We start from the raw sequence: 454,133 nt of genomic DNA, 5'->3' as shown, positions 1-454,133 counted from the left end.
TCCGGGACCTGGACATCACCTCGACCGACGCCCAGTGGGTGCAGGAGGCGTACACCCTGGTCTTCGCCGCGTTGCTGCTGGTCGCCGGCCGCTTCGCCGACCGGTCCGGGCGGCGGCGGATGTTCGTCGCCGGCGTGGGCGTCTTCGTGGTGGCCAGCGTGCTGGCGGCGCTCGCCGGCTCCGGCGAGGCGCTGATCGGCGCCCGGGTGCTGCAGGGCATCGGTGGCGCGATGATGCTGCCCACCTCGCTCTCCCTGCTCAACGCCAACTTCACCGGCCGGGAGCGGGGCATCGCGTTCGCCGTCTGGGGCTCGACCATCGGCGGCGCGGCGGCGCTCGGCCCGTTGCTCGGCGGTTGGCTCACCACCACGTACTCCTGGCGGTGGGCGTTCGGCATCAACGTCCCGGTCAGCCTGGCCGTGATCGGGGCGACCCTGCTGCTGGTCGCCGAGTCCCGGGACGACCGCGCCGAACGCGGGGTCGACCTGCTCGGCGCGCTGCTCTCCGTGGTCGGCATGACCGGCGTGGTCTTCGCGCTCATCGAGGGACGCACCTACGGCTGGTGGGAGCGGGAACGGCCGTTCAGCCTCTTCGGCCTCGACTGGACCGCCTCGATCTCCCCGGTGCCGGTGGCCGCGCTGGCCGGGCTGACCGCACTCGGGGTCTTCCTGGCCCAGCAGGTCCGCCGCAACCGCACCGGGCGACCCGCGCTGCTCGACCTGTCGCTGTTCGGCATCGGCTCGTTCCGCAACGGCATCCTGGCCGCGGCGATCGTCAGCCTGGGCGAGTTCGGCCTGCTCTTCGCGCTGCCGCTGTGGTTCCAGAACGTGCTCGGCTACAGCGCCTTCCGCACCGGCCTGGCGCTGCTGCCACTCGCCGTGGGCAGCTTCCTGGCCAGCGGCATCGGTGCGCCGCTGACCCAGCGGTGGGGCGCGGCCCGGGTGGTCCAGTTGGGCGTCGCGGCCGAGCTGGTCGGCGTCGCCGGACTGGGCTTCGTGGTGGCCCCGGACACCCGCTGGTGGGCGCCGCTGGCGTTCCTCTTCGTCTACGGCATCGGCGTCGGTCTCGCCACCGCCCAGCTCACCGGCGTCTCGCTGGCCGAGGTGCCGGTCCGGCGCAGCGGGCAGGGCTCCGGACTGCAGAGCACCGCCCGGCAGGTCGGTTCGGCGCTCGGCATCGCCGTGCTCGGCACCGTGCTCTTCGCCGGCCTCGGCGGCCTCCTCGGCGACCGGCTGGCCGACCAGCCCGGCCTCGACCCGGCCGGTCGGGACCAGGTGGTGAGCGCGGTGAAGGAGAGCGCCGGCGCGGCGATCGGCGGGCTGGCGGCGGATCCGCGTACCGCGCCGATCGCCGAGGAGGCGAAGGCGGCCTTCTCCGACGCCACCCGGTACGCCGCCTTCACCGCGGCCGGGTTCCTGCTGGTCGGCCTGCTCACCTGCCTGCGCCTGCCGAGCGTGCGCGCCGGGGTGACCGGGGACGCCCCGCCGGCCGGGGCGGAGCCGGCGCGGGTCTGAGGCCGGGGCGTGCCTGCTGATCCGGGTCGGCAGGCACGCCGTTCTCCGGGCGGTCCGGCGCCCCGCCCGCAGCCGTCGGGCGGCTGCCCGGCACCGCACCGCAGCCCGGCACCGCGGGCGCGCGGACGGCGGATGTGTACCGGGCGCGGCCGAGGGTGCGGTCAGCCGCCCAGGGCGACCGCGAGCGCGGCGGCCACGAAGACGAGCTGGAGCGCCGTCCGGGTGGCCAGCGGGGTGACCGGTCGGCCGGCGAGCGTCAGCCGGCGGCGGGCGGCCGAGACGTTGGCCGGGAACATGGCGAGCATCAACAGCGCCAGGCCGGCCGCGGCCCAGCGCGCGGTCGCCGGCGGCAGCAGGGCGACCGCGCCGCCGAGTTCCAGCACGCCGGTGAGCGTGACCAGCAGGTCCGGCCGGGGCAGCGCCGGCGGAACCTTGGCGATCAGGTCCGCCCGCCGGGACGCGAAGTGGGCCGTGCCGGTCAGCACGAGCATCAGCGCCAGGCCGACCCGCAGCGCGGGATGCCAGCCGTCTAGCGCGTCCACGCCGAGCAGGCCGGCGATCCGGGCCACGGCGGTGCCGGTGAGGAGTGCGATCAGGGGTGCCACGGCTCATCCCTCCGTCGAGAGCAATCTTGTCAGCGACAAGATTGCTGGCATGGATGCCATCTTGTCAATGACAAGTTAGGGTGGGGGTCATGACGTCCTCCGGCTCCTACCACCACGGGGACCTGCGCCGGGCGCTGCTGGCCGCCGCCGTGGACGCGATCGCCGAGTCCGGGCCGGCCGCGCTGAGCCTGCGCGACCTCGCCCGCCGGGCCGGCGTCTCGCACGCGGCGCCCGCGCATCACTTCGGTGACAAGGCGGGGCTGCTCACCGCGCTCGCCATCCAGGGCTTCGACAAACTCGGCGAGGCGCTGCGGGGGGCGGGCGACGACTTCCGGGAGAGCGGCGTCGCGTACGTCGTCTTCGCGGTCCGGCACCGCGCGCACTTCGAGGTGATGTTCCGTCCGGACCTCTACCGGGCCGACGACCCGGAGCTGGTGGCGGCCCGGCAGCGGACCGGGGAGCTGCTGCGCGGCGGGGTGGCCCGGCACACCGGCCGGGAACCCGACACGGACGCGCTGGCCGCCTGGTCGATCGCGCACGGCTTCGCCGAGCTGTGGCTGGCCGGCGCCCTCCCGTCCCGGGTGGGCGCCGACCCCGAGCCGGCCGCTCGTGCGGTGGTCGGCCGGCTCTTCTCCTGAGCGGTCACCAGCTGGTCGGCAGCGGCATCCCCTCGGTGTAGCCGGCGGTGCTCTGCACGCCGACCAGCGCCCGCTCGTGGAACTCCTCCAGGCTGCGTGCGCCCGCGTAGGTGAACGCGCTGCGTACCCCGGAAATGATCTCGTCGATCAGGTCCTCGACGCCCGGGCGGTTCGGGTCCAGGTACATCCGGGCCGAGGAGATGCCCTCCTCGAAGATGGCCTTGCGGGCCCGGTCGAAGGCGCTGTCCTCGGCGGTCCGGGCGCTCACCGCCCGCGACGAGGCCATGCCGAAGCTCTCCTTGTAGCGCCGGCCGTCGGCGTCGGTGTAGAGGTCGCCGGGGGACTCGTAGGTGCCGGCGAACCAGGAGCCGATCATCACGTTCGAGGCGCCCGCGGCCAGCGCCAGCGCCACGTCCCGCGGGTGCCGTACGCCGCCGTCGGCCCAGACGTGCCGGCCCAGCGAGCGGGCCGCCGCGGCGCAGTCGAGCACCGCGGAGAACTGCGGTCGGCCCACGCCGGTCATCATCCGGGTGGTGCACATGGCGCCCGGCCCGACGCCGACCTTCACGATGTCCGCGCCGGCCTCGACCAGGTCGCGTACGCCGTCCGCGGTGACCACGTTGCCGGCCGCGACGGGCACCCCCGGGTCGAGCTTGCGTACCGCCCGCAGCGCCTGGAGCATCCGCTCCTGGTGGCCGTGCGCGGTGTCCACCACCAGCGTGTCCACCCCCGCCTCCAGCAGCGCGGCGGCCTTGCCGGTGACGTCGCCGTTGATGCCCACCGCCGCGGCGATGCGCAGCCGGCCCCGGTCGTCCACCGCCGGCCGGTAGAGCGTGGCGCGCAGCGCGCCCTGCCGGGTCAGCACGCCGACCAGGCGGCCCTCGCCGTCCACCACCGGCGCGAGCCGCCGCCGGCCCGCCGACAGCCGGTCGAATCCGGTACGCGGGTCCGCGTCCGCCGGCACGGTGTGCAGCTCGGTGGACATCACGTGCCGCAGCTGGGCGAAGCGGTCCACCCCGACGGTGTCCGCCTCGGTCACCACGCCCATCGGCCGCCCGTCCGCGTCGACCACGACGACCGCGCCGTGGGAGCGCTTGGGCAGCAGGTGGATCGCGTCGCCGACGGTGTCGGTCGGACCGAGCGTGATCGCGGTGTCGTGCACCAGGTGCCGCTGCTTGACCCAACCGACGACGTTGGCCACGACCTCGATCGGGATGTCCTGCGGGATCACCGCCACGGCGCCGCGCCGGGCCACCGTCTCGGCCATCCGCCGGCCGGCCACCGCGGTCATGTTCGCCACCACCAGCGGGATGGTGGTGCCGGTGCCGTCGCCGGAGGACAGGTCGACGTCGAGTCGGGAGCCCACCTCCGAGCGGTTGGGCGCCATGAAGACGTCGTTGTAGGTCAGGTCGTGCGCGGGGACCGCGCCATGAAGGAACCGCACCCGAACATCATTCCCGCCCGGGCGCGCTCCCGCCCCCGGTGGTGGCAAGGACCACCCGGCCCCGTGCTGTTAAGAAGGGCCCCTTCTCTACCGCAGGCGTTAAGAAGGGGCCCTTCCTTACACCTCAGGCGATGGTGCAGATCGCCGCGCCGGCGGTGATCACCGCGCCCACCTCGGCGGCCAGCCCGCTCACCGTGCCGGCCTTGTGCGCGTGCAGCGGCTGCTCCATCTTCATCGCCTCCAGCACCACGACCAGGTCGCCCTCGGCGACCGTGTCGCCGTCGGCCACGGCGATCTTGACGATGGTGCCCTGCATGGGGGAGGTGAGCGTGTCACCGCTGACCGCGGCGCCCGCCTTGCCCCCGCCACCCCGGCGGGCCGGCTTCTTCGCGGCGGGCGCGGCGGTCGCCGTAGCCGCGCCGAGCCCGGCGGGGAGGACGACCTCCAGCCGCTTGCCGCCCACCTCGACCACGACGGTCTCGCGCTCGGCCGGAGCCTCGGCGGCGCCGGCGGCGGCGGTGAAGGCCGGGACGGTGTTGTCGAACTCGGTCTCGATCCACCGGGTGTGCACGGTGAACGGCTCGGCGGTGAACGCCTCGTCGCGGACCACCAGGCGGTGGAAGGGCAGCGCGGTGGCCATGCCCTCGACCACCATCTCGTCGAGCGCCCGGCGGGCCCGCTCCAGCGCCTCGGTGCGCGTCTCACCGACGATGATCACCTTGGCCAGCAGCGAGTCGAAGTTGCCACCGATCACGTCGCCGGCCGAGATGCCGGTGTCGACCCGGACCCCCGGGCCGGACGGCAACCGCAGCGCGGTGACGGTGCCCGGGGCGGGCAGGAAGTTGCGGCCCGGGTCCTCGCCGTTGATCCGGAACTCGATGGCGTGGCCGCGCGGCGTCGGGTCCTCGGTGATGCGCAGCTTCTCGCCGTCGGCGATGCGGAACTGCTCGCGTACCAGGTCGATGCCGGCGGTCTCCTCGGTCACCGGGTGCTCCACCTGGAGCCGGGTGTTGACCTCCAGGAAGGAGATGGTGCCGTCCGCGCCGACCAGGTATTCGACGGTGCCGGCGCCGTGGTAGCCGGCCTCCCGGCAGATCGCCTTCGCGCTGTCGTGGATCTGCGCGCGCTGGGCGTCGGTGAGGAAGGGCGCGGGCGCCTCCTCGACCAGCTTCTGGTGGCGGCGCTGGAGCGAGCAGTCGCGGGTGCCCACCACGATCACGTTGCCGTGCTGGTCGGCCAGCACCTGCGCCTCGACGTGGCGCGGCTGGTCCAGGTAGCGCTCGACGAAGCACTCGCCCCGGCCGAACGCGGCGACCGCCTCGCGGGTGGCCGACTCGAACAGGTGCGGGATCTCCTCCATGGTGCGGGCGACCTTGAGGCCGCGCCCGCCGCCGCCGAAGGCCGCCTTGATGGCGACCGGCAGCCCGTGGTCGACGGCGAACGCCATCACCTCGTCGGCGTTGCCCACCGGGTCCGGGGTGCCGGGCACCAGCGGCGCGCCGGCGCGCTGCGCGATGTGCCGGGCGGTCACCTTGTCGCCCAGGTCGCGGATCGCCTGCGGGGTGGGGCCGATCCAGGTCAGCCCGGCGTCGAGGACGGCCTGGGCGAAGTCGGCGTTCTCGGAGAGGAAGCCGTAGCCGGGGTGCACGGCGTCGGCGCCGGCGCGGGCGGCCACGTCGATGAGCTTGTCGATGCGCAGGTAGCTGTCCGCCGCGGTGTCGCCGCCGAGCGCGTACGCCTCGTCGGCGAGCGTGGCGTGCAGGGCGTCCCGGTCGGAGTCCGCGTAGACGGCGACGCTCGCCAGGCCGGCGTCGCGGCAGGCGCGGATGACGCGGACGGCGATCTCGCCGCGGTTGGCGATGAGAACCTTGCGCACCTTGGGGGCTCCTCCCGGGAGGTCGATGCCGGGAGTGTATCGGCCGGCATGCTGGCCCTAACGATCGCTCAGTGTGGGATGTGGCACTGTAGTCAAACTTGGCTATTACGCTTGTCCAGTGTCGGCGACGCGGATGATGATTCTGGGCCTGGTCAGGTGGATGCAGCCGGTGCACGGCTACGACGTGCGCCGCGAGCTGCTGAGTTGGAGCGCGGACAAGTGGGCGAACGTCCAGCCCGGTTCGATCTACCACGCGTTGCGCAAGCTCACCGACGAGGGGCTGCTGCGGACCGTGTCGGTCGAGCAGGTGGGCGCCCGTCCGGCCCGCACCACGTACGAGGTGACGGCGAAGGGCGAGGACGAGTTCGAGACGTTGCTGCGGGCCCAGTGGTGGCAGGTCCAGGAGTCGCCGGACCCGTTCGTGGCGGCGTTCTCGTTCCTGCCGGCGATGCCGCGCGACGAGGCCGCGGCGGCGTTGCGCAACCGCGCCAACCTGCTCCGCGCCGGCGTCGAGTCGATGCGCGCCTCGTTGGACTCCGACTGGGTACGCAACCGCAAGCCGGTGCACGTCGGATGGATGTTCGAGCTGTGGCTGGCCCGGGCCGAGGCGGAGACGGCCTGGTGCGAGCGGATCGCGGAGCGGATCGAGTCCGGTGTGTCCTACCTCCCCGCGGGGATGGAGCAGGCGGAGGGTTGGTCGGGCTGGACGGACGGGGACAAGAAATAATCAACGTTGACTAGAAGAGTTATATCGCGTTAGCCTCGGCAGGAGCCGCGGGGGGAGTCGTGCGTCCTCCCCGCGGACGATCGGCGGCCGGTCACGTCCGGCCCGGACGACCAGGAGCAGAAATGATCGAGACCAGGGGGCTGCGGAAGTCGTTCCGCTCCCGCGCGGGTCGCGAGACGAAGACCGTGGACGCGGTCCGTGGCGTCAACCTCGACGTCGCCGAGGGGGAGATCTTCGGCTTCCTCGGGCCCAACGGCGCCGGCAAGACCACCACGCTCCGGATGCTCGCCACCCTCATCGAGCCGGACGGCGGCGAGGCCACCGTCGCGGGGGCCGACCTGCGCAAGGACCCGGCCGGGGTGCGCCGGCGGATCGGCTACGTGCCCCAGGGCGGCAGCACCTGGGACGAGTCCACCGCCCGCGAGGAACTGGTGCTCCAGGCCCGCCTCTACGGCATCTCCAAGGCCGACGCCCAGCGGCGCGCCACCCGCGCGCTGGACGCGTTCCAGCTCACCGAGTACGCCGACCGCAAGTGCAAGACCTACTCCGGCGGCCAGCGCCGGCGGGTCGAGATCGCGCTCGGCATCATCCACGAGCCGAAGATCGTCTTCCTGGACGAGCCGACCACCGGCCTCGACCCGCAGAGCCGCGCCCACATGTGGGACGAGATCCGGCGGCTGCGCACCGAGGGGATGACCGTCTTCATCACCACGCACTACCTCGACGAGGCCGACGCGCTCTGCGACCGGATCGCGATCATGGATCACGGCGAGGTGGTCGCGGAGGGCACCCCGGCCGAGCTGAAGCGCGAGATCTCCGGCGAGGTGGTGATCGTCGGCCTGGACGCCGCGACCACCCCGCACGCCGCCCAACTGCTCGACACCGAGGCGTACGTGACCAAGCTGGAGACCGCCGACGAGGGCGGCCTGCGTCTCTACGTCGACGAGGGCGCCGTCGCCATCCCGCAGGTGCTGCGCCGCCTCGACCACGCCGGGGTGGAGCTGCGCTCGATCGAGCTGCACCGACCCAGCCTCGACGACGTCTTCCTCACCAAGACCGGCCGCTCGCTGCGCGAGTCCTGACCCCCGGAGAGACTGTCATGAAACTCGCCCGCGACACCTGGCTGATCTTCCAGCGCCAGGCGCAACTGCTGCTGCGCAACCCGGTCTGGGTCTTCGTCGGCGTCTTCCAGCCGGTGATGTACCTGCTGCTCTTCGCCCCGCTGCTCAAGCCGGCCCTGAACGCGCCCACACAGGCCGCCGCGTACAAGATCTTCGTACCCGGTCTGCTCGTGCTGCTGGCCATCTTCGGCGGCCTCTTCCAGGGCTTCGGCCTGATCGCCGAGCTGCGCGCCGGGGTGATCGAACGCTCCCGGGTCACCCCGGTCAGCCGACTCGCCCTGCTGCTCGGCCGCTCGCTGCGCGACGTGGTCTCGCTGATCGCGCAGGCCGTCATCATCACCCTCCTGGCGCTCCTGTTCGACCTGCGCGTCTTCATCGGCTACCTGCTGCTGGCCTACCTGATGCTCGCCCTCATCGCGCTGATGACCTCGGCCGTCTCCTACGGCGTCGCGCTCAAGGTCAAGAGCGAGGACGCGCTCGCCCCGCTGATGAACACGGTCGCCCAGCCGGTCCTGCTGCTCTCCGGCATCCTGCTGCCGCTCACCTTCGCCCCCGGCTGGCTCCAGGGCGTGGCCAAGTGGAACCCGTTCTCCTGGGCTGTCGACGGCACCCGCGCCCTCTTCGGCGGCGACCTGGGCAACGACAAGGTCTGGCAGGGGCTGTTGATCACCACGGTGCTCGCCGTGGCCGGCGTGGTCTGGGCCGCCCGCCAGTTCGCCCGCAGCGTGAGATGAAAGGAAGGGCCCCCTATTAACGCATTCGGTAGAGGAAGGGCCCCCTCTTAACACCCGGGGAGAGCTGCCTCTCACTCAGGGCGGGGTGCCGGTCGGGCGCGCGTAGCGTCGGGCCGGTGCCTCGCCTCACCCGTGACCGGACCACCTGGCTGACCTACGCTCAGCTGGGCCTCTGGGGCTTCTTCCTCTACGGGTTCGGCCCCGTCGTACCGCTGCTCCGCGACGAACAGGGCACCAGCGCCGCCGTCGCCGGCCTGCACAGCACCGGCATCGCGGTCGGCGCGCTCGCCGGCGGCGCGCTGTTCGCCCCGGTCGCCCGCCGCTACGGCCGGGGCCCGGCCATCTGGCTCGGCATCGCCGGCGTGGCCGCCGGCGTCACCGCGCTCGGCCTGCTCCACCCGCTGCCCGCCACCATCGCCGCCGTGGCGGTCGTCGCCACCTTCGGCATGATGGTGATCAGCGGCGTCAACGTGGTGCTCACCGCCCGGCACGGGCCAGCCGCGCCCGCAGCGCTCACCGAGGCCAACGCCGCCTGCGCCGGCATGGGCATCCTGGCGCCGCTGACCATCGGCGTCACGGTGGACGCCGGCCTCGGCTGGCGACCGGTGATGGCCGTCGAGGTCGGGCTGATCACGCTGGTCGCGCTCGCCGCGTTGACCTTCCGGGTACGCCTGCCGCACGCCGCCCCCGCTACCGCGGCTGCCGCCGCCCCCGCTACCGCGGCTGCCGCCGCCCCCGCTACCGCGGCTGCCGCCGCCCCCGCTACCGCGGCTGCCGCCGCCCCCGCTACCGCGGCTGCCGCCGCCCCCGCTACCGCGGCTGCCGCCGCCCCCGCTACCGCGGCTGCCGCCGCCCCCGCTACCGCGGCTGCCGCCGCCCCCGTTGGCGCCGCCCCCGTTGCTGCCGCGCCCGTTGGCGTCGCTCCCGCGCCCGTTGCCGCCGCTGTCGCTCCCGCTGCCGTGGCTCCCGCCGCTGTCGCTTCCGGGCCAAGCGAAATCTCGCTGAGTTCTGGTCCGGGCGGAACCGCGCGTCGCCAAGTTCCCGACGCCGGGACGCGGGTGACGTCGGCGCGGTTGCCGCGGGCGTACTGGATCGCCTGGGTTCTGATGTCGGTCACCGGCTCGATTGAGGTCTGCCTGTCGCTCTGGACCGCCGACGTGCTCCGCGACCACGCCGGACTGAGTGCCGGCGGCGCGTCGGCGGGTGTCGCGGCGATCGTCTGCGGCATGTTCGTCGGCCGGGCCGCCGGTGGCCGGGCCGCGCTGCGCTGGCCACCGGTGCCGCTGCTGCTCGGCGCCCTCACCGTCTCACTCGCCGGGTTCACTCTGTTCTGGGCCAGCCCGATCGGCTGGCTGGCGGTCACCGGCCTGGTCGTGCTCGGGCTGGGCAACGCCCTCCACTACCCGCTGGCGATCTCCATCGCGCTCGCGGCCGCCGGCACGGCCACCGATCGGGCGGCGGGCTGGTCGTCGTACTCGATGGGGGTTGGTTTCGGGATCGCGCCGGTCGTGCTCGGCTGGGTGGCCGACGGCGTCGGCCCGCACCTGGCCTTCCTGCTGCTGCCCGCGTTCATCGCGGTGGCCGTGCTGCTGACCGTGCGGCTGGGCCGGGCCCTTGCTCCCGGTGTGGCGCCCGCTTGATCGACTCCACTTCGCCGAGGTGGCGGTGTCCGGCGTGCCTCGATACCGCCACTTCGGCGAACTGGTTCAGCGCACCCGGGCGAGCGTGACCCCGTCGGCGATCGGGAGCATGACGGCCTCCACCCGGACGTCGGCCAGGACCTCGTCGTTGAACGCGGCGATCGCCCGATCGTCCGCGTTGCGCGGGGCGAGCACCCGACCGGCCCGGAGCGTGTTGTCCACCGCGATCACCGCGCCGGGACGCATCCGGGGCACCAGCTCGTCCCAGTAGACCGGGTAGCCGACCTTGTCCGCGTCGATGAACGCGAAGTCGAGGTGACGCTCCCGGGGCAGCTCGCGCAGCCCGTCCGCGGCCGGCCCGATGCGCAGCTCGATCCGGTCCTGTACCCCGGCGCGGGCCCAGTAACGCCGGGCCACGTCGGTGTACTCCGCCGAGATGTCGAAGCAGGTCAGTCGACCACCGTCGGCCAGCCCCCGGGCGATCGCGAGTGAGGAGAGACCGGTGAACGTCCCCACCTCCACCGCCTGCCGCACCCCGAGCAACCGGGTCAGGAAGGTCAGGAACGCCGCCTGCTCCGGAGCGACCTGCATGTCCGCCTCGGCCGGAAGGGCCGCCCGGGTCTCCTCGGCCAGGTCGCGGACCACCTCGTCGGGGGCGGACCCGTGGGCCACCAGATAGGCGTGCAGTTCCGGGGTCAGCGGTAGCGGCTTCGTGCTCATGCCCGGACGTTAGCCGAGATGCTCGATCTCCTGGCCCCCCGGCGCGACCTTCGTCCACAGATCGACGATGCGAAGGTCCAACTCGGCGAGGAGCCGACGCAACAGGGGCAGGGACAGACCCACCACCGTGCCCGGGTCGCCCTCGATGCCGGTCAGGAACGCTCCGCCCAACCCGTCGATCGTGAACGCGCCGGCCACCGCCAGCGGCTCGCCCGTCGCCACGTACGCGGCGATCTCCTCGTCGCTGATGTCCGCGAAGTGCACCGTGGTCGAGGCGACCGCCTCCGCGCGCGACTCGTGCACCACGTCGATCAGGCAGTGCCCGGTGTGCAGCACGCCACTGCGCCCACGCATCCGCCGCCACCGCCGAGTGGCGTCCGCCGCGTCCGCCGGCTTGCCGAGAATCTCCCCGTCGAACGCGAGCACCGAGTCGCAGCCGAGCACCAGCGTGCGCTCCTCCGCGGTGGACCGCAGGCGACCGAGTACGGCCTGGGCCTTCAGCCGGGCCAGCTCGAGACACAGGTCCTCGGCCCGCTCGCTGACCACCAGCGACTCATCGACACCACTGACCAGCACGTCGGGTTCGATCCCGGCGGCCTGGAGCAGCTTGCGGCGGGCGGGACTCTGCGAGGCGAGCACGAGACGCAACGGCACGGAGTTCAGCACCCCGCCGACGCTACCGGCTGATTCTCGGTGGCGGGTCGTCGGCACGTCGACGACGACGCCAGACGAGGTAGGCGCCGCCCGCCGCCAGCAGGGCGCCCAGGGTCGCGAGCCCTCGGGCGGTGCCGTTGTCGCCACGGGCGTCGTCGGGTGCGGCGGCGGTCGGGGCCGGGGCGGTGACGCCGGTCGACTCGAAGCCGAGCGGAGGGACGTCGGCGGTGAGCGCGGCGACCAGATCGATCACCCCGTAGCCGTACTGGTCGTCGCGGCCAGGTGGTCCCTTGTCGACGGCGGTCGCGGTCAGTCGGTGCGCGACCTCTGCGGCGGGGAGGTTGGGGTATTTGGAGCGGATGAGCGCGGCGGCGCCAGCCACGATCGCGGTGGCACTGGAGGTCCCTGTGCCCTTCGAATACTTGCCGCCATAACTCGTGCTGTAGATGTCTACCGCAGGTGCCACAACATCGATCTCCGGTCCACTGACTGAAACAGAGGCGTGTGCGCCGGTGCGATCGACTCCTCCAACTGCAATCACACCCTCCTCGGCAGCCGGATATCCGACAAAGGCGTCCTCGGGCCTATTCCCGGCTGCCGCGACGACGATGATATTCGCTAGCAAGGCCTGCTTTATCGATCTTACTAGCTCCGGGGTGGATGAGCCGCTGCTGGATATGCTGATGACATCCGCATGCTGGGCGATGGCGATATCTATTCCTCTTGCTAAATCCTCTGGTTGGCCGTTGTTGTCTGCGCCAGATGATTTAATGGGTAAAATTCGAGCAGCAGGGGCAATTCCCCTAGCGCCCTTGTTGCCTGCCTGGCCGTGTGCGGCAATCAAGCCAGCCATTCCAGTTCCATGGCTATTCTCGTCGCTCCAGCCGTCCCCGGGATCTCCTGGAATAGCTGAAACGCCTCGCAGTAGGTTAGTGCGCAGATCCGGATGTGGGTCGACGCCCGTGTCTAGTACTGCGACTACGACCCCTGCGCCTGTGCTTACGGCATTTGCCTCACCCGAATCAAGGTAGTCAAGATGCCACTGGTCTGCGCGGATGTGCGTCGCGGGGTCGATCGGTCCTCCGGGCGCGGCCTGCTTGCCGGGTGCAGCGCTACCGAACAGAAGTAGGGCTGCTGTGAGGAGCGATGTCACACTCAACGGTCGAAGCCGATTGCCGGACCGGGGTCTATTGGTCCCTCTTCGTCGGGCGGGAGCATTACTGGCTTGACGCCCTGGCTTGTCGCCCAAGGGTGATCTGGGTCCCAACCCTTCTTGGTTTCAGGGCTAATCTCAGTTCGACTTTTTGGGTCACGGACCGGTGCTCCCGAAGGAGACCCACCGGCCGGGAAAAGGCCCTGCCCGGGAAGTTGCGCCAAGCGCCCAGCGCCCGGCCTCGAGCCCGCGCCTCCAGTAGGTGAGGTCCCTGCGCCGCCTCCACCGATCACGCCGCCAATAGGGTTCACTCGGCGTGGACCGCTTGGGACTGAGGGACTCATTCCGGCGCTTGGCGAGGCCCCGATAAAGCCGTTCGGTAACGCTGAGCGGGGGAGATTATTTGCCGGTGGGCTAGCGGGCCCACCTCGCTCGTGGGGAGGGCTGGGCGGTATGGGCGGATTTACGCGATTCGGCCAGATGCGCCCACCGCCTGTGATTGGTGGGGCGGGTGGCTGTACGCCCACTCCGGGTACCGCCGAGGTGCCTGGAGTGGTTGGCGCAGTGGGGCCAGGCGCGGGTTGTGCAATTACTGAGCCAGTTCCGCCAAGGATAGGTCCGATGCTGCTCCTGGTATTTGGAGGCGACTCAGGCCTAGGCAAGGTAGTCCCAGACTTGCCGTGAGTGGGGACGGCAAGCGTAACCGGGATAATTGGTGGAATAGCCGGAACCATCTGGTCATACGCGTCGGGATCATTGAGCTGACGTCCAGGCCTGACAGGGGCTGGTGGGCGCTGGAGCATGACCTGGGCCTGCTGGAGTTCTCCGCTCAATCCCGTCATCAACCCGCGTGCCCTGACGTTCAACCGCTCCAGGTCGTCGTCCGTCACCGGGGGCCGCTCCGGAAGCCGGCTGCCCGCCACCGCCTTCGGGTCGGCGACCGTCGTCTCGTACGCCTGCTTCTGTCGCAGCTTGGTCGCGTACTCGTCGAAGAGCGGTCGCAGTTCGGTGCGGGCGCTGCCGATGGCGCGCGCGGCGGCGGCCAGCGCGTCGTAGTTCGCGGCGGCGGCGTCGTGGGTGTGCTGTACGCGTTCGATGAGCTGGTCGAGTTCGGCGACGTACGCCCGCGCGGCCGCGTTGGTCTCGGGCGGCCACGCCTCGGCGAGCCCTCGCCGGTATTCGCGCAACCGGCTCAGGTGCGCCAGGGCCAGGTCGCAGACCTTCCGCCAGCCGGCGACCTGCTTCCACTGGCCGGTGGTGTCCTGGTCCTGCAGGCACGCCCACATGCTGGAGACGTCCATCAGCTGCCAGTCGGTGAGCCCGGCGGTGCGTCCGCCGCCCCGTTCGATCACGGCAGGACCACCTGCTGCCCCTGATCGGGTGCGGTGGGGTCGGCCAGGGGCGGCGTCGGACGGGTGACGGCGGTGGACGGGGTGGTGAGCGCCCGTTCGACGTCGGCGACCCGGGCCGAGGAGAACGCGTCCGCGTCGCCGTAGTGGGCGGCGATCCGGCCGGCGGCGTCGGCCAGCCGGCCGGTGGCGGGGGCCAGGTCCCACACCGCGCTCACGGCGGCCTTCTGGGTCTCGTGGTGGGCCTGCATGAACTGCACCAGCTCGACGAAGGCGTCGGCCGGGTTGGGCACCGGGGCCTTCATGTCGTCGGCGATGTACGACAGGTGGGGGGAGTAGTTGCGCGTGACCTCGTCCTGCAGGCGGTCGGCGAACTCGCGCATCTGTCGGATGTCGGCCTCGATGCCGCCGTAGTCGCGCAGCCAGCCGGCTGGCCGGTCGTCCTCCGGGATCATCGGACCTCCCTGCCCGTCACCGCACGGTTTCCCTGAGTGAGGTTAATGGCTCCGCGCGGATCCCGGCAGTCCCGGTACGGGTCCCGTACGCGGGGAAGGTTTCAGCGGGGGAGACCTGAGGCGCGCCACGCGCCGGGACCGGCGATCGGGCTCGCGCCGGCCGGGCGGGCGCTGCGGGACCAGTGCGAGACGGCGGCCGGCGCGGCGGCCGCGACCGGCCGGGTGCGCACGACGATCGCGCCGACCAGAGCGGCCAGCTCCTCGGCGGTGGGCACGCCACGGACGATCCGGAACATCGGCTCTTCGGCAGACATGGGCCCAGGGTACGCGTCCGGAACTCGACCTTCGTCGCACAGTGGCGTGCCGGCGGTGTGTGCGTCGGGGCGGCCGGGTACGGTTTCAGCGATGTCGAACGCGCTCCCCCAACTCGTCGCCGACCGGTACAGGCTGCTGTCACCGCTCGGCCAGGGTGGCATGGGCCGCGTCTGGAAGGCGCGGGACGAGGTGCTGCACCGGGACGTGGCCATCAAGGAACTGGTCCCGCCGCCCGGCCTCACCCCGGAGGAGCGCCGCGAGATGCGGGAACGCTCACTGCGTGAGGCGCGGGCCATCGCCCGGCTCAACAACGTCAACGTGGTCCGCATCTTCGACGTGCTGCGCACCGACGGCGACCCGTGGATCGTCATGGAATACGTCGCGTCGAAGTCGTTGCAGGACACCATCGCCGAGGACGGCCCGGTCTCGGTGGCCAAGGCGGTCGAGATCGGGCTGGGCGTGCTCGGCGCGCTGAAGGCCGCGCACAAGGCCGGGATCATGCACCGCGACGTCAAGCCGGGCAACGTGCTGCTCGGCGAGGACGGTCGGGTGGTGCTGACCGACTTCGGCCTGGCCACCATTCCCGGCGACCCGAACGTGACCCGCACCGGCATGGTGCTGGGCTCGCCCGCGTACATCTCGCCCGAGCGCGCCCGCGACGGCACCGCCGGTCCCGAGGCCGACCTCTGGTCGCTCGGCGCCACGCTCTACGCCGCCGTCGAGGGCAAGTCGCCCTACGCTCGCCCGTCGGCGATCGCCACGCTGGCCGCGCTCGCCACCGAGCCGCTGCCGCCGACGCGCAACGCCGGGCCGCTCAAGCCCGTCCTCCAGGGCCTGCTGCGCAAGGACCCGGACGAGCGGATCACCGCCGAGGTGGCGGAGCGCATGCTGCGCAAGGCCGCCGGTCGGCGGGCCAAGGGCATTTCACTGCTGGACGGCGTACGCCGGCCGGGGCCGAACGGTCCCCGCCTGCCGCGACCGCCGCTGGTGCCCGCGCCGCGCCCGGCCGACGAGGCCGAACGCGCGGACAGTTCGGCCGCCGGCGCGGTCGCCGCCACCGGGGGCGCGGCGGCAGCCGCCGCCGACCCGACGGCGAAGGTGCCGGCGCCCACCTCGGACGCCGGCCCGACCGCGAAGGTGACCCCGCCGGCCGCCGAGCCGACGACGAAGCTCGACCCCACCCCGCCGGTCGACGAGACCCGGGTGGACGACGCCGACCCGGCGCTGGACGAGACCCGCCTCGACGGTGAGCCCGTTCCCGCCGCCCCGGCGCAGCGCCCGGCCCCGCCGGTCAGCCCCGCGCCACTGAGCGCAGCGCCGGTCAGCCCCGCCTCGTCGACCGGGCGGGCCACCGTGCTGCCCGGGACGAAGACGGCGCCGAACCGGCGCAACCTGCTCATCGGCGCGCTGGTGCTGGTGCTGCTGGTCGGCTTGGCGGTGGCGCTGCCGCTGCTCAACAACGGCGACGACTCCGGCGACGGCGGTCAACCGACGGCCGGCAGCTCGGTGGGGTCGGCGGCCCCGCCCGCGCCGAGCGCCAGCGCCGCCCCGCCCAGCGCGAGCGCCTCGCCGAGCAGCCCGTCGACCAGTCCGTCCCCGTCGGCCAGCCCGTCCGCGTCGGGTTTCGTGCTGCCGACGGGCTGGCGCTACTACAAGGGCTCCAACGGCTTCCAGGTCCCGATCCCGAACGGCTGGCAGGCCCGGCCCGGCAACAACCAGGTCGTGCTCTACGAGACCGGCGGTGCCCGCCGGGTGCTGTTCATGCAGTGGACGGACCGGCCGGAGAAGGACGCGCTCGCCGACTGGCGGGAGCAGGAGCCGTACCGGCGCTCGCGCGTCAACAACTACCAGCTGGTCGACATCGTCCCCTGCAAGGGCTACTACCGCACCTGCGCCGACTGGGACTGGCTGGAGACGCGTGACAACGGCACCCGCTTCCACGTGCGCAACCGGGGCGTGGCGACGGCCAGCAACCGGGGCTACGCGTTGCGCTGGGAGGTGCCGGCGAAGGACTGGGAGGCCAACCTCGCCGCCTTCGACGTCATCACCAAGGGCTTCAAGCCCGACCGCGTCAACTGACCCGGGAATCCTGCCGTCACGAAACGTGTTCGCATGGCTTTCCGTCCTCGGGGGTATGGACACCTCTGACGACGGAAGGAGGTGCGACATGGGTTACCGACGCAGGGACACCGGCACCCGGCTGGCACTGTGGATGCTCGTCGCGCTCGGGGACGTCGTGCTGCTCCTGGTCAGCGCCGGCCTGTCCGCGCCGGTCGCGATCCTCGGCGTGCTGACGCTCACCCTCGCGGGGGTGGCGGCGTGGCGCTGGACCCGCCGCACGGCGGTGCCCGTGCCGGCCACCGCACGCCGCCGGGCCTGACCGGGCGACGACGACCCCGACGGTACGACGTCACCGGGACCGCCCCGTGGCGAGGCGGTCCCGGTGACGACGGGCGTGGGTCAGGTGTTGTTGGCCAGGGCGATCAGCCGGCTCCGGTCACCGTTCCAGTAGTTGCGGTCGACGTTGCCGCTGATCCCGGAGACGCTGCCGGTGCTGGTGTACTGCCAGAAGCTCCACACCGGCGCGCCGGCCGGCAGGGTTCCCGGCGAGCTGGCCCAGCGGGCGAGCCACAGCGGGTGGTTGGCCCACGGGCCGGTCCAGCTTCCGGTGCACTGGTTCCACCAGCTCGTCGTGGTGTAGATGACCGCGTACCGGCCGGTGCGGGACCGGTAGGTGTTGAGGAAGTCCTGGATCCAGTTGCGCATGCCGGTGGTGCTCAGGCCGTAGCAGTAGCCGCCGCTGTAGGGGTTGCCCTCGATGTCCAGCGCGGCCGGCAGGGTGCGGCTGTCGGCGGACCACGCGCCGCCGTTGCTGGCCAGGTAGTTGGCCTGGGTCGAGCCGGCGGAGATGTTGGGCCGGGCGAAGTGGTACGCCCCCCGGATCACGCCCGCGTTGTAGGCGTTGACGTAGTTCGAGTTGAAGTTCGGGTCCTTGTAGCTCGTGCCCTCGGTGGCCTTGATGAAGGCGAACTGGATGCCCGCGTTGCGCACGCTGGTCCAGTTGATGCTGCCCTGGTAGCGGGAGACGTCGATCCCGGGCGTGGTCGCGGCGGCGGCCGGTCCGGCGGTCGCCACGAGGGCCGCGGCCGCGGTGGCGGCGACGGTCAGGCCGGCGGCGAACAGCCGGCGTACGGAGAACCTGGTGTGGGCCATGGATGCCTCCAGAGGACGTCTACTGATTGACGCTCATCTTTGGAGGTTAGTGCCCTAGATCGCAATAGGGTGCAAGGAAATTTTCATCGACGGTTGTCGTGATCCCAGGTGGTGGGGTGGTTCCGGATCAGCGGAGGGTGCCTGGGTCCATCGCCCAGCGGAACGGCTCGGTGACGCTCAGCGTCTCACCCGCCTTGGCCACGGCGTCCTCGACGTAGTGACCCCCGTCGAGCCGGTGCAGCCGCAGCGAGCGGCTTTCGTCGTCCTGCTCGACCAGCAGACAGAACGGGATCCGGGCGATCGCGTAGAGCTGCATCTTGACCAGCCGGTCTCTATGAGACGCGGCCGGTCGAACGACACGGCTCGGGGCGGTAGGCTCCCCGCCCATGCCCCTGATCGACGGCCTGACCACGCTCTGGGACACGCTGACCAGCGCCCAGCCGGACCCACCACCGCTGCTGGTGGTGCTCACCGCCGTCGTGGCGGTCGCGGTGGTGGCCGCCCGGGTGCCCTGGCGGATCGCCCGCAACGCGGTGACGATCGCGCACGAGGGCGGCCACGCGCTGATGGCGCTGCTCACCCGCCGCAAGCTGCACGGCATCCGGCTGCACTCGGACACGTCCGGGTTGACGCTCTCCGCCGGTCGTCCCGACGGGCCGGGCATGATCCTCACGCTGCTCGCCGGCTACGTCGCCCCGTCGCTGCTCGGCCTCGGCGGCGCGTGGCTGCTCGCGGGCAACCGGATCACGCTGCTGCTCTGGCTGGCGGTGGCGCTGCTGCTGGCCATGCTGGTGCTCATCCGCAACCTGTTCGGCGCGCTGTCGCTGCTGGTCACCGGCGGCATCGTGCTCGCCGTCTCCTGGTACACCCCGCCCGAGGTGCAGGCCGCCTTCGCCTGGACCTCGATCTGGTTCCTGCTCGTCGGCGGCGTGCGACCGGTGTTCGAGCTGCGACGTCAACGCAGCCGGGGCCGGATGCCCCAGTCGGACGCCGACCAGCTCGCCCGGCTGACGCCGTTCCCGCCGCTGTTCTGGGTGGGATTCTTCCTGCTGGTGGCGCTCGGCGCGCTGGCCGCCGGCACGCTGCTGCTGACCGGTCCGCTCCTCGCCGACGTCGGCCTCACCGGCTGACCCGTTCCGACCTGACCCGGCACGTCCCGGCCCGACCCAGCCCGGGCCGGCCTGGCACGGCGGGGCGGCGATCGCGGCCCGGCCCGACCGCGCCGGGCAGCGGCCCCCGCCGGGACGGGGCAGAATCGGACGGATGCGATACGTGATCATCGGGGCGGGCGCGGTCGGCGGCACCATCGGCGTACTCCTCGCCGACTCCGGCCGGGACGTGACGCTGGTGGCGCGCGGCGCGCACCTGGACGCGGTGCGGGAGCGGGGCCTGACGCTGCGGACGCCGGAGCGGACGGTGACCGGCCGGCTGCCGGCGGTGGCCGGCCCGGACGGCGCGCCGCTGCCGGCCGACACCGTGCTGGTCCTGACGGTCAAGTCGCAGGACACCCAGGCGGCGCTGACCGCGTGGGCGGACGCCCCGGTCGAGGGCGGCGGAACGGCCGCCGAGCGGCTGCCGGTGCTTCTCGCCCAGAACGGCGTGGCGAACGAGCCGGCCGCGTTACGCCTCTTCGCCCGGGTGCACCCGGTCTGCGTCTGGCTGCCCGCCACCCACCTGGAGCCGGGCGTGGTCGTCGCCAACGGGCACCCCCATCCCGGCATGCTGCACCTCGGCCGCTACCCGAGCGGCGCCGACGACACCAGCCGGGCGATCGCCGCCGACCTGACCGCCGCCGGCTTCGTCGCCCCGGTCCGCGGCGACGTGATGCGCTGGAAGTACGGCAAGCTGCTGGTCAACCTCGGCAACGGCCTCCAGGCGTTGCTCGGCCGGGACATGCCGGAGTCGCTGTCGACGCGGGTGCGCGCCGAGGGCGAGGCGGCGTTGGCCGCCGCCGGCATCCCGCACACCAGCCGCGACGAGGAGGCCGCCGAACGTGGCGACCTGGTGGCCTACCGGCCGGTCGACGGGGAGGACCGCGCCGGCGGCTCCACCTGGCAGAGCCTGGCCCGGGGCGCCGGCTCGGCCGAGACCGACCACATCAACGGGGAGATCGTGCTGCTCGGGCGGTTGCACGGGGTGCCCACCCCGGTCAACGCGGCCGTGCAGGTAGCGGTCCGCCGGGCGGTCCGCGAGCGGATCCCGGCCGGCGGCTTCCCGGTGGCCGAGCTGGAGAAATTGGTCGGCTGAGCGGGCAACCGCACCCGGTGCGCCAGGCGTCTCTCCTGCGACCGTCACGGGGGAGGTAGCAGGTGCCGGACGTCGACGGGTTCGACGAGTTCTACCGGGGGAGCCGGCAACGGCTGCTCGGTTTCGTCTACGTGCTCACCGGCAACCTCGCCGAGGCGCAGGACGCCGTGCAGGAGGCGTACATCCGGGCCTGGCAGCGGTGGTCGACGGTGCGCGGGTACGACGACCCGGAGGCCTGGCTGCGGGTGGTGGCCAGCCGGATCGCGGTGAGCCGGTGGCGCAGCCTGCGCAGCCGGGCCCGGGCCTACCTGCGACACGGTGCCGAGGAGAGCGTGCCCGGCCCGAACACCGACACGCTCGAGGTGGTGGCGGCCCTGCGGCGTCTGCCGGAGGAGCAACGCGTCGCCATCGCGCTCTACTACCTGGTCGGCATGCCGGTCGCCGAGGTGGCCCGGGAGACCGAGGCCCCGGTGGGCACGGTCAAGGCCCGGCTGTCCCGGGGGCGTGCCGCCCTGGCCGAACTGCTCACGGTCGTGGATCTGGAGGAGCCCGCCGATGCGTGACGACGACCCGGCGTTCATCGACCTGATGCAGCGGGAGCTGCACACCGTCCGCTGGCCGGAGCCGGCCGAGCTGCGGGCCCGCGCCCGCCGCCGCAGCCGCCGCACGGTGGCCGCCGCGGCCGCGGCGGTGCTGGCGCTCACCTCCGGGGCCGCGTTCGTGGCGGCCGACCGTGGCACCCCACCGGTGCCGGCCGCGGCCAGCCCGTCGGCGACCGCCTGGCGCGCCACCGACGTGCCCGCCGACGCGCTGCTGCAACCGTCGGACCTGCGTCCGGCCGTCACCACGCCGTGGAGCGAGGCGTACCTCGGCGAGGAGATCCGGCTGGACCGGATGCTGGAGGTCTGCCGGCAGGACCAGGGCCTGGGGACCGGGTGGACGAGGTCCCGCTACTCGCGGTCGGTGAGCCTCGTGCGGGAGCGGCGCGGCACCGGTGGGCAACCGGAGGGGCAGGTGCTGGCCTCGCAGGACCTCCACCGGCTCGCGCCGGAGGACGGGGAGCGGCTGTTCGACGGGCTGCCCGCGCTGCTCGCGCCCTGCCGCACGTGGCGGGCCACCGGCCCGGTCGAGTGGCGGAACCGGACGGTGCAGGCGGAGGTCGTCCACTCCTGGCAGGAAGTCGACCGGGGCTTCGCCGGTGACGAGTCGGTGATCCTGCGGCACACCGTCGAGCGGGCCCGGCGCCTCGACACCGGGGCGCCGATCGGTGACCCGAGCGGGCCGAGGGAGCAGGCGGTGGTGCGGGTCGGCGACCTCGTCACCGTGCTCTCGACCAGGGTGGACGGCAGCGAGGCGGAGCTGCGCGAACTCGCCCGGGTCGCGGTCCGGCGGATGTGCGTCGCCGCCCACCCCGGCTGCTGACACGTCGGCGCCCCCGCCGCTCTCCCGGCGGGGGCGCCGACGGCGTGGTCACAGCGGGATGTTGCCGTGCTTCTTCGGCGGCAGCGTCTCGCGCTTGGTGCGCAGCACCCGCAGCGCCCGGACGATCTGGGTACGCGTCTCGTGCGGCGGGATCACCCCGTCCACGTATCCGCGCTCGGCGGCGATGTACGGGTTGGCCAGCGTGTCCTCGTACTCGGCGATCTTCTCCGCCCGGACCGCGGCCGGGTCCTCGGCGTTGGCCAGCTCGGAGCGGTAGAGGATGTTCACCGCGCCCTGTGCGCCCATCACCGCGATCTGCGCGGTCGGCCAGGCGAAGTTCAGGTCCGCGCCCAGGTGCTTGGAGCCCATCACGTCGTACGCGCCGCCGTACGCCTTGCGGGTGATCACGGTGACCTTGGGGACGGTCGCCTCGGCGTACGCGTAGATGAGCTTCGCGCCCCGGCGGATGATGCCGTCCCACTCCTGACCGGTGCCGGGCAGGAAGCCGGGCACGTCCACGAACGTCAGCACCGGGACGTTGAACGCGTCGCAGGTGCGGACGAACCGGGCGGCCTTCTCGGACGCGGCGATGTCCAGCGTGCCGGCGAACTGCATCGGCTGGTTGGCGACCACGCCGACCGGGCGGCCCTCGACCCGGCCGAAGCCGACCACCATGTTCTGCGCGTAGAGCGGCTGCACCTCCAGGAACTCGCCGTCGTCGAGCACGTGCTCGATGACCCGGTGCATGTCGTACGGCTGGTTGGCCGAGTCCGGGATCAGCGTGTCCAGCTCCCGGTCCTCGTCGGTGATCGCCAGCTCGGCCGGCGCGTCGAACACCACCGGCTCGTCCAGGTTGTTCGACGGCAGGTACGACAGCAGCGCCTTGACGTACTCGATCGCGTCCTCCTCGTCCGTGCCGAGGTAGTGCGCGTTGCCGCTGCGGGCGTTGTGGGTGCGGGCGCCGCCCAGCTCCTCCATGCCGACGTCCTCGCCGGTGACCGTCTTGATCACGTCGGGGCCGGTGATGAACATGTGCGAGGTCTGGTCGACCATCACGGTGAAGTCGGTGACCGCCGGGGAGTAGACCGCCCCGCCCGCGCACGGGCCCATGATGAGTGAGATCTGCGGGATGACGCCGCTGGCCCGCACGTTGCGGAAGAAGATCTCGCCGTAGAGGCCGAGCGAGGCGACGCCCTCCTGGATCCGCGCGCCGCCGGAGTCGTTGATCCCGACCACCGGGCAGCCGATCTTCATGGCCAGGTCCATCAGCTTGACGATCTTCTCGCCGAAGACCTCGCCCAGCGAGCCGCCGAAGACGGTGAAGTCCTGCGCGAAGACGCAGATCTGCCGGCCGTCCACGGTGCCGTAGCCGGTCACCACCCCGTCCCCGTACGGGCGGGTCTTCTCCAGCCCGAAGTTGGTGGAGCGGTGGCGGGCGAACTCGTCCAGCTCGACGAAGGAGCCCTCGTCGAGGAGCATCTCGATCCGCTCCCGGGCGGTCTTCTTGCCCCGCGCGTGCTGCTTCTCGACCGCGCGTGCCGACCCGGCGTGCACCGCCTCGTCGAGCCGTCGCTCCAGGTCCGCCAGCTTGCCGGCGGTCGTGTGGATGTTGATCCCGGTCTCGGTAGTCACCCGTGGAATATAACGATGGTTCAGGTGCGTGAGGTTGTGCAGTGCGCCTCACCCCGGGCCGTAGGCTGGCGGGATGCCCGGCTCGCCGTACACCGACCTGGACCGACCGCCGCTGTCGGCGGCCCGGCTGCGCCGCGCGCTGGTCGCGCCGCACGGGCCGTGGCGCCGGCTGGAGTTGCTGGCGGAGACCGGCTCGACCAACGCCGACGTGGTGACGGCGGCGCGGGCCGGCGAGCCGGAGGGCCTGGTGGTGGTCGCCGAGCGGCAGACCGCCGGCCGGGGCCGGCGCGGCCGGGTCTGGCAGTCGCCGCCGCGTGCCGGCATCGCGGCCAGCGTCCTGCTCCGGCCGGGCGAGGCGGTCGCCGAGCGCGGCTGGGCGCCCGTGCCGGCCACCGGGTACGGCTGGCTGCCGTTGCTGGCCGGCGTCGCGCTGGTCGAGGCGGTACGCCGGCTGGCCGAGGTGGACGCCCGGCTGAAGTGGCCGAACGACCTGCTGGTCGACGGCGCGAAGTGCGCCGGCGTGCTGGCCGAGGCGGTACCCGGCGACGCCGCCCAACCGCCGGCGATCGTGGTCGGGGTCGGCCTGAACGTGACGCTGCGCGCCGACGAGCTGCCGGAGAACCCGACCGGCCTGCCGGCCACCTCGCTCCGGCTCGCCGGCGCCACCGCCACCGACCGGGACCCGCTGGTGCGGGCGCTGCTGCGCGCGCTCGCCGACTGGTACGAGCGCTGGCGCGACGCCGGTGGTGACGCGGTGGCCAGCGGGCTGCGCGACGCGTACCTGGGCGGGTGCGCCACGGTGGGCCGCCAGGTGCGGGTCTTGCTGCCGGACGGCCGCGAGGTGCACGGCACGGCGACCGGCGTGGACCCGGACGGGCAGCTCCTGGTGGACGCGGCCGGTGAGACGCTCCGTCTCGCCGCCGGCGACGTGCTCCACCTGAGGTGAAAGGAAGGGCCCCCTATTAACGCCTCCGGTAGAGGAAGGGCCCCCTCTTAACAACCACGCGGCAGCCGCCCGCGCGGCCGATGCCGCCGGGGTGCACCGGCCGGTTACGGTCAGCGCGTCCGGTTCTGCGAGGAGGTTCGAAGTGGCGTTCCCCGAAGACGTGCTCACCGAGGACGAGCACGTCGTGCTGCACCTGCACCCGCACTGGAAGGCCCTGATCCGGCCGATCCTGGTGCTGGTGCTCACCGTCGCGGCGGTGGTCGCGGGCTGGGTCCTGCTGCCCGACGGCGACGGCGGCACCATCGCGCTCTACGCCATCGCCGGGCTCGGCCTGGTGCTGGCGTTGTGGTGGGGGCTCTGGCCGTTCCTGGTCTGGCGCACCACGCACTACCTCTTCACCAACGAGCGGGTGCTGCTCCAGGAGGGGGTGTTCTCGCGCAACCGGCGGGACCTGCCGCTGACCCGGATCAACGACCACGCCATGCACCAGAAGTTCGTCGAGCGGATGCTCGGCTGCGGCACGCTCACCATCGAGTCGGCCGGCGAGCGGGGCCAGTCGGTGCTCGCCGACGTACCGCACGTGGACAGGGTGCAGACGAAGCTCTACGAGCTGGTCGAGGCCCAGCACGACAAGCACAGCCTGGGTGACGGCGAGATGCGCGAGATCCTGGCCGACATGGCCGAGGGCAAGCCGCTGCGCGACCCGTCCTGACGTACGCCGCCGCCCCCGTCCGGGTGGGCGGGGGCGGCGAGGTCGGTGGGTCAGCGGCGGGCGCGCCGCGGTTGGAGCTCGGCGGCGAGTTCCGCGTCCAGGTCCGCGCCGAGGGCGCCGCCCAGGCCGGCGTCGGCGGGTGCGGTACGCCCCTGGGGCGGGGAGTAGTCGGCCACCGCCCGCCCTCCGGCGCCCAGTGGCGGTTCCTCCTCCTCCAGCTCGCTGACGGACTCGGCCAGCTCGGCCACCGGGTCCATCTCGGCGACGTTGTCCCACTCGTCGCGTGGCACCGAGTGCCAGGTCTCCTCGGCGTGCTTCGGCACCGGCTGGAAGACGAACGTGCGGTAGGACCAGAAACGGAAGAGCGTGGCCAGCAGGACACCGATCGTCTTCGCCACGTTGAGCGCCAGCAGGCCGTGGACGCCGAGGCCGTACTTGGCCAGGGCCAGCACACCGAGTTCGATGAGCAGGCCGGCGCCGTTGAACAGGAAGAACAGGGCGTATTCGCGCCGTAGCGCCGATTTCGGTCGATCGCGGTACGTCCAGTGACGATTCATCAGATACGACGTGATGGTCGCGACGATCGTCGCGATCACTGTCGCCTTCAGCTGGCCGTCGCGAAAAACCGTGAGTGCCAACGCATTGAACACCGCGTAATTGATGACGGTGTTGATGCCGCCGACGATGCCGAATTTGAGCGCCTCGTGGATGAACTTCTGCCAGCGCTCGGGCAGCAGACGGACTCCAGGCATGCGGAACACCTTAGGGCAGTGGGCAGGGCCGGCTGGGCCCGGCGGGTCGGGATGGGCGGTGGGTCACGCCCCGGACTCTCGGTCGTGGCTCGTTGCCGGAACGGGGGGAGTTCCCGCCTCGACGAAGACGAACCGTCGGTAGGACCAGAACCGGAACAGTGTGCCCAGGCCGGTGCCGACGATGAAGCTTGCGATGTTGTCGGCCAGCGGGGTCTGGAACACCCCCGGCCAGATCGCCCCCAGGCCGTAGCGGCTGATCGCCAGGCAGGCCACCGCGATGCCGAGGCCCACGCCGTTGAAGAAGAAGAACAGCGCGTACTCGCGGGCGGGGTTGGACCGTTGGCGGTGCCGCCAGGTCCAGAACCGGTTGCCGAGGAAGGCAATGGTCGCGGCGATGACGGTGGAGATCGTCTTGGCCGCCAGGGGCGGCATGCCCCGACCGCTCGCCAGATAGTTGAAGAGGGCGAAGTCCACCAGGAAGGCGAAGCCGCCGACGGTGGCGAACTTGCTCAACTCGTGGATCAGGTGGCCGAAACGGTGGAGGAGAGCCCCGATCGGACCCCGACGGGTCTGCGGGGCACCCGGTTGGTCCCCGGTCATCGTCGCGGCCACCCGCCGAGAGTACCGGTTGCACGGTAGGGGGACCGACCGCAACGGCGAGTCGGCCGGGGCAACTTGGACGCCGGCGTTCCGCTCGGTCCTCCCCGCCGGCGAGCCGCCGCCCTTTTCGGTGGTCCGTGAGCAGAGCGTAACCGGCTGTACGAATGTGTGGAGCACATCACGGAATCGCCTTTCGTGACATCCCCGTGTGCATCCGCGGATCGGACGTCGTGACCGGACGGGTGGCGGACCGGGCCGGCGAAGGTTCACCGCAGGATTTGCGTGAAACTGCGCGCGAAAGCGGGTATCAGATCGCGATGCCGCAGCGTGGCCGTACCTTGTGCAGTTCTTCACAACCAGTCCCACTGACTGGCGAGGCAGCCCGGTTTACGCTGAGCCCAATCCCAGGTTTCCACGACGGCGGCGCACTCGCCCGCCAGAGCTCGTGCATCCCATAGATCGGTCAGCGTCGACCACAAGGAGATGTGACATGGTTGCTCCGGCTACTATTCGGGGTATCGATCAGGCCCCGACGTCCCACCCCAAACTGCTCTCCTGGGTACGTGAGGTCGCGGAACTGACCACCCCCGACCGCGTGGTCTGGGTGGACGGGTCCGACGAGGAGTGGCGTCGCCTCACCGACGAACTCGTCGACAACGGCACCCTGGTCCGGCTGAATCCCGAGAAGAAGCCGAACTCGTTCTACGCGCGGACGGACCCGACGGACGTCGCCCGGGTCGAGGAGCGCACCTTCATCTGCTCCGTCGACGAGGCGGACGCCGGCCCCACCAACAACTGGATGGCGCCGGCCGAGATGAAGCGGACGATGACGGACCTCTACCGCGGCAGCATGCGCGGTCGCACCATGTACGTCATCCCGTTCTGCATGGGGCCGGTCGAGGCCGAGAACCCCATGTTCGGCGTCGAGATCACCGACAGCCCGTACGTGGTCGCCTCGATGCGGATCATGACCCGGATGGGGTCGTCGGTCCTGGAGGCGATGGGCGACGACGCCGACTTCGTGCACGCGCTGCACTCGATCGGCGCGCCGCTGGCGCCCGGCCAGCAGGACGTGGCCTGGCCGTGCAACGAGACCAAGTACATCTCGCACTTCCCGGAGACCCGGGAGATCTGGTCCTACGGCTCCGGCTACGGCGGCAACTCGCTGCTCGGCAAGAAGTGCTACTCCCTGCGTATCGCCAGCGTGATGGGGCGGGACGAGGGCTGGCTCGCCGAGCACATGCTCATCCTCAAGATCACCTCGCCCGAGGGCAAGGTCTACCACATCGCCGGCGCGTTCCCGTCGGCCTGCGGCAAGACCAACCTCGCCATGCTGGAGCCGACCATCCCGGGTTGGAAGGTCGAGACCATCGGCGACGACATCGCCTGGATGCGCTTCGGCCCGGACGGCCGCCTCTACGCGGTCAACCCGGAGTACGGCCTGTTCGGCGTCGCGCCCGGCACCGACTGGAAGACCAACGCCAACGCCATGCGCACGCTGGACCGCGGCAACTCCATCTTCACCAACGTCGCGCTCACCGACGACGGCGACATCTGGTGGGAGGGCATGGGTGAGCCGCCGGCCCACCTGATCGACTGGAAGGGCAACGACTGGACGCCGGAGAGCGACAACCTCTCCTCGCACGCGAACAGCCGGTTCTGCACCCCGATCACCCAGTGCCCGATTCTGGCCGAGGACTACTACGACCCGAACGGCGTGCCGATCGACGCGATCCTGTTCGGCGGCCGGCGGCGGGACACCGTCCCGCTGGTGACCGAGGCACGCGACTGGGTGCACGGCGTCTACATGGGCGCGACGCTCTCCTCGGAGACCACCGCCGCCGCGTCCGGCGCGGTCGGCGTGGTGCGGCGCGACCCGATGGCCATGCTGCCGTTCATCGGCTACCACGCCGGTGACTACTTCCGGCACTGGATCGAGATGGGCAAGGGCGCCGACGGCGACGAGGCCAAGCTGCCCAAGATCTACTACGTCAACTGGTTCCGCAAGGACGCCGAGGGCAGCTTCCTCTGGCCGGGCTTCGGCGAGAACTCCCGGGTGCTCAAGTGGGTCATCGAGCGCCTGGAGGGCACGGCCGACGCGGTGGAGACCCCGATCGGCATGGTCCCGGCGCAGGACGCGCTGGACGTCGAGGGCCTCGACATGACGCCCGAGGACGTCCGGATCGCCCTGAAGGTGGACCCGGAGGAGTGGCGCAACGAGCTGCCACTGGTCACCGAGTGGTTCGAGAAGTTCGGGGACAAGCTCCCCGGCGTGCTCTGGGCCGAGCTGGACGCGCTGCGCGCCCGGCTGGACGCGGAGCCGCAGAAGTAACAGGTGTGCCGGTTGCCCGCGCCGGGCAACATCGGATGCCATGAGGACGGCCGTCGAACCTGTCGAGGTCCGGCGGCCGTCCGCCGTCCGGGCGCTGACCACGCTGCTCGCCGTGACCGCGGCGGCCACCGTCGCGGTCGAGCTGCTCAACTACTGGTACGCCCCGGAGCAGGAGTTCGGCCTCGCGGTCCGCACGGGCTGGGCGATGCTCCGGTCGTTGGGCTTCGTGCTGCTGATCGGGCAGGTGAACAAGGGCCGGGTGGGTGCCCGGCCGTTCGGGCTGATCCTCGCAGTGACCACGATCTTCGCGGTCGGGCGGCTGATCGTGCCCCGGGAAGGGGTGCCCGCGCTGCCCGGCCTGGTCGGGTTCGCCGCGCTCGGCGCGCTCTGTGTCGCCGTGGTGGTGCTGCTCTACCGCTCCGACGCGGTCCGCGCCCACCTGGTCCGGCACCGCAGGGGCCTGGTCGTCGAGGGCGGCACCATCTCCTGGCGGGAGGTGGTGCCGAAGCGCCCGCAGGCGAACGGCTGGCTGCTCACCGCCCGGGTCGCCGCGTTCACCTACAGCCCGCTGATGCTGGTGCCGGCGCTGGTGGCGACCGGGTCCGTGCTGGACGGGCGGATCGCCGCCGTACCCGCCCTGTTCCTCTGGTTCGGCGCCGGCATCGCGGTCAGCTACGCGGTGCTGTTCTGCACCGCGTTCCTGCTGCGCGGCCGCGGCTGGGCGCGCCGGGCGCTGGTCGTCGTCACGCTCGGCGTGCTCGCGCTCGACCTGCCGCTCTGCTGGTGGCTGCTCGGCGTCGACGGCCTGATCCGCGACGGCGCCCCCTTGCTGACCGCCGCCGCCCTCACCCTCTACTCCCTCCACCGCACCACCCCCACCCCCTGATCCACGTCCTGCCCGCCCGCCTCGTGCGGGGGAGCGCGTCGATCATGAGGTTGGCGGCGGTCGGGGAGATCGAACGTGCCGCCAACTTCATGATCGACGAAGTGGGGGTGGCGCGGTGCGGGGGCGGGGGGAGGGGTGCCGGGGGAGGATGTGGGGGTGGTGGGCGCGGTGTGGGACGTCGTGGTGGTGGGGGCGGGGCCGGCCGGGGCGGCGGCGGCGCTCGCGGCACGGCGGGCGGGCGCGGCCCGGGTCCTGCTGCTCGACCGGTACGACTTCCCACGCGACAAGGCGTGCGGGGACGGCATCGCCGCGCACGCGTTGGACGTGCTCGCCGAGCTGGGCGTGACCGGCGCCGTCGACGGATACCCGCCGCTGCCCGCGCTGCGCCTGGTCGGGCCCGGTGGCGGCACGGTGGCCCGGGCGCTGCCCCGGCCCGCGTACACGGTGCCGCGGAAGGTGTTCGATGCGCGCCTGGTCCGGGCGGCGGTCGAGGCCGGGGTGGAGCTGCGGCGGCACACCGTCCGCGCGGTGGAGGTGGGCGCCGACCGGGTGGTGCTCGACGGGGACCTGGCCGGTCGGACGGTGGTCGGGGCCGACGGCGCCGGGTCGGTGCTGCGCCGGGCGCTCGGGCACCCGGTGAACCCGGACCGGCACCTCGCGCTCGCCATCCGGGGCTACGCGCCCGCGCCGCCCGGCCCGCCCGAGCAGCTCATCGTCACGTCGGCGGAACGCTGGCCCGCGTACGCCTGGGCCTTTCCGATCGGGGACGGGCGCGCGAACGTCGGGTACGGGGAGGTGTTGCGCGGTGAGCCGTTGACCCGTGCCCACCTGGTGGACCGGATGGCCGCGCTGCTGCCCGGCACCGACCCCGCCACGGTGACCGACCTGCGCGCGCACCACCTGCCGCTCTCCACCCACCGGCCGGCGCCCGGGCGGGGCCGGGTGCTGCTGGCCGGCGACGCGCTGTCGTTGATCAACCCGTTCACCGGTGAGGGGATCTTCTACGCGCTGCGCTCCGGCGCCCTGGCCGGGGCGGCGGCGGCCGGCGCGCCCGCCGACGCGGCCCGTCGGTACGCCGCCGCGCTGCGCGCCCGGCTCGGCGTGCACCTGCGGCACAGTTCGGCGGCGGCCTGGCTGGCCCGGCGCCGGTGGGTGGTCGACGCGGTGATCGGGGCCGCCGGTCGGGACGAGCGGGTCTACCGGACGGTGGTGGAGCTGGGGCTCGGCGACGGGCGCCTGGACGCCCGCACGCTCGCCGCCGTCGCGGCCGGGGTGCCGCGCCCGCGTGGGGCCGGGAACGACCGGCCGTCCCGCGATGCGCCACCGCGGCACTGATCTTTCCGCGGGGTCGCTACCCTGCAAGGTGATGACTCTGCGGAAACTTCTCTACTCCGTGTACGAGCGCCGGCTCACGGCGAAGCTCGCGGGCAGGCCCGTGCCCGCACACGTCGGCGTGATGTGCGACGGCAACCGCAGATGGGCCCGGGAGATGGGCTTCGTCGACCCGAACGACGGCCACCGGATGGGCGCCGAGCGGATCAAGGAGCTGCTCCGCTGGTGCGACGCCGCCGGCGTCGGGCACGTCACGCTCTGGCTGCTCTCCACCGACAACCTCTCCCGGCCGGCCGCCGAGCTGGACCCGTTGCTCCAGATCATCGAGGACCTCACCACCGAGCTGGCCGAGGAGGGCAACCCCTGGCGGCTGCGCATGGTCGGCGCGCTCGACGTGCTGCCCGCGCCGCACGCGGCGGCGCTGAAGGCGGCCGAGGAACGCACCCGGGACCGCGACGGCGGGGCCCAGGTCAACATCGCCGTCGGGTACGGCGGGCGGCGCGAGATCGCCGACGCGGTGCGGTCGCTGCTGCTGGAGCACGCGGCGAACGGCGGCACGATCGAGGAGCTGGCCTCGTCGATCGACGTCGACCACATCTCCGAGCACCTCTACACCAAGGGGCTGCCGGACCCGGATCTGATCATCCGGACCAGCGGGGAGCAGCGACTGTCCGGCTTCATGCTCTGGCAGAGCGCGCACTCGGAGTTCTATTTCTGCGAGCTGAACTGGCCGGACTTCCGCAAGGTCGACTTCCTCCGGGCCCTGCGCTCCTACGCCACCCGCCAGCGCCGCTACGGCGTCTGACCCGCCCTTCTCCCGTCGATCGTGCACATTCGGCCCCGACAATGCGGGTTTTGTCCGTTATGCCGGGGCGGCAAGTGCACGATCGACGAGGAGGGGCGGTCGAGTCAGGTGAGGTGGGGGAGGGCGGCCTCGAGGAAGTCGCCGAGGGCGGCGGGGGAGTCCAGGGTGAGGTCGGCGGCGTCGGCCACCTCGTGACCCGTCTCCGGGTTGGCGACGGCCACGCACACGCCGAGGAAGTCCGGGTCGGTGGCGGCGCGGGCGCGCAGCGCGGCGAACGCCTTGATGTCGGAGACGTCGTCGCCGAAGTACCAGGCGCCACCGGCGTCCCGCACGGCCTCGCCGATGACCATGCCCTTGTCCCGGTCGACCGGGGGCTTCAGCTCCAGCACCATCCGACCGGCCTGGCAGCGCAGGCCGAGCCGCTCGGCCTGGCTCCGGCCCCACTCCTGCACCAGGTCGCCGAGCTGCGGGGCGGTGCGCCAGTGCAGCGCGACGGAGAGCCGCTTGAACTCCACCAGTGCGCCGGGCGGCAGCTCGGCTCGGGCCTGCTCGGCCAGCTCGGCCATGGTCGGCACCCAGGGCAGCGCGGCCGGCTCGGTGACCGTCTCGCCGCCGGAGTGGCTGTGCTCCAGGCCGTAGAGCCCGTAGAGGTCCACGCCGTCGAGGCCGCCCAGGTGGTCGCGGAGGAACTCGACCGGTCGCGCGGAGACGATGGCGATCCGGCGTACGCGGGGGGCCAGCGCCTCCAGCGCGGTGAGCACCTTCGGCGCGGGGCGGACCGCGGTGGGATCGTCGTCGACCGGCGCCAACGTGCCGTCGAAGTCGAAGAAGAGCACCACGTCGCGCACGCGGGCGGCGGTCGCACGCCAGGCGTGCTCCGCGTCCAACGGGGTCTTCGGCTGCTGGTTGCCCAGATTCAACGGCGGCACGCGCGACAGCGTACCCCGCGCCGGGCGGCGTATTCGTGGCTGAGATGTGACGTCGGGACGACGTGGGAGGTCAGCGTTCGGCGGCTCCCCGTCCCCGGCGCCCGAACGGCACCACGGCCGCGTCCTGTCCGTGGCTGAGCAGGTAGCCCTCCACGAAACCGGTGTTCCGGTCGCCGGTGTGCGCCTCGATCTCGTTGAGCCGCGCCACCAGGAACTCGGTGAGCGCGCTGACCCGGTCGTTGAGCCGATCGTGCAGCTCGGCCACGACGGCGAGGATCACCGCGGTGCCGGCCGTGGTGAGCGCGAGAAGATTGGCGACCAGGGGAAGCTGTCCGCCGTTCAGTACGCCGACCACCACGTTGCCGGTCACGCACGATGTCACCGACACCACCGCGACCACGACTGCCAACCATTTCAGGGTCATGGACAGACCCCTCCTTCTGTCCCGCAGGGCTGGGTTCGGCTGTGTCCCGTCCCCCCGCCGACGACGAGCCCCTAGCAGTACAAACGTGGACGCTAGCCGGTCCGATCCGTCCCCGCGGCGAAACGATCGGGTCTGACCTTCCGTTCTTTCGCCATTTGAGGAACTACCCGGCCTGTTTACCTCTATTTCGGACAACGGCCGGGAGAGTCGGGCGATATGCGAGGTAACGAATGGTTTCTCGAATGTGGAACTTCTCCGCGTCGGAGACGTTCGGGTCGACCAGTCGGCGCAGCAGTGCCTCGACGTCCGGGTCCATCGGGGGTGGGGTGGGGTCGGCGCGAGGGCCGGCGGCCCGGTCCCAGCCGAGCGCGACGAACGCGGCCGCCGGGTCGAGCCCGAGGCCCTCGCAGAAGGCGACCACCCGCTCCGCCTCGGGGTCGCTGGCCCAGTCGCCGCGCACCCAGCGGTTGATGGTCTGGCGGGAGACGCCAGTGCGCCGGGAGACCTCGGTGCCGCTCCACGCCCGCATCGCGCGGGCGTCGTCCAGCGCGCGGCGGACGAAGGTGGCGAAGGCGATCTTCCGTGCGTTGGCCGTCTCGGTCACCCCGTGACGGTACGGCCAGTCGGCCGCGTCGGGCCGGCTCGGCACGCTGCTGTCACGCCGACGTGACGCTGTCGCGGGTTTCCCGGTAAACGATCCAGAGCTGCTCCTGAGGGGTGTCACCCGGGCAGAATAGATGGACACGAGTACGGCGGCAAACGGACGAAAAGCTGATACTGTCACGCTCATGAGACAACTTACGGTGTGTCACGTGCTTGAGACGACGAGTGCTCACATGCGTCACTCCGCGGGTGCCGAGGGGGTCTCGTGACCGAGCTCGCGACCCGCGCCCAGGCGTTCGGCCTGATCGCGGACGGGGTCTCCGCCGGGCTGAGCGCGCCGTGGCGCGTCTACCTCGCCCGGGGCTGTCGCTACCTCTCGCTCAGCGTCGGTGACCGCGAGGAGTGGGACGCCTGGCGTACCCACCTCGGCTGCCCCGAGCTGAGCGTGCGCGTCTACGACTCCGGCGGCGAGATCCGCCGGGCGTCCGTCGCCGAGGTCATCCTCGACGGCTGCCGGATCAGCGTCGAACTGGTCGAGGAGGTCAGCACCGCCGACCTGGAGCGGCTGCTGGTGGTCGACCCGCTGCCCGGGGCGGACGAGCGATGAGCCGGGGCGCCACGCCGTCGCGGACGGCGGAGGTGACCCGGTGAGCCCCTTTCTCGCCGTGGTCCTCGTTCTGGTGCTCGGCTCCACCTGCTACGCCGCCGGCCGGTTGCACGGTCAGCTCAGCTACCGGATCGGCTACCGGTTCGGCTACCGGCAAGGCTACTTCGACGGCGACCGGGGCGCCTGGAACCGCCGGCGCCGGGACGCGCAGGCCGCCATCGCCTCGGCGCTCGCCGGCCCCGCGCCGACCGTGGTGACGTCGGTCGGGCGCGCGGCCACCCCGTTCGCGGGCACCGCCGTCCCCACCGCGGTCACCGGGCGCACCGGCTCCGCCCCGGCCGTACGGGTCACCGCGACCGCCCAGCTCGGCGGCGTGGCGGCCCGGCCCGGCACCACGTACACCGGGTCCTCGTTCGGCGCCGCCGGCGCGGGGCCGAGGGCCGGAACCCTGGTGCGACGGCAGGGCTGAGGCGACGGAGCTCCGGCCGGGGTGCGCGCAGGGGGCATGCATCCCGGCCGGTTCCGGGCACGTTCACCTCCCCGACGGGCGTGATCCACGTCCACCCCTAGCCGCGCGGCCCCGGTGCGATTAGCGTCTAGGCATGGCACGGGGTTTTCCCGGGCCAGCCGGACAGCCCGGACCTGCGACGACTCGCGCACGGGGCCCGCATCCGACCCCGTGCCCGCCGGGCGCCGGAAGAGGCGGAACTCGGGTGGCCGGGTGCCCATCCGCGGAGCAGGCCTGTGACCACTCGCCGTACCCCCGCCGGTGCCGACCAGACCCCGGCCGCGACCGCCCCGACCCGCCGGACCACCCGCGGCCGCCGCAGCGCCGCCGCGGCGGTCCCCGCCGCCGAGGAGCCCCGACCAGCCGGCCCGGCCTTCGTCCTGGACACCTCGGTCCTCCTCTCCGACCCGGCGGCGTTCCACCGCTTCGCCGAGCACGAGGTGGTGCTGCCGCTGGTGGTCATCTCCGAGCTGGAGGGCAAGCGGCACCATCCGGAGCTGGGCTGGTTCGCCCGCCAGTCGCTGCGCATGCTGGACGAGCTGCGCGTGCGACACGGCCGGCTGGACCGGCCGGTGCCCGCCAACGACCAGGGCGGCACGCTCCGGGTGGAGCTCAACCACACCGACGACGGGGTGCTGCCGCCCGGGTTCCGTAACGAGTCGAACGACGCGCGGATCCTCTCGGTGGCGCTCAACCTCGCCGCCGAGGGGCGCGAGGTGACCCTGGTCAGCAAGGACATGCCGCTGCGGGTCAAGGCGGCCTCGGTCGGCCTGCACGCCGACGAGTACCGGCACGGCCAGGCCAGCGACCCCACCTGGACCGGGATGGCCGAGCTGGAACTCTCCGAAGAGGAGATCGGTCGGCTGTACGCGGGCGAGGCGCTCGATGTCGACGCCGCCGCCGGCCTGCCCTGCCACACCGGCCTGGTGCTGCAGTCCGGGCGAGGCTCGGCGCTCGGCCGGGTGTTGCCGGACAAGACCGTGCGGCTGGTCCGCGGCGACCGCGAGGCGTTCGGCGTGCACGGGCGATCGGCGGAGCAGCGGGTGGCGCTCGACCTGCTGCTGGACGAGTCGATCGGGATCGTGTCGCTGGGTGGGCGGGCCGGCACCGGCAAGTCCGCGCTGGCGCTCTGCGCGGGCCTGGAGGCGGTGATGGAGCGTCGCCGGCACAAGAAGGTGATCGTGTTCCGCCCGCTGTACGCGGTCGGTGGCCAGGAACTCGGCTACCTGCCCGGCTCGGAGTCGGAGAAGATGTCGCCCTGGGCCCAGGCCGTCTTCGACACGCTGGGCGCGGTGGTGCACGAGCACGTGCTGGAGGAGGTCACCTCGCGCGGGCTGTTGGAGGTGCTGCCGTTGACCCACATCCGCGGCCGGAGCCTGCACGACGCCTTCGTCATCGTGGACGAGGCGCAGTCCCTGGAACGGGGCGTGCTGCTCACCGTGCTGTCCCGGATCGGCCAGGGTTCCCGGGTGGTGCTCACCCACGACGTGGCGCAGCGGGACAACCTCCGGGTCGGTCGGCACGACGGGGTGACCGCGGTGATCGAGGCGCTGAAGGGGCATCCCCTCTTCGCGCACGTCACCCTCAGCCGATCGGAGCGTTCTCCGATCGCCGCGATGGTCACCGATCTGCTGGAGGACATCCCGGGCTGACCCGCTGGTACGCCCGCTTTTGCCCATATTTTCGATGTGGCGCAGATCACATTTGCCGTCCGTGGTTTCCCACCGGCCTCACCCTGCGCAATGGTGTTCATCGAGCGCCACCGACAACTCCGGTGCCGAACACGGCCCGGAGCCCCATACGCACCGGCAGCATCGTCGAGCCTTCTCCGCCACGACGGCGGGAGCCACGGGACGCCGGCGCGTCGGCCTCGACCGTCGGGTCGGGGCGCTCACGGCACCCGCACCCGGCCGCACCCGGCCGCGCGGCGTGCCGTGTCCCTGCCCCCGACGAAGGGAAACTTCGTGAGTCGGCTGTGGAGCCGGTTCGGCGCCCGTACGGCCGCTGTCGCGCTGCTCTCCGTGGGCGTCGCCGGTGGTTTCTACCTGGGCGAGGATCGCCAGACCCAGCAGCAGGGCCTGACCGCGCAGGTCGGGCTCGAGGTCGACCGGACGGAGTACGCCTACCAGCGCGACCGGCAGGCCGAGCACCGTGTGACGACCTCCCGGCAGCGGGCCGCCGAGTACCAGGCCAAGCTGCGGGCCGCCGCGGCGGCGAAGGAAGCCGCCGAGCGGGCCAAGCAGGCCGAGGCGGCCGCCGCCAACCGCAAGAAGGAGCGGGACGCGGCCGAGGCCGAGGCCAAGGCCAAGGCCAAGCCGTACGACGGCCCCATCCCGGCCTCGTGCGAGGAGTTCAGCGGCAACCGCAAGATCGGTTGCGCCATCATGCTCGACGAGGGCTTCGGCATCGACCAGTTCCCCTGTCTGGACAAGCTCTGGACCAAGGAGAGCGGCTGGAACCACAAGGCGTACAACGCGGGCTCCGGCGCGTACGGGATCCCGCAGGCCCTGCCGGGCAGCAAGATGGGCTCGGTGGCGGACGACTGGAAGACCAACCCGGCCACCCAGATCAAGTGGGGCCTCGGCTACATCGAGGGCCGGTACGACAACCCGTGCGGCGCCTGGCAGAAGTCGCAGAGTTCGGGCTGGTACTGACCGATCGACCGACGGCGGAACGGGCGGGAGTCCGCCCGTTCCGCCGCCGTCGTTCCGCCGCTCGAGTGGCGGACGGCCGCGTTTGCTGATAGCTCTTGACAGGTGACCTGGCACGACGGCCCTCGCGGCGGCGACCCCCACCGGTTCGGCACCGATGCGTTCTACGCGGCGCTCGGCCGGGCCTTCGTCGCCATGTGCGCGGTGGTGCCGGTGCTATTCCTCGTCGAGGCGCTCGACGTGGGCCTGCGCCTCGACCTCGACGTCACCGCGGGCATCATCCCGCACCGGATCCAGGGCCTGGACGGCGTCTTCTTCTCGCCGTTCCTGCACGCCGGCTGGAACCACCTCTACAGCAACAGCATCCCGCTGATCCTGCTCGGCACGTTCGTGCTGGCCGCCGGCACCCGGCGGTTCCTCTGGTCCACCATGGTGATCATCCTGGTCAGCGGCCTGGGCGTGTGGTTCACCGGTTCACCCAACTCGGTCGTGGTCGGCGCGAGCGGCGTGATCTTCGGCTACCTCGGCATCCTGCTCACCCGCGGTGTGGTGGAGCGGAGCTGGTGGAACTTCGCCGTGGTGCTGCTGGTCGGCCTGCTCTACGGCTGGCAGCTGCTGGGCATCCTCCCCACCGACGAGCGGATCTCCTGGCAGGGGCACCTGTTCGGGCTGCTCGGCGGCGTGGTCGCCGCGATCCTGTTCCGCCGCCGCGTCGAGACCGGCACGCCGGACCGGCTCGGGTCACCCCCGGTCACGCTGCCCTGACGACGCGTCGAACCGTCCGCGGGACGTGCTTGCCCGCGCCCGTCCGCCCGCCTACCGTCGGCATCAGCACCGGTTGATCCCTGGCGGAAAGTGACGGTACGCCATGCGCGAGGTCGATGTCGCCGTGATCGGGGCCGGCCCCGCCGGGCTCTTCGCCGCCTACTACGCCGGGTTCCGCGGGCTCTCGGTGGCCGTGATCGACGCGCTGCCCGAACCGGGCGGACAGGTCACCGCCATGTACCCGGAGAAGCTGATCCTCGACGTCGCCGGCTTTCCCGCGATCAAGGGGCGGGAGCTGGTCGCGAACCTGGTCGCCCAGGCCGCGCCGTTCCACCCCGACTACCTGCTCGGCGTACGCGCGGAGAAGCTCTCGTACCTGGACGGGCGGCCGGTCCTCGGGCTGGCCGGCGGTGAGCAGCTGCGCTGCGGCGCGGTGGTGGTCACCGGTGGTCTGGGCAGCTTCACACCCCGGCCGTTGCCGGTCGCGGACAGCTTCACCGGCGGCGGGATCGTCTACTTCGTGCCCCAGCCGACCGAGCTGACCGACCGGCACGTGCTCATCGTGGGCGGCGGCGACTCGGCCTTCGACTGGGCGGCCACGCTCGCCCCGCTGGCCCGCTCGGTGACACTGGTGCACCGGCGGGACCGCTTCCGCGCGCACGCCGCCACCGTCGAGCGGGTCCGCGCGCTGCCGGTGCGGGTCGTGGTCAACGCCGAGGTGAGCCGGCTCTACGGGGAGGACCACGTCACCGGCGCCGAGCTGACCGTGCGCGGGGGCGCGGCGGAGACGCTGCCGGTGGACACGGTGGTGGCCGCGCTCGGCTTCACCGCCGACCTGGGCCCGCTCGCCGAGTGGGGGCTGAGGCTCGACCGGCGGCACATCCAGGTGGGCAGCGCCATGGCCACCAACCTGCCCCGGGTCTTCGCGGCCGGGGACATCACCGAATACCCGGGCAAGGTCCGGCTGATCGCCACCGGCTTCGGCGAGGCGGCCACCGCCGTGAACAACGCGGCCGTCGCCATCGACCCGACCGCGCACCTCTTCCCCGGCCACTCCTCCGACGGCACCTGACGCCGGATCCTCATCGTCGTGTGGCCGCGCCGAGACCATCGGTGACCACGATGGACGGATGACGCCCCCGGACCGGAGCACGCCCGACGGCGACCGCGTCGCGCTGGCCTGGCTGGGCCAGCCGGTGACCGTGCTCGCCCTGATCGTGCTGGTGCTCAACGACCACGTGCTCAAGGCGGCCCGGCCGGGCCCGGTGACCGGCAAGCTGAGCGACGTCGCCGGGCTGGTGCTCGCGCCGCCGCTCGTCGCCGTGCTGGTCACGCTCGTCGTACCCCGGCTCGGGGCCCGGACCGCCGCCGGCCTCGCGCTGGGGTCGGTCGGGATCGGCTTCGCCGTGGTCAAGACCAGCGGGTACGCCGCGACGGCCGCCTCGCAGCTGTGGAGCGCGGTGAGCGGGCCGTCAGTGGTCCGGGCGGACCGGACCGACCTGCTCGCCCTGCCGGCGCTCGCGATGGCCGTCTGGGGGTGGCGGCGGGCTCGCCGCGACCCGGTCGGGCGGCGGGGCGCCCGACTGGTCCGGGTGCTCGTGCTGTTGCCGGCGGCGACGCTCGCGGTGGCGGCGACCAGCATGATCGGGCACCGCGACGCGGTCGATGCGGCAGTGGTCGACGGCCGGCTGGTCGCCGGCATCGGGAAGAGCCAGGACGCCGGGGCCGACCCACCGTGGCAGTGGCGGATCAGCGACGACGCCGGTGCGACGTGGCGCGACCCCGCTCCCGCCGAGGAGGAGACCCTGCGCGCCGGGTCGGAGCGCACGGACCGGCGGGCCTGCCTGCCCGCCGCCGCGCAACGGTGCTACCGGTGGCTGCCGGGGCGGATCCGGGTGGAGGAGAGCGACGACGCGGGCCGGACCTGGCGGTTGTCCTGGCAGGTCACCGAGGACCAGCGGGAGCTGCTGCGGGCGCGCTACCCGGAGGCCGGGCCGGCCGGCGAGCGGATCGCCGGTCAGGACCTCGCCGTGCTCGGCGTCCCGGGCGGGCGGCACGTGGTGCTGGTCGCGAACGGCCGGGACGGTTTCGCGCTGCGTGACCCGGACGGTGAGTGGCGCCGGATCGGGTTCGCCGACGACCGGGAGGAGGGGCCTCCGCCGCTGGGCGTGATCTCCCCCGGGGACCGGCACCACGACCCGCTCCGGGCGGCGCTGCTGGCCCTGGCGCTCGGAGGCCTGGTGCTCGTCGTCGCCGGTGCACGGGCCGCCCGCACGTCCGGCTACGGCGTCGTGCTGCCGCTCGTCCAGGTCGTGGTCCTGTTCCACGCCGCGGTGTTCCTGCTCGTGGTCTGGAACGTCGACGACCTCATCCTGTTCCCGCTCGCCGCCGGTTGTGCCCTGCTGCTGTTCGGCGGCGGGCTGCTCGCGCTGATCCCGCCGGCCGCGCGGGGGGTGCCCGGCCGGTGGACCGGCGAGGCGATGCTGGCGGCCACGCTCACCGTGGTGCTGGCGGGCGTGCCGCTGACCGGGTGGCTCTACGGCCGGCCGGTCCACGCCTCGACGGCGCTGGCGCTTGCCGGGTCGGCCCTCGTGCCGGGGCTGCTGCTCGGTTGGCGGGCGGCCCGGCTGGTCGCGCCGTGGCGACCGCCGGTCGCCCCGCCCTGGCCGCCGCTTCCGCCCGATCCGCCGTACCCGTTGCCCCCGCCGGCCGGCGGGCCGGGGCATATGCCGACGGACTGATCCGGGTCAGGGCAGGCCGACCAGGTCGGCCATCAGGCCGATCTGGTGGTCGAAGTACTCGTCGCGGTGCGGCAGGGCCCGGTTGATCCGGCCGAACAGCTCGAAGCTGATCAGCCCGAAGAGCTGGGTCCAGCCGGCCATGCCGCGGGCCAGCAGCGCGGGCGGCAGGTCCATCCCGAGCAGCGCGACCAGTTCGGCGACGTCGGCGCGCAACGGTTCGGGCAGGTCCTCGGCGGGCGGCGCGAGCCGGCCGGAGGCCACCCCGTCGCGCAGGATGCCGACCAGTGTCGTCGGGGGCCGCTGGGCCGGCGCGACCGTGTCGTCCGGAGCCGCGTAGCCGGGCACCGGGCTGCCGTAGAGCAGGGCGTACTCGGCGGGGTGGGCCAGCGCCCAGGTGCGGGCGGCCCGGCAGGCGGCCAGCCAGCGTCCGCGCAGGTCGGCCGGGTCGGCGGCGGCGTCGGCCGTCTCGACCGCGTCGCCCAACGCGGCGTACGCCTCCAGGATCAGCGCGGTGAGCAGGTCGTCCCGGCTGGGGAAGTAGCGGTAGATCGCCGAGGAGACCATGCCGAGGTCCCGCGCGACGGCGCGCAGGGAGAGGTTCGCGCCGTCGGTGGCCAGGTGGCGGCGGGCGACGGCCTTGATCTCATCGATCATCCCGGCGCGGACCCGGGCGCGGAGCGAGGGAGCGACCATGGCTCCCACTGTGTCACGGATGAGAGCGCCAATCAAAAGCGAGAGCGCTGCTCTTGACGGAGTCGCCGATCCGCGTCATGCTCTTCTTCGAGAGCGCTGCTCTCGATTCGGATAACTGCTTCAGAAGAGGTGGACCTGCCATGGCCCTGCACGTGATCGTCGGCGCCGGACCCGTCGGCACCGCCACCGCCCGGCTCCTCGTCGACCAGGGCGAGCGGGTGCGGGTGGTCACCCGGCGCGGCACCGGCCCGGAGCACCCGGCGGTCGAGCGGGTGGCCGCCGACGCCGCCGACACCGACCGGCTGACCGCGCTGACCGAGGGCGCGGCGGCGCTCCACAACTGCGCCAACCCGGCGTACCACCGCTGGCCGCTCGACTGGCCGCCGCTGGCCGCCGCGCTGCTCACCACCGCCGAGCGCACCGGCGCGGTGCTCGCCACCGTCGGCAACCTCTACGGGTACGGCCCGGTCGACGCGCCCATGACCGAGTCGACGCCACCGGCCGCCACCGGGGTCAAGGGCCGGGTCCGCAACCGGATGTGGGCCGACGCCCTGGCCGCCCACCGCGCCGGTCGGGCCCGGGTCACCGAGGTACGCGGCTCCGACTACATCGGCGTCGGCGGCACCTCGCTGGCCATGATGGTGCTGCCCCGGGTGCTCGCCGGGCGACGGGTGTTCCTCCCCGTCGACTGGGACGCCCCGCACACCTGGACGTACGTTCCCGACGTCGCCCGTACCCTGGTCGCCGCCGCGACCGACCCGCGGGCCTGGGGTCGGGCCTGGCACGTGCCCAGCGCGCCGGCGGTGTCGATGCGGGACCTGGCCGACCGCACGGCCGCCCGGGCCGGCGCGCCGGCGCCGAAGCTGACCCGGATGCCCTACCCGGTGCTCTGGCTGGCCGGCGTGGCCAACCCGTTCGCCAGGGAGCTGCGGGAGACCGCGCACCAGTTCGCCCGGCCGTTCGTGCTGGACTCCACCGCCGCCACCGCCACGCTCGGCATCGAGGCGACCCCGCTGGACCGGGTCGTCGACGAGATCGTCGACACCCTGCACGCCCCGACCCCGCGTTAGGCGCGGCGGGGCGGGGAGAGGGCGGCGACCAGGACGGCCACCAACGTCAGCGCCGCACCGAGCAGCGTGTTCAACCCGGGGTGCGAGGCGGCGGTCGGCAACACCACGTCCAGCAGCACCGCGCCCACGATCTGCCCGGCGATGGTGGCCAGGCCGAGCAGCAGCACCCCGGTGAACCGCACGAGGGCGGCGGCCAGCGCGATGAAGACGATGCCGATCGGGCCGCCGACGTAGAGCCACGGCTCGCTCGGGAAACCGCCCGCCGGCCGGCCCCGCACCGCCACGTCCACCGCGAACGTGGCGAGAAGCGCCACCGTGCCGACCGCGAAGTTGACGAGCGTGGCGGTCATGGCGCTGTCCGCCGCCGCGCGGACCCGGCCGTTCACCGCCTGCTGCCAGGCGATGCCGATCCCGGCGGCCAGCGGCAGCAGGGCCAGTGCCAACGCGCCGGGGTCGCCCAGGCGGTCGCCCACCGCCAGCAGCACGGCCAGCACGGTGAGCACCGCGCCGACCAGCCGGTTCGGGGTGACCGCCTGGCGGCCGGTCGGCCCGATGCCGGCCCGGTCGACCAGCAGGCTGCTACCGGACTGCCCGGCCACCACGGCGACGGTGAACACGGCCACGCCGAGCGCGCCGATGGTCAGTCCCTGCGTCGCCACCAGGAACGCGCCGCACACCCCGCCCAGGCACTGCCAGGGGCGCAGGGCGCCGGTACGCAGCGCGCCGCGCAGGGCGGCCAACCCCCGCCGCCCCCCGGGCGTGACCGGGACCAGCACCAGCAGGATCAGCAGACCCAGGCCGAACGAGACCACCGCGGCGGCGATCCCGTCGGCCAGGCGTACGCCCAACTCGCCGTTGATCCGGGACTGCACGGCCACCAGGACGCCGGAGCCGGTCGCCAGACCGACCCCCGCGATCCGCCGACCGGTCGACAGCGTCGGCGGCGCCGCCGTCCCGGTCGCGCTCACTCCTGCTCGGCCAGCGGGCGCCCGTCGAAGTCGACGGACGAGTAGAGGGCGAGCTTCTCCAGGCGGTGGTAGGAGTCGATGACCCGGATCGTGCCGCTCTTGGAGCGCATCACGATCGACTGGGTGTACGCCCCACCGGCCCGGTAGCGCACGCCGCGCAGCAGGTCGCCGGAGGTGACCCCGGTGGCCACGAAGAAGCAGTTGTCGCCGGTCACCAGGTCGTCGGTGAACAGCACCCGGTCCAGGTCGTGCCCGGCGGCCAGCGCCTTCTCCCGCTCCTGGTCGTCCTTCGGCCAGAGCTTGGCCTGCATCATGCCGCCCATGCACTTCAGCGCGCAGGCCGCGGTGATGCCCTCGGGGGTGCCGCCGATGCCCATCAGGACGTCGATGTCCGACTCACCGCGGGCGGCGGCGATCGCGCCGGCGATGTCCCCGTCGGAGATGAACCGGATGCCGGCGCCGGTGCGCCGGATCTGCTTCACCAGGTCGTCGTGGCGCGACCGGTCCAGCACGCAGACCGTCACCTCGGCGGTGTCGGTGCCCTTGACCTTGGCGATCCGGCGGATGTTCTCGACCACCCCGGCGTCGATGTCGACCACGTCGGCGTACATCGGGCCGACCGCGAGCTTCTCCATGTAGAAGACCGCGCTCGGGTCGAACATCGCGCCGCGCTCGGCCACCGCGAGCACGGCCAGCGCGTTCGGCATGCCCTTGCTCATCAGGGTGGTGCCGTCGATCGGGTCGACCGCCACATCCACCTCGGGACCGGTCCCGTCGCCGACCTCCTCGCCGTTGAAGAGCATCGGGGCGTTGTCCTTCTCGCCCTCACCGATCACCACGACACCGCGCATCGGGATCGAGTTGATCAGCTTGCGCATGGCGTCGACGGCCGCGCCGTCGCCGCCCTCCTTGTCGCCCCGGCCGACCCAGCGCCCGGCGGCCATGGCCGCGGCCTCGGTGACCCGGACCAGATCGAGGGCGAGGTTGCGGTCGAGATCCTGGGGTGTCCGCGTCCTGGTGGTTGTCATGGCGGCTTCCTCCTCGCGACGTTGCGGGGTGGACCGGCGGGAGTGCGGCCGTCGCCGCCGCCGGTTTTGTCGCTGATCCTCACACGATCTCAGGTTCGCCGCCCCGGCGGGGCGGAGGAGGCCAGGATCACGCTCCCCGGACGGCTGCGACAATGGTCGGGTGGAGCCCGCGCAGCCTGCCGACCGTCCGCCGACCGACGCGACCCCGCCCGAGGGGCAGCCGCCGGTCCGACCGGGTGCCGGCCCGACCCCGCCGCAGGGGCAGCCGGCGCTGGTCGAAACGCCCACCGACCGGGGCGAGCCGGCCCTGGTCGACCTGGCGGGGGACGACGCCGGCCGGGCCGAGACCGTCGCCGGGGACCGGCCCGCGCCGCCCGCCCGCAAGGAGAAGGCCCGCTCGGAGCGGTCACCGAAGGACATGGTGCTGTCCCTGCTCGTGCTGCTGGTGCCGATCGCGCTGCTGATCGCGTTCTACCGGGGCTTCCTCGGCGGCGACTCGCCGGTCACCGTCGACCCGGCGCCGGCGCTGGAGCAGGCCCGGGCGGCGAACGTGTTCCCGGTGAGCCAGCCGACCGGGCTGGGCGACGACTGGCGTACGGTCAACGCCCGCTTCCGGACCGAGGCGGACGGCGCGACGCTACGGATCGGATACGTGACCCCCGAGGGCCGGGGCGCGCAGCTGGTGGAGAGCAACGTGCCGGCGGAGAAGCTGCTGCCGGCCGAGCTGAGCGAGGGCCGGCCGCAGGGCCCCGCGGACCTGCCCGACGGGCTGAGCTGGCAGCGGTACACCGCCCGCGGCAACGAGCAGGCCCTGGTCCTGCTGGAGCCGAACCGCACGGTCATCGTGGTCGGCGACGCGGGGGAGACGGAGCTGCGCAAGCTCGCCACCTCGCTGCGCTGACACGCACGGCCGGGTGACGCGGGATTGCGCAACGCCACTTCAGGGAACAGACGGGACATCGAGCCCGGACGACCCACCTGGAGAGGTTGACGTGAAGATACGACGCTTCAGCGCCACCGCGTTCGCCGCGGCGCTGCTCATTCCCGGCCTGGCGGCCTGCAACAGCAACGGCACCGGAACCTCCGACGCCTCCGCGACCCCGAGCGCCTCCGGCAGCGTCGCCCCCAGCGCCAGCGGGTCCAGTAGCGCGGCCAAGCAGGCCCTGCTCGACTCCACCAACGCGATCCGCGAGGGGAACTTCCGGTTCACCATGACGGGCGCCGGTTCCACCGCCGAAGGGCAGGTGCACGAGCCCAGTCAGAGCGCCGAGATGCGGATGACGATCGGTGACCCGTCCTCGGACCTGATGATGAAGCTGGACCTCATCCACGCCAAGCCGGACAGCTGGGTCAAGCTCGACCTGGGCGGCACGGCGGCCGCCAAGATCCCCGGCGTGAAGAACCTCAACCTCGGCAAGTACCAGCACCTCGACCAGAACCGGATCAAGGGCAACCGGGCACTGGGCTTCGACTTCGAGAAGGTGGACCCGGCCGGCAGTGCCGTGCTCACCCAGGGCGTCACCGACGTCCGGCAGACCGGCGAGGGCGCGTACGAGGGCACCGTCGACGTGTCGAAGGCCGCCGAGGCGGGCTCGCTCGACCCGGCCGTGATCACCGCACTCGGTGCGCAGGCCCAGTCGGTGCCGTTCACCGCCAAGGTCGACCCGCAGGGCCGGCTCAGTGAGATGGTGCTCAAGATCCCGGCCGCCGGCCAGAGCGCCGCGCAGGATCTGAAGATCACCTACACCGACTACGGCAACGCCGCCGCGGCCCAGAAGCCGCCGGCCGACCAGGTCGTCGAGGCGCCGCCGGAGTTCTACAACCTGTTCAGCTGACCGGCGCTCGCTGTCCCGGGAGGTGGGCCCGCCTCCCGGGACCGCTCGGCCCTCCCGGCGGAGGGCCGAGCGGCGCGCGCAGGCGGGCCCACGGTCACTCCTCGGTCTTCTGCCGGGCGGTGTCGATGCGGGCGCGAGCGCCGTCCAGCCACCGCTGGCAGACGCCGGCGAGCTGCTCGCCCCGTTCCCAGAGCGCCAGCGACTCCTCCAGCGAGGTGCCGCCCGCCTCCAGCCGCTCCACCACCGAGGCCAGCTCGGCGCGGGCCTGCTCGTAGCTGAGCTGCTCGTCCTTGGTCTTCTCAGTCATCCGTACCATTTCCTCAACCGTCGACGGTGGCGGTCAGCTCGCCCTCGGCGAGGCGTACCCGCAGTGGATCGCCCTTGGCCACCTCGGACGCCGCGCGGACCACGTGGCCGTCGCCGCGCTGCACGATGGCGTAACCGCGGTCGAGCGTGGCCGCGGGGGAGAGCGCGCGCAGCCGAGCGAGAGTGTGGCGCAGGTCGTCGGCGGCGCCGCTCAACCGGTGGTCCAGGCACCGGCCGGCGCGGTCCCGCAGCGCGGTCACGTCGACGGCCCGCTGGTCGACCATCACCTGCGGTCGGGCCAGCACCGGACGGGAGCGGAACAGGTCGAGCCGGTGCTGCTCGCGGTCGACCAGATTGCGCACCGCCCGCTCCAGGCGCGACCGGGCCTGCCCGATGAGGCGGACCTCCTCGGTCAGGTCGGGCACGATCCGTTTCGCCGCGTCGGTGGGGGTGGAGGCGCGCACGTCGGCCACGTAGTCCAGCAGCGGCGCGTCGGTCTCGTGGCCGATCGCGCTGACCACCGGGGTGCGGCAGGCGAAGACCGCCCGGCACAGCGCCTCGTCGGAGAAGGGCAGCAGATCCTCGATGCTCCCACCGCCCCGGGCGATGACGATCACGTCGACCGTCGGGTCGGCGTCGAGCGCCTTGAGCGCGCCGACGATGTCGGGCACGGCGCTCGGCCCCTGCACCGCCACGTTGACCGTGCGGAACTCGACCGCCGGCCAGCGGCGCCGGGCGTTGGTCAGCACGTCGCGCTCGGCCGCCGAGGCCCGCCCGGTGATCAGACCGACCCGACCGGGCAGGAACGGAGGGCGCCGCTTGCGCGACCGGTCGAACAACCCCTCCGCGGCGAGCAGCTTCTTGAGCTTCTCCAGCCGGGCCAGCAGCTCACCCAGGCCGACCTGGCGGATCTCGTCGGCGCGCAGGCTGAGCGTGCCCCGCGCGGCATAGAACTCGGGCTTGGCGTGCAGCACGACCCGGGCGCCCTCACGCAGCTCCGGAGCGCCCGCGTCGAGCACGTCCCGGTTGGTGGTGACGGTCAGGCTGAGATCGGCCGAGGGGTCACGCAGGGTGAGGAAGACGGTGGTGGCGCCGGGACGGCGGCTGATCTGCGCCACCTGACCGTCGACCCACACCCAGCCGAGCCGGGCGATCCAGGCGCCGACCTTCTGGCTGACCACCCGGACCGGCCACGGCTCCTCGGACGTGCTCCGCTCCGGGGGCGCGCCCCGCTCCTGGGGAGTGCCCCGCTCCTGGGCGGTGCTCCGCTCCTGGGGGGTGCTCCGCCCCTGGGGGGTGCTCCGCCCCGCCTCACCCGCGCTCACCCGCCCACCCTACGGCCCGGGACCGACATCGCCGGCGAGCCCCGACCCTGCTCCGGTCGCGCTCCGGCCGGCCGGAGGCGGCCACGTACCATGGGCGGGTGACTGACGCTGAGACGACTCCCCGGACCGGCAAGCGCGTGCTCCTGGCCAACCCCCGCGGCTACTGCGCGGGTGTGGACCGGGCGGTGCAGACCGTCGAGGAGGCGCTGAAGCTCTACGGCGCGCCGATCTACGTCCGCAAGCAGATCGTGCACAACAAGCACGTGGTGCGGACGTTGGAGGCCAAGGGCGCGATCTTCGTGGAGGAGAACGAGGAGGTGCCGGAGGGCGCCACCGTCATCTTCTCCGCCCACGGCGTGGCCCCCGAGGTGTACGAGCAGGCCAAGGAGCGCTCGCTCCGGGCGATCGACGCCACCTGCCCGCTGGTCACCAAGGTGCACCACGAGGCCCGACGGTTCGCCCAGCAGGACTACGACATCCTGCTGATCGGCCACGAGGGGCACGAGGAGGTCATCGGCACCGCCGGTGAGGCCCCCGCCCACATCCAGCTGGTCGACGGCCCGGACGGGGTCGACAAGGTCACCGTGCGCGACCCGGAGAAGGTGGTCTGGCTCTCCCAGACCACGCTGTCGGTCGACGAGACGCTGGAGACCGTGGCCCGGCTCAAGCAACGGCTGCCGCTGCTCCAGTCGCCCCCCAGCGACGACATCTGCTACGCGACCTCCAACCGTCAGCACGTGGTGAAGGAGATCGCCCCGGAGTGCGACGTGGTGATCGTGGTCGGCTCGCGCAACTCGTCGAACTCGGTCCGGCTGGTCGAGGTGGCGCTGGACGCCGGCGCCCGCGCCGGTCACCTGGTCGACTTCGCCGACGAGATCGACGACGCCTGGCTGGAGGGGGCCCGCACCGTGGGTGTGACCTCCGGCGCGAGCGTGCCCGACGAGTTGGTCCAGCAGGTGCTCGCGCGCCTGGCCGAGCGCGGCTTCGCCGACGTCGAGGAGGTCACCACCGCCGACGAGCGGCTGACCTTCTCGCTGCCGCAGGAGCTCAAGCGCGACATGAAGGCCGCCGCGGCACGCGGCTGACCGGGAACGGATCGGCCGCCCGCCGCGTCCAACCGACCATGAAGACTCCTCGGACGGTGCTCGTCGCCCTCCTCGCCGGTGTCGCGCTGACCGCCTGCGCCGGACCCGGCGACGAGCCCGCCAGCCCCAGCCCGACGGGAGCCGCCCCGGTGACCAGCCAGCCCGATCCCGTGCCCAGCGTGACGCCCAGCCGCCCGAACCCGACCTGGAAGGGCGGCCCGTCCACGCCACCCGGCGTCGGTGGCACCACCATCACCGGCACGATCCGGGCCGGTGTGGAGCCGAACTGCCTCCTGCTCGACGACCACCTCCTGGTCGGCGGTCCGCGCGACCTGCTCAAGGCCGGTGCCAAGGTGGAGGTCACCGGCCGGCCCGAGCCGGGCATGATGACCACCTGCCAGCAGGGCACCCCGTTCGTGGTCGAGTCCGCCCGCCCGGCCTGACCCCGTCTCGCGGAAAAGGCGGAAGCCCGCCTCCCTCGTCGGGAGGCGGGCTTCCGTGTTACGACAGGTGACTCAGTTCACCGCGTTGATCTCCACCGAGCCACGGCCGACGACCGCGCCCTCGACGGTGGTGACGGCCATGTCACCGAAGAGCTCCCGACCGGCGGCCGGGGTGCTCAGCGCGGTCACCGAACCGGTCAGGGTCGCGGTGCCGCCGTTGGGCAGGAACAGCGGCGTGGACGGCGCGGAGAGCGAACCCAGCGCCGGGGACGCGAACGAGTCCCGGTAGTCGTACGCCGTGCCGCCCGCGGCGACCGCGTAGCCCTCGATGACCACCCGGTACGTGGCGGCGACCGGGTTGTTCAGCGTGACCGCCTCCTCCGAGTCGCCGTCGGCCGACCGGCCCACCTCGGTGGCGCCGCGGAAGATGTACAGGTCCAGGTCGGCGCCCAGGTCGGAGGTGTTGCCGATCCGGGCGGAGAACGAGGTGGTCCCGGCCGGGATGTCCACCGTGTACTCCTGCGTGGCGCCCTCGGTGATGGTCGGCCGCTCGGCGCGGACGCTGGACAGCGGCCCACCGACGCCGGTCACCCGGACCGGGCCGAACGTGTTGGTCAGGCTCCAGCTCACCGGGGTCGGCGTGCCGGCGGTGACCGCCGGCAGCTGGACCACGGCCGGCTCGACCTTCACGCCCTGCACCCGCGCCTGCAGCTGGAACGGGTTGTCCAGCGCCGGCGACGTGCGCCGCGACTCCACCTCGATCTCCCAGACACCCGGGATCGGGTTCTGGTAGTCCCGCTCCTGCGGCTTGCAGGCGGCGGCGTCGGAGAAGTTGGTGTAGCAGGCGGTGCTCGCGGTGCTCTCGACCGGCACGCCGTACGGGTTGATGGCGATGAACCGGGTCTGCGAGCCGGTCGCGATGCCGGACAGGTTGACCTGGAGCGCGCCCGCACCCTGCGGAACCGTGACGAAGTACGAGGTGAAGCTGTTCCGCTCGACCGAGCCCTCGGCCGAGAAGGAGTAGGCCGGAGCGCTCACCGCGTTGGAGGCGACCACGACGGTGGCGACCTCGAAGTCGACCACCGAGGTGGCCGGGTCGTCGACGGTCAGGATCGCGCCGTGCGCGCCGGTGGTCATCGGCTTGGCCTTCACCTGGACGGTGACGGTCTTGTTCAGCGGCAGCCACACCTCGGAGCGGACGGAGAAGGTGCCGTCGTTGCCGCGGAGGCCGAGCAGGTGCTTGACGCTCTTGTTCGGGCCGCTGGTCCGGGTCAGCTTGACGTCGTAGGTGCGGCTCTTCTTGACCGTCTGGCCACCCCGGTCGGCGGCGCACCGGTTGTAGATGCCGGTGCCCACGTTCGGGTTCGGCACGAACGTGCCGGAGTCCCGGTCGTAGCGGGTCAGGTTCGGCGACAGCTCGGTGCAGACCGCGGCCTCAGAGGTGTACGTGCGGGTCTGCACGCCGGCGGCCAGCAGGTTCCACGCGCCCGGCACGTTGAACATGCCGTAGCCCTGGGCGTACGTCGGGACGTCCGCGATCGGCTTGGCCGAGGTGTAGACGGCCCGGCGCAGAGCGGCCGGGGTGACGCCCGCGCCGGTCGCCTTGGCGGCCGACAGCAGCAGCGCGGCGGCGCCGGTGGCCTGCGGGGAGGCCATCGAGGTGCCGTTCAGCATCTGGTAGCCCGGGGGCAGCGGGTAGCCCGCCTCCGGCACCGGGTTGCCCGCCTGCCAGGTCGGCGCGGTGGAGATGGCCGAACCGGGAGCGGAGATGTTCGGCTTGAAGCCGCCGTCCTCGCGCGGGCCGCGGGAGGAGAAGTTGAACAGCGCGTTCTCCTTGCGGACCACCGAGCCGTAGTTGGCCAGCCAGGTGTCCTTGCTGATGTTCGCCGCGACGCTGACCACGTCGGTGGCGACCGACGGGTCGCCGACCGTGTTCAGGCCCGGGCCGGAGTTGCCGGCCGAGATGAACAGCTGCACGCCGTACGTGTTGATCAGGTCGTTGTAGAGGACGGCCCGGGCGTTGGAGCCGTCGTTCAGCGCCGGCAGGCCACCGATCGACATGTTCACCACGTCGACCTTGCGGTTGACCACGAGGTCCACCATGCCGGTGGTGAGCGCCGCCGCGGTGCAGCCGCCACCCCAGGAGCAGGCGCGGGCGGAGACCAGCTTGGCACCGGGCGCGGCGCCGTCGAAGGCGCTGTTGCCCAGCATGTCGTTGGCGGCGGTGATGCCGGCGACGTGGGTGCCGTGGGTGCTCTCGATGATGCCGATGTTGACGTAGTCGACCAGGCCGGGGCCGCCGACCGGGGTGGTGTCGACGTTGCGCCGGAACTCGACCACGAACGGGATCTGCTCCCGGACGGCGGTGGCCGGGTTGTCCGTGCCGAAGTGGCCGACCTGGAACTTCTCCTTGTACGGCCGCATCACCTCGTCGTCGGTGAAGTCGCGGTTCTGGTTGACGTCCACCCGGATGTCGCCGTTGGCCGGGTTGTAGAGGATGCCCCAGGAGTCGGTGGTGTCGCCGTCGCGGTTGACGTCACCGGCCGGGTCGCTGCCCGCGGTGATGGACTCGCGGAAGGTGTTGAACCGGTAGGTGCCGGCCGGCGCGGTCCAGGTCAGGGCCGAGGCGCCGGTGCCCGTGGTGAAGGTGGGGCCGCTCACCTCGGTGATCATCGCGCGCCAGGTGGCGTCCTCGAGCGGATCGGTCGCGGTGACCCAGTCGACGATCTTGCGCTCGCCGGTGGTGGTCTTCTGCAGCGCCGGCTGGTCGAGGTCCACACCGGAGTCCATGATGCCGATGGTGACGCCGCGGCCGTCCCACGTCGGGTGCGCGGCCTTGAAGGCCTCCGCGCCGGTCTCGTTGGTCGGCATGTACGGGTTGACCGCGCCGGTGTCCCCGCCGGGGCCGGCCAGCGTCTCACCCTGCTCGGCGGCCTTGGCGCCGTTCGGGGCGGCCTCCGGTGCCGGGTCGGGGAGCTTGATGGTCTCGTCGAGGTCGACGGCGGCGACGCCGGGCAGCGTGGCGGCCTTGAGCGCCTTCGCGGTCGGCACCTTGGCCAGCACGTAGCCGACCTGGTCGTACCGCTGGCTGACGGTGGCGCCGAGACCCTTGAGCCCGTCGACGACCTTCTTGGCCGAGCCCTTCCGGGCCGCGATGATCATCGTGACGGTCGGCGCGTTCTTCGCCTCGGCCGCGTCGAGCAGCTTGGCGTCGTGGGCGCCCAGGGCCTTCGCCGCGGTCGGCTGCGAGGGCTGGGGGGCGGGGGCCGCGCTCGCGGTCGCGGCGCCACCCCCGACGGTCATGGCGCCGGCCGCGAGGACCGAGGCGAAGAGCGCGGCGGAGGGGCGCCGGCTCCGATTGCGGGGTTGACTCACGTTCTCTTCCTCCAGAGAACAGGGCCCTTCAGAAGACAGGGCACGTGTGACGCAGATCCTTCGTGCCGTGACGAGATGTGTCACTACCCGGGATCGGTTTGTGACCACTCCGTGACACGGATCGGCCGTCGTCGTCACGTGCGCCGTGTTAAACGTCGATGTCTGCTGACCGTTCGGCCGATGTGGACGGCCGGCCCAGCAACTCGGGCGCCTGCGGCTGACGGGGGGCCAGCTCGACCTGCGCCGGCGTGGGCAGCTCGTCGTCGGAGACGCCCAGCTCGGCGAGCTTGCGGGCGCTGACCAGCACCCGGGCCTCCAGGGAGCCGACCGCGCGGTTGTAGGCCGTCACCGCGCCGCTCAGCGAACTGCCCAGCTTGCCGACGTGGTCGCCCAGGGTGGACAGCCGCCCGTAGAGCTCGCGGGCCAGCGAGTGGACGGTCGCCGCGTTGCGCGCCAGCGCCTCCTGCCGCCAGGAGTAGGCCACCGTGCGCAGCAGCGCCACCAGCGTGGCCGGCGTGGCCAGCACCACGTTGCGGGCGAACGCGTGCTCCAGCAGCGTCGGGTCGCGTTGCAACGCCACGTCGAGGAACGGGTCGGCCGGCACGAACAGCACCACGAACTCGGGGGTCTGGTCGAAGGCCGACCAGTAGGACTTGGCGGCGAGACCGTCGACGTGCGCCCGCAGGTGCCGGGCGTGCGCGTCGAGGTGGGTGTCGCGCCCGCGCTCGTCGCGCGCCTCCATCGCGGTCAGGTAGGCGTCGAACGGCGCCTTCGCGTCGACCACCACGGTGCGCCCGCCGTGCAGGCGCACCACCAGGTCGGGGCGGACCCCCTGCTGGTCGGTGGCGGCGGTGACCTGCTCGCTGAAGTCGCAGTGCTCCAGCAGGCCGGCCGCCTCGACGATCCGCCGGAGCTGGTGCTCGCCCCACCGGCCACGCACCTGCGGCGCGCGCAGCGCGGCGACCAGCTGCTTGGTCTCGGTGCGCAGCTCGCCGGAGACCGCGCTCATCGAGCGCACCTGCTCACGCAGCTCGGCGTAGGCGTCGACCCGGTCGCGCTCCAGCTCGGCGACGCGTTGCTCGTAGCGGCGGAGCGTGTCGTGCAGCGGCGCCACCGCGCGCGCCACCGCCTCCTGTGACTGCGCGGTCGCCTCGTAGCTGAGCGCCCGCATGGACTGCTCCAGCCGCCCTTCGCCGGCCTGGGCGGCGGCCAGCGTCGCCTCCAGGCGGGCGACGTCGGCCGCGGCCCGCCCGCGGGCCGCCAGCCAGCCCACCGCGCCGCCCGCGGCGAGGCAGAGCACCACCACGGCCAGCGTCGAGAAGCTCATGGCAGAAAGCTTGCCAAACGGGTACGACGTGCGCGCGCTGGGTACGTTCGAGGTCATGGAAGTTGCCCTGTGGGTGTTCCTGATCGTGATGCTCGGAGGTGCGCTGGTGTTCTGGCGGTGGGGGAGCAGGTCCCGGCGGGCCGACGAGATGGCGGACGCCCGCGCCGAGGCGCAGCGCTGGTACGAGCGGCTGGGCGGTCAGCTGATGAACCTGCACGGCGACGCCCCGGCGGTCCGGCAGGCGCTCGCCGACGCCGGTGAGCGGTACAACGCGGCCGGCTCGCAGCTGGAGCAGGCGCGCACCCCGCACCAGTTCGCGCTGGCCCGGGAGACCGCGCTGGAGGGGCTGGCGTACATCCGGGCGGCGCGGACGGCGATGGGCATCGACCCGGGCCCGGAGCTGCCGCCGCTGGCCGCCGCCCGCGGCGCCGGCATGCTCACCAAGGAGCGCGAGGTCGACGTGCAGGGCCAGACGTTCCGCGCCGGCCCGCAGCCGGGGAACCGGACGCCCTACTACTACCCCGGCGGCCACATGCAGGGCCGGCCGGTGCCGGCCGGCTGGTACTCGACGCCGTGGTGGAAGACCGCGCTCGGAGCGGGCGCCGGCGTGCTCGGCGGCATGCTGATCGCGGACGCGCTCTTCTCGCCCGCGTTCGCCGACCCCGGGTACGACGCCGGCTACCAGGAAGGCTTCGGCGACGGTCAGGACTTCGGCGACCAGGGCGGCGACATGGGCGGTGGGGATATGGGCGGCGGTGGTGACTACGCCGGAGGCGACTTCGGCGGTGGCGGGGACTTCGGCGGTGGCGACTTCGGCGGCGGAGATTTCGGCGGCGGCGACTGGTAGCGCGTGCCGCGCGCCGAGCGCGTGGTTAAAAAGGGCCCCCTCTTATGCACGAGGCGTTAAGAGGGGGCCCTTCCTTACACCTCAGCCGGTGTTGCGCATGCCGGCGGCGATGCCGTTGACAGTGGTCAGCAGCGCCCGCTCCAGCGCCGTGCCGTCGTTCGGCGCCCGTCGGCCGCCCGGCGCGGTCGCCACCGCCCGGCCGGCGGCGCCGGACTCGCGGTACTGCCGCAGCAGCGCCACCTGGAGGTGGTGCAGCGGCTCCAGGTACGTGTCCCGCACGGCGAGCGTGCGCTGGAGCACCGGCGAGTTCTCCAGCAGGGCCGGCGAGGCGGTGACCGCCAGAACCTCCCGCTTGGTCAGCTCGTACTCCTGCTCGATCGTCGAGAAGATCGGGTGCAGCTTCTTCGGGACCAGCGTCTCGACGTAGCGGCGGGCGATGCTCAGGTCGGTCTTGGTCAACATCATCTCGACGTTCGACAGGAACGTGCGGAAGAAGTGCCAGTTCCGGTTCATCTCGGCGAGCACGTCGGCCAGGCCCGCCTCCCGCGCGGCGGCCAGCCCGGACCCCACGCCGAACCAGCCCGGCACGATCTGCCGGGTCTGGGTCCAGCCGAACACCCACGGAATGGCCCGCAGGCCGGACAGGCCGGCGCCGGTGTTCGGGCGCTTCGCCGGCCGGGAGCCGATGTTCAGCGCGCCGAGCAGCTCGGTCGGGGTCGACGCCCAGAAGTACGCCGGCAGGTCCGGGTCCTCGACCAGGGACCGGTAGGACCCGAAGGCGGCCCCGGACACCACGTCCATCGCCGCGTCCCAGCGCTCCAGCATCTCGGCCGGCTGCCGGGGTGCGGTGTGCAGCAGCGTCGCCTGAAGCACGGCGGCCACGGTCAGCTCCAGGTTCTCCCGGGCCAGCGCCGGCAGCGTGTACTTGTCGGAGATGACCTCGCCCTGCTCGGTCACCTTGATCGCGCCGTCCAGCGTGCCGTAGGGCTGGGCCAGGATCGCGTCGTGGGTGGGGCCGCCGCCCCGGCCGACGGTGCCGCCCCGGCCGTGGAACAAGCGCAGGTGCACGCCGTGCCGGGCGGCCACGTCCCGCAGCGCCCGCTGGGCCCGGTGGATGGACCACTGGCTGGTGGTGATGCCGGCCTCCTTGTTGGAGTCGGAGTAGCCCAGCATCACCTCCTGGACGTCACCGCGCGCCGCGACCAGCGCCCGGTAGGCCGGCAGCGACAGCAGCTCGTCGAGCAGCTCGCCGCCGGAGTTCAGCTCGGCCGGCGTCTCCAGCAGCGGCACGATGCCGATCCGGGCCCGCCCGCTGTGCACGTCGACCAGGCCGGCCTCGCGGGCCAGCACCACGGCGGCGAGCACGTCGTCCACGCCCAGGGTCATCGAGATGATGTAGGACTCGATGACCTCGGGGCCGAACCGGTCCTGCGCCTCGCGGATCGCGGAGAACACGTCGAACGTCTTGCGCGCCGCCTCGGTGAGCGGGCTGTCCTGGGTGGAGAGCGGCCGGCGGCCGGTCAGCTCGTCGGCGAGCAGCTTGGTGCGCTCCAGCCGGGTCAGCGACGGATAGTCGGAGACCTCGCCGACCGCCTCGTAGAGCTGGGCCAGCACCTCGTGGTGCTTCTCCGCGTGCTCCCGGATGTCCATGGTCGCCAGGTGCAGCCCGAACGCGGAGACGGTACGGATGGTCGAGGCGAGCCGGCCCACGGCGGTGAGCTGCCCGGAGTTGCGGGCCAGCGACGCGCGCAGCAGCTCCAGGTCGGCGATCAGCTCGGTCGAGCCCTGGTAGTCGCGGCCCGGCACGTGCGGGGTGCCGGCGCGCAGCCGCTCCCGGGTGTTGGCCAGCTTCGCCTTCACGCAGCGCGCCTTGAGCCGGTAGGGCTCCTCGGCGTTGACCCGGCGGAACCGGGGCGCGACCTCGGGCAGCGCGTCCAGGTCCTTGGCCAGGCTGGCGGAGAGGTCGAGCGAGACCGCGCGCAGCCGGCGGGAGACGCTGACCTCGCTGATCAGCTCGTCCATCGCCTTCTCGGTGGCCTCGATGCCGTGCTCGTGCTGGATCCGCAGCACCTCGCGGGTGACCGTCGGGGTGACGAACGGGTTGCCGTCGCGGTCGCCGCCGATCCAGGTGCCGAACGTCAGCGGGCGGGCGGTCGGCGAGGTCTCCACGCCGAGCGTGCGCAGCGTGTCGGCGAGGTCGTCGAGGACCTGCGGCGCGGCCTCGGCGTGCAGGTCGCGCAGGTAGTAGATGGCGTTGCGGGCCTCGTCGGTCGGGTCCGGCCGGTCGAGCCGCAGCTCGTCGGTCTGCCACATCAGGTCGAGCAGCTCGGCGAGGCGGCGGTTGGCCGGGCCCTCGTCGCTGGCGCCGTAGAGGATCGCGTTGGCGGTCTCGGTGTCCAGCTCGTCGGCGACCGCGCGCAGCTTGGACAGGATGGACCGGCGGGCCGCCTCGGTGGGGTGGGCGGTGAAGACCGGGCGTACGGCGAGCCGGCGGGCCGCCGCGGCGATCTCCTCGGCCGGCACGCCGCGCTCGGCGATCATCTTGGCGGCCTGGTCCAGCCAGCCGCCGTGGGTGGCGCGCCGGCGACGCAGGTCGCGGGCGCGGTGCACCTGCTCGGTGATGTTGGCCAGGTGGAAGTAGGTGGAGAAGGCGCGGGCCAGCTTCGTGCCGGTGGTGACGTCGAGCCCGGCGAGGCGCTGGGCCGCGGCCGGCGCGTCGGAGCGGACCTGGGCGCGGATCTCCTCGACCAGGTCGAGCAGCGGCCGGCCCTCCTGACGGGCCAGGGTCTGCCCGAGCAGCGTGCCGAGGCGGCGGATGTCGGCCCGGAGAGCGGCGTCGGGGCCGTCGTGGTCGTGCTGGTCGGTCACGGTTGCGCTCCTTACGCGAGGACGAAGGACAGCGCTGTCCGACTCCCCTGGATGGTATCCGCGTGGGCCCCGACGGCAGGAGGGGGACGGCGTGATGATCTGCACTCTGGGACGGGCCGGCAGGTCAGCGCTCGGCCGCGGCGTGCCGTCCCGAACCGGTCCGCGCGGCGCGTCGGCGGGCCCGGAACATCGTGGCGGTGAGCAGACCGGCCAGGCCGGCGACCACCCAGACCAGCAGCCCGGTCAGTGCCCAGCCGCCGCCCCGCCAGTCGAAGTAGATCGCCGACTTGAGCAGGTCGGTGGCGAGCCCGGGGACGTTCCAGCGGTGCATCCCGCGCAGGAACGGCGGCAGGAACTCGGGCGCGTAGATGCCCCCGGAGCCGGGGTTGCCGAGCACCACCAGCAGCAGGATCACGATGCCGGTGCCGAGCAGCCCGAGCCACGCCTGCACGGCCGACGCGACCATCCCGGCGGCGAACGCGGCGAGCGCGCCCACCACCGCGATCGTGCCCACGTCGTGCGGGAAGACGTCCAGCACGGGCCCGACCAGCACCGCCCCGATGACGCCGAGCAGGACGGAGTGGACGGCGAGCGTGGCGATCCGCAACCCGGCCCGGCGCAGGCTGCCCGGGCTGGTGCCGAGCGAGATGCCCAGCGCCGTGGAGGCCAGGTAGCCGCCGAGGACCACGCCGACCGCCAGGTAGAACGGGACCAGGCCGCGCGGGTCGCCGCCGGAGACCGGCACCTCGTCGGTGACCGCCAGCGGCACGCCGGCCTGCCGGGCCGCCTCGGTGAACACCTCGGTGACGAGTTCGGTGGCGGCGGGCGCGCCGGCGCTGGCCGTGGCCAGGGTCAGGCCGCCGCCCGGGGCGGAGCCGAGCACGGCGTACACCGAGCGGTCGTTGAGGCCGTCGTCGGCACGTTCCCGGCTGTCGTACCCGACGGGTTTGACGATGTCGGTGCGGGCGCGGACGGCCGACATCACGGCCTGCGCCTGCTGGTCGGTCGTCACCACGGCGACCGGCACGTCCTTCGGGTCCGGCTTGTGCAACGCGCCGACGTAGGCGGCGATGAACGCGCTGGCCAGCGCCAGGGTGCCGAGGACCAGCGCCGCCGTGCGGGGCAGCCAGTCCCGGGTACGCAGCTCCGCCTCGTCGTCCACGGGCTCAGCCTATTGCCGGCATATGCCCGGCTCGTGGCGTTTCGCCGGGCGGAAATCGCTGGTGCCGGCCGATAGCGTTCGGATCATGACGCCGCCGCGCTATCCCACCAAGCCGAAGCCGGGCGACCGGGTCGCCGTCGTCTCACCCTCCGCCGGCCTGCCGGGCCTCTTCCCGCACGTGTACGAGCTGGGCCTGCGCCGGCTCCGCGACGAGCTGGGGCTGGAGCCGGTGGAATATCCGACCACCCGGCGGATGGGCGCCGACCCCCGGGACCGGGCCCGGGACCTGACCGCCGCGTTCGCGGACCCGACGATCACCGCGGTGCTCGCCACCATCGGCGGGGACGACCTGATCACGGTCACCCCGTTCCTCGACGACGAGGTGATCCGGGCCAACCCGAAGCCCTACTTCGGCTACTCCGACAACACCAACGTGCTCAACCACCTGCACAGGCTGGGAATCGTCGCCTACCACGGCGGCTCGGTGCTGGTGCACCTCGGCCGGCCGGGCAGCCCGCACCCGCTGACGCTCGACTCGCTGCGCGCCGCGCTGTTCACCTCCGGCTGGTACGACCTGGCCCCGGCCGCCGACTGGGGCGACGAGACGCTCGACTGGGGCGACCCGCGGACGTTGACCGAGGAGCCGCCGATGCTCCCGGGCGAGGGCTGGCGCTGGCACGGGCCGGATCGGGTCGTGACGGGCCGGACCTGGGGCGGCAACCTGGAGATCGTGCACTGGTTGGCCGCCGCCGACCGGATCCCGTCCGCCGCCGAGCTGGCCGGCTCGGTGCTGCTCGTGGAGACCTCGGAGGAGATGCCGCCGGCCGAGGAGGTCTTCCGGATGGTGCGGAACCTGGGCGAGCGCGGGCTGCTCGCCGGCTGCCCGGCGATCGTGGTCGGCCGCGCCAAGGCGTGGAACTTCGACCGCCGACTGTCGGTCCCGGAGCGGATGGCCTGGGCCGAGGAGCAGCGGGCGGCGATCCTGCGGGCGGTCGGGCCGTACGCCGACGACCCGGTGGTGGTCTTCGACGTCGACCTGGGTCACACCGACCCGCAACTGATCGTGCCGTACGGCGGGGAGATCCGGGTGGACGCGGTCGAACGCCGCATCGCGGTCCGCTACTGACGCCGGCCCCGCTCCGGCCGGGTCAGTCGTCGAGGACGGCGAAGGCGCGGACCGGGAAGGTGCCCATGCCGGCCACCCTCGGCGGGGCGGCGGTGAACCGGAATCCGGTCGGCGGCAGCGCGCCCAGGCCGGTCAGGTGCTCCACGATCGGGATGCCGGCGGCCAGCAGGGCGCTGTGCGCCGGTCGTTCGCCGGCCGCCGCCGGGGTCATGTCGTCGATGTTGATCGAGTCGATGCCGACCAGCGCCGCGCCGGCCTCGACCAGCCAGTCGGCGCCGTCGGCGGTCAGGTAGGGCGCCAGCGGGCCGGCGTACGCGTCGGTGCCGAAGTGCGCGTCCCAGCCGGTGTCCAGCAGCACCGCCCGCCCGGTGACCTCGTAGGGGGCGAGGAGCAGCCGGTCCACCGCCCGGGTGCCGGCCGGGACGCGCACCACCAGGCCGGGCAGGTCGGCCAGCCGGTCCAGCGGGATCCCGGTCAGGTCGGGCCCGTCGGCCCAGCGGTGCGACGGCGTGTCGACGTAGGTGCCGGTGTTGGCGATCATGTCGATCCGCGCGACGTGGAACTCGACGCCCGGCGCGTACCGCTCCCGGGACGCCTCCCGGGTCAGCCAGTCGGTGATCCGCGGCCCCGGCCAGCCGGGCAGCGTGACCAGGCCGTCGGTGATCTCGTGGCTCAGCTCGACCAGGCGTCGCCCGCCGGGGGCCGCGGCGGCGACGCCACGTCCGCCCTTGTGCGGCTCCTCCACCACGGTCCGGTTGCTGATCCGCACCTCGCCGACCATGAGCAGCCCGAGGTGCCGCACGAGCAGCGCCGCCAACTCGTCGTCGGTGATCCCCGGGCCCGGCACGTCCAGCCGGAACCCCTCGGTACGCAGCCCACCGCCGTTGGCGAAGCGGACCTCGGCGTCGAAGACCGCCCGGTATTCCCCCGTCATGCCTCCACCGCACCATGTCGAGGCGCCCCGGTCAAGATCATGGGGGAGGTGCCGCAGGGGGGAGTGCGGCACCTCCGCGGCACGCCGTGAACCGGCGGCGCAGGACCGGCTTCGGGTGTCGGGCCTCCCCGAACAGGCCCGCGTACCCCTGGCCGGGTCGCCATCTCCCCATGGCGACCCGGGCCGGGCTGACGGGATCCATCCTCGCCGGACCCGACCGGGCGGTTCTTGAAGAATCTTGCTCGGATCGTCGAGCGAACGTTCAGGCGGCGTCCAGGTCGGCCTCGCCGGCGGCGAAGAGCCGGCGCAGCCGGGCCGGCGGGTGCCCCACCTGCTCCCGGACCACCCGGGTCAGGTGCGCCTGGTCCGCGAAGCCGTACGTGGCGGCGACCTCGCCCAGCGGCGGGCCGTCGCCGTCGGCCAGCACGTCCAGCAGGGAGCGGACCCGCAGCCGGTTCCGGTATGCGGTGAGGCTCTGCCCGGTGACCCGCTGGAACACCCGGCTCAGGTGGTGCGGTGAGCAGCCCACCTGGGCGGCGACGTCGGTCAGTCCGAGCCGGGAGTCCGAGGCGGCCAGCACCTCGCGCGCCCGGTCGGCCAGCCGGCGGTGCGCGGCGAGCGTGGCCGGTCGGCGTCGGACCGCCCGTTCGATCTCGGCTCCCGGCTCGCCCGCGCCGACCGGGCTGGCCGCCAGCAGCCGGCCCAGGAAGCGGTGCACCCGCTCGGTGAACTCGAACCGGTCCAGCCCGGCCGCCGCGCGGGCCACCAGCATCCGGTGCTCCAGGTCGAGCCGCTCGTCGACGCTGCCGTCCCAGCCGCGCCGGCCCAGCCACCGGTCGGTGTCCGGCCGTTCGCCGAGCAGTTCCGGGGACAGCTCCAGACAGGTGTAGACGTCGCCGTCACCCAGCGGGTGCGCGGCGTACATCTCGTCGCCGGGGCGGGTGAGCAGGACCGAGGTGGCGTCCACCACGCTGAGCTGGCCGTTGAGCCGGCGCAGGGAGACCCCCGAGCGGCCGAGGAAGACCCGGTGCCCCAGGTCCCGCGCGGGCCCGTGCCAGCCGGGGTCCTCGACCACGCACCGCACCTGGTAGAGCAGCATGCCGGGGGCGACCCCGAGGACCCGCCAGCGGCCCGGCGTGGTTCGGGTCCGGGGATCACTACCGACCTGTTCCGGCATTGCCCCTCCCCTTCCGGCCTACGCGGTGCCACCGGAGATTGTCCCCGGCGCGGGATAGTCTCGACAGGTGCACCCCCCGTCCGGCTGGACGCGGGGTCCTCGTCGTGTCGAGCCGCTGGAAGTGATCACTGATGCTCACCGGACTCTTCTCCGCCGCCCTGGCCGACCCCGGGCTGGCCCGGGCGCGTGACCTGGCGCGCTCCGGTGCCGCCCGGGTCGACGGCCTCGACCTCACCGCCCCCGCCGCGCTGCGCCCGTTCGCGGTGGCCGCCGTCGCCGCCGACGAGCCGGCCGGCGGCGCGGGCCGGCCGGTGCTCGCGGTCACCGCCACCACCCGCGAGGCCGACGACCTGGCCTCCGCGCTGGGCAGCCTGCTGCCGCCGGAGCAGGTGGCGGTCTTTCCGTCCTGGGAGACGCTGCCGCACGAGCGGCTCTCGCCCCGCTCCGACACGGTCGGGCGGCGGCTCGCGGTGCTGCGCCGGCTGGCCCACCCCGCCTCGGCCGACGCGCACGGGCGCACCGGGCCGCTGCGGGTGGTCGTGGCACCGGTGCGGTCGCTGCTCCAGCCGCAGCTCAAGGGCCTCGGCGACCTCGAACCGGTGCAGCTCGCCGCGGGCGACGAGGCCGACCTGGAGGAGGTCGCGCGCCGGCTCACCGACATGGCGTACGCCCGGGTCGACCTGGTCACCAAGCGCGGCGAGTTCGCGGTGCGCGGCGGGATCCTGGACGTCTTCCCGCCCACCGACGAGCACCCGTCCCGGGTCGAGTTCTGGGGCGACGAGGTGGAGGAGATCCGCACCTTCGCCGTCGCCGACCAGCGCACCATCGAGGGGGTCGCGCAGCTGTGGGCGCCGCCGTGCCGGGAGCTGCTGCTCACCCCGTCGGTCCGGAAGCGGGCCGCCGCGCTCGCCACCGAGCATCCCGAGCTGGCCGAGATCCTGGACAAGCTGGCCGAGGGCATCCCGGTCGAGGGGATGGAGTCGCTGGCCCCGGCCCTGATCGGCGCCGACGCGCTGGAGTTGCTGGTCGACTGCATGCCGGCCGGCACCCACCTGCTGCTCTGCGACCCGGAGCGGATCCGCACCCGGGCGCACGACCTGGTCCGTACCTCGGAGGAGTTCCTCCAGGCCAGCTGGGCCGCGGCCGCCGTCGGCGGCCAGGCCCCGGTCGACCTCGGCGCCGCCGCCTTCAAGACCCTGGCCGAGGTACGCACGGCGGCCCGCGCCCTGGGCCAGCCCTGGTGGACGCTCGCCCCGTTCGGTCTGATCGAGGCCGACGCGGCGCCGGCCCGGCAGCCCTGGGAGGACGCGCCGACGGAGGTCGACGTCACCCCGGACGACGCCATCGCGGTGACCCTGGCCGCCCAGCCCGCCCCGCTCTACCACGGCGAGACCGCCCGGGTGGTCGACGACCTGAAGCGCTGGGCCGGTGAGGGCTGGTCGATCGCGCTGGTCTTCGAGGGCCACGGCCCCGCCCAGCGGGCCGTCGAGGTGCTCCGCGACGCCGGCCTCGGCGCCCGGCTCACCGAGGAGGTGCCCGCCGCGCCCGCCCCGGGCGAGGTGCTCGTCTCCTGCGGCTGCCTGACCGCCGGGTTCGTCGACGAGGCGTCGAAGTTCGTGCTGCTGACCGGCGACGACGTCACCGGCGGCCGGGGCACCTCCACCCGCGACATGCGCAAGATGCCCAGCCGGCGACGCAACACCATCGACCCGCTGGAGCTGAAGGCCGGCGACTTCGTGGTGCACGAGCAGCACGGCATCGGCCGCTACGTCGAGCTGGTGCAGCGCACGGTCAACGGCGCCAGCCGCGAATACCTGGTCATCGAGTACGCGGCGAGCAAGCGCGGCCAGCCCGGCGACCGCCTCTTCGTCCCCACCGACCAGCTCGACCAGCTCTCCCGCTACGTCGGCGGCGAGCAGCCCACGCTGCACAAGATGGGCGGCTCGGACTGGCAGAAGTCCAAGGCCCGGGCGCGCAAGGCGGTCCGCGAGATCGCCGCCCAGCTGATCCAGCTCTACGCCGCGCGCAAGGCGTCCAAGGGGCACAACTTCGGTCCGGACACCCCCTGGCAGCGGGAGCTGGAGGACGCGTTCCCCTGGCAGGAGACGCCGGACCAGATGGCCGCCATCGAGGAGGTCAAGCGGGACATGGAGCAGACCGTCCCGATGGACCGGCTGATCTGCGGCGACGTGGGCTACGGCAAGACCGAGATCGCGGTCCGGGCGGCGTTCAAGGCGGTGCAGGACGGCAAGCAGGTGGCGGTGCTGGTGCCCACCACCCTGCTGGTGCAGCAGCACTACAACACGTTCGCCGAGCGGATGAGCCAGTTCCCGGTCAACATCCGGCAGCTCTCCCGGTTCCAGACCCCGAAGGAGTCCGAGCGGACGCTGGAGATGGTCGCCGACGGCAGCGTCGACATCGTCATCGGCACCCACCGGCTGCTCCAGGCGGCCACCCGGTTCAAGCAGCTCGGGCTGGTCATCATCGACGAGGAGCAGCGCTTCGGCGTCGAGCACAAGGAGCACCTGAAGACGCTGCGCGCCTCGGTCGACGTGCTCGCCATGTCGGCCACCCCGATCCCCCGGACGCTGGAGATGGCGATCACCGGCATCCGGGAGATGTCCACCATCGCCACCCCGCCGGAGGAGCGGCACCCGGTGCTGACGTTCGTCGGGGCGTACGACGACCGGCAGGTGGCCGCCTCCATCCACCGTGAGCTGCTGCGCGACGGGCAGGTCTTCTACCTGCACAACCGGGTCGAGTCGATCGACCGGGCGGCCCGCCGGCTCCGCGAGCTGGTGCCCGAGGCCCGGGTGGCGGTGGCGCACGGCCAGATGGGCGAGGAGGCGCTGGAGAAGGTGATGGTCGGCTTCTGGGAGAAGGAGTTCGACGTCCTCGTCTGCACCACGATCGTCGAGTCCGGCATCGACATCCCCAACGCCAACACGCTGATCGTCGAGCGCGCCGACCTGCTCGGCCTGGCCCAGCTGCACCAGATCCGGGGCCGGGTCGGCCGGGGCCGGGAGCGGGCCTACGCCTACTTCCTCTACCCGGCGGACAAGCCGCTGACGGAGAACGCGCACGAGCGGCTGGCCACCATCGCGCAGCACACCGAGCTGGGCGCCGGCATGTACGTGGCGATGAAGGACCTGGAGATCCGGGGCGCCGGCAACCTGCTCGGCGGCGAGCAGTCCGGCCACATCGAGGGCGTCGGCTTCGACCTGTACGTCCGGATGGTCGGCGAGGCCGTGTCCGCCTTCAAGGGCGAGAGCACGGAGGAGGAGACCGAGGTCAAGGTCGACCTGCCGATCGACGCGCACCTGCCGCACGACTACGTGGCGGTGGAGCGCCTGCGGCTGGAGATGTACCGCAAACTCGCCGAGGCGCGCGACTCCGAGCGGCTGCGCGAGGTGGTCGCCGAGATGACCGACCGCTACGGCGAGCCGCCCGCGCCGGTGCAGAACCTGGTGGCGGTGGCGCGGTTCCGGCTGCTGGCCCGCCGCTACGGCCTCACCGACGTGTCGATGCAGGGCAAGCACATCCGGTTCGGTCCGCTGCCGCTGCCCGACTCGAAGCAGATGCGGCTCAAGCGCTACCACCCGGACTCGGTCTACAAGCAGGCGCTCGACCAGGTCAGCGTGCCGCGACCGAGCACCCGCCGGATCGGCGGCGAGCCGCTGCGCGACCAGGCGCTGCTGGAGTGGTGCGGTCAGCTCCTCTCCGACGTCCTGGGCGAGCCCGAGGAGCTGGCCGGTTCTGCCAGCCCCGCAGTGGCGAGCGGCCGGTGACACAGCGAGCCCGAGGAGCTGGCCGGTTCTGCCAGCCCCGCAGTGGCGAGCGGCCGGTGACACAGCGAGCCGGCGGCGGCGCAGCCGGCCGGGGCGGGGGCGCGGTGAGGTGGGCGGCGTCACAGCCGGGTACGGGGCGTGAGAGAGTGACCGTCATGCGTGCTCGCCGTCTCCTCGCCGCCACCAGCGTCGCGGCCCTCGCCGCGCTCTCCCTCGCCGCCTGTGGCCGGTCCGCCCCGGACGTCGCCGCCTACGTCGGTGACCGGACCTACTCCGTCGACCGGGTGGACACGATCCACGACGAGGCCCAGACCGCGTACGCGGCCTCGGTGCGCGACGCCGCAGCGCAGCAGGGCGCGACCCCGTCGCCGGAGCAGCTCAAGCTGAACGTGGACCGCCAGGACGTCCTCAACCTGCTGATCGGCATCGACCTGGGCAAGCGGGTCGCCGAGGAGAAGAAGATCCCGGTGCAGGACCAGCTCACCGCCGAGCAGCTCGGCAAGGAGCTGGGCGTGCCCAACACCGAGTACGCGACGCTCGCCGCCGAGTGGTACGACCTCTACCTGGCCCTGGAGCGCGGCCTGCCGCCGGCGGAGCTGAGCGACGGGTCGCGGACCGACCTGTACGACGCGCTGGTCAAGGCCGGGGTGGCCCCGGCCGGGTGGTCGGCCGAGGAGCAGCGCAAGCAGTTCGCCGAGGCCGCCTTCACCCGGCAGGTCGGTGCGGTGAGCGTGGCGCTGCGGGACGAGGTGCGCAAGCTCGACGTGACCGTCAACCCGCGCTTCCCGACGTTGGAGATCCCGGCGCTGCTCCAGACGCAGGGCGGGTTCCGCCAGTACGACCTGCCGTACGTGGACGGCGCGGACCAGGTGACCGACGTCTCCACCCCGGAGCCGGAGTCGACCGGGCCGGAGTCGGTCGAGCCGAACGCGTCGGTGGCGCCCTGAGCATGACGGCACGCATCGTCCTGCTGGTCACCTCGCCCCGGCTGCCCGCCGGCCTGCTGACCTCGGCCGCCTGGGACGCCGTACGCTCCGCGCCGGTCTTCGCTGGCGCGGAGAGCGAGCTGACCCGGGTGGTCCGGATGGCCGGCGCCGAGGTGAGCGTGCTGACCGAGGGCGCGACGCAGGCGCTCCTGGACGCGGTGTCGGCGCACGGTGGCGCGGTGTGGCTGGCCGGCCCGGCCGGTGACGAGTCGCTCGCCCGCGAGCTGGGGTTGCGGCTGGCCCGCGAGCCGGGCCTGGCCGAGTTGGAGTTGATGTACGGCTCGTGGGACCCGCCCGGCGCCCGGCTGCTCGACGCGGTCGAGGTGATGGACCGGCTGGCCTCGCCCGGCGGCGACCCGTGGAAGCGGGCGCAGACCCACCGCAGCCTGGCCGGGTTCCTGCTCGAGGAGTGCTACGAGGCGTACGACGCGATCAGCGCCGACGACACCGACGCGCTGCGTGAGGAACTGGGCGACGTGCTGCTCCAGGTGCTGCTGCACGCCCGGCTGGCCGAGAACCTGCCGGAGGGCGAGAGCTGGACCGTCGACGACGTGGCCGGTGGCCTGGTCGACAAGATGGTGCGGCGCAACCCGCACGTGTTCTCCGGCGAGCGGGCCGGCTCGATCGAGGAGATCGAGGCGAACTGGGAGCGGATCAAGCGGGCCGAGAAGACCCGCGACTCGGTGCTGGACGGCATCGCGTTGAGCCAGCCCGCGCTGGCCCTGGCCGCGAAGATCCTGGACCGGGCCGGCCGGGTCGGGCTGGCCGTGCCGCCGCCGCTGGCCGAGTCCCAGGTGGACGCGGAGGCACGCCTCGGCGCGAGCCTGCTGTCCACGGTCGCCGCCGCCCGGCAGGCCGGAATCGACCCGGAGGCGGCGCTCCGGCGCGCCACCCTGGCCTACGCCGAAGCCGTCCGAGCCGCCGAACACCCCACCCCCACCAACCCTCCCGCCTGACCCCCACCCCCGCGATCTTGCACTTGCGGCTCTCCCGACGTCGCAAACACCCCATTCGCCGGGGCGCGAAGTGCAAGATCGCCGAGGCTGTCCGCCCAGCCCGGCCCCATCGACCAAGCCCCGCCGGGAAGCGGGACTCGCGGCCCACATCGCAGGAAAGGCGGTAGATCTTGGAACGAAAGTGCCCTTGTGGGGGCCGTTTCCTACCAAGATCTACCGCGCTCGGCCGGGGCGGGGGGCCAGATTCGGTGACCGAGGAGCTTGTGTCGGGAGGGGCGCCGGGGGAGTCGCGAAGTCCTTGATCAATGCGACGGCGGGGGCAGTGGGAGGGCGGGGCCCGGCGGCGCGGTCGGTAGGGTTTCGGTATGGAAGCGTTCGTGCCGCTGGCGGAGCGGATCGTCGAGGCGTTGCTGGAGAGCCGGCCCGGGCTGGCCACCGCCGCCGGAGACCACCGCTACGACGACCGCCTGCCCGACCTCTCCGCCGACGCGCTCGCCGCCGACCAGGCGATGCTGAAGGACGCGGCCGACGCGCTCTCCGAGATCGACCCGGACACGCTCGACGTCGAGGAGAGCGTCGACCACGCGCTGCTCAGCAGCCTGGTCGACCGCGGGCTGTTCGAGGCGACCGAGATCCGCGGCCACGAGTGGGACCCGCTGCGCCACAATCCCGGCCCGCTGCTGCACGCGTTGCTGGCCCGCCCCTACGCCCCGGTCGAGGAGCGCCTCACCCACCTGGCGGGGCGCCTCGCCGCCGTACCGGACGCCCTGGCCACCGCGCGCGCGACGCTGCGCGACATGCCGCGGATCCACGCCGAGACGGCGGTCGGGCAGTTCACCGGCACGGCGGCCCTGGTCCGCGACGAGGTGCCCGCGCTGCTCGCCCAGGCGCCGGCGCTGCGCGACCGGGTCGGCCCGGCCGCCACGGCGGCGATCGCCGCGCTGGACGAGTTCGTGGCCTGGCTGCGTCTCGGCCTGGCCGCCGACGCCGGTCCCGGGCGTGACCCCCGGCTGGGTCGGCGACGCTGGGAGGCGCGGCTCTGGCACACGCTCGACACCGAGCTGGGCGCCGCCGAGGTCCAGCGCCGCGCCTGGGCCAACCTCGACCGGGTCACCGAGGAGATCCGGGCGGCGGCCGTCGAGCTGGTCGGCGGTCCGGCCGACGACGAGACGGTACGCCGGGCGCTGGACCTGCTGGCCGCCGAGCACCCGGACGACGCCACCATCGTCGACCTCGCCTCCGTCACGCTCGACGAGGCGAGTGACTTCGTCCGCCGGCACGACCTGGTGAGCCTGGTCGACGACCCGTGCGTGATCCAGGAGATGCCGGAGTTCGCCCGGGGGGTGGCGGTGGCCTACTGCGACTCGCCCGGCCCGCTGGAGACGGCCGACGTGCCGACGTTCTACTGCATCGCGCCCACCCCGGCGGACTGGCCGGCGCAGCGGGTCGAGTCGTTCTACCGGGAGTACAACGACCACATGATCCGCAATCTGACCGTGCACGAGGCGATGCCGGGTCACTTCCTCCAGCTCGCCCACGCGCGGCGCCACGCCGGGCCGACCCGGGTGCGCGCGCTCACCGAGTCGGGTGTGTTCATCGAGGGGTGGGCGGTCTACACCGAGGAGCTGATGGCCGGGCTCGGCTTCGGTGGGCTGCCGGTGCGCCTGCAACAGCTCAAGATGCAGCTCCGGATGACCATCAACGCGCTGCTCGACCAGCTCGTGCACTGCGACGACCTGCCCGAGTCGGAGGCGATGGCGCTGATGACCGGGCGCGGCTTCCAGGAGGAGGGCGAGGCGGCCGGCAAGTGGCGGCGCGCGTTGCTCACCTCCACCCAGCTCTCCACCTACTTCGTCGGCTACAGCGAGATGGCCGACATCGCCGCCGCGCGACCCGCCGACGTGCCGGTCCGGGAGTGGCACGACGCGATGCTGGCGCACGACTGCCCGCCCCCGCGTCACCTGCGTACGCTGCTGGGGCTCTGACGGGTCAACCGCGCGCGACCACCGCGTCGATCAGCCAGCGGGACAGGGAGTACGCCGGCGGCAGCTCGGCCGGTAACGCGTCCACCGGGAACCAGCGGGCCTCGGTCAGCTCCGCCCGGTCGACCACCGGCTCCGCGGCCGGATCGGTCACGGTGGCGATGAAACCGGCGAGCAGCGTGCCCGGCCCGGACAGCGCCCACGGCTGGCTGTCCACGTACGCGGGGCGGTCCAGCGTCAGGCCGACCTCCTCGGCGACCTCGCGGTGCACCGCCGCCTCCAGCGACTCGCCCGCCTCGACGAAGCCGGCGACGAGCGCCCACAGCTCCGTCGGCCCGTGGGCGTGCCGGACCAGCAGCAGCTCGCCCGGGCGGGTGATCGCGGTCAGCACCGCGACGGAGAGCGGCAGGTAGCCGGTCAGCCCGCACGTCGGGCAGCGCCGCGCGGTCTCGCCCGGCACGTCGGCCAGCTCGGCCCGGCAGGCCCCGCACCACCGGTGCGTACGCCGCCAGGTGACCACGGCGAGCGCGCGCCCCGCCAGGTCCGCCGCGGCGGCGGGTAGTTCGGCCGCGAGGCCGCGCCAGCTCCGCCACCGGCCGGGCAGGGAGTCCGGGTCGCTGACCTCGGTCGCCCAGGCCGGCACCCCGTCCAGCGTGCCGACCGCCACCCAGCCGGTCCGGGCGGGCAGTTCGCCGATCCGCGGCAGTCGACCGTCGGCGCCGGTCAGCAGCTTCCGTCCGGCCACCGCGAGGGCCAGGTCGTCCGGTTCCGGCGGCCGCGCGTGGTCGGCGACGGGACGGAAGCCCGGTGCGTCGGCGGCGCGGGACGTGGGGCTTCCGGTGCCGCCGGGGTTCACGACGTGGTGGTGCGGCGGTCGACCACGCCGGCGCCGGCCGGCACCGCGAACGCGGCGGCCTCGACCGTCTCGGTGTAGCGGCTCAGCGTCACCTCGGCCGGCTTGCCGTCGAGCCGGCCGGTGAAGCTGCCCAGCACCCCCTCGTTGGTCACGCAGGCGGTGAAGCGTTCCCCGGCGTTCGTGACGTCGACGCAGGTGGCGTGGTGCCCGGCCAGCGTGGTGTCGCTCTGCGTGATGACCGCCTCGGGCCGCAGCGCGGCGTCGGTGAGCAGCCGGATCACCGCCGGCGGGGTGACCAGGCCCTGCTTGCGGGCCTCGTCGTAGACGATCACGGACGGCTTGCCGGCGGTGAGCAACGGCGGGGACACGGTGCAGGAGGTGCGGGTGGCGGTGCTCGCGCACCGGGTCACCGCCTCCTGGGTCACCGTGATCTTGCCGCCGGGCCAGGTGTAGGTGGAGCGGAGCGGCTCCTCGGTCTGGGCGATCGAGGCGGTCCGCCCGCCGTCGAGCTGGTATTCCGCGGCCCAGGTCTGCTCCAGCGCCCGGTCCATCCGCGCGGCGAGGTCGTTGACCAGATCGGCCCGCCCGAGGGCGACCCCCGCGTCGTCCAGGGCCTGGCATCCGGTGACCGAGAGCGACACGATGACCGAGGCGGCGAGCACACGGAGAGTCGTCGAGGCGGCAGGCATGATGCCCAGCCTTGTCGATCGACGCAACCTCTCGCAAACCCGTTGCCGGTTGACGCCCGGTAATCCGGGAATGTCCGTCTCAGCTCGCGCCGTGGGGTCCGCCCCGAGCGGCGTACGGGAGGGCGGGGACCGATACGCTGCGTTCAACACCTGCCTCAGCCGCACCGTCGCGGCCCATACCGGACCGGAACCACACAAACGAGGAGCGACTCAGTGGCAACCATCGAGGGAATCGTCGCCCGGGAGATCCTGGACTCGCGGGGCAACCCGACGGTCGAGGTCGAGGTCGGGCTCGACGACGGCACGATCGCCCGCGCCGCGGTGCCGTCCGGCGCCTCCACCGGCGCCTTCGAGGCGGTCGAGCTGCGCGACGGTGACAAGGACCGCTACCTGGGCAAGGGCGTCGAGAAGGCCGTCGCCAACATCGAGGACCGGATCGTCGACCAGCTCATCGGCTACGAGGCCAGTGAGCAGCGGCTGATCGACCAGAAGATGATCGACATCGACGGCTCGGACAACAAGGGCGAGCTGGGCGCCAACGCCATCCTCGGCGTCTCCCTGGCCGTGGCGAAGGCCGCCGCCGGCAGCGCCGAGCTGAGCCTCTTCCGCTACCTGGGCGGCCCGAACGCGCACCTGCTCCCGGTGCCGATGATGAACATCCTCAACGGTGGCGCGCACGCCGACTCGAACGTCGACATCCAGGAGTTCATGATCGCGCCGATCGGCGCGCCGACGTTCCGGGACGCGCTGCGCTCCGGCGCCGAGGTCTACCACGCGCTGAAGACGGTGCTGAAGAAGAAGGACCTGTCGACCGGGCTCGGTGACGAGGGCGGCTTCGCCCCGAACCTGCCCACCAACGCCGCCGCGCTGGACCTGATCGCCGAGGCGGTCGAGAAGGCCGGCTACCGGCTCGGCACCGACATCGTCTTCGCGCTCGACGTGGCCGCCACCGAGTTCTTCGACAACGGCAGCTACACGTTCGAGGGCAGCGCCAAGAGCGCCGAGGAGATGAGCAACTACTACACCAAGCTGGCCGGCGACTACCCGATCGTGTCCATCGAGGACCCGCTGGCCGAGGACGACTGGAGCGGCTGGGCCACCCTGACCGCCGCGCTGGGCGACCGGATCCAGATCGTCGGCGACGACCTGTTCGTGACCAACCCGCAGCGCATCGCCCGGGGCATCGCCGAGCAGGCCGCCAACGCGGTGCTGGTCAAGGTCAACCAGATCGGCTCGCTCACCGAGACGCTGGACGCCGTGGACCTGGCCCACCGGGCCGGCTTCCGGTGCATGATGAGCCACCGTTCCGGCGAGACCGAGGACACCACCATCGCCGACCTGGCGGTCGCCACCGGCTGCGGGCAGATCAAGACCGGCGCGCCGGCCCGCTCCGACCGGGTGGCCAAGTACAACCAGCTGCTCCGGATCGAGGAGGAGCTGGCCGACGCGGCGCGGTACGCCGGCGCCGGCGCGTTCCCGCGTTACCGTTCGGCCTGAGGCCGACGCTCCGGGGGAGGGGTGTGACGATGCAGCAGCGCCGCACACCGGGTGGCCAGCGCCCCGCCCGTCGGCCGGGTCAGGCCGGCCGGGCGGGCGGTGCCCGGGTCCGGTCCACGGCCCGTGACGGCGGCGTCCGCGCCGAGCAGCGGGCCGCCGGCCGGTCACCCGGCACGTCCCGCGCCACCGACGGCGTACGCTCCGCGAGCCGCCCGGCCGCGGCCCGGCGTACCGCGGCCGGTGGCGCGGTCAAGCGGCTCACCGCACCCCAACCCCGGCGCTTCACCGGGCGCGCCACCGTGCTGTTCGCCGTGCTGATCGCGCTCGCTTTGGCATACACCTATCCGGTCCGGGTCTATCTGGACCAGCAGGCCGACATCGAGCGGATGGAAGCCGCGCAGGCCGCGCAGCGGGCCGAGATCGAGCGGCTCACCGCCGAGGCGGCCAAGTGGAAGGACCCGGAGTACGTCAAGACGCAGGCCCGGGAGCGCTTCTTCATGGGCAAGCCCGGCGAGACGCTGCTGGTGGTGCTCTCCGACCCGGACGGCGCCGCCAAGGACGCCGGCAAGGGCGCGAAGGCGGGGGCGCCGAAGCCGCCCGACCCCTGGTACGACACCCTGTGGTCGAGCCTGCAGGCGGCCAACGCCGAGCGCCCCGACAAGTGAGCACCACACGAGAGGTCCTGTTGTGAGCGTCGAACCACCGCTGGAGCCGGCGGCGGACTCCGTACCCCTGCCGGAACGTCAGCCGGCCACCGAGGCCGACCTGGCCGCGGTGGCCGCGCAGCTCGGCCGCCCGCCCCGCGGCACCCGGGCGGTGGCCCACCGCTGCCCGTGCGGCCTGCCCGACGTGGTCGAGACGACGCCCCGGCTGGCCGACGGCACGCCCTTCCCGACGCTGTTCTACCTGACCTGCCCGCGGGCCACGGCGGCGTGCAGCCGGCTGGAGTCGGCCGGGCTGATGAAGGAGATGGCCGACCGGTTGGCCGAGGACCCGGAGCTGGCCGCGCGGTACCGGGCCGCGCACGAGGACTACCTGGCCCGCCGGGAGGCGATCGGTGAGGTGCCGGAGATCGCCGGCATCTCGGCCGGCGGCATGCCGGGACGGGTGAAGTGCCTGCACGTGCACCTGGGCCACGCGCTCGGCGCCGGCCCGGGGGTGAACCCGTTCGGCGACGAGACGCTGGCGCTGGTGGAGAAGTGGTGGGCCGCCGGCCCCTGCGTGGACGTGCCCACGGCGGAGTGAGGTGAGCACCGTCGACGAGGTCGTGGTCCGCCGGGCCCGCACCGGTGACGTACGCGGGATCCGCCGGCTGGTCGACACCTACACCGACGACCGGCGGCTGCTCAGCAAGGCCACCGTGACGCTCTACGAGGACGTGCAGGAGTTCCGGGTGGCGGTCACCGGAGACGGCACGGTGGTCGGGTGCGGCGCGCTGCACGTGATGTGGGAGGACCTGGCGGAGATCCGCACGGTGGCGGTCGACCCGTCCTGCCGGGGTCACCGGATCGGGCACCGGATCGTCGGCGAGCTGATCGACGCGGCGCGGGAGATCGGGGTCGCGCGGATCTTCGTGCTCACGTTCGAGACCGGCTTCTTCGGCAGCTTCGGGTTCCGCGAGATCGACGGCGCGCCGGTCCCGCAGCCGGTCTACGAGCAGTTGCTCCGCTCCTACGACGAGGGCGTGGCGGAGTTTCTCGACCTGGAGCGGGTCAAGCCCAACACCCTGGGCAACAGCCGCATGCTCCTCCGCCTCTGACCGGGGCCGGGCTGCCGTAGGGTGGCAGCCGTGAGCGCGCGCGTGGCTGCCATCGACTGTGGGACCAACTCGATCCGACTGCTGGTCGCGGACCTGCCGGATCCGTCCGCGGGGGAGTCGGCGCCGCTGGTGGACGTGAGCCGGCGGATGGAGATCGTCCGGCTGGGGCAGGGGGTCGACCGCACCGGCCGGCTCGCGCCGGAGGCGATCGAGCGGACCCGGGTGGCGCTGGCCGACTACGCGGCCGAGATCGAGAAGCTCGGCGCCGACCGGGTGCGGATGTGCGCCACCTCGGCCTCACGCGACGCCTCCAACGCCGGCGACTTCCGCGACATGGTGGAGCGCACCCTCGGCGTGCCGCCGGAGGTGGTGACCGGCGACGAGGAGGCCCGGCTGTCGTTCACCGGCGCGGTCCGTGGCCTGCCCGCCGACGCCGAACCGCCGTACCTGGTGGTCGACATCGGCGGCGGCTCGACCGAGTTCGTCGTCGGCACCCGCACCGAGGGTGTGCGCGGCGCGATCTCGGTGGACATCGGCTGCGTCCGGATGACCGAACGGCACCTGCACGGCGACCCGCCGACCCCGGCGCAGATCGCCGCCGCCGAGGCGGACGTCGCGGCGGCGGTGGACCGGGCGCTGGCCGCCGTGCCCGGCCGGGAGGCCGCCACGCTGGTCGGGCTCGCCGGCTCGGTCACCACAGTGGTGGCCCTGGCCGAAGGGCTCCGGGAGTACGACCCGGGCCGGATCCACCACGCCCGCGTCCCCTACGAGCGGGTGGCCTCGGTGACCGCCTACCTGCTCGGCGCGACCCGGGAACAGCGGCTGGCCGAGCCGGTGATGCATCCCGGCCGGGCCGACGTGATCGGCGCCGGCGCGCTGGTGCTCCGCGTGATCATGGAGCGGGCCGGGATGCCCTCCGTCGTCGCCTCCGAGCACGACATCCTCGACGGCATCGCCTGGAGCCTCGCCTAACTCCCACCCCGCCGCATCGACCGTTGCCGGCGGGGTGTCTTGTTGACGGTATTCCGTAATGCGCACTAGTGTGCGGAGCGTGGATACGACGCAGCTCCTCAAGGGTGTCCTCGACCTCGCGGTGCTCGCCGTGCTCAAGGACGAGGACGGGTACGGCTACGACATCCTGCGCCGGCTGCGCGAGGCGGGCCTGACCGAGGTCGGCGACGCCTCGGTCTACGGCACGCTGCGTCGGCTCTTCGCGGCCGGCCTGCTGACCACGTACGTGGTGCCGAGCGAGTCCGGACCGCACCGCAAGTACTACTCGTTGAACGCCTCGGGGCGGGACCAGCTCACCCGCTCCGGCAAGACCTGGCGCTCGTTCGCCACCACCATGGACGCACTGCTCGACGATCGGGGGATGGCGGCATGACCGTCACTGGGCAGGAGATCACGGACTACGTCGACCGGGTGCGGGCCGCGCTCGCCGACCTGCCGCCGGTTCGGCGGGACGAGTTGACCGAGGACCTCGCGGAGCACCTGGCCGAGGTCGCCGCCGAGGGCGAGGGCGCCCTGGTCGACCGGCTGGGCCCGCCGGAGGCGTACGCGGCCGAGCTGCGGAGCGCGGCCGGAGCGGAGCCCGGACGGCGTCCCGCGCGGCTGCGCCGGCTGGCCGCCGCGCGGGACCGGGCGACCACCCAGGTGCGCCTGCTCGACCGTCAACTCGGTCCCCTGGTCGGGCACGCCCGGGTGGTGGACTTCCTCCGCTCGCTGCGCCCGGCCTGGTGGCTGCTGCGGGGTTGGCTGGCCGCGCTGCTCATCGGCGAGATGACGGGGAGTGACCGGGCCGGTCTGCTGCCCCGGATCGAGGGCAGTACGCTGGGCGGCCTCGTGCTGCTCGCCGGCGCGATGCTCGCGTCGTTGTGGCTCGGCCGCCGATCCGGCGAGTTCACCGGGTGGCCCCGACGGCTGCACCTGGTCGGCACCGCCGTGCTCGCCGTCTTCGCCCTCGTCGTGTTCACCGACGTGCAGGAGCGGGCCGGCGTCGACCCGGACGCCGACTACCAGCAGGTCTCGGTGGACCGGCGGTACGACCGGATCGAGGACGTCTTCGTCTACGACCAGCAGGGGCGCCTGATCCGCGACGCGCAGCTCTTCGACCAGAACGGCGTGCCGATCCGGCTCGGCTGGCCGAACTGCCTGGACTCGTCCGGCGCCGTGCCGGCGCCGCGCAACGCCTACCCGTACTGCCCGGAACTGGCACCGTTCGGGCCGCCGGAAGCGCCGTCACCCGCCCCGCCCGCGCCGACCGAGAGCGCCACGCCCGCGCCGACCGAGAGCGCCACGCCCGCGCCGACGCCGACGCGCTGAGTCCGGCCGCGCCGGTCGGTCCGGTCCCGGCACCCACGATCCACGCCTGTCGAGCTGAGTCGCTGACGACATCAGCTCGACAGGCGTCTCGACGCACGCACGCCGCCGCGGAAGGTGCTCCCGCCCGGCGGGTCGACAGGAGGTGAATGCCACTGTTCTTCCGTCTTCCCCGGGCCGGTGACCGCGTGGCACGCTACCGGCACGTAACACCCAACTGTGCGACCAGCCAACGATGACTGACCGCTAGGAGGACGGGCCCATGGGCGAGATGGTGAGCTTCACCGGCAACGGGGGGACGAGCGAGGGGTATCTCGCGATACCCTCCGGCGGTGCGGCGAGCCCGGCGGTCATCGTCATCCAGGACTGGTGGGGTCTGGTGCCCCACGTGCGGGCCGTGGTCGACCGCTTCGCCGACGCCGGTTTCGTCGCCCTCGCGCCCGACTTCCGGCACGGCGGCCCGGCCAGCAAGCCGACCGAGCCGCGGCAGATGCTGAACAGCACCCAGATGGACGAGGCGGCGAGCGACATCGCGGCCGCCGCCGAATACCTGGCGAGCCGGCCCGAGGTCGCCGGCAAGGTGGGCTGCGCCGGCTTCTGCGCGGGCGCCAGCCTGGCCCTGTGGTCCGGCACCTTCTCCGAGCGCATCGTCGCGACCGCCGGCTTCTACCCCCGCCTGCCCTGGGAGGGCATGGCCACCGACTGGGCCGGCTACGCGGGGAAGGCCTCCCTCATCCACTGCTCCGAGGCCGACGGCCTCTCCGCCGCCGACGGGGTGCAGAGCGTACGCCGGTCCATCGAGGCCGCCGGGGGGACCTGCCAGACGTTCGACTACCCGGGCACCGCGCACGCGTTCTTCAACGAGGACCGGCCGGAGCACTTCGACCAGCGGGCCGCCGCCACCGCCTGGGCCCGCACCCTGGAACTGTTCCGGGCGAAGCTTGGCTGAGTCGCGTACCCCCGGCGAGGTGGTCGCCCGCGCCGCGCGGGCGACCGACCTGACCGACCTCGACGGCGCGGTCAGCGACTGCTTCGCCTGCCCCCGCCTGGTGACGTGGCGGGAGGAGGTGGCCCGGGTCAAGCGGGCCGCGTTCCGCGAACAGGACTACTGGGGACGGCCCGTGCCCGGCTTCGGCCCACCGGACGCGCGCATCGCGATCCTCGGCCTGGCGCCGGCCGCGCACGGCGGCAACCGCACCGGGCGGATCTTCACCGGGGACCGGTCGGGGGACGTGCTCTTCGCCGCGCTGCACCGGGCCGGGCTGGCCAACCAACCGACCAGTGTGTCCGCCGACGACGGCCTCGCGCTCCGTGACACCCGCATCTTCGCCGCCGTGCGGTGCGCCCCACCGGACAACAAGCCCACCCCGGCCGAGCGGGACACGTGCGCGCCGTGGCTGCACCGGGAGGTCGAACTGGTACGCCCCACCGTGCGCGTGGTGGTCGCGCTGGGCGCGTTCGCCTGGGCCGCGTGGTGGCCGGTGCTGCGGCACGTGTACAGGCAGCGCCCGCCCACACCGCGCCCGGCGTTCGGCCATGGGGCACACTGGTCCGGCGAGTCGGTGCCGACGTTGCTCGGCTGCTATCACGTCAGCCAGCAGAACACGTTCACCGGCCGGCTCACGCCGGCGATGCTCGACGACGTGTTCACCCGGGCGAAGCACCTGGCCGGGGTGGACTGAGGAACACCTGAGGCGGTGGGATGGACTTCGGCGTACTGCGCCGGTGGTGGCCGGTCGCGGCGGTGACGGCGCTGCTCGCGGTCGCCGCGCTCGCCGCCGGGCACTCGGCCATCGGCGCCAGCCGGATCCCGCCCGCCACCGACACCATCCCGTACGTGCCGGAGTACCCCTCGGAGACGCCCTCGTTCCCGGTCGAGCCCCGGCAGGCCGGCGAGCAGACCTCCGGCGGGATACCGGACTGGCTGGTCACCGTCGCCATGGCGCTGCTCGCCGCGGTCGTGCTGGCCGTCGTCGGATACGTGCTCTGGACGGTCGTCGGCGGCGCGCTGCGGCGGACCACCCGCGCGGTGCCCGCGCAACGGGCCCGGCGTACCGCCGCGGGCACCGCCCGCGAGGTGATGGCGGCCCTGGACGCCGGACTGGTCGAACTGGACGACCGGTCCACCGACCCGCGCACCGCCGTGATCGCCTGCTGGGTCCGCCTGGAGGAGGCGGCCGAGGAGGCCGGCGTGCCGCGGCGCACCGGGGACACCCCCACCGACCTGGTCGGTCGGCTGCTGCGCGGTGACCCGGCGGCGGGCATCCCGGCCATCGCCAGCGCCGACGTGCTGGACGGTTTCGCGCACGTCTACCGGGAGGCCCGCTATGCCACCCACCCGGTCGACGAGCGCACCCGGGACCAGGCCCGGGCCGCGTTGCGCCGCCTGCGCGGCGAGCTGACCAGCGTGGTGGCCGGGGAGGTCCCGGCATGAGCACCAGCATCGACGACCTGCTCGCGTTCGGCGACGAACCCGCCGGGGAGGCCGAGCGACCCTCGGGCGGCCGGGCGCGCTGGCTGCTGCGGACCGCCGCGGTGACCGCCGCCGTCGTGGCGGTGGTCATGGTCGCGTTGAGCGCCGTCGGCCTGCGGGTGCCGATCTGGATCATCGTCGCGGGGGTGCTCGCCGTGCTCGCCGTGCGCCGGGTCACCGCCGCGCTCTCGCCCCCGCCCCCGCCCCGCGCCGGCGTCCGGACCGCCGTCGGGGAGGAACCGGGCACCTGGAACTGGTCCTCGCGGGACGCGTTGCGTACCGCGATCAACGGGTGGGAGCGTCCGTTGGACTGGTGCGGCGGCAACCGCGAGCGGTTCACCGAGCGGGTACTGCCCCGCCTGGGCGAGCTGGCCGACGAGCGGCTGCGCCAGCGGCACGGGGTGACCCGCGAGTCCGACCCGGCGCGGGCCCGCGCGCTGCTGGGCGAGCAGCTCTGGACGTTCCTCGGCACCCCCGCCCGCCGCCCACCGTCGCCGCGCGACCTCGCGGCGATCGTCGCCGAACTGGAGAAGATCTGATGAACGACGTGGACCGGAGCATGCCCCCCGCCGAGGTGGGCCGGCTCGCCCGGGCCGTCCTGGACGCCGTCGGCACCGTCGTGGTGGGCAAGCGCGAGGCGCTGGAACTGGTCCTGGCCGGCATCCTCGCCGGCGGTCACGTGCTGCTGGAGGACCTGCCCGGCCTGGGCAAGACCCTCACCGCGCGGTCCTTCGCGCAGGCGCTCGGGCTGGACTTCCGCCGGCTCCAGTTCACTCCGGACCTGCTGCCCGCCGACGTCACCGGCTCCTTCCTCTACGACCAGCGCACCGGTGACTTCTCCTTCCGCGCCGGGCCGGTCTTCACCAACCTGCTGCTCGCCGACGAGATCAACCGGACGCCGCCGAAGACCCAGTCGGCGCTGCTGGAGGCGATGCAGGAGAAGCAGGTGTCGGTGGAGGGCGTGACCTACCGGCTGGACGAGCCGTTCCACGTGCTGGCCACCGCCAACCCGATCGAGTACGAGGGCACCTACCCGCTGCCCGAGGCGCAGCTCGACCGGTTCCTGCTGCGGGTCTCGTTCGGCTACCCGAACCACGACGAGGAGTGGGAGGTGCTGCGCCGGCGGGTCGCCCGCCGCCGCGAGGAGGCCGAGATCACCCCGGTGGTGGACGCCGGCACGCTGCGCGCCATGCAGGCCGCGCTGGAGGACGTGGTCGTCGAGGACTCGGTCGGCCGGTACATCGTGGCGCTCACCTCGGCCACCCGGGACCACCCGTCGGTGCTGGTCGGCGCGTCCCCGCGCGGATCGCTGGCGCTGCTGCTGCTGTCCCGGGTGCGGGCGGTGCTGGCGAACCGGGACTACGTGGTGCCGGAGGACGTGAAGGCGGTGGCGGCGCCCGCGCTGGCGCACCGGATCACGCTGCGGCCGGAGATGTGGCTGCGCCGGGTCGATCCGTCCTTCGTGGTCGGTGAGGTGCTGGAGTCGACGCCGGCCCCGGCCAGCGGCGCGCTGCCCAGCTACGCCGCCGGGCGCTGATGGACGCCCGGGCCGAGCCGGCGAGCGGTTGGGCGCCCACCTGGGCGCTCGGCCGGGCCGTGCTGCTCACCGGCGTCCTGCTCGTCGCCGGTGTGCTGCTCGGCCGGATCGACCTGGTGGTGCTGGCCACGCCGTTCGCGCTGGGCACCGCGTACGCGCTGCGCCGCCGCCCGGCCGCGCAGCCGGAGCTGGAGCTGGGCGTCGGGGACACCCACCTGGTCGAGGGCGGGCCGATGGCCGCCACCGTGTCGGTCACCAATCCCGACCTGGTCGGCTACGACATCGCGGTGGTGCGTACCCGGATGTCCCGGTGGCTGCGGGTGGAGCAGGTCGGCTTCGGCGGCGCCGGGCTGGACGTGCGCGACTCCGGCGGCGCGGGCCGTCCGTTCGTCACCTCGGTGCCCCGGGGCAGCGCGGTCGACCTGGAACTGACCGGCACCGCGCTGCGCTGGGGTCGGCACCCGATCGGCCCGGCCGGGGTGCGGGTCGCCGCCGCCGACGGGCTGCTGGTGTCCCGCGCGGTGATCACCGACCCGATCCGGGCCCGGGTCTATCCGCGGACCGAGCCGTTCGACGCGGTCGAGGCGATGCCCCGGGCCGCCGGGCTGGTCGGCGGGCACCGGTCGCGGCGCCCGGGGGAGGGCGGCGAGTTGGCCGGCGTACGGGTCTTCGCGCCCGGTGACCGGCTGCGCCGGGTCGACTGGCGGGTGTCCCTGCGCGCCCGTCAGCTGCACGTCGCGGCCACCCTCTCCGACCGGGACGCCGAAGTGGTGGTGCTGCTGGACGTGCTGGCCGAGGCGGGCCGTTCCGGTGGGGTGGGCGGCGCGGCGTCGGTGCTCGACACCACGGTCCGGGCCGCGGCCGCGATCGCCGAGCACTACCTGCACCGGGGCGACCGGGTGGCGCTGCTGGAGTACGGCCCGACGGCCCGGCGGCTGCGCCCGGCGACCGGTCGGCGGCAGTACCTGACCGCGCTGGAGTGGCTGCTCGACGTGCACGCCGAGTCGTCCCCGCACGAGCCGTACGACCAGGTCTTCGGCCCGCAGGTGCTCTCCTCGGACGCGCTGGTGGTGGTGCTCACCCCGCTGCTCGACGAGCGGTCGGCCCAGATGCTCGCCCGGCTGGCCCGGGGCGGGCGGTTCGTGGTGGCGGTGGACACGCTGCCGACCGAGCTGCCGGTGCCCAAGGAGCGTGGGTGGGCCGAGGTGGCGTACCGGCTGTGGCGGCTGGACCGGGACACGATGATCGGCCAGCTCCGCGAGCACGGGGTGCCGGTGGTGCGGTGGGCCGGCGCCGGCAGCCTGGACGAGGTACTGCGGGACGTGGCCCGGCTGGCCACCGCACCGAGGGCAGGTTTCTCATGACCGACGCGCTGGTCGAGCGGGTGCGGGCGGTGCGGTACGCCGCCGCCCGGGTCAGCCCGCTGCCGCTGCTGGTGCGTGGCGGCATCTTCCTCGTCGTGCTGGCCGGCTTCCTGCTCGCGTACCCGGTGCAGGCCCTGACCCCGCGGTCGCTGCTGGCGCTGACCATCGCCGCGGTGCTGCCGGCGGTCGGGCCGAGGCGGGTCTGGCCGACGTTCACCGCGCTGGTGACGGTCGCCGGCTGGCTGCTGGCCACGCTCGGCTTCGACCGGCCGCCGGCGCTGTGGCGGTTGCTGGCGGTCGCCACGCTGCTCTACCTGGCGCACACGCTCTGTGCGCTCGCCGCGCTGCTGCCCTACGACGGGTTGATCGACCCGGACCTGGTGCTGCGGTGGCTGGCCCGGGCCGGCGGCGTGGTGCTGGCCAGCGCCGTGGTCGGCATCGTGCTGGCCTGGCTCGGCGGGGTCGGCGGGTCCGCGGGCTCGCAGGTGGCGACGGTGGTGGGGCTGCTGGTCGCGGTGGGGCTGAGCGCGCTGCTGGGGTGGCTGCTGCGTCGCAGATGACGGGACACCCCGGGACGTTGCGCAGGTCACACGGGTTGTGCTCCGTCACAGATGGGGGTCTCGCGCGGGATTACCGGAGCCCCCCGGGGAAAGATAGATGACGTGAATCCGAAGCGGATCCTTGTCGTGGGTGCCGGGCACGTGGGCCTGTACGCCGCTCTGCGCCTGTCCAAGAAGCTGAGCTCCCGTGAGGCCGAGGTCGTCGTCGTCGACCCCCAGCCGCACATGACGTACCAGCCGTTCCTCCCGGAGGCTTCGGCGGGCAACATCTCCCCGCGGCACGCCGTGGTGCCGTTGCGGCGGGAGTTGCGCAAGTGCACCGTGGTGGCCGGCACGGTCACCCGGATCGACCACGACCGGATGACCGCCGTGGTGCAGCCGATCAGCGGCCCGGCCCGGGAGATCCCGTACGACCACGTGGTGGTCGCCCCCGGCTCGGTGTCCCGCACCCTGCCGATCCCCGGCCTGCACGAGAACGGCATCGGGTTCAAGACCATCGGTGAGGCCATCTTCCTGCGCAACCACGTGCTGGACCGGCTCGACGTGGCGGCCGCCACGACCGACCCGGCGGTCCGCAGCCGCGCGTTGACGTTCACCTTCGTGGGCGGTGGCTACGCCGGCATCGAGGCGCTCGCCGAGATGGAGGACATGGCCCGCGACGCGCTGCGCTACTACCCGGAGCTGAAGCCCGAGGAGATGCGCTGGGTGCTGGTCGAGGCCACCAACCGGGTGCTGCCCGAGGTCGACCGGGACATGGGCGCCTACACGGTGCAGCAGCTGCTGAAGCGCAACATGGACATCCGGCTGGACACCCGGCTGGAGTCGTGCGTCGACGGCATCGTGAAGCTCTCCGACGGCGACAGCTTCCCGTCCGACACCATCGTCTGGACGGCCGGCGTGAAGCCGTCGCCGATGCTGGACGCGACCGACTTCCCGCGCGACGAGCGGCGCCGGATCACCTGCCGGCCGACGCTGCAGGTGGTGGACGGCGACCGGGTGGTCGAGGGCGCGTGGAGCGCCGGCGACTGCGCCGCGGTGCCGGACCTGACCAAGGAGCCGGGCAACTTCTGCTCGCCGAGCGCGCAGCACGCGGTGCGGCAGGCCGCCCGGATGGCCGACAACATCGCGAACGTGATCCGCGGGCGCGAGCCGGTCGACTACAAGCACAAGCACGCCGGCAGCGTGGCCAGCCTCGGCCTGCACAAGGGCGTGGCGCAGGTCTACGGCGTGAAGATGACCGGTTGGCCGGCGTGGTTCATGCACCGGACGTACCACATGTCGCGGATCCCCTCGTTCAACCGCAAGGTCCGCGTGGTGGTCGACTGGTCGCTGGCGTTCTTCCTCAAGCGTGAGGTGGTCGCGCTGGGCCAGCTGCACGACCCGCGTGAGGAGTTCGCCGAGGCGTCCGCCCCGCCGGTCGGCGCGGCGCGCGTCTGATCGAACGGAAAGGGCCCTTCCCGTACGGGAGGGGCCCTTCGCCGTGTCCGGGGTCAGAACCGCCAGGTCCACGCGTCGGCGATCCGGGTGCCGGGGCCGAAGAGCTGCTCCAGGGTGCGGCGCAGCAGTTCCGCGTGCGGCGCGTCGTCGGTCACCGCGACGCAGGTCGCGCCCCAGGACTCGACGTCCCGGGCGGCCTGCCGGCGTTGCCGGTCACCGACCGCCGGAGCCACGCCGCGCCGGGCCACCTCGGCCAGCAGGGCCGAGGTGGGCCGCTGCCAGGTGCCCATGGTGGCCGTGCCGCCCTCGCCGTACGGGCCGATGAAGAAGCCCTCCGGCATGCCGAAGGCGACGTCGGCGGCGGTGGCCCAGCGCATCGGCCACGGGTCCTTCGGGGTGGCCGTGGGCACCGGCACCAGCACCCCGCCGGGGCGGACGCACTGCCGCCAGTGGCCGCCGGTGACGAACTCGGGCAGCGCCGGCCGGTCGACCGTGGGCAAGGGGGTGGGGAAGACGCTGAGCAGGGCGGCGCCGACCGCGACCGGGACCAGTCGGCGGGCGGGGCCGGAGTCGTGTCGGGCCCGGTGCACGGCGAGCGTGAGCAGGGTGCCGACCAGCGGCAGCACCACCAGCGCGAAGCGCATCGGCAGCGCGCCGTCCACCACCGGCAGGCCGGCCAGCAGCGCGTACGGGCCGGGCACGCCGGTTCGCTCCCCGCCGACCACGACCTCCGGGCCGAGCGCGAGCGCGGCCGCCACCAGCCCCGCGGCCACCACGGCGACCACCAGCGCGCGGCGGCCCATCCAGACCGCGCAGCCGATGGTGACCAGCAGCAGCGGCCAGCCCAGGAACGTGGTGAACTCCGCCGGCCCGGTGGTCAGCCGGGCCGCCTCCGGGCTGCCGAACACCGTCAGCGCGGAGAGCCGGGTCCAGCCGGTGAGGTCGGCGGAGAAGTAGGCCGCGGGGAACATCCCGTCCGCGACGCCCTGCGGCCCGGCGAACTGCACCCAGAGCGGGTACGCCAGCACCACCAGCGCCAGCCCGCCGGCGCAGAGCAGACCGCCGGCGAAGGTGGGCAGCGCCCGCCGGAGCAGGTCCCGGTCGGCCATCCCGTACGCCACGGCCATGACCGCCAGGGTGAGCGCGGTGAGGAAGAGCACCTCCTCGCCGACGAAGACCTGGACGGTGGCCACGACGGCCAGCCCGACCGCGGAGGAGGCCGCCCGCCGCCGGTCCGGCCCGTCCGGGCGCCCGGCCGGATCGGCGGCGCGCAGCAGCCGGACCACCAGCCAGACCAGCACCGGGACCAGCCACTGCGCGGTCATGTGCAGGTGGCCGTTGCTCTGCGAGACCATGCCCGGGCCGAAGCCGCAGACGGCGGCGCCGAGCGCGGCGGCGAGCGGGCCGGCCCGCAGCGTGCGGGTGAGCAGCAGGTGCCAGGCGAACGCGGTGCCGGCCATGTTCCCGGCGACCAGCAGGGCGAACGTGACCGGCGCGCCGAACGCCGCGGTGACCGGGGCGAGCAGCACACCGAGCGCGACGACCGAGGTGTTGGCCATCAGGTTCACCCCGTCCGGCGCGTTCAACCGGTCGGTGACCAGGCTGAACTCGCCGCGCAGGGCGCGCGCGTCGAGCGCCAGGAACCACTCGTACAGGGTCTGGTCGGCCGGGTTGAGGGCGAGCATCCGGGTGCCGGGCGACGGCCACAGGCCGTGGGTGAGCCAGCCGGCGAGCGCCACGAACAGGAACCCGACGACCAGGTCCGCCCGGCGCCGCCGGACGGCGGCCCGTAGCCGGGTCGCCCGGCCCGCGCCGGCCGGCGCGGGGTGGACCGCCTGGTCACGGTCGGGCCCGGGGGCCGTGCGGGCGGCGCTGCTCACGGCGTCGACCATATCGGCCGGGCCCGCCGGGGTACGCCGGGCGGCGGCGCAGCCGCTACGGTGAGATCTGCACCCGCGCGTGTCGGCGCGCCGGTGTCACCCGCCCGGGTGGTGGAACGGCAGACACGGCCGCCTTAAAAGCGGCTGCCGCAAGGCGTGCGGGTTCGACCCCCGCCCCGGGCACGAACTCTCAGCTTTCCCACAGCTTGGCGCGACGTGCCGTGTTGTCGGCCCGTCTACCCTGGAGACGCACGTCTACGTGCGATCGACCTCTGAGGGAGGCCTGAGAAGTGAAGACCTCGAACCCGGTGCTCGCCCGGCTCGGCCAGGCGGCCGAGCGTGAGCGGGCGGCCGGGTACGCCCAGCCCGGGCCGTACGGTCAGCCCGGATACCCCCAGCAGTACCCGCCGCAGCAGCCCTACCCGGGCGGCTACGGCCAGCCGGTGGCCCCGCCCGCCGTGACCCCGATGACCCTCGACGACGTCGTCGTCAAGACGGTCCTCATGCTCGCCCTCCTCGGGGCCTCGGCCGCCGCGGCCTGGGTGCTCGTGCCGGACGCGCTGGTCGGCGTGGCCTGGATCGGCGCGGCCGTGGTCGGCCTGGTGCTCGGTCTGATCATCTCGTTCTCCCGGATGGCCAACCCGGCGCTCGTGGTGGCGTACTCGATCATCGAGGGCGTCTTCGTCGGCATGGTCAGCAAGGCCTTCGAGACGCTCTACGACGGCATCGTGCTCCAGGCCGTGGTCGCCACCTTCGGCGTCTTCTTCCTGATGGCGATGATCTACAAGGCGCGGATCATCCGGGCCACCCCGAAGTTCGCCCGGATCATGGTGGCGGTGATCGCCGGCCTGTTCGGCGTGATGCTGGTCAACCTGGTGCTGTCGCTGTTCGGCGTCAACACGCACCTGCGCGACGGCAGCCCGCTGGCCATCGGCTTCAGCCTGGTCTGCATCGTGGTGGCGTCGCTGAGCTTCGTGCTCAACTTCGCCGACATCGAGGAGGGGGTCCGGATGGGCCTCCCGCAGCGCTACGCGTGGACCGCCGCGTTCGGCATCGTGGTCGGCCTGGTCTGGCTCTACATCGAGATCCTGCGGCTGCTCAGCTACTTCCAGGGCGACGACTGACCGTCCCGCCCGTCCCGCGACGCCCGCCTGCCGCTCCCGCGGCGGCGGGCGTCGCCGTTTTCCCGTCCCCACCGGCCCGCCCGGGGCAGAGTGGGATCCGGGTACGTCGGCGGGAGGAGGCCACGGTGCGCAGTGCCAACCCGGTGCTCGACCGGCTGGACGACGTCGGTCGCACCGAGCGGCAGGTGCTCGGCGTCGAGGCCGGCGACGCGATGACCGTGGCCGACGTGGTCGCCCGGACGGTGGGCCTGCTGCTGCTCACCGGGGTCACCGCGGCGGTGGCCTGGTTCGTGGTGCCGCAGGCCGCGTGGATCTCGGCGGCGCTGGCCGGCAGCGCCCTGGCCAGCCTCGCCCTGGTGCTGGTCATCTCGCTCAAGCAGATCACCAACCCGCCGCTCATCGTCGGGTACGCGGTGCTCCAGGGACTGCTGCTCGGAGTGGCGAGCCGGGCGTTCGAGCTGGTCTACCCGGGCATCGTGGCGCAGGCCGTGGTCGGTACCTTCGGCGTCTTCCTCGGCATGGCCCTGCTCTACCGGGCCCGGCTGATCCGGGCCACCCCACGGCTGGCCCGGCTGGTCATCGGCACGCTCGTCGGGATCGTGGCGCTCGGCCTGGTCAACCTGCTCGCGTACCTGTTCACCGGGCGGCAGGGGGTGGCGGTCTACAGCCTCAGCGGCCAGGTGGGCTGGTTGCCGTACGTCTTCTCCGTGGTGGCGATCATCGCCGGTGCGCTCGGCTTCGTCCTCGACTTCGACCTGGTGGAACGGTCCGTCCGCAACCGGCTGCCCCGCCGCTACGCCTGGTACTGCGCGTTCGGGCTGCTGGTCGGCCTGATCTTCCTGTACTGGCAGATCCTCCGCCTGCTCAGCTACGTGCGCCGCTGACCGTAAACTGTGCGGCGATGAGCGCAGCGGAACTGGACCGGGCGGTGACCCTGCTGGTCCGACAGGTCGGGCACTGGCAGCAGCCGCGCTGGTCGGCGCCGGCCGAGGGGGGCAACGTGTCCCGGGCCGACCTGGTGCACAAGCTGGTCCAGGAGATCGCCAACCTGGCCGCCGACACCGCCGGCGAGCCGCGCCGCGACGTGCCCCGGCTGCCCAGCGACCTGGCCCTGCCCGACCAGCTCCGGGTGGTCGCCGCCGACCTGGCCCTGGCCGGCCCACCGGAGCCCGTGCTGGCCGACGCCGCCGCCGCGGTGACCCGCACCCGCGCCACACTCTGATCGCCGTTGCGGGTGACCCGGCGCGCTTGCCGGACGGTCGCGGGTCAGTGCCTTTCGAGCTGATATCAGAAACGAATCAGCGCGGGCTGCGCCCTTGGCGGGAACACGCTTTGCGCCGCGGTGGGCGCACGCTTCGCGAGGTGGGCGCACGACTCTCGCGCGGTGGGCGCACCCGTCGCGCCCCGGCGGGAACACGCGTCGCGCCGCGGTGGGCGTACGAGTCGCGCGCGGTGGACCGCGCGACGTCGGGACCGCGGTCGAACCGAGTCGTTTCCGATATCAGCTCGAAAGGCACCGAGAAGCGGTAGCGCCGCCTCCCGCGCCGGCTCTGCACCGGCCCCGGTCATCCCCGCAGCCAGCGGCGGACCTTGCGCCGTCGGGCCCGGTCCCGCGCCCGGATCACCGCCGGCCGGTCGTGCCCGGCGGCCTCGGCCTGCCGGGCGTGCAGGAGGCCGTAGGTGAAGGTGTTCTCGCCCTCGGCGTACGCCTGGAGGGCCTGCCGCCGCAGCACCTCCCGGGTCACCACCGAGTCCTGGTGCGTGCCGAGCAGGTCCTGGAGCGCCTTGAGCCGCTTGACCAGCCGGGCGGCCGGCCTGCCCACGGCGGGCTCGCGGACCTCGACCGCGTACCGGGCCGCCTTGTACTTCTTGCGCGCCTCGTGCAGCGCGAGGTCCCCGGCCGGCCCGGCGACGGCCGACGCCGCGTCCAGCCGGTCGTCGGCGCGGCGCAGGGCGCGGCGGATCCGACGGTCCACCCAGCGGCGGTCGACCTCGGCGGCCGGGGCCTCGACCAGCTGGTCCAGCCGGGCCAGCAGCTCGGGGTAACGGTCGGAGTCCAGGGCCGTCCGCAGCGCGGTGGTCGACCGGGCCAGGTCGGCGGCGAAGCGCTCGCCGACGCGCGCGGCGACCGGGCCGAGCACCAGCTCGTCCGGCAGCTCGTGCACCGCCGTGTCGAGCCGGGCGGCCATCACCTGGACGTCGCGTACCCGGCCCAGCTCACCGCCGAGCCAGCGCAGCTCGGCGCGGACCGCCTCGCTCTCCCGCCGGTCCCAGAGGCCGCGGAACGTGCGCAGCGTGGCCCGCAACCGGCGGACCGCCACCCGCATGTCGTGGACCGCGTCCTCGTCGCCCTGGTACGCCGCCGCGTGGTTGCCGACCAACGCGTCCCGCTGCTCCCGGGCGTACCCGAGGACCGGTCCGGCCGCGCCCTCGGGCGCGCGGTCGTCGAAGCGGGCGAGCCGCGCGGCGACGGCGCGGTGGGACTTGCTGACCGGCACCTCCCGGGCGCCGGCCGCGCGCAACCGTTCCGCCACCGCGTCGAGCAGCCCGTCGTCGCCGTCGACCAGCTCGACCTCGATCTCGTGCCAGGTCTGCGTGGTGCCGTCCACCAGGTCCTCGGACCGGACGTCGTCCTCGGCCACCTCGGCCAGCACCCGACCGTCCGCGTCCCGCAGCCGCCGCTCCCGACGGTGGTTCACGACCCGGGCGGCCGGGGCGACCGGCCGGCCCCGGGACGCGCCCCGGATCAGCGCGACCAGCTCGGCGGGCGGCCCGGCGTCGGACTCCCCGGCCGGGAACTGGTGTTCGACGCGGGCGCCGCCGACCGCGCCCACCTTGAGGTGCCAGCCGGCGTCGTGCCCGCCGGTACGCCGTCGCAGCGCGTGCCCGCTGCGCAGCAGCCGCAGGTCGTCGGTGTCCCAGTAGACCGCGTCCAGATCCGAGACGGTGGCGTCGGACATGGTCACGACGCCACCGCACCCGGTCAGGTCGGGCAGCCGGAAACCCTCGTCGCCGGAGTACTTGCGCTCGCGTTCCACGACGGTCGCCATGCGGCCTCCCGTACCCGGCCCGCCATCCGGCGAACCGGACTCAGCCCAGTCGTTCGAGCACCATCGCCATGCCCTGGCCGCCGCCGACGCACATGGTCTCCAGACCGATGGTCTTGTCGTGCCACTCCAGCGCGTTGAGCAGGGTGCCGGTGATCCGGGCGCCGGTCATGCCGAACGGGTGACCGACGGCGATCGCGCCGCCCATCACGTTCAGCTTCTCCTCCGGGATGCCCAGCTGCCGGTACGAGGGGATCACCTGGGCGGCGAACGCCTCGTTGATCTCGACCAGGTCGACGTCGTCGATGGTCATGCCGGCCCGGCGGAGCGCCTGCTTCGACGCCTCGACCGGGCCCAGGCCCATGATCTCCGGGGAGAGCGCGGTGACACCGGTGGAGACGATCCGGGCCAGCGGGGTGAGCCCCAGCTCGGACGCCCGCTCCGCGCTCATGATCACCACGGCGGCGGCGCCGTCGTTCAGCGGGCAGCAGTTGCCCGCCGTGATCCGGCCGTCCGGGCGGAACACCGGCTTCAGGCCGGACACGGCCTCCAGGGTCACCCCGGGACGCGGACCGTCGTCGGTGCCGACCACGGTGCCGTCCGGCGTGGTGACCGGGGTGATCTCCCGGGCCCAGAAGCCGTCCGCGATCGCCTTCTCCGCCAGATTCTGGCTACGGACGCCGAACGCGTCCATGTCCTCGCGGGTCACGTCGTACACCTGGGCCAGGTTTTCCGCGGTCTGACCCATGGTGAGGTAGATGTCCGGCAGCTGGCCGGCCTCCCGCGGGTCGGTCCACACCTCGGCGCCGGCCTGGGTGCGGGCCTGCGACCGCTCGCGCGCCTCGGCGAAGCGCGGGTTCTCCCAGCCGCCGCCGACCAGCGCCTGCGCCTCCGGCGGCAGGGTGTCGGAGTTGCCCCGGGCGTACCGGGAGACCATCTCCACACCGGCGGAGACGAACACGTCGCCCTCGCCGGCCCGGATCGCGTGCATCGCCATCCGGGTGGTCTGCAGCGACGAGGCGCAGTAGCGGGTCAGCGTGGCGCCGGGCAGGCCGTCCAGGCCCAGCAGGGTGGACACCACCCGGGCCATGTTGAAGCCCTGCTCGCCGCCGGGCAGGCCGCACCCCAGGTAGAGGTCGTCGATGGTGGTGGGATCGAGCCCCGGGACCTTGTCGAGGGCGGCCTGGACGATGGTGGCGGCGAGATCGTCCGGGCGGACCTCCCGCAGGGAACCCTTGAACGCGCGGCCGATGGGGGACCGGGCGGTGGCGACGATGACGGCGTCGCGGGGCGACTCAATCGGCATGAACCAACGTTAACCCGCGGGTAACTTGCCGTGGAAGCCGCGCGGCGGGCGGGAAATGTCACCCCGCCGGCGGGCGGCGGTGATGTCGGAACGCGACCGCCGCGGCGGCCTCGACCGCCGGGAGCAGCGCGTGCGCCCAGACCCGGTAGCCGTCGGCGGACGGGTGGAAGCCGTCGTGGCAGAGCGTGCCGGCATCGGCCCGGAACACCGGGCCGGTCTCGGTGCCCAGGTCGACCACGGTGCCGCCGGCGTCCAGCACGGCGGACGTCTGGGCGCGGGCCATCCGTCGACCGGACCAGGCGAGCACCTGGCGCAGCGGGGCGGCGACGGCGCGGACCGCGCCGAGGTCGGGACAGGTGCCCACCACGACCTCGACGTGCGCCTCCCGCAGCCGGCGCACCGCCGAGCCGAGGTAGGCCGCCGCGTCGGCCGGGCGGGCCAGCGCGGTCGCGTCGTTCGCGCCGATCAGGACCACCGCCACGTCGGGGCGCTCACCGAGCAGGGCCCGGGCCACCTGGGTGGCCAGGTCGGTGGCGCGGGACCCGGAGACCCCGACGCTGGACAGGTGCACCCGGCGGCCGGTCGGCCCCTCGGCGAGCAGGTGGGCGAGCTGACCGCCGATGGTCTCCTCGAACCGGTCGACCCCCACGCCGAGCGCCGACGAGTCGCCGAGCAGCACCAGGCGCAGCGGTGGCGCGTCGGCCCGGCCGACCGTGGCGCGCAGCACCAACCCCAGCTCGGGCTGGGCGTACTCGCGGGTGCGGGCGGCGATCGCCTGGCCGGCGAGGACCGCCGCGCCGCCGACCGTGCCGGCCAGCAGCGACAGGGCCGCGGCCCGGCCCCACCGGGCCGCCGTCTGATCCGGTCCGCTCATGCCCTCACCTCCCGGTGTCCGACGTGGCGCTCGCTCATGCCGTTCCCTCCAGCGTGGCCGTGTCGGCGGCGGTGCCGGTCGAGGGCACCGCGCCGACGCCGAAGAAGGCCCGCCGCCGCAGCTGCGCCCACCGCCCCGCGGGCCCGCGGTCGCGACCCCGCAGCTGGGCGCCGCTGACCTCGGTGCCGGCGTGCCGGGCCGCCTCGTGGGCCGCCTCCGGGAGCGACCGTACGCCTTCCGCGCCGGCGAGCGAAGGGCGGCGTTCGGGGACGGCCCCGAGCGCGGACAGCACGGTCGGCAGCAGCGCCGCCGCCGCGACCGCGTAGCCCTCGGCGGAGGGGTGGAACCGGTCCCACGCGAACATCCGGCCGGGCTCGGCGGCGAACCGTGGCCCCAACAGGTCACCGAGGGAGACCGTCCGGCCGCCCGCCTCGACCACCGCCACCGTCTGGGCGGCGGCGAGCTGGCGGCTCCAGCGCCGGGCCAGCCACCGCAGCGGCGGCTGGATCGGCCGGATCGTGCCCAGGTCGGGGCAGGTGCCCACGACGACCTCGCAGCCGGCGGCGCGCAACGTGCGGACCGCGTCGACCAGGTAGCGCACGGCCAGCGCCGGCGGCGTGCGGTTGGTGACGTCGTTGCCGCCGACCAGCACCACGGCCACGTCCGGCTCGACCTCCAGCGCGGACTCCACCTGCGGCTTCAGCCCGGCCGACAGGGCGCCCACCACGGCGAACCGGTGCAGCCGGACCGGGCGGTGCAGTCGCCGGGACAGCCCGGTGGCCAGCAGCGAGCCGGGCGTCTCCCGGCGGCGGTGCACGCCGTAGCCGGCGGCCGACGAGTCGCCGAGGACGACCATGGTGACCGGCGGGCCGGGGAGCTTCGCGCCGTAGACGCCGTCGCAGCGGGGCGGCGGGGCCTCGGCCATCGGGATGGTGCGGCGGGCCTGCCGGGCCTGGCCGAGCAGCACCCCGCCGGTGGCGGCCGTGGCCGCCACCGTGGCGCCCGTGCCGATCGCCGCGAGGCGGGCGATCTGCCGGGCGCGCTGCCAGCGGACCGGCGCGACGGAACCAGCGTCCCCCATGAGCCGACAGTATCGCGCCGGTACGACCCCCGCTTCCCGTGATCGGGAGGCTGGGCGGGTGCCCGTCTGGGTATTCCCTGGGGAGCGGACGCGGGCTTGCCCCCGGGTCGCACCCTGGTCGGACGGAGAGGGGCGGAGACATGGGGAAGACGTTGAAGCGGAGCGCCGCGTTCGCCGCGCTGGCCCGGGCACTGGCGGCCGGCGCGCGCGGCGGGCCGTCACTGGGCGCCCGGCTGGCGGCGCTGCCGCGGATGGTCCGGGCGACCGCCCGGGGCGAGTACGACGGCGGTGTCCGCCTGGCCCTGATGGCCGGTGCGGCGGCGTACGTGGTCTCCCCGATCGACCTGCTGCCGGAGATCCCGCTGGCGATCTTCGGGCTGGCCGACGACGCGGTGATGGTCACCTGGCTGGCCGGCAGCGTGCTCGCCGAGACCGAACGGTTCCTGGAGTGGGAGGCACGTCGCAGCTCCGTCGTCCCCGGGCACGTGGTGCCCTGACGGCACGTACGCTGGGCGGCGAACTGACGGCTGACCGGCCGCCTCACGACGGCGGCGCAACGAAGGGCACAACGAGGTGCAGTACTACGACAACGTCGTCGAGCTGATCGGCAACACCCCGCTGGTACGCCTGCGCAACGTCACCGAGGGCATCCAGGCGACCGTGCTGGCGAAGGTGGAATACGTCAACCCGGGCGGATCGGTCAAGGACCGGATCGCGCTGCGCATGGTCGAGGACGCCGAGAAGGCCGGCATCCTCGGGCCGGGCGGCACGATCGTGGAGCCGACCAGCGGCAACACGGGTGTCGGGCTGGCCCTGGTGGCCCAGCTCCGGGGCTACCGGTGCGTGTTCGTCTGCCCGGACAAGGTCAGCCAGGACAAGCAGGACGTGCTGCGGGCGTACGGCGCCGAGGTGGTGGTCTGCCCGACCGCCGTCGCGCCGGAGGACCCGCGCTCCTACTACAACGTCTCCGACCGGCTGGCCCGGGAGATCCCCGGCGCGTGGAAGCCCAACCAGTACAGCAACCCGGCCAACCCGCGCTCGCACTACGAGACCACCGGGCCGGAGCTGTGGCGGCAGACCGAGGGGAAGATCACCCACTTCGTGGCCGGTGTCGGCACCGGCGGCACGATCTCCGGCATCGGCCGCTACCTCAAGGAGGCGTCCGAGGGGCGGGTCCGGGTGATCGGCGCGGACCCGGAGGGCTCGGTCTACTCCGGCGGCACCGGTCGGCCCTACCTGGTCGAGGGCGTCGGCGAGGACTTCTGGCCGGAGACGTACGACCGCTCGATCGCGGACGAGATCGTCGAGGTGTCGGACAAGGAGTCCTTCGAGATGACCCGCCGGCTGGCCCGCGAGGAGGGGCTGCTGGTCGGGGGCTCCTGCGGCATGGCCGTGGTGGGCGCGCTGGAGGTGGCCCGCAAGGCCGGCCCGGACGACGTGGTCGTGGTGCTGCTGCCGGACGGCGGCCGCGGCTACCTGTCCAAGATCTTCAACGACGGGTGGATGGCCCGGTACGGCTTCCTGGACGACTCGGGCACCGAGCCGACCGTGGCCGACGCGCTCGCCGGCAAGCCGGGCGGCCTGCCCGAGCTGGTGCACGTCCACCCGACCGAGACGGTCCGCGACGCCATCGACTACATGCGCGAGTACGGCGTCTCCCAGCTTCCGGTGCTCAAGGCCGAGCCGCCGGTGGTGACCGGCGAGGTGGCCGGCTCGATCGCCGAGCGGGACCTGCTCGACGCGCTCTTCACCGGCCAGGCCCATCTGCACGACACGATCGAGCGGCACATGGGCGAGCCGCTGCCGATGATCGGCGGCGGGCAGCCGGTCAGCGAGGCGGTGGGGCTGCTGGAGAAGGCCGACGCGGCGCTGGTGCTGGTCGACGGCAAGCCGAAGGGCGTGCTCACCCGGCAGGACCTGCTCGCCCACCTCGGCGCCCGCTGAGCGGTAAGGAAGGGCCCCTTCTTAACGCCTGGCGTAGAGGAAGGGGCCCTTCTTAACATGCCTCACCGGCTGCCCAGCTCGGTCGGGACCGCCACCACGTCCACGTACGCCCCCTTGCGCAGCAGGGTGACCGACAGCCGGACACCGATGGCCGGACCGAGCATCAGTCGTTGCAGGCTCTGCCCGTCCTGCACCGGCCGCCCGCCCGCCGACACGATCACGTCACCGAGGTAGATCCCGGCGACCCCGGCCGGGCTGCCGGGCACCACCTCCACCACCCGCAGCCCGCGCCGCTGGCCGGTACGCGCGGTCACCTCCGGCGGCAGCGGCACCGGCGCGCCGGCCACCCCCAGCCAGGCCCGGCGCACCCGCCCCGCGTCGGTCAGGTCGGCGACGATCTGCCGGGTGGTGGGGTTGACCGGCACCGCCAGCCCCAGCCCGTATCCGGCGACCGCGGTGTTGACCCCGACGACGCGACCGGCGGAGTCGGCGAGCGCCCCGCCCGAATTGCCGGGGTTGAGCGCGGCGTCGGTCTGGATGACGTCCTCGATCAGCCGGACCAGCCGCCCGTCTCGCGCGGGCAGCGACCGGCCCAGCCCGGAGACCACCCCGGCGGTGACCGAGCCGGCGAGCCCCATCGGGTTGCCGACCGCGACCACCAGTTGGCCGATGCGCAGCCGGTCGGCGTCGCCCAGTTCGACCGGCGGCACGCCCGACTCGTCGGCGCGCAGCACGGCCAGGTCCGACAGCGGGTCGGCGCCGACCACCCGGAACCGGGTCTCGGTGCCGTCGCCGAACGCGGCCATGCCACCGTTCGCGCCCTGCACGACGTGCGCGCTGGTCAGCAGCAGCCCGTCCGGCCCGATGACGACGGCCGAGCCGGCGCCCGCGCCGCGCGCGGTCCGCACCGACAGGGCCGCCACCGCGGGCAGCACCCGCGCCGCCACACCGGTCACCACCCGGGAGTACGCGTCGAGCGCGGCGTCCTCCGCCCGCCCGGTGTCCTCGGTCTCCTCCATGTCGCCACCAACGCCTCACCCGTCGGCGCCCATGCCCGACTCCGCTGACAGCGAACGGGCGCGGTGTTAACAGGGGGCCCTTCCTCTACCGAATGCGTTAAGAAGGGGCCCTTCCTTACACCTCACGCGCGTAGCGCACCTGGTCCACCAGCGCGGGCCCGATGCGGTCGACGCGGCTCGCGCCGGTGGCCCGCCAGCCGCCACGTTCGTAGAACCGGCGCGCGGAGGCGTTGTCGCGCAGCACCCACAACACGGCCCGGGTCCACGAGCGGTCCCGCATCGCGTCCAGCGCGTCCACCATCAGCGCCCGCCCGGTGCCCCGGCCCCGCTCGTCCGGCTCGAGGTGGATCGCGTTGAGCAGTCCGGTCGCCGGGTCGCCCTCGTCGTCCGGCCCGAGGTAGCTGAAGCCCACCAGTCGTCCGTCCCGCTCGGCCACGGTCATCCGGTGGTCCGCGCCCTCCCAGGTCAGCCGCTCGACCCAGTAGCGCCCCATCGCCTCCGGTGTCGGTTCGGCGAGCGCATCGGGCGGCAGGATCGACGAGTACGCCGCCACCCGGGAGCGCTGGTGCAGGGCGCCGACCGCCATCAGGTCGGCCTCGGTCGCGGAACGTAGGGAGAGTGTCACCCGGGCGACGGTACCCGCCGGGGCGGCATCTGCACCGTCTGGAGATCCTCGGCGATCACCAGATCACCGGTGAAGTGCTCGCGCGCCTCGTCGTGGAAGCGGCGCGGGTCGGCGTACCGCTGGGAGAAGTGGGTGAGCACGAGTGTGCGTACCCCCGACTCGGCCGCCACCCGCGCGGCCTGGCCGGCGGTGAGGTGGCCGACCTCGGCGGCCAACGCGGCCTCCGACTCCAGGAACGTCGACTCGATCACCAGCAGGTCGGCGTGCTCAGCCAGCGCGTACACCCCGTCGCAGAGCCCGGTGTCCATCACGAACGCGAACCGCTGCCCCGGTCGGGTGACGCTCACCTCGTCCCGGCTGACGCGGCGTCCGTCGAGGTCCAGGTGGCCGTCGCGGAGCAGCCGCCCCACCGCCGGACCGACGATGCCGTACGCGGCCAGCCGCTCCGGCAGCATCCGGCAGCCGTCCGGCTCGACCAGGCGGTAGCCGTACGTCTCGACGGGGTGCCGCAGCCGGCGGGCCTCCAGCGTGCCGATGCCCAGCGTGATCCTCTGGCCGTCGGTGTCGATCGGCTCCACGGCCAGCTCGGCCGTCTCGTAGAAGCTCGACGCGTGGCGCAGCCGGGCGAAGTAGTCCGCGCCGCCGGCCGGGAAGTGCACGGCCACCGGGTGCGGCACGCGGTCCAGCGAGAGCCGCTGGATCATGCCGGGCAGCCCCAGGCAGTGGTCGCCGTGGAAGTGGGTGACGCAGATCCGGGTCAGGTCGGTGGCGGTCACCCCGGTGTGCAGCATCTGGCGTTGGCTGCCCTCGCCCGGGTCGAAGAGGATCACCTCGTCGTCCCAGCGCAGCAGGTAGCCGTTGTGGTTGCGCTGCCGGGTCGGCGCCTGGCTGGCCGTCCCGAGCACCACCAGCTCCCGCATGGACAAGGTCTTCCCCCAGACATGAAGCGACCCCCGGGGCTTCCGCGCTCGCGCGCGGGCCGGCTGGACTGGGCCGGCACCCCGGGGGTCGGGTGGCTGTCGTGGTTTCGCCGCACCGCTGCCACACGGTCTCGACGATCATGCTGTGCCCGCCTCGCGGCGGACGGTTTCACTGTCGAGGACAGCGGCTAGCGGACAGCCACCTCACGAGTCCGATTGCTATACAAGTCTGGACCACCTCCTTTCCCGTGTACCGCCACGCTATCCACTTCCCGGCGGCCACGGCAACGAATTTCGATCACAGGGCGGACGAGAGCCCGGGACCGTCCTCGGTCGGGACGTGGGTTCGCGCCGCCTTTCGAGCTGATAGCACGAACGACTCACGGCCGGACGTGATGTCGGGACGGCCCCCGGCCCCCGGCCCCCGGCCCCCGGCCCCCGGCCCCCGGCCCCCGGCCCCCCCGGGCCCCCGGCCCCGGTGCCCGGCCTCGGCGCCCGGCCCCCGGCCGCATGCCGCCGCTTGCGACGGCGGGTGAGTCATTTCTGATATCAGCTCGAAAGGCCCGTGACCGGCTCTACCGTCAGCGCCCGCCAGCGTCCGCCAGCGTCCGCCAGCGCCCGCCAGCGCCCGCCAGCGCCCGTCAGCGCCCGCCAGCGCCCGTCAGCGCCCGTCACCGAGCGTGAGCCTCGCCCTCCGCCCGGGCCGGCCGGCCCTCGGGCGGAGGGCCGGCCGGGTGACGGTCACTCCACGCCGATCGGGCCCTCCCGGGGGCCCTCCTCGTGCGCCGGCTGCACCGCCAGCGACGGGAAGTCGGCCAGGTCGCCCTCCGGCTCGGCGTCCCACTCGGGGAATACCAGCGGGCTCTGCAGATAGAGGCAGAGCAGTTGGGCGAGATGGTGCAGGCCGTCGAGGTGGGTGCGCTCGTGCCCGTGGGTGGCGTCCACGCCGAAGCCGAGCAGCGCCACCCGGGCGTGCGCCCCGGCCTCGACCGCCGAGGCGGCGTCCGAGCGGTAGTAGTCGAACACGTCCCGGACCAGGTCGACGCCGTGCTCCTTGGCGATCGAGGCCAGGTTGCGGGTGAGGTGGTAGTCGAACGGGCCGACCCCGTCGCCCATCGCCAGCGTGGCCGCGTTCTCCCGGGACTGCTGGCCGGGCGCGACCACCGCCGCGTCCACCGAGACGATCTCCGCCACGTCCGGGTCCAGCCCGTGGCTGGCGCCGTGGCCGATCTCCTCGGTGACGGTGACCAGCAGGTGCGCGGTGACCGCCGGGGTGACTCCGGCGTCGACCATCGCCTTGAACGCGGTCAGCACCGCGGCCACCCCGGCCTTGTCGTCCAGGTGCCGGGACTTGACGTATCCGCTCGGGGTGATCGTGGGGTTGGGCAGCAGCGCGACGAAGTCGCCGGCGTCGACGCCGAGCGCGCGGAGGCCGGCCTCGTCGTGCACCGGCTCGTCGACCCGGACCTCGACCAGCTCCCAGCCGACCCCCTGGAGGTCGACCGCCTCGTTGTAGCGGTGCCCGCTGGCCTTGAGCGGCAGCACCTGGCCGGTGATCACCCGGTCCAGGTCGTCGGTGAAGATCCGCACGTGGGCGCCCTCGGCGAAGCGGGCGCTGTGCGTGCCGATCGGGTTGATCTCCAGCCGGCCGTTCTCCTTCAGCCGCTTCACCATGCCGCCGATGGTGTCGGTGTGCACCACGACCGCGCGGTCGGCGCCGGTCGACCGGGGGCCGGGCAGGCAGGCGCTCAGCGCTCCGCGCCGGGTCAGCGTGGAGCTGATCCCGAGCGCGGAGAGCCGCTCGCCCACGTACTGCTGGATGTGGTCGGTACGCCCGGACGGGCTGGGGATCTCCAGCAGTTCCACCAGCACCTGGCGCAGGTATTCGAGGTCGAGCTTGAGCGGTTGGGGTTTCCGTGCGGTCATGCCCCTGAGCCTGCCGCACCGGCCGGCGACCAGAGTCGCTGCGGTGCCCGCGTGCCCGGGAAGAGCAGGTCGACGAAGCGTTCGGCGGTCGGCTGCGGCTCGTGGTTGGCCAGCCCCGGCCGCTCGTTGGCCTCGATGAACACGTGTTCCGGCGCGTCCGGGGCGGGGACCAGCAGGTCCAGCCCGGTGACCGGGATGTCCAGCGCCCGGCTGGCGGTCACGCACGCCTCGGCGATCGCCGGGTGCAGCTCGGCGGTCACGTCGTGGATGGTGCCGCCGGTGTGCAGGTTGGCGGTCCGCCGGACCGCCAGCACCTGCCCCTCCGGCAGCACGTCGTGCATCTGGTAGCCGGCCTCGGCCACCACCTCACGGGTCATGTCGTCGATCGGGATCCGGGACTCGCCGCCGGTGGCGGCGGCCCGGCGACGGCTCTGCCGCTCGATCAGCTCGGTGACGTCGTGCACCCCGTCGCCGGTGATCTGCGCCGGGCGCCGGACCGCGGCGGCGACCACCTCGTGGTCGATCACCACCACCCGCAGGTCCTCGCCCGCGCGCAGCTCCTCGATCAGCACGTCCGGGCAGAACCGGCGGGCCAGCTCGACCGCGGCGGTCAACGCCTCCGCCGTCCGCACGCCGACGGTGATCCCGTTGCCCTGCTCGCCCCGCGCCGGCTTGACCACCACCGGGCCGACGTCGGCCAGGAACGCGAGGTCGTCGGGCTCGCCGGTGGCGGTGCGACCGCGCGGCACGGACAGCCCCGCCTCGGTCAGGATGCGCCGGGTCACCCGCTTGTCGTCGCAGCGGCTCATCGCCACCGCCGAGGTCAGCTCCGACAGCGACTCGCGGGTGTGGATGGTCCGGCCACCGGTGGTCAGCTTCAGCTCACCCCAGTGCGGGTCGGTGACCTCCACCCGGATCCCGCGCCGCATCGCCTCGTCCGCGACGATCTTCGCGTACGGGTTGAGCTCGTCGTAACCCTCGGGCATGGCGGGCAGGAACAGGCGCTCGTTGATCGGGTTCTTCCGCTTGACGCAGAGCGTGCCGGTGCGGTGGAAGCCGAGCCGCTCGTAGAGCCGGATCGCGCCCGAGTTCTCGGCCAGCACGGACAGGTCCACGTACGCCCGGCCGCGCGTGTCGAGCTGGTCGGCGAGCGCGGTGAGCAGCGCCTGGCCGGTGCCGGGCGGCGCGGTGTTGAAGTCGACGGTCAGGCACCAGAGGCTGGCCCCGTTCTCCGGGTCGTCGAAGACCGCGACGTGGTCCACGCCGGTGATGGTGCCGACCACCTCGCCGGTGGCGTCCTCGGCCACCAGGTGCAGGAACCGGTCGGTGCCGGCGTTGTCCACCAGCACCTCGACCGGGGCGGTGACCATGCCGTTGCGGGCGTAGATCCGGTTCACCGCGTCCGCGTCGTCCGCGTCGCGCAGCGGCCGGATGGTGAGCCCGGGGATCTCGCCGCCCTCGGTGGCGGCCGGGCGGCGCTCGCCCAGCGGCAGCCGGTAGGTCAGCGACGGGTCGATGAACAGCTCGTCCGGCAGCCGGGAGACCAGCACGTGCGGGTCGCGCAGGTAGATGCAGATGTCCCGGGCGCCGACCGCCTCGGAGCGCAGCACGTCGGCCACGTGCACCTGGTCGGCGAACGTCTGCCCGAAGACCAGCCGGCCCCAGCCGCAGTCGAGCACGACACCGGAGGCGTCGGCGGACCCGGTCTCCGGCTGTCGCGGCTCCGGCGTGCCCGGTGCGACCGGGTCACCGCCCGGCCCGGTCCGTTCCCGGCGGCGCCCGAGCACCCGTTCCCGGTCGGTGCGGGCCGTGCCGGTGGCGAGGGTGTCCGTCACGGTCAGTCGATTCCGTGGCTCTGGAGCCACATTTCCAGGAGTCCCAGTTGCCACAGCTTGTTTCCGTTCAACGGGGTCAGTTCGGCGTTCGGGTCGGCGAGCAGCGCGTCGACGTAGTCGCCGCGGAACAGGTCACGCCGGCGCGCCTCGGGCGCGGTGAGCGCGTCGCGCACCCGGTCGAGGAGCTTGCCCTCCAGGTGGGTGAGGCCGGGCACCGGGAAGTAGCCCTTGGGCCGGTCGATCACCTCGTGCGGCAGGACCCGGCGGCCGATCTCCTTGAGTACGCCCTTGCCGCCCTGGGCCAGCTTCAGCTCGGGCGGGCAGCTCGCGGCCAGCTCCACGAACTCGTGGTCGAGGAACGGCACCCGGGCCTCCAGGCCGTGCGCCATGGTCATGTTGTCGACCCGCTTCACCGGGTCGTCGGTCAGCATGACCTGGGTGTCGATCCGCAGGCCGGCGTCGACCGCGGTCTCCGCGCCGGCCCGGCCCAGGTGGGCGGCCACGAACTCGCGCGCCGGATCACCGTCGGCCAGCCAGTCCGGATTGAGCACCCGGGCCAGCCCGGCCGCGTCCCGGTCGAAGAACGCCTTCGCGTACGTGTCGAGCGCCTGCTCCCGGTCCACCCCGGCCAGCGGCGGGTACCAGTGGTAGCCGCCCAGGATCTCGTCCGCGCCCTGGCCCGACTGGACCACCTTGACGTGCTTCGCGACCTCCTGGCTGAGCAGCCAGAACGCCACGCAGTCGTGGCTGACCATGGGCTCGCTCATGGACGCGACGGCGGCCTCCAGCGGCGGCAGCAGGTCGCCGGTGGGCACCCGGATCTGGTGGTGGTCGGTGCCGAACGTCTTGGCCACCAGGTCGGAGTAGACGAACTCGTCGCCCTCCCGGCCGCCGACCGCGTCGAAGCCGATGGAGAACGTGGCCAGGCCGGACCGGGCCTGGCCCTCACCGGCGAGCAGCGCGACCACCAGGCTGGAGTCGAGGCCGCCGGAGAGCAGCACGCCCACCGGCACGTCGGCCACCATCCGGCGACGGACGGCGGTGGTCAGCGAGTCGAGCAGCGCGTCCTGCCAGTCCCGTTCGGACCAGCCGGCCCGCTCGGCGGCGCGCCCGAAGGTCGGGTCCCAGTAGACCCGCTCCCGGGTGGTGCCGTCCGCCTCGTACACCCGGACCGTGGCCGGGGGCAGCTTGGTGACGCCGGCGAGGATGGTCCGCGGCGGCGGCACGATGCTGTGGAAGCTCAGGTAGTGGGCGAGCGCCACCCGGTCGATGGTGGTGTCCACGCCGCCGCCGGCCAGCAGCGCCGGCAGGGTCGAGGCGAAGCGCACCACGCCGGGGCTCTCGGCCAGGTAGAGCGGCTTGATGCCGAGCCGGTCGCGGGCCAGCACCAGGCGGCCGGTGTCCCGCTCGCTGATCGCGACCGCGAACATGCCGACCAGGTGGTCGACGAAGTCGAGCCCCCACTCGGCGTACGCCTTGACCACGACCTCGCTGTCACCGGCGGAGAAGAAGCGGTGGCCTTTGGCCTGCAACTCCGCGCGCAACTCGCGGTAGTTGTAGATGCAGCCGTTGAAGACCCCGGTGAGCCCGGCGGCGGCGTCGACGATCGGTTGGCCGCTCGCCGCGGAAAGGTCGATGATCTTCAGGCGCCGGTGTCCCAGCGCGGTCGGGCCCTGCGACCAGACGCCGCTGTCGTCGGGCCCTCGGTCACTCATCGTGGCCGCCATCCGCTCCACGGCCGAGACGTCGGCACGTGAACCGTCACGGCGGAACTCTCCCGCAAGTCCGCACATGCGAGCCAATGCTGCCAGAGGTTGTTGCAGTTCGCCTGTTGAGACGATGACGAACGTGTGACAGGTTGCTACGATGCGCGGTTACCGAGTGTGGCTGTGAAGGAACGCGTCGGTTCCTGCCCGCTCGGTGTCCGATGCCCGAGATGAGCCGGGCCCGCGATGTGACGAACACCGCAGACCCGGCATCGGGCGTCAGCCGGCGGTACGGGCCACGCCGACCGGGCAGCTCAGCCCGTTCGGGCCGTGGTTGCAGTAGCCGTTCGGGTTCTTCGTCGGGGCCAGGTACTGCTGGTGGTAGTCCTCGGCGAAGTAGTAGTCGCCGAGCGGGGCGATCTCCGTGGTGATCTCGCCCTTGCCGGCCCGCGCCACGATCGGCGCGAACGCGTCCCGGGACGCCTCGGCGGCGGCGCGCTGCTCGTCCGTCGTGGTGTAGATGGCGGACCGGTACTGGGTGCCCACGTCGTTGCCCTGGCGCATGCCCTGGGTCGGGTCGTGGTTCTCCCAGAAGACCTTGAGCAGGTCCTCGTAGGCGATCTTCGACGGGTCGTAGACCACCTGGACCACCTCGGCGTGCCCGGTCATGCCGGAGCACACCTCCTCGTACGTCGGGTTGGTGGTGTAACCACCCGCGTAGCCGGCGGACGTGGTGATCACGCCGGGGAGGGTCCAGAACAGCCGCTCGGCACCCCAGAAGCAGCCCATGCCGAAGACGGCTACCTGCGCGCCCTCGGGGAACGGGCCCTTCAGCGTCGACGGCAGCACCTCGTGCCGGTCGGCGATCGGCATGGCGATCGGGCGGCCCGGCAGTGCCTGGTCAGGAGAGATCATCTCGGCCTTCATGCGGCGAAGGAACACGGTGGAACTCCTCTCGTACTCTCCCCGGGTGCAACACGGCCGGGCCCCGCTTCCTTACCCGTCCCGCCCACGCTCAGGCCCGGGTCGCGATCGGTAGGGAACGGGGTCACGCTCGGTGCGGAACGGTGGGGGGTTGGGGCTCGTCTGAGCGGTATGAGCAGATGGAACGCCTGCCGGAGCGCGGCGCTGATCCTGGCGGTGGCCGTGCTGGCCGGGTGCGCCCGGTCCGCTCCGGAAAGCCCCGTTCCGGCGCCGGCCACCCCGGCCGGGACGGCCGACACCGTGGTCACCGTCACCGTGTCGGTCGGCGGGGCGGACGATCGCATCGCGGTGACGGTGACCAACGGCAGCCAGATGCCCGTGTACGCCGACGACCTGCGGACCGACTGCTCGCCGGTCCTGCTGGAACGCCGCGCGGGCGACACCTGGACGGCGTACGACAACTGCGGCGTCGAGCGGGCGGGCAGCGTCGTCACCTGGGCGCCCGGGGAGCGACGCGAGTTCCGGCTCGACCCGGCCGGCGGCGACGGCGTCGTGCCGCCCGCACCGGCCGGCGTCTACCGGGTCACCCTCGGTTTCCGGCGGTCACCCGCCCCGGAGGGGACCGTCGCCGAGCGGGTCCACTCGGCGCCGTTCCGGATCGGTTGACCGCCGGACGTCCCCGCCGCACGGGTGCGCGGTGGGTGGCCGGCGACCCGACCACCCACCCCCTGGCGGAACTCAGAAGCAGCCCGAGTCGAGGGTGCTGCCGAACTCGACGTACCGCGCGTTGACGTGCGCGGAGGTGGTGTTCCCCCCGGACAGCGCGTAGTTGGTGCCGACCCAGGTCTGCCTGCACTTGGCGTTGGTGCGGACGGTGAAGTAGTCGCCGTACCGGCCGTCGGTGCGGTTGTGGGTGCCGGAGGCGGTCAGGATCACGGTCCCGAAGGCGATCGGGTCTCCCGGGGTGTCGTCGACTCCCACGTAACCCTGCGCCGCTGCGCCACCACCGCCCGCCGCGCCGCCTGCGGCGATGGAGATCCCCAGGTCGCCGAAGACGTTGCCGCTCAACACGGGGTAGCCGAAGCAGAGCCCGGCGTTCCAGATGTGCGGCTGCTCGACCAGCGTCAGGTCGGAGGTGCGGAAGGACGCCGCCCGGACGTGTCCCTGGGTGATCCCGCCGGTCGGTGCGGAGTGCCAGTACCAGGTGACCCGGGAGCCGTGCAGCGCCCCGCGCATCCGGAAGCCGGCCGCGGTCCAGGAGGTGGAGCGTTCGATGAAGTCGAAGTTGCCGGTTCCGCCCCGACAGTCCGGGTTGCTGAAGTTGGACGCACTGATCGTGCGCACCGTCTGCGGCACCGACGCGCTCGACTCCGCCCAGCTGAAGATGCGGAACGACGTGGTGCTCTCGATCGCCCCGAAGTACATGGTGGTCGAGTTCTGGGCACCCTCGACGGGGGTGAAGACCCGCTGCCCGACCGAGCCGACGTGGGTGAGGGTGTTGGTGGTGGCCGTGGTGCAGGCGGACATCTGCGCGAGGTTGAACCGTCTGATCTGCGAACCGATCCAGGAACCGGCCCGCTGGTTCTGGGTGGTCAGGTAGAGCGCGTTGGCGCTCACCCCGATGTGCGGGTAGTCCGGGAGCACGTCGTCGGCGGCCCCGCCCGGGTCGATGTAATAGGTGCACAACGGTGCGCTGGCCGGATTGTCGCGAACGAAGATGCGCACTCCGCCGTTGTTCAGAGCGGCGTTCGTGTAGAGCAGGATGCTGAAGATCCGGTCGGTGTTGTGGGCCCGCACGACGTCCTGGTCGCAACACGCGTTGGGCGCGTCGGCCGGTCCGGCCGGCAGGCCGACGCCGGTCCAGGTGCTGCCGTCGTTGGTGGAGTACGAGGCGTAGGTGTTGCCGGTGTAGAAGACCGAGGAGCCGTCGTTGGCCGCGGCGGTCTCGCCCAGCGTGCTGCTCACCTGCGAGGCCCGCGTGTTGGCGTTGTTGCGTCGGATCAACAGCGCCTGGGCGCTGAACTCGCCGCCCGCCTCGGTCTGGCGGACCGGCTTCGCGCGCTCGGCCGCGTCGACCTCACCGCCGGCCGGCCGGGGTTGCGCGGCGGCGATCCGTTCGCGCTGCTCGCGGTGGCGCCGGTCGAGATCCGCCATCTGCTGCGGGGTCGCCGTCGACTGCTTCAGGGCCCCTTCCGGGCGGACGGTCGTCGCCGCCGTCCGGGCGGCCCGCCCGGCGTCCTCGGTGGACGGGCCGGCGTACGCGGCGGGCGACAGTGGCGCCAGCGCCGCAACGCTGGTCAGCGCGACCGCTGCCACCGCCATTCTTCGTGACATCTGCTCTCCCTGCTCCAGATGCCGGCCGGGACCGGTCGTCCCTCACTCGGCAGAACGCACTCTGCCATTTGATCGCCATTCCGCATTTGCTCAGTCATCAGATGGACAACGAATACGATTTGTTTTCCGCGACAATTTCTCGGAACTGGGGCTCACAATTCTCGCGGCTGGTTCCGAGCGGCGAATGTGCGGTGAATGCGAATGGCGTCCGGTGGTTGTGTCACGTGGCGGGCAGCGCGGCGGCCACCCGGTCGGCGTACCCCTGGGCCTCGTCGTCGTCGGCGTAGCGGGTGCGCGGCCAGAAGAAGCCGCGCAGGCCGTCCCCCTTCGTCCGGGGCACCACGTGGGTGTGCAGGTGCGGGACGGACTGGGACACCTTGTTGTTCATCGCCACGAACGTCCCACCGGCCCCGAGACCCGTCTCCACCGCCACCGCGATGCGCCGCACGAAGCGGAAGTAGCCGGGCAGCGCGTCGGCGGGCAGGTCCGCCAGCGCGACCAGATGAGGGCGGGGCACCACCAGCACGTGCCCCTTGAACACCGGCCGGGTGTCCAGGAAGGCGACTCCGTCCGGCTCGTCGGCGACCCGGAACGCGGGCACCCCGCCTGTCACGATCCCGCAGAACACGCACCCGTCCATCCGGGCAGGGTAGTGCCCGGCCGGCCGCACGGGACGGTGCCGCCCCGCTCCGCCGTTCCAGGGAAAGCGGGGCGGGTCACCGCGGCGGGGACATTCCCGACCGGGGCGGGCCTCAGGGACTAGCCTTCCTGGAATGAGTCACGGCTTCGAGACGCTCGCCATCCACGCCGGTCAGGACCCCGAGGCCCGCACCGGTGCGGTGATCCCGCCGATCTACCAGACCAGCACCTACGCCCAGGACGCCGTCGGCGCACCGCGCGAGGGCTACGAGTACAGCCGCTCCGGCAACCCCACCCGGGACGCGCTGCAGGAGTGCCTGGCCGCGCTGGAGGGCGGCCCGGTGGGGCTCGCCTTCGCCAGCGGCCTGGCCGCCGAGGACACCCTGCTGCGCACCGTGTGCAAGCCGGGCGACCACGTGGTCATCCCGGACGACGCGTACGGCGGCACCTACCGGCTCTTCGCCAAGGTGGCCGAGCGGTGGGGTCTGGCGTACACCCCGGCCAGGGTCTCCGACCCGGACGCGGTCCGCGCCGCGATCCGCCCCGGCACCACGAAGATCGTCTGGGTGGAGACGCCCACCAACCCGCTGCTCGGCATCGCCGACATCGCCGCCCTGGCCGCCGTGGCGCACGACGCCGGCGCGCTGCTGGTGGTCGACAACACGTTCGCCTCGCCGTACCTGCAGCAGCCGATCGCGTTCGGCGCGGACGTGGTGGTGCACTCCACCACCAAGTACGTCGGCGGACACTCCGACGTGGTCGGTGGCGCGCTGGTCGCCGCGGACCGCACCCTCGGCGAGGAACTGCGCTACCACCAGAACGCGATGGGCGCCGTCAACGGTCCGTTCGACGCGTGGCTCACCCTGCGCGGCATCAAGACCCTCGGGGTACGGATGGACCGGCACTGCGACAACGCCGAGCGGATCGCGGCCTACCTGGACGGGCACGCGAAGGTCGGCCAGGTGATCTACCCGGGCCTGCCGTCGCACCCGGGGCACGAGGTGGCGGCCAAGCAGATGCGCCGGTTCGGCGGCATGATCTCGTTCCGCGCGGCGGGCGGCGAGGAGCACGCGGTGGAGATCTGCAACTCCACCCGGCTGTTCGTGCTCGCCGAGTCGCTCGGCGGCGTGGAGTCCCTGATCGAGCACCCGGGCCGGATGACACACGCGAGCGCTGCCGGCTCGCCGCTTGAAGTTCCCGGCGATCTCGTGCGACTGTCTGTCGGCATCGAGACGGTCGACGACCTGCTCGCCGATCTGGAGCAGGCGCTGGGCTGACCGCTGGACGGGGAGGGTGGCAGTGCCGGACATCTTGCCGACGACCTGGGTCGGGGCGACCGCGAAGCAGATCGCCCGTGCGGTCCGCCGTGGTGACGTCTCCGCCACGCAGGTGGTGGCCGACCACCTCGACCACGCCGCCCGAGTCGACGCCGAGCTGGCCGCGTTCCGCACGGTACGCGGCGGCGAGGCGATCACCGAGGCGGAGAAGGTCGACGAGCAGGAGGAACTGGCCGACCTGCCGCTGGCCGGGGTGCCGGTCGCGGTCAAGGAGAACACGCCGGTCGCCGGGCTGCCCACCTGGAACGGGTCGGCCGCGATGCGTACCGAGGTGGCGGAGGCCGACCACGAGGTGGTCCGCCGGCTGCGGGGCGCGGGCGCGGTGATCCTCGGCGTGACCCGGATGCCGGAGCTGGGCCTGTGGGCCCTCACCGACGACGACACCGGCGTGACCCGTAACCCGTGGGACCTGTCGCGTACCCCCGGCGGCTCCTCCGGCGGCGCGGCCGCCGCGGTGGCCGCCGGGCTGGTGCCGATGGCCCACGGCAACGACGGTCTCGGCTCGATCCGCATCCCGGCGGCCTGCTGCGGCCTGGTCGGTCTCAAGCCCGGCCGGGGTGTGGTGCCCTGCCAGCTCGGCGCGGACGACTGGTTCGGCCTCACCGAGCACGGCATGCTGACCGGGACGGTCGCCGACGCGGTGGTCGGTTTCTCGGTGCTGGCCGGCCGCCGGCCGGACCGGCTGGTCCCGCCGCCGCGGCTGCGGGTGGGCGTGTCGCTGCGCTCCCCGGTGCGCGGCGTCTCGCCGGACGCGCCGAACCGGGACGCGGTCGCCGCGGCCGGCCGGCTGCTGGCCGCCGCCGGGCACGACACCGTTCCCGCCGACCCGGTCTACCCGACCCGGCTCGGCCTCCAGGGCATCGCCACCTGGTTCGCGGCCGCCGCGGCGGACGTGCGGGCCGCCGGGGTGGCGCCGCGCCAGCTCCAGCGGCGCAGCCGCCGGCACGTCGCGCTGGGGGAGTGGGCGCAGCGCCGGGGGTACGTCCGGGAGTCCGACCGGACGGCCTGGCGCGAGCGGTCGGTGCAGTTCTTCGCCGACCACTCGGTCGACCTGCTGCTCACCCCGGCGCTGGCCGGGCCGCCGCCGCAGGCCGCCGGCTGGTCCGGCCGCTCCTGGCTGGCGAACATGTCGACGAACATCCGGTACGCCCCGTACGCCGCGCCGTGGAACATCGCCGGCCTGCCGTCGATCGTGGTGCCGGTCGGCCGCCGCCCGGACGGGTTGCCGGTCGGCGTGCAGTTCGTCGGCCCGCCCGGCTCGGAGCTGCTGCTGCTCGGCGTGGCCGGGCAGTTCGAGATGCAGGCGCCGTGGACGCGGCACGCTCCCGGCTATCCCCGGGTCGGTACGGGGTCGCCGGCCACCGCATGATCGTCTAACGTGTGCGCACCCCTGTCGCGCACACCCTTCCGGACGGTCCCCGATGCACTGCCAGACCTGCGGGGACGTCGCGTCCCCGGTCGACCCCGACTGCCAGCGTTGCGGTACGCCGTTCGGTCAGCCGCCGGTGCTGCCCGGCGTGCCCACGTACCCGGTCCGTGGCCTCGGCACCGCCGCGGCGGTCGCGGTCGGCGCGGCCACCGTGCTCTACCTGCCGGGCGCGCTGTTCCCGCTGGTCGGCGCGCGGATGGCCCGCACGGCGGCCGAGCAGGGTGACCGGGACCTGCTGCTGGGCGCGGCGGTCGCCGAACTGCTGCTCGGGCTGCCCTACCTGCTGGCCCTCCTGACCGCGGCGGTGCTGGTCATCATCTGGACCTGGCGGGCGCGGAAGAACACCGACGCGTTCGCGGGCGCCCTGCCGAGCCTCGGCCCGGGCTGGGCGATCGCCGGCTGGCTGGTGCCGTTCGCCAACTTCGTGGTCCCGGCCCGGGTGGTCGCGAACATCGCCCGGGACAGCCTGCTCCGGCGCACCACGCCGGCCCTGGTCGGCGTCTGGTGGGCCGCCTGGCTCGTCTTCTCGGTCGGCGACCGTTTGGTCAGCCGCGGCGACGACCAGCGGTACTCGCGGCTGACCGAGTGGCCGCAGAACGACGTGGAGTACGGCAGCTACGTCCGCTACTACCAGGACGCGCTCGGCGGCCGGCTGCTGCTGTCGGTGGCCTGCCTGGTCGCCGGCATCTCGTTCGTCGTGCTGGTCCGCCGGATCTCGGCCGCCCAGCAGGACCGCCTCGCCCGTGCCGTGCCCGCCTGGCCGGGCCACCCCGGCTGGCCCGCGCCCGGCACGGCCGCGCCCGCGCCGGCCGCGCCCGCGCCGGCCGCGCCCGCGGGTCCCGCACCGGTGGCCGGTCCCGGGTCCGCTTCCGCCGCGCCCGCGCCGGCGGCCGCCGGACCGGACGCGCCGTCGGTGACGTCGCCGCCGCCTCCGGCCGGGGCGGGTGGCACGATCGGGGCATGACGGAACTGGTCGGTCTCGCCGACGTACAGGCCGCGCGGGAGCTGCTCGCCGGCGTCACCCGCACCACGCCGCTGGAGCCGTCCCGTCCGCTCAGCGCCGCGCTCGGCGGGCCGGTCTGGCTCAAGTGCGAGAACATGCAGCGCGCCGGCTCGTACAAGGTGCGGGGCGCGTACGTGCGGATCTCCCGGCTCTCCGCCGACGAGCGGGCCCGGGGCGTGGTGGCGGCCAGCGCCGGCAACCACGCCCAGGGGGTGGCGCTCGCCGCCGGTCTGGTCGGCACGCACGCCACCGTCTTCATGCCGGTGAACGCGCCGCTGCCGAAGGTCGCCGCGACCAAGGGGTACGGCGCGCAGATCGAGCTGGTCGGCAACACGGTGGACGAGTCGCTGATCGCGGCCCAGACCTTCGCCGAGCGGACCGGTGCGGTGTTCATCCACCCGTTCGACCACCCGGACGTCATCGCCGGTCAGGGCACGGTGGCGCTGGAACTGCTCGAACAGTGCCCGGACGTGCGCACCATCGTGACCGGGGTGGGCGGTGGCGGGCTGGTGTCGGGCATGGCGGTGGCGGCCAAGGCGCTGCGTCCCGACGTACGGGTGATCGGGGTGCAGGCGGCGAGCGCCGCCGCCTTCCCGCCCTCGCTGCGGGCCGGCGAACCGGTCCGGCTGCCCTCGTTCGCGACGATCGCCGACGGGATCGCCGTCGGGCGGCCCGGTGAGCTGACGTTCACCCACGTCCGCAAGCTCGTCGACGACGTGGTCACGGTCTCCGAGGAGGACATCTCCCGCGCGCTGCTGATGCTGCTGGAGCGCGGCAAGCAGGTGGTGGAGCCGGCCGGGGCGGTCGGCGTGGCGGCGCTCCTGGCCGGCGCGGTGGAGGTGACCCCGCCGGTGGTCGCGGTCCTCTCCGGCGGCAACATCGATCCGCTGCTGATGCTGCGGGTGATCGAGCACGGCCTGGCCGCGGCCGGCCGCTTCCTGCGGATCACCGTGCGGTGCGTGGACCGGCCCGGTCAGCTCGCCTCGCTGCTCGGCGAGATCGCCGAGCACCGGGCCAACGTGGTGGACGTGGTGCACCAGCGGGCCAACCCGCACCTGCGGCTGGGCGAGGTGGAGGTGGCGCTGTCCGTGGAGACCCGGGGGGTGGAGCACTCGGACACGCTGATCAGCGCGTTGCGGGCCAGCGGCTATCAGGTGGTCTTCGCCGGCGAGGGGTGAACCGCGAACGCCCCGGCCGGATGATCCGGTCGGGGCGAACGGGTGGGTGTGGCTCGGGGCCCGAGGAGCCTGTCAGCCTCGGTCGGGTCGGGACCCGAGCCGTCCGGCGCGGGTCCGGAGGGCGGTCAGCCCGAGTAGGGCTCGAAGGACACGACGGTCACCTTGATGTCGGCGCCGCTGGGGGCCGTGTAGGTGCAGGTCTGGCCCGCCTTGCCGCCGAGGATCGCCTTGCCGAGCGCGGACTCGGGGCTGTAGACGGTGAGGTCGGTGGTGGAGGCGATCTCCCGGGAGCCGAGCAGGAACGTCTCGGTGTCGTCGGCGTCGTCGTCGAAGTAGATGGTGACGACCATGCCGGGCGAGACCACGTCGGCGGCCGGAGCCTCACCGACCTTGGCGGTGCGCAGCAGCTCCTTGAGATAGAGGATGCGCCCCTCGGCCTTGCCCTGCTCCTCGCGGGCGGCGTGGTAGCCACCGTTCTCCCGCAGGTCGCCCTCCTCGCGCCGGGCGTTGATCTCGGCGGCGATGACCGGCCGGTTGGCGATCATCTCGTCGAGCTCGGCCTGCAGGCGGTCGTAAGCGTCCTGGGACAGCCAGGTGGCGGGCGCCTCGTTTCCGTTGGTGGACACAGGCGATCTCCTCGGTTGGTGCGGACTGGCTGACAGGTGAACTACCAAGTTACCAGTGCGGTGCCGGTCGAGGTGTGGTCGATCACCCCGGGTGCCGGTCGCGGGACCCGGGGTACGCGTGTTCCGGCAGCTCGCCGGTGCTCCGGCTCAGCCGGTCGGTCGGCAGCGCAGCACCTCGCCGATGAACGGCCGGGCGCTGGTGGGCACCTCCTGTCGGGCTCGGACGTGCCGCTGGCCGGACTCGGCGGTCACGGTGGCCTCGACGTGGCCCACCTCGGCGCCGTCGTGCGAGCGGGCCCGCAGCAGGCAGGTCGCCGAGCCGCCGGGTGGCACGGTGACCCGGAAGTCGACCACCACGCGGGAGTCGGTGATCCCGGTGTAGCTGATCATCTCGCCCTGGTACTCGGGGTCGCCGTACTGGCTGTAGAGCTTCGCGGCGGCCAGCCCGAGGACGGCCAGCAGGACGGTCACCGTCAGGGCGAGCAGGAGCGGTCGGCGGCGTCCCGGCTCCCGGCGTCGGCCGTACCGGCCGGGCGGGAAGACCGGCGTACCCGGTGTGACTGTGGCGTGCGTCTCGCTCACCGGCGGGTATCTCCTGGCGTTGTTGTCGGCGGCATCGGCAAGAATGGCTAGGTCCATCTTCCCAGCCCGGCGCTGAGTCAAGGATGGCAGGTCGGCCTCGACCGGCCAGGGTGGTCCCGGCCACTCCGGCAGCGGTCCCGACGTGCCAGCACGGGGGCTTTCGCGGGCGCGGGGGGAGATTCCGGCAGGTCAGCCGGTCGGCCCTGGGCGGGTCGTCCGGCCGGCACAGACGAGGAGCGCCGAAGGTGGCAGAACAGCTGCGTCTCATGGCGGTGCACGCCCATCCCGACGACGAGTCGAGCAAGGGCGCCGCCACCATGGCGAAATACGTCGCCGAGGGGGTGGATGTCCTGGTCGTCACCTGCACCGGTGGCGAGCGGGGCAGCGTGCTGAACCCCAAGATGGACCGCCCCGACGTGTGGGCCAACATCGGCGACATCCGTCGCGCCGAGATGGACGCCGCCCGCGCCGTCCTCGGCGTCGAGCAGGCCTGGCTCGGCTTCGTCGACTCCGGTCTGCCCGAGGGCGACCCGCTGCCGCCGCTGCCCGAGGGCTGCTTCGCGCTGCAGGAGGTGGAGGTCGCCGCCGCGCCGCTGGTGCGGCTGATGCGCCAGTTCCGCCCGCACGTGGTCACCACGTACGACGAGGAGGGCGGCTACCCGCACCCGGACCACATCATGACCCACAAGGTCACCGTGGCGGCGTTCGAGGCGGCCGGCGACCCGGAGCGCCACCCGGAGCTGGGCGAGCCGTGGCAGCCGCTGAAGCTCTACTACGACGTGGGCTTCTCCCGGGCCAAGATCATGGGCCTGCACGAGGCGATGCTCGCCGCGGGCCTGGAGTCGCCCTACGGCGAGTGGATGAAGCGCTGGGAGGAGCGCCCCGACAAGGGGGAGCGCATCACCACCCGGGTCGACTGCGCCGCCTACTTCCCGGTCCGCGACGACGCGCTGCGCGCCCACGCCACCCAGATCGACCCGGACGGGTTCTGGTTCCAGGTGCCGATGGATCTCCAGCAGCGCGCCTGGCCGACGGAGGACTTCCAGCTCGCCCGCTCGCTGGTGGACAGCCCGCTCCCCGAGTCCGACCTCTTCGCCGGGGTGCGCGAGACGTGCCGTGCCCACTGACATCGGCGCGGGCTACCCTGGTCGTCAGCCGCACATCGGAGGAACACCATGCTGACCACCGCCCAGGTGCTCGCGGAGAACAACTTCGGTGACACCCGCACGGGTGGTCTGGCCGGCCCGATGGGCCTCTTCCTCATCGTCGCGCTGGCCACCGTCACCGTCCTGCTCATCCGCAACATGAACGCCCGCCTGCGCCGCCTGCCCGACCGCTTCCCGCGGCAGGGCGAGCCGGGCCGGGTCGACTCGGCAGTCGTCGATCCGACAGACGGGGCCGTCGAGCAGGATTCACCGACGAGTGCTCCCAACGGCCCCCAGCAGCGCCGAAACAGCTGAACACCGCATGAATCACGCCCGAGCCGGTGGTCGCCCCCTGTTGCGGCCACCGGCTTTGGCTTAGCCTTCCGCCGGGGGGACCGTCAGGCCCCGGACCCTGCGCGGAAGGGGGGCGCCGATGTCGAGGGCAGCAACGGGCCCCGACCGTGTCCCGGTCGCACCCGCCGACGGGGCGGGTCCGTGACCTCCGAACCGGCCGACCGGCCACCCGATCGGCTCGGCCTGCGGGGCACCCCGGTGAGCGTCGTGCTGCTGACCGTCGCGGTCGCGGTCACCGCGCTGCTGGCCGCGGTGCTCGGCCTCGCCGTACCGGCACACCTGCCGGTGGACGACCCCCTGCCCGGGCCGGCCCGGTTCGGCCTCGCCACCGTCGCGTTCGCTGTGGCCCAGCTCGCCCGGCTCCGGTTCCGGGCCCCGTCGGGCATGGTCAGCATCACCTGGGGCGAGGCCGCGCTCCTCGTCTGCCTCTGGCTGGTCCCCGCCGGCTGGCTGCCGGCCGCCGCGCTGCTCGGCGCCGGTGCCGCCTGGACCACGATGTCAGTGGTCGCGGACCGCCGACCGGTGCTGGAGCTGGTGCGCATCGCCACCTCGCTCACCGCCGCCACGGCGCTGGCCGCGGCGGTCGCGAGCGCCCTCGGCCGGCCGCTGCTCGCCGCGCCCACCCCCGAACTGGCCCTCGCGCTGAGCGCGGGCGCGGTGACCTACCTGCTCACCACCGCCTGGCTGGGCGCCGCCACGCTCGCGCTGCGGCACGGCATCCCGATCGGGCCGCCGCTGCTCGCCGCGCTCCGCGGCAAGCTGCTCATGTTCATCGGCAACGTCGCGGTCGGCCTGGTGGTGGTCGCGATGCTGGAAATCGACCCGCGCTGGCTGCTGCTCCTGCCGCCCCCGCTGTGGTTGTTGCAGCAGACCTACCGGCACCGGCTCCGGGCCGACGAGGAGCGCCGGACCTGGCGGGCCTTCGCCGAGGCCACCGCCGCCCTCAACCAGCTCGACGAACGCGGCGTGGCGACCGCCGCCGTGACCGGCGCCCTCACCCTGTTCGGGGCCGAGCTGGTCGAGGTCGACGTGGCCCGCGGCGACGGGCGCTGGCGCCGGTACCGGGCCGACCTCGGTGGGCAGGTGCGGGACCGGGAGGTGGAGCCCTCGGCGGATCGCGGCTCCGGCGAACACGAGCTGGTCCGGCGGCTCGCCGTCGGCCCCGCCGAGGTGGGCCGGCTGCGGGTGCGCTTCGCCCGGTCGGCCCCGCCCACCGCCCGGGAACAGGACGGCGTGGCCGCCTTCTCCGACGCCCTGGCCGCCGCCCTGCACGACGCCGCGACCCACCGTGAGCTGCGGCTGGTCACCGCCCGCTCGTCGTACGACGCGGTGCACGACCAGCTCACCGGCCTGCTCAACCGGGCCGCGCTGCTCACCCGCGGCGACCAGGCGCTGCGGCAGCGGGCCCACGACCACCCGGTGGCCCTGCTGCTGCTGGACGTGAACCAGTTCAAGGAGGTCAACGACACGCTCGGCCACTCGGCGGGCGACCAGCTGCTGCGGCTCACCGCCAACCGGCTGGCCGCTTTGACCCGCCCGGGGGATCTGCTCGGGCGGCTCGGCGGCGACGAGTTCGCCCTGCTGCTCACCTCGGTCCCGGTGGTCGAGGACCGGACGGCCCCGCTGGCGTACGCGGTGCGCCAGGCCCGGGAGGTCGCCGAGCGGCTCGCCGCGCCGACCGAGGTGGCCGGGGTGCGGATGTCGATCGAGGTGGCGGTCGGCGTGGTGGTGGCCGACGCCGGCGTCGCCGACCTGACCGAGCTGTTGCGGCGCGCCGACATCGCCATGTACCAGGCGAAGGAGGGTGGCGGCAGCGTCGCCGCGTACGACAGCTCCCGCGACGCGGCGAGCACCGACCACCTGGCGTTGCTCGCGGAGCTGCGGGAGGCGCTGGCCACCGACGACCAGCTGGTGCTGGCGCTGCAACCGGCGGTGGACCTGGCCACCGGCGGGCCGACCGGGGTGGAGGCGTTGATCCGGTGGCGGCACCCGCGCCGGGGCTGGCTCGGCCCGGCCGACTTCATCCGCCCGGTGGAGAACAGCGAGCAGCTCGGCAGCTTCACCCGCTACGTGTTGGACAAGGCGCTGGAGGTGGCCGCCGGCTGGGCGCGGGAGGGGCTGGACGTCCCGATCTCGGTGAACCTGTCCGCCCGCAGCCTGCTCGACCCTCGGCTGCCCGCCGAGATCGAGGAGGCGCTGCGGCGGCACCAGGTGCCGCCGCACCGGCTGGTCCTGGAGATCACCGAGACCGTCGTGATGAGCGAGCTGGAGATCATCGACGAGGTGCTGGCGACACTGCGGGCGATGGGCGTGCAGCTCGCGGTCGACGACTTCGGCACCGGTTTCTCCTCGTTGACGTTCCTCACCCGGATCCCGGTGGACGAGCTGAAGGTGGACCGGTCCTTCGTCATCCGGATGGCCGACTCGCCGGAGGCGGCGGCGATCGTCCGGACCACGGTCGGGCTCGCCCACGAGCTGGGGCTGCGGGTGGTGGCCGAGGGGGTGGAGACCGCCGAGCAGCGCACCGCGCTGGTCGAACTGGGATGCACCGCCGCGCAGGGCTACCACTTCTTCAAGCCGATGCCGGCGGACAAGATCGGGGCGGTGCTGGGGTCGCTGCGCGACACCGCGCGGGGCAACGTCTTCCCGCTGCGCGCCGACGGCGCCTCCTGAGCGGTCCGCGCCGCCGGGCGGGCCCGACGGCGCGGGGGCGCGCTCAGCCTCGGGGCAGCACGTCGTCGAGGACGGCGGGCAGCGTGGCCCAGTCGGCCGAGGCGATGCTGGCGTGGGCGCGGGCCAGTTGGGCGACCCGGGCCGCCGCCGCGTCGGCGTCGCCGCTGCCGACCGCCGGCGGGACGTTCTGCGCGTCGGTCATCACCAGCAGGTAGTGGTTCGCGGCGTACCAGGCGGTGTCGATGCCGCCGGTGACGTACGCCGCCGCGTCGCCGTCGAAGAGCACGAACCACTGGCGCAGGGCCGGGTCCGCGTACCGGGTCCGGGGGTCGCCGGCCTGGGCCCGGTGCACCGCCGGGAACGCCCGGGCGCTGCCCAGCGTGCCGGCCGCCGCCAGACCGTTCAGGTGGCGGGCGTACTCGACGTCGGTCCAGAGCGTGTCGGTCGGGTTGCCCTCCTCGACGGTGCCGGGGATCAGCTCCACGATCACCCTGCCGGCGAGCTGCGCGCGGGTGGGCCAGGCGTCGGCGCGGGCGGCGGCGTCCAGGCCGGGGTGGTCGCCGAGCAGGTCGGCCGGGCGGAACACCCGGTCGCCGAGCCGCGCGGCGAGCACCGCGTCGAGCTGGGCCGGCCCCTGGCCGGTACGGCCGCTGAAGCCGGTCTTGAGCTCCAGCTTGAGGATGAGCGGGCCGGCGTCGGGGTGGGCGCCCAGCCAGAGGCGGATGTCGTCCAGGCAGTGCTCCAGGTTCTTGTTGCGGGTGCCGGTGTAGAGCTGGGCGGCGCTGGTGGCGGCGACGCAGTTGTTGTCGTTGCCCAGCGGGTTGCTGTGGCTGACCCGCCACTGCCGGGTCAGCACGTCGGGCCAGACGTCCAGCTCGATCAGCCCGGGCCGGGCGTCGAGCGCCTGGGCCAGGTAGGTGTAGGTGCCGCGCTCGTACGTGTTGTGGATTCCGACGCCGGTGGTGGCGGACCACCGGGTCTGCGGCGGGACCTCGGCGGACGCGGTGCCGGGGGCCAGCAGGGATCCGGTGAGGGCGGCGAGGGCGAGCAGGGCGGGGGGTCTGCGCATGGACCGTCTCCTTCGGACGTGCCGGCGGTGGACGACGCCGGCCATGCGCCGATTCAAATAGACAAAGGTGAATAGCGGAAGGACGGCTCGTGGCTCCGACCGGTCCGGGGGCGGCGGTCCGGCGCGGCGGATAGGGTCGGGTGGTGAACCGACTCGCCGAGGCCACCTCGCCCTACCTGCTCCAGCACGCCGACAACCCGGTCGACTGGTGGCCCTGGTGCGACGAGGCGTTCGCCGAGGCGAAGCGCCGCGACGTGCCGGTACTGATCTCGGTCGGCTACGCGGCCTGCCACTGGTGCCACGTGATGGCCCACGAGTCGTTCGAGAACGAGGCCGTGGCCCGGCTCATGAACGACGACTTCGTCTGCGTCAAGGTCGACCGGGAGGAGCGCCCCGACGTCGACGCCGTCTACATGACCGCCACCCAGGCCATGACCGGCCAGGGCGGCTGGCCGATGACGGTGTTCGCCACCCCGGACGGCACCCCGTTCTTCTGCGGCACCTACTTCCCCCGGGCCAACTTCGTCCGGCTGCTCGGCTCGGTGGCCGCAGCCTGGCGGGACCAGCGCGAGGCGGTGCTGCGGCAGGGCGCCGCCGTGGTCGAGGCGATCGGCGGCGCCCAGGCCGTCGGGGGCGTGACCGCCCCGCTCACCGCCGAGCTGCTCGACGGCGCCGCCGGCCAGCTCGCCCAGGAGTACGACGAGACGAACGGCGGTTTCGGCGGCGCGCCGAAGTTCCCGCCGCACATGAACCTGCTCTTCCTGCTCCGGCACCACCGCCGTACCGGGTCTGCGCGGAGCCTGGAGATCGTCCGGCACACCTGCGAGGCCATGGCCCGGGGCGGCCTCAACGACCAGCTGGCCGGGGGCTTCGCCCGCTACTCGGTGGACGGCCACTGGACCGTGCCGCACTTCGAGAAGATGCTCTACGACAACGCGCTGCTGCTGCGTGTCTACACCCAGCTCTGGCGGCTGACCGGCGACCGGCTGGCCCGCCGGGTCGCCCGGGACACCGCCCGCTTCCTCGCCGACGAGCTGCACCGACCCGGTGAGGGCTTCGCCTCCGCGCTGGACGCGGACACCGAGGGCGTCGAGGGACTCACCTACGTCTGGACGCCGGCGCAGCTGGTCGAGGTGCTGGGGGAGTCCGACGGTCGGTTCGCCGCCGACCTCTTCGAGGTCACCGCCGACGGCACGTTCGAGCACGGCGCCAGCGTCCTGCGCCTGGCCCGCGACGTCGACGACGCCGACCCGGCGGTCCGGGCCCGCTGGCAGGACGTGGTGGGCCGGCTGCTGGCCGCCCGCGACACCCGGCCCCAGCCGGCCCGCGACGACAAGGTGGTGGCCGCCTGGAACGGGCTGGCGATCACCGCGCTCGCCGAGTTCCAGCAGGTCGCCGCGCTCTACGCGTCCCGGGAGGACGAGGACGCGAACCTGATGGAGGGTGTGGTCATCGTCGCCGACGGGGCCATGCGCGACGCCGCCGAGCACCTGGCCGCCGTGCACCTGGTCGACGGCCGCCTGCGCCGGGTCTCCCGGGACAAGGTCGTCGGCGAGCCGGCCGGGGTGCTGGAGGACTACGGCTGCGTCGCGGAGGCGTTCTGCGCGCTGCACCAGCTCACCGGCGAGGGACGCTGGCTGACGTTGGCCGGGCAGCTGCTCGACGTGGCACTGGCCCGGTTCGCGTCCGCCGACGGCGGCTTCTACGACACCGCCGACGACGCCGAGCGCCTGGTCACCCGGCCCGCCGACCCGACCGACAACGCCACCCCGTCCGGCCGTTCGGCGGTCGTCGCGGCGCTGGTCGCGTACGCGGCGCTGACCGGGGAGACCCGCTACCGGGAAGCGGCCGAGGTGACCCTGTCCACGGTCGCGCCGATCGTCGACCGGCACGCCCGGTTCACCGGCTACGCCGCCACGGTCGGCGAGGCGCTGCTCTCCGGGCCGTACGAGATCGCGGTGGTGACCGACGACCCGGAGGGCGACCCGCTGGTGGCCGCCGCCCGCCGGCACGCCCCGCCCGGCGCGGTGGTGGTGGCCGGCGCCCCGGACCAGCCGGGTGTGCCGCTGCTGGCGGATCGTCCGCTGGTCGACGGGCAGCCCACCGCGTACGTCTGCCGGGGGTTCGTCTGCCAGCGGCCGGTGACCTCGGTCGAGGACCTGGTCGCCCAACTCGGCTGAGCCGTCACGGCCAGAGCTGCTCCCGCGCCCAGCCGGCTGCGCCCCGGCGGTAGCGCAGCCGGACGTGCCGGCGCTCCCGGTCGGCCTGCCAGAACTCGACCGTCTCCGGGGCCACCACGTAGACGGTGTGCGTGTCGGCGACCAGGTCGGGATCGGCGGCGAGGCGGGCGCGGACCTCGGCCAGTTCCCGGTCCAGCTCCGCCCGGTCGGTGAGGACGGCGCTCTGCCGGCCGGCCAGGGTGGCGATCCGGGAGCCCTCCGGCCGGGCCAGGAAGTCCTGCCGGGACACGGCCGGGTCGGCCGGCCGGGCGGTGCCGCGCACCCGGACCTGGCGCCCCTGCTCCCGCCAGTGGAAGCTGAGCGCGGTGCGCGGGTTCCGCGCGAGCTGGCGTCCCTTCGCGCTGGCCGAGCTGCTGGCGAAGTGCCAGCCCGCGGAGTCGAGATCCTTGAGGATGAGCACCCGGGCGTCGGGCGCGCCGTCGGCGTCGACCGTCGAGACGGTCATCGCGTGCGGCTCGTCGACCCCGGCGTCGACCGCGGCGGCGAGCCAGTCGGCGAAGAGGGCGGTGGGTTCGGCCGGCACGTCGGACGGGTCGAAGGACGGCATGTCGTGGGCCAGTACGGGCAGCGCGCGGAGCATCCGGCGAGTCGTCATGCGGATCATGGTGCCCCGCCCCGGAGCCGGTCGCCGTCCCGTTTCCCGGCCGTGGGACGGGGACGGGCCCAGCGGCCGGGGGTGTCGCCGGCCCGGTTAGGCTGGCGGCGCTATGGACTCCCGGACCGGACTCCCCGTCGTGGGCATGGTGGGTGGCGGCCAGTTGGCCCGGATGACCCACCAGGCCGCCATCGCCCTCGGTCAGTCGCTGCGCGTGCTGGCGCTCGCTCCCGACGACGGCGCGGCGCTGGTCGCCGCCGACGTCCAGTACGGCGACCACACCGACCTGACCGCCCTGCGCACGTTCGCCAAGGGGTGCGACGTGGTCACGTTCGACCACGAGCACGTGCCCAACGACCACATCCGCGCGCTGACCGACGAGGGCGTCAAGCTGTTCCCGCCGGCCGAGGCGCTGGTGCACGCGCAGGACAAGCGGGTGATGCGGGAGCGCCTCGGCGAGCTGGGCGCGCCCAACCCGGCCTGGCGTCCGGTGGAGTCGCCGGCGGACCTGGTGACCTTCGGCCGGGAGACCGGGTGGCCGGTGGTGCTCAAGGCCGCCCGGGGCGGCTACGACGGGCGCGGCGTCTGGATGGTGGACGACGCCGACCGGGCCGCCGAGCTGGCCGCGACACTGCTCGCCGGCGGCACCCCGCTGCTGGTCGAGGAGCGGGTGGCGCTGCGACGGGAGCTGGCCGTGCAGGTCGCCCGGTCGCCCTTCGGCCAGGTGGCCGCGTACCCGGTGGTGGAGACGGTGCAGCGCGACGGCATCTGCGTCGAGGTGCTGGCGCCCGCGCCCGACCTGCCGGAGGAGCGGGCGGTCGCGGCGCAGCAGCTCGCCATCGACCTGGCCACCGCGCTCGGCGTGGTCGGGCTGCTCGCGGTGGAGCTGTTCGACACGCCCACCGGTCTGGTCGTCAACGAGCTGGCCATGCGCCCGCACAACTCGGGGCACTGGACCATCGAGGGCGCCCGGACCTCGCAGTTCGAGCAGCACCTGCGGGCGGTGCTCGACTATCCGATGGGGGACACCTCGCTCGCCGCGCCGGTCGTGGTGATGGCGAACGTGCTCGGCGGGGAGCCGGGCGGGATGTCGATCGACGAGCGGCTGCACCACCTGTTCGCCGCCGAGCCCGGCGCCAAGGTCCACCTCTACGGCAAGCAGGTCCGTCCGGGCCGCAAGATCGGTCACGTCACGGTGCTCGGCACCGACCTGGCCGACGTACGGGCCCGGGCCGCGCGGGCCGCCCGCTGGCTCCAGGAAGGGACCCAATGAGCACCGTCGGGCTGATCATGGGCAGCGACTCGGACTGGCCGACCATGCGGGCCGCCGCCGAGGCGCTGGACGAGTTCGGCGTGCCGCACGAGGTGGGAGTGGTCTCGGCGCACCGCACCCCGCTCAAGATGATCGAGTACGGCCGGTCCGCCGCCGGTCGCGGCGTCCGCGTGATCATCGCGGGCGCGGGTGGGGCGGCGCACCTGCCCGGCATGGTCGCCTCGGTCACCCCGCTGCCGGTGATCGGGGTGCCGGTGCCGCTCAAGCACCTGGACGGGATGGACTCGCTGCTGTCCATCGTGCAGATGCCGGCCGGCGTGCCGGTCGCCACGGTGTCGATCGGCAACGCCCGCAACGCCGGCCTGCTCGCCGTCCGGATCCTGGGCGCCTCCGACCCGGCGTTGCGGGACCGGATGGCCGCCTACCAGGCGAGCCTGGAGGACCTGGTCGCCGAGAAGGAAGCCGCGCTGCGCGCCTCGCTGGCGTGACCGTTCGTCACCCCGCGTGCTCACCCCGGGCGGTCACCGATCGTGGCCGACCGGCGTGGCGCGTGTGCGTGCCCTCCGCTGCCGCGCCCGGACCTACCGCATGCCGCGCAGCGCTGTCTGCAGGCGCTCCTGGGCCCGCCGGCGACGCTCGTTGCTCGCGCCCAGCACCAGCAGGACGATGCCGACCGGGATCAGCACCAGCCACGGGCCGAGGCTGAACAACGCGTGCACCGCGGCGATCGCGGTGACCGTCGCGCCCACGATCACCGGTGCCTGCTGCCGGCTCGTCGAACCGAAGATCAGCACCGCCACGGCGCCGAGCAGCAGCAGCACCTGACGCAGCATGCTGGAGTCGGTCGCGATCACGATCGCCAGCGTCGGCAGGAACGCGGTCACCAGGGCCGGCCCGTACGCCACCCAGCTCGACAGGTCGGGCCGGTGACGCAGTTGCAGCACCCCGACCAGCAACGCGAGTGCCGCGAACGGCAGCGTGTACGCCTCCGGGAGCGCCACGTCGGCCACCCGCATCAGGATCCACCAGGCGCTGATCTCGCAGGCCACCACCGCCCAGAACAGCAGGTTGCGCTCCATCGGACGGCGGCCCGGACGGCTGGCCGCCACCCCGAGCACCGCGCCCCACGCGGCCAGCAGCGCGGCGATGTGCCGGGGCGAGTCGTACGCCAGCGCCAGCGCGATGAGGGCCGCCCCGTAGCCGCTCCACTCGACGGTGGCCGCCTCCCGGTACGCCTCCGGCCGGCGCAACCGGGGCAGCGTGGCGGCGAAGACCTGCAACGCGGCGCCGACCGCGAGCACCCCGAAGGCGGACCAGACCGCGGCGAGCCCCACCACCAGCCCGAGCGTGAGCGCGAAGAGCTGGGCCATCAGCGAGCCGAACAACCAGCCGAGGATGCGGGCCCGCTGGGTGGTGCCGAACAGCGCGGCCACGATGCCCACGCCGACGGCGCCGCCCAGCGTGAACAGGGTCAGGTCGCGGGTGGCGAGGCTGCCGCAGAGCCCCGCGCCCCCGGCGGCGAGCCCGATCGCGAAGACCAGCACCCGGGCGACCCGGATCGACCGGGCCGGCTCCACCAACGGCGGTGGTGGGGTCAGCGCCAGCCCGAGCATGGAGATGGTGAAGACGGCCAGCGCGGCCAGCGTGGTGACCGGCCAGCCCCGGCCCAGCGCCACCGGCGTGATCAGCAGGGTGAGGGCGGCGCCGGGCAGGACCACCGGCACCGCCCGGGACCGGCGACCGCCGCTGAACCCGGTCGCGGCCAGCGCCGCCGTGGCGGTGAGCAGCAGCGCGGTGAGCACATGGGTGGGGTCCACGGCGTCCGGCGGCGGGGTGAGCAGCTCCGGCGGCGGTCCCTGCCACACCCGGCCCAGCGCCGCGAACGGCGAGAACAACGCCACCACCAGCGACGGCGCCAGCGTGGCCAGGGCCAGCGCGGTGGGCAGCGCCGCCGCGGCGAGCGCCCCGGCCGCCGGGCTGACCCGCCAGCGCAGCTCCGTGCGGTCGCCCGGGTCCCGGCGCAGCGCCCCGTCGAACAGCACGGACCAGCGGCGCACCGGGCGGGCCGAGCCGACCGGCGGGACGGTGGCCGCCCGGACCAGTTCGGCGAGCACGCCGAGCAGCGCCGCGGCGGCGGCGAACACACCGGCGGGCAGGCGGACGAGCAGAGCGGCCGCCGCGGTCACGGTGGCCGCGCCGACCACGGCGACGCTGGCGTACGGAAGGTACTGCGGCACCTGCCGGCGTACCGCCGCGACCACGGCCAGGCCGATGCTGGCGGCGGCCAGGGCGGAGGTGAGGACCACCTGCGGCGGGCGGCCGAACTCGGCGGACAGGGCGGCCACCGCGCCGGGAAGGGCCAGCAGCGCCGCCCCGGCGCCCGCACCGCCCACCTGCACCAGATGCGGCGGCATACCCTCGGCGCGGATGTCCTCCACCAGCGTCGGCGCGAGCGTGCGAGCCAGCGCGGCCACCGTCACCCCGATCAACGCGATGCTGCCCAGCGCCAGCGCGGTGGTCCAGGGGCGGACCAGCCCGGCGCCGGCCGCGTGCAACGCCACCACGCCGGCCACGGTGGCCCGGGACAGCGCGGCCCGCGGATCCGCCGCGGCCGCGGCGGCCATCCCGAAGACGGTGGCCACCATGGCGCCCACCAGCACCGGCGACCACCAGGGCAGGTCGAACGCGGCCGGCGCGCCCACCGTGGCGAGCACCGCGGCCGCGCCCGACACGTCGTACTTCCGGGGCGGTGGCAGGAGGATGGCGGCGGTGACCGCGAGCAGCGCCAGCGCGACCGGCGCCTGCCAGGTGGACCCGCCGGTCGGCGCCGCCGGCCAGCCGCTCAGGTCACCGGCCCAGATCGGGCCGGGGGTGGCCAGCACACCGAGCCCGCCGCGCAGCGCGCTCCAGGCGGCGATCAGGCCGATCAGCGTGCCCCCGGCGGCGATGCCGAGGATCGGACCGCGCCGCCACTCCTCCGGCAGCGCCCGGGCGGCGACCGCCACCAGCAGCACCAGCGCGGCGGCCACCACGAGCTGACCGCCCGGCGCGAGGACCGCGGCGATCCGGGCCAGCGTGGCCACCAGCGCCACCGTGATCGCGGCCAGGGCCAGGTCCGAGCCGTCCAGCGACATGTCGGCGCGGCGGCCGGCGTCGATCCGCGGGGCCAGCGCCAGCAGCGCGGCCGAGATCAGCAGCAGACCACCCACCCAGGCGTCCGCCGAGGTGGCGCCGGGCGCGCCGAACCCGGCGGCGGCGACGGCGACCGCGCCGAGCACGGTGCCGAGCGCGTGCGGCATGCTCAGCTGCCGCTGCGCCACCTGGACCAGGGCGGCGTAGCCGAGCGTCACGCAGACCGCGAGGAAGCTCGCGGCGAGGATCGGAACGGTGATCTCGCGGAGGTTCGCCGGGGTGGGCGCCGGCGGGGTCGGCACGGTGGCGGCGACGAACGCGGCCACCGCGCCGGGCAGCGCGAACGCCGCGCCGCCGGCCGCCCAGGCGCAGACCCGGTCCGTCGCGGCGGCGGCCAGGCGCACCCGCGGCGCGAGCGACACCAGCGCCCCGGCCAGGAAGAGGAGCGTCAGCGCGGCGGCGGTGAGCGCGGGGCGGGCGAGCGCGGCCCCGGCCCCGACCAGGCCGAGCCCGGCGGCGGTCACCGCGTGCGCCACGGCGGCGCGCTCGGTGCCGGCGGTGAGCCCGAGCACCCCGATCGCGACGGCGGTGAGCAGCATCGGCCAGCAGGCCGCGGCCCAGCCCAGGCCGAGCGAGGCCGGCACCGCCAGCGCGGTGAGCGCCGCGCCGACCACCGCGAACTCCCGGCGGATCTCCGGCGGCAGCGCGACCACGGCGGCGACGGTGAGCAGCAGCGCGGCGGCGGCGAGCTGCCAGCCCGTCGGTCCGACCGCGCGGGCCAGCTCGGCGTGCCACCCGCCGAGGTCGGCCGACCAGGCGGGCAGCGCCGCCCGGACCGGGGCCAGCCCGGCGCGCAGCGCGCCGCCGGCGACCACCAGGCCGCTGACCGTGAGCGCCACCGCGGACGCCAGCTGCGGACCCCGACGGGCCGCCTCCGGTACGGCCCGGACGGCGAACCCGGTGAGCGCGATGACCGCGGCGATCAGCAGCAGCGAACGCCCGGGCAGGGCCACCGAGGCGACCCGGCCGAGCGCGCCGATGACCGCGAGGGTGAGGATGCCGGCGCCCACGTCGGGCAACGGCGGCCGGCGCAGCACCAGCGTCCCGGCCAGCGCGACCAGCGCGGCGAGCAGCAGCACCGCGCCGGCGCCGGCGGCGGTCGGCACGGTGGCGGCGCGGAGCAGGGCGGTGACCGCGTACGCCAGGGCGACCGCGACCGCGGCCCCGTGCAGCAGCCAGGTCAGCTCCCGCAGCCACGGCACCGGACGGGCCGGCGCGGCGGCGGCCGGCCCGGCGGGCGACTCGCCGCCGAGCACCTCACCGGCCTCCTCCGGCGCCGACTCCGGCCGGTCCTCGTCGGCGCGCTGCCGGGGTGCGGCGGGCGCCGGCGGCACGGTGGGGGGCAGGTCCTGCCGGACCGGCCGTTCGCGTACCACCACCGAGCGGGCCAGGGCCAGGTCCAGCACGGCCACCACGGTGAGCACCAACGCCCACCCCGCCGGGCCGGTGATCCGCTCGTACGCCAGCAGCGGCAGCACCGGCTGGGCGGCCAGCACGGTGGCGAACCGGGGCGCACGCAGGCCCGTGCCGTACGCGTAGCCGAAGGCGACGACGGTGGTGACCAGGAAGATCGACCCGGCGAACGCGGCGCCCGAGGTGCCGCCGCCGATCCGGTCCACGGCCCAGAGCGCGTACCCGGCCAGCGGCACCAGCAGCAACCCGACCGCCGCGATGGTCTCGGCGGTCGAGGTGAGCCCGCGCCGGGCCAGCACCGGCGGGGCGAGCAGCATCAGCACGGTCGCGACCAGCAGTACGCCGAGCCGCGCCAACGCGTCCATCGAGCTGGTGGCGACCGCGGCGAAGACCACCGCCGCGACGCCGAGCAGCAGCGCGCCCAGCCCGAGCGGAATGTTCTGCACCTCGCGGGACGACGCCTCCGGAGGATGCTCCGGGTCGTCCGCGTCGAGCCACTGGGGGCGGCCGCGGGGCGGCGGCGGGGGAAGGTCGTCCGGCCCGGGCGGCGGGGTGCCCTGCCGGGGCACCCGGGGCGGCGCGCCGGTGGCGGCCGTGGGTGGGCGGCGTCCGGGCCGCCGGCGGAGCACCCGGCGGGGACGGGTGGCCTGCTTGATCCGCTCCTCCCCGGCGTGCGCCAGGATGTCGCGCTGGAAGAGGGCGGCCTGCATCTTGGCCGCGATCTGCCGCTGCTCGCGGGCGATCTCGGCGTCTCGTGCCTTCATCTCGGCGATCGACCGCTCGATGTCGGCCAGGTGCTCGGTCCACTGGGGCTGTTCCGCGCCGCAGTGGGGGCAGACGACGGCGGGCTTGATCTCCCGCCCGCACGAGGCGCACCTGAAGCTCTCCACGTCAGTCTCCCGTTCGCCCGCGCCCCCGCACTGTGGACCTCCCAGAGGCAGCATGCCCTGAGCGGGCCGGGATTTCGACAGTTGCCGGCGCGTTCCGGACAACAAAAAAGGACCGGCCGGTCGGGGATGCGATCCCCGGCCGGCCGGCCCGACGTCGACGGGTCAGGGGCGACCCATGCCGCGGTACTCCCACCCGGCCTGCGTCCACAGTGTCGAGTCCAGGCAGTTGCGCCCGTCGACCACCCGGCGGCCGTTGGCCAGCTCGCCCAGCGCGACCGGGTCGGCGTTGCGGAACTCGGCCCACTCGGTGAGCACGCAGACCAGGTCGGCGCCGCGGACGGCGTCGGTCATGTTCTCCTCGTAGGTCAGCTCCGGCACGGCGCGGCGCGCGTTCTCGATCCCCTGCGGGTCGAAGACGTGCACGTCGGCGCCGGCCTTGCCGAGCAGCGCGGCCACCGCGAGGGCGGGGGCGTCGCGTACGTCGTCGGTGTTGGGCTTGAAGGTGGCGCCGAGCACCGCGATCCGGGTGCCGGACAGGTCCGGACCGGCCGGGCCGGAGCGGCGGCCGAGCAGCTCGGCGGCGAGCTGCACCACCCGGGTACGGCGGCGCAGGTTGATCAGGTCGACCTCGTGCAGGAAGCGCAGCGCCTCGCCGGCCCCCAGCTCCTGGGCACGGGCCTGGAAGGCCCGGATGTCCTTGGGCAGGCAGGCGCCGCCGAAGCCGAGCCCGGCCTGGAGGAACCGGTTGCCGATCCGCGGGTCGTAGCCGATGGAGCGGGCGAGCTGGGTGACGTCGCCGCCGGCCGCCTCGCAGACCTCGGCCATCGCGTTGATGAACGAGATCTTGGTGGCCAGGAACGCGTTCGCGGCGACCTTGACCAGCTCGGCGGTGGCGAAGTCGGTGACCACCAGGGGCACCTCGCGGTCCTCGGTGGCGGCCAGGTCGAAGACGCCCTTGTGGGCGGCGAAGAGCATGCCGTTGGCCCACTCGCTCTTGACGCCGACCACGATCCGGTTGGGGCGCAGCACGTCGTCGACGGCGAAGCCCTCCTGGAGGAACTCGGGGCTCCACGCCACCTCGACCCCGAGGTCGGTCGGGCTGTGCTTGCCGACCAGCTGCTCCACCCACTCGGCGGTGCCCACCGGCACGGTGGACTTGCCGACGATCAGCGCCTTGCGGGTCAGGTGCTGGGCGAGGCCGGTCACCGACGCCTCGACGTACGACAGGTCGGCGCCCATGCCGTCGGCCCGCTGCGGGGTGCCGACGCAGATGAAGTGCACGTCGCCGAAGTCGGCAGTCTCCTGGATGTCGGTGCTGAACCGCAGCCGGCCGGCGGCCAGGTTGCGCCGCAGCAGCTCGTCGAGGCCGGGTTCGTGGATCGGCACCTCGCCCGCGTTCAGCTTCGCGATCTTGTCCGCGTCGACGTCGAAGCCGAGCACCTCGTAGCCCAGCTCGGCGTAACAGATGGCGTACGTCGCGCCGAGGTAGCCGGTGCCGAGGAAGGTGACCCGGGGCCGGGCCGCGCCGGACGGCGGGGTCACCGCGGCGATGGCGGGCGTCGGCTGGGAGTTCGGGTACGGGATCGTCACGCCTGTCTTCTCCGCTCGCACTGGCGGCGCTTCCTCGCGTCGCATTCTGCTGGGGGCGCCTAGGCCGGGCACCGAGGGGACTGATGTCTGGTGTGAGGGTAGTGGGTCGGGTGGACGACGCTCGGGCGCGAGCCTACCCGCCGGTAAGGTTCGGCCGTAGCCGGTGGCTATCCTTCAGTCTGCGGCAGTCGGCAGCTTCCGGGCGGCACAGACTGCGCATGATAGCGGTGAAAGGGGAGGGCCGACATGGCCGCAGAGCAGTCGTTCGACGTCTACCGGTTGCCGGAGGAGCACGAGGCGATCCGGGAGGCGGTCCGTGAGGTCTGTGCGGCGAAGGTGGCTCCGCACGCCGCCGAGGCGGATGAGACAGGTGAGTTTCCCAAGGCGTCCTACGACGCCCTGCGCGCCGCCGACTTCCACGCCCCGCACGTCCCGGTCGAGTACGGCGGCGCCGGCGCGGACGCGCTGGCCACGGCCATCGTGATCGAGGAAGTGGCCCGGGCCTGCGCCTCGTCCTCGCTGATCCCGGCGGTCAACAAGCTGGGCACCATGCCGCTGCTGCTGGCCGGCTCCGAGGAGCTGAAGCGGAAGTACCTCACGCCGGTCGCCTCGGGCGACGCGATGTTCTCCTACTGCCTCTCCGAGCCGGAGGCCGGCAGCGACGCCGCGTCGATGACCACCAAGGCGGTCCGCGACGGCGACCACTGGGTGCTCAACGGCGTGAAGCGGTGGATCACCAACGCGGGCGTCTCCGAGTACTACACCGTCTTCGCTGTGACCGATCCCACAGCTCGGTCCCGGGGCATCTCGGCCTTCGTGGTGGAGAAGTCCGACCCGGGGGTCAGCTTCGGCGCGCCGGAGAAGAAGCTCGGCATCAAGGGCTCGCCGACCCGCGAGGTCTACTTCGACAACGTCCGGATCCCGGCCGACCGGATGATCGGCGCGGAGGGCACCGGCTTCGCCACCGCCATGCAGACGCTGGACCACACCCGGGTCACCATCGCCGCCCAGGCGATCGGCATCGCCCAGGGTGCGCTGGACTACGCCAAGGGCTACGTCCAGGAGCGCAAGCAGTTCGGCAAGGCGGTCGCCGAGTTCCAGGGCATCCAGTTCATGCTCGCCGACATGGGCATGAAGCTGGAGGCGGCCCGGCAGCTCACGTACGCGGCGGCCGGCAAGTCGGAGCGCGGCGACGCGGACCTGACCTACTTCGGCGCGGCCGCCAAGTGCTTCGCCTCGGACGCCGCCATGGAGATCACCACCGACGCGGTCCAGCTGCTCGGCGGCTACGGCTACACCCGCGACTACCCGGTCGAGCGGATGATGCGGGACGCCAAGATCACGCAGATCTACGAGGGCACCAACCAGGTGCAGCGCATCGTCATGGCCCGGCAGCTGCTCAAGGGCTGAGCGCCGGCGTCGACGTTCGGGCGGGCGGGCCGGGGTGACCCGGCCCGCCCGCACTGGTCAACGGCTCTCGCTGGTGCCCTCCGGCCGGGCGGCGCCGCGCGGCGGCGCGGACCACGGCGACTCGCCGCCGGTGCGGCGGGGCAGGGGATCGGTGGGGGTTTCCGGGTAGGCCAGCGTGAGCGGGGCCGTGTCCGGGTCCTTCGGCGCGCCGGCCGGCGGCCAGTCGGTCAGCGTGGGCCGGTGCTCGACCGGTGTGACGGCCGGGGTCAGCTCCGCCTCGGCCGCCACGGGTCGCCGCCACCGCTGGGCGCTGAACACGGCCATCAGCAGCAGCAGGCCGATGAGGAACAGCGTGCCGTTCTCCAGCGGCTGGCGCAGCGGCAGCGGGTCGCCGAGCACCTTCAGGTCGTCGGGCACCCGGTCCCGCACGGAGAAGGGCGCGACGAACAACCCGACGTACGGGGCGGCGAGCAGCAGGCCCGCCACGAGCGGGCCGAGCGGCGAGAAACGCAGCGTGCCGAGCAGGCCGAGCAGGACGCCGGCGACGCCCAGATAGACGGCCGGCTCGATCAGGTTCGGTGTGCTGTACGTACCGATCTCCACCCAGCGGTTGACGGTCCGCCCAGATCCGTCCTGACCGAGGGTGACGAGCACCCAGGTGACGGGCGCCACCACCAACCCGGCGAGGAAGCTCCAGAGATGTCGCATCCGCGCACCGTACCGTTTCCGGCATGACAGATCATCCCGCGGTGCCGGCGGGTAAGCCGACCTCGTACTCCCGCGTCACGCTCAGTCGCATCATGACCGCTGTCGATGTCAATCTGTACGGCAGCGTGCACGGTGGGGTACTGATGAAGTTCGTCGACGACGTGGCCGGCGCGGCGGCGGCCCGGCACAGCGGCGGCACCGCGGTCACCGCCTCCATCGACGAGATCGTCTTCTCCGAGCCGGTCAGGGTGGGCGACCTGGTGCACGCGCACGCACAGGTCAACTGGACCGGCAACACCTCGATGGAGGTCGGGGTGCGGGTGGTCGCCGAGCGCTGGGACTCGGCCGAGGACGAGCCGGTGCGCGTCGCCACCGCGTACCTGGTCTTCGTGGGGGTCGATGTGGGCGGCGCGCCGCGTCCGGTCCGACCGGTGCTGCCCGAGACGGCCGACGACGAACGCCGCTTCCGGGAGGCGGAGATCCGGCGCGCCCACCGCCTGGCCCGCCGCCGCGCCATCCAGGCCCACCGCGCCGGCTGAGGTGCAAGGAAGGGCCCCTTGTTAACGCCTCCGGTAGAGGAGGGGGCCCCTCTTAACACCCGGGCATACCGGCGCTGCCCGCCACCGCCTGCCGTTCTCCCGCGAGGCGTCGGGTGTTAAGCGGGGCCCCTTTCCATGCACGAGGCGTTAATAAGGGGCCCCTCCTTGCGTGCGGCCCACATGGGTGGGGGGTTCGGGGTGTGGGGTGGGCACGCCCCGGAACCGCCACCCGGTGCGGAGAATGGCGGCACGAGGTAGGGCAAGATGGCGCCACGGCCCATGCACAGTGTCGTGACGGGCCTCAGGGAGGGTGGAACGTGTCTGACGTGCTGTGGACGCCGCCGGCCGACGTACGCGAACGGTCCCGGATCGGTGACTACCTGCGCTGGCTGGCCGAGCACCGCGGGCTGGAGTTCGCCGACTACGACGCGCTGTGGCAGTGGTCGGTGACCGACCTGGACGGGTTCTGGGGCTCGATCTGGGACTACTTCCAGGTGGTCGCGCACACCCCGCCGACCGCCACGCTCGCCGGGCGGGCCATGCCCGGCGCCCGCTGGTTCCCCGGCGCCACGCTCAACTACGCCGAGAACGTGCTGCGCATGCCGGGCCTCGACGACGACGCCCCGGCGGTGATCGCGCACGGGCAGACCCGCGCCCCGGAGACGCTCACCGCGGCCGAGCTGCGCGAGCGGGTCCGCCGGGTGGCGGCCGGTCTGCGCCGGCTCGGCGTCGGCCCGGGCGACCGGGTGGCCGCGTACGCGCCGAACATCCCGGAGACGTACGTCCTGCTGCTCGCCACCGCCAGCCTGGGGGCGATCTTCTCCTCCTGCGCGCCCGAGTTCGGCACCCGCAGCGTCACCGACCGGTGGCAGCAGATCGAGCCCACGGTGCTGGTCGCGGTGGACGGCTACCGCTACGGCGACAAGCCGGTCGACCGGCGCGCCGAGGTGGCCGCGATCCGGGCCGCGCTGCCGTCGCTGCGGCACACCGTCGCCGTCCCGTACCTCGATCCGGCCGGCGAGACCCCGGCGGGCGCCCTGGCCTGGGCGGAGCTGGCGGCGGAGACCGACGAGCCGCTGACCTTCACCCCGGTCGCCTTCGACCACCCGCTGTACGTGCTCTACTCCTCCGGCACCACCGGCCTGCCCAAGCCGATCGTGCACGGCCACGGCGGCATCCTGCTCGAACACCTGAAGATGCTGGCGCTGCACCACGACCTGGGTCCGTCCGACCGGTTCCTCTGGTTCACCACCACCGGCTGGATGATGTGGAACTTCCTGGTCTCCGGGCCGGCGGTGGGCGCGGCGATCGTGCTCTTCGACGGCAACCCGGGCCACCCCGACCTCGGCGCGCTGTGGCGGCTGGCGGCGGAGACCGGCACCACCTACTTCGGCACCTCGGCCCCGTTCCTGCTGGCCTGCCGCAAGGCCGGGCTGGTGCCGCGGGAGATCGCCGACCTGTCCGCGCTGCGCGGCCTCGGCTCGACCGGCGCGCCGCTGCCGGCCGAGGGCTTCACCTGGGTGTACGAGAACGTGGGCGACCGCCTCCAGCTCCAGTCGCTCTCCGGCGGCACCGACGTCTGCACCGGTTTCGTGGGCGGGGTGCCGCTGCTGCCGGTGCACGCGGGGGAGATCGCCTGCCGGGCGCTCGGCGCGAAGGTGGAGGCCCGCGCGGCCGACGGCTCGGCGGTGATCGGCCAGCTCGGCGAGCTGGTGATCACCGAGCCGATGCCGAGCATGCCGGTCGGGTTCTGGAACGACCCGGACGGCGCCCGCTACCGGGAGGCGTACTTCGAGGTCTATCCCGGCGTCTGGCGGCACGGCGACTGGATCACGGTGAACGAGCGCGGCGGCTGTGTGATCACCGGCCGCTCCGACGCCACGCTGAACCGGGGCGGGGTGCGCCTGGGCACGGCGGAGTTCTACTCCGTGGTGGAGGGGCTCGACGAGGTGGTCGACTCGGTGGTGGTGCACCTGGAGGACGACGAGGGCGGCGCCGGTGAGCTGCTGCTGTTCGTGGTGCTGGCCGACGGCCTCGAACTCGACGACGCGATGCGGAAGACGATCTGCCGGGAGCTGCGGACCGCGCTGTCACCCCGGCACGTGCCGGACGAGATCCACCAGGTCCGGGCCGTGCCGAGAACGTTGAGCGCGAAGAAGCTGGAGGTCCCGGTCAAGAAGATCCTGACCGGCACCCCGGTCGACTCGGCCGCGGCCAAGGGCGCCCTGGCCAACCCCGAGTCCCTGACCGCCTTCGCCACCCTGGCCCAACGCCGCGCCAGCTCCGACCACCCCACCCCAGCCTGACCTCCGGCCCCCCGTCCCGCTGATCTTGCACTTTCCGCCCCGACGAAAGGGGTGAATGCCCCGAACCCGGGGCCGCAAGTGCAAGATCGCGGGGGTGGGGTGGGGTCAGGGGAGAGTGTGGGTGGTTTTTTCCGTTGTGGCGCGGTGGGCGTGGCGCGTGGGGTCGGGGTGGGCGCAGGGGACCACGGAGGCGCCGGCGGTCAGCGGGGCCAGCAGCCAGTCGACCGGGTCGGGGTGACGGGTCACGTCGACCAGGAGGCGGTCACCGGCGCGCAGGCCCAGCTCCGCGGCGCGCGCCTGGGCGCGGGCCAGCAGCGCCGCGTCCGCCTCGCCGCCCGAGGGGTACGGCGTGAAGTGGTCGCCGTGTCCGCGTACCGCGCCGACGAAGTCGGCGCAGCCCGGCGGCACCTGCCGCATCGGCAGCGCGAACGGGTCCAGCGCCAGGGCGTACCGCTCGCCGGCCGGCCACCGGGCCGCCTCGTCGACCCGGTCGACGGCGGTGAACAGCACGTCCACCGGGGTCGGCCGGTCGACCACCGTCGTCTTCGCCGACCAGCAGCCGAGCAGCACCGCGGCGGTCTGCCAGTGCGGCGGCAGCAACACGCCGACCGGGTCACCGGGCGCGGCCCCGGCCTCGTCGACGAGCAGGTTGGCCGTCTTGGCCACCCAGTTCGCCAGCGTCGCGCCGGAGAGTTCGGTGCGCTCGCCGGTGGCGTCGTCATACCAGGTGAGCAACGGTCGGGCGGGGTCGGGCGCGATCGCGTCGGCGAAGACCCGGGCAATGTTGTCGGCCATCGGCGCGAACGATACGCGCCCCCGGCGCGTACTCGATGACAACGACAAGTCGGCGTACCGTCGGGTCGCAGTCAGCGTCGGGCACCCGGCCCGGCGTAGGCTTGCCGACAGTGTTCTTCCCCACAACCGCGCCACCTGAGGAGTCGCCCCGTGACCGCCGGTCGCCCGCCCCGCGTACTCATCGACGCCACGAGTGTCCCCGCCGACCGAGGCGGCGTCGGTAGGTACGTCGACGGCCTGCTCGGCGCGCTCGGCCGGGTCTGCGGTTCCGGCGTCGACCTGGCCGTGGTGAGCCTGCGCACCGACCTGGAGCGCTACACCCGGATGCTGCCCGGCGCCGAGGTGATCCCCGCCCCGGCCGCCGTGGCGCACCGCCCGGCCCGGCTCGCCTGGGAGCAGACCGGCCTGCCGCTGTTGGCCCAGCAGGTCAACGCGGAGGTCCTGCACTCGCCGTTCTACACCTGCCCGCTGCGGGCCGGCTGTCCGGTGACGGTCACCGTGCACGACGCGACGTTCTTCACCGAGCCGGAGCACTACGACAAGTCGCGCCGGACGTTCTTCCGCAGCGCGATCAAGACGTCGCTGCGCCGGGCCAACCGGGTGATCGTGCCGAGCAAGGCCACCCGGGACGAGCTGATCCGCCTGCTGGACGCCGACCCGACCCGGATCGACGTGGCCTACCACGGCGTCGACCAGGCCGCCTTCCACGCGCCGGGCGACGAGGAGAAGGCCCGGGTGCGGGCCCGGCTCGGGCTGGGCGAGAGCAGCTACATCGCGTTCCTCGGCGCCAAGGAGCCGCGCAAGAACGTGCCCAACCTGATCCGGGGCTGGGCCCGGGCGGTGGCCGACCGACCCAACCCGCCCGTGCTGGTGGTGGCCGGCGGCCAGGGGCACGACGACGACATCGACCGCGCGGTGGCCGAGGTGCCGTCGCACCTGCGGCTGCTGCGCCCCGGCTACCTGCGCTACGCCGACCTGCCCGGCTTCCTCGGCGGCGCGCTGGTCGCCGCCTACCCGTCCTACGGCGAGGGTTTCGGGCTGCCGATCCTGGAGGCGATGGCGTGCGCGGCCCCGGTGCTCACCACGCCGCGGCTCTCCCTGCCCGAGGTGGGCGGCGACGCGGTGGCCTACACCAGCGAGGACCCGGACCAGATCGCCACCGACCTGGGCGCCCTGCTCGACGACGAGCAGCGACGGCTCTCCCTGGCCAAGGCCGGGTTCGACCGGGCCAAGGAGTTCACCTGGGAGTCCAGCGCGGAGGTGCACATCGCCGCCTGGCGCCGGGCGCGTTCCTGAGCGTCCGCTGCGGGTCGTCGACGACCGACCCTGGCGCTCGCCCGCTTCGGGCATGATGTGCTGATGTTCTACGCCGTCATCCCGGCGGGCGGCAGCGGCACAAGGTTGTGGCCGCTGTCCCGCGCCGGCCATCCCAAGTTCCTCCACCCGCTGACCGGCACCTCCGCCTCACTGTTGCAGGCCACGGTCGACCGGTTGTCGCCGTTGACCACACCCGAGCGGACGCTGGTGGTCACCGGGGCCGCGCACGTAGCGGCGGTGGCCCGGCAACTGGCCGGTGTGCCGGAGGAGAACATCCTGGTCGAGCCCTCCCCGCGGGACTCCTGCGCGGCCATCGCGCTGGCCGCGGCGGTGATCGCCGAGCGGGCGCCGGACGCGGTGATGGGCTCGTTCGCCGCCGACCACCTGATCGGCGACCCGGCCCGCCTGGCCGAGGTGGTGCGGCAGGCGATCGGCGGGGCCGAGCAGGGGTTGCTGATGACGGTGGGCATCACCCCGACCCGGCCGGAGACCGGCTACGGCTACCTGGAGACCGGCGACCCGCTGGGCGACGGGCCGCTGCGCCCGGTGCGCGAGTTCAAGGAGAAGCCGGCCGCCGAGGTGGCCGAGGGCTACGTCCGGTCCGGCCGGCACCTCTGGAACGCCAGCATGTTCGTCTGGCGGGTGGACGTCTTCCTGGCCGAGCTGGCCCGCCAGCAGCCGGCGCTGCACGCCGGGATCACCGCCATCGCGGCGGCCTGGGGCACCCCGGAGCAGGACGACGTGCTCGGCACGGTCTGGCCGACGCTGCCGAAGATCTCGGTCGACTACGCGGTGATGGAGGGCGCGGCGACCGCCGGCCGGGTGGCGACCGTACCGGGTGACTTCGGGTGGAACGACGTCGGCGACTTCCACACCCTGGGCGAGGTGCTGCCCGGTGACGCCGACGGCAACGTGGTGCTCGGCGGCGACGCCAAGCCGGGTGTGCTGCTGCACGACACCACCGGGACCGTGGTGGTGCCGCACTCCGGCCGTTTCGTCGCCACCGTCGGGGTGCACGACCTGATCGTGGTGGACACCCCGGACGCGCTGCTGGTCTGCCCCCGCGACCGGGCGCAGGACGTGAAGAAGGTCGTCGACCAGCTCAAGGAGCGCGGCGAGGAGAGCCTGGTCTGATCCGGCGGGTCCGTCGGCCGCCGGCGTGGGTCACCCGGCGGCGCGACGGGCCAGCGCGGCCAGCGCCGGCGCCACCAGCTGGCGGGTCCCGCCGGCCAGCGGCGTGGGCAGCCGGTCCGGCGGGAACCAGCCCAGCGCGTCGGACTCGGCGCTGACCCGTTCGGTCGCACCCGCCGGCGCGAACACCGCGAACCGGACGTCGTAGTGCAGCGACCCGCCCTGGCACGCGACCGCGTGGACGTCCACGTCGATCGGCTCCGGGCCGACGGTCAGACCGGCGATCCCGGACTCCTCGGTGGCCTCGCGCAGCGCCGCGCCGACCAGCGTCCGGTCGCCGGGCTCGCAGTGTCCACCCAGCTGCACCCACTTGTGGAACTTGCCGTGCAGGCAGAGCAGCACCCGCTCGCCGGTCGGGTCGAGGACCAGCGCGCTGGCGGTGACGTGCCCCGGCCGGTGCGTCCGCGTCATCGCGACCGGCCCGGCGGCCAGCAGCGCCAGGGTCCGGTCCCGGTTCGCGGCGGCGGCCGGGCTGGTCGCCGTCCAGCGGCGCAACGCCGCGACGGCGTCGGCGTGCAGCTCGTCGTACGCGGTGAGGTCGGTGGGGTCGGTGTCGGGCACCCGGACACTCTACGAGCGCCGCCTCCGTACCCTGGCCCGGTGACCCTGCGACTCGTCGAGTTCCTGGTGGCCGGCAACGAGGCCAGCGACCTGCTGCCGGTGCGCTCGCCCGCGTTGCTGCGGGCGCACGGCGCGCGGCGCGGCTTCTGGACCGTGCTGGACGAGGGGCCGGTGGAGCACTGCCTGGCCCTGCTGCTGGAACGCGACGACGGCGAGTGGGTGGCGCACCACGTGCCCGCCGACGCGGGCCCGGAGAACGGCCGCACCGAGGACGGCGAGGCGCTCGCCCACCACGACGGCTGGGTCTACGTCTTCGGCTCGCACTTCGGCTCGAAGGGCGGGCCGCTGCGCCCCCGGCGTGCCTTCGTGGCCCGCTTCCGGGAGGACGACGCGGCGACCGGAACGCTTGCCGTGCACGTGGTGCGCAACCGCTTCCGGCTGCACCGGGCGGTCAACGACGCGCTCGCCGCCGCCCCGCTGGTCCCGCTGCCACCGGGCGAGCGGGTCCGGCAGCGGTTCATCGTGGAGACGGTGGCCCGGGGGACCGCCCGGGCCAAGAGCTGGGTGACCCGGCTGACCGAGGACGACCTCCCGCTCAACGTCGAGGCGGCGGCGTTCACGCCGGACGGGACCGTGCTGCTCGGGCTGCGCTTCCCGGTGACCGCCGACGGTGAGCCGATCTACGTCGAGCTGGCCGGGGTGGCGGAGATGTTCGACGACGCGGCGCGCTGGCCGCGGGCGCTCGGCGCGTACGCGCTCACCGGGGTGACGCCGGCCGGGGCGTTGGCCGGCTTCCGCGCGATCACGCCGACCGACGACGGCGGCTACGCGGCGGTGATCGGGTCGATCGACGCGCTGGGCAAGGGCTCGGTGCTGTTGGACGACCACCCGCACGGCGGCGACGTGACGTCCCGGCACGTGCGGTTCCGCCACGCGGCCGGTGCCGACGCCCGGGTGGCCGCCGAGCCGGTGGCGGAGCTGGCGCCGTTCCACCACGTGGAGGGCCTGGCCGAGGTGGCGGGACGCTGGTACTTCGTCACCGACGAGGACCACCGGGTGGCGCTCTGGATCGGATGAGCGAGGGCCGGACGGCACCCCTGCGGAGCAGATCCGCAGACCCTCGTGGTGCCGTCCGGCCACGCCCGTCGGCCGGCGACCGGGTCGACACTGCGCCCCGGCGTCGGCGGGCAAGGACGAGTCTGCCGAACCGGCCCGTCACGCGTCGAGGTTTTTCACGTCACGCTTAAAGATGGAGATTAGTACCGACGGGTAAAGTGCCAGGGGTGGCGTGCGCCCCCGCCGTCCGCCCAGGAGAGCGCTCCATGTTGAAGATCATTTTCTCGAGTGAGGACATTCTGCGGACCCGGGTCGCCCCGGCCGCGGACCCGCTCTGGGAGCTGGTCCTCAGTGTGCACCTGCTCCAGGGTCGCGGTCGTGACCCACTGATGACGACCTGGCGACGCACCGTGGCGCACGGGCTGCGGTCCGACACCGGCGCCGAGCGCTACCGCCTGCTTCTCGCGCTCAACCCGCCGCGTGGCTACTTTCCCGACTTCCTCACACCGTCCGCCAGCCGGGACGGCTTCGAGGCCGGGCTGGAAGCCGTCCGGGGCACGCCGGCCGACATGCTCCGCCGCGACCTGACCCTGCTCGCCGGCGAGAACCCGCTACCCCCCTCGGCGACGGCGCTCGCCCGGGGCGAGCCGGAGATGCTGCACCACCTCACCGAGGCGATGGCGCGCTATCAGTCGCTGGCGGTCACCCCGTACTGGACCCGGGTGCAGGCCGCGGTCGAGGCGGACCGGGCCCGGCGCGCCCGGGCCATGCTCGACGGCGGCGCCGAGGGGCTGCTGGCCAGCCTGCGACCCAGCATGCGCTGGGGCGGCGGGGTGCTCGAGGTGCTCGACTACCCGGACACCCGGGAGCTGCACCTGGACGGCCGGGGCCTGCTGCTCGTGCCGTCGTTCTTCTGCTCCCGCACTCCCGTGGCGCTGGTCGACCCGACCCTGCCGCCGGTGCTGGTCTACCCGGTCGACCGGCTCGGCGGCCTCATGCCCGGCGGTGGCGCCGCGCGGGACGGTGGCGCCGGCCAGAGCGAGGCGCTGGCCGCCCTGCTCGGCCGCACCCGCGCCTCGGTGCTCCAGGCCGCCGACGAGGGCTGCACCACCGGCGAGATGGCCCGCCGACTGCACATCTCCGCCGCCGCGGCCAGCCAGCACACCACCGTGCTGCGCAACGCCGGGCTGCTGGTCAGCCACCGCGACCGCAACACCGTCCTGCACACGTTGACCCCGCTGGGCCGAGCCGTCCTGGAGTCCTGACCGGGCCGTGGCCCGCGGGGGCGCCGGTCAGAGCGCCAACGTGGCGCTCGCCGTGCTGCCGGCCGGCGGGGGCAGCAGGGCGGACCCGATCCCCTCGGCGGCCAGCGCGGTGCGCAGGCGTTGCAGGTCGGCGCCGAACCGGACCAGGTCGGCCCGGTCGACCGGGGTCGGCGCCGCGCCGAGCACCAGGCCGGTGGCCGAGGCGGGCCAGCCGCGCACGGTGGCGGCGAGCCCGGCGCGTACCTCGTCGTCGGTGACGTGGGTGAAGACGGTGCCGGGGGCGACCACCTCGGCCACCGCGGCGACCGCCCGCGCCACCGCGTCCGGGTCGGCGGGGGTGGCACCGGTCGTGTCGGGAAGCGTGGCCGCCGCCCGCAGCCCGTCCGCGCGCGCCTCGGCCGTGCCGAGCGAGAACAGGTCCATCGAGGCGTCCCGCACCAGGGCCCGGGCGCCCTCGTCGTCGTCGTCGGTCGCGGTGAGGTAGCCACGGACGACGGCGACCGGGACCTGGTCGCACTTGCCCTTGATCAGCTCGCCGGCGGCCGCCAGTTCGTCGACCACGGCCATCTGGGTGAGCTGGAGCTCGTTGCCGTACGGGTCGACCTCGCCCCGGTGGTCTCGGATCGCCGGCATGCCGGCCACCCCGAGCGCCACGTCGGTGAGCCCGTTGCGCCACGGGCGGCCCATGGTGTCGCTGACGACGACGGCCACGTCGAGACCGTGCCGGTCGCGCAGCGCGGCCCGCAGCGCCCGGGCGGAGGCGTCCGGGTCCACCGGCAGGAGCACCAGTCGGGTCTTGTCCACGTTGGAGGCGTCGATGCCGGCGGAGGCCATCACGAACCCGTGGTGGGTCTGCACGATCCGGGTCGCGCCCCGGGTGGCGACCACCCGGGCGGTCTCCCCGGCCAGCACCCGGTCGCGCGCGGCGAGCCGTTCCGGGCCGTCGGCCGGCACGTCGACCAGCCGGCCCTCCGCCTTCGACACGATCTTGCTGGTGACCACCAGCACGTCGCCGTCGCGCAGCCAGGGCGCCGCGCCGGCGATCAGGGCGGCCAGGTCGTCGCCCTCGGTCACGTGGCCGATGCCCGGCACCGGCAGGATCTCCAGCCTCACATCAACTCCAGCGCGGCGCGCACCATCGCGGCGGTCGCCGCCTCGTCGGTCATCCGCAGCGGCGCCGAGCGGACCGTCACGCCCGGCACCGTGGTGCCCTCGTCCTCCGGGGCGACCAGCCACCCGTCCAACAGACCCCCGTCGGAGCGGGCGCCGTAGAGACCGCCCACCCCGGCCGCGCTGCACTCGACGCCGAGCACGGCCAGGCAGCGGTCGGCCATGCCGCGCACCGGCGCGCCTCCGATGACCGGGGAGACCCCGACCACCGGGGCCGGCCCGCCGGCCACCGCCTCCCGCAGGCCGGGCACGGCCAGCACCGGCGCGATGCTGACCACCGGGTTGCTCGGTGCGATCAACACCACGTCCGCGGCGGCGAGCGCCTCGACCACGCCGGGGGCGGGCTTCGCCGCCTCCGCGCCGACGAACACGAACCGGTGCGTGGGTACGTCCGCCCGGTAGCGCACCCACCACTCCTGGAAGTGGACCGCCCGCCGGCCCTGCTCGTCGTCGGCAGTGCCGGCACTGTTCGCGAGTGCGGGGCTCGCAAGCTCACTCCTCCCGCTCACGACCACATGCGTCTCCAGGCGGTCGTCGGTCGCCGGCAGCAGGCGTACGCCGGGCTGCCAGCGGGTCGACAGCGCCTCGGTGACCTGCGACAGCGGGTAGCCGGCGTTGAGCATGGTGGTGCGCACCAGGTGGGTGGCGACGTCCTTGTCGCCGAGGCCGAACCAGCTGGGCTCCGCGCCGTACGCGGCCAGCTCCGTCTTGATCGTCCAGGTCTCGCCCGCCCGGCCCCAGCCGCGCTCCCGGTCGGCGCCGCCGCCGAGCGTGTAGAGCACGCTGTCCAGGTCGGGGCAGACCTTCAACCCGTGCAGCAGCAGATCGTCGCCGACGTTGACCACGGCGGTCACCTCGGCGCCCACCTCCCGGGCGTACGCCCGCACGCCGAGCAGGAAACGGGCGCCCCCGATGCCGCCGGTCAGAACCACGATGCGCATGCCGTCCATCCTTCCGCACGTGCCGCCGTGGGTCGCCGGGTGGCGGGAGAGACTACGCTCACGTCGGCAACTGTCCGCTTTCGTCCCCTGGGGGAGTCCGTGACCAGCCCCGCCGAGCCCGCGTCCGGTGACGCCGCGCAGGCCAGCCAGCTGACCAAGCCACTGCGCGAACTGGCCGCGCTCGTCCTGCTCGGCGCGAACGCCGTGCTGCTCTTCGTCGGCCTGCTGCGCCTGCTGGTGCCGGTCGACGACTACAGCACGTTCAGCGGTCGGGCCGGAAGCACGTTCTTCGCCTTCGTCGGGCTGGAGTCGACCGTCCTGCCGGTGCTGGCGGTGCTGCTCGCCACGCACGTCCGCCCGGTGCTGCCGAAGGCGAAACTGATCACCCTGGTGGCGTTGGTCGAGTACGGCGTCGCCGCCTTCTTCGGCGCGTTGACGTTCCTGATCTGGCTGGTCGGCCGGCTCGCCGACGGCGAGGTGCTGGACGCGTTCCTCGGGCTGCTCACCCGGGTGGCCTGGCTCGCCGTCTTCGCGGTCGCCGCGTACGTGGTGTTCACGGTCTGGCGCCGGCTCTATTACGTGCCGAAGCCCAAGCCGCAGCCCGGTGTCTACGGCCAGGCCCAGCCGGGCTGGCCGCAGCAGCCCGGCCAGCCGGGCGGCTACCCGGCGCCGGGCGGCTACCCGCCGGCCGGTGTGCCGCCGCAGCCGGGTCAGCCCCCGGCCGGCTACCCGCAGGCGGGCGGCCCGCCGCAGCCCGGTTGGCCGCAGGCCGGCCCGTACGGCCCGCCGCAGTCGGCGCCGCCGTTCAACACCGCCCCGCCGCACGCCCCGCAGTCGAGCCCGCCGTTCGGTCAGCCGCCGGCCGCCCCGCAGTCGAGCCCGCCGTTCGGTGGGCCGCAGTACGGCGCCCCGCAGCCGGCCCCGCCGTTCGGCCAGCCGCCGTCGGCGGACCCGACGCAGGCGATCCCGCGTCAGCCCGCCGAGCCGGGCCAGCCCGCGTCCCCGGCCGGGGACGAGCGCACCCAGCGTTTCGACCGCGAGGACCCGAACCAGCCGCGCTGAACGCCGCGCGGGCGGCGGCGGAACACGCCGCCGCCCGCGCGGCGGGCCGGTGTCAAGAGGGGCCCCCGCCTTTACCGGAGGCGTTGAGCGGGGGCCCCTCCTTACACTCGAGTGAACCGCGAGCGGCACCGCATAGGCTGGGCCGATGGTTGATCGCAGTGAGCCCGTCCCGACCGAGGCGAGCGTCCGGCGGGCGCTCGGTCGCGCCGCCACCGGCCGGGCGTTGGACGCGGACGAGGCGGCGGCGCTGCTGACCGCGCGCGGCCTGGCGCTGGACGAACTGCTCCGCGTCGCCGGGGACATCCGCGACGCCGGCCTGCGCGAGGCCGGCCGACCGGGGGTGGTGACCTTCTCCAAGAAGGTCTTCGTCCCGCTGACCCGGCTCTGCCGGGATCGCTGCCACTACTGCACGTTCGCCACCGTGCCGCACCGACTGCCCGCCGCCTACCTGGAACGCGACGAGGTGCTGGCGATCGCCCGCGAGGGCGCCGCGCAGGGTTGCAAGGAGGCGCTGTTCACGCTCGGCGACCGCCCGGAGGAGCGCTGGCCGGCGGCCCGGCGGTGGCTGGACGAGCGGGGCTACGACTCGACCCTCGACTATCTGCGCGCCTGCGCGGTGGCGGTGCTGGAGGAGACCGGCCTGCTGCCGCACCTCAACCCGGGCGTGCTCTCCTGGTCGGAGTTGCAGCGGCTCAAGCCGGTCGCGCCCAGCATGGGCATGATGCTGGAGACCACCGCGACCCGGCTCTGGTCGGAGCCGGGCGGCCCGCACTTCGGCTCGCCCGACAAGGAGCCCGCGGTGCGGTTGCGGGTGCTCGACGACGCCGGCCGGGTCGGCGTGCCGTTCACCACCGGCATCCTGATCGGCATCGGCGAGAACCGGGCCGAGCGGGTGGACGCGTTGTTCGCCATCCGCCGCGCGATGCGGGAGTACGGCCACCTCCAGGAGGTGATCGTGCAGAACTTCCGCGCCAAGCCGGACACCGCGATGCGCGGCATGCCGGACGCCGAGCTGCACGACCTGGCGGCCACCGTGGCGGTGGCCCGGGTGCTGCTCGGCCCGCGGGCCCGGATCCAGGCCCCGCCGAACCTCATCGCCGGTGAGTACGACCTGCTGCTGCGCGCCGGCATCGACGACTGGGGCGGCGTCTCGCCGGTCACCCCCGACCACGTCAACCCGGAGCGTCCCTGGCCGCAGCTGGACGAGCTGGCCCGGCGCACGGCGGGCGCGGGTTTCACGCTGCGCGAGCGGCTGACCGTCTACCCGGAGTACGTGCGGGCCGGCGCGCCGTGGCTGGACCCGCGCCTGCTGCCGCACGTCACCGCGCTCGCCGACCCGGCCACCGGGCTCGCGGTCGAGGCGGCGCGCCCGGTGGGACGGCCCTGGCAGGAGCCGGAGGAGGTCTTCGGCGGCCGGACCGACCTGCACGTCACGATCGACGTCACCGGCCGCACCGAGGACCGGCGGGGCGACTTCGACAGCGTCTACGGCGACTGGTCCGAGGTGGCGAACAAGGTCACGCGTCCGGTCGGCGTACCCGGATCCGGCGGTGCGGACGCCGATCTGCGCGCGGGCCTGCGGCTGGCCGCTGACGACCCGGCCGCGCTGCTGGCCCCGGCGCACGAGGCGAAGGCGCTGGCGTTGTTCGGCGCGGACGGCGCGGCGCTGGACGCGTTGTGCCGGATCGCCGACGACGTGCGCCGGGACGCGGTCGGCGACGACGTGACCTACGTGGTCAACCGGAACATCAACTTCACCAACGTCTGCTACGTGGGCTGCCGGTTCTGCGCCTTCGCCCAGCGGGAGAGCGACGCCGACGCGTTCCGGCTGTCGCTGGAGCAGGTGGCCGACCGGGCGGAGGAGGCGTGGGCGGCCGGCGCCACCGAGGTGTGCCTCCAGGGCGGGATCGACCCGAAGATGCCGGTCACCGGCTACGCCGACATCGTCCGGGCGATCAAGGCGCGGGTGCCGGGCATGCACGTGCACGCGTTCTCCCCGATGGAGATCGTCACCGCGGCGGCGAAGGCCGGCGTGCCGGTGCGGGAGTGGCTCGGCATGCTGCGCGAGGCCGGGCTGGACACCATCCCGGGCACCGCCGCCGAGATCCTCGACGACGACGTGCGCTGGGTGCTCACCAAGGGCAAGCTGCCGGCCGCCGCCTGGGTCGACGTGGTGAGCACGGCCCACGAGCTGGGCATCCGGTCCAGCTCCACGATGATGTACGGCCACGTCGACCACCCGGGCCAGTGGCTGGCCCACTTCCGGGTGCTGGCCGGGGTCCAGGACCGCACCGGCGGGTTCACCGAGTTCGTGGCGCTGCCGTTCGTGCACACCAACGCGCCGATCTACCTGGCCGGCATCGCCCGCCCGGGGCCGACCTGGCGGGAGAACCGGGCGGTGCACGCGATGGCCCGGCTGCTGCTGCACGGCCGGATCGACAACATCCAGTGCTCCTGGGTGAAGCTCGGCGACGCGGGCACGGTGGAGATGCTGCGGGGCGGCTGCAACGACCTCGGCGGCACGCTGATGGAGGAGACCATCTCCCGGATGGCCGGGTCGGGCAACGGTTCGGCGCGTACCGAGGAGCAGTTGCGGGCGATCGCCTCGACCGCCGGGCGACCGTTCCGCAAGCGGACGACCGCGTACGGTCACACCGGCGCCTGACGTCGAACCTTTCCCCGCCGCCGGCCGTACCTGTCGATGCCGGCGGCGGTTGCGGCGAGGACCGCCGCCGGTGACCCCCAGCCCGGGGACCCGGCGGCGTCCGGGTGCCCGGCCCCCGCGGCGCCGCGGCGCCGGCCCGGAAAGGTTGCCGATGAGCACTGACGAGACCACCGACGCCCCCAAGCGGCGGCCCTGGCCGCGGCTGACCCGGCGGCAGACGTTGACCGCCGCCGCGAGCGCCACCCTGGGCGCGGCCGCGCTCACCGTGCCGGGCCTGTCCGCCGCGCAGAACGCCCCGACCGCGAGCCGGCGCGACGAGCCGATCGTGGTCCATCTCCGCGACGCCGCCACCGGCGCGATGGACGTCTTCGTCGGTACGACCCGGGTCCAGGTGCGCGACCGGGGTCTGGCCGACCGCCTGGTGCGCGCCGCCGGCCGCCGCTGATCCCGCCCCTCCCGGCGCGGGCTCCCGCCGCCGGTCCCGACTTCCGTTCACCCGACGAAGGTGTGGTCCGCCATGTCCTCTCACCGTGAGGCCCCGGAGATCGCCAAGGATCCGGTCGCCGACAGCTCCGATCTCTACGCGTTCGTCAGTCCCAGCCAGCCGGACACGGTCACGTTGATCGCCAACTACGTGCCGGTGCAGCTTCCCTCCGGCGGCCCCAACTTCTTCGAGTTCGGCGACGACGTCCGGTACGAGATTCACGTCGACAACGACGGCGACGGTTATCCGGACGTCACCTATCGTTTCGAATTCACCACCGAGATCACGAACCAGAACAGTTTTCTCTACAACACCGGGCCGATCGAGTCGCTGGAGAGCAAGAACTGGAACCGGCGCCAGTTCTACCGGCTGACCCGGATCGCGGACGGGCGTGAGCACGTGCTGGCGCACAAGCTGCCCTGCCCGCCGTGCAACGTGGGCCCGCTGTCCACGCCCAACTACCAGAACCTGGTGAAGCAGGCGACGTTCAAGCTGTCCACCGGGGAGAAGGTCTTCGCCGGCCAGCGGGCCGACGGGTTCTTCGTGGACCTGGGCGCGGTGTTCGACCTGGGCACGCTGCGGCCGTTCCAGCAGCTGCACGTGGCCGGGAAGAAGCTGTTCAAGACCGAGGGCGAGCCGGTCAACGCGCTGGACCGGCTGAACGTGCACAGCATCGCGGTGCAGGTGCCGCTGAGCAAGGTGCGCCGCCGGGCCAGCCGGTACGGCTACGCCGACCGCGCCTCCACCATCGGCGTCTGGACCAGCGCGTCGCGCCAGCAGGTCCGGGTCCTGGGCGAGCGGGTGGCCGCGGACACGGCCGCCGGCCCCTTCACCCAGGTGTCACGACTCGGCAACCCGTTGTTCAACGAGGTCATCGTGCCGATGTCCAAGAAGGACCTGTGGAACACGCTGCCGCCGTCGGAGGACAAGCGGTTCGCCGGCTTCGTCGAGCGCCCCGAGCTGGCCGCCCTGCTGCCGACGCTCTACCCGGGCGTCTTCCCCAACCTGGACGCGCTGAACAAGGCCAAGAAGCCGCGGGCCGACCTGGTGGCGATCCTGCTCACCGGCGTACCGGCCGGGCTGATCGACGGCTTCGCCAACACCACCGGCGACGTGCAGGCCGACATGCTGCGCCTGAACACGGCGATCCGGCCCAGCCGCAGGCCGGACCGGTTCGGCGTGCTCGGCGGCGACCTGGCCGGCTTCCCGAACGGCCGCCGGGTGGGCGACGACGTGGTGACCATCGCGCTGCGGGCGATCGCCGGGCTCACCGTCCCGCTGGTGGACAGGACGTTCAAGCCGGACGCCGCCGCGGCGGCGGTCACCCCGGGGCTGGACGCGGGCGACGTGACCGCGCCGTTCCTCGGCGACTTCCCGTTCCTCGGCACGCCGTACGACGGGTTCAACAACCCGCCGGCGAAGAAGTCCTGAGGGGAGCGGGAATGGGACACCAGCACCACGACATGGGACCGTCGTTCAGCGGCACGGTCGTGCTCGACCTCGGCGGCGACTCCGGCGCGCTGATCATCCACACCGGCCGGGAGCTGCACGGGCGGGAGATCGAGATCAGCCGCGCGGACCGGGACGGACCCCGTACCCACTCCGCCGTCCGGGAGCGGCACGTGCGTGACGGCGTCTTCCACAGTGCCGTCTACCCGGACCTGGAGGCCGGTCCCTATACCGTCTGGTGGGACGATGTCACACCCGCCGGCGCGATCTCCGTCACCGGTGGAGCGATCACCGAATTCGCCTGGCCGAGCAGTTCACCGCCCCGGTCGGACTGACCGACCGCCGCGCCGGCCCCCGCGCCCCGTCCACATGATGGACGGGGCGCGGTCGGCGTTGACCGACTCGACGGGCGGTACCGCGACGGGCGCGTTACCCTTTGGCCCACCAATTCTGATCTTGGAACGACGGCCGGCGGGGGCGTCCGGCCGGCCCACCCGAGGGTGCGCCACGGCAGAAAACTTGGGGCAACTCGCCGGGGAGGGCGTTACTCGTCCGGGGTCTGAATCGATAGGGCAGGTTGCGAGGCTACGGGCGGCCGCAGCGGTCGTCCCGGTCGTGTCGGGAGGGCGACTCCATTATCAAGTTTGGCTTGACGGCGCACGCATTACACGCGTGTAATTTGAATGGGGTTGTTCGCACGGAACGCAACAAAACAGGTCCGTACGGACAGGCACGCCTTTCGCGTGGGGGGTTGCAGCGGCGAATGACGCCGGTGCGCGACAAGGAGGCAATCGATGGACGGCCAGCTCGAGGTGGCCGACCTGCTCGGGAACGCGCCGGAGTGGCAGGAGCGGGCGCTCTGCTCGCAGACCGACCCGGAGGCGTTCTTTCCCGAGAAGGGCGGCTCGACCCGCGAGGCGAAGCGCATCTGCTCGCGGTGTGAAGTGAAGACGGAATGTCTGGAGTACGCGCTCGGCCACGACGAGCGGTTCGGGATCTGGGGCGGCCTCTCCGAACGGGAGCGGCGCAAGCTCAAGCGGCGGGTCGCCGCCTGAGGAGCGTACGGACCGGGGCGGTGGGGGCCGCCCGGTCCGCGCGGTCGGCGTCCGGCCGGTCAGGCCAGTTCGTCGGGGTCGACGCCGAGCAGGTTCGCCACCTGCTCGATGATCACGTCGTGCACGAGGTCGGCGAGGTCCTCCCGGTCCATCGCGCGGAACTCCAGCGGCCGCCGGTAGAGCACGATCCGGGGCGGCACCTCCTGGCGGCCGGGCCGGCCCGGCAGCAGCCGGGCGAGCGGCACCTCGCCGTCCTCGAGCACGTCCGAGTCGTAGACGTTCAGATCCGGCGGGACGTCCTCGACCGCGAACTCCACCCCGGCCAGCTCCTTGGCGAACCGGCGTTCGAGCGTCTCCACCGTGTCGAGCACCAGGTCGTCGAAGACCTCGGCCTTGGTCCGGGCCAGCGGCACGGTGGCCGGCACCAGACGCCCGCGCAGCCCCCGACCGTGCCGGTCGCGGTGGGTACGCCGGCCGGAGCCGGGGCGGCGGTTCTGCGGGCTGGTCATGAGGCACAGGGTAGCCCGGCCACCGGGCCGGACCACCGTGGCGCGGTCGGCCGGCGTGCCGGTGCGGCGATCGGACGAATTGTGATCACCATGACGGGCGTGTCGTAACGCGAAGCGGTGCGCCGGACCCGGTAATGGGGATACCCTGCCGCCGTGAGGTCACCACGGCGCTGCTCCCGTAACGGCTGCCCCCGGCAAGCGGTCGCCACATTGACCTATGTCTACAACGAGTCGACGGCGGTGGTGGGCCCGCTCGCGGCGTTCGCCGAACCGCACACGTACGACCTCTGTGAGCCGCACGCCCGCAACCTGACCGCCCCGCGTGGCTGGGACGTGGTCCGGCACGAGGGTGAGTTCGAGCCGCCGCCACCCACCACGGACGACCTGGTGGCGCTGGCCGAGGCGGTCCGTGAGGCCGCCCGCCCGGCCCCGCCCCGCCCTCCGTCCGACGACCAGCCGTCCCCCCAGCCCCCGCACCAGCAGGGCCGCCGGGGCCACCTCCGGGTCATCCCGCCCAACCACTGACCCGCCCCCTGGGCGCCGACTGCCGCGAGGGCGGGGTCAGTGGCCGAGGAAGCGGGCGAAGAGGGCGGCCCGGCGGGCGGGGCGGTGGGTGCGGAGTTCGGTCTCGTCGGCGGACGACATGACTCTCAGGCCGGCGTTCATCGCGAGCCAGCGCAGCGGCTCGGGCTCCCAACGCGGGGAGCGGTGCCCGACCCAGGGCAGCGCGGTCAGGTCGCTCTCCCGGCCGGTGATCAGGTCGGCCAGCGTACGGCCGGCCAGGTTGCTGGTGCCGACGCCGTCGCCGACGTAGCCCCCGGCCCAGGCCAGCCCGGTGCGGCGGTCCAGCCCCACCGAGGCGGCCCAGTCCCGGGCCACCCCGAGCGGACCGCCCCAGGCGTGCGTCACCGGCACGTCCGGCCCGAGCACCGGGAAGAGTTCACCGAGCGCCCGGCGCAACGCCGCGAACACCCGGGGCTCCCGGTCGAAGTCGGGGCGTACCCGGGAGCCGTAGTGGTAGGGGGCGCCCCGGCCGCCGAAGGCGAGCCGCCCGTCGGCGGTGCGCTGGCCGTAGACGATGACGTGCCGGTGGTCGGAGAACGTCTCCCGCTCGGCCAGGCCGATCCGGGCCCACGTCTCCTCCGGCAGCGGCGGGGTGGCCACCATCAGCGAGTAGACCGGCGCGACCGACCGCCGGTGCCCGGGCAGCGCCGGGGTGAAGCCCTCGGTCGCGCGGACCACCACCGGCGCCCGCACCACGCCCGCCGGGGTCACCGCCGCCCCGGGCCGCAGCGCGGTCACCGGGGTGCGCTCGTGCAGGCGTACGCCGCGGCGCTCCACCGCCCGGGCCAGCCCCCGGACCAGCTTCGCCGGGTGCACGGCCGCGCAGTGCGGGGTGTACGTGCCGCCGCGTACCCCGTCGGCGGCGCAACGGGCGGCGGCCTCGGCGGCGTCGAGCAGCACCAGGTCGTCGTCGGTCAGCCCGTACGCGTGGGCCTCGGCCACCGCGGCCCGGGCCCGGTCGAGTTGCGGCCCGGTGCGGGCCAGCACCACCGTGCCGCCGGCCCGCCAGTCGCAGTCGACGCCCTCGGCGGCCACCACCCGGCCCACCTCGCGGACCGTGTCGTGCATGGCCCGCTGCATGGCGAGCGCCCGGTCCCGCCCGTGCCGGCGGGCCAGCGCCGGCAGTGAGGTGGGGAAGAGCGCCGAGCACCAGCCGCCGTTGCGGCCGGAGGCGCCGTACCCGGCGATCTCCCGCTCCAGCACCACGATCCGCAGCGTCGGGTCGGCCTCGGCCAGGTAGAAGGCCGTCCACAGCCCGGTGTACCCGGCGCCCACGATCGCCACGTCGGCGTCCGTGTCGCCGGGCAACCCGGCTCGCGGCGTCAGCGGCTCGTCCAGGCTGGACAGCCAGTACGACAGGTCCTGGTAGCCCACGGTCTACAGCCGCGACCACGCCTCGGTCAGCACCGCGCGCAGGATCTGCTCGATCTCGTCGAACTGCTGCTGCTCGGCGATCAGCGGCGGGGCGAGCTGCACCACCGGGTCGCCCCGGTCGTCGGCCCGGCAGTAGAGCCCGGCGTCGAACAGCGCGGTGGAGAGGAAACCGCGCAGCAGCCGCTCGGACTCGGCCTCGTCGAACGTCTCCCGGGTCGTCTTGTCCTTGACCAGTTCGATGCCGTAGAAGTAGCCGTCCCCCCGCACGTCACCCACGATCGGCAGGTCGTGCAGCTTCTCCAGGGTGGACCGGAACGCGTCCTCGTTGGCCCGGACGTGCCCGACCAGGTCCTCCCGGGCGAACACCTCCAGGTTGGCCAGGGCCACCGCGCAGGAGACCGGGTGGCCGCCGAACGTCACGCCGTGGGCGAACATGCCGGTCTCGGTGAGGAACGGCTCCATCAGCCGGTCGCTGGCGATCATCGCGCCGAGCGGGGCGTAGCCGGAGGTGATGCCCTTGGCCGTGGTGATGATGTCCGGCTGGTAGCCGTACCGGGTGGCGCCGAAGTACTCGCCGAGCCGGCCCCAGGAGCAGATCACCTCGTCGCTGACCAGCAGCACGTCGTACGCGTCGCAGATCTCGCGCACCCGCTCGAAGTAGCCGGGCGGCGGCGGGAAGCAGCCGCCGGAGTTCTGCACCGGCTCCAGGAAGACCGCGGCGACCGTGTCCGGCCCCTCCCGCTCGATCGCCCGGCCGATCTCTTCGGCGGCCCAGCGGCCGAACGCCTCGGCGTCGTCGCCGTGCTCCGGCGCCCGGTAGAAGTTGGTGTTCGGCACCTTGATGCCGCCGGGCACCAGCGGCTCGAAGTCGCTCTTGATGCCGGGCAGGCCGGTGATCGACAGCGCGCCCATCGAGGTGCCGTGATAGGCGATGTAACGGCTGACCACCTTGTGCTTGTTCGGCCTGCCGGTGCGCTTGAAGTAGGCCCGGGCCAGCTTCCAGGCCGCCTCGACGGCCTCCGAGCCGCCGGTGGTGAAGAAGACCCGGTTCAGGTCACCCGGGGTCAGCGTGGCGATCTTCTCGGCCAGCTCGACCGCGGTCGGGTGGGCGTACGACCAGAGCGGGAAGTAGGCCAGCTCGCCGGCCTGCTTGGCGGCGGCCTCGGCCAGTTCGGTCCGGCCGTGGCCGGCGTTGACGACGAAGAGCCCGGCGAGCCCGTCCAGGTAGCGGCGGCCCTGCGCGTCCCAGACGTAGGCGCCCTCGCCGCGCACGATGGTCGGGACCTCGCCGGCGGAGTAGCTGGCCATCCGGGTGAAGTGCATCCAGAGGTGGTCGGTGGCGTTGGCCATGTCAGCCCCATCGGGTCTCGGGCCGGTCAGGGGTGACACCGGCCGCTCTGCCCACGGTTATCCCACAGTCATTGCTGATAACGCAACTGTCGACGGACGGGCGCAACGGATTCAGCGACCTGGGCGCACGTAGGCGACGGATTTCGCGGCTGCCCCGGGCGGGCCCGGTAGCGGGTCGGGCGCCTTTCGAGCTGAGTCGTTGGTGATATCAGCTCGAAAGGCGGGGGACTTCGGTCGGTGCGGACCAGACAGCTGCGGCGTCTTCCCGGGGCGCTGCCGCGCGACAGCAGGGACCACGCGGCCTGGCTTCACCGGGTCAGGCGGTGCCCCAGCTGTAGGTCTGCTTGCGCAGCTTCAGGTAGACGAACGCCTCGGTGGAGACCACCCCGGCCACCCCGCGCAGCTTCTGCAGGATCTCCAGCAGGTGCGCGTCGTTGCGGCAGACCACCTCGGCCAGCAGGTCGAACGAGCCGGCGGTGATCACCACGTAGTCGATCTCCTCGAACTCGGCCAGCCGGTCGGCGACCGTCTCCAGGTCGCCGTCGGTGCGCAGCCCGATCATGGCCTGGCGCGGGAAGCCGAGCTGGAGCGGATCGGTCACCGCGACGATCTGCATGACGCCGGCGTCGAGCAGCCGCTGCACCCGCTGGCGTACCGCCGCCTCGGAGAGGCCGACCGCCTTGCCGATGCTCGCGTACGGGCGTCGCCCGTCCTCCTGGAGCTGTTCGATGATCTGCTTCGCCACGTCGTCGAGCAGAGCGTGGCTGGCGCCGTCACGCACCGTCACGCGACGGTTGCCGTTGCCGTTCTCCAGGTGCCGGTTGGCCATCGCCGCTCCCCATGTCCGAATCTCCGTGCTGAGCGTAGTGCTCCAGCGCAGTCTGGCGTATTTCGTGGTGCATGGCTATTCCGGCAACGGAATCCCTTGTAAGGGAGGGGTTCTCATGTCAGGATCAGGCCTCCATCGCCACTGACCCCTCCGCCGGCGAGCCAACCCCCGTCCCGCCGCCGACGATGCCCCCCAAGGAGTCGTCACATGCGTAGTCCCCTCCGGACGCTCACCCGGCGTGGTCTGCTCACCGGGACCCTCGGCTCGGCCGCCCTGCTCGCCACCGCGGGCACCCTCGCGGGCTGCGGCACCAAGGGCGCCCAGCAGACCGAAGCCGGTTGCCAGAGCGACGACGTTTCCGCCACCGAGAAGAAGCTCGCCTTCTCGAACTGGCCGCAGTACATGGACACCGACGAGAAGGACGAGTCGAAGCGGCCCACCCTGGACGCGTTCGTGGCCGCCTCCGGCATCCAGGTGACCTACACCGAGGACGTCAACGACAACAACGAGTTCTTCGGCAAGGTGCAGAACCAGTTGGCCGGCTGCCAGAGCACCGGCCGGGACATCATGGTGCTCACCGACTGGATGGCCGCCCGGATGATCCGGCTCGGCTGGATCCAGAAGCTGGACAAGGCCAAGATCCCCAACGTCGAGGCGAACCTGCTGCCGTCACTGCGCGGCCGGTCGTTCGACAAGGACACCCAGCTGGCGATCCCGTGGCAGTCCGGGCTGGCCGGCCTGGCCTACAACGCCAAGGTCACCAAGGAGATCCGCACCGTCGACGAGCTGCTCACCCGCCCCGACCTCAAGGGCAAGGTGACCGCGCTGTCGGAGATGCGCGACACCATGGGCCTGCTGCTCCAGGCCGGCGGCCACGACCCGGCCAACTTCACCCCGGCCCAGTTCGACGACGCGCTGACCAAGCTGAAGAAGGCCGTGGACAGCAAACAGATCCGGCGCTTCACCGGCAACGACTACGCCCCCGACCTGGCCAAGGGCGACATCGCCGCCTGCATCGGCTGGTCCGGCGACGTGATCCAGCTCGGCTTCGAGGACGAGAAGATCAAGTTCGTGGTGCCCGAGTCCGGCGTGATGCTCTGGTCGGACAACATGCTGGTGCCCAACAAGGCCAGCCACAAGGCCAACGCCGAGGCGCTGATGAACCACTACTACGACCCGGCGGTGGCGGCGAAGCTGGCCGCCTACGTCAACTACATCTGCCCGGTGCAGGGCGCGCAGGCCGAGATGGAGAAGATCGACCCGGACCTGGCCAAGAATCCGCTCATCTTCCCGGACGACGCGATGCTGGCGAAGTCGAAGGTCTTCATGGCCCTCGACGAGCAGCGTGAGAAGGAGTACGAGACCAAGTTCCAGCAGGTCATCGGGGCGTGAGGCAGATGGCGCAGGAAACCCCGGCCGGCGATCTGCGACTGGCCGACCTGACCAAGCGGTTCGGTGTCTTCACCGCCGTCGACGACCTCAGCCTGACCGTCCCGCAGGGCTCGTTCTTCGCCCTGCTCGGCGCGTCCGGCTGCGGCAAGACCACCACGCTGCGGATGATCGCCGGGCTGGAGGCGCCGACCAGCGGGCAGGTGCTGCTCGGCGACCGGGACATCACCGGGCTGCGGCCGTACCGGCGGCCGGTCAACACGGTCTTCCAGAGCTACGCGCTCTTCCCGCACCTGGACATCCACGAGAACGTCGCGTTCGGGCTGCGCCGCCGGGGCATCCGCACGGTGGGCGACCAGGTCGAGCGGATGCTCGCGCTGGTCCAGCTCCAGGGGTACGGCCGGCGCCGGCCGGCCCAGCTCTCCGGCGGCCAGCAGCAGCGCGTCGCGCTGGCCCGGGCGCTCATCAACCACCCGCAGGTGCTGCTGCTCGACGAGCCGCTCGGCGCGCTCGACCTGAAGCTGCGCCGGCAGATGCAGATCGAGCTGAAGCGGATCCAGACCGAGGTCGGCATCACGTTCGTGCACGTCACCCACGACCAGGAGGAGGCCATGACCATGGCCGACACGGTCGCGGTGATGAACGCCGGCCGCATCGAGCAGCTCGGCGCCCCGGCCGACATCTACGAGTACCCGGCCACCGCGTTCGTGGCCAACTTCCTCGGCCAGTCCAACCTGCTCGCCGGTGAGGCCGGCGGCCACGCCGGGGACGATGTGCTGGTCACCGCGCACGGCGCGCGCTTCTCCGTGCCCGCCGACCGGGCCCGGGTCGTCGACGGGCCGACCTTCCTCGGCGTACGGCCGGAGAAGCTGCACCTGGCCGGCGGCCCCGACGACGTGCCCGCCGGGCACCAGCACGTCGGCGGCGTGGTCACCGACGCCTCCTACGTCGGGGTGAGCACCCAGTACCTGGTGCGCACCGCGTGGGGCAGCGAGCTGTCCGCGTTCGCCGCCAACAGCGGGCTGGGCGGGCGGCTGGCCGTCGGCACGCCGGTGACCGCGCACTGGGACCCCCGGCACGCGTTCCTGCTGCCCCGGGCGGGCGGCGAGGACGACCAGACCGCGCCGCTGCTCGACGAGCCACCGGTCGGTGCGCTCTCATGACCGCGCTGGCCCACGTACCGACCGCCGGCGGGAAACCGGCGCCACCGCCGGTGCGGCGCGGGCGCGCCCGGCTGCTGCCGTACCTGTTGCTGCTGCCCGGCGCGGCCTGGCTGCTGGTCTTCTTCGCGCTGCCGCTGCTCCAGCTCGCCGCCGCCAGCCTCTACGACCCGGCCGGCTCGCTCTCCACCGGCTACGCGATGACCTGGGCGGTCGGCAACTATCCGGACGCGTTGCAGGCGTACTGGCCGCAGTTCCTGCGCTCGTTCCTCTACTCCGCGATCGCGCTGGTGCTGGCGCTGCTGATGGGCTACCCGCTGGCGTACGCGATCGCGCAGAAGGCCGGCCGGTGGAAGAACCTGCTGCTGGTCGCCGTGGTCGCGCCGATGTTCACCAGCTTCCTGGTGCGCACGCTGGCCTGGAAGACCATCCTGTCGGACAACGGCGCGCTGGTCGGGCTGCTGCGCGACGTGCACCTGCTCGGCCCGGACGGCCGGCTGCTCGCCACGCCGATCGCCGTGGTGCTCGGCCTGACGTACAACTTCCTGCCGTTCCTGGTGCTGCCGCTGTACGCGAGCCTGGAGCGGCTCGATCCCCGGCTGCTGGAGGCGGCCAGCGACCTGTACGCGAGCCCGCTGCGCGCGTTCGGCAGGGTCACCCTGCCGCTGTCGATGCCCGGCCTGATCGCGGGCACGCTGCTCTTCTTCATCCCGGCCACCGGCGACTACATCAACGCGGAGCTGCTCGGCACGCCGAACGAGTACATGATCGGCAACGTCATCGACTCGGCGTTCCTGGTCCGGCTGGACTACCCGCAGGGCGCGGCGCTGTCCTTCCTGCTGATGGCCGCGATCCTGGCCATCGTCTTCGTCTACCTGCGCAAGGCCGGCACGGAGGAGGTGCTCTGATGAGACTCAGGCGCTGGCTCGCCGACCGGTGGGTGATGGGCGTGGCCCTGCTCGTCCTCGGCTACCTCACCCTGCCGATCGCGGTGGTGGCCGGACTTTCCTTCAACCGGCCGTCCAGCCGGCTCTCCTACGACTTCAACGAGTTCACGCTGGACAACTGGGCCCGCCCCTGCGCCACCGCCGACATGTGCGACGCGGTGGTGCGCAGCATGGAGATCGGCCTGATCGCCACCGTCGTCTCCACCGTGCTCGGCACGCTGATGGCGTTCGCCCTGGTGCGGCACGGCTTCCGCGGGCGGTCCGGTATCAACGGGCTGATCTTCCTGCCGATGGCCACCCCGGAACTGGTGATGGGCACTTCGCTGCTCGCCCTCTTCGTCGCCGCCGGGGTGCCGCAGGGCTTCTGGACCATCGTCATCGCGCACGTGATGTTCTGCGTGTCGTTCGTGGTGGTCACCGTGAAGGCCCGGCTCGCCGGCATGGACCGGCGGTTGGAGGAGGCCGCCATGGACCTCTACGCCAGCGAGTGGCAGACGTTCCGCCGGATCACGCTCCCGCTCGTGCTACCCGGCATCGTGGCCGCCGCGCTGCTCGCCTTCTCGCTCAGCTTCGACGACTTCATCATCACCAACTTCAACGCCGGCACCACCGTCACGTTCCCGATGTACGTCTGGGGCGCCGCCCAGCGGGGCATCCCGCCGCAGGTCAACGTCATCGGCACGGCCATGTTCGGGATAGCGCTGCTGCTGGTAGGGGCCAGCTCGCTGCGCGGCCGACGGTCCCGACGGGCCGCCCTCGCGGTGATCGCCACCCCGGCGGGGAAGCCATGACGCTCCCGCATACCGGCCGGGCGCTGGCCGACGCCGCGCCCGTCCCGTACTGGCTGGACCGCCCGGAACGCCCCGACCCGTTGCCGCCGCTGACCGGCGCGCACGCCGCCGACCTGCTCGTGGTCGGCGGCGGGTACGCCGGGCTGTGGACCGCGCTGCTGGCCAAGGAGGCCGATCCGGACCGCGACGTGCTGCTCGTCGACGCCGGCACCTGCGGCTGGGCGGCGTCCGGGCGCAACGGCGGCTTCTGCGCCGCGTCGCTGACCCACGGGCTGGCCAACGGCATCGAGCGGTTCCCCGGCGAGATCGGCGAGCTGGAACGGCTCGGCCGGGAGAACCTGGACGCCATCGCCGCCACCGTGGCGAGGTACGACATCGACTGCGACCTCGAACGGACCGGCGAACTGGCGGTGGCGGTCGAGCCGTACCAGCTCGACGGGCTCGCCGCCGACGCCGAGCTGGGCCGCCGGTACGGCCACGACGTGCGGCTGCTCGACCGCGACGAGGTCCGTGCCGAGGTGGCCTCGCCGACGTACCTCGGTGGGATGTGGGACCGGGACCGGACGGCGCTGCTCGACCCGGCGAAGCTCGCCTGGGAGCTGCGCCGCGCCGCGCTCGGCCTGGGTGTCCGGATCCACGAGCACACCCGGGTCACCGGCCTGGCCACCGACGGGGCCGCGCTGCGCGCCACCACGGCCGGCGGCGCGGACGCCGCGCCCGGCACGGTACGGGCCCGGCGGGTGGCCCTGGCCACCAACGCGTTCCCGCCGCTACTGCGCCGGCTGCGCGCCTGGACCGTGCCGGTCTACGACTACGCGCTGATGACCGAGCCGTTGAGCCCGGCCCAGCGGGACGCGATCGGCTGGCGCCACCGGCAGGGGCTGGCGGACACCGGCAACCAGTTCCACTACTACCGGCTCACCGCCGACGGCCGGATCCTGTTCGGCGGCTACGACGCGGTCTACCACTACGGCAACCGGGTGGCCCCCGCGCTGGAGCGGCGCGAGGCCACCTTCACCACGCTCGCGTCGCACTTCTTCGCGACCTTCCCCCAACTCGACGGGCTGCGCTTCAGCCACCGCTGGGGCGGCGTGATCGACACCTGCACCCGGTTCTGCGCGTTCTTCGGCACCGCCCACGAGGGGCGGCTGGCGTACGCCGCCGGTTACACCGGGCTGGGCGTCGGCGCCACCCGCTTCGGCGCGCGCGTCACCCTCGACCTGCTCGCCGGCGCGGACACCCCGCTGACCCGGCTCGACCTGGTGCGCCGCAAACCGCTGCCGTTCCCGCCGGAGCCGATCCGGGCCGCCGGCATCAACCTCACCCGCTGGTCGCTCGCCCGCGCCGACGCGCGGGACGGGCGGCGCAACCTCTGGCTCCGTACTCTCGACCGCTTTGGACTGGGGTTCGACTCCTGATGCGTATCCTTCTCGTCGGCGCCGGTGGCGTCGGCTCCGCCGCCGTATCCATCGCCGCCCGCCGTTCCTTCTTCGAGACCATGGTGGTCGCCGACCACGACCCGGCGCGCGCCGCCCGGGCGGTCGCCGGCCACGGCGACCGGTTCGTCGCCGCCACCGTCGACGCGTCGTCCGCCGACGCGGTCGCCGCGCTCTGCCGGGAACACCGGATCACCCACGTGTTCAACGCGGTCGACCCGCGCTTCGTCATGCCGATCTTCGACGGCGCGTTCGCGGCCGGGGCCGACTACCTCGACATGGCGATGTCGCTGTCCCGGCCGCACCCCGAGCGCCCCTACGCGGAAACCGGGGTCAAGCTCGGCGACGAGCAGTTCGCCGTCGCGGACCGGTGGGCCGCCGCCGGCCGGCTGGCGCTGTGCGGCGTCGGCGTCGAACCGGGCCTGTCCGACGTCTTCGCCCGCCACGCCGCCGACGAGCTGTTCACCGAGATCGACGAGATCGGGGTACGCGACGGCGCGAACCTCACCGTCGCCGGCTACGAGTTCGCTCCCTCGTTCTCCATCTGGACCACCATCGAGGAGTGCCTCAACCCGCCGGTGATCTGGGAGGCCGGGCGCGGCTGGTTCACCACCGAGCCGTTCAGCGAACCGGAGGTCTTCGACTTCCCGGCCGGCATCGGCCCGGTCGAGTGCGTCAACGTGGAACACGAGGAGGTGCTGCTCATCCCGCGCTGGGTGCCGGCGAAGCGGGTCACCTTCAAGTACGGTCTCGGCGCCGAGTTCATCGAGGTGCTGCGGACGCTGCACAAACTCGGGCTGGACGCGACCGAACCGGTGCGCGTGCGCGGGGTCGACGTGTCACCGCGCGACCTGGTGGCCGCCGCGCTGCCCGACCCGGCCACGCTCGGCGACCGGATGAGCGGGAAGACGTGCGCCGGCACGTACGTCACCGGCACCGGGCCGGACGGCCGGCCCCGGCGGGTCTACCTCTACCACGTGGTCGACAACGAGTGGTCGATGGCCGAGTACGGGCACCAGGCGGTGGTCTGGCAGACCGCGGTGAACCCGGTCGTCGCGCTGGAGCTGCTGGCCACCGGCGCCTGGTCCGGCGCGGGCGTGCTCGGGCCCGAGGCGTTGCCACCACGGCCCTTCCTCGACCTGCTCACCGACTACGGTTCACCGTGGGGGATGGAGGAGCGATGACCCGCTACGGCCCGATGTACGGCCCCGACGTGACGTTCCTCGGCGTGCCGCCGTGCACCGTCGAGGAGCCGGTCACCTACGCCGACGCCGACGTGGTCGTCATCGGCGCGCCGTTCGACGGCGGCACCTCGCACCGGCCGGGCACCCGCTTCGGCCCGTCCGCGATCCGGCAGGCCTGCTACCTGCCGCACGACGGCTCCCGGCCGTCGCTGGCGCTGCGCGTGGACGCGCTGCAGGACCTGTGCGTCTACGACGCCGGTGACGTGGAGATGTTCGGCGGCGACATCGAACGTTCGCTGGCCGCGCTGGAGACCGCCGTGCACGCGGTCGCCGCCGCCGGGGCGATCCCGGTGGTGCTCGGCGGCGACCACTCGATCGCGTTGCCGGACGCCACCGGGGTGGCCCGGCACCACGGGCTGGGCCGGGTGTCGCTGGTGCACTTCGACGCGCACGCCGACACCGGCGACGTCGAGTTCGGGTCCCTGCACGGCCACGGCCAGCCGATGCGCCGGCTCATCGAGTCCGGCGCGGTACGCGGCGACCGCTTCCTCCAGATCGGCCTGCGCGGCTACTGGCCGGGTCCGGAGACGCTGGCGTGGATGGCCGAGCAGCGGATGCGCTCGTACGAGATGACCGAGGTCGTGGCCCGGGGCCTGGACACCTGCCTCACCGAGGCGTTCGGCATCGCGACCGACGAGTGCGAGGGCGTCTTCCTCTCCGTCGACGTGGACGTGGTCGACCCCGGCATGGCCCCCGGCACCGGCACGCCCGAGCCGGGCGGGTTCACCTCCCGGCAGTTGCTCGACGCGGTCCGCCGGGTCTGCTACGAGCTGCCCGTGGTCGGCCTGGACGTGGTCGAGGTCGCCCCGCCGTACGACCACGCCGACATCACCGCCTACCTGGGCAACCGCGTGGTCCTGGAGGCGCTCTCCGCAATAGCCCGCCGCCGCCGCGACGCCGCCGGTGGAACCTCGTGGAACCCCACCCTGCCGCTCCTGGACGACCGCTGACTGGTAGCCCGGCATGTTTAGCTCCGGCTATAGTCGGGGCGTGGGTGCGGACGGGAAGCGCTGGTCGGTCCGGGTCACCGGAGAGGTCCGGCAATGGCTGCGCGACCTGCGGGACCACGACCCTGCGTCCTACGAGAGCGTCCGGGTGGCGGTGGACAAGCTGGCCGAGGTCGGGCCAGGGCTGGGTCGCCCGCTCGTGGACACGCTGCGTGGAAGCAGTCTCCGCAATCTGAAGGAGCTGCGGCCTCGCTCCGGCCGGGACGTGGCTATCCGGGTGCTGTTCGTCTTCGATCCCTGGTCGCAGGCGGTGCTCCTGGTCGCCGGCAACAAGGCGGGCAACTGGACCCGCTGGTACCGGCAGCACATTCCGGCGGCGGAGGTTGCCTACAAGGCTTGGCTCGACAGCGAGCGCGAGCGAAGGGGGGAGTCGTGACGGAGTTCTATCACTGGGACGAGGTCCGCGCCGAACTCGGCGGTGACGACGAGGCGTACGAGGCGGAGCGTGCCCGGACCGACGCGTGGGTGAGCGCGTTCCATCTGGCCGAGGAGCGCAAGCGACTGGGGCTCACCCAGCGGCAGGTAGCCGAGATCATGGGGGTCACGCCGGGCCGGGTCAGCCAGATCGAGAACGGCGACCTCGACGTCAACGAGGTGGCCACGCTGAGCCGGTACGCCAACGCCCTCGGCGCCCGGCTGCGGATCATCTTCGACTACGGCGACGACCTCCGGCAGATCGCCTGACGGAGGCCGTCGACCGGTCAGGGGCGGGCGCAGCGGGGGCGCAGGCGTACGCGTTCGGTGGTTTCGGTGAGGGAGTTGGGCTCGACGACCAGGCGTGCGATCGTCGTCGCGGGGCCGGGGCGGAATCTGCCCTGGTCGGCGGGGATCGTGGCGGTCCAGGTGCCGGCGGTGCGGCCCTCGGTGCACGCGCCGATCACGCCGAACCCGAAGCCGGTGACCGACGTGCGCCGCGCCCGCTGGCTGAGGTGCACCTCGATGTAGGCCAGACCGCGCTCGGCGCCGCAGGCGAACCGACCCCGGACGGTGGCGGTGTGGGCGTGTGGCTCGGTGGTGCCGAACCAGTCGACCGAGATGGTGGGAGTGGAGGTGGGCGCGGCGACCGCGGCGCCCGGCGCGAGCCCGAGCGTGGCGACGGTGGCGGCCGTGGTGAGGCCGGCGGCGAGCAGGGCGTGTCGGGCCGAGGGCATGGGCGGGCTCCTGTCGGGCGGTGGCGGGATGCTGCTCCGATGTGGACGGCGTCAGCATCCCACCGCCGCGATGCCCGCGAGCTGCAAGATCTCGGACAGATCAGCCGGCCAGGTGGGAGCGGATGAGGAAGCGGACCCCCTCCGGCGCCTCCAGCGAGAATCCGCTGCCCCGGCCGGGCACCACGTCGACAGTGAGCCGGGTGTGCTGCCACAGGTCCCACTGGGCCCGCGACATCCAGAACTCCACCGGCTCGGGCACGCCGTCGACGGCGAGCGCGGCGAGCAGCACGTCCGAGCCGCCGGTGCGGAACTCGCCGGCCGGGTAGCACATCGGGGCGCTGCCGTCGCAGCAGCCGCCGGACTGGTGGAACATCAGCGGACCGTGCTGCCCCCGCAGCGACCGGATCAGGTCGGCCGCCGCGGGGGTCAGGGTCACCGGGTCACCCATCAGAAGAAGCCCAGCTTCTGGGGCGAGTAGCTGACCAGCAGGTTCTTGGTCTGCTGGTAGTGCTCCAGCATCATCTTGTGGTTCTCCCGGCCGATGCCGGACTGCTTGTAGCCGCCGAACGCGGCGTGCGCCGGGTAGGCGTGGTAGCAGTTGGTCCATACCCGGCCGGCCTGGATCGCCCGTCCGGCCCGGTACGCGGTGGTCATGTCCCGGGTCCAGACGCCGGCCCCGAGCCCGTAGAGCGTGTCATTGGCGATCTTCACGGCGTCGTCCAGGTCGGCGAAGGAGGTCACCGACACCACCGGGCCGAAGATCTCCTCCTGGAAGATCCGCATCGAGTTGTCGCCCTCGAAGATGGTCGGCTGCACGTAGTAGCCGCCGGACAGTTCGCCACCCAGGTCGGCCCGCTCGCCGCCGGTGAGCACCTTCGCGCCCTCCTGCCGCCCGATGTCCAGGTAGGACAGGATCTTCTCCAACTGGTCGTTGGACGCCTGCGCGCCGATCATCGTGTCGGTGTCCAGCGGGTGCCCCTGCCGGATCTGACGGGTCCGGTCCACGGCGGCGGCGAGGAAGTCGGCGTAGTGGCCCTGCTGGATCAGCGCCCGGGACGGGCAGGTGCACACCTCGCCCTGGTTGAGGGCGAACATGGTGAAGCCTTCGAGCGCCTTGTCCCGGAAGTCGTCGGAGGCGGCGCTGACGTCGTCGAAGAAGATGTTCGGGCTCTTGCCGCCCAGCTCGAGCGTGACCGGTTTGATGTTCTCGCTGGCGTACTGCATGATCAGCCGCCCGGTGGTGGTCTCGCCGGTGAACGCCACCTTGGCCACCCGGGGTGAGGACGCCAGCGGCTTGCCGGCCTCGACGCCGAAGCCGTTGACCACGTTGAGCACGCCCGGCGGCAGCAGGTCGCCGACCAGCGACAGCAGGTGGTGGATCGAGGCGGGCGTCTGCTCGGCCGGCTTGAGCACCACCGCGTTGCCGGCGGCCAGCGCCGGGGCGAGCTTCCAGACCGCCATGAGGATCGGGAAGTTCCACGGGATGATCTGCCCGACCACGCCCAGCGGCTCGTGGAAGTGGTAGGCCACGGTGTCGTCGTCGATCTCGCCGAGCGAGCCCTCCTGGGCCCGGATCGCACCGGCGAAGTAGCGGAAGTGGTCGATCGCCAGCGGGATGTCGGCGGCCAGCGTCTCGCGTACCGGCTTGCCGTTCTCCCACGTCTCGGCGATGGCGAGGGACTCCAGGTTGTCCTGCATCCGGTCGGCGATCTTGTTGAGGATCAACGACCGTTCGGCCACCGACGTGCGGCCCCACGCGTCCGCCGCGCCGTGCGCCGCGTCGAGCGCCTTCTCCACGTCCTCGGCGGTGCCCCGGGCCACCTCGCAGAAGGTCTGCCCGGTCACCGGGGTCGGGTTCTCGAAGTACTTCCCACCGTGCGGCTTCACGTACTCGCCGCCGATGTAGTGGTCGTAGCGGGACTGCCAGTGGGTGGGGGCGTCGTAGCGCGTCATGGGTACCTCCGCCGTCCGTCAGGGGTGGATGGCGGGAGGCTAGTTTCCGCGACGTTGCAGGAACGTTGCGCGCGGCAGCGCGTACTCCTCGGCGAGCTGGCGGGCCCGGGCGACCGCGAGCGGCCGGCGGGGCGCGCCCGGCGGCAGCGCCCGGGCCAGGGCCTGCCAGGCGGCCAGGTCGTCGGCGCCGGCGGCGGTCGCGGTCCAGGCCGCGAGCAGCCCCGGGTCGTCGGCGGCCAGCACCGCCGCGCGCAGCTGGCCGTCGACCAGCCGGCGCAGTCGCGCCACCCCCGGCGCGTCGGAGGCGGGCAGCAGGGGCCCGGGGTACGCGCGCAGCGCCGCCGCCGGATCGCCGCCCTCCAGCAGTTCGGTGACGGTACGGAAGTCGGCGCGCACGGGTGCCCGCAGCCGGTAGGGGCGGGAGTCGAGCAGCTCGTCGCCGAGCGCGCGGCGCAGCCGGGACAGCTCGGCGCGCAGGGTGACCGGGTGCAGCCGGTCGTCGCCGTAGAGGTCGAGGCCGAGCTGCTCCCCGGTGCGCCCCTCGGGGTGCTGGACGAGCAGCACCAGCAGCTCGCTGTGCCGCCGGCCGAGCCGGACGCGCCGGCCGCCGACGCGCAGCTCCGCCTCGTCCCGACCGAGCGCGGCCACGTGCGGCACGTCCGGCGCGGCGGGGGCGGCGGCGGCCAGGAACGCCTCGGCGGCCCGGGCGGTGGCCCGGACCAGCGCGAGGCTCTGCGGGTTGGCCAGGTGGTCGCCGCCGGTGATGTCGACGGCGCCGAGCAGCAGGCCGGTGGCCGGATCGTGGATCGGGGCGGCGGCGCAGGTCCAGCGCTGCACCGGCCGGACGAAGTGCTCGGTGGCGAAGATCTGCACGCTGTGGTCGACGGCGAGCGCGGTGCCCGGCGCGTTGGTGCCGACGTGTGCCTCGTCCCAGCGGGCGCCCGGCACGAAGTTCATCCGCTCGGCGTGCCGGAGCACGCCCGGGTGCCCCTCCACCCAGAGCAGCCGGCCGCCGGCGTCGCAGACCGCCATCAGGTGGGCGCCGTCCTGCGCGATGCCGCCGAGCAGGTCGCGGAAGAGCGGCAGCACCCGGGCCAGCGGGTGCGCCGCCCGGTAGCTCTCCAACGCGTCGTCGGTGAGGTCGACCGGCGCGGTGGCCTCCGGGTCGAGCCGCGCGGAGCGCTCCCAGGACCGACGCACCACGTCGCGGACCCGGCCGGTCGCGGTGCCGGCGGTGAGGAACGCCTCGTGGGCGGCACCGACCTGCGCGATCCGCTCCGCCGGATCCGCGCCGAACTCCAGGGCGAGCCACGGGTCAGTCACCACCGACCTCCTCCCACCCATCGTGACCCACGTCACCCCCGACCGCCAAGGGTGGAGCGGATCGAGCGCCGGACGTGATCCGGGTCACTCCTCGGCCCGCCGGGGGCCCTGCCGTCCGGACGAACGCCCCAGACGGCACGCGGACGTCCCGGACCCGGTTGTCGGCGTTCCGCCGCTGAGGAAGATGGCTGCGGCGGCCGCTTACGGAACCCTTATCTCCGACCTGCGACCGTGTGCGGGACGACCAGGGAAGACACGGGGAGCGGACAACGGTGCGGGTGCTGGTGGCGGACGACGAGCGGCTGTTGGCGGACACGGTCGCCGAGGGGCTGCGGCGGTTCTCCATGGCGGTCGACGTCTGTTACGACGGCGACGGCGCGCTGGAGCGGATCGGCGTCAACCGCTACGACGTGGCGGTGCTGGACCGGGACATGCCCGGCGCCACCGGCGACGAGGTGTGCCGGAGCCTGGCCGGGTCGGATGCCGGCACCCGGGTGCTGCTGCTCACCGCCGCCGCCGGCATCCGGGACCGGGTGGCCGGCCTCGGGCTGGGCGCGGACGACTACCTCACCAAGCCGTTCGCGTTCGCCGAGCTGGTGGCGCGGGTGCAGGCCCTGGGCCGGCGGTCCACCCCGGCGGTGCCGCCGGTGCTGGAACGGCACGGCGTGGTGCTCGACGTGGCCGCGCACACGGCCACCCGGGACGGCCGCCCGCTCGGCCTGAGCCCCAAGGAGTTCGCCGTCCTGCACGTGCTGCTGCGTGCCGGCGGGCGGGTGGTCAGCACCGAGGACCTGCTCGAACAGGCCTGGGACGAGTTCGCCGACCCGTTCACCAACGCGGTCCGGGTCACCGTCATGACGCTGCGCAAGAAGCTCGGCCAGCCGTCCGTCCTGCACACCGTGCCCAGGGCCGGCTACCGGATCGGTGAGCCGGCGTGAGCCCCCGCCGCCGCATCCTGCTGGTCGGGGTGCTCGCCCTGCTCGCCGGGTTCCTGCTGCCCAACCTGGTCAAGTGGCTGCTCGAACTGGTGTGGTGGCGGGCCCAGCAGTTCTGCGGGCTGGCCACGATCGGCGCGGTGTGCGAACCGGGACGGCCGTTCGTCCCGCTGCTCCCGACGCTCACCGAACTGCTGGTGCTGGTCACCGCCGGTGTCGGGGTGTGGGTCGGGGCCCGCTGGTGCCTGCGCCCGGTGCGCGACCTGGCCGACCCGATCGCGAACCTGGGACCGCAGAACCTCGGCTACCGGATCCGGCGGGGCGGGCGGGACGAGCTGGCCCGGCTCACCCGTGCCATCGACGACATGATGGACCGGGTCACCGCCGGCTACGAGGGGCAGCGACGGTTCGCCGCCAACGCCTCGCACGAGCTGCGGACGCCGCTGGCGGTGCAGCGCACGCTGATCGAGGTCGGCATGGCCCGGTCGCTCAGCGGTGAGCAGCTGGACCTGCTGACCGCGCAACTGCTGGCCACCAACGAGCGCAACGAGCGGCTGATCGAAGGGCTGCTCGCGCTCAGCGAGAGCGACCAGGGCCTGCGGTCCTCCACCCCGCAGCGCCTCGACGAGGTCGTCGCCGCCGTGCTGGCCGCGTACGCCGACCGGGCGGCCGAAGCGGGCGTGACAGTGGAGAGCCGACTGTCGCCCCGGATCGTGACCGGCGAGCGGGTACTGCTGGAACGCCTGGTCACGAACCTGGTGGAGAACGGCATCAAGTACAACCGCGAGGGCGGACGGCTCGTCGTCGCCGTCGGCGGCGACCCGGCGCTGACCGTCACCAACAGCGGGCAGGCCGTCCCCGGCGAGGCGGTCGCCGGGCTGTTCGAGCCGTTCCGGCGCCTCGCCCGGGACCGCACCAACCAGGGCGGCGGCGCCGGGCTCGGCCTGGCCATCGCCCGCTCCATCACCCAGGCGCACGGCGGCCTCATCGCCGCCCGCCCGGGCGAGGACGGCGGCCTGCGGGTCGACGTCCACCTGCCCACCGTGCGCTGACGCCCCTCCCCGCACCACGGGACCCGCCGTCGCGGCGTCCCGCGATGCCACCTGCCCGAACGGGCCCCGGCGACGCCGCCGCACCCGATCCGACAAGGAGGAACCATGTCCCGAACACACGGGCCGGCGCTGCCGGCCCGGGCCGACGTCGAGGAGGCCGCCCGCCGGCTGGCCGGCCGGGTGGTGCGCACCCCGGTGCTGCACAGCCCGGCGATCGACCGCCTGGCCGGCGCCCGCATCCTGCTCAAGGCGGAGAACCTCCAGGACGGCGGCTCGTACAAGATGCGCGGCGCGATGCTGGCGGTGGGCCGGCTCGCCGACGCCGGGCACACCGGAGTGGTCGCGCAGAGCACCGGCAACCACGCGGTCGCGGTGGCGCTGGCCGCGCGCCGGCACGGGCTGGCCGCCACCGTGGTGCTGCCGGTGGACGCCGCGCCGGTCAAGGTGGACCGGGCGCGGGCGGCCGGCGCCCGGGTGGTCCGCGCCGGCACCACCGTCGAGGAGCGCCTGGCCGTGGCGCGGCGGATCGCCGAGGTGGAGGGCCACCCGCTGGTCGACGCGTACGACCACCCGGACGTGGTGGCCGGGCAGGGCAGCGCGAGCCTGGAACTGATCGAGGAGGCGGCGCGGCGCGGCACACCGCTGGACGCGCTCGTGGTGCCGGTGGGCGGGGGCGGCGGCATCGCCGGCGCCTGCTTGGCGGCGGCCGGAACCCCGATCGAGGTGTACGGCGTGGAGCCGGTCGGGTGCGACTCGCTGGCGCGCAGCCTGGCCGCCGGACGGCCCACACCGGTGGCCCCGGCGCCGAGCCTGGCCGACGGACTCCGTCCCGGCTGCGTCGGTGACCTGCCGTTCGCGGTGGCCCGCACCGGCGTGCGCGGGGTGGTCCGGGTCGACGACGACGCGATCGGGGAGGCGTTCCGGCTGCTCCTGCTGGATTTGAAGGTGCTCGTCGAGCCGTCCGGCGCCGCCGCGCTGGCCGGCGCGCTGCGGCTGGGCGAGCCGGCCGGTCCCGGCGGCGGGGCGGGCACGGCGGCCGGTCCCGGCGGCGGTGGGACGCCGTGGCCTTCTGGTGGCGGGCGACGAAGGACGGTCGGCGTGGTGCTGACCGGCGGAAACGTGGAAGCGGACCTGGTGGCCCGGCTGGCGGGCGACCGGACGACGGCGGGAGCGGCGGCATGAGGACGACATCGCGGATCGGTGTGCTGTTCGGCGGGCCGTCGGCCGAGCACGAGGTCTCCTGCGCCTCGGCGCTCGGCGTGGCCCGGGCCCTGGCCGAACGGGGCCACCACGTGGTCGCGCTCGGCATCACCCGCACCGGCGGGCTGCGGATGGTGCCGGAGCCGGCGCTGACCCGACACCTCACGACCGTCGCCGCCGGCCGGGCGATCGACGACCGCCTGCCGGTGACCGGGCCGGCGGTGGAGCTGCGGCGCGGCTCGGCCGCCGGCACGGTCGCGGTCACCGCCGCCGATGCCCCCGCCACCACGCACGCCGAGCTGGACGTGGTCTTCCCGGTGCTGCACGGCCCGTACGGCGAGGACGGCGTGGTGCAGGGCCTGCTCGAGTCGCTCGGCGTGCCGTACGTCGGGTGCGGCATCCTCGCCTCCGCCGTCGGCATGGACAAGGTGGCGATGAAGCGGGCGCTGCGGGCCGAGGGCGTGCCGACCACCCCGCACGTCTGGTTCGACGAGCCCACCTGGCGGGCGGCGGAGGACCCGGAGAAGCTGGTGGTCGGGCTGCGCCGGCCGCTGTTCGTCAAGCCGGCCCGGATGGGCTCCTCGATCGGTATCTCCCGGGTCGCCGAGCGCGGCGACCTGGCGGCAGCCGTCGAGGAGGCGTTCCGGCACGACCACGTGGTGCTGGTCGAGCAGGGGGTGACCGGCCGGGAGCTGGAGTGCGGCGTGCTCGGCGGCTGGCGGCCGGAGGCGTCGGCGGTCGGCGAGGTGCGGGTCGCGGGCGGCTGGTTCGACTACCGGCAGAAGTACTTCGGCGACGCCGACCCGATGATCGTCCCGGCGTCGCTGCCCGACGAGGTCACCGAGCGGATCCGGGAGCTGTCCGTGCGGGCGTTCGCCGCGATCGGCGGCTGGGGTCTGGCCCGGGTCGACTTCCTCTACGACGAGGCCACCGGCGACCTGTTCGTCAACGAGCTGAACACGCTGCCCGGCTTCACCGCGCACTCGATGTACCCGAAGGTGTGGGCCGCGTCCGGCGTGGCGTACCCGGAGGTGGTGGACCGGCTGGTCGCGCTCGCCTTCACCCGCCACGCGGCCCGGCCGTCCGGCGCGCACCCGGGGGGTACGCCGTGATCCTGCTCTCCGACCCCCGGGTCGCCGCGGTGTCCAGCCGGGACGACGGCGAACCCCTGGTCGACCTTCGGGAGGTGCCGGAGCTGCGGGTGGACGGGCGGGCCGCCGACCCCGCCGGGGCGTACGCGCGGGTGCGGCGCGGGGTCGCGGACCGGCTGCTGGCCGCGCAGCGGGCGCTGCCGCCCGGCCTGCGCCTGCTCGTGGTCGAGGGCTACCGGCCGTACCGGGCGCAGCTCGACATCTTCACCGGCTACCGGGACGAGTTGCGTCGGCGGCACCCGGACTGGTCGGCCGAGCGGCTGCACCGGGAGACCACCAAGTTCGTCTCGCCGGTCGAGGTGGCCCCGCACAGCACCGGCGGCGCGGTGGACCTGACGCTCTGCGACGCCGACGGGGTCGAGGTGGCGATGGGCACGGCCCTGGACGCGACGCCGGAGGAGAGCGCGGACGCCTGCTTCACCGCGGCCCGGCACATCCCGGTCACCGCGTGGCGCAACCGGCGGATCCTGGTGTCCGCGTTGAGTGGCGCGGGGTTGGTGAACTATCCGACCGAGTGGTGGCACTGGTCCTACGGCGACCGGTACTGGGCGCTTCTCGCCGGAGAGTCGCACACCCGTTACGGTCCGCTGTGATTCCCGGTCGTCGCTGAACGGTTGGCCGCTCCCGTCCGTACCATCTGTCGAACGACACCGACGACGGGAGAGAACGTGAGGGTGCAGCGCAAGCACGTGTTGGCGGCGACCGTGGCGGTGGCCGCGAGCGTGGTCGTCTCGGTGGGCACCGGAATGGGTTTCGCGGAGACCGCGCCGGCCGCACGGTCGGTCTGCGCCGGGTCGGTGACCTTCTCGGCCGAGGGCGGGGCGCCGGCGGCGACCAGCGACCGGTTCCCGGTGGGCACCCGGCTGCGGGTCACCAACCTGGACAACAACAAGGTGGCGACGGTGACCGTGACCGGGCCGTCGGGCAGTTGCGTGCTGCTCAACGCCGCCGCCATGGACCTGGTCCGGGAACCGGGCAAGAACGTCGTCCGGCGCAACGTGGTGGAGCGTCTCGACGGCGTCGCCGCGCCGGCGCCCGGCGGCGGCGCGCAGCCGGGCGAGACCCGTCCGGGCAGCGCCCAGCCGATCGGCGGCAGCGTCTGCACCGGGTCGATCACGTTCTCCGCGGAGGGCGGGGCGCCGGCCGCCACCAGCGGCCAGTTCCCGGTCGGCACCCGGCTGCGGGTGACAAACCTGGACAACGGCAAGGTGGTGACCGTGGCGGTGACCGGGCCGTCGGGCAGTTGCGTGCTGCTCAACGCCGCCGCCATGGACGCGATCCGCGAGCCGGGCAAGAACCTGGTCCGCCGCAACACGGTCCAACTGCTGCGCTGAGGACGGGGTGGAGCACCACGGGCGAACCTGGGGGGACCCGCGCCCGTGGTGCGCCACGATCAGGGCCGACCGGTCAGCCGAACGCGGCGTCGAGGATGTCGAGACCCCGGGCCAACTCGTCGTCGGAGATGACCAGCGGCGGCAGGAAGCGCAGCACGTTGCCGTAGGTGCCGCAGGTCAACGTGAGCAGCCCGGCCGCGTGGCAGGCCGCCGATACCGCCGCCGTGGCGGCCGGGTCCGGCGTCAACGTGCCCGGAACGACGATCTCCACGGCCAGCATCGCGCCCCGACCACGTACCTCGGCGACGCGCGGATCCCGGTCGGCGATCGCGCGCAGCCGCTCACCCATCACCGCGCCGATCCGCCGGGCGGCGGCGGCCAGGTCCAGCTCCCGCATGGTCTCCATCGCCGCCAGCGCGGCGGCGCAGGCGATCGGGTTGCCGCCGTACGTGCCGCCGAGGCCGCCGACGTGCACCGCGTCCATCAGCTCGGCCCGCCCGGTCACCGCCGCCAGCGGCAGGCCGCCGGCGATGCCCTTGGCCAGCGTGACCAGGTCCGGCTCGACGCCCTCGTGCGCACAGGCGAACCAGTCGCCGGTGCGGCAGAAACCGGTCTGGATCTCGTCGGCGACGAACACCACCCCGGCCGCCGTCGCCCACTCGCGCAGCGCCGGCAGGAAACCCTCGGCGGGTACGACGAAACCGCCCTCGCCCTGGATCGGCTCGATCAGCAGCGCGGCCACGTTCTCCGCGCCCACCTGTTTCTCGATCATCTCGATCGACCGGGCCGCGGCGGTGGCCCCGTCCAGCCCGCCGTCGCGCAGCGGATACGACATCGGCACCCGGTAGACCTCACCGGCGAACGGCCCGAACCGGTGCTTGTACGGCATGTTCTTCGCGGTCAGCGCCATGGTCAGGTTGGTCCGGCCGTGGTAGGCGTGGTCGAACACCACCACCGCGGGCCGGCCGGTGGCGTGCCGGGCGATCTTCACCGCGTTCTCCACCGCCTCGGCGCCGGAGTTGAACAACGCCGAGCGCTTCTCGAAGCCGCCCGGGGTCAGCGCGTTGAGCTGCTCGCACACCGCCACGTACGACTCGTAGGGCGCGACCATGAAGCAGGTGTGGGTGAACCGCTCCACCTGGGCCCGAACCGCCTCGACCACCCTCGGGGCGGAGTTGCCCACGTTGGTGACCGCGATGCCGGCGGCGAAGTCGATCCACTCCCGGCCGTCCACGTCCGTGATCGTGCCGCCGCCCGCCCGGTCCACGTAGGCGGCGATCGTGCTGCCCACGCCCCGCGCCACGGCCCCGACCCGGCGCTTGTGCAACTCTTCGCTGGTGTCCATCGGGATCAGCCCTCGATGTGGTGCATGACGTGCTTGACCCGGGTGTAGTCCTCCAGGCTGTAGACCGACAGGTCCTTGCCGTGGCCGGAGTGCTTGAAGCCGCCGTGCGGCATCTCCGAGACGAACGGGATGTGCGTGTTCACCCAGACGCAGCCGAAGTCCAGCCGCCGCGTCATCCGCATGGCCCGGCCGTGGTCGCGCGTCCACACCGAGGCGGACAGGCCGTAGTCCACGCCGTTGGCCCAGCGCACCGCCTCGTCCTCGTCGGAGAACCGTTGCACGGTGATCACCGGACCGAACACCTCGTCCTGGATGATCTCGTCGGCCTGGCGGACGCCGGAGACCACGGTCGGGGCGTAGAAGAAGCCGCGATCGCCGACCCGGGACCCGCCGGTGGTGACGTTCGCGTGGTCCGGCAGCCGGTCCACGAAGCCGCTCACCCGGGCGAGCTGGTTGGCGTTGTTCAGCGGGCCGTAGAGCACGTCGGCGTCGTCCGGCGCGCCGGTGCGGGTGTTGCGGGCCTGCTCGGTCAGCGCCGCCACGAAGTCCTCGTGGATGCCCGGCCCGGTGAGCACGCGGGTCGCCGCCGTGCAGTCCTGACCGGCGTTGAAGTAGCCGCCCACCGCGATCGCCTCGGCCGCCGCCGCCACGTCCGCGTCGTCGAAGATCACCACCGGGGCCTTGCCTCCCAGCTCCAGGTGGGTCCGCTTGAGGTCCGGCGCCGCCGCGGCGGCGACCTCCATGCCCGCGCGGGTCGAGCCGGTGATCGACACGAGCTGCGGGGTCGGGTGGGAGACCAGGGTACGGCCGGTGTCGCGGTCACCGCAGACCACGTTGAACACACCCGGGGGCAGGTGCTCGGCGGCGATCTCGGCCAGCAGCAGCGTCGACACCGGCGTGGTGTCCGACGGCTTCAGCACCACCGCGTTACCGGCCGCCAGCGCCGGGGCGATCTTCCAGACCGCCATCATCAGCGGGTAGTTCCAGGGTGTCACCTGGGCGCAGACGCCGATCGGCTCGCGCCGCACGTACGAGGTGTGCCCGGCCAGGTACTCGCCGGCCGAACGCCCCTCCAGCAGGCGGGCCGCCCCCGCGAAGAAGCGCAGCTCGTCCACGGCCGGCGGCAGCTCCTCGTCGGCGGTGAGCTGCCGGGGCTTGCCGGTGTTGCGGACCTCGGCGTCGACCAGCTCGGCGGCCCGGGACTCCACCGCGTCGGCGAACTTGAGCAGCGCCCGCTGCCGCTCGGCCGGCGTGGCGTCCCGCCAGGTCTCGAACGCGGCGGAGGCGGCCTTCATCGCCGCGTCCACGTCCGCCGCCCCGGACACCGGCGCCTGGGCGAAGACCTCGCCGGTGCACGGGTCGATCAGGTCGGCGTAGCCGCCGTCCACCGGGTCGACGTACTCGCCGTTGACGAAGTTGCGCAGCTGCTGCTGGTCGCTCATCAGAAGTCTCCGAGAGGGGTGGCCGGGAGGAGGGTCAGCGGAGGTTATCGCTATCTGACTGCCATCTTGGCTACTGAATCCGAGGCAGACAAGGGTTTGAGCAACTGTTTCCGCGCGGGCGTCCGTGGTCTACGCTGCCGAGCGTGGAGCCGAGAGCCTTCTATGTCGCCGGCCGCCCCGCCCACGGCGAGCAGGAGTTGACCGTCACCCACCCGTACGACGGGCAGCCGGTGGGGCGTACCACTCTCGCCACGGCCGACCAGGTCGAGGCCGCCGTCGCGGGCGCCGCCCGGGTTGCCGCGCAGGCCGCGGCTCTGCCCGCGCACACCCGCGCCGCCGCCCTGGACCACGTGTCCCGCCGGCTCGCCGAACGGGCCGACGAGGTCGCCGCGCTGATCACCGCCGAGAACGGCAAGCCGGTCAAGTGGGCGAAGGCGGAGGTGGGGCGCGCGATCTCCACGTTCCGCTGGGCCGCCGAGGAGGCCCGACGCTTCTCCGGCGAGCTGCAACGCCTCGACACCGACCCCGCCGCCACCGGGCGGATCGCCCTGATCCGGCGCGCGCCGCGCGGACCGGTGCTCGGCATCACCCCGTTCAACTTCCCGCTCAACCTGGTCGCCCACAAGGTCGCCCCGGCGCTCGCCGTCGGCGCCCCGATCGTCGTCAAACCGGCCCCGGCCACCCCGCTCACCGCGTTGCTGCTCGGCGAGATCCTGGCCGAGACCGACCTGCCCGAGGGCATGTTCTCGGTGCTGCCGCTGCCCAACGAGCGCGCCGCCGACCTGGTCGCCGACCCCCGGCTGCCGGTGGTCTCGTTCACCGGCTCCGGGCCGGTCGGCGCCGCGATCCGCCGCGCCGCCCCGGACAAGCACGTCACCCTGGAACTGGGCGGCAACGCCGCCGCGGTCATCTGCGAGGACTGGTCGGCGGACGAGGACCTGACCTTCGCCGCCCACCGGATCGCCACGTTCTCCAACTACCAGGCCGGGCAGTCGTGCATCGCGGTGCAGCGCGTCTACGTGCACGAATGGCTCTACGACAGTTTCCTGCCCCGGCTCGTCGCCGCCGTCGAGGAGTTGCGCACCGGCGACCCCCGCGCCGAGGCGACCGACGTCGGCCCGCTGGTGTCCGTCGAGGCGGCGCAGCGCGTCGAGGCGTGGGTGGACGAGGCGGTCGCCGCCGGGGCCACCATCGAGGTGGGCGGCCGGCGCGACGGCGCCACCTATCCGCCGACGGTGCTCAGCGGCGTGCCCGCCGACGCGAAGGTCTGCGCCGAGGAGGTGTTCGGGCCGGTGCTGGTGGTCACCCCGGTCGCTGACGACGGGGCCGCGTTCGCCGCGGTCAACGACTCCGCGTACGGGCTCCAGGCCGGCGTGTTCACCCACCGGATGGACGTGGCGTTCACCGCCGCCCGGACGCTGGAGGTCGGCGGCGTGATCATCGGCGACGTGCCGTCCTACCGGGCCGACCAGATGCCGTACGGGGGCGTGAAGGGCTCCGGGGTCGGGCGGGAGGGGCTGCGCAGCGCCATGGAGGACTACACCGAGCAGCGCGTCACGGTGCTCACCGGGGTCGAGTTGTAGGACCGGTCACCAGGTGCCGTCGTCGCGGACGCGGGGGGCGGCGCGGCCGAGCAGCAGGGTGGTGAGAGCGGCGTCGACGTCCGCGCCGAGGAACCACTCGCCGGCCTGGTCCAGGGCGAAGACCCGGCCGTGCTCGTCGACGGCGAGGATGCTCTCCTGGCGTTCGCTGCCGAGGGGGAAGAGACGGGCGCCGAGGACCGCGCCGAAGTCGGCGAGGGTGTCGGCGGTGTGGGCGGCACGCAGCGGATTTGTCGTGAACCGGCTGATCCACGCCTCTTCGCCGGGCCCTCGCCGTCGGCTGAGGACGGCCGGGAACGCGGTGAGCGCCTCGTGGGCGGCCCGGAAGGCCTCGTGGCGGTGGCGCTGACCCGCGACTTCCGCGGTCTCCGCGATCGCACCCATGGCGAGGGCCTCGTTGAACATGCTGATCTGCCACCCGCCGTCGAGGAGGGCGTCCGCCACCTCGTCCGGGAACCGCCCCGGGGCGATGTGCTCCTGCGGCTCCGGGCGCCACTCCTCGACGAACGCGAGGTCGGACCAGGGTAGGACCGCGAATCGGACCAGGAACCGGACGCAGGAGTCGCATGGCAGATCGGCGCGACCACCCGTGGGGTCACCCGGCTCGCGGCTGCGATAGAACTCGATCCGGCCGGTGCCGAGAAGCTCGCGGGCCTCGTCGATGGTCAGGGGCGGAAGCCCGTCGGCGGCGCGGCGGTGGTCATGGTCGTGCAGCGCGTCGGAGACGACGATCATCTCGGCGTGCCGCTCCCCGCCGCGCACCAGGTGGCCCGGGGGCAGTTCGTCCAGGTAGGCCCGCACGAGCGGATGGTGCCGCAGTTCGACGTCGCCCTTCGCGCCCTGCGCGACGTGCAGCCGGCCGTCCAGCGTGAGGTGCGCCGCCGCTCCCGGTGTGGGCAGCCGGACCAGTTCGCGGAGCAGTTGCGCGGCCGGGTCGACGGTGCGGGGAGCGCGGGGCTCGGCCGGCCGGCGTTGCCGGTACATCTGCTCGACCGCGACCGCCGGGATCCGGGGCCAGGTGGACACCTCGCCGGTCTCCTTGTCGATGACCGTGGTCGGCAGGTCGCCGGGCAGGGCCCGGGCGTCGGTGGACACGGTGGAGAGCACGACGTAACCCAGGTCGAACTCCTCGACCACCGGAGTGCAGGGGAAGCCCAGGCGGTCGGAGTCACGCCGGGCCCACACGGAGGCGATCTGCTCGGCCTGCTGTCGCTCGATCACCACCTGAAATTACCGGACCCCACGGATTTCGTGGCACCCGGTATGGTCGGCCCTACCCACGGTGACGGAAGGGATTCGGCGGTGGCTGAGAGTGCGGACCGGGATGCGAACCGTGCGCTGCGCACGCGCTTCGACGAGGTGTACGGCCAATACCAGCGACTCCGGTCCGGTCTGGAGGAACTTCAGTCCAAACTGGCCGAGTTGCGGGTGACCGAACGCTCCGACGACGGTCGGGTCACCGCGGTGGTGGGGGCGCGAGGCGAGCTGATCAGCGTCGAGGTGAGCCCCGCGGTGTTCCACGACCGGGATGCCCGAGCCCTGAGCCGCAAGATCACTGAAACGGTACTGCGGGCGTCCGCGTCCGCGACCAGCGCCACCCGCGAGCTGGTCGCCCGCTACCTGCCGCCCGGTTCGCCGTCGGTCGAGTTCCTCCACACCCACGACTTCGGTGCGCTGCTCGGCCGGGCCGACACCGTGCTGTCGCGTGGGGACTGACCGGTGGCCGGGGGAGAGATCTGGCTGGACCCGGACCGGGCCCGTCGCGGTGGTGCCGACCTGAGCCTCGCCGGCAAGGCCGTGGCCGGGGCCCGCCGGGAGACCGGCGACCCGATCGCCGCGGCGAGTGCCCAACGGCCGTGGGGGCGGGACGACATCGGCGCCGCTTTCGACAAGCACTACCAGCGCTACGCCGAGACGCTGCTGCGCGCGTGGGAGCTTCTCGGCCGGTCACTCGAAGGGATCGGGTCGGACGTGGTGCGCTCGGTCGCCGCCACCGTGGAGACAGACCTGAGCAATGCCCGTGACCTCGGCAAGATCCCGCACCAGAGGCACGACCCGCACCGGCCCTGGCGCTGACCACCGGAGGATCCGCGCGTGAGCATGCTGCCCAGCCCGATCCCGCACCCGCTCGACTACTGCCCCTGGGACCTGCCCGGCTGGATCTACGAGGCGCTCGACTGGGTGGTCGGCGTCGAATGGCCGGAGGGCGACGAGCGTGCCGTCTGGGACCTGGCCGACCAGTGGTACGGCGTGGCCGGCGTCCTGGCCGGGCCGCGTGACGACGCCACCACCGCCGCCGGCGAGGTGAAGAGCGGGTACGGCGGCGTCGGCCTGGTGGCGCAGGCGTTCGACACGGCCTGGCACCGGGTGGCCGGGGGCGAGGACGCCCCGCTGCACGTCCTGGTGTCGGCCACCGACGAGATGGGTCGGCTGGTCGACTCCTGCGGCTGCGACATCGAGGGCGCGAAGCTGGAAGCCTGGATCGAGCTGGGCATCCTGGTCGTGGAGCTGCTGTCCCTTGCGGTCGTCACCGTCCTCACCGCGGGTGCCGCGTCACCGGCGGCCGGTGCCGCGATCACGGCCACCCGGATGGCCGTGCAGCAGATCTTCAGGCGACTGGTGGCCGATCTGGCCCGCAAGGCGGTCCGGGAGGGCCTGAAGGAGGCGGGTGAACGGGCCGCCAAGGAGGTCGCGAAGAGCGGCGCCAAGGGCCTCGCGCGGCGGGCGGCGCTCGGCGGTCTCGTGGAGGCAGGGCAGGAGGCGAGCACCAGCCTCGCGACCCAGGCCTACCAGAACTCCACCGGCCGCCGCGACGGCCTGGACCTCGCCGACGTGGGCACGTCGGGGCTCGGCGGCTTCGCCGGCGGCGCCGCCGCGCCCCTGGCCGGTCTGGGGCGGCACGCCAGCGGTCGGTTCGCCGAGATCGGGGAGCGCTTCGGACGGGAGATGGCCGGGGAGAGCCTCGCGGAGACCGCCGCCGGCCTCGCCACCGGCCACGGGCCGTCCTTGGAGGATCTGGCACGCGCCGCCGCCTCCGGGGCGACCGGCTCGGCCACCGGGCAGGCCGACACCGCGCTGCACCACCGGCTCGACGCGAAGTTGGGCGGATTCACGGCGCCACCCGTGGGCTTCGACGTGCCACCGCCACCCGACCCGGTGGGGCTGGTGCCGAGCCAGCGGACACCCGAACCGTCCCCGTCGGGCTGGGGTGGCGATCAGGCGGTCAGCCACCAACGGACGAACCCGGAGGCGGTGACGCCGCCCCTGGCCGATGCCGCGCCGTCCCGGGCCCTGACCGTCGCGGACGCCGAGGCGGTCGTGTCGGCAGAACCGGCGGGCCCGCCACCGGACATGACCGCCCGGCCACCGTCTCATCCGGCCGACCACGCGTCACCGAGCGTCCCGACCAGCGACTCGGCGCGCCCGGCCGTCGCGACGAGCCCGACGCTCTCCTCGGTCGCGGTGGAGGTGCCCGCCGCCGGCTCGTCGGTCACCGCTGCGACCGAGCTGCGAACCGGCCCGCCTCCAGCGGCGGTCGACGTGAGTGGTCCGTCCCCCGCTGCGCCGGTGCACGCGGCGGCGGCGCCGACGACGTTGTCCCCGCTACCGCCACCGCCACCGGCGGCTGACGCCGCGCACCCCGCCGCGCCGTCGGCGCTGGACCGTCCGGGCCCGGGAGTCGGTGGCGCACACCCCGGTTCCTTGCCGGCCCCACCGGTTCACCCGCAGGTCGGGCCGCACCCGGCCACGCCCGGTGCCTGGCCGGATCCCCGGCCGGTGCCGAATCCACGCTTCCCGTTGCTGGAGTCGTTGGCGCCACCGCGTCCCACCGCTGATTCCCCGATGCCTGGCCCCGGTCCGTTCGACGCGCACCCCCCGCATCGCGAGACTCCCCAGCAGCGGGCCGCGCGCGTGGCGGCCGACCGCGAGGGTCTGGACCGACGGCGTTACCAGGGCTATCTGCAATCGCAGCGGACCCTGCACGAGGAGAACAGGCGCCACGCGCAGATCAAGGAGTTGCGGGACCTAGCCGAGCAGCACTACGAGGCGGCGCGTTGGCTCCTGGCCCGTGGACACGAGCTTCGCCTGGCTGGTCAGCATCACCTTGCCGATCAGCATGTGCGGGAGGGCCGCCTGCGGGAACGCCTGCACTACCGGGCGGTCGACGAGGCCGAGGCGGTGCGCGCCGGCCAACGCCTGCCGGAGCGGGTGATGGTCGAGGACGACCTCGACTTCTACCGGATCAACGACGACGTGGCCGACCTGGCCCTCGGCGCGGTGGAGACGCCCGACCACTCCGCGCTCACCGGCAACCGCCATCCTCCTTCGGTCGACCAGTCCCGCCCCTACGGCATTCGTGGTGGTCTCCGGCCCCCGCTCGCCCTGCACCAGACGGACCTCGAACGGCAGATGCCGCGCAACCCGGACGGCAGCGTGGTGCGCACCGCCGACCCCCGGCGTGGCGGATGGTTCCGGTTGGCGAACGACGGCGGGCCGAGCGCGGACGCCACGCGGGGCATCAACTGCCTCGACTGCACACTCTCGTTCTACGACACCTGGATGCACGCCCGGCCGCGGGTCGCCGCTCCGCGTACGTTCGACGGCTACCTGGCGGGAGACGTCCGCCGCCCGGTGGGCGGCGAGGTGGACGGCCCGTTGCGGGTCGAGGAGACGACCGGCGGACGCTTCCAGAACCTGACCGCGCCCGGTCGGCCGGGCGTCACCGGTGCGGCCCGGCGGACGCTGGTCGAGGGCGGCTACCGGGACCTGCACGCGCAGTTGGCGGCGGGGGGCCACGGCAGCTACGCGTTCCTCATCACCAGCTTCGAGGGTGGCGGCTCGCACGCCTGGGTGGCGCTGAACCAGAACGGCACAGTCCTCTATCTGGACCCGCAGACGGGCGCGGTGGCCGACCAACCGCTCTACCGGCACGGCGGTACGCCGTTCGCCGGCAACGTGGTCGGCGTCGACGCGCTGGTGCTCGGCCCGGACGGCCGTCCGATGCCGCTCGCCGGCCGGCCGCCCGGCACTTTCAACGTCCTGCCCGAGCCCTCGCCCCGGCCGGCGCCGCCACGCCCGCCGGACCCACCGCCGTCCGACGGCGGGAACCCACCCGACTTCAACCGGGTCCACCTGCTCGGCGAGTCCACCACCTTCCACCGCTCGACCGACACCTCGCCGCCCGGCAGCGCGCCACCGGTCGAGCCGGATCCGGCTGACATCCGTCGGGCGCACCGGGAGGCACACGCGGCCCGCTTCGCCGCCGGGATCTACGTCCGGGACGCGCTGGCGACGAGCGGCAGCCTGGACGACGCGTTCGCCGTCGGGGTGACGCCGTTGGAGTTGGCCCAGCACGCCGACGGGCCGACGCTACGACGGCTGGTGCCGGGGTTGGAGGAGAGCGCGGCCGCCGACCTGAAGCGGCTGTTCGCGGACCCGCGCGTGCAGCGGATGCTCGACCAGAGTTGGGAGGCGCCGCCGCGGCGGGAGGAGTTGCTGGCCGAGACGCTGGTACGGCAGCTCGCGGAGCGGCCCGACCTGGTCCGGATGATGCTCGCGACGCCCACACTCGCCAATTCCCTGACCGCGCGTCCGGTCACGCTGCATCACCTGGCAAGCCACCAGAAGGCGATCGACGTCCTGGACGACGTCCTGCATGAGATTCGTGGGCGTGGCGCCGAAGCCGTCTCCGCGGCTCCCACACCTCCGATCGAACCGACGCCCCTGACACCGGCGCAGATCAGCGTGAGCGAGCGATTCGAGGCTGAGCGCCCTGTGGCCCTTCAACCGGGTTTCGACAGAGCGCGTTCTGTCGACTCGCGTTACCAGAAGCAGTATCTGGATCAGCTCTATCGGGCGGCGTCGATAGCGCAGGGCGAGCTGGACTCGTTGGGACGTGAGTTGGCGGAGCGGTCGGCGAACGGGGCCGAGTACAAGCCGCGGCCCGGCCCCAAGGACCGTGTACGAGCCGAGGACAAGATCGCGCGGAGCGGCGGAAATGCCGCCCGCCTCCGGGACCTCGCCGCGGGCAGGGTGTCGTACCAGACACTGAACGATCTCTACGCAGGCTTGGCGAGTCTGGGCACCGATCCCCGTGTTCAGATAGCGGACTTCGAGGATCGATTCCGCAAACCCCAGGACAGCGGCTATCGAGACATCCAGTTCTCGCTGCGAACCTCAACCGGGCACATCGCCGAGTTCCGACTTCACCTTGCAGCCATGGACGACGTTGCGGAATGGGAGCATTCGTTGTTCGAGGTGTGGCGTGACCTGGAGGCGGTGTCCGGGAGTGAGCGACGTACCCTCTCCGTCGAGGAGGCGGCGATCCGGAAGGGCATCGCTCAGCGGCAGCGCGAACACTTCTGGGCTGCCCTCCAGTCGAGCATGAGTGGTGGGCAGAGATGACGGAAGCGGCGAACAGCCTCGGCCTTGCCGGCTACTACGACTACTACGACAACCCCGTCAAGATCGTTCCGACGGCTGACGGTGGACTCGCTGCCTGGCGGCTGGACCGTGGCACCGGCGGCTGGCGCCCCGCCAATGACATCATCGACGAAATCATCTTCGCCACGGGTGGGGAGATCTTCGTGCGTTCGGCCGACCGCTTCGTGCAACGAGTCGAAGAAGAGCGCGGGCTGAGTCTCCGGGGCGAGGGCCCGGTCTTCGCACTCTACGAGACCGTGGCTGCCATCGCCCAGCAGGCCATCGCCGAGAACCGGGCCTACACGCCGGAAGAGGCGGCGCTGATCAAGGGCATCCGGCGGCGGACCTTCGTGATGTTCGAGGAGCAACTCCAGCGGGCCGGTGACCCGGGCGCCGACCCGACCATCGCCTCGACCAACCCCTGAGACGTGACGGATCACCCCCGCTCCGACGGTTCCCCTGAAGGGGAGCGGAGCCTGCTCATGACCCACCTGGAGCACCAGCGCCTCACCCTGGAACTCGCCTGCGCCGGGCTCGCCCCGGAACAGCTCGCCCGCCGGTCGGTGCCGCCGTCGACGATGTCGCTGCTCGGTCTGGTCCGACACCTCGCCGAGCTGGAGCGGCACTGGTTCCGCCGCACGTTGGCCGGCAAGGACGTGGCGCGGATCTGGCCCACCGGCGATCCGGACGAGCCCTTCACCGGCGCTATCGCCGAGCCGGCCGTGGTCGAAAAGGCCTGGGCGGCGTGGCGGGCCGAGGTTGCGTTCGCCGAGCGGTACGTGGCCGCCGCGCCGAACCTGGAGGTGAGGGGTCACCGGGGGGACCGGATCGTGACGTTGCGGGAGGTGTTGGTGCACGCGATCGGGGAGTACGCCCGGCACAACGGGCACGCCGACCTGCTCCGTGAGCGGATCGACGGGCGTCGGGTCCGGTGACGACTCGGACGTCGCGGTGGACCGAGCCCGGGGCGCGGCGGTCGTGACGGTGCCCTACCGGCCACCGGCCGACGAGGCGGAGGCGCGCCGCGTACAGGAGGAGTTGCGGTTCCGGGTGGACCTGGTCGGGCCCGGCCCGTCCGCGCCCGCGACGGTCGCCGGCCTGGACGTCGCGTACGCGACCAGCGGCGACCGGCTGGCGGCGGCCGTCACGGTCCTGGACGCGACCAGCCTCGCCGTGGTGGACGAGGCGGTGGCCGTGGGGCGGCCGGCGTTCCCGTACGTGCCGGGGTTGTTCGCCTTCCGCGAGATGCCGGCGTTGCTGGCGGCGCTGGACCGGCTCACCGTCCGCCCCGAGCTGCTGGTCTGCGACGGACACGGGGTGGCGCACCCGCGCCGGTTCGGGTTGGCCTGCCATCTGGGTCTGGTGACCGGGTTGCCGGCGATCGGGGTCGGGAAGACCTCGCTGGTCGGCACCTGGACCGGGCCAGGGCCGCGGCGGGGGGAGTGGTCGCCGCTGCGCGACCGCGACGAGGAGGTCGGACGGGTGCTGCGGACGCGGGACGGGACCAGGCCGGTCTTCGTCAGCGTCGGGCACCGGATGGGGTTGGAGAACGCGGTGGAACGGGTAATGGCCCTGACGCCCCGGTACCGGCTTCCGGAGACGACCCGGACGGCGGACCAGCTCTGCCGCCGAGCGCTCGCGGCGGGTGGCGACCGGGGCTGACCGTGGCGGCGTGTCGCGGCACACATGTGGAGCGCTCGATGGGCGGGTGCCCGGGTGGCCGGGTAGTAACCTCACCGGCGGATCCCGTCCGGGACGGAAACGGTGAGGTGGAGATGTCGGTGAGGCGGCACGCGGCGCGCTGGGCCACGGTCGGCGCGTTGCTGGGTGGCCTGGTGGCCGCCCCGGCTTCCCCGGCCCTGGCGGAGGGTGACCGGGTGGGGCTGCGCTCGGCGGCCAGCTTCACCGCCGGTGGGTCACCGGGCGTGGTGGCGATCGAGGTGCGGAAGCGGACCGAGGGCTGCGTCCTGCTGCGTACCGCGCTCGGGTTGCGGGTCGAGGGCCTGCGCGCGGACCAGGTCCGGGTGGAGGTGGCGGTCGGTCGCCGGTGGACGCCGGTGCCGGTCTCCGGCGGCGGGGGCGCGGTCGCCACCGCCCAGGTGGCGGCGGTCGACCGGCCGCTGTGCAAGGGCAAGGGCGCCACGGTGCGTTACCGGGTGGCCTTCGCGGACGGCGCCGTCGGTGGGCGGCTGGAGCTGGCCGGGGAGGCGAGCGCGGCGAACGGCCAGGTGCTCGGCCGGGCCGGCCGGTCGGCCCGGCTGGTGGGTGCGCAGCCCACGCCGAGCGCGAGCCCTTCCCGCAAGCCCTCGCCGACCCCCACGCCCAGCGCGGCAGTGACCACTCCGGCCGAGACGGCGAGCACGTCGCCGGTCGTTGCCGCCGTCGACCCCGCCGCCGCGGCCGACGACTCGTCCTTCGGAGGTTCCATGATCATGTGGTTCGGCATCGGGCTGGTGCTCGTCGGCGCCGCGCTGATCGTCCTGCTGGTGCGGCGCAGCCGCGCGGACCGTTCGGACGCCGTGCCGGCGGCCGACCATCCGCCGGTTCCACTGCCGCGCAGCAGCACCACCTACCGCTCCGGGACGCCGGGGCCCGCCCCGACGGTGTACGGCGGAGCCACGCCGCCCCGGCCGACCGGCAACGTGTACGGGGCGCCGACGGCTGCCGCCCCCACCTCTCCGGCGGCCGGGGACGTGGCCCCCGCCCCCGCCCCGCCGGCCCCCGGGGGCGCGGACGCCACCAGCGTGTTGCCCCGCATGCCGGACTGAGCCGGAACCCGACGGGTCCCCGGGGTTACCGTGACGAAGAGTGATGGCGGCGTGACCCGGTCGCGGGGCCGGTCGCCGGGTGCCGAACGGGGCCCGGTGCCGGGGCCGGTTCGCCGATAAGATCGCGTGCGCCGGACGGCACCGCCGACCGGTGAGACCACATACGTGGAAGGAGCCGCGCCGTGGCCCTGGACCCGCAGTTGCTCGAGATCCTCGCCTGCCCGGACACGCACCACGCCCCGCTCGACTACGACGCGCAGGCGCAGACGCTCACCTGCACCGAGTGCGGCCGCGTCTTCGAGGTGCGCGACGACGTCCCGGTGCTGCTCCTGGACGAGGCGCGCGGCGGTCCCGCCGACGACGCGCGTGGCGGGTCGTCGCGGTGATGGAGGGTACGGCCGGGGTCAGCGGGCACCGGCACGCGGACGAGGCCCTGCTGGACGATCCGGCGCTGCTGTCCGAGCGCGATCCGGGCGGGATGCTGCGGTTCACCGCCTCGGCGGGCGCCCAGGTGCGGGAGTCGGCGGCGCTGGCGGCCGAGGCGAACCTGTCCGTGCTCGCCGACGACGGCCGCCCCCGCGCGGTGGTCATCGCCGGCATCGGCACCGCCGGGCGCACCGGGGACGTGCTGGCGACCGTGGCCGGTCCGCGCTGCCCGGTGCCGGTCATTCCGCACCGCAGCGCCGGCGTGCCCGGCTGGGTGGGCGCGGCGGACGTGGTCATCGCGGTGAGCGCGTCCGGCCGCAGCCCCGAGGCGTTGGGCGCGGCCGAGGCGGCGCACCGGCGCGGGGCCCGGCTGGTCGCCGTCGGCGCGCCGGACTCGCAACTCCAGTCGGTGGCCGAGCGGGCCCGGGCGCCGTTCATCCCGGTGCCCCGGCGCGCCCCGGCCCGGGCCAGCCTCTGGGCGCTCACCGTGCCGGTCCTGCTCGCCGCCCGTACGCTCGGGCTCGTGAAGGTCAACGAGGCGGACCTGGCCGAGACGGCGGCCCGGTTGGACGCCGACGCCGACCGGTGCCGGCCGACCGCCGAGTCCTTCGTCAACCCGGCGAAGTCGCTGGCGCTGGGCCTGTCCGGGTCGATCCCGATCGTCTGGGGCTCGTCCCCGCTGGCCACCGTGGCCGCCCGCCGGTTCGGTGACACGCTGTCCGCCAACGCCCGCTATCCGGTGGTCACCGGCGCGCTGGGCGAGGCCGGCCGAGGTCGGGTGGGCCTGCTCGACGGTGTCTTCGGTGGGCTGGCCGAGGGCGAGCGGGACATCTTCGCCGACCCGGGCGACGACGACCCCGACGGCACCCGGCTGCGGTTGGTGCTGCTGCGCGACGGCGGGCTCAACGCCGACGACGACACAGACGAGCCGCTGGCGGTGGAGGAGCGCCGCGCGGACGCGGTGCAGACGCTCGCCGAGCGGCGCGGGGTGCGCTGCGACGTGGTCACCGCCGAGGGCGGCTCCGCCCTGGAGCGGCTCGCCTCGCTGGTCGCGGTCCCCGACTTCGCCTCGATCTACCTCGCCCTGGCACACGGGCTGGACCCGATGGCCGTACCGGCCGTCACGGAAATGAAGGAGCTGGCAAACCAGTGAGCACGTGCGGCATCGAGCGAGGCGGGGAATGAGCGCAAACGGGGGCACGAAGGCGATCGTCGCCGCCCTGGCGGCGAACCTCGGCATCGCCGTCACCAAGTTCATCGCGTTCCTGCTGACCGGCTCGTCGTCGATGCTGGCCGAGTCGATCCACTCGGTGGCCGACTCCGGCAACCAGGGACTGCTGCTGATCGGCGGTCGGCGGGCCAAGCGGGAGGCGACGCCGCAGCATCCGTTCGGCTACGGCCGGGAGCGCTACATCTATGCGTTCATCGTGGCGATCGTGCTGTTCAGCCTCGGTGGCCTGTTCGCGCTCTACGAGGCCTACCACAAGGCCTCCGACCCGCACGCGATCACGGAGTGGCAGTGGGTGCCGGTGGTGGTGCTGCTGGCCGCGATCGTCATGGAGGGCTTCTCCTTCCGCACCGCGATCAAGGAGTCCAACCTGGTGCGGGGCAAGCAGACCTGGGTCCGGTTCATCCGCCGGGCCAAGGCCCCGGAGCTGCCGGTGGTGCTGCTGGAGGACTTCGGCGCCCTGGTCGGTCTGGTCTTCGCGCTGTTCGGCGTCGGCATGACGTTGATCACCGGCGACGGCATGTGGGACGCCGCCGGCACCGCGATGATCGGTGTGCTGCTGGTGATCATCGCGATCACGCTGGCGATCGAGACCAAGAGCCTGCTGCTCGGTGAGGGCGCGGAGCGCGGCGAGCTGGCCAAGATCGAGCAGGCCGTCACCAGTGGCCCCGAGGTCGAGCGGATCATCCACATGAAGACGCTCTACCTCGGCCCGGAGGAGCTGATGGTGGCCGCCAAGATCGCCGTGCCGGCCTGCGAGAGCGCCGAGGAGCTGGCCCGGGGCATCAACGCGGTCGAGGCGCGGATCCGTCGCGAGGTGCCGATCGCCCGGGTGATCTACCTGGAGCCGGACATCTACAGCGCGGCCGCGGAGCGGGCGGGCACCGGGCAGGCGGCCGACACGGCCGTGCCGGAGGCCGCGACCACCGACGCGCCGGCGGCCGACGAGGTGGCCGGGCGTTCCGGGAGCTGACCGATGGAGTTGTTGCAGGGGCGGATCCGGGACTACGCCTGGGGCTCGCGGACCGCGATCGCCGCGTTGCAGGGGCGACCGGTGCCGAGCGACGGGCCGGAGGCCGAGCTGTGGCTGGGCGCCCACCCGGGCGCCCCGGCCACGGTGGACCGGGACGGCCGTCCGGTCAGCCTGACCGAGCTGCTGGTCGCCGAGCCGGGGCACTGGCTCGGCGAGCGGCTGGTCGGCCGGTTCGGCACCCGGCTGCCGTTCCTGCTGAAGGTGCTGGCCGCGGACGCGCCGCTGAGCCTGCAGGCCCATCCGGACGCCGAGCAGGCGCGGGCCGGGCACGCGGCGGACGTGGGGCGGGTCAACTACGTCGACCCCTACCACAAGCCGGAGCTGCTGGTCGCGCTCTCGGAGTTCGACGCGCTCTGCGGCTTCCGTGACCCGGCCGAGTCGGCGGCGGCGATCGCCGCGTTCGGCGTACCCGCGCTGGAGCCGGTGGTGGCCGCGCTGCGCACCGGGCCGGCGGGCCTGCGGGAGGCCGTACGCGCGCTGCTGAGCTGGCCGGACGCGGAGCGCGCCGGGCTGGTGGCGGCCGTGTCGGCGGCGGCCGCCGGCTCGACCTCGCCGGACGCGGCGCTGGTGCGGGCGCTGGCCGTCGGCTATCCGGCCGACCCGGGCGTGGTGGTGGCGTTGCTGCTGCACCACGTCCGGCTGGCGCCGGGCCAGGCGATCTGGATGCCGGCCGGCAACCTGCACGCCTACCTGCGCGGCACCGGTGTGGAGATCATGGCGGCCAGCGACAACGTGCTGCGCGGAGGGCTGACCCCGAAGCGGGTCGACGTGGACGAGTTGGTGCGGGTGCTGCGGTTCGAGGTGCTGGCCGACCCGGTGGTGCGGCCGGAGCCGGTGGCGCCCGGCGTGCTGACCTGGCCGGTGCCGGTGGAGGATTTCGCTCTGCACCGGGTGGAGGTGGCCGTCGGGTCGCCGGGGGTGCGACTGACGCTGCCCGGCCCCCGGGTGGTGCTCTGCCGGTCCGGCAAGCTGACCGTGGACGACGGGGTCGGTGTGGTGACGCTCGGCGCGGGCCAGGCGGCGGTCGGTACGGCCGCGGGCGGCCAGTTGGCGCTCGGCGGGGACGGCGAGGCGTTCGTGGCCACCTGCGGCCTGCGCTGACTGGAGCAAGTCCGACTTTCCCGAAACGCTTGACGGGGCGGTTGCTCAGTGTGACTCTATGGGTACGCAGCGTTGTCGCGACGAAGGTCCGGGGACGCGCGGGGAACCAAACCGGGGGGATGCACGGGGCGGCCGGGCCGTGGGCGGAAAGTCCGCTCACGACCGACCGCCCCGTGCGCTGTCCGCCGCCCGCCCGCCGTCCCCGTGCGCCAACCGGCACCGGGTGAGCGGGCCCACGCGCGTAAGGTGGAAGGCTGCGCAGCACTTCCTTCGACAGGAGCTTCCATGACCAGCACCCTTCCGGCGGCCACCAGCGGCTCGTCGTCCGGCGCCCGGCCGAGCACCCTCGCCGAGGGCGACTACAAGGTGGCGGATCTGTCGCTCGCCGCGTTCGGGCGTAAGGAGATCCGGCTCGCGGAGCACGAGATGCCCGGCCTGATGGCGATCCGGCGCGAGTTCGCCGAGGCCCAGCCGCTCGCCGGCGCCCGCATCACCGGCTCGCTGCACATGACCGTCCAGACCGCCGTCCTGATCGAGACCCTGGTCGCGCTCGGCGCGCAGGTCCGGTGGGCGTCCTGCAACATCTTCTCCACCCAGGACCACGCCGCAGCGGCGATCGTGGTCGGCCCCGAGGGCACCCCCGAGGCGCCGGCCGGCGTCCCGGTCTACGCCTGGAAGGGCGAGTCCCTGCCGGAATACTGGTGGTGCACCGAGCAGGTGCTCGCCTGGCCGGACGGGCAGGGCCCCAACATGATCCTCGACGACGGTGGCGACGCCACCCTGCTCGTCCACAAGGGCGCCGAGTTCGAGAAGGCCGGCGTCGTGCCGCCGGTCGAGTCCGCCGACTCCGAGGAGTACGCGGTCATCCTCGAGCTGCTGCACCGCTCGCTCGGCGAGGACAACCAGCGCTGGACCCGGATCGCGGCCGGCATCAAGGGCGTCACCGAGGAGACCACCACCGGCGTGCACCGGCTCTACGAGATGCACCGCGCCGGCACGCTGCTCTTCCCGGCGATCAACGTCAACGACTCGGTGACCAAGAGCAAGTTCGACAACAAGTACGGCTGCCGCCACTCGCTCATCGACGGCATCAACCGCGCCACCGACGTGCTGATCGGCGGCAAGATGGCCGTGGTCATGGGCTACGGCGACGTGGGCAAGGGCTGTGCCGAGTCGCTGCGCGGCCAGGGCGCCCGCGTCGTGGTGACCGAGGTCGACCCGATCTGCGCGCTCCAGGCGGCGATGGACGGCTACCAGGTCGCCACGCTGGACGACGTGGTCGAGCAGGCGGACATCTTCATCACCGCGACCGGTTGCTTCGACGTCATCACCAACGAGCACATGGCCCGGATGAAGCACCAGGCCATCGTCGGCAACATCGGCCACTTCGACAACGAGATCGACATGGCCGGCCTGGCGAAGCGCAGCGACGTCACCCGGGAGAACATCAAGCCGCAGGTCGACGTGTGGCGCTTCGACGACGGCCACTCGATCATCGTGCTCTCCGAGGGCCGCCTGCTGAACCTGGGCAACGCCACCGGCCACCCGAGCTTCGTGATGTCGAACTCGTTCGCCAACCAGACGATCGCCCAGATCGAGCTGTTCACCAAGACCGACGAATACCCGATCGGTGTCTACGTGCTCCCCAAGCACCTGGACGAGAAGGTCGCCCGGCTGCACCTGGACGCGCTCGGCGCCAAGCTGACCACGCTCACCAAGGAGCAGGCCTCCTACCTGGGCGTCTCGCCGGAGGGCCCGTTCAAGTCGGACCACTACCGCTACTGAGTCCCACTTTCCGGAGGGGACCGGGGTCGGCCGCCGCGCGGCCGCCCCGGTCCCTTTCGCGTACGCGGGTGGTCCGGCGGGTGTCGGGCATCGGTCGACCAGGGTGACGTTGCCCTGAACAACTTGACGCCACCCCTGGATCAGGAGCAAGGTATGGCTGCCCTAAGTTAACTGAGGCATGCCTGACCGACTACGGAGTAACCGATGTTCGCCACGTACCTGATCGGCCTGCGGGAGGGCCTGGAAGCGACCCTGGTGGTCAGCATCCTGGTCGCCTTCCTGGTGAAGTCGCAGCGGCGTGACCGTCTGCCCCAGGTCTGGGCCGGTGTCGGCGCGGCCGTGGCGCTCTCCGTCGTCTTCGGCTCGCTGATCCAGTACACCTCCACCTCGCTGCTGCGCACCTCCGAGTCGCGGGAGTTCTTCGAGGCGGTCACCTCCGTCGCGGCCGTGGTCTTCGTGACCTGGATGATCTTCTGGATGCGCAAGGCCGCCCGCTCGATCGCCGGTGAGCTGCGCGGCAAGCTGACCGAGGCGCTGGCCGTCGGATCGCTGGCGGTGGCCGGCATGGCGTTCCTCGCGGTGGTTCGGGAAGGGCTGGAGACCGCGCTGATCTTCTACGCCGCCGCCGAGAGCGTGGCCGGCGGCACCGGCGCGGGCTCGCTGCTCGCCCTGATCGGCGGCATCGTCACCGCCGTGGTGATCGGCTTCGGGCTCTACCGCAGCGCCCTGAAGATCAACCTGAGCCGGTTCTTCACCTGGACCGGCGCGCTGCTGATCCTGGTCGCCGCCGGCATCCTCAAGTACGGCGTGCACGACTTCCAGGAGGCCGGCGTGCTGCCCGGCCTGAACAACCAGGCCTTCGACATCTCCGCCACGCTGGACCCGAACGCCTGGTACGGCGCGCTGCTCGCCGGCATGTTCAACATCACCGCCGCGCCGACCGTGCTGGAACTGGTCGCCTGGGTGGCGTACGCCGTGCCGGTCCTCGTGCTCTTCCTGCGCAAGCCCACCCAGCCGCCGAAGCCGGCCGCCCAGCCCGTGCGGCCCACCCAGCCGGCTCAGCCCGTCGAGCCGGCCCAGCCGGCCGAGCCCGCCGCGACCCCGGCCGAGCCCGCGCCGGCCGACGCCGCCGTTCCGTCCCCGCGCGCCTGACCGGCCCGTTTCCGAGGAGACCCCGCACCGATGCGTACCACTCGATTCGTCGCGCCCGCCGCTGCCGGGCTGCTCGCCGTCGCCGGACTGGCCGGCTGCGGCGGCGGTGACGACACCGACGCCACGGCCGGTGGGCCGATCGCGGTCAAGGCCACCGACACCGCCTGCGAGGTCGGCAGCACGGAGATCGACGCCGGCCAGGTGACGTTCAAGGTGACCAACACCGGCTCCAAGGTCAACGAGTTCTACGTCTACGCCGCGGGTGACCGGGTCATGGGCGAGGTGGAGAACATCGCGCCGGGGCTCAGCCGCGAGCTGCGGGTCGAACTGCCCGCCGGCACGTACGAGACCGCCTGCAAGCCGGGCATGAGCGGCCGGGGCATCCGGGGCGCGCTGAAGGTCAGCGGCACCGCCGCGAGCGTCGCCCCCGACGCCGCGCTGACCCAGGCCACCGCCAGCTACCAGCGCTACGTGCAGAGCCAGACCGCCGCGCTGCTGACGAAGACCGAGGAGTTCGTGGCCGCGGTCAAGGCCAACGACGTGGCGAAGGCGAAGGCGCTCTACCCGGTGGCCCGCACCTACTGGGAGCGGATCGAACCGGTGGCGGAGAGCTTCGGCGACCTCGACCCGAAGATCGACGGCCGCGAGGAGGTCGTCGAGGAGGGTATGGAGTTCACCGGCTTCCACCGGATCGAGAAGGACCTCTGGACCAGCGGTGACGTGAGCAAGGACGGCCCGATCGCCGACCAGCTCCTGGTCGACGTCAAGGCGATCGTGGCCAAGGCCAACGCCGAGAAGCTCACCCCGCTCCAGCTCGCCAACGGCGCCAAGGCCCTCCTCGACGAGGTCGCCAGCGGCAAGATCACCGGCGAGGAGGAGCGCTACTCGCACACCGACCTCTGGGACTTCAACGCCAACCTGGAGGGCTCGAAGGCGGCCGTCGCCGCGCTCCGCCCCGCCCTGGAGCAGCGCGCGCCCGACCTGGTCAAGCAGCTCGACAGCGAGTTCGCCAACGTCGAGGCGGCGCTCGGCAAGCACCGCGCCGGCGACGGGTGGAAGCTGCACACCCAGCTCAGCAAGGCGGAGCTGAAGGAGCTGTCGGACAGCATCAACGCGCTGGCCGAGCCGGTCAGCAAGGTCGCGGCGGCCGTCGCCCGATGACCACGCCGACCGGTGGCGACGCGACGCGCGAGCCGAACAGCCAGCAGGCCGCTCGGGGGGTCTCCCGTCGACGGGCGATGACCCTGGCCGGTGTCGGGGTGGCCGGCGTCGCCGGTGCGGCCGCCGGCGCCGGCGCGCTGCTCGCCGGTGGCGACCGGGCGTCGGCCACCGAGACGGCCGCCGGGGCGGTCCCGTTCCAGGGCGAGCACCAGGCCGGGATCACCACCCCGGCGCAGGACCGGCTGCACTTCGTCGCGTTCGACGTGGTCACCAAGGACCGGGACCGGTTGGTCGCGATGCTCCAGGAGTGGACCGCCGCCGCGGCCCGGATGACCGCCGGCAAGGACGCCGGGCTGATCGGCGCCGTCGGCGGCATGCCGGAGGCCCCGCCCGACGACACCGGCGAGGCGCTCGGGTTGCCCCCGTCCCAGCTGACCGTCACCGTCGGTTTCGGCGCGTCACTGTTCCGGGACGCCCAGGGCCGGGACCGGTTCGGCATCGCCGACCGGCGGCCCGCCGCGCTGGCCGAGCTGCCGCACTTCGCCGGCGACGCGCTCAAGCCGGAGCTGTCCGGCGGCGACATCTGCGTCCAGGCCTGTGCCAACGATCCGCAGGTGGCGGTGCACGCCATCCGCAACCTGGCCCGAATCGGCATGGGCGTGGTCAGCGTCCGCTGGTCGCAGCTCGGCTTCGGGCGTACCTCGTCGACCTCACGCGACCAGGCGACGCCGCGCAACCTGTTCGGGTTCAAGGACGGCACCGCCAACCTCAAGGCCGAGGACGCCGGCCTGCTGCGCGAGCAGCTCTGGGTGCAGCCCGGCGACGGCCCGGACTGGATGGCCGGCGGGTCCTACCTGGTCACCCGCAAGATCCGGATGCTGATCGAGACCTGGGACCGCAGCCCGCTGGCCGAGCAGGAGATGATCACCGGCCGGACCAAGGGCAGCGGCGCGCCGCTGGGCAGGCGCGACGAGTTCGACGAGCCGGACTTCGCCGCGAAGGGCGACGACGGTCAACCGGTCATCGCGGAGAACGCCCACGTGCGGCTCGCCCACCCGGACCAGAACGACGGCGCCCGGCTGCTGCGGCGCGGCTACAACTTCGTGGACGGCTCCGACGGGCTGGGCCGGCTCGACGCCGGGCTGTTCTTCATCGCCTACCAGCGGGACCCGCGCAAGCAGTTCGTGCCGATCCAGACCCGGCTGGCCCGCAACGACGCGATGAACGAATACCTGCGGCACGTCTCCAGCGGCCTGTTCGCCTGCCCGCCGGGCGTGCGCGACGCGGCCGACTGGTGGGGGCGCGCGCTGTTCTCCTGAGCCGGCTCAGCGGCGTACCGGACCGGGCCCGGCGGGTTCCGGGGCGGCGCGCCGCAGTGCGGCCGGGGGTGGCGTGGCCGGCGCCGGGGCCAGCTCCGGCCAGAGCGTCGCGGTCACCGCGCGGGCGCGACCCAGCCGGTACGCGGCCCGGCGCGCCCGCTCGGCCAGCACGGCGGTCAGGTACGCCCACTCCGGCGCGGCCCACGGCGGCGGCGGCGACGTCACCCCGGCGACCTCCGCCCACAGTTCCCGGCCCAGCCGGACCCGGTCCGGCGCGGCGAGCTGGTGCAGCCGGTCCAGGTACTGCCGGACGGCCAGCGCCAGCGTGTCGTCCACCCGGGTCAGGTCGAGCGTGCCCGCCCAGCCGACCAGCGGCGGCGCGGCCGGCGGCAACGGCCGCCACACCCCGGTGGCCCGGGTGTGCACCACCAGCGTGCCGGCCACCAGGTCACCCAGTCGCCGGCCACGCGGGTCGGTGAGCATCACCGTCACGCTCGCCGCCCAGCTCAGCAACGGCAGCACCAGGCCGGGCCACTCCACCGCGACCCCCACCAGGGCCCGGGTCAGCGACTGTCCCACCCCGACCGGGCCGCCGTCGGCGCGGACCACCCGCAGGCCCACCGCCAGCTTGCCCACCGTCCGGCCGCCGACGAACCGCTCCATCACCACCGGGTAGCCGACCAGCACCAGCACCACGAGCACGACCTGGAGCCCGCCGGCCAGGGCGGCGTCCACCACGTCCCGGGGGAGGGTGAGCACCAGCAGCGACAGCGCCGCACCGAGCACCAGCGCGAGGCCGACCTGGACGACCAGGTCGATCAGCAGGGCGAGCACCCGCGAGCCCAGCCGGGCCACCCGGACGTCCAGCTCCACCGCCTCGCCGCTGACCAGACCGGCGTCGGCCCACCGGGGCGGTGGGGGAGGTTGCGCGCGCACCCCGACAGTGAACACCATGGACGCCTCACGGGGGAGGACGAGTGGATCTCGACGCGTACGTGGCGGAGCACGGCGCCGAGTGGCGGCGGCTGGAGCAGTTGACCGGCCGACGTCGCCTGGACGCCGCCGAGGTCGACGAGCTGGTCGGGCTCTACCAGCGCACCGCCACCCACCTCTCCGCGGTGCGCAGCCGGGCCCCCGAGCCGGCGCTGGTGGGGCGCCTGTCCCACCTGGTCCTCGCGGCCCGCGCCCGGATCACCGGCCGCCCCCGGCCCTCCTGGGCGGCGCTGCGCCGGTTCCTGCTGGCCGACCTGCCGGCCGCGCTCTACCGGGCCTGGCCCTGGTGGTGCGGCGTCGCCACCGGGTTCAGCGCGCTGACCGTCTTCCTCATCTGGTTCGTCGCCGGCCACCCGGACACCGCCGCCGCGTTCGTCGGCGCCGAGTCGGCCCGGCAGCTCGTCGACTCCGGCTTCGCCGGCTACTACACCGAGTTCGCCGCGCCGACGTTCGCGTTCCACCTGTGGACGCACAACGCCTGGCTGGCCGCCCAGTGCCTGGCCGCCGGCGTGCTGGTGGTGCCGGTGTTCTGGCTGCTGTGGCAGAACGCGCTGAACATCGGCGTGGTGGGCGGTGTGATGGTCTCCTACGGCCGGGCGGACGTCTTCTTCGGGATGATCACGCCGCACGGGTTGCTGGAGCTGACCGGCATCTACGTCGCCGCCGGGGTCGGGCTGCGGACCGCCTGGGCCTGGATCGCCCCGCCCGCGCACCTCGGGCGCGGCCGGGCGGTCGCCGAGGCGGGCCGGGCCGCCATCGTGGTCGCCGCCGGGCTGGTCGGGCTCTTCGCCGTGTCCGCGCTGCTGGAGGCGTTCGTCACCCCGGCGCCGCTGCCGATGCCGGTCCGGGTGGCGGTCGGCGCCGCGGTGTGGGCGGCGTTCCTGGCGTACGCGCTGGTGCTGGGCCGGCGGGCGGTCAGAGCTGGCCGAGGGACTTGAGTCGCAGGTAGGTGTCGGCGACGCTGGGGGCGAGCCGGTCGGCGGCCACGTCCACCACGGTCACCCCGTGCCGGGACAGGGCGGCGCGCACCCGGTCCCGTTCGGCGAGCGCGCGCCAGGCCGCAGCGGCCGTGTACGGGTCGTCCGGGCCGGTCGGGGTGGCCGTGGTGAGCCCGGTCAGCACCGGGTCGTGGGTGGCGGCCAGCACCACCCGGTGCCGGGCGGCCAGCCGGGGCAGCACCGGGAGCAGTCCCTCCCGCAGCGCCCCCGCGTCCAGCGCGGTGAAGAGCACCACCAGGCTGCGCTGCCGTTCCCGGCGCAGCACCTCCGCGGCGATCAGCTCGAAGTCGGTCTCGACCAGCGCCGGCTGGAGCGGCGCCATCGCCTCGACCAGCCGGGGGAGCAGCGCCGGTCGGCCGCTGCCGGTCACCCGGGCGCGCACCGCGGTGTCCACGGCGAGCAGGTCCACCCGGTCGCCGGCCCGGGCGGCCAGCGCGGTCAGCAGCAGCGCCGCGTCGATCGCGGTGTCCAGCCGGGGCTCGTCGCCGAGCCGGACCGCCGACGTGCGACCGGTGTCCAGCACGCAGACCAGCCGCCGGTCGCGCTCCGGTCGCCAGGTGCGGACGAGCACGTCGGCGCGGCGGGCGCTGGCCCGCCAGTCGATCGACCGCACGTCGTCGCCGACGGCGTACTCGCGCAGGGTGTCGAACTCGGTGCCGTGCCCGCGCCCCCGGGTCACCTGGACGCCGTCGATGATCCGGAGCCGGGCCAGCTTCTCCGGCAGGTGCTTGCGGGAGTCGAACCGGGGCAGCACCCGCAGCGTCCACGGTGGCGTGGCGGGACGTTCGGCACGCTGCCGGAAGCCCAGGCGCATCGGCCCGAGTGAGCGTACGGTCAGCGCCACCGCCGGCCGGTCGCCGCGCCGCGTCGGGGTGAGGCGGACCGGCAACGTGGCCGTGGCGCCCGGCGCGACGGTGAGCACCCGGCCCGGGGACAGCTCGGGCCGCGCCCCGGCGGAGGGCACCCACGCGTCGCGTACCTGGGCGTGCAACGTCGCGTCGGTGGGGTTGGTCAGGTGCAGGGTGACCGTGGCGGTGCCGCCGAGCCGGACGGTCCGGTCGCCGGCGCGGGTCACGGTGAGCGCGTGCGGCGGGGCCGCGAGGAGCCGGTCGACGGCGACCAGCAGCAGCACCGCCGCGGTCAGCACGGCGACGCCGAGGAACGGGGCCGGCCAGACCGGCAGCGTCGCCGCGCCCGCGGCGAGCAGCAGACCCGCCCGCCAGGTCATCGCGGGGTCGGCACGGTGGCCAGCACCGAGTCCAGCACGGCGTCCACGGTGACGCCCTCCAGCTCCACCTCCGGGCGCGGGCGCAGCCGGTGCCGCAGGGTGGGCCGGGCCACCGCCTTCACGTCGTCCGGCGTGACGTGGTCCCGTCCGGCCAGCCAGGACCACGCCTTCGCGGTGGCGAGCAGCGCGGTGGCGCCCCGGGGCGAGGCGCCCAGCTCCAGGGCCGGGGCGACCCGGGTGGCGCGGCAGAGGTCCACGATGTAGCCGAGCACCGGCTCGGCCACGTGCACCGCGTGCGCCTCCGCCCGGGCGGCGGCCAGGTCGGCCGCGCCGGCCACCGGGCGTACGCCGGCCGCACGCAGGTCGCGCGGGTCGAAGCCGGCGTGGTGCGCGCGCAGCACGCCCAGTTCCTCGTCGCGTTCGGGCAGCGGCACGGTCAGCTTGAGCAGGAAACGGTCGAGCTGCGCCTCGGGCAGCGGGTAGGTGCCCTCGTACTCGACCGGGTTCTGGGTCGCCGCCACGATGAACGGCTCGGGCAGCGGGCGGCGCCCGCCCTCGACCGAGACCTGCCGCTCCTCCATCACCTCCAGCAGCGCCGACTGCGTCTTGGGCGGGGTGCGGTTGATCTCGTCGGCGAGGAGCAGGTTGGTGAAGACCGGCCCCTCCCGGAACGTGAACGCGGCGGTACGCGGGTCGAAGATCAGCGAGCCGGTGACGTCGCCGGGCATCAGGTCGGGGGTGAACTGCACCCGCTTGGAGTCCAGGTCGAGCGCGGTGGCCAGGGTGCGCACCAGCAGCGTCTTGGCCACGCCCGGCACGCCCTCCAGCAGCACGTGCCCCCGGCACAGCAGCGCGATCACCAGGCCGGTGACCACGGCGTCCTGGCCGACGACGGCCTTGGCCACCTCGGCGCGCAGCCGGTGCAGGGCGGCCCGCGCCTCGGACGGGGCGGTGGGCGACGCGGCGGCGATGACGGGTCCGGTCACCGGGGTTCTCCTTCGCTCGGATGCGGGGCCAGGGTACGGGTGAGCGTGTCCAGGTCGCGGCTCAGCGCCAGCAGCTCCCGGTCGTCGCCCGGCTCGGGGCCGTACAGCAGGTCGGTCATGTGCTCGGGGTCGCCGCCGACGGCGGTGGCGATCCGGGCCGCCACCTCGTCGTCCGGCGTGTCGGGCGGCAGGTTGAGCCGGGGCAGGATCCGGTCCAGGGCGGCCCGGCGCAGCGTCCCGGCGACGGTGTCGCGCGCGCCCGCCCGGCGGTAGAGCCGGGCCCGGCCGCGCACGGTCTCGGCGGACCGGACGGTCACCGGCAGCGGCTCCGCCACCGGCGGGCCGAGCCGGCGGGCCCGCCAGAGCACCACCAGCAGCCCGGCCACGGCGAGCTGCACCAGGATCGCCCAGAACCACTGCGGGAAGGCACCCCAGAGCGGGTTGTCGCGATGCGGCGGGTCGGCCCGGTCGGGGCGCTCGGTCCGCTCGGGGCCGCTACCGGTCGGCGGCGCGCCGGTCTCGCGCTCCCCGGGTACGCGGGACCGGGTCGGCGCGGGCGCCGGGCCGGGCAGGTCCAGCCAGACCAGCGGGCGGCCGCCGCCGAGCAGACCGGTGGCGAGGTCCTCGTTGCCCCACTCGGCGATCCGATCGTTGCGGAACGGGTCACTGGCCCCCACCAGCACCACCTCGGTGCCGCTGGGGATCCGGAGGAGCGCGCCGCCGTAGCAGCGGTCGGCGGAGTCCGGGCCCGCGTACCGCTGGTGGTCGACGGCGGCGGTGCCGGCGCGGATCGCCTCGGGCAGCCGGCAGGTGTCGTCGCCGCCGTCCGGCGGCACCGCGCGGGTGGCCCAGCGGCGGGTGGTCGGCTCGGCCGGGGCGTGCAGTTCGACCAGGACCCGGCGGGACGGATCGACCAGCACCAGCCGGCTGCCGGGGGGCAGCGCGGTCAGGCCGGCGAGCGTGTCCGGGTGGACCAGGTCCGGGGCGGGCACGAACAGCGTGCCGGGCGCCGCGCGGGCGGTGCGCAGCGCGGCCTCGACGTCGGTCTCCCGGCGCACCGGCACCCCCTGCGCGCGCAGCGCCTCGGCGAGCCGGCTGCCGCCGTCGTCGCCGGTGGCGACGGGGGAGAGGAAGCCGCGCTCGTCCGGGTCGGGCTGGTCCACCGCGTGCAGCACCAGGGTGGCGACGATCAGCAGGACGGCCAGCCCGAGCGGGACGAGGAGGCGGTGCCGCCGGCGTGGCGGGGCGGTGGGGCGTTCCGGGGCCCGGGTGTCGGTCACCGCTCCTCCTCGCCGGTCAGCTCGCGGCGCAGGTCCGCGGCGAGGTCGCGCATCCGGTGGTCGTGGGTGGCGGTGGCCGGGCGCTGGGCGTACCAGAGGTCGGAGAAGATCGTGCCGGCGGCGTGCAGGGTGGGCCGGACCGTCGGCCGGACCCGGGCCGCGGCCTCGGTCAGCTCGATGACGGTCAGCCCGGCCCGTGGCTCCACCAGCCGTCGGGAGACCAGGAGCCGGACCATCTCCCGCAGCCGTTCCCGGACCGCCTCGGCGTACCGGCCCTCGGCGGCCAGCCGGTCCGCCAGCCCGGCGTCGGCGGCCGGCGCGGGTGGCGCGGCCCGGGGGGCGGGCACGCGCGCCGCCGGCAGGTCCGGCCGGCGGCGGGCGCGGCGGCGCGGGCGGACTCGGCGGAGTCGGGGCAGCCGCAGCCGCCACCGCAGCCGGGGCAGCCGGAACCGGGGCACTGCCGGCCGGGGCAGCCGGCGGGGCACCCACGTCGGGAAGTAGTACCAGGCCAGCGCCGTCGCCAGCGCGGCGGCCAGCAGGATCAGCACGACCAGCGGCAGGGCGACGACGTCACCGAGCGCGGCGACCGCCTCGGTCCACCACCGGCTCACCGCGGTGCCGCCAGCAGCACGGGCTCGGGTACGCCGGCCGGCGCCCGGGAGAGCCGGATGTCCAGCCCCTCGGTGCGCATCCGGGTCTCCAGGTGCAGCACCGCGTCCAGGCAGGCCAGCGCCGGGTAGGCGAGCGCGTTCACCGCGACCTGGGCGGCCACGGCCAGCGGCAGCGCCCACGCCGACACGTCGAACAGGCCCAGCAGACCGAGCCCGTACGGGACGCCCAGCCCGATGCCGACGCGGACCAGCCACCAGCCGAGGTAGCCGAGCAACCGGATGCCGGCGGCGCGACCGCCGAGGCGCCCGGCCAGCCGGACCGCCCGCCCCGCCGCCCGGTGCGCCGGCACCCCGTCCAGCACCAGCGCCGGCACGACCAGACCGAGCAGCCCGTACGCCACGAACCAGGCCGGTCCGGCCAGCCCGGCGGTGCCGACGGCGAGCCCGACCGCGGCCGCCGCCAGCAGGGTCGCGCCCGGACGGGCCGCGCGGAGCACCTCGGCCGGGCCGGGGCGACGGCCCAGCAGCGCGGCCGCCCCGCCGCGCGCGGCCGGATTGCCCAGCAGCGCGACGATCGCCGCCTCGGTGCCGGCGCCGACCGCGAGCAGCAGCCAGTACCAGCCGAAGCGTTGCTGGTCGGTGGGCCACCAGCCGGGCGGGTGGACGTCGGCCAGCGTCCGCAGCGGGTACAGCAGGGCCTGCTCGGCCAGGGCCAGCGCCACGGCGAGCGGGAGCAGCACCCGGGCCTGGTCGCGCAGCAGCAGCACGGCGGCGTCGAGCAGCTCGCCGACGGTCAGCGGGCGGCGCGGGAGCACCGCGATCGGGCCGGCGTCGGGCACGCGTACTCCTGGGCGGGCAGGGTAGAGGTGGCGGGCGACGCGGCGCCCGGGGGATCATGGTTGCACGACGGGTCGGCATCCGGTTGACCCGTCCGCCGCGGCACGCCACGCGGGGCGGCCACGCCGTCGGCTGTGGTGCGCGGGCCCGCTCGGCGCTACCGTGCCGGTGAAGACGCCGAACCCTCCGAACGAACGGGGATGGAACGATAAACCCCATGAGAGCCCGGGTACTCGTGGTCGACGACGACCCCGCCCTCGCCGAGATGCTCGGCATCGTGCTGCGCAGCGAGGGCTTCGTGCCGTCCTTCGTCGCGGACGGAGAACGCGCGCTGGCCGCGTTCCGCGACAGCCGGCCCGACATCGTCCTGCTCGACCTGATGCTGCCCGGCATGAGCGGCATCGACGTGGCCCGCGCGATCCGGTCCGAGTCCGGCGTGCCCATCGTGATGCTGACCGCCAAGAGCGACACCGTCGACGTGGTGCTGGGGCTGGAGTCCGGCGCCGACGACTACGTGGTCAAGCCGTTCAAGCCCAAGGAGCTGGTGGCCCGGATGCGGGCCCGGCTGCGCCGCGGCGAGGACGTCGCGCCGGAGCTGCTCACCATCGGGCCGCCGGGCAACCAGATCACCATCGACGTGCCGGCGCACACGGTCAGCCGGGACGGCGAGGAGGTGAAGCTGACGCCGCTGGAGTTCGACCTGCTGGTCGCGCTCGCCCGCAAGCCGCGCCAGGTCTTCACCCGCGAGGTGCTGCTGGAGCAGGTGTGGGGCTACCGGCACGCGGCCGACACCCGCCTGGTCAACGTGCACGTGCAGCGGCTCCGGGCCAAGATCGAGCCGGATCCGGAGCGACCCGAAATCATCCTGACCGTCCGGGGCGTGGGCTACAAGGCGGGCACCGGATAGCCTGGTCAGCACTGTGGTGACCACCCCGCTGCCCGACCCGCCGACCGCGCCCCGCCGGCCATCCGCCGCGTGGGCGCTGTGGCGCGTCCTGGCCGGCCGGTCGGCGCGGTTCGCCGCCGGTGTGCACCAGGCCTGGCGGCGCTCGCTCCAGGTCCGCGTGGTCACCATCACACTCGTGGCGTCGAGTCTGCTGGTGGGCGGTTTCGCCTACCTGATCGCCGACAAGATCACCAACATCCTGCTGGAGAACGCCGAGACCGACGTGCGGGCCCGGCTGAGCAACGGCAGCGAATACGCGGCGAAGCAGTTCAACCTCTACAGCCAGCCGCAGGAGGCGCAGCTCCAGGACACCATCGACGGCACGGTCAACTATCTGGCCGGCGGTGACCCGGCGCAGACCAGCGGGGTGGTGGTGGCGATCACCGCCGACAACTTCGCCGAGTTCATCGAGCCGCGCACCTCACCGGACGTGCCGGTGCGCCCGGTGATCGGCGACGAGCTGCGGGCCGCCGTCTCGTCGGGCAAGGTCGCCCACCAGATCCGCACCGGCACGCTCGGCGGCGAGCGGACCAAATACCTGGTCTACGGCTCCCCGGTGCCGACCCGGTTCGGGCAGGTCGAGCTCTACTACCTCGTACCGCTGGCCCGGCAGGACAGCACGGCGGCCGACGCCCGGGCGACGGTGGTCGCCACCGGCGTCGCGCTGGTGCTCCTGCTCGGCCTGCTGGCGGCCCTGGTCACCCGCCTGGTGGTGACCCCGGTCCGGGTGGCCGCGCGCACCGCCCAGCGCCTCTCCGCCGGCCTGCTCGACCAGCGCATGGTGGTCTCCGGCGAGGACGACCTGGCCCTGCTCGCCGCCTCGTTCAACCAGATGGCGACCAACCTGCAACGGCAGATCCTCCGGCTGGAGGAGATGTCGCGGCTGCAACGCCGGTTCACCTCGGACGTCTCGCACGAGCTGCGCACCCCGTTGACCACGGTCCGGATGGCGGCCGACCTGATCTTCGCGGAGCGGGACGAGTTCGACCCGGCGGTGGCGCGCAGCGCCGAGCTGCTCCAGGCCGAGCTGGACCGGTTCGAGGAGCTGCTCACCGACCTGCTGGAGATCAGCCGGTTCGACGCCGGCTTCGCGGTGCTGGACAGCGAACCGACCGACCTGGTGCCGGTGGTGCACCGGGTGACCGAGCGGCTGGCCGGGCTGGCCGAGCGGGTGGGGGTGACCATCGAGCTGGAGCTGCCGGACACGCCGGTGATCGCCGAGGTCGACCCGCGCCGGGTCGAGCGGGTGCTGCGCAACCTGGTCGGCAACGCGGTCGAGCACGGCGAGGCCAAGCCGGTGCGGATCACCCTGGGCATGGACCAGAGCGCGGTGGCGATCACGGTGCGGGACCACGGCGTCGGCCTCAAGCCGGGCGAGGAGAAGCTGGTCTTCAACCGGTTCTGGCGCGCCGACCCGTCCCGGGCCCGGCAGACCGGGGGCACCGGCCTGGGCCTGTCGATCAGCCTGGAGGACGCCCGGCTGCACGGCGGCTGGCTGGAGGCGTGGGGCGCGCCGGGGCAGGGCGCGCAGTTCCGCCTCACCCTGCCGGCCCGGGCCGGGGACCGGCTCACCACCTCACCGCTGCGGCTGGTGCCGGCCGACGCCACCCTGCCGTTCGGCGGCCCGCGCGACGGCGGCCTGCTCGCCATCGGCCCGGGCAGTGGCGCCGGGGCGTTGGCCATCGGCCCCGCCGACACCGACAGAGCAGAGGTGGCCCGATGACGGCGCGTCGCCTGCTTGCGGTGCTGCTGGCCGGCGTGCTGCTTCCCGCCGGTCTGGTCGGGTGCGGCATCCCGGCCGAGACGGACGTCCAGGTCGACGGCTCGGTGCCCGCCGCCGAGGCCGGCTCGCTCAACGGCAGCCCGGCCTCGCCGCCCGCGCCGGGCGACAGCGACGAGCCGGTGCCGTTCATCGAGAACTACCTGCGCGCCGCGGCCGCCGGGGAGCGCGACCAGGCATACACCCGGGCCCGGTCGTTCCTCGCCGAGGAGGCCCGCGACCTGCTGCCCGGCAAGCCGCAGACCAGCGAGGTCGAGCTGACGGTGGTCCGGCTCCGGGCCAAGCCGGAGAGCACCCCGGCCAACCCCCAGGGCATCTTCACCGTGACGATCAAGGTGCAGCAGGTCGGCGTGCTCCGCGCCGACGGCACGCTGGGGCCGCCGGGGGCCACCGAGACCGACTACACGTTCCAGCTGCGCCGGGCCGGACCGGCCGGGACCGGGCTGCTGATCACCGAGCTGCCGAACGTGCTGCTGACCACGGACACGGCGCTGCGCGAGTACTACCGGTCGCGCACCGTCTACTTCTGGAACTCGGACCTGACCCGCCTGGTGCCCGACCTGCGCTACCTGCCCTCGTCGGTGCCGGCCGAGCGACGGGTCACCGAGGTGGTGAAGTGGCTGGCCGGCGGTCCGTCCGACTGGTTGTCCCCGGGGGTGACCGGGCTGCCCGACGGCACCCGGCCGATCAACAACGCCACCGGGCAGGACTCCCAGTGGGAGGTCAACCTGACCATGCCGGGGGCCAACGAGCAGCGGCTGGCCCGGCTGGGCACCCAGTTGGCGTGGTCGTTGCCCGAGCTGACCGGGCAGCTCGACCTGAAGATCCAGAACCAGAAACGGTTCAGCGTCGACCTGCAACGGGAACGCGCCACCCATCCCGCCTACCCGCGTGGCGCGGCCCCGACGCGGTTCAGCGTCTACGACGCCGCCATCCACCCCCTCGCCATCGGCGACGAGCGGCGGGAGGCCGTCCCGTTGCCGGCCGCGCAGAACCGTAACGTGGTCTCCGCGTCCCTGGCCCGGGCCGACGACCAGGTGCTCGCCGCGCTGGTGGTGACCGCGTCGGGACGGCAACGGCTCAAGGTGGGCACCGGTCCGGCGCCCGTCGCGGTGTTCACCGCCGGTCCCACCACCTTCCGCTCGATGAGCCGACCCACCTGGCTGCGCTCCCTGGACAAGGACCGCGCGACGGGCCTGGTGGCGGCCGACGGCAAGCTGTACCGGTTCGACGGGACGGCCCGGACGAGCCTGGTCCCGCTGAACGTCTCCGGGAACGTGGTGGCGGTGGCGGGGTCCCTCGACGGCCACCGGATCGCGCTGGTCAGCGGCGGCGTCGTCTACGTCGCGCCGGTCAACGTCGAGGGTGGCGTGGTGACCCTGGGGCAGCCCCGGGCGCTGCCCACGCAGCTCACCGGCGTGACCGCGGTCGACTGGATCACCGAGAACGAGCTGGTCGTCGCCGGCAACGACCCGGACCGGCGATCGGCGATCCACCAGCTCACCGTGGACGGCGCCTGGGAACCGCCGCTGGCCTCCGAGATCGGCGCGCCGGTGACCCAGTTGGCGGCGTATCCCGGTGGTGGGGACAGCGGCCTGCCGGCGCTCTCCTTCATGTTCGAGACGAACGGCGGCGCCTGGCGCAACAACCCGATCGACTTCGTCACGCCGGAACAGGTGCTGGACGTGCCGGCGGGCGGTCGGTCGGCCAACCCGACCGCGCCCTTCTTCCTCTTCTGAGGTCACGGTGCCGGACCTGGGCGGGCTCTGGGCGGACCTGACCGACCTGGTGCTGCCCGCCGGGTGCGCCGGCTGCGCGGCGCGCTCCCCGGGGCTGCGACGGGGCTTCTGCCCGCGCTGCGTGGACGAGCTGGAGTCGTTGCGTCCCGCGCCGACCCGCCCCGATCCGGCCCCACCGGACCTGCCGCCCTGTGTCGCCCTCGGGCCGTACGGCGGCGCGTTGCGCGAGGGGCTGCTGGCGTACAAGGAACGGGGTCGGCACGGGCTGGCCCGGCCGCTGGGGGCGTTGCTGGCCGAGGTGGTCGCCGAGGCCGTGGGGCCGCCCGGCCCGGTGACGCTGGTGGCGGTGCCGGACACCGCCCGCGCGGCCCGGGCCCGCTACGGCGACCACCTGGAGCGGCTGGCCCGCCCGGCGGCGGCCCGGCTGCGCGCGGCCGGCTGGCCGGTCCGCGTGCTGCGGCCGTTGCGGGCGCTGCCGCGCCCGGACTCGGTGGAGCTGGACAGCGCCGGTCGGGCGGCCGCGGCGTACGCCGCGTTCCGGCTGCGGCGTACGGTCCCCGCGGTCGGCGCCGTGGTGCTGCTCGACGACATCGTCACCACCGGGGCCACGCTCGCGGCGGTGAGCCGGATATTGCACCGCGCGGGAATGACGCCAAAGGCCGCGGCGGTGCTCGCCGCAACGCAAAAGCGGCGGCTTCGGTGACGCTTCGTGTATCCGTTTCACCCCATGGTGTATGAGCTGTTAAATTTCGCGACCGCCTTCGGCAACCGGGGGTGACGGGTGGCCGAACAGGAGTTAGCGTTTCGGTGTCGGGGGTAGTGAGGATGCCAACCTTCCCCCGGCACTGGAAGGAGGCGTAGCCGTACACCACCGGTGGACGCCGAGCGGGGCCCTCCCCGGGTGCGTCGACCGGAAGATCCGGACCGAACGACCGTCCGAACAAGGGAGGTCACGTGGACATCGTGGTCAAGGGCCGTAACGTCGAAGTGCCGGACCATTACCGGGTGCACGTAGCCGAGAAGCTCGCGAAAATCGAACGCTACGACCACAAACTCATTCGCGTGGACGTCGAGTTGTTCCACGAGCGCAATCCGCGCCAGGCCGACCACTGCCAGCGGGTGGAGATCACCTGCGTCACGCGGGGTCCGGTGATCCGGGCCGAGGCCTGCACGAACGACTTCTACAGCGCGCTCGACGCCGCCATCGCCAAGCTGGACACCCGGTTCCGCCGGGCGGCCGACCGCCGCCGGGTGCACCGCGGGCGGCACGCGCCGCTCTCCGTGGCCGCCGCGACCGCCGGTCTTCCGGTGGCCGACCTGGACGGGCCCGGCCTGGCGGTGCTGAACGGCCACGGTGCGGCCACCGCCGTCGCCGACCGTCCGGACGAGAGCGACTTCGAGGAACCCGACGACCAGCCGTGGCACATCGCCCGGGAGAAGGTCCACCCCGCCGAGCCGATGACCGTCGACGACGCGCTGTTCCAGATGGAACTCGTCGGGCACGACTTCTACCTGTTCCAGGACAAGGAGTCCGGCCGCCCGAGTGTGGTCTACCGCCGGCGCGCGTACGACTACGGCATCATCTCGCTCGGCACCTGACCCCTTGACCGGACGAGTGGGGCCCCGCGCTCGCGGGGCTCCACTCACTCTCCGTCCGTGGCCAGTCGGCCGAAGATCACCGAATCGGTACGGGTGCCGTTCACGCCGGGCAGCCGCCCGCGCAGCAGCCCCTCCCGCCGGAAGCCGGCCCGTTCCAGCACCCGCTGGGAGGCGACGTTCTCCGGCCGCGTGCCGGCCCAGAGGCGGGCCACCCCGACGTCGAACGCCCACCCGGAGACCAGCCGGACCGTCCGGGCGGCCAGCCCGCGCCCCCGCGCCTCGGGCAGCAGGCTGTAGCCCAGCATGGCCTGGCCGGTCGCCGGCTCGTCGTGGACGAGGGCGCAGCCACCGACGAACGCGCCGGTCACCGCGTCGAGGATCGCCAGGTCGGCGGCGTCGCCGGCCAGCCAGTTGCTCGCCGCGAGCCGGCAGCGTCGGGCGACCGCCTCCCGCTCCGGGGGCACCGGCGGCACCCGGTTCGCCACCACCTCCGGCAGCGTGTGCAGGCGGTGCAGCGCGTCCGTGTCCGCCGGTTCCACCCGGCGCACCGTCACGACGCCGTCGGTGAGCCGGCCGTCGGGCAGGTCCGGCAGCGGGCGGGCGGTCGGCCCGGGCGGGTCGTCGGCCAGCCGCACCCAGGCGACCAGGTCGTGACGTGCGCCGGCGAGGCCCGCACCCGCCGCCCGGCGCACCCCCTCGTGCCGGTAGCCGCAGGCCAGCGCGATGCGCTGGCTCGGCACGTTCTCCGCGCGGGTGAGCAGCTCCAACCGGCCCGCCCCGGCCGCGAACGCCTGCTCACTCAGCAGCCGGGTGGCGGCGGTCGCCACGCCCCGGCCGCGTGCCGACGGGCCCACCCAGTAGCCGATCTCGTACGTCGCCCGCTCCGCGCTGAGCCGGGTCAGGCCGATGCTGCCGAGCAGCCGGTCGGTGGCCGGGTCGGCGATCGTGTAGGCGGCTCCGCCGGCTGCCCGGGCCGCCGGTGCGCCCTCGGTGATCCACCACCGGGCGGCGTCGGCGTCGTACGGGTCGGGCAGGAAGGGCATGAACCGGCGGGACTCCGGGTCGGTCAGGCCGGCCACCGTGCCGGGTACGTCGGCCGGAGCGCACGGCCGCAGCCGTACCCCGTACCCCTCGATCGTCTCCGGGGTCATGTCAGGTCTCCCGCCAGCAGCCCGCCGACCCACACGTCGTGCCGCTCGCCGCGGTGCTGGACGCCGCCGCGCAGCGTGCCCTCGACGGTGAAGCCGGCCTTCTCGGCCGCCCGGCGGGACGCGGTGTTCCCCACGTTGGCCCGCCACTCGACCCGGGCCAGGCCGAGCGTGGTGAAACCCCAGGCGCAGACCGCGGTGAGCGCGGCCGGCAGGTAGCCCCGACCCCGCGCGTGCGGGGCGGTCATGAAGCCGACGTCGGCCACCAGCGGGTCGCCAGGGAGGATCCGCAGGTCGAGCGAGGCGACGTAGCGGTCCTCCGGGTCGGCCACCGCGAACGTCGCGGCGGTGCCGCGCGCCCACGCCGGGCGCACCAGGTCGCGCAGGAAGCCCTCGGCGTGTTCGGGCCGGTAGGGGTGCGGCACCGTGGTCCAGCGCACGGTCTGCTCGTCCTGGCAGGTGCGGGTGACCTCGGCCAGGTCCCGCTCCTCCAGCGCGCGCAGCCGCAGCTCGGTGTCGCCGGCGGTGGTGAACAGGACGGGCTGCGGGCGGCCGAAGACCGCCGCCCGGCGGGCCTGGAGCGTGTCCGGACCGTACGGGACGGGATCGCCCGGCGCGGCCAGATCGGCCGGCAGGAGGGAGCCGATCCACCCCTCCGGGCGGCCGCCCTCCGCCGGCTGGGCCAGCCGCAGTTCGCCCTCGACCCGGAAGCCGGCCCGCAGCGCGACCAGCCGGGACGCGTGGTTGCCGATCTCGGCCTGCCAGGTGATCCGGCGCAGCTTGAGCGCGTCGAAGGCCCAGCGGGCCACCGCCCGGACGGCGCGGACCGCGACGCCCCGTCCCCGGGCCCACGGCGCGGTCCAGTAGCCCACCTCGCCCGAGTCGAGCGCGTGGTCGACGGAGACCAGACCGCACGAGGCGAGCAGCTCGCCGGTGGCCGCGTCGCGGACCGCGAACGGCGCTCCGGTGCCCTGCGCCCAGGCGGTGGCGCTGATCGTGGTCACGAACGCGACGGCGTGTTCGGGCAGGTACGGGCGAGGTACGGTGGTCCAGCGCCGGATGTCCGGATCCTGGCAGGCCCGGTGCACCGCGTCGGCGTCCGTGGCCCGCCAGGGGCGTAGCAACAGCCCGTCCTCGATGATCTCCACAGGCTCCATCCGAGCCATCGTGCCGGATCGTTCGCCGACGGCGTAACCCGATTGGCGGCCCTCGGCGTGCGGTCGCGGCGTTATGTCGGGTTCGCAGACCCGGACCACCGCCACCAGTGACCATCGCCGCGCCGGAACGCCTACGATGGTTCGAGACCGTCTAGGGGAGCGTTGATCCGTGTCGATTCTGGAAAAGGTCCTTCGCGCCGGCGAGGGCCGCATGGTGCGTCGGCTGAAGGCCATCGCGGCCGCCGTCAACTCGATCGAGGACGACTACGTCAACCTCAGCGACGACGAGCTGCGCGGCATGACCGACCAGTTCAAGGAGCGGCTCGCCGACGGCGAGACCCTCGACGACCTCCTGCCGGAGGCGTTCGCGGTGTGCCGGGAGGCCGCCTCGCGGGTGCTCGGCCAGCGGCCCTACGACGTCCAGGTGATGGGCGGCGCGGCACTGCACTTCGGCAACATCGCCGAGATGAAGACCGGTGAGGGCAAGACGCTCACCTCGGTCATGCCGGTCTACCTGAACGCGCTCGCCGGCAAGGGCGTGCACGTGATCACGGTGAACGACTACCTGGCCGAGCGCGACGCCGCCTGGATGGGCCGGGTGCACGAGTTCCTCGGGCTCACCGTCGGCGTGGTGCTGCCGAACCGGCCCGCCACCGAGCACCGCGCGGCCTACGAGTGCGACATCACGTACGGCACCAACAACGAGTTCGGCTTCGACTACCTGCGCGACAACATGGCCTGGTCGAAGGAGGAGCTGGTCCAGCGCGGCCACTTCTTCGCCGTGGTGGACGAGGTCGACTCGATCCTCATCGACGAGGCCCGCACCCCGCTGATCATCTCCGGCCCGGCCGAGCACTCCGCCCGGTGGTACCAGGAGTTCGCGTCAGTGGTGGCCCGCCTCCAGCCCGGCACCGACGGTGAGGGCGACTACGAGGTCGACTACGCCAAGCGCACCATCGCGATCACCGAGCGCGGCGTGGCCAGGGTCGAGGACCGGCTCGGCATCGACAACCTCTACGAGTCGGTCAACACGCCGCTGGTCGGCTACCTGAACAACGCGATCAAGGCCAAGGAGCTCTACAAGCGCGACAAGGACTACATCGTCAGCGACGGCGAGGTCCTGATCGTCGACGAGTTCACCGGCCGGATCCTGCACGGCCGCCGCTACAACGAGGGCATGCACCAGGCGATCGAGGCCAAGGAGGGGGTGGAGATCAAGCAGGAGAACCAGACCCTGGCCACGATCACCCTCCAGAACTACTTCCGCCTCTACGAGAAGCTCTCCGGCATGACCGGCACCGCCCAGACCGAGGCGGGTGAGTTCAACAAGGTCTACAAGGTCGGCGTCGTGACCATCCCGACGCACCGGCCGATGGTCCGGCTCGACCGGCCCGACGTCATCTACAAGACCGAGAAGGCCAAGTTCAACGCCGTCGTCGAGGACATCGCGGAGCGGCACGAGCAGGGCCAGCCGGTGCTGGTCGGCACCGTCTCGGTGGAGAACTCCGAGATCCTGTCGCACATGCTGCGCCGCCGCGGCATCCCGCACTCGGTGTTGAACGCGAAGTTCCACGCCAAGGAGGCGGAGATCGTCGCCCAGGCCGGGCGCAAGGGCGCGGTCACGGTCGCGACCAACATGGCCGGCCGGGGCACCGACATCCTGCTCGGCGGCAACGCCGAGTTCCTCGCCGCCAACGAACTCCGCCAGCGCGGTCTCGACCCGGTCGAGCAGCCGGAGGAGTACGCCAAGGCGATGGAGGAGATCCTGCCGACCTGGAAGCAGGCCTGCGACGTCGAGGCGGAGGAGGTGGCCGCCGCCGGCGGGCTCTACGTGCTCGGCACCGAGCGGCACGAGTCCCGCCGGATCGACAACCAGCTGCGCGGTCGTGCCGGCCGGCAGGGCGACCCGGGCGAGTCCCGGTTCTACCTGTCCCTCCAGGACGAGCTGATGAAGCGGTTCCGGGCCGGCGCCGTCGAGGCGGTCATGGACCGCTTCAACATCCCGGAGGACGTGCCCATCGAGTCGAAGATGGTCACCCGCCAGATCAAGAGCGCGCAGGCCCAGATCGAGGGCCAGAACGCCGAGATCCGGAAGAACGTCCTCAAGTACGACGAGGTGCTCAACAAGCAGCGCCAGGTGATCTACGCCGAGCGCCTGCGGGTGCTCAACGGCGAGGACCTGTCCGACCAGGTCCGCAACATGATCGACGACGTGATCGGCGCGTACGTGGTCGGCGCGACCAGCGACGGCTACGCCGAGGACTGGGACCTCGACCAGCTCTGGTCCAGCCTGAAGCAGCTCTACCCGGTGGGCGTCACGGTCGAGGAGCTGGAGGAGGAGGTCGGCTCCCGGGCCGGTCTCGACCAGGACTTCCTGCTCGCCCGCCTCAAGGAGGACGCGCACTCCGCGTACGACCGGCGGGAGGAGAGCCTCGGCGAGGAGGCGGTGCGCCAGCTCGAGCGGATGGTCCTGCTCCAGGTGATCGACCGCAAGTGGCGCGAGCACCTCTACGAGATGGACTACCTCCAGGAGGGCATCAGCCTGCGGGCGTACGCCCAGCGCGACCCGGTCATCGAGTACCAGCGCGAGGGCTTCGACATGTTCGCCACCATGATGGACGGCATCAAGGAGGAGACGGTCGGCTTCCTCTACAACCTGGACGTGCAGGTCGAGGAGGCGGAGCCGGAGGCCGAGGAGGTCCAGCTGCTGGAGAAGCCGGTGGAGATCCGGGCCAAGGGCCTCAACCGCGCGCCGCAGCAGCAGGGCCTGCAATACTCGGCGCCCGCCGTGGACGGCGAGGCCGGTCGGGGTGCGCCGGTGATCGAGCGCGCCGAGCAGCAGGCCCCGGCGCTGGGCATCGGCGAGCGGACGTCCGAGCGCCCGGCCGCCTCGGCGCCGCGCCGGACCCCGGCCGCGGCCGGCGGGGCGAGCGGTCAGGCGATGGCCTCCAGCACCGCCCGGCGGGCGACCCCGGGCCAGGTGGACGGTGGTGAGGGCCCGTCCCGTAACGCGCCCTGCCCGTGCGGTTCCGGCCGCAAGTACAAGCGCTGCCACGGTTCGCCCAACGGCGGCAACTGACCCAGGTAGCCCGACGGGCCCCGGCCACCGGCCGGGGCCCGTCGGCGTCTCACCCCGTCCGGATCGACGACGTGGTGAGACTCAGAGGACGTCCAGCACGAGGCAGAGCCAGTTGCCGCGCCGGTGTTCCAGGCGCACGGCGACCGCCCAGCTGGTGCCGCCGGTGCCGGTGAACACGGCGGTGGCCTCCACCGCGCCGGCGCGTGGTTCACAGATCCGCAGGCGGAGCAGGTGCAGGGCGGGCCGGGCGCTGCGGCGGCGGACCGGGGTCACCCGGCGGGCCGCCCGGGTCAGCTCGGCCGACACCTGGGCGGCGGCCTCGGGCAGGCAGAGTGGTCGGAGTTGCCCGGGCGGCCGGAAGCCGTTGACGATCTCCAGGAACGTGCGGACGAACCGGTGGGCCGCCCGGGCGGCCTCGGGCGTGGCGGTGGCGGGAGCGGACGGTGGCCCGACGGGCGGGCGTCCGACGCCGTGCCCGCTCGGGGTGGTGTCGCGGTGCGTGCCGCCCTCTCCGGAGGTCGGGGAACGGTGCGTGCCGCCCTCGCCCGGGGCGGTGCGCAGCGCGCCGGTGGTCAACCAGCGGGGCCAGCCGGGAGCGTGGTCGGGGGCGCGCCCGGCGGGACGCCCGAGGTCGCCGGGGCGTCGGTCGATCAGGTCGAGGGCGAGCTGACCGGTGTGCCCCCAGGCCGGATCCTCGTCGGTGCAGGGCGGGTCGAGTGGCGGGGCGGGCCGGAGGCGGACCGGTGGACGTGGTGACCGGGGACGGCGGGTGTCGACCATGTCAGCCCTCGAATCGTTGCGTTTGCCTTCGTTTGCCTGCGACAGAGCCTCATCTTCCGGCACCGGAGTCGGGCGCGTCAATGGCCGACGGTCAGCTCGGGGTCACTCCGCGTCGCGCTCACCCAGCGGGTTCCCGCGCACCCACTCGGCGGTCTCGGCGTACTTGCGCTCGATGTACTCCTCCAGCCGAGCCCGCTCCACCCGCCACTGACCCCGTCCGCCGATCTTGATGGCGGGCAGCTCTCCGCTGCGGACCATGTGGTAGACCTGCGAGTCCGAGACGTTCAGCTCGGTGGCGACGTCGGACAGCAGCAGGAACCTCGACTCCACGGTCACTCCCGGGGTTGTTTTCGTTTGCCTCAGTTTGCCACCACCGGCGGACGTTCCCGAGTCCCGCTTCGGCGGACACACCGGCGGAACGCTTCTCCCCGGCGGGTGCCGGGTGTATGACGGTCACGGCGTACGGCATGATCGGCGCCCGGAGCCGGCGTGTGCCGGCCGGCGGCCTGAGTGCGGGGGAGAGACCGGTGACCGACGAGCTTGTCCGGGTGTACCTGCCGGCGACCGTGCCGATGCTCGGCCGGCTGCGGGACGAGGGCCTGTCCGCCGAGGCGGCGCACGCGGTCACCCCGGAGCTGCGCGAGTGGTACGCCGAGGGCGACGAGGAGGAGCTGGAGTACGTCGCCTTCACCCGGGCCGCCCAGGACGCGCTGCTCCTGCTGCGCGCCGACGCCGGCGCACCCCGCCGGCGCGTGGTGGTCTCGGTGGACCTGCCCGCCCGGGCCGTCGGCCGGGCCGGCGGCGAGCTGGGCTCCAGCGTGGTGGGGCTGGCCGGCCCGGTGCCGGTCAGGTCGGTGGCCGCGATCCACGTGGACGGCGCGGAGGCGGTCGAGGACGTGACCGCGGCCGTGGCGGTGGTGACCGAGGCGCAGGCCGGCGACCCCGACGCCCAGTTCACGGTCGACGGCGTCGAGGACCACGAGCTGGAGTGGTACGACGTGACCGAGCTGGACCTGCTGCTGCGCGAGGTCGGCTGAGGCCGGCCGGCTCAGGAGGCCGGCTCGTCCTCCTCCTCGACCGGGCGCGGGCCGAGCGTGCGTCCGAAGACGATGAGCGTGGTCAGCGCGCCCACGAAGAGCACCCAGATGCCGTTGTCGACCCGCGACGTGCCGAGCGCCGTCTGCGCCACCTGGTCGGCCTCGCTGAGCGCGGCGGCCAGGTCGAGCAGCCCCCGCCCGCCGATCCGGATGATCACCTCGGTGAGCAGCAGGAGCAGCCCGGCGCCGGCGCCGGCCACCAGGTACGCCGGCCAGCGCAGCGGTGCCGCCGCGCCGTGCCGACGCTCCGCGCGGCGGCGGGACCAGGCCAGGTAGAGGTAGGCGGCCAGCCCGGCGATCAGCCCGGCGAGCAGCGACTCGGTGCGGGACACCCACTTGGCGGCGTCCAGCACCGACTGCTGGGTCTCGCCGGCGCCGAACAGGTCGGAGAGCGGATCCCGGGCCCGGCTGAACAGCACCACGAAGACCTGCGCGGCGAGCGTGGCGGCGGCGATCGCGGCCACCACCCGGGCGAGCCGCGCCCCGGCCGCCGCGCCGCCGATGATCGCGGCGGCGGCCGTGGTGCCGGCGATCGTGTTGGTGGTGGCGTTGTCCGCGTACGTGAGGTTGATCGCCACCGCGGCGACGAGCCCGACCAGCAGGCCGGTGCCGACGGTGGCCAGGAAGCGCAGGGTGGCGCGGCCCAGCCGGTTGGTGGCGGCCAGCGCGACCGTGGCGCCGGTGACCAGCGCCGCGGTGATCACGCCGGGGAGCGCGTACGCGGAGAGGCTGATCGCGGTGACCCCGGCGGCGGTCGAGGTGATCGCCTCCCGGGTGGACCAGAGCATGGCCGCCAGCCAGGCGATCGAGAGCAGGGCCAGCGGCAGCGCGCCCGGCGCGTACTCGGGTCGCCCGACCGCGGGGGCCACGTCGACGACCTCGGGCTGGTCCGGCTCCGCGGCCGTGGAGCTGCCGGGCTGGTTGCTCATCGTCTCCCTTTCGACGGACGCCGGATCGGCCGCGCCGGGCCGGGCGGGTCACCGGTCATCCAGCGTACGCGGCGCGACGCGCCCTCCCGGACGGGCGGGCCGCGCGCCCGGGCGCATGTCACCCCGGCCGACGTGGCGAGCGCCGACGGTGCCGACCGGGGCGCGGGGGCGGGCCGAGGCTGCCGATGAATCGTCGACCGCGCGCGACCTGTGCCGACGTTTCGTCGGTTCCGGGCGGGAATGGACCGACGGTCCGAAGAGGGGGAGTCCGTCCGGTGTTCGGTGCCGCACCCGGGGAGCCCGGGTCGGCGACGGCGCCGCATGAAACAATCGGCCCAGGTCCCGCCGCCGCGACCGGTCCACCACGCGGTGTCCGGCGCCGGCCGCCCGGCCGCGCTCGCGGGGCCGGTTTCGCCACCGCCGTCGAGATCGCACAGGAGCCTGTGATGGACGCCGTGTTCTCCGTACCCGAGCCGCGCAACGAGCCGGTCCACACCTACGAGCCCGGCAGCGCCGACCGGGAGCGGCTCCAGCGGCGGCTGGCCGAGCTGGCCGCCGACCGGATCGAGCTGCCGATGACCATCGCCGGTGAGCAGCGGATGGCCGGCGGTGAGTCGATCGACGTGGTGCAGCCGCACAAGCACGCGCACGTGCTCGGCGTCACCGGTCACGCCACCCACGACGACGCGCGGGCCGCGGTCCGGGCCGCCAAGGACGCCGCGCCGATGTGGCGGGCGCTGCCGTTCGAGGAGCGGGCCGCGATCTTCCTGCGCGCCGCCGACCTGCTCGCCGGCCCCTGGCGGGACACGCTCAACGCGGCCACCATGCTCGGTCAGTCCAAGACCGCGGTCCAGGCCGAGATCGACGCCGCCTGCGAGCTGATCGACTTCCTCCGGTTCAACGTCCACTTCGCCCGCCGGCTCCTGGCCGAGCAGCCGATGTCCTCGTCCGGCGTGTGGAACCGCTTCGACCACCGGCCCCTGGAGGGCTTCGTCTACGCGGTCACCCCGTTCAACTTCACCGCGATCGCCGGCAACCTGCCGTCCGCGCCGGCCATGCTCGGCAACACCGTGGTCTGGAAGCCGGGCCCGACCCAGCAGTTCGCCGCGCACTTCACGATGCGCCTGTTCGAGGCCGCCGGCCTGCCGCCCGGCGTGATCAACATGGTCACCGGCCGGGGCGAGGAGGTCTCCGACGTGGTGCTCGCCGACCCGGACCTGGCCGGCATCCACTTCACCGGCTCCACCAAGGTCTTCCAGCACCTGTGGAAGACCGTCGGCGACAACATCGCCCGCTACCGGGGGTACCCGCGCCTGGTCGGCGAGACCGGCGGCAAGGACTTCGTGGTCGCGCACACCAGCGCCGACGTGGAGGCGCTGCACACCGCGCTGATCCGGGGCGCCTACGAGTACCAGGGCCAGAAGTGCTCGGCCGCCTCGCGGGCGTACGTTCCCCGGTCGCTGTGGGAGGGCGGGCTGCGGGACCGGCTCGCCGCCACCGCGGAGTCGCTGACCTACGGCGACGTGACCGACTTCAGCAACTTCGGCGGCGCGGTCATCGACGACAAGGCGTTCGGCCGGCACACCGCCGCGCTGGAGCTGATCAAGGGCGACGACAGCTGCAAGATCCTGGCCGGGGGCACCGCCGACGACTCGGTCGGCTGGTTCGTCCGGCCGACGCTGTTCGAGTGCTCCGACGCCGCGCACGAGACCTTCACCACGGAATACTTCGGCCCGATCCTCGGCGTGCACGTCTTCGACGACGCCCGCTTCGACGACGTGGTCGCCCAGGCCGAGTCGATCGCGCCGTACGCGCTGACCGGGTCGATCTTCGCGAACGACCGCCGGGTGGTCGACCAGGTGGCGGAGAAGATGCGGTACGCGGCGGGCAACTTCTACATCAACGACAAGCCGACCGGCGCGGTGGTCGGGCAGCAGCCGTTCGGCGGCGCCCGGGCCAGCGGCACCAACGACAAGGCGGGTTCCTGGCACAACCTGGTCCGCTGGACGTCGCCGCGGACGATCAAGGAGACCTTCGTCCCGCCGACCGACCACACCTACCCGCACATGGGCTGAGGCGTCCGGAGAGGCCCGTCGGTGACGTGGGCGGGCCTCTTCCTTACCCGACAGTGCACATCGGACCCGCCATCGGGTGGCGAAAACGGCAAATCCTGGACGCCAGAGCCGACAAAGTGGCAGCTTAGAGGGCATGGCGGAATCCGGAGTCAACCCGACGGCGGCGGCCCTGCTGGGCCTGCTGCACGACGGCCCGATGACTGGCGGCCAGTTGATGGCCGCCGCCGAGCGCCGGCTGGCGCCGTACTGGTCGATGACCCGCAGTCAGGTCTACCGGGAGCTTCCCGTGCTGGCCGAGAAGGGTCTGGTGCGGCTCGGCAAGCCCGGGCCGCGGATGAGCCAGCCGTACGCGCTGACGGCGGCCGGGAAACGGACATTCTCCCGCTGGCTGGCGGAGAATCCCGGCAAGGACACCATCCGTAACCCGATAGCGCTACGGATGGCGTTCGGCAACCTGCACTCGTCGAGCCAGCTCAAGAACCTGTACGCCTCGGCGAACGAGTACCACACCGAGGCGCTGGCGGCGGTGCGGGAGCAGGTCAAGAATGCCAAGAAGGAGGGCGACAACTACGACGCCAGCGCGCTGGAGTTCGCGGTCGCCTACCACAGGGCGGCGCTCTCCTGGCTGAAGACCGCGCCGGTCGGCTGACCACCTGCGACAGGTTGACGGGCCCACGCAGTAGTGTTGTCTGTCGTGACCGCTGCCGATTACGCCGAACAGCTCAAGGAACTCGACGCCACGCTGCGCAACATCGAGGCCGTGCTCGACCTCGACAAGCTGCGCGAGCAGAAGGCCCGCCTGGAGCAGGAGGCCTCCGCGCCCGACCTGTGGGACGACCAGGCCAAGGCGCAGCAGGTGACGTCGCAGCTGTCGTACGTCAACGGTGAGATCACCAAGCTGGGCGACCTGCGCTCCCGGCTCGACGACGCCGGGGTGCTGCTGGAGCTGGCCCAGGCCGAGTCCGACCCGGGCGCGCTGACCGAGGTCGAGTCGGAGATCACCGGGCTGACCAAGGCCATCGAGGAGATGGAGGTCCGCACCCTGCTCTCCGGCGAGTACGACTCCCGGGAGGCGCTGGTCGCCATCCGGGCCGGCGCCGGTGGCGTGGACGCGGCGGACTTCGCCGAGATGCTGCTGCGGATGTACCTGCGCTGGGCGGAGCGCCACGGCTACCCGACGGAGGTCTACGAGACCTCCTACGCCGAGGAGGCGGGCCTGAAGTCCGCCACGTTCACCGTGAAGGTGCCCTACGCCTACGGCACGCTCAGCGTGGAGTCCGGCACCCACCGACTGGTGCGGATCAGCCCGTTCGACAACCAGGGCCGCCGGCAGACCAGCTTTGCCGGCGTCGAGGTGCTGCCGGTGGTGGAGCAGACCGATCACATCGACATCCCCGAGAACGAGATGCGGATCGACGTCTACCGGTCCTCCGGGCCGGGTGGTCAGTCGGTCAACACCACCGACTCGGCGGTCCGGATCACCCACATCCCGACCGGCATCGTGGTCACCTGCCAGAACGAGAAGTCGCAGCTCCAGAACAAGGCGTCCGCGCTGCGGGTGCTCCAGGCCCGGCTGCTGGAGCGCAAGCGGCAGGAGGAGCAGGCCAAGATGGCGGGCCTGAAGACCGACGCCGCCGGCTCGTGGGGCGACCAGATGCGGTCGTACGTCCTGCACCCGTATCAGATGGTGAAGGATCTGCGTACCGAACAGGAGACGGGCAATCCGTCCTCGGTCTTCGACGGCGAGCTGGACAGCTTCATCGAGGCGGGAATCCGCTGGCGGAAGCAGCAGCAGCTCACCGCTGACGGTGCGTGATCACGGTCGGACGCAGCGCGTCATCGATCTCGGTCTGACCGGGTAAATCGATGACGCGCACCGCATCCACGGGGCGGGGGGCTTGGCTCTGCGGTTACACCGCGTAGACTCTCGACCCGTGATTCAGCTTGAGCAAGTGACGAAGACGTACCCGAAGGCGTCCCGGCCTTCGCTCGACAACGTGTCCGTCTCGATCGAGAAGGGCGAGTTCGTCTTCTTCATCGGTCCATCCGGCTCCGGCAAGTCCACCATCATCAAGTTGCTGCTGCACGAGGTCACGCCCAACAAGGGTCGCGTCGTCGTCAACGGCAAGGACGTCACGTCGATGCGTTCCTGGAAGCGACCCCACTTCCGGCGTTCCATCGGCTGTGTCTTCCAGGACTTCCGGCTGCTGCCGAACCGCACCGCGTACGAGAACGTGGCGTTCGCGCTGGAGGTGATCGGCAAGACGAAGGCGGTGGCCCGTCGGGTCGTGCCGGAGGTGCTGGAGCTGGTCGGTCTCGGCGGCAAGGAGCACCGCTACCCGCACGAGCTGTCCGGCGGCGAGCAGCAGCGTGTCGCGGTGGCCCGGGCGTTCGTGAACCGGCCGCTGATCCTGCTGGCCGACGAGCCCACCGGAAACCTGGACCCGGACACCTCGATCGAGATCATGCGCCTCCTGGACCGGATCAACCGCACCGGCACGACCGTCGTGATGGTCACGCACGACTCCAACATCGTGAACCAGATGCGGCGCCGGGTGATCGAGATCGAGAGCGGCCGCATCGTGCGCGACCAGGCCCGCGGCGTCTACGGCTGAGCCGCTGACGATCCGTAGACCCTGACGACGAACACCTCAGCCGGAGAGCCGGAGGAATATCCCGATGCGGATGAAGTACGTCCTGTCCGAGGTACTGGTCGGACTGTGGCGCAACGTCACCATGACGATCGCCATGATCATCACCATGGCGGTGTCGCTGTTCATGCTGGGCGGCAGCGGCCTTCTGTACCAGAAGGTCGGCGACATGAAGGATCTCTACTACGAGAACGTCCAGGTCTCGATCTTCCTGAAGACCGACGTCCAGGAGCAGCAGCGGACCGATCTGGAGACCAAGCTCAAGGCGGACCCGCTGGTCAAGGACGTCACGTACGTCAACAAGGACGAGGCGTACAAGCGCTTCCAGCAGATGTACGCCGACGCGCCCGACCTGGTTAACGCGGTCAAGGCCGACCAGCTGCCGGAGTCGTTCCGGATCACGCTGAACGACCCGCAGCAGTACAAGCAGATCTACGACCAGTACAAGACGGCCGAGGGCATCGACACGATCGTCGACCAGAGCAAGCTGCTGGACAAGGTCTTCGGCGTGCTCACCGGCATCCAGAACGGCGCGCTCGCCCTCGCCATCGTGATGGCCGCCGCCGCCCTGCTGCTGGTCGCGAACACCATCCAGGTGGCCGCCTACAGCAAGCGGCGTGAGGTCGCGGTCATGAAGCTGGTCGGCGCGTCCAACTGGTTCATCCAGGCGCCGTTCGTGCTGGAGGCGGTGGTGGCCGGCCTGATCGGCTCCATCCTCGGCCTGCTCGCGCTGATCGGCGTGAAGACGGTGGCGGCCGGCAGCTCGATGGCCGCGCTGGAGGGGCTGATCACCCCGATCTCCTGGTCCGAGATCTTCCTGACCTTCCCGCTGATGGCCGCCGTCGGTGGCCTGGTCAGCGCGATCACCGCCTGGGTCACGCTCCGCTTCTACCTGCGGGTCTAGGTACCGGTACGGCTCTCCAGGGGCCCTCCCGCGTCGGAATAAACGGCGCGGGAGGGCCCTTGTGGTTCCGGTAGCATGATCTCCGCTCGCCGGCCGGTGGCCGGGAGTCGATCAGGAAGGGGGTGGCGCCGATGCCACGGGAAAAGGGTCGCAAGGTGGTCGCCTCCAACAAGAAGGCGCGGCACGACTACGCCATCCTCGACACCTACGAGGCGGGCATGGCGTTGACCGGCACCGAGGTCAAGTCGCTGCGCGCCGGGCGGGCGTCGCTGGTCGACGCGTTCGCCCAGGAGAGCGGCGGCGAGCTCTACCTGCACGGCATGCACATCCCGGAGTACACCCAGGGCACCTGGACCAACCACGAGCCCCGGCGCACCCGCAAGCTGCTGCTCAACCGGCTGGAAATCGACCGGCTGATCGGCAAGACGCGGGAGGGCGGGCTGACCGTCGTGCCGTTGCAGGTCTACTTCTCGGACGGCTGGGCCAAGGTCGAGATCGCCCTGGCCAAGGGCAAGAAGTCGTACGACAAGCGGCAGGACCTCGCCAAGCGGGACGCCGACCGGGAGATCCGGCGCGTCGCGGGTCGGCGCGGCAAGGGCATGAACGACTGATTTGTCGGCTTTGTCCCGGCCGGCGCGCCCGGGCCGGGGCTCGGGATGAAACCCGTTGCGGCAGGCGTTAGGCTTGTCAGTGCCACCAGCACGGTGGCCTGTCGAGGGGGTGACTGGTTTCGACTTCGTACGCAGCGACAGGGGAAGCGAGCCGAGGAAGCCGACGTCGTCTCGAGAATCGGTCGTCGGAAACCAATAAGCGCCAAGAACAATCGCGCTGACTTCGCTCTCGCCGCCTGAGGCGAGTAGCAAGTCTGTCGGCCTGGGAGCGCCTTCGACCCAGTTAGCCGGCATCAGCTAGAAGGCTGGCCAATCGGACCCGGTCGCGGGGTCCGTGCGGCGAGATCAATCAGCGACTGGGCCCGTCACACCAACTTGCTCGCGTGAGCGGTGGGGCCGAGTAGAGGCACAGCGAGCTGCGCTCGGAGAAGCCCTGACAAACCGGCGAAGGACCCGGGTTCGATTCCCGGCACCTCCACCACCTTGACCTGTGCGCCCCGGTCCTCCCGGACCGGGGCGCACAGTCGTCTCCGCCCCCCCGGGGCTGGTGCCGGTGGGGTCCCTGGGTCGGATGAGGCGAATGAGGCGTCGCCGGCGGCTGGACAGGACGGCCGGCCGGGTTCACCATCGCGGTATGCGATAGCACCGCAGGCCGGGAGGTGCCCCATGGTCACCAGTCCGATCCAGCAGCCGACCACCGTGCTCGGCCGGGCGTTGGCGGCGAGCGGGGAGCCCCGCTGGCGAGAGCGGTTGATCGTCCATCTCGGTCCGGTCCGGCAGGGCTTCACCGAGCACGTCCGGATCACCGAGGGCCCGGCCGGTCGCTACGCCGACCTGCTGCGCACCGCGCCCCGGCTGCACCGGGGCGTACGTCTGCTGGTGGACGAGCACGCCGCGATCGTCGCGGCGCTGGCCGCGCTCCAGCACGCCGTCGGGTCGTCCGCCGTCTCCGCCGAGGAGGTGCGGGAGCAGGCCGGCAACCTGCTCCGCGCGCTCGACCGGCACCGGCGGCGCGGCGCGGACCTGCTCTGGGAGGCCTACCAGGCGGACCTGGGCGGTGGGGACTGACCGGGAACCGGCCGGGAGGCGGCGTCGTCCAATCCGCATGCGCCGATCGTTCGCCCTGCTCGGGCTGCCGATGCTGGTCCTCGCCGGGTGCGCCACGCCCGGCTCCGGTCCGGGCGGCACCACGACCGCCGACCCGGGCGTGACGACGTCCGCCGTGCGGAACCAGCACCCCGCGTTCGACCAGCGGGCGCGGGACGTGGCCGCACGCTGGCGCCCCGACCCGAGGTGGCGCACCGGGTACGTCCCGCTCCAGGACGCCACCGTCCTCGTCGGCGACCCGGGCTTCACCCCGGAGACGGACCTGGCGTTCGCCTCCGGCTGGTACCGGGACCAGATCCCCATGCCGACCGCCGTCCCGCCGGACGCCTCGATCCGCTTCCCCGACGGCGAGCTGCGCGTGCCGCTGGTCAGCGCGGCCGACGCGTACGCCCAGCTGGACCAGGGCGATCCGCCGCCGTGCGACGGCCGACCGCGCGAGCCGCGGCTGGGCAGGCCCGGCTGGCCGGAGCCCGGTGGTCCGACCGCCGAGCCGGGTCCGGACGACCCGGTGTCGACCACCGCGCCGACCCCGTGCGTGCCGCTCACCGTGACCGCGGTCCGCCTGGGCAGCGCGCCGGCGTGGACCAGCCGGGGTGCGGCCGACGTGCCCGCCTGGCTGTTCACGGTGGAGGACCTGGCCGTACCCGTCGCCCGGCTCGCGGTCGCGCCCCACGCGGTCGGCACCGTCGGCGGCGGCGCGGCGGACACCCTGCCGTTGCCGGCCGGCCTCGTCGCGGCCCAGGAGCTGCGGGCGGTGGACGGGAACCGCCTCGACTACGTGGTCGGCGTCGGCGCCTGCGACGGCGCGCCCACCCCGCTGGTGCGGGAGGGCCCGGACGCGGTGGTGGTCGGCGGCTCCGTGGTCCCCGCCACCGGGGTCTGCACCATGCAGCTCGTGCAGAAGCCGGTGAGCGTCACGCTCGCCGCGCCGCTGGGCGGCCGGGCCGTGCTGGACGTCGGCACCGGCGCCCCACTGGTCGCGCGGCCCGGCTGAGGTCACAGGATCCGGGGCACCTCGGTGCTGATCGGCACCGGCAGCACCGTGGGGCGGTCGGCGGCGAGCGCGGCGGACAGCGCCGGGCCGAGCGCGTCCAGCGACGTCACCACCTCGGCGGCGCAGCCGTAGCCGCGCGCCACCGCCGTCACGTCCAGCCCGGGCAGGTCCAGCGCCGGCACGCCCGGGGTGTGCTTCAGCTCGGCGAACGCCTTGAGGATCGCGTACTGCTGGTTCACCGGGACCACCACGGCCAGCGGCAGGCGCAGCCGCGCGGCGGTCCAGAGCGCCTGCACCGAGTAGTGCACCGAGCCGTCGCCGACCACCGCCACCACCGGGCGGCCGCGCCCGGTGTCCCGCTCCGCGAGCGCGAGGCCCACCGCGGCCGGCAGCCCGAACCCGAGGCCGCCGCTGGCCATGGTGAAGTACGAGCGGGGCCGGTCGACCCGCAGCCGCCGGCGCAACGCGGCCAGGTTGGACGGTGACTCCTGCACCAGCACCCCGTCCGCCGGCCAGGCCGCGGCCAGGGCCGCGAACAGCGCGTCGGCGGTGGGCGGCTCGCCCGGCTCCGGCGGGGCGGGCTGTTCCCGGGGCGGCGGCGCGGGCCGGCCGACCGGCGGCAGCACCTCGATCAGCGCCGTCATGGTCAGGCCGGGATCGCCGAGCAGGCTGTCCCCGACCGGGGCCCGGGCCGCCTCGTCGGGGTCGTCGGTGACGTGCAGCAGCCGGGCGTCGCCGGGCAGGTAGTCGCCGGGCACGTGCGGGTAGTAGCGGAACACCGGAGCGCCGACCACCAGCACCGTGTCGTGGCCACGCAGCGCCTCCGACAGCGGCCCGATCGCGTACGGGAGCACGCCCCGGAAGTGCGGGTGGCGCTCGGGGAAGACAGCCCGCTCCGGTGCCGGGGCGGCCCACACCGGGGCGGCCAGCCGCTCGGCCAGCGCGACGGCGGCCGGCCAGGCGTCGGCCCGGTCCACGGCCGCGCCGAGCACCAGCACCGGGGCGCGGGCGTCGGCCAGCGCGTCGGCGAAGCCGCGCAGCCGGTCCGGGTCCGGCGCGATGCGGGTGGCGACGGTCCGCACCTGCGGCGGCGGGTCGGCGGTCCGGTCCCAGTCGTCCATCGGCAGGGAGAGGAAGACCGGCCCGGCGGGCGGCTGCACCGCCGAGGCGTACGCCCGCATGAAGGCCGCGGGGACGTCCTGGGCGCGGGCCGGCTCGTGGGCCCACTTGACGTACGGCTGGGCCAGCTCGACCGCCCGAGGGCTGGCCAGCCGGGGTTCGATCAGCAGCATCTCCCGGGTCTGCTGGCCCGCGCTGACGATCAGCGGCGTCCGGTTGTGCCAGGCGGTCACCAGGTTGCCCATGCCGTTGCCGGTGCCCGGCGCGGTGTGCAGGTTGACGTGGGCGGGCCGGCCGGTGCCCTGGGCATAGCCGTCGGCCATGGCGACCGCCGACGCCTCCTGGAGCGCGTGCACGTAGTGAAAGTCGGCGGGGAAGTCCTGGAGGAACGGCTCCTCGGTCGAGCCGGGGTTGCCGAAGACGGTGGTCAGGCCGAGCGCGCGCAGCAGGTCGTAGGTCGCCTCGCGCACCGTCGCCATCGCCGGCTGCCTCCGTCCCGGGCCGGGCCGCCTCCCGACCCACCGAATCTAGCGGGCGGAAGCCGACTTTTCGGGCGCTTCGCCGGGGCTCAGGGCAGCGGGAACGGCAGCGTGATCCCGTCCAGCGCGTCGCCGCACGGGCATTCCCGCTCGGTCGGCAGCGCGGCGACGGCGTCCAGCAGCAGCCCGCGCAGCCGGTCGGTGTTCTCCGCGAAGACCCGGAACACCTCCTCCTGGGTGACCGACTCGCCCGCCTCGACGCCCGCGTCCAGGTCGGTGACCAGCGCGATCGACGTGTAGCAGAGGGCCAGCTCGCGGGCGAGCACCGCCTCCGGGTGGCCGGTCATGTTCACCACCGTGCCGCCGATCGAGGCGAACCAGCGCGACTCCGCCCGGGTCGAGAAGCGCGGGCCCTCGACCACCACCACCGTCCCGCCGTCCACCGCCGGCACGCCCCGACCGGCCGCCGCGTCCAGCAGCGTCCGCCGCCCGGCCGGGCAGTACGGGTCGGCGAACGACACGTGCACCGCGCCCCGGTCGTAGTAGGTCTGCGCCCGTCCGCTGGTGCGGTCGACGAGCTGGTCCGGCACCACGAACGTGCCCGGCCCCAACTCCGGCCGGAGGCCGCCGACCGCGCACGGCGCCAACACCTGGCGTACGCCAAGGGAACGCAACGCCCAGAGGTTGGCCCGGTAGGGGATCCGGTGCGGCGGGTGGCGGTGGTCGCGCCCGTGCCGGGGGAGGAACGCCACCCGGCGACCGCCCACCTCGGCGACCGTGATCGGGTCCGACGGCGCGCCGTACGGGGTGTCCACCACATGCTCCACCCCGTCCAGCAGGGCGTAGAGACCCGACCCGCCGATCACCGCCAGTTCGGCCTCCGCCGTCATCCGGCCCTCCCTCGATCCGTCGCGATCACCCGCCGGTCAGACCTTAGCCAGCGGGCGGGGCGCAGGCTATGGTGCGTGACATGGCGTTGACAGCGTGGACGGTCGACGGCGTCGGTCCCGCGCGGGCGCACGGCTGACGGGTGTCGGACATGCAGGGTGAGGGGCAGGCGATCGGTGGCCGAGCCATGGAGTCGATGACCGGACGGCTGCTGGTCGCGACACCCGTGCTCAAGGATCCGAACTTCGACCGCACCGTCGTGCTGCTGGTCGCCCACGAGCCCGGCGGCGCCCTCGGCGTGGTGCTCAACCGGGCCACCGAAGTTCCGGTGGCCGACGTGCTGGGCGACTGGAGCGACCTGGCGCGGGAGCCGGCGGTGCTCTTCGAGGGCGGCCCGGTCCAGCCCGACTCGGCCATCTGCCTGGCCCGGATGCGCCACCCGGTCAAGCCGGTCAAGGGCTTCCACCGGGTCTCCGGCGCGGTCGGCACCATCGACCTCTCGGTCGACCCGGCGAAGCTGCGGGACGCCGTCGGCGGGATCCGGGTGTTCGCCGGCTATTCCGGCTGGGGCGCCGGCCAGTTGGAGCGCGAGATCGAGGAGGGGTCGTGGTTCGTGCTCGACGCGCTCCCCGGCGACGCCTTCGTCGACCGCCCGGACGATCTCTGGCCGATGGTGCTGCGACGGCAGGGCGGCATGATGGCCGCGGTGGCCCACTTCCCGCCCGACGTGGCGCTGAACTGACCGGGCCGGGGTGACCCCCCGCGAGATGACCATGCCGAACGGCGTGTGTATAGTTCTTCCCGTGCCCGGGCGACCGGGGACGACCGCAAGGGGCCGTGGCGCAGCTGGTAGCGCACCACACTGGCAGTGTGGGGGTCAGGGGTTCGAGTCCCCTCGGCTCCACCCGAGCGGAAAACGCCCTGGTGAGTATTTCTCACCAGGGCGTTTCGCGTCAGTCGGCGGCACGGCCGGTGAGCACCAGGGCCCAGCTGAACGCCGCGAACCCGCCCGTGCTCGCCAACGCGCGGATCACGTTCCCGGTGACCCAGGTGGCCTCGAAGCGCGCCCGTACGGCACCGGGGTCGCCGAGCCGGTCCGCCGGTCCGGCCGCCGCCAGCGCGTCGTTCAACGGGACGTTGACGGCGACCGTGATGCCGACCGCCACCAGGTAGAGGACGAGCCCGGCGATGATCCACGGCAGTGTCGGGCGGGCCGTGCCCCGCCAGGCCAGCACCACCGCCAGCGCGGCGAGCAGCGGCGTGCCGAGGAACGCCAGCAGGAACCAGCCGTTGACGATGGTCACGTTGATCCGCTGCATCGCGTCCACGAACGTGCGGTCGTCCGCGCCCCGCAGCGCCGGCATCACGGCGTAGGCGAACGCGGCGAAGAGCCCGGCCATCAGCCCGGCCCCGACGGTGGCCCCGACCAGCGTCAGGTGCGCTACGAGTCTCATGTGCCCAGTCAATCGCCGTCCGGTGAGACGGCACATGGCCAGGACGCGCGAATCTGTGTGTAATCGTCTTCGTGGACGCCGTTGCCGGACTGCTCGACGGCCCCCGGGCCCGGGGCGCCTTCCTGCTCCGTTCGATCCTCACGCCGCCCTGGTCGATGCTGGTCCGGGACGAGGCGCCGCTCACCGTGGTCGCGGTGGTCCGTGGTGACGCCTGGATCGCGCCGGAGCAGGCCGAGACCGCGCGGCTCGGCGCCGGGGACGTGGCGATCGTGCGCGGCCCCGGTCCCTATCTCGTCGCCGACGACCCGGCCACGCCGCCCCAGGTGGTGATCCACCCGGGTCAGCGCTGCACCACGCCGGACGGGCGGGAGCTGTTCACGATGACCGGGCTCGGCGTACGCACCTGGGGCAACGGTCCGGACGGCCCGACGATGCTGCTGACCGGCACGTACGCGGCGCAGGGAGCGGTCGGCCGACGGCTGTCGGACGCGCTGCCCCCGCTGGCGGTCGTCCCGCGCGACTCCTGGGACACACCGCTGGTCCCGCTGCTGGCCACCGAGATCGGGAAGGACGAGCCGGGGCAGGCGGCGGTGCTGGACCGCCTGCTCGACCTGCTGCTCATCGCCGCGCTGCGGGAGTGGTTCGCCCGGCCGGGCGCGGCGGCGCCCGCCTGGTACCGGGCGCACGCCGACCCGGTGGTCGGCCGGGCCCTGCGGGCGCTGCACCACGACCCCGCCCGACCGTGGACCGTGGCGGCGCTGGCCGCCGAGGCCGGGATCTCCCGGGCGGTCCTGGCCCGGCGGTTCACCGCGCTGGTCGGCGAGCCGCCCATGTCGTACCTGACCGGGTGGCGGCTGGCGCTCGCGGCCGACCTGCTCCGCGAGCCGGGCGCCACCGTCGGGGCGGTGGCCCGTCTGGTTGGCTACGGCAGTTCCTTCGCGTTGAGCGCCGCGTTCAAGCGCCGGTACGGCGTGAGCCCTCGCCGGCACGTGGACGCGCCTACCATGGCCGGATGACGGTCGACCTGTTCGCCGGCGTCCCGGTCCGCGACCGCGCGGTGGCCACCGCCTGGTACGACCGGCTGCTCGGCGGTCCGCCGGCGTTCCTGCCCAACGACACCGAGGCGGTCTGGGAACTCGCCGAGCACCGCTACCTCTACGTCGACGTGCGGCCGGAGCACGCCGGGCACGCCATGCACACCGTCTTCGTCGACGACCTCGACGCCCGCCTGGCCGGGATCGCGGCCCGCGGACTGGCGCCGGCCGACGAGGAGACCTACGACAACGGCGTCCGCAAGGTCGTCTTCCGGGACCCGGACGGCAACGAGATCGGTTTCGGCGGAGGGCCGGCCTGACCGACCTGCCGGGCGGGTGTGAGCTGCCCGACAGGGCCCCGGTTCATCCGGCGGTCGGTGGGTCGCCCCGCCGTGCCCGCGGCGGTACCGTCTCCCCGGGCCCGTCGGTCGGCCCTCGTACGGATGAGGGAGGGCGGGGTGCGGGATCGGGTCGGGCGCACGGTCGACGACGGCAGCGGCCTGCTCCCGTCCGACGTCCTGCGCCGTACCGGCGCCGAGGTGGCGGTCCTCGTCCTGCTCGACCCCGCCGGCACGCAGCTGGACCTGATCTACTCCGTCGGCATGGTGCCCGAGCTGGCCGAGACCTGGGCCCGTTTCCCGCTCGCCGCGCCGGTCGGCATCTCCCGCGCCGCCCGCACCGGTGAGGTGGTGGAGGCGGGGTCGTTCCGGGAGCGGCTGATCCGCTTCCCGGCGACCGCGAGCCTGCCCACCGCCGACGTCGAGGGCCTGGTGGCCGCACCGCTGTGGCACCCGGACGGCGACGGGACGGTCGTCGGCGCGCTCAGTCTCGGCTTCCGGGGCCACGTGCCGCCAGGCACGGTGGAGGCGGCGACCGGCCTCGCCGCGTACGCCGCCGGGCGGGTGCGCGCGGCCGGGCTGCGGCACGGTGCCCACGTGCCGGTCGCCGAGGAGCCCGGACCACCCGGCCCGTCGCCGGTGGCCACCCTGGGGCACGGCCCGGCGGTGTCCGCCATCGACCAGGCGTTGCTGGAGACGATCCTGCTCCACCTGCCGGTCGGGGTCAGCGTGCTGGACCGGGACCTGCGCTTCGTCATGGCCAACCAGCGGGCCGCCGAGATCAACGGACGGCCGGCCGCCGAGCACCCCGGCCGGCACCTGCGCGAGGTGCTGCCGGAGCTGCCCGAGTCGTTCGCCGAGCAGCTCCGGCAGGTGATCGACACCGGGCGTCCGCTGGTCAACCTGGACGTCGTCGGTCCGACCCCGGGACGGCCCGGCCAGCGGCGGTGGCGGGGCAGCTACTACCCGGTGCACGGGTCCACACCGGTGGGCCCGGTCGGCATCGCGGCCGTCTTCGACGAGGTGCCCGATGAGGCGACGGTCGGCGTCGAGCAGCTCACCGCGGACCGGGCCACCATGCTCACCGCCCTCGACACGCTGGTGGAGAACGCGCCGGTAGGGGTGGCCCTGCTCGACACCGACCTGCGCTACCTCAAGATCAACCCTGTCCTCGCGGCGTGGAACGGTCGCCCGGTCGGCGACCACCTCGGCCGCCGGGTGCCCGACCTGTTCCCCGAGCTGGGTCCGGTCGTCGAGCCGCTGATGCGGGAGGTCGCCGAGACCGGCGCGGTCCGCGACGTCGAGGTGGTACGCGCCGGCCGGACGTACCTGAGCAGTTTCTTCGCGGTGCCGGGCGGCGGCGGGCGGGCCGGCGCGGTGGCCGTCCTCATCACCGACGTCACCTCGCGGCGGCGCGAGGAACGGCGGGCCCGCCGGGTGCAGGAGTTCACCGCCGCGCTCTCCCAGGCGGTCTCCGTGGCCGAGGTGGTCGCGGCGGTCCGGGACGGCGCCGGTCCGGCGGCCGAGGCGACCGTCGCGGCCGTCGCGCTCCTCGACGAGGCGGGCCGGCAGATCCGTTTCCCGCCCACCGGCCAGGAGCCCCCGTCGCGGTGGAAGGCGGTCGGGCGGGACGCCGTTCACCCGATCGCGGCCACCTTCCGGGCCGACGAACCCAGCTTCCACCCGGAGCTCGAACCCCTCCTCGACCGGTTCCCCGACGCCGCCGACGCGATCCGGAACAGTCCCCACCGGTCGTGGGCGATGGTGCCGCTGCGCGGACGGGGGACCGCCGCCGGGGTGCTCGTCTTCGGGTACGCCGAACCGCAGGAGTTCGAGCCGGCGCGACGGGACTTCCTGGTCACCCTGGCCGGTCTGGCCGGGCAGGCGCTCGCCCGGGCGCAGCTCTACGAGCGGGAGCACGCCACCGCCGTACGCCTGCAACGCAGCCTCCTGCCGTCGCGGCTGCCGGCGGTGCCCGGAGCCGAGCTGGCGGCGGTCTACCTGGCCGGCGACGCGGTGGGGGTCGGCGGCGACTTCTACGACGTGTTCCCGGTCGACGGTGCCGCCGGCCGGGAGTGGGTCCTCGTGGTCGGCGACGTCGCCGGCCGGGGCGTGGACGCCGCCAGCGTGACCGGCCTGGCCCGGCACACGCTGCGGATCACCGCGGCGCTGGCGGAGCCCGCCACCGCCCTGCGCCAGCTGCACGTCCGGCTCCGGGACGACCCCGACGTGGACCGGTTCCTCAGCGTGGTGTGCGGGCGGCTACGGCTGCGCGACGGCGGTGCCGACCTGGACGTGGCCTCGGGCGGCCACCCGCCCGCGCTGGTCCGCCGGGCCGACGGGCGGGTCGAGGTGATCACCGTGCCGGGCGTGCTGCTGGGCGCCTTCCCCGAGGTGCGGCTCGGGCGGCGGTCGGTCGCCCTCGAGGCCGGCGACACCGTGCTGTTCTACACCGACGGGGTGATCGAGGCGCGCGGGCCGGGCGGGCTCTTCGGCGAGGAACGCCTGGTGGAGCTGCTGCGCGACGCGCCGGACAGCACGCCGCGGCAGCTGGTGGAGCTGGTGCGCGACGGGGTGGCCGCCTACCAGAGCGGCCCGGTCGCCGACGACATCGCGATCCTGGCGCTGCGCGTCGGCGGCTGAGGAGGGGCCACGTGGGCCCCGCCCCGCCCCCACCGCTCAGCGCGCCCGGTACGCCTTCGGCAGCCGCATGCCCCGCTCGGCCATGAGCTGCCGGACCCGGTTCGGGTAGTCGGTGATGACGCCGTCCACGCCGAGGTCCATCAGCGCCGCCACGGTCGGCATGTCGTCGCAGGTCCACGGCACGACCCGCAACCCGCGTGCGTGCGCGTCCGAGATCATCTTCCGGTCCGGGTAGAACCGGAAGGCCGGGTCGGCGATCGTGCCGTTCTGCGGGAACCCGTAGTTCGGCGAGAGCGTGGTGACGCCCGGGATCGCGTCGGCGGCCCGGACGAAGTCGCCGCCGAAGTCGTCCACGTCCAGCCCGCCCAGCCAGGGCGACGCGCCCGGCCTGCCGACCTGCAGGAAGTCGTAGTTGGTCAGCGCCACCAGCGGCCAGCGCGGCGCGAGCCGGTGCATCACCCGCAGCGCTCCCCAGTCGAACGACTGGATGGTGACCTGCCGCTCGATGCCCGAGCGCCGGATCTCCTCGAAGACCCGCCGGACGAACAGCTCACGCGGCGCGGTCTGCTCGGGCGCCCCCGCCTCCACCTTGGTCTCGATGTTGAGCGTGATCCCACGGGCCCGGTAGCGCTTCACCAGGTCGAGCACGTCGCGCAGCTCGGCCATCCGGGCGCCGGCGACCTGCTCCTGCTCCGGGAAGCCGGGCAGCTGCTGGTAGCCGCAGTCCATGGTCCTGATCTGCGCCAGGGTCAGGTCCTTGACGTACTTCCCGACATACGGGTACGCCGGGTCGCCCGGACGCACCGGCGCGGTGTCCCGGCACTTCTGCGCGCTGACCTGGCGGTCGTGCGTGACGACGACCTTCTCGTCCCGGGTGACCTGGGTGTCCAGCTCCAGCGTGGTGACGCCGAGGCGCATCGCCTTGGCGAAGCCGGCCAGCGTCTCCTCGGTGGTCATGCCGATGCCACCGCGATGGGCCTGCAGGTCGAAGTGGGTCCGCTGCGGCGGGACGCCGGGACGGTCGGCCGGCGCCGCGTGGGCGGCCGCCGGAACGGCCAGCGCCGCGCCGGTGACCAGTGCCGTCAGCACCTGACGGACGGACATGGAGGAACCTCCGCTACCTCGGTTGACGTTCGCGCAGCCGAAGGTAGGCGCGGAGACGGTGGCGGCCGTGGCGGCGAGGTGAGGGGCGGATGAACGGTCGCGGGCGAGCCGGTCCGTGCCGGTGGCCGGGCCGCGGCGTTCGCGGCCCGGCCACCGGGGACGTCAGCGGGGTCGGCGGGTCTTCGGCAGGTCGAACTGGTCCGCCCGGCGGCAGTCCTTCGGCCCGCCGACCGCTGTCGGCCCGACCCGGTCCAACGCCTGACGGGCCCGCTGGCGGCCGAGGTTCCAGGCGTACCAGGGGTCGCGCTGGTCGAGCTCGTCGGCGATCCAGCTCAGCGTGCAGCGGCGCACCGGGTCGGGCAGCCGGGTGAGCGCGGGGGTGGCGTCGGCGGACAGCGCCCGCAGGTACCAGGCGTCGATCTTGCCGGTCTGCTCGTACCGGAGCGTGTTGCGCCGGGCGGCGTAGTCCTCCGGGTTGAGCACCGCCAGGCCGAGCAGCATCGCCACGGCCAGTGCCACGGTGGCGCCGGGGATCCACCGGCCCCGCCAGCGCACGCCCGCCGCCAGGATCATCAGGAAGACCGCGCCGAGCAGCAGCTCGAACGCCATCACGAAGATCCGCTCACCAGTGAAGCTGTAGACCTTCTGGTAGGTCCACATCCGGGACAGCGCGGACACCACGATCACCACGCTGAGCGCGCTGAGCAGCCCGAGCAGCACGCGCAGCAGGACGCGTTCGACCGGCCGCTCCCGCCCGGCCCAGCGACCCACCCCGGCGAGCACCGCCACCGTCAGCAGCGTGACGAAGAGCAGCTGCCAGAAGCCGCTGCGGGCGTACTCGGCGTAGCTGAGCCCGGCGACGTTCTGCACGTGTCGCTGGCCGCCGAAGAGCACGGTGAACTGCACCACCACGAAGCCGGCGAAGAGCAGCGTCAGCGCCCCGATCGCCGGGGCCCACTCCAGCAGGCCGAGCCGGCGCTCACCCTCCCGGTCCACGGTGGACAGGTCGGGCGGTGCGGCCAGCGTGTAGACGGCGGCGACCGCGATCAGCCCACCCACCGCGGCGAGGAAGAGCCAGCCGACGACCGTACCGAGGTCGACCTCGGGCACGAGCGTGCCCAGCGCCTCGGAGAACGCCGCGTCGGCCGATGCGAGCAGGCTGCCGAAGACCACCAGCACGACCAGGGTGGCGACCACCGACACGGTGACCTTGCGGACCGTCGTCGCCTCCGGCGAGGCGCTGACGTGCCGGCGCACCCAGGGCAGGCCACGCAGCGCCGCGAACGGCGTGGCGACGAGGCCGAACAGGATCGAGCGGACCAACCGGCCGCCGGCGATCGCGAGCGTGGCGCAGCCCAGCGCGCCGAGCACGCAGAACGTCACCAGCCACCAGGCGTTGCGGACGGCCGGCACGGCGATCAGGGCCAGGGCCGCCACCGCCCACCCGAGGCGGATCAGCCGGTCGGCGCGGGGCAGTTCGGCGGTCTTCGCGCGGACCGCGAGCAGCACCGCGACGGTGAGCGTCAGCCAGCCCAGGAACCAACCGATGCCGACCCGGCCGAGCGGCACGAAGACCGCGCTGCCCAGCGCGCCGGCGAGCACCGCGAGCGGCACGGCCCGGCCGGTGGCCGGCTTCGGGCCGGGCCACCGGGCGCCGAGGAACGACGTGCGGGCAACCCGGGGCCGGGGAGCCCAGCTCTGCGGCGGCGGGTAGGTGCCCCAGGGCCGCATGTCCTGGTACGGCGGCGCGGCGGGCGGGTGCGGGCCGGCCGGCGCCACCGTGGTGCCGGCGCCGACGGGCGCGGGCTGCGGCCCGGCCTGTCCCGCCGGCCCGGCGGCGGTCACCGCGGACGGGGAGGGTCGCACGGCCGTGACCGCCGGGGGCGATGCCGTGGTGTTCGAGCCCGTGGCGGCCCCGGACGTCGCCGTCGCCGGTCGACGCGCCGGGTCGGCGTCCGCCGCGACCAGGACCGGGCCATCGTCACCCGGGCCATCGTCGCCCGGGCCGCCGTCGGCCGGACCGGCCGCAGCCGGGCTGTCGGCCGCGCTCGGCGCACCGGACGTCGGGCCGGCCCCGGCCGGGCTGCTCCCGCTCGGCTCGCCGGCGGTGCGCCCGCTCTCGGCCGTGCCGGTTGCGACCGGGACGGCTGACTGCCCGCCCGCCCGGGACGGCGGCGCGGCGAGCGTCGGCGCGGTCGCGCCCTCGACGGTCGGTGGACCGGCCTGGGCGGGCACGCCGGTGGCCGGCTGACCGGCCGCCGGGACCAGCGGCACGAACAACGCGTAGCCCTGGGTGCCGGCCGGCACGGTGACCGGGATCGCCCAGGCGGGCTGCCCCTCCGCGCCGGGCCACGGCACCGGCGGTGGCGCGCCCTCCATCGTGGGCAGGACCAGCAGGTACGGCTGGGGGGCGGGCGGGACCACGCCCGCCGGTGACCCGTCCGCCGGGGCGGCGCGGGGCGGCTCGGGGGCTGTGCCGGCTCGGGCAAGGCTCGCTCCTTGATCACAGGGTGTCGTCACTGTAGGGCCCAACCCGGCCGCGCTGCCGCCCCGATTGTCCGTTCGGCCAGCCGAGCCTGACCGGTCGGGGCGTCGACGCGGATCGAACCTTTGCCGCCTCCCGCCCGTACCAGTGCGCGGGAGGTCGATCACATGGACACACGTCGCGCGCTCGCCGCGCTCGCCGCCGTCGCCGCGACGCTGCTGTCCACCGCCGTGCCGGCGAGCGCCCACGGGGCGCCGACCAGCCCGATGAGCCGGGCGGCGGCCTGCGGTCCGGAGGGCGGCCGGGCACAGACACCGGCCTGCCGCGCCGCGATCGCCGCCGGCGCGGCGGTACGCGAGTGGGACAACATCCGGGTGGCCCGGATCGACGGGCGGGACCGGGAACGCATCCCGGACGGGGAGCTGTGCAGTGGCGGGCTCTCCGCGTACCGGGGACTGGACCTGCCGCGCAGCGACTGGCCCGCCACCACGCTCACGGCCGGGGCCCGGCACACGTTCCGCTATCGCACCACCATCCCGCACGAGGGCACGTTCCGGTTCTACGTGACCACCCGGTCGTACGCCCCGGACCGGCGTCTGACCTGGGCCGACGTCGAGGAGAAGCCGTTCCTGGAGGTCACCGACCCGCCGATCCGGGCCGGCGCGTACGAGATGCCGGGACGGTTGCCGACCGGGCGCACGGGCCGGCACCTGATCTACGTGATCTGGCAGAACTCCAGCACCCAGGACACCTACTACTCCTGCTCCGACGTGATCTTCCGGGCCGCCGCGAGTGGCTCCGGGAGCAGGAGCAAGCCGTCGGCGAGCGCGGCGGCCCCGCGTACCCTCGCCGTGCCGGCGACCGGCGACGAGCCGGCGGCGGGGGTGCCGGTGGCGGCGGTGACCGACACCGGCCCGCTCTCCCGGCCGCTGGTCATCGGCGCGGCGGCGGTGGTCACCGCGCTGCTGGCGACAGTGGTCGGCCTGCGGCTGCGACGGGCCGGCGGCCCGCCGCCCGGGCGGCCGTGCGGGGTGCGCAACCACCGCGCCGGGCGGCGCCGGATCTGGTGAGCCTCAGTCGAGCAGCTGCTCGATCTCGGCCAGGTCCTCGCCGGCCAGGTCGAGGTTGTCCAGCGCGGCGACGTTGCCCTCCAACTGGGCGACGCTGCTGGCGCCGACGATGAGGCTGGTCATCCGCGGGTCCCGCAGCGCCCACGTCAGGGCGAGCTGGGCCAGGGTCTGGCCCCGCCGCTCGGCCACCGCGGCGAGCCCGCGGACGGTCGCCATCCGCGCCTCGTCCAGGTCGCTCTCGTTGAGGAACACGCTGGTCCGCACGCGCGAGTCGGCCGGGATGCCGTCCAGGTAGCGGTCGGTGAGCACGCCCTGCGCCAGCGGGCTGTAGGCGATGCAGCCGGCGCCCACCTGCTCCAGCGTGTCGAGCAGGCCGTCGGACTCGGTCCAACGGTTGAGCATCGAGTACGACGGCTGGTTGATCAGCAGCGGGGTGCCCAGGTCGCGGAGGATCTCGGCGGCCCGGGCGGTCTGCTCCGAGTCGTAGTTGGAGATGCCGACGTAGAGCGCCTTGCCGGACCGGACGACGGCGTCCAGCGCGCCCATCGTCTCCTCCAGCGGGGTGTCCGGGTCGAACCGGTGCGAGTAGAAGATGTCGACGTGGTCCAGGCCCATCCGGCGCAGCGACTGGTCCAGCGACGAGATCAGGTACTTGCGGGAGCCCCACTCGCCGTACGGGCCGGGCCACATCAGGTAGCCGGCCTTGGTGGAGACGACCAGCTCGTCGCGGTACGGCTTCAGGTCGGTGGCGAGCAGCCGACCGAAGTTCTCCTCCGCCGACCCCGGCGGCGGGCCGTAGTTGTTGGCCAGGTCGAAGTGGGTGATGCCGAGGTCGAACGCGCGGCGGACGATGTCGCGCTGCCGCTCGAAGGGCCGGTCCGGCCCGAAGTTGTGCCACAGGCCGAGGGAGATGACGGGCAGCCGGAGCCCACTGCGGCCGCTGCGCCGGTAGCGCATCGATTCGTAACGGTCGTCGCTGGCGAGGTAGGTCACCTGATCATTCTGCCGCCACCGGCGAACAGGCGTGCGGTCACGGCGGCGCGGGTAGCGTCGGATCCATGCGTTTCGTGCGGCTCGACACCCCCAAGCCCATCTCGAAGATCGGCCTCGGCACGTGGCAGTTCGGTTCCCGTGAGTGGGGCTACGGCCCCGACTACGAGCGCCGCGCCGCCGAGATCGTGCGGCGGGCGCTCGACCTCGGGGTCACCCTCTTCGACACCGCCGAGCTCTACGGCTTCGGCCGCAGCGAGCGGATCCTCGGTGCCGCGCTCGGCGACGACCGGGCGAAGGTCGTGGTGGCCAGCAAGATCTTCCCGCTGCTCCCGGTCGCCCCGGTGGTGCAGCAGCGCGCGGTCGCCTCCGCCGCCCGGCTCGGCGTCGACGGCATCGACCTCTACCAGGTGCACCAGCCCAACCCGGTGGTCGCCGACACCACCACCATGAGCGGCATGCGCACGCTCCAGGACGTCGGCCTGGTCGGCGAGGTGGGCGTCAGCAACTACGACCTGCGCCGGTGGCGGTTCGCCGAGGCCGCGCTGGGCCGCCGGGTGCTGAGCAACCAGGTCCGCTACAGCATGCTCGACCGCGGCCCCGAGGAGGACCTGATCCCGTACGCGGAGCAGGCCGGCCGGATCGTCATCGCGTACAGCCCGCTGGCCCAGGGCTTCCTCTCCGGCCGCTACGACGCCGCCAACCCGCCGGCCGGGGCGGTGCGCCGGGCCAACCCGTACTTCCTGCCGGAGAACCTGGCACGCGGCACCGAGCTGATCGCCACGCTGCGCGAGGTGGCCGACGCGCACGACGCCACGCCGAGCCAGATCGCACTGGCGTACGTGCTGCGGCACCCGAACGTGGTCGCCATCCCCGGTGCGTCCGGAGTGGAGCAGATGGAACGCAACGCGGCCGCCGCCGAGATCGACCTGACCGACGACGAGTACGCCGCGCTGGCCACCGCCGCGCGCGCGTTCCGCCCGGTCACCGGCCTGGCCGCCGTACCGAAGATGATCCGCGCCCGACTGGGGAAGTGACCGCATGGACGACATCACCGCACTGATCCTGGACGACCACGCCGCCTTCCGGCGCGGCTTCGCCCGGCTCGACGACGCCCGCGACCCGGCCGAGATGCTGGCGATCTGGGAGGCGCTCGCGCTGCACCTGGACATCCACGCGGAGGCCGAGGAGGCGATCCTCTACCCGCACCTGGTCAAGCACGGCGACGACGGCGAGGACGAGACCGCCGACGCCATCGGCGACCACAACAAGATCCGTGACGCGGTCGCCGAGTCGAAGCGGCACGAGGTCGGCTCGGACGCCTGGTGGGCGGCGGTGGGCACGGCCCGCAAGGAGAACAGCGAGCACCTGGCCGAGGAGGAGGACGAGGCGCTGCCCGACTTCCGCCGGCACGCGAGCGTGGAACTGCGGGCCGAGCTGGGGGCACGGTGGCTCACCTTCTACGGCGAGCACAAGAACGGTCGGAACCTGCGCTTCCACGACAAGGACCCGGAGGCCTACGTCCGCGACCACCGCTGAGGACATCTCCCCGGCGCGGGGGAGTCGCGGGCCGGCCGGCGGCGGGACAATGACCCGGTGACGGTCCGGGGTGTCCTCGCGCCGCTGGTGCGCGGCAGCACCTGGCGGCGTGCCGTGTTCCTGCTGCTCGGCGGCGTGCTCGCGCTGCCGTACGCGCTGCTGGCGGTGGCGTTCGCGCAGCTGCTGACCAGCAGCGGGGTGCCGCGTCCGCCCGGCGTCGGGCTGCTGCTGGTCGGCGTCGGGCTCGCGGTGGTGCCGGTGTTCCTGGCCGGCAGCCGGGCGCTGGAGATCGCCGCCGCCCGCGCGCTGCTCGCGGTCGACCTGCCGGAACCCGCCCCCGGCCACCGGATCGACCGGGAGACCCGGCTGCGCGCCGCGCTCTGGATCGCGCTGCACCTGACCACCGGCGCGACGGTGCTGTTCGCCGCGATCAGCGCGTTCCCGATGGCGCTGGTCTTCGTCGCCGGCCTGGCCGGGCTCGACGTCGGCGCGGTGTCGGACGAGCGGCTCGGCCCGTTCGACCCGGCCCGCCCGGTGACCGCCGGCCTGGCCGGCGCCGCCGTGCTGGTCGCGCTCGGCTACGCGGTGGCCGGGTTGGGCGCGCTCGCCGCCTCGATGGCCCCGGTTCTGCTCGGCCCGGCCCAGGCCGAGCGGATCGCCGCGCTGGAGGCCCGCGCGGTCCGCCTGGCCGAACGCAACCGGCTGGCCCGGGAGCTGCACGACTCGGTCGGGCACGCGCTGACCGTGGCGACGCTCCAGGCCGGCGCCGCCCGGGAACTGCTCGACACCGACCCCGAGTTCAGCCGGCGGGCGCTGCGGGCCATCGAGGAGACCAGCCGCCGGGCCATGGACGACCTCGACCACGTGCTCGGGCTGCTCCGCGAGACCGACGCCGGGCCGACGCCCGCGCCGAACGCCCCGCAACCCACGCTGGTCGGGCTGGACCGGCTGGTCACCGCCGCCCGGGCCGCCGGGCTGGTCGTCGAGTCCCGGGTCGACGGGGCGCTGGACGCGCTGCCCGCCGTGGTGTCCCGCGAGGGCTACCGGATCGTCCAGGAGGGGCTGACCAACGCCGCCCGGCACGGCCGGGGACCGGTGACGCTGCGGGTCGCCGTACCCCCGCAGGGGTTGGAGATCGAGCTGGTCAACGCCGTGCGTGGCACCACCGGGCCGACCGGCGGCGGGCGCGGGCTGGACGGCATGCGGGAGCGGGTGCTGCTGCTCGGCGGGCACCTCGACGCCGGCCCGCGCGGCGACCGCTGGCGGGTCCGGGCCACCCTGCCCGCGCCCAGGGAGGAGCCCGGGTGACCATCGACGTGCTGATCGTCGACGACGACGAGCTGATCCGGGTCGGCCTGCGGGCCATCGTGGACGCGCAGGCGGACCTGCGCGTCGTCGGCGAGGCGGCGGACGGGGCCGAGGTGCCGCCGCTGGTGGCGAAGCTGCGCCCGGCCGTGGTGCTGATGGACGTGCGGATGCCGGCCATCGACGGCATCCAGGCCACCCGCCGGCTGCTCGCCGCCTCCGCCGACCCGCCCCGGGTGCTGGTGGTCACCACGTTCGCCAACGACGAGTACGTCTACGAGGCGCTGCGCGCCGGGGCGAGCGGCTTCCTGCTCAAACGGGCCCGGCCGGCCGAGGTGGTGGAGGCGATCCGGGTGGTGGCGGCCGGCGAGTCGCTGCTCTTCCCGGCCGCGATCCGGCAGCTCGTCGGCGCGTACGGGCGGCGCGGCGGGGACCGGCTGCACGCCGCGCGGCTGACCGACCGGGAAGCCGAGGTGCTGCGGCTGATGGCGGCCGGGCTGTCCAATCCGGAGATCGCCGCCCGCCTGGTGGTCGGCGTCGAGACGGTGAAGACACACGTCGGGAACGTGCTGGCCAAGCTCGGGGTGCGGGACCGGACGCAGGCGGTCGTCGCCGCCTACGAGTCCGGGTTCGTCGTCCCGGCCGGCTGACCCGGTCCCTCCCACGGGGGAGCGGGTCCACCCCGGCGCGGGAGGGTTCCGGTGGCCGTCCGGCCGAGGCTGAGACGCATGAACCTGCCACTTCGTGATCGACTCGACCCGGTCGCTCCGCTCGCCGCCGCCTGGCTCGGCGGCTGGGGCGTGCTCGCCCTGGTGTCCACGCTGACCGGCGCCGGCTACCCGTTCGGCGCGAACGACCCGCACGGCGGCGACGCCGCCGGCCTGCTCCGACTGGTGCCGGTCTCCGTCGGCCCGCCGCTGTTCGCGGCGGTGCTGCTGACCGCCGCGGTCGCCGCCCTGGCCATGACCGGCACGAGCATCCGCCCGTCCCGTCCGCTGCGCGCCCTGATCACCGGGTACGCGGCGACCGTCGCGCTCGCGTTGGCGGTGGTGGTGCCCGGGATGCGGGTGCTGGCCCTGCTCGGCTACGCGCCGATGCTGATCATCGGCGCGCCGTTCGGCTGGCCGCCGGTGGACTACGCCGAGCTCTTCACCTGGCCGCTGTTCGCCCGCTTCGCCGCCCTGGCCGGCGGGATGCTGCTGGCCGGCGCGCTGGTGCGCTGGCGGCGGCGGGTCGCCGACGGGCCGGCGCCGGCGTGGACCACGCCCGCCTCGGCCGCCCGCTGGGGACGGTGGGCGGCGTGGACCGCCGCCGTGGTCCCGGTGCTCTACGCGCTCACCCGCTTCGCCTGGCTGTTCGACATCCCGCTCGGCATGACCCGGGAGACCCTCGCCGAGATGCGCGCCGACGGCGCGGTCTGGGCGGGTGCCGGGCTGGGCGCGTTCGCCGTGGTCGGCGCGGTGCTCACGCTGGGACTGGTGGCCCGCTGGGGCGAGCGGTTCCCGCGCTGGCTGCCCGGTCTGGCCGGCCGCCCGGTGCCGGTGCTCCTCGCCGTCGTCCCGGCCGGGCTGGTCGCCCTCGCCGTGCTGGCGGCCAGCCTCGATCTGCTCGCCGCGCCGGAGTTCGCCGACTTGATCCGCGAGGGCAACTCCGCCGCCCTGCCGATGGCGCTCTGGCCGGTCTGGGCGGTCGCCCTGGCCGCCGCCGCGTACGCGTACCAGCTGCGGCGGCGGGCCTGAACGCCCCCGGTGGTCGGTCCCGGTCACGGGGCGGGACCGACCACCGGGCGGTGCGGGAATTCTGAGCTAGCGTGGGTCGGGTGACCGCTCCCAACCAGGTTTCCCCGGTCCCGCCCGCCGAGCTGCCCGGCACGCTCGGCGCGTTGCGCGCGATTGGCCACCAGTACCGCACGGTCAAGCAGGAGATCCGCGACAACCTCCTCACCCGGATGCGCGCCGGCGAGGACCGCTTCCCCGGCATCGTGGGCTACCAGGACACGGTGCTGCCCGAGGTCGAGCGCGCGCTGCTCGCCGGCCACGACATGGTGCTGCTCGGCGAACGCGGGCAGGGCAAGACCCGACTGATCCGCGCGCTCGGCGCGCTGCTCGACGAGTGGACCCCGGTGATCCCCGGCTCGGTGCTCAACGAGCACCCGATGCACCCGCTCACCCCGGCGTCCCGCGCGCTCGTCGACTCCGCCGGCGACGACCTGCCGATCGGCTGGCTGCACCGCTCGATGCGCTACGGCGAGAAGCTCGCCACCCCGGACACCAGCGTCGGCGACCTGATCGGCGACGTCGACCCGGTCCGGCTCGCCCAGGGGCGCACGCTCGGCGACCCGGAGACCATCCACTTCGGGCTGGTGCCGCGCACCAACCGGGGTGTCTTCGCCGTCAACGAGCTGCCCGACCTGGCCGAGCGGATCCAGGTGGCGCTGCTCAACGTGCTGGAGGAACGAGACATCCAGGTCCGCGGCTACCAGCTGCGGCTGCCGTTGGACCTGCTGCTGGTGGCCAGCGCCAACCCGGAGGACTACACCAACCGGGGCCGGATCATCACCCCGCTCAAGGACCGCTTCGGCGCCGAGATCCGCACCCACTACCCGCTCGACCTGGAGCTGGAGCTGGCGCTGATCCGGCAGGAGGCCGACCTGGTCGCCGCCGTGCCGGAGCACGTGCTGGAGGTGCTGGCCCGGTTCGCCCGCGCGGTGCGGGAGTCGCCGTCGGTGGACCCGCGCTCCGGCGTCTCCGCCCGGTTCGCCATCGCCGCCGCGGAGACCGTCGCCGCCTCCGCGCTGCGCCGCTCCGGCCTGCTCGCCGGCGCCCCCGCCGACCGGGCCGAGGCGCCCGTGGCGCGGGTCGGCGACGCGGTGTCGGTGACGTCCACGCTGCGCGGGAAGGTCGAGTTCGAGAGCGGCGAGGAGGGACGCGAGATCGAGGTCCTCGGGCACCTGCTGCGCACCGCCACCGCCGAGACGTTCCGGGCCCGGCTGGCCGGGCTGGACCTGTCCGGCTTCACCGCGCTGGTGGCCGAGGGCGAGGTGGTCGAGACCGGGGAGCTGGTCTCCTCGGCCGAGCTGCTGCGCCAGGTCGGCACCGTGCCCGGGCTGGCCAAGGTGCTGGACCGGCTCGGCCTCGGCGACGCGCCCAGCCCGGAGGAGGCGGCCGCCGGCATCGAGTTCGTCCTCGAAGGGCTGCACCTGACCCGCCGGCTCGGCAAGGACGTCACCGAGTCCGGGCGCACCGTCTACGGCGGCCGGGGCTGACCGTGGCCGGCAACCGGTTCCGGTACGGCCAGTGGCGTGGCGGGCCCGACCCGCTCGCCCCGCCGTACGACGTGCGCGCCGCGGTGGACGCCGTCGGCGCGGAGGTCCTGGCCGGCGGCAGCCTGCGGGAGTCGCTGCGCGAGCTGCTGCGGCGCGGCCCGCAGGGGCGCGGCGGCCTGGACGACCTGGCCGCCCGGGCCCGCCGGCTGCGCCGGGAGGCGTTGCGCCGGGGCGACCTGGACGGCGCGGTGACCCGGGCCCGGGCCCTGCTCGACCAGGCGATCGCCGCGGAACGCGACGAGCTGCGCGGTCGTGACGGCGACGACGCGCGGTTCGCCGAGGCGGTCCTGGACAACCTGCCCGGCTCCACCGCCCGCGCGGTGGCCGAGCTGGAGGGGTACGAGTGGGCCAGCGCCGAGGCGCGGCAGACCTACCAGCGGATCCTCGACGGGCTGCGCGGCGAGGTGCTGGAACAGCGCTTCGCCGGCCTGCGCGACGCGGCGCGGGCCGCCGCCGACCCGGCCGCCCAGCGGCAGCTCGCCGAGATGATGCGCGACCTCAACGACCTGCTCGCCCGGCACGCCCGCTCGGAGGACACCACCGACGCGTTCGCCGAGTTCATGCGCCGGCACGGGGAGTTCTTCCCGGAGCGCCCGCGCGACGTCGACGAGCTGGTCGACGTGCTGGCCCGCCGGGCGGCGGCGGGGGAGCGGCTGATGCGGTCGCTGTCGGACCGGCAGCGCGAGGAGTTGGCCGGGCTGATGCGCCAGTCCCTCGGCGACCGGCTCGCCGGTGAGCTGTCCCAGCTCGACGAGCACCTGCGGTCGTTGCGCCCCGACCTGAACTGGCGGCGCGGCGAGCGGGTCCGGGGCGACCAGCCCCTCGGGTACGGCGAGGCCGCCGGCGCGCTCGACGAGATCGCCGAACTCGACGAGCTGCTGGACTCCCTCGACCAGGACCAGCCGGGCGCCACCCTGGACGACGTCGACGTCGAGGCGGTCGCCCGGACGCTCGGCCGGGAGGCCGCCGACGACGTACGCCGGCTGCGCGAGCTGGAGCGGGAACTGCGCCGCCAGGGCTGGGTCACCCGGGACGCGGAGGGGCTGACGCTCAGCCCGAAGGCGTTGCGCCGGCTGGCCGGCACCGCGCTGCGCCGCGTCTTCGCCGACCTGACGGCCGGCCCCCGCGGCCAGCACGACCTGCGCTCGGCCGGTGCCGCCGGCGAGGTGAGCGGCGGCTCCCGCCCCTGGGAGTACGGCGACGAGCAGCCGCTGGACGTGGTGCGCACGCTCACCCGCGCGGTACGCCGATCCGGCACCGGGGTGCCGGTGCGGCTCGCGGTCGAGGACTTCGAGGTGATGGAGACCGAGCGCCGGGCGTCCGCCGCGGTGGTGCTCTGCGTCGACCTGTCGTACTCGATGATCTCCCAGGGGCGCTGGGGGCCGATGAAGCAGACGGCGCTGGCCCTGTCCCACCTGATGGCGACCCGGTTCCCGCAGGACGCGTTGCAGATCGTCGGCTTCGGGCGGGAGGCGATGCCGCTGACCCAGCAGGAGTTGGCCGCGGTGGAGCCGGACATGCAGCAGGGCACCAACCTGCAGCACGCGCTGCGGCTGGCCGGCCGGCACCTGCGCCGCCACCCGGGCGCCGAGCCGGTGGTGCTCGTGGTCACCGACGGCGAACCCACCGCCCACCTGGACCCGGAGGACGGCGAGGCGTACTTCCACTGGCCGCCGCTGCCGGAGACCATCACGGCGACGATCCGCGAGGTGGACAAGCTGACCCGGTACGGCGTCGCGCTCAACCTGTTCATGCTCGGCGACGACCCCGGGCTGCGCCGGTTCGTGGACGCGGTGGCGCGGCGGTCGAGGGGCCGGATGTTCACGCCCGACCTTGACGATCTCGGCGAGTACGTGGTCTCCGACTACCTGCGCGCCCGCCACGGCCGCCGCTGACCCGCTCCCGCTGCGACCCCGCGCCCTCGGCGTCGACGCGGCCGCTCCCCGTCCCCGGATGAGGGTGGCCGCTGCCCCGCACGGCGCCTGTCGCGGCAGTCCATGCGCCCCTCCCGCCTTGGTCTTTGCGTCCTGCTCGACGGGTTGATCAAGGAGTTTGCGGCTTGCCTCCGGGGCGCATGTCGACTCCTTCATCGATGGCCCGGCGACCCAGCGGCACATCACTTCTGCGCGATATACCGCTGGGTCATAAATATGACTCAGCGGTATATCGGTCTTGCGACTGATCGGCCTGCCGACTGGCTACCGACAGTGGTCGGGCTTCCTGCCGCGTCGTTTGCCGCGTGTTGCGCAGTTCGGGTGGGGCAACGTGTTGGCGTGCCGTGGGCGGAACGGGGCGGCTGACTGTGGGCTCGGGATGCGCCCGTGGTGTTCCACCCGCGCGGCCCGTGTGGGGTGGGTGTCCGGTTCGGTGGTGGTGGGCGGCACCCTGGCGGCGGAATCGGCGGTGGGTCGGCGGCGTTGTAACCCGGTGCACGACCGAGCAGGTGGAGCGCACCCCGCCCCGCCACCCCGGAATGACGGTGGGTGGCCGGTCGTTACACATCATCCCGGCGCCGCGACGAGGCCCCCAGCCCCGCGAGCCAGCCGGATCCCTCAAGACTTTTCGAGCGCCTGACGGTGCCCACACCCCCCCCGGGTGTGTTGACCCCCGAATGGAGCCCCCCTGATGAACACGATCCTGCGTAAGAGCATCCTTGGTATTGCTGGTCTGGCCTTCACCGGTGGCGTGTTCGCCGGTCCGGTCGCCGCCCACACCGACACCCCCGCCCACGCCGCCGCCAAGCCCGTCGCGGTCGCCACCGTGCAGGGTGAGCAGTCGACCATCACCCTGAACGACGAGCAGCTGGCGAACGCGAAGGCGATCATCGCCGCGACGAAGAAGGCCGGCCTGCCCGAGCGGGCCGCGGTCATCTCGATCGCCACCGCCCTGCAGGAGTCGAAGCTGGAGAACCTCGGCCACCTCGGCGACCGCAACGATCACGACTCGCTGGGCCTGTTCCAGCAGCGCCCCTCCTCGGGTTGGGGCACGCCGGAGCAGATCACCGACCCCGAGTACTCCACCCTGGCGTTCCTCAAGGGCCTGAAGCAGGTCGACGGCTGGGAGAAGATGCCCCTGACCGACGCCGCCCAGACCGTGCAGGTGTCGGCTTACCCGGATGCGTACGCGCAGTGGGAGAAGCAGGCCACCGACATCGTGAACCAGCACTGGACCAAGTAAGACCCACGCGAAGGCCGGCACCCCCAACCCGGGTGCCGGCCTTCGCGCGTACCCCCGTCCGGGTGAACCGGGCCGGGTAGCCGGGGCGTGGCAGGTGGGGGCGGGGGTTGGATGCGGGGCATGGACGAGGTGGACGCCGCGGAGTTGCGGCGGGCGTACGACCAGGTGCTCGCGGAGGTGGACGCGGGCGGGTTCGGGCCGCCGCCGGAGGGCCAGTTGAGCGCCGAGCAGATCGTCGCGCACCTCGCCGCCAACGACGAGCTGATGAGCGAGGCGACCGAGGCGGTCCTGGCCGGCTCACCGTTCGCGTACTACGACCTGGACACCATCCACCGGCCGCAACTCGACGCGCTGGTGTCCGAGTGCGGCGGGCTGGACGGGCTCGCCACTTTGCTGCGGGCCACCAGTCAGAAGCTCTGCGCGCTGGCCGAGCGGCTCGGTCCGGCCGCCGAGACACCCGTGGAGACCGTGCTGCGCGAGGGCTTCGACCTCGACGTCGACGATTCGCTTCCCTGGGGCCGCGCCCTCGACCTGCACATCCGGGTCCACCTTCCCCTGCACCTGACCCAGCTCCGCGCCCTCCGCCGCCAACCCCATCCCGCCTGACCACCGACGCCGATCAAGGAGTCGTGGAGGTTGACAAAGCCGACATGCCTGGCCTCTCAGGCGCCACAACTCCAAGATCGGCGAAAGGCGCGGGCTCGGGCTGGTCGGGGGCGCGGAAGGTGCGGCGGTAGGCGGTGGGTGGTACGCCCAGCCGAGCGTGGAAGTGCTGGCGCAGGGCGGCGGTGGTGCCGAAACCCGCGTCGCGGGCGATCCGGTCGACGCTCAGGTCGGTGCTCTCCAGCAACACCCGCGCGTGTTCGGTGCGCTGCTGGAGCAGCCACTGCGCCGGGCTCAGCCCGGTCTCCGAGCGGAAGTGCCGGGTGAACGTGCGGACGCTCATCCGGGCGTGCGCGGCCATCTCGCGCAGCGCGACCGGCTCGTGCAGCCGCTGCCGGGCCCACTCCCGGGTGGCGGCCGTGCCGGTCGCGGTGGCCTTCGGCACCGGCCGCTCGATGTACTGCGCCTGGCCGCCCTCCCGCCACGGCGGCACCACGCAGCGCCGGGCCGCCCGGTTGGCCACCGCGCTGCCGTGGTCGGTGCGGATCACGTGCAGGCAGAGGTCGACGCCGGCGGCCACCCCGGCGGAGGTGAGCACCGGCCCGTCGTCGACGAAGAGCACGTCGGGGTCGAGCCGTACGGCCGGGTGCAGGGCGCGGAAGCGGGAGGCGTACGCCCAGTGGGTGGTGGCCGGGCGGCCGTCGAGCAGCCCGGCGGCGGCGAGCACGAACGCGCCGGTGCAGATGGACATCACCCGGGCGCCCCGGGCGTGGGCGGCGCGCAGCGCGTCGGCCACCTCGGCGGCCACCGTGCCGTCGTGCAGCGGCGGACCGGCGTGGATGCCGGGAACGATCACGGTGTCGGCGGTCTCGAGGAGTTCCAGGCCGTGGTCGGGGAGCACCTGGAAGCCGGCGGTGCTGCGGACCGGCCGGCCGCCGGGCGTGCAGGTGGCGACCGCGTAGAGCGGGTTCCGGTGCTCGTCGCGGGCGGCGCCGAAGACCTGGGCCGGGGTGCCGAGGTCGAGGGCGACCACGCCGTCGAGGGCGAGGACGGCGATGCGGTGCGGTACGGACATGGCCCGATTATTGCGCACGATGGCTTTCCGGCCACTCGTCGCCGAGCGTCGAGGCGGCCGAGACTCGGTGCGTGATCCGATCCCGCCTGCACCCGGCCTGGCTCGTCGCCGCGGTCGCCTTCGTCGCCCTGGTGGGCGCGGCCGGCTTCCGCGCCACCCCCGGGGTGCTGCTGCACCCGCTGCACGCCGAGTTCGGTTGGCCGCTGGCCACCATCTCGGCCGCCGTCTCGGTCAACCTGCTGCTCTACGGCGTCACCGCCCCGTTCGCCGCCGCGTTGATGGACCGCTTCGGCGTCCGCCGGGTGGTGGCCGGCGCGTTGGTGCTGGTGGCGGCCGGCAGCGGCCTGACCGTGGTGATGACCGAGAGCTGGCAGCTCATCCTCTGCTGGGGCGTACTCGTCGGGCTGGGCACCGGCTCGATGGCGCTGGCCTTCGTGGCGACGGTCACCGGCCGCTGGTTCGTCCGCCGCCGGGGCCTGGTCACCGGTGTGCTCACCGCCGGCGGGGCCGCCGGGCAGCTGGTGTTCCTCCCGCTGGTCGCGGTGCTGGTGCGCGACCACGGCTGGCGGACGGCGGCACTCGTCGTCGCCGTGGCCGCGCTCGCCGTCGTACCCCTGGTGGTCTGGCTGCTGCGCGAGCACCCGGCGGACCTGGGCCGGCCCGCCTACGGCGCCACCGAGGTCGTGCCGCCGGCCCGGCCGGAGGGAGGCGCGGCGGCCCGCGCGGTCGGCGCGCTCGCCGCCGCCGCCCGGACCCGGCCGTTCTGGCTGCTCGCCGGCGGCTTCGCGATCTGCGGTGCGACCACGAACGGGCTGGTCGGTACGCACTTCGTGCCCGCCGCGCACGACCACGGCATGGCGGAGACCACCGCCGCCGGCCTGCTCGCCCTGGTCGGGCTCTTCGACATCGTCGGTACGGTCGCCTCGGGCTGGCTCACCGACCGGGTCGACAGCCGGCTGCTGCTGGGCGCCTACTACGCGCTGCGCGGCGCGTCGCTGCTGGTGCTGCCGAGCCTCTTCGCCGGCCGGGCCGAGCCGAGCATGCTGGTGTTCATCGTCTTCTACGGGCTGGACTGGGTGGCCACCGTGCCGCCGACGGTCGCGCTGTGCCGGGAGTGGTTCGGCGCGTCCGGGGCGGTGGTCTTCGGCTGGGTGTTCGCCGCCCACCAGGTCGGCGCCGCGCTCGCCGCGACCGGCGCCGGCCTGGTCCGGGACCGGCTCGGCGACTACGCGCTCGCCTGGTACGTGGCCGGCGCGTTGTCGATCGGCGCGGCCGGGCTGTCCCTGCTGCTGCGCCGGCGCGCCGCCGAGGAGCCCACGTTCGTCCTGCCCGTGGTGGCCGGCCGGCGGGCCTGGAGCTACCGGGGCTGACCGGTCAGCCGACCGCCCACTGCTGCTCGGGGGCGCCGCCGCACGGCGCCTGCTCCAGCTCCCGGCCGGGCTCCGTGCCCGCGTCGTCGACCTGGGCGCACTTGCCGCTGTGCACGGCGACCAGCAGCACCGGCCCGGCGCCGGTCGGGTTGGCCTTCCACTGCTGGTTGGCCTGCCCGTTGCAGGACCACTGCTGGATGTCGGCGCCGTCGTCGGTGCTCGCCTCGTTGACGTCGAGGCACTTGCCGCTGGCCGCGTTGACCAGCAGGTAGGTGTCGGCGGCGACCGGGGTCACCACCCACTGCTGCTCCGGGCCGCCGGTGCAGTCGGCCAGCGCGGCCTGCGCGCCCTCCGGGTCGTCGCCGGTCACGCCCAGGCAGCGCCCGGACGGCACGCCCCGGATCACCTTCGGGGTGGCCACCGGCGCGGCCGGGGTGGTCGGCGCGGCGCTCGGCGACGCGGACGTCGGGGTGGGCGCGGCCGCCGTCGTGGGCGCGGCCGACGTCGGCTCGGCCGCCGCCGGGGTCGGCACGGCCGCCGCGGGCACCACCGGTCGGCCGTCGCCGCCGCCGAGCACGCCGGTGGCGAAGAAGACCCCCAGGAGTACGCCGACCGTGGCGACGCCCAGCGCGATCCGCATCAACGGGTCCTGCGGCAGCCGGACGCCGCGGGCGCGGCGGGCGCCGTAGACGGTGCCGGACGGGTCGGTGTGCGGGTCGGCCATGGGGGCATCCTGACCCACCGGGGGCCGCCGGGGCCAGTCGCCCCGGCGGCACGGTGACTCAGTCGACGACCCGGACGTCCTTCCAGAACGCCACCCGGTCGCGCACCATCTCGGCGTCCGGCTTCGGGTCCGGGTAGTACCAGACCGCGTCGGCGCTGGTGGCGCCGCCGTGTTCCAGCGTGTAGTAGGAGGCGGTGCCCTTCCACGGGCAGACCGTGTGGGTGTCCGACTCGCGGATCAGGTCGTCGCGCAGGGCCGCGCGGGGGAAGTAGTGGTTGCCCTCGACCAGCACGGTGTCGTCGCTCTCCGCGACGACGAGGTCGTTCCAGACGGCTTTCGGCATGTCCTCCACGCTATGCCGGTAGCCGCCCGCCGGCCACCGCTCAGCGGGTCGGTTCCGGATCGGTGACGTCGGCGACGGTCGCGTCGAGCGCGGTCAGCGCGGCGTCGGCGTCCAGCGCCACGGCCGTCCCGTGCTCGCCCGCGCCGAGCGTGATCTCCCGGCCGCGCAGCCGCTCGTCGGCGACGACCGGCCAGGCGGTGCGCGACCCGAACGGCGTGATGGTGCCGCGCGCGTAGCCGGTCGCTTCCTTCGCCGCGTCGGCGTCGGGCAGCGACAGCCGGCTCACCCCGAGCAGGGCGCGCAGCTTCGGCCAGGAGACGACCCGGCCGCCGGGGGTCAGCACGAACAGGTGGTCGCCCTCGCCCCGGCGCACCACGATCGTCTTGACCACGTCGGGCACCTCGACGCCGCGCGCCGCGGCCGCCTCGGCGAGGCTCGCCACCGGCCCGTGCCGGATCACCCGGTACGGCAGGCCGGCGGCGTCGAGGGCGGTGAGCGCGGGATTCGCCATGGCGGTCACGGTAACCCGCGAGTCGTCGGCGAGTCGGCGGAAGGCCACCGTGGACATCCCACGAATTGTCGTACCCGAGCGTAAGGTGATCTCATGCACGCTGTCCGTGATCATGAACGGGCGGTGGACACGCTGCGGCGTTCCTACGCCGCGGTGCCCGCCGGAGAACCCGTACGGCTGGCCAAGCAGACCTCGAACCTGTTCCGCCCCCGATCCGCGCCGCGTACGCCGGGCCTGGACGTGAGTGGACTGACCGGCGTGCTCGGCGTCGACCCGGCGGCCCGCACCGCCGACGTGCAGGGCATGTGCACCTACGAGGATCTGGTCGACGCGACGCTGCCGCACGGTCTGATGCCGCTGGTCGTGCCGCAGTTGCGCACGATCACGCTGGGCGGCGCGGTGACCGGCCTGGGCATCGAGTCCACCTCCTTCCGCAACGGCCTGCCGCACGAGTCGGTGACCGAGATGGACCTGCTCACCGGCGCCGGGGAGATCGTCACCGCCCGGCCCCAGGGCGAGCACGCCGACCTGTTCCGCGCCTTCCCCAACTCGCTGGGCAGCCTCGGCTACGCCACCCGGCTGCGCATCGAGCTGCAACCGGTCCGCCGGCACGTGGCCCTGCGCAACATCCGGTTCACCCGGCTGGAGGAACTGGTCGACGCGGTGGCCGAGGTGGTCGCCAAGGGCGCCTGGGCCGGCGACCCGGTCGACGCCATGGACGGGGTGATGTTCAGCCCCGGCGAGTCCTACCTCGTGCTCGGCACGTTCACCGACGAGGCCGAGGGGCCGCCGTCGGACTACACCGGCCAGGAGATCTACTACCGCTCGCTGCGCCGCCGCACCCGCGACGTGCTCGGCGCGTACGACTATCTCTGGCGGTGGGACACCGACTGGTTCTGGTGCTCGGCGGCGTTCGGGGTGCAGCACCCGGTGGTGCGGCGGCTCTGGCCGCAGCGCTACCGGCGCAGCGACGTCTACCACCGCATCGTCCGGCTGGAGCACCGGCACCAGGTGGCGGCCCGGATCGACAGGTGGCGGGGTCGGCCGGCGCGCGAGCGGGTGGTGCAGGACGTGGAGATCCCGCTGGACCGTACGGCCGAATTCCTGCGCTGGTTCGCGGCCGACGTCGGCATGACACCGGTCTGGCTCTGCCCGTTGCGGCTGCGTGAGCCGGCCGGCCGGGGATCGGCCCGGGCGTGGCCGCTGTATCCGCTCCAACCGGGCGAAACCTATGTGAACATCGGCTTCTGGGGGAGCGTGCCGATCGCGGCGGGAGCCGCCGACGGCGACGTCAACCGCCAGATCGAGCGCATGGTGTCGGAGGTGGGCGGCCACAAGTCGCTCTACTCCGACGCGTACTACGACCGGGCGGCGTTCGACCGGCTCTACGGCGGGGACACCTGGCGCGCCGTGAAGGACCGCTACGACCCGGACCACCGACTCACCGGACTGTACGAGAAGGCGGTATCCCGAGCATGAGTCTGACCGACCGAACACCGGGGGCGGCGAGCGCCCCGGCCGGTCCGCCGGCGGGCGGCCGGCGCACCGGACCGACCGTGGCGGACGTGATCCGCGCGGTCACCACCCGCGACCTGCCGGTGCGCGTCACCGGATACGACGGCAGCGCGGTGGGCCCGGCCGACGCCGGGATCACCCTGGCGATCCGCACCGAGCGGGGCCTGTCCTACCTGCTCACCGCGCCCGGCGACCTGGGCATGGCGCGGGCCTACGTCAGCGGCGACCTGGGGTTGGAGGGGGTGCACCCCGGCGACCCGTACGAGGCGTTGCGCGTGCTCAAGGACGAGATGCCGCTGCGGATGCCCCCGGTGAGCGAGGCGCTGGCCCTGGTCAAGGGGCTGGGCTGGGAGCGGTTGATGCCGCCGCCGCCCCCGCCGCAGGAGGCGGCGCCGCGCTGGAAGCGGGTGGTGAACGGGCTGCGCCACTCGCGGGCGCGGGACAGCAACGCGATCTCCCACCACTACGACGTGTCGAACGCCTTCTACGAGAAGGTGCTCGGGGAGTCCATGACGTACACCTGCGCGGTCTTCCGCAGCCCGGGCGACACCCTGGAAGAGGCGCAGCGGGCCAAGTACGACCTGGTCGCCGGCAAGCTCGCGCTCAAACCGGGGATGCGGCTGCTGGACGTCGGCTGCGGCTGGGGCGGCATGGTCCGGCACGCGGCCCGGGAGTACGGCGTGAAGGCGCTCGGTGTGACGCTGTCCCGGGCGCAGGCGCAGTGGGCGCAGGCCGCGATCGAGCGTGAGGGGCTGGGTGACCTGGCCGAGGTGCGGCACCTCGACTACCGGGACGCGCCGCGCGAGCAGTTCGACGCGATCTCCTCGATCGGGCTGACCGAGCACATCGGGGTGCGCAACTATCCGGCCTACTTCGGCGCGCTGCGGTCCCGGCTCAAGACCGGCGGCCGGCTGCTCAACCACTGCATCACCCGCGCCGACAACCGCGCCCCGCACCGCTCCGGCGCGTTCATCGACCGGTACGTCTTCCCGGACGGTGAGCTGGCCGGTCCGGGCCGGCTGATCAGCGAGATCCACGACGCCGGGTTCGAGGTGCACCACGAGGAGAACCTGCGCCAGCACTACGCGCTGACGTTGGCCGGCTGGTGCCGCAACCTGGTCGAGCACTGGGACTTCTGCGTCGACGAGGTGGGTCCGGGCACCGCCCGGGTCTGGGGCCTCTACATGGCCGGCTCCCGGATGGCGTTCGAGCGCAACGGCATCCAGCTGCACCAGGTGCTCGCCACGCACAACGGCCCGCAGGGGGTCAACGGCTATCCGCTGCGCCCCGACTGGACACCCTGACACCCGTACCGACGAGAGGCCGCACGGACCGTGCGGCCTCTCGTCGCCCCTATTGACAAGCAAGTTTTTTACGTACAAACTTGCTTTTGCCATGAGAGACGTCCTGTATCTGGAACAGCGCGAGCAGGCCGAAGCCCTGCTCAAGCCGCAGCGCATCGAGGTGCTGCGGCAACTGGCCGAGCCCCGCACCTGCACCGAGGTCGCCGCCCGGCTGGAGCAGACGCCGCAGCGCGTCTACTACCACGTCAAGCAACTGGTCGCGGCCGGGCTGGCCGAGCAGGTGGCCGAGCGGCGGGTGCGCGGCATCAACGAGGGCATCTACCGCGCCGTCGCCCGGTCCTACTGGCTCTCCCCGCGGCTGGTCGGCCGCATCGGCGGCGCCCGCCGGGCGCAGGACGAGCTGAGCCTCGGCTACCTGCTCGACCTCATGGAGGAGGTCCAGGCCGACATCGCCGGGCTGGACCGCGCCGCCCCCGAGCTTCCGTCGATCGGCGTCTCCGGCGAGATCCGGGTGCCCGCCGAGCGGCGGCAGGAGTTCCTGCACGACCTGCAGTCGACGCTGCAGGACCTGTTCACCCGCTACGGCGGCGCCGAGGGAGACGCCTTCAAGCTCGCCGTGGCCTGCTACCCGAAGGGCAACCAGCATGAGTGACCCGATGACCGTCCGCGCCCGTCTCGCCGCGCCGGTGGCGACCGTCCGCCGGGCGCTGACCGATCCCGCCGAGCTGCGCGTCTGGCTGGCCGAACACGCCGAGGTGGACCTGCCCGGGCGGTACGAGTTCTGGGGCCGTTACACGCCCGAGGGCGACGTGCCGCACCAGCGACTGCTGCACGCCGACGAGAAGACGCTGCGCTTCGCGTGGACGCTCGACGGGGTGGAGACCACCACCGAGTTCGAGCTGGAGCCCGACGGCGACGCCACCGTTCTGACGCTGCGGCAGAGTCACTTCTCCTTCGAGGAGGCGATGAACGGCAGCAGCATCCGGGGCGTGCTCCAGACGTTCTGGGCGCTGGCGATCGCCAACCTCAACGCCCACCTGGAGGGGAGGCCGCTGCTGCCGCGGACCGACTTCACCTCGGCCGACCTGCGCGGCGAGATGCTGATCGACGCGCCGATGGACAAGGTGTGGACCTCGCTGACCGACTCCGAGCAGGCGAGCGCCTGGTTCGGCTACCCGATCGGCATCGAGCCGTGGGCGGGTGGTCGCTACGCGATGGGCGGCTTCGACGCCGGCTACGCGGCCAAGGTGCTCGACGTGACGCCGGGGCAGGCGATCTCCGTCGACTGGGGACCGACCGGCGTCAGCTCGTGGGAGCTGGCCGAGTCCGGCGGCCGGACGAAGCTGACCTTCGTGCAGTCCGGCTTCGACCAGGGCAATCCCCCGTACGCGGCGTGGACCGGCACCGTCGCCGGCCTGGCCGAGCTGCGGCGCTTCCACGAGGTGCCCAACTGGCAGCCCATCTGGCTCTGAGGTGTAAGGAGGGGCCCCCTGTTAACGCCTCCGGTAGAGGAGGGGGCCCCGCTTAACACGTGCCCCGGGTGGGTAATGGCGGGCGATGTTCTTCATCTTCGGGCTGCGGACCAAGGTCGACCGGTCCGGCGTCGTCACCCAGGTCTGCCGCCACTGCGGGAACCAGGCCGCCCAGGTGATCACCCGGCGGGCCACCAAGTTCAGCCTCTTCTTCATCCCCCTGATCCCGGTACGCACCCGGTACGCGCAGCAGTGCACGTTCTGCGGCGCCGAGTACGAGATCTCCCGCGCCGACGCCGAGCGCCTCCCGGTCGGCTGACCGTGACCCGCTTCCTCTGCTGGCTGATCGGGCGGCAGCCGGTGCCTCCGCCCGCCGTACCGGTGCACACCGCCGCCCGCCCACCGTGCACGCCCGGTCGCCGGCGCCGTCGTCGCAGTCGACCGACGGCGGGGGCGCTGTCTCCGCGGTCACCGTGGAACCGCTCCGCCGGCCGCTGACGCCTGGGCTGTTAACAGGGGTCCCCGCCTCTACCGGAGGCGTTAAGAGGGGGCCCTTCCTTACACTTCATCGGGTGGAAGATCGGCTGAGCGAGATCCGGGGTGGGGGGCCGCCCCGGCGGCACAACGCCCGCACCGTCGCGGCGTTGACCGGCAACCCCGGCTGCACCCGCCGCGCCGTGCTGGACAGCGCCGGTGCGGACAAGCCGGCGTTGGCCGAGCGGCTCGGCTTCCCGGCCCGCTTCGGGCAGTCCCGCTTCGCGATCACCCGGGGCAACGCGTTCGAGGCGCAGGTCAAGGCCGACGGCGGGGCGGAGCTGCTGCGCCTGGTGGCGGAGCGGCTCGGCGTACCGGTGCCGGCCGGTGCGACCTGGACGGACCTCGGTGCCGACGACGACCGCCCGGAGCGGTCCCGGGCGGCGTTGACCGCCGGGGGCGACGGTCCCGCGCTCTTCGACCACCCGCTGCTCGGCCTGGACGTGGCCGGCCGGCGGGTGCACCTGGAACCGGACCTGGTCGCCGCGCGCCTGGCCGGCCGGTTCCACGTCGTGGAGATCAAGTCGTTCCCGGTGATCGACGGGCAGGCCGACCCGGCCAAGGTCGCCGCCGCGGCGATCCAGTCCGCCGTCTACGTGCTGGCGCTGCGCGACCTGCTCGCCGCCGGGGGCCGCGACCCGGAGCTGGTGTCGCACGAGGTGGTGCTGGTCTGCCCGCGGGACTTCACCAACCAGCCGGTGGCCAGCCTGCTCGACGTACGCCGGCAACTGCTGGTGCTGCGCCGCCAACTGGCCCGGATGGCCCGGGTCGACGACCTGCTCGCCGCCGTGCCGGCCGGTTTCACCGCCGACCCGACGGCCGACCCGGCCACGCTCGCGGCCGCGTTGCACCGGGTGCCGGCCCGCTACGCGCCGGACTGCCTGGCCGCCTGCGAGCTGGCCTCCTTCTGCCGGCATGAGGCGCGCGGCCACACCGGGGCGCTGGGCCGGCCGGTCCGCGAGGCGCTCGGCGGCGTCGTCGAGGTGGCCGACGTGCTGGCGCTCGCCGAGGGCGTCCGCACCCCCGAGCCGGAGCAGGCGGAGGCCGCCGCGCTGCTGCGCGCCGCCGCGCGCCTGCGGGCCGAGGTCCTGACCGGCAACCCCGCGTGAGTACGCTGCGCGCGCTCGCCCGGGCGCAGGCGGTCGCCACCGGAGCGGCCCAGCCGGTGGCGACGGTCCGGCACCTGCACCTGTCCGACCGGCCGCTGGTGCTGGTGCCGCTCGCGCTGGCCGGTGAGGCGAACGCCCCGCTGGCCGCGCTGGTCGGCGCCGCGCCGGACGAGGCCCGGCTGCTGGTGGTGCCGCAGCCGCGCAACCGCGACCAGCGCTTCGCCTTCGCCGCCGAGCTGGCCGGCGTCGTCCTGCCCTACCTGGACTCGTTCCGCACGGTGACCGAGGCGGTGGCGGTGGACCGGGGGCGGGACGTCCGGCACCGCTACGTCGACGCGCCGCAACTGCTGGTGCCCAACCCGGCCGGGGTCACGTTCCTGCGCCTGTTCGGTCGCTCCACCCGGTTCCGCCGGGTCGACGGGGACCACCCGGTGCATCCGTCGGTGCCGCTGCTCGGCCGCTGGGCGACGTTCTTCGCCGAGCGCGCGGAACAGCCCGGGTCGGCCGCGCTGCTGGCGCTGACCGACGCGTTGACGCTGCACTGGGCGACCGGGCAGAGCGCGGTGGAGGATCTGCACCTGCCGGCCGTGCTCGGCTGGCTCGATCCGCCGGCCGGACTGACCGGCGCCGAGGCGGCGGTGGCGGCCGAGGACCCGGCACGGTGCCCGCCGGCGGGGCCGGCCACCGACCCGGACTTCGACAACCACCGGCTGGCCCCGGCGATCGAGGCGTACGCGCGGGCCGAGGACGACCCGGCCGCCCGCGCCACCGCGTACGACGAACTGGCCGGGCTGCTGCGCGACCAGCTCGCGCCCACCTGGGAGCTGATGTGGCGCGGCGTCGGGCTGCTGCGGGCGCTGCCGCCCGGTGCCCGGGTGGCCGGTCGCTGGGCCGGTGACCGGGACGCGTTCACCGCGTACGCCGAGCACGTCGACGCCGGTGGCGGCCCGCAGCCGCGCCGCGACGGCGCGGTGGCCGCGGCGCTGCGGTTGCAGCGGCTGGAGCGGGCGGCGACCGCGTGGGCGGTGCAGCGGGCGTACGACGACCCGCTGGTTATGGCCGAGCACCGGCTGGCCGGGGAGGCGTTCGTCGGCGAGGTGACGCTGGCCGACCCGAAGCGGGTGGACGACTCCGGCCGGCGGCCGGTGCTGCGTCCCCGGATCCAGGTGGTGACCACCGAGCCGGTGCCGATGCCGGTGGGCGCGACGTTGTGGTCGCCGGCCCGCCCGGGACAGAAGGCCAGGATCGTCTTCCTGACCCCGGGTGCGGACGGCAAGACGGAGGTGGTGCTGGAACTCTCCGGTGGGATGGGCCGCGGGTTGTCCGCCCCGACGGGCAGCGTGCCCGAGGTGGGGGAGCGGATCTGCCTGACCAGCCTGTCGGACGGTTTCCTGCCGGGCGGCGCGTTCCCGGCGCCGGAGGAGACGCCGTGGACGCACGGCGGCCCGCCGGAGCATCACGAGGAGTAGCTGTATCAGTCCATTTACATGCTTGAAACTTAATCGGTTCAGTAGTGCACTGGTGGCTGCCACACCACCGCCCGCCACGAACCGAATGAGGTGACCCATGCGAAGCAGCAGGTTCCGCCTCGCGTCGACCGCCGCCGCCACCGTCCTGGCCGCCGTCACCGCGCTCACCGTCGTCACCCCGGCCGACGCGCACACCGTCTCCCCGGTCAACGCCAACGCCTCCACCGCCACCCGCGACGTGCTCAACTGGCTCGCCCACCTGCCCAACCGGAGCAGCAACCGGATCGCCTCCGGCTTCTTCGGCGGCTACAGCAACAGCGGCTTCTCGCTCAACCAGACCGAGGAGCTGCGCGCCGCCACCGGGCAGTACCCGGCGATCCTCAGCTGCGACTACGGCTCCGGCTGGGCGACCAACAGCGACATCACCGCACTCGTCGACCACTCCTGCAACGGCGCGCTGAAGTCCTGGTGGACGAGCGGGGGTCTGGTCACCATCAGCGTGCACCTGCCCAGCCCGGCCAACGCCAACGGCGGCGGCCTGAACACGCCGATGGGCAACTTCGCCGACCTGCTCAACCCGTCCACCGCGGCCGGCGCCCGCTGGCGACAGCTCCAGGACAAGATGGCCGCCGGCCTGCAGGACCTGGAGAACGCCGGGGTTCCGGTGCTGTTCCGGCCGTTCCACGAGGTCAACGGCGACTGGTTCTGGTGGGGCAACCGCGACCCGAACACGTTCAAGCAGGTCTGGCAGCAGATGTACACCTACCTCACCGGCACCAAGGGGCTGGACAACCTGCTCTGGGTCTACTCCGCCGACTTCAGCCGGGGCAACCGCACCGCCTACTACCCGGGCGCCTCCTACACCGACGTCGTCGGCATGGACGCGTACGACGACAACCCGCAGGTCTCCGGCATCCAGTCCGCGTACGCCGAGCTGGTCGGGCTGGGCAAGCCGTTCGCGTTCGCCGAGATCGGTCCGGACAGCCAGGGCTCGTTCGACTACGGGCGCTGGGTCACCGCGTTCCAGCAGAGCTACCCGAAGACGTCCTACTTCCTGGCCTGGAACGACGGCTGGGGCCCGGCCCGCAACTCCGGCGCGAGCACGCTGTTCAACAACTCCTGGATCGCGAACCGCGGCGAGGTCGACCTGGGCGCCGTGACCGAGCCGGGCGGCGGTGGCACCACCACCCCGCCCCCGTCCGGCGGGACCCTGCTCAACGGGTTCGAGTCGGGCACCGAGGGGTGGACCGGCGCCAACGTCACCGGGGGGCCGTGGCAGGTCACCGAGTGGGCGTCGCAGGGCACCCGCGCGCTCAAGTCCGACGTGAACCTGGGAGCCGGGGCCGCGTACCTGAAGAAGACCGCCACCACCAGCCTGAGCGGGCGGACCACGCTGCGCGCCACCGCGCGGGTCGCGCCGTGGGGGAGCTTCGGCACCGGCAGCCAGGCCAAGCTGTACGTCAAGACCGGCGCCGGTTGGCAGTGGTTCGACGGCGGCAGCGTGGCCGTGACCTCGGCCGGGGTGAACCTGTCGCTGTCGCTTGCCGGCGTGGCCAACCTGGGTGACGTCCGGGAGATCGGCGTGCAGTTCGTGCCGGGCAGCGGCGCGGGCGGCACCTCCGCCGTCTACGTGGACAACGTCACCGTCCAGTGACGACCGCGGGTCCGGCCCGGCGTCCCGCCGGGCCGGACCCGCCCGGCTCACCGGTCCGGTGACCGACAACGAACGACTCTGGCGGCGGCCCCCGGCGCTGGTTAGGCTTGCGCCGTTCGTCGTCCGCCGTCCGGTCCTCGTCACCGAGGGTGCACGTCTGGAAGAGAGCCGGAGCGCATCGTTGTCCCCCAGCACGACGTGAGCCTCGCCGTCGCGGCGCCGGCCCGTCACCCGCTCGCCGGCCGTGTCGGACTCGTCGCGGCCGTCGTCGTCGTACTCGGGGAGATGATCTGGCTGGTCGCCGGCCTGCCCGGCGCGGCCCTGGTCAGCGACCTCGGCGCGATGGCGGTGTCGAGCTGGGCGGCGGTGCTCTGCGTCGGCGCGGCCCGCCGGCACCCGCACGCGCTGCGCCGGTTCTGGAGCCTGCTCGCGGCCACCATGGTGCTCGCCGCGCTCGGCCGTACGGTGTGGACGGTCGAGCGGCTCGGCGGGATCGACCTGCCGCACACGCCGCTGGTCGGGGGTCTCTTCACCGCCGGCATCGTCACCGGCACCGCCGCGCTGCTCTGCTCCCGGGCCGGCCCGCGCAGCCTGATCGGGCAGGCCCGCACGCTGCTCGACGGGGTGATCGTCGGGCTCGCGCTGATCCCGATCGGCTGGCTGCTGGTGTTCCGCGACGTGGCCGACGCCGACCTGGCCGACCCGCTTCGCACGTTCGGGCTGCTCTACCCGATGTTCGACCTGATGCAGCTGACCATCCTGGTGGCGGTCGCCGGGCCGGGCCGCCCGATGTGGCGCTCCCTCACCGTCATCGGCGCGGGCCTGGCCATCCGGGCCGGGGCGGACACCGTCTACGTCTCGCTCGTCGCGCACGGCAGCTACGCGCCCGGGCACCCGGTCGACGTCTGCTGGCCGTTGAGCTACCTGCTGGTCGGCCTGGCCACCCGCTACCCGCCCCCGGCCTGCGGGGACGGGGAGGAGGACGTCGAGTCGCCGTTGCCGCCCTGGTGGCGGGTCGCGCTGCCGTACCTGCCGGTGGGTGGGGCCATCGTCGCCGTGATGCTGTCCCGGCGGCCCACCGGGCAGACCCCGCACCTGGTCTTCGTCGGCATGATGGCGCTGCTCGGCGTGCTCGCGCTGCGGCAGGGGCTGGCCGCCAACGAGAACCTGCGGTTGGTCGGCCGACTGCGTCGCCTCGCCTACTCCGACCAGCTCACCGGCCTGCCCAACCGGCTGACGTTCATCCGGCGGCTGCGCCGCGCGCTGCGCGCCGGCGGGCCGGTCGCCGTGGTGCTGCTGGACCTGGACGGCTTCAAGCAGGTCAACGACCGGTTCGGGCACGCCGCCGGGGACCGGTTGCTGACCACCACCGCCGAGCGCATGCGGGACGCGGTCGGGCCGGACGGGATGATCGCCCGGCTCGGCGGGGACGAGTTCGCGGTCCTGGTCGCCGGGGACCGCCCGGTGTCGCCGGAGCGGCTCGCCGTGCGGCTGCTCGCCGCGCTCGAACCGCTGCCCGGCGAGGAGGACCTCGGTGTCCACCCGTCGGCCAGCATCGGCATCGCCGAGTACGGGCCGCAGCACACCTCGCACACCGATCTGCTCCGCGACGCCGACATCGCCATGTACGCGGCGAAGGCCTCCGGCAAGTCCGCGTACCGGACGTGCACGGCGGAGCTGCGCGAGTCGGCGGTCGGCCGGGCCGAGCTGATCGCCGACCTGCGGCGGGCCGTCGACGAAGGTCAGCTGCTGATGGAGTTCCAGCCCATCGTGGACCTGGCCACCGGCACCGTCCGCAGCGCGGAGGCGTTGGTCCGTTGGCGGCACCCCCGGCTGGGGGTGCTCACCCCGGCGAGGTTCCTGCCGCTGGCCGAGGAGACCGGCCTGATCCTGGGCATCGACCGGTGGGTGATCCACGAGGCGTGCCGCGCGGCGGCCACCTGGCGCGAGCACGCGCCCGAGGTGACGGTGGCCGTCAACATCGCTGCCGCCCACCTGTGCCGACCCGACCTGATCGCCACGGTCACCGGCGCGATGGGCGCGGCCGGACTGCCGCCCCGCGCGCTCACGCTCGAACTCACCGAGTCGGCGCTGATCGAGGGCAGCGAGGCCGTGCTCGACCGGCTGGCCCAGTTGCGTGACCTCGGCGTCCGCATCGCCATCGACGACTTCGGCACCGGCTACTCCTCGCTGAGCTACCTGCACCGCATCCCGGCAACCGAGCTGAAGATCGACCGGTCCTTCGTGTCCCGGTTGGACGCCGGCGACGCCCGCGCGTACGCCACCGTCGAGATGGTCAACCGGCTGGCCGGCGCGTTCGACCTGGCCGTGGTGGCCGAGGGGGTGGAGACCGGCGCCCAGCACGCGGCGGTCACCGCGATCGGCTGCCGGCAGGGCCAGGGCTGGCGGTACGGCCGCCCGACCGCGTTGTCCGACCTGCTCCCCACGCTGGTCCCGGTGGACGCCGCCCGCTGACCGGCCCCACCGCCTCCGGGCCGAAGGTCCCGGGCGGGACAGGGGGTTCGGCCCTGCTGCCGGCGTACCGGTCGCCGCCACGATGGTTCTCGTCAACCAGCCGGCACACACCCCCATCCGGGAGCCAGAGATGAAGCGACGGACGCTCGACCTGTTGTTCAGCATCGGTGGGCTGGGCCTCGCGGTCCTGCTGCTCGTCGTCGGCGTCGTCCTGACGACGAACGCCAACTTCGCCAACAACTACGTGCACGACCAGCTCGCCGCGCAGCACATCAGCTTCACCCCGCAGGACAAGCTGTCCGACGAGGAGAAGAAGTCGGACTGCCTGCGCGAGTACGCCGGCCAGCAGCTCACCACCGGCAAGCAGGCCGAGTGCTACGCCAACGAGTACATCGGCCTGCACCTGACGTCGATCGCCGGCGGCAAGACGTACGCCGACCTCGGCGCGCCGCAGAGCGCGCTGCGCGAGCAGGTGGCGCAGGCCGAGCAGGCCAAGGCCGCCAACCTGGCCGACCTGCAGAAGCAGCTCGCCGAGGTGAGCGCCCAGCGGGACACCGTGTTCAAGGGCGAGACGCTGCGTGGCCTGCTGCTCACCTCGTACGGCTTCAGCGAATTCGGCCGCAAGGCCGAGCAGGGCGCCCTGGCCATGTACCTCGGCGCGGCCCTGCTCCTGCTGCTCTCCGCCGCCGGCCTGCTGCACGCCCTGCGCACCCCGGCCAGCGCGACGTTCGCCGCCCCGGAGCACGAGAAGATCACCACCTGAGCCCGCACCCGCACACCGCCCCCGGCCGTTTCTGGTCGGGGGCGGACCATTGGGCTTGACCCTCACGCTGCGGGAGGCGGCAGCCTTGGTCGCGGAAGGGAGGGAACCATGGCGTACACGGTGGGTCAGGTGGCGCGGGCGGCCCGGGTGACGGTCCGGACGCTGCACCACTACGACGAGATCGGGCTGTTGCGGCCGAGCGGGCGCACTTCGGCGGGCTACCGCCGCTACGACGATCGCGACCTGGACCGCCTGCAGCTCATCCGCTACTACCGCGAGCTGGGGTTCCCGCTGGACGAGATCGCCGAGATCCTGGACGACCCGACGGCCGACCCGGCGGCGCACCTGCGCCGGCAGCACGAGCTGCTGTCCGGGCGGATCGGCAAGCTCCAGGAGATGGTCGCGGCGATCGAACACGCGATGGAGGCGAGGAAGGTGGGGATCCAGTTGACCCCGGAGGAGCGGTTCGAGGTGTTCGGGGACTTCGACCCGGACGAGCACGCCGAGGAGGTCGAGCAGCGCTGGGGCGAGACCGACGCGTACCGGCAGTCGCAGGAGCGGGCCAGCCGCTACACGAAGGAGGACTGGCTGCGCAACAAGGCGGTGAACGAGGACTGGGGCCGGCGGTTCGCCGCGCTCATGGACTCGGGCGCGCCGGCCGACGGCCCGGAGGCGATGGCGCTGGCCGAGGAGCACCGCCAGCTCATCACCGATTGGTGGTACGACTGCCCGCTGGAGCTGCACACCGGGCTGGCCGACATGTACGTGGCCGACCCCCGGTTCACGGCGTACTACGAGACGATCCGGCCCGGGATGGCCGCCTACCTGAACGAGGCGATCCACGCCAACGCGATCAGCCGGGCCTGAGCCGCCGGCGGTGGCACGATGACCGCATGCTCATCGTCGCCGGCACCCTCTACGTCGATCCGGCCCGGCGGGACGCCTACCTGGCGTCCTGCGCGGAGGCCGTCCGCGCGGCCCGGGCCGCGCCCGGCTGCGTCGACTTCGCGGTCAGCGCCGACCTGGTCGAGCCGGGCCGGATCAACGTGTACGAGCGGTGGGAGTCCGACGAACAGCTGCTCGCGTTCCGTGGCTCGGGGCCGGACGCGGAGCAGGTGACGGCGATCCTCGGCGCCGAGGTGCACAAGTTCCGCATCTCCGGCGTCGAGGCCCCCTGACCGGCTGTCGCACCACCCTCCCGGTTCCCGCCGTCCGGGTTCTCGCCGTCCGGGTTCTCGCCGTCCGGGTTCTCGCCGTCCGGGTTCTCATCGTCCGGGTTCTCATCGTCCGGGTTCCCGCCGTCCGGGTCCCCGCCGCCCGGAGTCGCGACGGTCCGCCGCCGCGCCCCTACGGCCGGGGTCCGGGGCGGTGTACGCCCCCTGTCTCCCTCTCGAGCTGAGTCGTTGGTGATATCACCGGCTACAGCCGTAGCCGGCGGTCGATGGTCACCGGCGACCGGCGCGTGAGTCGTTCCCGATATCAGCTCTAAAGGGAGTCGCCGGAGGGATCGCCAGCCCCAGCCCCAGCCGCACGCACCCCCGGGTCGGCCCCCCGCGACCCGTAGCCGCGTCCGGCAGAACCGCGACCCGCGACCCACGACGCGCGAGCCGCGACGCACGACGCACGACGCACGACGCACGACGCGCGACCCGCGACGCGCCACGCGCGACCCGCGACGCGCCACGCGCGACCCGCGATGCGCGAGCCGTAGCCGTGCCTCCCGCGACCAGCAGCCGCGTCCGGCTGGCCCCGCACCCCGCAGCGGCGACCGGCGACCGGCGACCGGCGCGTGAGTCGTTTCTGATATCAGCTTCAGAGGGAGTCGCGGGGAGGTGTCCGCCCGTCGCTGGTGGGCCGCTAGACGAAGACGTCGAGCAGGAGGACGCCGAGGAAACCGACCACCGAGATGATCGTCTCCATCACCGACCAGCTCTTGATGGTCTGCCCGACGGTCAACCCGAAGTACTCCTTGACCAGCCAGAAGCCGGCGTCGTTGACGTGCGAGAAGAACAGCGAGCCGCAGCCGATAGCCAACGCCAGCAGCGCCACCTCGGGCCCCTGGAGCGTGGCGGCCAGCGGCGCCACGATGCCGGCGGCGGTGATGGTGGCGACGGTGGCCGAGCCGGTGGCGACCCGGATGCCGACCGCGACCAGCCAGCCGAGCAGCAGCGGCGACAGGTTGGCGCCCTCGGCGGCGTCGGCGACCAGGTTGCCCACGCCGGCGTCGACCAGCACCTGCTTGAAGCCGCCGCCGGCGGCCACGATCAGCAGGATGCCGGCGATCGCCGGCAGCGAGCCGCCCAGGAAGCCGGAGACCTGGGTACGACTGAACCCGGTCCGGTAGCCCAGGAAGATCATGGCGAAGATGACGCCGGCCAGCAGCGCGACGATCGGGGTGCCGATGATGTCCAGCGCCTTGCGGCCGGCGGTGCCCTCGTCGAGGGCCAGTTCGCCGATCGCCCGCAGCAGCATCAGCACCACGGGCAGCAGCACGGTGACCACGGCGGCCCAGAGCGCGGGCGCCCGGCGCGAACGCGGCCCGGCCGGCTCGTCGATCGACGCGCCGGGACGGCCGGTGCCCGGGTTGACCAGGTCGTCCGCGGTGACCAGGTCACCGTCGGCGTCCAGCCGGCCGTCGCCGGGGCGGGTGGGGCTGCGGTCGACGGCGACCGCGCCGTCGCGCCGGGTGGGCAGCAGCGCCTCCGGGGCGGTGGCCGGCACGTACCGGGCGATGATGTTGCCGAAGACCGGGCCGGCGATGATCACCGTGGGGATCGCCACCAGCAGGCCCAGGGCGAGCGTCTGACCGAGGTTGGCGCCGAGCGCGTCGATCGCCACCAGCGGGCCGGGGTGCGGCGGCACCAGACCGTGCAGGACCGACAGGCCGGCCAGCGCCGGGATGCCGAGCTTCATCAGCGGCACGTCCACCCGGCGGGAGACCAGCAGCACGATCGGCACCAGCAGCACCACGCCGACCTCGAAGAAAAGCGGCAGGCCGATGAGCGCCGCCACGCCGGCCATCGCCCAGGGCAGCGCGCCGCCGGAGACCCGGCCGACCACCCGTTCGACGATGCTGTCCGCCCCGCCCGACTCGGCCAGCATGCCGCCGATCATCGCGCCGAGCGCGATCAGCAGGCCGACACCGCCGACGGTGGAGCCGACCCCGCCGCTGAACGAGGTGACGATCTTGTCGGCGGGCACGGCGGCGACCACGCCGAGCACCGCGGCGCCGAGGATCAGCGCCAGGAACGGGTGCACCTTGCCCCAGGCGATGAGCAGCACCACGGCGGCGATGCCCAGCAGGGCGGCGACGACGAGTTGGGTGTCACCGGCGTTCGTGAGTGGTTCCGCCGGCGCGGCGAGCAGTGAGACCACGGCGATCACGACCTTCGGTTGGTCATTGGGGAGGAGCGGTGGGTGATGGTTCCGGCGGCAGGCTCGGCGCCAGCCGCCGCAGCGACGCGAAGGTGGGCACGAGTGCGTCGTACAGCTCGGAGAAGAGCGGGAGCAGCGCCGCGTAGGTGGCGGCGGAGGCGGGATCCGGCCGGACCGTCTCCTCGATCCGGACCAGGTCGGCGGCCACCTCGATCGACTCGATCAGGCCGAGGGCCTGCATGCCGAGCAGGGCGGCGCCGAAGCCGGAGCCCTCGTGCCCGGCGGGGAAGCGCACCGGCATGCCGAGCGCGTCGGCGAGGATCTGCCGCCACAGCGGGCTGCGGGCGAACCCGCCGCTGGCGCGGATCTCGCGTACCTCGTTGCCGGCCGCGCGGACCGACGACAGGACCAGGGCGAGCTGCTGGCAGACCCCCTCCAGCGCGGCCCGGACCAGATGCGGCCGGCCGTGGCCGTGGGTCAGGCCCACGTACGCCCCGCGGGGCAGCGCGCTCCAGTGCGGCGCCCGCTCGCTGAGCAGGTACGGCAACATGATCAGGCCGCCGGAGCCGACCGGCGCCCGGGCGGCCAGGTCGAGCAGTTCCTCCTCGGCGTGCTCGCCCAGTTCGGGGGCGAGCGCGTCGTTGGCCCACTGGAGCACGATGCCGCCGTTGTTGATCGCCCCGCCGACCACCCAGCGGTTCTCGGTGAGCGCGTAACAGAAGACGCCGCCGAGCGGGTCCACGCCGGGACGTTCCACCATCACCCGCATCGCCCCGCTGGTGCCGATGGAGCAGGCCACCACACCCGGCTGCACCGCGCCGAGCCCGAGGTTCGCCAGCGGCCCGTCGCCGGCGCCGACCACCAGCGGGGTGTCCGCCGGCAGGCCGGTGGCCCGGGCCGCCTCGGCGGTCAGGCCGGGCAGCACGTGCGTGGTGGGTACGAGCTGGGGGAGCTGCTCCTCGGTGATGCCGGCGACCCGCAACGCCTCGCTGTCCCAGGCCAGCCGGTGGATGTCCATCAGCCCGGTGGCCGAGGCGACCGAGTGGTCGGTGACCAGCGCCTCGGCGAGCCGACGCAGGACGAGGTCCTTGATGCCGACCCAGTGCGCGACCCGCTCGTGCAGCTTCGGTTCCTGCTCGGCGAACCACACCAGCTTGGGCAGCGGCGCCATCGGGTGCACCGGGGTGCCGGTGCGCCGGTGCAGCGCCAGTCCGGACGGCGCGGCCCGCAGTCGCTCGGCCTGCGCGCTGGCGCGGCTGTCGGCCCAGGTGATCGACGGGGTGAGCGGGTTGCCGTCGGCGTCCAGCCCGATCAGGCTGTGCATGGCGGTGCTGAACGACAGGCCGGCGACCGGCCGGCGCAGCTCGTCGACGACCGCGCGGATCGCCCCGAGCACCGCCTCGTGGATGAGGTCCGGGTCCTGCTCGGCCCAGCCCGGATGTGGCTCCTCCAGTGGGTAGCCGATCGAGTGGCTGGCCAGCTGGCGCCCGTCGGTGTCGAACGCGACCGCCTTGGTGCTGGTGGTGCCGATGTCCACGCCCACCACGACGGCCGGGTCGCCCACCGGTGCACCTCCTCGCCGCCGCAGGGCCGCTCGCCGCCCCGCCCTGCGGCTGACGTTACCGACGCGGCCATCACCGCGCATGGCGAAGCGCGGCTGCCGGGAACCGGGTGGCGCGGAACGTGAATCGACGCAGGAGTTTCCGCCGATAGTGGCGGTCAATCAGCCGATCGGTCGAATTAGCGACTTTCGCGTGTCTTCGTACCCCTGCGCCGCCGTTGACATGAATGACACCCCGATTGGTGGGCTCGCGCGGCGGAGGAGTCGGCGTGGCGATGACTGATTCGACGGGTTCCACATGGCGTTACCGGTGGGCGCACCGGCAGAACGAGCGGCGGCAGCGCGTCTTCCGCGCCGCCGACGAGGCATGGCGCCGCCGTGACGACGAGCTGCGGCGGCTGCGTACCCTCGCGGTGTCCTTCCACGGGTCGGTGCGGGCCGGCGCGGGCCTGCCGATGGAGCTGGACCCCGGCGAGGTGGTCTTCTGGACGCTGCCGGCCGCGCAACTGGTCGAGGTGCGGCACACCGCCGTACTGCCCGCCCCCGAGCTGACCGTCGACCCCGATCCGCCGCCGCTGCGCCCGCGCCGGCCCGAGGGGGTACGGGTGTCCGACGCCGGGCTGGCCGTGCTCACCAACCGGCGCCTGGTGCTGCTCGGCGGGCGGGGCCGGCGCGACTGGGCGTACGGGAGGATGACCGGGCTGTCCCACGACCCGGGCGCGCCGGTCACCCTGATCCAGGTGCTGGACCGGCGCCGTACCTCGGGGTTGCTGCTGCCCACCGGCGCGGTGGCCGACTTCCGGTTCAAGCTGACGCTGGCCTTCGCCGACGCGATCGAGCAGCGCGCCGCCGTCGTGGCCGAACTGGACGAACTGCTGGAGGAACACGCCGCGCTGCGCCCGCTGCGTCCGGCCGTGCTCACCCCGGCCCAGGCCCGGATGTCCGCGCTGGTGCCCGGCGGCCGGCGGACCGTCGCGGTCGGCGCGGCGCTGGCGCTGATCGTGCCGGCGATGCTCTTCGAGTCCAACCCGCCCACCCGGGCCGGCTCGGAACGGGCCGCCGCCGCCACCCCGGCGGCCACCGGCACGCCCGCGCCGCCGGCCGTCGCCCCGGCCGTCCAGGTACGGCCCAGCACCAGCCCGACGCCGCGGCGTACCCGCCCGACGCCGTCCCGCACCGCCGTCCCGCAGCCCGCCGCCGAGCGGCGCTGCGGCGCCCCGGCGAACCCCTTCGGGTACGACTTCTGCGGCGGCGCACGGATCCGCAAGCCGGCCGCCGGGGTCTGCGACTGGTTCGCGTGCGTACCCGGGTTCTGGTCCGACCGGGGCTGGCTGGTGCAGTGCCGCGACGGCGCGATCAGCCGGACCGGCGGCCAGCGCGACGTGTGCGCCGGCCACCAGGGGCTGCGGCGCACCGTCTGGAGCTGACCGGTCACCCCACCGGTCGAGGCGTGACCCGCAGCGGTGCCAGGCCGACGAGGACCAGCGCGGCCCCGACCGGCAACAGGTCCAGGTTCACCGCGATCGCCAGGAACCCGACGAGCACCAGCACCGGTGCCCACACCGGCAGCAGCCGCGTCGCCGCCGCCCGGTAGAGCAGCACCAGCAGACCCACCTCGAACAGCAGGGGCCCACCGAGCAGGACCGGGTCGGGGGTGTCCACCGCCGCGGCGAAGCGCGGGAACAGGTCGCCGAGGATCACCCAGACGAAGGCGGCCGCGCCGACCAGGCCGGCCAGTGCGGCCGCGTCGTCAAGCGTCCGCAGCCGGGTCGAGCGGCTCCGCAACAGGCCGTGCAGCCCGACGATCAGCGCCGCGAAGCAGAGGACGCCGAGGAGGAACAACGAGTGCCCGGTGTTCCAGGCCCAGGCGCCCTTGTCGCTGTGCCCGTCCAGGCGGTCGAGCAGGCGCAGCAGGCCGTAGCCGAGCAGTAGCGACGCCGCGGCCACGGCGGTCGGTCGCAACCAGGGGTACGCCGGACGTGTCCGGGAATCGAGGGTGGTCATCGCCTCAGCCTGCCGACCACCCGTCCCCGCCACATCCGGGAGCGGTCCCGCATCACCCCCGGATCAATCCGCTCGCCTCCCGTAGGGGTGCCCGGTTAGCGTCCGGGCGTGTCCCGCACCGTCACAGTGGTCCTGGTCGACGCCGTCGGGCGGCTGGTCGGCGCGCTGCCTCCGTTCGAGGTGCCCGAGCCGTGGTGGCAGCAGGTCGCCTCGGTGGTCGAGGAGGCCCGCCGTCGCCACGGCGTCGAGCTCGCCGTGCTGCGGCTGCTCGACGCCGACCGTCCCGCGCCGCCCGGCGGCCACGTCCGCTACCTGGCGCAGGTCGCCGACGCTCCTCGCGTACCCCTGGAGCCGGCCGTCGTGGACCTCGCGCCGCACCCGCTGCGCATGCCGTGGGCGGAGGTCGGCGGCCCGGCGGACAGCGTCGCCTGGGCAACCGAGGAGCTGCGGCGACTCGGCCGCCCGGTGACCGCCATGGCCCAGCAGCGCACCTGGAACCTCTCCGCCATCTGGCGCCTGGACACCCCCACCGGCCCGGCCTGGCTCAAACAGCTCCCCCCGTTCGCCCGCCACGAACCTGCGGTCCTCCACTGGCTCCTCACCACCCCGGCGGCCGGCGGACGGGTGGAGGTGCTCACCGTGGGTGGGGAGGGGCGGGTGTTGCTGGGGCACGTGCCGGGGGACGACCGGTACGGGGCCGGGGAGGGTGAGCGGACGGCGATCGCGGCCGGGCACCACGCGGTGCAGGTGCGGGCCGTGGGCGAGGTGGACCGGCTGGTCGCCGCCGGCGTACCCGATCTGCGGGGGTCGGGGCTGGGCCGGTGGATCCGGGAACGACTGGCCGGGCACGACGTCACCGCCGCCACCCGCCTGCTCGACGGGCTCGACGACCGGCTCGCCCGGGTGCGCGACTGCGGGCTGCCCGACACGCTCGTGCACGGCGACCTGCACCCGGGCAACGTGCGCGGCGGCGAGTCCCGGCGGGTCGTCATCGACTGGGCGGACGCGTTCGTCGGCCACCCCGCCTTCGACATCCTGCGCCTCACCGAGGACCTCGCCCCGGCCGCCGCCGACCGCCTCGTCGACGCGTGGGCCGACCGGTGGCGGGCCGACGCGCCCGGCAGCGACCCGCGCCGGGCCGTCGACCTGCTCCGGCCGGTCGCGCCGCTGCGACTGGCCGCCGTGTACGCGATGTTCCTCGCCGGCATCGAACCGAGCGAACACCCCTACCACGTGCACGACGTGCCGGCCGCGTTGGCGCGAGCCGCCGCAGCGGCGCGACCCTAGGCCCGGCGTACCGGGATCCATAGCTCCGCGTCGGCGGTGCCGCCGCCCTCGGCGATCCGCACCCGGGAGATCTCCGGCCCGGGCCGGATCTCGTACGGGTTCGACGGGAACCACTGGGTGAACACGTCCCGCCACAGATACTGCAACGCCTGCGGGAACGCGCCGGTGCTGCGGAAGACCGCCCAGTCGCCGGCCTCGACCGGCAGGCTGTCCAGGTCGTCCGGCACCTCGGCGCCGGTCACCACGCCGTGCCAGTAGTCCAGCTCGGCGCCCTCCTCCCGGGACCCGGCCAGGTCGTCGCTGACGTTGACGATCCCGTGCGGCTCCTGGTCGGAGAGGGCCTCGATCCGGCGTACGGTCGTCGGGTCGATGCCCTTGACGAACGCCACGATGTGGGGGTTCATCCCCTCGTGGACCAGCGGCACCCGGGCCTTCACCCCGACGAGCCGGAAGGCGTCCTTGGTCACGATTCGGTAGTCCATGCTGGTGCTCCCTTCGACGACGAGTCGGAAGGACATCCGCGGCTGGGAACGCAGCACCGCCCCGGTGCGCCGTGCCTCGGCCGGGCCGACGCCGTGCACCGAGCGGAACGCGCGGGCGAACGCCTCGTTCGAGCCGTAGCCCCAGCGCACCGCCACGTCGAGCAGCGACTCCCGGCCGGCGAGCACGTCGGCGCCGGCGAGGGTGAGCCGGCGGCGGCGCACGTACTCCGACAGCGGCACCCCGGCCAACGCCGAGAACAGCCGCCGGAAGTGGTGCTCCGACACGCAGGCGATCCGGGCCAGCTCCGGCACGTCCAGCGGCCGGTCGAGCCGCTGTTCGAGGTGGTCCATGGCCTGGTTGAGGCGGTCCAGCACGCGGGTGCTCCTTCCTGGTTACGCCTTCGACGCTAGGGTGCCGGCCGCCCGCCGACCCGATCCCGCCGGACCCGTTCCGGTCGGCCTTCGTGCGATCCGTTACCGCGACACGTCGCGTCGGGGCGGACGCGGAGGGGGCGGCAACCCATAGCATCGATGCTATGGGTTGGGGTATGGTCGAGCTGGAGCCAGAGGTACGGAACTGGTTGGAGGGATTGTCCACGGCGGAGTTCGCTCGGGCCGCCTTCTATGTCGATCTGCTCGCCGATCGAGGCCCGCTGTTGGGGGAGCCGCACACGCGGCAACTCGACGGAAAGCTTCGAGAGCTGCGTTTCCACCTGGAGCGTGAGGCGATCGGGCTGACCTACTGGATCACCTCCGAGCGGAGGATCATCCTGCTGACCGTCTTCCGCAAGACGAGGATGCGGGAGAGCCGTGAGGTCGAGCGGGCACGTAGGGCTCTTGAGCGATGTGCAGCCGAGCGTCACACCGTGACGGAGGGGGTGGAGTGATGACAGAGCAGACCGACTGGGAAGAGCTGCGGCAGCGTCGGATGGCGGAGCCGGGCGCGGAGGAGGCGTACGAGGCCGCGCGCCTCGCCTTCGAGCTCGGGCACGCCGTTCGCGAGCTGCGGGAAGGGCTCGGCTGGAGCCAGTCACAGCTGGCCCGCGCGGCGGGGATGACGCAGTCGGCGGTGGCCCGCTTCGAGGCGGGAGGCACCGTGCCGACTCTGGTCGTCCTGGAACGGCTGGCCCGCGCGCTGGACATGCGCCTGGACGTCCGGTTCTCGCCGCTCGCGGACGCCGCCTGACCCACCTGCCGGCACGGGAGCCTGGCGGCGGTGTCGCATCATGACCTCGTGATCATGCGGAAGCGACGCCACAAGAAAAAGAAGAAGGACCGGGACTGGTGCGACTGCGACTGCGACCTGCTCGACTGTGACGGTCCCGGCTGTTGCGACCTGGGCCTGTTCTCGACGCTGCTGACCCTCGGCTCGGTGACCGCCGGCGTGGTCCGGGCGCCCGCCGTGGACCGGGCCGGTCGGGCCGCCATCCTCGGCTACCGGCGGTGGCTCTCGCACCGCTGGCCGGGGACGTGCCGCTACACGCCGACGTGCAGCGCGTACGGGCTGGCGGCGGTGGAGCGCCACGGGCTGGCGGTGGGCGGTCGGATGGCCGCCGACCGGGTGCGCCGCTGCCGCCCTGACGTCCCGCACGGCACCCCTGACCCGCTGCGCTGACCGGGTCAGGGGACCCGGGTGGGGCCGCCGAAGACGACCGGGACGCCGGGGGAGTGCAGGACGCTCACCGGCGGCCCGTCCGGCGCGGGCAGGCCGGCGGCGGTGACCAGCTCGTCGTCCAGGTGCAGCAGCTCGGCGCGGTGCAGCGGCCACCGGGGGTGCCAGTTCGGCAGGTGCCGGGTGGCGCCGTACGCCCGGGTGTGCAGGCCCCAGCGCGCGGTGAGGAAGTGCTCCAGCGGCGTCGGGTCGGGGATCGGAGCGCCGACGCGGACGGTCATCGCGCTGGTCGCGCCGGCCGGGCCCGGCCAGCGGCGGCGGCAGCGGTAGGTGAGCGTGTCGCCGGACCGCTCCAGCCGCATCGCCGACCACTTGTAGGGCAGGCGCAGGCTGATCTGGGCCACCAGCACCGGCACCAGCCGGGACGCGTCCAGCGAACGGAACACGACCGCCCGCCGACCCGCGCCGTCGACCGAGTAGAGCCGCACGTTCGTCTCCCAGAACGTGCCGAAGTAGGGCACGCCCGGCCCCCGACCGAGCCCCAGCCCGACCATCCGGAAACCGATCAGCCCGACGTAGGTGAGCCCGTCGAGCGTGTCGGGTCGGGTGCCGGCCGGCAGCAGCGGCGCGACCCGCTCCGGCGGGACCGCCCAGTGCAGGAACGTGAGATCGTGCCAGCGCTGGGCCAGCCAGGCCCGGCGGATGGCGCGGACGGGCGAGTGCTCGACCGGTTCGACCTCCACCGTCTCACTCCGGCCGGTGGCAGACCGCCTCGACGTTGTTGCCGTCCGGGTCGCGGACGAACGCGCCGTAGTAGGCCGCGTGGTATTCCGGCCACACCTTCGGCGCGTGCAGCACCTCGGCCCCGGCCGCCACCGCCGCGTCGTGGAACGCCCGCACGGCCGCCCGGTCGGGCGCGGTGAACGCGATGTGCACCGGCACCGGAGCGGCGTCGGCCGGCGCGGGCTCGACCCAGAAGTCGGGCGCGTCCACGCCGTAGCCGATCGGGCCCGGCTCCATGATCCGCCGCCCGCCCAGCGGGGCGAGCACCGCGTCGTAGAAGGCGCCGGCCGCCCCCAGGTCGCGCACCGCTACGGAGAAGTGGTCGAGCACGTCGCCTCCCTGCGATCGTCGATGACCCCGCCAGGCTACGAGCCGCCTGTGACATTGCACGCCGCAACGCCACGGCGGCGGTACCGTCGGACGATGCGGCTCACAGTGCTCGGCGGGTGTGGGGTCTGGCCCGAGGCGGGCCAGGCGTGCAGCGGCTTCCTCGTGGAGGAGGCCGGGTTCCGGCTGCTGCTCGACCTCGGCTACGCCACGCTGCCCCGCCTGCTGGCGCACGTCACCGCCGACCAGGTGGACGCCGTGTTCATCAGCCACGGGCACCCCGACCACTGCGCCGACCTGAACCCGTTCCTCCGGGCCCGCGCGCTGCGGGACGACCCGCCGTCGCCGGTGCCGGTGTACGCGCTGCCCGGGGCGCTGGACGCGGTGCTGGCCCTCGACCGGCCGGGAATGCTCGACGCCGCGTACGTGCCGCACGAGTTCACCGCCGGGGACGCCCTCGACATCGGACCGTTCCGGGCCGAAACCCGCCTGCTGCCGCACTGGGTGCCCAACGCCGGCATCCGGCTCACCGCGGGCGGCCGGGTGCTCGCGTACACGGGGGACACCGGCCCGAGCCCCGACGTGGTGGCCCTGGCCCGGGACGCGGACCTCCTCGTCGCCGAGGCCACCTACCTGCGCGAGGTGCCGGAGGACTCGCGGGACCATCAGTCGAGCGCGCGCCAGGCCGGCCGGCAGGCCGATGCCGCCGGCACCCGGCGCCTGCTGCTGACGCATCTGCGGCCCGGGACCGACCAAGCCGCCGCCCGTGCCGCGGCCGCCGAGGAGTACGCCGGTGAGATCGCCGTCGCCACCGCCGACCTGGTGGTGGACGTCGCCTGACCGGGGCGTCTACCGCTCCCTGCCGTCTGCTCCGGCGGTCGCCGGGGCCCTCGCTCCGGCCCGCCGGCGCACGGTCTCCCCGACGATCAGCAGGCCGGGGAGGGCGCCGGCCAACCAGATCAGGCCGACCGGCCAGTGGATCAGCGAGCCCACCGCGCCCCGGATCTCCGGCACGTCACCCACCACGTAGGACGCCTCCGGATCCGGGCTGCGGCAGTCCAGCGTCCACATCCCGGCCGCCGGCACCCGCACCGTGGCCACCCAGGCGTACGACGCGGCGTCGCCCCCGTAGTCGCCGGGTGGAACGGACACCGGCTCGGCGGCCCCACCGACGCCGTCGACCCGGCAGTCCGGGTCCGTCGACGCGAACCCCACCGCGAAGATCGCGTACGCCCCGGCGGCCGGCACCGTGAACCGTCCCGCCGACGTCGCGTACGGCCCGACCCCGCCGTACTCCGTGGGGGGTTGACCGGCCGTGCTGCCCTCGGCGCCGAGCCGTACCGTGGTCTGCGCCAGCACGGCCCCGAGCAGCACCGCGAACCCGCCGATCAGGTAGCCGCGCCGGGACGCCGGCCGGTCGGTGCGGGGTAGGCGCCCGCCGGTGGCGTACCCGAGCAGCGCCCCAACCACCGCGAGCGCCAGCCCGCCGAGCAGAGCGCGCCCCCAGCGGGCCTCGCCGGTCAGCGGCACCACCCAGCGGAAGAACGCCAGCGACCCGGCCAGAAGCGCCGCCGTGACCAGTGTGGACACGCCGACGGTCAGCGCGAGGCCGGGGACGCCGCGCCGGCGGGGCCGCCCGGCGGCCAGCAGGGCGGCCAGGGCCGGTGACGCCAGCACCGGCCACCACAGCGCGGAGGACAGGGGCTGGTCCTCCTCCCACCGGTGCGTCCACTGGAACCACACCAGCGGGGCCGGCACGGTCGCCAGGAACCACGCCGCCAGGACTCCGGGAACGCGGGGGCGCTCGTGCATCCACCGATCCTCGACCAGCGGGAACATCGACGCCAGGCCGCGAGCCGTCCGAAAAGGATTGCTCACGGAGGGTAGGATCCTGCGCGAGACAGTCGACACACGGGGGAAACGATGTTCGAGCGACTGGGCAGATTCGTCGTCGGCAAGGCATGGTGGGTGATCGGCGGCTGGACCCTCGCCGCCATCGCGATCGTCGTCACCAGCCCCTCGCTGAGCGACATCACCTCCGCCGACCAGGAGAGCTTCCTGCCGCGCTCCTACGAGTCGGTGCAGGCCACCGAACTGGCCACGAAGTCGTTCCCGCAGGCGGCGACCGCCACCGCCACCATCGTGGTCAAGCGGAGCGACGGCAAGCCGCTCACCCCGGCCGACGAGGCGCGCGTCGGGCAACTCGCCCAGGCGCTCAAGGCCCGGAACATCCCGCAGACCTCCGGCTACCTCACCGGCCCGCAGGCCGTCGCGCCGGACAAGTCGGTGCAGATCATCTCCGTCGGCCTCGACGCCGACACCCCGGACGACCCGAAGCTGCTCGACGCCGTCCGCGACCTGCGCGCCGACCTCGGGCCGGACCTGGCCGGCAGCGGCCTGACCGCCGGTGTGGCCGGCGACGTGGCGAGCTTCGTCGACAACGAGGACACGTTCAACTCCGCGTTCGCGGTCGTCGGCGTTGCCACCATCATCCTCATCATCGGGCTGATCCTGATCATCTTCCGCAGCCCGATCGCGGCGCTGCTGCCGGTCGTGGTGATCAGTGTGGTCATGTCCGTCACCACCGGGCTGGTCGCCGCCGCCGGCAAGGCGTTCGACCTCAACGTCAGCCAGGACCTCCAGACCATCCTGCTGATCGTGCTGTTCGGCATCGGCACCGACTACATCCTGTTCCTGCTGTTCCGCTACCGCGAGCGGCTGCGCGCCGGCGACGACAAGCGCACCGCGATGATCGTCACGGTGCAGCGGGTCGGCGAGGTCATCACCTCCGCCGCCGGCGCGGTCATCGTCGCGTTCCTGGTGCTGCTGCTCGCCTCGCTGGGCTTCTTCGGCTCGCTCGGCCCGGCGCTCGCCATCGCCGTCGCCGTCATGCTGGTCACCTCGCTGACCCTGATCCCGGCGCTGGTGTCGCTGCTCGGCCGGTGGGTGTTCTGGCCGTCGAAGGCGTGGCAGCGTACGCCGAAGGCAAGCCTGTCCCGACGGCTCGGCGCCGCCGTCGGCCGCCGGCCCGCCATGGTGGCCGCGGCCTCCGGCGCGCTGCTGGTCGCGCTCGCCGCCGGGGTGCTCGGCTACAAGGCCGACTACGACTTCAGCGCCGGCTTCCCGCAGGACACCGAGTCCGCGCGGGCCGCCAAGGACCTCCAGCGCGGCTTCGCCGCCGGGGCGCTCGCGCCCACCGAGGTCTACCTGACCACCGGCACCGGCACCCCGCTGACCGACCAGCAGGTCAACGACTTCGCGGCCGCCGCGGCGAACGCGCCCGGCGTCGCCCGGGTCCAGCCGCCGGAGCGCAGCGCCACCGACCCGGGCGTGGCCCGGATCAACCTGCTGCTCGACGAGAACCCGGTCTCCAACGAGGCGATCAGCCTGGTCCGCGACGACCTGCGCGACGACCTGCACGCCAAGGCCCCGGAGGGTACGAAGGCGCTGGTCGGCGGGCCGACCGCGATCTTCGCCGACATCAACTCGGCCAACAACCGCGACCTCTCGGTGATCCTGCCGGTGGCCGCCGGCCTGATCGCGCTCATCCTCGCGCTGCTGCTGCGCAGTCTCGTCGCACCGATCTACCTGGTGATCGCGGTGCTGCTCAACTTCGCCGCCACGCTGGGCGCGACCGTCTACGTGTTCCAGGGGCTCCAGGGCAACCCGGGTGTCACGTTCCAGCTGCCGATCATCCTCTACCTGTTCGTGGTGGCGATCGGCACCGACTACAACATCCTGATGATCGCCCGACTACGCGAGGAGGCGCGGGAGGGCCACGAACCCCATCAGGCCGCCGCGATCGGCGTGGAACACGCCGGCCCGACCGTCGCCGCGGCCGGGCTGATTCTGGCCGGCACGTTCGGGGTGCTGATGCTCGCGCCGATCTCGTTCCTCCAGCAGATGGGGTTCGCGGTGGCGATCGGGATCGTGCTGTCCGCGTTCGTGATGTCGATGTTCTTCGTGCCGGCGTTGACCGGGCTGATCGGGCACACGGCGTGGTGGCCGGGGCACGGAGGCGAGCGGCGCAACGGCGGGGGCCGGCACGCGGCACCGGAACCGGTGGGCGAGGCGCAGGTCTGACCGGGCCTCACTGCTCGCCGGGGCGGACCAGCCCGCTCTCGTACGCGATCACCACGAGCTGGGACCGGTCGCGGGCGTTCAGCTTCTGGAGCAGCCGGCTCACGTAGGTGCGGGCGGTGTCCGGGCTGAGGAACAACACCTGCCCGATCTCGGTGTTGGACCGCCCCGCGCCGACCTGGGCGAGCACGTCCCGCTCCCGGGCGGTGAGCCCGGCCAGCCGCGCCGGGTCGGTCACCGGGCTGTGGGCCGCCGCGGTCAGCACCCGCCTGGTGACGGCCGGCGAGAGCAGCGCGTCGCCGCCCGCCACCACCCGGACGGCCTCCCGCAGCGCGTCGGGCGGGGTGTCCTTGAGCAGGAAGCCGGCCGCCCCGGCCCGGATCGCCTCGAACAGGTACTCGTCGTCGTCGAACGTGGTCAACATGACCACCCGCACGCCGGTGAGCCGCGGATCGGCGAGGATCCGCCGGGTGGCCTCCAACCCGTCCCCGCCGGGCATCCGCACGTCCATGAGCACCACGTCGGGCCGCTGCTCCCGGACGACCGACAGCCCGGCACCACCGTCACCGGCCTCACCCACCACCTCGATGTCGGAGGCGCGGTCGAGCAGCGCCCGCAGGCCGGTGCGGACCAGGTGCTGGTCGTCGACGAGCACGACGCGGATCGCGGTCACGAGGTCACCCGCGCCAGCGGCAGGTGGACCGACACCCGGAAACCGCCCGTCGCGGCGGTGCCGGTGTCGACGCTGCCGCCCAGCAGGGCGACCCGTTCCGCCATACCGCGCAGCCCCTGACCCTTCCGGCCCGTCGCCCCGGCGGACGGGCCGCCGCGACCGTCGTCCACCACCTCCAGCGCGAGCCGACCGGGTGTGGCACGGACCGTGACGGCCACCCGGGCGGCCCCGGCGTGGCGCAGCACGTTCGTCAGCGCCTCCTGCACAACCCGGTAGACCGTGCTGCCGACCACGGCGGGCAGCGCCTCGACCGGGCCGTCGACCCGCAGGTCGACCGCCAACCCGCCCCGACGCACGCCGTCGACGAGCGCCGGTAGCTGGGCGAACCCGGGCGTGGGCTCGTGTGGCCCGGGCTCGCGGCGCAGCGTGCCGAGCGTCGCCCGCAGCTCCGCCATCGCGCTGCCGCTCACCGAGTGGATGGCCGCCAGCGCGCCCTCCGCCTGCGCGGGATCCCGGTCGGTGAGGGCCTCCCGCGCCACCGCCGACTGCAACGTGATCACCGACATCGTGTGCCCCAACGTGTCGTGCACCTCCCGCGCGATGCGCAGCCGCTCCGCCTCCACCTGCCGGGCCGCCTCGCGGTGGCGCTCCTCGTCGGCGGCCATGGCCTGGCGGACCAACGCCGCCCGCAGCGACCGCCGGTTGCGTACCGCGTCTCCGAGGGCGATGACGGCGAGGGCCAACGCCGCCTCCGAGCCCAACTCGGCGCCGACGACGACTGCGACGTCGTCGCCCTCGACGAGCCGGACCGCCACCGACACGGCCAGCAGCCCGCCGGCGACCAGCGCGGCCGGCATGACCCGCCCACGCTCCGCGACCCGGTAGAGCACGGCGGCGGCCGGCGCGACCACCCCGACCGGCGGCAGGTCCAGCGCGTAGTAGGCGAGGATGCCCACCGCGGTGGCCAGCAGCGCGGGCAGCGGCCACCGCCGGGCGCCCAGCACCAGGACCCCGAGCCCGACCGCCACGGCGCAGGCGAGCACGACGCGGGCCGGCGCGGTCCCCTCGGCCACCACGGCCACCACGACCAGGGCGACGGTGGCCGCCGCGAGCAGCGCGTCGGCGCGGGTGGGCGAGGTGTCGGGCACGCCTTCGAGCCTAGGTCCGCCCGGGCCCTCGGCGCTGTCGTCCGCAGGCGTCAGGGGCAACCCCGAGGTGTACGTCGACAGGCGACCCCCGGTCGCGCGGCGGCGCGGACGACGGTCAGCCGGCGCCGACCTAGCGTCGATGACATCCCCACCTACGAGGAGAAACACTCATGTCCCGTACCAAACTGACGTGGATCGCCCTGATCGTGATGGTCTGGGCGGCGATGATGTCGTTCGGCGGGGTCGCCGCCGAGACCGTCATGCTCTACCCGAACATCTTCAACGACCCGCCCGCGTCCCTGGAGCGGGCCCGGGAGTTCCTGGTCGACGGCGGCCCGCACGACTACTTCCCGCCGCTGGGCGCGTCGGTCGTGCTGAGCAGCGTCGCCGCGACGCTGCTCACCTGGCGCGACCGCCGGCTGCGCTGGTACGTCGCCGGCGCGACCGTCGTCTTCGTCGCCTGCGAGTTCCTGTTCTCCGCCGTCTTCTTCTGGCCGCGCAACGAGATCATGTTCGTGGACCCGGTGGGGACGCACTCGCCCGAGTACCTGCGGCAGGTGGCGGCCGAGTTCGTCGCGGGGCACTGGGTGCGCTTCGCCGGTGGCGCGGTGACCGCCGTGCTGGCGTTCGTCGCGCTCCTGAAGTTCGTCCGGTCCACCGCACCGTCGGCGGTCGGGCGATGAGCGCCCGTCGTGCCCTCGGGTTCTCCTGGCCGGCGCTGGTGGGACTTGCCGGGCTGGCCGCGCCCCGGGTGGCGCTGCACGACCTGGACGTCGTGCCGGAGGGAACCGTGGTGGCCGCGCTGCTGGCGGTGGGGCCACCGCTGGTCTGGGTGGCAGTCGTGCTGTGGCGGCGACCACCGCGCCCGTTCCTGACGCTGGTGGTCGTGGGCGCGCTGTACGGGGTGTTCCTCGCGGTCGGTCACCAGGTGTTCTGGGACCCGTCGCTGGGGATGAACGCGCCGGGGCTGGCCAACATCTCACCGGGGGCGCGAGAAGCCTTGTTGCGGGCTTCGGCGGCCGTATCCAGTCTGGTCACCGGGACGATGGTCGGGGTCATCGCCGGCGGGGTGGCGGCGCTGCTGTGCCGTTGGAAGCGTCGGCCGGACCGCCACCGGATTGCCGGCTGAGTGGGGCGTTGCCTCTGCGTTGCCTTTCGAGCTGAGTCGTTGGTGATATCAGGCGGCGATCGCCCGGGCGGCGGCGTACATGTCGGCGGGGAGGGGGTGCCGCAGTTCCCAGAGGACGCGCATCGGCCGATCACCGTTGTGCTCCTGGTAGGTCATCGGTCCGGCATACAGGTAGGGCGGTGCGCCCAGGTCGCGGTCGGCAACCCGGGTCTCCCGCACGAACAGGTGCACCGTCGTCCCCCGCGCCACATGGTCGACATACCGCCGCCCGGTTGCCGACGTCGCCGCCGTCGTGCTCTGCGACTCCCACGGAACAGCCGATCGGTGATAGCCCGGTCCGCGTACATGGTGGTCGGCGAGTAGTGCTCCTCGGACTTCACGAGCGTGACGAAGAAGAGATCAGCCTTCTCGTCCGGGAGCCACTTCACGCCCTCGCGCAGCGAACCGGGGTTCGTCATCCCGAAGGCGGCGCACGCCTCGTTACGGCTATAGCGGGCGTGCACCCGCAGCGGAACCCGCTCCGAAGCCGGGCGGTCGGTGAACCGGTGGATCCGATCGCGTAGCACCTCCGCGACCTGTCGTAGCTCCGCGCAGCGTGCCGGCTCAGCCCAGAGCCGCTTGAGCCGGGCGTCGCGTTCGGCCAGCGGCACCGACGGGCCCCACAGGCTGAAGTGCAGCATGTCGAGCAGCGGTCCGGCGGCGGGCTGCCGACCGGATGCCACCTGGCTGATGAGGTCCAGCCGATCGACGTCGTCGATGTGCAGCATCCGACCGACAGCCCGTCCGAGGTCACGATCGTCCGGGCCACCCGGGGCCGCGTCGAGCCCGGCGACCCGAGTGGGCACCGCGGATTTACACGAGACAATCAGCCTGGTCCGCGACGACCTGCGCGACGACCTGCACGCCAAGGCCCCGGAGGGTACGAAGGCGCTGGTCGGCGGGCCGACCGCGATCTTCGCCGACATCAACTCGGCCAACAACCGCGACCTCTCGGTGATCCTGCCGGTGGCCGCCGGCCTGATCGCGCTCATCCTCGCGCTGCTGCTGCGCAGTCTCGTCGCACCCATCTACCTGGTGATCGCGGTGCTGCTCAACTTCGCCGCCACGCTGGGCGCGACCGTCTACGTGTTCCAGGGGCTCCAGGGCAACCCGGGTGTCACGTTCCAGCTGCCGATCATCCTCTACCTGTTCGTGGTGGCGATCGGCACCGACTACAACATCCTGATGATCGCCCGACTACGCGAGGAGGCGCGGGAGGGCCACGAACCCCATCAGGCCGCCGCCATCGGCGTGGAGCACGCCGGCCCGACCGTCGCCGCGGCCGGGCTGATTCTGGCCGGCACGTTCGGGGTGCTGATGCTCGCGCCGATCTCGTTCCTCCAGCAGATGGGGTTCGCGGTGGCGATCGGGATCGTGCTGTCCGCGTTCGTGATGTCGATGTTCTTCGTGCCGGCGTTGACCGGGCTGATCGGGCACACGGCGTGGTGGCCGGGGCACGGGGACGAACGGCGGGTCACCGGCCCCCAGGCCCCGCCCGAGCCGGTGAGCGTGGCGGAGGTGTAGCGGGCGGCGCGGGAGTGCAACCCGGACCGGTGTGCGGGCGTCTCAAGGAGGTGGAGACAGCGAGGACCCGTGGGGGCCGGATTATTCCTTGGATCACGGCCGTCGCCCTGCTCGGCGGTTGTGGGTCCGCCGGGAACAGTCCGCCCATCGAGCCGCTCGACGGGCTGCGCCAGCAGGCGGGCGAGGCCCTGACGCGGTACGACCAGGCGGTTCGAGCCGCGGGAGGTGCTCCCTTCGTTCCGGTGGGGGAGCTGACTCGCCAACTCGGCGACTGGGAGCCGGCGAACGGTTCCTTCAAGGAGAGCCTGTCGGCCGGCCGCGTCGAGGCCGCCTCGACGCTGCCCGTAGCGCCCCAGCAGGCCGGCACCATCGTGTGGGCCAAGGGCATCCGTCGGGACGTGCCGTTGATATCGGCGGACGAGGCGTTGGCGCAGCTGCGCGCCGCGGGGACGGGCGACTGTTCCGGCTGCGCGCCGCTCAAGCTCACCGGGGCTCGCCTCGCCTGACCACGATGACGGTCAAGACCACCCGCGGCCCGGCCACCGCCCTGGCGTGGGAATACACCATTGACGGAACGAGCGTGCGGCTGACGCGAGTGGCGGTGGATCCCTCGGCCGTCGTCCGGGTGACCTCACCGCCCCGGGACGCCGGCCACCCACACGAGGGGCTGGCGATCGAGTCGGCGACCACCACGACCACGGGCAGCGAGTTGACCGTCACCTTCACCGGCGTGTCCGGCCCCCGCAGCAAGCCGTGCGGGGCCGACTACGGCGCTGAAGCGGCCGAGTCGGACCTGGCAGTCGTCGTGATCGTCATCGAGTACCGGCACGCCAAGGACGAGGCATGCCCAGCAATCGGAGCGCAGCGCAGCGCCACCCTCGAGCTGTCCCGACCATTGGGGGATCGGGCGGTCCTCGAGGTGACGCAGGGCCTGCCCGTGGAGCTGACCACCACAGGCTGACCGTCACGCTGTCCGGCTCGGCGCCGGATGCCCCCGCCGCCCCTGTCCACGTGCTGGCCGCTGGCGGAGGCGGCTACCGCTCCCGCCTGGACGAAATTCTTGTGAGCGTGGCTCACCATGAATCTTGACTGATGGTGATATGCCAACAGCGCTGTGTAGCTGCGTCAGTCGGGGTGACCTACCCAACTCCTCCACTGCGCGGCCTTCTGGATCGCTCGCCGGGCCTCATGCACATCGTCGTCCCCGACAAGTCGAGCATCGGCCGCCTCCAGCAGCTCGGCGTCGACCTCGCCGAGTACGTCAAGCCCGTCGACAACGGCGTCGAGGTGCACGCCATCCTCAGCCCCAAGGAGAGCCAGGCGCTGCGCGACAAGGGCTTCCACGTCCAGGACGCCATCTCCGACCAGAACGACTACGCGCAGAACATGGCCGAACGCTCCGCCGCCATCCGCGCCGCGACGGCGGCGACCGCCACCACCGACACCCTGACCGTGCTGCGGGCCGAATGGTTCACCACCCTCGACAACCAGCTCTTACTCAACATCGAGGTGAAGTCGAGCGCCGGCACCGACTCGACGACGGTGCTGACGGCGAGCTGGGACAGCGGACCCGGCACGGCTATCGGCTCCGGCGGCACCGCCACCATGTCCCGGTTCACCGACGCCGGCCAGTACATGTACCACCGGTTCAGCAACCCGGTGCCCATCACCGCCGCGCGCCGGCCAGGACCACCATCACCAGCAACAAGGGCGGCTCGGCCACCGTCGACGTCGCCAAGTGGCTGGGCAGCCCGCGCAAGGACCCCGGCAAGCACCCGTACGTGTCGGACTTCGTCGACCACTACATGGACCCGACCGAGGTCACGGCGCGGTTCACCGGCCTGGCCGCGGAGTTCCCGAAGCTGACCGAGCTGCTCGACCTGCCGTACAAGACGAACGGCTACCGGCGCAACGCGCAGGCGCAGTTCGGCACCGCCGCGGCGAGCACCCTCTACGTCACCTCGACGGCGTACGGCTCCGATGGCGGCAACGACATCACCATGGCGCTGGTCGACCCGGGCACGGCGAACGCCCCGCTGACCGTCAGCGTGTCCGGCACCGCCGTCACGGTGCGCCTGGCCACCGACGGCGCCGGCGCCATCACCAGCACGGCGGCGCAGGTCGTCGCCGCGGTCAATGCCAACGCCGACGCGACCAAGCTGCTCACCGCCAGCACGTACCGGGGCAGCGCCGGCACCGGCGTGGTGGCCGCCGCCCTCGTCACCCCGCTGACCGACAACCTCAAGGCGCCGGCGAGCGTGTCCCGCGAACCGTTCCAGATGAAGGTGCTGCGCATCGGCAAGCACCGCGACGGCTCGAAGGTCGGCGTCTTCCTCTACTGCCAGGAGCACGCCCGGGAGTGGGTCACCCCGCTGGTCTGCGTCGAGTCCGCCGAACGGCTGCTGCGCAACTACGCCAAAGACCCGGACACCCGCAAGATCGTCGACGACCTGGACATCTTCATCCTGCCGGTCGTCAACCCCGACGGCGCGCACTACAGCATGTACGACTACAACATGCAGCGGCGGAACCTCACCAACTACTGCCCGGCATCCAACGCCGACCCCGGCCGCCGCAACGCCTGGGGCGTCGACATCAACCGGAACTTCTCGGTCGGCTCCGTCTTCGACGGCTACGTCGGCGCGTCGGCCACCAACTGCGTCAGCGACACGTTCGCCGGGCCGGGCGAGCTGTCCGAGCCGGAGGCGCGCAACGAGGTCTGGCTGGTCGACACCTTCCCGAACATCAAGCTCTCGATGAACACCCACTCCTACGGCGGGTACTTCATGTGGCCGCCGGGGGCGTACAAGGTCGAGGGGCGGGAGGTGCTGCCGCGGGTGGACCAGGGCACCGAGGCGTACTTCTGGACCTCCTCGGACTACATCCTCTCCCGCGTGCAGGAATACCGGGGCACCGCGATCTGGCCAGGCCGCACCGGGCCGGTGACCGACGTGCTGTACTCGGCGGCCGGCAACAGCGCTGATGAGCACTGGTACAACCGGGGCATCATCGGCTGGGACTTCGAGGTCGGCGCGGACATCTACAACCCGGCGACCGGGCGGTTCAGCGCGGTCGGGTTACAGCCGCCGTTCGCCGAGGGGCACGAGGAGGCGATGGAATTCGCCAACGGCAACATCGCGATCCTTGAGGTGGCCCGGGCGTACGCGACGGACAAGATCCAGCCTCGGACGTCGCTCAAGATTGTGAAGCGGGAGGCGGGGGCGACGGCGTTCACGTTCAGCACGAGTGAGCCGTCGAATGTCTACTACACGCCTGACGGGAGCCGGCCGACGTACGGGTCGGCGAAGCTGGCGTTGGCGAGGATGCGTGCGGGGATGCAGAGCATCACGGTGAACAGCGACACGGCGGTGAACTGGTTCTCGATCGACATCGCCGGCAACGCGGAGAGCAACTACAAGCCGGACGGTGAAGGCAGCAACTACAACAAGCAGAGGGTGAGCGTTCAGTAGGCGATTTACCGCTCGAACAGCAATAGCCGCCGGCCACTGGTCGGCGATCACCTACCCTTTGCGAGGGTGAGCCGCCCAATAGGGCGCTGTGGGCTGCGCCGGGAACGGCTCGCCAAGCGCCGAGGTGACGGATCGGGCAGCCGGCCCCAGCGGGCCCTGGCCGGTCGACACCTGCAAGCAATGTGGGGCTGAGCACCACGGCCCTCGTGGTTCGGCCCGCTACCTCTAATCTCGCGATTGTCAGATCTCGGACAGGCGGCAGGCCTCGTCGCGCCGTCGAATGCCCGGACGGTCGGGTGTAAGTGCCCTCTCGACGTGCCCGTGACTCGCTAGCCTGGTCGGGCGGACACTACGGTTGACCAGCGCAAACGTCAGGGGCATCGATCACTGATGGCCACGCAGCAATATCAACTTCCGATGCCATTGACAGCGCAAGTAGGGCAGTCGGGACCGACCAAACGGCTGAATGCCTGGGGGTCCCGCCCGCAGGACCAAGGGCGATAGGGTCCGAGCACCGTCAGTAGGAAGTGGGGTGACGGTGCTTACCGAGCTGGCACTGCCGCCTGGGGTGGAGGCAGAGCGTGTGGCCTCGGCGGCTCTTGCTGACCTACGTTCCGCCGAACGCCGTGGCGTCGTGGTCGACTCGCCGCCTCGGACCGGCAGGTGGACGCTTGTTTTGCGAACTGCGGTGGAAGTCGTCGCCAGGCACGAGCAGCGGGGCGTCATCGCGCAGATGAACGGGCAGGGCGGCAATCTGGTCGACCGCCTGGCGGAGGCGCCCGAGCTGCGCATTGCCCAGCTCTCAGCTGCGGACTACACCCTTGAAGCCTCCGGCGATTCCGCAACAGCTGTCGCTGCCCAAGGGCGCAAAGGACGACATACGCCATGGCTCTCGATCCAGCACGCAGCCTGATGGAGCTTGACGATGAGTGAACCTGTGTTCTGGCGTCAGACCGATCCCGGTCTTGACGTCTGGATTGACGACGACCGGCGACGGACGCTTGAGGCGAGCGCGGCGGATCCTCTGCTGGTTGCGAAGCGCGCCAACCAGGACGAAGTAACGCTGGAGGCGTGGTGACCGAGTGGGTCGCGGATGTTCCAACTGACGGCAGTATAGATCTGCCACCGGATCCGAGAGCGCTCGACGCGATCGGGCGGAACCACTCGCTCGAGACGGCGCTCGCTGACCTGGTTGACAACTCGGTTGACGCCGGAGCCACCAATGTCGTGATCAGGGTCGTCGTCGCGGACGGTCTTCCGCGCGTGCTCTATGTGGCAGACAACGGCCGAGGCATGGCTCCCGACGCGATAGATACGGCCATGACCGTAGGCGGGCGGCGTGACTACGAGAATTCTGACCTCGGACACTTCGGGCTCGGACTCAAGGCTGCCTCGTTCAGCCAGGCACGCAGCCTCACCGTCATGTCCCGCGCTGCCGGGCACGACCCGGTCGGCCGCAGGTGGCGGGTGAACACTGCGACGAAGCGGGACTTCTCGTGCGACGTCGTTCCCGCTCCGTTCGTCACCGCAGAGTTCGACCAGGACTGGCGAATCTCGCTCGACGAGTCTGGAACCATCATCCGGTGGGATGATGTCGTCACTTTCCCTGCCGGGTCGGAGGCACATCGCGTTGAGATCTTTATTGATCGGCTAATCACCGGCGCGTGCCAGCATCTCGGGATCGTGTTCCATCGCTTCCTCGAACAGGAGCGGCTGAGCGTCGACTTCGAGGTCTACGACGTAGATGAGGCATATCTCGGACCTCCGATCCCTGTCACCCCGCTGAACCCGTTCGCATACTCCCGGCCGGGTGCAGAGGGCTACCCCAGAACCCTGACCGCAACCGTCGACGGTGTCGACATCTCCTTCAAATGCCACATCTGGCCGGGCAAGAGCAGCACCCCGTCCTACCGGCTTCGGGGGACGCCCGTAGACTATCAGGGGCTTTACTTCTACCGCCGGGACCGGCTGCTGCAGTTCGGTGGCTGGGAAGGCATCCACGTGGCGCACGCAAAGCTGCAGCTGGCGCGAGTCGAGGTCGACATTGACGGCGACGTCGCCGGCATGTTTCACATGAACGCGGAGAAGTCCCGGGTGCTCGTCGGACTGGAGTTCTCCCGCCTTGCCGCAGCAGCTCGGTCGTCCGACGGCACTAGCTTCAATGATTACTTTGACCTTGCCGAGCAGGTCTACCGAACGGCGAACGCCCGCTCGATGAAGCGAACTCCTATGATTCATCCCGGGTCCGGCCTGCCGTCCACCGTTAAGGACGTGATCCGCAAGGAGGTGCCACCGATTGTCGGCCGCGATCCCATCGAAATCCGCTGGGCGACCTTTGTGGACGATTCGTTTTTCCGAGTGGATCGAGAACAAAGCACGTTGTGGCTCAACAAGCGCTACCGCAAGATGTTGCTCGGCGGCAAGCACGGTGGCCTGAACGATCTCCCGCTGGTCAAATCACTGTTGTACCTGTTGGTGGCGGATTCGTTTGAGGGTAACTACCACGGCGCGCGGGACAAGGACAATATCGAACTGTGGCAGTCCGTTCTCACCACCGCCGTTCAGGCGGAGCGCCGATGACGCCGGTGGGATATCGTGGATAGACGGCATGTCTCGGTCGAGAGCTTCGATAGATATCTGGCAAGCGGCGTTCCGGTCGTCCTGCCGATCCGCGGGACACCGGCGCTGTCCGTGTTCGTTCGCCCGGCAAAGCCGGAGCTCGGTCTGCGGATCAAAGTCGACCCTGACGCTCATGTTCCGGTCACCGGACTGAACAACATCCTCGCTCGCGTGGCGGATCACGAGGGACAGCAGTACCTGGAAGTTGTTGTTGTCGCGGCGGCCTTGTTCCGGGATGCGTACCCAGTGCTCTGCTCGATGGCCGACCGTATCCAGATCGAGGGGATGAAGCCCGCCCACGCGCTGCGGGAGACGCTCGGACAGTTGGCCTCCCTCCTCCGTGAACCAAAGTCGATCTCCCAGGAGCGCGAGATCGGCCTCTTCGGCGAGTTATTGACGCTCCGTGGTCTGGCGGCGAAAGTCGGCGGTTCGGCGGCAGTGGGTGCCTGGCGAGGTCCGCAGGGCGAGGAACATGACTTCGGCCTGCCTGCCGCAGACGTCGAGGTGAAGACGACGATCAGTGAGCGCCGCGCCCATTGGATCGATTCGTTCACCCAGCTGCAGCCCACGACGGACCGGCCGCTGTGGCTCGTGTCGCACCAACTGACTGCTGCGGGTGCAGGCTTTGGAAAGACGCTGCCGGAGCTGATCGACGAGGTGGGATCAACTCTCGGCAGCACGACTCGCGATGACTTCGACGCGAAGCTGAGCACGGCTGGATGGTCCGTCGCCTACGCCCCGCTGCTGACGTCGCGCTGGGAGCGTCGTACAGAGAGCGCCGCCTTCCAGGTGGACGAGCAGTTCCCCCGGTTGGTGCCGGACACCCTGCAGCGAGCTGGCGTGCCGAGCGCTCGGTTGATCCAGGTTCGCTATCGGGTTGACCTGGACGGTATCGCCAGCCCGCTCGGCATTCCCGCAGTCATCGTCGCTGCACTTGGATCGTGAGGACATCATGAACGAACCGCTGGTCAACGCGTACCTCGGTGCTCTCGGCGCAATGGTCAGCGGGCCGAAGCCGCTGGTGCGGCGGGCCGCCGTCGAGGCGGAGGACATCGAGCCCGACCTCGATGTGTCAGAGGACCGTCTGCGGGAGTATGTCGCGGCCGCCGACCCCAATGACGAGCTCCGGGTGCAGCTGCATATTCGGTTGGCCACCTGGGACCACGCGCCCATCGAGCCGGGCCTGTGGATGGGTGACACCAAACCGAACACCGAGATGCGACGTGCACGGATCATGAAGCTGCTCGGCCTCGGCAACAAGACGGCCGCCGACTTCGCCAACCACTTCTCGATCGCCACCGACGACGACACCGTGATCGCGGGTAAGTGGGATCCGTGGTACGCCGCCGACCTTCAGCGGCAACGCGACTTCTACTGGAGCCACTACGTGGCCTACCTCCGTAAGCGGAGGAAGTGGAATGCCGAAGCGATCACTCGTCTGGATGCAGCCACGAGTCGGGTGCTAGAGCGGTTCGGTAACCCCGCCCAAAGCAAGCCAATTCAGACTAAGGGCCTCGTCGTCGGGTACGTGCAGAGCGGCAAGACGGCGAACTTCGCCGGGGTCATCGCCAAGGCGATCGATGTGGGCTACCGCCTCATCATCGTGATGACCGGCACGACCAATCTGCTCCGGGAACAGACTCAGCGGCGGCTGGACATGGAGTTGGTTGGCCGGGAGAACATCCTGCGCGGCGTCGACGAGAACGACATCGAGGCCGCCAAGCATATTGATTACCTCGGTGATGAGGATTGGATCAAAGACCGGTTCAACCGGTACGGCGTGCGGCCGCTGACCCTGGGCAAGCCTGAGATCCGGCGAATGACCACCCGTCGGTTCGACTACCGCTCGCTCCAGCAAGGCTTGCCGGCGCTGGAGTTTGAGCGCTCGGACAAGACTAAGCCCATCTGGAGCCCGGAGAATCTTTACACCACCGATGCTCGGCTCGTCGTGGTTAAGAAGAACGAGTCGGTACTGCAGAACCTCATCTCGGACCTGAAGAACAACGCCGACCGGCTCGGGGACATCCCAGCTCTCATCATCGACGACGAGTCCGACCAGGCATCCATCAACACCGTCGACCCGGAGAAGCAGTCGGCGGGCGCCAAGAAGGAACGCACCACGATCAACGAGCGCATCTCGACGCTGCTGCAAATGCTGCCGCGGGTGCAATACGTGGGGTATACCGCGACGCCGTTCGCCAACGTCTTCAGCGACTACACGGACAAGAACGACGTGTTCCCGTCGGACTACCTGCTCGCCCTGCGCCGGCCGCTGGACTACATGGGTGTCGAGGATTTCCACGACATTGATTCCTCGGTTCCCGAGTCGGAGCGGACGTTCGCGAACTCGAAGGAGAAGGCGCATGTCCGCTTGATCGACGACGGTGACGAGGAGCTCGCTTTTCAGCAAGCACTCGACTCGTTCGTTCTTGCCGGTGCCATTAAGCTGTATCGGCAAGGGTTGAGCCCCGATGAGGATCATTACCGTCACCACACGATGCTCGTGCACGAGGCCGCCAAGAAAGCCAAGCACAAGATCCGCGCGGAGACGATTCAAGAACTCTGGAGTAGGTCGGGCCACACGCTTGGCTCCGGCATGAGGAGACTCCGCGAGCTCTACGACAGCGACTTCGCTCCGGCGTCCCACGGGCTCGGTCTGGGGCATCCGATGCCCGAGTCGTTCGCGGAGCTCGAACCGCTCATCGGGCAGGTCGTGCGCAAGATCGCGCCGAACGGCGACCCAGTATTGGTGATCAACAGCAACAAGGAGCCGGATCAGGAAGAACTGGACTTCGACGGCCGCTCGGTGTGGCGGATCCTGGTTGGCGGCAACAAGCTGGCTCGCGGGTTCACCGTCGAAGGCCTCACAATCACCTACTACCTCCGGACCGTCGGGCACGCCGAGGCCCTGATGCAGATGGGGCGCTGGTTCGGCTTCCGGCCCGGCTACCGCGACCTGGTCCGCCTGTTCATCACCGCCAAGATCCGCGACGCCTTCGAAGCCGCCTGCCGGGACGAGGAGCTTTTCCGCGACGAGCTGCGGCAGTACGCGGTGATGGCAGACGGTCGTCCGCTCGTCACCCCGGCCGACATCCAGCCCTTGGTCGCCCGGCACGGGCTCCGCCCGACGGCGGCCAACAAGATGCGCTACGCCCAGCTCGTGGAGAAGCGCAGCCAGAGCAAGGAGCCCAGCTCCGGCTATCCCGGCTTGGCCGAGCAGGAGAAGCTGCGGAACAACGTCAAGGTCATGACACCGTTGTTGCTGGCTGCGTCGAACAGGAGCACGTTGTCTGCTGGCACCCGGAGCTTCGATGCGATGACCGGCGAGGTCTCCCATGCCGAGATGGTCGAGGTACTTAAGCAGCTCCAGTGGCGGACCGTCGACACCTTCAAGGCCGACCTGGCCTGGATTGAGAGTCTGGACGACCAGGCCGTCGACAAGTGGATCATCGTACTTCCACAGCGGCGCTCCGACCGCGGCGTGACCATTCCCGGCCTCGGCACGTTCTCGCTCCATGGCCGCAAGATCGAGAATGACAGCCTGCGCGGAAACTCGGAAAGTCTTCACCGCGCGGGGCTCGCGTCACTTACGGGTCGAACCTCAAAGACCGGCTGCGCGATCATCTACCCGGTGATCGACAAGGACCGGGCCTACGAGGAAATCCCGCATGACACGTGGCCGGACGGTGTGGTCATGGCGCTCCGGCTCGAGCTGCCTGAGAAGGCGGTTCCGGCCGGCACCCGGCCCTTGGTTTACCAGGTTGCCCCTAAGCGGCCCATCCCGACAGGAAATCACGCATGGTAAGGATGTAGGACATTGCCCGAGCCATCAGTTCCGGAGAAGGTCCGGGCCGAGGTCATTCGCGAGCTCTATCGCCAGGTGGACATGCTCGACTGGGAGGAACTCCCAGTACGGGCCAAGACCGCCTACTACACGCGCTGGGTGGAGGACGATGCGATCGGAGGGATGCTCGCCGACTACATGACGTCGGAAGGCATGCGAGTGTGGCTTAAGGACGTGCCCCTGAAGGAGTACGCGCGCGCAGTCGAGAGCTTTGGATCGTACGCCCAGTACGTCTCGAAGCACTTGACGCCGCCGAGTGAGTTCGTTCCGCTGATCCTTGGCGCCGGCTGGCGCGTTCGACCGGAGACTATCCGCGAGAAGCCTATGCACTGCAAAGCTACCGATGGCTCGCGGGAGCGCTACGTGTGCTGGGGCCGCGTGCGAAACTTTCGCGACCTGGTCTGGGCGGCGTTAAATGAAGCGGTCGACTCGGCCGAGCGTCCACTGATCGTTGTCTACGCAACGGACGCTGTTCCGATCGATGTAGAGAGATCCGAGCGATTCCGCCGAATTGCTGAGCATTGCGGACTTGATGTGGACTTTGTGCGACGGCAATGGCTGGCAGCGGCGGCAGGCTAGTGCTGTTCGCCTCCCAGCGCCGCGTAGAGGTGTTCCAATGCCTCGACCGCGAGATCACCCTCGACGTCATCGGCCCATCCTCGGCGCCACGAGGAATCCTCGCGCATGATCACCTCGACGGCCACCCTGGTGAGTCGCAGCAGGTCCGGCGTGACATCGACATGGTCGGCGCCGGCGACAAACCGAGGCGCGTGGGGGGTGGTCAGGTCAGGCAAGCCGGTGTGTGCCTGAAGGACTACTGCGGCTGCGGCGACCGCCTGAGCTGCGGCCATATCGGATAGGGGAGGAGCCGAGTCCAAGGTTGCTCGCCGGAGCGCTCCCGATACCGCTTCGGTCCGTTCGGCCGGCGCGGCTGCCTCGAACTGCTCGCACCACTCGGCTGCGGCGTCATTGTCGAAGGGCCCCACGTTCCAGGTGGCCAAGTTATCCCCTTGTCGAGTCACGGCTTAGGTAGATGGCGGTCGCGGAGGCGGAGGACGGGGCCAATGTATAGCGGACTTTCAGTGGCCGGGGATGGCAGGCGGCGAACGGCCGGCGAGCCGGCTTCTAAGATCCACAACTCCGCGGTATGCTTCCGCAATGCTTGAGCCGCGAGGGGAGCCCAAGGACCGTACCTCGGTCGAGTTGTTCGCCGGCGGCGGGGGGCTAGCGATGGCGGTCCACCGAGCTGGCTTCCGCCCTCTCCTGGTCAACGAACTCGTCAAATGGGCCTGCAAGACACTCGAGGCCAACCAGGCGGAGCTTCGCAGCGATGAGGAGTTCGTCCCCCCGGCCGGGCACGCGTGGCCGTTGGTACCCGGGGATGTGCGCGAAATCAACTTCGACTACCTGTGGGATCAGGTCGATCTGCTTGCTGGTGGGCCGCCGTGTCAGCCGTTCAGCCTTGGTGGGGTCGCCAAGGGCGAGGAGGACCGGCGGAACATGTTCCCTGAGATGTTCCGGGCAATTCGGGAGATTCAGCCCAAGGCCGTCATCTGCGAGAACGTTCAGGGCTTGTTGCGTCCGTCGTTTCGGCCCTATTTCGAATACATCGAGCGTGAGCTCGCCTTGCCTTTCGAGCAGCGCGAAGGAGGGGTCAGCTGGCGCGAACACGACGCGGTTCTCCAAGCGCGTCTGTCGGAGGCCCCCGCCGACCCGAAAAAGCGGTACGAGGTCGTAACCATTCGGGTGAACGCGGCCGACTATGGGGTGCCGCAGATACGCAATCGGATCATCATCGTCGCCTTCCGGTGCGACCTTGAAGTCGACTTGACGCGGTTCAAGGAGTCCATCGCGCCGACTCATTCCGAAGCCGCGCTCCTTCGCTCCATTCAGAACGGCTCGTATTGGCGAAAGCACCCAGAAGTGCCGCACCACGTTCGGGAACACGTAGAGTCGCGGCTACCGAAGGCGATTCCCTTCGATGACGGACGACTTCCCTGGCTGACCCTGCGCGACGCGCTCAAGGAGGAGATCGACCGGCGGTGGCCGCTGCCGCCGGTCCCCTGGGACAAGCTTGACCGCCGTGAGTACCAACTCGGTGGCGTGCTTGACCACATTGGCTGGCCAGACGCTCGCATCTATCAAGGCCACACGCCGAATGAGCTAGATCGGCCCGCGAAGACTGTGAAGGCCGGGGTGCACGGGGTTCCGGGCGGCGAGTCGGTGATGCTCACCGACGACCTGGTCTCCGAGCTTACCGCTAACAGTCCACCGAGGTATCGCCATCGTTATATGACGGTCCGGGAGGTGGCGCGGGTGATGACCTTCCCCGATCGCTGGATCCTCAAAGGTCCCAGAGGTGAGCAGATGCGCCAGCTCGGGAACGCGGTCCCGGTGCGGTTGGGCGAGTTCTTCGCTCGTGCTATCGCTGCGGCGCTGGATGAGGCCGAGAGCCGACGATGACTGGCGGTGACGGGCGGGTCGACCGCGCATGGGCCGATACGCTCCCTCCTGAGCGGGCTTGGAAAGGCCGTAAGGGACGCAGTCGGCAAGCGGTGACGGCGGAACAGGACCGAGCCGCCGGAGGCCCCGATCGCCGGTGGGTTGATCTCGACGGTGGCCGTCAGGCACGCGCCTCGGTGGAGCTGAAGCTTCTCCCGAAGACCCGACGGCTCCGAGCGTATCTGCGCTGGTCGGACCGCGGCCGCTCGCCGAGCAGATATTTAGGAGAGGTCGGCAAGGCCGCCCGTGCTCTGAACCTGGCGGAGGGTTGGCGACTGGCGCGGGAGAGGGGTTTACTCGCTCCGCCTGCGCCGGTTCCGGGATCGTGGGCCAAGTCGCGAGCCGTCCGCTTGTCGATGCAGGGCAATAAGGGCCGGGACACCGAGCCTGAACGTCAGGTACGCTCCATCCTGTTCCAGAACGGACTCAGATATCGGGTGAACACCCGGCCCCTGGAGGCGCTGCGCCGCACAGCAGACGTCGTGTTCCCTGGCGCAAAGATTGCTGTCTTCGTCGACGGATGCTATTGGCATGGCTGCCCCGAGCACTATCGGCCAGCCCGCGAGAACGTGCAATTTTGGCACGCCAAAATTGAGGGCAATAAGGCGCGTGACGCCGAGACGGACCAGCTGCTCGCTGAGGGCGAGTGGCAGTCGATTCGGATTTGGGAACACGAAGAGCCGCAAACGGCCGCGCTGCGCGTGATCGCCGCTGTCCAGGCAACCCGAGTACATACTGCAGGTCCAGAGCTCGCTGCGGGGAGGGATGCGCGTTCGTGATCCGCCCGCCAACCGGAGCGGCGCCAGAGTCACGCACAGTCGGGCTATGGCTTACAGGTCAGGCCATCTGACCACGAGAACCGTCCAGATGATGATCTTTGGCCCACCAGGTCGGTCAGTCACACACACACCTGAACGTCCTCTAACCCCCGTCGATCAAGCCCTTTTCTGCTGCCCGGAGCGCACCTAGATTGGTGCGGTGCCGATCAGTAAATCAATCTCCCGGCCACAGGCACAGACGCGCCGTCGAACGGCTGGACCGCCTGGCGACGACGGACCCGTCCGGACATCAGCAGCGTCCGGACCGTTAGGGCAGGCCGGACGATGGCCCCGGCCGAACCGGGGGCCTACACACCAGACCCGCCCCTCGGCCCTTCGCCGCGTCTGCCGGGGCCGTCGTTCCGCCCCCGTGACAGCGACCGCCGTAGATCGGGACCCCATTCGGTGGCTCCGCCCTCGCCGGCCTCCACGCTCGGAGGAGAGCACATGACGGCGTTGCCGCAGGACGGGCAGGGCTACGGAACAGTCCGCGTCGAATACGGAGGATGACATTGCGCGCGCTCGGCGGGACCGGCCGGCGGATTTTTCCTGATCCAGGCGTCCTCGCGGTCACACATGGATACCACCCGCTGGTGACGGATGCGACCGCCATGCTCGCTACCGGGCTCTTCACTGACGTGCTGGCTCTCGGCGCTGATCTGCCCGATCCTGCGGGAGCGGTCGAGCGGGTGAGGCAGATCGTCGTCCCGGCGGTGAGCCTGCCTGAAGGGGTCTACTGGTTCGGTGGCCTAGATCCGGCTCCGCTGCTCGTAGTCACCGCAGGTGCGATGCCCGGTGCGGGGATCCACGAGCTGGCTGCCGAGGTGGCCAAGGACTCGCCCGTCGCCTCTGCACTGGGCTGGTTCGACCACCTCTGGGGCAGCGCCGAAGAGGTGCCGCTGCCGCGGTTCGACGTCACCGATGAGGTGATCACCCGAGCAGGGCAGGACGGCATGATCAAGTCCCGTCAGTTCGCGCACGGTCGTTGGATCTACCAGGTCTTCGCCGGCAGCCGCGTCCAGCGTGTCGAAGAGGGCGCTCTGCTGCCGAGGCCGACGGTCGACTCCCCCCGACGCATGGGTGCGCACCGAGCCCGCCGCCGCCGAGCGCCTTGCCGCCACACTGACCAGGGCGAAGCTGGAGAAGCAGTTCACCGACACGGTCTTCTCGTTCCGGGCGACCCGCACCATCTTCCGGCCGTACCAGTTCAAGCCCGTGATGAAGTTGCTGAGCACAGGGTCACTGCGGTTGCTGATCGCGGACGAGGTCGGTCTCGGCAAGACCATCGAAGCCGGACTGTTGTGGACTGAACTCGATGCCCGCAGGCACGCCAACCGGGTGCTCGTCGTGTGTCCCTCCGTGCTGTTGAGCAAATGGCAGCGCGAGATGCGCGAGAGGTTCGGCTTTGAGCTGACCGAGCTCACCGGTACGGGGCTGGCCGACCTCAAGGACCGGCTCGAATCGGATCGCCTGCCCAGGAGGATGGCCTGGATCTGCTCGGTGGAGCGGCTGCGGGCGTGGAAGGGGCTGGCCGACATCGAGCAGCTGGGTCTCCAGCTGGACCTGGTGATCGTGGACGAGGCCCACGTCTTCCGCAACTCGAACACCAAGAGCCACGCGTTGGGTGAGCTGTTGTCCCGCTGGGCGGATGCCTACGTCTTCCTCTCCGCTACCCCGGTAAACCTGCGCAACAACGATCTGTACAACCTCCTTGAGCTGTTGGTGCCCGGCGAGTTCCAGGACCTGGCGGACCTGCAGGAAAGGATCGAACCCAACAGAGTCCTCAACCGGATCACAGGTTCGCTGCTCGACGCCTCGGTCAGCAACGCGACGCGTAGGCGGTGGCTGTCCGGCCTTTCCGACAGCACGTTCGGCCGTGTCATCACCATGCGGTCCGATTTCGTTCTGCTATGCGAGATCCTGGAGCGACCTCACCTCTCCCCGACCGACGTGGCCCAGGTAAAACGGATCTGCAGCGAGTTGGGCGGGCTCTCGGCCCAGGTCACGCGCACCCGCAAGATCGAGGTCCAGGAGGACAAGGCGATGCGGGAGCCGCGCCCCGTCCCGGTGCGTTGGACCCGGCGCGAGCACGACTTCTATCAGGCATACCTGCAATGGTGCATCGACCGGGCGAGAGTCAAGGACACACCGCTGCACTTCGGCATGCAGATGCCGCTCCGCCTCGCGGGCAGCTGTCTCCCCGAGGCGGCGGCACTTGTTCTGGCCTCATGGCAGACACCGGACGTGCAGGATGAGGTGAACGCTACGGCGAAGCCGTCGGCCGCTGTGCGCGGTCCGGATGTGCCGCCGTCGCCCCGGTTGCGGAAGCTGGCAGCCGGCATCGACGTGGACACGAAGCTCGAGCAGCTCCTCCACGTGGTCGACGGTCTGATCAGCCAGCGCAGGCAGGGACTCGTCTTCACGTTCTCCCGTAGGACGTTGTCTTACCTCGAGCGGCATCTGCGAAGCCGGTGCAGGACGGCGGTACTGCACGGTGGTGTGAGCAGGGACGACCGGGCCAAGATCATGACCGATTTCCGGGCAGGTGATTACGACATCGTCGTAGCCACCAAGGTCGCGAGTGAGGGCTTGGACTTCGAGTTCTGCTCCGTCCTGGTCAACTACGACCTGCCGTGGAATCCGATGGAAATCGAACAGCGTATCGGCCGGCTCGACCGTATCGGCCAGACCGAGCAGAAGATCGTGATCATAAACGTTACGACTCCCGGGACGATCGAGTCGGACATCCTTGAGCGGGTACTCACCCGGATCGGCATCTTCGAACACGCCATCGGGGCACTGGAACCGATCATCGAGAGCATGTGGCCCGACGTCGAATCCTCTCTGCTCGACTTCGCCCTGACCCCCGCCCAACGGACGCAGCGCACCCAGGAGTTCCTGGCGGCGATCGCGGAGCAGAAGCGGGCCGCCGACGAGATCGAGTCGGCGGCACCCCACCTCATCTCAAGTGACGGCGTCGACATCGAGGGCCTCGAGCCCGACCTGCTCGCATCCGGCCGGTATGTCGGGCAACAGGAACTGGCCCTGCTGGTGAGCGACTGGGTTGGTAGCTACGCCGGACGCTGCCGGATCAGTGGCGACCACATAACCGTGATCGGCAACAGCGAGCTCGCCAGTCACGTCCGTGAGCTCGCACAGCGTGGTGAGAAGACGAGGTCCGAGGTGGACCAGATCATCAGCGACCTGACACATCAACTGCCGATCCAGCTGTCCCTGGACCAGGAGGCGTCCCGAACCACCGGGTACCGCTCTTGACGGCCAACCACCCGTTGGTACGGGCGGCCTTGGACGTACCGGGACACCGGCAAACAAGATTTTCTGCGATCACGATGCCGGCACAGGACGCCGAGATGGCCCCGGGCACCTATCTCGTCCATCTACGCGTCGCCAATTGGAACGGTGTCAGGCCGCTGCACGAGGTGTGGACCGTCACCGTTCACACCCGGACCCTGCAGGTCGCCCCCGACCTCGGCGACCGGTTGATGGCGGCGGTGGCAGCCGGAAACCTGCAAGCCGCGTGGTTCGACGGGGCGATCGACCTACGCCCAGCGCTCAGCGTGAGCAATGACCTCCTGCTCCAGAGGCAGATCCGGAGCCGGAACGCATTGGCCGCTGAGAACGAGGCGTTCCTCGCCTCACGACGACTCAGCGTCGAGCAGGTCCATCAACGGCGGACACAGGCGCTGGAGTCACGCATCGCCACCCTGCGGGCCCGCGGCAGGGAGCGCATGGTGCCGCTCTTCGAGGCCCAACAGCAGCGAGAGGACAACCGCTATGCGGGCCTCCTGCAGGACATAATGGCACGTTCGACGGCCATGCTCAGTACCGAGGACCTGGCCGTCTGCGTAAGGGAGGTACAGTAGCTGGCCAAGATCAGCGACGAGGAACTCGCCTACGAGATCGCCACCAACCGAAGCTACCTGCGGGCGCTGGAGCGACGGCTCGACCGGAAGAACCCCGAAATCTCCGTCACCGCGAACGAGCGCTACGTAGACAACGTCCCTCGAGGTGAACGGGCAAGCATCGGACCCCTCTACGGCCGAGTCGGCCTCGCCGGTCGGGACAGGGATCTCGGGGTCGCCTTCTACATCGGTACGCGGTACCTCAACAGCACGGACTGGGACTATCCGGTCATCAACTGGGCCGCACGGGCAGCGAAGGTGTTCTTCGACCCGCACGCCACCCACGAACTAGACACAGACGTGGTGGTGCGCCGAACACTGACGGCGCGCGGTACAGAGGTGGTACACGCCTCCGACGACTGGGCGGTCGCGGTGCCGGCCGACCAGTCGCCTTTCAAGGCAGGAAAGCTGCACGTCCCCCCGGTACCGCCGCGCCGGCAGATCGGGCGCCCCACCGACTCGACGTCACCTGCCCGCACCGCCGCGTCGACAGACCACCCCGCGGGGCAGGTGCCCAGAACCCGGCGGGCCACGCCACCCGGCCCGGTGCCCGGACCGAGGACACCGAGGAAGGAGCCGTCACCGGTTGCCCCTGCAGCGCGCCGGGCCGCCGTGGTTGGGAAGGGCACTGCGGGCCGGCTGCCGCTGCCGGGCAAACCGGCGGACCTGGCAACATGGCAACCAGACGCACCGCTCGTCGTCGCTTTCTCGGAGGACTCCCGCGCGGATCCCGAAGGTATCGTGGCCGTGCGCGCGGTCGAGATGGTGCGGCACCTGGCCCGCAAGCGACGGCGCGTGCTCGTCGTGTCAGCGTGGACTACCCCGCTGCCGAAGATCGTCCGTAGGGTCCACACCGCAGCGGCGCTCGTCGGACTGCCAGCTGCCGACATACCCAAGATCATGACCATCGTGCAGGACACCGAGTGGCTGGTCGGAATCGCCGGATACCCCCGCTTCACGAACACGCGAAAGCCAGACGCCCTTGATGTGGGCCGGTACGTCAAGGACATCGTGGAGCAGGCCGTGCAGATCTGTCGCCGACGCCTGGGGTGGGCGAAGCGCGACGTACACCTGCCGGCGAAGCTCGAGGTCACCTACGAGGTGATCCGAATGGGCGGAGTGCCAACTGAACCACTGAAGCTGGGTAAGTACTCCGCAGAATGGATCACGACGCTACCGCCGTTCGGAGCCGCCTGGGGGCAACTGCGCTATCTCGCACTGTTCGCCCAGCTGGTCACCGCGATCAGAAACCCCGACAGCCGGAGCCCCTACGGCCACGTCATCGTTCACGGCGAACACGACTTCTCCGGCCTGTCCTGCGCCGTCCTACGAGCGAACAACCCCACTGCCCAGTGGACGGTCCTCACCGATCTAAGCAGCCCCGGATCACCGACCATCGACCGTCGCCGCACAGTCAGCATGGTCGAACGCCTCGGCATCCCGCACAACCGCGGAGAAGTCGACGTGATCGCCATCCGCAGTGCCAGTCTGATCAGGCACACGGTCGCCCTGCCCATACCGAAAGCCGCTACCGACGCGCCACCCGGAGTCCACAACCGGGCACCCAACCGCCGAGCTCAACCGACCGAGCACCGACAGCGGTCCGCCTCAGCGGCCGACCTCGAAAACGGGATGCGTGCCGTCGACGCGGTACGGTACGCCCTGCACGCGCCCCGTACTGAGGCAATGACCTCCGTGCTCGCCACTCTCCAACCCGACCAGTACCGCCTGGTGACCCAATCGCCGACGATGCCCCTGATCATCCAGGGGCATCCGGGTACCGGGAAGACGATCATCGCGGTGCTCCGCGCGGGCTATCTGGTCAACGAGGAGACGACAAAGAAGGGCCCCACCCCACGAGTCCTCCTGCTTGGACCTACCGAACAGTACGCTCGCCACGTGTCGCGGACAGTCCGGGAACTCGACCCGACCGGAGCCATAACGGTCAAGTCACTTGCCGAATGGCTCGCCGAACTCGCCGGCCTGGGGCACTGGCACCGTACAGCCGGGCGAGGGAACGGCGGAGGACGTCGGTGGCTTCATCGTGGCCTTGGCGAAACACGCGGTGCTGGAGAGCCAGGATCGACCAGAATGGAAGGCGAGCCGTCTGACTGACATGGTCAAGGTGACCTACGAGGCCATCCGCAGCAGCAAAGACCCACACAGAAGACCACCGACCACCCAGACGGAACAGCGGTGGATCGAGGCGCTCCCACCGTTCCCGAAGGCCTGGGGGAAACGTCGCTACCTCCCTCTCTTCGCGCACCTGGGCCTGCTGCTCAGCTACAAACGGTCCAGGTACGAACACATCGTCGTCGACGAGGCCCAGGACGTCTCGGAACTCGAGTGGGAAATCATCCAGGCCCACAACGCCGGCGGACGATGGACGATCGTCGGAGACTTGAACCAACGCCGCCGGTTGGACATCAACCACCTCGACTGGCACGAACTGGCGAAGCGACTTCACATACTTCCCGATGCCCAACTGTTCCAACCTGAGGTCGTGGAACGGGGATACCGCTCTACTCAGCCGATTCTCGACTTCGCCAACCGTCTTCTGCCACCCAGCGAAAACCAACCCTGTTCACTCCAGACAGATGGGCCGGAACCATCCGTCATCCGAGCCAGCACTCCCGGCAAGCGCGACCTTCGGGCCGTCGGCGAGGCGAGCAGACTGCTGGACTCGTACCCCGGCGGAACAGCAGCGATCATCACCACCGATCCGGACGCCATCGACAAACTGCTTCTCGGCAAGGGGTGGCGACGAACAGACACGGCAGTGGGTGCAGGCGACTGGGCCAGGGAGGGACGCCGTCTGGCCGTCCGCACGCCCGACTCGGCAAGGGGTGTTGAGTTCGACGGGGTCGTGGTCGTGGAGCCGCGTTACTTCGTGCGACAGGAGAAATTCGCCGGGACCCTATACACGAGACTGACCCGGGCGAACCGGGAACTTGTTGTGGTGCACAGCAAGCCGCTGCCTGAACCGCTCAGACAACGCTGACCGTCTTCGCGAAGTCGAGGGCAGGTGCCACGCTCTGGTTCCACCGCCCGTGATGCCGAAGGTCGTCTGTGCCCCCGCAGCGTACGATCCGGCTGGCTCCCGCAGGGTGGTCCGACCCGACCTGGGGGCGGCAGCTCCGCCGTCCGGCTTCAGCACCCCATCCTGGCCCGATCGGTCGGCCACCGATCCACCGGCCGGGCGCCGATCGCGCGCAGGTGCCGGCCGCTGGGCAAGGATGTACGATGCCTCGGACGCACTCGGGTCAGCAGACTTGGAAAGCGTGTTGGAGGCAACGAACAGGGGCATTACGGGCTCCCTGAGCAGATTCCTGTCGGCTCTGCCCGAAAACTGACCCCGTGGTTCCGGCTGAGGTCAACGAGCGGACACGGGGCGGCCAAGCCGAGCCACAAGCGGTCGCAACTCTCGCCACCGGCAGCGCTCGACAAGCGCCACAGTGGTGCAGCTCAACTTGCCGACGAGTGATCCTTCATGTGGGACCTCCCATCTCTCGACGTCCCCCGCATCGCCGGCGCGGGCAACGGCCGGCACCCGGTCCCGCGAGTGCCTGCGGCCCCTTTCTGGCCGACCGCGCCAGCCAGCGGTGTGGGAACGTATATCGAGTACGCCCGGGAACACCCGCCGAGTCAACCCCGATTTCCGTGCAGCTCGTTCACCGAACCGTGACGCTAGTCCGGGGGAATGTTTCTCGCTCCGTCCCGGTCGCCGGCAGTCCGTTCGTATTCCGTGGCGGTGACCGTCTACCGCGCAGCCGGCACGCCCTGCGCGGTCCGCTCACCCCGGACGGGATCGCCGCGCTGCGGCTGCCGACGGCCCCGGCGCGGCTACCGGGTCGATGAGCGTCGGCACCCAGCTGCCGGTGGACGACCTGCGGACGATCGAGCTCGATGAGGCGCGCGGCCGCCTCCACATCGCCCAAGGGGTCGGCGGCGGGCTGCCGCTGGTGGTGACCGACCTCAGCGGCCGGCTGCTGAACCGGGTCACCGCCGTCGCCGACATCTCCAACCTCGTCCTCAGCGACGACGGACGGATCCTGCACGCGGCCCAGGGCTTCAACCGGATCATCGCGTTGGACGCCGCCACCCTCACCATCATCGCCAGCTACCCCGCCCCCCCGGGGCCCACCTGTACACCGTCGAACCGACCGGGGAGAAAGTCGGCGGGTTCATCGACGCCGGCCTCGGTTCCGGCGGTCTGCTGATCTGGTCCGTGCCCGACGCCCAGCACCTGCGCCACCGGGTCTGGTGCGACGTGCGGCTGCCCGACGGTGGGCGCTGCCCGCTACCGGACGGTCACGCCGGGTCGTGTGGGGCAACGGAGCTGCGCGGACACCGGTAGCGTCGCCCGGGTGCTGGACACCGAAGACCTGCTGGCCGGGTTCACGCCGGCCCGGCCGTACACGATGGAGGTCGTCGCCGGCGCGCCGGCCGCGCCCGGCGTGCACCTGGTGCTCGACGGCGGTGTGGTCGTCTACGTCGGCTACACCGGCAACCTGCGCGCCCGGCTGCGCCAGCACCTCACCGGCAACCGCGACTCGTCGGTGCTGCACGACCAGGTCGGCCAGCTCCTCGACACCCCGGGCCAGGCCGCGACCCGCGACGACATCGCCGGGTGGCTGGGGCGGCGCGAGGTCCGCTGGCAGGAGACCGACAACCCCGAGGGTACGAAGGAAACGCTGGTCCTGGCGTTGCGCCCCCTCTTCAACCGCCAGGTGCCCCGCTCCCGCTGAGGTGTGCGGCTGCTTCGTCGTCAGCCGAGGTTCGTCAGGGCGAGCCGCGTGTGTAAGACGGCGAAGCGGCCGCCGTACCTGTTGTCCGCCTCCCGGTCCGGGTTGTAGGTGACCTCGGGCCAGCCGAACTGCCCCTCCTGCGGCTGGTAGTCGCGGGTGAGGTCGATGGTTACGGGTTGCCGGATCCGCTGGTAGAGCTCGCTTGCCTGCTGCACCTCCCAGGTGCAGCGACTGAGATCATCACTGCATGAGTTGACTCCGGTCGGGAGGATGGCCCGGTCCGCCCGCACGAAGTCCACGTAGAGGTCGAGTTCCACCGAGTCGTACCGCAACGGGCTCGGCAACCTGATGAATCTGTCTATCTTCAACTCCTCGCCTGCCTTGTAGCCGGAGCCGGGGCTGATGAGCCAACCCGCCTCGACCGGTTCCATCCCAGCAACGTTCGTGGTAGCCGAGGGCTCGAGACCCTGCTGGACATCCTGCGTGAGTTGCTCCTGGGAGCGCGGCTTCCCGGCGAGGGACGCGAGTCGCGCGGAGACGTCGTACGTGGCGGCCAGCACGATGACGCCCTGTCCCTTGACGGTGAAGTCGACGGAGAACGGGACAGTCACACCGCCCTGGTCGGCATCCTTCGTCGGCGTGCCGAAGGCCGGCGTGGCGACGATCGACGCCTCCTGCTTGCTGGGAAGGTAGAGCTGTGAGTAGGTGAAGTTGGCGACCGCCAGGACGCCGGTGACGAGCGCGCCCACGGCCACCTTGCGGGGGAGCGGGATCCGAGTGTCCAGGCGCGCGACGGCCACGGCGATGACCGCGGCCGACGCCACGATGAACGCCATCCACACCGCCAGCGCCGGGGTCGGATCACCCACGGCAAACTGGGCGACCAGGATCATCAGGTTCGCCACCAGGACGGTGATCGAGGCCAGGCAGACCAACAGGAGCCCCCGCTGCCGCCGGACCGTCGCCTGGTGCGGGCGCGGGTTCCGGCGCGCGGTCAGCAGATAGCCAGCGGCGACCGCGCCGGCCAGTGCGACAGCGCTCACCAGCACCAGGCTCGCCCGGTGAGCTTTCCGGAGAAAGTCAACGCGTTCGCCAGTCCCGGTGCGCCGAGGGCCGCCGTCTCGACCGTGGCCAGGATCAGGTAGATCGCCGCGAACCCGAGAAAGAGCTGCTCCGGTCGGTTCCGTGCATAGCTCATGGTGCCTCCCCACGCCCGACGGGAGCATCGGGCGGCAGCGCCTACCCACCTTCGGGGCGGCGACACGTTCAGCCCCGCGAGCGGGCCTGACGAATCGCGTCCACCACCGCTGCCCAGCGGCTCGGCGTCATCTCGTCCGGTGACCGCAGCACGTCCCCGTCGTGCACCACCACTCCCGCCTCGCGCAGCCGCCGCAGGTTCGGCCGGTAGGCGGGATGCGCCGCCAGCGCGGCGTTGACCCGGGGAAACACGTGGATCGGCGGTCCCGCGCCGAGCATCTCGTTGAGGATGCCCAGGGCCAGCGTGTCGCTCGCCCCGGCCGCCCACTTGTTCAGCGTGTTGAAGGTGGCCGGCACGACGGCGACGGCGTCGGCCGGCGGGTGTGGCTCGGGGTCGCCGGGGCGGCGCCAGTCGGCGCGTACCGGATGGCCGGTTTGCGCGGCGAGTTCGTCGCGGTGGAGCCAGGTCGCGGCGATCGGGGTGGCGATCAGGCAGACCCGCCAGCCGTCGGCGGCGAGCAGTTCGGCGAGTTCGCCGATCCGCTGGGCCGGGGGAGCGGCGCAGACGATGAGGTAGAGCACCGGTGCTTCACTCATGCCGGCAGTCTTACCCCGGGCGTGTTAAGAAGGGGCCCCGCCTCTACCGGATGCGTTAAGAAGGGGCCCTTCCTTGCACGTGGTCGAGAGTGTGCTGCGCGACGTGCGCGAGGGCGCGCACCGCGGCGTCGTGGTCGACTCGCCGCCGGGTGCCGGCAAGTCGACCCTCGTCGTGCGCGCGGCGATCGAACTCGCCGTCACCGGTGACCCGCTGATGATCGTGGCGCAGACCAACGAGCAGGTCGACGACCTCATCGACCGGCTCGGCCGCAAGGCGCCCGAGCTGCGCGTCGGCCGGCTCTCCGCGGCCGACTACCGGCCCACCGAGCGGGTCACCGCCCATCCGGCGGTCCGGGTCGCGGCGAAGGTCGCCGACCTGGGTGGGCCGGCGGTGACCATCGCCACGGCGGCCAAGTGGGCCACGGTCACCGAGGGCACCTGGCCGTGGGCGATCGTGGACGAGGCGTACCAGATGCGGGCGGACGCGCTGCTGCGCGTGGCCGGGCGGTTCGAGCGGGCCCTGTTCGTCGGCGACCCGGGGCAGCTCGACCCGTTCTCCACCGTCGAGACCGCCCGGTGGACCGGCCTGACCTGGGATCCGATGCAGTCGGCGGTGGCCACGCTGCTGCGGCACAACCCGGAGCTGCCGGTGCACCGGTTGCCGGTGTCGTGGCGGCTGCCCGCCTCGGCCGCGCCGGTGGTGTCCGCCGCGTTCTACCCGTTCACCGGGTTCCGCGCCGGCACCGGGCCGGCCGACCGGGCGTTGACGTTCACCGAGCCGGGGCCGGGCGACGCCTACGACGCCTCGGTCGAGCTGGCCGCCGCCACCGGCTGGGCGTTGCATGAACTGCCGGCGCGGCACACCGTGCGTACCGACGCCGAGGCGGCTGCGGCGTGCGCGGAGCTGGCGCTGCGGGTGCTGCGGCGCGGCGCGGTCGCGGTCAGCGAGTCCGCGCCCGGCGGCGCGCCGGTGAGCGCGGACCGGATCGCCGTCGGCGCCGCGCACCGCGACCAGGTCGCGGCCATCCGGTCCCGGTTGGGCGCGGCCGGTGCGGGCATCACGGTGGACACCGCCAACCGGCTCCAGGGCCGGGAGTACGACGTGACGATCGTGCTGCACCCGCTCTCCGGCCGGCGCGACGCGACCGCGTTCCACCTGGAGTCGGGGCGCCTGTGCGTGCTGGCGTCGCGGCACCGGCACGCCTGCGTGGTGGTGGCCCGGGCCGGCATCGGGGAGCTGCTGGACGCGTACCCGTCGACCGAGCGGGTGCACCTGGACGTGCCGGTGAAGTTCCCGGACGGCTGGGAGGCCAACCAGACCGTGCTCACCCACCTGGACGCGCACCGGGCCTGACCGGTCGACGTGGCCGGTCCGAGCGGATCTTCCGGCGGCCGCGGGTGGTGGGCAGGATGGCCGGGTGCATCCTCACGACCCGTACCAGCCGGACCCGTACCAGCCGCACTATCCGCCGCAGTACCCGCCGCCGGGGTACGCGCCGGCGCCGGAGCCGGACGGGATCAACTGGACGACCGTCCTCTGGGTCGCGGTGCCGGCGATCCTGGTGATCCTGTGCTGCGCCGGGTGCGTCGTGTCGGGGATGGCGGGCGCGTTCATGGACGGCTTCCAGGAGGGGTACTCGTCGGCGTCGCTGGCGGCGGTGCGTTAGACAGGGATCATGACCTTGAGCGTGCTGCCCTGGCTGGGCGGGGGTGTCGTGGCGGTGGCCGCCGGCTTCGTCGCCGCGCTGCTGCCCCGGCGCCGCGCCCGCGCCGAGGACCGGCGGGTGGCCTGGTCGTCGGCGCGGGCGGCGATCCACGACGCCGGCGTCAGCCGGGACGCCGCCCGGACGCCGGTGCCCGAGGCGGAACGGCTGCTGGCCCGGGCCGAGCTGCTGGCGGCCGCACGCGGCGGCGCGGACGCGGCCCGCGAGGCCGCCGACCACGCCCGCCGCGCCGACGAGCTGTGGCGGGACGGCCGGTGACCGTACGGCGGGAGGTGCTGCGCTGGTCGCTGCTGGTGGTCGCGGTGGCCGTGCTGGCGGTGTTCCTGGTGGCGCAGCGGCAGAGCGTGACGGTCAGCTACGGGCGCTCGCCGTCGTCGGCCACGCTGCCCGCTGAGGGTTCCGCCGGTGAGCTGAGCGACGCCACGGTCCCGTCGGTCGAGGAGATGACCGCGTTGGTCGCGGTCGACCCGGTGGTCCGGCTGCCCGGGGCGGTCGCGCGCTGGGACGAGGCCCGGGTCCGGGCCGCCATCGGCGGTGACGGCACCCGGATCCTGGTCGCGCCGCCCGGCCTGGACGAGGCGGAACGCAAGCGGGTGAAGGACGTGCAGAACGCCACCGTCCGGATCGTCGGCACCGAGGTCAGCGGCGGCCCCTACCTGGCCACCCCGGACGACCTGCCGGGCTGGCGGGCGCAGTTCGCCACCGGCGACGTGACCGGGCAGGTGCTCGCGCTGCTCGCCGGGCTGCGCGAACAACCCGCCCCGGCGGACCGCGACGACCTGCGATGGCGGGAACCGACCGCCGCCGAGCTGGCCCCGGTCACCGCCGCGCTGCGCGCCACCGGCCGGTACGTCGGGCCCGGCGCCACGCTGCCCCGGCTGCCGGAGAACGACGCGCGGGACGCGTTCCCGGGCGGGGCCTGGTTCGTGGTGCTGCCGGCCCAGCCGTACGGGACGTCGCTGCCGGCGTACGGGCCGGCGCTGCACCGGCTCGCCCCGCAGCGGCCGGTGGTGGTGATGTACGGCGGCTGGATCGAGTACCACGGTCCCGGCGCTGCGGACTTCGCCGAGGTGGCCGGCGTCAGTTTCTACGCGCAGTACGGCGGCCGGCTCAGTCGCTACGACTATCCGCAGCTCAACGTGCTCGGCGCGTACCTGGCCCGGGTGACCGACGTGCGCTACGCGGGGCTGTTCGACCGGCCGCTGCCGTACCGGCCGTTCGACCCGCTGCGGGTGGCGCTGCCGGCGCTGCCCTGGCTCTTCGCCGGCTGCGTGGCCGGGTTCGTGGTGCTGTCGATCCGGACCGTGCGCGGCGCGGGCCGGAGCCGGCCGGGCGACGTCGGGCCGGGTGGCACGCCGGCCCGGCTGGCCGGGCTCTCCGCGCTGGCCGTGGAGCTGTCAGTGCTCACCGACGCCCGGACCGACCCGGCGCTGGTGCGGGGCGTCGGCCGGCTGCGCGCGGCCCGGTACGCGCTCGACGACGGCCTGCCCGACCGGCACGTACGTGGGCTGCTGGCCGACGCGGCGGTCGAGCTGGACCAGGTGGCCCGGGACGTGCGGATGCCCGGCTACCGGCCGGACGTCTACCTGCGGGGGAGGCTCTCGTGACCGCCGTCGCGCGCCGGATGCTCGGCCGGCTGGTCGGCACGGCGTTCGGCCGGGCGGTGCTGGCCTGCCTGGCGCTGGCCGGGTGGGCGCTGTGGTCCGGCGGCCTGTTCGACGGCCCGGTGGCCCGGCACGTGCGGGCGTCGTCGGTCTACGCGGCGCCCGGCGTCGACCTGGACCGGGCCGCGGCCGAGCGGGTCGTCGGCAACCGCCGGCTGGTGGTGCTGCTGATGTCGCCGGGAGCGGACCTGCGCGAGGCGTGCGCCGACACCGAACGGGCCACCGGGGGCACGCTGGTGCTGGCGATGAGCCGCGACGGCGACGACTGGGACACCTACGGCTGCTCCCGGGTCGGTGGCGACAGCCCGCGCGACATCGGCCGGTCGATGGTCACCGAAACCGTGATCAGCCAGGGCGCGGACGCGTTCGTGGACCGGCCGATCGAGGCGCTGAAGGTGATCGTGCTCAACTACGACCGGCTGGTCCGCACCGGCCTGCTGCCCGACGGCGCGCGGACGATCAGCCCGTCGCTGCCCCGCTACCTGCTGGCCGGCGGCGCGGTCGTCGGCGTGGTGGCCGGCGCGGCGGCGCTCTGGCTGGGCGGTCGGCGGGCCGGCCGGCTGGCCGACGCCCGCCGGGCCGGGCGGGACGCGCGCGCCGACGAGCGGGCCGCACTGGGTGCCGCCACGGCGGTGCTGGCCCAGCAGATCATCGACCTGGACCGGACCGGCGGGCCGGGCTACCTGCGGTTGGCCGGGGACTACGTGGGGCTGCTCGACGAGGTGTCCGACCCGGACTCCGGGGACTCGGTGGGCCGGCTGCGCGACCGGGTCGAGGAGCTGAGCCGGCGGGCGTCGGACCTGGCGGCCGACGCGGCGGCCGGCGGGACGGCCGGGAGGAACCGGGCACGGACGCGGGGACGGGGCCGGCGGTGACCCGCCGGCCCCGTCACCGGTGCGTCGTCAGCGACCGGCGCCGACCACGGTGGCGGCCGGCCAGCTGCCGCTGAAGACCTGGGCGGGCGTCGCGCTGCGGGCCGCGAAGCCGAACAGCGAGTCGACCCGGGCGGCCTCGGTGGAGCTGGGGTACGGGTTGGTGCAGCTGGTGCCGGCGCTGCCGCCGGACATCAGGATGGCGCAGTTGCCGTTGTAGTTGTCCGGCAGGCCGAGGATGTGGCCGATCTCGTGCGTCATGATGCGCAGCGGCGAGTACTGCTGGGCCTGGTAGTAGTCGATGACCACGCGGCCGTTGCCGAGGCTGGTGCGCTGGGCGTACGACCCGCCGCCGTAGGTGTAGTAGATCATCAGGTTCGACCCGCACTGGGCCATGTTGATGTTGTTGGTGCGGTTGTTCCAGATGGACGCCGCCTGCACCGCGTAGCTGGCGAACGGGCCGGCCTGGCTGGTGTTGTAGCAGACGTTGCGGACGGCGGCGGAGGCCGGTGCCGGGTTGACGGCGACCGCGCCCAGCGCCGCGAGCGTCGCGGCCGCGAGGGTGGCGAGGATCCGGGACAGCTTCGGCGTACGCATGGTTCACACTCCTTGGGGTGGGGGGTGAGCGGAACGCCGTCAGCCTATATATAGGCATTCATCGATATCAAGGTCTGGGCTGAACTGATCGGGGTCGATCGTCCGTACCCCTGGTCGTGCGGACGATCGAGCTGGTGACCTGTGCCCGCGAGCCCCGCGACCGGCTCGGCCCGGTCGCCGTACGCGAGGCGGTGCACCGCTGGCTGCGGCTGGTCGCGGCCGACGCGGAGCTGGCCCCGTACCTGCTCGGGGTGGACCGCCGGCGGCTCGCCGCAGTGCTCGCGGACCGGCTGGGCGCGGCGCTCGGAGTGGTGCGGCGGGGTCCCCGCCCCACGCTCGGGGTGGAGGCGGGGGCCCTGCTCGACAACCGGTCGCTGACCGAGGAGCAGCGGTGGCGGGTCCTCGACTATCTGGCCGCCGCGCTCTGGGTGCTCGACCTGCCGGTCCGTGCGATCGTCGACGCGCAGCGAGCGGTCGCCGGTCTGCTCCGGGCCTGACCGGGTTCAGGTCGCGGCGTGCGGGTCCGCCGCGTTGAGGGTCGCCACCACCTGCGCGTAGTCGCCGCGCGCCTCGGCGTGCCGGAGGAACTTCACCCGCTCGACCTGGATCTCGGTGGCGTCCGGCTGCGCCTCCAGCAACGCCACCACCTCGGTCACGAACTCGTCCAGCGGCATGGCGAACTCGCTGGTCTCCTGCCCCGGCAGCAGCCCGGTCCGCACGGCCGGCGGGACCAGCTCCAGCACCCGTACGCCGGTGTCGGCCAACTGCAACCGGATCGACTCGCTGAGCATGTGGATCGCCGCCTTGGAGGCGTTGTAGCTCGGCGTCACCCGCAACGGCACGAACGCCAGGCCGGAGGAGACGGTGACGATGGTCGCGTTCCCGCGCCGCGTCAGGTGCTCGACGAACGCGCCGATCAGCCGGATCGGGCCGAGCACGTTGGTGGTCACCACCTCCTCGGCCGAGGCGAGGAACGTCTCGGGCGAGCGCCAGTCCTCGATCCGCATGACGCCGGCCATCGCGACCAGGACGTTGAGGTCGGGGTGCCGGGCCAGCACCTGTTCGGCCGCCGTCGCGATGCTCGCCGGGTCGGTGGTGTCGATCGCGACGGTGTCCAGGCCGGGGTGTTCCGCCGCGATCTCCCCGAGCAGTTCGGTACGCCGGCCGCCGACGATCACCGTGTTGCCCCGGTCCTTCAGGGCGAGCGCCAGCGCCAGGCCGATCCCGCTGGTGGCACCGGGGATGAAGATCGTGTTTCCGGAGATGTCCATGCCGCCAGCATGGTGCGGCCGGACCCGGGCGGTGAAGAGATCGCCGATCGGGGGATCGGGGATCCCTGGTTCGCGTCCGGCGGCGGCCGGATACTCGGATCATGGACCGCGCAGCCCTGGCCGACTTCCTCCGCCGACGCCGCGAGACCCTGCGCCCCGGCGACGTCGGGCTGCCCGAGGGCGCCCGGCGTCGCGCCCCCGGCCTGCGGCGGGAGGAGGTCGCCGCGCTCGCCGCGATGTCCACCGACTACTACACCCGGCTGGAGCAGCGGCGCGGGCCGCAGCCGAGCCCGCAGATGCTGGCCGCGCTGGCCCGGGCGCTGCGGCTGACCGGGGACGAGCGCGACTACCTGTTCCGGGTGGCCGGACACAGCCCGCCGGAGCGGACGGCCACCCCGACCCACGTCGCGCCGGCGCTGCTGCGGGTGCTGGACCGGCTGGCCGACACCCCCGCCCTGGTCCTGTCCGACCTGGGCGAGACGCTCGTGCAGAACCGGCTGGCCGCGGCGCTGCTCGGCGACCGGACCGGCCACACCGGCCTGGCCCGCAGCGGGATCTACCGGTGGTTCACCGATCCGGCCGAGCGGGAGCGCTACCCGGAGGACGACCGGGAGCGGCAGAGTCGCGCCCAGGTCGCGAACCTGCGCGCCGCGTACGGGTCGATGGGCGCCCGGTCGCGCGCCGGCGAGCTGGTCCGGGCGTTGCGGGCGGTGAGCCCGGAGTTCGCCGAGCTGTGGGAGCGGCACGAGGTGGCCCAGCGCTTCGCCGACCACAAGACGCTCGTCCACCCGGAACTCGGCCCGATCGAACTGGACTGCCAGGTGCTCTTCACCGAGGACCAGTCGCAGGCGCTGCTGGTGTTCACCGCGCCGCCGCGCAGCGAGGCCGCCGAGAAGCTGCGGCTGCTCGGCGTGCTCGGGCACGAGAGGTTCCCGTCCTCCGCCCCGTGAACCCGGCACAGGAACGGTCGTTCACGCCGCCGGGAATCCCCGGCTTTCCTGTCAACCTCCCGTCACGCAGCGTGTTTTCCTGATCCCTTCCGGTCGATAGCGTCGGGGCACTGCCGTCGACGAAGGGCCGACGATGAACGACAACGGACACCCGCTCGACCGTCGGCGACTCCTCGCCGGCGCGGCGGCGGCCTCGGCGGTCACCCTGACCGGCCTGGCCGTCGCCTCCACCACCGGCGCCGCGGCGGCGGCGCCGGCCCGTCCCGGATCGCCGCTGATCACCCGGGACCGGATCGCCACCGCCGCGCTGCGCGCACCCGACGGGTCCGCGCCCGCGGTCGCCGTCCAGGCCGACTTCCACGCCCGGCTCACCGCCTGGCTCGCGTTCTGGTCGGCGAACTCGCCCCGCGCCTGGAGCGCGCCCGTGCACGTGGTCGCCCGGATCGAACCGGCCGGCGACGCGCTGGTCCTGCACGCGATCCGCCACCGGCGCGACGACGAGCTGCACGCCGGCTTCGCCGCCGCCCGGCGGGACGCCGCCCACCTGGCCACGCTGGCCAGCCTGCACCACCACTTCCCGAGCGTGCGGGTCCGGCCGGACGGCACGGTCCGCGTCGGCGACGGGGCGGCCGGGTTCACCGGCGCGTCCGAGCAGGTCGCCTTCGCGGTCGCCGCCTGCCGGGAGCTGTGGGGCGACGCGGCGGCCACCGCCGCCCGCTGGCCGGAGCACGCCGGGCGGGTGCTCGCCCGCGTCGGGCAGCCCGCCGACCCCGCCTCGCACGTCGGCTGGGCGGCCTTCACCCGGACCAGCCTGCGTCGCGGGCTGGGCACCGAATCGTACGAGTGACCGGAGGTAGCACATGGCCCGCAACGAGTTCCGCTTCGTGGTCGACGGCGTCGACCTGACACCCGACCAGCAGACTCTGATCGCCGGCGAGATCCAGAAGGCCGGCCTGGCCGCGCTGGGCACCGCCAACGCCAAGCTGACCAACCCGCTGACCCTCGGCCACGGCAACATCAAGCTGCGCCCCGAGTGGTACGGGCTCTGGGTGCTCGACGGCCCGTTCGCGCAGGACCTCGGCCAGAAGATCAACGACATCGGATTCTGGATCCAGCGGTGACCGACGCCGCCCGACCGGCCGGTCCGCCGGAGCGGATGTGCCCGAGCACCCCGGCGTCCAACGCCACGGTGTTCCTCGGCATGATCACTCCGGCGGGCCGGGTGGCCTACGTGACTCCGGCCGTGCCGGCCGAGGTGGCGCTCGCCGGGGCCGGCGACTCGGACGAGCCGATCGAGAGCCGGGTCCGGCTCGCCGGCCCCTGCGTCACCTCGTCCTGCGGCTTCTGGACCGGCTCGCACTGCGGGCTGGGCGCCCGGATGGCCGCCTCGTACGCCGAGACCGCGCCGCCCGCCGAGGAGACGCTGCCGAAGTGCGCGATCCGGCGTACCTGCCGCTGGTTCGCCGAGCAGGGACCGGCGGCGTGCCCGGCCTGCTCCCACGTGGTCACCGACGCCCGCTGAGCCGCCTCACCACTCCTCGGGCGCGTCCTCGCCCTCAAGCAGCCGGGCCAGACCGACCCCGCCGGTGCCGAGCCGCTTGACCTGGTCGTTGAAGAGCAGATGGACGTTGCCGGCCACGTCGATCGCCAGGCTGCCGTGTCCGTCGTACTCCTCGCCGACCGGATAGAGCTGGCCGGCCGTGGCCGCGTCGAAGCTGTCGAACCACGCCTTCTGGCCAAGGCAGAGGGTCGGGTCGAGGCGTACGCCGACCCGCGCGTAGTCGCGCCCGGGGCCGCTTACCCGCACGGTCAGGCCACCGAATTCGGTCAGGAACGCCCGGGCGGCATCGTGCGCCGAGAACCCCTCCGGGGCGAGCGCGGACACCCACGCGGTGACGTCGACCCGCCGCCGCGGCGACCAGCCCGCCGCCTTGAGTTCCCGGGCCGCCCGGGCCGGCAGGTCCCACTCGTCGCCGTGCCTCACAGCGCCTCCCTGAGGTCGAACTCGTTCCGCAACGACTTGCAACTGTTGCAGCAGGGGTTGTGCGCGCCGTGCCCGGGGTTGCCGGGGGCGCGGATACGCGCCGCGCCGATGGCGCCGCCGCGTGGGTCGACACCGCGGTCGAGCAGCTTCGACAACGACTGCGGCAGCGCGCAGTTGCCGTGCCACGGCGCGCGGAGGTTCTGGGGGACGCTGTCGAGGGCCCGGGCCACTTCGCGGTGGTGAGGATAGATCTTGTCCGGACCGTCACTCACCGACACCGCGGTGTGCCGGCCGTCGGCCGTCGTGACCGCCTCCGCGGTGCCGTTCGTCCGCCCGGCGCGCTGCTGCGCATCGGCCTCCTGTCGGGCCCGGTAGGAGGCCTGCCGGGCCGGGGAGGCGTGGCGCGTGGGCGGGGCGTCGGGACTGCCGCGCCGACGGCGCTTGACCTTCTTGACGTCGCGGACCCACTCCCGGGCGAACTTCGCGGCGAGCTTGCCGGTGCGATTTCTAACCATCGATCAACCGCCAGACCGCCTCCTGCATGAGGTTGCCGACGATGGTGCGGGCCAGCGCCTGAAAGACCGGGATCTCGAGCAGCGACGCGCCGAAGGTCGGGCCGGCGGTAGCGACGGCCTGCGCGATCTCGATCGCCAGGACGGCAAGCTGCACGATGACCGCGATCTTCAGGGCCAGCACGATGGCCGCGCAGACGATCAGCCCGGCACCCCCGACCACCGCGCCGGTGGCGTTGCTGGCCAGGCTCGCGGCCGGGCTCTCCGCCCCGTCCCACCAGGTCTGGAAGGCCTCGATGTCGCCGCCCTCGTTGCCGGTCAGCGCGTTGGTGGCGGCGCTTACCGCCGAGTCGACGAACGCGTTCACCTCGTCGCTGAACTCGACCCACGCCCGACCCAGCTCGAACAGCTTCTGCTCGTCCGAGGCCGGCCAGTCGTAGCCGAGAATGTCGAGCAGGCTGCGCAGCTCGCCGGGAATCTGGAGACCCATGCCATCAACCCCTGAGCCGACGGGCAAGGGCGTGGAACAACTCGCTGGTGTCGGCCTCGTTCGCCTCGTGCGAGCGCGCCATGGCGGTGAGGTCGTCGCCCGCGAGACCGACCTCGTCGGCGGCCTCGGCCAGTGCCTCGAAGACGAAGCCGGAGGCCTCCTCGTAGGCCATGGCGAGCAGCGAGCCCGTCTCGTCGTCGCCGAAGATTCCGCCGATGCCGGCCAGCCGGACCTGAAAGGCGGCCAGGCGCCGGGAGAAGTCGTCGGCGGCCGACCGCATGGAGGCGCCCGCGGCGGCCAGCCCGTCCGGATCGATCTGCATGACCGGCCTACCCGCCCCGGCGGCTCAGCCGCTCCTGCGCGTAGGCGAGTCCGTCGAGGAAGGACGTGAACTGCCGGGCGGCGTCCTGCTGGATGGTTGTCAACTGCTCGCTCAGCCCCGCGAGGTCGACCGGCCCGGCGGTCGTGGTGACGGTCCGCTGGAGGTCGGCCATCGCGTCGTTGACCGCGGCCATGATGTGCGCGATCAGCGTCGTGAGATCGAGCCGGAGCAGGCGTGGATCGACCTCCATCGCGGTCACCCGGCCCGGCGGCGCGGTGCGCACCCGGACCAGGCCATCGGCCGCCTCGCCGGCCCCCTCCGGCAGCGGCGCGCCAGATCCTCCGTCGACGGACTGGTGAGCGGCCAGCGCACGCAGGGTTTCGGTGAGCATCTCGTCCATTCCAGACGGCTCGACTGGCACCTGACCCACGCTCCCCGTACGACGACCTCTCGCGATCGTAGGGCAACAGGGGAACCACATCTGCCCCCTCGCGTCCGGTCGCCGATGGCCCGGACCGCGACCGGCCCGCCCCGCGTCGGCGATCGGGGCCGATCGCGGAGCCTCGCCCCGCCGTACGGGAATCGAAGCGGCCATGTCGCCCGCGTCGGATGTCGGACCGGTCGACTAGCGTCGGGAGGTCATGGAGTCGCGGTTCGGCGAGGAGATCATCGGGCGGGAGCACCCGGCCGGGCTGCTGCGTGCCGAAGTGGCCCGCGTGATCGACAGTCATGGGGGCCTCGTCCTGGTGACCGGCGAGCCGGGCATCGGCAAGACGGCGCTGGTCTCGGCCGCCGCCGACGAGGCCCGTCGGCGCGGCGCGCTGGTGCTGGGCGCCGCCTGCTGGGACTCCGACACCGCCCCCGACCACTGGCCCTGGGTCCAGGTGCTGCGCCGGCTGGCCCGGGCCGGCGACGACGACTCCGGTGCCCGCGAGGCAGCCGACGTCGGCCTGGTGGCCCTGCTCGGCGATCGCGCCGCCGTGCCGGCTGACCGTGCCGGAGGGAGCGACCACGGCGCCGGTCTAGGCGGGCCGGCCGACGACGGCGGTCGGGCCGAGTTCGACAAGCACGACGCGGTGACCACCGCCCTGGTCGCGGTGGCCCAGCACCGGCCGGTCGTGGTGGTCCTCGACGACCTCCACTGGGCCGACCCGGCCTCGCTGCGGCTGCTCCAGTTCGCCACCCAGCACACCTGGTTCGAGCGGCTGCTGCTGATCGGCACCTACCGCGACGCCGAGGTCGAAGCCGGCGACCACCCGCTGCGGCCACTGCTGCTGCCGCTGACCGCGAAGGCCACCACGATCACGCTCACCGGCCTCGGGCGGGACGAGGTGGCCGCCCTGATCACCCGCACCGCCGGTCGCGAGCCCGACGCCGACCTCGTCGACGAGGTGCACCGGCGCACCGGCGGCAACCCGTTCTTCGTCGAGCAGACCGCCCGGCTCTGGCACACCGACGGGCTGGCCGACACCATCGCCCCCGGCGTCCGGGAGGCGGTGCGTCGCCGCCTCGACCAACTGCCCGCGCCGGTGGTCGAGGCGCTCACCGTGGCGGCCGTGCTCGGTCGCGAGTTCCACCGTCAGGTCCTCGCCGCCTGCGTGCCCGCCCCGGCCGCCCAGGTCGACCGGCTGCTCGACCGGGCCGCCGCCGCCCGCCTGGTGCTGGCCCGGGGCGGCGGTCGGTTCGCGTTCGTGCACGACCTGGTCCGCGAGACGCTCTACGACGGCCTCGCCGAGGACGAGCGGCAGGCCCGGCACGCCGCCGTGGTCCGGGCCGTCGACCGGTCCGCCGCGGTGACCGACCGGCTCATCCCGGCCGACCTGGCCCGGCACGCCTGGCTCGCCGGGGCCGAGCTGGACCCGGCACGCGCCGGTGACCTGCTGCTGGCCGCCGCCCGCGACGCGAGCGGCCGGCTGGCCGTGGAGGAGTCGGTGCGGCACTTCCGGCGTGCGCTCGACCGCACCGACGAGCCCGCGCGCCGGGTGCGGGTGCTGCTCGAACTGGCCGGGCTGCTGCACCACGCCGGCGCGCCGGAGGAGGTCGAACGGCTGCTGGTCGACGCCGCCACGCTGGCCCGAGGGCTGGACGAGCCGGCCGTGCTGGCCCGGGTGGCGCTGACCGCCCACGGGCAGCACTCGGCCACCCGCCGCCGGCTCGACGCCGCCGCGCTGGTCCGCGAGGCGTACGGGCGGTTGATCGGCGAACCGGAGCCGGACCGGTCCACCGGAGCCCTGGTCACCGACCTCATCACCGCCACCGAGACGCTCGCCCGGCACGGCCGCGACGACGAGGCGCTCACGTTCAGCCTGTGGGCCCGGCACGACACCACCTGGGGGCTCGGCAGCGCCGAGGAACGGGCCGTGGTCACCGCCGAGATCCGGGAGGTGGCGCGCCGCACCGGCGACCGGGACACCGAGTTGTGGGCCACCTCGCTGCGCTGGGTCGCGTTGCTGGAGCTGGGCGACCCGGGCTACCGGCACGAGCTGACCGCGTTCGTGGCCGGCTGCCGCGAGGGCGACGTGGCCCGCCAGCGGATGGCGGCGACCGTCGACAGCGGCATCATCGCCGCCCTGCGGGGCGACTTCGCCGGCGCGGAGTCGTGCTACGCCGAGATGGAGGGCTACGGCGAGTGGGAACACTCCGACCACGCCTTCATGGCACACCACCTGCGCTGGACCCTGCTGCTCCTGCGCGGGCGTCTCGCCGAGGCCGAGGCCCTGCTCGACCAGGCCGGCGCGGGTCACCCGCAGGTAGAGCTGCTGCGCGGGATCACCGCCGCCGAACGCGGCGACACCGCCACGGCGCTCCGGCTCACCGCCGAGATCGAGGCCGCCGGCACCACGTACCCCCGGCCCGTGTCGCCGGTGTGGCTGCGCCTGCGCGCGCAGGCGGCGGCGGTCGACGGCGAGCCGGGTCGCTGCGCCGAGGTGCGGGCGGCCCTGGCCCCGCACCGGGGCCGGTGGATGGTCGCGCTGTTCGGCTGCGACGTGGCCGGCCCGGTCGACCTGTGGCTGGCCGGCGTGGACGCCGCGCAGGCCAGGTGGGACGACGCGGTGACCGGCTACGCGGCGGCCCGCGACGCCGCCGACCGGCTCGGCGCGCGTCCCTGGTCGGTGCTGGCCCGGGCCGGGCTGGTCGCCGCGCTGACCGGGCGCGGCGGGCCGGGCGACGCGGCCGAGGCGACCCGGCTGCGCGCCGCGGTGGTGGCCGAGGCGCGGGCGCTGGGCATGCCCCAGGTGGTCGACCGGCTGGGGTCGGCGGACGCCTTCGGCGACATCTCCGCCCGGACGACGGGGTTGCCCCCGGGTGGCGCTGCCCTCCCCGCGACGGAGCTGTCCGGGGGCGGGCGGGTCGAGGAGCAGGGCCGCGACACGCCGACGTCGGGGGTCGGTGGCACCGGCACAACTCCCTCCGGTGTGGACGGAGTCGACCCGGGGTGGCCGGAGTTCCGCCCGGACGGGCCGGTGTGGCGGCTCGCGTGGGCGGGTGTCGTGGTGCACCTGCCCGACGCCAAGGGCCTGCACGACCTGCGGCTGCTGCTGGGCCGGCCGGGCGTGGACGTGCCCGCGATCGACCTGCTCGACCCGGCGGCCGGGCCGGAGCTGGTCGCGGCCGGTCGGCTCGGCGCCGATCCGGTGCTAGACGACGAGGCGAAGGCCCGCTACCGGCAGCACCTGCGGCGGCTCGACGACGAGATCGACCGGGCCGCCCGGCGCGACGACGAGCGGCGGCTGGCCGCCCTGGACGCCGAGCGCGCCGCCCTGCTCGACCAACTGCGGGCCGCCGCCGGGCTGGCCGGGCGCAGTCGCCGCCTCGGCGACCAGGCGGAGCGGGCGCGCAAGGCGGTCACCGGCCGGATCCGTGACTCGCTGCGCCGGATCGACCAGCGGCACCCGGCACTGGCGTCCCACCTGCGTGACTCGATCACCACCGGCACCTCGTGCCGCTACCTACCGCCCGACCCGATCTCCTGGCGTCTCTGACGCCTCCTGGCCCGGCCCCGCCCCCGCCCTGGCTCGTCGATCTTGGAGTTTTGGCTCCCGAAGTACCCACTTATGTCGGATATGGCAGGTGCCACAACTCCAAGATCGATGAACTGCATCACGCTGCCGGCCGGTGGTGGTGGCGGGGTGGGGGATCCACGCGCGACGAGCCCGGCATGCGCCATCTCTCGGCCCGGCGAGCCCGTCTGCACGGGGCGAGCCGGCGGAGTCAGCCGGCATTCGGTCGTGTCCGTCGCGCGGGGTGAGCCCGTACCCCCGTGTGAGCCGCGGGGTGCGACGAGCCGCGTTCGCCGCCTCGGCCGGGCGGTTCGGCCGAGGCGGCGACGGAGCGGACGTCAGCGGCGGTTGTAGCGGTACATGGTCAGGGAGCCGAAGACCGCGACGAAACCGGCGCTCCACAGCAGCAGCCACATCGTGTTGGTGGCGTCCATCGAGCCGCCCATCGCGGCGCGCACCGAGGCGACCAGGTGGGTGATCGGGTTGACCTTGACGAACGCCTGCAACCAGCCCGGCATGGTGGACGGGTCGACGAACACGTTGCTCAGGAACGTCAGCGGGAACAGCACCATCATGCTGACGCCCATCACCGACTTCTCGCTGCGCAGCACCAGGCCGAAGAACGTCCACACCCAGGAGAACGCGAACGAGAAGACCACCAGCAGGCCGATCCCGGCCAGCACGCCGGGCACCCCGCCGTCCGGACGGAAGCCGAGCACCAAGCCCACGGCGAGGATGACCAGGGCGGCCAGCACGTAGCGCAGCACGTCACCGAAGATCATCCCGACCAGCGCCGCCGGCCGCCACACCGGCAGGGTGCGGATCCGGTCGAAGACACCCTTCTCGATGTCGTTGTTCAGGCCCACCCCGGTGTACATGGTGATCATCACGACGCTGGTCACCATGATGCCGGGCAGGAAGAACTGGAGGTACGCACGCGGGCTGTCGGCGAGCGCGCCGCCGAACAGGTACGTGAACATCAGCACCATGATGATCGGGAACGCGGTGACGTCGAACAGCTGCTCGGGCACGTGTTTGATCTTCAGCATGGCCCGCCAGCCGAAGGTCAGCGACGCGGAGAGCGGTCCCGGCCGGGCCGGTCGCTCACCGGGGGCGAGCACGGTCGCCAGCGCCTCGGCGGAGGGCACGTAGACGGACGGCGCGCGCCCGGCGGTGGTCGTCGCGGTGTCGCTCATCGGGCCGCCTCCAGCTCGTCGTCCCGCTCGTCCGTCGAGACGGCCGGGTGGTCGGTCAGGGCCAGGAACACCTCGTCCAGGCTGGGCTGGCCGAGGGAGAAGTCGTCGACGACGATGCCGGCCCGGGCCAGCTCGCCGAGGGCGCGGGCGGCCTGCTCTCCGGCCTCCAGGTCGGTGCCGTCCTCGCCGACCCGCGCGGTCAGCGCCACCGGGTCCGCCGCGAGCTGCACCGGCACGCCCAGCGTGGTCCGCAGCACCTGCTCGGCCCGGGACCGCTGCCCGGCGTCGCGCAGTCGCACGTGGACGGTGCCCGAGCCGACCGACGACTTCAGCTCGCCCGGGGTGCCCTCCGCGATCACCCTGCCGTGGTCGACCACCGCGATCCGGCCGGCGAGCTGGTCCGCCTCGTCCAGGTACTGCGTGGTCAGCAGCACGGTGGTGCCGTGCGCGACCACCGCCCGCACGATCTCCCACACCTGGTTGCGGCTGCGCGGGTCGAGCCCGGTGGTCGGCTCGTCCAGGAACAGCAGGTCCGGCGTGTTGAGGATGCTCGCCGCGATGTCGATCCGCCGCCGCATCCCGCCGGAGTACTTCTTCACCTGCCGGGCCGCCGCCTCGGTCAGCCCGAACGCGGCCAACAACGCCTCGGCCCGGTCCCGCGCGGCCGGCCGGCCCAGCCCGAGCAGCCGGCCCAGCAGGACCAGGTTCTCCGCCCCGGTCAGGTCCTCGTCCAGCGAGGCGTACTGGCCGGTCAGGCTCACCCGGGCGCGGACCGCGTCGGCCTGGGTCACCACGTCGTGGCCGAAGACCCGGGCCGTGCCGCCGTCGGGGCGCAGCAGCGTCGCCAGCACCCGCACCGCGGTGGTCTTGCCCGCGCCGTTCGGCCCGAGCATCCCGTACACGGTGCCGGCGGGGACCCGCAGGTCCAGTCCGTCGAGCGCCCGGGTCGAGCCGAACGACCGGACCAGGCCGTCGGCCTCGACGGCCAGGCCGGTGTTCCGGTTACTCATGATCACTACCTCTCTCCGTGGGTGTTCTCAGCAGGCGTACGGGCGGGCCGCGCGACCGTCGCGCAACGCCAGGCCCCACCAGCAGAGCTCGTCGAGGAGCAGCCGGACGTCCTGCCGGAGCCGTTCCTCGGCGTGCCCGGTGGGCTCGCCGTCGAGCAGGTCGACGCCGACGGTGTCCCGCACGGTCGTCGCGTGCAGCGCGGTGAAGACCGTCCGGAGCTGGTCGACCGCGTGCAGGCCGACCGACCGGCAGCCGTACGAGACGAAGCCGACCGGCTTGGCCTGCCACTCGTCGTAGGCGACGTCGATCGCCTGTTTCAACGAGGCCGGGAAGCTGTGGTTGTACTCCGGGGTGACCACGACGAACGCCTCCGCCCGCGCCACCCGCCCGGCGAACTCCCGCATCGCCGGCGTCGGCTCGGCGGGCAGGGCGGTCGGGAGGTCGTACCCGGCGAGGTCGATCTCCTCGACCACCAGCCCGTCCCGGCGGCGGGCCTGCGCGGCGAACCAGCGCCCGATCCGGTCGCCGACCCGTCCCTCACGTGTGCTGCCGATGAGCACGGCGAGCCGCAACGGCGTCATGCTGCCCTCCCTCGCTGCCGGCCTCACCCTGACGGCGCCAGACCGGGCGCGACGGTCCGCCAGATCGAATCTGGCGGGACACCTGTCGGGGGTGTCTGGTGCAATCGGGCGCATGGCAGAGGTACGCATCGTCCGGTGGGGCGTCGACGACCTGGCACTGCTGCGAGCGCTGAACGTCCCGGAGGTGCGGGCGCACACCGGCGGCCCGGAAACCGATGAGCAGGTGCGCGCCCGGCACGAGCGCTACCTGCGTGGCCCGGGCCCGCGCAGCGGGAACATGTTCACCGTGGTCACGCCGGACGGGACGAGGGTGGGCAGCGTCGGCTTCTGGCCGCGTGAGTGGCGCGGCGAGCAGGTGTACGAGATGGGCTGGGCGGTGCTCCCGGCCCATCAGGGGCGGGGCCTGGCGACGGCGGCGGTGCGCGCGGTGGTCGCGGCGGCCCGGGCGGCGGGTGACCGGCGCTTCGCGCACGCGTACCCGTCGGTGGACAATCCCCCGTCGAACGCGGTCTGCCGCAAGGCCGGGTTCACGCTGCTCGGGGAGACGGAGTTCGAATACCCGCCGGGTCGCCTGATGCGCTCGAACGACTGGCGGATCGACCTGACGGCCGGGTGACCGCGACGGGCCACCCGGCCGGACGGTCGATCAGCGGGCCGCGTCCAACCGGGCCCGCTGCTCGGCGGTCAGCTCCAGGTCGACCGCGCCCAGGGCCTCGTCCAGTTGCGCCACCGAGGAGAAGCCGACCAGCGGGATCGCCGGCAGGTCGCCGCCCATCAGCCAGGCCAGCACCACCTGGTTGACCGTGGCCCCGGTCTCGTCGGCCACCGCGCGCAGCGCCGCCAGCCGGGCCGGGGTCGACGGCAGGGCATACTCCTCGCCCAGCCGCTCCGACTTCACGTACGCCCCCTTGAGCAGCGGCGAGTACGCGACGAGCGTGAGCCCGGGCTCGGCCCGCAGGTAACTGGCCAGGTCCGGGCCGACCCAGCCGACGTCGCCGTCCGGGTCCAGCGCGTTCGGCAGGTCCACCCGCGACGGCAGGTAGCTGCGGTGGTACTGGAGCACCTCGTACCCGGGCAGGCCGGCCGCGGCGGCGATCGCGCGGGCCCGCTCGACCCGCCAGGCGCGGTGGTTGCTCGCGCCCAGCAGCCCGACGGTGCCCTCGGCGACCAGCTCGGCGAAGCCCTCCACGGTCTCCCGCAGCGGGACGTCGTGGTCCTCGATGTGGGCGTAGAGCAGGTCGATCCGGTCGAGCCCGAGCCGCTCGCGGCTGCGTTCGGCGGACTCGCGGATCACCTTCGCCGACAGGCCCTCCGCGTTGTCGAGGTAGCTGGTGCCGGGCGCGAGCGGACGGGCGCCGAGCTTGGTGGCGACCACCACCTCGTCGCCCACCCCGCGGCTGCGCCGCCAGCGGCCGAGCAGTTCCTCGCTCTCCCCGCCCTGGCCGCCGTTCTGCCAGAAGGCGTAGTTGTCCGAGGTGTCGACGAACGTGCCGCCGGCCTCCACGTAGCGGTCCAGGACGGCGTACGAGGTGGCCTCGTCGGTGGCGGTGCCGAAGAGCATCGCGCCGAGGCTGAGCACGCTGACCTCGCGGCGGGTGGCCGGGTCGGTGCCGATGGTGCGGTAGCGCATGGTGTTCCTCCCCGTCGGAGCGTTTCCGGCCACCCTGCCCCTTCGAGTGCGCGCGAAGTCAAACGCGACGGAGGGGCCCCGGTTCCCCGGGGCCCCTCCGTGACGTGTCCGACGGCTCAGCTCGGCACGTAGTCGAACGTGTCCGGGTTCGGGCCCTGCCGGCCGGCCTCGCCCCGGCCCAGGCCGGTGAGCCGGTCCATCGCGGCGTCGTCGAGCGAGAAGTCGAAGATCGCGAAGTTCTCCTCGATCCGCTTCGGGGTGGTCGACTTCGGGAAGACGATGTCGCCGCGCTGCACGTGCCAGCGCAGCACCACCTGGGCCGGGGTCCGCCCGACCTCCTCGGCGATGTCGACCACGGTCGGGTCGTCGAGCACCTTGCCCTGCGCGATCGGCGACCACGCCTCGGTGAGGATGTTGTGGGCGCGGTCGTACGCGCGCACCTCCTCGTTGCCGAAGTAGGGGTGCGCCTCGATCTGGTTGACCGCCGGCACCACGTCGGCCTCGGCGGCCAGTTGCTCCAGGTGAGCGACCTGGAAGTTGGACACGCCGATCGACTTGACCTTGCCCTCCCGCTGGAGGTCCTCCAGCACCTTCCAGGTGGAGACGAAGTCGCCGTCGTAGAGGGTGGGCAGCGGCCAGTGGATCAGGAACAGGTCGAGGTGGTCGAGCTTCATCTCGCGCAGCGACTGCTCGAACGCCTTGCGGGCGTCGTCCGGTCGGTGGAAGCCGTTGTTTAGCTTGCTGGTGACGAACACCTCGTCCCGGTCCAGCCCGGAGGCGCGCACCGCCTGACCGACCTCGGCCTCGTTGCCGTACATCTGGGCGGTGTCGATGTGCCGGTAGCCGATCTCCAGCGCGGTGCCGACCGCCTGCGCGGTGTCCTTCGGGTCGATCTGGAACACCCCGAAGCCGAGCTGCGGGATGGTGTTGCCGTCGTTGAGCGAGATGTCCGGAACGCGGTTGGCGGCCATGTCGATTCTCATCTCCGATCGTTCAGGGGTGCTCGGGAGCGCTTCCACGCGGTGGCTCCCGGAGCGTGCCACCCGGTGTCTCTACCCGCTCGCCCCGCGTCCTCACGGCCTCGGGACGGTGATCTGGGACAAGCCTCAGCCGGCGGTGAGGTCGCGCAGGGCCAGCACCGACTTCCAGTTGCGGACCGTCGCCGCCACGCCCAGGACCTTCTCCAGGTACGCGTTGGTGAACTTCGTCCGCCCGTAGCGGCCGGTCGGAAAGTGCAGGTGCACCTCCCGACCGGTCAGCGCGTACTCCATGTCCTCGCCGGCGGGCACGGCCAGCTCGCGGGCCCGCGCCGGCGCGGGCGCGGCGGACAGGAACGCCACCAGCACCCGGGTCGGGTCGTCCTGCCGCCCGGCGTACGGGCTGGCGTCGACCACGGCGGCCAGCTCGCCCGCGTCCCGCACCAGGACCGGCACCCGCAGGCCCAGCTCGTCGGCGAGGCGCTTCGCGATGCCCTCGGCGAGGACCTCACCGTCGGTGGGTGGGCTGGTGAACACCACGTTGCCGCTCTGCAGGTAGGTCTTGACGTCGGTGTGCCCGAGGTCGATAACGAGGCGTCGCAGGTCGGCCATCGCCAGTTGGGCGTTGCCGACGTTGACGCCCCGCAGCAGGGCGGCGTAGCGGGCCATCGATCCTCCTCGCGGCGGCGGTCCGGCCCAGCCTAGGTCAGGCGGAGGCCAGACGGGCGTAGACGTCGCCGGAGCGGCCGGTCGGGCGGTACGTCTCCAGCAGCCGCACCAGGCCGTCCGCGTCCAGCCAGCGCTCAGCGGCGAAGCGCATGGTCTCCACCGGGGAGAAGTTGTAGCGGTAGCCGCCCGCCCGCGCGCCCAGCCGCTCCACGAGGTCGAGCGCGGCGAGCGCGGCGTCGTGCGCCGGCGGGAGGTACTCGAAGGAGAGCCCGCGCACCGGCCGGCTGAGCCCGGACAGCACGTCGACCTCGAAGCCCTCGACGTCGACCTTGCAGAACGCCGGCTCGCCGTGCCGCGCGACCAGGTCGTCGAGCGTCACCACCGGCACCTCGACCGAGCGGTCCCACCGGACCTTGGCGAAGCTCGGGTCCGCCGTGACCGAGTCGATCCAGGACGACGACATGGTGGACACGGTCGGCGTGGCGGAGGACAGCTCCAGTCGCGCCTGCCCGGCCCGGGCCCCGACCGCGGTGGGTTCGATCACGACCCCGTCGTCCCGCCCGAAGGCCAGGCGCAGCACGCGCAGGCAGTCCGGCTGCGGCTCGACCGCGACCACCCGCGCGCCGAGTCGCCGCCAGGTGCGTACCCGCCCGCCGACGTGGGCGCCGATGTCGAAGCCGAGGTCGCCGGGGGAGAGGAACTGCCCGTACAGCTCCCGGGCGCGCCGGTGCTTCGCCGGCTGGCCGTGGTAGATGGCCAGGGAACGGGTGATCCCCCAGGCCCGCGCGAGCATCGTCACGACATTCCTAACTGTGAGTGCGGGACTGCGGTCCGAACGTCCGCAGGAAGCGGTCGCGGAACGACTCCATCGGCCAGACCGGGGCGTCCGGGGCCGGGTTCAGGCCGTCCTGCCAGCCCCATCCGGAGATCCGGTCGAGCACGGCCGGATCCTTGGCCACGATCGTGATCGGCACGTCCTTGTCGGCCCCCTCGCCGGTGATCGACCGGGCCGGCTGGTGGTCGCCGAGAAAGACCAGCACCAGGTTCTCGTCGCCGTACCGCTGGACGTAGGAGATCAACGTGCGCAGCGAGTAGACGATCGACTTCCGATAGGCCCGGCGGGTGCCCTCGTCGGCGCGGGGGGCGCGGTTGGTGCCGGTGAAGACCGACCCGTCACCGAGGTCGTCCCAGTCGACGAGTTTCGGCACCGGCGACCACGGGATGTGGCTGGACAGCAGCGGGATCTCGGCCATCACCGGTGCGTGCCCGGGTGCCCGCTCCGCGCGCTGGAACGCCTCCAGCGTGAACTGGTCCGGCGGCGAGGAGAAGCTGAACGTCGGCCCCCGGTAGCCGAGATCCTCGGCGCTGTAGACCCGGTCGGGGGCGAAGAAGTCGGCCTCCGGCCAGGCCCGGGTGAGCGCCGGCATGACCAGCGACGTCCGCCACCCGGCGCGCCTGAACGCGCCGTTCAGGGTCAGGCGGTCGCTGCGCACCAGGTTGGTGTAGCGCAGCTGGTTGTCCGCCCGGATGCCGCTCATCAGCGTGGCGTGCGCCAGCCAGCTGCCCCCGCCGGTGGTGGACGAGGTGAGGAACGCGCTGCGGCTGCCGTAGCCGGCCGCGCGCAGTTGCCGCGTCCCGTCGTCGAGGATGGCGTCCACCTCCGGCGCCAGCTCCGGGTCCTCCACCGCGACCCGGCCGTAGCTCTCCACGAACGTGACCAGGACGTCCTTGCCGCGCAACCCGGTGAGCAACTGGTCGCCCGGGGCGTCCTGGAACGGGTCGCCGGCGAGCTGGGTGCGCAGCCGCTCCTGGTCGTGCAGCCCCGAACGCACCTGCCCGGCGCGGTCGTACACGCCGGTCGCGACCGTGTCGGCGGCGACCGGTAGACCCGGGACGACCTGCGCGCCGAGCACGGCGCAGACCACCCAGGCGGCCGCGAGCGCGGTGGCGGCGCGGGTGCTCGCGACCCGGTGCCGGGCCGCGACGCCGGCCAGCCGCCGCACCGACAGCGTGACCAGCACCGGTACGGCGACGACCGCGGCCACGGCCGCGACGACCGCGCCCACCTGGGCGGCCCGGCCGTAGGACTCGGCGAGGAACTCCGCCCCGGCGGCGAGGAAGGCCCAGTCGGCGATCAGGTCGAACGGGCGGTCGAGGACCGTCGAGAAACCGAGGTCGACGATGGTCAGCACCAGGACCAGGCCGAGGAGCGCGCCGAGCAGCGTGGCCAACACCCGGCGCGGCCGGGCCGGCAGCACCAGCAGCAGGGCGACCGCGACCAGCCCCTCCACCGGGATCCGGAGGAACGCGGCCGGGGCGAGCAGGTCCACCTCGTTCGGCAGGGTCAGGGCGACCAGCACGAGCACGGCGGCCAGCGCGGTCACCACCAGGGCCGGCACGCGCCGTCGCCGAGGCGCGGCGCCGTCCGTGACGGCCTCGCCCGGGCCCTCGTCCGCCGGCTCGGCGTCCCCGGACGCGAGAGCGTCGTCGGTCGGCCGGCCGGACGCGGGGGCGTCGTCGGTCGGCGGGGCTGCCTCGGCTTCGGCGTCGCTCGTGGCGCGCGCCGTCTCGTCCCGCTGCGGGCGGGACGGTTCGTCGTGGGTCACGGCCGCCGCGCCCCGACCTCGGCCGGACGGCGGGTGACCAGCACGCGGGTGCCCGGCTCCCACTCGGCGCGGGGGGCCACCGGCGCGGGGGAGACCGGAGCGGCCGGAAGCGACGCCCGCCGCGCCCGGTGCCGCCACAGCCACCACACGTCCCGGCCGAAGGACTCGACCAGCAGCGCGAGCGCGCCGACCACCGCCGCGACGGCCAGCGGCGCGGGCAGCACGTCCGCCGCCACCACCGCCAGCACGATGCCCTGCACGGCCGCGACGGTCTTGCGCCAGTAGCGCGGCGGCAGCGTGCCGTTCAGCCACGGCAGCACCCAGCCGGCCGCGACGAAGGCGTACCGCATCGCACCGATCACCAGCACCCAGGGGCCGACCTGGTCGGCGACGTGGACACAGAGGACCAGGACGAGGAAGGAGTCGGCCTCCATGTCGAAGCGGGCGCCGAGCGCGCTGACCGTGCCGGTGCGCCGGGCCACCTGGCCGTCGACCCAGTCCAGGGCGAGCGCGACGGCGGTCAGCCCGACCAGCGCCGGGACCGACACCGGTCGGCTGAACGAGTCCACCACCAGCGCGGTCACGCCGCCGGCCAGGGTGGCCCGGCTCAACGTGACCCAGTCGGCCGGCCCGAGCCGGCGTCCGCCCGAGCGCCGCAGCCCGTGGCTCAGCGCCGCGACCATCACCACCCCGCAGAGGAGGCCGGCCAGCCAGCCGTACCGGCCCAGGCCGACCGTGCCGTGGAGGCCGGCGAGCACGCCGACCTGGAGAATCGCCCCCGCGAATGGATCAGTTCGGAACGCAGACACCATGCCTCCGAGGTAGACGTCATGACCACACGTGTGTACGCAGAACATGCCCGTTCGGTTCGTTCTGATACCGGAAACTCACGATCACGAGTGGCTTTCATGTGAAACGTCCGTCCGGCCGGGCCGCCCGTGGTTGATTCGGTGCCGTGCCCGGACCCTACGGCGCGGCCGACCCGCACCGCCACGCCACGCTGCTGGCCGCCGCCGACCGGCTCGAACTCGCCGGGCGGGCGGCCGAGGCGCGGGACCTGCTCGCCGCCGAACTCGCCGCCGACCGGGCCGGCGCGGCCGACCGCGCCCTGCTGCGCGGACGGCTCGGTGCCGGGTACGGCCACGACCACCCGGCCGCCGCGCTGACGTACCTGGGTCTGGCCCGCTCCGGTGTGCCGCCGGAGCGCCGGGCGTGGTCGCGCGCCACCGAGGCGTGGGTCGCCGCGCGGGTCGGCCACCCCGACGCCGACGCCCTGCTGCGCTCGGCGGGCCGGGCACGCGCCGCGTACCCGGCGCCGGCCGCCGCCGTGCGGCTCACGCTCGCCCGGGCCGCCCGCGCGCTGGCCACCGGCGCGGTGCCCACCGCCGGCGACATGCTCGCCGCCGTCGACCCCCACCACCCGGCGGTACGCGGGGAGGCCGTCGCGGTCCGTCTCGACCGGATCGAGGTCCAGCTCGCGCTCGGCCGGTACGAGGACGCGGCGGCGGCGCTCGACGCCGCGTACCCCGATCTGCCGGCGGTGGCCTGGCCGGCGCTGACCGCGTGGTCCGGCCGGCGGCTGCTCGCGGTCGGCGCGCTGCCGGAGGCGGACGCCCGGGCCCGGCTCGCCCTGGACCGGCCGGCCGTCCCGCTCGGCGTGGAGGCCCGCGCCGCCCTGACGGCGGTACGCGTCGAGGTGGCGTACCGGACCGGGCGGCCGGAGCGGGCGCGGGCGCTGCTCGCCGACGCCCGGCCGGCCCGGTCCTGGCCGGACCGGATCCCGTACGCGTCGCTCGGCCTCGCCGCCGCCGGCGACCCGGAGCCGGCGCGGCACCGGGACCTGCTCCGCGCCGTCGTGGCCGACCTGACCCGCACGGCGCGTCCGCTGCTGGCGGTCGCCCACTGCGGCCCGCGTCTGGTGCAGGCGCTGCTGCTGCTCGGTGACGCCCGCCGGGCGAGGGCGGTGGCCGACCGCCTCGCCGAGGTGGCCGGGCGGACCCCCGTACCCCTCTGGTCCGGGCTGGCCGGGCACGCGGACGGCCTGGTCCGCCGCGATCCGGAGGCGCTGCGGGCGGCGGTACGCGCGCTGCGCCGGGCCGGCGCCCGGCCGGCGCTGGCCGACGCCCTGCTCGACCTGGCCCGGTCGCCCCGGGTCCGGCTGCCCGAGGCGCGCGCGGCGGCGCGGGAGGCGGCGGCGGTGTACGGGCGGTCCGGCGCGACCGGTGACCAGGAGACCGCCGAGCGGTGGGACGGGCATCTCGACGTCACCCGCCGCCGTCCGGCGCCCCGGCCGCCCGGGCACGGCCTGGCCGCGCTGACCGCCCGGGAGGCCGGTGTCGCCGACCTGCTCGCCGCCGGGGCGACCAAGCAGCAGGTGGCCGGCCGGCTGCACCTGTCGGTCCACACGGTCGACACCCACGTCCGGGCCGTCTACGCCAAGCTGGGCGTGCGCAGCCGGCTGCAACTGGCCCGCCTGTGGGACGCACGGCCGGTCAGCGCACCACCGGACGCTTCTCCCTCGGCAGCGCCTCGATCATCTCGCGGGGCAGGTTGAGCGTCGCGGCGCTGATCTCCGCCGGCAGGTTCGCCATCCACTGGGTCAGCGAGATGTCCTCGAACCGGGGCTTGCGGAACATCTCCAGGAACACCAGCGGCTCGTCACCGACGTTCTCGATGTAGTGGCCGTAGGCGAACGGCACGTAGCCGACGTCGCCGGCCCGGAAGTCGAACGTGCGGGCCACGCCCGTGCTGGCGAACACGCCCATCCGGCCGTGCCCGGAGATCCAGTACTGCCACTCGTCGTCGGTCGGGTGCCAGTGCAGCTCGCGCAGGCCGCCCGGCTCGATCTCCACCAGCGCCGCGCAGATCGCGGTGGAGGCGGCGAAGTTCGCCGAGTCGGCGATCCGGACCGTGCCGCCGGGGAAACGCTGCGGGGCCTGGGCGAGCAGCCGGTGCTTGAACGTGCGGGGCACGTCGCCGGTCGGGCTGACCACCCGGTCCTCGGTCAGCGGCGGCGGCACCTCACCGGGGAAGATGTACTTCTCCCGCTCCGGCAGGCTCTCCATCTGCTCCATGGTCCAGCCGAAGTTCTTGGCCAGCACGCTCCGGGGCGTGTGCGCGAAGAAGTCGCTGAGCAGGAACGTGCCGTTCTCCGAGAACGCGCCGTCGTCGAAGACCAGCAGGAACTCCACCCCCTCGTCGAGGGCCTGGATGTGGTGCGGCACGCCGTGCGGAAAGAACCAGAGGTCGCCCTGCCGCACGTCGTCGAGGAAGTTGCGGCCCTCCTGGTCGACCGCGCCGATCCGGCAGCTGCCGGAGATGACGTACGCCCACTCGGCCTGCTTGTGCCAGTGCAACTCCCGGTACGCCCCGGGCTCCAGCGCCATGTCCACGCCGGCCAGTTCGGTGGCGATCGGCAGCTCCCGCTGGGTCACCTCGCGGGTCCAGCCGCCGCGCTCGATCCGGGTGTGCGCGTCGGAGAAGGAGAACTTCAGGTTGGGCAGCGTGCCGGAGTCGGTGGGCGGCGGCGTCAGCACGTCCGGGTTCTCCCGGTCCCGGGTCACGTCGCGCGGTCCGGTGTCGCGGCTTCCGGCGCCGGCGCGTACCGGCTGGGGCGGGTCGGCGGAGGTCATGCTCGGCTCCTTCGGTAGGTCGGTGCGGTGCGGACGGGGCGGGGCGCCCGGAGCAGCGCGCGGGTGGCGGCCGGGCCGTCGCGCAGCGCCACCGCGACCGGTACGCCGAGGCAGGTCAGGCCGACGGCGGCGGCGGCCCAGGGGAGCCCCGCGACGGCGAGCGCGGCGGCGGCCAGCAGCAACGCGGCGAGCCGGCGGCGCAGCCCGGCCGGTGGGGAGACGTCGGTCATGCGCCGATCGTCCGGCGGAGGACCGGGGGCCCACATCACGTGTTCACGGGATCCCGGATTCCTCCACTTGCACGTAGCTACGTACTTACGTACATTGGTGGACGTGGCGACTGTGGAGGAACGGCTGGCGGCCCTGGAGGCGCAGGTGGCGCGGCTGGTCGGCGCGGCACCGCCGGCCGAGGCCGACGACACCGCGCCGGAGGACATGTTCTGGGCGCTCGCCGGCCTGAAGCGGCGGGTGCCCGCAGACGGCCCCGGAGCGGTGCTCTACACCGGCACCGTCCACACCGCCGACCGGCACTACGACTGGCAGTACGGCGCCACCGTCGACGACCTGCTCGACGGCGACTGGCCGGCGCTGGCCGGCACGCTCACCGCGCTGGCCCACCCGGTTCGGCTGCGGCTGCTGCGGGAGATCCTCGGCGGCCGGCACGGCACCGCCGAACTGGCCGACCTCGACGGCCTCGGCACCACCGGGCAACTCCACCACCACCTGCGGCAACTCGCCGCCGCCGGCTGGCTGCGCAGCGGCGCCCGCGGGCGCTACGACATCCCGCCCGAGCGGGTGGTGCCGCTGCTGGCCATCCTCACCGCCGCGCGCCGCTGACCGACCCCACCCCACCCCGACGGGAGGCAGCACCATGCGTACCCCGACCGTCCTCACGGTCGCCGCCGGCCTCGTGGCCGCGGCCGCCGCGACCGGCCTGGCGCCCCGGGCCCCCGAACTCGGCCGGCAGCAGACCGGCGACGCCGAGCTGGCCGCGACCGTCCGCGCCGCCGTCGACGACCCCGATGGCCTGCGCGGCCTCGCGGTGGCCTCGATCGAGGACGGCCGGATCCGGGTCGCCGGTCTCGGCGACCGGGCGCCGGGCGGGCCGGCCGTCGAGCCGGGCACCCCGTTCGAGATCGGTTCCGTCGGCAAGCCGCTCACCGGCATGCTCCTGGCCCACCAGGTGGCGTCCGGCGCGGTCCGCCCCGACGACCGGCTCGGCACCGTCCTGCCGGGCGTCACCGGCCCGGCCGGCGAGGTCACGCTCGCCGAACTCGCCAGCCACCGCGCCGGGCTGCCCCGGCTGCCGACCGGCCCGTCCACCTGGGCCGGAGCCTGGTGGACGTCGCTGACCGCCGGCAACGCCTACGCCGGCGACGACGTGGACCGCGTCGTGGCCGACACCGCCGGGCTCGAGCCGGGCGACGGGCGCGGCGCGGTCTCCTACTCCAACCTGGGCATGTCCCTGCTCGGCCAGGGGCTCGCCGCGCAGGCCGGTGTCGGCTACCCGGAGCTGGTCGGGCGGGACGTGCTGCGTCCACTGGGCATGACCGCCACCGTGGTCGCCACCGGGCCCGACCAGCTACCCGCCGCTCGGGCGGAGGGCGCCACCGCCGGCGGCCGGTCCGCCGACGCGTGGGTGGGCGCCGGCTACGCCCCGGCCGGCATCGGCGTCTGGTCCACCGCCGAGGACCTGGCCCGGCTCACCGCCGCGATGCTCGCCGGCACCGCGCCCGGCGTCGACGCCGCCACGCCCCGCTTCGACGCCGGGGGTGACCGTCGGATCGGCTACGGCTGGTTCACCAGCCGGTACGGCGACCGGGAGATCGTCTGGCACAACGGCGGCACCGGCGGCTTCCGGGCGTACGTCGGCTACGACCGCGCCGCCGGCCGGGGTGTCGTGGTGCTCGGCAACACCGCCCGCGACCTGGACGCGCTCGGTCTGCGGGTGCTCGGGGTCACCGGCGACGCGGCGAGCGAGTCGACCGGTCTGCCGGGCTGGATCGGCGGCGGGCTCGCGCTGGCGTTCACGTTCCTCGGCGGCCTGTCGCTGTGGAGCGTCGCCCGCCGCGGACCGGACCGGACCACCGTGCTCTCCGCCGCCGTCTGGGCGGTGCTCTACCTCGGCCTCGCGCACCGGCTCGGCGACTGGTCGGTGGTCCCGGGCTGGCTCTGGCCGCTCGGCGCGGCGCTGAGCGGGGCGGCCCTGGTGCCCGCCGTCCGGCGGTGGCGGGACCTGCCCGTCGTCGCCGGCGCGCCCCGCTGGCGGCGCGCGACCGGCACGGCGCTGTCCCTGGCCTTCGCCGGGCTGGCGGTGGCGGTGATCGCCGCCTGACCCGCCGGCGTCCCCGGACAGGCGGGCGGCGCGTCGGCAGAGGCTGTCGGAGTCAGGCGGGGCGGCGGGGTGGGAGGCCCAGGGCGGCGCGGACCTTGCCGGCCGTCCGGTCACCGGTGTGCGCCTCGGCGGCCTTGATCTCGCGGCGCAGCACGGCACTGCTCCCGGCCTCGGCCGCCAGCTTCCAGTGCCGCAACGCGATCTCGTGCTCGGCGAGCAGCGCGGTCATCGGCGCCTGCACGGCGGCCGGCCAGCGCGTGCCCCGGAGCTGCTCCGCGCAGGCGGCATTGGCGGCGGCGACCGCACCGGCCCGCTCCCGCACCGTCCGCCACTGCCGACCGGCCTTCATCGCTTCCGCCACCTCGTCCCGCGCGATGTCGTACGGCGCGACCAGCGACAGGTAACGCCCCTTCGCCTCCTTGACGGTCAACGCCGCCGGCGAGGTCGGCGGGGCGCTCGACGGCGGCGGCAGGGCGACCTGTTCGGTCCCACCGCCGCAACCGGTGAGCAGCAGGACCAGGACCAGGGCCGGAGGTGCGAGCCGAGGACGCACGGGGCCTCCCATCGGGCGATCGGGGGCCCCGAGTGTAGGCCGCCCCGCCCCGCCCCGTCGCCCTGCCGCGACGACCAAGGAGTTCGCGTCGGGGGCGAGCACCCGATCCGACGCGAACTCCTTGACCGACGGGGGCGGCGTGGTCCGGGGTCAGTGGTTCCGGGGGTGGGGGAGCAGGCGCCAGTACTGGCGTTTTCCCTCGTCGCGCACCACGACGCCGAGCCGGGCCAGCTCCCCGTGCAGCTCCCGGGCCTCGTCGCCGTGGCCGCGGTCGACCGCCCGCTGCCGGGCCCGCAGCAGGGCGTCCGCGCCGGGCGGCAGCCCGGGCAACCCGGCCACCCACCGCCGGTAGGCGTCCCGGTGCGGGTCCTGCCCGGTCCACGGCCAGCCCTGCCGGGTGAACGCCGCGCGCAGCCGCTCGGCGCTCAGGTCGGACCGCTCCCGGGCCAGCTCGCCCCCGGCGTCGTACAGCAGGACCAACGCCCTGCCGTCGACGAACACGCCGGTGACAGCGGCCCGGGCGACGTCCCGGCCGTGCCCGTCGCGGTGCAGCCGCACCGACCGGTGGCCGACCGTCACGGTCAGCCGCTCCCGGGCCCCCAGGAACGCCAGCACCAGGCCGGCCAGCGCCGCCACCCCCGCGCCGACCGGGTACGCCCGCTGGTCCGGCCACCGGTCGAGCAGCTCGAACACGCCCTGGAAGGGGAACCAGGCCAGCCCGGCGATCCAGCCGGACACGGCGGTCAGCCCGGCGCCCAGTCCCGCCCCGAGCAGCGGGAACCCGACCCACATCAGCACCTGCTCGCCAGGCCCGCCGTCGACCACGACGACGTCGCCGGGTTCCCGGGCCGCCACGGTCAGGACACCTCCCGCCGCAGCGTGCGCACCAGCCCGGCGGCCAGCGGGAGGACCATCCAGACGGCCAGCGAGACACCGAGCCGGCCCCACTGCCCGGCGGTCACGTCCGGGCCGAGCAGCGGCTCCATGGTGAGCGAGGTGTCCAGCCAGCCGGCCGGCTCCCGCAGCGCCTTGATCATCGCCGACAGCACGCTCCACACGGTGGGCAGCAGCAGGTAGGTGACGATCGCCAGCGGCGTGTTCAGCAGCAGCAGGCCGAATCCGGCGCCCATCAGCACGTTGGCCACCTGGAACACCGCCGCGTACGGCAGCAGCTGCCAGTCGAACGTCCACGCCCCGGCCCCGCCGGTGGCCCGGGCGGCGAGCGTGCCGACGGCGGCGACCGCCAGGCTGACCAGCACCGAGCCGAGCGCGGCCAGCACCACCGCGACGAGCTTGGCGGCGATCACCCGCTGGCGGCGGGGCACCAGCGCGAACGTGGTCAGCGCGGTGCGCTGCGACCACTCGCCGGTGATGGAGAGGATGCCCAGCACCGGCAGCAGCAGCCCCACCGGCAGCAGCGACGGGGTGAAGAAGGCGGTGAAGGTCTGATCCTCCGGCTCGACGACGAAGAGCTGCACCACCACGATCACGGCGGCGATCAGCCCGATCGTGACGAGCAGCCAGCGCCCGGCCCGGGTGTCGGCGAGCTTGCGCAGCTCCACCCCGGTCAGCCGGGCCAGTGAGGGACCGGAGACGACCGGCTCGCGCCGGGCCGGCGCCGTGGTGGGGACGGTGGCGGTGGTCATCGGACGGCCTCCTTGGTCGACGCGCCGGCGGTGAGGGTGAGGAAGAGCTGTTCCAGGCCGCCGGTGCCGGCCGGGCGCAGTTCGGTGAGGACCAGCCCGGCGTCGGCGGCCGCCTGGCCGACCTCCCCCGGCTCGGCCCGGACGACGAAGCCGCCGTCGGTGCCGGCGGTGGCCGGCAGCGCGGCCCGGTCCAGGGTGAGCCGCAGGGCGTGCTGGTCCCGGGCGCGGACCAGGGTGCCGGCCCCGGCCAGCAGCTCGTCCTTGCCGCCCTGGGCGACCACCGTGCCGCCGCCGATGACCACCAGCCGGTCGGCCACCGCCTCCACCTCCCGCAGCAGGTGGGAGGAGAGCAGCACCGTGCCGCCCCGGTCGGCGAAGTCGCGCAGCAGGCCGCGCATCCAGAAGATCCCCTCCGGGTCCAGGCCGTTGGCCGGCTCGTCCAGGATCAGCACCCGGGGGTCGCCCAGCAGCGCCAGCGCCAGGCCGAGCCGCTGCCGCATGCCCAGGGAGTACGCGCCGACCCGCCGTCGCGCGGCGGTCTCGTTCAACCCGACCAGGTCCAGCTTCGCGGCGACCTGCCCCCGGTCCACGCCCATGGTGCGGGCGGCCAGGGTGAGCGTCTCCCGGCCGGTGCGCCCGGCGTGCTGGGCCGAGGCGTCGAGCAGGACGCCGATCTCCCGCCCGGGGTTGGGCAGCTCACGGTAGGGCCGGCCGGCGACCGTGGCGCCGCCCGAGCTGGGCGGCGTCATCCCGCAGATCATGCGCATCGTGGTGGACTTGCCGGCGCCGTTCGGGCCGAGGAATCCGGTCACCGTGCCCGGTTCGCAGCGGAACGTCACGTCCTCGACGGCGGTGTGCGGGCCGTACCGCTTGGTCAGGTGGTCGACTTCGATCATGCCGAGAAGCCTGCCGGGGCCACCCGGTGATCCGCTGCGGCCGCCGGTAGCTGCCGGCGCCGACCGAGGTTCACCGCAGACGTCGACTTTGGTAGCTGGCAGCCGGTCCGGACGGCTACCTACCATGGGGCGGGTGAGCAGCGCCGTCGTACCCGATCACCCCTGGCTCCTGCCGGGCTCCCTGGTGCCCGCCCGGGCCTCCCGGCGGACCCCGCGGGACTGGTTCGTCGACAGCCTGCTGTTCCTGGTCGCCCTGCTCTGGGTGCTGGTCGCGCACGAGGACGCGGTCAGCCGGGACCCCGAGTTCGCGCTCAACGTCGGTCCGGACTGGCTGATCGGGGTCGACCTGCTCGCCGGTCTGCTGGCGACCGTCGCGCTCTGGCTGCGCCGGCGCTGGCCGGTCGGGCTGGCCGTGGCCACCGCGCCGCTGACGTTCTTCTCGGTCACCGCCGGCGCCGCGCTGCTGATCGTGCTGTTCACCGTGCTGGTGCACCGCCCGCTGCCGTTGGGGCTGACCCTGGTCGGCTGGAACGTGGTCACCTCGCTGCCCTACATCGCGCTCCGCCCCGACCCGGCCATGCCGCTCTGGGCGGCGATGGCGTGGACCGTGCTGTTCCTCGGCATCGTGCTGGCGTGGGCGCTGTTCGTCCGGGCCCGCCGCCAGCTGGTGCTCTCGCTGCGCGACCGGGCCGAGCGGGCCGAGGCCGAGCAGCAGCTCCGGCTCGAGCAGGCCCGGCACCTGGAACGTGGCCGGATCGCCCGGGAGATGCACGACGTGCTGGCCCACCGGATCTCCCTGCTCAGCCTGCACGCGGGCGCGCTGGAGTTCCGTCCGGACGCGCCGCCGGAGGAGGTCGCCCGGGCGGCCGGGGTGATCCGGGCCAGCGCGCACGCCGCGTTGCAGGACCTGCGCGAGGTGATCGGTGTGCTGCGGGCCGAGGTGAGCACCGAGGCCACCCCGGAGCGGCCGCAGCCGACGCTCGGCGACGTGCCGGCGCTGGTGGCGGAGAGCCGGGACGCCGGGGTACGGGTCAGCGTGGTCGACGAGGTGACCGAGCCGGCCGAGGTGCCGGCGGCGATCGGGCGCAGCGCGTACCGGATCGTGCAGGAGGGGCTCACCAACGCGCGCAAGCACGCGCCCGGTGCGGTGGTGACCGTCCGGCTGGCCGGCGGCCCCGGCGACGGGCTGGCGGTGGAGATCCGCAACCCCTGGCCGGTGGGCGGGCCGGTCACCGCCATCCCCGGCACCGGCACCGGGCTGGTCGGCGTCGCCGAGCGGGTCACGCTGGCCGGCGGACGCCTCGACCACGGCCGGGACGCCGACGGCGACTTCCGGCTGACCGCCTGGCTGCCCTGGGTGGTGGCCTCATGACCGGGTCCGTGCGGGTGCTGATCGTGGACGACGACCCGCTGGTCCGGGGCGCGCTGTCGATGATCCTCGGCGGCGTGCCCGACCTGACGGTGGTCGGCGAGGCCACCGACGGGGCGGAGGTGCCGGCGGCCGTCGCCGCCCACGCGCCGGACGTGGTGCTGATGGACATCCGGATGCCCCGGGTGGACGGGCTGGCCGCCACGGAGGCGTTGCGCGCGACCGCGGAACCGCCCGAGGTGCTGGTGCTGACCACGTTCGACGCGGACGAGCAGGTGCTGCGCGCGTTGCGCGCCGGGGCGAGCGGCTTCCTGCTCAAGGACACCCCGCCGGCCGAGATCGTGGCCGCGGTGCGCCGGGTGGCGGCCGGGGAGGCGACGCTGTCCCCGGCGGTGACCCGCAAGCTGATCGCGCACGTGACCGCCGCCGCGCCGGTGCCCGGGCCGGATCCGAAGCGGGACCGGGCGGTACGGCTGCTGGGCGGGTTGTCGGAGCGGGAGCGGGAGGTCGCGCTGCTGCTCGGCCGGGGGCGTACGAACGCGGAGATCTCCGCCGAGCTGTTCATGAGTGTGGCGACGGTGAAGGCGTACGTGTCCCGGCTGCTGACCAAGCTCGACCTGAACAACCGGGTGCAGGTGGCCCTGCTGGTCCAGGACGCCGACCTGGTCTGACAGCGGTCACCGCATACCGTCCCGCGGGATTGAACTGTCGCCGTTTCCGGGCCGTACCAGTGGTCGAGGATGTGGTGCGGCCGGTCCGCCGCACCGCTGCCGAGCTGCGGGAGGCCTGCCGTGCGAGTTGGTGAGCAGTCGACGGATCCCATCGACCAGATCCTGGGCGAGGTGCCGATGCCGGCGCCGTTGACCCCGGAGGACGTCCGCCTCGCGGTCCGGGCGGTGGTGGTGCACGCCGCCGAGGAGTGGCCCGCGGGGCCGAAGTGCCGCAACGACGGGGCGGCGTTCCCCTGCCGGTTGCACCGTTGGGGGCGCCGGGTGCTGGAGACGCACGGCCTCAACGAGCGTCAGATCGACGCGCTGATCCGGCACGGCAATCCGTTCGTGCACGTACCGTTCCCGTTCGTGCTGGGCGGCCCGTCGGCCCGTCCGGCCGCCGGCCAGCCCGCCCGGCCGGGCGCCCCGGGCCAGCCGGCCCGGTCCGCCGCCCCGGCCGCGCGGGGTCCGGTGCCACGGGTCGCCGCGCCGCCGGTGCGGCCCGGTCCGCGACCCGTCGCCGGGCGGCCCGCCCCGGTCGCCCGGCCGCGTTGGCCCCGGGCGAGCTGACGCCCGTCCCTCGGGTCGCGACGTGGCGTCGGCCGCGCCGTACCGGGGTCACGCCGGCGGCGGCCCGACGCGGGGAGCCCCCACCCCCGCGCCGGGCCGCCGTCGCCGTCAAGGTCAGTTGACCGCGCAGTCCGGTGCCGACCAGTCGGTGGTGTTCGCCGTCTTGTCCTTGGTGTTCTCCCGGCGCGAGTCCACGTGGGTGTGGTCGTCGTGGTCCGGGTAGCCGGGGCCGTAGATGCCGCTGAAGCCCTGGTCCCGGGCCGAGCGGGCGATCTCGCAGAGGGTCCGGTCCCGCGAGGTCAGGTCGGCCGCGTTGCCGTAGAGGTGCTGGCTGTCCGCGGCGCCGCCGACCTGCTTGTTGCAGGCGATGCTGCGGAATCCGCTGGAGACGTAGAGCGGCTTGTCGCCGAGGCTGCGCCGCAGCGCCTCCAGCTTCCACATGGTGCGGACCGCGTTCTCCCGGGTGGCGGACGACGAGAGCGGGCCCCCGCTCCACCCGCCCTTGCCGCAGCCGTTGTCCAGCTCGCTGTAGCTGAAGTGCTTCGGCGTGCAGTCGTCGTCCTGGAGGCCGTAGATCTTGGCGAAGGTCTGTGGTCCGGCCACGCCGTCGGCGCGCAGGCCGTACGCGGACTGGAAGCGCTTGACCGCGGCGGCCGTCTCCGGGCCGTACTTCCCGTCGATCCGGACGACGCCGGCGTATCCGGCCCAGCCGGCCACCCGGATCTGGAGCTGCCGGACGTCCTCGCCGGAGCGTCCCTGCGACAGGGTGCGGGGCCAGGTGTAGCAGCCGTCGGCGTGGGCCGCCGGTGCGGCGACGACCGTCGCGACGGCGGCCCCGGGCAGGGCCAGCGCGAACGCGACGGCCGCCCGCTTCAGGGTGTTGACGCGCACAGGAGTCCTCCCGATGAGAGCGGAACTGGGGTTGGGACGGGGCACATCGACCGCTACGTCCCGTCCTGTTTACCGTGACAGCCGACGGGAGTCTTCGTGGTGATTAGCGGAAATTGTTCTCACATACCATTGTTGCTGGGTATTGCCTGTGAATAGTGGCGTTTGCGAATCGGACGACCGGGCACCATCCGCGCGCGGAGTGACACCGAGGGTGATGTCGCCTGTCGGACGGGGGCGGTAACGTCTGCTGCCGGGCCCGGGGGCGACCAGGGCGGCGACCCTCGTGGGCGGGGAGGTGGGCGTTGGCGCGTGGCGGCGTGTTCTGCGTCGAGGGGCAGTGGCACCGTGACCTCAACGAGCGGGGCTCGGTCCTGCCCACCCTCGACCTGCTCGAACGGCTGGGCCGGATCCGCTATATCCACAAGGACGCCGCCACCCGCGACGAGCTGTTCTACTTCCTCGACCGGTGGCTGCTCAAGCAGTACGCGGACCACCGGGTCGGCTTCTTCGCCATGCACGGCGAGCCGAGCCGGCTCTGCCTCACCGACTGGGACTCGGTGGAGCTGTCCGACGTGGCCGAGCGGATGGCCGGCCGCTGCGAGGGGCGCCGCCTCTACTTCGGCAGCTGCTCGGTGCTGCGCGCCTCGGACGCCGCGCTGCGCGGGTTCCTCGACGTCACCGGGGCGGCGCTGGTCTGCGGTTTCACCCGCGAGGTCGACTGGGTCGAGTCGGCCGCCTTCGAGACCGTGCTGCTCGACGTGCTGGCCAACGGGCAGCGGCACAACGCCGCCGAGCTGCGGATGGGCTCGGCGCACTGGGCGCCGCTCGCCGCGTACCTCGGTTTCCGGGTGATCTACGCCAACGGCCGCGCCTGGCGGCCGCCCGCGCGCCCGCGTGTGCCGGAGCAGGTCTCCCCGCGGCGGGCCGCCGGCCGCCCGCGCTGAGATCCGGCCGCCGGCCTGGTAGAACCGAGGGATGCCACGCAGCATCGCGCGCAACACCCGGGTCGACCGGGACGCCCTGACCGAGTTCCTCCGCCCCCGGCACCGCGTCGTGCTGATGACGACCCGCTCCGACGGCCGCCCCCAGTCCTCCCCGGTCTCCTGCGGGGTCGACGCCGAGGGCCGGCTGGTCATCTCCACCTATCCGGAGCGGGCCAAGGTGGCCAACATCCGCCGCGACCCGCGCGTCTCGGCGTGCGTGCTCTCCGACGACTGGGACGGCCCCTGGGTGCAGGTGGAGGGCACGGCCGAGGTGCTCGACCTGCCCGAGGCGCTGGAGCCGCTGGTGGACTACTTCCGCAGCATCTCCGGGGAGCACCCCGACTGGGACGAGTACCGGGCGGCCATGGCGAAGCAGGGCAAGTCGCTGATCCGGGTCACGATCTCCTCCTGGGGTCCGATCGCCACCGGCGGCTTCCCGGCCCGGCTGGCCGACTGATCAGTACGCGGCGGTGAACCGCGCGTTGCCGAACCTCGGGTTCTCGATCTCGTCGACGATCGCCACCGCCAGGTCCTCGTAGGTGAGCACCGAGCGTCCCTGCGCGTCGGTCACCGGGTGGTCGGTGCCGGTGCGGTAGAGCCCGGTCCGCTCGCCCGGGTGGAACTCCAACGGCGGCGGGGAGACGTACGTCCAGGTCACCCCGTCGGCGCTGGAGCGGTAGAACTCCAGCGCGTCGGCCTGGCCCTCGGCCGAGTCGCGGTAGTCGGCCGGGAAGTCCGGCTCGTCCAGGTAGCGGGTGCCCTTCGGGGTGAGCAGCGTCGCGCCGCCGCCGACGTGGATCACCCGGGGCGGGTCCGGCAGCTCGCGCAGCGTGTCGACGAGCGTCCGGGCGGCGTCGCGCCACAGCGCGCGTTCCCCGCCGCCGATGGCCACCACGACCACGTCCGCCTCCTCGGCCAGCTCGCGTACGCTCCGCGCCGAGGTGGCGTCGCCGGTGACCGTGCGGACGCCCGGCGGCAGGTAGCCGACGGCCTCGGGGCGGCGTACCGCCGCGGTGACCCGGTGCCCCCGCTCGACCGCCTCGGCGGCGATCCGGGAGCCCGCCGTCCCGCCGGCGCCGAACACGACGATGTCGCTCATGCCTCACAGGCTAGGCAGCGGGCCGCCGGGCGGGTGCCGTTCCGCCGAACCGGTCAGTCGACGAGCGCCGAGTAGACGAGCTGGCGCAACTGGCCGCGCAGCGGATAGGTGCTCGACGGCATGAGCTGGGTGAACAGCAGCGCGGTGACCTCCTCCACCGGGTCCACCCAGAACGCGGTGCTGGCCAGGCCGCCCCAGTAGAACTCGCCCACGCTGCTGGGCACCCGCGACGGCACCGGGTCCAGCACCACGGCGAAGCCCAGCCCGAAGCCGATCCCGTCGAGGACGGTTTCGCTGAACCCCTCCGGGGAGAACGAGGCCAGGTCCCGGCCGCCGGGCAGGTGGTTGCGGGTCATGAAGCGCAGCGTGCGGGGGCCGAGCAGGCGGACCCCGTCCAGCTCGCCGCCGCGCAGCAGGAACTGGGTGAAGCGGTGGTAGTCGGCGGCGGTGGAGACCAGACCGCCGCCGCCGGAGTGCCAGCTCGGCTCGGCCAGCGCGGCTCGGCCGACGCCGTCGGCGCGTACCGCCTGGCCGGTCGCCGGGTGCGGGGCGTAGAGGGCGGCCAGCCGCTTGGCGTCCGCCGCGTCGACCCACCAGCGGGTGTCGGTCATCCCGAGCGGGCGCAGGATCCGCTCGGCGAGGAACGCGTCCAGCGACTGCCCGGAGACCACCTCGACCAGGCGGCCCAGCACGTCGGTGGAGACGCCGTAGTTCCAGCTCGTGCCGGGCTGGAAGAGCAGCGGCAGTCGGGCCAGGCCGGCCGAGGCCGCGGCGAGGTCCGCGCCGGCCGGCACGCCCAGGTCGAAGCCCGCCGCCCGGTAGAGGCCGTCGACCACCGAGACCTGGGCGAAGCCGTACGTCAGGCCGGCGGTGTGGGTGAGCAGGTGCCAGATCCGGATCGGCTCGGTCGCCGGCACGGTGTAGGGCTTGAGCACGGAGCCCTTGTCGTAGACCCGGACGTCGGCGAACTCCGGCAGCCAGCGGCTGACCGGGTCGTTGAGCTCGAACCGGCCCTCCTCCCAGAGCATCATCGCGGCGACCGAGGTGATCGGCTTGGTCATCGAGTAGATGCGCCAGAGCGTGTCCGCCTCGACCGGCGTGCCGGCCTCCCGGTCCCGCAGCCCGTAGGTGGCCGAGTGGGCGATCTCGCCCCGCCGGGTGACGACGATCTGCCAGCCGGCGAGCCGGCCGTCGTCCACGTAGCGGGCGAAGTGCTGGTCGATCCGCGCCAGCCGGGCGGGGTCGAAGCCGACGCGGTCGGGCTCGGTGCTCACTGCGACACTCACGACGCGAACCTACCGGCCGGTACGGCGGGCGGGAAGTGTCGGCCGCCCACACTAGTGTCGGCGGCATGCCCGAACCGGTCGAGGACGTCACCTACCGCCAGCAGGACTGGTACGCGGAAGACCTGGTCGACCGCCACTTCGTGCGCTGCGAGTTCTTCGACGTCGACCTGACCGAGGCGGTCAGCCGAGGCGCGGTCTTCACCGAGTGCGTCTTCGGCTCCGTGGCGTTCAACGCCTCGCGGCACACCGACTCGGCGTTCACCCGGTGCTCCTTCACCCGGTGCAACCTGTTCGAGGCCGAGTTCACCGGCTGCAAGTTGGTCGGCAGCACCTTCGACCGCTGCGACCTGCGCCCGCTGCGGGTCGACCGGGGTGACTGGTCCTTCGTCGCGCTGCCCGGCGCCGACCTGCGCGGCGCGCGGTTCACCGACGTACGGATGCGCGAGGCCGACCTGACCGGGGCCGACCTGGCCGGCGCGGTGCTCACCGGCGTCGACCTCTCCGGCGCCCAGTTGCACGCGGTCAAGCTGACCCGCGCCGACCTGCGGGGCAGTGACCTGTCCGCGCTCGACCCGACAGCGGTGGAGCGGGCCGGCGCGCGGATCGACGCCGAGCAGGCGGTGCTGCTGGCCCAGGCGCTCGGGTTCCAGGTCGGCTGAGTTCGCGGGAAAAGGCGCCGCGCCCTGTCAGGTTTCCCGGACAGACTGGGCCCATGACGTGGTGGTCCGACCTGGTGGCGTCCGAGCCCGACTTCGCGGCGCGGGTGCGGGCCCGTTTCGCGGTCCGCAAGCACGGCACGATGGCGACGTTGCGGCGGGACGGCTCACCCCGGATCAGCGGCACCGAGGTCGACTTCGGCGACGACGGGCAGCTCCGGCTGGGCAGCATGGCCGGTTCCGTGAAGGCCCTCGACCTGCGACGTGATCCTCGGGTGGCAGTGCACAGCCCGACCGAGGACACGCCGCCGGACGATCCGTCCGCCTGGGCCGGGGACGCGAAGATCGCCGGCCGGGCGCACGAGGAGCCGCCGGCCGAGGACGGCTCGCACCGGTTCCGGGTCGAGGTGACCGAGGTGGTGCTGACCCGGGTCGGGGACCCGCCGGACCACCTGCTGATCGAGAGCTGGCACCCGGACCGTGGGCTCCGCCGCCGCGAGCGGCGCTGAGCCGGCCCGATCACCCGCCACCTCGGGGGATTGGCGGCAACCGGTCCGTTCGGAAGGGGCCACCCCGCCGGAACGGCGGCGGGCGCGCGGCGACTGTCGGGAAATTGGCCTGGGTCGACGGCTTCTCGACGATCGAGGGGTGTGTCATCCTGCCCTGCGGCGAGCCACGGTGACGGCCGCCGGCGCGGTGGCCGAGGGAGGGTCCGTGGCCGAGGACGAACTCACGCAGTCCGGAATCCGGGTCGGCGGCTGGCTGCCCGCCGTGCCGGACGGGCCGGCCGGCACGCCGCCGGCGCCCGCCGGGCCACGCCGCCTGCCCGGCGATCCGGACCTCCCCGCGGGCCCGCCGGCCGGTCCGGAACCCCCGACGGCGGAGCACGGGGGTGACGCGCCCGTGGTCGACGCGGTGCCGGCGCACCCCGCCGTCGGCGGGTCCCCGCTGGTCGGACCCGTACCGACTGGGCCGGTAGCGACCGGGCCGGTAGCGACCGGGCCGGTAGCGACCGGGCCCGGACCAGTCGGCCCGGCGCCCGCCCGATCGTCGGACGACGGCGGCGGCATCGCGACCCGGGGCGAGCCGGCGTCGTCCCACCTCGACGGGGCGTGGGACGGGAGAACGCCGGGTCGGCACTCGGCGCCGGAGAGTCTCCGCGCCCGGCTCGCCGACCTGGCCGGCCCGCTCACCGCCCGGGTGCGGGCGTGGTCCGCCCGGCTGCCCGAGGCCGCGCGCCCCGGGCCGGCGTCGGCGCCTGACCAGCCGGCCACCCGGGTGGCCGCGGCCCGCGCCCGGCGGCGACGCCGACGGGTCGTCCTCGCCACCGCCGCGCTGACCGTGACGGTGGTGGCGCTGGCGTACGCGGCGCGGTCGCCGGAGCCACCGGCCGGACGGCGCCCGGGCCCGCCCGCGGCGGCGCCGACCGCGTCGACGCCGGCTCCGACGGCGGCGCCCCCCACTGTGGTGCCGGACACCGGTGGTCCGGCCCTGCCCGGCGGGCCGCTGCTCGACCTGGACCAGGAACCGGTGCCCCCGTCGGTGTCGCTCAGCCTGCTCGGCACCCGGGACTGGCGGCAGTGGGGCGGCACCGGCGCGGACAGCGTGCAGCGCAAGCAGCGCGGCACCGGCGAGATCGAGGACCCGGGCGGTGACCGGCTGGAGCACAACGCCGGGGTCGCGGCCCTCGGTTGGACCGATGGCACACCCACCGCGCGGCAGGAGGGCACCCGGGCGGGTGTCTTCCAGCGCGGCGCCGGGAAGACCTTCACGCTCGCCGTGGCCGGCAGCGGGGATCTGCGGACGGTGCGGCTGTTCGTCGGCGCGTTCTCGGCCGGGGCGCGGCTCGACGTGTCGCTTCCCGGCGGCCGCGACCCGGCCGTGCGGGAGGTGGCGCTGGCCCGGGGCGACCGCTTCTACCAGTACGTGATCCACTTCCGGGCGCCGCGTGGCCAGCGCCTGCTGATCACCTGGCGGGCGCTCACCGTGACCGGCGGGGAGAACGACGGGGTGTCGCTGGAAGCGGTGACGGTAAGCTGAGCGACCGCGTTGCCGGACCGGTACCGCTTGGTAACGAACTGGAAACGCCCGTCGGCCCACATATGGCGCAAAGGGCTGTCCGGTGACACCGTGAAGCCCGTCGCGCTCCGGTGGCCCCTCGACGGCGCCGGGTGACCGAAGCGGAGGGTGTGTGGGCGAGGAGGATCGTTCGCGAACCGGCCCCGGCTCGCACCGTGAGGGCCGCCCGAACACCCGGTCCGCGCTGCGCCGGCTGCGGCGCCGGCGACGGCTGGCGCTGGAGGGCCTGGCCGCGTTCCTCTGCCTGGCCGCGCTGGTGGCCTACCTGGGCACCGAGCACCACGACACACCCCGCGAGGAGAGCGCGGCGCTGCCGGTGGCGCCGACCGGCCGGGTCGGGCTGCCGAGCGAGGGGGACGGCGCGGTCGCCACCCCCGGCCTGCGGCCCCGACAGCGGCCGCCGTCGCCGAGCCCGTCGCCGTCCACGGTGGCCCCGTCCCCGGTGGCCCCCACGCTCGCGGTCAGCCGCGCCGAGGTGCCGGCCACCGTCGACCTCAGCGCCGTCGGCGCCGTCGACTGGGTCCACTGGGGACTGCTCGGCGCCGACCGCACGGTGCGCAAGCGGGGCGGCTCCGGCGCGATCCGGGACGAGGGCGGCCGGGGGCGGCGGGAGAGCTACAGCAACAACCCGGAGGAGTACGCCTGGCGCGACGGCGTGCCGGTCGGCTCGGCCAGCGGCACCATGTCGGGCGTCTACACCTGCGACCGGGGCAGCGGCTTCACCCTGGCCGTAACCGCCGACGGGCAGCCGCGCACCCTGCACCTCTACGCCGGGCTGTGGATGGCCCGGGGCCGGCTCGACGTCCGGGTCGCCGGCGGCCCGGTCAGCACGGTCCGGATGGAGGATCCGCACACCGCGCTCACCGCCGACTTCACCATCCGGTTCCGGGCTCCGCGCGGCGCGAAACTGCTGCTGAGCTGGACCGTGGAGGAGTCGCTCGGCCAGTGCGGGAACGTCAGCCTCCAGGCCGCCGCGCTGCGCTGATCGACGATCGCCGGGTGCCCGGCCCGGGCCGGCGGTACCGTGGGCCGGACCAGCCCGAACGATCTCCGGAGCGACCGATGACCACCAGCGAGCAGGTGCGCGACAGTCCCGAGGGGTGGGTCGCCGACCACATCCGGCGCTATGTGGAGACCGGCGGTGCGGAGGGGCACGAGTGGCGGCCCGGGGTGTTCACCCTGCTGCTGACCACCCGGGGCCGGCGCTCCGGTGACCTGCGGCGCACCGCCCTGATCTACGGCCAGGACGGCGACGCGTACCTGGTGGTCGCCTCGCGCGGCGGATCGCCGCGGCATCCGGCCTGGTATCTGAACCTCCTCGCCGACCCCGAGGTCACGGTGCAGGTCGGCCCGGACACCTTCCGGGCGCGGGCGCGCACCGCCACGCCGCCGGAGAAGCCGCGCCTGTGGCGTGCCATGACCTCCGTCTGGCCGGCGTACGACGAGTACCAGACGAAGACCGACCGGGAGATCCCGGTGGTGGTGCTAGAGCGGATCTGACCGCGCTTACCCGCCGGGTAATCGACCGGGCGCGGACGCCCGCGCAGAATCGGTGGCACCTGCCGCGTCGCGAGACCGGCGCCGTCACCGGGGAGGAACCATGCCTGCGTTCGCGCTCGCCAGCCTGCGTCCCGCGCAGCTCAACGAGGAGATCCTGGAATACATCGAGAAGGTGCAGTCCACCTTCGCGCCGTTCGGCGGGCGGTTCCGGGTGCACGGCGCCGAGCCCGAGGTCCTGGAAGGGACGTGGCCGGGCACCGTGGTGATCGTCGAGTTCCCGGACGTCGAGCGGGCCCGCGCCTGGTACGCGTCCCCGGCGTACCAGGAGATCCTGCCGCTGCGGACCCGGAACATCGAGGGGGAGACGATCATCATCGACGGGGTCGGCCCGGACTACGACGCGGCCCGCACCGCCGCCCGCATGCGGGCCGCCCGCGGCTGACCCGCCGGGACAGTTTGTCCGTCGCGTCGGGAGCGGGGCGTCGTACGTTTTCGACGTCCCGCCCGACCATCCTCAGTGGAGGAACGACCGATGAGCCGCCCCGCGCCCGTGGCCCCCGCCCGCCCGTCCCCCGACGGCGGCGTGCTGCGGGAAATCCCGCTGCCGCCGTACGTGACGGTCGAGGACGTCCAGTTCGCGGTGCGGGCGGTGGTGGTGCACGCGCCCCGGTCCTGGTCGGGCGGGACGATCTGCCGCAACGACGCCAGCCCGCACCCGTGCCGCCTGCACAGCTGGGGCCGTCGGGTGCTCGCCCTGCGCGGCCTGCCGCCGGCCGAGATCGACGCGCTGGTCGAGCGGGGCGACCCCACCGCCGACCCGCGCCCCTACCGGCCGGGGGCCTGAGCGCCCGGGCCGCCGGTCAGCAGAGGGCCGGCTTGACCCAGGAACACTCCCGCCCCTCCGGCACCCGGGGTGAGTCCGGCGCGGTCGGCACCGTCATCCGGGCCGTGGTCGCCCCCTTCTCGGTGTAGGTGGCCAGCGCGATCGCGATCTGGTCCTCCAGACCCTTGACCGACGAGGTCAGGTAGTTGTTGAGCACGATCGAGAAGGCCAGCAGCCGGCCGTCGGCGTCGGTGACGTAGCCGGAGAGGCCGGACGCGCCGGTCAGGCTGCCGGTCTTGGCGTGCACGTTGTCCGCGGCGGCGGTGCCGACCATCCGGCTGCGCAGTGTGCCGCCGACGAACCGGTCCGGGTTGCCGGCGACCGGCAGGGCGGCGTACCAGGTGTCGAACCAGGGCTCGGCGCGGACCGCCGACAGCAGCGTGACGAACTGGGCCGGCGGGACGAGGTTGCGCCGGGACAGCCCGGAGCCGTCGCGCTGCCGCAGCGTCCCGGTGTCCACCCCGGCGTCCCCGGCGTACTCGCCGATGGCGGACAGGCCGGCGGCCCAGGTGTCCGAGCCGGAGAGGACCCGGCCCAGCTCCTTGGTGAGGACCTCGGCGTGGCCGTTGTTGGAGAGCTTGAGGAACGGCACCATGAGGTCGGCCAGCGGCATCGAGTCGTGCCGGGCCAGCGGCCGGGCGGTGTCCGGGGTGGCCGCGCCGAGCACGGTCCGGCCGAGCACCCGTACGCCGTGCCGGCGCAGCGCGGACCGGAAGACGTCGGCGGCGTAGCCGGTCGGCTCCCAGACCGTCACCCAGTCGCTCTCGGTGGCCTGACCGACCCCGATCTGCCCGGTCACCACCACGGTGTTGCCGCCGTGCTCGCGCTCGATGGAGATGGTCGTCTCGCCCCCGGCGACGGTCTGGGCCCGGTTGTCGACGCGCAGCCAGCCGTTGTCCGGGGTCATCGAGATCTTCGGCCGGGAGCCGGCCCGCGGCCCGGGCTCGGCGTGGACGATCACCGTGCCGGCGTCGTAGTCGGTGTCCGGGGCGACGGTCAGCGCGGACACCTGCGCCGCGTAGTAGTAGGGCTCGTCGTCCCAGGTCCAGTCCGGGCCGAGCCGGCTGCGGTCGTAGCGGGTGTCGTCGGCGACCAGGTCGCCGGTCACCACCCGGACGCCCGCCGCGGCGACCTGCTCGGCGAGCTGGTCGTAGTCCGCCGCCAGCATCGTCGGGTCGCCCCCGCCACGCAGGTAGAGGTCGCCGGAGAGCAGCCCGGCGCGACGCGGTCCGTCGGTGCTCACGTCGGTGGTGAAGCGGTGCCCGGGGCCGAGCAGCTCCATCGCGGCGGTCGAGGTGAGCAGCTTCGTGTTCGAGGCGGGGACGAGCCGCCGCTGCCCGTTGCGGTCGTAGAGGGTGCGGCCGGTGGCGGCGTCGACCACGACCACGCCGGCCTGGGCGCCGTCGAGTCGACTGTCGGCGAGGATCGCGTCGATGGTCGCGTGCAGCCGGGTCTGCGCGGGGGTGGGCGCTTCGGCCGTGGCGGTGGTGGGGCCGGCGGCGGCCGCGGTGGCGACCAGCGCCGACACCGCGAGCGCCCGGGTGAAGAGACGGCGATGCATGTGTCGATGCTGCCATGGAGTTTTCCTGCGGGAAAGACTCCGCGGCGAAAGGTTATTGCCAACCGCCGGCGCTGCCTCAGGGGCGCGGGGTGGCCACCCGCTCCGCCGGTCCCGGACCGTCCGCCCCCCGGCGCAGGATCAGCGGCGCGACCAGGGCGGCGAGCGCACCGCCCAGCAGCGGGAAGACGATGAACACCCAGAGTTGGCGCAGCGCGGTGCCGCCCTGGAACAGGGCCGGACCGAAGGACCGGGCCGGGTTGACCGAGGTGCCGTCGAGGGTGAGGCCGACCAGGTGCGCGGCGGCCAGCGCGAGACCGATCGGGACCCCGGCGAACGCGGCGTGCTCGCCGCGGCCGGTCACCACCAGCACCACCAGGACGAAGAGGAACGTCAGCACCGTCTCCAGCACGGCGGCGCCGCCCAGGTTGATGTGCGCGCCGTACCCGTTGGTGCCGAGCGCGCCGGTCTGGTCGACCACGTCACCCCAGCGGGTGAGTGCCCAGATCACGAACGCGGCGACGGTGGCGCCGGCGAACTGGGCGATCCAGTACGCCACCGCGCCCAACGGGGAGATCTTCCCGGAGAGCAGCACGCCCAACGTGACCGCCGGATTGATGTGGCTGCCGGAGAGCGGCCCCATCGTGTACACCAGCGCCAGCATGGTGAAACCGAAGGCCAGGGCGACCACCACCACGCCGCCCTGGACCCGGGCGAAGACGGCACTGCCCACGCCGAAGAAGATCAGCAGCAGCGAGCCGAGGAACTCGGCGACGTACCTGCGCGGGTCGTCCATGCCCCGAGCTTATGGATCCACCGACCCGCCGGAGGGGAAAACCCCTGTTCACGCCGACCGCGGCCGATCCGCCGACTCCATTTGACGGATCCCCGTCCAGGGGGCACCGTGGGTGGGGAGGGGCCGTGTACCGCCCCGCTTCCGTGCGGCGAACGGTGGTTCGCCCACTTCCGGGTCGCGAGCCGACCGCGTGGGCCGTGTCGCCCGCGAATCCCGAAACCCAGCCATGAGGAGTTCCGCCATGCTGACCATGACCGACAACGCCGTCCTGGTGATCCGAGACCTCGCCGCCCAGCAGGACGTCGCCGACGCGGGCGGGCTGCGGATCGCCGCCGACACCGAAGCCGGCGCGCTCTCCATCGAGCTGGTGCCCGAGCCCGTGCAGGGCGACCAGGTGGTGGACACCCAGGGGGCCCGGATCTTCCTCGACTCCGATGCCGCCGAACTGCTCAACGACACCTCGGTCGACGCGGTCGTCGACGAGGAGGGCGTCGTCCAGTTCGGTTTCACCGAGCAGGAGTGACTCAACCGGCGCGGCGGGCCTCCCCGCCGCGCTGCCGGCCGGCGCGTCCCCGCTCCGGGGCGTCCCGGCCGGCCCACGGCGACCCCTCGCGCCGCTCCCGGTCCGGACCGGCGAGCGCGGCCAGCACGTGCGCCAGGTGGTGCGACGTGCTCCAGGCGATCCAGTTGGCCGCCGAGCCCGCGCCCGCGCCGCGCCGGGCCCGGCGCAGGATCTCGTGGTCGCCCCAGGAGAAGCCGGCCCCGGCCGCCGGCCAGTGCGGGGCGGCCACCAGCGTCCGGCACAGGTCGGCGAAGCGTTCGTCGCCCCGCCCGCCCCGCCGGGACCAGCGGTAGACCCACCACGCGTCCTCCGCCGTCCACCGCACCGTCGGGAACCGGTCGCCGGGGGCGTCCGCCCCGCGCGCCGCGCAGCCCACGCCGTAGTCGCCGTAGCCCAGGCGGAGGTCGGCCAGGCGCTGCCAGAGCAGCCAGTCGTAGCGCTCCAGCCGCACCGGCTCGTCGGTGGGGAGCCGGGACAGCGCCGGTGGCATTCCGCCCGCCGCCACGGTCACCGAGCGCCAGGCGTGCCGCCGCGCCCACTCGGCCGCGCGGCGCACCCGCGGCTCGGCCAGCCGGACGTCGGCGGGGCAGCACACGTCCCCCGCGTCCAGCAGCAGGTCGCACTGCTCCGGCATCAGCCCGGTCGACCGCCACACCCGCTCCACCGCGGCGGTGGTGGCGTCCGGACCGGCCCGGTCCGGGCCGGTCCGCAGCCGGATCACGGCCCGCCGCGCCCAGGCCCGGGCCGCGACGCCGTGGGCGGCGAGCCGTCGGTCACTCTCCGCGAGGCCGATCACCGGCACGAGCGGTACGCCCCAGCGCACCGGATCGTGTTCCGGGGCGTCCGGCAGCGCCGACACGTCGACGGCCGGCAGCAGACCGGCGGGAAGTCGACCGAGGGCATCCGGTGTGGACGGATCGTCGGGCGGGACGTCGACGACCGGGGCGAGCAGCGCCGCAGCGGCGTCGTCGAGGTGGGCCAGGGCGTCCAGTTCACCCCGCCGGCCGGCCAGCACCGGGCGGTAGACCGGGTCCGGCCGTCGAGCTCCGGGTGCGGGCACCATAATTCAATGTAGCGGGGCGATTGCTCTCCGTCACCAGAATCTGGCCCCGCTGCCGGTCGGCGGCCTCCCGCCGTAGGAACGTCGTCGGGGCCGGACGCGGACCCCGCCGCGTTCCGGCCCCGACAACCGGTCGCCGGTCAGTCGTCGTCGCCGTGGTCGTCGTGCCGGTCGTGCGTCCCGCGGCTGTCGTCCCGTCCCCCGTCGTCGTCCCGTCCCCCGTCGTCGTCCCGTCCCCCGTCGTCGTCCCGGCCGCCGTCGTCGTCCCGGCCGCCGTTGTCGTCCCGGCCCCGGTCGTCGGCGCCGGCCCGCTCCCGCTCGACCTCCAGCACGGTGCCGGTGCCCCGGTCGACCTTCACCTCGTGCCGCCAGCCGTCCCGGTCCACCTTGACGCTCCACGCCGGACGGCCGTGCTCGGTCTCCGCCTCGACCTCGGTGACCCGGCCGCCCCCGGTCCGGGCCAGCGCCACCTCGGCCGCGCGCTGCCGGCTCACCGTGCCGCCGGTCGCCGCACGGGTCGCGTCGTCGTCCACCCCGCGTCGGGCCGGGTCGTCCTCGCCGCCCCCGGCGGTGTCGTCGGCGCCCCGTCGGGCCGGGGCGTCCTCGCCGACGGCGCCCGGGCCGGCGGTGGCGTCGTCGTCCACCCCCTGCCGCTCCGGGTTGTCCTCGCCGGACGCGCTTGGCCCGGTCGTGTCGTCGGCCCCCTGCCGGGCCGGGTTGTCCTCGACCGTCACGGCCGCCGGCGCGGTCGGCCCGTCCGACCGATCGGCGGCGGTCACGCCGAGCGCCGCGCCGGCCACCGCCAGCACCGCCACGCCACCGGCCGCCGCCAACACCAGGGAAGTTCGTCGCATGTCGCCACCTCTCCTCGATTCCTGGCGTCGAGACTGCGCCCCGCACGGTCGCCGTCGCGCTAGCCGAGGGACAAGGCCGGGTTAAGGCGGGAAGACCGGGCCGGCCGGGGGAAAAGCGGTTGCCCGGTGACCGGTCAGGGGGATGAATGGGCGGGTGCACGAGACCCTGGAGTTCCCCGCGCTGCTGCGGCTGATCGACGAACGGTCGGCGGCCTTCCGCGCCGCGGTGGCCGCCGCGCCCGACCTCGACCTGCCGGTTCCGACCTGTCCGGAGTGGACGCTGTTCGACCTGGCGCGGCACCTGGGGGAGGGGCGTCGCTCCTGGGCCGCGACCGTCGCCGCGGGACCGGACGCCCCGGGCCGGATCACCCCGGAGGGACCGGCCGCGCCCCGGGAGCGCGAGGCCCTCCTGGCCTGGCTGGCGGACTCGACGCGGCACCTCGTGGACGCGTTGCGGGACGCCGGCCCGGACCGGGGCTGCTGGACGTGGTGGGCCACGTCGCAGTCACCGCAGACCTGTGGCGCCGTCGCCCGGCACCAGCTCCAGGAGATCGCCGTGCACACCTACGACGCCCAACTCACCGTGGGCGCGCCCCGGCCGCTGCCGGACGACGTGGCGCTCGACGGCGTCGAGGAGTTCCTGTCCACCTGCTGCACGACGACGGCCGGCTGGCCGCACGGGCCCGCCGCGGTCGACTACCACGCCACCGAGGGCCGCTCCTGGCGCCAGCGGCTCTCCGCGGACGGCGTACGCGCCGACCGCCTGCCCGGCCCCACCGACGCGGGCGCGGCCGACGTCTCCGCCCGGGGTACGGCCGGCGAACTGGTCCTGGCCTTCTACGGCCGGATTCCGATGGACTCGCTCGACCTCGAGGGCGACCGCGGCCTCTTCGACCTGCTCGACGAGTGGGAGCCGGAATAGGCGGTGTCAGCGCGGTGCCACGACGCCGAGCGTGAGCGCCAGCCGGGCGCCCCCGTCGGGACCGGCCGACAGCTCCAGGCGGCCGCCGCCGGCCCGGGCGGCCCGCTCGGCGATGTCCAGCCCGAGACCGGTCGACCCGGCCCCGCTGGCGCCCCTGCGCAGCGAGCCCGGGGGCAGGCCCGGGCCGGCGTCGGTCACGGTGAGCGTCACCTCGTCCGCCCGAGCCGCGAGCCGTACCTCGAACGGGGTGCCGTCCGGGGTGTGGGCGAAGACGTTGCCCAGCAACGCGTCCACCGCGGCGGCCAGTTCGTCCCCGCCGATCCGGACCGGCACCGGGCCGGGCGCGAGGTCGACCGTCAGCGCCCGACCGGTGTCCTCCGCGAGCACCGACCAGAACGTCACCCGCTCGCCGACCACGACCGCCGCGTCACAGCTGCCGCCGGCGGACGCCGTGCTGCGCCATCGGGCCTGCCGGATCACCACGGTCACGGCCCGTTCCAGGCCGTCCACGGCGGCGGTCAGCCGGGCCGCGTCGTCCGGATCCCGCAGCGTCTCGGCCTCCAGCCGCAGGGCGGTCAGCGGGGTACGCAGCCGGTGCGACAGGTCGGCCACCTGCTCGCGTTCCTCGCGCAGCAGGACCTGGATCCGTCCGGCGAGGTGGTTCAGCGCGCCCGCGACCTCCCGCAGCTCGGGCGGGCCGGCCGGCTCCACGCGGGCGTCGAGTTCGGCGTTGGCGAGCCGGTGGGACACGGCCGACAGCGCGGAGATCGGCCGCACCAGGGTGCCGGCCAGCCGGTCCGCGACGACGAGGCCGACCAGCACCAGGAGCGCGCCGAGCAGCGCCAGCACCAGCCAGGCGCGGGTGACCCCGGCGGTCAGCTCGCCCCGGGGCACCAGTGTGCGGATCACCCCGGTCCCCTCCGGGCGGCCCTGGACCGCGACGACCACCTCCCGCCCGGCGGCGGACTCGACGGTCAGGCTCTCGCCCCGGGCGGCCAGCTCGACCGTCGGGGTGCGGGGGGCCGGCGTGCCGAGCACGGTGCCGTCGGCCAGGAAGACGCTCACGTCGCGGCCGGTGTCGGCGCCCAACTGGTCCACGGTGGACCGGATCGTGGCCGGATCGGCAGTGCCGACCAGGGGAACCAGGCGCTGGACGTCCGCGGCCGCGCGGGTGGTCGCCCGGTCCGCGGCGACGGTGCGCACCAGGACGGCCAGCGGCACCAGGAACGCGATCATGACGAGCACGCCGACCGCCGCGACCAGCAGCGTCAGCCGGCCCCTCACCGGTCGGATCCCGGCACGTCGAGCCGCACTCCGACCCCGCGTACGGTGTGCAGGTAGCGCGGCCGCTGGGCGCTCTCGCCCAGCTTGCGGCGCAGCCAGGACAGGTGCACGTCGACCGTCTTGTCCGCCCCGCCGTACGGGATCCGCCAGACCTCGGTCAGCAGCTCCCGCTTGGTGACCACCTGTCCCGGCCGGCCGGCGAGATGGTGCAGCAGGTCGAACTCGCGCGGCGTCAGCTCGACCGGCGCGCCGTCCAGCGTGACCCGACGGCCCCGCGGGTCGATCCGCAGCCCGCCGACCACCAGTGCTGCCTCCGCCGCGTCCCCGACGGCCGAACGCCGCAGCACCGCGCGTATCCGCGCGTCGAGCTGCGCGGCGGTGAACGGCTTCACCAGGTAGTCGTCCGCGCCCGCGTCGAGCAGGCGGACGATGCCGGCCTCGTCGTCGCGGGCGGTCGCCACCACGACCGGCACCGCGCTGACCGCGCGCAGCATGCGCAGCATCTCGGCACCGTCCAGATCGGGCAGTCCCAGGTCGAGCACGATCAGGTCGGGCCGGTCGTCCAGGGCGTCGCGCAGCCCGTCCAGGGCGGTCGACGCGGCCGCGACCGCGTGCCCGAACTCGCGCAGGGCGCGCAGCAGCGGGGTGCGGATGGTCAGGTCGTCCTCGACGAGCAGCAGGCGCGCCACGAAGGCAGGTTAGCCCCCGGACGGGCCGGGGACCGCGCCCCTTAACCGGACCTTAGCGTCGCCCCACGACCCGCCCAACCCGGTCGCGGGGGACACTCGGGGCATGGATCGCCGCTCGTGGCTCGCCGTCGCCGGCTGGTTGGCCACCACCGCCGCCGCCACGCTCGTCGGGCTGGCCGCCGTCGACCTGGTGGGCGCGGGCATCACCGGCACGGCCGGCGGGGTACGCACCGAGCAGGACGTCGCCCGCGCGCTCGCCGAGCCCGGGGCGGCTCCCCCGAGGTCGGAGGGCGCGCCCCCGGTGCCGACGACGGCCGGGCCGTCCACCCCGGCCGGGTCCCGGCGTGGCTTCGTGACCGCCGGCGGCAGTGTGGAGGCCGAGTGCGGGCCGGCCGGGGTGCGCGTGGTGACGTGGTCGCCGGCGCCGGGATACCGGACGAAGGACGACGACAGAGGTCCGGACGACCACGTCGAGATCCGCTTCGTCGGCGTCTCCGACGAGCACGAACTTCGACTGCGCTGCCGTGACGGGGTCCCGGTCCGGGATCTCGACGACTGACGTTTTCCCAGCTCAGAGGCGTTGACTGTCAGTGATCGGACAGCCCTGTCGCTGGTTGACGGGCGACGGATCGACATAGCTTCGGAGGAAGAGGGCGATCGCCGCTGATCGTCCGCAAGCACCACGAACGCCTCCCGCCGGCGTACCGGTGGGAGAGAGGAACACCATGCCCAGCCCCAGATCGAGGAGGGGAACGACCGGCCAGCCCACCCCGAGCGTGCAGGAGGTCGCGCGCGTCGACACCGAGATCAACTCGTGCTCGCCGGCCGGGCTGCCGGCCACCGCCCGGGTGCTGTTCGCGGTGGTCGACGCGAACGGCACCCTGGTCCGCGGTCTCGGCGCCACCTCGGCCACCCGACTCGCCGCCGGGATGTACCAGGTCGCGTTCGACCAGGACGTGGCCGGGGCCGCGTACGTCGGAACCGTCGGCCCGGCCACCGGCGGCGGGCTCGCCCCGCAGGGCGTCATCACCGTGGCGCCCCGTACCGGCATCGCGAACGCGGTCTTCGTCGAGACGCACGCCCCCAGCGGGCACGCGGACCGTCCGTTCCACCTGGCCGTGCTCGCCTGACGGGCGACGGCGGGCCGCCCGGTGTGGCAGCATCGCGCGGTGCGTCCGTACCGCCTGCTCGCCGCGACCGCCGTCCTGCTGGCGCTCGCGCATCTGGCCGGGAACTGGTCGGCCGAGCCGCTGCTGCCCGCCGCCCGACCCCTCGCCTGGTGCGCGGTGGCTGCCGTCGCCCTGACCGCTCCGGCGCTGTCGCGGTGGACCCGCTGCGGGCTCGCGGTCGCCGGGTTCGCGCTGGCCGCGCTGAGCCTGCCGGTGGGGGAGCGACCGAGCTTCGGATGGACGGCGCTGCGCCCCGAGCCCGTCGCGCCCCGCACCTGGCTGCTCTGGGCGCTGGTCGGCGTGGCGCTCGCGGTGACCGTCGCCGCGCTGCCGCCGACCGGACCCGACCGGCGCCACGCTGGTGACAGTGGCGCTGCTCGGGTCGGCCGTCGCGCTCGTCGTGGTCCGGGACGCCGTGACGCCGCCGTACCTGACGACCCCGGGGCTGGACGTCGTGCTGCCGCCGTACCTGGTGCTGGTGGGGTTGGCGGTGGTCGCGCTGCACCGGTCGGCGGCGGTCGTCGTGGCGGCGGGCCTGGGTCTGGCCGCGGTGGCCGCGCTCGGCGTGACGGCGGCGCTGCCGGCGCTGCCGGCCCCGGCGGCCGGCGGGTTGACCTTCTACAGCCCGCTGGAATACCAGGCCCGGGTCGGCGGTGGCATCTGGGCCGACCTGTTCGGATACGCGGCGGCGGCGCTGGTGCTGCTCGGGTGCGTGCGGGCCCACAGACGAGCGCACGGCGCCGCACGACCGGGGTCGTAACGTCGCCGCGCTCTGGCCGTCTCCCACCGCCGCAGCCGTACGGCGGTACGTCAGCGGGGACCTGGCTCGACCGGCCCAGCCCGCACCGGTCTTGTCGGCAGCAGATGCCCGTCCGGAGAGGATCCAAACCTGACCGGGGTGGGGAATTCCACCATCTGCGAGTCCCGGCGTGGCCGGCGCGCGAACGGGGTATGAGCGGGCCATGGAGCATTTCACGATCGCGACCGTCGCCGAGAAGAGTCCCGACTTCCGCCGCGTGCTCTGGACCGGGGAGCACACCCAGCTGGTCATCATGACCATCCCGCCGGGCGGTGAGATCGGCGAGGAGGTCCACGACGGCATCGACCAGATCCTCACGTTCGTCAGCGGCACCGGCGAGGCGCGGGTGGCGGGCGAGAAGAAGGAGGTCGTCTCCGGCGACCTGGTGGTCGTGCCCGCCGGCACGAAGCACAACTTCGTCAACACCGGCCCGAACCCGCTGGTGCTCTACACCGTCTACGGCCCGCCGGAGCACGCCGACGGCGCGGTGCACAAGACCAAGGAAGAGGCGGACGCGGCCGAGGAGGCCGGCGAGGACGAGCCGCCGACGTCCTGACGCCCCGTGGGGCAGGTGTTAAGCGGGGGCCCCGCCTCTACCGGAGACGTTAGGAGGGGGCCCCTCCTTACACCAGGCCCGGGTACTTGATGCCGGCGCCGGTGTTCAGCACCACCACCCGCTCGTCCGGCCGGATCCAGCCGCCGGCCCGCAGGTGCCGGGCGGCGGTCAGGCAGGCCGCGCCCTCCGGGCACAGCAGCAGCCCTTCGCGGGCGGCGAAGTCGCGCAGGTCGGTGAGGATCTCCGCGTCGTCCACCGCGATCGCGGTGCCGGCGCTGTCCCGCAGCGCGGTCAGGATCAGCTCGTCGCCGAGCGGGGCCGGCACGGTGATGCCGAACGCCACGGTGTGCGCGTCCGCCCACGGGATGGCCCGCGCCTCGCCGGCCGCGAACGCGCGCACGATCGGCGCGCAGCCGGTGGACTGCACGGCCACCAGACGGGGCAGCCGGTCCTCCACCCACCCCAGCTCACGCATCTCGTGCAGCGCCTTGTGGATGCCGATCAACCCGACGCCGCCCCCGGTCGGGTAGACGATGACATCGGGCACCTGCCAGCCGAGCTGCTCGACGATCTCGTACCCCATCGTCTTCTTGCCTTCCAGGCGATACGGCTCGCGCAGCGTGCCGGCGTCGAAGATCCGCCCGTCCGACCCGGCGACCAGCTCGGCGATCTCCCGACCGGCGTCGTTGATCAGGCCGTCGACCAGCCGCAGGTCCGCGCCGGCGGCGAGGCACTCCTGGCGGCAGATGGTCGGCGCGGCCAGCGGCATGGCGATCGTCGCGCCCATCCCGGCCCGGGCGGCGTACGTCGCCCAGGCCGCCCCGGCGTTGCCGTTGGTCGGCATGGCGATCCGCTCGACGCCCAGTTCCCGGGCCCGGCTCACGCCGACGGCCGCGCCCCGGGCCTTGAACGACCCGGTCGGGGTCAGCCCCTCGTCCTTGACGATCAGGTCCGCGATGCCGATCTCGTGGCCGTACGCCGGCGCGCGCCACATCGGCGTCCAGCCCTCGCCCAGCGTGGTGACGAACCTCGGGTCGGCCACCGGCAGCAGCTCCCGGTAGCGCCACAGGTCGGCCGGGCGCAGCCCGAACTGCTCCGGGGTCACCGTGGCGGCCACCGTGGCCAGGTCGTAGCGGGCCAGCAGCGGCGAGCCGCACCCGCACAGGTTCTGCGGCTTGTCGGCCGGATGCTCCAGGCCGCAGCGCGGGCACTCCAGGTGCGTCAGGTGCACGGTGGTCCTCAGCTCGCGTCGATGCTCAGCCAGTGCCGGCTGCGCCGGCCCGGCTCGTACGGGGAGTCGAGGCGTTTCGCCACCACTCCCGGGAGCCCCTGCTCACGGGCGGCCCGTAGGGCGTCCGCGCCGACTCCCGGGAACCAGGGCGGAGTCTGCCAGTGCGGCCCGGCGAGCGCCAGACCGTCGAGCAGGTCACGGCGTTGCGCGTACGGCACGTCGAGGCTGCTCACGCCCTCCAGCCAGAGCAGGTCGAGGGCGAGGAACTGGCCGTCGCGCCGGGTGGGCGGGTGGAGCCGGCCGGCCGGGTCGATCCGCGCCAGCACGCCGTCCAGCACCACCTCGGTCGGGGCCAGCTCCTCGGCCATCGCCCGCGCCCACGGGTACGCCCCGGTCACGTCCGCGTCCTCGCCGTCGAGCAGCCGCAGCCGGCCGCCCGAGACGTACGCCATGGCCCGCACGCCCGGCCAGCGCAGCTCGTACCCCCAGGCGTCGGCGTCGCGCGGCAGCCGCTTCCCCTCGGCGGCGCGCATCGGGCGGACCAGTTCGGGCATCGGCGTCCAGCCCGCCGGTGCCGGGTCGGTGCGGCGGACCATCCAGTCCCGGCCCCGGCCGCCGGTGGCGAACAGGACGTACCGCCCCTTGGTGCGCTCGCCGTCGAGCACGACGATCACCTCGTCGTCGCGCCACTTCTCCGCGCGGTAGGTGCCGGTGTCGTGCACGGTCATCCGCCCGCCGCCGTACTCCCCGGCCGGGATCTCGCCGGAGAACGTCAGGTACTCCATCGGGTGGTCCTCGGTGTGCACGGCGAGGTGGTTGCGGCCCGGGTCGCGGGGCAGGCCGCGCGGCACCGCCCAGGAGGCCAGCACGCCGTCGTGCTCCAGCCGCAGGTCCCAGTGCAGGCTCCGGGCGTGGTGCTGCTGGATGACGAAGCGGGGCGCCGCCCGGGCCGGCCGTCGGCGGCGCGGGGTCCGCTCGGGGACCGGCTCCGGGGTGCGCGCCGCGTCCCGCCTGCGCCGGTACTCCTCCAGCCGGTCCGCCACCCCCGCATTGTCCGTCAGACCGGCCCGTCGTGCCGGCATGGCGGCGACGATCAGGGGTAGAACCGACGACATGGACCTCGACCAGCCCACCCTCCCGCTCCCCGGCGACGTCCGGATCCCGCTGCTCGGCTTCGGCACCTGGCAGGCCACCGGCGAGGACGGCTACCAGGCCGTGCTCGCCGCGCTGGACGCCGGCTACCGGCACATCGACACCGCGACGATGTACGGCAACGAGAAGGAGGTGGGACGCGCGGTCAAGGAGAGCGGACTGCGCCGGGAGGACCTGTTCATCACCACCAAGCTGCCGCCGGACCGGGTGGGCCGGGAGCGGGAGACGATCGAGGCCAGCCTGGCCGCCCTGGACACCGGGTACGTCGACCTGTGGCTGGTGCACTGGCCGCCGTCCGCGCCCGGTGACAGCATCCCGGTCTGGCGGGAGATGCTGGCCGCCCGGGACGAGAACCTGGCCCGGGCCGTCGGCGTGAGCAACTACTCGGTCGCGCAGCTGGACGAGCTGATCCAGGCCACCGAGGAGACGCCCGCGGTCAACCAGATCCGCTGGAGCCCGTCACTGTACGACCGGCAGACGCACGCCGCCCACCGGGACCGGGGGGTGGCGTTGGAGGGCTACAGCCCGTTCAAGACCAGTGACCTGTCCGATCCGGTGCTGGTCCGGATCGCGCAGGCGCACGACGTGTCGCCGGCCCAGGTGGTGCTGCGCTGGCACATCGACCACGAGATCGTGGTCATCCCGAAGTCGGTCACGCCGGAGCGGATCCGGGCCAACGCCGACGTGTTCGGGTTCTCGCTGACCGCCGAGGAGATGCGCGACATCGACGCCCTCGGCGGCTGACCGCGTACGTGGAAAGGGGCGCGGTCGCGACGGCGACCGCGCCCCTTCGCGCTGCGGTGGTCAGCCCCGGGCGCAGGTGGCGCCGTTGAGGGAGAAGCTGCTCGGCGCGGAGAAGCTGCCGTTCAGCGTGGCCTGGTAGCCGAAATTGGTCGAGGCGCCCGGGGAGAGGGTGCCGTTGTAGCTGACGTTGCGCGCGGTCACCGCCGAGCCGCTCTGGCTCACGGTGGCGTTCCACGCGCTGGTCACGTTCTGCCCGGAGGGCAGGTTGTAGTTCAGCGTCCAGCCGTTGATCGTGCCGGAGCCGGTGTTCTTGATGGTCACCTCGGCGGTGAAGCCGTTGTTCCACACGTTCGTCGCCCGGTACGTCACGGTGCAGGCCGCGCCGGACGGCGGGTTCGTCGTCGGCGTGCCGGTCGGCGGCGTGGTCGTGGGCGGCGGGTTGCTGCCGGTGTTGACGCTCTGCGAGAACGAGTTGACGGCCAGCCCGACGCCGCCCTGCCACGGCTCGAAGCCGGCCTGGATGCTGGTCAGGTACCAGTCGTTGGTGATCGCGCCGCGGTTGCGGGTGTCGTTGATGAACGCCATCGCGTCGAAGCTGAAGCTGGGGACCGCCGACGGCGCCACGTACGAGATGACGTTGTTGGAGCCGTTGCTGCCCCGCCAGACCTCCCAGGTCCGGCCGGCGATGCTGGCGTTGCCGACCGGCGAGCCGATGGGCTGGATCGGGCCCTGCCGGTTGAGCCAGATCATGATCTCCATCTGGTTGACCCCGTCCCGCTTGGGCGACGGGTCGAGCCAGATGTCGTAGGCGGCGTCGTAGATCGCGCCGCTGACGTAGTTGTAGCTGATGCTGGCCGGCGCGCTGCTGATGTTCTTCACCTGGACCGGCAGGTTCGTGCCGGGCGAACAGTTGGTGTAGTGGCAGCCCACGAAGACGGACGGGTAGGAGACCGGCGCCCCGTTGGTCGGCGCGGAGCCGTCCGCCCGGGTGATCGAGAAGCCGGTCGAGGTGACGTTGATGCACTGCTGCGCGCTGGTGCCCCAGCGGTTGTTCTGCACCACGTACTTGCCGCCGATCGTGGTCGAGCCGTACTGCTCGCAGATCTGGGTGTCGGCGGAGGCGTTGCCGCCGAGCGCGACGGCGACGACGGCGCTGGCGGCCAGCAGACCGGCCGCGGCGATGGCCCTGAGTGGACGCTTCATGATGCTCCTTGGCTCGGCGCGAGGGGCGCCGGATCTGTGGGGTGGTACGAGCGGGAGCGCTCCCACGTTCACGTCACACATTTACATGTCTGAAACCGTTGCGCAACTGGACCGGTTAAGCTGAGATGGCCGCCGATCCTCCGGTTGGCGTGGGATTCCTGCTGGTGGGACGGCGGAGGCCGTCGACCGGGTGCCCGCGCCAGGGCCGACGGGCACTTTCGCCGCCTGGTTGCGGCGAGTAATGTCTTGCCTCCAACGCGTTCCGATCCCCTCCGGAGGCGTACCCCACGATGGGTGGTTCCCCCCTGCGCATCCTCGTCGTCGGCGCGGGCATCGCCGGCCTCGCCGTGGCCCGGGCGCTGCGCCTGGCGGGGTTCCGGCCCGACGTCACCGAGCGGCTGCCGCCCACCGAGCACACCGACACCGGTCTCTATCTGCCCGGCAACGCGGCCCGGGCGATGCGCCGCCTCGACCTGGACGGTCCGCTGCGCCCGCTCGGCCAGGTGGTCCACCGGCAGCGCTTCCTCGACGCCGCCGGGGCGCCGCTGTGCGAGGTCGACCTCGACGCGCTCTGGGCCGGGGTGGGGGAGTGCCGGGCGCTGCCCCGGGCCGAACTGCACCGGGTGCTGCTCACCGGCGCCGGCGGCGCGGTCCGGCACGGCGCCGAGGTGAGCACCGTCGAGCCGCTGCCCGGCCGTGTCGCGGTCGGCTTCACCGACGGCACCTGCGGGGAGTACGACCTGGTCGTGGGCGCCGACGGGCCCCGCTCCGCGGTGCGCACGCTGGCCGCGCTCGGCGGTCCGCCCCGCCCGGCCGGCCAGGTGGTCTACCGCGCCGTCGTGCGCGGCGGCCCCCGGGTGGGCGACTGGACCGCCCTGCTCGGGCAACGCGCCGGCTTCCTGGTCGTGCCGCTCGGCGCCGGTCGGCTCTACTGCTATGCCGACGAGGCCGGCACCGACCTGCCGGCCGACCCGCTCGCCCGGCTGCACGAGCTGTTCGGCGACTACGGCGGTCCGGTGCCCGAGGTGCTGGCCGCGCTGGAGACCGTGCACGTCGAACGCACCGAGGAGGTCGAGCTGGGGCGCTGGTTCCACGGCCGGGTGCTGCTCGTCGGTGACGCCGCTCACGCGACCGCGCCGACGCTCTCCCAGGGGGCCGCCATGGCGCTGGAGGACGCCGTCGTGCTCGCCGAGTCGCTGCACGCCGCCGGCAGCGTCGACGCCGCCCTGATCGCGTACGAGAGTCGCCGCCGGCCGCGTACCCGCTGGGTGCGGGACCGGACCCGGGACCGCAACCGCACCCGCGACGTGCCGCCGGCGCTGCGCGACCCGCTGCTGCGCGGGCGCGGCGGGCGGATCTTCGGGGAGCACTACCGGCTCCTCACCGGCCCGCTGTGAGGGCCGAAGATCGTAGCCGCCCACCCCACGCGGCGGGGCCACCTACCGGGGACTATCCTCCTTGCGGATGACGGCTGCGCCGATGACCAGCGCGCCGAGCGGGACAACCCAGAACCGGAGGCCACTCGTGACCACCGTCGCACCCAAGCCGGTCGTGACCCGGCCCTGGCCGGTCCGCGAGCCGGTCAAGGGGTCGGCCATCGCGCGGCTGCTGCGCACCACGGACGCGAAGCAGATCGGGATCATGTACATGGTCACCGCGTTCGCGTTCTTCATGATCGGTGGCCTGATGGCCCTGATCATGCGCGCCGAGCTGGCGCGACCGGGGCTGCAGTTCCTGTCGCCCGAGCAGTACAACCAGCTCTTCACCATGCACGGCACGATCATGCTGCTGTTCTTCGCGACGCCGATCGTGTTCGCCTTCGCGAACTACGTGGTGCCGCTGCAGATCGGCGCGCCCGACGTGTCGTTCCCCCGGCTGAACGCGTTCGCCTACTGGCTGTACCTGTTCGGCGGCACGCTGGCCACCGCGGGCTTCATCGCCCCGGGCGGCGCGGCCGACTTCGGCTGGACGGCCTACACGCCGCTGAGCACGGTCGAGCACTCGCCGGGCGTCGGCGCCAACATGTGGGTGGTCGGCCTGGCCATCTCCGGTCTGGGCACGATCCTCGGCGCGGTCAACCTGATCACCACGATCCTGACCCTGCGCGCGCCCGGCATGACCATGTTCCGGATGCCGATCTTCACCTGGAACATGCTGGTCACCAGCCTGCTGGCCATCCTGGTCTTCCCGCTGCTGGCCGCCGCGCTCTTCGCGCTCGCCGCGGACCGCCTGCTCGGCGCCCACGTGTACGACCCGGCGACCGGCGGGCCGATGCTCTGGCAGCACCTGTTCTGGTTCTTCGGTCACCCCGAGGTCTACATCATCGCGCTGCCGTTCTTCGGCATCATCACCGAGATCATCCCGGTGTTCTCCCGGAAGCCGATCTTCGGTTACAAGGGCCTGGTGGCGGCGACCATCGCCATCGCCGCCCTGTCGATGAGCGTCTGGGCGCACCACATGTTCGCCACCGGCCAGGTGCTGCTGCCGTTCTTCAGCTTCCTCAGCTACCTGATCGCCGTGCCCACCGGTATGAAGTTCTTCAACTGGATCGGCACCATGTGGCGGGGCCAGATCACGTTCGAGACGCCGATGCTGTTCGCGGTCGGCTTCCTGGTGACCTTCCTCTTCGGTGGTCTGACCGGTGTGCTGCTGGCCAGCCCGCCGCTCGACTTCCACCTGCACGACTCGTACTTCGTGGTGGCGCACTTCCACTACGTGCTCTTCGGCACCATCGTGTTCGCCGTCTTCGGCGGCATCTACTTCTGGTTCCCGAAGATGTTCGGCCGGATGCTCGACGAGCGGCTCGGCAAGATCCACTTCTGGCTGACCATGATCGGCTTCCACACCACGTTCCTGGTGCAGCACTGGCTGGGCAACGAGGGCATGCCCCGGCGCTACGCCGACTACCTGCCCAGCGACGGCTTCACCACGCTGAACATGATCTCCACGATCGGCGCGTTCATCACCGGTATCTCGACCCTGCCGTTCATCTGGAACTGCTGGAAGTCGTACAAGACCGGTCCGGTGGTCGAGGTCGACGACCCGTGGGGTCACGGCAACTCGCTCGAGTGGGCCACCAGCTCCCCGCCGCCGCTGCGCAACTTCGACCGGATGCCGCGGATCCGCTCCGAGCGGCCGGCCTTCGACGCGAAGTTCCCCGAGCTGGCCGCCGGGCAGAGCCTGGCCGGCCCGCCCGAGGGCGGTGCCAAGCCGCTGACCAGCGAGGTCAACGGTGGCGCCAGCTACCAGGAGGACACCGCGGGCAACCTCGACCAGCGCTGACCCAGTTCAAGGCCGGGCGCCGCACTCCCTCACGGGGTGCGGCGCCCGCTCTGTTTCCTCCCGCCCTCCCCGCCCGCCTGTCCCCGCCCGCCTGTCCCCGCCCGGCCCGTTCCCGCCCGCCCCCACCAGCCCCGTTGATCATGAAGTTGACGGTGTTTCGTGTCCGATTTGTCGCCGCCAACTTCATGATCAACGGGTTGGGGGCGGGGTGCGGCACCAGTTCGGGGAAGTGGTGGTGTCCGGAGCGCCTGGAACCAGCCACTTCCCCGTACTGGTTCGCCCCGCCTCGGGGCGCCCCGGTGATCAAGGGGCTTGTGTCGGTTTGGCCTGCATGAGGGGACACCAACTCCTTGGTCAACTTCCGGGAACGTGGGGTTCCGGGCCGGGGCCGTCATGCGACGCCAGTACGGGGGAGTGGTGGTGTCCGGGGTGCGTGGAACCAGCCACTTCCCCGAACCGGCGTCGGCCCCGCCTCGGGGAGACGCGAGCTCCTCGATCACGCGGGGCGGGGTGGGCGGAAGGCGTGCGTGAGGGCCGGGGGCTAGCGGGAGGCCAGGGCCAGGTCGGGGTCCGTCGGGGTGGGGAGCTGGGCGCGGCGGTGGCGCAGCTCTATCGGGAGCACGGCCAGCGCCACCAGCGAGCCGATCGCACCAGTGACCACGAAGCCCCACGCGGGCGCGGAGGCGTCGATCACCGCGCCGGCCAGCGGCGCGCCGAGCGCGATGCCGACGGTGACGGCGGAGCCGTGCAGGCCCATCGCCATGCCGCGGACGCCGGGCGGGGCGAGCCGGCTCACCGCGTCCGAGGTGGCCGCGATGGTGGGCGCGCAGAGCGCCCCGGTGGGGATCAGCGCGAGACTGAGCAGCCACCAGTGCGACCCGCCCAGGCCGACCGGAATGGTGGTGAGGCTGAGCGCCGCCACCAGCGCCAGCGGGGAGAAGGAGCGGCGTACCGCGCCGTAGGCGAAGCCGCCCACCAGCGAGGCGACCGCCCAGGCGGCCAGCACGGCGCCGGTCCAGCCGACCTCGCCGCCGGCGCGGAGCACGGCCACCACGGCGACGTCGGTGCCGCCCAGCACCAGAGTGGCGGCCAGGCTGGCCGCCAGCACGGCGAGCAGGCGCGGGGTGAGCCACTCCCGGCGGGACACCGCGCGCTGCGGGCCGGCCGACTCGTCGGCGGCCCGGGTCGGCGGGTCGAGCAGCCAGAAGCAGATGCCGGCGGCGACGATCCCGGCACCCACCGCCCAGAGGGTGAGCCGGGGCGTGACGGTGGTGGCCAGGGCCACGGCGAGAGCCGGGCCGACCATGAACGACAGCTCCACCGACATCGAGTCCAGCGCGTACGCCGGCCGGCGTCGCTCCGCCGGCACCAGCGCCGCGATCGACTGGCGGACCACCGAGAAGACCGGCAGCGCGAGCAGGCCGGCCAGGAACGCGGCGGGCAGCAGCACCGGGTACGACAGGGTCGGCGCGGCGGCCCAGAACAGGCCCTCGGCGACCGTGGTGAGCAGCAGCACCGGCCGCAGCCCGCGCCGGTCGACCAGCCGGCCGAGCAGCGGCGAGCCGAGCGCGGCGCCGATGGTCGACGCGGCGCCGACCAGACCGGCGGCGCCGTAGCCCCGCCCCAGGTCGAGCACCACGTAGAAGGTGAGCGTCACGCCGGTCGCGGTCAGCGGCATGCGGGCCAGCACGGACACCAGCAGCAACGACCGCAGGCCGGGCAGGGCGAGGGCCTCCCGGTAAGGCTTCAGGTTCACGACGGTCCGTACCTCCCGCGCCATCCTGGGCCGGGGTACGACAGTCGCAAGCGATTACCTGGTCAAGCGGCCCTGATCACAGGCTCGCCCGTCGTGGCGACCCCGGCGCCGTCGAGCGCGCGCAGCGCCACGTCCAGCGTCTCGGGGGCCACGGCGGCGGTCAGGTCCAGCAGCACCGTGGTGCGGAAGCCCTCCCGGGCGGCGTCCAGCGCGGTCGCGCGTACGCAGTGGTCGGTGGCGATGCCGACCACGTCGACCCGGTCGACGTCGCGGCGGCGCAGCCAGTCGGCCAGGCACTCGCCGTCGCGCGCGTGCCCCTCGAAACCGGAGTACGCGGCCGCGTGCTCGCCCTTGTGGAAGATCTCCTCCACCCGGTCGGTGACCAGCTCCGGGTGGAACTCGGAGCCGGACGTGCCGACCACGCAGTGCCGGGGCCAGGAGTCGACGAAGTCCGGCGGGTCGCCGAAGTGCGCGCCCGGGTCGATGTGGTAGTCCTTCGTCGCGACCACGTGGTCCCAGCGGTCCGGCTCGGCGGCGAGCAGCCGGGAGATCCCGGCGGCCACCCCGGCCCCACCGCCGACCGCGAGGGACCCGCCCTCGCAGAAGTCGTTCTGCACGTCCACGATGATCAGGGCGTTCGCCATCTGGCCGGTCCTCCTCAGCTCGCGGGTACGACCGTCACCGGAACGGCCGGGTCCCCGCCGGAGAGCTTGAGCCCCTCCCACGGGATGGAGATCAGACACTGTCGCAGGTGCTCGCGCGACTCGTCCAGCGTCGGGAGCGTGACCGGTTCGCCGGAGACCACGAACGAGTGCTGGAGCAGCCGGTCGTTGGGCTGCCGGTCGGGCACGCCCTGCGGCACGACGACCTCCTCGGTGGCGGTGCCGGTCGGCTTGTGCCGGCGTACCGCGACCTTCCGACCGCCGATGGTGGCCTTGTGCTCGGAGCGCTTGACCACCGGACGCCCCTCCACCTCGACCAGCTTGTAGACGAGGCCGGCGGTGGGCGCGCCGGAGCCGGTCACCACTGCCGTGCCGGCGCCGTACATGTCCACCGGCTCGGCGGCCAGCGAGGCGATCGCGTACTCGTCCAGGTCGCCCGAGACGATGATCTTCGTCTCGGTGGCGCCGAGCGAGTCGAGCAGCTCCCGGGACTGCTGGGCGATCACCGCGAGGTCGCCCGAGTCGATCCGGACCGCGCGCAGCTCCGGGCCGGCGACCGCGATGGCGTTGCGGATGCCCTGGGCGATGTCGTACGTGTCGACCAGCAGCGTGGTGTCCTTGCCCAGCGTGGCGACCTGGGAGGCGAACGCGGTCCGCTCGTCGTCGTGCAGCAGCGTGAACGCGTGCGCGGCGGTGCCCGCGGTGGGGATGCCGTAGCGCTGCCCGGCGGCCAGGTTGGAGGTGAACCGGAACCCGGCCAGGTACGCCGCCCGCGCGGCGGCCACCGCGGCCTCCTCGTGCGCCCGGCGGGAGCCCATCTCGATCAACGCCCGGCCCCGGGCGGCGGTGACCATCCGCGCCGCCGCGGCGGCGACCGCGCAGTCGTGGTTGAGCACCGACAGCACCAGCGTCTCCAGCACCACGCACTCGGCGAACGTGCCGGACACGGTGAGGATCGGGGAGCCGGGGAAGAACAGCTCGCCCTCGGCGTAGCCGTCGACGTCGCCGGTGAAGCGGTAGTCGGCCAGCCACCGGGCGGCGCGGTCGTCGACCACGCCGGTGCGACGGAGGAAGTCGATCTCCGCCGGGTCGAAGCGGAAGTCGCGGATCATCTCGATCAGGCGACCCGTGCCGGCGACCACCCCGTACCGGCGGCCGGCCGGCAGTCGCCGGCTGAACACCTCGAAGACGCAGCGTCGGTCGGCGGTGCCGTCCTGCAGGGCCGCGCTGACCATGGTCAGCTCGTAGTGGTCGGTCAGCAGCGCGGGGCGAAGGGTGCTCACCGCCCCAGCCTAGAGTTCACGCCGGATCCGCGCCGTCGTGCCCCGGCATCGACCGCAGCGCGGCCCGCAGCTCGCCGCGGCCGGTGACGCCGAGCTTGCTGTAGACCCGCTGGAGGTGGTTCTCCACGGTGCGGGTGGACAGGAACAGCCGTTCGGCGATCGCGCGGCTGGTCACGCCCTCGGCGGCGAGGCGGGCGACCTCCCACTCCCGGTCGCTGAGCGTGGGACGGAGCATGCGCAGCGCCGGGGTGGAGATCTCGTCGCAGCGGCGCAGCAGGTCGGCGAGGCGCTCCCGGACCGGCCCGGTCGCTCCGGCGCGCCCGTCCCGCATCCGGTGCAGCGCCATCGCGGTCGCCTCGGCGGCGTAGACGACCAGATCGCGGGCGGCGAAGCCGTCGGCCACCGCGAGCAGGTCGTCGGGGGAGCCGTCGAGCGCGGCCCGGCCGTAGCGGGCGACCAGCGGCGGCAGCACGCCGTCCACCTGTTCGGAGAGCTCCGCGAGGCGCTGCGCCACGGTGCGCCGGCCGCCGTCGGTGCAGGTCGGTCCGACCGGCGCGGCGGCCTGGTCGAACCGGACCAGGTCGAGCAGGACGAGCAGCTCGTGCCCGGCCAGCCCGTCCTCGCGCAGCCGGTCGGCCAGCGCGCAGAGGTGCTTGGTGGCCGCCGGCAGGTCGCCGACCGCCGCCTGCGCCGCGCCCCGGGCCTGCTCCAGCCACGGGTAGAGGACGGCCATCCCGGGCGCGTGCGTCCGGTCCGCCTCGGCCATCGCCTCGGCCGCGTGCGCCGCGTCCCCGCGCAACGCCGCCGCCTGGGCGCGTTCGGCGTGCGCCAGGCCGGCGTACACCCGGCTGGTGGCGAGCACCGCGCAGGCGCCCAGGCTGGTCTTGAGCGCGTCGTCGCCGCGTCCGCGCAGGCGGGCCGCGTACGCCTGGAGGATGGCCAGGTAGCCGGTGCCGAGCCGGAAGTCGCCGGCACCGGCCAGGTCGGCGAACTCGTCCGCGACGATCGCGTCGATGCCGGCCAGGTCGCCGGAGAGCGCCAGCCGGGTGCCCCGGGCCAGCTCCATGGCGAGTTGGAGGTAGGGCATGTCGGACCGCCAGCACGCGGCCTCGGCCTGCACCCGGGCGATCGCGGTGGCGCTGCGGCGGTACTGCCCCTGGGCCGCCTGAAGGTGGGCGAGCGTGCAGCGGGCCAGCTCGCGGGCCGCCATCGGGGCGGCCGGACGGTCGAGCACCTCCTGGGCCAGCCGCACCGCGACGTCGACGTCGAGCCGGTGCAGCCGCATGATGGCCTCGAAGGCGCGGACCCGGGCCCGGTCGGCCGGGTCGGACAGCTCCTCGCCGCGGGCGGCGATCTCCTCCACCGTGGACTCCCGGTTGAGGCCCCAGTAGCTGACCATGCCCCGGACGGTCAGCCAACGGCTCCGTCGGCGATCGTCGTGGATCTCGCCGGCGACCTGGTCGAGCACCCCGATCGCCTCGTCCGGCCGGTCGCCGAACATGAGGATGGTGGCGAGCAGCTCGGCGGCGTCGGTGCCGCCGCCGGCCTCCAGCGCGGCGCGGGCCAGCCGGGTGGCCAGCGGCACGTCGTACCGGCCGAAGGCCTGCACGGCCGCGTCGAGGAGCAGCGCCACGTCCTGGGCCGTGCCCGAGTCGAGCCGCCACACCGCGACCCGCAGCAGGTCGTCCCGTCGGCGCTTGCCGACCCGCTCCAGCAGCCCGGCCAGGGTGGCCTGGAGCCGCCGGGTGCGGCTGACCGGGCACTGCCGGCGCATCACCTCGCCGTAGAGCGGGTGGGCCAGGCGGACGTTGAGCCGCCGGTCGTCGCGGACCATGGTGATGAGCCCGCGTTCCTCGGCCGTCTCCACGTCGGTCGGATCGACCGCCTGCTCGAGCAGGTGCAGGCCGAGCGGCTCGCCGAACGCGACCAGCTCGACCACGGCCCGGACGGAGGGGGTGAGCTGACCGATCCGGGTGTCGATCAGGTCGGTGAGGCTGGGGGCCAGCTCCAGCCGGCCGGTCCACTTCCAGATCCCGTACGTGCTCTTCAGCTCGTCGTCGGCGGCCAGCACCAGCTCGCGCAGCAGCAGCGGGTTGCCGGCGGAGAGCCGGAACAGGCGCTCGGAGGAGCCGGCGTCGACCGGGCCGCCCAGGATCGCGGCGAGCAGCCCGGTGGTCTCGCTCGGGCCGAGCGGCCCCAGCTCGACCAGGTCGACCAGGTCGTCGGTCCACAGGGCGCGGATCGGCAGCGGGATCTGCTCCCCGTTGCGCAGCGTCCCGATCACGGTGGCGTTCTCGGACCGGGCGACCAGGTGCACCAGCGCCGCCGAGGGCGGGTCGAGCAGGTGCGCGTCGTCGATGGCCAGCACGATGGGCCGGCCGGCGGCCTGTTCCTGGAGCACGTCCACGGCCCAGCGCAGGATCCCGGCGGGGGAGAGGCCCTGCGGTTGCGCGGCCGGGAGCACCTGGACCAGCCCGCCGAACGGCAGCGCGGCGGTGGTCGCGCTGGCCGCGACGGACCAGATGGCGTGACGTTCGGGCGAGAGCGCGGCCACCCCCTCCCGCAGCAACCGGCTCTTGCCGACGCCGGCGTCGCCGCTGAAGAGCAGTCCGCGCCCCTCCGGGCCACCGACCGCCGACAACAGACGGTTGAGTTCATCCGTTCGGCCGACGAACTCCCACCTACTCATCGGTGCAGCATATCGATGGTGTTCCGTCCGCGCGCAGACCGTCACGCAGTGAAGTTGAGTAATCTGTTCATTACCCGTGAGTACCGGATGTGTTCGGTGTCGGATCCCTGACACACGTACTCTTCCGGCATCCCCTGCGACCAGGGGATTCGACCGCGACCGGCCCCCCGGTCGCCTGACCGGGAGGCCGCCTGATGAAGCCGGGTCCACTCCCCTCGGTCGACGTGCCCGAAACAGGAGGCCCGGCCGAGCCGCCCCGGTGCGCCCCGCTGCCGACCCGGGTCGGGGTGACCGAGCCGGGGCCGGACGAGCCGATGGCGGTGGTCGTCGCCGGTCCGGCGGGCGCCGGACGACGCGAGCTGATCGCCGGCCTGCTCGGGCTGGACGCCGGGACGCTCACCGTGCCCGCCGGCAGCCACCTGCTGGTCAACCACGCCAAGGTCGCCACCCGGGCCGCGTACGTCCCGGGCTACCGCCAGCCGCACTCCTACGGCGCCGACCCGCTCGCCGCCGGCCCGGCGCTCGCCCGGCCGCCGCGCCGGGTCGAGCTGAGCCTGCCCGACCCGCTGCTGCGGCACTTCTCGGTGCTCGACACGCCGGACACCGGCGCCCTCGGCGTGGCCGGTGGCCGGGTGCTGCTGGACGCCGTGGGCCGGGCCGGCGCGCTGCTCTTCACGATCTCCGCCGACCAGGCGTTCAGTGCGGCCGAGCTGCACCTGCTGGCCGAGGTGGCGCGGGCCCGGGTCGCGGTCTTCTTCGCGGTCACCCCCGGCGTGACCGGCTGGGCGGCGCCGGCGGACGGCGCGGCGGTGGAGGACACGGGGGCGTCCGTCCCGTCGGCCGGCCGGACCGGCCCGCCCGGCCCCGCCGGTCGGCTCGACCCGGTGGCGGTCTCGATCGCGGCCCACCGCGCCGCGCTGCTGGCCGCGGTGCCCGCTCTCGCCCCGGCCCGGTGGTTCCCGGCCCGCCGGGCGGAGCTGCCGAACCTGCGCCGGGCCCTGGTCGGCTGGGCCGCCGACGAGGGGCTGCGCCGGGCCAGCGCCCGGCCGCCGGAGCCGCCCGGCGCGCACGGCCGGGTGCCGGTGGTGGCCGGGGTCGAGCCCGCCGAGCTGACCGACCGGATCGACCGCCAGGCCCGCTCCTGCGCCCAGCGGATCCGCCAGCACCTCGCCCTGGAGCTGGCCAACATCCACCTGCGGGTGGTGCAGGAGATCGTCTTCGGGGTTGGCTGCGCCGGTCTGCCGCAGCTGCTCGACCGCGAGCTGGAGGCGCTGTCGCTGCTCGCCACGGCCCAGTGCGACGAGGCGGTGCGGGGCATCGTCGACGACGCCGCCGCCCGGGTCTTCGGCGCGCCACTCGCCGAGGGCGTGCGCCGGCGGATCGACCACGCCGTGCGCTGGGGCCTGGCCGACCACCCGGACAGCCGGGAGCTGGACCGGGTGCTCCTGGTCACCAGCACGGCCGGGGTGGCCGGGCTGACCGGCACCGGCGCGCTCGACGCGCTGGCCGGCCTGCCCGGGGCGGAGCGCGACGAGGTGCTGCCGCCGATCGGCGTGGCGCTCAACGGCGGCTGTTGGCAGCACTGGCGGTCACCGGGCAACGATGACCCGGGCGCCGCCCGCTCCTGGGCCCAGCGAGCCCTGCGCGAGGTCGAGCTGGAACTGTCCCGCGAGGTGTCCCGCCGCTTCGAGGTGATCCGTCTCTCGCTGAGCGCGGTGCTCACCGATGCTGTCGACCACGGCATCCTGCTTGCCTGAGAACAGGGGCGCCGCGGGGGCGGCCGGGCCGACGTTCGCGGCTCGGGCGGGTGATCCCGACCGCCGCGCCGTTCCGGTTCATCGGTTCCCCGGATCCGGTGGCACGATGGGGGGCATGGCGGCTCCACAGGTTGCGCCGGTCGAGACGCCGGACACCGAAGAGGTGCCGGTCTCCGACCGGCCGTGGGTGACCATCGTCTGGGACGATCCGGTCAACCTGATGACGTACGTGACCTGGGTTTTCCAGAAGCTCTTCGGGTACAGCAGGGAGAAGGCGGAGCAGCTCATGCTGGACGTGCACCACAAGGGCAAGGCGGTGGTCTCCAGCGGGGCCCGGGAGCGGATGGAGCACGACGCGTCGCAGTTGCACGCGTACGGGTTGTGGGCGACGGTGGACCGCTCATGAGCATGTTCCGCCGCCGGGGCGACCGCTACGTGGCGACGTTCGCCGTCGACGAGGTGCGCGTGCTGCGCAAGGTCGCCTCCGAGGTGGTCGGGCTGCTGACCGACGGCTTCGACCACGGTGACCCGGTGGTCGGCCGGCTGTTCCCCGAGGTCTATCCGGAGGACGCGGCCGGCACGGCCGAGTTCCGCCGCTACACCGAGGGCGACCTCAAGACCGCCAAGATCGACCAGGCCGGCGCGATCCTCGCCGCGTTGCCCGACGGCGACGCCGGGGGCGAGGTGCGGCTGGACGCGGAGGCGGCCGAGGCGTGGCTGCGCGCGCTCAACGACGCCCGGCTGGCGATGGGCGTCCGGCTGGAGATCAAGGACGGCACCGACCTGGGCGAGGAGCTCGACGACGCGGTCGCCGCGGACCCGGCCTCGTCCCGGGTGTTCCAACTGTCGGTCTACGCCTATCTCGGATATCTGCAGGAGTCCCTGCTCAACGCGCTCATCGACTGAGCCGTGACGGTCGCCACCTCGCCGCCCGGGACGGCCAGGCGCTAGGCTGGGCGGCGTGCTGAGCATCGACCGGTCGATCATCGACGCGATCGTCGCCCACGCGCGTCGGGACCACCCGGACGAGGCGTGCGGCGTGGTCGCCGGTCCCGCCGGCAGCGACACCCCGACCCGGCACATCCCGATGGACAACGCCGCCCGCTCGATGACCTTCTACGAGTTCGACTCGATGGAGCAGTTGCGGGTCTGGCGCGAGATGGACGACCGCGACGAGGAGCCGGTCGTCATCTACCACTCGCACACCGCCACGGAGGCCTACCCGTCCCGCACGGACGTCTCCTTCGCCGGTGAGCCGGGAGCGCACTACCTGCTCGTCTCGACCCGTGAGTCCGACACCGAGGAGATCCGCTCCTTCCGGATCGTCGACGGCGTGGTCACCGAGGAGCCGGTCGAGATCGTGGATGCCGCCGTGGACCCGCACGCCGTCCAGTCCTACATGTTCGGGCAGAGCCCGGCGACGGTCGACTACGAGTGTTCCGGCCGCTGACCCCAGCGCCGGCACATCTTCCCTGTCCGTCACCTGGCACGACCCGAACGAGGAGCACGAGACACCATGGCCATCGAGGTTCGCATCCCCACCATCCTGCGCAGCTACACCGGCGGCGCGAAGGTCGTCGAGGGCAGCGGTGACACGCTCGCCGACCTGCTCACCGACCTGGACTCCCGGCACGCCGGCCTGCGGGCCCGGCTGGTCACCGACGCCGGGGCGCTGCACCGGTTCGTCAACGTCTACGTCAACGACGAGGACGTCCGCTTCCTGGGCGCGCTCGACGCCAAGCTCAACGACGGCGACAGCGTGACCATCCTGCCGGCCGTGGCCGGCGGCGCGTTCGGCTTCGCCGCGGCGGCGGCCATCGCCTCGCACGCGGTCGCGGCGCGCGCCACCGCCGCCCGCTAGGGGGTCGGTATGGCGCGGTACGACAGTCTGCTCGACGCCTCCGGCGGCACGCCGCTGGTCGGGCTGCCGCGGCTCTCGCCGACGGTGCCCGACGGCGCGCCGCCGGTGCGGCTCTGGGCCAAGCTGGAGGACCGGAACCCGACCGGCAGCATCAAGGACCGCGCGGCCCTGTTCATGGTCCGCGCGGCCGAGGAGGCCGGCCGGCTCCGCCCCGGCGACACCATCCTGGAGCCGACCAGCGGCAACACCGGCATCTCGCTGGCCATGGTGGCGAAGCTGCGGGGCTACCGGCTGGTGTGCGTGATGCCGGAGAACGTCTCGACCGAGCGGGTGCAACTGCTCCGGATGTACGGCGCGGAGATCATCTTCTCGCCGGCCGCCGGCGGCTCGAACCAGGCCGTCGCCACCGCCAAGCAGATCGCGTCCGACCACCCGGACTGGGTGATGCTCTACCAGTACGGCAACGAGGCGAACGCCCGGGCGCACTACGAGACGACCGGGCCGGAGCTGCTGCACGACCTGCCGGGCATCACCCACTTCGTGGCCGGGCTGGGCACCACCGGCACGCTCATGGGCACCGGCCGCTACCTGCGGGAGAAGGTCGACGGGATCCAGGTCGTGGCGGCCGAGCCGCGCTACGGCGAGCTGGTCTACGGCCTGCGCAACATCGACGAGGGCTACGTGCCCGAGCTGTACGACGCCGGGGTGCTGTCCCGGCGGTTCTCGGTCGGCACCCGGGACGCGGTGCTGCGGACCCGTCAGCTGGTCGAGGTCGAGGGGATCTTCGCCGGGTTCTCGACCGGCGCGATCCTGCACGCCGCGCTCGCCGTGGCGCACGAGGCGGTCCGCGACGGCCGCCGTGCCGACGTGGCCTTCGTGGTCTGCGACGGCGGCTGGAAATACCTGTCGACCGGGGCGTACGGCGGCACCCTCGCGGACGCCGAGGACGCCCTGGAGGGTCAGCTCTGGGCCTGACGGCCCGACGATCGGTCCGGTCGGCGACGTGTCGCCGGCCGGACCGTCGTCATCTCCCGGGACCAGACGTGTACGGGTGTCACGTTGATGACAACTTCCGGCAGATGATTCTTGCCCGACCGGGCCGACGCGTAGGCTGCGCAGCGTGGCGAGCGCGTCGGTAGAGATCAACGGCGGGGCGACTTCCGACGCGTCGACTACCCACCGTGAGATCGAGGCAACCGGATGCGACTGACCGTCCTCGGCTGCGCGGGCAGCTTCCCCGGGCCCGAGTCCCCCTGCTCCGCCTACCTCCTGGAGGCCGACGGTTTCCGGCTCCTGATCGACTTCGGGGTGGGTTCGCTCTCCACGCTCCAGCGCTACGTCGGGCTGCACGCCCCGGACGCCGTCCTCCTCACCCACCTGCACTGCGACCACATGTTCGACGCGGTGTCCTACGTGGTGGTGCGCCGGTACGCGCCGGACGGCCCGTACCCGCCTCTGCCGATGTACGCCCCCTCCGGCGCGCCGGACCGGCTGGCCAGCGCGTACGGGCAGGAGGAGGGCTCGGTGGAGGACGTCTACCAGTTCTACGGCCTGCAGCCGGGCACGTTCCCGATCGGCCCGTTCACCGTCACCGTCGACCGGATGAACCACCCGGTCGAGACGTACGGGGTGCGGCTGGAGCACGGTGGCCGGGTGTTCTGCTACTCCGCCGACACCGCGCCCTGCGAGGCGCTGCTGCGGCTGGCCCAGGACGCCGACGTGTTCCTCTGCGAGGCCAGCTACATGGACGGCGTGGACAACCCGCCGGACCTGCACCTGACCGGCCGGGAGGCCGGCGAGGCGGCCACCAAGGCGGGGGTGGGCCGGCTGCTGCTCACCCACCTCGTCCCCGCGTGGGGCAGCGAGTCGCACACGGTGGAGTCGGCGGCCGGGGCGTTCGCCGGGCCGCTCGAGGTGGTCCGGGCGGGCGCCAGCTACGACATCTGACCGGCCGGCGGCACCCGCGGGCGGGGCGATCACCGCACCGCATAGGGTGCAGGCATGGCGCGACCTGACGGGCGGCGGCCCGACCAACTCCGACCGGTGACGCTGACCCGGGGCTGGAGCACCCACCCGGAGGGCTCGGTGCTCGTCGAGTTCGGCGCGACCCGGGTGCTCTGCACGGCCAGCGTCACCGAGGGCGTGCCGCGCTGGCGCAAGGGCTCCGGGCTGGGTTGGGTGACCGCCGAGTACGCGATGCTGCCCCGCGCCACCAACACCCGCTCCGACCGGGAGAGCGTCCGGGGGAAGGTCGGCGGGCGCACCCACGAGATCTCCCGGCTGATCGGCCGCAGCCTGCGTGCCTGCGTCGACCTGAAGGCGTTGGGCGAGAACTCCGTGGTGCTCGACTGCGACGTGCTCCAGGCCGACGGCGGCACCCGCACCGCCGCGATCACCGGCGCGTACGTCGCCCTGTACGACGCGGTGACCTGGCTGGCCGAGCGCAAGGCGCTCACCGGCAAGGTGGAGAAGGTGATGCACCGCTCGGTGTCCGCGGTGAGCGTCGGTGTGATCGGCGGCGAGCCGATGCTCGACCTCTGCTATGCCGAGGACGTGACCGCCGAGGTCGACATGAACGTGGTCTGTACCGGCGCCGGCGACTTCGTCGAGGTGCAGGGCACGGGCGAGGCCGGCGTCTTCGCCCGCGACCAGCTCGACGCGCTGCTCGACCTGGGCGTGGCGGGCTGCCTGGAACTGGCCGACGCGCAGCGGAAGGCGCTGAACCTGTGACCGACAACAAGGTGCTCCTGGCCACCCGTAACCGCAAGAAGCTCGTCGAGTTGCAGCGGATCCTGGACGGCGCGCTCGGCGCCCACCGGATCGCCCTGCTCGGCCTCGACGACGTGGAGGAATATCCGGAGTTGCCGGAGACCGGCCTGACGTTCGGCGAGAACGCGCTGATCAAGGCCCGGGAGGGCTGCCGGCGCACCGGCCTGCCGACCATCGCCGACGACTCCGGCATCGCGGTGGACGCGCTCAACGGCATGCCCGGGGTGTTCAGCGCCCGCTGGTCCGGCGGGCACGGCGACGACCGCGCCAACCTCCAGCTCCTGCTGGACCAGGTGGCCGACGTGCCGGACGAGCACCGGGGCGCGGCCTTCGTCTGCACGGTGGCGCTGGTGCTGCCGGGCGGCAAGGAGCACCTGGTCGACGGCCGGCAGCCGGGCCGGCTGCTGCGCGCGCCGCGCGGCGAGGGCGGGTTCGGCTACGACCCGATCTTCCTGGGTGACGGGCAGGAGCGGACCAACGCCGAGCTGACGCCCGAGGAGAAGGACGCGGTCAGCCACCGCGGCAAGGCGCTGCGCGAGCTGGCCAAGCTGGTCGCCAAGGTGCTCCCCGCAACCGGCTGAGGGCGGCGACGGCGGCGGAACCGACGGCCGTCGGGCCGCGTCCGGTTGCGGACGGGTGACCCCGGCCATACCGTCGGTGCAGGCCTGTCCCGAGCGTCGGGCCCTTCTCGACGGGGGAAGCGCCATGCTCGTTCGTCCACTGTGTCGTGTCCTGCCGGTGGTCCTGGTGGTGGGGGCGTCGGTCGCCGTCGGCGCCGCGCCGGCCGCCGCGACCACGTCGCCCGCGCTCGGCGTCGGCGACATTCGGCTGATGGAGCCGATCGGCGGTGCGCCCGACGCCCGCGCCGCGGTGCCGGTGGTGCTGGACCGGCCGGCGACCGCGCCGGTCACCTTCACCTGGGCGGTCCGGGCCGGCACGGCGGACGGCGCCGACCTGGTGCTCGGGTCCGGCACCGGCACGATCGCGGCCGGCCAGCAGGCCACGTCCGTCCCGGTGCAGGTGCGCGGGGACGGCGTGACGGAGACGCTCGACCAGGTCGCCACCGTCGAGGTCAGCGCCGTCGCGGGCGCCGGCGTCGAGCGTGCGGTGGGGCGGGTCGTGATCCGGGACGCCGTCTTCGACGGCGTGCCCGCCGGGTTCGTGATCGGCGACGTCACGGTTCCCGAACCGGACTCCGGATCCGTCCGGGTCGCGGTGCCGGTCACGCTTCCGGTGCCGGCGAAGAAGTCCACCTCCCTCATCTGGGAGCTGCGCTCGCAGTACACCGCGCGAACCGGCGAGGACGTGGCCGCTGCCGGCGGCACGCTCACCCTCCCGGGCAGCACCACCTCCGGTTCCATCCCGCTGACCGTCCAGGGTGACGTGTCGCCGGAGCCGCTGGAGACCCTGCTGCTCAAACCGCTGTCGGCGGGCAACGCGCAGATCGGCGACCCGTGGGGCCAGGTCCGGATCCTCCGGGACGACGCCGACGACGTACCGCTGCCGTGGACGGCACCGGAGCCGGTGCTGTCCGGGCCGGCCACCGCCGTCTACCTGGAGAGCAGCATCGGCGACTGGGCCGGCCAGGGGATCAGCACGTACGACACCCTGGCCACCGCCGGGGTCAAGGTCGTGGAGAGCGACGGGGAGCTACGGGTGGATCTCGACGGCGACCGGGACGCCTCCCTGCGCCTGACCACCAGTGGTGACCGGGTCAGCCCGATCGTCGCCGGCGCCTGGACGGTGCACGGCTACCAGTACGGCGTGCCGGGCTTCGACGCCGGGCGTGCGGGGACCAGTTGCAGCAGCCCGGACGCGACTGCCACCTTCGTGCTGGAGGACGTGGCCCGGGGTGGGGACGGCACGCTGGACCGGTTCGTCCTGCGCTTCGAGCAGTTCTGCCCCGACTCGCTGGACCCGACGCGGGGCTTCGTCCGCTACCAGCGGGACGATGCCACCGTGCCGGCTCCCGCGAAGGATCCCTCGACCTATCCGTGGCAGCCGCCCGCCGGTGCGGTGCCGGCCGCCGGCAACTGGCTCTATCTGGCCTCGGCCCCGGGCGAGTTCGTCGGGCAGGGCCAGACGCGGCTGCTGGCGGTGGACACCGCCGCCCGGGCGGACTGGTCGGCGGCCGGGGTGCGGTTGAGCTTCGGCGACGGTTACAGCGAGACCTGGAACTTCCTCGCGGGCCAGCCGGGATGGGCTCCCGTCTGGCAGCCGGGTTGGTACCCCGTCGGCTACGGCGCCGCCGGCAACCCCGTCAAGGCCGCCCTGTCGGTGAGCGGAAACGGTCGCGCCTGCAACAAGGTCACCGGCGACCTGGTGGTGGACACCGCCACCCACGACGCCGACGGTGCCCTCACCGCACTGACTCTGCGCTTCACGCAGCTCTGTGACGACGACCCGGATCCGCTGCGCGGGATGCTGCGGTGGAGCCGGGCCTGACCGGTCAGCCGAGCGGGCCGACCTCGCGTTCGATCGCGGCCCGCAGCGCCGGCCCGAGCACCACCTCGCGCGCCGCCTCCATCAGCGGGGCGAGGAACACGTCCGGCCCCGGCTCGCCGATCGCCCCGCCGAGCGCGGCCAGCGCCGCCCGGCCCGCCGGCGACGGCTCCAGCGGCGCCCGCAGCTGAAGTCCGCGTACGGCGGCCAGCAGCTCCACCGCGAGCAGGCTGGTCAGGTTGTCCAGCACGGTGCGCAGCTTCTTGGTGGCCGCCCAGCCCATCGAGACGTGGTCCTCCTGCATGCCGCTGGTGGGCAGCGAGTCGACCGAGGCGGGGGCGGCCAGCCGGCGGTTCTCCGCCACGATGCCGGCGGCGGTGTACTGGGCGATCATCAGCCCGGAGTTCACCCCGGCGTCGGGGGAGAGGAACGCCGGCAGGTCCCGGTTGCGGGCCACGTCGAGCAGCCGGTCCACCCGCCGTTCGGCGATCGCGCCCACCTCGGCGGCGGCGATGGCCAGGTAGTCGGCGGCGAAGCCGAGCGGCGCGCCGTGGAAGTTGCCCGTCGACTCGACCCGCCCGTCGGGCAGCACGACCGGGTTGTCCACCACGGACAGCAGCTCCCGGCCGGCGACCACCTCGACGAAGTCGAGCGTGTCCCGGGCCGCGCCGGCCACCTGCGGGGCACAGCGCATCGAGTACGCGTCCTGCACCGCGTGGGCCAGGTCGTCGCGGTGCGAGTCCATCACCGCCGAACCCTGCAGCAGCCGGTGGATGTTCGCCGCCGACGCGGCCTGCCCGGGGTGCGGGCGGATGGCGTGCAGCTCGGGCAGGAACGGCCGCTCCGAGCCGAGCATCGCCTCGATGGCCAGCGCGGCGGTGACGTCGGCCATGGCGAACAGGTGCCGGGCGTCGCGGACGGCCAGCAGCAGCATGCCGAGCATACCGTCGGTGCCGTTGATCAGCGCCAGTCCCTCCTTGGCGGCCAGCGACACCGGCGCCAGCCCGACCCGGCGCAGCGCGTCCGCGGCGGGGATCCGGTCGCCGGCCGGACCGAGCACCCAGCCCTCGCCGAGCAGCACCAGCGCGCAGTGCGCCAGCGGCGCGAGGTCACCCGACGCGCCGAGCGAGCCGTGCTCCGGCACCCAGGGCGTGACCTCGTGGTTGAGCAGGTCCACCAGCGCCTCGGCGACCAGCGGGCGGACGCCGGAGCGGCCCAGCGCGAGCGAGCGCACCCGCAGCAGCATCATGGCCCGCACCACCTCGCGGGGCATCGGCGCGCCCACGCCGGCCGCGTGCGAGCGGATCAGCGCGTGCTGCAACTCGGCCCGCCGCTCCGGGGCGACGAACGTGTTGGCCAGCGCCCCGAACCCGGTGGAGACGCCGTACACCGGGCGGCCGGCGGCCTCGATGCCGTCCACGATGGACCGGCTGGTCGCCATGGCCTCGGTGGCGGCCGGGTCGAGCACGACCTTGGCGGTGCCGCGAGCGACCGCGAGCACGTCGGCGGGGGTGATCCCGGTGGACAGGATGGTCACGGTGGTCATCGCGGCACTCCGTTGTGCAGAACCTGGCGGATCAGTGGCACACCCGGCCGGTAGGCCAGGTGCAGGTGGGTGGGGGCGTCGAGGATCATCAGGTCGGCCCGGGCCCCGGGGGTCAGCCGGCCCACGTCGGTGCGGCGCAGCGCCGCCGCCCCACCGGCGGTCGCGGCCCACACCGCCTCCGCCGGGGTCATCCGCATCTCGCGTACGGCGAGCGCGACGCAGAACGGCATCGACGAGGTGTACGAGGAACCGGGGTTGCAGTCGGTGGCCAGCGCCACGGTGACGCCGGCGTCGAGCAGCCGGCGCGCGTCCGGGTAGGGCGAGCGGGTGGAGAACTCCGCCCCGGGCAGCAGCGTGGCGACCGTGTTGGTCGGCGGCCCGGAGAGCCACTCGACGGTGGTCGAACCGGCGAGCGCGTCGATGTCGGCGTCGGTCAGGTGGGTGCAGTGGTCCACGCTGGCCGCGCCCAGTTCCACCCCGAGTTGGACGCCCGGCCCCGGGCCGAGCTGGTTGGCGTGCAGCCGCACGCCCAGACCGGCCGCCTGCCCGCAGGCGAGGATCGCCCGGGCGTGGTCGGCGTCGAACGCGCCCCGTTCGCAGAACACGTCGATCCAGCGGGCGTACGGCGCGGCGGCGGCCAGCATCGGGCCGCAGACCAGGCCCACGTAGTCGTCCGGGCGGTCGGCGTACTCGGCGGGGACCACGTGCGCGCCGAGGAACGTGGTGTCCTCGGTGAACTCGGCGGCGATCCGCAGCGAGCGGGCCTCCTCGGCGACGCTCAGGCCGTACCCGCTCTTGATCTCGACGGTGGTGGTGCCCTGCCGCAGCATCTCCGCGCGCAGCCGGCGCACGGTGGCGCGCAGGTCGTCGTCGGAGGCGGCGCGGGTGGCGCCGACGGTGGTCCGGATGCCGCCGCCGGTGTAGGGCTCGCCGGCCATCCGGGCGGCGAACTCGGCGGCCCGGTCACCGGCGAAGACCAGGTGGGCGTGGCTGTCCACGAAGCCGGGCAGCACGGCCGCGCCGTCGGCGTCGATCCGCCGGTCGGCGGCGGGCGCGTAGCGGGCCGGCCCGACCCAGGCCACCTTGCCGTCCTCGATCAGCAGGGCGGCGTCGCGGCGGACGCCCAGCGGGTCGCCGCCCCGCCCGTCGTTGGTGACCAGTTCGCCGATGTGGTCCACCAGCAGGCTGCCGATCACGACAACACCGCCGCGATCGAGTCCCGCAGCTCGGTGGGGACGTCGACGGTCAGGTGCCGGCCGTCGGCCACCACGGTCCGGCCGTCCACCACCACGTGCGTCACGTCGGCGGCGGTGGCCGCGAAGAACACGCCGACCGGCGGCACGCCGGCCGTGCGGGCGCTGTCCAGCCGTACCGTCACCAGGTCGGCCCGGTCGCCGACGGCGAGCCGGCCGGCGTCGCCCCAGCCGAGCGCGGCGTGCCCGCCCACGGTGGCGGCGGTGACCAGGTCGGCGGCGCTGAAGTGCCCCCGTTTCCGGGTGCGCAGCCGCTCGTCCAGCTCCACCGCGCGGGCCTCCTCGAACAGGTCCACCACGGCGTGGCTGTCGCTGCCGAGGCTGAGCGGGCTGCCCGCCTCGGCCATCCGGCGGGCCGGGCCGATCCCGTCGGCCAGGTCCCGCTCGGTGGTGGGGCAGAGGCAGACGCCGGTGCGACTGTCGCCGAGCAGCGCCACGTCGGCGGCGGTCGGGTGCGTGGCGTGCACGGCGGTGGTGTGCCGGCCGAGCACGCCGTGGTCGGCGAGCAGCCGGGTCGGGGTGCACCCGTGCACGGCCCGGCAGGCGTCGTTCTCGGCCGGCTGCTCGGACAGGTGCACGTGCAGCGGCAGCCCGTGCCGGTCGGCCCAGCCGGCCACGGTGGCGAGCTGCTCGGCGGGCACCGCGCGGACCGAGTGGATCGCCGCGCCGAGCCGGACGTGCTCGTCGGCCGGGCGGAACGCGTCGACCCGCTCCGCCCAGCGCAACGCGTCGCCGTCGCCGAACCGGCGCTGCGGGCCGACCAGCTCCGCGCCGTCCACCCCGGCGGTCAGGTACGCGGCGTCGAGCACGGTGAGCCGGATGCCGGCGTGCGCGGCGGCCTCGACCAGCACGGCGGACATCGCGTTCGGGTCGTCGTACGGGGTGCCGCCGGGGCCGTGGTGCAGGTAGTGGAACTCGCCCACGCAGGTGATCCCGGCGAGCGCCATCTCCGCGTACGCGGCCCGGGCCAACGCGAGGTAGGAGTCGGGGTCGAGCCGGGCGGCGACCGAGTACATGAGGTCCCGCCAGGACCAGAAGTCGCCGCGCCCGTCGTGGGTGCGCCCGCGCAGCGCCCGGTGGAACGCGTGCGAGTGGGCGTCGGCCAGCCCGGGCAGGGTCAGCCCGGGCAGCCGGGTGGCGTCGCCGAGCACCTCCACCCCGGCGGCCGGCGACCCGCCGCCGGTCAGCGGGGTGACGGCGGTGAGCCGCCCGTCCGTCGCCTCGATCAGCACGTCCGGGGTGGGCTCGGCGTGGTCGGGCAGCCAGGCGTACTCGGCCAGCCAGCGGGTCAACGGCATGCCAGCTCCTCCAGCACCCGGGCCAGGGCGGCGACCCCGGCGGCGCAGTCGGCGTCGGTGGCGGACTCGGCGGGGGAGTGCGACACCCCGGTCGGGTTGCGCACGAACAACATCGCGGTGGGCAGGTGCGCCGCCAGCACCCCCGCGTCGTGGCCGGCGCCGGTGGGCAGCACCGGCGCGTCGAGCAGCGTGACCAGCCGCCCGGCCAGCCCACCGTCGAACGCCACGAGCGGGGTCGCCGACTCCTGTGTGCAGGTCAGCGCGGTGCCGTCCCGGCCGGCCCGCTCGGCGGCCTTGGTCCGTACCGCCTCGACCAGACCGTACAGCGTGTCCGCCTCGGCCGCCCGGGCGTCCAGCCAGCCGGTGACCCGCGACGGGACGGCGTTGGTGGCGTTCGGCTCGACCGACACCCGGCCGACGGTGGCGTGCGCGCCGCGCAGCCGGGCCTCCTTGTTCGCGGCGAGCACGGTGAACGCGTAGGTGAGCATCGGGTCGCGGCGGTCGGCCATCCGGGTCGTACCCGCGTGGTTGCCCTCGCCGGTGAAGTCGAACCGCCACCGGCCGTGCGGCCAGATCGCGGAGGCCACCGCGACCGGCGTGTCCGCGTCGACCAGGGCGCGGCCCTGCTCGACGTGCAGCTCGACGAAGGCCGCGAAGCGGCCGAGCAGCGCCGGGTCGGCGCCCGCCGGCCGGTCGCCCAGCGCGTCGGCGAAGCTCACCCCGGCGTGGTCGCGCAGCCCGGCCGCGCGGTCGACGTCGATCTCGCCAGTGAGCAGCCTCGACCCCAGGCAGGGTACGCCGAACCGCGCGCCCTCCTCCTCGACGAACGCGGCCACCACCACCGGCCGGACCGGGGTGACGCCGGCGGCCCGCAGCTCGTCCACGGCGAGCAACGCGCTGACGATGCCGAGCGGCCCGTCGTACGCCCCGCCGTGCGGCACCGAGTCGAAGTGGCTGCCGGTGAGCACCGCGTCGCCGGCCGCCGGGTCGCCCCACCAGGCGAACATGTTGCCGTTGCCGTCCTCGGACACGGGCATGCCGCGCCGGTCGGCCTGGTCCCGGAACCAGGCGCGCAGGGTGAGTTCCGGCTCGGTCAGCGCGTAGCGCAGGTAGCCGCCGCTGCCGGCGTCCCGCCCGATCGGCGCGATCTCGTCCCACAGCTCCCGGAACCGGTGAGGAAGGGACCCTTTCCATGCAGGATGCGTTAACAAGGGGCCCCTCCTTACGCCTCGGCCATGGGGACGCGCACGCCGGTGCGCGCGGCGACCTCGCGGGCGTCGTCGTAGCCGGCGTCGACGTGCCGGATCACGCCCATCGCCGGGTCGTTGGTGAGCACCCGCTCGATCTTCTGCCCGGCCAGCTCGGTGCCGTCGGCCACGCAGACCTGGCCGGCGTGGATGGAGCGGCCGATCCCCACGCCGCCGCCGTGGTGGATGGACACCCAGGACGCGCCGCTGGCGGTGTTGACCAGCGCGTTGAGCAGCGGCCAGTCGGCGATCGCGTCGGAGCCGTCGGCCATCGCCTCGGTCTCCCGGTAGGGGCTGGCCACGCTGCCGCAGTCCAGGTGGTCCCGGCCGATCACCACCGGCGCGCTCAGCTCACCGGACGCGACCATCTCGTTGAACCGCACCCCGGCCCGGTCCCGTTCGCCGTAGCCGAGCCAGCAGATCCGCGCCGGCAGGCCCTGGAACGCGACCCGCTCGCCGGCCATCCGGATCCACCGGGCCAGGGAGTCGTTCTCCGGGAACAGGTCGAGGATGGCCCGGTCGGTGGCGGCGATGTCCTTCGGGTCGCCGGAGAGCGCGGCCCAGCGGAACGGGCCCTTGCCCTCGCAGAACAGCGGCCGGATGTACGCCGGCACGAAGCCGGGGAAGTCGAACGCCCGCTCGTACCCGCCGAGCTTCGCCTCGCCCCGGATCGAGTTGCCGTAGTCGAAGACCTCCGCGCCGGCGTCGAGGAAGCCGACCATCGCCTCGACGTGCTTGGCCATGGAGGCCCGCGCCCGGTCGGTGAACTCGGCCGGCTTGGCCGTCGCGTAGTCCCGGGCGTCGCCCGGCTCCACCCCCTCCGGCACGTACGACAGCGGGTCGTGCGCGCTGGTCTGGTCGGTCACGACGTCGATCGCGACGCCCCGGCGCAGCAGCTCGGGGAAGACGGTGGCGGCGTTGCCGACCACACCGACGCTCAACGCCCGCCGGTCCCGCTTCGCGGCGAGCGCCCGCTCGACCGCGTCGTCCAGCGAGTCGGCGATCTCGTCCAGGTAGCGGTCGTGCGCCCGCCGCTCCAACCGGGTCCGGTCCACGTCCACGACCAGGCAGGCGCCGCCGTTCATGGTGACCGCGAGCGGCTGCGCCCCGCCCATCCCGCCGCAGCCGGCGGTGAGCGTCAGCGTGCCGGCGAGCGACCCGCCGAACCGCTTGGCGGCGACCGCGGCGAACGTCTCGTAGGTGCCCTGGAGGATGCCCTGGGTGCCGATGTAGATCCAGGAGCCGGCGGTCATCTGCCCGTACATGGTCAGGCCGAGCGATTCGAGGCGGCGGAACTCCGGCCAGGTGGCCCAGTCGCCGACCAGGTTGGAGTTGGCCAGCAGCACCCGGGGCGCCCACTCGTGGGTGCGCATCACCCCGACCGGGCGTCCCGACTGCACCAGCATGGTCTCGTCGTCACGCAGCTCGGTGAGCGTCCGCACCAGCGCGTGGTACGACGGCCAGTCCCGGGCCGCCTTCCCGGTGCCGCCGTAGACGACCAGGTCCTCCGGGCGCTCGGCCACCTCCGGGTCGAGGTTGTTCATCAGCATCCGCAGGGCGGCCTCCTGCGGCCACCCCTTCGCGGTGCGCGTGGTGCCCCGGGCGGCGCGGACGGGCTGGTGCATCTCGTACTCCTCTCAGCCGAGGAACAACTGGCGGCGGGCGGCGGACGACTCGAACGCCTCGAGTCGGGTCTGGGTCTCGGCCGGTGCGGCGTCGCAGATCGCCTGGAGCACCACCATGGCCAGGGTCATCGGTGCGGTGTGCAGGTCGAAGACCAGATCGGCGCCGACGGCGGCCGGCAGGACCACGTCGGCGTGGTCGGCCGCGGGGCTCACCGGGGAGTCGGTGATCGCCACCACGGTCAGCCCGGCGTCGGCGGCCTCGCGGAGCGCGTCCAGCGTCTCCCGGGGGTAGCGGGGCAGCACGAAGGCGAGCAGCGCGGTGGCGCCGGCCGCGACCGCCTGGTCGAGGCGGTCGGCGAGCAGGCTGCCGCCGTCGTCGAGGACCCGCACGTCCGGGTGCACCTTGGCGGCGAAGTACGCGAAGTACGCGGCCAGCGGCGCGCCGGCGCGCAGCCCGAGCACCGGCAGCGGGCGGCTGGCGGCGAGCATCCGGCCCACCCCGGCGATCCGGTCGGCGTCGGCCAGTTGGGCGGCGAGCCGGTCGAGGTTCTCCATCTCGGCGTGCACGGCCCGTTGCAGGGCGTTCCCGGCGGCCGGGTCCGTCGCGCCGGCGGCGGTCAGCTCCCGCAGCCGGCGGCGCAGCGCCGGATAGCCGTCGTGCCCGAGCGCCATGGCGAACCGGGTGACCGAGGGCTGGCTGACCCCGGCCAGCTCGGCCACCTCCGCCGCGGACAGGTACGCCGCCGCGCCCGCGTGCCGCACCAGGCAGTGCGCGATGCGGCGCTGGGTCGGGGTGAGGCGGACGCCGTGGAAGAGGTCGAGCAGGCGGTCGGGGCTGGACGCGCCGCTTTCATTCACGGGCTGACTCTATGCATGAAAACTTTCACCGCGCAAGGCCGCGCCGCCCACCATCCGACCGCAGGGCGGACCCGCGAGCGTGCTCTCTGTACTATCCGCACGGCGGGTGAGCAGAGGAGTGGGGCATGCAGCCGGAAGGTCCGTACAGGTTCACCGAGGTGCTGGGCGAGTGCCAGGTCGGCAGGGCCTGGGCTGCGCTCGACGGGCAGGACCGGCCGGTGACCGTGGCGACGCTCGACGGGGCGGCGGCCGGCGACCAGCGGTGGCGTGAGGCCTTCACCAACGCCGCCAACGTGCTGGCGCAGACGCCGGGCGGTCACCGCTACGTCAACGCCGACTTCACCGCGGGCCAGCCCTGGGTGGCCTATCCGTCCGAGGAGGACGGCGCCGCCGAGCGGCTGTTCGGCTCCCTCGGTATGGACTACCAGCGCACCGCCACGGCCGAGATCCTCCCGCCGCCGCCCCCGGTCTCGGCGCCGCCGCAGCCGGTCTCGTCCCCGCCCCAGCTGCCGTGGAGCCCGCAGCCGTGGGCGATGGCGCCCCAGCAGCCGGTCTCCGGTGCGCCGTCGTCCGGCGCGCCGGTGTCACCCGGCATGCCGGTCCCGGTCATCCCCGCCCAGGCCACCGCTCCCGACCCGCTCGCCTCGACCGGCGGCCCCCGGATCGCCCCGGTGGCGCGCCCGCCGCGCAGCCGGACCGGTCTCTGGATCGGCGGCGTGGTGATGGCCGCGGTGCTGGCCGGCGGCGCCGGGCTGCTCGCCGGCGGGGCGCTGGCCGACGGTGACGAGCCGTCCACCCCCTCGGCGAGTGCCTCCCCGGCGCTCTACGAGGCCACCCAGCTCTCGCTGAACAAGGCGAAGTTCGACGCCGAGCTGATGCCGCTCGCCGAGCCCTGGCTCGGCGAGGTGGGTGGTTGCGCGATCAACACCGAGAAGAGCGGCCCGGCGCTCGCCGACGGCGAGAAGCAGCACGTCTTCTGCCGCTACCTGGGCGTGTCACTGCACTTCGCGGCATATGAGTCGGCCGAGAAGAAGGAGGCCGCCCGGGCCTTCCGACAGCAGATGGGCATCATCGGCCGGGCGCTCGCCCCGGGCATGCGGGAGGCCGCGCAGGCCACCGGCGGGGTCAGCGGCGCCACCGGCAACTACGTCGAGTACGCCGGCAACGGCCAGGACGGCCGCCCGGTCTGCGGTATCTGGTGGGGCCGGGACGACAAGGTCGCCGCGATCTACATGGAGACCCCGTGCGGGGCGGGCCTCGGCGGCAACTGGGACGCGCTCCGCGACCTCTGGCAGCGGCACAGCTAACGGACGGCCGCGCCGTTCGGCGGCGGCACCAGGCACACGTCGGTCCCCTTGGTGGCGCCGGCGACCAGGTCGAAGCGGACCACCCGGGCACCGCCGAACGGCCGCTCGGCGACGGCGACGCCACCGCCGCCGAGCCGGACGATGACGTCCCGGTTCGCCACGTCGGCCCAGTCGGTCGCCTGGAAGAGCCAGACCCGCGAGCGCCCCGCCAGCAGTGTCGACACCGTCCTCCCCGGACAGCCGCCGGGGCCGGCCGCCACCACGTACGCGTCCGCCGGGGGCCCGTACCAGGACTGGGCGTTCCACGAGACGGTGGTGGCCAGCACCAGGTCGCCCGGACGCCGTTGGGCGTCCAGATAGTCGAGCGCGGTGCGGTAGTCGGCCGCGTTGGCGCCGCCGCCCTGGGCGAAGGCCCGCGCCGGATGCACCGTCGCCACCAACACGGTGGCCAGCTGCGGCACCGCCAGGGCCAGCAGCAGCACCACCCCGACCACCCAGCGGACGCGAGCTGGCATCCCGGCCCGGACCTCCGGCGGCGCGGCGGCCAGCGCGGCGAGCACCAGGCAGGCCGGCACCGCGTAGAGCGCCAGGCGGCCGTTGAACGGGTAGACCGACACCGCCGCCCCGGCGAGCCCGGCCGCGAGCGGAGTGAGCAGGACCAGCACCGCGACGGCGGAGAGCCGGCGCAGGCCCGCGGCCGCGCCGAGCACCAGCAGCGGTATTACGACGAACGCGGACCAGGCCACGAACGGCACCGTCGCCAGGCTGCGGTAGGTCGCGACGATCCAGTCCACGGTGGCCGGCAGGTCGGTCAAGGGGTGGGCCGGATAGATCGACTTACCCTGCCAGTAGGCGGCGAGCTGCTGGTCCGCCAGCCCGGGCGCCAGGAACAGGACGTAGACCACCAGCGCCACCGCGGCCCAGGCCGGCGCCGGGGCGAGGAACCGACCAAGGTCCCGCCACCGCTGGCCCGGCAGGCGGCCCGGCCGGGTCAGCGTCCGCGCGACCAGCAGCACGCCGAGCGTGCCGGCGACCGGGATGGACAGCGTGCTGAAGACGGCCGCGACCGCGGCGACGGACCAGAACAGGGCCGCACCGGCCCAGCTCGGCACACCCTGGGACAGCAGCAGCGCCAGCCCGACCACCAGGGTCACGAAGAAGGCCTCGGCGCTGTACTGCTTCAGCTCGTTCGAGTAGCCGATCAGGAACGGGGCGACCGCGACGAGCAGCAGCGCCGTCAGTCCGGCCAGCGGCGGCAGGAGTCGTCGCCCGATCCCGGCCACCAGCGGCAGCAGCGCCAGCCCGAACAGCAGCGGGACGAGCCGCAGGGACCGTTCGGAGTCGCCGAGGTGCTCGAGGGAGAACCGTTCCAGCCACAGCCAACCGGGCGGCGCCGACTGGCTGAACGCCAGCGGCTGCAACAGGTCCAGGTAGCCACGCTCGCGCACGTTGTGCGCCACGTACAGCTCGTCGCTCCAGAAACTGCGCGCGAAGCCCCACTGCCGGATCCGCAGCCCGGCGCCGAAGGCCACGAGCAGGCCGGCGACCGGCCAGTAGGGCGACCGGCTGACCCGGTCCCACCCGGAGGCGGCGAACGCCGCCGGTCGGGGCGCCGTCGCCGGCGCCGGTGACCCGGGCGCCACCGCGGGGGAGAACGCCGGCAGCGGGCGTGTCACGGACACGGCGAGACCGTATCAAAGCAGCGTTCGCGTCAGCGGCCCCGCGCGCCCGGCCCCGCGCCCTCCGGCGGATCGGCCACGGTGGACGGCACCAGCGACCCGATCATCCGTGCCGCCCGCTGGTGCCGGCGGGCCGGACGCGGTAGGCCCAGCAGGAACTCGGGGAACATGCCGAAGAAGGTCCGGGCGCTGCGCAGCTCCAGCGTGTGTGCCCGCGACCAGCGCAACGAGTTCGTCGCCCGGGCCCAGTGGTGGGTCCACCGCACGTCGCCGAGCAGCGCGACCGGCAGCCCGTGCCGCCAGGCGCGCAGACCCAGCTCGTGGTCCTCGTAGTAGAGGAAGAACCGCTCGTTCCACCCGCCCAGCGCGGTCACGTCCGTGGTCCGGCCCGCCACCGCAGCCCCCATCAGCCAGGCGACGTGGACCACCTCGCCGGGACCGGCCGCTATCCGGTAGGACGCGTGCAGGCGGGACAGCGGCCACACCCTGCGGTTGCCCAGCTTCGCGGTGGCGTACGGGAATCCGCGACCGTTCGCCTGCGGCGTGCCGTCGGCGCCGAGCAGTTGCGGCCCGACCAGTCCGCCGTGCGTGTCCAGGTGCCGGGCCAGCGCGTCCAGGCCGGCCGGGCGCACCTCCAGGTCCGGGTTGGCGAACAACACGTAGCGGCCCGCCGCCTGGCGCAGCGCCACGTTGTTGGCACGGGAGAAGCCGACGTTCTCCGGCAACCGGATCACCCGCGCGCCCAGCTCCTCGGCGACGGCCGCCGAGTCGTCGGCGGAGGCGTTGTCGACCACCAGCCACTCGTACGGCTTCCCGCCGGACCAGCAGCGACGCAGCGTCTCCGCCGAGTTGTAGGTGACCGTCACCACGGTCCACACCGGTCCCGCCATCACGCCCTCCGAGCGGTCAGGTAGCCGAGCAGCGAACCGAAACCGAACCGGCGGCCGGTCCACCGCCGCCGCGCCCCCGGCCCTTCGACCAGTCCGCGCCCGACGCCCCGCAGGAACGGCCGCAGCAGGCCCTGTCGGACCCGGCGGGCGGCCAACGCGACGTGCGCCAGCGCGAGCACCGGCACCGCGACCAGCAGCAACGGCCAGGTGAACGTGCGCGCCGCCACCAGCAGCCGGTTGCGGGCCAGCAGGAAGGCCCGGAACCCCTGCAACCGGTCGTCGCCGTCCACGCTGTGCCCGCCGGCGTGCGGCAGCACCAGGTCCAGCCCGCGCGTGCGCAGACCGGCGGCGTAGAGCCGGAACGCCAGGTCGGCGTCCTCACCCCAGGCGAACAGGTGCTCGCAGAATCCGCCGAACCGGCGGTACAGCGCGGTCGGGAAGACCGCCGCCCCGCCGGACGGGCCCAGCGGCGCCCGGGCCACCGTCGCCGGGCGGTCGATGAAGAGCGACACCGGGTTCAGGTCGATGCCGACGTAATCGCCGCCGTGCATGGCGAGGCCGACCGCGAGCGGGGTGTCCGGGTGCTCGGCCGCGGCGGCGCAGATCCGGGCCAGCGCGCCGTCGGGCAGCCACACGTCGGGGTTCAACAGCAGGACGTGACCCGTGCCGACCGTCTCCACGGCCCGGTTGCACCCGGCGGCGAAACCCGGGTTGCCGTCGTCCGGCAGGTAGGCGTAGCGGTCGGCGGGCAGGTGGGCGGCGACGACGTCGGCGCACCCGTCCGCCGGCCAGTTGTCCGCGAAGACGAACCGCACCGGCAGGTCGCCGGCGCCGCGTACCCAGGTCGGCAGCGTCTCGGCCAGCATGCCGGCGGACCGGTACAGGACCGTGACCACCGTCAGCCCGTCGAACGACGTCCCGCTCACGCCGCGGTCCTCCCCAGCCGGTGCAGGATCCACAGACCGGGCACCAGGCTCAGCCAGGTCGGATAGATCAACGGATACAGCTCGTAGACGCCGAACAGGGCGAAGTAGACGACGAAGGCCCTGGCCAACTGCCCGGCCGGAGCCGCCGAGAACTCGAACCACCGTTCCGTCGCGCCGACCGCCAGGCCGAGCGCGAGCAGGAAGAACACCGCGCCGAGCGGCCCGTAGTCGAGCAGCGGGATGGCCACGAAGGTGGCGGTGTTCATCAGGTACGGCTGGCTGAGCTGTGAGGTCAATCCGTACAGGTCCGCCTTGCCGACGATCGGTTCGACCCGGGAGCCGAGAAACGTCAGCGAGTATGTGCCGTACCGGGGGTCCAGGTGCTCCCGCTGCGACCAGACCCGCCCGAACGTCTCGGTGGAGGAACTGAGGGACAAGTCGAGCGAGCCGGCGCTGCTGGTCAACGCGTTGCTGCCGTAACGGGCCCGGAACTCGGTCTCGAACGCGCCGGTGCCGGCCATGGTGCGCTGCCCGCCGAGGAACACCGCCGCGCCGAGCGCCACGGCGCCGATCAGGAGCACCACCGGCGTCCGCGCGGCCAGGAACCTCGCGGCCCGCCCCCGGGTACGCCGCACCGACAGCGCGGCGATCAGCGCCGGCGCGATGCCCACCAGCACCGAGTTCTTGCTCGCGCCGAGCGCGGCGCCGACGGTGAAGACCGCCGTGAGCGCGTAGTAGACCGGCAGCGCCCGCCGCTGCCCGGACAGCGCCCGCAGCAGCGAGATGCCCATCCCGAGCGTCCACGCCTCGGAGAGCAGACCGATGACCAGGTTGGACTGTTCGCGGAGTACCTGCCGGGCAGCGTCCGGGTTGTCGGCGAGCAGCGGCGGCACGGTGCCCCGGAAACGGACCGCCGCGGTCGCCGCCGCGACACCGAGCAGCACGAGCAGGTAGGTCAGCAGGCGCCGCTCGGACGGCCAGGTCAGCTCCGGCCGGGCCCGCGCGCCGACGTCGTCCCGCCGATCGACCAACCGCCGCCCGGCCGCCCAGGCCAGCAGGAAGACGGTCACGTAGCCGGCCAGCACCGGCAGCACCCCGCGACCGGCCCAGGAGTCGTACGGGCCGGGCAGTACGCGCACGGCGGTCAGCGCGGCGGTCCAGACGGCGGCGCACGCGGCCAACGCCCACATCCGGCTACGCGCGGCCAGCAGCGCGCCGACGGCCAGCGCGATCGTGACCGCGATCCCGGCGTCCCAGGTCGACACGAGCAGGACCACCCCGAGCGCGAACGGGATCCCGACCGACCAGAGCCGTCGCTCAGCGGGTGTCATGGGCCACCGCTCGGTAGAGGTCGAACCAGGTGTCCACACAGCCGGCGAAGGAGTGCCGGGCGGTGTACTCCCGGGCCAGTGCGTGGCGTCGCTCGTCCCACGCGCCCGGCTGGGTGGCCGTGCGTACCGCGGAGGCCAACGCCGGCGCGGTCAGCTCGGCCCGGTAGGCGAGCACGCCGTCGCCGGCCGCGGTGACCTCGGCCAGACCGCCGACCCCGGAGTGCACCACGGGCACGCCGAGCGACATCGCCTCCAGCGCGCTGCGCCCGAACGCCTCCACCCGGGACGGCACCAGCAGGCAGTGCACCCTCCGGAGGAAGTCGGCCGCGTCCACCCGGCCGATCAGGTGCAGGTTGGGCCGTGCGGCCAGCCGCGTGGTGCCGGCGCCGGCGACGAGGAACTCGACGTCGGGCAGTGCGGTCGCCACGTCGGGGAGCAGGTCGGCCCCCTTCTCCCGTTCCAGCCGGCCGAGGAAGCCGACGCGGACCGGACCGTCCGGCGCGGGGTCCGGTCCGTCGGCCGCGTCCGGCCAGATCGCGGGGAGCGGGTTCGGGATCACGTGCACATCCCGGACCTTCCCGCGTACCCGAAGTTCCCGCGCCTCGAAGGCGGAGACCGCCACGGTCGCGTGCGGCCGGAGCCGACGCAGCATCAGGTCGGTGCTGATGTTGGCCTGCACCGCGGCCCTGGCCCGCAGCGACCCGGCCGCGTCGCGGTACTGCCAGAGGCTGTTGTGCAACGTCACCACCAGCGGGGTGCGCCGGCCGCGCAGACCCAGCCCGGCGCGGGCGTGCATCGCGGCGGAGAGGAGGTGCGCGCTCACCACGTCCGGCCGCAGCTCGTCGACGAGCGCCCGGATCCGTCGCGCGTAGTCGAGGTCGACCCGCCTGGCGGCGCCGAGCGGCAGCCACCGCACGCCCGCCGCCCGCAACGCCTCCGCCACCTCGTCGTCCGGGGTGGCGGCCACCACCTCGACACCTCGGGCGGCCAGCGCCGGCAGCATCTCGACCAGGAAGCGCTCCGCGCCGCCGAGCTGCCGCCGGCCGGAACCCCCCGTGGTGCAGACGAACAGCACCCTCATCGGGCACCCATGCCCTCGAGGGCGCCCCGCGCGACCGCCCGCCGGGCCGCGCCGCCGCCGACGGCGGCGCGCGCGAGCACCCCGACGGTGTACGCGGAACAGGCGACCGTGCCACGCCAGCCGGCCAGTTCGCGGCTGGCCCGGATGAACTCCCGGGTCTGCCGTCGGGCGATCTCCTCCGCGGCCCACCGGCGCTTCGCGCTCGCGTCGTCCTCGTGCGTGACCACGGCCTCCGGCAGGTACGCCAGGCGCAGCCCCAGCCGACGCACGGCCCAGCACAGTCGCAGGTCCTCGGAGTAGAAGAACGACGACTCGTCCACCCCGCCGATCCGGTCCAGCGTCTCCCGCCGGATCGCCACGAACGGCCCGGAGAGCCAGTCCCCCCGCTCCGGCGGGGCCACGATCCGCAGCTTCGGGAAGACGAGGCTGAGCCCGGTGGCGTGGGCCATCCCGGTGCCCACGGTCAGGAACCGGCCGGCGGCGGTCTGGTCCCGACCGGTGGCGTCCAGCACCTTCGGGAACGCCGCGCCGACCGTCGGGTCGTCGAGCGCGGCGGTCAACCGCTCGATCGCGCCCGGCCGTACCAGGATGTCGTTGTTGGACAGGACCACCCGGGAGCGGGTGCTGTGCCGGACGCCGAGGTTCATGCCCCGGGCGTAGCCGAGGTTCGTCTCCGACCGGACGTACCGGGCGCCGGTCTCGGCGCACATGGCCCGCAGCGCTTCGCTGATCGCGGTGGCGCTGCCGTTGTCGACGACGACGGCTTCCACGCCGGCCGGCAACGAACGGACACAGCCGTCGGTGCGCTCGAAGTCTTCCCAGGTCAGAACAACGATTGAGACGTCCACCGCTTAGGCCATCCGATTGACGAGTGCCGGCGTGGACCGGTGCAGGCGCTGTCGTGTCCGGAGCGCGTACACGAAGTAGGCGACCGACGAGGCGACCGCCGCGCCGACGGCGCCGGCCCACGGGATGAGGAGAACGTACAGCACGACCGACACGGACATGGTGACGAGGGCGACGGCCGTGGTCGCCCCCTCGCCGCTGCGCTTGAGCAGCGCCGCGCTCCACGTCTTGCCGGCCGACAGCGCCAGTGTCCCGGGCAGCAGGAGCAGCCCGAAGACCCATGCGTTCCGGTAGTCCGGGGACAGCACCCCGAGGACCGCCAGGCCGACGACGGCGAGCGCGGCGATCGGGAACGCACCCTTGACGACCTCGCGACCGTGGTCACCGACGGCGGCCGGGTCGCGTTCGGCCAGGATCCGCTGCGCCCGCACCACGGCGCCCGACTGCGCGAACTCCAGCGCCGCCACGGCCAGCGCGAACACGCCGAGCGGACCCGCGCCGGCGAACCGGGCCACCAGCACCTGACCCAACCGGTACGTCAGCATCTGCGCGCACACTCCGACATGCAGGCGGCCCACCGCGAGCAGGTCCGCCCGGTACTCCTGTCGCCCGGCCGTTGCCGCCGCCACCGGCCCGGACCGCCGCGCCCAGGCCAGTACCGCCACGCCCAGCACGGCCGCGGTGCCGACCTGCACCCCCAGCCACAGCTCGCTCCACAGTCCACCGTCGAGCCGCCGGCCCAGCCAGAGCAGCCCGTAGCCCGCCACCAGCACCGCGCCGCCGAGGGCACGCATGGCGTAGACGAACCAGAACCGGCGCAGCCGCAGACCCAGCGAGGCGGCGGTGTTGAAGACGGTGAGGGCGCAGCCGGCCGCGATGGCCACCGGGTGGCTGCCCAGACCGGCCGCCGTGGTCAGCGCCGCCGCCGCGAGCGCCGTGAGACCGAGTGACACGGCGAGAATGCCGGCGATCCACCCCCGGCCCCGGGACATGATCCAGCCGGCCGGGCGGGAGAGCAGGAAGGTGTCGACGGAGAGACCGCCGAGCGCGGCACCCACCGTGGCGCTCACCATGTTCGCGGCGAGTTCCCCCCGCTCCGCCGCCGGCAGGGTCACCGACACCAGCGCGGCGAGCCCGGTCAGGCCGAGGGCGACGAGGTAGAGACGCTCGGGGGAGACGAGACGCCGCGCCAGGTCCACCACGGTCCTCCCCCAGGATGCGCGGATGTGCGGGCACGACGAGTCCACGTCGCCGGCCTGTTCTACCCGACCGGAGCGGCCCTCCGCAATCGCCGGCGACCGGGGTACGGCTCGGGCCGGCCGGTTCCGGGCCGACCGGTAGGCTCACGCCTCGTGGACCTGGCCCGCTACCGCGACGTGATCGGCCGGCGGTGGACGATCGTGGTGGCGCTCGCGTTGCTGGGCGGCGTCGTCACCGGAGTTCCGGCCGCGCGCCGGGACCCCGTCTACCGCGCCGAGACGCAGCTGCTCGTCACGTTCGCGGCCGAGGGAGCCGCCCCGCCGCAGCCCCGCCCGTCCGCGCCGGAGGCCGGCCGGCTCATGCAACGGCGGGTGAAGACGTACGCCACCATGATGAACACGCCCCGGCTCACCCGCCCGGTGATCGACTCACTCCGCCTGCCGTACACCACCGACGACCTCGCCACGCGCGTCGTGGCGTCGTCCACGGTGAACGCGCTGGCGATCGACGTGGCCGTCACCGACCGGTCGGGTACGACGGCCGCGGCGATCGCCGACGCGCTCGCCGCCGAGCTGCAACGGATCGCCCGGCGTGACCTGCCCCCCGCCGGGCTGGGGCTGAAGGCCCAGGTCGCCGTGGTCCGGCCCGCCGTCGCGCCGCAGCGCCCGGAACCGGTGTGGTGGCCGCTGCACACGCTCGGCGGCGCGTTCGGCGGGCTCGCGATCGGCCTCGGGGTCGCGCTGGTGCTCGGCTACCGCCGCGCCGGCACGCCGGTCGGCGCGGATCTGCGTACCGTCTGGGCGGCGGTGCGGCGGCGTCCGGTCGCTTCCGGGCCGGACGTGCACGGGCCGGACGTGCACGGACCGGACGTGAACGGGCCGGACGTGAACGGGCCGGAGTCGGACGGGCCGGAGCCGGACGGCGATGCCGACGACTTCCCGCCCGGCGTCGACCCGTCGGCGTCCGACGGCGACCGGCCCGACCCGGTGCGGCCGACGCCCGGCGGAGCGTCCGTGGCCACCTCGCCGCCGCCCGGCGAGGAGCCGGATCAGGACGACGGGCGGGTGGCCAGCCCGGCGGTGAAGGCGCGGCAGGTGCCGTAGTCGGGTAGCAGGCCCGCGTCGCGTGCCTCGGCCAGGCTGGGCGCGGCCGCGTCCCGGTCGGAGAGCAGCGGTGTCCCCGCCGGCCAGTCGATCGCCAGTTCCGGGTCGAGGGGGTGCACGGCACGCTCGACGGTCGGGTTGTAGGTGGTGGAGCAGAGATAGCTCAGCGTGGCGTCGTCGGTCAGCGCGCAGAAGCCGTGCCCCAGGCCCTCGCCGAGATAGACCGCCCGCCGGTCGACGTCGTCCAGGCGCACCGCCTCCCACCGGCCGAAGGTCGGCGAGCCCACCCGGACGTCCACGATCACGTCGACGACGGCCCCGCGTACGCAGGTCACGTACTTCGCCTGGCCGGGCGGTACGTCGGCGAAGTGGATGCCGCGCACCACCCCCCGCGCGGAGACCGAGAGGTTGCCCTGCGCCAGCCGCAGCGGGTGCCCGACCGCGTCGGCGAGGTGGTCGAACCGGTACCACTCCAGGAACAGTCCGCGGGAGTCGCCGTGTTGCCGGGGCGTGATCTCCCAGGCGTCCTCGATGCCCAACGGCCGGACCTTCACGAGCCGCTCCCCACGGTCGACCCCTCGGCCAGCAGCCCGAGCAGGTATTCGCCGTATCCACTGCGGGTCAGCGGGTGGGCCAGCGTCCGCAGCCGGTCGTCGTCGATCAGGCCGGACCGCCAGACCACCTCCTCGACGCAGCCGATCTTCATGCCCTGCCGTTCCTCGATCACCCGGACGAACTCGGCGGCCTGCATCATCGAGGTGAACGTGCCGGTGTCCAGCCAGGCCGTGCCCCGGTCCAGCACGGTCACCGACAGCTCGCCCCACTCGCGGTAGGTCTCGTTCACCGCCGTGATCTCCAACTCGCCCCGGGCGCTGGGGGTGAGCTTGCGGGCGATGTCGACCACCCGGTTGTCGTAGAAGTAGAGGCCGGGCACCGCGTACCGGGACCGGGGGCGGGCCGGCTTCTCCTCGATCGACAGCACCCGGCCGGCCGCGTCGAACTCCACCACGCCGTAGTCGCCCGGGTTGGCGACCGGGTAGGCGAAGACGCGGGCGCCGGCCGGGTCGCCGTGCTGCGCGAGCTGCCGGCCGAGGCCGACGCCGTGGAAGATGTTGTCGCCCAGGATCAGAGCGACCGCCTCGTCGCCGATGAAGTCCGCGCCGAGCAGGAACGCCTGCGCGATGCCCTCCGGGCGGGCCTGCTCGGCGTACTCCAGCCGCAGTCCCCACTGGGCGCCGTCGCCGAGCAGCCGCTCGAACTGGGCCCGGTCGTCCGGCGTCGTGATGATCAGAATGTCCCGCACGCCGGCCATCACCAGCGTGGAGAGCGGGTAGTAGACCATCGGCTTGTCGAACACCGGCATCAGTTGCTTGGACACGGCCCGGGTGATCGGCCAGAGCCGGGAGCCGGTGCCGCCGGCGAGCAGGATTCCACGCACCCGCGGAGGGTACCGGTCACGGCGCGTCGCGCGGGTGCCCGTCGTCGGCCCCGGCCTGCGCCGCGGCTTCGCGTAGACTCCCAATCCCGTGAGGATCCTCGTCACCGGCGGCGCCGGCTTCATCGGGTCGGAGTACGTGCGGATGCTGCTGGGCGTGCCCGGCGGCGACGCGGCCGAGGTGACGGACCTGGCGCCCGCCGGGGTGACCGTGCTGGACAAGCTCACCTACTCCGGCAACCCGGCCAACCTCGCGCCGGTGCGCGACGACCCCCGGCTGCGCTTCGTGCAGGGCGACATCTGCGACCCGGTGACGGTCGACGCGGTGGTGCCCGGGCACGACGTGGTCGTCCACTTCGCCGCCGAGTCGCACGTGGACCGGTCCATCACCGGGGCCGCGCCGTTCGTCACCACCAACGTGCTGGGCACCCAGACCCTGCTCGACGCCGCGCTGCGCCACGGGACCCGGCGGTTCGTGCACGTCTCCACCGACGAGGTCTACGGCTCGATCGACTCCGGCTCGTGGACGGAGGACTGGCCGCTGGCGCCGAACTCCCCGTACTCGGCCTCGAAGGCCGGCTCGGACCTGCTGGCGCTGGCCTACCACCGCACCCACGGCCTGGACGTGGTGGTCACCCGTTGCTCCAACAACTACGGGCCCTACCAGTACCCGGAGAAGGTCGTCCCGCTCTTCGTCACCAACCTGCTCGACGGCGGCACCGTGCCGCTCTACGGCGACGGCGGCAACGTCCGGGACTGGCTGCACGTGCACGACCACTGCCGGGGCATCGCGCTGGTGCAGGAGAAGGGGCGGGCCGGCGAGGTCTACCACATCGGCGGCGGCACCGAGCTGACCAACCGGGACCTCACCGCCCGGCTGCTCGCCGCGTGCGGCGCCGACTGGGACCGGGTCGTGCCGGTGACCGACCGCAAGGGCCACGACCGCCGCTACTCGCTGGACATCACCAGGATCAGCACAGAGCTGGGGTACGCCCCGAGCATCGACCTCGACCGGGGCCTGGCGGAGACGGTGCGGTGGTACCGGGACAACCGGGCCTGGTGGGAGCCGCTGAAGACGGCGACCCGCGGGTGAGCCGGCTGCTCGTCACCGGCGCAGGCGGGATGCTCGGACGGGACCTGCTGGCCGTGCTGCGCACCCGCCCGGACCTCACCGTCACCGCCGCCACCCGCGCCGACCTCGACGTCACCGACGAGCGGGCGGTGCGGGCGGCGGTCGCCGGCCACGACGTGGTGCTCAACGCCGCGGCGTGGACCGATGTGGACGGCGCCGAGACCCGGGAGCCGGCGGCCACGGCGGTCAACGGCGCGGCGGTCGCCCACCTGGCCCGGGCCTGCGCCCTGGCCGGGGCCCGGATGGTGCACGTCTCCACCGACTACGTGTTCCCCGGCGACGCCACCGAGCCCTACCCGGAGGACGCGCCGACCGGTCCGGTGAACGCGTACGGGCGCGGCAAGCTCGCCGGCGAGCGGGCGGTGGCCCGGCTGCTGCCCGAGACCGGGTACGTGGTGCGCACCGCCTGGCTCTACAGCACCTCGGGCCGCAACTTCGTCACCACCGTGCTGCGGCTGGCCGCCGAGCGCGACCACCTCGACGTGGTCGACGACCAACGGGGGCAGCCGACCTGGTCGTACCGGCTCGCCGAGCGGCTCGTCGCGCTGGCCGACGCGGCGCTGGCCGGCGACGCGGCGCCGGGGACCTACCACGGCACCGCCGCCGGCGAGACCACCTGGTACGGGCTGGCCCGCGCGGTGTTCGTCCTGCGCGGCCTGGACCCTGACCGGATCCGCCCGACCACCAGCGACCGTTTCCCGCGCCCGGCGCCGCGTCCCCGCTACAGCGTGCTGGCCCACGGCCGGTGGGCCGCCGCGAAGCTGCCGCCGCCGGGGCCGTGGCACGCCGACCTGGCCGAGGCGCTGGCGCGCTGACCGCCGTCGGGCCTCAGCGACCGCCGCCCCGGAAGACCTCCGCCACGGTACGCAGAACGATCTTGATGTCGAGCCAGAGCGACCAGTTCTCCACGTAGTAGTTGTCGAACCGGGCGCGGTCCGAGATCGGCGTGTCCCCGCGCAGGCCGCTGACCTGTGCCAGGCCGGTGAGCCCCACCGGGACGCGGTGGCGCATCGCGTAGGTGGGGTACTCCACGGAGAACTTCTCCACGAAGTAGGGCCGCTCGGGCCGTGGCCCCACCACGCTCATCTCGCCGCGCAGGATGTTCCACAGCTGGGGCAGCTCGTCCAGCGAGGTGCGCCGCAGGAACCGGCCGATCGGTCCGACCCGCCGGTCGTGCGCGATCGACCAGGTGGTCTGCGACTCGTGCTCGTCGGCGGGACGCATGGTGCGGAACTTGACGACCTGGAACGGCTCGCCGTAGCGGCCGATCCGCTCCTGCCGGAAGAAGATCCCGCGCCCGCCGTCGAGGAACGTGGCGAGCGCGCAGAGCAGCAGCAGCGGGCTCAGCAGGATCAGCGCGACCACCGCGAAGAGCACGTCGGAGGCGCGCTTGACCCACCACCGTGGACCGCTCAGCGTGGTGTCGCCGATCTTGACGATCGGGATGGCCCCGATGTGGTCCGGGTGGCCGCCCTGGGACCGGGAGCCCCACAGCCGCGGCACCGCCCACAGGTCGCAGCGGGAACTCGCCGGTCGGAGCAGCGCCTCCATCAGGTCGGACTCGGAGCAGTCCGGGTCGGCGATGACCAGGACCTCGCACTCCACCATCGTGACCAGCTTCTCGACGTCGTCGATGGTCCCGATGAGCGGCAGCGCGCCCAGGCGCGGCCGCGACGGCGCGTCCACCGCGCCCACGAACCGCAGCCCGTACTGCGGGTAGCGGCGCAGCAGCCGGGCGAGTTCCGCGCCGATCGGGCCGCCGCCGACGACGATCGCGTTGTGCTCCACCCAGCGCCGCCGCCGGGCGAGCAGCACGATCCGCGAGTTGACCGCCCGGCCGATCACCACCAGCCCGGCGGAGAGCGCGAGGCCGCGCATGAAACCGCCGAGGTAGACCACCGAGTCGTGGCGCAGCGCGGCGATGATGGCCACCACCGCGCCGGCGGCGAGCAGGCGCCCGCCGAGACTGGGCAGCTCGTCCAGGATGCTGATGTGCCGGCGGGGTCGGTAGAGCCCGCCGGTGGCGAGCAGCCCTACGGTGAGCGCCGCGTTGGACAGCGTCCCGCGCCAGTAGTCCTGGGTCAGCAGCAGCGGTGCGAGCAGCGCGGCGACGTCGATGGGCGCGGTCACCATCCAGGCCCGCAACCGCCGGGTACGCGTCGAGGCCCGGGTGCCGGCGTACGGCAGCACCGTGGTCGTGTCCATACTGCCGGTCATCGATGTGACGCCCGGCGGCTGCGCGGCCGGATGCTCGTACGCCGGTAGGCGTGGCATGGTGGATCCTCCCCCGTGACGCCCCGGTCCTCTGCCGACAGACCCGGGGCGATCGCAGGATATGAGCGGCCCCGCCCGCCCGCCAGAGCCGCCACGGCAGTTCGACGTCCTACTTTCCGCTGACCGCCAGGATGTCCGGGACCGAGTCCCGGCGGACCGCGTCGAACAACGTCTTCGACCGGACCGGGTCCGGGAACACCACGCTCTCGCTGCCGACCCGGCCCGTCCCCTTCACCGGGCAGGTGAAGAACGTCAGGTTGCCGCTGCGCAGGCCACGCATCTCCATCGCCAGGTCCACCAGGGACAGTGACTTGTCGACCGCCACGGAGTTCGACGTGGCCCGGACGAACGAGTTGAGCTTGGCCGGGTTGGTCAGCACGCCGCCGGAGGCCGCCTTGTCCAGGATCGCCTTGATCACCTGCTGCTGGTGGCGGATGCGCGCGAAGTCGCCGTCCGGGAAGGCGTGCCGCTCCCGCGCGTAGTCCAGCGCGGCGGCGCCGTCCATGGTCTGCCGGCCCTGCTTGAAGGTCCGGGTGCCGATCAGCGAGTACTTCGTGGTGAAGCCCTTCTCCACGTCGATCTCGACGCCGCCGAGCGCGTCGATGATCTCCTTGAAGGCGGCGAAGTCCACCATGGCCACGTTGTCGACCCGGACCCCGCTGAACTTCTCCACGGTCTGCACCATCAGCGGCACGCCGCCCCAGGCGTACGCGGCGTTGATCTTCGCGTCGCGACCGCCCCGGCCCTCCCTGGACTTCGGCACCGCCGTCCAGGTGTCCCGGGGGATCGAGATGAGCTGTGCGCTGGACCGGTCCTTCGGCAGGTGGGCCAGGATGATGGTGTCGCTGCGCGACCCGCCGGTGCTCTCCGGATCGCGGGAGTCGCTGCCCAGGATCATGATGTTCATCGCGCCCTTGGCCGCGACCGGCGGCCGGGACGCCTCGGGCACGCCTTCGAACGCGTCCACCCGTTCGATCGACTTGTCGACCGACCGGTAGTAGAGCCCGCCGGCCAGGGCGCCACCCCCACCCAGCAGCACGACGACGAGCAGCAGGATCAGCGCGATCCGCAGGCCCCGGCGACGCCGGGGCGTCTTCTCCTCCGGGCCGTCCGGCTCCACGTCGGACGTCGCGGGGTGGGTGTCGGAACCGGCGAGGGGCTGGCGATCGGACATGCCCGGGATGCTACTGATTCGCGTTCCGCCGCGGTGACCCTCATCCGGACGGCCGATGCCCACCGGCCCGGCCGGCCCGGCGCTCCCCACCGGACCGACGTCGCCCCGGGCGGGCCTTGTCGCCGGACCGTGGAGGATAGATGATGGCCGAAACGAGACGTCGACCGAGGAGTCGAGATGCAGGTGATCCACCAGCCACGGGTGGCGTGGGACACCGCCCGGGTGATCGGCGGCGCGTTCCACGACGACCGGCTGTTCGACTGGCTCCGGCACGAGTTCGACGCCCTGTTCGGCGCCGCCGCCGGGGAGGCGCTCGCGGAGAGTCGCGAGCGGGTCCGCCACGCCGGTGACGCCCGGGTGTCGGTCGAGACCGGCCTGTGGCGGGTCCGGCTGGAGGACGCGTTGCGGCAGCGCCCGGAGTTCGCCGGCGACCTCGCCGGGATCACCTCGGTCGCCCGCGCCCACCGGCCTTAGCTTTCGCTTAGCCCGCTTGTCCGCCGACCAGCCGGTCCGGCAGCATCGACCGGCGTGACCGACGGCAGCGCGCCCCACCCACCGATCCCCGCCGGCGCCGAGCGCCCGCCCGCCGTGCCCGGCCGCCGCCGTGCCCCGGCCCGGGCCCGCCGCCGGCTCGCCGCGGCCGGCCTGGCCGCGCTCGCCGCCGTGGTCGCGGTGACCCTCGCGGTACGCGGCGGCGCCGCCCCCGCCTGCGCCGCCCCGCCGGTCGGTGCCGCCCCGCCGCTCGGCGCCGGCGCGCACACCGGGAAGGCCACCTTCTTCGACTCGAAGGGCGCCGGCGGCAACTGCTCCCGGCCCGCCGCGCCCACCAACCGGCTCTACGTCGCGCTGGGCCCCAGCGAGTACGCGGCCGGTGCGTCCTGCGGCGGCTTCCTCGACGTCACCGGCCCGCGCGGCACCGTCCGGGTGCTCGTCATGGACCAGTGCCCGGAGTGCGCGCCCGGTCACCTCGACCTCTCCGCCGAGGCGTTCGCCCGGATCGCCGACCCCGTGCAGGGTGTCGTCCGGGTCACCTACCGGGCGGTGGTGGACCCGGCGCTGCCCGGCCCGCTCACCTTCCGGATCAAGGAAGGCGCCTCCCAGTGGTGGTTCGCCGTCCTCGTCGGCGACCACGGCAACCCGCTGCGCTCGGTGGAGGTCCGGCAGAACGGGTCGTGGCGGGCGGCGGACCGGGAGGACTACAACTACTGGCTGATCCCCTCCGGCGCCGGCCCCGGCCCGTACACGATCCGGGTCACCGACGTGTACGGCCACCGCGTGACCGCCACCGGCATCCGGATGGCGCCGGGTCAGGTGCAGCGCAGCACGGTCCGGATGTACGGCGCGGGTGCCGTCACGACCACCCGGCCGGCGAAGCCGTCCCGCTCCCCGTCCGTCCGCCCCACCAGCGCGTCCCCGTCCCCGCCCCCGTCATCCCCGTCCGCGCCCACCCCGTCCACGCCCACGCCCGTCGTGGAGGCCGCCGCCCCGGGCGCGTGCGCCTGACCTTCGTCGATCACGGAGTTGTGGCGCCTCGGATGTCGGATCAGTGGACTTTGTCAGGTGCCACGACTGCATGATCGACGGATCCGGGGCGCGCGGGGAGGTCGAGCCACATGAGGATCTCGTCGCGGGAGTCGGTGGGGGACAGGCGGAGCGCGGCGGGCAGGCGGCCGATCTGCCGGTAGCCGAGACGCCGGTAGAAGCGGTCCAGGCCGAGACCGTCGCGGACGGTCACATGCAGCGCCTCCACGCCCAGGGCGCGGGCGACCCGCTCGGCCTCGCGCATCAGCGCCGCGCCGTACCCGCGTCCCTGGGTTTCGGGGTGCACCATGACCCGCTTGAGCACCCGCCAGTGCGTCTTCAGGTGGAACCGGTTGTCCGCGACGACCACGACGGCGGCCAGCCGTTCGCCCGCGTAGCCGACCAGCAGCCGGTCCGGCCCGTCGGCGACCTCGGCGAGCGTCGACTCGGCGACCGGCCGCACCTCGGCCTCGGTGACCGGGGCGACGAAGCCGACCGCGCCCCCGGCGTTGGTCACGTCCACCCACAGGTCGACGAGCTGTTCGCGCAGCTCAGGCGTGAGGTCGGGGTCGAGTACGAAGCGCAGGTCCACGTCGCCATCCTGCGGGACGGCACCCGTGGATCGGGGTAGTTCGTGATCCTCGCGACAGGCCTTCGTGGCGCCGACGGTCACCGGCTGAGGTGGGACCGCACGGAGTGCAGCCATCTGAGCTCGCGGGAGACGTGTTCGAGCGCCTCGGCGGCTTCCGCCGCGTCCACGGGAGCGTGCTTGATCCGCTCGGCGGCGAGCAGCCGGCTCTGTTGCAGCGCGGCCACCATGACGGACCGGTCGACAGGGCCGTACGCGCCGACGAACAGCCACAGGCGTGCGGCGATGTCCGGTACGGGGTCGAACCCGGCGGCGCGGAGCTGTTCCGGCGGCGCGAGCGGCACGAACTCCCACGCCGCCGCGGCCAGGTCGACCAGGGGATCGACCGGGCCGGCGGCGTCCCAGTCGATGAATCCGACCGGCACGCCGCTCCGGTAGACGGTGTTCCACGGCCCGAGATCGCCGTGCGAGACGAGCTCACCCTGCCGCGGGGGATGCGGGACGAAGCGATACTCCGTGCTGGTCGGTCGGAAGCCACGCGCGGCGTCGTGGAGTTGACGCACCAGAGCCGCGGTGGCGACCAGGGCGGCCTCGGACCGGGCGTAGGCCGGCAGCCGCTGCACCGTCCCCGGCCGCCAGTCCGGGTCGACCGGCACGTCGCCGTCGATGAAGGTGAGGACCTCGCGGTGTCCTTCGAGTCCGAGGAACCGCGGCGCCCCGTCGAATCCCGCAGCCTCCAGGTGCCGCAGGTGTTCGTGCACGGCCTCGGACCAGGGGCCGGTGGGCCGTAGGACCTGTCCTCCGCGTCGGCCGATGCCCTGCGTCATCCGGCCCGCCTGAAGCGGGACCTCACTCCCGGGAAAGGGCCGCTCAGGACTCACCCGGGAAGGATAGACGTCGACCATGGTCAGAGGCGGCGGATGACCAGCCCTGGCTTGACGTCCGCGGCGGCCGAAAGATGCGCGATGTCCTCCGGATCGCTGGTGAAGACGATCGCGCCGTACGCCAGAGCAATGGTGACGACGCTGGCGTCGACCACGTCACGGGTGCCGGCCTTCCCGCACAGGACGCCCGCCGACTTCGACAGTTCAAGGCCGACCGGGACGACCTCACAGCTGTGCAGGAACCGGCCGAGCTGCACCTGACGGCGTGCGTCGCGCCACGCCTGGCCGACCACGACGGAGGGGATGATCAGGCGTCGCCCCTCTTCGAGAGCCAGGTGGTGGATCGCCCAGATCCGCCGATCGTTGCTGTCGATGGCGAGCAGAACCCCGGCGTCGTAGACATAGGGGATGTTCACGCGGCTGCCTGACCAGGCGCGCTGAGCGCCTGAGCGTCGGCGGCGGCCATCTCCGCGCGCGCCGCAGCAATCTCCTCCACGGTGAACGCACCGTGTTCGGCTTGCCAGTCGGCGACCAGTCGCCGCCCGACCCGCCGCCGCAGCTCACTCTCCGCCGCGCTGGCGACCAGCCGTGACAGTGGGATGCCATCTTCCCGGGCCGCCGTGCCAAGCGCCTCCACCAACTCCTCGGGGAGGGTAACCGTGACCTTCTTCACCGCCATACATGCACCATACCCTGATATGGCGCCTCATGCGGCTCCTCCAGGCTGCCGCCACCGGTCTGCCGTCAATGTCCCGCCCGGGTCCATCAGGCCTCGACGTCAACGACGACCTTGCCCGCCCCGGCGCCCCGGGCGACCAGTTCGTGCGCCTCCGCGACGGTGTCGAGGGTGAAGCGGCGCGGGTCGAGTCGTGGACGCAGCGCGCCGGCGTCGGCAAGTGCGGCGCCCTCGCGCAGGATCTCCCCATGATGTTCCCGGCCCTGTCCGGTCAGCATGGGCAGCAGGGTGAACACTCCGGAGTAGGTCGCCCCGCGGAACGACAGCGGTGCGAGGGAGTGCGACCCCCACCCCAGCGCGCTGACGACGTGTCCCTCATAGGTGCGCACCGCCGCGAACGAGGCGTCCAGCGTCGGGCCGCCCACGGTGTCGACGACGATGTCGAACCCCTGACCCGCGGTGTGGGTCCCGACGTACTCCTCGACGCCGCTGACGCGGTAGTCGATGGGCACCGCGCCCAGGCTCCGGATGACCTCGATGCTCGACGAACTGCCCGTCGCGTACACCTCGGCGCCGCGGGCGCGGGCGAGTTGGATCGCGACGTACCCGACGCCGCCGGCGCCGCCGTGCACCAGCACCTTCTGCCCGGCGCTGACCCCGGCCCGGTCGACCAGCCCCTCCCAGGCGGTGATCAGGGCCAGCGGCAGCGCGGCGGCCTCGCGCATGGAGAGCGCCCCCGGCTTGCGCGCCAGCAGCCGGCAGTCCACGGCGGCGTACTCCGCCAGCGAGCCCTGCAAATCGGCCACGCCACCGGTGAGTCCGTACACCTCGTCGCCGGGCTGGAAGCTCGTGACGTCCGGACCCACGGCGACGACCACCCCGGCGAGGTCGAGGCCGAGCACCGCCGGCGGACGGACTCGGGCGTGCGGAGCCTGGCCAGCCTGGATCTTGGTGTCCAGCGGATTGACGCCGCTGGCGACGATGCGCACGAGCACCTGGCCGGCGCCGGCGGTGGGCAGGTCGATCTCGTCGACCCGCAGGGGCGAAGCGAACTCCCGCAGTACCACGGCCCGCATGATCAATCAAACCTTCCTGTCGTGGGAACGCCGGGCGCGGAAGGCCCCGCTCCAGCCCGCTTCGTGGCAGCTGATCGGGAGGCCCGGCCTGGAGCCCTAAGCAGGTCGACATGCCCGATTCAAGCCGGCTCGGAGAATTTCTCCGGGCCTACCGCGGTCGGGTGGACCCGAAAGAGGTCGGACTGTCCGGGTGTGGCGGCCGGCGGGTGCTGGGGCTGCGCGGACGGGATTCCCGCTACGTTGCGGGTCGTCGCAGCGCGTCCATGACGAGGTCGAGCAGGTGGCTGCTGCGGGTCTCGAAGTTCTCGTCCGGACTGATGCGCCAGAGGAAGCCAACCAGCAGCAGGAGATCGTCGGCGGTCACGTCGGCGCGGACGTCGCCGGCCTGCTGGCAGGCGCGCAGCAACGTGCCCATGGCGTCGACGACCGGGTCGTACCCCTCGGTGGCGAGCTGCTCCCTGGTGGAGCTGTTCAAGGCGCCGGCCAGGCCGTGCTTGATCCTGCCGTAGCTGCCCAGTTCGTCGAGCCATCGCCGTAGCGCGGCGAGCGGAGGGTTGCCGGCGGCCAGCCGGGGCGCGGCGTCGACGAGGTCCTGGACGTCGCGTCGGTGTACCGCCAGGACGAGCGCTTCCCGGTTGGGAAAGTTGCGGTACAGGGTGCCCTGACCGATGCCGGCGAGCTTGGCTATCGACTGCATCGAGGCGTCGGGGTCCTGCTCCAGGGCGGTGCGCGCGGTGTCGAGGATTCGGGTCCTGTTGCGCTCGGCATCGGTCCGCCGACTCGGTGCTTTCGACCGGTCACCGGTGCTGCGATCCATGTCACTCCTGTTCACTGGCGAAGTGGACATGTGTCCGCTAACGTCGAGGGCATGCGGACACCTGTCCGCTTAGGGCTCCATCCTAGCCACCGGCATCCGCCCCCAGGAGTGGAGAACGACACCATGACAGACACAGGCAAGACAGGTATCCGGAACAAGGTCGTCGCCGTCACCGGCGCCAGCAGCGGAGTCGGCCGCACCGCCGCGCTGGCCCTGGCCGCTCGCGGGGCGACGGTCGTCCTCGGCGCCCGGCGGAGCGACCGCGTCGAGCGGCTCGCCGGTGAGATCCGTGAACGCGGCGGCCGCGCCCTCGCCCTGGCGACCGACGTGCGGCGGCGCGACGACCTGGTCCGAATGGTCGACGCGGCGGTCACCGAATTCGGCCAGCTCGACGTTCTGGTCAACAACGCCGGCATCGGCCCGATCTCTCCGCTGGACGCCCTGCGCGTCGATGAGTGGGACGACATGATCGACGTCAACCTGCGCGGTGTACTGCACGGCATCGCCGCTGCGCTGCCGGTCTTCCGCCGCCAGGGGTCTGGACACCTGGTGACGGTGGCGTCCACCGCCGCGTACCGCACCGTTCCCGGGCAGGCGGTGTACTCCGCGACGAAGACTGCCGTGCGAACGGTCTGCGAAGGGCTGCGGCAGGAGGTCGGCGACACGGTACGCGTCACCGTCGTCTCCCCGGGCTTCGTCCACACCGACTTCGTCCACGCGGTCGCCGACCCCGACACCCGCGCCGCGCTGTTGGCCAGCCGCGACGCCATGGCGCTGGATCCCGCGGCGATCGCGGACGCCATCGCGTACGCGGTCGCCCAGCCGGATCAGGTCGACGTCAACGAGATCGTGGTACGGCCCACCGCGCAGCGGTGACGGCAGAGGCGGTGGGGCGTCGCGGATCGACGTCCCACCGCCGTCCGGCTTCCCGGCCACGTCTAAGGGGTGGGGCCGGCGGGACTCGAACCCGCACTGGTGCGGACCTAAACCGCATGCCTCCTGCCAATTGGGCTACGGCCCCATCACCGTGCACACCGGTGTCACGGCCCAAGGATCGTAAACCACGGCCGGAGCCGCGGCCGTCGGCGCACGGCCGTCCTCGCCGAGGGCTGTCAGTCGAGCCCGAGGTCCCGGCGCAGCTTGGCGACGTGGCCGGTGGCCTTGACGTTGTAGAACGCGTGCGCGACCCGGCCCTCCTCGTCCACCACGAACGTGGAGCGGATCACGCCGGTGACTGTGCGGCCGTACATCTGCTTCTCGCCGTACGCGCCGTACGCGGTCAGCACCGCCTTGTCCTCGTCGGCGACCAGGGGGAACGTGATGGCGTCGCGGTCGCGGAACTTGGCCAGCTTGGCCGGCTTGTCCGGCGAGATGCCCACCACCTCGTAGCCGGCGGACTGCAGCGAGGCGAGCGAGTCGCGGAAGTCGCACGCCTGCTTCGTGCAGCCGGGCGTCATGGCGGCCGGGTACGCGTACAGGATGACCTTGCGGCCGTGCAGGCCGGTCAGGGAGAGGGTTCCGCCGTCGTCGGTGGGAAGGGTGAACTCGGGGGCGGGGTCGCCGGGCTTCAGGCGGTCGGTCATGGCGGTGACGATACCGCCGCGCCCGGGTCGGTGACCGGCGGCGACACCCGGCCGAGCGTGATGATCACCATGCCTTGTTGCAAGGGATTGGCAACAACCCCCTGCCGGAAATAGGCTCACCTCGTGGAAACCCTGGCGATGCACATCTCCAACGGGATCATCGACGGTCCCGTCGCCGCGATCTTCGCGGCCTTCGCGCTCGCCGCGCTCACGTTCTGCGTGCTGCGCGGCCGGGCCGACCTCGACGACCGGTTGGCGCCGATGGCCGGTCTGGTGGCGGCGTTCATCTTCGCCGTGCAGATGCTCAACTTCCCGATCTTCACCGCCGGGGTGAGCGGCCACCTGCTCGGCGGCGCGCTGGCCGCGCTGCTGGTCGGCCCCTGGGTCGGCGCGCTCTGTGTGGCCGTGGTGCTGGTCGTGCAGGCCCTGGTCTTCGGCGACGGCGGGGTGGCCATGCTCGGCCTCAACATCACCAACATGGCGATCCTCGGCACCGCCGCCGCCTACCTGCTGATCGCGCTGCTGCTGCGGGTCCTGCCGCGTACGCCCGCCGGGCTGGCGGTCACCGCGTTCGTCTCCGCGCTGGTCAGCGTCGTGGTCGCGTCCCAGGGCTTCGTGCTGCAGTACTGGCTGGGTGGCACCACCGACCTCGGCGGCAACCTGGGCGGGCTGGCCGGCACGATGGCCGTCGCCCACCTGCTGATCGGCATCGGCGAGGGCCTGATCACCGCGACCACCGTGGTCACCGTCGCCAAGGTCCGCCCCGACCTGGTCTATGCGCTGCGCGCCCTCAAGCCGGCCGTGCCGGCTCCCGCCGTCCCGGTCGCCGGAGGTGCCCGATGAGCAAGCGTCCCTGGCCGTTCCTCCTCGGTGGCCTGCTGGTGGCGCTGCTGCTGGCCGGCGTGGTCAGCAACTACGCCTCGTCGCACCCGGACGGGCTCGACTCGTCGCTGCTCAAGGGCTGCACGGTGAACGCCGACGACGAGATCACCGGCGGCAGCTGCCCGGCCCAGCAGGCCAAGGACCACGAGCTGGCGGACAGCCCGCTGGCCGACTACGGCGTACGTGGGATCGGCAACGACTTCCTCTCCACCGGCCTGTCCGGCGTGCTCGGTGTGCTGCTCACCTTCGCGGTCGGCGGCGGCCTGTTCTGGCTGGCCCGCCGTCGCGGTCCGGCCCGCGCCACCGCGACCGGCCCGACCACCGACGCCGCGGACCCGGTGGGCGCCACCGCGACCGGTACGCCCCGGTCCACCGACGGCCGCTGAGCCGGGGAGGTCGACGAATGGGCGCCGGGCACGCGCACGTGCTCTACCGCGAGTCCGGCTCGCCGGTGCACCGCCTCCCGCCGGAGGTGAAGATCGCCGCCATGGTGCTGTTCACCGTGGCGGTGGTCGCCACCCCGCGGGAGGCGTACTGGGCGTTCGGCGGATACGCCCTGCTGGTGGCCGCGGTGGCGGCGCTGGCCCGGGTCGGTCCGCGCTGGCTGCTCGGGCGGGCGCTGATCGAGCTGCCGTTCGTGCTGTTCGCGTTCGCGCTGCCGTTCCTCGGCACGGGGGAGCGGGTCGAGGTGGCCGGGCTCGGCCTCTCCGTCGACGGGCTGCACGGCGCGTTCAACATCCTGGCCAAGGGCACGCTCGGCGTCCTCGCGTCACTCCTGCTGGCGGCGACCACGACGACACGTGACCTGATCCTCGGCCTGGACCGGCTGCGCTGCCCGCAGATCCTCACCCAGATCGCCACGTTCATGCTGCGCTATCTGGAGGTGCTGGTCGGGGAGGCCCGGCGGATGCGGGTGGCCCGGGTGTCCCGGGGCGACGACCCGCGCTTCCTGTGGCAGTTGCGCGGCTTCGCGGCCGGGGTCGGCGCGCTGTTCCTGCGCGCCTTCGAGCGCGGCGAGCGGGTCTACCTGGCGATGGTCTCCCGCGGCTACACCGGCCGGATGCCGGCGGTCTGGCAGGGGGCCGGGGCGGCCACCGCCGGGCAGTGGGCGGTGGGCGCGACGGTGCCGGTGATCGCGGCCTCCATCGCCGCCGCCGCGCTCGTCCTGCAATGATCGGGTACGTGCAGCAGCCGCCCTCCCTGGACGTCCGTGGCGTCCGGTACGCGTACCCGGACGGTCACGTCGCCCTGCACGGGGTGGACCTGACCGTGCCGCGCGGCGACCGGGTGGCGCTGCTCGGGCCGAACGGCGCCGGCAAGACCACGCTGGTGCTGCACCTCAACGGCATCCTCACCCCGACCGAGGGGACGGTGGCGGTCGGCGGCCTGACGGTGACCCGCGACCGGGACACCCTCGCCGAGGTCCGCCGCCGGGTCGGCATCGTCTTCCAGGACCCGGACGACCAGCTCTTCCTGCCCACGGTGGCGGAGGATGTCGCGTTCGGCCCGGCCAACCTGGGTCTGCGCGGGGCCGAGCTGGCGGAACGGGTCGACGAGGCGCTCGCGGCGGTGGGCATGGCCGAGCACCGGGACCGGGCGCCGCACCACCTGTCGTTCGGGCAGCGGCGCCGGGTGGCGGTGGCCACCGTGCTGGCCATGCGCCCGGAGATCCTGGTGCTGGACGAGCCGTCGTCGAACCTCGACCCGGCGGCCCGCCGGGAGCTGGCGGAGATCCTGCGCGGCCTGCCGGTGACGCTGCTGATGGTCACCCACGACCTGCCGTACGCGGCCGAGCTGTGTCCCCGCGCGGTGATCCTGGACGGCGGCCGGATCGTCGCCGACGCCCCTACCGCAGACCTCCTCTCCGACGAAACGCTGCTGTCCGCACACCGCCTCGAACTCCCCCACGGCTTCGCCCCCGCCTCCCCCCGCTCGCCCTGACCCCGCCGACCTCGGCGATCTTGCACTTCGGGCCCCGGCGCAACGGACAAAAGCCGCACTCGTGGGGCCGCAACTGCAAGATCGCCGCCGCGAGGAGGGCGGGTCAGGGGGTGCGGGTCAGGTGGGGGTGGGGGGTGGTGCGGGCGGTGGTGCGGAGGCGGAGCAGGCCGGCGGCGACCGCGCCGGCGCCGGTGGCCAGGGCCAGGGCGACCAGGACGCGCACCAGTCCTGCGGGGCCGGCGGCCGGGGGGACCGAGCGGGACAGCACGGCCAGGTTCGACACCCCGGCGAACAGGGTGAGGCACGCGCCGGCCAGCGCCAGCGTGAAGTCGGCGGCCGGTCGGCGGGCCAGCGCGTAGCCGCCGGCGGCGAGCGCGCCGAGGCCGGTGAGCAGCGTCCACACCTGGCCGGTGACCAGCTCGGCGAGCAGGCCGCCGAACCCGGGGCCGCCGGTGTCGAGCGCGCGGCCGACGGTGAGCGTCACGGCCGCCACCCCGCCGAGGGCGAGCAGGCCGCCCACCGCGCGCAGCGCACGTACGCCGGCGGTCGTGCCGCCGGGCACCAGCCCGGCCGCGCCGATCACCAGGAAACCGAGGGTGGCGGCCACCCACCAGGGGTACGGGTCGGGCGGCGGCACCCAGTCCAGCGTCCCGCGTACCTCGATCGGTTCGGTCCCGGCGCGCAGCGGCACCACCCAGTCGCGGACCCGCTGCTCCCGGTCGGGGGCCGCGGCGACGGCGGCCGGTGGGACGTCCCCGCGCCACAGCGTGCGCTGGTCGTGCCAGCGGGCGGTGGGTCCGTCGTCGATCCGCCGCCAGTCCGGCGGGGCGGCCGGGTCCGCCTCGGCCGGCAGTCGGGTCTCCGCGGCCAGCGTCCGGTTCAGCCAGGTGGCCGGCGAGCGCCTGTTCTCGAACACGCCGCCGGGGCCGATCCGCAGGTAGGGCTCGCCGGAGTAGCCGAGCACGGTCACGTCGGGGCCGGTGCGGTTGGTCAGCTCCAGCCGCGCGCCGGCCTCGACCATCCGGGCGGTCAGCCCGGGCCGGTCCGGGCTGACGCCGGTGACCGCGCCCCGGTAGTCGGTGCCGTCGGGGGCGTCCGCGCCGTGCGCGGCGGCCGGTGCGGCGAGCGCGAGCAGGGCGGTGGCCGCGACGGCGACCACCAGCCCGGCCCGGCGCAGCGGTGCGGGGATCACTTCCCGGCCGCCTCCACGGCCGCCTTGATCCCGTCCGGGCTCTTGTCCTGCACCTCGCTGCCGTTGACCTTGATGGTCGGGGTGCCGGTCACGCCGGACTTGCTCGCCTCGTCGGTCACGTGCTCGGTCCACGACGTGTAGGTGCCGTCGTTCACGCAGGAGGCGAAGTCGTCCCGGTTCAGACCGACGCCCGCGCCGATGTCGATCAGCTCGTCGTTGCTGAGCCCGGCGCTGCCCTCCGGCGGCTGCTTGGCGAAGAGCTGGTCGGTGAACTCGCGGAACTTGCCGCCCTTCGCGGCGCAGCCGGAGGCGGCCGAGGAGCGGGTGGAGTATTCGGTGGTGGAGAAGCGGTTGAGGAAGGCGACCGGGTGGAAGACCACCGTCGCCTTGCCCTCGCTGACGAGCTGGTTGATGGTTGCGCCGTTGACCTGCTGGAACTGCTTGCAGACCGGGCAGAGGTAGTCCTCGTACAGGTCGATGGTGACCGGGCCGCTGCCCTCGACGATGCCGGTGCCGGCGTCGTTGGCGCCGGGCGGCGCGGTGAATTCGTCGGACTTCTGCGAGGAGTAGACGGCCCAGCCGATGCCGCCGGCGATGACCAGCACCAGTACCGCGGCGATGGTGGTGAAGAGGGTGCGCTTGCGCCGCTTCTCCCGGGCGATCTGCTCGCGCACCACCCGTGACGCGTCCTTGCGTCCCTTGCGACTACTCATCCTCGTCCTCCACGATGTCGCCCGCGAGCCAGCCGTCCACCGAGAACGGGGTGCGGGGCCAGATCAGCAGGAATCCGGCCAGTAGCAGGAATCCCAGGTCCCGGAGGATCTCCGGGAGGTAGCTCGGTGTCTCGCCGGCGCCGAGCTGGCCACCGCTGCCGAAGCACCCGCAGTCGATGGCCAGACCGCGCGCCCAGGCCGAGGCGATGCCGACGATGAAGACCACCAGCAGCGCGGCGGAGACACCGGCGCTGACCCGGGTGGCCAACCCGACGAGCAGCAGCAGACCCAGGGCCAGCTCCACGAACGGCAGCGCCGCGCCGATCACCGTGGCCAGGTCGTACGGCATCACCTGGTAGGCGTTCACGGCCCGGCCGGAGGCGGCCAGGTCACCGACCTTGGTGCCACCGGCGATCAGCCAGACGGCGGCCAGCCCGAGGCGGGCCGCCACGCCGAGCCAGGGCCGCAGGGCCCGCCAGCGGTCGGCCCGGGTGGGGGAGGGGGTCACAGTCATTCGTCGTCCGGGAGGCATGAAAGGTTCCCGTTATCCGGCCAGCGTGTCGCCGACGGCGCCGACCAGCTCGTCGCGGGCCCGGGCCACCCGGGAGCGGATGGTGCCCACCGGCACCCCCTCCACGTCGGCGGCCTCGGCGTAGGACAGGCCGAGCAGCTGGGTGAGCACGAACGCGGAGCGACGCTCGGCGGGCAGCCGGCGGACCAGGTCGGCGGCGCCCAGCTGGCCGGCCGGGTCCGGCCCGGGCCGGTCGGTGGCCGCCTGGGCGGCGAGCCGTTCGTCGAGCCGGCGGCGGCGCACCACGGTCCGCAGGTGGTCGGCGCAGGCCCGGCGGGCGATGCCGAGCAGCCAGGTACGTGCGGTGGACCGACCCTCGAAGCCGGGCAGCGCCCGGAACGCCCGCAGGTAGGTCTCCTGGGTCAGGTCGTCCGCGCTGTCCGGGTCGACCAGGGCGGCGGCGAAGCGCCAGACCTCGGCCTGGGTGGCCCGGACGAAGGCGGCCTGGGCGGCCGGGTCGCCGTGCCGCGCGGCCAGCGCCCACCCGGTGGCCGTGTCCCGCGCAGCCTCGGACCCCGGCTCGGGGTGGTCGGCGGCGGTGTCGCGCGGGGCGGGGATCACGACAGACGAGGTTACGCGGCGTACCTGTGGGTGACAGGGTCCTTCGGCCCATTCCGTGGTCCCGCACACGCCGGGAACTTTTTCCGTCCGTCCACCGACTACCCCCTCATGACCTCCGACCAGGTTCCGGTGGCGCGCGTCACCGCACCGATCGGGCGCCGCGGCGCGCCCGGCGGAGGTCGGCTCGCCGGGCCCGCCACGGTTCGGGAACCATGGCGGTCATGACTGCTGCCGTACGCCGCCCGCCCGGGGTCGTCGCCGCCCGCTCCGGGACCGTCGCCGGGCTGCTGCTCCTCCTGGTCACCCTGCTGCTCGCCCCGGCCACGCCGGCCAGCGCCCACGCGGTGCTGGTGAGCAGCAGCCCCGCCGCGTCCGCCGTGGTGCCCGAGGCGCCCGCCCAGGTGGTGATCACCTTCAGCGAGGGCGTCCGGAAGGTGCCCGGCAAGGTCCGGGTGATCGCGCCGGACGGCTCCCGGGCCGACCGGGGTGAGCCGACGTTCCAGGGCGCCGAGGTCACCATCCCGGTGGACCCGTCCGGCGCGCGCGGCACCTACCTGGTGAGCTACCGGGTGATCTCGGCGGACAGCCACCCGGTCTCCGGCGCGTTCACCTACTCGGTCGGCGCGCCGTCGGAGCCGCCGACCGACACCGGCTCGGACAACCGGGCGAACCCGGTGACGGAGAACGCGGTCAAGGTGGCGAAGTACGTCGGCTACGTGGGCCTGCTGCTGCTGGTCGGCCCGGCCCTGGTGCTGGCCGCGCTCTGGCCGCGCCGGCTGTCCCGCCGGGGCCCGGCGCGGCTGGCCTGGACCGGGCTCGGCGTGCTGGCCGCGGCCACCGTGGCCGAGTTGTGGCTCCAGGTGCCCTACACCAACGGCGGCGGGCTGTTCGACGTCACCGGGGCCGGCCTGGGCGACGTGCTGGGCAGCGCCTACGGCACCACCCACCTGGTCCGGCTGGGCCTGCTGGCGGCGGCGGCGTTCCTGCTCCGCCCGCTGTTCGCCGGTCCGGTCGGCCGCACCGACGGGATCATCCTGGCCGTCCTCGGCGGTGCGGCGTTGTTCACCTGGCCGCTCGCCGGTCACGCCGCCGCCTCCCCGGCGCCGGCCGTCTCGGTGGTGGTGGACGCCGTGCACCTGGGCGGGATGGCGGTCTGGCTGGGCGGTCTGGTGATGCTGGCGGTCTTCCTGCTGCGCCGCGCCGACGAGCGCGAGCTGGACGCCATCCTGCCGATCTGGTCCCGCTGGGCCGCGTTGGCGGTGGCCGCGCTGCTGCTGGCCGGCACCGTGCAGGGTCTGATCGAGGTGGCCAGCCCGACGGCACTGGTCGACACCACCTACGGGCGGCTGCTGCTCGCCAAGATCGTGCTGTTCGCGTTGGTGATCGGCGTGGCCGCGTACTCCCGGGCGCTGGTGCGCCGGCGGGTCGCCGCCGGCCGGCCGGGTTCGATGCGGCGGGCCGTGGTGGCCGAGCTGGCGATCACCGCGGTGGTGCTGGGCCTGTCCGCGACGCTGGTGCAGACCACCCCGGCGCGGACCGCGGCCGCCGACGTGGCGGGCGCGCCGGCCGGCTACTTCTCCACCACGCTGAGCAGCCCGATCTACTCGCTCCAGGTGGAGCTGGACCCGGCCGAGAGCGGCAACAACTCGCTGCACCTCTACGCCTACACGACCGACAACCGGCCGCAGCCGGTGCAGGAGTGGAAGGTCACCGCGGCGTTGCCGTCGGCCGGGATCGAGCCGATCACGGTGCCGCTGCTGCCGCTGAGCGACAACCACGCCACCGGCGAGGTCAACCTGCCGGCCCGGGGCGACTGGCAGCTCCGCTTCACCGTCCGCACGTCCGACATCGACCAGGCCACGGTGACCGCCACCGTGCCGATCAAGTAACGGAAGGTTCCCTCTGATGATCCGTCTCCGGCGTCCCGCGACCGCCGCCGCGCTGACTCTCGCCGCTGTCACCACCGCCGTCCTCGGCCTGGCCGGGCCGGCCTCGGCGCACGTCACAGTCAACCCGAAGGAGGGTACGCAGGGCGGCTACGGTCGGTTCGCGTTCCGGGTGCCGAACGAGAGCGACACGGCGTCGACGGTCAAGGTCGAGGTGAACCTGCCGGCGAACGCGCCGGTGGGTTCCGTCTCGACCATGCCGGTGCCGGGCTGGACGGTGGCGGTGGAGAAGCGCAAGGTCGACCCGCCGATCGAGGTGCACGGCAGCCAGCTCACCGAGGCGGTCTCCAAGCTCACCTTCACCGCGGCGCAGGGCGGCGGCGTCAAGCCGGGCGAGTTCCAGGAGTTCCCGGTGTCGATGGGGCCGCTGCCGCAGGTGGACACCATGGTGTTCAAGGTGCTGCAGACCTACTCCGACGGCAACGTCTCCCGCTGGATCGAGGAGCCGACGCCGGGCGCGGAGGAGCCGGAGAACCCGGCCCCGGTGCTCACGCTGGCCGCCGCGGCGTCCGCGTCCCCCGGCGCGAGCGCGCCGGCGGCGGCCGCCGCCGCGGACGACGACGATGACGACGACGACTCGGGCGCGGGTACCGCGCTCGGGGTCGCCGGCCTCGTCGCCGGCCTGGCCGGCCTGGTCCTCGGCGGGCTGGCGTTCGCGCGTACCCGGCGGGAGCCCACCGAGACGTCCTGAGCACGGCGACAGTCACCGGCCCGGCGGATCGTGTCCGCCGGGCCGGTTGCCGTCCCGGGGTGGGTGCGGCGGATATCCGCAGATCGCGCCACCGGCGTCGGTAAGGTCGGCCGGGTAGTTGGCTACCGAGAGGGACGACGCGAATGCGTTTCGTACGCACGATCGCCGGCATGCTGGCACTGGCAGTGGGGGTCGCGGTGCTGGTGGCGGGCGCCGGGCTCGGGATCGCCGCGCGGCACGCGGACCCGGACGGCGGCTTCTCCGCCCGCTTCGAGCCGGTCCGCACGCCCGCCCGCGCGGTGGTGGTCACCGATGTGGACGCGATGCTCCGCGCCGACCTCCCGATCGTCCGGACCGGGCAGGCCCGGCTGCGCCTCACCGCGCGGGACGCCGGCGGTCCGGCGTTCCTCGGCCTCGCCCCGACCGACCAGGTGCGACGGTGGCTGGCCGACGTCCCGCACAGCACCGTGCGACGCGTCGCGGTGACCCGGGGCCCGCTCCCGGTCGGTCTCGACCCTGCCACCGCGGGCGTCGCCGACGCCGTCCCGCTCGGCCAGCCCTTCTGGGTACGCCAGGGCGTCGGCTCGCTGGAGTGGAGCCCGGCCGACTTCGCCGACCGGTCGCTGAGCCTGGTGGTGATGCGCTCGGACGGCGCGGCCGGGCTCGACCTGGAGATGTGGGGCGAGGCGCGGGCCGGCTGGTTCCCCGGGGTGGTGTGGGCGCTGCTGGCCGGCGGGACGCTGCTGGTGGTCCTTGCCGCGGTGCTGTTGCTGCGCCCGAGCCGGCCGCGCGAGGTCGTCTTCGTGGTCGAGCCGGACCAGGTTCCGGTGCTGGCCGGGCGGCTCGGGGTCAGCTCGTTGAGCGGGCTGGGCCGGCAGCCGGCCCCGCCGCCACTGCCCCGGCGGCAACTGGTCGCCGTCGGCGCGCCGCCGGCCGAGGAGTGAGCCCTGGACGGCGGATGGCCCTCCGCGCTGCCGACGCGGAGGGCCACCGTCACCGGGGGAATTCGGTGCTACCTGGGAGAAACCTGAGGTAGTTGGGACAAGATTAGCGCCGAACCGGCCCAGACGCGAGGTCTGTCCGGTCAGTCCGAATTTTCGGATGCGTCGTCGCGGCCCCGGCGGATCGGCAGCACCGCGAGCAGCAGCAGGCTGAGCAGCACGTAGAGATTGCGGACGACGAAGTCGACCGGATCGTCCGTGTGCACGATCGCGGTGCCCCAGTCCTGGAACGTCACCAACCCGTACACGATCGGCAGGCCGACGCCGGCGGCCAGCGCGAGCAGGCCGCCGCGACGGCGCGCCCCGGCGGGCGTCGCCGGATCGGCGTCCAGCGCCGCGTCGACGAGCACCACCACGGCGGGGACGAACCAGTACAGATGGTGGATCCAGGTGATCGGGCTGACCAGCCCGCCCACCAGACCGGTCAGCGTGAGACCCACCAGCGCGTCCCCCGCCCGGGCCGCGCGCGCGGCCCGCCACAGGCCGAATCCGGCCACCACCAGCACGAGCAGCAGCCACGGCAGCCGGTCCGGCTCGGCCGACGCGCTCAGGCGGCTGAGCAGTCCGAACAGGGACTGGTTGCCGGTGTAGTCGGTGCGGCCCACCCGGTCGGTGGTCCACAGCTCGTGGGTCCAGAACCGCCACGAGTCGCCCGGCACGACCGCGGCGGCCAGCAGCGTGGCCGCCGCCGCGGTCGCCGTCGCCACCGCCGCCGCCCGCCACCGCCGGGTGGCCAGCAGGTAGAGCACGAAGATGCCGGGGAAGAGCTTGAGCGCCGCCGCCAGTCCCACGCCCACGCCGGCCCAGCGCCGCCCCTGCGGTACGGCGAACAGCAGGTCGGCCAGGACCAGCACCACGAGCAGCATGTTGATCTGCCCGAGCGTGAGCGTCTCCCGGGTGCTCTCCACCGCCAGCACCAGCAGCACGGCGACGGTCAGGCCGAACCCGCGCGGCAGGTCGTGCCGCCGCAGTACCGGCAGCACCAGCCAGCGTGTGGTCACCACCACGGCAACTGCGGTCAGCACCGCGAAGGTGGCGATCGCCACCCCGAGCCGCAGGTACGAGAACGGCGCCAGGAGCAACGCGGCGAGCGGCGGATAGGTGAAGTAGAGCTCGCCCTGCACCCGGTCCGGCTGGACGTAGTCGTAGAGCGGGTGCCCGGCCGCCCACCAGTCCATCGCCGACATGTAGATCTTCTGGTCGAAGTAGTCGTGGCGCAGGTTGCGCAGGTAGAGCGCCGGCAGGATCGCGACCAGCGCCAGCACGGCGACCACCCGCCGGGCCGTGCGTCCGCCCGCGTCGTCCTGGGAGACGGCGGGCGGGGCGACGGATTCGGCTGGCACGGGGAAACCCTAGCGGTCCACCTGGCCCCCGGTGCCGAGGCGCGGGCGGGTCGGCGGCGCGTAGTCTGTCCCGGTGGCTGATCTTCTCGTCTGGATCGACTGTGAGATGACCGGGCTGGACCTGCGTCGGGACGCCCTCATCGAGGTCGCCGCGCTCGTCACCGACCCGGACCTGAACGTGCTCGGCGAAGGCGTCGACGTGGTGATCCACGCCGACGACGCGGCGCTGGAGGGCATGCCGGAGATCGTGCGGACCATGCACGCCAAGTCCGGCCTGACCGAGGAGGTACGCCGCTCCACGGTCACCCTGGCCGAGGCCGAGGACATGGTGCTCGACTACGTGACCAGCTATGTGAAGGATCCGCGTACCGCGCCGCTGTGCGGCAACTCGATCGCCACCGACCGTGGCTTCCTGGCCCGGGACATGACCCGGCTCGACGCCCACCTGCACTACCGGATGATCGACGTCTCGTCGATCAAGGAGCTGTGCCGGCGCTGGTACCCCCGGGTGTACTTCGGCCAGCCGCAGAAGGGCCTGGCCCACCGGGCGCTGGCCGACATCCGGGAGAGCATCCGCGAGCTGGAGTACTACCGGCGGACCGTGTTCGTGCCGCTGCCGGGGCCGGACGTGGAGACCGCGAAGGCGATCGCCGCGCAGCTCTGACGCCCGGGCCGAACCCGGTGGACGGGGTCGGCCGGGGTGTGGCTATTATTAGTCCGCGCACCGCCCGGGTCGACCGGAGCGGCGAGCATGGTGGCTGTAGCTCAGTTGGCAGAGCACCGGGTTGTGGTCCCGGTTGTCGTGGGTTCAATTCCCATCAGTCACCCCAGTGCCGAAGCCCCCTCCTCCGGGAGGGGGCTTCGTCGTGTGCGGGGACCGGCGGGGCCACACCCCCGGAAACGGCGAGCGGCCCGCCCCGGGTCGGGGACGGGCCGCTCGGCGGCGTCGGTCAGGCGGTCGGCTGCGGGCTCGGCGTCTCGGCGGACGGGCTGGTGTCGTCGCCCGGCTCCGCCGGCGGCTCGTACGGCAGGGCGCTGCCCTTGACGTACTCGTCCCAGCTCATGTTCCAGTCGGTCCAGCCGTTGCCGTTCTGGAGCTTGCGCTCGGTGCCCTTGACCGTGATCGGGTCACCGATGCGGGTGTTGGCGAACAGCCAGTTGCCGTCCTTCATCGAGACGTTGACGCAGCCGTGCGACACGTTCGTGCGGCCCTGCACGCCCTCGGACCAGGGCGCGGCGTGGATGAACTCGCCGCCCCAGGTGAGCCGCTGGGCGTAGTCGATCTCGGTGCGGTAGCCCTCCTCCGGGCCCAGCTCCTCCATCGTGTCGAAGACGGTGTGGCGGAGCTTCTCGATCACCACCATCGTGCCGCTGGACGACGGGGTGCTCTTCTTGCCCAGGCTGACCAGGATCGTCTTGACCGCCTTGCCGTCCTTGGTGACGGTCATCCGCTTGGTGCGGTTGTCCACGGTCATCACGAACGCCGGGCCGATCTTGACGTCGACGGTGAGGTCGGAGCGGCCGTACCAGCCGTCGCCGAGCGGCAGCCCGCCCGCCTGCACCTTGTAGGAGACCGTGCTGTTGGCCTTCCAGAACGTCTTGGGCCGGTAGCGCACCTCGGTGGGGCTCACCCAGTGCCAGACGCCCTCCTGGGCCGGCTTGGCGGTGACCGTCATCCGGCGCTGCATGTCGTCCCGGTAGTCCTCCGGGATCGCCCGGCCGAACTTCACGATCAGCGGCATGCCCACGCCGACGACCTGGTTGTCACCGAGGAAGCTGCTGACCCGGATCTGCTTGGACGGCTTGGCCATGGTGGTGAACGTGCTGGTGGCGGTGGCCGCCTTGCCGTCGTCGCCGGTCGCGGTCACGGTCGCGGTGTAGGTCTGCCCGTAGTCCAGGGCGCCGGCGGGCAGCCAGCTCTTCCCGTCCGCCGCCATCTCGCCCTCGACGGCCTTGCCGGTCGAGTCCTTCACCTCGACGCTGGTTTCCTGCGCCTCGGTGGTGGTGAAGGTGACGGCGGTGGAGGCGGGGACGTCCTTGGCGTCGGCGGCCGGCTCGCTGATGGTGGCCGCCGCCTTCGGGGCCTTCTCGCCGCCGTCGCCGCCGCCCTGCCAGCTCGACGACCCGTCGTCACCGCCACCGGTGCAGGCGGAGGTCAGGGCCATGGCGGCGGCGAGCACCACGGCCGCGAGCGCGCGGCGCCCGCCGCGCCGGGCGGTTCCGCCCCGGATCAGTTCGTCCTGGCCAGCTCGCATGTTTCCCTCACAAGTGTGATGCCCGGTCCCCATCGTCTCTGGTCAGACGCACCGGAACGGTGACCCGTTGCCGGGAGTGAAGCGGAACACCCTGGCGACGGTGTAACGATTCTGTTGTCACCCGGCGCTGACCTCGGGGAGCCGTCTCCGGCTGGCCGCGCGCGACGGTGCGTCCGACCACGTTACGCCGGTCAGAACGGCTCCGGCTGCCCGCCCTTCGGCACCGGCAGGGCGCTGCCCTCGACGAAGCGCGACCAGCTCATGCTCCACGCCGTCCACCCGTTGCCCGGGGCCAGCTGCCGCTCGGTGCCCTTCACCGTGATCGGATCACCGATCAGCGTCTTGCCGAACAGCCACCGACCGTCCGCCATCGACACGTTGACACAGCCGTGCGACACGTTCCGGCGTCCCTGCACCCCCTCCGACCACGGGGCCGCGTGGATGTACTCGCCGCCCCAGGTGAGCCGCTGGGCAAAGTCGATCTTCGTCACGTACTGGTTGTTCGGGTCCGGCTCGTCCCGGGTGTCGAAGACGGTCGACTCCTTCTTCTCCATCACCACCATGGTGCCGCTGGAGGACGGGGTGCTCTTCTTGCCCAGGCTCACCGGCAGCGTGCGGATCACCGCGCCGTTCTCGGAGACGGTCATCCGCTTGGTCGCGTTGTCGACCGACATCTCGAACGCCCGGCCGATCTTGGCCGTGGCGCTCCGGTCGATGTTGCCGTACTTCCCGTTGCTCAGCGGGATCCCGGCCAGCGCCAGCCGGACGGTGAGCGTGGTGCCGGTCTTCCAGTACTCCGGGGCGCGGTAGTAGGCCTGGGTGCCGTTGCCGACCCAGTGCCAGGCGCCCGGCTGCGGCGGGTCGGTCTGCACGAACATCCGCTTCTGCACCGCGGCCCGGTCCTTCTTCGGGATGCCGGGGGAGAACTCGGCGACCACGGGCATGGCCACACCGTAGGTCTTGTCGCTGAACAGGTAGAGGCCGGAGCCGATCATGGACTTGGGCTTGGCCATCGTGGTGAACGTGCTGGTGCCCTGGTGGGGCGCGCCGTCCTTGCCGGTCCCGGTGACCGTGGCGGTGTACTTGGTGGCGTACTTCAGCGCGGTGGACGGCACCCAGCTGGAGCCGTCGCGTCGCATCCGCCCGGCGACGGTGGCGCCGTCGGCGGTGGTGAGCACGACCTTCGACACCGTGCCCCCGCCCGGGATCCGGGCGCTGATCTCGCTGCTGACCGGCCGTCCGGTCGCCCCGTCGGCGGGGCTCACGGTCAGCGGCGGCGCCGCGTCGGCGGCGTCGCTCGGCGCGGCGCTCGGATCCGGCGCGCTCGACGAGACCCCGCCGACCTGCTGCTGGCCGGGCACGAACGCCGGCTTCTCCTCGTCGCCGCCGCACCCGGTCAGTGCCAGCGACGCCGTGAGGACCAGGGCGCCCACCATCGCCCCGGCCCGCGCGAACCTGCCCATGCCCACCCCTGTCGTAGCGTGCCTGGCGGACATCGTGCCCCATCGACGCCATCGGACCCGCCCCGGTACCGTGCCGGTCGGGTGTTTTGGGCATTTTTGCCGGTTAAGCTCGACCGAAGGGTGGAGCCCGGTATCGGATTGGGACCCGCCTCAGCGGGCATGCTAAGGTTCTTCCCGTTGTCAGCGAGCGCCGCTAGCTCAACTGGCAGAGCAGCGGACTCTTAATCCGCGGGTTCGGGGTTCGAGTCCCTGGCGGCGCACCAACGAGCAGGTCCCGATCTGATCATCAGGTCGGGACTTCTTCGTCTCCCGCGACGAGCAGGAACGACCGGTCCCCGACAGAGCACGGGAATCCGCCCGCTCCGCCCCTACAGTCCCCACCATGAGGTGGACGGCGCGACTCGCGACAGCGCTCCCCGTACTGGTGACCGCCCTGGTGGCCGGGGCCGTGGGCGCCGCCGCGGCGCCCGCCGACGGCGGCCTCGGCCTGGCCCTGCGGCCGGGCGCTGCGGACTACCGCGCCGGCGACCAGGTCCGCCTGGACCTCACCGTCACCAACGCCACCGGTGCGGCCTGCGCGCTGCCCACCCGCGCCGTCGGCACGGTCCAGGTGACCGGGGTACGCCGGGACGGGCGCGACGTCACCCCGGCGCTGGCCCGCAGCTTCCACGACGACGGCATCGGGGCCGCCGCGACCGCCGGCCTGACCACGGTGGAGCCGGGCGCGACCGGCACCGTCACCCTCACCGGCGTCCGTCTGTCCGGCGGCGACGTCGCGCTCCGCTCGGTGGCGGCCACCTCGGACGGCGGCGGCCTGGACACGCTCTGGCCGGTCGGCGCCCCCGGCCGGTACGAGGTCACGGCCGGCTACGTGACAGTCCCGATCACGGGCGCGACGAACCTCTGCCCGGGCGCGACAGCGCTGCGGACCGCGACCTTCACCGTCGGCGACGGGCCCGGCCCCGGCCGGCGCTGGCTCTGGCCGGCCCTCGGCGCGCTGCTGCTGGCGCTGCTCGTCGCCGCGCTGGTCGTCCTGTTCCTGCGCCGCCGCCGTCGGCCGACCGCCGCCGCGGCGGTCCTGCTGCTCGTGGCGGTCGGCGCGCTGGTCGGCGGCGGGTCCCGCCCGGCGCGGGCCGACTACTCGGTCGACCCGACCGCCGGCGTGCCGATCCCCGGCGTCGACTTCCAGGCCCTCGTCGACGGCTGCCTGGCCGGGTTCGCGCAGCCCGGCGGCGACCCGTCCGGCCTGCTGCCCCGGCTCACGGACAAGAAGAGCCCCCGGGTGCGGATCATCCCCACGCCGGGCGGCTCCGGCGCGTTCGAGACGCCGGAGAGCAGCGACGGCAAGGGGTCGTCCACGGTCACCTGGAACCCGACCTCCACCGACCCGTACGGCGACGGCGTGGCCCGGGACCCCTGCGCCGCGCTCTACCACGAGCTGAACCACGCCGACGACATCTCCCGGGGCGCGGTCCCGCAGGGCGACTGCGGGAGCACCAAGATCCGCACCGCCGAGGTGAAGGCCACGCTCGCGGAGAACCGCTACCGGGCGGCGAAGGGCCTGCCGCCGCGCCAGGAGTACGACGGGAAGCCACTGCCGAAGAGCCTCGACGAGTGCAAGAAGCCGGCGAAGAAGACACCCCCGCCGAAGGGGCCGGTCAAGCTCTGCGAGGACGGGGCGGACTGCGGGGGCAGCAACGGCGACCCGCACCTGGTCACCTTCGACCGGGTCGCCTACGACTTCCAGGCCGTCGGCGAGTTCACCCTCGTCGCCTCGACCGCCGGCGACCCGCTGGAGGTGCAGGTCCGGCAGGCGCCGATGGCCGGTACGCGGACCGCCTCGGTCAACTCCGCGGTCGCGTTCCGGCTCGGCGACCACCGGGTCGCGCTCACCCTCACCGACGGCGGCACCCGCGTGCACGTCGACGGCGCGCCGTCGGCCACGCCGCCGGAGCGCACCGACCTGCCCGGCGGCGGCAGCCTCACCCGCCGCCCGTCCGACACCGGCCCCACCGACGGGTACGACCTGGCGTGGCCGGACGGATCCGCCGCCGCGGTGGACCAGATCGGCCGCTACGGCTACCGGGTGCTGGTCCGGCTCGCCGACGGCCGGGCCGGGAAGGTGCGCGGCCTGCTCGGTGACTTCGACGGCGACCCCGCCGACGACATCGCACCCGCCTCCGGTGCCCCGCTGACCCAGCCGGTGCCGTTCGGGAAGCTCTACCCCGCGTACGCGGACAGCTGGCGGATCACCGCCGACCGCTCGCTGTTCCCCTACGCCGACGGCGAGAACACCGCCACCTTCACCGACCGGGCCTTCCCCGAGCGGGAGGTGACCGTCGGCGACCTCGACCCGGCCCGCCGCGCGTCCGCCGAGCAGGTCTGCCGCTGGGCCGGCATCACCTCACCGGCGCAGCTCGCCGAGTGCGTCTTCGACGTCGCCGTCAGCGGGCGACCCGAGTTCGCCGTTGCCGGCGCCACCACCGAGCGGGTCGTCCCGCCGGCCGGCACGCCCATCACCGCCGTGCCCGTCGCCACCGCCAGTCTGACCCCCGGCGGCGAGCCGCTGACGTTCCCCGGCCGCGCCGGCGACGCCGTCTTCGTCGACGTCACCGCGCCCGGCATGGCCGACCGCTGCTCGCCGTACCTGCTCGTCGCCCCGGACGGGCGGGAGATCGCGAGCGGCTGCGTCATCAGAGGCGTCGGGTACGTCGACCGCGTCGACCTCACCACCACCGGCACGTACGCGCTGCGCGTCACCGCCGCCCCCGGCGACACCGGCCGCGCCGCCGTCCGGGTCTACATGGCGAAGGACAGCGGCGGCACGCTGCAACCCAACGGCCCGGCGGTGACCGCCTCGATCGGGCAGCCCGGCGCCCGGGCCCGCTACCGGTTCACCGGCGCCGAGGGGGAGCGGGTCTACGTCGAGGTGCCCGAGAGCACGCTGACCGACCAGTGCTCGCCGCTGGAGCTGCGCGACGCCGACGGGCAACTGCTGCGCAGCGGCTGCGTGATCAACGGCGTCGGCGAGGTCGACGGCACCGTCCTGCCCGCCGACGGCACGTACACCGTGGTCGTCGACCCGGTGGAACGCGGCACCGGCACCGCCACCCTGCGCCTGGTCACCGGCCGCGACCGGAACGCGACGACCGCGCTCGGCGGGCCGCCGGTGGTCGCCGTCGTGGACCGGCCCGGCGCGGTCACCGGCTACCGGTTCACCGCCCCGGCCGGCGCCTCGGTGACGGTGACCGCGACCGCTGCCACCCTGCCCGACCAGTGCGGCGTGCTGGTGCTGCGCGCCCCGGACGGCGGCACGCTCGCCACCGGCTGCGTGATCAACGGGGCCGGCGACATCGCGCCGACAGTGCTGCCGTCCTCCGGCACGTACACGCTGCTGGTCGACCCGTCCGGGGCCGCGACCGGGCAGGTCACGCTGGCGGTGCGGTGACGCCACCCCTGCCGTTCGGGGGCGGCGCGGGGGCGTGCTAACGTCTCGTCCCGTTGTCGGTGAGCGCCGCTAGCTCAACTGGCAGAGCAGCGGACTCTTAATCCGCGGGTTCGGGGTTCGAGTCCCTGGCGGCGCACCAACGAGTAAGGCCCTGACCTGGTGGTTCACACCGGGTCAGGGCCTTCTTCGTGTCCGCTGGTGGGGGGTGGTGTCAGCCGGACAAGGGCGGTACCGCACCGGTCCGGCGGGCGAGCAGCGGAGAACGCCTGCGGGCATGGGTGAACTGCCATTCCAGGTCCGGCGCTTCGCTCGTCAGGGAGGGGACGCGGTAGTGAGCGGCCAGCGCGTCCTTGACGCCGAGGAACAGCCACGCCCAGTAGGTCGGCTGCACGAGGTGCCACTCGACCTCCGACAGCGCCCGCACCTCGTCGTACCCTCGCAGCACGTCGTCCTGGTAGCCGCGCCACGAGAGCGCGAAGTCGGCCACCTGGAACGTGTGATGGGTGGCCTCGAAGTCGAGCAGGCCGGTCAGCCGCCCGTCGTCGAACAGCAGGTTCCACGGCGTGAAGTCGCCATGGATGACGCTGCGCGGCGCGTCCAGGTCAGGATGGTCGGTGAACCACGACACCGCGGCTTCGTGGCAGCGCCGCAGCACGCCCCCCTGGACCGGGTTCGCTGCCTCGTGGCGCCGCAGCAGGCGCTCCAACTCGGGGTCGGCGACGACGTCGGCGGGTGCGTGGAAGCCGCCCCGCTGATCGCCGATGCCGGTGGCCGCCGCGCTCGCGTGGAACTCCGCCAGCAACCGTCCCCGGGCGCGCCGTTCGGCTGGCTGGTCCTGCGCGGCCGGCGACGCGGACCGGCCGGGCAGCCGGCGGAACAGCACCCAGGCGCCGCGCGGGCGGGTCAGCGGCTCCTCGATTGGTTCCGGCGTGGGCCAGCCCAGGCTGCGCACCGCGGCAGCGACCCGCAACGCGTAGCGCCAGTCGGGAAAGGTCGCGTCGTCGAAGAACTTCACGATCAGCTCGGCACCGTCTCTCGTGGCCGCCCAGGTGCCGCTCACCCGGTCCGCCAGCACCGGCCCGGGCGTCAGCCGCCAACCCGCGCGCACCTCGGGGTCGATCACCGCAGCTGTCCGCGGACGCGCCGCACCGGTCACCGTGCCCCCTCCGCCTTCGACATCCGTCCGCCTCCGACCGGTGCGTCGTCATCAGAGTGACGAATCAGTCCATCGGCATCGTACGGATCAACGGCATCACGCGGCTGCCGTAGATCGCGCGGCTCGCGCCGTGCTCGGTACGACCGTGCGCGAGGCCCGCGAGACGGCGTGGTGAGTGCCGGTACGCGAGTTGGCGCCGACAGGCGTGCCCACCTCGCGCCCACACAGGTTGAGGACACATGCGTACCACCACGATCGGCGACGTGAAGGTCCTGCTACCGGACCTCCAACCGGATGACCTCGACACCACCACGGACCTGACCGACGGCCTCACCGAGGCCCTCGTCGAGGGTGCCGCGTGGCGCGGCGTCGACCTTGCGGGCGCCTCCGTTCGGAGCAGCCTGATCAGCGGCGTGGACCTGAGCGGGTGCACCTGGGAAGCGGGCGGCCTCTACGGCTGCGAGGTGACCGGCGCGGACTTCTCGGGCGCCCACCTGACCGGCCTCACCATCGAACGGTGTGCGATCACCGGCTCCCGATTCACCGGCGCCAGGCTCACCGACGTACGCCTCAAGGACGTCCTGTTCGACGGCTGCCGGTTCGACTACGCCACCCTCCAGCGCGTCGCCGCCGCCGGTTCGGTCGCCTTCACCGACTGCACTCTCGCCAACGGCGCGTGGTCGTCCTGCCGACTGCCACGCATCGCGCTGCGGTCATGTGACCTCGCCGGTCTGGAACTGGACTCCTGTCACCTCGACGGGACCGACCTGCGGGGCAGCCTTCTCCAGGGCCTCAAGACGCCGCTGGACAACCTGCGCGGCGTCACCCTCGGCGAGGACCAGCTTCCTGACCTCACCCGGCTGACCGTCGCCGCCCTCGGCCTCACCGTGCGCAAAGATTGAAGCTGAGGAGGCGTCGTGGTCGCTCAACCCACCGGAAGCCCGGACACGATTCTCGTCTGCGTCCGGGGCAACTCCGGCTCCGGCAAGAGCAGCATCGCCCGCGAGCTCCGACGCCGGCACGGCCGGGGCTGCGCCCTGGTGGAGCAGGACTACCTGCGCCGCATCGTGCTGAGAGAACGGGACAAGCCCGGCGGCGTGGCCCCGGCGTTGATCGCGCAGACCGTACGGTTCGCGTTGGACCACGGCTACCACGTCGTGCTGGAGGGCATCCTGCACACCGGCCGGCACCGGAGCATGCTCACGGCGCTGCGGGACGGCCACCGGGGGCGGTCGCTGTTCTGCTACCTCGACGTGTCCCTGCCCGAGACCCTGCGCCGGCACCTCACGCGCCCACAGGCCGGTGAGTTCACCGCCGAGCAGATGCGCGGCTGGTACGCCGCCCACGACGTCCTGGGCTGGTCGGACGAACTCGTCCTGCCCGAGAGCACCGGGCTGGACGAGGCCGTCGAGGCGATCGCGGCGGCCGCCGGGCTGCCCCAGACCGGACGCGACGACGACCCGCTTCCGCGTCCTGCCGTCCCCGTGGCGCAGCAGCGTGCCGATCACGGACGCCCGGCGGGGACGGCCGGGCCTCGCGCGGAAGCCGCAGCGGACGTCCGGCGGCGACCCTGACCGTCACCAGGACGTCGGACGGGCGAGGTCGCGGGCCGGTTGGTATCCGCCGAGAACGGCCAGGCCGTCCGCCTCGGTGTAGCCGCGTCCCCAGCCCTTGAGGAACGCCTCGACGAAGCACGGCTCGACCCGCATCTCCAGCACGTCGCTGCCCTGCCGGCGCGCCCGGTAGGGCCCGGCGACGAGGTCGCCGGCCCGAGACCCGTCGCCCGGCGCGGGTTGGGCCCGGACCGTCAGCCAGCGGCCGGATCCGTCGCCGACCACGAGTGAACCTTCGTGGAAGGGATCACGCGCGGAATGGCCGAGCGTGACCGAGCACTCCAGCAGCCGCGCCCCGGCCGGCAGCGACCGCAGCCGGAACGGCACGACGCAGCGGTGGGCGCCGTCGAACCGGACCCGACTCGCCGCGCCCGTCGCCGCGTCGCGGCCGGCCGCGTAGATGTCGAGCTGGGCCCAGAGGCCGTCGGCCGGTTGCCACCGGACGAACCACAGCTGGCGGTCGCCGGACGGGTCGTACCAGGCGACTCCCGGTCGGCCCTCGACGCGCACGTCCGTCCGTTGCTGGGGTCGTCCCGCCGACGACAGCGTCTGCCGCAGCCCGTCCAGCGTCGCGGCGCTGCGGGCCAGCGCGAACCGGGCGTGACCGGTCGGGCCCCGGAACTCGACGCTCTCGACGCCGCGTCCCGTGCTCCACGTGGCGTACTCCGCATCCTCGACCAGGGTGGGGGCCGCGAAGTGCACCACACCGGGGTCGGCGCCGACCACCTCGGGACGCGCGACGGCGCCGGGCCGGCCCGGCGCGTCCGGCAGCGCCAGCGCCGCGGACGTCAGGGGCGCGGTGTCCGGCGCCCTGCCGGTGGGCACCACCATGACCACTGCGGCGAGCGCGGCGCAGGCCGCCGCCGCGCCGCCGACGATCAGACCCTGGCGGCGCAGTCGCAGGTGACGACCGCGGCGGCGGGCGTGCTCCACGATCGGCGTCGGATCGACGTCGCCGCCCGCCCGGTGCCGGAGCATCGCGGCAAGGCGCTGATCGAGGTCGGTGGACATCACATTCCTCCCGTCCGTGCGGGCGCCGGTGCGTCCTGGCGCTTCCGCAGCGCCTGGAGAGCCCGCCTGGCATGCGTGCGCACCGTGCCGGTCGAACACTGCAGGATCTCGGCGATCGCCGCGTCGTCGAGATCCTCGTAGTAGCGCAGCACGATCACGGTGCGCTGTTTGACCGGCAGGTCACGGACGAGCCGCCACAACGCGTCGCGTTCCACGACGCCGGCGGCCTCGTCCGCCCCGCCGACCCGATCGATCGCCGTGTCGGTGGAGATCTCCCGCCTGCTCCGTCGGCGCCACCACGAGCGGTTCGCGTTGACCAGCATCCGGTGGACGTACGCGTCGGGCTGATCCGTCCGGGAGATGCGCCCCCAGTGGGCGTACGCCTTCGCGAGGACGTCCTGGACCAGGTCCTCCGCACGGTGCTCGTCACCGGTCAGCAACCGGGCGAGCCGCACCAGCGCCGCGGTGCGCGCGAACGCGTACTCCTCGAACGTCACCCCCTATTAACGCCGGCGGTCGGCCGTCCCGTAGACAGCATGTCCGGGATTTCGTGCCCGGGGTCAGTCGCGATACTCGACGAGGCAGAACTCGTGGCCCTCCGGGTCGGTCATCACGACGACGACCCCCTCGTCGTGGTCGTGCCGCTCGCCGGTGAACCCACCGCCGAGCCTCGTCACTGTCGCCATCGCCTCGTCGAGGTCGTCGACCGTGACGTCGAGGTGGATCCGGACCTTCCCGACGCTAGGCCCGGGCACCGGCTGGAACACCAGCCTCGGTTGGGGGTCGCCGCGCTCACCGAGGTAGACCCAGCCTTCCTGCGACGCGCCGGCCTCGCGGCCGAGCAGGACGCTCCAGAACCGGGCGACCCGCTCGGGGTCGACGCAGTCGACGGTGACACCTGACCAGACATTCGCCACCCACTGACCCTGCCAGACATCACCACCCACCACCACCGTCGATCATGAGGTTGACGGCGATGTGGATCTCAGATCGTGCCGCCAACTTCATGATCGACCGTCGTGCCGCGCGGGCAGCGCCCGTGTCGTTGACCGTCGATTGGTGTGAACGTTAACATCGCTGAAACGTATCGAAGTGTGACGATCAATGTCGAGGGAGTCGGGGAGGCGAGCCAGGTGGACGACAGAGTGGGCCGACGACGCGGGGCGTGGCGGACGGCGGTGTCGGCGGCGGTGGTCGCGGTGGTGGCGGCGGCAGCCGTGCTCACCGGGCACGCCGAGCCGGCGCGCGCGGCGACCGCCATCACCGTCAACGGCGCGTCCGGCGGGCGCACGTTCGACGGCGTCGGCGCGGTCAGCGGCGGCGGCGGCAACAGCCGACTGCTGATCGACTATCCGGAGCCGCAGCGCAGCGATCTCCTCGACTACCTGTTCAAACCGGGCTACGGGGCCGCCATGCAACTGCTCAAGGTGGAGATCGGCGGCGACACCAACTCCACCTCCGGCGCCGAGCCCAGCCACGAGCACACCCGCGGCAGCATCAACTGCAACCGGGGCTACGAGTGGTGGCTGATGGAGCAGGCCAGGACGCGCAACCCGAGCATCGCGCTGGCCGGGCTGGTCTGGGGCGCGCCGGGCTGGATCGGCAACGGCAACTTCTGGTCCACCGACTCGATCGACTACCTGGTGGCCTGGCTGGACTGCGCGGCCACGCACGGGCTGACCATCTCCTACCTCGGCGGGTGGAACGAGAAGGGCTACAACGCCACCTGGTACAAGAACCTGCGCGCCGCGCTCAACTCCCGTGGCTACGGCGCCGTGAAGATCGTCGCCTCGGACGACTTCGGGTGGGCCGCCGCCGACGAGTCGCTCCGCGACCCGGCGTTCGCCAACGCCGTGCAGGTCTTCGGCAGCCACTACGTCTGCGGCTACCGCAGCGCCCAGAGCAGTTGCCCCAGCTCCGCCAACGCGATCTCGACCGGCAAGCAGCTGTGGGCGAGCGAGAACGGCTCCGACGACTACAACGCCGGCGCGGCGGCGCTCGCCCGGGGCGTCAACCGGGGATACCTCGACGGCAGGATGACCGGCTACATCAACTGGCCGGCCATCGCCGCCATCACCCCGAACATCCCGTGGGCGACCACCGGCGTGGCGGTGGCCCAGCAGCCGTGGTCCGGCGCGTACTCCATCGGCCGCAGCGCGTGGGTGATGGCGCAGACCACGCAGTTCACCGCCCCGGGCTGGCGCTATCTCGACGGATCCAGCGGCTACCTCGGCGGCAACCGCAACAACGGCAGCTACGTCTCGCTGAGGTCGCCGAGCACCAGCGACTGGAGCACCGTCGTCGAGACCATGGACGCCGGCGCGGCGCAGACGCTCGACCTCACGGTCACCGGCGGGCTGTCCACCGGGGTGGTGCGGGTGTGGTCGACGAACGTCCGGTCCAGCAACCCCGCCGACCACTTCGTCCGCGGCGGCGACATCACCCCGGTCGGCGGGCGCTTCTCGCTCACCGTCCAGCCCGGCCACGTCTACAGCATCACCACCACCAGCGGGCAGGGTAAGGGCACGGCGACCAGCCCGGCGGCGGGCACCCTGCGGCTGCCGTACGCCGACACCTTCGACAGCTACGCCACCGGCCGGCAGGCCCGCTACCTGATGGACCAGCAGGGCTCGTTCGAGATCGCCGGGTGCGCCGCCGGCCGCGCCGGGCAGTGCGTACGCCAGATGTCGGATCAGGCGCCGATCTACTGGACCTCCGGCCAGGCCGAGCCGTACGCCCTGCTCGGCGACCTGAGCTGGCGCAACTACACCGTGTCCTCGGACGTCCTGCTGGAGAAGCCCGGCTACGTCCAGCTCGTCGGGCGCGCCAACACCTACAACCACCAGGGCCCGCAGAACCTCAACGGCTACTACTTCCGGGTCACCGACGGCGGCGCCTGGTCCATCCGGAGCAACAACACCAGCGGCGACTGGCGCACGCTGGCCAGCGGCGCAACGTCGGCCCTGGGCACCGGCCGCTGGCACACCCTGGCGCTGAAGCTGGACGGCAGCACCCTCACCGCGTCCGTCGACGGCGCCGCGGTCGGCTCGGTGTCGGACTCGACCTGGGTCGCCGGTCAGATCGGGTACGGCACCGGCCAGGGTGTCACCGCCCAGTTCGACAACCTGTCGATCACCCCCGGTGACGGTTCCGGCAGCCCGACGGGGGAGATCCGTAGCGCGAGCGCCAACCGGTGCCTGGACGTCAACGGCGCCAGCCAGGCCGACGGCGCGGTGGTGCAGATCTGGGACTGCAACGGCGGGGCGAACCAGCGGTGGACGCTCGGCGCGAACAACCAGCTCACCGTCTACGGCAACAAGTGCCTGGACGTGCCGGGCACCGCGTCGGGCAGCCGCGCGCGGATCATGAGTTGCACCGGCGGCGGCAACCAGCAGTGGCGGGTCAACGCCGACGGCACGATCGTCGGCGTCGCCTCGGGCCTCTGCCTGGACGTCAACGGCCAGGGCACCGCCAACGGCACCGCGGTCCAGATCTGGACCTGCAACGGCGGCAGCAACCAGCAGTGGGTCCGCGGCTGACCCTCGCGAGGTGCCGATCATGAGGTTGGCGGCCGGAGGGGCGACGTCAACCTCATGATCGTCCCGTCAACCTGAGGTTGACGACGGGCATGCGTCAACCTATGGTTGACGCATGGATGAGACCGAACCGCTCGCGATGAGCCACCCGGTGCGCCTCGACGAGCTGATCGAGGGCATCAAGAAGACCCGTTCCAACGCACTCGACCAGCTCGCCGACGCGGTCCTGGTCGCCGACCACCTGGGCGACGTCGCCGACCACCTGATCGGGCACTTCGTCGACCAGGCGCGCCGTTCCGGCGCCTCGTGGACGGAGATCGGCCGCAGCATGGGGGTGAGCAAGCAGGCCGCCCAGAAGCGTTCCGCCGCCAAGGTGGAGACCGCCGCCGCGCTCGACCCGAGCGCCGGGTTCGGCCGGTTCACGCCGCGCGCCCGCAACGTGGTGATGGCCTCGCAGGAGGAGGCGCGGGCCGCCGGCAACGCCGAGATCACCCCGGGGCACGTCGCGCTCGGGCTGCTCGCCGAGCCGGACGGGCTGGCGGCCGCGTTGATCGTGGCGAAGGGCGTACCCCTGGAGATGTTCCGGGAGGCCGTCGCCGCGACGCTGCCGGCGAGGGCCGACCAGGTCCCGGACCTGATCCCCTACGACGCGCGCGCCAAGAAGGTGCTGGAGCTGACGTTCCGGGAGGCGCTGCGGATGGGGCACAACTACATCGGTACGGAGCACATCCTGCTCGCCCTGCTGGAGGAGGAGAGCGACGGGGGTGTGCTCGGCGGGCTCGGCCTGCGCAAGGACGCGATGGAGTCCGCGGTGGAGGGCGCGCTGGCGGAGCTGACGCGCAAGCGGGCCTGACCCGGCGTCGGGCACGTGTCACGGGGGCACGTGCCCGACGCGCGATCGGTCAGTCGGCGGTGGGGAAGCCGTAGCGGGCGGCGTGCTCCGGGTCGGCGGGGTCGACCTGGCGGATGCCGGCGTCGGCGAGTCGCTTGTTCACCTCGTCGAGGCGGTCCCGGACCAGCCGGGCCTCCTCCTCGGTCACCCGGCCACGGTGCGGCCGGCCGGCGTGCTCGATGGTGCCGTAGTCGATCTTCTCGGCGGTCCGCCGGGCCTTCGGCGGCTTCACCCGCTCGGCGGTACGCAGGAGCTGCGCCATCGGCACGTCGGTGGCCATCGCGTCGAACTCGCTGGCGGTCAGCACCACCCGGCGCGGCTCACCGCCGCCGTGCCGGTCGTGGATCTCCACCACGGCCACGTCCAGCGCCGCGTCGTCGATGCTCTCCACGTCGACCGGGGTGGCGTCCAGTTGCACGGGCCCGGCGACCAGGTCCGGGTGCTCCAGCACGACGACCTTGACCACCTCGTCGTCGGGGGACAGCACCTGGCCGGTGAAATCGGAGACGTGGATCGTCTTCTTGCCCATGCGCGGAGCTTCTCCTGTCGTAGCCGGAAATCGGACCACAAGACGCTACCGCACAGGTGTGCGAAGCCCCGGACCTCCGCCGTCCGGTGTGTCGCGGCCCGCTCAGCGGGTCGTGAGGCCGCGCCAGGCGGAGCTGTCGGCGGGCTGGGTGTTCAGCTCGGCCCAGGAGAGTCCCCGGTCGCGGGCCTCGCGGTAGCCCGGCTGCGCCGGGAACCGCCCGGCGGAGTCGGCGGCCCGCCAGCTCTGCTCCGCGTCCTGCTGGAATCGGTCATTCGGATGATTCGGCATGACCACTACCGTCCCAGAGAAACTTGTCCATGTATGGAAATGAATATGACGCAGGATCGATGCGTGCGGTTCCGTCGGGGCGTCAGATTCCTGCAGCCGGCAGGCGGACCACGAATCGGCATCCGTCGCTGACGTTCTGCACCTCTACCCGCCCGCCGTGCGCCTCAACCAACCCGCGCACGATCGCCAGGCCGAGGCCGCCGGATCCGCCCGGCTCGACCGCCGGGGTACGGGCCGGCTCGCCGCGGAACGCCACGTCGAAGACCCGGGACAGGTCGCCCTCCGGGATGCCGCCGCAGGTGTCGGCGACGGCCAGCCAGGCCGTGTCGACCTCGCACCCGGCGTCCACCCGTACCGTGCCGTCCTCCGGGGTGTAGCGGATCGCGTTGAGCAGCAGGTTGCCCACCACCCGGGCCAGCTCCCGCTCGCTGGCGGTGACCGTCGGCCAGCCCGCCTCGGGGGCGACGAGCCGGATCCGCCGCGCAGCCGCGAGCGGGGCCGCCCCGGCCAGCGCGTCCGAGACCACGTCGCCGAGCGGCACCGCGGACATCGACAGCCGCAGCGCGCCGGCATTGATCCGGGACAGCTCGAACAGGTCGTCGACCAGTCGGGTCATCCGGTCGGTCTCGACCCGGATCCGGCGGTGGTACTCGGCCACCGTGGCCGGGTCGCCGACCACCCCGTCCTCCAGCGCCTCGGCCATCGCGCGCAGGCCGGCCAGCGGCGTACGCAGGTCGTGCGAGACCCAGGCGACCAGGTCGCGCCGGCCCTTCTCGATCCGTCGCTCCCGTTCCCGCGCCTGGTCGGCCCAGACCGCGGCGGCGGCCAGCCGGCGGCCGAACAGCCAGCCCACCGCCAGGCTCACCACGCCGCCGGCGGCCACGGTGGCCAGCACCACCTGGAGGTCGTGCGGGGAGAGGAACATGGCCTGGGCGACCCCGGCCACCCCGGCGGCCACCGCGCCGACCGTCATGGCCAGCAGCACCGAGATGTGCACCGTGATCGACCGGCCGCGCAGCAGCCGCAACGTCACCGCGCCGACCAGCCCGACGGCGAGCGCGGCGGCCAGCGCCACGCCGAAGATCAGCGCGAGGTCACGCATCGGCCGGCTCGTACCGGTAGCCGACGCCCCAGACCGTGACGATGCGGCGGGGTCGCGCCGGGTCGTCCTCGATCTTCTCCCGCAGCCGCCGCACGTGCACGGTCACCGTCGACTGGTCGCCGAAGCTCCAGCCCCACACCCGGTCCAGCAGCTCGGCCCGGCGGAACGCGCGGGCCGGATGCCGCATCAGGTGGGCCAGCAGGTCGAACTCGCGCAACGTGAGGGTCAGCTCGCGGCCGTGCAGGCGGGCCACCCGGGGGCCGGTCTCCACCTCCAGGCCGCCGTCGGCGAGCAGCTCCGGCGGCGCGGCGGCCGGCTCCCCGCCGGCCCGGCGCAGCACCGAGCGGACCCGCAGCACCAGCTCCCGCGGGGAGAACGGCTTGCCCAGGTAGTCGTCCGCGCCCAGTTGCAGGCCGAGGATCCGGTCGGCCTCGTCGCCGCGCGCGGTGAGCATGACGATGGGTACGCCGTCCGGCCGCTCCCGCAGCCGCCGGCACACCTCCAGCCCGTCCAGCACGGGCAGCATCAGGTCCAGCACCACCAGGTGCGGCGGGCGGCGGGCCACGGTGTCCAGGGCCGCCGACCCGTCGCCGACGTGCTCGACCTCGTAGCCGGCGTGCTCCAGGTAGCGGCAGACCACGTCCGCGACCGTCCGGTCGTCGTCCACCACCAGCACCCGCTGCGCCACCGCGCACCTCCCGCGTACGGAGAGGTCAGCGTAGCCACGGGCGGGAGCGTGAGCCATTGCCAGGTTCTTACGGTGTGCACGGTTCGGAGCGGGTCCGGCGGGCGTACCGTGATCATGTGCTCGACCGACGGCTCTTCCTGCATCTGGCGACCTGGTTGGGGCAGTGGCCGGCGGCACCGGGATGGCACGTGGTCCGCTCCTACCGTCGCGCCCGCCCGGCCTGGGACGGTCGGCTGCGCCCGGCGATCGGGGTCGCGGTGGACGGCAGCGCGGTCCTCTCCGTGGCGCCGGAGCGGGTGGAGGCGGTCCGGGCGCTGATCCGCGGGCGTCCGCGCGACGAGTGGCTGCCCGCGTTGCCGGCGACGGTGGGCACGCCGGAGTTCACCACGCAGGCCGGGGCCTTCCGGTGGTGCACCGACCCGGCGCCGCTGCCGGACGTGGGGGAGTGGCTGCCGCCGACGGTGCCCGGCGCGCCGCCCTGGCTGCGCCTGTTCGACCGGGAGGTGCTGGTGGTCCGGGACGACGACGGCGCGTACCTGGCCGGGGTGGGCATCAAGCGGCACGACGCGTACGGGCACGAGTTGGCGGTCGGCACGACGAAGGCGGCCCGGGGGCGCGGGCTGGCCCGACGGCTGGTCGCCCAGGCGGCCCGGCGGGTGTTGGACGAGGGCGCGATCCCCACCTACCTGCACGACGCGGACAACCACGCCTCCGCACGGGTGGCCGAGGCGGCCGGGTTCCCGGACCGGGGGTGGACCTCGTTCGGCGTCTTCCCGCACTGAGCCTCGCGACGTGGGCGCGGACCGTGGATCCCGGGCCGGATCCACGGTCCGCTGCCTCTCCCCCCAGGTCCCGACCCTGGTAACGCTATGTGTGCGAATGGGTGGCAGGCAAGGGGCGTTGCGGCGGTTGACCCTGTCCGGTTACGGACTTGACCTGCCTACTCCCGTCGGGCGGGACCGCCGCGCTCAGTGACGCAGCGTGTGGATCACGCTGAGCGCCTGCCGGGTGACCGGTCGCAGCACCCGCAGGCGGGACAGCCCGACGAGCCGGTCGACCAGCGGCACCACGCCGTCGATGAGCTGGCGGGTCTTGACCTGCCCGGGCGAGCGGTCGTGCACCCAGTAGAGCACCACGCCCATGTAGCCGAGCCAGAGCAGTTCCGGCAGCGACTCCCGCAGTTCGTCGTCGAGCTTGGCGGTGGAGCCCGCGAGCACCTCGCGGAAGAGCGACACCGACGCCTCGCGGGGGGCGGACGACTCGGTGGAGAACGGGCTGAGCGGCGAGGTGGGCTCCGCCGCGGTCTTGAAGAACGTGCCGGCGAACGAGTGGTACGGGCTCAGCACGTCCACGCCGGCGTGGAGCACCCCGGCCAGTCGCGGGGCGAAGTCCCGTTCCCGGGCGAGCACCGGGGCGGCGGCCTCCCGGTGCTCCTGCTGGGTCTCCGCGTAGAACTCCTGGATCAGGTGTTCCTTCGAGCCGAAGTAGTAGTAGGCGTTGCCCACCGCCACGCCGGCCTCCTGGGCCACCGCCCGCATGGTGGTGCGTGCGTACCCCCGCTCGCGGAACAGCCGCAGGGCGGTGTCCAGGATCAGCCGGCGGGTCTGCTCACCCCGGGCGGTCGACCCGGTGCTCGGGCCGCCCGCAGCGGTCGTCGGCGCACTCTGCTCGGTCATCGTCGTCACCGTATCCCGGTTCCCGGATCCGCTCGCGGACCGCGGCGGCGGCCGCCACCACCCGCCGGGCCAGCGGCAGCAGGTGCGGGCGGGCCAGTCGTTCGGCCGTGCGGCGGTGCTCGGCCAGCGCCCACAGGCAGGCGAACCAGGCGCCGTCGCCGGTGTAGACCGCGCCGGTGTCGGCCACCACGGTCAGGTCCCGCAGCGTGGCGTCGTGGTCCAGCCCGGGGAGGCGCCGCCGGGCCTCCGCCGACCCGGCCGGCACGAACTCCAGCGGTACGAGCTGGGCGCGCGAGGCCAGCCACCGTCGGGCGGCCCGACACAGTGGGCAGTCCGCGTCGTAGAGGACGGTGAACCCGCGGATCCCACCGGCCCCGTGCCCGGTGGGATCCGACGGGTGCCCGCCCGGGGCGGACGTCACCGGGCCGGCGGGATCGGCCCCGCCGGCGGAACGGGGTGCGGGCCACCCTGGGGCGGGAGCACGGCGACCGGAGGCAGCGGCGGGTGGGTCGCCTGCTGCCGCAGCCGGCCGCGCCGGTAGCGGCCGAGCGCGAACACGTTGAAGAAGTGCAGCGCGCCCAGGACCAGCAGCACCAGCCCCACCTTGAGCGAGAGCTGCTCCAGCGCCTGGCTGGCGTCGCCGACCGGGCCGGACTCCTTCATGGCCACCGTGACGTAGCCCAGGTTGAGCAGGTAGAAGCCGACCACCAGCAGGCTGTTGACCGCGTCGGCCAGCCGGCTGTCGGCGAACACGTCCTGCAGGAACACCAGCCCGTTGCGGGAGAGCGCCCGCGCCACCCAGATGGTCAGGCCGATGCTCACCGCGAGGTAGGTCAGGTACATCCAGACCTTCACGTCCATCCCCCGTCGCCTCTCTTGAACGCGTTCAAATTGATGTCGCGCCGAGCGTACGACGTTTCTCGAACGTGTTCAAGTCCGGAACGCGCGCCGGCCCGCCGTCGCGGACGGCGGGCCGGGTCGGGCGGTACGGATCAGTCGGTCAGGCCGAGCACCTTCGCGGCGGCACGGCCGTTGGCGTGGCTGGCGCCGTAGGTGGCGACGAAGGCGCGCGCCCCGGCCGGCCGCCAGGCGGCGGGCCAACCCATCTCCACCACCGTCACCGGGTGCGTGGCGGCCAGCGCCTCGACCAGCTCCCGCGCCCCCGGCAGCCGGTGCAGGTGACGCCCGACCAGCACGACCGGCCGGTCCCCGGCGAGCCCGCGCAGCTCGGCCGGGTCGGTCTCCCCGGCCACCGCGCGGGCCTGCGCCACGTCGGCGGGCAGGTGCGGCCCGAGACCCCACGGCACCCGTCCCTCGGCGATCGTGGAGGTCGCGTGCACCTGCACCACCAGCGGCGCGCCCGCGGCGGTCAGGTCGCCCTCGACGTGCACCGCCCGCAGCGCGGCGGCGTAGCCCAGGTCGGCGGCGACCGGCGCGGGCCCGTCGGCCGGGCCGGTCCAGGCGGCGAGCGCGGCGGTGCGGCCGGCGGCCTCCTCGACCCGGGCCCGGTCCAGCCGGCCGTCGCCGATCCCCGCGACGATCTCCGCGGCGACCAGCTCGACCAGGGCGGCGTCGACCTTCGCGCCGATGCAGAGCAGGTCGGCGCCGGCGGCCAGCGCCCGGACCGCGGCCGGACCCACCCCGCCGGCGGCCAGCGCGGCGCCCTTCATCTCCAGCGCGTCGGTGATCACCGCGCCGGTGAAGCCGTACTCGTCGCGCAGCAGGTCGACCAGCACGGCCCGGCTGAACGTGGCCGGACCGTCGCCGGTCAGCGCCGGCACCCGGATGTGCGCGGTCATCACGGCCCGGACGCCGGCGTCGACCACGGCGGCGAACGGCGGCAGGTCGCGCTCGCGCAGCACGGCCGGCGGCACGTCGACGGTGGGCAGCTCGTGGTGGGAGTCGGCGACCGTGGCGCCGTGCCCGGGGAAGTGCTTGGCGCAGGCGGCGACGCCGGCCGACTGGAGGCCGGCCACGGCGGCGGCCGAGTGGACCGCCACCCGCTTCGGGTCCGCGCCGAACGACCGGGTGCCGATCACCGGGTTCTCGTCGGCGGTGTTCACGTCCACCGTCGGAGCCAGGTCGAGGGTGAGGCCGAGCGCGGCCAGCTCGCCGCCGATCGCCGCGTAGACCTGCCGGGTGAGGTCGGGGTCGTCCACCGCGCCGAGCGCCGCGTTGCCCGGGTAGGGGCTGCCGGTGGCGTGGGCCAGCCGGGTGACGTCCCCACCCTCCTCGTCGATCGCGAGGATCACGTCGGGGCGGCCGGCGCGCAGCGCCGCGGTGGACGCCGCCACCTGGGCCGGGTCGTGGACGTTGGTGCCGAACAGGGTGTGCCCGGCGAGCCCGTCGGCGAGCAGGTCGACCGCCCAGTCCGGCGGGACCGGGCCGGCGTAGGCGGCCAGCAACGTGCCCAGCGCGAGCCGACGGAGTCCTGGATCGAGCCCCACGAGTATCCCCTTTCCCTGCCGGGTCGTCCGACCTCTCCGGACCGGGGTGGCCGATACGCTAACGGGCACCCTTCGGCAGGCGTTTTATGGTTAGAAACTTTACGGAAAAATTGAGGACGTTGGCATGAGTGCGACCCGGCTGCCCGGCACCCCCCGACTGTTGCGGGCGCTCAACGACCGAGCGGCGCTCGAACTGCTGCTCGAACGCGGGCCGCTGACCCGGGCCCGGATCGGCGAGCTGACCGGGCTGTCCAAGGTCACCGCCTCCCAGCTCGTCGAGCGGCTGGAGGAGCGCGGGCTGGTCGCCCGGGTCGGTGAGCAGGCCGGCGGGCGGGGCCCGAACGCCCAGCTCTACGCGGTGCGACCGGGCAGCGCGTACGTGGTCGGCGTGGACGTCGGCGCCGAACGGGTGGTGGCGGCCTGCGCCGACATCACCGGCGCGGTGGTCGGCCGGGTCGAGCAGTCCACCAGGGACACCGACGACCCGGTCGGCGTGGTGCACAACGCCGTGGTCCGGGCGGCCAGCAGCGCCGGGGCGGAGCTGTCCGCCGTCCGGCGCGTGGTGCTCGGCACCCCCGGCCTGGTCGACCCGCAGACCGGTGACATCACGTTCGCGTTCAACCTGCCGCGCTGGCACAGCGGCCTGCTCGCCGCGCTCCGCGAGGACCTGGACACGCCGGTCGTCTTCGAGAACGACGTGAACCTGGCCGCGGTCGCCGAGGCGCAGTCGGGCGCGGCCCAGGGCACCGCCGACTTCGTGCTGGTCTGGGTGGACGCGGGTGTCGGCCTGGCGATCATGCTGGGCGGACGCCTGCACCACGGCAGCAGCGGCGCGGCCGGCGAGATCGGCTACCTGCCGGTGCCCGGCGCGCCGATCCCACGGGACGTGTCGAAGCGCGCCAAGCCGGCGTTCCAGCAGCTCGCCGGCGCCGACGCGGTCCGCGCGGTGGCCGCCGAGCACGGCTTCGCCACGGCGGACGCGGTGGAGCAGGGCGTCGCGGCGGCCCGGGCCGCCGAGGCGGTACGCGCCGCCGTCGCCGCCGGCGCCGACGGTGGCCCGGTGCTGGACGAGCTGGCCCGCCGGCTCGCGCTCGGGGTGGCGAGCACCTGCGTGGTGCTCGACCCGCCGCTGGTGGTGCTCGCCGGCGCGGTCGGGCAGGCGGGCGGGTCGGCGCTGGCCGAGCGGGTGCAGCACGAGGTCGCCGCGATCACGCTGGTCCGGCCCCGGGTGGTGACCACCGGGCTGACCGAGGAGCCGATCCTGCGCGGCGCGCTGCGTACCGCGCTGGACGCGGTCCGGGACGAGGTGTTCGGCTCGACGGTCGGCTGACCGCGTGCAGGCTGGCGCCATGTGAAGGAATCCTTCATCATGGCGCCAGGGTTCGCAAGGAGTTGCCGGGGCGGGGCCGTGCTCAGATCAGGTCGCGCCGGCGGAACACGGTGAACGCGGCGGCCACCAGCGCGGCGGTGAGCCCGAGCAGGACCACCATGCCCGACACCCAGGTCAGCGTGTACGAGCCGTCGCAGAAGCCGGAGATCCCGGTGCTGCACGCGTTGCCGTCCCAGAACCGCACCTCGCCGTTGAGCCAGGCGGCCAGGTAGCTGGAGAGCATGAACCGGTCCGGGCGGCCGACCTCCAGGATCTGGAACACCAGCCGCGCGCCCAGTTCCCACACCACCACGTACGCGGCGACCGTGCCGAGCGCCGCCGAGGTGTGCCGGCCCAGCGTCGCGACGGCGAACCCGAGTGCCGCGGTGGCCAGCACCAGCACCAGCCCGCGCGCCCAGATCGCGCCGAGCGTCACCCAGAAGTCGCCGCCCGTCCGGCCGGTCAGCCCGGACGCCTGCCCGATCAACCAGAACGACCCCAGGTATGCCACCGACGCCAGCACCGAGAGCGCGAGCAGCCCGCCCAGCAGCGTGCCGAGCTTCGCGGCCAGCACGGTCGGCCGTCGTGGCCGCCACAGCAGCAGGTTGACCACGCCGCCCGAGTTCAGGTCCGCCCCGATGTAGGAGGCGCCGACCAGGAACCCGAACAGCGCGAGGAACGCGATCAGGAAGAACAGCAGCGGCTCGGCCTCCTTGGCGAACACGAAGACGCCGCTGAGGTAGTCGGAGGCGGTCGGCAACGTGTCGGACTGGGCCGGGTCGATCTGGGCGCAGTCGCGCGGCAGGTAGTCGTTCTCGTCGGCGGTGAGCGTGCCCGCCTTGATCCGCAGGCAGCGGTCGTGCGCCAGCTCCAGCCGCCGTACCTCCTCCGCGGCCTGCGCCTGGGCCCGGCCCAGCTCCGCCCCGGTCGGGCGGTGCGAGCCGCCCAGCGTGGTCACCACCGTCACCGCGAAGGCGGCCGCCAGCAGCACCACCATGAGTTGCACGAAGCGCCGGGCGGCGAGCCGCTCCAGCTCGGCACGGACCAGGTTCACGCGTCCACCTCCCGGCTCTCCCGGACGTCCAGGTCGATCACTCCGTCGTTCGGCGGCGCGCCGTCCACCTGCCGCGGCACCGCGACGTGCTCGTGCCCACCGGTGAGCTCCAGGAAGACGCTCTCCAGATCGGGGCGGAGTGGGATCAGCTCGCGCACCCACAGGCCCTGCTCGCCCAGCGTGCGGCTGATCACCTCGGGGTCGACCACGCCGGTCACCACGAGGTGATCCGGCCCGGCGGTGACCGTCAGCCCGGCCCGGCCCAGCAACTGCTCGGCCTGCTCCACGTCGGCCACCCGGACCTGCCACTGGTGCTGGTCGAAGCCGGCCAGCACCTCGTCCACCCGCCCGTACGCGACCCGTCGCCCCCGGCTGACGATCGTCACGTGGTCGCAGATCAGCTGGATCTCGGCCAGGATGTGGCTGGACAGCAGCACGGTCACCCCGGCCGCGGCGAGCGACCGGGTGAGATCGCGCATCTCCCGGATGCCGGCCGGGTCCAGCCCGTTCGCCGGCTCGTCCAGGATCAGCAGCTCCGGGCGCTTCAACAGGGCGGAGGCGACGGCCAGCCGCTGCTTCATGCCCAGCGAGTAGCCCTTGACCCGCTCGTCGCCCCGGTCCCGCAGGCCGACCTGCTCCAACACCTCGTCCACCCGGCTGGTGGGCACCCCACCGGCCACGGCCAGCAGCCGCAGCGTCCGGTGCGCGGTGAAGTTGCCGAAGAACTGCGGGCTCTCCACGATCGCGCCGACCCGGCCGGCCACCTCGGCGAGTCGTTCGGGGGACCGGACGCCCAGCACCTGCATCGAGCCGGAGTCTGGCCGGACCAGCCCGAGCAGCGCCCGCAACGTGGTCGTCTTCCCGGATCCGTTCGGCCCCAGGAAGCCGTGCACCTGGCCCGCCTCGACCAGCATGTCGAAGTCGTCGACGGCGACCCGCCGCCCCTGGCGCACGGTGTGGAACGTCTTGCGCAGACCGGCGATCTCGATGACC

430 protein-coding genes, 6 tRNA genes, 1 other RNA gene and 4 pseudogenes (2 of these 441 running past the window's edge) are annotated in these 454,133 nt (G+C 73.5%); 257 read left to right on the top strand and 184 right to left on the bottom strand.

The genetic code is table 11. The annotated features are described in order from the left end of the window. Positions 1-1,514: the 3' portion of a DHA2 family efflux MFS transporter permease subunit gene (locus GA0070622_RS29210; RefSeq protein WP_091582215.1), read on the top strand. 109 nt of this gene lie to the left of the window's left edge; only the last 1,514 of its 1,623 coding nucleotides appear in the window; the start codon falls outside the window, past its left edge; the stop codon is at positions 1,512-1,514. Between the two features lie 161 nt (positions 1,515-1,675). Here the strand turns inward: GA0070622_RS29210 and GA0070622_RS29205 are convergent, their stop codons facing one another. After that, entirely contained in the window at positions 1,676-2,119 is a 444-nt protein-coding gene (locus tag GA0070622_RS29205) for a DoxX family protein (RefSeq protein ID WP_091582212.1), read from the bottom strand. A gap of 89 nt (positions 2,120-2,208) precedes the next feature. Between GA0070622_RS29205 and GA0070622_RS29200 the strand changes: the two genes are divergently transcribed. Further along, a complete protein-coding gene (locus GA0070622_RS29200; protein ID WP_091582208.1) occupies positions 2,209-2,757 on the top strand; it encodes a TetR/AcrR family transcriptional regulator in 549 nt (182 codons plus the stop codon). Between the two features lie 4 nt (positions 2,758-2,761). Here GA0070622_RS29200 and GA0070622_RS29195 read toward each other — a convergent pair whose 3' ends face one another. Further along, the gene (locus GA0070622_RS29195; RefSeq protein ID WP_091582203.1) at positions 2,762-4,201 is read right to left on the bottom strand and encodes a GuaB1 family IMP dehydrogenase-related protein; all 1,440 of its coding nucleotides are present in this window, start codon (positions 4,199-4,201) and stop codon (positions 2,762-2,764) included. 124 nt (positions 4,202-4,325) lie between these two features. Further along, positions 4,326-6,077, bottom strand: coding sequence for an acetyl/propionyl/methylcrotonyl-CoA carboxylase subunit alpha (locus GA0070622_RS29190; RefSeq protein WP_091582198.1), 1,752 nt, complete (start codon positions 6,075-6,077; stop codon positions 4,326-4,328). Between the two features lie 133 nt (positions 6,078-6,210). Here GA0070622_RS29190 and GA0070622_RS29185 point away from each other — a divergent pair, with 133 nt between their 5' ends. The 4 genes from GA0070622_RS29185 to GA0070622_RS33530 all read left to right on the top strand — a co-directional run bounded on the left by GA0070622_RS29185 (position 6,211) and on the right by GA0070622_RS33530 (position 10,299). Further along, positions 6,211-6,804: a PadR family transcriptional regulator gene (locus GA0070622_RS29185; RefSeq protein ID WP_091582194.1), complete on the top strand. Its 594-nt coding sequence runs from the start codon at positions 6,211-6,213 to the stop codon at positions 6,802-6,804. Positions 6,805-6,926: 122 nt separating this feature from the next. Beyond that, the gene (locus GA0070622_RS29180) at positions 6,927-7,886 is read left to right on the top strand and encodes an ATP-binding cassette domain-containing protein (protein ID WP_091582191.1); all 960 of its coding nucleotides are present in this window, start codon (positions 6,927-6,929) and stop codon (positions 7,884-7,886) included. Positions 7,887-7,903: 17 nt separating this feature from the next. After that, on the top strand, positions 7,904-8,659 hold the full coding sequence (locus tag GA0070622_RS29175; protein WP_091582186.1) for an ABC transporter permease: 756 nt from the start codon (positions 7,904-7,906) through the stop codon (positions 8,657-8,659). A 116-nt stretch (positions 8,660-8,775) separates the two neighbouring features. Continuing rightward, positions 8,776-10,299, top strand: coding sequence for an MFS transporter (locus GA0070622_RS33530; protein ID WP_091582182.1), 1,524 nt, complete (start codon positions 8,776-8,778; stop codon positions 10,297-10,299). A gap of 66 nt (positions 10,300-10,365) precedes the next feature. Here the strand turns inward: GA0070622_RS33530 and GA0070622_RS29165 are convergent, their stop codons facing one another. The 5 genes from GA0070622_RS29165 to GA0070622_RS29140 form a co-directional block, all read right to left on the bottom strand. Then, the gene (locus tag GA0070622_RS29165; protein WP_091582178.1) at positions 10,366-11,019 is read right to left on the bottom strand and encodes an O-methyltransferase; all 654 of its coding nucleotides are present in this window, start codon (positions 11,017-11,019) and stop codon (positions 10,366-10,368) included. A gap of 9 nt (positions 11,020-11,028) precedes the next feature. Beyond that, positions 11,029-11,685: a Maf family protein gene (locus GA0070622_RS29160; RefSeq protein WP_091582175.1), complete on the bottom strand. Its 657-nt coding sequence runs from the start codon at positions 11,683-11,685 to the stop codon at positions 11,029-11,031. Between the two features lie 10 nt (positions 11,686-11,695). Then, positions 11,696-12,796 (bottom strand): S8 family serine peptidase, encoded by a 1,101-nt coding sequence (locus GA0070622_RS29155; protein ID WP_091584202.1) that lies wholly within the window; start codon positions 12,794-12,796, stop codon positions 11,696-11,698. Between the two features lie 1,378 nt (positions 12,797-14,174). After that, a complete protein-coding gene (locus GA0070622_RS29145) occupies positions 14,175-14,630 on the bottom strand; it encodes a hypothetical protein (protein WP_091582168.1) in 456 nt (151 codons plus the stop codon). A 101-nt stretch (positions 14,631-14,731) separates the two neighbouring features. Next, a complete protein-coding gene (locus tag GA0070622_RS29140) occupies positions 14,732-14,944 on the bottom strand; it encodes an acyl-CoA carboxylase subunit epsilon (protein WP_091582164.1) in 213 nt (70 codons plus the stop codon). Positions 14,945-15,035: 91 nt separating this feature from the next. Between GA0070622_RS29140 and GA0070622_RS29135 the strand changes: the two genes are divergently transcribed. Then, on the top strand, positions 15,036-17,024 hold the full coding sequence (locus GA0070622_RS29135; protein ID WP_091582161.1) for a serine/threonine-protein kinase: 1,989 nt from the start codon (positions 15,036-15,038) through the stop codon (positions 17,022-17,024). A gap of 88 nt (positions 17,025-17,112) precedes the next feature. After that, on the top strand, positions 17,113-17,325 hold the full coding sequence (locus GA0070622_RS29130; RefSeq protein WP_091582158.1) for a hypothetical protein: 213 nt from the start codon (positions 17,113-17,115) through the stop codon (positions 17,323-17,325). A gap of 80 nt (positions 17,326-17,405) precedes the next feature. Here the strand turns inward: GA0070622_RS29130 and GA0070622_RS29125 are convergent, their stop codons facing one another. Together GA0070622_RS29125 and GA0070622_RS29120 are read right to left on the bottom strand one after the other, a co-directional pair. Next, positions 17,406-18,158, bottom strand: coding sequence for a GH25 family lysozyme (locus tag GA0070622_RS29125; RefSeq protein ID WP_091582155.1), 753 nt, complete (start codon positions 18,156-18,158; stop codon positions 17,406-17,408). Positions 18,159-18,285: 127 nt separating this feature from the next. Next, positions 18,286-18,474 (bottom strand): PDDEXK family nuclease, encoded by a 189-nt coding sequence (locus GA0070622_RS29120; RefSeq protein WP_245666891.1) that lies wholly within the window; start codon positions 18,472-18,474, stop codon positions 18,286-18,288. A gap of 70 nt (positions 18,475-18,544) precedes the next feature. Here GA0070622_RS29120 and GA0070622_RS29115 point away from each other — a divergent pair, with 70 nt between their 5' ends. From GA0070622_RS29115 to GA0070622_RS29100, 4 genes are all read left to right on the top strand, one after another. Then, positions 18,545-19,288 carry a M50 family metallopeptidase gene (locus GA0070622_RS29115; RefSeq protein WP_091582149.1) on the top strand — a complete coding sequence of 248 codons (744 nt, stop codon included), beginning with the start codon at positions 18,545-18,547 and terminating at the stop codon, positions 19,286-19,288. A 133-nt stretch (positions 19,289-19,421) separates the two neighbouring features. Beyond that, positions 19,422-20,405: a ketopantoate reductase family protein gene (locus GA0070622_RS29110; protein ID WP_091582146.1), complete on the top strand. Its 984-nt coding sequence runs from the start codon at positions 19,422-19,424 to the stop codon at positions 20,403-20,405. A gap of 62 nt (positions 20,406-20,467) precedes the next feature. Continuing rightward, complete coding sequence (locus GA0070622_RS29105; protein ID WP_091582142.1) at positions 20,468-20,968, top strand: SigE family RNA polymerase sigma factor; 501 nt, start codon at positions 20,468-20,470, stop codon at positions 20,966-20,968. Beyond that, a complete protein-coding gene (locus tag GA0070622_RS29100; RefSeq protein WP_091582138.1) occupies positions 20,961-21,827 on the top strand; it encodes a hypothetical protein in 867 nt (288 codons plus the stop codon). Before GA0070622_RS29105 ends, GA0070622_RS29100 begins: the two co-directional genes overlap by 8 nt. 48 nt (positions 21,828-21,875) lie before the next feature. On the opposite strand, the gene GA0070622_RS29095 is transcribed toward GA0070622_RS29100, so the two are convergent. Continuing rightward, positions 21,876-23,459, bottom strand: coding sequence for an acyl-CoA carboxylase subunit beta (locus GA0070622_RS29095; protein WP_091582135.1), 1,584 nt, complete (start codon positions 23,457-23,459; stop codon positions 21,876-21,878). A gap of 73 nt (positions 23,460-23,532) precedes the next feature. Here GA0070622_RS29095 and GA0070622_RS29090 point away from each other — a divergent pair, with 73 nt between their 5' ends. Together GA0070622_RS29090 and GA0070622_RS29085 are read left to right on the top strand one after the other, a co-directional pair. Next, complete coding sequence (locus GA0070622_RS29090; protein WP_091582133.1) at positions 23,533-24,405, top strand: biotin--[acetyl-CoA-carboxylase] ligase; 873 nt, start codon at positions 23,533-23,535, stop codon at positions 24,403-24,405. A 142-nt stretch (positions 24,406-24,547) separates the two neighbouring features. Next, the gene (locus GA0070622_RS29085) at positions 24,548-25,117 is read left to right on the top strand and encodes a PH domain-containing protein (RefSeq protein ID WP_091582131.1); all 570 of its coding nucleotides are present in this window, start codon (positions 24,548-24,550) and stop codon (positions 25,115-25,117) included. 50 nt (positions 25,118-25,167) lie between these two features. Here GA0070622_RS29085 and GA0070622_RS29080 read toward each other — a convergent pair whose 3' ends face one another. Further along, positions 25,168-25,869 (bottom strand): GtrA family protein, encoded by a 702-nt coding sequence (locus GA0070622_RS29080; RefSeq protein WP_091582129.1) that lies wholly within the window; start codon positions 25,867-25,869, stop codon positions 25,168-25,170. A 63-nt stretch (positions 25,870-25,932) separates the two neighbouring features. Next, complete coding sequence (locus tag GA0070622_RS29075) at positions 25,933-26,823, bottom strand: GtrA family protein (protein WP_245666890.1); 891 nt, start codon at positions 26,821-26,823, stop codon at positions 25,933-25,935. Between the two features lie 136 nt (positions 26,824-26,959). Here GA0070622_RS29075 and GA0070622_RS29070 point away from each other — a divergent pair, with 136 nt between their 5' ends. The 4 genes from GA0070622_RS29070 to GA0070622_RS29055 all read left to right on the top strand — a co-directional run bounded on the left by GA0070622_RS29070 (position 26,960) and on the right by GA0070622_RS29055 (position 31,824). After that, positions 26,960-28,801, top strand: coding sequence for a phosphoenolpyruvate carboxykinase (GTP) (locus GA0070622_RS29070; protein ID WP_091582127.1), 1,842 nt, complete (start codon positions 26,960-26,962; stop codon positions 28,799-28,801). 40 nt (positions 28,802-28,841) lie between these two features. Further along, positions 28,842-29,687: a hypothetical protein gene (locus tag GA0070622_RS29065; protein WP_091582124.1), complete on the top strand. Its 846-nt coding sequence runs from the start codon at positions 28,842-28,844 to the stop codon at positions 29,685-29,687. Between the two features lie 168 nt (positions 29,688-29,855). Further along, positions 29,856-31,022: a geranylgeranyl reductase family protein gene (locus tag GA0070622_RS29060; protein WP_091584194.1), complete on the top strand. Its 1,167-nt coding sequence runs from the start codon at positions 29,856-29,858 to the stop codon at positions 31,020-31,022. A gap of 31 nt (positions 31,023-31,053) precedes the next feature. Beyond that, entirely contained in the window at positions 31,054-31,824 is a 771-nt protein-coding gene (locus GA0070622_RS29055) for an isoprenyl transferase (protein WP_091582120.1), read from the top strand. Positions 31,825-31,928: 104 nt separating this feature from the next. Here the strand turns inward: GA0070622_RS29055 and otsB are convergent, their stop codons facing one another. The 3 genes from otsB to GA0070622_RS29040 form a co-directional block, all read right to left on the bottom strand. Further along, complete coding sequence (otsB, locus tag GA0070622_RS29050; RefSeq protein ID WP_091582117.1) at positions 31,929-32,753, bottom strand: trehalose-phosphatase; 825 nt, start codon at positions 32,751-32,753, stop codon at positions 31,929-31,931. Between the two features lie 70 nt (positions 32,754-32,823). Continuing rightward, positions 32,824-33,177, bottom strand: a complete 354-nt coding sequence (locus GA0070622_RS29045) for a hypothetical protein (protein ID WP_091582114.1) — start codon at positions 33,175-33,177, stop codon at positions 32,824-32,826. 163 nt (positions 33,178-33,340) lie between these two features. Next, the gene (locus GA0070622_RS29040) at positions 33,341-33,781 is read right to left on the bottom strand and encodes a helix-turn-helix domain-containing protein (RefSeq protein ID WP_091584191.1); all 441 of its coding nucleotides are present in this window, start codon (positions 33,779-33,781) and stop codon (positions 33,341-33,343) included. Between the two features lie 264 nt (positions 33,782-34,045). Here GA0070622_RS29040 and GA0070622_RS29035 point away from each other — a divergent pair, with 264 nt between their 5' ends. The 7 genes from GA0070622_RS29035 (at position 34,046) to GA0070622_RS29005 (ending at position 41,052) form a co-directional block, all read left to right on the top strand. Next, a complete protein-coding gene (locus tag GA0070622_RS29035) occupies positions 34,046-34,387 on the top strand; it encodes a hypothetical protein (RefSeq protein ID WP_091582110.1) in 342 nt (113 codons plus the stop codon). Between the two features lie 40 nt (positions 34,388-34,427). Continuing rightward, complete coding sequence (locus GA0070622_RS29030) at positions 34,428-34,856, top strand: hypothetical protein (RefSeq protein ID WP_091582105.1); 429 nt, start codon at positions 34,428-34,430, stop codon at positions 34,854-34,856. A gap of 275 nt (positions 34,857-35,131) precedes the next feature. Beyond that, a complete protein-coding gene (gene phoH2, locus GA0070622_RS29025) occupies positions 35,132-36,547 on the top strand; it encodes an RNA 5'-3' helicase PhoH2 (protein WP_091582101.1) in 1,416 nt (471 codons plus the stop codon). A 312-nt stretch (positions 36,548-36,859) separates the two neighbouring features. Then, complete coding sequence (locus GA0070622_RS29020) at positions 36,860-37,549, top strand: aggregation-promoting factor C-terminal-like domain-containing protein (RefSeq protein WP_176710590.1); 690 nt, start codon at positions 36,860-36,862, stop codon at positions 37,547-37,549. 102 nt (positions 37,550-37,651) lie between these two features. Further along, on the top strand, positions 37,652-38,311 hold the full coding sequence (locus GA0070622_RS29015; RefSeq protein WP_091582094.1) for a rhomboid family intramembrane serine protease: 660 nt from the start codon (positions 37,652-37,654) through the stop codon (positions 38,309-38,311). 103 nt (positions 38,312-38,414) lie between these two features. Further along, positions 38,415-39,383: an NAD(P)/FAD-dependent oxidoreductase gene (locus GA0070622_RS29010; protein ID WP_091582091.1), complete on the top strand. Its 969-nt coding sequence runs from the start codon at positions 38,415-38,417 to the stop codon at positions 39,381-39,383. Between the two features lie 58 nt (positions 39,384-39,441). After that, positions 39,442-41,052 carry a hypothetical protein gene (locus GA0070622_RS29005; protein ID WP_091582087.1) on the top strand — a complete coding sequence of 537 codons (1,611 nt, stop codon included), beginning with the start codon at positions 39,442-39,444 and terminating at the stop codon, positions 41,050-41,052. A gap of 6 nt (positions 41,053-41,058) precedes the next feature. On the opposite strand, the gene GA0070622_RS29000 is transcribed toward GA0070622_RS29005, so the two are convergent. Then, positions 41,059-41,745, bottom strand: a complete 687-nt coding sequence (locus GA0070622_RS29000; RefSeq protein ID WP_091582082.1) for a TetR/AcrR family transcriptional regulator — start codon at positions 41,743-41,745, stop codon at positions 41,059-41,061. Between the two features lie 140 nt (positions 41,746-41,885). On the opposite strand from GA0070622_RS29000, the gene GA0070622_RS28995 reads away from it, so the two are divergent. Continuing rightward, on the top strand, positions 41,886-42,815 hold the full coding sequence (locus GA0070622_RS28995; RefSeq protein ID WP_091582077.1) for an NAD-dependent epimerase/dehydratase family protein: 930 nt from the start codon (positions 41,886-41,888) through the stop codon (positions 42,813-42,815). Here the strand turns inward: GA0070622_RS28995 and GA0070622_RS28990 are convergent. Next, positions 42,812-43,783, bottom strand: a complete 972-nt coding sequence (locus GA0070622_RS28990; RefSeq protein WP_091582073.1) for a DMT family transporter — start codon at positions 43,781-43,783, stop codon at positions 42,812-42,814. The genes GA0070622_RS28995 and GA0070622_RS28990 overlap by 4 nt on opposite strands. Next, entirely contained in the window at positions 43,780-44,811 is a 1,032-nt protein-coding gene (gene glpX / locus GA0070622_RS28985) for a class II fructose-bisphosphatase (protein ID WP_091582068.1), read from the bottom strand. The genes GA0070622_RS28990 and glpX overlap by 4 nt, the downstream gene beginning before the upstream one ends. Before the next feature lie 160 nt (positions 44,812-44,971). Between glpX and GA0070622_RS28980 the strand changes: the two genes are divergently transcribed. Continuing rightward, on the top strand, positions 44,972-45,712 hold the full coding sequence (locus GA0070622_RS28980; RefSeq protein WP_091582064.1) for a DUF4245 domain-containing protein: 741 nt from the start codon (positions 44,972-44,974) through the stop codon (positions 45,710-45,712). A 91-nt stretch (positions 45,713-45,803) separates the two neighbouring features. Then, positions 45,804-46,646, top strand: coding sequence for a hypothetical protein (locus GA0070622_RS28975; RefSeq protein ID WP_091582060.1), 843 nt, complete (start codon positions 45,804-45,806; stop codon positions 46,644-46,646). 94 nt (positions 46,647-46,740) lie between these two features. Here the strand turns inward: GA0070622_RS28975 and GA0070622_RS28970 are convergent, their stop codons facing one another. Together GA0070622_RS28970 and xseA are read right to left on the bottom strand one after the other, a co-directional pair. After that, a complete protein-coding gene (locus GA0070622_RS28970) occupies positions 46,741-46,953 on the bottom strand; it encodes an exodeoxyribonuclease VII small subunit (protein ID WP_091582057.1) in 213 nt (70 codons plus the stop codon). 13 nt (positions 46,954-46,966) lie between these two features. Then, positions 46,967-48,133, bottom strand: coding sequence for an exodeoxyribonuclease VII large subunit (gene xseA / locus GA0070622_RS28965; protein ID WP_218060651.1), 1,167 nt, complete (start codon positions 48,131-48,133; stop codon positions 46,967-46,969). 242 nt (positions 48,134-48,375) lie between these two features. Between xseA and GA0070622_RS28960 the strand changes: the two genes are divergently transcribed. Continuing rightward, a complete protein-coding gene (locus tag GA0070622_RS28960) occupies positions 48,376-49,362 on the top strand; it encodes a 4-hydroxy-3-methylbut-2-enyl diphosphate reductase (protein WP_091582050.1) in 987 nt (328 codons plus the stop codon). A gap of 38 nt (positions 49,363-49,400) precedes the next feature. Further along, a complete protein-coding gene (locus GA0070622_RS28955) occupies positions 49,401-49,805 on the top strand; it encodes a hypothetical protein (RefSeq protein ID WP_091582047.1) in 405 nt (134 codons plus the stop codon). Positions 49,806-49,877: 72 nt separating this feature from the next. Here GA0070622_RS28955 and GA0070622_RS28950 read toward each other — a convergent pair whose 3' ends face one another. Both GA0070622_RS28950 and rmuC read right to left on the bottom strand, forming a co-directional pair. Further along, the gene (locus GA0070622_RS28950; protein WP_091582044.1) at positions 49,878-53,180 is read right to left on the bottom strand and encodes a S8 family serine peptidase; all 3,303 of its coding nucleotides are present in this window, start codon (positions 53,178-53,180) and stop codon (positions 49,878-49,880) included. Positions 53,181-53,328: 148 nt separating this feature from the next. Then, the gene (gene rmuC / locus GA0070622_RS28945; RefSeq protein ID WP_091582041.1) at positions 53,329-54,507 is read right to left on the bottom strand and encodes a DNA recombination protein RmuC; all 1,179 of its coding nucleotides are present in this window, start codon (positions 54,505-54,507) and stop codon (positions 53,329-53,331) included. 55 nt (positions 54,508-54,562) lie between these two features. Between rmuC and GA0070622_RS28940 the strand changes: the two genes are divergently transcribed. Next, positions 54,563-55,354 carry a hypothetical protein gene (locus GA0070622_RS28940; protein WP_091584187.1) on the top strand — a complete coding sequence of 264 codons (792 nt, stop codon included), beginning with the start codon at positions 54,563-54,565 and terminating at the stop codon, positions 55,352-55,354. Positions 55,355-55,435: 81 nt separating this feature from the next. On the opposite strand, the gene ppc is transcribed toward GA0070622_RS28940, so the two are convergent. Together ppc and GA0070622_RS28930 are read right to left on the bottom strand one after the other, a co-directional pair. After that, positions 55,436-58,222, bottom strand: a complete 2,787-nt coding sequence (gene ppc, locus GA0070622_RS28935; RefSeq protein ID WP_091582037.1) for a phosphoenolpyruvate carboxylase — start codon at positions 58,220-58,222, stop codon at positions 55,436-55,438. A gap of 124 nt (positions 58,223-58,346) precedes the next feature. Continuing rightward, positions 58,347-59,384, bottom strand: coding sequence for a hypothetical protein (locus GA0070622_RS28930; protein ID WP_091582032.1), 1,038 nt, complete (start codon positions 59,382-59,384; stop codon positions 58,347-58,349). A gap of 85 nt (positions 59,385-59,469) precedes the next feature. On the opposite strand from GA0070622_RS28930, the gene GA0070622_RS28925 reads away from it, so the two are divergent. Further along, entirely contained in the window at positions 59,470-60,510 is a 1,041-nt protein-coding gene (locus GA0070622_RS28925) for a S66 family peptidase (RefSeq protein WP_091582028.1), read from the top strand. A gap of 22 nt (positions 60,511-60,532) precedes the next feature. On the opposite strand, the gene GA0070622_RS28920 is transcribed toward GA0070622_RS28925, so the two are convergent. Then, entirely contained in the window at positions 60,533-61,444 is a 912-nt protein-coding gene (locus GA0070622_RS28920) for a cyclase family protein (RefSeq protein WP_091582024.1), read from the bottom strand. A 262-nt stretch (positions 61,445-61,706) separates the two neighbouring features. Next, the gene (locus GA0070622_RS28915) at positions 61,707-62,621 is read right to left on the bottom strand and encodes a helix-turn-helix domain-containing protein (RefSeq protein ID WP_091582021.1); all 915 of its coding nucleotides are present in this window, start codon (positions 62,619-62,621) and stop codon (positions 61,707-61,709) included. A gap of 131 nt (positions 62,622-62,752) precedes the next feature. On the opposite strand from GA0070622_RS28915, the gene mfd reads away from it, so the two are divergent. From mfd to GA0070622_RS28895, 4 genes are all read left to right on the top strand, one after another. Then, positions 62,753-66,409 carry a transcription-repair coupling factor gene (gene mfd, locus GA0070622_RS28910; RefSeq protein ID WP_091582018.1) on the top strand — a complete coding sequence of 1,219 codons (3,657 nt, stop codon included), beginning with the start codon at positions 62,753-62,755 and terminating at the stop codon, positions 66,407-66,409. Between the two features lie 155 nt (positions 66,410-66,564). Beyond that, complete coding sequence (locus GA0070622_RS28905; RefSeq protein ID WP_091584184.1) at positions 66,565-67,356, top strand: hypothetical protein; 792 nt, start codon at positions 66,565-66,567, stop codon at positions 67,354-67,356. A 2-nt stretch (positions 67,357-67,358) separates the two neighbouring features. Further along, positions 67,359-68,351 carry a nucleoside triphosphate pyrophosphohydrolase gene (locus GA0070622_RS28900; RefSeq protein ID WP_091582015.1) on the top strand — a complete coding sequence of 331 codons (993 nt, stop codon included), beginning with the start codon at positions 67,359-67,361 and terminating at the stop codon, positions 68,349-68,351. A gap of 365 nt (positions 68,352-68,716) precedes the next feature. Continuing rightward, positions 68,717-70,336, top strand: coding sequence for a DUF885 domain-containing protein (locus GA0070622_RS28895; RefSeq protein WP_091582012.1), 1,620 nt, complete (start codon positions 68,717-68,719; stop codon positions 70,334-70,336). A 4-nt stretch (positions 70,337-70,340) separates the two neighbouring features. Here the strand turns inward: GA0070622_RS28895 and nudC are convergent, their stop codons facing one another. Beyond that, the gene (nudC, locus tag GA0070622_RS28890; RefSeq protein WP_091582008.1) at positions 70,341-71,189 is read right to left on the bottom strand and encodes an NAD(+) diphosphatase; all 849 of its coding nucleotides are present in this window, start codon (positions 71,187-71,189) and stop codon (positions 70,341-70,343) included. After that, positions 71,186-71,878 carry a hypothetical protein gene (locus GA0070622_RS28885; protein ID WP_091582005.1) on the bottom strand — a complete coding sequence of 231 codons (693 nt, stop codon included), beginning with the start codon at positions 71,876-71,878 and terminating at the stop codon, positions 71,186-71,188. Before GA0070622_RS28885 ends, nudC begins: the two co-directional genes overlap by 4 nt. A gap of 213 nt (positions 71,879-72,091) precedes the next feature. Here GA0070622_RS28885 and eno point away from each other — a divergent pair, with 213 nt between their 5' ends. The 15 genes from eno to GA0070622_RS28810 all read left to right on the top strand — a co-directional run bounded on the left by eno (position 72,092) and on the right by GA0070622_RS28810 (position 84,824). Further along, the gene (eno, locus tag GA0070622_RS28880) at positions 72,092-73,375 is read left to right on the top strand and encodes a phosphopyruvate hydratase (protein WP_091582000.1); all 1,284 of its coding nucleotides are present in this window, start codon (positions 72,092-72,094) and stop codon (positions 73,373-73,375) included. Positions 73,376-73,404: 29 nt separating this feature from the next. Then, positions 73,405-74,040 carry an FtsB family cell division protein gene (locus GA0070622_RS28875; RefSeq protein WP_091581996.1) on the top strand — a complete coding sequence of 212 codons (636 nt, stop codon included), beginning with the start codon at positions 73,405-73,407 and terminating at the stop codon, positions 74,038-74,040. A 22-nt stretch (positions 74,041-74,062) separates the two neighbouring features. Then, the gene (locus GA0070622_RS28870) at positions 74,063-74,620 is read left to right on the top strand and encodes a DUF501 domain-containing protein (protein WP_091581991.1); all 558 of its coding nucleotides are present in this window, start codon (positions 74,063-74,065) and stop codon (positions 74,618-74,620) included. Position 74,621: 1 nt separating this feature from the next. Continuing rightward, a complete protein-coding gene (locus tag GA0070622_RS28865) occupies positions 74,622-75,134 on the top strand; it encodes an amino-acid N-acetyltransferase (RefSeq protein ID WP_091581987.1) in 513 nt (170 codons plus the stop codon). A 42-nt stretch (positions 75,135-75,176) separates the two neighbouring features. Next, positions 75,177-76,106 (top strand): Ppx/GppA phosphatase family protein, encoded by a 930-nt coding sequence (locus GA0070622_RS28860; protein ID WP_091584179.1) that lies wholly within the window; start codon positions 75,177-75,179, stop codon positions 76,104-76,106. 79 nt (positions 76,107-76,185) lie between these two features. Next, a complete protein-coding gene (locus GA0070622_RS28855) occupies positions 76,186-76,518 on the top strand; it encodes a PadR family transcriptional regulator (RefSeq protein ID WP_091581984.1) in 333 nt (110 codons plus the stop codon). Then, the gene (locus GA0070622_RS28850) at positions 76,515-77,456 is read left to right on the top strand and encodes an HAAS signaling domain-containing protein (protein WP_091581981.1); all 942 of its coding nucleotides are present in this window, start codon (positions 76,515-76,517) and stop codon (positions 77,454-77,456) included. The genes GA0070622_RS28855 and GA0070622_RS28850 overlap by 4 nt, the downstream gene beginning before the upstream one ends. Before the next feature lie 259 nt (positions 77,457-77,715). Next, positions 77,716-78,402: a dienelactone hydrolase family protein gene (locus tag GA0070622_RS28845; protein WP_091581978.1), complete on the top strand. Its 687-nt coding sequence runs from the start codon at positions 77,716-77,718 to the stop codon at positions 78,400-78,402. A gap of 19 nt (positions 78,403-78,421) precedes the next feature. After that, on the top strand, positions 78,422-79,135 hold the full coding sequence (locus tag GA0070622_RS28840; protein ID WP_091581974.1) for a uracil-DNA glycosylase: 714 nt from the start codon (positions 78,422-78,424) through the stop codon (positions 79,133-79,135). 20 nt (positions 79,136-79,155) lie between these two features. Beyond that, positions 79,156-79,887, top strand: a complete 732-nt coding sequence (locus GA0070622_RS28835) for a DUF4129 domain-containing protein (protein ID WP_091581972.1) — start codon at positions 79,156-79,158, stop codon at positions 79,885-79,887. Continuing rightward, on the top strand, positions 79,884-80,465 hold the full coding sequence (locus GA0070622_RS28830; RefSeq protein WP_091581968.1) for a hypothetical protein: 582 nt from the start codon (positions 79,884-79,886) through the stop codon (positions 80,463-80,465). The genes GA0070622_RS28835 and GA0070622_RS28830 overlap by 4 nt, the downstream gene beginning before the upstream one ends. Beyond that, positions 80,465-81,463 (top strand): AAA family ATPase, encoded by a 999-nt coding sequence (locus GA0070622_RS28825; RefSeq protein ID WP_091581964.1) that lies wholly within the window; start codon positions 80,465-80,467, stop codon positions 81,461-81,463. Before GA0070622_RS28830 ends, GA0070622_RS28825 begins: the two co-directional genes overlap by 1 nt. Then, a complete protein-coding gene (locus GA0070622_RS28820; protein ID WP_091581960.1) occupies positions 81,463-82,827 on the top strand; it encodes a DUF58 domain-containing protein in 1,365 nt (454 codons plus the stop codon). Before GA0070622_RS28825 ends, GA0070622_RS28820 begins: the two co-directional genes overlap by 1 nt. Then, positions 82,824-83,387 carry a hypothetical protein gene (locus GA0070622_RS28815; protein WP_091581956.1) on the top strand — a complete coding sequence of 188 codons (564 nt, stop codon included), beginning with the start codon at positions 82,824-82,826 and terminating at the stop codon, positions 83,385-83,387. Before GA0070622_RS28820 ends, GA0070622_RS28815 begins: the two co-directional genes overlap by 4 nt. A gap of 102 nt (positions 83,388-83,489) precedes the next feature. Next, complete coding sequence (locus GA0070622_RS28810; RefSeq protein ID WP_091581952.1) at positions 83,490-84,824, top strand: NAD(P)/FAD-dependent oxidoreductase; 1,335 nt, start codon at positions 83,490-83,492, stop codon at positions 84,822-84,824. Positions 84,825-84,877: 53 nt separating this feature from the next. Here the strand turns inward: GA0070622_RS28810 and GA0070622_RS28805 are convergent, their stop codons facing one another. Continuing rightward, positions 84,878-86,716: a DUF6311 domain-containing protein gene (locus GA0070622_RS28805; RefSeq protein ID WP_091581948.1), complete on the bottom strand. Its 1,839-nt coding sequence runs from the start codon at positions 86,714-86,716 to the stop codon at positions 84,878-84,880. A 90-nt stretch (positions 86,717-86,806) separates the two neighbouring features. Between GA0070622_RS28805 and GA0070622_RS28800 the strand changes: the two genes are divergently transcribed. From GA0070622_RS28800 to GA0070622_RS28785, 4 genes are all read left to right on the top strand, one after another. Beyond that, positions 86,807-86,887 (top strand) — tRNA-Leu (locus GA0070622_RS28800). Between the two features lie 107 nt (positions 86,888-86,994). Beyond that, complete coding sequence (locus GA0070622_RS28795; protein ID WP_091581944.1) at positions 86,995-87,828, top strand: Bax inhibitor-1/YccA family protein; 834 nt, start codon at positions 86,995-86,997, stop codon at positions 87,826-87,828. A gap of 125 nt (positions 87,829-87,953) precedes the next feature. After that, positions 87,954-88,712 carry a Bax inhibitor-1/YccA family protein gene (locus tag GA0070622_RS28790; protein WP_091581940.1) on the top strand — a complete coding sequence of 253 codons (759 nt, stop codon included), beginning with the start codon at positions 87,954-87,956 and terminating at the stop codon, positions 88,710-88,712. A 17-nt stretch (positions 88,713-88,729) separates the two neighbouring features. After that, entirely contained in the window at positions 88,730-89,050 is a 321-nt protein-coding gene (locus tag GA0070622_RS28785; protein WP_091581936.1) for a hypothetical protein, read from the top strand. Between the two features lie 343 nt (positions 89,051-89,393). Here the strand turns inward: GA0070622_RS28785 and GA0070622_RS28780 are convergent, their stop codons facing one another. The 4 genes and pseudogenes from GA0070622_RS28780 to GA0070622_RS28765 form a co-directional block, all read right to left on the bottom strand. Beyond that, on the bottom strand, positions 89,394-90,878 hold the full coding sequence (locus GA0070622_RS28780) for a CYTH and CHAD domain-containing protein (RefSeq protein WP_091581933.1): 1,485 nt from the start codon (positions 90,876-90,878) through the stop codon (positions 89,394-89,396). Between the two features lie 40 nt (positions 90,879-90,918). Then, positions 90,919-92,181, bottom strand: coding sequence for an acetyl-CoA C-acetyltransferase (locus tag GA0070622_RS28775; protein WP_091581929.1), 1,263 nt, complete (start codon positions 92,179-92,181; stop codon positions 90,919-90,921). Positions 92,182-92,239: 58 nt separating this feature from the next. Next, entirely contained in the window at positions 92,240-93,055 is an 816-nt protein-coding gene (locus GA0070622_RS28770; RefSeq protein WP_091581925.1) for an SGNH/GDSL hydrolase family protein, read from the bottom strand. After that, a pseudogene (locus tag GA0070622_RS28765) lies at positions 93,052-94,136 on the bottom strand (SGNH/GDSL hydrolase family protein). Before GA0070622_RS28765 ends, GA0070622_RS28770 begins: the two are co-directional and overlap by 4 nt. Positions 94,137-94,276: 140 nt before the next feature. On the opposite strand from GA0070622_RS28765, the gene GA0070622_RS28760 reads away from it, so the two are divergent. Next, on the top strand, positions 94,277-94,633 hold the full coding sequence (locus GA0070622_RS28760) for a YkvA family protein (protein ID WP_091581917.1): 357 nt from the start codon (positions 94,277-94,279) through the stop codon (positions 94,631-94,633). Positions 94,634-94,709: 76 nt separating this feature from the next. Further along, a complete protein-coding gene (locus tag GA0070622_RS28755) occupies positions 94,710-96,080 on the top strand; it encodes a cystathionine beta-synthase (protein WP_091581914.1) in 1,371 nt (456 codons plus the stop codon). A 62-nt stretch (positions 96,081-96,142) separates the two neighbouring features. Here the strand turns inward: GA0070622_RS28755 and GA0070622_RS28750 are convergent, their stop codons facing one another. The 7 genes from GA0070622_RS28750 to msrA form a co-directional block, all read right to left on the bottom strand. Next, on the bottom strand, positions 96,143-97,099 hold the full coding sequence (locus GA0070622_RS28750; protein ID WP_091581911.1) for a S1C family serine protease: 957 nt from the start codon (positions 97,097-97,099) through the stop codon (positions 96,143-96,145). A gap of 115 nt (positions 97,100-97,214) precedes the next feature. Further along, complete coding sequence (locus GA0070622_RS28745; protein WP_091581907.1) at positions 97,215-97,724, bottom strand: GNAT family N-acetyltransferase; 510 nt, start codon at positions 97,722-97,724, stop codon at positions 97,215-97,217. Continuing rightward, on the bottom strand, positions 97,721-98,650 hold the full coding sequence (locus tag GA0070622_RS28740; protein ID WP_091581903.1) for a ribonuclease Z: 930 nt from the start codon (positions 98,648-98,650) through the stop codon (positions 97,721-97,723). Before GA0070622_RS28740 ends, GA0070622_RS28745 begins: the two co-directional genes overlap by 4 nt. A 735-nt stretch (positions 98,651-99,385) precedes the next feature. Further along, positions 99,386-100,570, bottom strand: coding sequence for an osmoprotectant NAGGN system M42 family peptidase (locus GA0070622_RS28735; RefSeq protein WP_091581899.1), 1,185 nt, complete (start codon positions 100,568-100,570; stop codon positions 99,386-99,388). After that, positions 100,567-102,405, bottom strand: a complete 1,839-nt coding sequence (gene ngg, locus GA0070622_RS28730) for an N-acetylglutaminylglutamine synthetase (RefSeq protein WP_091581895.1) — start codon at positions 102,403-102,405, stop codon at positions 100,567-100,569. Before ngg ends, GA0070622_RS28735 begins: the two co-directional genes overlap by 4 nt. Before the next feature lie 2 nt (positions 102,406-102,407). After that, positions 102,408-104,198: an N-acetylglutaminylglutamine amidotransferase gene (locus GA0070622_RS28725; protein ID WP_091581892.1), complete on the bottom strand. Its 1,791-nt coding sequence runs from the start codon at positions 104,196-104,198 to the stop codon at positions 102,408-102,410. A gap of 192 nt (positions 104,199-104,390) precedes the next feature. Beyond that, positions 104,391-105,053 (bottom strand): peptide-methionine (S)-S-oxide reductase MsrA, encoded by a 663-nt coding sequence (msrA, locus tag GA0070622_RS28720; RefSeq protein ID WP_091581889.1) that lies wholly within the window; start codon positions 105,051-105,053, stop codon positions 104,391-104,393. A gap of 153 nt (positions 105,054-105,206) precedes the next feature. On the opposite strand from msrA, the gene GA0070622_RS28715 reads away from it, so the two are divergent. Further along, entirely contained in the window at positions 105,207-105,701 is a 495-nt protein-coding gene (locus GA0070622_RS28715) for a hypothetical protein (protein WP_091581886.1), read from the top strand. A 72-nt stretch (positions 105,702-105,773) separates the two neighbouring features. Here GA0070622_RS28715 and GA0070622_RS28710 read toward each other — a convergent pair whose 3' ends face one another. Both GA0070622_RS28710 and GA0070622_RS28705 read right to left on the bottom strand, forming a co-directional pair. Further along, entirely contained in the window at positions 105,774-107,369 is a 1,596-nt protein-coding gene (locus tag GA0070622_RS28710; protein WP_141684643.1) for a hypothetical protein, read from the bottom strand. Positions 107,370-107,589: 220 nt separating this feature from the next. Then, entirely contained in the window at positions 107,590-108,009 is a 420-nt protein-coding gene (locus GA0070622_RS28705) for an HIT family protein (RefSeq protein ID WP_091581877.1), read from the bottom strand. Between the two features lie 133 nt (positions 108,010-108,142). On the opposite strand from GA0070622_RS28705, the gene GA0070622_RS28700 reads away from it, so the two are divergent. From GA0070622_RS28700 to ilvA, 4 genes are read left to right on the top strand one after another with little or no spacing between them, the layout of a single operon-like run. After that, positions 108,143-109,285, top strand: coding sequence for a cystathionine gamma-synthase (locus GA0070622_RS28700; protein ID WP_091581872.1), 1,143 nt, complete (start codon positions 108,143-108,145; stop codon positions 109,283-109,285). A gap of 16 nt (positions 109,286-109,301) precedes the next feature. Beyond that, positions 109,302-110,714: an amidase gene (locus GA0070622_RS28695; protein WP_091581869.1), complete on the top strand. Its 1,413-nt coding sequence runs from the start codon at positions 109,302-109,304 to the stop codon at positions 110,712-110,714. Positions 110,715-110,766: 52 nt separating this feature from the next. Further along, on the top strand, positions 110,767-111,738 hold the full coding sequence (locus GA0070622_RS28690; RefSeq protein ID WP_091581865.1) for a DUF4328 domain-containing protein: 972 nt from the start codon (positions 110,767-110,769) through the stop codon (positions 111,736-111,738). Further along, positions 111,735-112,955, top strand: a complete 1,221-nt coding sequence (ilvA, locus tag GA0070622_RS28685; RefSeq protein ID WP_091581861.1) for a threonine ammonia-lyase — start codon at positions 111,735-111,737, stop codon at positions 112,953-112,955. Before GA0070622_RS28690 ends, ilvA begins: the two co-directional genes overlap by 4 nt. Positions 112,956-113,080: 125 nt before the next feature. On the opposite strand, the gene greA is transcribed toward ilvA, so the two are convergent. Together greA and GA0070622_RS28675 are read right to left on the bottom strand one after the other, a co-directional pair. Continuing rightward, positions 113,081-113,581 carry a transcription elongation factor GreA gene (greA, locus tag GA0070622_RS28680; protein ID WP_091581857.1) on the bottom strand — a complete coding sequence of 167 codons (501 nt, stop codon included), beginning with the start codon at positions 113,579-113,581 and terminating at the stop codon, positions 113,081-113,083. 147 nt (positions 113,582-113,728) lie between these two features. Further along, the gene (locus GA0070622_RS28675; protein ID WP_091581853.1) at positions 113,729-114,163 is read right to left on the bottom strand and encodes a DUF4307 domain-containing protein; all 435 of its coding nucleotides are present in this window, start codon (positions 114,161-114,163) and stop codon (positions 113,729-113,731) included. Between the two features lie 245 nt (positions 114,164-114,408). Here GA0070622_RS28675 and mca point away from each other — a divergent pair, with 245 nt between their 5' ends. From mca to GA0070622_RS28660, 3 genes are all read left to right on the top strand, one after another. After that, positions 114,409-115,290: a mycothiol conjugate amidase Mca gene (gene mca / locus GA0070622_RS28670; protein ID WP_091581849.1), complete on the top strand. Its 882-nt coding sequence runs from the start codon at positions 114,409-114,411 to the stop codon at positions 115,288-115,290. Positions 115,291-115,338: 48 nt separating this feature from the next. After that, positions 115,339-115,623 carry a hypothetical protein gene (locus GA0070622_RS28665; RefSeq protein ID WP_091581846.1) on the top strand — a complete coding sequence of 95 codons (285 nt, stop codon included), beginning with the start codon at positions 115,339-115,341 and terminating at the stop codon, positions 115,621-115,623. A 222-nt stretch (positions 115,624-115,845) separates the two neighbouring features. Continuing rightward, positions 115,846-118,335: a putative bifunctional diguanylate cyclase/phosphodiesterase gene (locus GA0070622_RS28660; protein ID WP_176710612.1), complete on the top strand. Its 2,490-nt coding sequence runs from the start codon at positions 115,846-115,848 to the stop codon at positions 118,333-118,335. Positions 118,336-118,378: 43 nt separating this feature from the next. Here GA0070622_RS28660 and GA0070622_RS28655 read toward each other — a convergent pair whose 3' ends face one another. Next, the gene (locus GA0070622_RS28655; RefSeq protein ID WP_091581837.1) at positions 118,379-119,404 is read right to left on the bottom strand and encodes a phosphatidylinositol-specific phospholipase C domain-containing protein; all 1,026 of its coding nucleotides are present in this window, start codon (positions 119,402-119,404) and stop codon (positions 118,379-118,381) included. A 143-nt stretch (positions 119,405-119,547) separates the two neighbouring features. Here GA0070622_RS28655 and GA0070622_RS28650 point away from each other — a divergent pair, with 143 nt between their 5' ends. Then, a complete protein-coding gene (locus GA0070622_RS28650) occupies positions 119,548-121,584 on the top strand; it encodes a thioredoxin domain-containing protein (protein ID WP_091584176.1) in 2,037 nt (678 codons plus the stop codon). Between the two features lie 4 nt (positions 121,585-121,588). Here GA0070622_RS28650 and GA0070622_RS28645 read toward each other — a convergent pair whose 3' ends face one another. Continuing rightward, positions 121,589-122,239 carry a pyridoxine/pyridoxamine 5'-phosphate oxidase gene (locus GA0070622_RS28645; RefSeq protein WP_091581832.1) on the bottom strand — a complete coding sequence of 217 codons (651 nt, stop codon included), beginning with the start codon at positions 122,237-122,239 and terminating at the stop codon, positions 121,589-121,591. A gap of 112 nt (positions 122,240-122,351) precedes the next feature. On the opposite strand from GA0070622_RS28645, the gene GA0070622_RS28640 reads away from it, so the two are divergent. Together GA0070622_RS28640 and purE are read left to right on the top strand one after the other, a co-directional pair. Then, positions 122,352-123,512, top strand: coding sequence for a 5-(carboxyamino)imidazole ribonucleotide synthase (locus GA0070622_RS28640; RefSeq protein WP_091581827.1), 1,161 nt, complete (start codon positions 122,352-122,354; stop codon positions 123,510-123,512). Beyond that, positions 123,509-124,000, top strand: a complete 492-nt coding sequence (gene purE / locus GA0070622_RS28635; protein ID WP_091581823.1) for a 5-(carboxyamino)imidazole ribonucleotide mutase — start codon at positions 123,509-123,511, stop codon at positions 123,998-124,000. The genes GA0070622_RS28640 and purE overlap by 4 nt, the downstream gene beginning before the upstream one ends. 93 nt (positions 124,001-124,093) lie before the next feature. Here purE and GA0070622_RS28630 read toward each other — a convergent pair whose 3' ends face one another. Then, the gene (locus tag GA0070622_RS28630) at positions 124,094-129,007 is read right to left on the bottom strand and encodes an SCO7613 C-terminal domain-containing membrane protein (protein WP_091581819.1); all 4,914 of its coding nucleotides are present in this window, start codon (positions 129,005-129,007) and stop codon (positions 124,094-124,096) included. Positions 129,008-129,169: 162 nt separating this feature from the next. Beyond that, positions 129,170-130,597 (bottom strand): UDP-glucose dehydrogenase family protein, encoded by a 1,428-nt coding sequence (locus GA0070622_RS28625; protein ID WP_091581814.1) that lies wholly within the window; start codon positions 130,595-130,597, stop codon positions 129,170-129,172. A 246-nt stretch (positions 130,598-130,843) separates the two neighbouring features. Between GA0070622_RS28625 and GA0070622_RS28620 the strand changes: the two genes are divergently transcribed. Then, positions 130,844-132,007, top strand: a complete 1,164-nt coding sequence (locus GA0070622_RS28620) for an acyl-CoA dehydrogenase family protein (RefSeq protein ID WP_091581810.1) — start codon at positions 130,844-130,846, stop codon at positions 132,005-132,007. 57 nt (positions 132,008-132,064) lie between these two features. Here the strand turns inward: GA0070622_RS28620 and GA0070622_RS28615 are convergent, their stop codons facing one another. Next, positions 132,065-132,715, bottom strand: coding sequence for a hypothetical protein (locus GA0070622_RS28615; protein ID WP_091581806.1), 651 nt, complete (start codon positions 132,713-132,715; stop codon positions 132,065-132,067). Between the two features lie 23 nt (positions 132,716-132,738). Here GA0070622_RS28615 and GA0070622_RS28610 point away from each other — a divergent pair, with 23 nt between their 5' ends. Together GA0070622_RS28610 and GA0070622_RS28605 are read left to right on the top strand one after the other, a co-directional pair. Further along, positions 132,739-133,254: an acyl-CoA thioesterase gene (locus GA0070622_RS28610; RefSeq protein ID WP_091581803.1), complete on the top strand. Its 516-nt coding sequence runs from the start codon at positions 132,739-132,741 to the stop codon at positions 133,252-133,254. Positions 133,255-133,571: 317 nt separating this feature from the next. Further along, positions 133,572-135,560, top strand: a complete 1,989-nt coding sequence (locus GA0070622_RS28605; RefSeq protein WP_091581800.1) for an acetoacetate--CoA ligase — start codon at positions 133,572-133,574, stop codon at positions 135,558-135,560. A gap of 105 nt (positions 135,561-135,665) precedes the next feature. On the opposite strand, the gene GA0070622_RS28600 is transcribed toward GA0070622_RS28605, so the two are convergent. Further along, complete coding sequence (locus tag GA0070622_RS28600) at positions 135,666-136,355, bottom strand: TIGR03089 family protein (protein ID WP_091581797.1); 690 nt, start codon at positions 136,353-136,355, stop codon at positions 135,666-135,668. A 150-nt stretch (positions 136,356-136,505) separates the two neighbouring features. On the opposite strand from GA0070622_RS28600, the gene GA0070622_RS28595 reads away from it, so the two are divergent. Further along, positions 136,506-137,651, top strand: a complete 1,146-nt coding sequence (locus tag GA0070622_RS28595) for a glycosyltransferase family 4 protein (RefSeq protein WP_091581794.1) — start codon at positions 136,506-136,508, stop codon at positions 137,649-137,651. A 63-nt stretch (positions 137,652-137,714) separates the two neighbouring features. Further along, the gene (locus tag GA0070622_RS28590) at positions 137,715-138,806 is read left to right on the top strand and encodes a mannose-1-phosphate guanylyltransferase (RefSeq protein ID WP_091584172.1); all 1,092 of its coding nucleotides are present in this window, start codon (positions 137,715-137,717) and stop codon (positions 138,804-138,806) included. A gap of 30 nt (positions 138,807-138,836) precedes the next feature. On the opposite strand, the gene GA0070622_RS28585 is transcribed toward GA0070622_RS28590, so the two are convergent. Beyond that, complete coding sequence (locus tag GA0070622_RS28585) at positions 138,837-139,424, bottom strand: NUDIX hydrolase (protein WP_091581791.1); 588 nt, start codon at positions 139,422-139,424, stop codon at positions 138,837-138,839. A 39-nt stretch (positions 139,425-139,463) separates the two neighbouring features. Between GA0070622_RS28585 and GA0070622_RS28580 the strand changes: the two genes are divergently transcribed. Beyond that, complete coding sequence (locus tag GA0070622_RS28580; protein ID WP_091581788.1) at positions 139,464-140,501, top strand: glycoside hydrolase family 183 protein; 1,038 nt, start codon at positions 139,464-139,466, stop codon at positions 140,499-140,501. Between the two features lie 245 nt (positions 140,502-140,746). Further along, the gene (locus tag GA0070622_RS28575) at positions 140,747-141,745 is read left to right on the top strand and encodes an ArsR/SmtB family transcription factor (protein ID WP_091581785.1); all 999 of its coding nucleotides are present in this window, start codon (positions 140,747-140,749) and stop codon (positions 141,743-141,745) included. A gap of 27 nt (positions 141,746-141,772) precedes the next feature. Here GA0070622_RS28575 and GA0070622_RS28570 read toward each other — a convergent pair whose 3' ends face one another. Both GA0070622_RS28570 and cofD read right to left on the bottom strand, forming a co-directional pair. After that, the gene (locus tag GA0070622_RS28570) at positions 141,773-142,858 is read right to left on the bottom strand and encodes a coenzyme F420-0:L-glutamate ligase (protein WP_091581782.1); all 1,086 of its coding nucleotides are present in this window, start codon (positions 142,856-142,858) and stop codon (positions 141,773-141,775) included. Continuing rightward, positions 142,855-143,856 (bottom strand): 2-phospho-L-lactate transferase, encoded by a 1,002-nt coding sequence (cofD, locus tag GA0070622_RS28565; protein ID WP_091581779.1) that lies wholly within the window; start codon positions 143,854-143,856, stop codon positions 142,855-142,857. The genes GA0070622_RS28570 and cofD overlap by 4 nt, the downstream gene beginning before the upstream one ends. A gap of 99 nt (positions 143,857-143,955) precedes the next feature. Between cofD and GA0070622_RS28560 the strand changes: the two genes are divergently transcribed. The 6 genes from GA0070622_RS28560 to GA0070622_RS28535 all read left to right on the top strand — a co-directional run bounded on the left by GA0070622_RS28560 (position 143,956) and on the right by GA0070622_RS28535 (position 150,571). Then, the gene (locus tag GA0070622_RS28560) at positions 143,956-144,918 is read left to right on the top strand and encodes a hypothetical protein (RefSeq protein ID WP_091581775.1); all 963 of its coding nucleotides are present in this window, start codon (positions 143,956-143,958) and stop codon (positions 144,916-144,918) included. Between the two features lie 145 nt (positions 144,919-145,063). Further along, complete coding sequence (locus GA0070622_RS28555) at positions 145,064-147,583, top strand: bifunctional FO biosynthesis protein CofGH (RefSeq protein WP_091581772.1); 2,520 nt, start codon at positions 145,064-145,066, stop codon at positions 147,581-147,583. Positions 147,584-147,734: 151 nt separating this feature from the next. Continuing rightward, entirely contained in the window at positions 147,735-148,028 is a 294-nt protein-coding gene (locus GA0070622_RS28550) for a hypothetical protein (protein WP_091581768.1), read from the top strand. A gap of 72 nt (positions 148,029-148,100) precedes the next feature. Continuing rightward, positions 148,101-149,498 carry a DUF4331 domain-containing protein gene (locus tag GA0070622_RS28545; RefSeq protein WP_091581766.1) on the top strand — a complete coding sequence of 466 codons (1,398 nt, stop codon included), beginning with the start codon at positions 148,101-148,103 and terminating at the stop codon, positions 149,496-149,498. Between the two features lie 11 nt (positions 149,499-149,509). Continuing rightward, positions 149,510-149,851, top strand: a complete 342-nt coding sequence (locus tag GA0070622_RS28540; RefSeq protein ID WP_091581763.1) for a phospholipase — start codon at positions 149,510-149,512, stop codon at positions 149,849-149,851. Between the two features lie 459 nt (positions 149,852-150,310). Beyond that, a complete protein-coding gene (locus tag GA0070622_RS28535) occupies positions 150,311-150,571 on the top strand; it encodes a WhiB family transcriptional regulator (protein ID WP_013284161.1) in 261 nt (86 codons plus the stop codon). Between the two features lie 59 nt (positions 150,572-150,630). Here GA0070622_RS28535 and GA0070622_RS28530 read toward each other — a convergent pair whose 3' ends face one another. Continuing rightward, positions 150,631-151,080 (bottom strand): metallopeptidase family protein, encoded by a 450-nt coding sequence (locus tag GA0070622_RS28530; RefSeq protein ID WP_018787548.1) that lies wholly within the window; start codon positions 151,078-151,080, stop codon positions 150,631-150,633. Positions 151,081-151,233: 153 nt separating this feature from the next. On the opposite strand from GA0070622_RS28530, the gene GA0070622_RS28525 reads away from it, so the two are divergent. Next, complete coding sequence (locus tag GA0070622_RS28525; RefSeq protein WP_091581759.1) at positions 151,234-151,605, top strand: DUF3499 domain-containing protein; 372 nt, start codon at positions 151,234-151,236, stop codon at positions 151,603-151,605. A 36-nt stretch (positions 151,606-151,641) separates the two neighbouring features. Here the strand turns inward: GA0070622_RS28525 and GA0070622_RS28520 are convergent, their stop codons facing one another. The 3 genes from GA0070622_RS28520 to GA0070622_RS28510 form a co-directional block, all read right to left on the bottom strand. Next, positions 151,642-153,018: an NAD(P)/FAD-dependent oxidoreductase gene (locus GA0070622_RS28520; RefSeq protein WP_091581756.1), complete on the bottom strand. Its 1,377-nt coding sequence runs from the start codon at positions 153,016-153,018 to the stop codon at positions 151,642-151,644. A 3-nt stretch (positions 153,019-153,021) separates the two neighbouring features. After that, positions 153,022-154,368 carry an aspartate aminotransferase family protein gene (locus tag GA0070622_RS28515; protein WP_091581753.1) on the bottom strand — a complete coding sequence of 449 codons (1,347 nt, stop codon included), beginning with the start codon at positions 154,366-154,368 and terminating at the stop codon, positions 153,022-153,024. Between the two features lie 316 nt (positions 154,369-154,684). Then, positions 154,685-155,197, bottom strand: coding sequence for an Lrp/AsnC family transcriptional regulator (locus GA0070622_RS28510; RefSeq protein ID WP_091581749.1), 513 nt, complete (start codon positions 155,195-155,197; stop codon positions 154,685-154,687). Positions 155,198-155,404: 207 nt separating this feature from the next. On the opposite strand from GA0070622_RS28510, the gene GA0070622_RS28505 reads away from it, so the two are divergent. The 9 genes from GA0070622_RS28505 to GA0070622_RS28465 are packed head-to-tail and all read left to right on the top strand — an operon-like array spanning position 155,405 to position 163,855. Beyond that, a complete protein-coding gene (locus tag GA0070622_RS28505; protein ID WP_091581746.1) occupies positions 155,405-156,589 on the top strand; it encodes a polyamine ABC transporter substrate-binding protein in 1,185 nt (394 codons plus the stop codon). A 5-nt stretch (positions 156,590-156,594) separates the two neighbouring features. Further along, positions 156,595-157,749, top strand: a complete 1,155-nt coding sequence (locus GA0070622_RS28500; protein WP_091581742.1) for an ABC transporter ATP-binding protein — start codon at positions 156,595-156,597, stop codon at positions 157,747-157,749. Further along, positions 157,746-158,654 (top strand): ABC transporter permease, encoded by a 909-nt coding sequence (locus GA0070622_RS28495; protein WP_091581738.1) that lies wholly within the window; start codon positions 157,746-157,748, stop codon positions 158,652-158,654. The genes GA0070622_RS28500 and GA0070622_RS28495 overlap by 4 nt, the downstream gene beginning before the upstream one ends. Beyond that, positions 158,654-159,484 carry an ABC transporter permease gene (locus GA0070622_RS28490; RefSeq protein ID WP_176558723.1) on the top strand — a complete coding sequence of 277 codons (831 nt, stop codon included), beginning with the start codon at positions 158,654-158,656 and terminating at the stop codon, positions 159,482-159,484. The genes GA0070622_RS28495 and GA0070622_RS28490 overlap by 1 nt, the downstream gene beginning before the upstream one ends. Continuing rightward, positions 159,481-160,902, top strand: a complete 1,422-nt coding sequence (locus GA0070622_RS28485) for an NAD(P)/FAD-dependent oxidoreductase (protein WP_091581732.1) — start codon at positions 159,481-159,483, stop codon at positions 160,900-160,902. The genes GA0070622_RS28490 and GA0070622_RS28485 overlap by 4 nt, the downstream gene beginning before the upstream one ends. Further along, the gene (locus GA0070622_RS28480; RefSeq protein ID WP_091581729.1) at positions 160,902-162,104 is read left to right on the top strand and encodes a saccharopine dehydrogenase family protein; all 1,203 of its coding nucleotides are present in this window, start codon (positions 160,902-160,904) and stop codon (positions 162,102-162,104) included. The genes GA0070622_RS28485 and GA0070622_RS28480 overlap by 1 nt, the downstream gene beginning before the upstream one ends. Beyond that, positions 162,101-163,114, top strand: coding sequence for an agmatinase (gene speB, locus GA0070622_RS28475; protein WP_091581725.1), 1,014 nt, complete (start codon positions 162,101-162,103; stop codon positions 163,112-163,114). Before GA0070622_RS28480 ends, speB begins: the two co-directional genes overlap by 4 nt. A 40-nt stretch (positions 163,115-163,154) precedes the next feature. Beyond that, on the top strand, positions 163,155-163,547 hold the full coding sequence (locus tag GA0070622_RS28470) for a type II toxin-antitoxin system RelE/ParE family toxin (protein ID WP_245666887.1): 393 nt from the start codon (positions 163,155-163,157) through the stop codon (positions 163,545-163,547). After that, the gene (locus GA0070622_RS28465; RefSeq protein ID WP_013284175.1) at positions 163,544-163,855 is read left to right on the top strand and encodes a helix-turn-helix domain-containing protein; all 312 of its coding nucleotides are present in this window, start codon (positions 163,544-163,546) and stop codon (positions 163,853-163,855) included. Before GA0070622_RS28470 ends, GA0070622_RS28465 begins: the two co-directional genes overlap by 4 nt. Positions 163,856-163,872: 17 nt before the next feature. On the opposite strand, the gene GA0070622_RS28460 is transcribed toward GA0070622_RS28465, so the two are convergent. The 4 genes from GA0070622_RS28460 to GA0070622_RS28445 form a co-directional block, all read right to left on the bottom strand. Further along, on the bottom strand, positions 163,873-164,322 hold the full coding sequence (locus GA0070622_RS28460) for a hypothetical protein (RefSeq protein ID WP_091581718.1): 450 nt from the start codon (positions 164,320-164,322) through the stop codon (positions 163,873-163,875). 100 nt (positions 164,323-164,422) lie between these two features. Beyond that, positions 164,423-164,770 carry a DUF779 domain-containing protein gene (locus GA0070622_RS28455; protein ID WP_091581713.1) on the bottom strand — a complete coding sequence of 116 codons (348 nt, stop codon included), beginning with the start codon at positions 164,768-164,770 and terminating at the stop codon, positions 164,423-164,425. After that, positions 164,770-166,275 carry an aldehyde dehydrogenase gene (gene adh, locus GA0070622_RS28450; RefSeq protein ID WP_091581710.1) on the bottom strand — a complete coding sequence of 502 codons (1,506 nt, stop codon included), beginning with the start codon at positions 166,273-166,275 and terminating at the stop codon, positions 164,770-164,772. The genes GA0070622_RS28455 and adh overlap by 1 nt, the downstream gene beginning before the upstream one ends. Before the next feature lie 39 nt (positions 166,276-166,314). Next, positions 166,315-167,598: a helix-turn-helix domain-containing protein gene (locus tag GA0070622_RS28445; RefSeq protein ID WP_091581706.1), complete on the bottom strand. Its 1,284-nt coding sequence runs from the start codon at positions 167,596-167,598 to the stop codon at positions 166,315-166,317. A 272-nt stretch (positions 167,599-167,870) separates the two neighbouring features. On the opposite strand from GA0070622_RS28445, the gene GA0070622_RS28440 reads away from it, so the two are divergent. The 6 genes from GA0070622_RS28440 to GA0070622_RS28415 all read left to right on the top strand — a co-directional run bounded on the left by GA0070622_RS28440 (position 167,871) and on the right by GA0070622_RS28415 (position 173,270). Continuing rightward, a complete protein-coding gene (locus tag GA0070622_RS28440; protein WP_091581703.1) occupies positions 167,871-168,536 on the top strand; it encodes a response regulator transcription factor in 666 nt (221 codons plus the stop codon). After that, a complete protein-coding gene (locus tag GA0070622_RS28435) occupies positions 168,533-169,585 on the top strand; it encodes a sensor histidine kinase (RefSeq protein WP_091581699.1) in 1,053 nt (350 codons plus the stop codon). Before GA0070622_RS28440 ends, GA0070622_RS28435 begins: the two co-directional genes overlap by 4 nt. A 105-nt stretch (positions 169,586-169,690) precedes the next feature. Beyond that, positions 169,691-170,767 carry a threonine ammonia-lyase gene (locus tag GA0070622_RS28430; protein WP_091581695.1) on the top strand — a complete coding sequence of 359 codons (1,077 nt, stop codon included), beginning with the start codon at positions 169,691-169,693 and terminating at the stop codon, positions 170,765-170,767. Then, the gene (locus GA0070622_RS28425) at positions 170,764-171,897 is read left to right on the top strand and encodes a D-alanine--D-alanine ligase family protein (RefSeq protein WP_091581691.1); all 1,134 of its coding nucleotides are present in this window, start codon (positions 170,764-170,766) and stop codon (positions 171,895-171,897) included. The genes GA0070622_RS28430 and GA0070622_RS28425 overlap by 4 nt, the downstream gene beginning before the upstream one ends. Then, positions 171,894-172,529, top strand: a complete 636-nt coding sequence (locus GA0070622_RS28420) for a M15 family metallopeptidase (RefSeq protein ID WP_091581686.1) — start codon at positions 171,894-171,896, stop codon at positions 172,527-172,529. The genes GA0070622_RS28425 and GA0070622_RS28420 overlap by 4 nt, the downstream gene beginning before the upstream one ends. A gap of 75 nt (positions 172,530-172,604) precedes the next feature. After that, complete coding sequence (locus GA0070622_RS28415) at positions 172,605-173,270, top strand: RlpA-like double-psi beta-barrel domain-containing protein (protein WP_091581682.1); 666 nt, start codon at positions 172,605-172,607, stop codon at positions 173,268-173,270. 73 nt (positions 173,271-173,343) lie between these two features. Here GA0070622_RS28415 and gabT read toward each other — a convergent pair whose 3' ends face one another. Further along, complete coding sequence (gabT, locus tag GA0070622_RS28410) at positions 173,344-174,615, bottom strand: 4-aminobutyrate--2-oxoglutarate transaminase (RefSeq protein WP_091581677.1); 1,272 nt, start codon at positions 174,613-174,615, stop codon at positions 173,344-173,346. A 5-nt stretch (positions 174,616-174,620) separates the two neighbouring features. Next, positions 174,621-176,057 carry a gamma-aminobutyraldehyde dehydrogenase gene (locus GA0070622_RS28405; protein WP_091581674.1) on the bottom strand — a complete coding sequence of 479 codons (1,437 nt, stop codon included), beginning with the start codon at positions 176,055-176,057 and terminating at the stop codon, positions 174,621-174,623. Positions 176,058-176,200: 143 nt separating this feature from the next. On the opposite strand from GA0070622_RS28405, the gene GA0070622_RS28400 reads away from it, so the two are divergent. Further along, positions 176,201-177,640 (top strand): aldehyde dehydrogenase family protein, encoded by a 1,440-nt coding sequence (locus GA0070622_RS28400; protein WP_091581672.1) that lies wholly within the window; start codon positions 176,201-176,203, stop codon positions 177,638-177,640. Positions 177,641-177,646: 6 nt separating this feature from the next. On the opposite strand, the gene GA0070622_RS28395 is transcribed toward GA0070622_RS28400, so the two are convergent. Then, a complete protein-coding gene (locus GA0070622_RS28395) occupies positions 177,647-178,882 on the bottom strand; it encodes an SUKH-3 domain-containing protein (RefSeq protein WP_091581668.1) in 1,236 nt (411 codons plus the stop codon). 78 nt (positions 178,883-178,960) lie between these two features. On the opposite strand from GA0070622_RS28395, the gene GA0070622_RS28390 reads away from it, so the two are divergent. The 15 genes from GA0070622_RS28390 to efeB all read left to right on the top strand — a co-directional run bounded on the left by GA0070622_RS28390 (position 178,961) and on the right by efeB (position 196,054). Beyond that, on the top strand, positions 178,961-179,374 hold the full coding sequence (locus GA0070622_RS28390) for a YbaB/EbfC family nucleoid-associated protein (protein WP_091581663.1): 414 nt from the start codon (positions 178,961-178,963) through the stop codon (positions 179,372-179,374). A gap of 3 nt (positions 179,375-179,377) precedes the next feature. After that, positions 179,378-179,734, top strand: a complete 357-nt coding sequence (locus GA0070622_RS28385) for a hypothetical protein (protein ID WP_091581659.1) — start codon at positions 179,378-179,380, stop codon at positions 179,732-179,734. Positions 179,735-179,758: 24 nt separating this feature from the next. Beyond that, complete coding sequence (locus GA0070622_RS28380; protein ID WP_245666982.1) at positions 179,759-184,063, top strand: toxin glutamine deamidase domain-containing protein; 4,305 nt, start codon at positions 179,759-179,761, stop codon at positions 184,061-184,063. Continuing rightward, positions 184,060-184,506 (top strand): hypothetical protein, encoded by a 447-nt coding sequence (locus GA0070622_RS28375; protein ID WP_091581650.1) that lies wholly within the window; start codon positions 184,060-184,062, stop codon positions 184,504-184,506. The genes GA0070622_RS28380 and GA0070622_RS28375 overlap by 4 nt, the downstream gene beginning before the upstream one ends. Before the next feature lie 57 nt (positions 184,507-184,563). Beyond that, positions 184,564-185,016 (top strand): DinB family protein, encoded by a 453-nt coding sequence (locus GA0070622_RS28370; protein ID WP_091581646.1) that lies wholly within the window; start codon positions 184,564-184,566, stop codon positions 185,014-185,016. Positions 185,017-185,059: 43 nt separating this feature from the next. Next, a complete protein-coding gene (gene nfi / locus GA0070622_RS28365; RefSeq protein WP_091584165.1) occupies positions 185,060-185,743 on the top strand; it encodes a deoxyribonuclease V in 684 nt (227 codons plus the stop codon). Positions 185,744-185,856: 113 nt separating this feature from the next. Continuing rightward, the gene (locus tag GA0070622_RS28360) at positions 185,857-186,849 is read left to right on the top strand and encodes a hypothetical protein (RefSeq protein ID WP_091584162.1); all 993 of its coding nucleotides are present in this window, start codon (positions 185,857-185,859) and stop codon (positions 186,847-186,849) included. Positions 186,850-187,031: 182 nt separating this feature from the next. Next, positions 187,032-187,235 carry a Trm112 family protein gene (locus GA0070622_RS28355; protein WP_091581643.1) on the top strand — a complete coding sequence of 68 codons (204 nt, stop codon included), beginning with the start codon at positions 187,032-187,034 and terminating at the stop codon, positions 187,233-187,235. Continuing rightward, positions 187,232-188,428: an SIS domain-containing protein gene (locus GA0070622_RS28350; RefSeq protein ID WP_091581640.1), complete on the top strand. Its 1,197-nt coding sequence runs from the start codon at positions 187,232-187,234 to the stop codon at positions 188,426-188,428. The genes GA0070622_RS28355 and GA0070622_RS28350 overlap by 4 nt, the downstream gene beginning before the upstream one ends. Before the next feature lie 28 nt (positions 188,429-188,456). Further along, positions 188,457-189,476: a cation diffusion facilitator family transporter gene (locus GA0070622_RS28345; protein WP_091581637.1), complete on the top strand. Its 1,020-nt coding sequence runs from the start codon at positions 188,457-188,459 to the stop codon at positions 189,474-189,476. A gap of 3 nt (positions 189,477-189,479) precedes the next feature. Beyond that, the gene (gene manA, locus GA0070622_RS28340) at positions 189,480-190,637 is read left to right on the top strand and encodes a mannose-6-phosphate isomerase, class I (RefSeq protein WP_091581632.1); all 1,158 of its coding nucleotides are present in this window, start codon (positions 189,480-189,482) and stop codon (positions 190,635-190,637) included. A 285-nt stretch (positions 190,638-190,922) separates the two neighbouring features. Further along, positions 190,923-192,422: an adenosylhomocysteinase gene (gene ahcY / locus GA0070622_RS28335; protein ID WP_091581628.1), complete on the top strand. Its 1,500-nt coding sequence runs from the start codon at positions 190,923-190,925 to the stop codon at positions 192,420-192,422. Between the two features lie 204 nt (positions 192,423-192,626). Next, positions 192,627-193,574, top strand: coding sequence for an iron uptake transporter permease EfeU (gene efeU, locus GA0070622_RS28330; protein ID WP_091581625.1), 948 nt, complete (start codon positions 192,627-192,629; stop codon positions 193,572-193,574). Positions 193,575-193,604: 30 nt separating this feature from the next. After that, positions 193,605-194,735 carry an iron uptake system protein EfeO gene (gene efeO / locus GA0070622_RS28325; RefSeq protein WP_091581622.1) on the top strand — a complete coding sequence of 377 codons (1,131 nt, stop codon included), beginning with the start codon at positions 193,605-193,607 and terminating at the stop codon, positions 194,733-194,735. Further along, positions 194,732-196,054: an iron uptake transporter deferrochelatase/peroxidase subunit gene (gene efeB / locus GA0070622_RS28320; protein ID WP_091581618.1), complete on the top strand. Its 1,323-nt coding sequence runs from the start codon at positions 194,732-194,734 to the stop codon at positions 196,052-196,054. Before efeO ends, efeB begins: the two co-directional genes overlap by 4 nt. Before the next feature lie 6 nt (positions 196,055-196,060). On the opposite strand, the gene GA0070622_RS28315 is transcribed toward efeB, so the two are convergent. Then, positions 196,061-197,008 carry an RDD family protein gene (locus tag GA0070622_RS28315; RefSeq protein ID WP_091581614.1) on the bottom strand — a complete coding sequence of 316 codons (948 nt, stop codon included), beginning with the start codon at positions 197,006-197,008 and terminating at the stop codon, positions 196,061-196,063. A 23-nt stretch (positions 197,009-197,031) separates the two neighbouring features. On the opposite strand from GA0070622_RS28315, the gene GA0070622_RS28310 reads away from it, so the two are divergent. Next, complete coding sequence (locus tag GA0070622_RS28310; RefSeq protein ID WP_091581611.1) at positions 197,032-197,985, top strand: stage II sporulation protein M; 954 nt, start codon at positions 197,032-197,034, stop codon at positions 197,983-197,985. On the opposite strand, the gene GA0070622_RS28305 is transcribed toward GA0070622_RS28310, so the two are convergent. Genes GA0070622_RS28305 through GA0070622_RS28285 form a run of 5 tightly spaced genes read right to left on the bottom strand, consistent with a single transcriptional unit; the run spans position 197,963 to position 202,989 of the window. After that, complete coding sequence (locus GA0070622_RS28305; protein ID WP_091581606.1) at positions 197,963-199,273, bottom strand: DUF58 domain-containing protein; 1,311 nt, start codon at positions 199,271-199,273, stop codon at positions 197,963-197,965. The two genes, GA0070622_RS28310 and GA0070622_RS28305, sit on opposite strands and share 23 nt — an antisense overlap. Further along, the gene (locus GA0070622_RS28300) at positions 199,270-200,259 is read right to left on the bottom strand and encodes an AAA family ATPase (RefSeq protein ID WP_091581603.1); all 990 of its coding nucleotides are present in this window, start codon (positions 200,257-200,259) and stop codon (positions 199,270-199,272) included. The genes GA0070622_RS28305 and GA0070622_RS28300 overlap by 4 nt, the downstream gene beginning before the upstream one ends. Then, complete coding sequence (locus GA0070622_RS28295) at positions 200,256-201,539, bottom strand: DUF4350 domain-containing protein (RefSeq protein WP_091581597.1); 1,284 nt, start codon at positions 201,537-201,539, stop codon at positions 200,256-200,258. Before GA0070622_RS28295 ends, GA0070622_RS28300 begins: the two co-directional genes overlap by 4 nt. Continuing rightward, positions 201,536-202,150 (bottom strand): DUF4129 domain-containing protein, encoded by a 615-nt coding sequence (locus tag GA0070622_RS28290; protein WP_091581593.1) that lies wholly within the window; start codon positions 202,148-202,150, stop codon positions 201,536-201,538. Before GA0070622_RS28290 ends, GA0070622_RS28295 begins: the two co-directional genes overlap by 4 nt. Further along, entirely contained in the window at positions 202,147-202,989 is an 843-nt protein-coding gene (locus GA0070622_RS28285; protein ID WP_091581589.1) for a hypothetical protein, read from the bottom strand. Before GA0070622_RS28285 ends, GA0070622_RS28290 begins: the two co-directional genes overlap by 4 nt. A 215-nt stretch (positions 202,990-203,204) precedes the next feature. Here GA0070622_RS28285 and mtrA point away from each other — a divergent pair, with 215 nt between their 5' ends. From mtrA to hpf, 5 genes are all read left to right on the top strand, one after another. Further along, positions 203,205-203,894, top strand: a complete 690-nt coding sequence (gene mtrA, locus GA0070622_RS28280) for an MtrAB system response regulator MtrA (RefSeq protein WP_091581585.1) — start codon at positions 203,205-203,207, stop codon at positions 203,892-203,894. An 88-nt stretch (positions 203,895-203,982) separates the two neighbouring features. After that, the gene (mtrB, locus tag GA0070622_RS28275; RefSeq protein ID WP_396837172.1) at positions 203,983-205,656 is read left to right on the top strand and encodes an MtrAB system histidine kinase MtrB; all 1,674 of its coding nucleotides are present in this window, start codon (positions 203,983-203,985) and stop codon (positions 205,654-205,656) included. Further along, on the top strand, positions 205,653-207,452 hold the full coding sequence (locus GA0070622_RS28270; protein WP_091581580.1) for an LpqB family beta-propeller domain-containing protein: 1,800 nt from the start codon (positions 205,653-205,655) through the stop codon (positions 207,450-207,452). The genes mtrB and GA0070622_RS28270 overlap by 4 nt, the downstream gene beginning before the upstream one ends. Before the next feature lie 7 nt (positions 207,453-207,459). After that, positions 207,460-208,155: a ComF family protein gene (locus GA0070622_RS28265; RefSeq protein WP_091581577.1), complete on the top strand. Its 696-nt coding sequence runs from the start codon at positions 207,460-207,462 to the stop codon at positions 208,153-208,155. Positions 208,156-208,406: 251 nt separating this feature from the next. Beyond that, positions 208,407-209,051 (top strand): ribosome hibernation-promoting factor, HPF/YfiA family, encoded by a 645-nt coding sequence (hpf, locus tag GA0070622_RS28260; protein ID WP_091581574.1) that lies wholly within the window; start codon positions 208,407-208,409, stop codon positions 209,049-209,051. 44 nt (positions 209,052-209,095) lie between these two features. Here hpf and GA0070622_RS28255 read toward each other — a convergent pair whose 3' ends face one another. Together GA0070622_RS28255 and GA0070622_RS28250 are read right to left on the bottom strand one after the other, a co-directional pair. Beyond that, entirely contained in the window at positions 209,096-210,202 is a 1,107-nt protein-coding gene (locus tag GA0070622_RS28255) for a GNAT family N-acetyltransferase (RefSeq protein WP_091581569.1), read from the bottom strand. Next, on the bottom strand, positions 210,199-211,356 hold the full coding sequence (locus tag GA0070622_RS28250) for a GNAT family N-acetyltransferase (protein ID WP_091581565.1): 1,158 nt from the start codon (positions 211,354-211,356) through the stop codon (positions 210,199-210,201). The genes GA0070622_RS28255 and GA0070622_RS28250 overlap by 4 nt, the downstream gene beginning before the upstream one ends. Before the next feature lie 169 nt (positions 211,357-211,525). On the opposite strand from GA0070622_RS28250, the gene secA reads away from it, so the two are divergent. Continuing rightward, entirely contained in the window at positions 211,526-214,435 is a 2,910-nt protein-coding gene (gene secA / locus GA0070622_RS28245) for a preprotein translocase subunit SecA (protein ID WP_091581561.1), read from the top strand. Between the two features lie 81 nt (positions 214,436-214,516). On the opposite strand, the gene GA0070622_RS28240 is transcribed toward secA, so the two are convergent. Together GA0070622_RS28240 and GA0070622_RS28235 are read right to left on the bottom strand one after the other, a co-directional pair. Next, positions 214,517-215,215 carry an Rv3235 family protein gene (locus GA0070622_RS28240; protein ID WP_091581557.1) on the bottom strand — a complete coding sequence of 233 codons (699 nt, stop codon included), beginning with the start codon at positions 215,213-215,215 and terminating at the stop codon, positions 214,517-214,519. Between the two features lie 102 nt (positions 215,216-215,317). Further along, positions 215,318-215,545, bottom strand: a complete 228-nt coding sequence (locus GA0070622_RS28235; RefSeq protein ID WP_091584159.1) for a helix-turn-helix domain-containing protein — start codon at positions 215,543-215,545, stop codon at positions 215,318-215,320. A gap of 197 nt (positions 215,546-215,742) precedes the next feature. Here GA0070622_RS28235 and GA0070622_RS28230 point away from each other — a divergent pair, with 197 nt between their 5' ends. Then, positions 215,743-216,252, top strand: a complete 510-nt coding sequence (locus GA0070622_RS28230; RefSeq protein ID WP_091584155.1) for a DUF6912 family protein — start codon at positions 215,743-215,745, stop codon at positions 216,250-216,252. A gap of 11 nt (positions 216,253-216,263) precedes the next feature. On the opposite strand, the gene GA0070622_RS28225 is transcribed toward GA0070622_RS28230, so the two are convergent. Next, a complete protein-coding gene (locus GA0070622_RS28225; RefSeq protein ID WP_091581553.1) occupies positions 216,264-217,241 on the bottom strand; it encodes a hypothetical protein in 978 nt (325 codons plus the stop codon). 446 nt (positions 217,242-217,687) lie between these two features. Between GA0070622_RS28225 and pruA the strand changes: the two genes are divergently transcribed. From pruA to GA0070622_RS28180, 9 genes are all read left to right on the top strand, one after another. Further along, positions 217,688-219,316, top strand: coding sequence for an L-glutamate gamma-semialdehyde dehydrogenase (gene pruA / locus GA0070622_RS28220; RefSeq protein ID WP_091581549.1), 1,629 nt, complete (start codon positions 217,688-217,690; stop codon positions 219,314-219,316). Between the two features lie 133 nt (positions 219,317-219,449). Then, positions 219,450-219,965, top strand: a complete 516-nt coding sequence (locus GA0070622_RS28215; RefSeq protein ID WP_091581545.1) for a PadR family transcriptional regulator — start codon at positions 219,450-219,452, stop codon at positions 219,963-219,965. A gap of 45 nt (positions 219,966-220,010) precedes the next feature. Beyond that, positions 220,011-221,132: a peptide chain release factor 2 gene (gene prfB / locus GA0070622_RS28210; RefSeq protein ID WP_091581541.1), complete on the top strand. Its 1,122-nt coding sequence runs from the start codon at positions 220,011-220,013 to the stop codon at positions 221,130-221,132. Between the two features lie 118 nt (positions 221,133-221,250). Further along, a complete protein-coding gene (gene ftsE / locus GA0070622_RS28205; protein ID WP_013284225.1) occupies positions 221,251-221,931 on the top strand; it encodes a cell division ATP-binding protein FtsE in 681 nt (226 codons plus the stop codon). A 64-nt stretch (positions 221,932-221,995) separates the two neighbouring features. Continuing rightward, positions 221,996-222,871, top strand: coding sequence for a permease-like cell division protein FtsX (gene ftsX, locus GA0070622_RS28200; protein WP_091581537.1), 876 nt, complete (start codon positions 221,996-221,998; stop codon positions 222,869-222,871). Between the two features lie 131 nt (positions 222,872-223,002). Then, positions 223,003-223,482: an SsrA-binding protein SmpB gene (smpB, locus tag GA0070622_RS28195; protein WP_091584152.1), complete on the top strand. Its 480-nt coding sequence runs from the start codon at positions 223,003-223,005 to the stop codon at positions 223,480-223,482. Between the two features lie 105 nt (positions 223,483-223,587). Further along, positions 223,588-223,963: a transfer-messenger RNA gene (gene ssrA, locus GA0070622_RS28190) on the top strand. 185 nt (positions 223,964-224,148) lie between these two features. Beyond that, positions 224,149-224,550: a hypothetical protein gene (locus GA0070622_RS28185; RefSeq protein WP_091581534.1), complete on the top strand. Its 402-nt coding sequence runs from the start codon at positions 224,149-224,151 to the stop codon at positions 224,548-224,550. 37 nt (positions 224,551-224,587) lie between these two features. Next, positions 224,588-225,583 carry a hypothetical protein gene (locus tag GA0070622_RS28180; protein WP_091581533.1) on the top strand — a complete coding sequence of 332 codons (996 nt, stop codon included), beginning with the start codon at positions 224,588-224,590 and terminating at the stop codon, positions 225,581-225,583. A 2-nt stretch (positions 225,584-225,585) separates the two neighbouring features. Here GA0070622_RS28180 and mdlC read toward each other — a convergent pair whose 3' ends face one another. Both mdlC and GA0070622_RS28170 read right to left on the bottom strand, forming a co-directional pair. Then, complete coding sequence (mdlC, locus tag GA0070622_RS28175; protein ID WP_091581531.1) at positions 225,586-227,181, bottom strand: benzoylformate decarboxylase; 1,596 nt, start codon at positions 227,179-227,181, stop codon at positions 225,586-225,588. An 89-nt stretch (positions 227,182-227,270) separates the two neighbouring features. Continuing rightward, positions 227,271-228,071, bottom strand: coding sequence for an S-methyl-5'-thioadenosine phosphorylase (locus GA0070622_RS28170; protein WP_091581529.1), 801 nt, complete (start codon positions 228,069-228,071; stop codon positions 227,271-227,273). Positions 228,072-228,220: 149 nt separating this feature from the next. On the opposite strand from GA0070622_RS28170, the gene GA0070622_RS28165 reads away from it, so the two are divergent. Both GA0070622_RS28165 and GA0070622_RS28160 read left to right on the top strand, forming a co-directional pair. Continuing rightward, positions 228,221-228,811, top strand: a complete 591-nt coding sequence (locus tag GA0070622_RS28165) for a YqgE/AlgH family protein (RefSeq protein ID WP_091584149.1) — start codon at positions 228,221-228,223, stop codon at positions 228,809-228,811. An 89-nt stretch (positions 228,812-228,900) separates the two neighbouring features. Next, positions 228,901-228,973, top strand: a tRNA-Ala gene (locus GA0070622_RS28160). Positions 228,974-229,022: 49 nt separating this feature from the next. Here the strand turns inward: GA0070622_RS28160 and GA0070622_RS28155 are convergent. Continuing rightward, a complete protein-coding gene (locus GA0070622_RS28155) occupies positions 229,023-229,523 on the bottom strand; it encodes an anthrone oxygenase family protein (RefSeq protein WP_091581528.1) in 501 nt (166 codons plus the stop codon). Between the two features lie 71 nt (positions 229,524-229,594). On the opposite strand from GA0070622_RS28155, the gene GA0070622_RS28150 reads away from it, so the two are divergent. The 3 genes from GA0070622_RS28150 to GA0070622_RS28140 all read left to right on the top strand — a co-directional run bounded on the left by GA0070622_RS28150 (position 229,595) and on the right by GA0070622_RS28140 (position 233,538). After that, complete coding sequence (locus GA0070622_RS28150) at positions 229,595-230,539, top strand: AraC family transcriptional regulator (RefSeq protein WP_091581526.1); 945 nt, start codon at positions 229,595-229,597, stop codon at positions 230,537-230,539. Then, a complete protein-coding gene (locus GA0070622_RS28145) occupies positions 230,536-230,877 on the top strand; it encodes a VOC family protein (protein ID WP_091581524.1) in 342 nt (113 codons plus the stop codon). Before GA0070622_RS28150 ends, GA0070622_RS28145 begins: the two co-directional genes overlap by 4 nt. A gap of 138 nt (positions 230,878-231,015) precedes the next feature. Beyond that, positions 231,016-233,538 carry a SpoIIE family protein phosphatase gene (locus GA0070622_RS28140; RefSeq protein WP_141561844.1) on the top strand — a complete coding sequence of 841 codons (2,523 nt, stop codon included), beginning with the start codon at positions 231,016-231,018 and terminating at the stop codon, positions 233,536-233,538. 36 nt (positions 233,539-233,574) lie between these two features. Here GA0070622_RS28140 and GA0070622_RS28135 read toward each other — a convergent pair whose 3' ends face one another. Together GA0070622_RS28135 and GA0070622_RS28130 are read right to left on the bottom strand one after the other, a co-directional pair. After that, entirely contained in the window at positions 233,575-234,642 is a 1,068-nt protein-coding gene (locus tag GA0070622_RS28135) for a glycerophosphodiester phosphodiesterase family protein (protein ID WP_091581518.1), read from the bottom strand. A gap of 162 nt (positions 234,643-234,804) precedes the next feature. Continuing rightward, the gene (locus tag GA0070622_RS28130; RefSeq protein ID WP_342672787.1) at positions 234,805-237,066 is read right to left on the bottom strand and encodes a DUF4153 domain-containing protein; all 2,262 of its coding nucleotides are present in this window, start codon (positions 237,064-237,066) and stop codon (positions 234,805-234,807) included. 228 nt (positions 237,067-237,294) lie between these two features. On the opposite strand from GA0070622_RS28130, the gene GA0070622_RS28125 reads away from it, so the two are divergent. After that, the gene (locus tag GA0070622_RS28125; protein ID WP_091581512.1) at positions 237,295-238,197 is read left to right on the top strand and encodes a lytic polysaccharide monooxygenase auxiliary activity family 9 protein; all 903 of its coding nucleotides are present in this window, start codon (positions 237,295-237,297) and stop codon (positions 238,195-238,197) included. A gap of 3 nt (positions 238,198-238,200) precedes the next feature. On the opposite strand, the gene mgrA is transcribed toward GA0070622_RS28125, so the two are convergent. After that, positions 238,201-239,190, bottom strand: coding sequence for an L-glyceraldehyde 3-phosphate reductase (gene mgrA / locus GA0070622_RS28120; RefSeq protein ID WP_091581509.1), 990 nt, complete (start codon positions 239,188-239,190; stop codon positions 238,201-238,203). Positions 239,191-239,255: 65 nt separating this feature from the next. On the opposite strand from mgrA, the gene GA0070622_RS28115 reads away from it, so the two are divergent. From GA0070622_RS28115 to GA0070622_RS28075, 9 genes are all read left to right on the top strand, one after another. Further along, a complete protein-coding gene (locus tag GA0070622_RS28115) occupies positions 239,256-240,224 on the top strand; it encodes an aldo/keto reductase (RefSeq protein ID WP_091581506.1) in 969 nt (322 codons plus the stop codon). A 4-nt stretch (positions 240,225-240,228) separates the two neighbouring features. Beyond that, a complete protein-coding gene (locus tag GA0070622_RS28110) occupies positions 240,229-240,726 on the top strand; it encodes a hemerythrin domain-containing protein (RefSeq protein WP_091581503.1) in 498 nt (165 codons plus the stop codon). 57 nt (positions 240,727-240,783) lie between these two features. After that, on the top strand, positions 240,784-242,034 hold the full coding sequence (locus GA0070622_RS28105) for a sensor histidine kinase (protein ID WP_091581502.1): 1,251 nt from the start codon (positions 240,784-240,786) through the stop codon (positions 242,032-242,034). Continuing rightward, a complete protein-coding gene (locus GA0070622_RS28100) occupies positions 242,031-242,681 on the top strand; it encodes a response regulator (protein ID WP_091581495.1) in 651 nt (216 codons plus the stop codon). The genes GA0070622_RS28105 and GA0070622_RS28100 overlap by 4 nt, the downstream gene beginning before the upstream one ends. A 78-nt stretch (positions 242,682-242,759) precedes the next feature. Further along, entirely contained in the window at positions 242,760-243,770 is a 1,011-nt protein-coding gene (locus GA0070622_RS28095; RefSeq protein ID WP_091581491.1) for a hypothetical protein, read from the top strand. A gap of 71 nt (positions 243,771-243,841) precedes the next feature. Continuing rightward, positions 243,842-245,296 carry a magnesium chelatase ATPase subunit I gene (locus GA0070622_RS28090; protein ID WP_091581487.1) on the top strand — a complete coding sequence of 485 codons (1,455 nt, stop codon included), beginning with the start codon at positions 243,842-243,844 and terminating at the stop codon, positions 245,294-245,296. Between the two features lie 2 nt (positions 245,297-245,298). Next, positions 245,299-247,251 carry a vWA domain-containing protein gene (locus GA0070622_RS28085; RefSeq protein WP_091581483.1) on the top strand — a complete coding sequence of 651 codons (1,953 nt, stop codon included), beginning with the start codon at positions 245,299-245,301 and terminating at the stop codon, positions 247,249-247,251. Positions 247,252-247,981: 730 nt separating this feature from the next. Then, positions 247,982-248,533 (top strand): hypothetical protein, encoded by a 552-nt coding sequence (locus tag GA0070622_RS28080; RefSeq protein ID WP_091581479.1) that lies wholly within the window; start codon positions 247,982-247,984, stop codon positions 248,531-248,533. 129 nt (positions 248,534-248,662) lie between these two features. After that, positions 248,663-249,139 carry a hypothetical protein gene (locus tag GA0070622_RS28075; RefSeq protein WP_172968029.1) on the top strand — a complete coding sequence of 159 codons (477 nt, stop codon included), beginning with the start codon at positions 248,663-248,665 and terminating at the stop codon, positions 249,137-249,139. A gap of 13 nt (positions 249,140-249,152) precedes the next feature. Here GA0070622_RS28075 and GA0070622_RS28070 read toward each other — a convergent pair whose 3' ends face one another. After that, positions 249,153-250,211: a GlxA family transcriptional regulator gene (locus tag GA0070622_RS28070; protein WP_176710588.1), complete on the bottom strand. Its 1,059-nt coding sequence runs from the start codon at positions 250,209-250,211 to the stop codon at positions 249,153-249,155. 71 nt (positions 250,212-250,282) lie between these two features. Here GA0070622_RS28070 and GA0070622_RS28065 point away from each other — a divergent pair, with 71 nt between their 5' ends. Further along, positions 250,283-251,581 carry an MFS transporter gene (locus GA0070622_RS28065; RefSeq protein ID WP_091581468.1) on the top strand — a complete coding sequence of 433 codons (1,299 nt, stop codon included), beginning with the start codon at positions 250,283-250,285 and terminating at the stop codon, positions 251,579-251,581. Positions 251,582-251,585: 4 nt separating this feature from the next. Here the strand turns inward: GA0070622_RS28065 and GA0070622_RS28060 are convergent, their stop codons facing one another. From GA0070622_RS28060 to GA0070622_RS28050, 3 genes are read right to left on the bottom strand one after another with little or no spacing between them, the layout of a single operon-like run. After that, complete coding sequence (locus GA0070622_RS28060) at positions 251,586-252,305, bottom strand: RICIN domain-containing protein (RefSeq protein ID WP_091581464.1); 720 nt, start codon at positions 252,303-252,305, stop codon at positions 251,586-251,588. 58 nt (positions 252,306-252,363) lie between these two features. Further along, entirely contained in the window at positions 252,364-252,648 is a 285-nt protein-coding gene (locus GA0070622_RS28055) for a DUF427 domain-containing protein (protein WP_091581459.1), read from the bottom strand. A 40-nt stretch (positions 252,649-252,688) separates the two neighbouring features. Further along, entirely contained in the window at positions 252,689-253,159 is a 471-nt protein-coding gene (locus tag GA0070622_RS28050; protein ID WP_245666883.1) for an aminoacyl-tRNA deacylase, read from the bottom strand. Positions 253,160-253,252: 93 nt separating this feature from the next. Between GA0070622_RS28050 and GA0070622_RS28045 the strand changes: the two genes are divergently transcribed. The 12 genes from GA0070622_RS28045 to GA0070622_RS27990 all read left to right on the top strand — a co-directional run bounded on the left by GA0070622_RS28045 (position 253,253) and on the right by GA0070622_RS27990 (position 266,632). Continuing rightward, positions 253,253-254,638: an FAD-binding oxidoreductase gene (locus GA0070622_RS28045; protein WP_091581451.1), complete on the top strand. Its 1,386-nt coding sequence runs from the start codon at positions 253,253-253,255 to the stop codon at positions 254,636-254,638. After that, the gene (locus GA0070622_RS28040; RefSeq protein ID WP_091581447.1) at positions 254,635-255,978 is read left to right on the top strand and encodes a class I SAM-dependent methyltransferase; all 1,344 of its coding nucleotides are present in this window, start codon (positions 254,635-254,637) and stop codon (positions 255,976-255,978) included. The genes GA0070622_RS28045 and GA0070622_RS28040 overlap by 4 nt, the downstream gene beginning before the upstream one ends. Positions 255,979-256,069: 91 nt before the next feature. Beyond that, positions 256,070-256,630 carry a winged helix-turn-helix domain-containing protein gene (locus tag GA0070622_RS28035; protein ID WP_091581442.1) on the top strand — a complete coding sequence of 187 codons (561 nt, stop codon included), beginning with the start codon at positions 256,070-256,072 and terminating at the stop codon, positions 256,628-256,630. Continuing rightward, positions 256,623-257,450 carry an SRPBCC family protein gene (locus GA0070622_RS28030; RefSeq protein WP_091581437.1) on the top strand — a complete coding sequence of 276 codons (828 nt, stop codon included), beginning with the start codon at positions 256,623-256,625 and terminating at the stop codon, positions 257,448-257,450. The genes GA0070622_RS28035 and GA0070622_RS28030 overlap by 8 nt, the downstream gene beginning before the upstream one ends. Before the next feature lie 85 nt (positions 257,451-257,535). After that, the gene (locus GA0070622_RS28025; protein ID WP_091581433.1) at positions 257,536-257,769 is read left to right on the top strand and encodes a zinc-ribbon domain-containing protein; all 234 of its coding nucleotides are present in this window, start codon (positions 257,536-257,538) and stop codon (positions 257,767-257,769) included. Between the two features lie 253 nt (positions 257,770-258,022). Next, positions 258,023-259,093, top strand: a complete 1,071-nt coding sequence (locus GA0070622_RS28020) for a hypothetical protein (protein WP_091581429.1) — start codon at positions 258,023-258,025, stop codon at positions 259,091-259,093. Next, complete coding sequence (locus GA0070622_RS28015) at positions 259,090-260,562, top strand: hypothetical protein (protein ID WP_091581424.1); 1,473 nt, start codon at positions 259,090-259,092, stop codon at positions 260,560-260,562. The genes GA0070622_RS28020 and GA0070622_RS28015 overlap by 4 nt, the downstream gene beginning before the upstream one ends. A gap of 97 nt (positions 260,563-260,659) precedes the next feature. Then, on the top strand, positions 260,660-262,216 hold the full coding sequence (locus GA0070622_RS28010; protein ID WP_091581419.1) for a glycosyl hydrolase: 1,557 nt from the start codon (positions 260,660-260,662) through the stop codon (positions 262,214-262,216). Between the two features lie 198 nt (positions 262,217-262,414). Beyond that, positions 262,415-264,691 (top strand): putative bifunctional diguanylate cyclase/phosphodiesterase, encoded by a 2,277-nt coding sequence (locus tag GA0070622_RS28005; RefSeq protein ID WP_245666872.1) that lies wholly within the window; start codon positions 262,415-262,417, stop codon positions 264,689-264,691. 130 nt (positions 264,692-264,821) lie between these two features. Then, a complete protein-coding gene (locus GA0070622_RS28000; protein ID WP_091581415.1) occupies positions 264,822-265,454 on the top strand; it encodes a hypothetical protein in 633 nt (210 codons plus the stop codon). 108 nt (positions 265,455-265,562) lie between these two features. Next, positions 265,563-266,321, top strand: coding sequence for a MerR family transcriptional regulator (locus GA0070622_RS27995; protein ID WP_091581412.1), 759 nt, complete (start codon positions 265,563-265,565; stop codon positions 266,319-266,321). 26 nt (positions 266,322-266,347) lie between these two features. Continuing rightward, entirely contained in the window at positions 266,348-266,632 is a 285-nt protein-coding gene (locus tag GA0070622_RS27990; protein ID WP_091581409.1) for a putative quinol monooxygenase, read from the top strand. 679 nt (positions 266,633-267,311) lie between these two features. On the opposite strand, the gene GA0070622_RS27980 is transcribed toward GA0070622_RS27990, so the two are convergent. Both GA0070622_RS27980 and GA0070622_RS27975 read right to left on the bottom strand, forming a co-directional pair. Beyond that, positions 267,312-268,829, bottom strand: coding sequence for a GntT/GntP/DsdX family permease (locus tag GA0070622_RS27980; protein WP_091584140.1), 1,518 nt, complete (start codon positions 268,827-268,829; stop codon positions 267,312-267,314). 22 nt (positions 268,830-268,851) lie between these two features. Continuing rightward, entirely contained in the window at positions 268,852-270,393 is a 1,542-nt protein-coding gene (locus GA0070622_RS27975) for a gluconokinase (RefSeq protein WP_091581406.1), read from the bottom strand. 266 nt (positions 270,394-270,659) lie between these two features. Between GA0070622_RS27975 and GA0070622_RS27970 the strand changes: the two genes are divergently transcribed. Beyond that, the gene (locus GA0070622_RS27970) at positions 270,660-271,817 is read left to right on the top strand and encodes a hypothetical protein (RefSeq protein ID WP_091581402.1); all 1,158 of its coding nucleotides are present in this window, start codon (positions 270,660-270,662) and stop codon (positions 271,815-271,817) included. A gap of 4 nt (positions 271,818-271,821) precedes the next feature. Here the strand turns inward: GA0070622_RS27970 and GA0070622_RS27965 are convergent, their stop codons facing one another. Continuing rightward, positions 271,822-272,394 carry a hypothetical protein gene (locus GA0070622_RS27965; RefSeq protein WP_091581397.1) on the bottom strand — a complete coding sequence of 191 codons (573 nt, stop codon included), beginning with the start codon at positions 272,392-272,394 and terminating at the stop codon, positions 271,822-271,824. Positions 272,395-272,502: 108 nt separating this feature from the next. Between GA0070622_RS27965 and GA0070622_RS27960 the strand changes: the two genes are divergently transcribed. Further along, positions 272,503-273,681: a phosphotransferase family protein gene (locus tag GA0070622_RS27960; RefSeq protein ID WP_091581392.1), complete on the top strand. Its 1,179-nt coding sequence runs from the start codon at positions 272,503-272,505 to the stop codon at positions 273,679-273,681. Here GA0070622_RS27960 and GA0070622_RS27955 read toward each other — a convergent pair. Continuing rightward, complete coding sequence (locus GA0070622_RS27955; protein WP_091581388.1) at positions 273,678-274,538, bottom strand: AraC family transcriptional regulator; 861 nt, start codon at positions 274,536-274,538, stop codon at positions 273,678-273,680. The genes GA0070622_RS27960 and GA0070622_RS27955 overlap by 4 nt on opposite strands. A 173-nt stretch (positions 274,539-274,711) precedes the next feature. Here GA0070622_RS27955 and GA0070622_RS27950 point away from each other — a divergent pair, with 173 nt between their 5' ends. From GA0070622_RS27950 to yidD, 3 genes are read left to right on the top strand one after another with little or no spacing between them, the layout of a single operon-like run. Then, positions 274,712-275,050: a type II toxin-antitoxin system RelE/ParE family toxin gene (locus GA0070622_RS27950; RefSeq protein WP_218060640.1), complete on the top strand. Its 339-nt coding sequence runs from the start codon at positions 274,712-274,714 to the stop codon at positions 275,048-275,050. Then, positions 275,050-275,349 carry a helix-turn-helix domain-containing protein gene (locus tag GA0070622_RS27945; RefSeq protein ID WP_091584135.1) on the top strand — a complete coding sequence of 100 codons (300 nt, stop codon included), beginning with the start codon at positions 275,050-275,052 and terminating at the stop codon, positions 275,347-275,349. Before GA0070622_RS27950 ends, GA0070622_RS27945 begins: the two co-directional genes overlap by 1 nt. 54 nt (positions 275,350-275,403) lie before the next feature. Beyond that, positions 275,404-275,778, top strand: coding sequence for a membrane protein insertion efficiency factor YidD (gene yidD, locus GA0070622_RS27940; protein ID WP_245666978.1), 375 nt, complete (start codon positions 275,404-275,406; stop codon positions 275,776-275,778). A gap of 5 nt (positions 275,779-275,783) precedes the next feature. Here yidD and GA0070622_RS27935 read toward each other — a convergent pair whose 3' ends face one another. Both GA0070622_RS27935 and GA0070622_RS27930 read right to left on the bottom strand, forming a co-directional pair. After that, positions 275,784-276,518 carry a YqjF family protein gene (locus GA0070622_RS27935; RefSeq protein ID WP_091581375.1) on the bottom strand — a complete coding sequence of 245 codons (735 nt, stop codon included), beginning with the start codon at positions 276,516-276,518 and terminating at the stop codon, positions 275,784-275,786. Positions 276,519-276,522: 4 nt separating this feature from the next. Further along, entirely contained in the window at positions 276,523-276,888 is a 366-nt protein-coding gene (locus GA0070622_RS27930) for a VOC family protein (RefSeq protein ID WP_091581372.1), read from the bottom strand. Positions 276,889-276,981: 93 nt separating this feature from the next. Here GA0070622_RS27930 and GA0070622_RS27925 point away from each other — a divergent pair, with 93 nt between their 5' ends. Then, positions 276,982-277,725 carry an MBL fold metallo-hydrolase gene (locus GA0070622_RS27925; RefSeq protein WP_091581368.1) on the top strand — a complete coding sequence of 248 codons (744 nt, stop codon included), beginning with the start codon at positions 276,982-276,984 and terminating at the stop codon, positions 277,723-277,725. Positions 277,726-277,734: 9 nt separating this feature from the next. On the opposite strand, the gene GA0070622_RS27920 is transcribed toward GA0070622_RS27925, so the two are convergent. Next, a complete protein-coding gene (locus GA0070622_RS27920) occupies positions 277,735-278,763 on the bottom strand; it encodes a hypothetical protein (protein WP_245666870.1) in 1,029 nt (342 codons plus the stop codon). Between the two features lie 45 nt (positions 278,764-278,808). On the opposite strand from GA0070622_RS27920, the gene GA0070622_RS27915 reads away from it, so the two are divergent. Continuing rightward, on the top strand, positions 278,809-280,968 hold the full coding sequence (locus GA0070622_RS27915) for an MMPL family transporter (protein WP_091581364.1): 2,160 nt from the start codon (positions 278,809-278,811) through the stop codon (positions 280,966-280,968). A gap of 7 nt (positions 280,969-280,975) precedes the next feature. Here GA0070622_RS27915 and GA0070622_RS27910 read toward each other — a convergent pair whose 3' ends face one another. Beyond that, positions 280,976-281,638, bottom strand: a complete 663-nt coding sequence (locus tag GA0070622_RS27910) for a response regulator transcription factor (RefSeq protein ID WP_091581360.1) — start codon at positions 281,636-281,638, stop codon at positions 280,976-280,978. After that, entirely contained in the window at positions 281,635-282,786 is a 1,152-nt protein-coding gene (locus GA0070622_RS27905) for a sensor histidine kinase (protein WP_091581356.1), read from the bottom strand. Before GA0070622_RS27905 ends, GA0070622_RS27910 begins: the two co-directional genes overlap by 4 nt. Before the next feature lie 170 nt (positions 282,787-282,956). Between GA0070622_RS27905 and GA0070622_RS27900 the strand changes: the two genes are divergently transcribed. Together GA0070622_RS27900 and GA0070622_RS27895 are read left to right on the top strand one after the other, a co-directional pair. Beyond that, on the top strand, positions 282,957-283,469 hold the full coding sequence (locus GA0070622_RS27900) for a DUF1772 domain-containing protein (RefSeq protein WP_091581351.1): 513 nt from the start codon (positions 282,957-282,959) through the stop codon (positions 283,467-283,469). After that, positions 283,466-283,915: a hypothetical protein gene (locus GA0070622_RS27895; protein WP_091581348.1), complete on the top strand. Its 450-nt coding sequence runs from the start codon at positions 283,466-283,468 to the stop codon at positions 283,913-283,915. The genes GA0070622_RS27900 and GA0070622_RS27895 overlap by 4 nt, the downstream gene beginning before the upstream one ends. Before the next feature lie 48 nt (positions 283,916-283,963). Here GA0070622_RS27895 and GA0070622_RS27890 read toward each other — a convergent pair. Further along, positions 283,964-284,721: pseudogene (locus tag GA0070622_RS27890) on the bottom strand (DUF3427 domain-containing protein); the annotation flags it as partial. Positions 284,722-284,752: 31 nt separating this feature from the next. Here GA0070622_RS27890 and GA0070622_RS27885 point away from each other — a divergent pair. The 11 genes from GA0070622_RS27885 to GA0070622_RS27845 all read left to right on the top strand — a co-directional run bounded on the left by GA0070622_RS27885 (position 284,753) and on the right by GA0070622_RS27845 (position 295,990). Beyond that, on the top strand, positions 284,753-285,478 hold the full coding sequence (locus GA0070622_RS27885; RefSeq protein WP_245666869.1) for an MMPL family transporter: 726 nt from the start codon (positions 284,753-284,755) through the stop codon (positions 285,476-285,478). Between the two features lie 242 nt (positions 285,479-285,720). After that, positions 285,721-285,984, top strand: coding sequence for a hypothetical protein (locus tag GA0070622_RS32220; protein WP_141684642.1), 264 nt, complete (start codon positions 285,721-285,723; stop codon positions 285,982-285,984). A gap of 5 nt (positions 285,985-285,989) precedes the next feature. Next, on the top strand, positions 285,990-286,439 hold the full coding sequence (locus GA0070622_RS27875) for a hypothetical protein (protein WP_091581339.1): 450 nt from the start codon (positions 285,990-285,992) through the stop codon (positions 286,437-286,439). A gap of 227 nt (positions 286,440-286,666) precedes the next feature. Next, on the top strand, positions 286,667-287,344 hold the full coding sequence (locus GA0070622_RS32760) for a hypothetical protein (protein ID WP_176710587.1): 678 nt from the start codon (positions 286,667-286,669) through the stop codon (positions 287,342-287,344). Continuing rightward, on the top strand, positions 287,260-288,948 hold the full coding sequence (locus GA0070622_RS27870) for a M14 family zinc carboxypeptidase (RefSeq protein WP_176710586.1): 1,689 nt from the start codon (positions 287,260-287,262) through the stop codon (positions 288,946-288,948). The genes GA0070622_RS32760 and GA0070622_RS27870 overlap by 85 nt, the downstream gene beginning before the upstream one ends. A gap of 688 nt (positions 288,949-289,636) precedes the next feature. Beyond that, on the top strand, positions 289,637-289,861 hold the full coding sequence (locus GA0070622_RS27865) for a hypothetical protein (protein WP_091581332.1): 225 nt from the start codon (positions 289,637-289,639) through the stop codon (positions 289,859-289,861). Between the two features lie 12 nt (positions 289,862-289,873). After that, a complete protein-coding gene (locus tag GA0070622_RS32755; RefSeq protein WP_176710585.1) occupies positions 289,874-290,026 on the top strand; it encodes a hypothetical protein in 153 nt (50 codons plus the stop codon). Next, positions 290,023-291,528, top strand: a complete 1,506-nt coding sequence (locus GA0070622_RS27860) for an ATP-binding protein (protein ID WP_091584127.1) — start codon at positions 290,023-290,025, stop codon at positions 291,526-291,528. The genes GA0070622_RS32755 and GA0070622_RS27860 overlap by 4 nt, the downstream gene beginning before the upstream one ends. 15 nt (positions 291,529-291,543) lie before the next feature. Next, on the top strand, positions 291,544-292,512 hold the full coding sequence (locus GA0070622_RS27855) for a PD-(D/E)XK motif protein (protein ID WP_176710584.1): 969 nt from the start codon (positions 291,544-291,546) through the stop codon (positions 292,510-292,512). Between the two features lie 7 nt (positions 292,513-292,519). After that, positions 292,520-295,372, top strand: coding sequence for a Z1 domain-containing protein (locus GA0070622_RS27850; RefSeq protein ID WP_091581324.1), 2,853 nt, complete (start codon positions 292,520-292,522; stop codon positions 295,370-295,372). A gap of 12 nt (positions 295,373-295,384) precedes the next feature. Beyond that, positions 295,385-295,990, top strand: a complete 606-nt coding sequence (locus GA0070622_RS27845; RefSeq protein ID WP_091581320.1) for a hypothetical protein — start codon at positions 295,385-295,387, stop codon at positions 295,988-295,990. Here GA0070622_RS27845 and GA0070622_RS27840 read toward each other — a convergent pair. After that, positions 295,987-296,412, bottom strand: coding sequence for a DUF4259 domain-containing protein (locus GA0070622_RS27840; protein WP_176710583.1), 426 nt, complete (start codon positions 296,410-296,412; stop codon positions 295,987-295,989). The two genes, GA0070622_RS27845 and GA0070622_RS27840, sit on opposite strands and share 4 nt — an antisense overlap. Before the next feature lie 157 nt (positions 296,413-296,569). Here GA0070622_RS27840 and GA0070622_RS27835 point away from each other — a divergent pair, with 157 nt between their 5' ends. The 8 genes from GA0070622_RS27835 (at position 296,570) to GA0070622_RS27795 (ending at position 307,402) form a co-directional block, all read left to right on the top strand. Continuing rightward, entirely contained in the window at positions 296,570-297,874 is a 1,305-nt protein-coding gene (locus tag GA0070622_RS27835) for a DNA cytosine methyltransferase (protein WP_091581312.1), read from the top strand. 395 nt (positions 297,875-298,269) lie between these two features. Then, the gene (locus tag GA0070622_RS32915; protein WP_218060649.1) at positions 298,270-298,692 is read left to right on the top strand and encodes a very short patch repair endonuclease; all 423 of its coding nucleotides are present in this window, start codon (positions 298,270-298,272) and stop codon (positions 298,690-298,692) included. Positions 298,693-299,811: 1,119 nt separating this feature from the next. Next, positions 299,812-302,007 (top strand): DEAD/DEAH box helicase, encoded by a 2,196-nt coding sequence (locus GA0070622_RS27820; protein ID WP_091581300.1) that lies wholly within the window; start codon positions 299,812-299,814, stop codon positions 302,005-302,007. 74 nt (positions 302,008-302,081) lie between these two features. After that, positions 302,082-302,615, top strand: a complete 534-nt coding sequence (locus GA0070622_RS27815) for a hypothetical protein (protein ID WP_091581296.1) — start codon at positions 302,082-302,084, stop codon at positions 302,613-302,615. A gap of 297 nt (positions 302,616-302,912) precedes the next feature. Continuing rightward, on the top strand, positions 302,913-304,769 hold the full coding sequence (locus tag GA0070622_RS27810; RefSeq protein WP_141684641.1) for a hypothetical protein: 1,857 nt from the start codon (positions 302,913-302,915) through the stop codon (positions 304,767-304,769). Next, positions 304,720-305,655 (top strand): UvrD-helicase domain-containing protein, encoded by a 936-nt coding sequence (locus GA0070622_RS27805; protein WP_141684640.1) that lies wholly within the window; start codon positions 304,720-304,722, stop codon positions 305,653-305,655. The genes GA0070622_RS27810 and GA0070622_RS27805 overlap by 50 nt, the downstream gene beginning before the upstream one ends. An 853-nt stretch (positions 305,656-306,508) precedes the next feature. Then, positions 306,509-306,874, top strand: a complete 366-nt coding sequence (locus GA0070622_RS27800; RefSeq protein WP_091581285.1) for a hypothetical protein — start codon at positions 306,509-306,511, stop codon at positions 306,872-306,874. A 147-nt stretch (positions 306,875-307,021) separates the two neighbouring features. Beyond that, the gene (locus tag GA0070622_RS27795) at positions 307,022-307,402 is read left to right on the top strand and encodes a GIY-YIG nuclease family protein (RefSeq protein WP_091581281.1); all 381 of its coding nucleotides are present in this window, start codon (positions 307,022-307,024) and stop codon (positions 307,400-307,402) included. Positions 307,403-307,422: 20 nt separating this feature from the next. Here GA0070622_RS27795 and GA0070622_RS27790 read toward each other — a convergent pair whose 3' ends face one another. From GA0070622_RS27790 to GA0070622_RS27785, 3 genes are all read right to left on the bottom strand, one after another. After that, positions 307,423-308,451 carry a hypothetical protein gene (locus tag GA0070622_RS27790; RefSeq protein WP_091581277.1) on the bottom strand — a complete coding sequence of 343 codons (1,029 nt, stop codon included), beginning with the start codon at positions 308,449-308,451 and terminating at the stop codon, positions 307,423-307,425. After that, complete coding sequence (locus tag GA0070622_RS32750; protein WP_176710582.1) at positions 308,442-308,600, bottom strand: hypothetical protein; 159 nt, start codon at positions 308,598-308,600, stop codon at positions 308,442-308,444. Before GA0070622_RS32750 ends, GA0070622_RS27790 begins: the two co-directional genes overlap by 10 nt. Before the next feature lie 68 nt (positions 308,601-308,668). Then, positions 308,669-309,196, bottom strand: coding sequence for a flavoprotein (locus tag GA0070622_RS27785; RefSeq protein ID WP_091581273.1), 528 nt, complete (start codon positions 309,194-309,196; stop codon positions 308,669-308,671). Between the two features lie 73 nt (positions 309,197-309,269). Here GA0070622_RS27785 and GA0070622_RS27780 point away from each other — a divergent pair, with 73 nt between their 5' ends. The 5 genes from GA0070622_RS27780 to GA0070622_RS27760 all read left to right on the top strand — a co-directional run bounded on the left by GA0070622_RS27780 (position 309,270) and on the right by GA0070622_RS27760 (position 313,459). Further along, on the top strand, positions 309,270-310,550 hold the full coding sequence (locus GA0070622_RS27780) for an AAA family ATPase (RefSeq protein ID WP_091581269.1): 1,281 nt from the start codon (positions 309,270-309,272) through the stop codon (positions 310,548-310,550). Positions 310,551-310,614: 64 nt separating this feature from the next. Continuing rightward, on the top strand, positions 310,615-310,863 hold the full coding sequence (locus GA0070622_RS27775) for a hypothetical protein (RefSeq protein WP_091581267.1): 249 nt from the start codon (positions 310,615-310,617) through the stop codon (positions 310,861-310,863). A gap of 9 nt (positions 310,864-310,872) precedes the next feature. After that, on the top strand, positions 310,873-311,178 hold the full coding sequence (locus GA0070622_RS27770; protein ID WP_091581264.1) for a DUF6403 family protein: 306 nt from the start codon (positions 310,873-310,875) through the stop codon (positions 311,176-311,178). Then, positions 311,175-312,527: a hypothetical protein gene (locus GA0070622_RS27765; RefSeq protein WP_091584118.1), complete on the top strand. Its 1,353-nt coding sequence runs from the start codon at positions 311,175-311,177 to the stop codon at positions 312,525-312,527. The genes GA0070622_RS27770 and GA0070622_RS27765 overlap by 4 nt, the downstream gene beginning before the upstream one ends. After that, positions 312,524-313,459, top strand: coding sequence for a hypothetical protein (locus tag GA0070622_RS27760; protein ID WP_245666861.1), 936 nt, complete (start codon positions 312,524-312,526; stop codon positions 313,457-313,459). The genes GA0070622_RS27765 and GA0070622_RS27760 overlap by 4 nt, the downstream gene beginning before the upstream one ends. A 27-nt stretch (positions 313,460-313,486) precedes the next feature. Here the strand turns inward: GA0070622_RS27760 and GA0070622_RS27755 are convergent, their stop codons facing one another. Beyond that, entirely contained in the window at positions 313,487-314,053 is a 567-nt protein-coding gene (locus GA0070622_RS27755; RefSeq protein WP_091581260.1) for a snapalysin family zinc-dependent metalloprotease, read from the bottom strand. Positions 314,054-314,187: 134 nt separating this feature from the next. Here GA0070622_RS27755 and GA0070622_RS27750 point away from each other — a divergent pair, with 134 nt between their 5' ends. Continuing rightward, positions 314,188-314,550 carry a globin family protein gene (locus tag GA0070622_RS27750; protein WP_245666859.1) on the top strand — a complete coding sequence of 121 codons (363 nt, stop codon included), beginning with the start codon at positions 314,188-314,190 and terminating at the stop codon, positions 314,548-314,550. 6 nt (positions 314,551-314,556) lie between these two features. Here the strand turns inward: GA0070622_RS27750 and GA0070622_RS27745 are convergent, their stop codons facing one another. Further along, the gene (locus tag GA0070622_RS27745; protein WP_091581256.1) at positions 314,557-315,324 is read right to left on the bottom strand and encodes an SDR family oxidoreductase; all 768 of its coding nucleotides are present in this window, start codon (positions 315,322-315,324) and stop codon (positions 314,557-314,559) included. A gap of 101 nt (positions 315,325-315,425) precedes the next feature. On the opposite strand from GA0070622_RS27745, the gene GA0070622_RS27740 reads away from it, so the two are divergent. From GA0070622_RS27740 to GA0070622_RS27725, 4 genes are all read left to right on the top strand, one after another. Then, positions 315,426-316,274, top strand: a complete 849-nt coding sequence (locus GA0070622_RS27740) for a helix-turn-helix transcriptional regulator (protein ID WP_091581251.1) — start codon at positions 315,426-315,428, stop codon at positions 316,272-316,274. A 133-nt stretch (positions 316,275-316,407) separates the two neighbouring features. Continuing rightward, complete coding sequence (locus tag GA0070622_RS27735; RefSeq protein ID WP_091581247.1) at positions 316,408-317,121, top strand: hypothetical protein; 714 nt, start codon at positions 316,408-316,410, stop codon at positions 317,119-317,121. 13 nt (positions 317,122-317,134) lie between these two features. Next, on the top strand, positions 317,135-317,395 hold the full coding sequence (locus GA0070622_RS27730) for a hypothetical protein (protein WP_091581243.1): 261 nt from the start codon (positions 317,135-317,137) through the stop codon (positions 317,393-317,395). Continuing rightward, positions 317,392-317,796 carry a hypothetical protein gene (locus GA0070622_RS27725; RefSeq protein ID WP_091581239.1) on the top strand — a complete coding sequence of 135 codons (405 nt, stop codon included), beginning with the start codon at positions 317,392-317,394 and terminating at the stop codon, positions 317,794-317,796. Before GA0070622_RS27730 ends, GA0070622_RS27725 begins: the two co-directional genes overlap by 4 nt. Positions 317,797-317,802: 6 nt before the next feature. On the opposite strand, the gene GA0070622_RS27720 is transcribed toward GA0070622_RS27725, so the two are convergent. Genes GA0070622_RS27720 through GA0070622_RS27705 form a run of 5 tightly spaced genes read right to left on the bottom strand, consistent with a single transcriptional unit; the run spans position 317,803 to position 319,973 of the window. After that, positions 317,803-318,258, bottom strand: coding sequence for an SUKH-3 domain-containing protein (locus GA0070622_RS27720; protein WP_176558717.1), 456 nt, complete (start codon positions 318,256-318,258; stop codon positions 317,803-317,805). Beyond that, positions 318,255-318,773: a hypothetical protein gene (locus tag GA0070622_RS32745; RefSeq protein WP_176558716.1), complete on the bottom strand. Its 519-nt coding sequence runs from the start codon at positions 318,771-318,773 to the stop codon at positions 318,255-318,257. The genes GA0070622_RS27720 and GA0070622_RS32745 overlap by 4 nt, the downstream gene beginning before the upstream one ends. Further along, a complete protein-coding gene (locus GA0070622_RS27715; protein ID WP_091581232.1) occupies positions 318,766-319,260 on the bottom strand; it encodes a WXG100-like domain-containing protein in 495 nt (164 codons plus the stop codon). The genes GA0070622_RS32745 and GA0070622_RS27715 overlap by 8 nt, the downstream gene beginning before the upstream one ends. Before the next feature lie 4 nt (positions 319,261-319,264). After that, on the bottom strand, positions 319,265-319,582 hold the full coding sequence (locus tag GA0070622_RS27710; protein ID WP_091581229.1) for a hypothetical protein: 318 nt from the start codon (positions 319,580-319,582) through the stop codon (positions 319,265-319,267). 7 nt (positions 319,583-319,589) lie between these two features. Further along, positions 319,590-319,973, bottom strand: coding sequence for a YbaB/EbfC family nucleoid-associated protein (locus GA0070622_RS27705; protein ID WP_245666857.1), 384 nt, complete (start codon positions 319,971-319,973; stop codon positions 319,590-319,592). Positions 319,974-320,223: 250 nt separating this feature from the next. On the opposite strand from GA0070622_RS27705, the gene GA0070622_RS27700 reads away from it, so the two are divergent. Next, positions 320,224-323,565: an ATP-binding protein gene (locus GA0070622_RS27700; protein ID WP_091581221.1), complete on the top strand. Its 3,342-nt coding sequence runs from the start codon at positions 320,224-320,226 to the stop codon at positions 323,563-323,565. Between the two features lie 356 nt (positions 323,566-323,921). Here GA0070622_RS27700 and GA0070622_RS27695 read toward each other — a convergent pair whose 3' ends face one another. From GA0070622_RS27695 to GA0070622_RS27685, 3 genes are read right to left on the bottom strand one after another with little or no spacing between them, the layout of a single operon-like run. Then, complete coding sequence (locus GA0070622_RS27695; protein ID WP_091581216.1) at positions 323,922-324,779, bottom strand: ABC transporter permease; 858 nt, start codon at positions 324,777-324,779, stop codon at positions 323,922-323,924. Further along, entirely contained in the window at positions 324,776-325,789 is a 1,014-nt protein-coding gene (locus tag GA0070622_RS27690) for an ATP-binding cassette domain-containing protein (RefSeq protein WP_091584111.1), read from the bottom strand. Before GA0070622_RS27690 ends, GA0070622_RS27695 begins: the two co-directional genes overlap by 4 nt. A gap of 27 nt (positions 325,790-325,816) precedes the next feature. Beyond that, complete coding sequence (locus tag GA0070622_RS27685) at positions 325,817-326,371, bottom strand: NADPH-dependent FMN reductase (protein ID WP_091581212.1); 555 nt, start codon at positions 326,369-326,371, stop codon at positions 325,817-325,819. A gap of 112 nt (positions 326,372-326,483) precedes the next feature. Here GA0070622_RS27685 and GA0070622_RS27680 point away from each other — a divergent pair, with 112 nt between their 5' ends. After that, positions 326,484-326,987, top strand: coding sequence for a GNAT family N-acetyltransferase (locus GA0070622_RS27680; RefSeq protein WP_091581208.1), 504 nt, complete (start codon positions 326,484-326,486; stop codon positions 326,985-326,987). 30 nt (positions 326,988-327,017) lie between these two features. Here GA0070622_RS27680 and GA0070622_RS27675 read toward each other — a convergent pair whose 3' ends face one another. The 6 genes from GA0070622_RS27675 to GA0070622_RS27650 form a co-directional block, all read right to left on the bottom strand. Then, positions 327,018-328,001: an aldo/keto reductase gene (locus GA0070622_RS27675; RefSeq protein ID WP_091581204.1), complete on the bottom strand. Its 984-nt coding sequence runs from the start codon at positions 327,999-328,001 to the stop codon at positions 327,018-327,020. 116 nt (positions 328,002-328,117) lie between these two features. Next, complete coding sequence (locus GA0070622_RS27670) at positions 328,118-328,972, bottom strand: aldo/keto reductase (protein WP_091581201.1); 855 nt, start codon at positions 328,970-328,972, stop codon at positions 328,118-328,120. Positions 328,973-329,107: 135 nt separating this feature from the next. Further along, positions 329,108-329,647 carry a DUF1697 domain-containing protein gene (locus tag GA0070622_RS27665; protein WP_091581198.1) on the bottom strand — a complete coding sequence of 180 codons (540 nt, stop codon included), beginning with the start codon at positions 329,645-329,647 and terminating at the stop codon, positions 329,108-329,110. A 37-nt stretch (positions 329,648-329,684) separates the two neighbouring features. Then, complete coding sequence (locus tag GA0070622_RS27660) at positions 329,685-330,440, bottom strand: FkbM family methyltransferase (RefSeq protein WP_091581194.1); 756 nt, start codon at positions 330,438-330,440, stop codon at positions 329,685-329,687. Positions 330,441-330,453: 13 nt separating this feature from the next. Further along, complete coding sequence (locus GA0070622_RS27655) at positions 330,454-332,253, bottom strand: alkaline phosphatase family protein (protein ID WP_245666855.1); 1,800 nt, start codon at positions 332,251-332,253, stop codon at positions 330,454-330,456. Beyond that, a complete protein-coding gene (locus GA0070622_RS27650; RefSeq protein ID WP_176710580.1) occupies positions 332,250-333,065 on the bottom strand; it encodes a CDP-alcohol phosphatidyltransferase family protein in 816 nt (271 codons plus the stop codon). The genes GA0070622_RS27655 and GA0070622_RS27650 overlap by 4 nt, the downstream gene beginning before the upstream one ends. Positions 333,066-333,208: 143 nt before the next feature. Between GA0070622_RS27650 and GA0070622_RS27645 the strand changes: the two genes are divergently transcribed. After that, positions 333,209-334,807: a helix-turn-helix domain-containing protein gene (locus GA0070622_RS27645; protein WP_091581187.1), complete on the top strand. Its 1,599-nt coding sequence runs from the start codon at positions 333,209-333,211 to the stop codon at positions 334,805-334,807. Here the strand turns inward: GA0070622_RS27645 and GA0070622_RS27640 are convergent. Both GA0070622_RS27640 and GA0070622_RS27635 read right to left on the bottom strand, forming a co-directional pair. Then, entirely contained in the window at positions 334,746-335,885 is a 1,140-nt protein-coding gene (locus GA0070622_RS27640) for an oxalate decarboxylase family bicupin (RefSeq protein WP_091581184.1), read from the bottom strand. The genes GA0070622_RS27645 and GA0070622_RS27640 overlap by 62 nt on opposite strands. After that, complete coding sequence (locus GA0070622_RS27635) at positions 335,882-336,115, bottom strand: hypothetical protein (RefSeq protein WP_091581179.1); 234 nt, start codon at positions 336,113-336,115, stop codon at positions 335,882-335,884. The genes GA0070622_RS27640 and GA0070622_RS27635 overlap by 4 nt, the downstream gene beginning before the upstream one ends. Before the next feature lie 103 nt (positions 336,116-336,218). Here GA0070622_RS27635 and GA0070622_RS27630 point away from each other — a divergent pair, with 103 nt between their 5' ends. Both GA0070622_RS27630 and GA0070622_RS27625 read left to right on the top strand, forming a co-directional pair. Further along, positions 336,219-336,722, top strand: a complete 504-nt coding sequence (locus GA0070622_RS27630; RefSeq protein WP_091584105.1) for an ArsR/SmtB family transcription factor — start codon at positions 336,219-336,221, stop codon at positions 336,720-336,722. A 34-nt stretch (positions 336,723-336,756) separates the two neighbouring features. After that, positions 336,757-338,220 carry a serine hydrolase domain-containing protein gene (locus tag GA0070622_RS27625; protein ID WP_091581174.1) on the top strand — a complete coding sequence of 488 codons (1,464 nt, stop codon included), beginning with the start codon at positions 336,757-336,759 and terminating at the stop codon, positions 338,218-338,220. A 52-nt stretch (positions 338,221-338,272) separates the two neighbouring features. Here GA0070622_RS27625 and GA0070622_RS27620 read toward each other — a convergent pair whose 3' ends face one another. The 4 genes from GA0070622_RS27620 to GA0070622_RS27605 form a co-directional block, all read right to left on the bottom strand. After that, positions 338,273-338,773: a hypothetical protein gene (locus GA0070622_RS27620; protein ID WP_091581170.1), complete on the bottom strand. Its 501-nt coding sequence runs from the start codon at positions 338,771-338,773 to the stop codon at positions 338,273-338,275. A 150-nt stretch (positions 338,774-338,923) separates the two neighbouring features. Then, positions 338,924-339,628 carry a YqeB family protein gene (locus GA0070622_RS27615; RefSeq protein WP_091581166.1) on the bottom strand — a complete coding sequence of 235 codons (705 nt, stop codon included), beginning with the start codon at positions 339,626-339,628 and terminating at the stop codon, positions 338,924-338,926. 2 nt (positions 339,629-339,630) lie between these two features. Beyond that, on the bottom strand, positions 339,631-340,419 hold the full coding sequence (locus GA0070622_RS27610; RefSeq protein ID WP_091581163.1) for an ABC transporter permease: 789 nt from the start codon (positions 340,417-340,419) through the stop codon (positions 339,631-339,633). Further along, positions 340,416-341,315: an ABC transporter ATP-binding protein gene (locus GA0070622_RS27605; protein WP_091581160.1), complete on the bottom strand. Its 900-nt coding sequence runs from the start codon at positions 341,313-341,315 to the stop codon at positions 340,416-340,418. Before GA0070622_RS27605 ends, GA0070622_RS27610 begins: the two co-directional genes overlap by 4 nt. Positions 341,316-341,448: 133 nt before the next feature. Here GA0070622_RS27605 and GA0070622_RS27600 point away from each other — a divergent pair, with 133 nt between their 5' ends. From GA0070622_RS27600 to GA0070622_RS27590, 3 genes are all read left to right on the top strand, one after another. After that, the gene (locus GA0070622_RS27600; protein ID WP_091584102.1) at positions 341,449-342,687 is read left to right on the top strand and encodes a sensor histidine kinase; all 1,239 of its coding nucleotides are present in this window, start codon (positions 341,449-341,451) and stop codon (positions 342,685-342,687) included. Continuing rightward, positions 342,684-343,355 (top strand): response regulator, encoded by a 672-nt coding sequence (locus tag GA0070622_RS27595; protein WP_091581157.1) that lies wholly within the window; start codon positions 342,684-342,686, stop codon positions 343,353-343,355. The genes GA0070622_RS27600 and GA0070622_RS27595 overlap by 4 nt, the downstream gene beginning before the upstream one ends. Positions 343,356-343,475: 120 nt before the next feature. After that, positions 343,476-343,964, top strand: coding sequence for a hypothetical protein (locus tag GA0070622_RS27590; RefSeq protein WP_091581154.1), 489 nt, complete (start codon positions 343,476-343,478; stop codon positions 343,962-343,964). A gap of 114 nt (positions 343,965-344,078) precedes the next feature. Here the strand turns inward: GA0070622_RS27590 and GA0070622_RS27585 are convergent, their stop codons facing one another. Beyond that, positions 344,079-344,855: a D-Ala-D-Ala carboxypeptidase family metallohydrolase gene (locus tag GA0070622_RS27585; protein WP_091581150.1), complete on the bottom strand. Its 777-nt coding sequence runs from the start codon at positions 344,853-344,855 to the stop codon at positions 344,079-344,081. A gap of 302 nt (positions 344,856-345,157) precedes the next feature. On the opposite strand from GA0070622_RS27585, the gene GA0070622_RS27580 reads away from it, so the two are divergent. Further along, positions 345,158-345,799: a DUF6642 family protein gene (locus GA0070622_RS27580; RefSeq protein ID WP_091581146.1), complete on the top strand. Its 642-nt coding sequence runs from the start codon at positions 345,158-345,160 to the stop codon at positions 345,797-345,799. Positions 345,800-345,830: 31 nt separating this feature from the next. Further along, on the top strand, positions 345,831-346,295 hold the full coding sequence (locus tag GA0070622_RS27575) for a PPOX class F420-dependent oxidoreductase (protein ID WP_091581141.1): 465 nt from the start codon (positions 345,831-345,833) through the stop codon (positions 346,293-346,295). Here GA0070622_RS27575 and GA0070622_RS27570 read toward each other — a convergent pair whose 3' ends face one another. Together GA0070622_RS27570 and GA0070622_RS27565 are read right to left on the bottom strand one after the other, a co-directional pair. Beyond that, complete coding sequence (locus GA0070622_RS27570; protein WP_091581137.1) at positions 346,296-346,937, bottom strand: NAD(P)-dependent oxidoreductase; 642 nt, start codon at positions 346,935-346,937, stop codon at positions 346,296-346,298. 53 nt (positions 346,938-346,990) lie between these two features. Continuing rightward, positions 346,991-348,223, bottom strand: coding sequence for a serine hydrolase domain-containing protein (locus GA0070622_RS27565; protein WP_091581134.1), 1,233 nt, complete (start codon positions 348,221-348,223; stop codon positions 346,991-346,993). A 65-nt stretch (positions 348,224-348,288) separates the two neighbouring features. On the opposite strand from GA0070622_RS27565, the gene GA0070622_RS27560 reads away from it, so the two are divergent. From GA0070622_RS27560 to GA0070622_RS27530, 7 genes are all read left to right on the top strand, one after another. After that, on the top strand, positions 348,289-348,882 hold the full coding sequence (locus tag GA0070622_RS27560) for a pentapeptide repeat-containing protein (RefSeq protein WP_091581129.1): 594 nt from the start codon (positions 348,289-348,291) through the stop codon (positions 348,880-348,882). A gap of 53 nt (positions 348,883-348,935) precedes the next feature. After that, a complete protein-coding gene (locus tag GA0070622_RS27555; RefSeq protein WP_091581125.1) occupies positions 348,936-349,388 on the top strand; it encodes a pyridoxamine 5'-phosphate oxidase family protein in 453 nt (150 codons plus the stop codon). Positions 349,389-349,593: 205 nt separating this feature from the next. Then, on the top strand, positions 349,594-350,919 hold the full coding sequence (locus GA0070622_RS32215; protein ID WP_141684639.1) for a hypothetical protein: 1,326 nt from the start codon (positions 349,594-349,596) through the stop codon (positions 350,917-350,919). A gap of 151 nt (positions 350,920-351,070) precedes the next feature. After that, positions 351,071-351,943 carry a hypothetical protein gene (locus GA0070622_RS27545; protein WP_245666853.1) on the top strand — a complete coding sequence of 291 codons (873 nt, stop codon included), beginning with the start codon at positions 351,071-351,073 and terminating at the stop codon, positions 351,941-351,943. A gap of 77 nt (positions 351,944-352,020) precedes the next feature. Next, positions 352,021-352,458: a nitroreductase family deazaflavin-dependent oxidoreductase gene (locus tag GA0070622_RS27540; RefSeq protein ID WP_091581120.1), complete on the top strand. Its 438-nt coding sequence runs from the start codon at positions 352,021-352,023 to the stop codon at positions 352,456-352,458. Between the two features lie 100 nt (positions 352,459-352,558). Next, complete coding sequence (locus tag GA0070622_RS27535; protein WP_091581117.1) at positions 352,559-352,900, top strand: DUF1330 domain-containing protein; 342 nt, start codon at positions 352,559-352,561, stop codon at positions 352,898-352,900. 90 nt (positions 352,901-352,990) lie between these two features. Then, positions 352,991-353,302: a hypothetical protein gene (locus GA0070622_RS27530; protein ID WP_091581115.1), complete on the top strand. Its 312-nt coding sequence runs from the start codon at positions 352,991-352,993 to the stop codon at positions 353,300-353,302. 16 nt (positions 353,303-353,318) lie between these two features. Here GA0070622_RS27530 and dacB read toward each other — a convergent pair whose 3' ends face one another. Continuing rightward, positions 353,319-354,902 (bottom strand): D-alanyl-D-alanine carboxypeptidase/D-alanyl-D-alanine endopeptidase, encoded by a 1,584-nt coding sequence (gene dacB / locus GA0070622_RS27525; RefSeq protein ID WP_091581110.1) that lies wholly within the window; start codon positions 354,900-354,902, stop codon positions 353,319-353,321. 76 nt (positions 354,903-354,978) lie between these two features. Next, positions 354,979-355,695 carry an MIP/aquaporin family protein gene (locus GA0070622_RS27520; protein ID WP_091581106.1) on the bottom strand — a complete coding sequence of 239 codons (717 nt, stop codon included), beginning with the start codon at positions 355,693-355,695 and terminating at the stop codon, positions 354,979-354,981. Between the two features lie 241 nt (positions 355,696-355,936). On the opposite strand from GA0070622_RS27520, the gene GA0070622_RS27515 reads away from it, so the two are divergent. Next, positions 355,937-356,218, top strand: coding sequence for an iron-sulfur cluster biosynthesis family protein (locus GA0070622_RS27515; protein WP_091581101.1), 282 nt, complete (start codon positions 355,937-355,939; stop codon positions 356,216-356,218). Between the two features lies 1 nt (position 356,219). Here the strand turns inward: GA0070622_RS27515 and GA0070622_RS27510 are convergent, their stop codons facing one another. Both GA0070622_RS27510 and GA0070622_RS27505 read right to left on the bottom strand, forming a co-directional pair. Beyond that, complete coding sequence (locus GA0070622_RS27510) at positions 356,220-357,320, bottom strand: beta family protein (protein WP_176710579.1); 1,101 nt, start codon at positions 357,318-357,320, stop codon at positions 356,220-356,222. Between the two features lie 137 nt (positions 357,321-357,457). Beyond that, positions 357,458-358,171 (bottom strand): PepSY domain-containing protein, encoded by a 714-nt coding sequence (locus GA0070622_RS27505; protein ID WP_091581093.1) that lies wholly within the window; start codon positions 358,169-358,171, stop codon positions 357,458-357,460. Between the two features lie 154 nt (positions 358,172-358,325). On the opposite strand from GA0070622_RS27505, the gene GA0070622_RS27500 reads away from it, so the two are divergent. Then, on the top strand, positions 358,326-359,093 hold the full coding sequence (locus tag GA0070622_RS27500) for a maleylpyruvate isomerase family mycothiol-dependent enzyme (RefSeq protein ID WP_091581089.1): 768 nt from the start codon (positions 358,326-358,328) through the stop codon (positions 359,091-359,093). A 6-nt stretch (positions 359,094-359,099) separates the two neighbouring features. On the opposite strand, the gene GA0070622_RS27495 is transcribed toward GA0070622_RS27500, so the two are convergent. Continuing rightward, the gene (locus GA0070622_RS27495; RefSeq protein ID WP_091581084.1) at positions 359,100-360,377 is read right to left on the bottom strand and encodes a sensor histidine kinase; all 1,278 of its coding nucleotides are present in this window, start codon (positions 360,375-360,377) and stop codon (positions 359,100-359,102) included. Beyond that, the gene (locus tag GA0070622_RS27490; protein WP_091581080.1) at positions 360,374-361,066 is read right to left on the bottom strand and encodes a response regulator transcription factor; all 693 of its coding nucleotides are present in this window, start codon (positions 361,064-361,066) and stop codon (positions 360,374-360,376) included. Before GA0070622_RS27490 ends, GA0070622_RS27495 begins: the two co-directional genes overlap by 4 nt. 103 nt (positions 361,067-361,169) lie before the next feature. Between GA0070622_RS27490 and GA0070622_RS27485 the strand changes: the two genes are divergently transcribed. The 4 genes from GA0070622_RS27485 (at position 361,170) to GA0070622_RS27470 (ending at position 363,590) form a co-directional block, all read left to right on the top strand. Next, positions 361,170-361,625 (top strand): septum formation initiator, encoded by a 456-nt coding sequence (locus GA0070622_RS27485; RefSeq protein ID WP_091581076.1) that lies wholly within the window; start codon positions 361,170-361,172, stop codon positions 361,623-361,625. Between the two features lie 166 nt (positions 361,626-361,791). After that, the gene (locus GA0070622_RS27480) at positions 361,792-362,196 is read left to right on the top strand and encodes a hypothetical protein (protein ID WP_091581071.1); all 405 of its coding nucleotides are present in this window, start codon (positions 361,792-361,794) and stop codon (positions 362,194-362,196) included. A 406-nt stretch (positions 362,197-362,602) separates the two neighbouring features. Continuing rightward, on the top strand, positions 362,603-362,995 hold the full coding sequence (locus tag GA0070622_RS27475; RefSeq protein ID WP_091581068.1) for a hypothetical protein: 393 nt from the start codon (positions 362,603-362,605) through the stop codon (positions 362,993-362,995). Between the two features lie 202 nt (positions 362,996-363,197). Then, positions 363,198-363,590: a cupin domain-containing protein gene (locus tag GA0070622_RS27470; RefSeq protein ID WP_091581063.1), complete on the top strand. Its 393-nt coding sequence runs from the start codon at positions 363,198-363,200 to the stop codon at positions 363,588-363,590. Positions 363,591-363,657: 67 nt separating this feature from the next. On the opposite strand, the gene GA0070622_RS27465 is transcribed toward GA0070622_RS27470, so the two are convergent. Then, on the bottom strand, positions 363,658-364,821 hold the full coding sequence (locus GA0070622_RS27465) for a threonine synthase (RefSeq protein WP_091581059.1): 1,164 nt from the start codon (positions 364,819-364,821) through the stop codon (positions 363,658-363,660). A gap of 8 nt (positions 364,822-364,829) precedes the next feature. Then, the gene (locus tag GA0070622_RS27460; RefSeq protein ID WP_091581056.1) at positions 364,830-365,864 is read right to left on the bottom strand and encodes a DNA polymerase ligase N-terminal domain-containing protein; all 1,035 of its coding nucleotides are present in this window, start codon (positions 365,862-365,864) and stop codon (positions 364,830-364,832) included. Positions 365,865-365,934: 70 nt separating this feature from the next. Between GA0070622_RS27460 and GA0070622_RS27455 the strand changes: the two genes are divergently transcribed. Continuing rightward, positions 365,935-366,717, top strand: a complete 783-nt coding sequence (locus tag GA0070622_RS27455) for an aldo/keto reductase (RefSeq protein ID WP_091581052.1) — start codon at positions 365,935-365,937, stop codon at positions 366,715-366,717. A 60-nt stretch (positions 366,718-366,777) separates the two neighbouring features. Here the strand turns inward: GA0070622_RS27455 and GA0070622_RS27450 are convergent, their stop codons facing one another. Continuing rightward, on the bottom strand, positions 366,778-367,920 hold the full coding sequence (locus GA0070622_RS27450) for a glycoside hydrolase family 12 protein (RefSeq protein WP_091581049.1): 1,143 nt from the start codon (positions 367,918-367,920) through the stop codon (positions 366,778-366,780). Between the two features lie 290 nt (positions 367,921-368,210). Between GA0070622_RS27450 and GA0070622_RS27445 the strand changes: the two genes are divergently transcribed. Together GA0070622_RS27445 and ctaD are read left to right on the top strand one after the other, a co-directional pair. Beyond that, entirely contained in the window at positions 368,211-369,317 is a 1,107-nt protein-coding gene (locus GA0070622_RS27445) for an FAD-dependent monooxygenase (RefSeq protein WP_091581046.1), read from the top strand. A gap of 127 nt (positions 369,318-369,444) precedes the next feature. Next, complete coding sequence (gene ctaD / locus GA0070622_RS27440; protein ID WP_091581043.1) at positions 369,445-371,202, top strand: aa3-type cytochrome oxidase subunit I; 1,758 nt, start codon at positions 369,445-369,447, stop codon at positions 371,200-371,202. A 541-nt stretch (positions 371,203-371,743) separates the two neighbouring features. Here the strand turns inward: ctaD and GA0070622_RS27435 are convergent. From GA0070622_RS27435 to GA0070622_RS27420, 4 genes are read right to left on the bottom strand one after another with little or no spacing between them, the layout of a single operon-like run. After that, positions 371,744-372,982 (bottom strand): MFS transporter, encoded by a 1,239-nt coding sequence (locus GA0070622_RS27435; RefSeq protein ID WP_091581040.1) that lies wholly within the window; start codon positions 372,980-372,982, stop codon positions 371,744-371,746. Between the two features lie 38 nt (positions 372,983-373,020). Next, entirely contained in the window at positions 373,021-373,602 is a 582-nt protein-coding gene (locus tag GA0070622_RS27430) for an isochorismatase family protein (RefSeq protein ID WP_091581037.1), read from the bottom strand. 14 nt (positions 373,603-373,616) lie between these two features. Further along, positions 373,617-374,903 carry a nicotinate phosphoribosyltransferase gene (locus GA0070622_RS27425; RefSeq protein ID WP_091581035.1) on the bottom strand — a complete coding sequence of 429 codons (1,287 nt, stop codon included), beginning with the start codon at positions 374,901-374,903 and terminating at the stop codon, positions 373,617-373,619. 16 nt (positions 374,904-374,919) lie between these two features. Next, entirely contained in the window at positions 374,920-377,592 is a 2,673-nt protein-coding gene (locus GA0070622_RS27420) for a LuxR C-terminal-related transcriptional regulator (protein WP_091581032.1), read from the bottom strand. Between the two features lie 194 nt (positions 377,593-377,786). Here GA0070622_RS27420 and GA0070622_RS27415 point away from each other — a divergent pair, with 194 nt between their 5' ends. From GA0070622_RS27415 to GA0070622_RS27370, 10 genes are all read left to right on the top strand, one after another. After that, positions 377,787-379,349, top strand: coding sequence for a hypothetical protein (locus GA0070622_RS27415; RefSeq protein WP_091581029.1), 1,563 nt, complete (start codon positions 377,787-377,789; stop codon positions 379,347-379,349). Positions 379,350-379,464: 115 nt separating this feature from the next. Then, the gene (clpS, locus tag GA0070622_RS27410) at positions 379,465-379,755 is read left to right on the top strand and encodes an ATP-dependent Clp protease adapter ClpS (protein ID WP_091269570.1); all 291 of its coding nucleotides are present in this window, start codon (positions 379,465-379,467) and stop codon (positions 379,753-379,755) included. Continuing rightward, positions 379,752-380,255: a DUF2017 domain-containing protein gene (locus GA0070622_RS27405; RefSeq protein ID WP_091584094.1), complete on the top strand. Its 504-nt coding sequence runs from the start codon at positions 379,752-379,754 to the stop codon at positions 380,253-380,255. The genes clpS and GA0070622_RS27405 overlap by 4 nt, the downstream gene beginning before the upstream one ends. Positions 380,256-380,310: 55 nt before the next feature. Next, positions 380,311-380,799, top strand: coding sequence for a M67 family metallopeptidase (locus GA0070622_RS27400; RefSeq protein ID WP_091581027.1), 489 nt, complete (start codon positions 380,311-380,313; stop codon positions 380,797-380,799). A gap of 66 nt (positions 380,800-380,865) precedes the next feature. Beyond that, positions 380,866-381,210, top strand: a complete 345-nt coding sequence (locus GA0070622_RS27395; protein WP_091581023.1) for a MoaD/ThiS family protein — start codon at positions 380,866-380,868, stop codon at positions 381,208-381,210. Between the two features lie 9 nt (positions 381,211-381,219). After that, positions 381,220-382,185 (top strand): PLP-dependent cysteine synthase family protein, encoded by a 966-nt coding sequence (locus GA0070622_RS27390; RefSeq protein WP_091581018.1) that lies wholly within the window; start codon positions 381,220-381,222, stop codon positions 382,183-382,185. Positions 382,186-382,410: 225 nt separating this feature from the next. Next, the gene (locus tag GA0070622_RS27385) at positions 382,411-383,157 is read left to right on the top strand and encodes an MBL fold metallo-hydrolase (protein WP_091581013.1); all 747 of its coding nucleotides are present in this window, start codon (positions 382,411-382,413) and stop codon (positions 383,155-383,157) included. Positions 383,158-383,211: 54 nt separating this feature from the next. Continuing rightward, positions 383,212-383,940, top strand: a complete 729-nt coding sequence (gene rph, locus GA0070622_RS27380; protein ID WP_091581009.1) for a ribonuclease PH — start codon at positions 383,212-383,214, stop codon at positions 383,938-383,940. Beyond that, on the top strand, positions 383,937-384,560 hold the full coding sequence (gene rdgB / locus GA0070622_RS27375; RefSeq protein ID WP_091581005.1) for an RdgB/HAM1 family non-canonical purine NTP pyrophosphatase: 624 nt from the start codon (positions 383,937-383,939) through the stop codon (positions 384,558-384,560). Before rph ends, rdgB begins: the two co-directional genes overlap by 4 nt. 124 nt (positions 384,561-384,684) lie before the next feature. After that, positions 384,685-386,424, top strand: coding sequence for a hypothetical protein (locus GA0070622_RS27370; protein WP_141684638.1), 1,740 nt, complete (start codon positions 384,685-384,687; stop codon positions 386,422-386,424). 4 nt (positions 386,425-386,428) lie between these two features. Here GA0070622_RS27370 and hutH read toward each other — a convergent pair whose 3' ends face one another. The 6 genes from hutH to GA0070622_RS27340 are packed head-to-tail and all read right to left on the bottom strand — an operon-like array spanning position 386,429 to position 394,248. Continuing rightward, complete coding sequence (gene hutH / locus GA0070622_RS27365) at positions 386,429-387,967, bottom strand: histidine ammonia-lyase (protein WP_091580997.1); 1,539 nt, start codon at positions 387,965-387,967, stop codon at positions 386,429-386,431. Then, the gene (hutI, locus tag GA0070622_RS27360) at positions 387,964-389,160 is read right to left on the bottom strand and encodes an imidazolonepropionase (protein WP_091584092.1); all 1,197 of its coding nucleotides are present in this window, start codon (positions 389,158-389,160) and stop codon (positions 387,964-387,966) included. The genes hutH and hutI overlap by 4 nt, the downstream gene beginning before the upstream one ends. After that, positions 389,160-390,512: a formimidoylglutamate deiminase gene (locus tag GA0070622_RS27355; protein ID WP_176710611.1), complete on the bottom strand. Its 1,353-nt coding sequence runs from the start codon at positions 390,510-390,512 to the stop codon at positions 389,160-389,162. The genes hutI and GA0070622_RS27355 overlap by 1 nt, the downstream gene beginning before the upstream one ends. Further along, positions 390,509-391,729, bottom strand: a complete 1,221-nt coding sequence (locus GA0070622_RS27350) for an allantoate amidohydrolase (RefSeq protein WP_091580990.1) — start codon at positions 391,727-391,729, stop codon at positions 390,509-390,511. The genes GA0070622_RS27355 and GA0070622_RS27350 overlap by 4 nt, the downstream gene beginning before the upstream one ends. Positions 391,730-391,740: 11 nt before the next feature. After that, positions 391,741-393,390: a urocanate hydratase gene (gene hutU, locus GA0070622_RS27345; protein ID WP_091580985.1), complete on the bottom strand. Its 1,650-nt coding sequence runs from the start codon at positions 393,388-393,390 to the stop codon at positions 391,741-391,743. A gap of 12 nt (positions 393,391-393,402) precedes the next feature. Continuing rightward, entirely contained in the window at positions 393,403-394,248 is an 846-nt protein-coding gene (locus tag GA0070622_RS27340; RefSeq protein ID WP_091580981.1) for a MurR/RpiR family transcriptional regulator, read from the bottom strand. A gap of 125 nt (positions 394,249-394,373) precedes the next feature. On the opposite strand from GA0070622_RS27340, the gene GA0070622_RS27335 reads away from it, so the two are divergent. Continuing rightward, on the top strand, positions 394,374-395,555 hold the full coding sequence (locus GA0070622_RS27335) for a hypothetical protein (protein ID WP_091580978.1): 1,182 nt from the start codon (positions 394,374-394,376) through the stop codon (positions 395,553-395,555). Here GA0070622_RS27335 and GA0070622_RS27330 read toward each other — a convergent pair. Genes GA0070622_RS27330 through GA0070622_RS27300 form a run of 7 tightly spaced genes read right to left on the bottom strand, consistent with a single transcriptional unit; the run spans position 395,552 to position 403,507 of the window. Then, entirely contained in the window at positions 395,552-397,237 is a 1,686-nt protein-coding gene (locus GA0070622_RS27330; RefSeq protein ID WP_176710578.1) for a glycosyltransferase family 39 protein, read from the bottom strand. The two genes, GA0070622_RS27335 and GA0070622_RS27330, sit on opposite strands and share 4 nt — an antisense overlap. Before the next feature lie 29 nt (positions 397,238-397,266). Next, a complete protein-coding gene (locus tag GA0070622_RS27325; RefSeq protein ID WP_091580974.1) occupies positions 397,267-398,124 on the bottom strand; it encodes a glycosyltransferase in 858 nt (285 codons plus the stop codon). Further along, positions 398,124-399,050 (bottom strand): glycosyltransferase family 2 protein, encoded by a 927-nt coding sequence (locus GA0070622_RS27320; protein WP_245666850.1) that lies wholly within the window; start codon positions 399,048-399,050, stop codon positions 398,124-398,126. Before GA0070622_RS27320 ends, GA0070622_RS27325 begins: the two co-directional genes overlap by 1 nt. Continuing rightward, a complete protein-coding gene (locus GA0070622_RS27315; protein WP_091580969.1) occupies positions 399,047-400,381 on the bottom strand; it encodes a hypothetical protein in 1,335 nt (444 codons plus the stop codon). The genes GA0070622_RS27320 and GA0070622_RS27315 overlap by 4 nt, the downstream gene beginning before the upstream one ends. Beyond that, on the bottom strand, positions 400,368-401,462 hold the full coding sequence (locus GA0070622_RS27310; protein WP_091580966.1) for a glycosyltransferase family 4 protein: 1,095 nt from the start codon (positions 401,460-401,462) through the stop codon (positions 400,368-400,370). The genes GA0070622_RS27315 and GA0070622_RS27310 overlap by 14 nt, the downstream gene beginning before the upstream one ends. Beyond that, positions 401,459-402,310, bottom strand: a complete 852-nt coding sequence (locus GA0070622_RS27305; RefSeq protein ID WP_091580962.1) for a glycosyltransferase — start codon at positions 402,308-402,310, stop codon at positions 401,459-401,461. The genes GA0070622_RS27310 and GA0070622_RS27305 overlap by 4 nt, the downstream gene beginning before the upstream one ends. 3 nt (positions 402,311-402,313) lie before the next feature. Continuing rightward, positions 402,314-403,507 (bottom strand): hypothetical protein, encoded by a 1,194-nt coding sequence (locus GA0070622_RS27300; protein ID WP_245666849.1) that lies wholly within the window; start codon positions 403,505-403,507, stop codon positions 402,314-402,316. 153 nt (positions 403,508-403,660) lie between these two features. On the opposite strand from GA0070622_RS27300, the gene GA0070622_RS27295 reads away from it, so the two are divergent. Beyond that, complete coding sequence (locus GA0070622_RS27295) at positions 403,661-404,611, top strand: YveK family protein (RefSeq protein WP_245666848.1); 951 nt, start codon at positions 403,661-403,663, stop codon at positions 404,609-404,611. Here GA0070622_RS27295 and GA0070622_RS27290 read toward each other — a convergent pair. Beyond that, entirely contained in the window at positions 404,557-405,165 is a 609-nt protein-coding gene (locus tag GA0070622_RS27290) for a dTDP-4-dehydrorhamnose 3,5-epimerase family protein (protein WP_091580958.1), read from the bottom strand. The genes GA0070622_RS27295 and GA0070622_RS27290 overlap by 55 nt on opposite strands. Then, positions 405,162-406,049: a glucose-1-phosphate thymidylyltransferase RfbA gene (gene rfbA / locus GA0070622_RS27285; RefSeq protein WP_091580955.1), complete on the bottom strand. Its 888-nt coding sequence runs from the start codon at positions 406,047-406,049 to the stop codon at positions 405,162-405,164. The genes GA0070622_RS27290 and rfbA overlap by 4 nt, the downstream gene beginning before the upstream one ends. 88 nt (positions 406,050-406,137) lie before the next feature. On the opposite strand from rfbA, the gene rfbB reads away from it, so the two are divergent. Next, positions 406,138-407,139 carry a dTDP-glucose 4,6-dehydratase gene (gene rfbB, locus GA0070622_RS27280; RefSeq protein ID WP_091580951.1) on the top strand — a complete coding sequence of 334 codons (1,002 nt, stop codon included), beginning with the start codon at positions 406,138-406,140 and terminating at the stop codon, positions 407,137-407,139. Continuing rightward, positions 407,136-407,993, top strand: a complete 858-nt coding sequence (gene rfbD, locus GA0070622_RS27275) for a dTDP-4-dehydrorhamnose reductase (protein WP_091580948.1) — start codon at positions 407,136-407,138, stop codon at positions 407,991-407,993. The genes rfbB and rfbD overlap by 4 nt, the downstream gene beginning before the upstream one ends. A gap of 13 nt (positions 407,994-408,006) precedes the next feature. Here rfbD and GA0070622_RS27270 read toward each other — a convergent pair whose 3' ends face one another. Both GA0070622_RS27270 and GA0070622_RS27265 read right to left on the bottom strand, forming a co-directional pair. Further along, complete coding sequence (locus GA0070622_RS27270) at positions 408,007-409,452, bottom strand: sugar transferase (protein ID WP_091580942.1); 1,446 nt, start codon at positions 409,450-409,452, stop codon at positions 408,007-408,009. A gap of 109 nt (positions 409,453-409,561) precedes the next feature. Further along, positions 409,562-410,626 carry an LCP family protein gene (locus GA0070622_RS27265; RefSeq protein WP_091580939.1) on the bottom strand — a complete coding sequence of 355 codons (1,065 nt, stop codon included), beginning with the start codon at positions 410,624-410,626 and terminating at the stop codon, positions 409,562-409,564. Positions 410,627-410,803: 177 nt separating this feature from the next. Here GA0070622_RS27265 and GA0070622_RS27260 point away from each other — a divergent pair, with 177 nt between their 5' ends. Both GA0070622_RS27260 and GA0070622_RS27255 read left to right on the top strand, forming a co-directional pair. After that, positions 410,804-411,100, top strand: coding sequence for a hypothetical protein (locus GA0070622_RS27260; protein ID WP_091580936.1), 297 nt, complete (start codon positions 410,804-410,806; stop codon positions 411,098-411,100). A 54-nt stretch (positions 411,101-411,154) separates the two neighbouring features. Further along, complete coding sequence (locus GA0070622_RS27255) at positions 411,155-412,129, top strand: expansin EXLX1 family cellulose-binding protein (RefSeq protein ID WP_091580931.1); 975 nt, start codon at positions 411,155-411,157, stop codon at positions 412,127-412,129. A 40-nt stretch (positions 412,130-412,169) separates the two neighbouring features. On the opposite strand, the gene GA0070622_RS27250 is transcribed toward GA0070622_RS27255, so the two are convergent. From GA0070622_RS27250 to GA0070622_RS27225, 6 genes are all read right to left on the bottom strand, one after another. Next, positions 412,170-412,739: a GNAT family N-acetyltransferase gene (locus GA0070622_RS27250; RefSeq protein ID WP_091580927.1), complete on the bottom strand. Its 570-nt coding sequence runs from the start codon at positions 412,737-412,739 to the stop codon at positions 412,170-412,172. 77 nt (positions 412,740-412,816) lie between these two features. Continuing rightward, positions 412,817-413,563 carry a phosphotransferase gene (locus GA0070622_RS27245; protein WP_141684637.1) on the bottom strand — a complete coding sequence of 249 codons (747 nt, stop codon included), beginning with the start codon at positions 413,561-413,563 and terminating at the stop codon, positions 412,817-412,819. Positions 413,564-413,643: 80 nt separating this feature from the next. Continuing rightward, a complete protein-coding gene (locus GA0070622_RS27240) occupies positions 413,644-414,036 on the bottom strand; it encodes a type II toxin-antitoxin system VapC family toxin (protein WP_091580918.1) in 393 nt (130 codons plus the stop codon). After that, positions 414,033-414,299, bottom strand: coding sequence for a ribbon-helix-helix domain-containing protein (locus tag GA0070622_RS27235; protein ID WP_091580914.1), 267 nt, complete (start codon positions 414,297-414,299; stop codon positions 414,033-414,035). The genes GA0070622_RS27240 and GA0070622_RS27235 overlap by 4 nt, the downstream gene beginning before the upstream one ends. Before the next feature lie 86 nt (positions 414,300-414,385). After that, positions 414,386-415,372, bottom strand: a complete 987-nt coding sequence (locus GA0070622_RS27230) for a zinc-dependent alcohol dehydrogenase family protein (RefSeq protein ID WP_091580910.1) — start codon at positions 415,370-415,372, stop codon at positions 414,386-414,388. Between the two features lie 235 nt (positions 415,373-415,607). Beyond that, a complete protein-coding gene (locus tag GA0070622_RS27225) occupies positions 415,608-416,189 on the bottom strand; it encodes a TetR/AcrR family transcriptional regulator (protein WP_091580906.1) in 582 nt (193 codons plus the stop codon). A 123-nt stretch (positions 416,190-416,312) separates the two neighbouring features. Here GA0070622_RS27225 and GA0070622_RS27220 point away from each other — a divergent pair, with 123 nt between their 5' ends. Beyond that, entirely contained in the window at positions 416,313-417,065 is a 753-nt protein-coding gene (locus GA0070622_RS27220; protein ID WP_091580902.1) for an SDR family oxidoreductase, read from the top strand. A 70-nt stretch (positions 417,066-417,135) separates the two neighbouring features. On the opposite strand, the gene GA0070622_RS27215 is transcribed toward GA0070622_RS27220, so the two are convergent. Both GA0070622_RS27215 and bcp read right to left on the bottom strand, forming a co-directional pair. Further along, positions 417,136-417,210: transfer RNA gene (locus GA0070622_RS27215), tRNA-Leu, on the bottom strand. A 91-nt stretch (positions 417,211-417,301) separates the two neighbouring features. Then, the gene (bcp, locus tag GA0070622_RS27210) at positions 417,302-417,772 is read right to left on the bottom strand and encodes a thioredoxin-dependent thiol peroxidase (protein ID WP_091580896.1); all 471 of its coding nucleotides are present in this window, start codon (positions 417,770-417,772) and stop codon (positions 417,302-417,304) included. Positions 417,773-417,895: 123 nt separating this feature from the next. On the opposite strand from bcp, the gene GA0070622_RS27205 reads away from it, so the two are divergent. From GA0070622_RS27205 to GA0070622_RS27190, 4 genes are read left to right on the top strand one after another with little or no spacing between them, the layout of a single operon-like run. After that, the gene (locus GA0070622_RS27205) at positions 417,896-418,615 is read left to right on the top strand and encodes an energy-coupling factor ABC transporter permease (protein WP_091580891.1); all 720 of its coding nucleotides are present in this window, start codon (positions 417,896-417,898) and stop codon (positions 418,613-418,615) included. Beyond that, entirely contained in the window at positions 418,612-419,040 is a 429-nt protein-coding gene (locus GA0070622_RS27200) for a PDGLE domain-containing protein (RefSeq protein ID WP_245666847.1), read from the top strand. The genes GA0070622_RS27205 and GA0070622_RS27200 overlap by 4 nt, the downstream gene beginning before the upstream one ends. 17 nt (positions 419,041-419,057) lie before the next feature. Then, on the top strand, positions 419,058-419,828 hold the full coding sequence (gene cbiQ / locus GA0070622_RS27195; RefSeq protein ID WP_091580888.1) for a cobalt ECF transporter T component CbiQ: 771 nt from the start codon (positions 419,058-419,060) through the stop codon (positions 419,826-419,828). After that, a complete protein-coding gene (locus GA0070622_RS27190; protein WP_091580882.1) occupies positions 419,825-420,595 on the top strand; it encodes an energy-coupling factor ABC transporter ATP-binding protein in 771 nt (256 codons plus the stop codon). Before cbiQ ends, GA0070622_RS27190 begins: the two co-directional genes overlap by 4 nt. Positions 420,596-420,698: 103 nt before the next feature. On the opposite strand, the gene GA0070622_RS27185 is transcribed toward GA0070622_RS27190, so the two are convergent. The 4 genes from GA0070622_RS27185 to GA0070622_RS27170 are packed head-to-tail and all read right to left on the bottom strand — an operon-like array spanning position 420,699 to position 423,632. Further along, positions 420,699-421,787, bottom strand: coding sequence for a hypothetical protein (locus GA0070622_RS27185; RefSeq protein WP_245666845.1), 1,089 nt, complete (start codon positions 421,785-421,787; stop codon positions 420,699-420,701). Beyond that, complete coding sequence (locus GA0070622_RS27180; protein ID WP_091580877.1) at positions 421,784-422,500, bottom strand: DsbA family protein; 717 nt, start codon at positions 422,498-422,500, stop codon at positions 421,784-421,786. Before GA0070622_RS27180 ends, GA0070622_RS27185 begins: the two co-directional genes overlap by 4 nt. Then, entirely contained in the window at positions 422,493-423,014 is a 522-nt protein-coding gene (locus GA0070622_RS27175) for a MauE/DoxX family redox-associated membrane protein (protein WP_091580872.1), read from the bottom strand. The genes GA0070622_RS27180 and GA0070622_RS27175 overlap by 8 nt, the downstream gene beginning before the upstream one ends. A gap of 30 nt (positions 423,015-423,044) precedes the next feature. Beyond that, positions 423,045-423,632 carry a sigma-70 family RNA polymerase sigma factor gene (locus GA0070622_RS27170; RefSeq protein ID WP_091580869.1) on the bottom strand — a complete coding sequence of 196 codons (588 nt, stop codon included), beginning with the start codon at positions 423,630-423,632 and terminating at the stop codon, positions 423,045-423,047. A gap of 221 nt (positions 423,633-423,853) precedes the next feature. On the opposite strand from GA0070622_RS27170, the gene GA0070622_RS27165 reads away from it, so the two are divergent. The 3 genes and pseudogenes from GA0070622_RS27165 to GA0070622_RS33305 form a co-directional block, all read left to right on the top strand. Beyond that, positions 423,854-425,521: a copper resistance CopC/CopD family protein gene (locus tag GA0070622_RS27165; protein WP_091584073.1), complete on the top strand. Its 1,668-nt coding sequence runs from the start codon at positions 423,854-423,856 to the stop codon at positions 425,519-425,521. Between the two features lie 16 nt (positions 425,522-425,537). Then, positions 425,538-426,269 (top strand): YcnI family copper-binding membrane protein, encoded by a 732-nt coding sequence (locus GA0070622_RS27160; protein WP_091580867.1) that lies wholly within the window; start codon positions 425,538-425,540, stop codon positions 426,267-426,269. A gap of 656 nt (positions 426,270-426,925) precedes the next feature. Beyond that, positions 426,926-427,198, top strand: a pseudogene (locus GA0070622_RS33305) (hypothetical protein); the annotation flags it as partial. Positions 427,199-427,353: 155 nt separating this feature from the next. Here GA0070622_RS33305 and GA0070622_RS27150 read toward each other — a convergent pair. Continuing rightward, positions 427,354-428,613 carry a glycosyltransferase 87 family protein gene (locus tag GA0070622_RS27150; RefSeq protein ID WP_091580858.1) on the bottom strand — a complete coding sequence of 420 codons (1,260 nt, stop codon included), beginning with the start codon at positions 428,611-428,613 and terminating at the stop codon, positions 427,354-427,356. A 73-nt stretch (positions 428,614-428,686) separates the two neighbouring features. Between GA0070622_RS27150 and orn the strand changes: the two genes are divergently transcribed. Both orn and GA0070622_RS27140 read left to right on the top strand, forming a co-directional pair. Further along, positions 428,687-429,277 carry an oligoribonuclease gene (gene orn / locus GA0070622_RS27145; protein WP_091580855.1) on the top strand — a complete coding sequence of 197 codons (591 nt, stop codon included), beginning with the start codon at positions 428,687-428,689 and terminating at the stop codon, positions 429,275-429,277. Positions 429,278-429,367: 90 nt separating this feature from the next. Then, positions 429,368-429,443: transfer RNA gene (locus GA0070622_RS27140), tRNA-His, on the top strand. A 120-nt stretch (positions 429,444-429,563) separates the two neighbouring features. Here the strand turns inward: GA0070622_RS27140 and GA0070622_RS27135 are convergent. Both GA0070622_RS27135 and GA0070622_RS27130 read right to left on the bottom strand, forming a co-directional pair. Continuing rightward, on the bottom strand, positions 429,564-430,868 hold the full coding sequence (locus tag GA0070622_RS27135) for a L,D-transpeptidase (RefSeq protein WP_091580850.1): 1,305 nt from the start codon (positions 430,866-430,868) through the stop codon (positions 429,564-429,566). A gap of 191 nt (positions 430,869-431,059) precedes the next feature. Further along, positions 431,060-432,331, bottom strand: a complete 1,272-nt coding sequence (locus GA0070622_RS27130) for a L,D-transpeptidase (RefSeq protein WP_091580846.1) — start codon at positions 432,329-432,331, stop codon at positions 431,060-431,062. A gap of 187 nt (positions 432,332-432,518) precedes the next feature. Here GA0070622_RS27130 and GA0070622_RS27125 point away from each other — a divergent pair. The 3 genes from GA0070622_RS27125 to GA0070622_RS27115 all read left to right on the top strand — a co-directional run bounded on the left by GA0070622_RS27125 (position 432,519) and on the right by GA0070622_RS27115 (position 435,918). Beyond that, positions 432,519-432,594 (top strand) — tRNA-Lys (locus GA0070622_RS27125). A 119-nt stretch (positions 432,595-432,713) separates the two neighbouring features. Beyond that, the gene (locus GA0070622_RS27120; RefSeq protein ID WP_091580843.1) at positions 432,714-435,779 is read left to right on the top strand and encodes a VWD domain-containing protein; all 3,066 of its coding nucleotides are present in this window, start codon (positions 432,714-432,716) and stop codon (positions 435,777-435,779) included. 63 nt (positions 435,780-435,842) lie between these two features. Continuing rightward, positions 435,843-435,918 (top strand) — tRNA-Lys (locus GA0070622_RS27115). 72 nt (positions 435,919-435,990) lie between these two features. On the opposite strand, the gene GA0070622_RS27110 is transcribed toward GA0070622_RS27115, so the two are convergent. Then, positions 435,991-436,935 (bottom strand): phosphotransferase enzyme family protein, encoded by a 945-nt coding sequence (locus GA0070622_RS27110; RefSeq protein WP_091580839.1) that lies wholly within the window; start codon positions 436,933-436,935, stop codon positions 435,991-435,993. A 239-nt stretch (positions 436,936-437,174) separates the two neighbouring features. Here GA0070622_RS27110 and GA0070622_RS27105 point away from each other — a divergent pair, with 239 nt between their 5' ends. Together GA0070622_RS27105 and GA0070622_RS27100 are read left to right on the top strand one after the other, a co-directional pair. Continuing rightward, positions 437,175-437,837 carry a pentapeptide repeat-containing protein gene (locus GA0070622_RS27105; protein WP_091580834.1) on the top strand — a complete coding sequence of 221 codons (663 nt, stop codon included), beginning with the start codon at positions 437,175-437,177 and terminating at the stop codon, positions 437,835-437,837. Between the two features lie 15 nt (positions 437,838-437,852). Continuing rightward, positions 437,853-438,419, top strand: a pseudogene (locus GA0070622_RS27100) (kinase); the annotation flags it as partial. Between the two features lie 93 nt (positions 438,420-438,512). On the opposite strand, the gene GA0070622_RS27095 reads toward GA0070622_RS27100, so the two are convergent. From GA0070622_RS27095 to GA0070622_RS27085, 3 genes are all read right to left on the bottom strand, one after another. Further along, positions 438,513-439,559, bottom strand: a complete 1,047-nt coding sequence (locus GA0070622_RS27095) for a hypothetical protein (protein WP_091580828.1) — start codon at positions 439,557-439,559, stop codon at positions 438,513-438,515. After that, positions 439,559-440,056 carry a SigE family RNA polymerase sigma factor gene (locus GA0070622_RS27090; protein ID WP_091580825.1) on the bottom strand — a complete coding sequence of 166 codons (498 nt, stop codon included), beginning with the start codon at positions 440,054-440,056 and terminating at the stop codon, positions 439,559-439,561. Before GA0070622_RS27090 ends, GA0070622_RS27095 begins: the two co-directional genes overlap by 1 nt. A 63-nt stretch (positions 440,057-440,119) precedes the next feature. Continuing rightward, positions 440,120-440,476, bottom strand: a complete 357-nt coding sequence (locus tag GA0070622_RS27085; RefSeq protein WP_091584068.1) for a VOC family protein — start codon at positions 440,474-440,476, stop codon at positions 440,120-440,122. A gap of 216 nt (positions 440,477-440,692) precedes the next feature. Between GA0070622_RS27085 and GA0070622_RS27080 the strand changes: the two genes are divergently transcribed. Both GA0070622_RS27080 and GA0070622_RS27075 read left to right on the top strand, forming a co-directional pair. After that, positions 440,693-443,098, top strand: a complete 2,406-nt coding sequence (locus GA0070622_RS27080; RefSeq protein WP_425412785.1) for a ricin-type beta-trefoil lectin domain protein — start codon at positions 440,693-440,695, stop codon at positions 443,096-443,098. A 112-nt stretch (positions 443,099-443,210) separates the two neighbouring features. Next, complete coding sequence (locus tag GA0070622_RS27075; protein ID WP_091580822.1) at positions 443,211-443,948, top strand: Clp protease N-terminal domain-containing protein; 738 nt, start codon at positions 443,211-443,213, stop codon at positions 443,946-443,948. Positions 443,949-443,997: 49 nt separating this feature from the next. Here GA0070622_RS27075 and GA0070622_RS27070 read toward each other — a convergent pair whose 3' ends face one another. The 4 genes from GA0070622_RS27070 to GA0070622_RS27055 all read right to left on the bottom strand — a co-directional run bounded on the left by GA0070622_RS27070 (position 443,998) and on the right by GA0070622_RS27055 (position 446,594). After that, entirely contained in the window at positions 443,998-444,516 is a 519-nt protein-coding gene (locus GA0070622_RS27070) for a hypothetical protein (protein WP_091580819.1), read from the bottom strand. A gap of 102 nt (positions 444,517-444,618) precedes the next feature. Then, the gene (locus tag GA0070622_RS27065; protein WP_091584059.1) at positions 444,619-444,804 is read right to left on the bottom strand and encodes a DNA repair protein; all 186 of its coding nucleotides are present in this window, start codon (positions 444,802-444,804) and stop codon (positions 444,619-444,621) included. 82 nt (positions 444,805-444,886) lie between these two features. Then, positions 444,887-445,906, bottom strand: coding sequence for a sensor histidine kinase (locus GA0070622_RS27060; protein WP_091580816.1), 1,020 nt, complete (start codon positions 445,904-445,906; stop codon positions 444,887-444,889). Then, a complete protein-coding gene (locus GA0070622_RS27055) occupies positions 445,899-446,594 on the bottom strand; it encodes a response regulator transcription factor (protein WP_091580812.1) in 696 nt (231 codons plus the stop codon). The genes GA0070622_RS27060 and GA0070622_RS27055 overlap by 8 nt, the downstream gene beginning before the upstream one ends. 116 nt (positions 446,595-446,710) lie before the next feature. Between GA0070622_RS27055 and GA0070622_RS27050 the strand changes: the two genes are divergently transcribed. Next, complete coding sequence (locus GA0070622_RS27050; protein ID WP_091580808.1) at positions 446,711-447,376, top strand: GNAT family N-acetyltransferase; 666 nt, start codon at positions 446,711-446,713, stop codon at positions 447,374-447,376. Positions 447,377-447,562: 186 nt separating this feature from the next. On the opposite strand, the gene GA0070622_RS27045 is transcribed toward GA0070622_RS27050, so the two are convergent. The 4 genes from GA0070622_RS27045 to GA0070622_RS27030 all read right to left on the bottom strand — a co-directional run bounded on the left by GA0070622_RS27045 (position 447,563) and on the right by GA0070622_RS27030 (position 450,717). Next, positions 447,563-448,270, bottom strand: a complete 708-nt coding sequence (locus GA0070622_RS27045; RefSeq protein WP_091580804.1) for a TetR/AcrR family transcriptional regulator — start codon at positions 448,268-448,270, stop codon at positions 447,563-447,565. Next, positions 448,203-448,691, bottom strand: a complete 489-nt coding sequence (locus GA0070622_RS27040) for a thiol-disulfide oxidoreductase DCC family protein (protein ID WP_091580799.1) — start codon at positions 448,689-448,691, stop codon at positions 448,203-448,205. The genes GA0070622_RS27045 and GA0070622_RS27040 overlap by 68 nt, the downstream gene beginning before the upstream one ends. Beyond that, on the bottom strand, positions 448,688-449,131 hold the full coding sequence (locus GA0070622_RS27035) for a hypothetical protein (protein ID WP_091580796.1): 444 nt from the start codon (positions 449,129-449,131) through the stop codon (positions 448,688-448,690). The genes GA0070622_RS27040 and GA0070622_RS27035 overlap by 4 nt, the downstream gene beginning before the upstream one ends. Before the next feature lie 131 nt (positions 449,132-449,262). Next, positions 449,263-450,717, bottom strand: coding sequence for a glycoside hydrolase family 3 N-terminal domain-containing protein (locus GA0070622_RS27030; RefSeq protein ID WP_091580792.1), 1,455 nt, complete (start codon positions 450,715-450,717; stop codon positions 449,263-449,265). A gap of 124 nt (positions 450,718-450,841) precedes the next feature. Between GA0070622_RS27030 and GA0070622_RS27025 the strand changes: the two genes are divergently transcribed. Beyond that, positions 450,842-452,047 carry an ROK family transcriptional regulator gene (locus GA0070622_RS27025; RefSeq protein ID WP_091580788.1) on the top strand — a complete coding sequence of 402 codons (1,206 nt, stop codon included), beginning with the start codon at positions 450,842-450,844 and terminating at the stop codon, positions 452,045-452,047. 82 nt (positions 452,048-452,129) lie between these two features. Here GA0070622_RS27025 and GA0070622_RS27020 read toward each other — a convergent pair whose 3' ends face one another. Together GA0070622_RS27020 and GA0070622_RS27015 are read right to left on the bottom strand one after the other, a co-directional pair. Beyond that, positions 452,130-453,140, bottom strand: coding sequence for an ABC transporter permease subunit (locus GA0070622_RS27020; RefSeq protein ID WP_091580783.1), 1,011 nt, complete (start codon positions 453,138-453,140; stop codon positions 452,130-452,132). Then, positions 453,137-454,133 carry the 3' portion of an ATP-binding cassette domain-containing protein gene (locus GA0070622_RS27015; protein ID WP_091580779.1) on the bottom strand. Its footprint extends 8 nt past the window's final position, so only the last 997 of its 1,005 coding nucleotides appear in the window; the start codon falls outside the window, past its right edge; it ends in the stop codon at positions 453,137-453,139. Before GA0070622_RS27015 ends, GA0070622_RS27020 begins: the two co-directional genes overlap by 4 nt.

Source organism: Micromonospora sediminicola, from assembly GCF_900089585.1.
In the GTDB taxonomy this organism is placed as follows: Bacteria; Actinomycetota; Actinomycetes; order Mycobacteriales; family Micromonosporaceae; genus Micromonospora; species Micromonospora sediminicola.
This window is presented reverse-complemented; position numbering and strand designations above follow the sequence as displayed.

Bases quoted from the DNA above. Each gene is read 5' to 3' on its own strand.
- mtrA (WP_091581585.1), top strand. From the start codon at position 203,205: ATGAGAGCCCGGGTACTCGTGGTCGACGACGACCCCGCCCTCGCCGAG.
- GA0070622_RS27605 (WP_091581160.1), bottom strand. From the start codon at position 341,315: ATGATCGAAGTCGACCACCTGACCAAGCGGTACGGCCCGCACACCGCC.
- GA0070622_RS28600 (WP_091581797.1), bottom strand. From the start codon at position 136,355: ATGGCCGACAACATTGCCCGGGTCTTCGCCGACGCGATCGCGCCCGAC.
- GA0070622_RS27045 (WP_091580804.1), bottom strand. From the start codon at position 448,270: ATGACCGAGCAGAGTGCGCCGACGACCGCTGCGGGCGGCCCGAGCACC.
- GA0070622_RS27570 (WP_091581137.1), bottom strand. From the start codon at position 346,937: ATGAGCGACATCGTCGTGTTCGGCGCCGGCGGGACGGCGGGCTCCCGG.
- GA0070622_RS28850 (WP_091581981.1), top strand. From the start codon at position 76,515: ATGACCGTCACTGGGCAGGAGATCACGGACTACGTCGACCGGGTGCGG.
- GA0070622_RS28125 (WP_091581512.1), top strand. From the start codon at position 237,295: ATGGACACACGTCGCGCGCTCGCCGCGCTCGCCGCCGTCGCCGCGACG.
- ftsX (WP_091581537.1), top strand. From the start codon at position 221,996: ATGCGGATGAAGTACGTCCTGTCCGAGGTACTGGTCGGACTGTGGCGC.
- GA0070622_RS29005 (WP_091582087.1), top strand. From the start codon at position 39,442: ATGACGCCCCCGGACCGGAGCACGCCCGACGGCGACCGCGTCGCGCTG.
- GA0070622_RS27220 (WP_091580902.1), top strand. From the start codon at position 416,313: ATGACAGACACAGGCAAGACAGGTATCCGGAACAAGGTCGTCGCCGTC.
- GA0070622_RS27180 (WP_091580877.1), bottom strand. From the start codon at position 422,500: ATGAGTAGTCGCAAGGGACGCAAGGACGCGTCACGGGTGGTGCGCGAG.
- mdlC (WP_091581531.1), bottom strand. From the start codon at position 227,181: ATGGCGACGGTGCGCGAGGCGACCTACGACCTGCTGCGCGCGCTCGGC.
- GA0070622_RS28460 (WP_091581718.1), bottom strand. From the start codon at position 164,322: ATGCCCTCGGCCCGACACGCCCTGCTCGCCGCCGGCCTCACCACGGCC.
- efeU (WP_091581625.1), top strand. From the start codon at position 192,627: ATGTTCGCCACGTACCTGATCGGCCTGCGGGAGGGCCTGGAAGCGACC.
- GA0070622_RS32750 (WP_176710582.1), bottom strand. From the start codon at position 308,600: ATGAGCTATGCACGGAACCGACCGGAGCAGCTCTTTCTCGGGTTCGCG.
- GA0070622_RS27680 (WP_091581208.1), top strand. From the start codon at position 326,484: ATGGCAGAGGTACGCATCGTCCGGTGGGGCGTCGACGACCTGGCACTG.
- GA0070622_RS28010 (WP_091581419.1), top strand. From the start codon at position 260,660: ATGCGAAGCAGCAGGTTCCGCCTCGCGTCGACCGCCGCCGCCACCGTC.
- GA0070622_RS28515 (WP_091581753.1), bottom strand. From the start codon at position 154,368: ATGGCCAACGCCACCGACCACCTCTGGATGCACTTCACCCGGATGGCC.
- GA0070622_RS28815 (WP_091581956.1), top strand. From the start codon at position 82,824: ATGACCGACGCGCTGGTCGAGCGGGTGCGGGCGGTGCGGTACGCCGCC.
- GA0070622_RS27660 (WP_091581194.1), bottom strand. From the start codon at position 330,440: ATGCTCGCGCGGGCCTGGGGGATCACCCGTTCCCTGGCCATCTACCAC.
- GA0070622_RS27685 (WP_091581212.1), bottom strand. From the start codon at position 326,371: ATGACGCCGTTGCGGCTCGCCGTGCTCATCGGCAGCACACGTGAGGGA.
- GA0070622_RS28895 (WP_091582012.1), top strand. From the start codon at position 68,717: ATGGAAGCGTTCGTGCCGCTGGCGGAGCGGATCGTCGAGGCGTTGCTG.
- GA0070622_RS27455 (WP_091581052.1), top strand. From the start codon at position 365,935: ATGGACCTCGACCAGCCCACCCTCCCGCTCCCCGGCGACGTCCGGATC.
- GA0070622_RS28705 (WP_091581877.1), bottom strand. From the start codon at position 108,009: ATGGACGGGTGCGTGTTCTGCGGGATCGTGACAGGCGGGGTGCCCGCG.
- GA0070622_RS27260 (WP_091580936.1), top strand. From the start codon at position 410,804: ATGCAGGTGATCCACCAGCCACGGGTGGCGTGGGACACCGCCCGGGTG.
- rph (WP_091581009.1), top strand. From the start codon at position 383,212: ATGGCGCGACCTGACGGGCGGCGGCCCGACCAACTCCGACCGGTGACG.
- GA0070622_RS28070 (WP_176710588.1), bottom strand. From the start codon at position 250,211: ATGTCCGTACCGCACCGCATCGCCGTCCTCGCCCTCGACGGCGTGGTC.
- GA0070622_RS27485 (WP_091581076.1), top strand. From the start codon at position 361,170: ATGGATCGCCGCTCGTGGCTCGCCGTCGCCGGCTGGTTGGCCACCACC.
- GA0070622_RS29045 (WP_091582114.1), bottom strand. From the start codon at position 33,177: ATGACCCTGAAATGGTTGGCAGTCGTGGTCGCGGTGGTGTCGGTGACA.
- GA0070622_RS28845 (WP_091581978.1), top strand. From the start codon at position 77,716: ATGGGCGAGATGGTGAGCTTCACCGGCAACGGGGGGACGAGCGAGGGG.
- GA0070622_RS28530 (WP_018787548.1), bottom strand. From the start codon at position 151,080: ATGACCAGCCCGCAGAACCGCCGCCCCGGCTCCGGCCGGCGTACCCAC.
- clpS (WP_091269570.1), top strand. From the start codon at position 379,465: ATGGCGGCTCCACAGGTTGCGCCGGTCGAGACGCCGGACACCGAAGAG.
- GA0070622_RS28615 (WP_091581806.1), bottom strand. From the start codon at position 132,715: ATGCGACATCTCTGGAGCTTCCTCGCCGGGTTGGTGGTGGCGCCCGTC.
- GA0070622_RS27555 (WP_091581125.1), top strand. From the start codon at position 348,936: ATGACGTGGTGGTCCGACCTGGTGGCGTCCGAGCCCGACTTCGCGGCG.
- GA0070622_RS28255 (WP_091581569.1), bottom strand. From the start codon at position 210,202: ATGACCCCGGAGACGATCGAGGGGTACGGGGTACGGCTGCGGCCGTGC.
- GA0070622_RS27695 (WP_091581216.1), bottom strand. From the start codon at position 324,779: ATGAGCGACACCGCGACGACCACCGCCGGGCGCGCGCCGTCCGTCTAC.
- GA0070622_RS28780 (WP_091581933.1), bottom strand. From the start codon at position 90,878: ATGGCGACCGTCGTGGAACGCGAGCGCAAGTACTCCGGCGACGAGGGT.
- GA0070622_RS28315 (WP_091581614.1), bottom strand. From the start codon at position 197,008: ATGGTGTTCACTGTCGGGGTGCGCGCGCAACCTCCCCCACCGCCCCGG.
- GA0070622_RS32755 (WP_176710585.1), top strand. From the start codon at position 289,874: ATGAGTGAACCTGTGTTCTGGCGTCAGACCGATCCCGGTCTTGACGTC.
- GA0070622_RS29090 (WP_091582133.1), top strand. From the start codon at position 23,533: ATGCCCGGCTCGCCGTACACCGACCTGGACCGACCGCCGCTGTCGGCG.
- GA0070622_RS28700 (WP_091581872.1), top strand. From the start codon at position 108,143: ATGAGTCACGGCTTCGAGACGCTCGCCATCCACGCCGGTCAGGACCCC.
- GA0070622_RS27740 (WP_091581251.1), top strand. From the start codon at position 315,426: ATGGACCGCGCAGCCCTGGCCGACTTCCTCCGCCGACGCCGCGAGACC.
- GA0070622_RS27635 (WP_091581179.1), bottom strand. From the start codon at position 336,115: ATGACCGACGTCTCCCCACCGGCCGGGCTGCGCCGCCGGCTCGCCGCG.
- GA0070622_RS28535 (WP_013284161.1), top strand. From the start codon at position 150,311: ATGGACGGCCAGCTCGAGGTGGCCGACCTGCTCGGGAACGCGCCGGAG.
- GA0070622_RS29135 (WP_091582161.1), top strand. From the start codon at position 15,036: ATGTCGAACGCGCTCCCCCAACTCGTCGCCGACCGGTACAGGCTGCTG.
- GA0070622_RS28115 (WP_091581506.1), top strand. From the start codon at position 239,256: ATGCGTTTCGTGCGGCTCGACACCCCCAAGCCCATCTCGAAGATCGGC.
- GA0070622_RS29100 (WP_091582138.1), top strand. From the start codon at position 20,961: ATGCGTGACGACGACCCGGCGTTCATCGACCTGATGCAGCGGGAGCTG.
- GA0070622_RS27735 (WP_091581247.1), top strand. From the start codon at position 316,408: ATGAACGACAACGGACACCCGCTCGACCGTCGGCGACTCCTCGCCGGC.
- GA0070622_RS27900 (WP_091581351.1), top strand. From the start codon at position 282,957: ATGTCCCGTACCAAACTGACGTGGATCGCCCTGATCGTGATGGTCTGG.
- GA0070622_RS27800 (WP_091581285.1), top strand. From the start codon at position 306,509: ATGAGCGTCGGCACCCAGCTGCCGGTGGACGACCTGCGGACGATCGAG.
- GA0070622_RS28925 (WP_091582028.1), top strand. From the start codon at position 59,470: ATGACGCCGCCGCGCTATCCCACCAAGCCGAAGCCGGGCGACCGGGTC.
- GA0070622_RS28905 (WP_091584184.1), top strand. From the start codon at position 66,565: ATGCGTGCTCGCCGTCTCCTCGCCGCCACCAGCGTCGCGGCCCTCGCC.
- GA0070622_RS28550 (WP_091581768.1), top strand. From the start codon at position 147,735: ATGAGCACTGACGAGACCACCGACGCCCCCAAGCGGCGGCCCTGGCCG.
- GA0070622_RS27665 (WP_091581198.1), bottom strand. From the start codon at position 329,647: ATGGCCCGCTACGCCGCCCTGCTGCGGGGCGTCAACGTCGGCAACGCC.
- GA0070622_RS29145 (WP_091582168.1), bottom strand. From the start codon at position 14,630: ATGATCCCGGAGGACGACCGGCCAGCCGGCTGGCTGCGCGACTACGGC.
- GA0070622_RS28750 (WP_091581911.1), bottom strand. From the start codon at position 97,099: ATGGAGGAGACCGAGGACACCGGGCGGGCGGAGGACGCCGCGCTCGAC.
- GA0070622_RS27625 (WP_091581174.1), top strand. From the start codon at position 336,757: ATGCGTACCCCGACCGTCCTCACGGTCGCCGCCGGCCTCGTGGCCGCG.
- GA0070622_RS28225 (WP_091581553.1), bottom strand. From the start codon at position 217,241: ATGAGCAACCAGCCCGGCAGCTCCACGGCCGCGGAGCCGGACCAGCCC.
- GA0070622_RS27530 (WP_091581115.1), top strand. From the start codon at position 352,991: ATGAGCCGCCCCGCGCCCGTGGCCCCCGCCCGCCCGTCCCCCGACGGC.
- GA0070622_RS27235 (WP_091580914.1), bottom strand. From the start codon at position 414,299: ATGGCGGTGAAGAAGGTCACGGTTACCCTCCCCGAGGAGTTGGTGGAG.
- GA0070622_RS27130 (WP_091580846.1), bottom strand. From the start codon at position 432,331: ATGGGCAGGTTCGCGCGGGCCGGGGCGATGGTGGGCGCCCTGGTCCTC.
- GA0070622_RS27770 (WP_091581264.1), top strand. From the start codon at position 310,873: ATGACCTTGAGCGTGCTGCCCTGGCTGGGCGGGGGTGTCGTGGCGGTG.
- GA0070622_RS28055 (WP_091581459.1), bottom strand. From the start codon at position 252,648: ATGCCGAAAGCCGTCTGGAACGACCTCGTCGTCGCGGAGAGCGACGAC.
- GA0070622_RS28920 (WP_091582024.1), bottom strand. From the start codon at position 61,444: ATGACGGGGGAATACCGGGCGGTCTTCGACGCCGAGGTCCGCTTCGCC.
- GA0070622_RS28505 (WP_091581746.1), top strand. From the start codon at position 155,405: ATGCGTAGTCCCCTCCGGACGCTCACCCGGCGTGGTCTGCTCACCGGG.
- GA0070622_RS28240 (WP_091581557.1), bottom strand. From the start codon at position 215,215: ATGGTCGACACCCGCCGTCCCCGGTCACCACGTCCACCGGTCCGCCTC.
- GA0070622_RS29140 (WP_091582164.1), bottom strand. From the start codon at position 14,944: ATGTCTGCCGAAGAGCCGATGTTCCGGATCGTCCGTGGCGTGCCCACC.
- GA0070622_RS27325 (WP_091580974.1), bottom strand. From the start codon at position 398,124: ATGGCGGGACCGGTGTGGACCGTGGTGACGGTCACCTACAACTCGGCG.
- GA0070622_RS27120 (WP_091580843.1), top strand. From the start codon at position 432,714: ATGAGGTGGACGGCGCGACTCGCGACAGCGCTCCCCGTACTGGTGACC.
- GA0070622_RS27650 (WP_176710580.1), bottom strand. From the start codon at position 333,065: ATGGTGTCTGCGTTCCGAACTGATCCATTCGCGGGGGCGATTCTCCAG.
- GA0070622_RS28610 (WP_091581803.1), top strand. From the start codon at position 132,739: ATGACAGATCATCCCGCGGTGCCGGCGGGTAAGCCGACCTCGTACTCC.
- GA0070622_RS28145 (WP_091581524.1), top strand. From the start codon at position 230,536: ATGACGGTCGACCTGTTCGCCGGCGTCCCGGTCCGCGACCGCGCGGTG.
- GA0070622_RS32760 (WP_176710587.1), top strand. From the start codon at position 286,667: ATGCACATCGTCGTCCCCGACAAGTCGAGCATCGGCCGCCTCCAGCAG.
- GA0070622_RS28770 (WP_091581925.1), bottom strand. From the start codon at position 93,055: ATGAGCGGACCGGATCAGACGGCGGCCCGGTGGGGCCGGGCCGCGGCC.
- hutH (WP_091580997.1), bottom strand. From the start codon at position 387,967: ATGACCACCGTGACCATCCTGTCCACCGGGATCACCCCCGCCGACGTG.
- GA0070622_RS27415 (WP_091581029.1), top strand. From the start codon at position 377,787: ATGAAGCCGGGTCCACTCCCCTCGGTCGACGTGCCCGAAACAGGAGGC.
- GA0070622_RS28045 (WP_091581451.1), top strand. From the start codon at position 253,253: ATGCACGCTGTCCGTGATCATGAACGGGCGGTGGACACGCTGCGGCGT.
- GA0070622_RS27895 (WP_091581348.1), top strand. From the start codon at position 283,466: ATGAGCGCCCGTCGTGCCCTCGGGTTCTCCTGGCCGGCGCTGGTGGGA.
- GA0070622_RS28970 (WP_091582057.1), bottom strand. From the start codon at position 46,953: ATGACTGAGAAGACCAAGGACGAGCAGCTCAGCTACGAGCAGGCCCGC.
- GA0070622_RS28155 (WP_091581528.1), bottom strand. From the start codon at position 229,523: ATGAGACTCGTAGCGCACCTGACGCTGGTCGGGGCCACCGTCGGGGCC.
- GA0070622_RS28540 (WP_091581763.1), top strand. From the start codon at position 149,510: ATGGGACACCAGCACCACGACATGGGACCGTCGTTCAGCGGCACGGTC.
- efeO (WP_091581622.1), top strand. From the start codon at position 193,605: ATGCGTACCACTCGATTCGTCGCGCCCGCCGCTGCCGGGCTGCTCGCC.
- GA0070622_RS27715 (WP_091581232.1), bottom strand. From the start codon at position 319,260: ATGGGTCTCCAGATTCCCGGCGAGCTGCGCAGCCTGCTCGACATTCTC.
- ilvA (WP_091581861.1), top strand. From the start codon at position 111,735: ATGACGGAACTGGTCGGTCTCGCCGACGTACAGGCCGCGCGGGAGCTG.
- GA0070622_RS27995 (WP_091581412.1), top strand. From the start codon at position 265,563: ATGGCGTACACGGTGGGTCAGGTGGCGCGGGCGGCCCGGGTGACGGTC.
- GA0070622_RS28995 (WP_091582077.1), top strand. From the start codon at position 41,886: ATGGCCCTGCACGTGATCGTCGGCGCCGGACCCGTCGGCACCGCCACC.
- GA0070622_RS27535 (WP_091581117.1), top strand. From the start codon at position 352,559: ATGCCTGCGTTCGCGCTCGCCAGCCTGCGTCCCGCGCAGCTCAACGAG.
- GA0070622_RS27670 (WP_091581201.1), bottom strand. From the start codon at position 328,972: ATGGCCGCCAACCGCGTTCCGGACATCTCGCTCAACGACGGCAACACC.
- GA0070622_RS28710 (WP_141684643.1), bottom strand. From the start codon at position 107,369: ATGTCACGAAGAATGGCGGTGGCAGCGGTCGCGCTGACCAGCGTTGCG.
- GA0070622_RS27075 (WP_091580822.1), top strand. From the start codon at position 443,211: ATGGATGAGACCGAACCGCTCGCGATGAGCCACCCGGTGCGCCTCGAC.
- GA0070622_RS27640 (WP_091581184.1), bottom strand. From the start codon at position 335,885: ATGACCTCCGCCGACCCGCCCCAGCCGGTACGCGCCGGCGCCGGAAGC.
- GA0070622_RS27595 (WP_091581157.1), top strand. From the start codon at position 342,684: ATGACCGGGTCCGTGCGGGTGCTGATCGTGGACGACGACCCGCTGGTC.
- GA0070622_RS28165 (WP_091584149.1), top strand. From the start codon at position 228,221: ATGCAGGGTGAGGGGCAGGCGATCGGTGGCCGAGCCATGGAGTCGATG.
- GA0070622_RS29200 (WP_091582208.1), top strand. From the start codon at position 2,209: ATGACGTCCTCCGGCTCCTACCACCACGGGGACCTGCGCCGGGCGCTG.
- GA0070622_RS27105 (WP_091580834.1), top strand. From the start codon at position 437,175: ATGCGTACCACCACGATCGGCGACGTGAAGGTCCTGCTACCGGACCTC.
- GA0070622_RS27025 (WP_091580788.1), top strand. From the start codon at position 450,842: ATGAGTGCGACCCGGCTGCCCGGCACCCCCCGACTGTTGCGGGCGCTC.
- rmuC (WP_091582041.1), bottom strand. From the start codon at position 54,507: ATGAGCTTCTCGACGCTGGCCGTGGTGGTGCTCTGCCTCGCCGCGGGC.
- GA0070622_RS27540 (WP_091581120.1), top strand. From the start codon at position 352,021: ATGACCACCAGCGAGCAGGTGCGCGACAGTCCCGAGGGGTGGGTCGCC.
- GA0070622_RS27070 (WP_091580819.1), bottom strand. From the start codon at position 444,516: ATGGGCAAGAAGACGATCCACGTCTCCGATTTCACCGGCCAGGTGCTG.
- GA0070622_RS27230 (WP_091580910.1), bottom strand. From the start codon at position 415,372: ATGCGGGCCGTGGTACTGCGGGAGTTCGCTTCGCCCCTGCGGGTCGAC.
- GA0070622_RS27755 (WP_091581260.1), bottom strand. From the start codon at position 314,053: ATGCGTACGCCGAAGCTGTCCCGGATCCTCGCCACCCTCGCGGCCGCG.
- GA0070622_RS27965 (WP_091581397.1), bottom strand. From the start codon at position 272,394: ATGACCACCCTCGATTCCCGGACACGTCCGGCGTACCCCTGGTTGCGA.
- GA0070622_RS27060 (WP_091580816.1), bottom strand. From the start codon at position 445,906: ATGCGTGACCTCGCGCTGATCTTCGGCGTGGCGCTGGCCGCCGCGCTC.
- GA0070622_RS28370 (WP_091581646.1), top strand. From the start codon at position 184,564: ATGACCCACCTGGAGCACCAGCGCCTCACCCTGGAACTCGCCTGCGCC.
- GA0070622_RS29110 (WP_091582146.1), top strand. From the start codon at position 19,422: ATGCGATACGTGATCATCGGGGCGGGCGCGGTCGGCGGCACCATCGGC.
- GA0070622_RS27450 (WP_091581049.1), bottom strand. From the start codon at position 367,920: ATGAAGCGTCCACTCAGGGCCATCGCCGCGGCCGGTCTGCTGGCCGCC.
- GA0070622_RS29080 (WP_091582129.1), bottom strand. From the start codon at position 25,869: ATGCCTGGAGTCCGTCTGCTGCCCGAGCGCTGGCAGAAGTTCATCCAC.
- GA0070622_RS28000 (WP_091581415.1), top strand. From the start codon at position 264,822: ATGAAGCGACGGACGCTCGACCTGTTGTTCAGCATCGGTGGGCTGGGC.
- GA0070622_RS28500 (WP_091581742.1), top strand. From the start codon at position 156,595: ATGGCGCAGGAAACCCCGGCCGGCGATCTGCGACTGGCCGACCTGACC.
- GA0070622_RS27575 (WP_091581141.1), top strand. From the start codon at position 345,831: ATGCCACGCAGCATCGCGCGCAACACCCGGGTCGACCGGGACGCCCTG.
- hutU (WP_091580985.1), bottom strand. From the start codon at position 393,390: ATGCACCAGCCCGTCCGCGCCGCCCGGGGCACCACGCGCACCGCGAAG.
- GA0070622_RS27785 (WP_091581273.1), bottom strand. From the start codon at position 309,196: ATGAGTGAAGCACCGGTGCTCTACCTCATCGTCTGCGCCGCTCCCCCG.
- GA0070622_RS27165 (WP_091584073.1), top strand. From the start codon at position 423,854: ATGACTGCTGCCGTACGCCGCCCGCCCGGGGTCGTCGCCGCCCGCTCC.
- GA0070622_RS28805 (WP_091581948.1), bottom strand. From the start codon at position 86,716: ATGGTCGACGCCGTGAGCAGCGCCGCCCGCACGGCCCCCGGGCCCGAC.
- GA0070622_RS28375 (WP_091581650.1), top strand. From the start codon at position 184,060: ATGACGGAAGCGGCGAACAGCCTCGGCCTTGCCGGCTACTACGACTAC.
- GA0070622_RS28035 (WP_091581442.1), top strand. From the start codon at position 256,070: ATGAGAGACGTCCTGTATCTGGAACAGCGCGAGCAGGCCGAAGCCCTG.
- gabT (WP_091581677.1), bottom strand. From the start codon at position 174,615: ATGGACACCAGCGAAGAGTTGCACAAGCGCCGGGTCGGGGCCGTGGCG.
- GA0070622_RS27065 (WP_091584059.1), bottom strand. From the start codon at position 444,804: ATGCCGAATCATCCGAATGACCGATTCCAGCAGGACGCGGAGCAGAGC.
- GA0070622_RS27560 (WP_091581129.1), top strand. From the start codon at position 348,289: ATGCCCGAACCGGTCGAGGACGTCACCTACCGCCAGCAGGACTGGTAC.
- GA0070622_RS32745 (WP_176558716.1), bottom strand. From the start codon at position 318,773: ATGGTTAGAAATCGCACCGGCAAGCTCGCCGCGAAGTTCGCCCGGGAG.
- GA0070622_RS28760 (WP_091581917.1), top strand. From the start codon at position 94,277: ATGGGGAAGACGTTGAAGCGGAGCGCCGCGTTCGCCGCGCTGGCCCGG.
- GA0070622_RS28250 (WP_091581565.1), bottom strand. From the start codon at position 211,356: ATGGAGCCTGTGGAGATCATCGAGGACGGGCTGTTGCTACGCCCCTGG.
- GA0070622_RS29130 (WP_091582158.1), top strand. From the start codon at position 17,113: ATGGGTTACCGACGCAGGGACACCGGCACCCGGCTGGCACTGTGGATG.
- GA0070622_RS27745 (WP_091581256.1), bottom strand. From the start codon at position 315,324: ATGGACATCTCCGGAAACACGATCTTCATCCCCGGTGCCACCAGCGGG.
- GA0070622_RS28040 (WP_091581447.1), top strand. From the start codon at position 254,635: ATGAGTCTGACCGACCGAACACCGGGGGCGGCGAGCGCCCCGGCCGGT.
- GA0070622_RS32915 (WP_218060649.1), top strand. From the start codon at position 298,270: ATGCAGGGCAATAAGGGCCGGGACACCGAGCCTGAACGTCAGGTACGC.
- GA0070622_RS29175 (WP_091582186.1), top strand. From the start codon at position 7,904: ATGAAACTCGCCCGCGACACCTGGCTGATCTTCCAGCGCCAGGCGCAA.
- GA0070622_RS27835 (WP_091581312.1), top strand. From the start codon at position 296,570: ATGCTTGAGCCGCGAGGGGAGCCCAAGGACCGTACCTCGGTCGAGTTG.
- GA0070622_RS28825 (WP_091581964.1), top strand. From the start codon at position 80,465: ATGAACGACGTGGACCGGAGCATGCCCCCCGCCGAGGTGGGCCGGCTC.
- GA0070622_RS28430 (WP_091581695.1), top strand. From the start codon at position 169,691: ATGTCCCGAACACACGGGCCGGCGCTGCCGGCCCGGGCCGACGTCGAG.
- GA0070622_RS28620 (WP_091581810.1), top strand. From the start codon at position 130,844: ATGGCCGCAGAGCAGTCGTTCGACGTCTACCGGTTGCCGGAGGAGCAC.
- GA0070622_RS28510 (WP_091581749.1), bottom strand. From the start codon at position 155,197: ATGGCCAACCGGCACCTGGAGAACGGCAACGGCAACCGTCGCGTGACG.
- GA0070622_RS28380 (WP_245666982.1), top strand. From the start codon at position 179,759: ATGCTGCCCAGCCCGATCCCGCACCCGCTCGACTACTGCCCCTGGGAC.
- GA0070622_RS28820 (WP_091581960.1), top strand. From the start codon at position 81,463: ATGGACGCCCGGGCCGAGCCGGCGAGCGGTTGGGCGCCCACCTGGGCG.
- GA0070622_RS27925 (WP_091581368.1), top strand. From the start codon at position 276,982: ATGCGGCTCACAGTGCTCGGCGGGTGTGGGGTCTGGCCCGAGGCGGGC.
- GA0070622_RS27610 (WP_091581163.1), bottom strand. From the start codon at position 340,419: ATGACCACCGCCACCGTCCCCACCACGGCGCCGGCCCGGCGCGAGCCG.
- smpB (WP_091584152.1), top strand. From the start codon at position 223,003: ATGCCACGGGAAAAGGGTCGCAAGGTGGTCGCCTCCAACAAGAAGGCG.
- GA0070622_RS27095 (WP_091580828.1), bottom strand. From the start codon at position 439,559: ATGTCCACCGACCTCGATCAGCGCCTTGCCGCGATGCTCCGGCACCGG.
- GA0070622_RS29115 (WP_091582149.1), top strand. From the start codon at position 18,545: ATGCCCCTGATCGACGGCCTGACCACGCTCTGGGACACGCTGACCAGC.
- GA0070622_RS28835 (WP_091581972.1), top strand. From the start codon at position 79,156: ATGGACTTCGGCGTACTGCGCCGGTGGTGGCCGGTCGCGGCGGTGACG.
- GA0070622_RS29120 (WP_245666891.1), bottom strand. From the start codon at position 18,474: ATGCAGCTCTACGCGATCGCCCGGATCCCGTTCTGTCTGCTGGTCGAG.
- GA0070622_RS28405 (WP_091581674.1), bottom strand. From the start codon at position 176,057: ATGAGCGACCAGCAGCAGCTGCGCAACTTCGTCAACGGCGAGTACGTC.
- mfd (WP_091582018.1), top strand. From the start codon at position 62,753: ATGCTCACCGGACTCTTCTCCGCCGCCCTGGCCGACCCCGGGCTGGCC.
- GA0070622_RS27370 (WP_141684638.1), top strand. From the start codon at position 384,685: ATGCTCGTTCGTCCACTGTGTCGTGTCCTGCCGGTGGTCCTGGTGGTG.
- GA0070622_RS27480 (WP_091581071.1), top strand. From the start codon at position 361,792: ATGCCCAGCCCCAGATCGAGGAGGGGAACGACCGGCCAGCCCACCCCG.
- GA0070622_RS28480 (WP_091581729.1), top strand. From the start codon at position 160,902: ATGCGTATCCTTCTCGTCGGCGCCGGTGGCGTCGGCTCCGCCGCCGTA.
- GA0070622_RS28940 (WP_091584187.1), top strand. From the start codon at position 54,563: ATGGAAGTTGCCCTGTGGGTGTTCCTGATCGTGATGCTCGGAGGTGCG.
- GA0070622_RS28425 (WP_091581691.1), top strand. From the start codon at position 170,764: ATGAGGACGACATCGCGGATCGGTGTGCTGTTCGGCGGGCCGTCGGCC.
- GA0070622_RS28360 (WP_091584162.1), top strand. From the start codon at position 185,857: ATGTCGGTGAGGCGGCACGCGGCGCGCTGGGCCACGGTCGGCGCGTTG.
- GA0070622_RS28885 (WP_091582005.1), bottom strand. From the start codon at position 71,878: ATGCCTGCCGCCTCGACGACTCTCCGTGTGCTCGCCGCCTCGGTCATC.
- GA0070622_RS28775 (WP_091581929.1), bottom strand. From the start codon at position 92,181: ATGCCGATTGAGTCGCCCCGCGACGCCGTCATCGTCGCCACCGCCCGG.
- GA0070622_RS29065 (WP_091582124.1), top strand. From the start codon at position 28,842: ATGAGGACGGCCGTCGAACCTGTCGAGGTCCGGCGGCCGTCCGCCGTC.
- GA0070622_RS29070 (WP_091582127.1), top strand. From the start codon at position 26,960: ATGGTTGCTCCGGCTACTATTCGGGGTATCGATCAGGCCCCGACGTCC.
- GA0070622_RS27705 (WP_245666857.1), bottom strand. From the start codon at position 319,973: ATGCTCACCGAAACCCTGCGTGCGCTGGCCGCTCACCAGTCCGTCGAC.
- speB (WP_091581725.1), top strand. From the start codon at position 162,101: ATGACCCGCTACGGCCCGATGTACGGCCCCGACGTGACGTTCCTCGGC.
- GA0070622_RS28875 (WP_091581996.1), top strand. From the start codon at position 73,405: ATGCAGCAGCGCCGCACACCGGGTGGCCAGCGCCCCGCCCGTCGGCCG.
- GA0070622_RS28170 (WP_091581529.1), bottom strand. From the start codon at position 228,071: ATGACGGCGGAGGCCGAACTGGCGGTGATCGGCGGGTCGGGTCTCTAC.
- GA0070622_RS28270 (WP_091581580.1), top strand. From the start codon at position 205,653: ATGACGGCGCGTCGCCTGCTTGCGGTGCTGCTGGCCGGCGTGCTGCTT.
- GA0070622_RS28215 (WP_091581545.1), top strand. From the start codon at position 219,450: ATGGCGGAATCCGGAGTCAACCCGACGGCGGCGGCCCTGCTGGGCCTG.
- GA0070622_RS27690 (WP_091584111.1), bottom strand. From the start codon at position 325,789: ATGAGTAACCGGAACACCGGCCTGGCCGTCGAGGCCGACGGCCTGGTC.
- GA0070622_RS28555 (WP_091581772.1), top strand. From the start codon at position 145,064: ATGGTTGATCGCAGTGAGCCCGTCCCGACCGAGGCGAGCGTCCGGCGG.
- GA0070622_RS27945 (WP_091584135.1), top strand. From the start codon at position 275,050: ATGACAGAGCAGACCGACTGGGAAGAGCTGCGGCAGCGTCGGATGGCG.
- GA0070622_RS28050 (WP_245666883.1), bottom strand. From the start codon at position 253,159: ATGGCGAATCCCGCGCTCACCGCCCTCGACGCCGCCGGCCTGCCGTAC.
- glpX (WP_091582068.1), bottom strand. From the start codon at position 44,811: ATGACAACCACCAGGACGCGGACACCCCAGGATCTCGACCGCAACCTC.
- GA0070622_RS28915 (WP_091582021.1), bottom strand. From the start codon at position 62,621: ATGCCGGAACAGGTCGGTAGTGATCCCCGGACCCGAACCACGCCGGGC.
- GA0070622_RS28185 (WP_091581534.1), top strand. From the start codon at position 224,149: ATGGTCACCAGTCCGATCCAGCAGCCGACCACCGTGCTCGGCCGGGCG.
- GA0070622_RS28485 (WP_091581732.1), top strand. From the start codon at position 159,481: ATGACGCTCCCGCATACCGGCCGGGCGCTGGCCGACGCCGCGCCCGTC.
- GA0070622_RS27405 (WP_091584094.1), top strand. From the start codon at position 379,752: ATGAGCATGTTCCGCCGCCGGGGCGACCGCTACGTGGCGACGTTCGCC.
- GA0070622_RS28080 (WP_091581479.1), top strand. From the start codon at position 247,982: ATGAACACGATCCTGCGTAAGAGCATCCTTGGTATTGCTGGTCTGGCC.
- GA0070622_RS29000 (WP_091582082.1), bottom strand. From the start codon at position 41,745: ATGGTCGCTCCCTCGCTCCGCGCCCGGGTCCGCGCCGGGATGATCGAT.
- GA0070622_RS27160 (WP_091580867.1), top strand. From the start codon at position 425,538: ATGATCCGTCTCCGGCGTCCCGCGACCGCCGCCGCGCTGACTCTCGCC.
- GA0070622_RS27990 (WP_091581409.1), top strand. From the start codon at position 266,348: ATGCTCATCGTCGCCGGCACCCTCTACGTCGATCCGGCCCGGCGGGAC.
- GA0070622_RS28725 (WP_091581892.1), bottom strand. From the start codon at position 104,198: ATGTGCGGACTTGCGGGAGAGTTCCGCCGTGACGGTTCACGTGCCGAC.
- manA (WP_091581632.1), top strand. From the start codon at position 189,480: ATGGAGTTGTTGCAGGGGCGGATCCGGGACTACGCCTGGGGCTCGCGG.
- GA0070622_RS27310 (WP_091580966.1), bottom strand. From the start codon at position 401,462: ATGAGGGTGCTGTTCGTCTGCACCACGGGGGGTTCCGGCCGGCGGCAG.
- GA0070622_RS27200 (WP_245666847.1), top strand. From the start codon at position 418,612: ATGAGCAAGCGTCCCTGGCCGTTCCTCCTCGGTGGCCTGCTGGTGGCG.
- GA0070622_RS27175 (WP_091580872.1), bottom strand. From the start codon at position 423,014: ATGACTGTGACCCCCTCCCCCACCCGGGCCGACCGCTGGCGGGCCCTG.
- GA0070622_RS28655 (WP_091581837.1), bottom strand. From the start codon at position 119,404: ATGCGCAGACCCCCCGCCCTGCTCGCCCTCGCCGCCCTCACCGGATCC.
- GA0070622_RS27225 (WP_091580906.1), bottom strand. From the start codon at position 416,189: ATGGATCGCAGCACCGGTGACCGGTCGAAAGCACCGAGTCGGCGGACC.
- purE (WP_091581823.1), top strand. From the start codon at position 123,509: ATGAGCACCGTCGGGCTGATCATGGGCAGCGACTCGGACTGGCCGACC.
- GA0070622_RS27385 (WP_091581013.1), top strand. From the start codon at position 382,411: ATGCGACTGACCGTCCTCGGCTGCGCGGGCAGCTTCCCCGGGCCCGAG.
- GA0070622_RS28455 (WP_091581713.1), bottom strand. From the start codon at position 164,770: ATGGGTGACCCGGTGACCCTGACCCCCGCGGCGGCCGACCTGATCCGG.
- GA0070622_RS27875 (WP_091581339.1), top strand. From the start codon at position 285,990: ATGACGGTCAAGACCACCCGCGGCCCGGCCACCGCCCTGGCGTGGGAA.
- GA0070622_RS28735 (WP_091581899.1), bottom strand. From the start codon at position 100,570: ATGACCGCACGGAAACCCCAACCGCTCAAGCTCGACCTCGAATACCTG.
- GA0070622_RS27430 (WP_091581037.1), bottom strand. From the start codon at position 373,602: ATGGCGAACGCCCTGATCATCGTGGACGTGCAGAACGACTTCTGCGAG.
- GA0070622_RS27950 (WP_218060640.1), top strand. From the start codon at position 274,712: ATGGTCGAGCTGGAGCCAGAGGTACGGAACTGGTTGGAGGGATTGTCC.
- GA0070622_RS28135 (WP_091581518.1), bottom strand. From the start codon at position 234,642: ATGTCCGTCCGTCAGGTGCTGACGGCACTGGTCACCGGCGCGGCGCTG.
- GA0070622_RS27265 (WP_091580939.1), bottom strand. From the start codon at position 410,626: ATGTCCGATCGCCAGCCCCTCGCCGGTTCCGACACCCACCCCGCGACG.
- GA0070622_RS27470 (WP_091581063.1), top strand. From the start codon at position 363,198: ATGGAGCATTTCACGATCGCGACCGTCGCCGAGAAGAGTCCCGACTTC.
- GA0070622_RS28575 (WP_091581785.1), top strand. From the start codon at position 140,747: ATGTTGAAGATCATTTTCTCGAGTGAGGACATTCTGCGGACCCGGGTC.
- GA0070622_RS28095 (WP_091581491.1), top strand. From the start codon at position 242,760: ATGAACCTGCCACTTCGTGATCGACTCGACCCGGTCGCTCCGCTCGCC.
- GA0070622_RS27035 (WP_091580796.1), bottom strand. From the start codon at position 449,131: ATGGACGTGAAGGTCTGGATGTACCTGACCTACCTCGCGGTGAGCATC.
- GA0070622_RS28590 (WP_091584172.1), top strand. From the start codon at position 137,715: ATGTTCTACGCCGTCATCCCGGCGGGCGGCAGCGGCACAAGGTTGTGG.
- GA0070622_RS28345 (WP_091581637.1), top strand. From the start codon at position 188,457: ATGAGCGCAAACGGGGGCACGAAGGCGATCGTCGCCGCCCTGGCGGCG.
- GA0070622_RS27915 (WP_091581364.1), top strand. From the start codon at position 278,809: ATGTTCGAGCGACTGGGCAGATTCGTCGTCGGCAAGGCATGGTGGGTG.
- GA0070622_RS27710 (WP_091581229.1), bottom strand. From the start codon at position 319,582: ATGCAGATCGATCCGGACGGGCTGGCCGCCGCGGGCGCCTCCATGCGG.
- GA0070622_RS27510 (WP_176710579.1), bottom strand. From the start codon at position 357,320: ATGGTGCCCGCACCCGGAGCTCGACGGCCGGACCCGGTCTACCGCCCG.
- dacB (WP_091581110.1), bottom strand. From the start codon at position 354,902: ATGCATCGCCGTCTCTTCACCCGGGCGCTCGCGGTGTCGGCGCTGGTC.
- GA0070622_RS28785 (WP_091581936.1), top strand. From the start codon at position 88,730: ATGAGCGCAGCGGAACTGGACCGGGCGGTGACCCTGCTGGTCCGACAG.
- GA0070622_RS27505 (WP_091581093.1), bottom strand. From the start codon at position 358,171: ATGCGACGAACTTCCCTGGTGTTGGCGGCGGCCGGTGGCGTGGCGGTG.
- GA0070622_RS28690 (WP_091581865.1), top strand. From the start codon at position 110,767: ATGCACTGCCAGACCTGCGGGGACGTCGCGTCCCCGGTCGACCCCGAC.
- GA0070622_RS27190 (WP_091580882.1), top strand. From the start codon at position 419,825: ATGATCGGGTACGTGCAGCAGCCGCCCTCCCTGGACGTCCGTGGCGTC.
- GA0070622_RS27850 (WP_091581324.1), top strand. From the start codon at position 292,520: ATGAACGAACCGCTGGTCAACGCGTACCTCGGTGCTCTCGGCGCAATG.
- cbiQ (WP_091580888.1), top strand. From the start codon at position 419,058: ATGGGCGCCGGGCACGCGCACGTGCTCTACCGCGAGTCCGGCTCGCCG.
- GA0070622_RS28490 (WP_176558723.1), top strand. From the start codon at position 158,654: ATGAGACTCAGGCGCTGGCTCGCCGACCGGTGGGTGATGGGCGTGGCC.
- cofD (WP_091581779.1), bottom strand. From the start codon at position 143,856: ATGCGCATCGTGGTTCTGACCGGCGGCATCGGGGGCGCCCGTTTCCTG.
- GA0070622_RS29185 (WP_091582194.1), top strand. From the start codon at position 6,211: ATGATGATTCTGGGCCTGGTCAGGTGGATGCAGCCGGTGCACGGCTAC.
- GA0070622_RS29010 (WP_091582091.1), top strand. From the start codon at position 38,415: ATGCGCGAGGTCGATGTCGCCGTGATCGGGGCCGGCCCCGCCGGGCTC.
- GA0070622_RS27395 (WP_091581023.1), top strand. From the start codon at position 380,866: ATGGCCATCGAGGTTCGCATCCCCACCATCCTGCGCAGCTACACCGGC.
- GA0070622_RS29055 (WP_091582120.1), top strand. From the start codon at position 31,054: ATGACTCTGCGGAAACTTCTCTACTCCGTGTACGAGCGCCGGCTCACG.
- GA0070622_RS27435 (WP_091581040.1), bottom strand. From the start codon at position 372,982: ATGGCGCGGGAGGTACGGACCGTCGTGAACCTGAAGCCTTACCGGGAG.
- GA0070622_RS29165 (WP_091582178.1), bottom strand. From the start codon at position 11,019: ATGAGCACGAAGCCGCTACCGCTGACCCCGGAACTGCACGCCTATCTG.
- GA0070622_RS28025 (WP_091581433.1), top strand. From the start codon at position 257,536: ATGTTCTTCATCTTCGGGCTGCGGACCAAGGTCGACCGGTCCGGCGTC.
- efeB (WP_091581618.1), top strand. From the start codon at position 194,732: ATGACCACGCCGACCGGTGGCGACGCGACGCGCGAGCCGAACAGCCAG.
- GA0070622_RS27815 (WP_091581296.1), top strand. From the start codon at position 302,082: ATGCCGGCACAGGACGCCGAGATGGCCCCGGGCACCTATCTCGTCCAT.
- GA0070622_RS28665 (WP_091581846.1), top strand. From the start codon at position 115,339: ATGCTGACCACCGCCCAGGTGCTCGCGGAGAACAACTTCGGTGACACC.
- GA0070622_RS27315 (WP_091580969.1), bottom strand. From the start codon at position 400,381: ATGACACCCGCTGAGCGACGGCTCTGGTCGGTCGGGATCCCGTTCGCG.
- adh (WP_091581710.1), bottom strand. From the start codon at position 166,275: ATGACGCGCTACGACGCCCCCACCCACTGGCAGTCCCGCTACGACCAC.
- GA0070622_RS28830 (WP_091581968.1), top strand. From the start codon at position 79,884: ATGAGCACCAGCATCGACGACCTGCTCGCGTTCGGCGACGAACCCGCC.
- GA0070622_RS27445 (WP_091581046.1), top strand. From the start codon at position 368,211: ATGGGTGGTTCCCCCCTGCGCATCCTCGTCGTCGGCGCGGGCATCGCC.
- GA0070622_RS27515 (WP_091581101.1), top strand. From the start codon at position 355,937: ATGCTGACCATGACCGACAACGCCGTCCTGGTGATCCGAGACCTCGCC.
- bcp (WP_091580896.1), bottom strand. From the start codon at position 417,772: ATGACCGACCGCCTGAAGCCCGGCGACCCCGCCCCCGAGTTCACCCTT.
- GA0070622_RS27520 (WP_091581106.1), bottom strand. From the start codon at position 355,695: ATGGACGACCCGCGCAGGTACGTCGCCGAGTTCCTCGGCTCGCTGCTG.
- GA0070622_RS28955 (WP_091582047.1), top strand. From the start codon at position 49,401: ATGAAGACTCCTCGGACGGTGCTCGTCGCCCTCCTCGCCGGTGTCGCG.
- GA0070622_RS29125 (WP_091582155.1), bottom strand. From the start codon at position 18,158: ATGGCCCACACCAGGTTCTCCGTACGCCGGCTGTTCGCCGCCGGCCTG.
- GA0070622_RS28110 (WP_091581503.1), top strand. From the start codon at position 240,229: ATGGACGACATCACCGCACTGATCCTGGACGACCACGCCGCCTTCCGG.
- ahcY (WP_091581628.1), top strand. From the start codon at position 190,923: ATGACCAGCACCCTTCCGGCGGCCACCAGCGGCTCGTCGTCCGGCGCC.
- GA0070622_RS28645 (WP_091581832.1), bottom strand. From the start codon at position 122,239: ATGACGACTCGCCGGATGCTCCGCGCGCTGCCCGTACTGGCCCACGAC.
- GA0070622_RS28495 (WP_091581738.1), top strand. From the start codon at position 157,746: ATGACCGCGCTGGCCCACGTACCGACCGCCGGCGGGAAACCGGCGCCA.
- GA0070622_RS27420 (WP_091581032.1), bottom strand. From the start codon at position 377,592: ATGAGTAGGTGGGAGTTCGTCGGCCGAACGGATGAACTCAACCGTCTG.
- GA0070622_RS27270 (WP_091580942.1), bottom strand. From the start codon at position 409,452: ATGCCACGCCTACCGGCGTACGAGCATCCGGCCGCGCAGCCGCCGGGC.
- GA0070622_RS27335 (WP_091580978.1), top strand. From the start codon at position 394,374: ATGCAGCCGGAAGGTCCGTACAGGTTCACCGAGGTGCTGGGCGAGTGC.
- GA0070622_RS29180 (WP_091582191.1), top strand. From the start codon at position 6,927: ATGATCGAGACCAGGGGGCTGCGGAAGTCGTTCCGCTCCCGCGCGGGT.
- yidD (WP_245666978.1), top strand. From the start codon at position 275,404: ATGCGGAAGCGACGCCACAAGAAAAAGAAGAAGGACCGGGACTGGTGC.
- GA0070622_RS28060 (WP_091581464.1), bottom strand. From the start codon at position 252,305: ATGGCCGACCCGCACACCGACCCGTCCGGCACCGTCTACGGCGCCCGC.
- pruA (WP_091581549.1), top strand. From the start codon at position 217,688: ATGGACGCCGTGTTCTCCGTACCCGAGCCGCGCAACGAGCCGGTCCAC.
- GA0070622_RS28715 (WP_091581886.1), top strand. From the start codon at position 105,207: ATGAGCAGATGGAACGCCTGCCGGAGCGCGGCGCTGATCCTGGCGGTG.
- GA0070622_RS28180 (WP_091581533.1), top strand. From the start codon at position 224,588: ATGCGCCGATCGTTCGCCCTGCTCGGGCTGCCGATGCTGGTCCTCGCC.
- GA0070622_RS28305 (WP_091581606.1), bottom strand. From the start codon at position 199,273: ATGACCTGGCGGGCGGGTCTGCTGCTCGCCGCGGGCGCGGCGACGCTG.
- GA0070622_RS27730 (WP_091581243.1), top strand. From the start codon at position 317,135: ATGGCCCGCAACGAGTTCCGCTTCGTGGTCGACGGCGTCGACCTGACA.
- GA0070622_RS27245 (WP_141684637.1), bottom strand. From the start codon at position 413,563: ATGACGCAGGGCATCGGCCGACGCGGAGGACAGGTCCTACGGCCCACC.
- GA0070622_RS27135 (WP_091580850.1), bottom strand. From the start codon at position 430,868: ATGCGAGCTGGCCAGGACGAACTGATCCGGGGCGGAACCGCCCGGCGC.
- GA0070622_RS27390 (WP_091581018.1), top strand. From the start codon at position 381,220: ATGGCGCGGTACGACAGTCTGCTCGACGCCTCCGGCGGCACGCCGCTG.
- GA0070622_RS27675 (WP_091581204.1), bottom strand. From the start codon at position 328,001: ATGCGCTACCGCACCATCGGCACCGACCCGGCCACCCGCCGCGAGGTC.
- GA0070622_RS27700 (WP_091581221.1), top strand. From the start codon at position 320,224: ATGGAGTCGCGGTTCGGCGAGGAGATCATCGGGCGGGAGCACCCGGCC.
- GA0070622_RS28545 (WP_091581766.1), top strand. From the start codon at position 148,101: ATGTCCTCTCACCGTGAGGCCCCGGAGATCGCCAAGGATCCGGTCGCC.
- GA0070622_RS28900 (WP_091582015.1), top strand. From the start codon at position 67,359: ATGACGGCACGCATCGTCCTGCTGGTCACCTCGCCCCGGCTGCCCGCC.
- GA0070622_RS28030 (WP_091581437.1), top strand. From the start codon at position 256,623: ATGAGTGACCCGATGACCGTCCGCGCCCGTCTCGCCGCGCCGGTGGCG.
- GA0070622_RS28640 (WP_091581827.1), top strand. From the start codon at position 122,352: ATGGACTCCCGGACCGGACTCCCCGTCGTGGGCATGGTGGGTGGCGGC.